Source organism: Sinimarinibacterium flocculans, assembly GCF_003201205.1.
GTDB classification, from domain to species: domain Bacteria; phylum Pseudomonadota; class Gammaproteobacteria; order Nevskiales; family Nevskiaceae; genus Solimonas; species Solimonas flocculans.
Genome location: NZ_QICN01000002.1, coordinates 169,451 through 594,828 on the forward strand (window position 1 = coordinate 169,451; position 425,378 = coordinate 594,828).

At 68.1% G+C, this 425,378-nt stretch carries 400 protein-coding genes, 2 tRNA genes, 3 rRNA genes, 2 pseudogenes and 1 riboswitch (1 of these 408 cut by a window edge); of the genes and pseudogenes, 180 read left to right on the forward strand and 227 right to left on the reverse strand.

All coding sequences use genetic code 11. From position 1 onward, the window contains the following. From C8D93_RS04490 to rluD, 7 genes are all read right to left on the reverse strand, one after another. A protein-coding gene (locus C8D93_RS04490; RefSeq protein ID WP_110263974.1) for a TolC family outer membrane protein crosses the window boundary here: on the reverse strand, nt 1-26 show its start. 1,381 nt of this gene lie to the left of the window's left edge; the window shows 26 of its 1,407 coding nt (coding positions 1-26); the start codon lies at nt 24-26; its stop codon lies beyond the left edge, outside the window. A gap of 121 nt (nt 27-147) precedes the next feature. Continuing rightward, nucleotides 148-2,721 (reverse strand): efflux RND transporter permease subunit, encoded by a 2,574-nt coding sequence (locus C8D93_RS04495; protein WP_110263975.1) that lies wholly within the window; start codon nt 2,719-2,721, stop codon nt 148-150. 40 nt (nt 2,722-2,761) lie between these two features. Next, nucleotides 2,762-3,742, reverse strand: a complete 981-nt coding sequence (locus tag C8D93_RS04500) for a WD40/YVTN/BNR-like repeat-containing protein (protein ID WP_170123899.1) — start codon at nt 3,740-3,742, stop codon at nt 2,762-2,764. A 104-nt stretch (nt 3,743-3,846) separates the two neighbouring features. After that, complete coding sequence (locus tag C8D93_RS04505; RefSeq protein ID WP_110263977.1) at nt 3,847-5,214, reverse strand: DUF1329 domain-containing protein; 1,368 nt, start codon at nt 5,212-5,214, stop codon at nt 3,847-3,849. A gap of 13 nt (nt 5,215-5,227) precedes the next feature. Further along, nucleotides 5,228-7,573 (reverse strand): DUF1302 domain-containing protein, encoded by a 2,346-nt coding sequence (locus C8D93_RS04510; RefSeq protein WP_110263978.1) that lies wholly within the window; start codon nt 7,571-7,573, stop codon nt 5,228-5,230. A 225-nt stretch (nt 7,574-7,798) separates the two neighbouring features. Next, nucleotides 7,799-8,530, reverse strand: coding sequence for a peptidoglycan editing factor PgeF (gene pgeF, locus C8D93_RS04515; RefSeq protein ID WP_110263979.1), 732 nt, complete (start codon nt 8,528-8,530; stop codon nt 7,799-7,801). A gap of 3 nt (nt 8,531-8,533) precedes the next feature. Then, nucleotides 8,534-9,520 carry a 23S rRNA pseudouridine(1911/1915/1917) synthase RluD gene (gene rluD, locus C8D93_RS04520; protein WP_110263980.1) on the reverse strand — a complete coding sequence of 329 codons (987 nt, stop codon included), beginning with the start codon at nt 9,518-9,520 and terminating at the stop codon, nt 8,534-8,536. A gap of 54 nt (nt 9,521-9,574) precedes the next feature. On the opposite strand from rluD, the gene C8D93_RS04525 reads away from it, so the two are divergent. Continuing rightward, a complete protein-coding gene (locus C8D93_RS04525; protein ID WP_170123900.1) occupies nt 9,575-10,426 on the forward strand; it encodes an outer membrane protein assembly factor BamD in 852 nt (283 codons plus the stop codon). A 130-nt stretch (nt 10,427-10,556) separates the two neighbouring features. Here C8D93_RS04525 and C8D93_RS04530 read toward each other — a convergent pair whose 3' ends face one another. The 3 genes from C8D93_RS04530 to sucC are packed head-to-tail and all read right to left on the reverse strand — an operon-like array spanning nt 10,557 to nt 14,312. After that, complete coding sequence (locus C8D93_RS04530) at nt 10,557-12,182, reverse strand: NAD+ synthase (protein WP_110263982.1); 1,626 nt, start codon at nt 12,180-12,182, stop codon at nt 10,557-10,559. Nucleotides 12,183-12,228: 46 nt separating this feature from the next. Further along, nucleotides 12,229-13,101: a succinate--CoA ligase subunit alpha gene (gene sucD, locus C8D93_RS04535; RefSeq protein ID WP_110263983.1), complete on the reverse strand. Its 873-nt coding sequence runs from the start codon at nt 13,099-13,101 to the stop codon at nt 12,229-12,231. A gap of 47 nt (nt 13,102-13,148) precedes the next feature. Continuing rightward, nucleotides 13,149-14,312, reverse strand: a complete 1,164-nt coding sequence (gene sucC, locus C8D93_RS04540) for an ADP-forming succinate--CoA ligase subunit beta (protein WP_110263984.1) — start codon at nt 14,310-14,312, stop codon at nt 13,149-13,151. A 141-nt stretch (nt 14,313-14,453) separates the two neighbouring features. Here sucC and C8D93_RS04545 point away from each other — a divergent pair, with 141 nt between their 5' ends. From C8D93_RS04545 to C8D93_RS04595, 11 genes are all read left to right on the forward strand, one after another. Beyond that, entirely contained in the window at nt 14,454-14,651 is a 198-nt protein-coding gene (locus C8D93_RS04545) for a PP0621 family protein (RefSeq protein WP_211307203.1), read from the forward strand. A 31-nt stretch (nt 14,652-14,682) separates the two neighbouring features. Then, nucleotides 14,683-16,323: a sensor histidine kinase gene (locus C8D93_RS04550; RefSeq protein ID WP_110263985.1), complete on the forward strand. Its 1,641-nt coding sequence runs from the start codon at nt 14,683-14,685 to the stop codon at nt 16,321-16,323. A 19-nt stretch (nt 16,324-16,342) separates the two neighbouring features. Next, nucleotides 16,343-17,668 carry a sigma-54-dependent transcriptional regulator gene (locus C8D93_RS04555; protein WP_245903813.1) on the forward strand — a complete coding sequence of 442 codons (1,326 nt, stop codon included), beginning with the start codon at nt 16,343-16,345 and terminating at the stop codon, nt 17,666-17,668. A gap of 234 nt (nt 17,669-17,902) precedes the next feature. Then, entirely contained in the window at nt 17,903-18,424 is a 522-nt protein-coding gene (locus tag C8D93_RS04560) for a GAF domain-containing protein (RefSeq protein WP_110263987.1), read from the forward strand. Then, nucleotides 18,424-19,293 (forward strand): sensor histidine kinase, encoded by an 870-nt coding sequence (locus C8D93_RS04565; RefSeq protein WP_245903814.1) that lies wholly within the window; start codon nt 18,424-18,426, stop codon nt 19,291-19,293. Before C8D93_RS04560 ends, C8D93_RS04565 begins: the two co-directional genes overlap by 1 nt. Before the next feature lie 18 nt (nt 19,294-19,311). Next, on the forward strand, nt 19,312-19,956 hold the full coding sequence (locus C8D93_RS04570) for a response regulator (RefSeq protein WP_110263988.1): 645 nt from the start codon (nt 19,312-19,314) through the stop codon (nt 19,954-19,956). Between the two features lie 261 nt (nt 19,957-20,217). After that, a complete protein-coding gene (petA, locus tag C8D93_RS04575; RefSeq protein WP_110263989.1) occupies nt 20,218-20,814 on the forward strand; it encodes a ubiquinol-cytochrome c reductase iron-sulfur subunit in 597 nt (198 codons plus the stop codon). After that, nucleotides 20,814-22,064 (forward strand): cytochrome b, encoded by a 1,251-nt coding sequence (locus C8D93_RS04580; RefSeq protein WP_110263990.1) that lies wholly within the window; start codon nt 20,814-20,816, stop codon nt 22,062-22,064. The genes petA and C8D93_RS04580 overlap by 1 nt, the downstream gene beginning before the upstream one ends. Next, nucleotides 22,051-22,815, forward strand: coding sequence for a cytochrome c1 (locus tag C8D93_RS04585; RefSeq protein ID WP_211307204.1), 765 nt, complete (start codon nt 22,051-22,053; stop codon nt 22,813-22,815). Before C8D93_RS04580 ends, C8D93_RS04585 begins: the two co-directional genes overlap by 14 nt. Nucleotides 22,816-22,889: 74 nt before the next feature. After that, on the forward strand, nt 22,890-23,525 hold the full coding sequence (locus tag C8D93_RS04590; RefSeq protein WP_110263991.1) for a glutathione S-transferase N-terminal domain-containing protein: 636 nt from the start codon (nt 22,890-22,892) through the stop codon (nt 23,523-23,525). Nucleotides 23,526-23,545: 20 nt separating this feature from the next. Then, entirely contained in the window at nt 23,546-23,953 is a 408-nt protein-coding gene (locus C8D93_RS04595; RefSeq protein ID WP_110263992.1) for a ClpXP protease specificity-enhancing factor, read from the forward strand. A gap of 36 nt (nt 23,954-23,989) precedes the next feature. Here the strand turns inward: C8D93_RS04595 and C8D93_RS04600 are convergent, their stop codons facing one another. From C8D93_RS04600 to C8D93_RS04610, 3 genes are all read right to left on the reverse strand, one after another. Next, nucleotides 23,990-24,580 carry a phosphoheptose isomerase gene (locus C8D93_RS04600; protein WP_110263993.1) on the reverse strand — a complete coding sequence of 197 codons (591 nt, stop codon included), beginning with the start codon at nt 24,578-24,580 and terminating at the stop codon, nt 23,990-23,992. 73 nt (nt 24,581-24,653) lie between these two features. Then, nucleotides 24,654-24,995, reverse strand: a complete 342-nt coding sequence (locus C8D93_RS04605) for a YraN family protein (protein ID WP_110263994.1) — start codon at nt 24,993-24,995, stop codon at nt 24,654-24,656. A gap of 6 nt (nt 24,996-25,001) precedes the next feature. Then, a complete protein-coding gene (locus C8D93_RS04610) occupies nt 25,002-26,141 on the reverse strand; it encodes a penicillin-binding protein activator (RefSeq protein WP_170123901.1) in 1,140 nt (379 codons plus the stop codon). 156 nt (nt 26,142-26,297) lie between these two features. Between C8D93_RS04610 and rsmI the strand changes: the two genes are divergently transcribed. Beyond that, complete coding sequence (gene rsmI, locus C8D93_RS04615; RefSeq protein ID WP_245903815.1) at nt 26,298-27,164, forward strand: 16S rRNA (cytidine(1402)-2'-O)-methyltransferase; 867 nt, start codon at nt 26,298-26,300, stop codon at nt 27,162-27,164. Then, entirely contained in the window at nt 27,161-28,951 is a 1,791-nt protein-coding gene (locus C8D93_RS04620; RefSeq protein ID WP_211307205.1) for a DUF885 domain-containing protein, read from the forward strand. The genes rsmI and C8D93_RS04620 overlap by 4 nt, the downstream gene beginning before the upstream one ends. Here the strand turns inward: C8D93_RS04620 and C8D93_RS20605 are convergent. Continuing rightward, on the reverse strand, nt 28,943-29,530 hold the full coding sequence (locus C8D93_RS20605; RefSeq protein ID WP_170123902.1) for a GDYXXLXY domain-containing protein: 588 nt from the start codon (nt 29,528-29,530) through the stop codon (nt 28,943-28,945). The genes C8D93_RS04620 and C8D93_RS20605 overlap by 9 nt on opposite strands. Further along, complete coding sequence (locus tag C8D93_RS04630) at nt 29,527-30,792, reverse strand: DUF2157 domain-containing protein (RefSeq protein ID WP_170123903.1); 1,266 nt, start codon at nt 30,790-30,792, stop codon at nt 29,527-29,529. The genes C8D93_RS20605 and C8D93_RS04630 overlap by 4 nt, the downstream gene beginning before the upstream one ends. 79 nt (nt 30,793-30,871) lie before the next feature. On the opposite strand from C8D93_RS04630, the gene C8D93_RS04635 reads away from it, so the two are divergent. Continuing rightward, the gene (locus tag C8D93_RS04635) at nt 30,872-32,761 is read left to right on the forward strand and encodes an MFS transporter (RefSeq protein WP_110263998.1); all 1,890 of its coding nucleotides are present in this window, start codon (nt 30,872-30,874) and stop codon (nt 32,759-32,761) included. A 15-nt stretch (nt 32,762-32,776) separates the two neighbouring features. On the opposite strand, the gene C8D93_RS04640 is transcribed toward C8D93_RS04635, so the two are convergent. The 10 genes from C8D93_RS04640 to gatC all read right to left on the reverse strand — a co-directional run bounded on the left by C8D93_RS04640 (nt 32,777) and on the right by gatC (nt 41,520). Further along, the gene (locus tag C8D93_RS04640) at nt 32,777-33,082 is read right to left on the reverse strand and encodes a hypothetical protein (protein WP_146216507.1); all 306 of its coding nucleotides are present in this window, start codon (nt 33,080-33,082) and stop codon (nt 32,777-32,779) included. Between the two features lie 149 nt (nt 33,083-33,231). Next, nucleotides 33,232-33,702, reverse strand: a complete 471-nt coding sequence (gene rlmH, locus C8D93_RS04645; RefSeq protein ID WP_110264000.1) for a 23S rRNA (pseudouridine(1915)-N(3))-methyltransferase RlmH — start codon at nt 33,700-33,702, stop codon at nt 33,232-33,234. Nucleotides 33,703-33,721: 19 nt separating this feature from the next. Continuing rightward, nucleotides 33,722-34,276, reverse strand: a complete 555-nt coding sequence (gene rsfS, locus C8D93_RS21335) for a ribosome silencing factor (RefSeq protein ID WP_211307206.1) — start codon at nt 34,274-34,276, stop codon at nt 33,722-33,724. After that, nucleotides 34,260-34,925, reverse strand: a complete 666-nt coding sequence (gene nadD, locus C8D93_RS04655; protein ID WP_110264001.1) for a nicotinate-nucleotide adenylyltransferase — start codon at nt 34,923-34,925, stop codon at nt 34,260-34,262. The genes rsfS and nadD overlap by 17 nt, the downstream gene beginning before the upstream one ends. Before the next feature lie 107 nt (nt 34,926-35,032). Further along, entirely contained in the window at nt 35,033-36,331 is a 1,299-nt protein-coding gene (locus C8D93_RS04660; protein ID WP_110264002.1) for a glutamate-5-semialdehyde dehydrogenase, read from the reverse strand. Continuing rightward, nucleotides 36,328-37,347 carry a DNA polymerase III subunit delta gene (holA, locus tag C8D93_RS04665; protein ID WP_110264003.1) on the reverse strand — a complete coding sequence of 340 codons (1,020 nt, stop codon included), beginning with the start codon at nt 37,345-37,347 and terminating at the stop codon, nt 36,328-36,330. The genes C8D93_RS04660 and holA overlap by 4 nt, the downstream gene beginning before the upstream one ends. 55 nt (nt 37,348-37,402) lie before the next feature. Continuing rightward, nucleotides 37,403-38,269 carry an Hsp33 family molecular chaperone HslO gene (gene hslO, locus C8D93_RS04670; RefSeq protein WP_110264004.1) on the reverse strand — a complete coding sequence of 289 codons (867 nt, stop codon included), beginning with the start codon at nt 38,267-38,269 and terminating at the stop codon, nt 37,403-37,405. Nucleotides 38,270-38,300: 31 nt separating this feature from the next. After that, a complete protein-coding gene (gene gatB, locus C8D93_RS04675; RefSeq protein WP_110264005.1) occupies nt 38,301-39,773 on the reverse strand; it encodes an Asp-tRNA(Asn)/Glu-tRNA(Gln) amidotransferase subunit GatB in 1,473 nt (490 codons plus the stop codon). Next, nucleotides 39,773-41,230, reverse strand: coding sequence for an Asp-tRNA(Asn)/Glu-tRNA(Gln) amidotransferase subunit GatA (gene gatA, locus C8D93_RS04680; protein ID WP_110264006.1), 1,458 nt, complete (start codon nt 41,228-41,230; stop codon nt 39,773-39,775). The genes gatB and gatA overlap by 1 nt, the downstream gene beginning before the upstream one ends. 2 nt (nt 41,231-41,232) lie before the next feature. Next, complete coding sequence (gatC, locus tag C8D93_RS04685; RefSeq protein ID WP_110264007.1) at nt 41,233-41,520, reverse strand: Asp-tRNA(Asn)/Glu-tRNA(Gln) amidotransferase subunit GatC; 288 nt, start codon at nt 41,518-41,520, stop codon at nt 41,233-41,235. 251 nt (nt 41,521-41,771) lie between these two features. On the opposite strand from gatC, the gene C8D93_RS04690 reads away from it, so the two are divergent. From C8D93_RS04690 to C8D93_RS04770, 17 genes are all read left to right on the forward strand, one after another. Then, complete coding sequence (locus C8D93_RS04690; protein ID WP_110264008.1) at nt 41,772-42,809, forward strand: rod shape-determining protein; 1,038 nt, start codon at nt 41,772-41,774, stop codon at nt 42,807-42,809. Between the two features lie 102 nt (nt 42,810-42,911). Then, nucleotides 42,912-43,817 carry a rod shape-determining protein MreC gene (mreC, locus tag C8D93_RS04695; protein WP_170123904.1) on the forward strand — a complete coding sequence of 302 codons (906 nt, stop codon included), beginning with the start codon at nt 42,912-42,914 and terminating at the stop codon, nt 43,815-43,817. Next, on the forward strand, nt 43,814-44,299 hold the full coding sequence (gene mreD / locus C8D93_RS04700) for a rod shape-determining protein MreD (protein ID WP_110264010.1): 486 nt from the start codon (nt 43,814-43,816) through the stop codon (nt 44,297-44,299). The genes mreC and mreD overlap by 4 nt, the downstream gene beginning before the upstream one ends. A gap of 22 nt (nt 44,300-44,321) precedes the next feature. Continuing rightward, nucleotides 44,322-46,268, forward strand: coding sequence for a penicillin-binding protein 2 (gene mrdA / locus C8D93_RS04705; protein WP_110264011.1), 1,947 nt, complete (start codon nt 44,322-44,324; stop codon nt 46,266-46,268). 8 nt (nt 46,269-46,276) lie between these two features. Further along, entirely contained in the window at nt 46,277-47,401 is a 1,125-nt protein-coding gene (gene rodA / locus C8D93_RS04710; RefSeq protein WP_110264012.1) for a rod shape-determining protein RodA, read from the forward strand. Next, on the forward strand, nt 47,398-48,408 hold the full coding sequence (locus tag C8D93_RS04715; protein WP_110264013.1) for a lytic murein transglycosylase: 1,011 nt from the start codon (nt 47,398-47,400) through the stop codon (nt 48,406-48,408). The genes rodA and C8D93_RS04715 overlap by 4 nt, the downstream gene beginning before the upstream one ends. Further along, nucleotides 48,408-49,229, forward strand: a complete 822-nt coding sequence (locus C8D93_RS04720; RefSeq protein ID WP_170123905.1) for a septal ring lytic transglycosylase RlpA family protein — start codon at nt 48,408-48,410, stop codon at nt 49,227-49,229. The genes C8D93_RS04715 and C8D93_RS04720 overlap by 1 nt, the downstream gene beginning before the upstream one ends. A 60-nt stretch (nt 49,230-49,289) precedes the next feature. Then, entirely contained in the window at nt 49,290-50,426 is a 1,137-nt protein-coding gene (locus tag C8D93_RS04725; protein ID WP_110264014.1) for a D-alanyl-D-alanine carboxypeptidase family protein, read from the forward strand. A 10-nt stretch (nt 50,427-50,436) separates the two neighbouring features. After that, nucleotides 50,437-51,126 (forward strand): lipoyl(octanoyl) transferase LipB, encoded by a 690-nt coding sequence (lipB, locus tag C8D93_RS04730; RefSeq protein WP_110264015.1) that lies wholly within the window; start codon nt 50,437-50,439, stop codon nt 51,124-51,126. Nucleotides 51,127-51,183: 57 nt separating this feature from the next. Beyond that, nucleotides 51,184-52,005 (forward strand): ABC transporter ATP-binding protein, encoded by an 822-nt coding sequence (locus tag C8D93_RS04735; RefSeq protein WP_110264016.1) that lies wholly within the window; start codon nt 51,184-51,186, stop codon nt 52,003-52,005. Further along, the gene (gene mlaE, locus C8D93_RS04740) at nt 52,002-52,769 is read left to right on the forward strand and encodes a lipid asymmetry maintenance ABC transporter permease subunit MlaE (RefSeq protein WP_110264017.1); all 768 of its coding nucleotides are present in this window, start codon (nt 52,002-52,004) and stop codon (nt 52,767-52,769) included. The genes C8D93_RS04735 and mlaE overlap by 4 nt, the downstream gene beginning before the upstream one ends. Before the next feature lie 30 nt (nt 52,770-52,799). Beyond that, nucleotides 52,800-53,330: an outer membrane lipid asymmetry maintenance protein MlaD gene (gene mlaD, locus C8D93_RS04745; protein WP_110264018.1), complete on the forward strand. Its 531-nt coding sequence runs from the start codon at nt 52,800-52,802 to the stop codon at nt 53,328-53,330. Further along, on the forward strand, nt 53,327-53,959 hold the full coding sequence (locus tag C8D93_RS04750; RefSeq protein WP_170123906.1) for an MlaC/ttg2D family ABC transporter substrate-binding protein: 633 nt from the start codon (nt 53,327-53,329) through the stop codon (nt 53,957-53,959). Before mlaD ends, C8D93_RS04750 begins: the two co-directional genes overlap by 4 nt. Continuing rightward, complete coding sequence (locus C8D93_RS04755) at nt 53,956-54,216, forward strand: STAS domain-containing protein (RefSeq protein WP_211307207.1); 261 nt, start codon at nt 53,956-53,958, stop codon at nt 54,214-54,216. Before C8D93_RS04750 ends, C8D93_RS04755 begins: the two co-directional genes overlap by 4 nt. A 43-nt stretch (nt 54,217-54,259) precedes the next feature. Beyond that, the gene (locus tag C8D93_RS04760; protein ID WP_110264020.1) at nt 54,260-54,994 is read left to right on the forward strand and encodes an MlaA family lipoprotein; all 735 of its coding nucleotides are present in this window, start codon (nt 54,260-54,262) and stop codon (nt 54,992-54,994) included. A 77-nt stretch (nt 54,995-55,071) separates the two neighbouring features. Then, entirely contained in the window at nt 55,072-56,592 is a 1,521-nt protein-coding gene (locus C8D93_RS04765; protein WP_110264021.1) for a ShlB/FhaC/HecB family protein, read from the forward strand. Nucleotides 56,593-56,743: 151 nt separating this feature from the next. After that, nucleotides 56,744-58,492: a tetratricopeptide repeat-containing protein gene (locus tag C8D93_RS04770; protein ID WP_146216508.1), complete on the forward strand. Its 1,749-nt coding sequence runs from the start codon at nt 56,744-56,746 to the stop codon at nt 58,490-58,492. Here C8D93_RS04770 and C8D93_RS20610 read toward each other — a convergent pair. Then, the gene (locus tag C8D93_RS20610) at nt 58,458-59,111 is read right to left on the reverse strand and encodes a helix-turn-helix domain-containing protein (protein ID WP_170123907.1); all 654 of its coding nucleotides are present in this window, start codon (nt 59,109-59,111) and stop codon (nt 58,458-58,460) included. The two genes, C8D93_RS04770 and C8D93_RS20610, sit on opposite strands and share 35 nt — an antisense overlap. A 189-nt stretch (nt 59,112-59,300) precedes the next feature. On the opposite strand from C8D93_RS20610, the gene C8D93_RS20615 reads away from it, so the two are divergent. After that, the gene (locus C8D93_RS20615; protein WP_170123908.1) at nt 59,301-59,663 is read left to right on the forward strand and encodes a hypothetical protein; all 363 of its coding nucleotides are present in this window, start codon (nt 59,301-59,303) and stop codon (nt 59,661-59,663) included. 62 nt (nt 59,664-59,725) lie between these two features. Next, nucleotides 59,726-62,770: a toll/interleukin-1 receptor and WD40 repeat domain-containing protein gene (locus tag C8D93_RS04780; RefSeq protein ID WP_110264024.1), complete on the forward strand. Its 3,045-nt coding sequence runs from the start codon at nt 59,726-59,728 to the stop codon at nt 62,768-62,770. Between the two features lie 231 nt (nt 62,771-63,001). On the opposite strand, the gene C8D93_RS04785 is transcribed toward C8D93_RS04780, so the two are convergent. From C8D93_RS04785 to C8D93_RS04800, 4 genes are all read right to left on the reverse strand, one after another. After that, nucleotides 63,002-63,550: a hypothetical protein gene (locus tag C8D93_RS04785; protein ID WP_146216509.1), complete on the reverse strand. Its 549-nt coding sequence runs from the start codon at nt 63,548-63,550 to the stop codon at nt 63,002-63,004. Between the two features lie 164 nt (nt 63,551-63,714). Further along, on the reverse strand, nt 63,715-67,554 hold the full coding sequence (gene purL, locus C8D93_RS04790; RefSeq protein ID WP_110264026.1) for a phosphoribosylformylglycinamidine synthase: 3,840 nt from the start codon (nt 67,552-67,554) through the stop codon (nt 63,715-63,717). A gap of 108 nt (nt 67,555-67,662) precedes the next feature. Further along, nucleotides 67,663-68,424: an MBL fold metallo-hydrolase gene (locus tag C8D93_RS04795; RefSeq protein WP_110264027.1), complete on the reverse strand. Its 762-nt coding sequence runs from the start codon at nt 68,422-68,424 to the stop codon at nt 67,663-67,665. Beyond that, nucleotides 68,424-68,765, reverse strand: coding sequence for a DUF1820 family protein (locus C8D93_RS04800; protein ID WP_110264028.1), 342 nt, complete (start codon nt 68,763-68,765; stop codon nt 68,424-68,426). Before C8D93_RS04800 ends, C8D93_RS04795 begins: the two co-directional genes overlap by 1 nt. A 201-nt stretch (nt 68,766-68,966) precedes the next feature. On the opposite strand from C8D93_RS04800, the gene C8D93_RS04805 reads away from it, so the two are divergent. The 6 genes and pseudogenes from C8D93_RS04805 to C8D93_RS04830 all read left to right on the forward strand — a co-directional run bounded on the left by C8D93_RS04805 (nt 68,967) and on the right by C8D93_RS04830 (nt 79,106). Further along, on the forward strand, nt 68,967-71,507 hold the full coding sequence (locus tag C8D93_RS04805; RefSeq protein ID WP_245903817.1) for a DUF1302 domain-containing protein: 2,541 nt from the start codon (nt 68,967-68,969) through the stop codon (nt 71,505-71,507). 228 nt (nt 71,508-71,735) lie between these two features. Continuing rightward, a complete protein-coding gene (locus C8D93_RS04810; RefSeq protein WP_170123909.1) occupies nt 71,736-72,791 on the forward strand; it encodes an OmpA family protein in 1,056 nt (351 codons plus the stop codon). Nucleotides 72,792-72,803: 12 nt separating this feature from the next. Next, a complete protein-coding gene (locus C8D93_RS04815; RefSeq protein ID WP_110264031.1) occupies nt 72,804-73,634 on the forward strand; it encodes a hypothetical protein in 831 nt (276 codons plus the stop codon). Between the two features lie 386 nt (nt 73,635-74,020). Further along, nucleotides 74,021-78,061, forward strand: a complete 4,041-nt coding sequence (locus C8D93_RS04820; protein WP_110264032.1) for a M36 family metallopeptidase — start codon at nt 74,021-74,023, stop codon at nt 78,059-78,061. Between the two features lie 213 nt (nt 78,062-78,274). Then, nucleotides 78,275-78,645, forward strand: a pseudogene (locus C8D93_RS21075) (hydantoinase B/oxoprolinase family protein); the annotation flags it as partial. Nucleotides 78,646-78,647: 2 nt separating this feature from the next. After that, on the forward strand, nt 78,648-79,106 hold the full coding sequence (locus C8D93_RS04830; protein ID WP_110264033.1) for a flavodoxin family protein: 459 nt from the start codon (nt 78,648-78,650) through the stop codon (nt 79,104-79,106). Here C8D93_RS04830 and C8D93_RS04835 read toward each other — a convergent pair. Next, nucleotides 79,015-80,484, reverse strand: coding sequence for a WS/DGAT domain-containing protein (locus C8D93_RS04835; protein ID WP_170123910.1), 1,470 nt, complete (start codon nt 80,482-80,484; stop codon nt 79,015-79,017). The genes C8D93_RS04830 and C8D93_RS04835 overlap by 92 nt on opposite strands. Before the next feature lie 184 nt (nt 80,485-80,668). Then, nucleotides 80,669-81,217 (reverse strand): hypothetical protein, encoded by a 549-nt coding sequence (locus tag C8D93_RS04840; protein WP_146216511.1) that lies wholly within the window; start codon nt 81,215-81,217, stop codon nt 80,669-80,671. 141 nt (nt 81,218-81,358) lie between these two features. On the opposite strand from C8D93_RS04840, the gene C8D93_RS04845 reads away from it, so the two are divergent. Both C8D93_RS04845 and C8D93_RS04850 read left to right on the forward strand, forming a co-directional pair. Next, nucleotides 81,359-81,841, forward strand: coding sequence for an SET domain-containing protein (locus C8D93_RS04845; protein ID WP_110264036.1), 483 nt, complete (start codon nt 81,359-81,361; stop codon nt 81,839-81,841). Nucleotides 81,842-81,933: 92 nt separating this feature from the next. Next, nucleotides 81,934-83,766, forward strand: coding sequence for a GNAT family N-acetyltransferase (locus C8D93_RS04850; RefSeq protein WP_110264037.1), 1,833 nt, complete (start codon nt 81,934-81,936; stop codon nt 83,764-83,766). Nucleotides 83,767-83,926: 160 nt separating this feature from the next. On the opposite strand, the gene C8D93_RS04855 is transcribed toward C8D93_RS04850, so the two are convergent. The 3 genes from C8D93_RS04855 to C8D93_RS04865 all read right to left on the reverse strand — a co-directional run bounded on the left by C8D93_RS04855 (nt 83,927) and on the right by C8D93_RS04865 (nt 86,790). Further along, complete coding sequence (locus C8D93_RS04855) at nt 83,927-84,442, reverse strand: OmpA family protein (protein ID WP_110264038.1); 516 nt, start codon at nt 84,440-84,442, stop codon at nt 83,927-83,929. A gap of 162 nt (nt 84,443-84,604) precedes the next feature. Next, nucleotides 84,605-85,312 carry a response regulator gene (locus tag C8D93_RS04860; RefSeq protein ID WP_110264039.1) on the reverse strand — a complete coding sequence of 236 codons (708 nt, stop codon included), beginning with the start codon at nt 85,310-85,312 and terminating at the stop codon, nt 84,605-84,607. Then, nucleotides 85,309-86,790 (reverse strand): ATP-binding protein, encoded by a 1,482-nt coding sequence (locus C8D93_RS04865; RefSeq protein ID WP_110264040.1) that lies wholly within the window; start codon nt 86,788-86,790, stop codon nt 85,309-85,311. The genes C8D93_RS04860 and C8D93_RS04865 overlap by 4 nt, the downstream gene beginning before the upstream one ends. A 154-nt stretch (nt 86,791-86,944) precedes the next feature. Between C8D93_RS04865 and C8D93_RS04870 the strand changes: the two genes are divergently transcribed. Beyond that, complete coding sequence (locus C8D93_RS04870; RefSeq protein WP_110264041.1) at nt 86,945-87,373, forward strand: hypothetical protein; 429 nt, start codon at nt 86,945-86,947, stop codon at nt 87,371-87,373. A gap of 157 nt (nt 87,374-87,530) precedes the next feature. Here C8D93_RS04870 and C8D93_RS04875 read toward each other — a convergent pair whose 3' ends face one another. Then, a complete protein-coding gene (locus C8D93_RS04875) occupies nt 87,531-87,743 on the reverse strand; it encodes a cold-shock protein (RefSeq protein WP_110264042.1) in 213 nt (70 codons plus the stop codon). Nucleotides 87,744-88,063: 320 nt separating this feature from the next. On the opposite strand from C8D93_RS04875, the gene C8D93_RS04880 reads away from it, so the two are divergent. Then, nucleotides 88,064-88,960: a recombination-associated protein RdgC gene (locus C8D93_RS04880; protein ID WP_110264043.1), complete on the forward strand. Its 897-nt coding sequence runs from the start codon at nt 88,064-88,066 to the stop codon at nt 88,958-88,960. A 268-nt stretch (nt 88,961-89,228) separates the two neighbouring features. Here the strand turns inward: C8D93_RS04880 and C8D93_RS04885 are convergent, their stop codons facing one another. From C8D93_RS04885 to C8D93_RS21085, 4 genes and pseudogenes are all read right to left on the reverse strand, one after another. Beyond that, nucleotides 89,229-90,485 (reverse strand): Ig-like domain-containing protein, encoded by a 1,257-nt coding sequence (locus tag C8D93_RS04885; protein WP_110264044.1) that lies wholly within the window; start codon nt 90,483-90,485, stop codon nt 89,229-89,231. Beyond that, the gene (locus tag C8D93_RS04890) at nt 90,482-91,702 is read right to left on the reverse strand and encodes an NHL repeat-containing protein (RefSeq protein WP_110264045.1); all 1,221 of its coding nucleotides are present in this window, start codon (nt 91,700-91,702) and stop codon (nt 90,482-90,484) included. The genes C8D93_RS04885 and C8D93_RS04890 overlap by 4 nt, the downstream gene beginning before the upstream one ends. 67 nt (nt 91,703-91,769) lie before the next feature. After that, nucleotides 91,770-93,086: an ATP-binding protein gene (locus C8D93_RS21080; RefSeq protein ID WP_110264046.1), complete on the reverse strand. Its 1,317-nt coding sequence runs from the start codon at nt 93,084-93,086 to the stop codon at nt 91,770-91,772. A gap of 73 nt (nt 93,087-93,159) precedes the next feature. Continuing rightward, nucleotides 93,160-93,876, reverse strand: a pseudogene (locus C8D93_RS21085) (response regulator); the annotation flags it as partial. Between the two features lie 33 nt (nt 93,877-93,909). On the opposite strand from C8D93_RS21085, the gene C8D93_RS04905 reads away from it, so the two are divergent. From C8D93_RS04905 to C8D93_RS04930, 6 genes are all read left to right on the forward strand, one after another. Continuing rightward, nucleotides 93,910-94,779: a DUF4382 domain-containing protein gene (locus C8D93_RS04905; RefSeq protein WP_170123912.1), complete on the forward strand. Its 870-nt coding sequence runs from the start codon at nt 93,910-93,912 to the stop codon at nt 94,777-94,779. A 106-nt stretch (nt 94,780-94,885) separates the two neighbouring features. After that, the gene (locus C8D93_RS04910) at nt 94,886-96,142 is read left to right on the forward strand and encodes an acyl-CoA dehydrogenase family protein (protein ID WP_110264354.1); all 1,257 of its coding nucleotides are present in this window, start codon (nt 94,886-94,888) and stop codon (nt 96,140-96,142) included. Next, nucleotides 96,139-96,966, forward strand: a complete 828-nt coding sequence (locus C8D93_RS04915) for an SDR family oxidoreductase (RefSeq protein WP_110264048.1) — start codon at nt 96,139-96,141, stop codon at nt 96,964-96,966. The genes C8D93_RS04910 and C8D93_RS04915 overlap by 4 nt, the downstream gene beginning before the upstream one ends. Beyond that, the gene (locus tag C8D93_RS04920) at nt 96,963-97,856 is read left to right on the forward strand and encodes an alpha/beta fold hydrolase (RefSeq protein WP_211307208.1); all 894 of its coding nucleotides are present in this window, start codon (nt 96,963-96,965) and stop codon (nt 97,854-97,856) included. The genes C8D93_RS04915 and C8D93_RS04920 overlap by 4 nt, the downstream gene beginning before the upstream one ends. An 8-nt stretch (nt 97,857-97,864) precedes the next feature. Continuing rightward, nucleotides 97,865-98,557, forward strand: coding sequence for a histidine phosphatase family protein (locus tag C8D93_RS04925; RefSeq protein WP_110264049.1), 693 nt, complete (start codon nt 97,865-97,867; stop codon nt 98,555-98,557). A gap of 18 nt (nt 98,558-98,575) precedes the next feature. Next, a complete protein-coding gene (locus C8D93_RS04930; protein WP_110264050.1) occupies nt 98,576-99,322 on the forward strand; it encodes an SDR family oxidoreductase in 747 nt (248 codons plus the stop codon). A 5-nt stretch (nt 99,323-99,327) separates the two neighbouring features. Here the strand turns inward: C8D93_RS04930 and C8D93_RS04935 are convergent, their stop codons facing one another. Next, nucleotides 99,328-100,269 carry a pseudouridine synthase gene (locus tag C8D93_RS04935; protein ID WP_245903819.1) on the reverse strand — a complete coding sequence of 314 codons (942 nt, stop codon included), beginning with the start codon at nt 100,267-100,269 and terminating at the stop codon, nt 99,328-99,330. Between the two features lie 323 nt (nt 100,270-100,592). Between C8D93_RS04935 and C8D93_RS04940 the strand changes: the two genes are divergently transcribed. The 5 genes from C8D93_RS04940 (at nt 100,593) to C8D93_RS04960 (ending at nt 103,871) form a co-directional block, all read left to right on the forward strand. Further along, complete coding sequence (locus C8D93_RS04940) at nt 100,593-101,423, forward strand: SDR family NAD(P)-dependent oxidoreductase (RefSeq protein ID WP_110264051.1); 831 nt, start codon at nt 100,593-100,595, stop codon at nt 101,421-101,423. Next, on the forward strand, nt 101,420-102,058 hold the full coding sequence (locus C8D93_RS04945) for a LysE family translocator (RefSeq protein ID WP_211307209.1): 639 nt from the start codon (nt 101,420-101,422) through the stop codon (nt 102,056-102,058). Before C8D93_RS04940 ends, C8D93_RS04945 begins: the two co-directional genes overlap by 4 nt. A 22-nt stretch (nt 102,059-102,080) precedes the next feature. Next, nucleotides 102,081-102,461 (forward strand): VOC family protein, encoded by a 381-nt coding sequence (locus tag C8D93_RS04950; protein ID WP_110264053.1) that lies wholly within the window; start codon nt 102,081-102,083, stop codon nt 102,459-102,461. Nucleotides 102,462-102,468: 7 nt separating this feature from the next. Then, a complete protein-coding gene (locus tag C8D93_RS04955; protein ID WP_110264054.1) occupies nt 102,469-102,978 on the forward strand; it encodes a DNA-deoxyinosine glycosylase in 510 nt (169 codons plus the stop codon). Nucleotides 102,979-103,136: 158 nt separating this feature from the next. Continuing rightward, nucleotides 103,137-103,871 carry a DUF2884 family protein gene (locus C8D93_RS04960; protein ID WP_110264055.1) on the forward strand — a complete coding sequence of 245 codons (735 nt, stop codon included), beginning with the start codon at nt 103,137-103,139 and terminating at the stop codon, nt 103,869-103,871. A gap of 11 nt (nt 103,872-103,882) precedes the next feature. Here C8D93_RS04960 and C8D93_RS04965 read toward each other — a convergent pair whose 3' ends face one another. Continuing rightward, a complete protein-coding gene (locus C8D93_RS04965; protein WP_110264056.1) occupies nt 103,883-105,301 on the reverse strand; it encodes an alkaline phosphatase PhoX in 1,419 nt (472 codons plus the stop codon). A 138-nt stretch (nt 105,302-105,439) separates the two neighbouring features. Between C8D93_RS04965 and gloA the strand changes: the two genes are divergently transcribed. Further along, entirely contained in the window at nt 105,440-105,826 is a 387-nt protein-coding gene (gene gloA / locus C8D93_RS04970; protein WP_110264057.1) for a lactoylglutathione lyase, read from the forward strand. Between the two features lie 35 nt (nt 105,827-105,861). Further along, nucleotides 105,862-106,608 carry a sterol desaturase family protein gene (locus C8D93_RS04975; RefSeq protein ID WP_110264058.1) on the forward strand — a complete coding sequence of 249 codons (747 nt, stop codon included), beginning with the start codon at nt 105,862-105,864 and terminating at the stop codon, nt 106,606-106,608. Nucleotides 106,609-106,623: 15 nt separating this feature from the next. Here the strand turns inward: C8D93_RS04975 and C8D93_RS04980 are convergent, their stop codons facing one another. The 11 genes from C8D93_RS04980 to C8D93_RS05030 form a co-directional block, all read right to left on the reverse strand. Continuing rightward, nucleotides 106,624-107,406 carry a hypothetical protein gene (locus C8D93_RS04980; protein WP_110264059.1) on the reverse strand — a complete coding sequence of 261 codons (783 nt, stop codon included), beginning with the start codon at nt 107,404-107,406 and terminating at the stop codon, nt 106,624-106,626. Between the two features lie 138 nt (nt 107,407-107,544). Next, the gene (ureG, locus tag C8D93_RS04985) at nt 107,545-108,189 is read right to left on the reverse strand and encodes an urease accessory protein UreG (RefSeq protein ID WP_110264060.1); all 645 of its coding nucleotides are present in this window, start codon (nt 108,187-108,189) and stop codon (nt 107,545-107,547) included. A gap of 3 nt (nt 108,190-108,192) precedes the next feature. After that, entirely contained in the window at nt 108,193-108,867 is a 675-nt protein-coding gene (locus C8D93_RS04990; RefSeq protein ID WP_366515922.1) for an urease accessory protein UreF, read from the reverse strand. Continuing rightward, complete coding sequence (gene ureE / locus C8D93_RS04995) at nt 108,864-109,415, reverse strand: urease accessory protein UreE (RefSeq protein WP_110264062.1); 552 nt, start codon at nt 109,413-109,415, stop codon at nt 108,864-108,866. Before ureE ends, C8D93_RS04990 begins: the two co-directional genes overlap by 4 nt. A gap of 7 nt (nt 109,416-109,422) precedes the next feature. Continuing rightward, nucleotides 109,423-111,129, reverse strand: coding sequence for an urease subunit alpha (gene ureC, locus C8D93_RS05000; protein ID WP_110264063.1), 1,707 nt, complete (start codon nt 111,127-111,129; stop codon nt 109,423-109,425). A gap of 3 nt (nt 111,130-111,132) precedes the next feature. Beyond that, on the reverse strand, nt 111,133-111,444 hold the full coding sequence (locus tag C8D93_RS21090) for an urease subunit beta (RefSeq protein WP_110264064.1): 312 nt from the start codon (nt 111,442-111,444) through the stop codon (nt 111,133-111,135). An 11-nt stretch (nt 111,445-111,455) separates the two neighbouring features. Then, complete coding sequence (locus C8D93_RS05010; protein ID WP_110264065.1) at nt 111,456-111,758, reverse strand: urease subunit gamma; 303 nt, start codon at nt 111,756-111,758, stop codon at nt 111,456-111,458. Next, nucleotides 111,758-112,642, reverse strand: coding sequence for an urease accessory protein UreD (locus C8D93_RS05015; RefSeq protein WP_211307210.1), 885 nt, complete (start codon nt 112,640-112,642; stop codon nt 111,758-111,760). Before C8D93_RS05015 ends, C8D93_RS05010 begins: the two co-directional genes overlap by 1 nt. After that, the gene (locus tag C8D93_RS05020; protein WP_110264066.1) at nt 112,618-112,806 is read right to left on the reverse strand and encodes a hypothetical protein; all 189 of its coding nucleotides are present in this window, start codon (nt 112,804-112,806) and stop codon (nt 112,618-112,620) included. Before C8D93_RS05020 ends, C8D93_RS05015 begins: the two co-directional genes overlap by 25 nt. Before the next feature lie 13 nt (nt 112,807-112,819). Next, nucleotides 112,820-113,731, reverse strand: a complete 912-nt coding sequence (locus C8D93_RS05025) for a response regulator transcription factor (protein ID WP_110264067.1) — start codon at nt 113,729-113,731, stop codon at nt 112,820-112,822. Further along, entirely contained in the window at nt 113,724-117,170 is a 3,447-nt protein-coding gene (locus C8D93_RS05030; RefSeq protein ID WP_110264068.1) for a hybrid sensor histidine kinase/response regulator, read from the reverse strand. The genes C8D93_RS05025 and C8D93_RS05030 overlap by 8 nt, the downstream gene beginning before the upstream one ends. Before the next feature lie 265 nt (nt 117,171-117,435). Between C8D93_RS05030 and urtA the strand changes: the two genes are divergently transcribed. The 10 genes from urtA to C8D93_RS05080 all read left to right on the forward strand — a co-directional run bounded on the left by urtA (nt 117,436) and on the right by C8D93_RS05080 (nt 127,877). After that, the gene (gene urtA, locus C8D93_RS05035; RefSeq protein ID WP_110264069.1) at nt 117,436-118,728 is read left to right on the forward strand and encodes an urea ABC transporter substrate-binding protein; all 1,293 of its coding nucleotides are present in this window, start codon (nt 117,436-117,438) and stop codon (nt 118,726-118,728) included. A 104-nt stretch (nt 118,729-118,832) separates the two neighbouring features. Further along, on the forward strand, nt 118,833-120,482 hold the full coding sequence (gene urtB / locus C8D93_RS05040; RefSeq protein ID WP_245903820.1) for an urea ABC transporter permease subunit UrtB: 1,650 nt from the start codon (nt 118,833-118,835) through the stop codon (nt 120,480-120,482). Beyond that, nucleotides 120,482-121,576, forward strand: coding sequence for an urea ABC transporter permease subunit UrtC (urtC, locus tag C8D93_RS05045; protein ID WP_110264070.1), 1,095 nt, complete (start codon nt 120,482-120,484; stop codon nt 121,574-121,576). The genes urtB and urtC overlap by 1 nt, the downstream gene beginning before the upstream one ends. Next, nucleotides 121,573-122,406 (forward strand): urea ABC transporter ATP-binding protein UrtD, encoded by an 834-nt coding sequence (gene urtD, locus C8D93_RS05050; protein WP_110264071.1) that lies wholly within the window; start codon nt 121,573-121,575, stop codon nt 122,404-122,406. The genes urtC and urtD overlap by 4 nt, the downstream gene beginning before the upstream one ends. A gap of 16 nt (nt 122,407-122,422) precedes the next feature. Continuing rightward, complete coding sequence (gene urtE / locus C8D93_RS05055) at nt 122,423-123,115, forward strand: urea ABC transporter ATP-binding subunit UrtE (RefSeq protein ID WP_110264072.1); 693 nt, start codon at nt 122,423-122,425, stop codon at nt 123,113-123,115. Between the two features lie 126 nt (nt 123,116-123,241). Further along, nucleotides 123,242-124,198, forward strand: coding sequence for an outer membrane beta-barrel protein (locus C8D93_RS05060; protein ID WP_110264073.1), 957 nt, complete (start codon nt 123,242-123,244; stop codon nt 124,196-124,198). A gap of 307 nt (nt 124,199-124,505) precedes the next feature. Further along, complete coding sequence (gene ilvB, locus C8D93_RS05065; RefSeq protein ID WP_110264074.1) at nt 124,506-126,161, forward strand: biosynthetic-type acetolactate synthase large subunit; 1,656 nt, start codon at nt 124,506-124,508, stop codon at nt 126,159-126,161. 44 nt (nt 126,162-126,205) lie between these two features. Then, on the forward strand, nt 126,206-127,273 hold the full coding sequence (locus C8D93_RS05070) for an aminotransferase class IV (protein ID WP_110264075.1): 1,068 nt from the start codon (nt 126,206-126,208) through the stop codon (nt 127,271-127,273). Between the two features lie 4 nt (nt 127,274-127,277). Next, entirely contained in the window at nt 127,278-127,673 is a 396-nt protein-coding gene (locus C8D93_RS05075) for a tRNA-binding protein (RefSeq protein ID WP_110264076.1), read from the forward strand. Between the two features lie 15 nt (nt 127,674-127,688). Further along, nucleotides 127,689-127,877, forward strand: coding sequence for a hypothetical protein (locus C8D93_RS05080; protein ID WP_110264077.1), 189 nt, complete (start codon nt 127,689-127,691; stop codon nt 127,875-127,877). Here C8D93_RS05080 and C8D93_RS05085 read toward each other — a convergent pair. Next, entirely contained in the window at nt 127,874-130,750 is a 2,877-nt protein-coding gene (locus C8D93_RS05085; protein WP_146216514.1) for a bifunctional diguanylate cyclase/phosphodiesterase, read from the reverse strand. The genes C8D93_RS05080 and C8D93_RS05085 overlap by 4 nt on opposite strands. 119 nt (nt 130,751-130,869) lie before the next feature. After that, entirely contained in the window at nt 130,870-131,862 is a 993-nt protein-coding gene (locus tag C8D93_RS05090; RefSeq protein ID WP_110264079.1) for a hydrolase, read from the reverse strand. Nucleotides 131,863-131,891: 29 nt separating this feature from the next. Between C8D93_RS05090 and C8D93_RS05095 the strand changes: the two genes are divergently transcribed. Both C8D93_RS05095 and C8D93_RS05100 read left to right on the forward strand, forming a co-directional pair. Further along, entirely contained in the window at nt 131,892-132,518 is a 627-nt protein-coding gene (locus C8D93_RS05095) for a glutathione peroxidase (RefSeq protein WP_245903821.1), read from the forward strand. Nucleotides 132,519-132,594: 76 nt separating this feature from the next. Beyond that, nucleotides 132,595-133,839 carry a GGDEF domain-containing protein gene (locus C8D93_RS05100; RefSeq protein ID WP_110264080.1) on the forward strand — a complete coding sequence of 415 codons (1,245 nt, stop codon included), beginning with the start codon at nt 132,595-132,597 and terminating at the stop codon, nt 133,837-133,839. Nucleotides 133,840-133,864: 25 nt separating this feature from the next. Here C8D93_RS05100 and dusB read toward each other — a convergent pair whose 3' ends face one another. The 3 genes from dusB to C8D93_RS05115 form a co-directional block, all read right to left on the reverse strand. Next, on the reverse strand, nt 133,865-134,845 hold the full coding sequence (dusB, locus tag C8D93_RS05105; protein ID WP_110264081.1) for a tRNA dihydrouridine synthase DusB: 981 nt from the start codon (nt 134,843-134,845) through the stop codon (nt 133,865-133,867). Nucleotides 134,846-135,043: 198 nt separating this feature from the next. Then, nucleotides 135,044-135,985: an MBL fold metallo-hydrolase gene (locus C8D93_RS05110; RefSeq protein WP_110264082.1), complete on the reverse strand. Its 942-nt coding sequence runs from the start codon at nt 135,983-135,985 to the stop codon at nt 135,044-135,046. 10 nt (nt 135,986-135,995) lie between these two features. After that, nucleotides 135,996-137,792, reverse strand: coding sequence for an acyl-CoA dehydrogenase (locus C8D93_RS05115; protein WP_110264083.1), 1,797 nt, complete (start codon nt 137,790-137,792; stop codon nt 135,996-135,998). A gap of 97 nt (nt 137,793-137,889) precedes the next feature. Here C8D93_RS05115 and C8D93_RS05120 point away from each other — a divergent pair, with 97 nt between their 5' ends. Then, entirely contained in the window at nt 137,890-138,600 is a 711-nt protein-coding gene (locus C8D93_RS05120; RefSeq protein ID WP_110264084.1) for an alpha/beta hydrolase family protein, read from the forward strand. Nucleotides 138,601-138,650: 50 nt separating this feature from the next. Here the strand turns inward: C8D93_RS05120 and rpoZ (C8D93_RS05125) are convergent, their stop codons facing one another. The 4 genes from rpoZ (C8D93_RS05125) to C8D93_RS05140 all read right to left on the reverse strand — a co-directional run bounded on the left by rpoZ (C8D93_RS05125) (nt 138,651) and on the right by C8D93_RS05140 (nt 140,970). Beyond that, entirely contained in the window at nt 138,651-138,914 is a 264-nt protein-coding gene (gene rpoZ, locus C8D93_RS05125; protein ID WP_110264085.1) for a DNA-directed RNA polymerase subunit omega, read from the reverse strand. Nucleotides 138,915-138,980: 66 nt separating this feature from the next. Then, a complete protein-coding gene (gene gmk, locus C8D93_RS05130) occupies nt 138,981-139,628 on the reverse strand; it encodes a guanylate kinase (protein WP_110264086.1) in 648 nt (215 codons plus the stop codon). Between the two features lie 4 nt (nt 139,629-139,632). Then, nucleotides 139,633-140,499, reverse strand: a complete 867-nt coding sequence (locus C8D93_RS05135; protein WP_110264087.1) for a YicC/YloC family endoribonuclease — start codon at nt 140,497-140,499, stop codon at nt 139,633-139,635. Between the two features lie 225 nt (nt 140,500-140,724). Continuing rightward, nucleotides 140,725-140,970 (reverse strand): hypothetical protein, encoded by a 246-nt coding sequence (locus tag C8D93_RS05140; RefSeq protein WP_211307211.1) that lies wholly within the window; start codon nt 140,968-140,970, stop codon nt 140,725-140,727. A gap of 156 nt (nt 140,971-141,126) precedes the next feature. Between C8D93_RS05140 and C8D93_RS05145 the strand changes: the two genes are divergently transcribed. Continuing rightward, a complete protein-coding gene (locus C8D93_RS05145; RefSeq protein WP_110264088.1) occupies nt 141,127-141,918 on the forward strand; it encodes a glutaminyl-peptide cyclotransferase in 792 nt (263 codons plus the stop codon). 120 nt (nt 141,919-142,038) lie between these two features. Beyond that, entirely contained in the window at nt 142,039-143,247 is a 1,209-nt protein-coding gene (locus C8D93_RS05150; protein WP_110264089.1) for an acyl-CoA dehydrogenase family protein, read from the forward strand. Between the two features lie 15 nt (nt 143,248-143,262). On the opposite strand, the gene C8D93_RS05155 is transcribed toward C8D93_RS05150, so the two are convergent. The 7 genes from C8D93_RS05155 to tyrS all read right to left on the reverse strand — a co-directional run bounded on the left by C8D93_RS05155 (nt 143,263) and on the right by tyrS (nt 151,019). Beyond that, on the reverse strand, nt 143,263-144,117 hold the full coding sequence (locus tag C8D93_RS05155) for a DUF4382 domain-containing protein (RefSeq protein ID WP_110264090.1): 855 nt from the start codon (nt 144,115-144,117) through the stop codon (nt 143,263-143,265). A 201-nt stretch (nt 144,118-144,318) separates the two neighbouring features. Then, nucleotides 144,319-144,433, reverse strand: a 5S ribosomal RNA gene (gene rrf, locus C8D93_RS05160). A gap of 110 nt (nt 144,434-144,543) precedes the next feature. After that, nucleotides 144,544-147,398: ribosomal RNA gene (locus C8D93_RS05165) — 23S ribosomal RNA — on the reverse strand. A 216-nt stretch (nt 147,399-147,614) separates the two neighbouring features. After that, nucleotides 147,615-147,690, reverse strand: a tRNA-Ala gene (locus C8D93_RS05170). Nucleotides 147,691-147,723: 33 nt separating this feature from the next. Then, nucleotides 147,724-147,800 (reverse strand) — tRNA-Ile (locus C8D93_RS05175). A 101-nt stretch (nt 147,801-147,901) separates the two neighbouring features. After that, nucleotides 147,902-149,431 (reverse strand): 16S ribosomal RNA (locus C8D93_RS05180). The 16S, 23S and 5S rRNA genes sit together here with 2 tRNA genes alongside, the layout of an rRNA operon. Nucleotides 149,432-149,810: 379 nt before the next feature. After that, the gene (tyrS, locus tag C8D93_RS05185; protein ID WP_110264360.1) at nt 149,811-151,019 is read right to left on the reverse strand and encodes a tyrosine--tRNA ligase; all 1,209 of its coding nucleotides are present in this window, start codon (nt 151,017-151,019) and stop codon (nt 149,811-149,813) included. A 324-nt stretch (nt 151,020-151,343) separates the two neighbouring features. On the opposite strand from tyrS, the gene C8D93_RS05190 reads away from it, so the two are divergent. Both C8D93_RS05190 and C8D93_RS05195 read left to right on the forward strand, forming a co-directional pair. After that, the gene (locus C8D93_RS05190) at nt 151,344-152,609 is read left to right on the forward strand and encodes an OapA family protein (protein WP_245903822.1); all 1,266 of its coding nucleotides are present in this window, start codon (nt 151,344-151,346) and stop codon (nt 152,607-152,609) included. 9 nt (nt 152,610-152,618) lie between these two features. Beyond that, nucleotides 152,619-153,719, forward strand: a complete 1,101-nt coding sequence (locus C8D93_RS05195; protein ID WP_110264092.1) for an anhydro-N-acetylmuramic acid kinase — start codon at nt 152,619-152,621, stop codon at nt 153,717-153,719. A gap of 13 nt (nt 153,720-153,732) precedes the next feature. Here C8D93_RS05195 and erpA read toward each other — a convergent pair whose 3' ends face one another. The 4 genes from erpA to argC are packed head-to-tail and all read right to left on the reverse strand — an operon-like array spanning nt 153,733 to nt 156,392. Continuing rightward, nucleotides 153,733-154,065 carry an iron-sulfur cluster insertion protein ErpA gene (erpA, locus tag C8D93_RS05200; protein ID WP_110264093.1) on the reverse strand — a complete coding sequence of 111 codons (333 nt, stop codon included), beginning with the start codon at nt 154,063-154,065 and terminating at the stop codon, nt 153,733-153,735. A gap of 21 nt (nt 154,066-154,086) precedes the next feature. Then, nucleotides 154,087-154,590 (reverse strand): bactofilin family protein, encoded by a 504-nt coding sequence (locus C8D93_RS05205; protein WP_110264094.1) that lies wholly within the window; start codon nt 154,588-154,590, stop codon nt 154,087-154,089. A 2-nt stretch (nt 154,591-154,592) separates the two neighbouring features. Continuing rightward, on the reverse strand, nt 154,593-155,348 hold the full coding sequence (locus C8D93_RS05210) for a DUF6776 family protein (RefSeq protein ID WP_110264095.1): 756 nt from the start codon (nt 155,346-155,348) through the stop codon (nt 154,593-154,595). Between the two features lie 12 nt (nt 155,349-155,360). After that, nucleotides 155,361-156,392 (reverse strand): N-acetyl-gamma-glutamyl-phosphate reductase, encoded by a 1,032-nt coding sequence (argC, locus tag C8D93_RS05215; protein WP_110264096.1) that lies wholly within the window; start codon nt 156,390-156,392, stop codon nt 155,361-155,363. A 106-nt stretch (nt 156,393-156,498) separates the two neighbouring features. Here argC and hemJ point away from each other — a divergent pair, with 106 nt between their 5' ends. Continuing rightward, on the forward strand, nt 156,499-156,915 hold the full coding sequence (gene hemJ, locus C8D93_RS05220) for a protoporphyrinogen oxidase HemJ (RefSeq protein WP_110264097.1): 417 nt from the start codon (nt 156,499-156,501) through the stop codon (nt 156,913-156,915). 105 nt (nt 156,916-157,020) lie between these two features. Here hemJ and bfr read toward each other — a convergent pair whose 3' ends face one another. The 3 genes from bfr to C8D93_RS05235 form a co-directional block, all read right to left on the reverse strand. Then, the gene (gene bfr / locus C8D93_RS05225) at nt 157,021-157,503 is read right to left on the reverse strand and encodes a bacterioferritin (protein WP_110264098.1); all 483 of its coding nucleotides are present in this window, start codon (nt 157,501-157,503) and stop codon (nt 157,021-157,023) included. A gap of 114 nt (nt 157,504-157,617) precedes the next feature. Next, on the reverse strand, nt 157,618-157,848 hold the full coding sequence (locus C8D93_RS05230; protein ID WP_110264099.1) for a (2Fe-2S)-binding protein: 231 nt from the start codon (nt 157,846-157,848) through the stop codon (nt 157,618-157,620). Nucleotides 157,849-157,920: 72 nt separating this feature from the next. After that, complete coding sequence (locus tag C8D93_RS05235; RefSeq protein WP_110264100.1) at nt 157,921-158,433, reverse strand: RNA pyrophosphohydrolase; 513 nt, start codon at nt 158,431-158,433, stop codon at nt 157,921-157,923. A gap of 125 nt (nt 158,434-158,558) precedes the next feature. Here C8D93_RS05235 and C8D93_RS05240 point away from each other — a divergent pair, with 125 nt between their 5' ends. Then, on the forward strand, nt 158,559-159,212 hold the full coding sequence (locus C8D93_RS05240) for a histidinol-phosphatase (protein ID WP_110264361.1): 654 nt from the start codon (nt 158,559-158,561) through the stop codon (nt 159,210-159,212). Here the strand turns inward: C8D93_RS05240 and C8D93_RS05245 are convergent. Then, nucleotides 159,199-160,005, reverse strand: a complete 807-nt coding sequence (locus C8D93_RS05245; protein WP_110264101.1) for an inositol monophosphatase family protein — start codon at nt 160,003-160,005, stop codon at nt 159,199-159,201. The genes C8D93_RS05240 and C8D93_RS05245 overlap by 14 nt on opposite strands. 43 nt (nt 160,006-160,048) lie before the next feature. Further along, nucleotides 160,049-160,240, forward strand: a riboswitch (cobalamin riboswitch). Between the two features lie 75 nt (nt 160,241-160,315). Between C8D93_RS05245 and C8D93_RS05250 the strand changes: the two genes are divergently transcribed. The 3 genes from C8D93_RS05250 (at nt 160,316) to C8D93_RS05260 (ending at nt 163,982) form a co-directional block, all read left to right on the forward strand. Further along, the gene (locus tag C8D93_RS05250) at nt 160,316-162,211 is read left to right on the forward strand and encodes a TonB-dependent receptor plug domain-containing protein (RefSeq protein ID WP_170123913.1); all 1,896 of its coding nucleotides are present in this window, start codon (nt 160,316-160,318) and stop codon (nt 162,209-162,211) included. Then, complete coding sequence (locus C8D93_RS05255) at nt 162,208-163,356, forward strand: NHL repeat-containing protein (protein WP_146216515.1); 1,149 nt, start codon at nt 162,208-162,210, stop codon at nt 163,354-163,356. The genes C8D93_RS05250 and C8D93_RS05255 overlap by 4 nt, the downstream gene beginning before the upstream one ends. A gap of 80 nt (nt 163,357-163,436) precedes the next feature. After that, nucleotides 163,437-163,982 carry a cob(I)yrinic acid a,c-diamide adenosyltransferase gene (locus C8D93_RS05260; RefSeq protein WP_110264104.1) on the forward strand — a complete coding sequence of 182 codons (546 nt, stop codon included), beginning with the start codon at nt 163,437-163,439 and terminating at the stop codon, nt 163,980-163,982. On the opposite strand, the gene C8D93_RS05265 is transcribed toward C8D93_RS05260, so the two are convergent. From C8D93_RS05265 to ampD, 3 genes are all read right to left on the reverse strand, one after another. Beyond that, a complete protein-coding gene (locus C8D93_RS05265; protein WP_110264105.1) occupies nt 163,957-164,823 on the reverse strand; it encodes a helical backbone metal receptor in 867 nt (288 codons plus the stop codon). The two genes, C8D93_RS05260 and C8D93_RS05265, sit on opposite strands and share 26 nt — an antisense overlap. Next, on the reverse strand, nt 164,823-165,692 hold the full coding sequence (gene ampE / locus C8D93_RS05270; RefSeq protein WP_110264106.1) for a regulatory signaling modulator protein AmpE: 870 nt from the start codon (nt 165,690-165,692) through the stop codon (nt 164,823-164,825). Before ampE ends, C8D93_RS05265 begins: the two co-directional genes overlap by 1 nt. An 89-nt stretch (nt 165,693-165,781) precedes the next feature. Beyond that, nucleotides 165,782-166,363 (reverse strand): 1,6-anhydro-N-acetylmuramyl-L-alanine amidase AmpD, encoded by a 582-nt coding sequence (gene ampD, locus C8D93_RS05275; RefSeq protein ID WP_110264107.1) that lies wholly within the window; start codon nt 166,361-166,363, stop codon nt 165,782-165,784. Nucleotides 166,364-166,401: 38 nt separating this feature from the next. On the opposite strand from ampD, the gene C8D93_RS05280 reads away from it, so the two are divergent. Continuing rightward, entirely contained in the window at nt 166,402-169,158 is a 2,757-nt protein-coding gene (locus C8D93_RS05280; protein ID WP_110264108.1) for a M16 family metallopeptidase, read from the forward strand. Nucleotides 169,159-169,178: 20 nt separating this feature from the next. Here C8D93_RS05280 and C8D93_RS05285 read toward each other — a convergent pair whose 3' ends face one another. Next, nucleotides 169,179-169,469, reverse strand: a complete 291-nt coding sequence (locus tag C8D93_RS05285; protein WP_110264109.1) for a hypothetical protein — start codon at nt 169,467-169,469, stop codon at nt 169,179-169,181. Between the two features lie 113 nt (nt 169,470-169,582). Between C8D93_RS05285 and C8D93_RS05290 the strand changes: the two genes are divergently transcribed. Together C8D93_RS05290 and trmL are read left to right on the forward strand one after the other, a co-directional pair. Further along, nucleotides 169,583-169,891, forward strand: coding sequence for a putative signal transducing protein (locus C8D93_RS05290; protein WP_110264110.1), 309 nt, complete (start codon nt 169,583-169,585; stop codon nt 169,889-169,891). Continuing rightward, nucleotides 169,888-170,355 (forward strand): tRNA (uridine(34)/cytosine(34)/5-carboxymethylaminomethyluridine(34)-2'-O)-methyltransferase TrmL, encoded by a 468-nt coding sequence (gene trmL, locus C8D93_RS05295; RefSeq protein ID WP_110264111.1) that lies wholly within the window; start codon nt 169,888-169,890, stop codon nt 170,353-170,355. The genes C8D93_RS05290 and trmL overlap by 4 nt, the downstream gene beginning before the upstream one ends. An 84-nt stretch (nt 170,356-170,439) precedes the next feature. Here trmL and C8D93_RS05300 read toward each other — a convergent pair whose 3' ends face one another. Genes C8D93_RS05300 through C8D93_RS05315 form a run of 4 tightly spaced genes read right to left on the reverse strand, consistent with a single transcriptional unit; the run spans nt 170,440 to nt 172,723 of the window. Further along, a complete protein-coding gene (locus C8D93_RS05300; RefSeq protein WP_110264112.1) occupies nt 170,440-171,444 on the reverse strand; it encodes an NAD(P)H-dependent glycerol-3-phosphate dehydrogenase in 1,005 nt (334 codons plus the stop codon). 53 nt (nt 171,445-171,497) lie between these two features. Next, entirely contained in the window at nt 171,498-172,022 is a 525-nt protein-coding gene (gene secB, locus C8D93_RS05305; protein WP_110264113.1) for a protein-export chaperone SecB, read from the reverse strand. A 10-nt stretch (nt 172,023-172,032) separates the two neighbouring features. Continuing rightward, entirely contained in the window at nt 172,033-172,287 is a 255-nt protein-coding gene (gene grxC / locus C8D93_RS05310; protein ID WP_110264114.1) for a glutaredoxin 3, read from the reverse strand. A gap of 10 nt (nt 172,288-172,297) precedes the next feature. Then, a complete protein-coding gene (locus C8D93_RS05315; protein WP_110264115.1) occupies nt 172,298-172,723 on the reverse strand; it encodes a rhodanese-like domain-containing protein in 426 nt (141 codons plus the stop codon). Nucleotides 172,724-172,802: 79 nt separating this feature from the next. On the opposite strand from C8D93_RS05315, the gene C8D93_RS05320 reads away from it, so the two are divergent. The 3 genes from C8D93_RS05320 to C8D93_RS05330 all read left to right on the forward strand — a co-directional run bounded on the left by C8D93_RS05320 (nt 172,803) and on the right by C8D93_RS05330 (nt 176,265). Then, entirely contained in the window at nt 172,803-173,954 is a 1,152-nt protein-coding gene (locus C8D93_RS05320) for a murein hydrolase activator EnvC family protein (RefSeq protein ID WP_110264116.1), read from the forward strand. Nucleotides 173,955-174,074: 120 nt separating this feature from the next. Then, nucleotides 174,075-175,415 (forward strand): carboxyl-terminal processing protease CtpA, encoded by a 1,341-nt coding sequence (locus C8D93_RS05325; protein WP_110264117.1) that lies wholly within the window; start codon nt 174,075-174,077, stop codon nt 175,413-175,415. A 16-nt stretch (nt 175,416-175,431) separates the two neighbouring features. Next, nucleotides 175,432-176,265 carry a divergent polysaccharide deacetylase family protein gene (locus tag C8D93_RS05330; RefSeq protein WP_110264118.1) on the forward strand — a complete coding sequence of 278 codons (834 nt, stop codon included), beginning with the start codon at nt 175,432-175,434 and terminating at the stop codon, nt 176,263-176,265. On the opposite strand, the gene ubiB is transcribed toward C8D93_RS05330, so the two are convergent. From ubiB to dapF, 9 genes are all read right to left on the reverse strand, one after another. Beyond that, entirely contained in the window at nt 176,243-177,856 is a 1,614-nt protein-coding gene (ubiB, locus tag C8D93_RS05335) for a ubiquinone biosynthesis regulatory protein kinase UbiB (protein ID WP_110264119.1), read from the reverse strand. The genes C8D93_RS05330 and ubiB overlap by 23 nt on opposite strands. Next, the gene (locus C8D93_RS05340) at nt 177,853-178,476 is read right to left on the reverse strand and encodes a ubiquinone biosynthesis accessory factor UbiJ (protein WP_146216516.1); all 624 of its coding nucleotides are present in this window, start codon (nt 178,474-178,476) and stop codon (nt 177,853-177,855) included. The genes ubiB and C8D93_RS05340 overlap by 4 nt, the downstream gene beginning before the upstream one ends. Before the next feature lie 10 nt (nt 178,477-178,486). Further along, a complete protein-coding gene (gene ubiE / locus C8D93_RS05345; protein WP_110264121.1) occupies nt 178,487-179,245 on the reverse strand; it encodes a bifunctional demethylmenaquinone methyltransferase/2-methoxy-6-polyprenyl-1,4-benzoquinol methylase UbiE in 759 nt (252 codons plus the stop codon). Nucleotides 179,246-179,315: 70 nt separating this feature from the next. Beyond that, on the reverse strand, nt 179,316-179,723 hold the full coding sequence (locus tag C8D93_RS05350) for a gamma-butyrobetaine hydroxylase family protein (RefSeq protein WP_110264122.1): 408 nt from the start codon (nt 179,721-179,723) through the stop codon (nt 179,316-179,318). Between the two features lie 11 nt (nt 179,724-179,734). After that, nucleotides 179,735-181,090 carry an ATP-dependent protease ATPase subunit HslU gene (hslU, locus tag C8D93_RS05355; RefSeq protein ID WP_110264123.1) on the reverse strand — a complete coding sequence of 452 codons (1,356 nt, stop codon included), beginning with the start codon at nt 181,088-181,090 and terminating at the stop codon, nt 179,735-179,737. Beyond that, nucleotides 181,090-181,632 (reverse strand): ATP-dependent protease subunit HslV, encoded by a 543-nt coding sequence (gene hslV, locus C8D93_RS05360; RefSeq protein ID WP_110264124.1) that lies wholly within the window; start codon nt 181,630-181,632, stop codon nt 181,090-181,092. The genes hslU and hslV overlap by 1 nt, the downstream gene beginning before the upstream one ends. 72 nt (nt 181,633-181,704) lie before the next feature. Continuing rightward, nucleotides 181,705-182,646 carry a tyrosine recombinase XerC gene (locus tag C8D93_RS05365; RefSeq protein WP_110264125.1) on the reverse strand — a complete coding sequence of 314 codons (942 nt, stop codon included), beginning with the start codon at nt 182,644-182,646 and terminating at the stop codon, nt 181,705-181,707. Next, nucleotides 182,633-183,337: a DUF484 family protein gene (locus C8D93_RS05370; RefSeq protein WP_110264126.1), complete on the reverse strand. Its 705-nt coding sequence runs from the start codon at nt 183,335-183,337 to the stop codon at nt 182,633-182,635. Before C8D93_RS05370 ends, C8D93_RS05365 begins: the two co-directional genes overlap by 14 nt. Then, nucleotides 183,325-184,164 (reverse strand): diaminopimelate epimerase, encoded by an 840-nt coding sequence (dapF, locus tag C8D93_RS05375; protein WP_110264127.1) that lies wholly within the window; start codon nt 184,162-184,164, stop codon nt 183,325-183,327. The genes C8D93_RS05370 and dapF overlap by 13 nt, the downstream gene beginning before the upstream one ends. Before the next feature lie 112 nt (nt 184,165-184,276). Here dapF and C8D93_RS05380 point away from each other — a divergent pair, with 112 nt between their 5' ends. The 3 genes from C8D93_RS05380 to C8D93_RS05390 all read left to right on the forward strand — a co-directional run bounded on the left by C8D93_RS05380 (nt 184,277) and on the right by C8D93_RS05390 (nt 186,153). After that, entirely contained in the window at nt 184,277-184,669 is a 393-nt protein-coding gene (locus C8D93_RS05380) for a GFA family protein (protein WP_211307212.1), read from the forward strand. 6 nt (nt 184,670-184,675) lie between these two features. Further along, nucleotides 184,676-185,068 carry a VOC family protein gene (locus C8D93_RS05385; RefSeq protein WP_110264129.1) on the forward strand — a complete coding sequence of 131 codons (393 nt, stop codon included), beginning with the start codon at nt 184,676-184,678 and terminating at the stop codon, nt 185,066-185,068. A 71-nt stretch (nt 185,069-185,139) separates the two neighbouring features. After that, complete coding sequence (locus tag C8D93_RS05390) at nt 185,140-186,153, forward strand: ParM/StbA family protein (protein WP_110264130.1); 1,014 nt, start codon at nt 185,140-185,142, stop codon at nt 186,151-186,153. A 483-nt stretch (nt 186,154-186,636) separates the two neighbouring features. On the opposite strand, the gene C8D93_RS05395 is transcribed toward C8D93_RS05390, so the two are convergent. Then, a complete protein-coding gene (locus C8D93_RS05395; RefSeq protein ID WP_110264131.1) occupies nt 186,637-188,082 on the reverse strand; it encodes a WS/DGAT/MGAT family O-acyltransferase in 1,446 nt (481 codons plus the stop codon). Between the two features lie 202 nt (nt 188,083-188,284). Between C8D93_RS05395 and C8D93_RS05400 the strand changes: the two genes are divergently transcribed. Continuing rightward, nucleotides 188,285-189,739, forward strand: a complete 1,455-nt coding sequence (locus C8D93_RS05400; protein ID WP_110264132.1) for an aldehyde dehydrogenase family protein — start codon at nt 188,285-188,287, stop codon at nt 189,737-189,739. Between the two features lie 61 nt (nt 189,740-189,800). On the opposite strand, the gene C8D93_RS05405 is transcribed toward C8D93_RS05400, so the two are convergent. The 10 genes from C8D93_RS05405 to C8D93_RS05450 all read right to left on the reverse strand — a co-directional run bounded on the left by C8D93_RS05405 (nt 189,801) and on the right by C8D93_RS05450 (nt 199,396). Continuing rightward, nucleotides 189,801-190,448, reverse strand: a complete 648-nt coding sequence (locus C8D93_RS05405) for an outer membrane beta-barrel protein (protein WP_110264133.1) — start codon at nt 190,446-190,448, stop codon at nt 189,801-189,803. Nucleotides 190,449-190,588: 140 nt separating this feature from the next. After that, the gene (locus tag C8D93_RS05410; RefSeq protein ID WP_110264134.1) at nt 190,589-192,088 is read right to left on the reverse strand and encodes an aldehyde dehydrogenase family protein; all 1,500 of its coding nucleotides are present in this window, start codon (nt 192,086-192,088) and stop codon (nt 190,589-190,591) included. Between the two features lie 39 nt (nt 192,089-192,127). Next, nucleotides 192,128-192,994 (reverse strand): SDR family NAD(P)-dependent oxidoreductase, encoded by an 867-nt coding sequence (locus C8D93_RS05415; protein ID WP_110264135.1) that lies wholly within the window; start codon nt 192,992-192,994, stop codon nt 192,128-192,130. A 63-nt stretch (nt 192,995-193,057) separates the two neighbouring features. Further along, a complete protein-coding gene (locus C8D93_RS05420; RefSeq protein WP_170123914.1) occupies nt 193,058-194,428 on the reverse strand; it encodes a DUF1329 domain-containing protein in 1,371 nt (456 codons plus the stop codon). Between the two features lie 186 nt (nt 194,429-194,614). After that, nucleotides 194,615-194,938: a 2Fe-2S iron-sulfur cluster-binding protein gene (locus C8D93_RS05425; RefSeq protein ID WP_110264363.1), complete on the reverse strand. Its 324-nt coding sequence runs from the start codon at nt 194,936-194,938 to the stop codon at nt 194,615-194,617. Nucleotides 194,939-195,008: 70 nt separating this feature from the next. After that, entirely contained in the window at nt 195,009-196,019 is a 1,011-nt protein-coding gene (locus tag C8D93_RS05430) for an aromatic ring-hydroxylating oxygenase subunit alpha (RefSeq protein ID WP_110264136.1), read from the reverse strand. Between the two features lie 145 nt (nt 196,020-196,164). Next, complete coding sequence (rd, locus tag C8D93_RS05435) at nt 196,165-196,329, reverse strand: rubredoxin (RefSeq protein WP_110264137.1); 165 nt, start codon at nt 196,327-196,329, stop codon at nt 196,165-196,167. A 104-nt stretch (nt 196,330-196,433) separates the two neighbouring features. Beyond that, the gene (locus tag C8D93_RS05440; protein ID WP_110264138.1) at nt 196,434-197,729 is read right to left on the reverse strand and encodes a cytochrome P450; all 1,296 of its coding nucleotides are present in this window, start codon (nt 197,727-197,729) and stop codon (nt 196,434-196,436) included. A gap of 36 nt (nt 197,730-197,765) precedes the next feature. After that, the gene (locus tag C8D93_RS05445; RefSeq protein WP_110264139.1) at nt 197,766-198,479 is read right to left on the reverse strand and encodes a TetR/AcrR family transcriptional regulator; all 714 of its coding nucleotides are present in this window, start codon (nt 198,477-198,479) and stop codon (nt 197,766-197,768) included. A gap of 155 nt (nt 198,480-198,634) precedes the next feature. After that, nucleotides 198,635-199,396 (reverse strand): glycosyltransferase family 2 protein, encoded by a 762-nt coding sequence (locus C8D93_RS05450; RefSeq protein ID WP_110264140.1) that lies wholly within the window; start codon nt 199,394-199,396, stop codon nt 198,635-198,637. A gap of 146 nt (nt 199,397-199,542) precedes the next feature. Here C8D93_RS05450 and C8D93_RS05455 point away from each other — a divergent pair, with 146 nt between their 5' ends. Then, a complete protein-coding gene (locus tag C8D93_RS05455; protein WP_110264141.1) occupies nt 199,543-200,226 on the forward strand; it encodes a serine/threonine-protein kinase in 684 nt (227 codons plus the stop codon). 99 nt (nt 200,227-200,325) lie between these two features. Continuing rightward, nucleotides 200,326-201,252, forward strand: a complete 927-nt coding sequence (locus C8D93_RS05460; RefSeq protein ID WP_110264142.1) for a glycosyltransferase family protein — start codon at nt 200,326-200,328, stop codon at nt 201,250-201,252. An 11-nt stretch (nt 201,253-201,263) separates the two neighbouring features. Here the strand turns inward: C8D93_RS05460 and C8D93_RS05465 are convergent, their stop codons facing one another. Both C8D93_RS05465 and C8D93_RS05470 read right to left on the reverse strand, forming a co-directional pair. Beyond that, on the reverse strand, nt 201,264-202,529 hold the full coding sequence (locus C8D93_RS05465; RefSeq protein ID WP_110264143.1) for a 3-deoxy-D-manno-octulosonic acid transferase: 1,266 nt from the start codon (nt 202,527-202,529) through the stop codon (nt 201,264-201,266). A gap of 17 nt (nt 202,530-202,546) precedes the next feature. Beyond that, the gene (locus tag C8D93_RS05470) at nt 202,547-203,257 is read right to left on the reverse strand and encodes a 3-deoxy-D-manno-octulosonic acid kinase (protein WP_110264144.1); all 711 of its coding nucleotides are present in this window, start codon (nt 203,255-203,257) and stop codon (nt 202,547-202,549) included. Between the two features lie 3 nt (nt 203,258-203,260). Between C8D93_RS05470 and C8D93_RS05475 the strand changes: the two genes are divergently transcribed. Both C8D93_RS05475 and C8D93_RS05480 read left to right on the forward strand, forming a co-directional pair. Beyond that, complete coding sequence (locus C8D93_RS05475; protein ID WP_366515920.1) at nt 203,261-204,340, forward strand: glycosyltransferase family 9 protein; 1,080 nt, start codon at nt 203,261-203,263, stop codon at nt 204,338-204,340. Between the two features lie 11 nt (nt 204,341-204,351). Continuing rightward, on the forward strand, nt 204,352-205,392 hold the full coding sequence (locus C8D93_RS05480; RefSeq protein ID WP_170123915.1) for a glycosyltransferase: 1,041 nt from the start codon (nt 204,352-204,354) through the stop codon (nt 205,390-205,392). Here the strand turns inward: C8D93_RS05480 and C8D93_RS05485 are convergent. After that, nucleotides 205,379-206,128: a glycosyltransferase family 25 protein gene (locus tag C8D93_RS05485; protein WP_170123916.1), complete on the reverse strand. Its 750-nt coding sequence runs from the start codon at nt 206,126-206,128 to the stop codon at nt 205,379-205,381. The two genes, C8D93_RS05480 and C8D93_RS05485, sit on opposite strands and share 14 nt — an antisense overlap. A gap of 137 nt (nt 206,129-206,265) precedes the next feature. On the opposite strand from C8D93_RS05485, the gene C8D93_RS05490 reads away from it, so the two are divergent. After that, nucleotides 206,266-206,835 (forward strand): NnrU family protein, encoded by a 570-nt coding sequence (locus C8D93_RS05490; protein WP_110264148.1) that lies wholly within the window; start codon nt 206,266-206,268, stop codon nt 206,833-206,835. 215 nt (nt 206,836-207,050) lie between these two features. Further along, nucleotides 207,051-210,359 carry a M36 family metallopeptidase gene (locus C8D93_RS05495; protein ID WP_110264149.1) on the forward strand — a complete coding sequence of 1,103 codons (3,309 nt, stop codon included), beginning with the start codon at nt 207,051-207,053 and terminating at the stop codon, nt 210,357-210,359. Between the two features lie 21 nt (nt 210,360-210,380). Here the strand turns inward: C8D93_RS05495 and C8D93_RS05500 are convergent, their stop codons facing one another. The 11 genes from C8D93_RS05500 to C8D93_RS05550 form a co-directional block, all read right to left on the reverse strand. After that, nucleotides 210,381-210,608: a hypothetical protein gene (locus tag C8D93_RS05500; RefSeq protein ID WP_110264150.1), complete on the reverse strand. Its 228-nt coding sequence runs from the start codon at nt 210,606-210,608 to the stop codon at nt 210,381-210,383. Beyond that, nucleotides 210,608-212,005, reverse strand: a complete 1,398-nt coding sequence (locus tag C8D93_RS05505) for an amidohydrolase family protein (RefSeq protein WP_110264151.1) — start codon at nt 212,003-212,005, stop codon at nt 210,608-210,610. The genes C8D93_RS05500 and C8D93_RS05505 overlap by 1 nt, the downstream gene beginning before the upstream one ends. Then, on the reverse strand, nt 211,999-213,354 hold the full coding sequence (locus tag C8D93_RS05510) for a CoA transferase (protein ID WP_110264152.1): 1,356 nt from the start codon (nt 213,352-213,354) through the stop codon (nt 211,999-212,001). Before C8D93_RS05510 ends, C8D93_RS05505 begins: the two co-directional genes overlap by 7 nt. Nucleotides 213,355-213,387: 33 nt before the next feature. Further along, on the reverse strand, nt 213,388-213,840 hold the full coding sequence (locus C8D93_RS05515) for an SRPBCC domain-containing protein (protein WP_110264153.1): 453 nt from the start codon (nt 213,838-213,840) through the stop codon (nt 213,388-213,390). A gap of 71 nt (nt 213,841-213,911) precedes the next feature. Then, the gene (locus tag C8D93_RS05520; RefSeq protein ID WP_110264154.1) at nt 213,912-215,402 is read right to left on the reverse strand and encodes a class I adenylate-forming enzyme family protein; all 1,491 of its coding nucleotides are present in this window, start codon (nt 215,400-215,402) and stop codon (nt 213,912-213,914) included. A gap of 49 nt (nt 215,403-215,451) precedes the next feature. Beyond that, the gene (locus C8D93_RS05525; protein ID WP_110264155.1) at nt 215,452-215,763 is read right to left on the reverse strand and encodes a hypothetical protein; all 312 of its coding nucleotides are present in this window, start codon (nt 215,761-215,763) and stop codon (nt 215,452-215,454) included. Between the two features lie 137 nt (nt 215,764-215,900). After that, nucleotides 215,901-216,839 (reverse strand): DUF3592 domain-containing protein, encoded by a 939-nt coding sequence (locus tag C8D93_RS05530; RefSeq protein WP_110264156.1) that lies wholly within the window; start codon nt 216,837-216,839, stop codon nt 215,901-215,903. Between the two features lie 90 nt (nt 216,840-216,929). Beyond that, entirely contained in the window at nt 216,930-217,913 is a 984-nt protein-coding gene (locus tag C8D93_RS05535) for an alpha/beta hydrolase (protein ID WP_110264157.1), read from the reverse strand. Between the two features lie 7 nt (nt 217,914-217,920). After that, entirely contained in the window at nt 217,921-219,090 is a 1,170-nt protein-coding gene (locus C8D93_RS05540) for a thiolase C-terminal domain-containing protein (RefSeq protein ID WP_110264158.1), read from the reverse strand. Nucleotides 219,091-219,100: 10 nt separating this feature from the next. Next, nucleotides 219,101-219,535, reverse strand: coding sequence for a Zn-ribbon domain-containing OB-fold protein (locus C8D93_RS05545; protein ID WP_110264159.1), 435 nt, complete (start codon nt 219,533-219,535; stop codon nt 219,101-219,103). Between the two features lie 99 nt (nt 219,536-219,634). Then, nucleotides 219,635-220,987 (reverse strand): DUF1329 domain-containing protein, encoded by a 1,353-nt coding sequence (locus C8D93_RS05550; protein WP_110264160.1) that lies wholly within the window; start codon nt 220,985-220,987, stop codon nt 219,635-219,637. Nucleotides 220,988-221,150: 163 nt separating this feature from the next. On the opposite strand from C8D93_RS05550, the gene C8D93_RS05555 reads away from it, so the two are divergent. The 7 genes from C8D93_RS05555 to C8D93_RS05585 all read left to right on the forward strand — a co-directional run bounded on the left by C8D93_RS05555 (nt 221,151) and on the right by C8D93_RS05585 (nt 226,548). Next, complete coding sequence (locus tag C8D93_RS05555; protein ID WP_110264161.1) at nt 221,151-221,312, forward strand: rubredoxin; 162 nt, start codon at nt 221,151-221,153, stop codon at nt 221,310-221,312. 116 nt (nt 221,313-221,428) lie between these two features. Continuing rightward, nucleotides 221,429-222,949, forward strand: coding sequence for an FAD-dependent oxidoreductase (locus tag C8D93_RS05560; RefSeq protein ID WP_146216517.1), 1,521 nt, complete (start codon nt 221,429-221,431; stop codon nt 222,947-222,949). Nucleotides 222,950-222,960: 11 nt separating this feature from the next. After that, nucleotides 222,961-223,338, forward strand: coding sequence for a c-type cytochrome (locus C8D93_RS05565; RefSeq protein WP_110264163.1), 378 nt, complete (start codon nt 222,961-222,963; stop codon nt 223,336-223,338). A gap of 5 nt (nt 223,339-223,343) precedes the next feature. Beyond that, nucleotides 223,344-223,739, forward strand: coding sequence for an SRPBCC family protein (locus tag C8D93_RS05570; protein WP_110264164.1), 396 nt, complete (start codon nt 223,344-223,346; stop codon nt 223,737-223,739). Between the two features lie 269 nt (nt 223,740-224,008). Beyond that, a complete protein-coding gene (locus C8D93_RS05575; protein ID WP_211307214.1) occupies nt 224,009-225,529 on the forward strand; it encodes a SulP family inorganic anion transporter in 1,521 nt (506 codons plus the stop codon). Nucleotides 225,530-225,602: 73 nt separating this feature from the next. Next, nucleotides 225,603-225,866, forward strand: coding sequence for a DNA-directed RNA polymerase subunit omega (rpoZ, locus tag C8D93_RS05580; protein ID WP_110264165.1), 264 nt, complete (start codon nt 225,603-225,605; stop codon nt 225,864-225,866). Continuing rightward, nucleotides 225,853-226,548, forward strand: coding sequence for a lysophospholipid acyltransferase family protein (locus C8D93_RS05585; RefSeq protein ID WP_146216518.1), 696 nt, complete (start codon nt 225,853-225,855; stop codon nt 226,546-226,548). Before rpoZ (C8D93_RS05580) ends, C8D93_RS05585 begins: the two co-directional genes overlap by 14 nt. A 14-nt stretch (nt 226,549-226,562) precedes the next feature. Here C8D93_RS05585 and C8D93_RS05590 read toward each other — a convergent pair whose 3' ends face one another. Next, on the reverse strand, nt 226,563-227,453 hold the full coding sequence (locus C8D93_RS05590) for a transglutaminase family protein (RefSeq protein ID WP_211307215.1): 891 nt from the start codon (nt 227,451-227,453) through the stop codon (nt 226,563-226,565). Nucleotides 227,454-227,744: 291 nt separating this feature from the next. Between C8D93_RS05590 and C8D93_RS05595 the strand changes: the two genes are divergently transcribed. Both C8D93_RS05595 and C8D93_RS05600 read left to right on the forward strand, forming a co-directional pair. Further along, nucleotides 227,745-228,473 (forward strand): hypothetical protein, encoded by a 729-nt coding sequence (locus C8D93_RS05595; RefSeq protein WP_110264167.1) that lies wholly within the window; start codon nt 227,745-227,747, stop codon nt 228,471-228,473. Between the two features lie 41 nt (nt 228,474-228,514). Further along, nucleotides 228,515-229,054 (forward strand): YaeQ family protein, encoded by a 540-nt coding sequence (locus C8D93_RS05600; RefSeq protein WP_110264168.1) that lies wholly within the window; start codon nt 228,515-228,517, stop codon nt 229,052-229,054. Between the two features lie 17 nt (nt 229,055-229,071). Here the strand turns inward: C8D93_RS05600 and C8D93_RS05605 are convergent, their stop codons facing one another. Then, nucleotides 229,072-229,296: a hypothetical protein gene (locus tag C8D93_RS05605; RefSeq protein WP_110264169.1), complete on the reverse strand. Its 225-nt coding sequence runs from the start codon at nt 229,294-229,296 to the stop codon at nt 229,072-229,074. A 66-nt stretch (nt 229,297-229,362) separates the two neighbouring features. On the opposite strand from C8D93_RS05605, the gene truD reads away from it, so the two are divergent. After that, nucleotides 229,363-230,391, forward strand: coding sequence for a tRNA pseudouridine(13) synthase TruD (gene truD, locus C8D93_RS05610; RefSeq protein WP_110264170.1), 1,029 nt, complete (start codon nt 229,363-229,365; stop codon nt 230,389-230,391). On the opposite strand, the gene C8D93_RS05615 is transcribed toward truD, so the two are convergent. Next, nucleotides 230,331-231,308: an oxidoreductase gene (locus tag C8D93_RS05615; RefSeq protein ID WP_110264171.1), complete on the reverse strand. Its 978-nt coding sequence runs from the start codon at nt 231,306-231,308 to the stop codon at nt 230,331-230,333. The two genes, truD and C8D93_RS05615, sit on opposite strands and share 61 nt — an antisense overlap. Before the next feature lie 158 nt (nt 231,309-231,466). Beyond that, nucleotides 231,467-231,910 (reverse strand): helix-turn-helix domain-containing protein, encoded by a 444-nt coding sequence (locus C8D93_RS05620; protein ID WP_110264172.1) that lies wholly within the window; start codon nt 231,908-231,910, stop codon nt 231,467-231,469. Between the two features lie 74 nt (nt 231,911-231,984). On the opposite strand from C8D93_RS05620, the gene C8D93_RS05625 reads away from it, so the two are divergent. The 4 genes from C8D93_RS05625 to C8D93_RS05640 all read left to right on the forward strand — a co-directional run bounded on the left by C8D93_RS05625 (nt 231,985) and on the right by C8D93_RS05640 (nt 234,294). Next, nucleotides 231,985-232,836, forward strand: coding sequence for a class I SAM-dependent methyltransferase (locus C8D93_RS05625; RefSeq protein WP_110264173.1), 852 nt, complete (start codon nt 231,985-231,987; stop codon nt 232,834-232,836). A gap of 88 nt (nt 232,837-232,924) precedes the next feature. After that, entirely contained in the window at nt 232,925-233,341 is a 417-nt protein-coding gene (locus C8D93_RS05630; protein ID WP_110264174.1) for a nuclear transport factor 2 family protein, read from the forward strand. Next, nucleotides 233,338-233,760, forward strand: coding sequence for a MerR family transcriptional regulator (locus C8D93_RS05635; protein ID WP_110264175.1), 423 nt, complete (start codon nt 233,338-233,340; stop codon nt 233,758-233,760). Before C8D93_RS05630 ends, C8D93_RS05635 begins: the two co-directional genes overlap by 4 nt. A gap of 90 nt (nt 233,761-233,850) precedes the next feature. Beyond that, complete coding sequence (locus tag C8D93_RS05640; protein WP_110264176.1) at nt 233,851-234,294, forward strand: SRPBCC family protein; 444 nt, start codon at nt 233,851-233,853, stop codon at nt 234,292-234,294. A gap of 51 nt (nt 234,295-234,345) precedes the next feature. On the opposite strand, the gene C8D93_RS05645 is transcribed toward C8D93_RS05640, so the two are convergent. Next, a complete protein-coding gene (locus tag C8D93_RS05645; RefSeq protein ID WP_110264177.1) occupies nt 234,346-234,891 on the reverse strand; it encodes a carboxymuconolactone decarboxylase family protein in 546 nt (181 codons plus the stop codon). 102 nt (nt 234,892-234,993) lie between these two features. Between C8D93_RS05645 and C8D93_RS05650 the strand changes: the two genes are divergently transcribed. Further along, nucleotides 234,994-235,893, forward strand: a complete 900-nt coding sequence (locus C8D93_RS05650) for an AraC family transcriptional regulator (RefSeq protein WP_110264178.1) — start codon at nt 234,994-234,996, stop codon at nt 235,891-235,893. Here the strand turns inward: C8D93_RS05650 and C8D93_RS05655 are convergent. From C8D93_RS05655 to C8D93_RS05680, 6 genes are all read right to left on the reverse strand, one after another. Then, a complete protein-coding gene (locus C8D93_RS05655) occupies nt 235,880-236,656 on the reverse strand; it encodes a crotonase/enoyl-CoA hydratase family protein (protein WP_110264366.1) in 777 nt (258 codons plus the stop codon). The genes C8D93_RS05650 and C8D93_RS05655 overlap by 14 nt on opposite strands. A 76-nt stretch (nt 236,657-236,732) precedes the next feature. Continuing rightward, nucleotides 236,733-237,125 carry a DUF2938 family protein gene (locus C8D93_RS05660; RefSeq protein ID WP_339374055.1) on the reverse strand — a complete coding sequence of 131 codons (393 nt, stop codon included), beginning with the start codon at nt 237,123-237,125 and terminating at the stop codon, nt 236,733-236,735. Nucleotides 237,126-237,173: 48 nt separating this feature from the next. Beyond that, on the reverse strand, nt 237,174-237,488 hold the full coding sequence (locus C8D93_RS05665) for a hypothetical protein (protein ID WP_110264180.1): 315 nt from the start codon (nt 237,486-237,488) through the stop codon (nt 237,174-237,176). 27 nt (nt 237,489-237,515) lie between these two features. Continuing rightward, on the reverse strand, nt 237,516-238,193 hold the full coding sequence (locus C8D93_RS20360; protein ID WP_146216519.1) for a hypothetical protein: 678 nt from the start codon (nt 238,191-238,193) through the stop codon (nt 237,516-237,518). Between the two features lie 255 nt (nt 238,194-238,448). Further along, nucleotides 238,449-239,636, reverse strand: a complete 1,188-nt coding sequence (locus C8D93_RS05675; protein WP_110264182.1) for a CehA/McbA family metallohydrolase — start codon at nt 239,634-239,636, stop codon at nt 238,449-238,451. Between the two features lie 76 nt (nt 239,637-239,712). Beyond that, nucleotides 239,713-240,075, reverse strand: a complete 363-nt coding sequence (locus C8D93_RS05680; protein ID WP_110264183.1) for a DUF1905 domain-containing protein — start codon at nt 240,073-240,075, stop codon at nt 239,713-239,715. A gap of 175 nt (nt 240,076-240,250) precedes the next feature. On the opposite strand from C8D93_RS05680, the gene C8D93_RS05685 reads away from it, so the two are divergent. After that, a complete protein-coding gene (locus C8D93_RS05685) occupies nt 240,251-241,744 on the forward strand; it encodes a GGDEF domain-containing protein (RefSeq protein ID WP_170123917.1) in 1,494 nt (497 codons plus the stop codon). A gap of 98 nt (nt 241,745-241,842) precedes the next feature. Here C8D93_RS05685 and C8D93_RS05690 read toward each other — a convergent pair whose 3' ends face one another. Then, nucleotides 241,843-244,161, reverse strand: a complete 2,319-nt coding sequence (locus C8D93_RS05690) for a DUF6351 family protein (protein WP_146216520.1) — start codon at nt 244,159-244,161, stop codon at nt 241,843-241,845. A 343-nt stretch (nt 244,162-244,504) separates the two neighbouring features. Here C8D93_RS05690 and C8D93_RS05695 point away from each other — a divergent pair, with 343 nt between their 5' ends. Next, nucleotides 244,505-245,908: an ATP-binding protein gene (locus C8D93_RS05695; RefSeq protein WP_110264186.1), complete on the forward strand. Its 1,404-nt coding sequence runs from the start codon at nt 244,505-244,507 to the stop codon at nt 245,906-245,908. Then, nucleotides 245,905-246,819, forward strand: a complete 915-nt coding sequence (locus C8D93_RS05700; RefSeq protein ID WP_110264187.1) for a DUF4435 domain-containing protein — start codon at nt 245,905-245,907, stop codon at nt 246,817-246,819. The genes C8D93_RS05695 and C8D93_RS05700 overlap by 4 nt, the downstream gene beginning before the upstream one ends. 312 nt (nt 246,820-247,131) lie before the next feature. Here the strand turns inward: C8D93_RS05700 and C8D93_RS05705 are convergent, their stop codons facing one another. The 8 genes from C8D93_RS05705 to C8D93_RS05740 form a co-directional block, all read right to left on the reverse strand. Continuing rightward, nucleotides 247,132-249,642 (reverse strand): CaiB/BaiF CoA transferase family protein, encoded by a 2,511-nt coding sequence (locus C8D93_RS05705; RefSeq protein ID WP_110264188.1) that lies wholly within the window; start codon nt 249,640-249,642, stop codon nt 247,132-247,134. Nucleotides 249,643-249,758: 116 nt separating this feature from the next. Then, nucleotides 249,759-250,859, reverse strand: a complete 1,101-nt coding sequence (locus tag C8D93_RS05710; RefSeq protein WP_245903825.1) for an amidohydrolase family protein — start codon at nt 250,857-250,859, stop codon at nt 249,759-249,761. A 170-nt stretch (nt 250,860-251,029) separates the two neighbouring features. Next, nucleotides 251,030-251,560 carry a hypothetical protein gene (locus C8D93_RS05715; protein WP_146216521.1) on the reverse strand — a complete coding sequence of 177 codons (531 nt, stop codon included), beginning with the start codon at nt 251,558-251,560 and terminating at the stop codon, nt 251,030-251,032. A 19-nt stretch (nt 251,561-251,579) separates the two neighbouring features. Next, nucleotides 251,580-254,036, reverse strand: coding sequence for a TonB-dependent receptor (locus C8D93_RS05720; RefSeq protein WP_110264191.1), 2,457 nt, complete (start codon nt 254,034-254,036; stop codon nt 251,580-251,582). Then, complete coding sequence (locus tag C8D93_RS05725) at nt 254,033-255,571, reverse strand: flavin-containing monooxygenase (protein ID WP_110264192.1); 1,539 nt, start codon at nt 255,569-255,571, stop codon at nt 254,033-254,035. The genes C8D93_RS05720 and C8D93_RS05725 overlap by 4 nt, the downstream gene beginning before the upstream one ends. A 2-nt stretch (nt 255,572-255,573) precedes the next feature. Next, nucleotides 255,574-257,136: a long-chain-fatty-acid--CoA ligase gene (locus C8D93_RS05730; protein WP_110264193.1), complete on the reverse strand. Its 1,563-nt coding sequence runs from the start codon at nt 257,134-257,136 to the stop codon at nt 255,574-255,576. 36 nt (nt 257,137-257,172) lie between these two features. Beyond that, on the reverse strand, nt 257,173-257,973 hold the full coding sequence (locus C8D93_RS05735; protein WP_110264194.1) for an SDR family NAD(P)-dependent oxidoreductase: 801 nt from the start codon (nt 257,971-257,973) through the stop codon (nt 257,173-257,175). Next, nucleotides 257,970-259,901 (reverse strand): linalool dehydratase/isomerase domain-containing protein, encoded by a 1,932-nt coding sequence (locus tag C8D93_RS05740; protein ID WP_146216522.1) that lies wholly within the window; start codon nt 259,899-259,901, stop codon nt 257,970-257,972. The genes C8D93_RS05735 and C8D93_RS05740 overlap by 4 nt, the downstream gene beginning before the upstream one ends. Nucleotides 259,902-259,972: 71 nt before the next feature. Between C8D93_RS05740 and C8D93_RS05745 the strand changes: the two genes are divergently transcribed. Both C8D93_RS05745 and C8D93_RS05750 read left to right on the forward strand, forming a co-directional pair. Further along, nucleotides 259,973-260,599 (forward strand): TetR/AcrR family transcriptional regulator, encoded by a 627-nt coding sequence (locus C8D93_RS05745; protein ID WP_110264196.1) that lies wholly within the window; start codon nt 259,973-259,975, stop codon nt 260,597-260,599. A 251-nt stretch (nt 260,600-260,850) separates the two neighbouring features. After that, entirely contained in the window at nt 260,851-261,225 is a 375-nt protein-coding gene (locus tag C8D93_RS05750; protein WP_110264197.1) for a PaaI family thioesterase, read from the forward strand. Nucleotides 261,226-261,227: 2 nt separating this feature from the next. Here C8D93_RS05750 and C8D93_RS05755 read toward each other — a convergent pair whose 3' ends face one another. Then, on the reverse strand, nt 261,228-261,896 hold the full coding sequence (locus C8D93_RS05755; RefSeq protein ID WP_110264198.1) for a hypothetical protein: 669 nt from the start codon (nt 261,894-261,896) through the stop codon (nt 261,228-261,230). A 129-nt stretch (nt 261,897-262,025) separates the two neighbouring features. Here C8D93_RS05755 and C8D93_RS05760 point away from each other — a divergent pair, with 129 nt between their 5' ends. After that, nucleotides 262,026-263,171, forward strand: a complete 1,146-nt coding sequence (locus tag C8D93_RS05760; RefSeq protein ID WP_110264199.1) for a sensor histidine kinase — start codon at nt 262,026-262,028, stop codon at nt 263,169-263,171. Further along, nucleotides 263,168-263,797 carry a response regulator transcription factor gene (locus C8D93_RS05765; RefSeq protein ID WP_110264200.1) on the forward strand — a complete coding sequence of 210 codons (630 nt, stop codon included), beginning with the start codon at nt 263,168-263,170 and terminating at the stop codon, nt 263,795-263,797. The genes C8D93_RS05760 and C8D93_RS05765 overlap by 4 nt, the downstream gene beginning before the upstream one ends. A gap of 12 nt (nt 263,798-263,809) precedes the next feature. Here C8D93_RS05765 and C8D93_RS05770 read toward each other — a convergent pair whose 3' ends face one another. The 13 genes from C8D93_RS05770 to C8D93_RS21340 form a co-directional block, all read right to left on the reverse strand. Beyond that, the gene (locus C8D93_RS05770; protein ID WP_110264201.1) at nt 263,810-264,181 is read right to left on the reverse strand and encodes an ArsR/SmtB family transcription factor; all 372 of its coding nucleotides are present in this window, start codon (nt 264,179-264,181) and stop codon (nt 263,810-263,812) included. Further along, nucleotides 264,174-264,668 (reverse strand): SRPBCC family protein, encoded by a 495-nt coding sequence (locus C8D93_RS05775; RefSeq protein WP_110264202.1) that lies wholly within the window; start codon nt 264,666-264,668, stop codon nt 264,174-264,176. The genes C8D93_RS05770 and C8D93_RS05775 overlap by 8 nt, the downstream gene beginning before the upstream one ends. Nucleotides 264,669-264,769: 101 nt before the next feature. Next, nucleotides 264,770-265,984: a hypothetical protein gene (locus C8D93_RS05780; protein ID WP_146216523.1), complete on the reverse strand. Its 1,215-nt coding sequence runs from the start codon at nt 265,982-265,984 to the stop codon at nt 264,770-264,772. A gap of 111 nt (nt 265,985-266,095) precedes the next feature. Beyond that, a complete protein-coding gene (locus tag C8D93_RS05785) occupies nt 266,096-268,672 on the reverse strand; it encodes an efflux RND transporter permease subunit (RefSeq protein ID WP_245903826.1) in 2,577 nt (858 codons plus the stop codon). Beyond that, on the reverse strand, nt 268,669-269,790 hold the full coding sequence (locus C8D93_RS05790) for a WD40/YVTN/BNR-like repeat-containing protein (protein WP_110264204.1): 1,122 nt from the start codon (nt 269,788-269,790) through the stop codon (nt 268,669-268,671). Before C8D93_RS05790 ends, C8D93_RS05785 begins: the two co-directional genes overlap by 4 nt. 135 nt (nt 269,791-269,925) lie before the next feature. Continuing rightward, nucleotides 269,926-271,128 carry an acetyl-CoA C-acyltransferase gene (locus tag C8D93_RS05795; protein WP_110264205.1) on the reverse strand — a complete coding sequence of 401 codons (1,203 nt, stop codon included), beginning with the start codon at nt 271,126-271,128 and terminating at the stop codon, nt 269,926-269,928. Nucleotides 271,129-271,230: 102 nt separating this feature from the next. Beyond that, the gene (locus C8D93_RS05800; RefSeq protein WP_110264206.1) at nt 271,231-271,689 is read right to left on the reverse strand and encodes a MaoC family dehydratase; all 459 of its coding nucleotides are present in this window, start codon (nt 271,687-271,689) and stop codon (nt 271,231-271,233) included. A gap of 1 nt (nt 271,690) precedes the next feature. Next, a complete protein-coding gene (locus C8D93_RS05805) occupies nt 271,691-272,488 on the reverse strand; it encodes an SDR family oxidoreductase (protein ID WP_110264207.1) in 798 nt (265 codons plus the stop codon). Between the two features lie 109 nt (nt 272,489-272,597). Next, nucleotides 272,598-273,602: a WD40/YVTN/BNR-like repeat-containing protein gene (locus C8D93_RS05810; RefSeq protein WP_110264208.1), complete on the reverse strand. Its 1,005-nt coding sequence runs from the start codon at nt 273,600-273,602 to the stop codon at nt 272,598-272,600. A gap of 13 nt (nt 273,603-273,615) precedes the next feature. Next, nucleotides 273,616-276,114 (reverse strand): DUF1302 family protein, encoded by a 2,499-nt coding sequence (locus C8D93_RS05815; RefSeq protein WP_110264209.1) that lies wholly within the window; start codon nt 276,112-276,114, stop codon nt 273,616-273,618. Between the two features lie 91 nt (nt 276,115-276,205). After that, nucleotides 276,206-277,576, reverse strand: a complete 1,371-nt coding sequence (locus C8D93_RS05820; protein ID WP_110264210.1) for a DUF1329 domain-containing protein — start codon at nt 277,574-277,576, stop codon at nt 276,206-276,208. A gap of 72 nt (nt 277,577-277,648) precedes the next feature. Next, nucleotides 277,649-280,264, reverse strand: a complete 2,616-nt coding sequence (locus C8D93_RS05825; protein ID WP_110264211.1) for an efflux RND transporter permease subunit — start codon at nt 280,262-280,264, stop codon at nt 277,649-277,651. Between the two features lie 44 nt (nt 280,265-280,308). Further along, nucleotides 280,309-281,718, reverse strand: a complete 1,410-nt coding sequence (locus tag C8D93_RS21340) for a fatty acid desaturase (RefSeq protein WP_110264212.1) — start codon at nt 281,716-281,718, stop codon at nt 280,309-280,311. Between the two features lie 86 nt (nt 281,719-281,804). Here C8D93_RS21340 and C8D93_RS05835 point away from each other — a divergent pair, with 86 nt between their 5' ends. Further along, nucleotides 281,805-282,860 carry an AraC family transcriptional regulator gene (locus tag C8D93_RS05835; protein WP_110264213.1) on the forward strand — a complete coding sequence of 352 codons (1,056 nt, stop codon included), beginning with the start codon at nt 281,805-281,807 and terminating at the stop codon, nt 282,858-282,860. Here the strand turns inward: C8D93_RS05835 and C8D93_RS05840 are convergent, their stop codons facing one another. The 15 genes from C8D93_RS05840 to C8D93_RS05910 all read right to left on the reverse strand — a co-directional run bounded on the left by C8D93_RS05840 (nt 282,861) and on the right by C8D93_RS05910 (nt 297,289). Next, nucleotides 282,861-284,045, reverse strand: a complete 1,185-nt coding sequence (locus C8D93_RS05840; RefSeq protein WP_110264214.1) for an acyl-CoA dehydrogenase family protein — start codon at nt 284,043-284,045, stop codon at nt 282,861-282,863. Continuing rightward, nucleotides 284,042-285,172: an acyl-CoA dehydrogenase family protein gene (locus tag C8D93_RS05845; RefSeq protein ID WP_110264215.1), complete on the reverse strand. Its 1,131-nt coding sequence runs from the start codon at nt 285,170-285,172 to the stop codon at nt 284,042-284,044. Before C8D93_RS05845 ends, C8D93_RS05840 begins: the two co-directional genes overlap by 4 nt. A gap of 48 nt (nt 285,173-285,220) precedes the next feature. Further along, nucleotides 285,221-285,670 carry an acyl-CoA thioesterase gene (locus C8D93_RS05850; protein WP_170123918.1) on the reverse strand — a complete coding sequence of 150 codons (450 nt, stop codon included), beginning with the start codon at nt 285,668-285,670 and terminating at the stop codon, nt 285,221-285,223. Then, nucleotides 285,667-286,545 carry an SDR family oxidoreductase gene (locus tag C8D93_RS05855; RefSeq protein ID WP_110264217.1) on the reverse strand — a complete coding sequence of 293 codons (879 nt, stop codon included), beginning with the start codon at nt 286,543-286,545 and terminating at the stop codon, nt 285,667-285,669. The genes C8D93_RS05850 and C8D93_RS05855 overlap by 4 nt, the downstream gene beginning before the upstream one ends. 156 nt (nt 286,546-286,701) lie before the next feature. Beyond that, nucleotides 286,702-287,850, reverse strand: a complete 1,149-nt coding sequence (locus C8D93_RS05860; protein ID WP_110264218.1) for an acetyl-CoA C-acetyltransferase — start codon at nt 287,848-287,850, stop codon at nt 286,702-286,704. Between the two features lie 101 nt (nt 287,851-287,951). Beyond that, the gene (locus tag C8D93_RS05865; protein ID WP_110264219.1) at nt 287,952-289,010 is read right to left on the reverse strand and encodes an acyl-CoA dehydrogenase family protein; all 1,059 of its coding nucleotides are present in this window, start codon (nt 289,008-289,010) and stop codon (nt 287,952-287,954) included. An 11-nt stretch (nt 289,011-289,021) separates the two neighbouring features. Beyond that, a complete protein-coding gene (locus C8D93_RS05870) occupies nt 289,022-290,188 on the reverse strand; it encodes an acyl-CoA dehydrogenase family protein (RefSeq protein ID WP_110264220.1) in 1,167 nt (388 codons plus the stop codon). A gap of 77 nt (nt 290,189-290,265) precedes the next feature. Further along, complete coding sequence (locus tag C8D93_RS05875) at nt 290,266-291,030, reverse strand: enoyl-CoA hydratase family protein (RefSeq protein ID WP_110264221.1); 765 nt, start codon at nt 291,028-291,030, stop codon at nt 290,266-290,268. Beyond that, nucleotides 291,027-292,184 carry an NAD(P)H-dependent flavin oxidoreductase gene (locus C8D93_RS05880; RefSeq protein ID WP_110264222.1) on the reverse strand — a complete coding sequence of 386 codons (1,158 nt, stop codon included), beginning with the start codon at nt 292,182-292,184 and terminating at the stop codon, nt 291,027-291,029. Before C8D93_RS05880 ends, C8D93_RS05875 begins: the two co-directional genes overlap by 4 nt. Further along, complete coding sequence (locus C8D93_RS05885; RefSeq protein WP_245903827.1) at nt 292,181-293,038, reverse strand: enoyl-CoA hydratase; 858 nt, start codon at nt 293,036-293,038, stop codon at nt 292,181-292,183. The genes C8D93_RS05880 and C8D93_RS05885 overlap by 4 nt, the downstream gene beginning before the upstream one ends. 11 nt (nt 293,039-293,049) lie before the next feature. After that, entirely contained in the window at nt 293,050-294,237 is a 1,188-nt protein-coding gene (locus C8D93_RS05890; RefSeq protein WP_245903828.1) for a lipid-transfer protein, read from the reverse strand. A gap of 43 nt (nt 294,238-294,280) precedes the next feature. Continuing rightward, entirely contained in the window at nt 294,281-294,694 is a 414-nt protein-coding gene (locus C8D93_RS05895) for a Zn-ribbon domain-containing OB-fold protein (protein ID WP_211307216.1), read from the reverse strand. Then, on the reverse strand, nt 294,691-295,494 hold the full coding sequence (locus C8D93_RS05900) for a CoA-transferase subunit beta (protein WP_110264225.1): 804 nt from the start codon (nt 295,492-295,494) through the stop codon (nt 294,691-294,693). The genes C8D93_RS05895 and C8D93_RS05900 overlap by 4 nt, the downstream gene beginning before the upstream one ends. Next, a complete protein-coding gene (locus C8D93_RS05905; protein WP_110264368.1) occupies nt 295,494-296,384 on the reverse strand; it encodes a CoA transferase subunit A in 891 nt (296 codons plus the stop codon). Before C8D93_RS05905 ends, C8D93_RS05900 begins: the two co-directional genes overlap by 1 nt. A 14-nt stretch (nt 296,385-296,398) precedes the next feature. Continuing rightward, on the reverse strand, nt 296,399-297,289 hold the full coding sequence (locus tag C8D93_RS05910) for a VOC family protein (RefSeq protein WP_110264226.1): 891 nt from the start codon (nt 297,287-297,289) through the stop codon (nt 296,399-296,401). A gap of 219 nt (nt 297,290-297,508) precedes the next feature. Here C8D93_RS05910 and C8D93_RS05915 point away from each other — a divergent pair, with 219 nt between their 5' ends. The 4 genes from C8D93_RS05915 to C8D93_RS05930 all read left to right on the forward strand — a co-directional run bounded on the left by C8D93_RS05915 (nt 297,509) and on the right by C8D93_RS05930 (nt 302,591). Next, nucleotides 297,509-299,182: an FAD-binding protein gene (locus C8D93_RS05915; RefSeq protein ID WP_110264227.1), complete on the forward strand. Its 1,674-nt coding sequence runs from the start codon at nt 297,509-297,511 to the stop codon at nt 299,180-299,182. 32 nt (nt 299,183-299,214) lie between these two features. Then, the gene (locus tag C8D93_RS05920) at nt 299,215-299,991 is read left to right on the forward strand and encodes an SDR family oxidoreductase (RefSeq protein ID WP_110264228.1); all 777 of its coding nucleotides are present in this window, start codon (nt 299,215-299,217) and stop codon (nt 299,989-299,991) included. 66 nt (nt 299,992-300,057) lie between these two features. Continuing rightward, the gene (locus C8D93_RS05925; protein WP_110264229.1) at nt 300,058-301,608 is read left to right on the forward strand and encodes a FadD3 family acyl-CoA ligase; all 1,551 of its coding nucleotides are present in this window, start codon (nt 300,058-300,060) and stop codon (nt 301,606-301,608) included. A 119-nt stretch (nt 301,609-301,727) separates the two neighbouring features. Further along, nucleotides 301,728-302,591 carry an SDR family NAD(P)-dependent oxidoreductase gene (locus tag C8D93_RS05930; RefSeq protein ID WP_110264230.1) on the forward strand — a complete coding sequence of 288 codons (864 nt, stop codon included), beginning with the start codon at nt 301,728-301,730 and terminating at the stop codon, nt 302,589-302,591. An 8-nt stretch (nt 302,592-302,599) separates the two neighbouring features. On the opposite strand, the gene C8D93_RS05935 is transcribed toward C8D93_RS05930, so the two are convergent. Beyond that, nucleotides 302,600-306,739 (reverse strand): PAS domain S-box protein, encoded by a 4,140-nt coding sequence (locus C8D93_RS05935; protein ID WP_146216524.1) that lies wholly within the window; start codon nt 306,737-306,739, stop codon nt 302,600-302,602. A gap of 122 nt (nt 306,740-306,861) precedes the next feature. On the opposite strand from C8D93_RS05935, the gene C8D93_RS05940 reads away from it, so the two are divergent. Then, nucleotides 306,862-308,151 (forward strand): DNA recombination protein RmuC, encoded by a 1,290-nt coding sequence (locus C8D93_RS05940; protein ID WP_110264232.1) that lies wholly within the window; start codon nt 306,862-306,864, stop codon nt 308,149-308,151. Nucleotides 308,152-308,181: 30 nt separating this feature from the next. On the opposite strand, the gene C8D93_RS05945 is transcribed toward C8D93_RS05940, so the two are convergent. Both C8D93_RS05945 and C8D93_RS05950 read right to left on the reverse strand, forming a co-directional pair. Continuing rightward, nucleotides 308,182-308,805 (reverse strand): hypothetical protein, encoded by a 624-nt coding sequence (locus tag C8D93_RS05945; protein ID WP_110264233.1) that lies wholly within the window; start codon nt 308,803-308,805, stop codon nt 308,182-308,184. Between the two features lie 167 nt (nt 308,806-308,972). Next, complete coding sequence (locus C8D93_RS05950; protein WP_245903829.1) at nt 308,973-311,264, reverse strand: TonB-dependent receptor; 2,292 nt, start codon at nt 311,262-311,264, stop codon at nt 308,973-308,975. A 189-nt stretch (nt 311,265-311,453) separates the two neighbouring features. Here C8D93_RS05950 and C8D93_RS05955 point away from each other — a divergent pair, with 189 nt between their 5' ends. Both C8D93_RS05955 and C8D93_RS05960 read left to right on the forward strand, forming a co-directional pair. Further along, the gene (locus tag C8D93_RS05955) at nt 311,454-312,233 is read left to right on the forward strand and encodes a glucose 1-dehydrogenase (protein ID WP_110264235.1); all 780 of its coding nucleotides are present in this window, start codon (nt 311,454-311,456) and stop codon (nt 312,231-312,233) included. Beyond that, nucleotides 312,230-313,075 carry a class I SAM-dependent methyltransferase gene (locus C8D93_RS05960; RefSeq protein WP_110264236.1) on the forward strand — a complete coding sequence of 282 codons (846 nt, stop codon included), beginning with the start codon at nt 312,230-312,232 and terminating at the stop codon, nt 313,073-313,075. Before C8D93_RS05955 ends, C8D93_RS05960 begins: the two co-directional genes overlap by 4 nt. Before the next feature lie 34 nt (nt 313,076-313,109). On the opposite strand, the gene C8D93_RS05965 is transcribed toward C8D93_RS05960, so the two are convergent. After that, nucleotides 313,110-314,072 carry a GGDEF domain-containing protein gene (locus C8D93_RS05965; protein WP_170123919.1) on the reverse strand — a complete coding sequence of 321 codons (963 nt, stop codon included), beginning with the start codon at nt 314,070-314,072 and terminating at the stop codon, nt 313,110-313,112. A 164-nt stretch (nt 314,073-314,236) separates the two neighbouring features. Next, a complete protein-coding gene (locus C8D93_RS05970) occupies nt 314,237-315,991 on the reverse strand; it encodes a hypothetical protein (protein WP_110264238.1) in 1,755 nt (584 codons plus the stop codon). A gap of 516 nt (nt 315,992-316,507) precedes the next feature. Between C8D93_RS05970 and C8D93_RS05975 the strand changes: the two genes are divergently transcribed. After that, entirely contained in the window at nt 316,508-316,858 is a 351-nt protein-coding gene (locus tag C8D93_RS05975; RefSeq protein ID WP_110264239.1) for a VanZ family protein, read from the forward strand. Between the two features lie 3 nt (nt 316,859-316,861). Here the strand turns inward: C8D93_RS05975 and C8D93_RS05980 are convergent, their stop codons facing one another. The 3 genes from C8D93_RS05980 to C8D93_RS05990 form a co-directional block, all read right to left on the reverse strand. Further along, entirely contained in the window at nt 316,862-317,383 is a 522-nt protein-coding gene (locus tag C8D93_RS05980) for a hypothetical protein (RefSeq protein WP_110264240.1), read from the reverse strand. A gap of 10 nt (nt 317,384-317,393) precedes the next feature. Continuing rightward, a complete protein-coding gene (locus C8D93_RS05985) occupies nt 317,394-318,626 on the reverse strand; it encodes an NADH:flavin oxidoreductase (RefSeq protein ID WP_110264241.1) in 1,233 nt (410 codons plus the stop codon). A gap of 84 nt (nt 318,627-318,710) precedes the next feature. Further along, nucleotides 318,711-320,915 (reverse strand): winged helix-turn-helix domain-containing protein, encoded by a 2,205-nt coding sequence (locus tag C8D93_RS05990; protein ID WP_110264242.1) that lies wholly within the window; start codon nt 320,913-320,915, stop codon nt 318,711-318,713. 257 nt (nt 320,916-321,172) lie between these two features. Here C8D93_RS05990 and C8D93_RS05995 point away from each other — a divergent pair, with 257 nt between their 5' ends. After that, on the forward strand, nt 321,173-321,454 hold the full coding sequence (locus tag C8D93_RS05995; protein WP_110264243.1) for a hypothetical protein: 282 nt from the start codon (nt 321,173-321,175) through the stop codon (nt 321,452-321,454). 77 nt (nt 321,455-321,531) lie between these two features. Next, nucleotides 321,532-322,836: a YncE family protein gene (locus tag C8D93_RS06000; RefSeq protein WP_110264244.1), complete on the forward strand. Its 1,305-nt coding sequence runs from the start codon at nt 321,532-321,534 to the stop codon at nt 322,834-322,836. Here C8D93_RS06000 and C8D93_RS06005 read toward each other — a convergent pair. Continuing rightward, nucleotides 322,833-323,837, reverse strand: a complete 1,005-nt coding sequence (locus C8D93_RS06005) for a helix-turn-helix transcriptional regulator (protein WP_110264245.1) — start codon at nt 323,835-323,837, stop codon at nt 322,833-322,835. The two genes, C8D93_RS06000 and C8D93_RS06005, sit on opposite strands and share 4 nt — an antisense overlap. A 265-nt stretch (nt 323,838-324,102) precedes the next feature. On the opposite strand from C8D93_RS06005, the gene C8D93_RS06010 reads away from it, so the two are divergent. After that, nucleotides 324,103-324,546 carry a hypothetical protein gene (locus tag C8D93_RS06010; RefSeq protein WP_110264246.1) on the forward strand — a complete coding sequence of 148 codons (444 nt, stop codon included), beginning with the start codon at nt 324,103-324,105 and terminating at the stop codon, nt 324,544-324,546. A 76-nt stretch (nt 324,547-324,622) separates the two neighbouring features. Here C8D93_RS06010 and C8D93_RS06015 read toward each other — a convergent pair whose 3' ends face one another. Together C8D93_RS06015 and C8D93_RS06020 are read right to left on the reverse strand one after the other, a co-directional pair. Then, nucleotides 324,623-325,378 carry an SDR family NAD(P)-dependent oxidoreductase gene (locus tag C8D93_RS06015; RefSeq protein ID WP_110264247.1) on the reverse strand — a complete coding sequence of 252 codons (756 nt, stop codon included), beginning with the start codon at nt 325,376-325,378 and terminating at the stop codon, nt 324,623-324,625. 76 nt (nt 325,379-325,454) lie between these two features. Continuing rightward, nucleotides 325,455-326,429: a quinone oxidoreductase family protein gene (locus tag C8D93_RS06020; RefSeq protein ID WP_110264248.1), complete on the reverse strand. Its 975-nt coding sequence runs from the start codon at nt 326,427-326,429 to the stop codon at nt 325,455-325,457. 62 nt (nt 326,430-326,491) lie between these two features. Here C8D93_RS06020 and C8D93_RS06025 point away from each other — a divergent pair, with 62 nt between their 5' ends. Next, nucleotides 326,492-327,346, forward strand: a complete 855-nt coding sequence (locus C8D93_RS06025; RefSeq protein ID WP_110264249.1) for an NAD-dependent protein deacetylase — start codon at nt 326,492-326,494, stop codon at nt 327,344-327,346. On the opposite strand, the gene C8D93_RS06030 is transcribed toward C8D93_RS06025, so the two are convergent. Continuing rightward, nucleotides 327,319-328,233: a crotonase/enoyl-CoA hydratase family protein gene (locus tag C8D93_RS06030; RefSeq protein WP_110264250.1), complete on the reverse strand. Its 915-nt coding sequence runs from the start codon at nt 328,231-328,233 to the stop codon at nt 327,319-327,321. The genes C8D93_RS06025 and C8D93_RS06030 overlap by 28 nt on opposite strands. 164 nt (nt 328,234-328,397) lie before the next feature. Further along, complete coding sequence (locus C8D93_RS06035; RefSeq protein WP_110264251.1) at nt 328,398-329,174, reverse strand: crotonase/enoyl-CoA hydratase family protein; 777 nt, start codon at nt 329,172-329,174, stop codon at nt 328,398-328,400. A gap of 91 nt (nt 329,175-329,265) precedes the next feature. Between C8D93_RS06035 and C8D93_RS06040 the strand changes: the two genes are divergently transcribed. Beyond that, complete coding sequence (locus C8D93_RS06040) at nt 329,266-330,090, forward strand: PaaX family transcriptional regulator C-terminal domain-containing protein (RefSeq protein ID WP_380732145.1); 825 nt, start codon at nt 329,266-329,268, stop codon at nt 330,088-330,090. Nucleotides 330,091-330,106: 16 nt separating this feature from the next. Further along, nucleotides 330,107-331,081 carry a fatty acid desaturase family protein gene (locus C8D93_RS06045; protein ID WP_110264369.1) on the forward strand — a complete coding sequence of 325 codons (975 nt, stop codon included), beginning with the start codon at nt 330,107-330,109 and terminating at the stop codon, nt 331,079-331,081. A gap of 16 nt (nt 331,082-331,097) precedes the next feature. Here C8D93_RS06045 and C8D93_RS06050 read toward each other — a convergent pair whose 3' ends face one another. Then, nucleotides 331,098-331,310: a hypothetical protein gene (locus C8D93_RS06050; protein WP_146216525.1), complete on the reverse strand. Its 213-nt coding sequence runs from the start codon at nt 331,308-331,310 to the stop codon at nt 331,098-331,100. 157 nt (nt 331,311-331,467) lie between these two features. On the opposite strand from C8D93_RS06050, the gene C8D93_RS06055 reads away from it, so the two are divergent. Both C8D93_RS06055 and C8D93_RS06060 read left to right on the forward strand, forming a co-directional pair. Continuing rightward, on the forward strand, nt 331,468-333,129 hold the full coding sequence (locus tag C8D93_RS06055) for a phosphate ABC transporter substrate-binding/OmpA family protein (RefSeq protein WP_110264254.1): 1,662 nt from the start codon (nt 331,468-331,470) through the stop codon (nt 333,127-333,129). Nucleotides 333,130-333,222: 93 nt separating this feature from the next. Continuing rightward, a complete protein-coding gene (locus C8D93_RS06060) occupies nt 333,223-334,587 on the forward strand; it encodes a serine hydrolase domain-containing protein (RefSeq protein ID WP_110264255.1) in 1,365 nt (454 codons plus the stop codon). Here C8D93_RS06060 and C8D93_RS06065 read toward each other — a convergent pair. The 3 genes from C8D93_RS06065 to C8D93_RS06075 all read right to left on the reverse strand — a co-directional run bounded on the left by C8D93_RS06065 (nt 334,562) and on the right by C8D93_RS06075 (nt 337,417). Beyond that, a complete protein-coding gene (locus C8D93_RS06065; protein WP_110264256.1) occupies nt 334,562-335,710 on the reverse strand; it encodes an adenylate/guanylate cyclase domain-containing protein in 1,149 nt (382 codons plus the stop codon). The two genes, C8D93_RS06060 and C8D93_RS06065, sit on opposite strands and share 26 nt — an antisense overlap. A 116-nt stretch (nt 335,711-335,826) precedes the next feature. Beyond that, complete coding sequence (locus C8D93_RS06070) at nt 335,827-336,867, reverse strand: YaaC family protein (RefSeq protein ID WP_110264257.1); 1,041 nt, start codon at nt 336,865-336,867, stop codon at nt 335,827-335,829. A gap of 106 nt (nt 336,868-336,973) precedes the next feature. After that, the gene (locus C8D93_RS06075; protein WP_110264258.1) at nt 336,974-337,417 is read right to left on the reverse strand and encodes a hypothetical protein; all 444 of its coding nucleotides are present in this window, start codon (nt 337,415-337,417) and stop codon (nt 336,974-336,976) included. Between the two features lie 301 nt (nt 337,418-337,718). On the opposite strand from C8D93_RS06075, the gene C8D93_RS06080 reads away from it, so the two are divergent. The 5 genes from C8D93_RS06080 to ppk2 all read left to right on the forward strand — a co-directional run bounded on the left by C8D93_RS06080 (nt 337,719) and on the right by ppk2 (nt 342,015). After that, nucleotides 337,719-338,564 (forward strand): helix-turn-helix transcriptional regulator, encoded by an 846-nt coding sequence (locus C8D93_RS06080; RefSeq protein WP_110264370.1) that lies wholly within the window; start codon nt 337,719-337,721, stop codon nt 338,562-338,564. Nucleotides 338,565-338,592: 28 nt separating this feature from the next. Then, nucleotides 338,593-338,961 (forward strand): VOC family protein, encoded by a 369-nt coding sequence (locus C8D93_RS06085; RefSeq protein ID WP_110264259.1) that lies wholly within the window; start codon nt 338,593-338,595, stop codon nt 338,959-338,961. Further along, the gene (locus tag C8D93_RS06090) at nt 338,961-339,371 is read left to right on the forward strand and encodes an SRPBCC family protein (protein ID WP_110264260.1); all 411 of its coding nucleotides are present in this window, start codon (nt 338,961-338,963) and stop codon (nt 339,369-339,371) included. Before C8D93_RS06085 ends, C8D93_RS06090 begins: the two co-directional genes overlap by 1 nt. Nucleotides 339,372-339,485: 114 nt before the next feature. Continuing rightward, nucleotides 339,486-341,090, forward strand: a complete 1,605-nt coding sequence (locus tag C8D93_RS06095; protein ID WP_110264261.1) for an inorganic phosphate transporter — start codon at nt 339,486-339,488, stop codon at nt 341,088-341,090. A 13-nt stretch (nt 341,091-341,103) separates the two neighbouring features. Beyond that, a complete protein-coding gene (gene ppk2, locus C8D93_RS06100) occupies nt 341,104-342,015 on the forward strand; it encodes a polyphosphate kinase 2 (protein WP_110264262.1) in 912 nt (303 codons plus the stop codon). 15 nt (nt 342,016-342,030) lie between these two features. On the opposite strand, the gene C8D93_RS06105 is transcribed toward ppk2, so the two are convergent. Next, a complete protein-coding gene (locus C8D93_RS06105) occupies nt 342,031-342,303 on the reverse strand; it encodes a DUF2277 domain-containing protein (protein WP_110264263.1) in 273 nt (90 codons plus the stop codon). 185 nt (nt 342,304-342,488) lie between these two features. Here C8D93_RS06105 and C8D93_RS06110 point away from each other — a divergent pair, with 185 nt between their 5' ends. Genes C8D93_RS06110 through C8D93_RS06125 form a run of 4 tightly spaced genes read left to right on the forward strand, consistent with a single transcriptional unit; the run spans nt 342,489 to nt 344,933 of the window. Then, on the forward strand, nt 342,489-343,163 hold the full coding sequence (locus C8D93_RS06110; RefSeq protein ID WP_170123920.1) for a TetR/AcrR family transcriptional regulator: 675 nt from the start codon (nt 342,489-342,491) through the stop codon (nt 343,161-343,163). Between the two features lie 38 nt (nt 343,164-343,201). Then, nucleotides 343,202-344,092 (forward strand): metal-dependent hydrolase, encoded by an 891-nt coding sequence (locus tag C8D93_RS06115; RefSeq protein WP_170123921.1) that lies wholly within the window; start codon nt 343,202-343,204, stop codon nt 344,090-344,092. 8 nt (nt 344,093-344,100) lie between these two features. Continuing rightward, nucleotides 344,101-344,601, forward strand: coding sequence for a styrene oxide isomerase (locus C8D93_RS06120; RefSeq protein WP_146216526.1), 501 nt, complete (start codon nt 344,101-344,103; stop codon nt 344,599-344,601). Then, nucleotides 344,598-344,933 (forward strand): hypothetical protein, encoded by a 336-nt coding sequence (locus C8D93_RS06125; protein WP_110264267.1) that lies wholly within the window; start codon nt 344,598-344,600, stop codon nt 344,931-344,933. The genes C8D93_RS06120 and C8D93_RS06125 overlap by 4 nt, the downstream gene beginning before the upstream one ends. 14 nt (nt 344,934-344,947) lie before the next feature. Here C8D93_RS06125 and C8D93_RS06130 read toward each other — a convergent pair whose 3' ends face one another. Both C8D93_RS06130 and rssA read right to left on the reverse strand, forming a co-directional pair. Beyond that, complete coding sequence (locus C8D93_RS06130; RefSeq protein ID WP_110264268.1) at nt 344,948-345,748, reverse strand: zinc ribbon domain-containing protein; 801 nt, start codon at nt 345,746-345,748, stop codon at nt 344,948-344,950. Beyond that, nucleotides 345,745-346,728 carry a patatin-like phospholipase RssA gene (rssA, locus tag C8D93_RS06135; RefSeq protein ID WP_110264269.1) on the reverse strand — a complete coding sequence of 328 codons (984 nt, stop codon included), beginning with the start codon at nt 346,726-346,728 and terminating at the stop codon, nt 345,745-345,747. The genes C8D93_RS06130 and rssA overlap by 4 nt, the downstream gene beginning before the upstream one ends. A gap of 140 nt (nt 346,729-346,868) precedes the next feature. On the opposite strand from rssA, the gene C8D93_RS06140 reads away from it, so the two are divergent. Genes C8D93_RS06140 through C8D93_RS06155 form a run of 4 tightly spaced genes read left to right on the forward strand, consistent with a single transcriptional unit; the run spans nt 346,869 to nt 350,287 of the window. After that, the gene (locus C8D93_RS06140; protein WP_110264270.1) at nt 346,869-347,459 is read left to right on the forward strand and encodes a TetR/AcrR family transcriptional regulator; all 591 of its coding nucleotides are present in this window, start codon (nt 346,869-346,871) and stop codon (nt 347,457-347,459) included. Further along, nucleotides 347,456-347,905 carry a PaaI family thioesterase gene (locus tag C8D93_RS06145; RefSeq protein WP_110264271.1) on the forward strand — a complete coding sequence of 150 codons (450 nt, stop codon included), beginning with the start codon at nt 347,456-347,458 and terminating at the stop codon, nt 347,903-347,905. The genes C8D93_RS06140 and C8D93_RS06145 overlap by 4 nt, the downstream gene beginning before the upstream one ends. 6 nt (nt 347,906-347,911) lie before the next feature. Next, nucleotides 347,912-349,216, forward strand: a complete 1,305-nt coding sequence (locus C8D93_RS06150) for an MFS transporter (protein WP_110264272.1) — start codon at nt 347,912-347,914, stop codon at nt 349,214-349,216. 51 nt (nt 349,217-349,267) lie between these two features. Continuing rightward, complete coding sequence (locus C8D93_RS06155; RefSeq protein ID WP_110264273.1) at nt 349,268-350,287, forward strand: synaptic vesicle VAT-1 family membrane protein; 1,020 nt, start codon at nt 349,268-349,270, stop codon at nt 350,285-350,287. 25 nt (nt 350,288-350,312) lie between these two features. Here the strand turns inward: C8D93_RS06155 and C8D93_RS06160 are convergent, their stop codons facing one another. From C8D93_RS06160 to C8D93_RS06170, 3 genes are read right to left on the reverse strand one after another with little or no spacing between them, the layout of a single operon-like run. Next, entirely contained in the window at nt 350,313-351,569 is a 1,257-nt protein-coding gene (locus C8D93_RS06160; RefSeq protein WP_110264274.1) for a POTRA domain-containing protein, read from the reverse strand. Beyond that, nucleotides 351,566-353,236, reverse strand: a complete 1,671-nt coding sequence (locus C8D93_RS06165; RefSeq protein ID WP_170123922.1) for a phosphoethanolamine transferase — start codon at nt 353,234-353,236, stop codon at nt 351,566-351,568. Before C8D93_RS06165 ends, C8D93_RS06160 begins: the two co-directional genes overlap by 4 nt. A gap of 35 nt (nt 353,237-353,271) precedes the next feature. After that, nucleotides 353,272-355,245, reverse strand: coding sequence for an LTA synthase family protein (locus tag C8D93_RS06170; RefSeq protein ID WP_110264276.1), 1,974 nt, complete (start codon nt 355,243-355,245; stop codon nt 353,272-353,274). Between the two features lie 157 nt (nt 355,246-355,402). Here C8D93_RS06170 and C8D93_RS06175 point away from each other — a divergent pair, with 157 nt between their 5' ends. From C8D93_RS06175 to C8D93_RS06200, 6 genes are read left to right on the forward strand one after another with little or no spacing between them, the layout of a single operon-like run. Further along, the gene (locus C8D93_RS06175) at nt 355,403-355,861 is read left to right on the forward strand and encodes a TlpA family protein disulfide reductase (protein ID WP_146216527.1); all 459 of its coding nucleotides are present in this window, start codon (nt 355,403-355,405) and stop codon (nt 355,859-355,861) included. Continuing rightward, nucleotides 355,858-356,082 carry a DUF4266 domain-containing protein gene (locus tag C8D93_RS06180; protein WP_110264278.1) on the forward strand — a complete coding sequence of 75 codons (225 nt, stop codon included), beginning with the start codon at nt 355,858-355,860 and terminating at the stop codon, nt 356,080-356,082. The genes C8D93_RS06175 and C8D93_RS06180 overlap by 4 nt, the downstream gene beginning before the upstream one ends. Beyond that, a complete protein-coding gene (locus C8D93_RS06185) occupies nt 356,073-357,338 on the forward strand; it encodes a DUF3570 domain-containing protein (protein WP_110264279.1) in 1,266 nt (421 codons plus the stop codon). The genes C8D93_RS06180 and C8D93_RS06185 overlap by 10 nt, the downstream gene beginning before the upstream one ends. A gap of 1 nt (nt 357,339) precedes the next feature. Further along, nucleotides 357,340-358,200: an FAD:protein FMN transferase gene (locus C8D93_RS06190; RefSeq protein ID WP_110264280.1), complete on the forward strand. Its 861-nt coding sequence runs from the start codon at nt 357,340-357,342 to the stop codon at nt 358,198-358,200. 37 nt (nt 358,201-358,237) lie between these two features. Then, complete coding sequence (locus tag C8D93_RS06195) at nt 358,238-358,915, forward strand: response regulator transcription factor (protein WP_110264281.1); 678 nt, start codon at nt 358,238-358,240, stop codon at nt 358,913-358,915. Beyond that, nucleotides 358,912-360,276 (forward strand): sensor histidine kinase, encoded by a 1,365-nt coding sequence (locus C8D93_RS06200; RefSeq protein WP_110264282.1) that lies wholly within the window; start codon nt 358,912-358,914, stop codon nt 360,274-360,276. Before C8D93_RS06195 ends, C8D93_RS06200 begins: the two co-directional genes overlap by 4 nt. A gap of 28 nt (nt 360,277-360,304) precedes the next feature. On the opposite strand, the gene C8D93_RS06205 is transcribed toward C8D93_RS06200, so the two are convergent. Beyond that, nucleotides 360,305-363,049 carry an adenylate/guanylate cyclase domain-containing protein gene (locus C8D93_RS06205; RefSeq protein ID WP_146216528.1) on the reverse strand — a complete coding sequence of 915 codons (2,745 nt, stop codon included), beginning with the start codon at nt 363,047-363,049 and terminating at the stop codon, nt 360,305-360,307. Nucleotides 363,050-363,224: 175 nt separating this feature from the next. Here C8D93_RS06205 and C8D93_RS06210 point away from each other — a divergent pair, with 175 nt between their 5' ends. Next, a complete protein-coding gene (locus C8D93_RS06210; RefSeq protein ID WP_146216529.1) occupies nt 363,225-364,904 on the forward strand; it encodes a hypothetical protein in 1,680 nt (559 codons plus the stop codon). Nucleotides 364,905-364,916: 12 nt separating this feature from the next. Here C8D93_RS06210 and C8D93_RS06215 read toward each other — a convergent pair whose 3' ends face one another. Next, nucleotides 364,917-367,793 (reverse strand): TonB-dependent receptor plug domain-containing protein, encoded by a 2,877-nt coding sequence (locus C8D93_RS06215; protein WP_170123923.1) that lies wholly within the window; start codon nt 367,791-367,793, stop codon nt 364,917-364,919. 332 nt (nt 367,794-368,125) lie between these two features. On the opposite strand from C8D93_RS06215, the gene C8D93_RS06220 reads away from it, so the two are divergent. From C8D93_RS06220 to C8D93_RS06230, 3 genes are all read left to right on the forward strand, one after another. Continuing rightward, nucleotides 368,126-369,769, forward strand: a complete 1,644-nt coding sequence (locus C8D93_RS06220; protein ID WP_110264286.1) for an acetolactate synthase large subunit — start codon at nt 368,126-368,128, stop codon at nt 369,767-369,769. 96 nt (nt 369,770-369,865) lie between these two features. Then, nucleotides 369,866-371,296, forward strand: coding sequence for an aldehyde dehydrogenase family protein (locus C8D93_RS06225; protein ID WP_110264371.1), 1,431 nt, complete (start codon nt 369,866-369,868; stop codon nt 371,294-371,296). Between the two features lie 223 nt (nt 371,297-371,519). Then, nucleotides 371,520-372,083: an NAD/FAD-utilizing enzyme gene (locus C8D93_RS06230; protein WP_110264287.1), complete on the forward strand. Its 564-nt coding sequence runs from the start codon at nt 371,520-371,522 to the stop codon at nt 372,081-372,083. Nucleotides 372,084-372,135: 52 nt separating this feature from the next. Here the strand turns inward: C8D93_RS06230 and C8D93_RS06235 are convergent, their stop codons facing one another. Genes C8D93_RS06235 through C8D93_RS06255 form a run of 5 tightly spaced genes read right to left on the reverse strand, consistent with a single transcriptional unit; the run spans nt 372,136 to nt 377,093 of the window. Then, on the reverse strand, nt 372,136-372,456 hold the full coding sequence (locus C8D93_RS06235) for a cytochrome C oxidase subunit IV family protein (RefSeq protein WP_110264288.1): 321 nt from the start codon (nt 372,454-372,456) through the stop codon (nt 372,136-372,138). A gap of 9 nt (nt 372,457-372,465) precedes the next feature. Next, on the reverse strand, nt 372,466-373,173 hold the full coding sequence (locus tag C8D93_RS06240) for a heme-copper oxidase subunit III family protein (RefSeq protein ID WP_110264289.1): 708 nt from the start codon (nt 373,171-373,173) through the stop codon (nt 372,466-372,468). 25 nt (nt 373,174-373,198) lie between these two features. Next, on the reverse strand, nt 373,199-373,894 hold the full coding sequence (locus tag C8D93_RS06245; protein WP_110264290.1) for a cytochrome c oxidase subunit 3: 696 nt from the start codon (nt 373,892-373,894) through the stop codon (nt 373,199-373,201). Beyond that, nucleotides 373,891-375,684, reverse strand: coding sequence for a cytochrome c oxidase subunit I (locus C8D93_RS06250; protein WP_110264291.1), 1,794 nt, complete (start codon nt 375,682-375,684; stop codon nt 373,891-373,893). Before C8D93_RS06250 ends, C8D93_RS06245 begins: the two co-directional genes overlap by 4 nt. Then, the gene (locus tag C8D93_RS06255) at nt 375,684-377,093 is read right to left on the reverse strand and encodes a c-type cytochrome (protein ID WP_110264292.1); all 1,410 of its coding nucleotides are present in this window, start codon (nt 377,091-377,093) and stop codon (nt 375,684-375,686) included. The genes C8D93_RS06250 and C8D93_RS06255 overlap by 1 nt, the downstream gene beginning before the upstream one ends. A 536-nt stretch (nt 377,094-377,629) precedes the next feature. Between C8D93_RS06255 and C8D93_RS06260 the strand changes: the two genes are divergently transcribed. After that, the gene (locus C8D93_RS06260) at nt 377,630-378,643 is read left to right on the forward strand and encodes a glycosyltransferase family 2 protein (RefSeq protein WP_110264293.1); all 1,014 of its coding nucleotides are present in this window, start codon (nt 377,630-377,632) and stop codon (nt 378,641-378,643) included. Here C8D93_RS06260 and C8D93_RS06265 read toward each other — a convergent pair. Beyond that, a complete protein-coding gene (locus C8D93_RS06265) occupies nt 378,577-379,824 on the reverse strand; it encodes an MBL fold metallo-hydrolase (protein WP_245903830.1) in 1,248 nt (415 codons plus the stop codon). The genes C8D93_RS06260 and C8D93_RS06265 overlap by 67 nt on opposite strands. A 51-nt stretch (nt 379,825-379,875) precedes the next feature. On the opposite strand from C8D93_RS06265, the gene C8D93_RS06270 reads away from it, so the two are divergent. Then, nucleotides 379,876-380,427: an NADPH-dependent FMN reductase gene (locus C8D93_RS06270; RefSeq protein ID WP_110264294.1), complete on the forward strand. Its 552-nt coding sequence runs from the start codon at nt 379,876-379,878 to the stop codon at nt 380,425-380,427. Here the strand turns inward: C8D93_RS06270 and C8D93_RS06275 are convergent, their stop codons facing one another. Both C8D93_RS06275 and C8D93_RS06280 read right to left on the reverse strand, forming a co-directional pair. Continuing rightward, nucleotides 380,428-382,158, reverse strand: coding sequence for an FAD-dependent oxidoreductase (locus tag C8D93_RS06275; RefSeq protein WP_110264295.1), 1,731 nt, complete (start codon nt 382,156-382,158; stop codon nt 380,428-380,430). A gap of 64 nt (nt 382,159-382,222) precedes the next feature. Then, entirely contained in the window at nt 382,223-383,419 is a 1,197-nt protein-coding gene (locus tag C8D93_RS06280) for a flavin-dependent monooxygenase (protein WP_110264296.1), read from the reverse strand. Nucleotides 383,420-383,720: 301 nt separating this feature from the next. Here C8D93_RS06280 and C8D93_RS06285 point away from each other — a divergent pair, with 301 nt between their 5' ends. Then, nucleotides 383,721-384,803: a 3-ketosteroid-9-alpha-monooxygenase, oxygenase component gene (locus C8D93_RS06285; RefSeq protein WP_110264297.1), complete on the forward strand. Its 1,083-nt coding sequence runs from the start codon at nt 383,721-383,723 to the stop codon at nt 384,801-384,803. 51 nt (nt 384,804-384,854) lie between these two features. On the opposite strand, the gene C8D93_RS06290 is transcribed toward C8D93_RS06285, so the two are convergent. Beyond that, nucleotides 384,855-385,706 carry an SDR family NAD(P)-dependent oxidoreductase gene (locus C8D93_RS06290; protein ID WP_110264298.1) on the reverse strand — a complete coding sequence of 284 codons (852 nt, stop codon included), beginning with the start codon at nt 385,704-385,706 and terminating at the stop codon, nt 384,855-384,857. Between the two features lie 104 nt (nt 385,707-385,810). On the opposite strand from C8D93_RS06290, the gene C8D93_RS06295 reads away from it, so the two are divergent. Then, nucleotides 385,811-388,342 carry a TonB-dependent receptor gene (locus C8D93_RS06295; protein WP_110264299.1) on the forward strand — a complete coding sequence of 844 codons (2,532 nt, stop codon included), beginning with the start codon at nt 385,811-385,813 and terminating at the stop codon, nt 388,340-388,342. Between the two features lie 520 nt (nt 388,343-388,862). On the opposite strand, the gene C8D93_RS06300 is transcribed toward C8D93_RS06295, so the two are convergent. The 4 genes from C8D93_RS06300 to C8D93_RS06315 form a co-directional block, all read right to left on the reverse strand. Continuing rightward, nucleotides 388,863-389,828, reverse strand: coding sequence for a hypothetical protein (locus C8D93_RS06300; RefSeq protein WP_110264300.1), 966 nt, complete (start codon nt 389,826-389,828; stop codon nt 388,863-388,865). 127 nt (nt 389,829-389,955) lie between these two features. Continuing rightward, nucleotides 389,956-391,308: an MFS transporter gene (locus tag C8D93_RS06305; protein ID WP_170123924.1), complete on the reverse strand. Its 1,353-nt coding sequence runs from the start codon at nt 391,306-391,308 to the stop codon at nt 389,956-389,958. Continuing rightward, entirely contained in the window at nt 391,305-391,769 is a 465-nt protein-coding gene (locus C8D93_RS06310; protein WP_110264302.1) for a nuclear transport factor 2 family protein, read from the reverse strand. The genes C8D93_RS06305 and C8D93_RS06310 overlap by 4 nt, the downstream gene beginning before the upstream one ends. Next, nucleotides 391,766-392,146 (reverse strand): nuclear transport factor 2 family protein, encoded by a 381-nt coding sequence (locus C8D93_RS06315; RefSeq protein WP_110264303.1) that lies wholly within the window; start codon nt 392,144-392,146, stop codon nt 391,766-391,768. Before C8D93_RS06315 ends, C8D93_RS06310 begins: the two co-directional genes overlap by 4 nt. Before the next feature lie 335 nt (nt 392,147-392,481). Between C8D93_RS06315 and C8D93_RS06320 the strand changes: the two genes are divergently transcribed. Beyond that, nucleotides 392,482-393,660, forward strand: coding sequence for a helix-turn-helix transcriptional regulator (locus tag C8D93_RS06320; RefSeq protein ID WP_110264304.1), 1,179 nt, complete (start codon nt 392,482-392,484; stop codon nt 393,658-393,660). 64 nt (nt 393,661-393,724) lie between these two features. On the opposite strand, the gene rho is transcribed toward C8D93_RS06320, so the two are convergent. Both rho and trxA read right to left on the reverse strand, forming a co-directional pair. Further along, nucleotides 393,725-394,936: a transcription termination factor Rho gene (gene rho, locus C8D93_RS06325; RefSeq protein WP_245903836.1), complete on the reverse strand. Its 1,212-nt coding sequence runs from the start codon at nt 394,934-394,936 to the stop codon at nt 393,725-393,727. Nucleotides 394,937-395,249: 313 nt separating this feature from the next. Continuing rightward, on the reverse strand, nt 395,250-395,591 hold the full coding sequence (gene trxA, locus C8D93_RS06330) for a thioredoxin (protein ID WP_110264305.1): 342 nt from the start codon (nt 395,589-395,591) through the stop codon (nt 395,250-395,252). Nucleotides 395,592-395,847: 256 nt separating this feature from the next. Between trxA and C8D93_RS06335 the strand changes: the two genes are divergently transcribed. After that, entirely contained in the window at nt 395,848-397,137 is a 1,290-nt protein-coding gene (locus tag C8D93_RS06335) for a DEAD/DEAH box helicase (protein ID WP_110264306.1), read from the forward strand. 11 nt (nt 397,138-397,148) lie between these two features. Here C8D93_RS06335 and yrfG read toward each other — a convergent pair whose 3' ends face one another. After that, entirely contained in the window at nt 397,149-397,826 is a 678-nt protein-coding gene (yrfG, locus tag C8D93_RS06340) for a GMP/IMP nucleotidase (protein ID WP_110264307.1), read from the reverse strand. A 43-nt stretch (nt 397,827-397,869) separates the two neighbouring features. On the opposite strand from yrfG, the gene cysQ reads away from it, so the two are divergent. Together cysQ and C8D93_RS06350 are read left to right on the forward strand one after the other, a co-directional pair. Next, entirely contained in the window at nt 397,870-398,679 is an 810-nt protein-coding gene (cysQ, locus tag C8D93_RS06345; RefSeq protein WP_110264308.1) for a 3'(2'),5'-bisphosphate nucleotidase CysQ, read from the forward strand. Beyond that, a complete protein-coding gene (locus C8D93_RS06350) occupies nt 398,676-399,200 on the forward strand; it encodes a M15 family metallopeptidase (RefSeq protein ID WP_245903831.1) in 525 nt (174 codons plus the stop codon). Before cysQ ends, C8D93_RS06350 begins: the two co-directional genes overlap by 4 nt. On the opposite strand, the gene mtnC is transcribed toward C8D93_RS06350, so the two are convergent. The 6 genes from mtnC to rpmB all read right to left on the reverse strand — a co-directional run bounded on the left by mtnC (nt 399,190) and on the right by rpmB (nt 403,218). Continuing rightward, entirely contained in the window at nt 399,190-399,864 is a 675-nt protein-coding gene (mtnC, locus tag C8D93_RS06355; protein ID WP_110264309.1) for an acireductone synthase, read from the reverse strand. The genes C8D93_RS06350 and mtnC overlap by 11 nt on opposite strands. A 129-nt stretch (nt 399,865-399,993) precedes the next feature. Beyond that, nucleotides 399,994-400,545 (reverse strand): 1,2-dihydroxy-3-keto-5-methylthiopentene dioxygenase, encoded by a 552-nt coding sequence (locus tag C8D93_RS06360; protein WP_110264310.1) that lies wholly within the window; start codon nt 400,543-400,545, stop codon nt 399,994-399,996. Between the two features lie 4 nt (nt 400,546-400,549). After that, nucleotides 400,550-401,161: a methylthioribulose 1-phosphate dehydratase gene (locus tag C8D93_RS06365; RefSeq protein ID WP_110264375.1), complete on the reverse strand. Its 612-nt coding sequence runs from the start codon at nt 401,159-401,161 to the stop codon at nt 400,550-400,552. A gap of 50 nt (nt 401,162-401,211) precedes the next feature. After that, nucleotides 401,212-402,660 carry a magnesium transporter gene (mgtE, locus tag C8D93_RS06370; RefSeq protein ID WP_110264311.1) on the reverse strand — a complete coding sequence of 483 codons (1,449 nt, stop codon included), beginning with the start codon at nt 402,658-402,660 and terminating at the stop codon, nt 401,212-401,214. 127 nt (nt 402,661-402,787) lie between these two features. Beyond that, complete coding sequence (gene rpmG / locus C8D93_RS06375) at nt 402,788-402,961, reverse strand: 50S ribosomal protein L33 (protein ID WP_110264312.1); 174 nt, start codon at nt 402,959-402,961, stop codon at nt 402,788-402,790. 20 nt (nt 402,962-402,981) lie between these two features. Beyond that, a complete protein-coding gene (rpmB, locus tag C8D93_RS06380) occupies nt 402,982-403,218 on the reverse strand; it encodes a 50S ribosomal protein L28 (RefSeq protein WP_110264313.1) in 237 nt (78 codons plus the stop codon). Between the two features lie 227 nt (nt 403,219-403,445). On the opposite strand from rpmB, the gene C8D93_RS06385 reads away from it, so the two are divergent. Both C8D93_RS06385 and C8D93_RS06390 read left to right on the forward strand, forming a co-directional pair. Then, nucleotides 403,446-404,000, forward strand: a complete 555-nt coding sequence (locus C8D93_RS06385) for a TetR/AcrR family transcriptional regulator (protein ID WP_110264314.1) — start codon at nt 403,446-403,448, stop codon at nt 403,998-404,000. Beyond that, nucleotides 403,997-404,536 carry a TetR/AcrR family transcriptional regulator gene (locus C8D93_RS06390; protein WP_146216530.1) on the forward strand — a complete coding sequence of 180 codons (540 nt, stop codon included), beginning with the start codon at nt 403,997-403,999 and terminating at the stop codon, nt 404,534-404,536. The genes C8D93_RS06385 and C8D93_RS06390 overlap by 4 nt, the downstream gene beginning before the upstream one ends. Before the next feature lie 7 nt (nt 404,537-404,543). On the opposite strand, the gene radC is transcribed toward C8D93_RS06390, so the two are convergent. Next, the gene (gene radC, locus C8D93_RS06395; RefSeq protein WP_110264316.1) at nt 404,544-405,218 is read right to left on the reverse strand and encodes a RadC family protein; all 675 of its coding nucleotides are present in this window, start codon (nt 405,216-405,218) and stop codon (nt 404,544-404,546) included. Between the two features lie 73 nt (nt 405,219-405,291). Between radC and coaBC the strand changes: the two genes are divergently transcribed. From coaBC to argB, 3 genes are read left to right on the forward strand one after another with little or no spacing between them, the layout of a single operon-like run. After that, on the forward strand, nt 405,292-406,518 hold the full coding sequence (coaBC, locus tag C8D93_RS06400; RefSeq protein WP_110264317.1) for a bifunctional phosphopantothenoylcysteine decarboxylase/phosphopantothenate--cysteine ligase CoaBC: 1,227 nt from the start codon (nt 405,292-405,294) through the stop codon (nt 406,516-406,518). Continuing rightward, nucleotides 406,515-406,973: a dUTP diphosphatase gene (gene dut, locus C8D93_RS06405; protein ID WP_110264318.1), complete on the forward strand. Its 459-nt coding sequence runs from the start codon at nt 406,515-406,517 to the stop codon at nt 406,971-406,973. The genes coaBC and dut overlap by 4 nt, the downstream gene beginning before the upstream one ends. Nucleotides 406,974-406,975: 2 nt before the next feature. Next, nucleotides 406,976-407,839 (forward strand): acetylglutamate kinase, encoded by an 864-nt coding sequence (gene argB, locus C8D93_RS06410; protein ID WP_110264319.1) that lies wholly within the window; start codon nt 406,976-406,978, stop codon nt 407,837-407,839. Nucleotides 407,840-408,026: 187 nt separating this feature from the next. Here argB and C8D93_RS06415 read toward each other — a convergent pair whose 3' ends face one another. Then, nucleotides 408,027-408,680: a hypothetical protein gene (locus tag C8D93_RS06415; protein WP_110264320.1), complete on the reverse strand. Its 654-nt coding sequence runs from the start codon at nt 408,678-408,680 to the stop codon at nt 408,027-408,029. Between the two features lie 59 nt (nt 408,681-408,739). Beyond that, nucleotides 408,740-409,393, reverse strand: coding sequence for an orotate phosphoribosyltransferase (gene pyrE, locus C8D93_RS06420; RefSeq protein ID WP_110264321.1), 654 nt, complete (start codon nt 409,391-409,393; stop codon nt 408,740-408,742). A 74-nt stretch (nt 409,394-409,467) separates the two neighbouring features. Between pyrE and C8D93_RS06425 the strand changes: the two genes are divergently transcribed. Further along, nucleotides 409,468-410,247: an exodeoxyribonuclease III gene (locus tag C8D93_RS06425; RefSeq protein ID WP_110264322.1), complete on the forward strand. Its 780-nt coding sequence runs from the start codon at nt 409,468-409,470 to the stop codon at nt 410,245-410,247. Continuing rightward, on the forward strand, nt 410,237-411,601 hold the full coding sequence (locus C8D93_RS06430) for an AmpG family muropeptide MFS transporter (RefSeq protein ID WP_110264323.1): 1,365 nt from the start codon (nt 410,237-410,239) through the stop codon (nt 411,599-411,601). Before C8D93_RS06425 ends, C8D93_RS06430 begins: the two co-directional genes overlap by 11 nt. Here C8D93_RS06430 and C8D93_RS06435 read toward each other — a convergent pair. From C8D93_RS06435 to C8D93_RS06475, 9 genes are all read right to left on the reverse strand, one after another. Continuing rightward, a complete protein-coding gene (locus tag C8D93_RS06435; RefSeq protein WP_245903832.1) occupies nt 411,564-412,208 on the reverse strand; it encodes a GNAT family N-acetyltransferase in 645 nt (214 codons plus the stop codon). The genes C8D93_RS06430 and C8D93_RS06435 overlap by 38 nt on opposite strands. A gap of 11 nt (nt 412,209-412,219) precedes the next feature. Continuing rightward, on the reverse strand, nt 412,220-412,525 hold the full coding sequence (locus C8D93_RS06440; RefSeq protein ID WP_110264377.1) for a DUF6763 family protein: 306 nt from the start codon (nt 412,523-412,525) through the stop codon (nt 412,220-412,222). Between the two features lie 173 nt (nt 412,526-412,698). Further along, nucleotides 412,699-413,730 carry an NADP(H)-dependent aldo-keto reductase gene (locus C8D93_RS06445; protein WP_110264324.1) on the reverse strand — a complete coding sequence of 344 codons (1,032 nt, stop codon included), beginning with the start codon at nt 413,728-413,730 and terminating at the stop codon, nt 412,699-412,701. Between the two features lie 10 nt (nt 413,731-413,740). Then, nucleotides 413,741-414,628 carry a phosphoribulokinase gene (locus tag C8D93_RS06450; RefSeq protein ID WP_110264325.1) on the reverse strand — a complete coding sequence of 296 codons (888 nt, stop codon included), beginning with the start codon at nt 414,626-414,628 and terminating at the stop codon, nt 413,741-413,743. A 99-nt stretch (nt 414,629-414,727) separates the two neighbouring features. Then, nucleotides 414,728-415,429, reverse strand: coding sequence for a tRNA (guanosine(46)-N7)-methyltransferase TrmB (gene trmB, locus C8D93_RS06455; RefSeq protein ID WP_110264326.1), 702 nt, complete (start codon nt 415,427-415,429; stop codon nt 414,728-414,730). After that, nucleotides 415,422-416,042, reverse strand: coding sequence for an FMN-binding negative transcriptional regulator (locus tag C8D93_RS06460; RefSeq protein ID WP_110264327.1), 621 nt, complete (start codon nt 416,040-416,042; stop codon nt 415,422-415,424). The genes trmB and C8D93_RS06460 overlap by 8 nt, the downstream gene beginning before the upstream one ends. 9 nt (nt 416,043-416,051) lie before the next feature. After that, nucleotides 416,052-416,831, reverse strand: a complete 780-nt coding sequence (locus tag C8D93_RS06465) for a thiazole synthase (protein ID WP_110264328.1) — start codon at nt 416,829-416,831, stop codon at nt 416,052-416,054. 307 nt (nt 416,832-417,138) lie between these two features. Next, on the reverse strand, nt 417,139-418,047 hold the full coding sequence (locus tag C8D93_RS06470; protein WP_164926441.1) for a LysR family transcriptional regulator: 909 nt from the start codon (nt 418,045-418,047) through the stop codon (nt 417,139-417,141). 66 nt (nt 418,048-418,113) lie between these two features. Next, nucleotides 418,114-418,608: an ExbD/TolR family protein gene (locus tag C8D93_RS06475; RefSeq protein ID WP_110264329.1), complete on the reverse strand. Its 495-nt coding sequence runs from the start codon at nt 418,606-418,608 to the stop codon at nt 418,114-418,116. Nucleotides 418,609-418,834: 226 nt separating this feature from the next. Here C8D93_RS06475 and C8D93_RS06480 point away from each other — a divergent pair, with 226 nt between their 5' ends. The 8 genes from C8D93_RS06480 to C8D93_RS06520 all read left to right on the forward strand — a co-directional run. Continuing rightward, entirely contained in the window at nt 418,835-419,746 is a 912-nt protein-coding gene (locus C8D93_RS06480) for a LysR family transcriptional regulator (protein ID WP_170123926.1), read from the forward strand. 530 nt (nt 419,747-420,276) lie between these two features. Further along, nucleotides 420,277-421,038 (forward strand): ATP-binding protein, encoded by a 762-nt coding sequence (locus tag C8D93_RS06490; protein WP_170123930.1) that lies wholly within the window; start codon nt 420,277-420,279, stop codon nt 421,036-421,038. Nucleotides 421,039-421,156: 118 nt separating this feature from the next. Continuing rightward, nucleotides 421,157-421,375, forward strand: coding sequence for an AlpA family transcriptional regulator (locus C8D93_RS06495; RefSeq protein ID WP_016446183.1), 219 nt, complete (start codon nt 421,157-421,159; stop codon nt 421,373-421,375). 40 nt (nt 421,376-421,415) lie between these two features. Further along, complete coding sequence (locus C8D93_RS06500; RefSeq protein WP_110264332.1) at nt 421,416-422,282, forward strand: ParA family protein; 867 nt, start codon at nt 421,416-421,418, stop codon at nt 422,280-422,282. Next, a complete protein-coding gene (locus tag C8D93_RS06505) occupies nt 422,266-422,502 on the forward strand; it encodes a hypothetical protein (protein WP_016852007.1) in 237 nt (78 codons plus the stop codon). Before C8D93_RS06500 ends, C8D93_RS06505 begins: the two co-directional genes overlap by 17 nt. Next, entirely contained in the window at nt 422,495-424,153 is a 1,659-nt protein-coding gene (locus C8D93_RS06510; protein ID WP_110264333.1) for a ParB family protein, read from the forward strand. The genes C8D93_RS06505 and C8D93_RS06510 overlap by 8 nt, the downstream gene beginning before the upstream one ends. A gap of 16 nt (nt 424,154-424,169) precedes the next feature. Next, complete coding sequence (locus tag C8D93_RS06515; protein ID WP_004255086.1) at nt 424,170-424,730, forward strand: DUF2857 domain-containing protein; 561 nt, start codon at nt 424,170-424,172, stop codon at nt 424,728-424,730. Nucleotides 424,731-424,732: 2 nt separating this feature from the next. Next, on the forward strand, nt 424,733-425,378 hold a 646-nt coding region (locus C8D93_RS06520), incomplete at its 3' end, for an STY4528 family pathogenicity island replication protein (RefSeq protein WP_245903833.1).

Below are 425,378 nucleotides of genomic sequence, written 5' to 3' on the forward strand. Positions count from 1 at the left end.
CGCTGCGCGTTCGGTTCGACTCTCATGCGAATGCGATTATGGGGAATGTGTGCCGGGCTGTCGCGTCGGAAACCGCCGTGCCAGTGGCCCGACACCAGAGAGAAGAACCCCGCACCACCCGGGGTGCCGAACCCCACGCCGCAGCTCTCAGTTATTGGGCAGCTTCATCAGGAAGCGGCAGATCGCCGGGCAGACAAAGATCGCGCCGATCATGTTGGCGAAGAAGGCGAAGGTCAGCAGCAGGCCCATGTCGGCCTGGAACTGCAGGCCGGAGAACAGCCAGGTCGCGACCGATCCCGACAGCACCAGACCGGTGAAGATCACCGGCTTGCCGGTCATGCGCAGCGTCTCGTAGTAGGCGTCGGCGAGGCTCTTGCCCTTCTTCACGAACTCTTCGATCGTCGAGTAGATGTAGATGCCGTAGTCGACGCCGATGCCCACCGCCAGCGCGGCGACCGGCAAGGTCGCCACCTTCATGCCGATGCCCTTGATCGCCATCAGCGCGAGGATCAGGTTCGACACCACGTACAGCGGCACCAGGATCGAGAACACGCCGGCGGCGCTGCGGAAGCTCAGCCACAGAAAGACGATGATCACGGCGTAAACGTAGTAGACGATCGGCTTGTCCTTCTCCTTGACGACTTCGTTCGACGCCGCCATCACGCCGCCCTGGGCGCTGGCGAGGGCGAAGTTCACGGGGCACGGCTTGTCGAAGCTCTCGAGCTTGGCCTCCGCCGCTTCGACCTTCGCACGCAGATCGATGATCGAGGCGTCCCCGTCGACCTGGGTGTCGGTGAAGTCCCGCGCCTTGAGCGAGGTGATCTGGTTCTTCAGCGCAACCTCGTCGGCGCCGAGCGCGCGACGTGCGGCGTTCTTGTCGGCGCAGTAGGCGGCATCGACGCCGCTGTTGAGTTCGAACCACTGCTCGGCGTTGTGCTCGTTGAAGGCCTTGACCTTGTCGGTGAGCCGGTCGAGGGTCGTCGCCTTGTGGTCCTTGGTGAACAGGAACACCGCCATCGCCGAGCAGTCCGGGTTGAGCAGGCCGGACGAGGTCGGGATCGGCGTGATCGCCTGCACCATGACGTACTGGTTGCGCGGCAGCACCCGGAACTTGGGCGCGCCCTCGGAGAACGCCGAGTTCACCTGGCGCGCGGCCCACGGCAGCGACAGGATCGACGCGACGCCCGGGTCGTTCTCCATGTGCCAACCGAAGCGGTCGATCTGCTCCATCACGTTGTACTTGATGCACGATTCCGGATCGGTCTCGGCGATGACCTTGAGGATGTCGGTACCGATCGTGAAGTTGGCGGTGATCGCGTCGGAGTCCTTGTTGTAGCGCGAATCCGGGCGCAGCTCGGGCACGCCGGACTGCGCGTCGCCGTAGATCATGCCCTCGCTCTTCCACAGCGCCCAGCCGTAGGCACCGGCGAGCGCGATGATGACCAGCGCCGCGGGCACCGGCTTGGTGACCACCGTCATCGCGCGGAACACCGGATTGAAGATCGCCTCGCGCGCATCCTGCTTCTTGACGAAGGACTCGACGTCCTTGACGTTCATGTACGTCAGCCAGATCGGCATCAGGATCTTGTTGGTGACGATGATCGCGACCATGCCGTAGGAGGCGTTGATCGCCATCTCGCGGATGATGTCGATCGGGATCAGCAGGATCGTCAGGAAGCCGGCGAGATCGGTGATCAGCGCCGTGGTGCCCGGAATCGCCAGACGGCGGAAGGTCTCGAGAGACGCCTCGTAGCCGTTCTTGCCGGTCGCCAGCTCGGACACCCATGAACTGGTGTACTGGACGCCGTGCGACACCGAGACCGACAGGATCAGGAACGGCACCAGGATGGCGAACGGATCGAGGCCGAATCCGCTGGCCGTGAGCAGGCCGAACTCCCAGATCACCGCAATGAACGAACACACCAGCGGCAGCACCGACAGCTTGAAGCTGCCGAGGTAGAGGATCAGCAGCACGAAGGTCATGCCGAGCGCGACGAAGAAGTACATGATCACTTCGTTCGCGGCATCGGTGACGTCGCCGATGACCTTGGCGAAGCCGATGATGTGGATGTCGACCTGGTCGTCCTGGTAGGCGCCGCGGATCTTGTCCTCGAGCTGCCGGGCCACTTCGCGATAGTCGAGCTTCTTGCCCGAGACCGGGTCGATCTCGAGCAGCTCGGCGAAGACCATCGCACCGGTCTGGTCCTTCGATACGTAGCGGCCGACGTGACCGCCCTTGCCGACGTTGGCACGCACCAGCGTGAACATTTCCTCGGTCGGCTGGTACTCGGCCGGGATCACGTTGCCGCCGGCGAACCCGCCTTCGACCACCTCGACGTAGCGCACATCCGGCGTGAACAGCGAGGACACGCGTGAACGATCAACGCCGGGCAGGAAGAACACCTCGTCGGTGACCTGCTTGAGCTTGCTCAGGAAGTGCTCGTTGTAGATGTCGTGGCTCTTGTCCTTCTGGATCAGCGAGACAAGGATGGTGTTGGCACCACCGAAGTCATCCTCGTACTGCTTGAGCACCTTCATGTACGGATGCTCGAGCGGGATCGACTTGTCGAAGCCGGCATCCACGTGCGTGCCGGCGGCGAACCACGCGAACACCGCGGTGAGAACGCCGAGCAGCGCGAGCATGAGCATGCGCTTGCCGTAGACGATCGGTTCGACGACCGCAAGGATCTTTTCCTGCGAGAAGAGCGATGTGCCAGCCATGAGCCGAGCCCCCGTTGTTCGTGGCTATGTATACGCGTGGTTACTGCAGCGCGATGCGCTGGACGCCCGACTCGCCGACGGCGAGCAGCACGTCGCCGAGCGGAATCACCGACGACAGCGGCGTGCCGGCCGCGGACTTGAGCACCGTGATCTCGTCGATGCCGTTGGCCGACAGCATGACGTTGCCGTTGACGCCGACCATGGCCTTGCGTCCGTCGTCGAGCAGGGTGCCGCCGAACATCGACGCGACCGACCCGGTCGTGACCTCGCGCCACTCGCCCGAGCCCGCGTCCTCGCTGACGAAAACGTTGCCGCGCAGGCCGAAGATCACGACGCCCTTGTCGGCATACGGCAGTGCGCCGAAGAGCGAACTCTCGTACGGCGATTCCACCGCCGACCAAGTCTGTCCTTCGTCGGTCGAGATCGCCAGCGTGCCCGACTCGCCGGCGATGAACAGCGCGCCGTCGGCGAGCTGCGTCATCGAGTTGAAGTGCCACTCGTCCTCGCGGATCGGGCTGTCGACCTCCTCCCACGAAGCGCCGCCGTCGGTGGTCGCGTAGAACAGCCCGTAGGCACCGATCGCGAAGCCGCGCTCCTGGTCGAGGAACAGCACGTCGAGCAGCGGCATCTCCAGCTCCGGCTCGAAGTTCTGGATCTCCCAGCTGCGCCCGCCGTCGGCGGTATGCAGGATCACCGCATCGTGGCCGACCGCCCAGCCGTGATCGGCGTCGACGAAATCGACCGCCGTCAGCGGCGCACGGGTCGGTGTCTGCACCTGCGCCCACTTAACGCCGTCGTTGGAGACGACGACCGCCCCGCGATCGCCGACGGCGATCAGGTGTTCGCCGGTGTTGACGATGTCGAGCAGCAGGCTGCCGGGCGTCAGCGGCATGATTTCCGACGGCAGCGGCTTGACCGTCGTCTCCACGCCGTCGTCGGCCTCGTCCTGGGCCACCGCGGGGCCAGCCGCCAGCCACAGGGCCAGCAGCAGGGTCGCATTGCGGGTTGCGCGCTTGTTCATGGTCATCCCCTCATCGGTGACGGCGCCTTCGGCCGCATCCGTGACTGATCGATTGTTGCCAGTGCCCCACGCCACCGGCCGCGAACCCGGCATCGACGGAGCGTTCATTTCTTCGCCAGCCGCGACACCTTGCGCGGCTCGAAGTGATCCTCGTCGAACACCCAGGTCGCGGTCTCCGGATCCTCGTTATTCAGCGCCTGGGCCAGATAGCGATTGCCCGGAAGATCGTACACCGTTTCGCACACCGGAAGCTCGTAGGGCTTGTCGTAGGCGATCACGGTGTGCGCTTCCTGGAGCTGCCAGAGCGCGCCGCGTGCGTCATATACGTCGACGATGCGAATCTGCCAGCCGTCCTCGTCGACGAAGAAGCGCCGGCGCTTGTAGCGATGCCCGCTGCCCAGCCGCAGCGTCGCCTCGACCTCCCAGACCCGGCGCCGCTCGTAGCGGGTGTGCTCCTGCGCCAGGTGATGCTTGCCGACGATCTGGCTGTACTCGAGCGCGTCGCTGTGCAGGCGATAGCTGTTCGCCGGCACGAACATCTCGCGCTTGCCGATCAGTTTCCACTCGTAGCGCTCGGTCGGCCCGTTGAACATGTCGGCCTGGTCGTGGGTGCGCAGGCCGTCGGCGCCCAGCGCCGGCGTGTCGTGGCCGGCGTTGGGCACGCGGCGCAGGCGCTGCTGCCCGGGACTGTGCTGCCAGATGCGTCGCGCTTCGGCGATCTGGTCGCGCGTCTCGTGCAGCAGCAGGATCGAGCCCTCGAGCCGGGGCGGTGCGGTCACCAGTTCCAACGCGTGGTACAGGACCTCGCCAAGCGCCTCGGGCGCGAGCCCCGGACGCGAGTACATGAAGCGCAGGTCCTCGCGGATCGTCGTCTGGTTGTAGTCGCCGGACGCCGCCACCGCGAACTGGTTGTTCCAGCGTCGCACCGAGACGTCGCGGTAGCGCACCTTGTGGTTCCAGATGACCTCGAAGGCGTTGCCGGGGATCGGGAACGGCACGCCGGTGACGGCGCCGCTGAGCACCTCGCCGTTGCCCTGCAGTTCCGCGCGCAGGGCATTGGCGCGGCTGGCCTCGTAGACGAACACGGGGTTCGCGAAGCTGCGCCGCGTCGCATAGACAGGCATGCGATAGCTGTCCGGATACCGCCGCAGCAGGGCCGCCTGTGCCTCGCTCAGGTACTCCTCGTACCGGGACAGGTTCTCCGCCGAGATCGTGAACAGCGGCGCATCGTCGGGGAATGGATCGCAATAGCGGCTGCCCGCGCCGGCGAAGCATTCCGGCGCGGCGACCAGGCCGCCGTCCCATGCGGGGATGCTGCCGTCGGCGTTCGCCGCGGCCTCGGCGCCGACCGGCGTCAGCGAGGTGCCGAGCTGGGCAAGCTGCTCCTCGGCGACGCGCGCGTGCGCACCGGCAACCACCAGCAACAACAAGGCCGGCAGCGCCGAACGGTGGCCCTGCCGGCCGATACGCATTCCCGGCATTCGATCAGAACTGATAACCGACCCAGAGCAGGAGGTTGTCGCGATCGTGCGCCGAATCGCGCGAGTGCGCACCGGTGAACCAGGTGTAGCGGATCTCGCCGGTGTACCGGGACAGGTAGTCCCAGCGCACGCCGGCCAGGATCTGCTTGCGACCCTCGACGAAGTTCTGTCCGAGGCCGGGAGCCACACCCTCGACGTCGTGGAACAGTGCGCCGAGCAGCTCGAGGTTGATGCCGGCGAACGCGCTGTCGTAGCGCGTCAGCGTCACCAGGCGGTAGCCGTACGAGATGTCGGTGCCGAAGCCGGCCAGATCGGGATGCGCGGTCGGGTTCTGACGCAGGTTCGGGTCGGTGCCGTTGGTGGTCGGATCGTTCGGATCGGTGCGCACGTCGATCGGGTTGATGCCCGTGCTGCCGTCGGCACCGCCCGACACGTGCGTGTTGACACCGGCGCCCTGGAACTGCAGCTCGTCGATGTCCGGCATGTCGAACACCTGGGTCATGCCCATTTCGAGCAGGAAGATGATCTGGCTCGCGCCGATCGGGTTGTCGCCACCGAAGGTCTTGAGGAAGGTCGTGCCGAGCTGCCCGACCTTGAAGCGCTCGAAGCCCTGGATGTAATCACCGGGGCCGTACTCGACGCCGCGATAGACCGAGGTGAAGTCCGGCACCGCGGTGCGGCGACCCGGCAGCGTCGCGATCGGCGCAAGACTGAAGTCACTGGCCGGGAACGCCGGCTGCAGACCGGCGAACACCAGATCGGTGGTGTGGATCTGGATCGGCAGGTTCTCGCGGAACGCATACTCGCCCGACCAGGCCCAGTCGCCGAGCGTCGTGTTGAACGAGATCCCGTAGAGGCGGATGTCTTCCGGATACTCGGTGAAGTAGCGGATCGAACCGACCGGCAGCGGGTCGCGATAGCCAGGCTGGTCGTTGCCGGCGATCGGGCTCAGCGCCAAACCGGGCACGCCCGCCGCCGCGAGCAGGTTGCCGGCCGGAATGCCGCAACCGCCAGCCGCCTGCGGCGCCAGCAGGGTGACGATGTTCAGCGCCGTATCCAGCGGCAGCGCCCCAAGCAGGCCATCGAGCGGGGCGCCGAGGACAGGCAGTTGACTGACAATCGAACCATCCGGGATGCAAGTGGCATCCGCGGCAATGACCGAAACCGCCGGCACCCGCGAGTGGTAGTTCGCGAAGTACAGGCCGATCTCGGTGCCGTTGTTCAGGCCTTCGAAATAGCCCTTCAGCGAGAAGCCGTACTGACCGCCGTCGTCCGGTGCGCGCCGACGCTCTTCGTCGAAGTCGCGGCGCATCGTGCGATCCGACACCGAGCCGAGCAGCGAGACCGGATCGTCCGGATTGCGCCACGGCTCGTACAGCTCGAACGGGTCCTCCGGCGCCTTGCCGAAGGAGAGCATCGCGTAGGTGGCGCCGGCACCGACGATGTCGGCGGTCGAGAAATAGCTGCCGACGGGGTCGACGACGTACGGCTCCCACTCGTACTGATAGAACATCTCGAGGTTGAAGCCGTCGGCGATGTCGATGTTGAGCGAGGCCATGCCCACCGGCAGGAACAGCTCCTTGATGTCGAAGCCGGGCAGGCGCAGCAGCGCCTGGTTCAGCGGGTTGATCGTGTTGAGGCTATTGAGCGCCAGGAAGCCGCTTTCGCCCCAGTTCAGCACGTGGTTGCCGAGGCGGAAGCTCACCAGTCGGTCGCCCACCTCGAAGGTGCGGCTGACGAAGTAGTCGAGCATCCGGAAATCGTTGCCGTTCTCGTCGACCGCCGCGTCGGGATAGTCGGTCCGGGACGGCTGCAGCGTGGTATCCGGATGGCGTTCCTCGAAGTCGCTGTAGCGCTCGTCGAAGAAGTAGATGCCGCGGGCGAAGACGTTGAAGCCGAACAGTTCGACGTTCAGGTCGCTGGTGATCTTCGCCGTGGCGTGCACCACGTCGTACTTGTCGAAATTGAGATTGCCGCTGTCGCCGTTGGGCTGGTAGCCGCCGGGCTGGGCCACGAAGAAGTTGTTGCGGTTGCCGAACTGCGGGTCCTCGACGGTGCCGGAGCAGGTGTCGCCGGAAAAGGTGTTGTTGCCGGACGGATCGGGGCCGTCGCCGGCCGGGCTGGTGCGACTCACGCACAGTCCCGGATTGAGGTTGGACTTGCCGACCAGGCTGTTGTCGCGATCCTGCATGCGCACCAGACCGCCGATGGTGATCAGGTTGTCCAGGCGCACGTTGGTGTCGCCGATGTCGAAATCCAGGGCGTGTCCGGCGCTGCCCCAGAACATCGCCGCAACGGCGCTGGCGATCGCGAGCCGCGGGTAGGCGGCGTTACGACTATTGATGCTCATCCCCTGCTCCCAGTGTTCTGCCTCGAACGATTGCGTTGCGGTGTGCGGGGAAGCGGAGACGGGCCACGGCTCCGTGGCACTGCGGCATGACAGCCTCTCCTCCACGCGCACCGGAAACCGGCATGCGGTTTCTTCGCTGATTTTTGGTGCACTCCCCACGGAGCGCACTTCTTCGAAGAGTTTTAGCAGACGCCTATCGAGGGCGCAAGAAAACCCCGGTATGCCTCAGTCGCCGTCGATCCAGATCAGGCTGGCCATGCGTCCGCAGCGGCCATCGCGACGGAACGAGAACCACTGCGCCGGGTCGGAAAACGTGCAGTGCCCGCCACCGAAGACGGCGCGCACACCGGCCGCCAGCAGGCGCCGGCGCGCCAGCGCGAACAGGTCCGCGAGCCAGCGGTCGCCGGCACCGGAGTGGAAGCACGACGCGGCATCCGGATCGGCGTCGACGAATGCGGCGCGCACTTCCGGCCCGACCTCGAAGGCCGCCGGACCGATCGCCGGGCCGAGCCAGGCCATCAGCCGGCGCGGCGGCGCCGGCATCGCATCCACCGTCGCCTCCAGTACCCCGGCGGCAAGCCCGCGCCAGCCCGCATGCGCGGCAGCGACCGCGTCACCGTCGTCGCTGCACAGCAGCACCGGCAGGCAGTCCGCCGTCATCACGGCGCAGACGGTTCCGGTGCGGTCGGTCCATGCCGCATCGGCGGGCACGGGCGCGCCGTCGCCCGGCAGGCGCACGACCGTGCGGCCATGCACCTGTTGCAGCCACTGCGGCGAGGCCGGCAGCGCCTCGCGCAGGCGTGCGCGGTTGCACGCGACGTTGTCCGGACAATCGCCGACGTGCGTGCCGAGATTGAACGTCGCGAAAGGCCCGGCGCTGACCCCGCCGCCGCGCCGCGTCTGCAGCGCACGCACGCGCACCGGCGCCGGCCACTCGGGCACCAGGGCGTCGATCATCCGTCAGGCGCCGTGCGGCGCGAACCGGCGCAGCAGCGCGTAGAGCATCTGCATGTCTTCCGGCGCCGGCCGCTCCCAGCTCGCCTCGGCGCCGCTGCGCGGATGTACCAGCGCCAGCGCGCGCGCATGCAGGGCCTGACGTCTCATCGCCCGGAGCGCCTCGCGCAGCTCGGGCTCCAGGCCACTGCCGCGCAGCGGCCCGCCGTAGAGCGGGTCGCCAACGATCGGGTGGCGCAACTGCGCGAGATGCACGCGGATCTGGTGCGTGCGCCCGGTTTCCAGTCGCACGTCCAGACGCGTGAACTGGGCAAAGCGCTCGCCAATGCGGTAGTGCGTCACCGCATCGCGCCCGCCATGCTCGACGACGGCCATGCGCAGGCGGTCGCGCGGATGGCGGCCGATCGGCAGATCGATGGTCGCGCCGCTGATCAGCTCGCCCTGCACGAGCGCCTCGTATTCGCGGCGGATCTCCCGCGCCTGCAGGTCGGCGACGAGGCGGGCATGTGCCTTCAGGTTGAGGGCCACCACCATCAGACCCGACGTGTCCTTGTCCAGGCGATGGACGATGCCGGCGCGCGGCACCGCAGCGGTCTGCGGAAAATGGTGCAGCAGGGCGTTCTGCAGCGTGCCGTCGCGCTGGCCCGCACCGGGATGCACGGTCAGGCCGGCGGGCTTGTCGATGACGGCGAGATCGCGGTCGGCATGCACCACGTCGATCGGCAGGTCCTGCGGTTCGAGGGTGAATGCCTCCTCGATCTCCTCGGCCAGCAACCGCAGCCGCGCGCCGACCGTTACCGGATGACGGCAGCGGGTGACGACCTCGCCGTCCACCTGCAGCCGCCCGGCCTCGATCCAGGCCTGCAGGCGCGAGCGGGAGTAGTCGGCGAACAGCTGCGCGCAGACCGCGTCCAGGCGCTTGCCGTCGCCGCTCTCGGGAACCTCGGCATGCAGAACGAGGTCGGCATCATCGTCCGGAGTCGCCGCGGTCATCGGCTATACTCCCCGGCTACTCCGGAAGTCGCTTCCACAAGCCCTCTCGATCAGATGAGATTCCGCATTCCCGTCGTCCTGGCGCTCGCCGGCGTCGTCTGCGCCTGCAGCTCCGACCCCAACCGACTGCCGCCGGAGAACCCGTTCCGTCCGGAACAGACCTCGATCCGCGAACAGCGTCTGCAGGCCGGCGAATTGTACCGGCTTGCGCGCGCGGCCCTCGATTCCAGCGACTTTGCCGGCGCCCTGCAGCGCTACAGCCAGCTCACGCTGCGCTTTCCGTTCACGGACTACGCCGTGCAGGCGCAGGTCGAGCGCATCTACGCGCTGTACCGCAACTACCAGCCGGAAGAGGCGCTGGCTGCGGCAGACCGCTTCCTGCGCGACTACCCGCGACACGAACACGCGGCCTACGTGCACTACCTCAAGGGCCTGGTCAACTTCGAGCGCGATCGCGGCATCGCCGACAGCCTCGGCTTCGACACGACGCGCCGTGATACCAGCAGCCTGCGGCGGTCGTTCGACGACTTCGGCGTGCTGATCCAGCGCTATCCGCAGAGCCCGTACGTGGCCGATGCGCGCGCACGCATGATCTACCTGCGCAACCGCATCGCCGAGCACGAGCTCACCGTGGTGCAGTACTACATGCGTCGCGGCGCCTTCGTCGCCGCCGCCAAGCGCGCCGAGCAGATCGTCAGCCAGTACCCCGGCGCACCGGCGACCCTCGATGCGCTGAGCCTGCTCGAGAAGAGCTACGCCGCGCTCGACCTCGACACCCAGGCCGCGGACGCGCAGCGGCTGCGCAAGGCCTACCTGCGCAATGCGCCGGCGCCCGCGCCGGAAGCCTCGGCGACGATGGAGTCGACGGACACGGCCGCCGCGCCGCCGGATCAGATGTCGCCGTAAACGGCGGTGAGCGGGTGAGCCGATGCGCTTTGGCGATGCCTTGAATGGCATCGCCTGCATCGGCGAACGCCCGGCCAGGGATGGCCGGGCCGGGCGTTCCCAAGAGCGCGCAGCCCCGCCAAGGATGGCGTCAAATATCCCCGTAAACCGCAGTGAGGGGGTAACGCCGCTCGCGCCCGAATGCGCATTCGGTGATCTTCGGCCCGGGCGGCGCCTGGCGACGCTTGTACTCGGAACGCCGGACCAGCGCGGCGATACGCTTGACCACCGCCTCGTCGAAGCCGCGCTCGACGATTTCCGGAATCGACAGCTGCCGCTCGACGTAGAGCTGCAGGAGCGGATCGAGCACCTCGTACGGCGGCAGCGAGTCGGAATCCTTCTGGTCCGGGCGCAGCTCGGCACTGGGCGGCCGCGTCAGCACGCGTTCCGGAATCACCGCACCGAGCGTGTTGCGGTAGCGGCACAGCTCGTAGACCAGGGTCTTGTAGACATCCTTGATCGGGGCGAATCCGCCGCACATGTCGCCGTAGAGCGTGGCGTACCCGACTGCCATCTCGCTCTTGTTGCCGGTGGTCAGCACCACGTGACCGAACTTGTTCGACAGGGCCATCAGCATCACGCCGCGGCAGCGTGACTGCAGGTTCTCCTCGGTCAGGTCGACGGCGCGCCCGGAGAAGCTGTCGGCCAGCGCACCGGAAAACGCCTCGAACGCCGGCTCGATCGGCAGCACCGAGTAGCGGATGCCCAGCGCCTCGGCCTCGAGGCGCGCATCGTCGTTCGACATCTGCGCGGTGTAGCGCGACGGCAGCGACACGCCCCAGACCCGCTCCGCCCCGAGTGCATCCGCCGCGATCGCCGCGACCAGGGCCGAATCGATACCGCCGGACATGCCCACCAGCGCGCCGGGAAAGCCGTTGCGATCCACGTAGTCGCGCACGGCCTGCACCAGGCCGCTGTAGACCACCGCTTCCCGCGACTGCGCTTCGCGCTCACGGCCGCTCCAGCGACGGCCGTCGAAGTCCAGCGCGAACACGCCCTCCTCGAACAGCGGCGCCGAGAACGCAACGCGTCCGTCATGGTCGATCGCGGTCGAATCGCCGTCGAACAGCACGTCGTCCTGGCCGCCGACGCAGTTGACGTAGACCAGCGGCAGGCCCGTCTCCGCGACCCGCGAGTCGAACACGCGGCGGCGTTCGCGGCTCTTGCTCAGATCGAAGGGCGAGGCGTTGATGTTGAGCAGCAGCTGCGCGCCCGCCGCCTTCGCCGCCGCCGCCGGATTGGGACCCCAGATGTCCTCGCAGATGCACAGCCCCAGGCGCGTGCCTTCGTGATCGAATACCAGGGTGCGGCCGCCCGGCTGGAAATGTCGGCGCTCGTCGAAGACCCCGTAGTTCGGCAGGCGCTGCTTGCGCGCGCGCGCCAGGACCACACCGTCGCGGATCACGTAGGCGGCGTTGTAGATGACACGTTCGGCGGCCTCGTTGACGTACTCGGGCAGCCCGACGACGAGGGTGATGTCGCGCACCTCGCGCAGCAGTCGTTCGACGCCCTGCTCGATCTGCGCCGGCATGCCCGAGCGCAGCAGCAGGTCGTCCGGGGGGTAGCCGATGAGCGACAGCTCCGGACACACGACGAGACTGGCGCCGAGCGTGTCGCGCGCACGCGTCGCCGCGTCGATGATCTTGCCGACGTTGCCCTCGACGTCGCCCACCCAGAGGTTGAGCTGGGCAAGCGCGAGTTTCAGCGAAGCGGACATCAGCGCAATGCCCCGCGCCCTGGCGGCGCGGGGTCGGTCGTCCGGATCAGAGCAGCGACTTCATCGCCGCACCAAGATCGGCCGGCGAACGCACCGTCTTGACGCCGGCCGCTTCGAGCGCCGCGAACTTCTCGTCGGCCGTGCCCTTGCCGCCGGAGATGATCGCGCCGGCGTGGCCCATGCGCTTGCCCGGCGGCGCGGTGACGCCGGCGATGTAGGCGACGACCGGCTTCTTGACCTTGGCCTTGATGTACTCGGCGGCCTCTTCCTCGGACGAACCGCCGATCTCGCCGACCATGATGATGCCTTCGGTCGCCTTGTCCTTCTCGAACAGCTCGATGACCTCGATGAAGCCGAGGCCGCGCACCGGATCGCCGCCGATGCCGACGCAGGTCGACTGGCCGAGACCGTTCTGCGTGGTCTGGTAGACGGTTTCGTAGGTCAGCGTGCCCGAGCGCGAGACGATGCCGATCTTGCCCGGCTTGTGGATGTGCCCGGGCATGATGCCGATCTTGCACTCGCCCGGCGTGATCACGCCCGGGCAGTTCGGGCCAATGAGCACCGAATCCGGGTACTGGTGCCGCAGCGTCGCCTTGACCTTGATCATGTCGTTCACCGGGATGCCCTCGGTGATGCAGACGATGACGCGGATGCCGGCGTCGGCCGCTTCGAGGATCGCGTCGGCGGCGAACGGCGCCGGCACGTAGATCATCGTCGCGTCGGCGCCGGTCTGGGCCACGGCGTCGTGGCAGGTGTTGAACACCGGCAGGTTCAGATGCTGGCTGCCGCCGCGGCCCGGGGTGACGCCGCCGACCAGCTTGGTGCCGTAGGCGATGCCCTGCTCGGAGTGGAAGGTGCCCTGCTTGCCGGTGAAGCCCTGGCAGATGACCTTGGTGTTCTTGTCGATGAGGATGCTCATGCTGGAAATCTCGTGAGGCGTGAGGGGAGGCGTGAGGCGAGAACGCCCTAGGCCTTCGCGAGGGAGACGACCGTCTTGGCCGCTTCGGTGAGATCGTCCACCGGCGTGATCTTCAGGCCGGAGGCGTTGAGCATCTCGCGTCCCTTCTCCATGTTGGTGCCCTGCAGTCGGGCGACCACCGGAATCGTCAGGCCGACCTGCTTGCAGGCCTGGATGATGCCTTCGGCAATCAGGTCGCAGCGCACGATGCCGCCGAAGATGTTGATGAAGATCGCCTTGACGTCCGGGCTCTTGGTGATGAGCTTGAACGCCTCGGTGACCTTCTCGGCAGTGGTGCCGCCGCCGACGTCGAGGAAGTTCGCCGGCTGGCCGCCGTGCAGCTTGACGATGTCCATCGTCGCCATTGCCAGTCCGGCGCCGTTGACCATGCAGCCGATGTTGCCTTCGAGCGTCACGTAGTTGAGGTCGTACTTCGACGCTTCGCGCTCGCGCTCGTCCTCCTGCGAGAAGTCGCGCATCTCGGCGATCGCCTTCTGCCGGTACAGCGCGTTGCTGTCGAAGTTGAGCTTGGCGTCGAGCGCCATGACGTCACCGTCGGCGGTGACGATCAGCGGGTTGATCTCGACCAGCGCGGCGTCGAGCTCGGTGAAGATGCGGTACAGGCCCATCATGATCTTCGTGAACTGATCGACCTGCGCCTTGTTGAGGTCCATGAAGAACCCGAGCTGGCGCGCCTGATACGGCTGCAGCCCCGCGGACGGGTGCACGTACACGTGCATGATCTTCTCGGGCGTGGTCGCGGCCACTTCCTCGATGTCCATGCCGCCGGCGGCCGAGGCCATGAAGACGATGCGCTCGTGCGAGCGATCGACCAGCGCGGACACGTAGAGCTCGCGGGCGATCGCCGAGGGCTTTTCGACCCAGACGCTGTTGACCGGCAGGCCTTCGGCGCCGGTCTGCTTGGTGACGAGGTGGATGCCGAGCATCTTCTTGGCGGCTTCCTCGACGGCCTCGAAGCCCTCGACCAGCTTGACGCCGCCGGCCTTGCCGCGACCCCCGGCATGGACCTGGGCCTTGACGACGAACTTGTCGCCGCCGAGCTGCTTGGCCGCGGCCCGCGCAGCCTCCGGACTCTCGGCGAGCTGCCCCTGCGGGACAGTGATGCCGAAGCGCGTGAAAATCTCCTTGGCCTGGTATTCGTGCAGATTCATGCGGGGGTGTCCTGTCGTCGTGAGCCTCGAAATCGCGCGGCATTCTCGCTTACCGTCCCGGCGGACGCAAAAGCCGCATCCGGACGATGCGCGCCCGCGGTATCGATAGAATGGTCCGGACTCCCGCCATTCCCGGTCAACATGAACATTCTGCGTCTGCTGCTGCTGGTCGCCGCCGCCTGGCTGATCTGGCGCATCGTGCGCCAGGTGCGCGGCCAGCTCGAGCAGCGCCGGAAGCCGGCCGACGAGTTCGAGCCGATGGCGCGCTGCGCCCAGTGCGGCACCTTCCTGCCGGCACGTTCGCTCGACGCTGCCGGCAAGTGCGGTCGTTGCGGCTGAGCCGCCGCGTGGCGGTGCCGCGGAAAATCCGATGAAGGCCGCGGACACGACGCCGGTGTCCGAGCATGCGCGTGCCGAGGACTGGCGCGTACTCACGGTCCTCGGCCCGTACCGCCTGCTGCTCGTCGCGATCCTGCTGACGCTGTTCCGCAGCGGCTACGGCCCCGATTTTCTGCTGCTGCTGCAGCCGCTCACCTTCTTCTACGGCTGCCTGGCCTACGCGATTTCCGCGCTCGTGCTGCTGCTGTTGGGCGTCTACCGCGCGCCGGGCCTGCGTGCGCAGGCGCACCTGCACCTGCTCGTGGATTCCGCCGCGATCGGCCTGCTGGTCTATGGCGCCGGCGGTGTTGCCAGCGGACTCGGCATCCTGCTGCTGCCGCCGGTGGTGGGCGGCAGTCTGGTGATCCGCCCGCGCCTTGCCGCCGTGCATGCGGCCGCCGCCACGCTGACGATGTTCGCCGCCGAGTTCGGCTACCAGCTGCAGGCACGCACCTGGGACGCAAGCGAGTACTCGCAGGCCGGCCTGCTCGGCCTGATGTTCTTCGTCTCCGGACTGGTCGCCAACCTCGTCGCCCAGCGCGCACGGCGTTCCGAGGCGATGGCGGCGCGCGTCGGCAGCGAGTACCTGAACCTGTCGCGACTGTCGGAGAACATCATCGAGTCGATGCACACCGGCGTGTGCGTGGTCGACGGCGACGACCGCGTCCGCGTCGTCAACGCCGCGGCGCGGCGGCTGATCGGCGATGCGCTGCAACCCTCGCGGCCGATCGCCGAAGCCGCGCCCGCACTGGCGGGTGCGCTGCAGGCCTGGCGCAGTGGCCACAGCGCCGCGGAACCGTTGCATGCCGAAGCCACCGGCCGCGAGGTGACCAGTCGTTTCACCCGCCTCGGCTGGGGAGGCACGGCGCCGACGCTGGTGATGCTCGACGACGCCGCGCAACTGCGCGAGCAGGCGCAGCAGATCAAGTTTGCCGCGCTCGGGCGGCTGTCCGCCGGCATCGCCCACGAGATCCGCAACCCGTTGTCGGCCATCACCCAGGCCGGCCAGCTGCTCGCCGAAGCACCGGAGATCCAGGGCGAGAACCAGCGGCTGCTGGCGATGATCCAGCGTCATGCCGGGCGCATCGACCGCATCGTGCGCGACGTGCTCGACCTGTCGCGCCGCGATCGCGGCAGCCGGCGATCGATCCGGCTGCGCGACTGGCTGCTGCGTACTGCGGCGCTGTACCACGAGAGCCACCCGCATCAGCCACGCCCCGTCGAGATGGGGGACGTCGGAGCGCATCTGCACGTCCACTTCGACCCCGAACACCTGCGGCAGATCCTGTTCAATCTCTGGGACAACAGCTTCGAGCACGGCGCCGCCGGCGGGCGCAGCGTCACCGTCCTGATGCAGGCCGGGATCGATGGCGCCGACGGCGCCGTCGAACTCGACATCATCGACGATGGCGCGGGCATCGATGCGGCGCAGCACGACCGCATCTTCGAACCCTTCTTCACGACCCATGCCGGCGGCACCGGCCTGGGCCTTTTCCTCTGCCGGGAGCTGTGCGAATACAATCAGGCCCGTCTGAGCCATGTGCCCGGCGCAGCCGGCGCGACGTTCCGCATCCGCTTCGGCGCGCCCGCCGACCGTCGCGGAGCGGCCCGGCACGCGGAGGAACCGGCATGAACCATCGAGCGGATCCGACTTGATCCCACCCAGCGTCCTGATCGTCGACGACGAACCCGACATCCGCGAACTCGTGGAGATCACGCTGTCGCGCATGGGGCTGCGCACCAACGCGGCGGCGACGCTGGCAGAGGCGCGCGAACACCTGTCGCGGCAGTCGTTCGACGTCTGCATCACCGACATGCGACTGCCCGACGGCAGCGGCATCGGCCTCGTCGCCGAGATCCAGCAGCGGGCGCCGCAGACGCCGGTCGCGGTGATCACCGCCTACGGCAACGCCGAGGCCGCGGTGGAAAGCCTCAAGGCCGGCGCCTTCGACTTCGTCTCCAAACCGGTCGACGTGGCCGCGCTGCGCAAGCTCGTCGACGCCGCGCTACGCCTGCGCGGTCCGCGCCCGCCGGCCCGTGAATCCGGCGGAGAGCTGCTCGGCGAGCACGAGAGCATCCGCCAGCTGCGCGAGCTGGTCGAGCGGCTGGCCCGCAGTCAGGCACCGGTGCACATCACCGGCGAGTCCGGCACCGGCAAGGAACTCGTGGCCCGCCTGATCCACGACCGCGGGCCGCGGGCCGGCTGCCCGTTCGTCGCCGTGAACTGCGGCGCGATCCCGAACGAACTGATGGAGAGCGAGTTCTTCGGCCACCTCAAGGGCAGCTTCACCGGCGCACACCGCGACAAGGCCGGCCTGTTCCAGGCGGCCGAGGGCGGCACCCTGTTCCTCGACGAGGTGGCTGAACTGCCGATGCACATGCAGGTGAAGCTGCTGCGCGCGCTGCAGGAGCGGCGCGTGCGCGCCGTCGGCGCCGAGGCCGAGGTGCCGGTGAACGTGCGTGTGATCTCGGCCACGCACCGCGACCTCGCCGAACTGGTGCAGGCCGGCAACTTCCGCCAGGACCTGTTCTACCGCCTGGACGTGATTGCCGTGCGCACGCCGCCGCTGCGCGAACGCGCCGGCGACATCCCCCTGCTCGCCCAGCGCATCCTGGCGCGCATCGCCGGCGACGCCGGCCACGCGGTTGCGCCGGCGCTCGAACCCGAGGCCCTCGACGAGCTGCGTCGCTACCCGTTCCCGGGCAACGTCCGCGAGCTGGAGAACATTCTCGAACGCGCACTGACGCTGTGTGACGGAACGTGCATCCGCGCGGCCGATCTGCAACTGCGCCCGGCGACCAGCGTTGCAGACTCCGCCAGCGGCCTGGAACAGCAGAAGGAAGACCTCGAGCGCCAGGCGATCCGCGAGGCGCTGCAGAAGACGCGCTACAACAAGACCCGCGCGGCGGAACTGCTCGGCATGTCGTTCCGTTCGCTGCGCTATCGCATCAAGAAGCTGGGCCTGGACCGCGAATGAGGCCACGCCGGACCCTGCTCGCCCGCGCCGGAACCGGCGGCAGGCACTGCCGGAACCGTCTGTTACACTCGGACTCACAAGCACCGCCGACGCAGTGGTGCAGGGCCATGGCATGAAGCTTGCCTCTGGCAGAGACCCGATCTGGAGGACTTGACGTTGCTGACCCACCGTCCGCCTGCAGCGCCGCGTGGCGCTGTGTCCTTTCCGCAAAGAACCCGACACCGACGCCGCCAGATGCTGCGCGGCCTGCAATCCGCCATCGCCTGGACCAGCAGTGCCAGCGAGCCGGCGCAGCAGGTGCTGCGCAATACCCTGCGCTCGGCGTGTGACGTGATCGGTGCCGATGCCGGCTTCACCCTGCAGACCCGCGAGGACGCGGTGTTCGAAGTGGCCTGCGCGAATCGCCTGGGGCCTACGCAGTTGCTCGACGCCGTGCTCGGCCGTGCGGCCAGCGCCCTGCACCGCGCCCTGGTCTTCGGCGAGCTCGGCCTGGCCGATCCTGCCGGCAGCGCCCTGACACCCGACGCCGAGGCTGCCCCTGCCGTCGTGGCGTTGCCGCTGGACCTCGGCCAGCGCGAGCGCGGCGTGCTGTGCCTGCTGCGCGACGACGGCCCGCGCGGCCTCTCCGAACTCGATCTCGAGATTCTCGGCGCCCTGGCCGACCAGGCCGCGCTCGCATTGCGCGCCTCGAACCAGGAGTGCGCCCTGTCCAAGCTCGCCGCGAGCCTCAACGCGATCGGCCCGCAGCCGGCTTGATGCCGGAACCCGTCGAAGCCGCCATGGATGCGCAGCGTCAGGTGCCGGACGAGGACCGGCCCGCCGGAACCGGGACACGGCGCAGCGAGGATCGCGAAGCAGAAGTCTTCCGCCAGGCCGTCCTGCGTCAGGTCGAGGCGCTCACTGCCGACAACCAGCGTCTGCTGCAATCCGTGGTCCGCAGCGAGCGACGCTTCCGCACCCTGGCCAAGTCGGTCTGGCACGTGCAGGAAGAAGAACGCCGCCGTCTGGCGCGCGAGCTGCACGACGGCATCGGCCAGACCCTGACCGCCCTCGCCAACCAGCTCCAGCGTATCCTCGACGACGCCCGCGGAGCGGGCAATCTCGGCCTTGAGCACCGCCTCGCCGACGCCCTCGATCTGACCCGCGGCTCGCTGCACGACACGCGCGAGCTGTCGCGTCTGCTGCGCCCGACCCTGCTCGACGACCTCGGCCTCGACGCCGCGCTGAACTGGCTCGCGCGCACGCTCACCGAACGCACCGGCCTGCAGATCGAGCTGCGCTCCGGGCTCGACGAGCAGCGCCTGCACCCCGACGTCGAGACCCTGGTGTTCCGCATCACCCAGGAAGCACTGACCAACGTCATCCGCCACGCCCAGGCACGCAGCGCACAGATCGTGCTCGAACGCCGCGGCGATACGCTGATCCTGCGCGTCGAGGACGACGGCTGCGGCTGCGACGTGCAGCTGCTGGCCGACGCCGAACGCGCAGGCGCCAGCGGCGGCCTGCGCGGCATGCGCGATCGCGCCGAACTGTTCGGCGGCCGCGTCGAACTCAAGTCCGTGCCGGGCGACGGCACGGTCGTGCAACTGACGCTCGCCCTGGACCCGCCGGACCGAACCGGCTGAACGACCATTTCCACGCTCATGAATCCGATCCGTCTGCTGGTCGCCGACGACCACACCATCGTCCGCGAGGGCCTGGTCTCGATGCTCGAGGAGACCGGCGAATGCCAGGTCGTCGCCCAGGCCGCCGACGGCTTCGCGGCGATGGAGCTCGCGCTCAAGACCCAGCCCGACGTCGTCGTCACCGACATCTCGATGCCGCGCATGTCGGGCCTTGAGGTCGTCAAGCGCGTGCGCGCCGAACTGCCCAATTCGCGCACGCTGGTACTCACGGTGCACGAGGAGGACGAATACATCCTGCCGATCCTGCGCGCCGGCGCGAACGGCTTCCTCAACAAGGACACCTCGGTCGCCGAACTGATGATGGCGATCAAGTCCATCCATGGCGGCCACTCGTACTTCGGCCCCCGTGCGGCCAAGGCGCTGGCCGACCGCCAGAGCCGCGGCCGCAGCATCAGCACCGATCCCTACGACAGCCTGACCGCCCGCGAGCGCGAGACCTTCCACCTCGTCATCCAGGGCAAGACCACCAAGGAGATCGCGCAGATTCTCGACATCGGCGTGAAGACCGCCGAGAACCATCGCGCACGCATGATGGAGAAACTCGGCCTGCGCAACACCGCGGAGGTGGTGCGCTTCGCCGCGCTGCGCGGCCTGCTGTCGTAGCCGGCACAGACGGCCCGGGACGCGCAGACCGCCCCCGCGCAGCCGCCCGTCCATCCGCCTGACCAGCCCGTCCCACCACGGCCGGGCGCGCACCGACACCGGCGCCGGCATGCCCGGCACCTTCGAATCGTGTTTGCTTACCCGTTATACTTCACGGGTTAGGCCGAGCGCAGCGCAGCCAGGCTCCCCGGAGCGCATGAAGCGCGCGTTCGCGCCTCGCCAGACATTTTCATCATCATCTCCTGCGAGGGGCTTGTTTCCATGAGCAATCAAGGCGTGGATCCGGGCCGTCGGCGCTTCCTCACCGTGACGACATCGGTCGTTGGCGGTGCGGGTGCGGCTGCGGCGGTCTGGCCATTTCTGGCGTCGCTGAAGCCCAGCGAACGCGCCAAGGCGCTGGGGGCGCCGGTCACGGTGGACATCGGCAAGGTCGAGCCGGGACAGCGCATCACGGTGGCCTGGCGCGGCAAGCCGGTCTGGATCGTCCGCCGCACGCCGGACATGCTCGAGTCACTGCCGAAGGTCTCCGACGATCTGCGCGATCCGCAGTCGGAAGAGGAGCAGCAGCCGCAGTACGCACAGAACGAGACCCGCTCGATCAAGCCGGAAGTCCTGGTGATGGTCGGCTCGTGCACCCATCTCGGCTGCTCGCCGACGTTCCGCCCGGATCACCCGGCACCGGAAATCCACAGCAACTGGCAGGGCGGCTTCTTCTGCCCCTGCCACGGATCGATGTTCGACCTCGCCGGCCGCGTCTACAAGGGCGTTCCGGCTCCGCTCAACCTCGCGGTCCCGCCGCACCGCTACGAAGGCGACAGCACCATCGTCGTCGGCGAAGATCCCGCAGGAGTCGCGTGATGGCGATCGTTCCCAACCCGCACAAGACCACCGGCGTTCTCGGCTGGATCGATGACCGCTTCCCGCTGACCAAGCTGTGGAAGGATCACCTGACTGAGTATTACGCGCCGAAGAACTTCAACTTCTGGTACTACTTCGGCTCGCTGGCGCTGCTGGTGCTGGTCAACCAGCTGCTGACCGGCATCTTCCTGACGATGCATTACAAGCCGGACGCCGCGCAGGCCTGGCACAGCGTCGAGTACATCATGCGCGACGTGCCCTGGGGCAACGTCATCCGCTACCTGCATTCGACGGGCGCCTCGGCGTTCTTCATCGTCGTGTACCTGCACATGTACCGCGGCCTGATGTACGGCTCGTACCGCAAACCGCGCGAGCTGATCTGGGTTTTCGGCTGCCTGATCTTCCTGTGCCTGATGGCCGAGGCGTTCGCGGGCTACGTGCTGCCGTGGGGCCAGATGAGCTACTGGGGCGCGCAGGTGATCATCTCGCTGTTCGGCGCGATCCCGGTGATCGGCCCCGATCTGGTCATCTGGATCCAGGGCGACTACATCCCGTCCGACGCGACGCTCAACCGCCTGTTCTCGCTGCACGTCATCGCGATTCCGTTCGTGCTCGTCGGCCTGGTCGTTGCGCACCTGATCGCGCTGCACGAGGTCGGCTCGAACAATCCGGACGGCGTCGAGATCAAGAAGCACAAGGATCCGGCGACCGGCATTCCGCTGGACGGCATCGGCTTCCACCCGTACTACACGGTCAAGGACCTGGTCGGCGTCGGCGTGTTCCTGATGATCTTCCTCGGCGTCGTGTTCTTCGCCCCGGATGGCGGCGGCTATTTCCTGGAGCGGCCCAACTTCCAGGAAGCCAACCCGCTGGTCACGCCGGAGCACATCACGCCGGCGTGGTACTTCGGCGCGTTCTACGCGATCCTGCGTGCGATCCCCGACAAGCTGATGGGCGTGATCGGCATGGGCGCGGCCGTCGTGATCTTCTTCGCGCTGCCGTGGCTCGACCGCTCCAAGGTCAAGTCGATCCGCTACAAGGGCTGGATGTTCAAGACGGCGCTGGCGCTGTTCACGATCGCCTTCGTGCTGCTGTCGTACTTCGGCATGCAGCCGCCCAGCGAGATCGGCACGCTGATCTCGCGCATCGGCACGTTCGTGTACTTCGCGTTCTTCCTGCTGATGCCCATCTACTCCAAGCTCGACAAGACCAAGCCGGAACCGGAGCGCGTGACCTATGAAGCGCATTAATCGTTACCTGCGTCCGGCGCTGCTCGCCACCGCAGCGCTCGGTGCGCTGCCGGCCCACGCCGCCGGCGGCCACGGGCCGATGCCGTACAGCTTCGAGCCCGATACCGGCAACCTGGCGTCGGTGCAGCGCGGCGCGCGCAACTTCATGAACTACTGCTCCGGCTGCCACTCGATGGCGCACCTGCGCTATTCGCGACTGGGCGCGGACCTGGGCATTCCCGAGGACATGCTGGCGAAGAACCTGATGTTCACCAGCGACAAGCCGGGCGACCACATCATGTCGGCCATGCCGGCCGAAGCGTCCGCGGGCTGGTTCGGCGCGACCCCGCCGGACCTGACGGTGACCACCCGCATGCGCCAGCCGCAGTGGGTGTACAACTACCTGATGACGTTCTACCTCGACGACAATCGTCCGCTCGGCACCAACAACCTGATCCTGCCCGGCGCCTCGATGCCCAACGTGCTCGGCTCGCTGCAGGGCTGGCAGGTAATGGAAGAGGCGCATGGTGAACAGGACGAGGGTGGACACGGCGCGCATGCCGGCCCGAGCTTCAAGCGGGTCAGCGAAGGCTCGCTCAGCGACAAGGAGTTCGAGAAGTTCGTCGCCGACACCGTGAACTTCATGGTCTATGCCGCCGAGCCGGGCCGCGCCGATCGCGTGTCGATGGGCATGAAGGTGATCTTGTTCCTGCTGCTGTTCACCGGTCTCGCGTGGCTGCTCAAGCGCGAGTTCTGGAAAGACGTCCACTAGACCCGGGACGATGACCACGGCGCCGTTCATGCTCGGAGTGATTGCGTGAACGGCGCCGTGTGCTTTTGAGCGGCATGGCGATCCCGGCGAAAAGCAAGTACGTCATCGATGCCAAGCCGGCGGCGCGCGCAGGCCTGACGCTGTTCTGCGCAGACGCCGACTTCGCCAGCCTGTGGGCGCGGATCGTGCTCAACGAAAAGGACGTCGATCACGCGCGCATCGAGCGCGTGGTACGCGACAGGCCCCACCAGGACCTGCTGGTCATCAATCCCTCGCTGTCGCTGCCGACGCTGGCCGACCGCGACGCGGTGCTCTACCCGGCCGGCATCATCGCCGAGTACCTCGACGAACGTTATCCGCATCCGCGCCTGCTGCCGCCCGACCCTGCCGCGCGTGCGCTGCTGCGGATGCTGATGGCACGGCTCGAACGCGAACTGCTGCCGCTGGCGCAGTCGATCGTCGACGCGCCGCGCGCGGCTGAGGCCAAGACCGCGCGCAAGCAGCTTGCCGAACACATCATCGCCAGTTGCCGGCTGTTCCCGCAGCGGGGCTGGTGCCTGGGGCTGGACTTCAGCCTGGTGGATTGCGCCTGGGCGGCGCTGCTCTCGCAGCTCGGTGCGCTGCAGCTCAAGCTCCCGGCCGATCCGGCGCTGCTGCGCTACGCGCAGCGTGTGCTCGCGCGGCCGAGCGTACAATCGGCGCTACGCTGAGCAAGGCCCGCCAGAGCGCCATGACCAAGTCCCGACGCCCCTATCTGATTCGCGCCATCTACGACTGGTGCTGCGACAACGGCCACACGCCGCACATGCTCGTGGCTGCCGACTACCCCGGTGTGGTGGTCCCGCGCGAGTACGTGCAGGAAGGCCGGATCACGCTGAACGTCAGTCCGGTGGCGATCCAGAACCTCAACCTGCTCGACGAGCCGATCTGGTTCTCCGCGCGCTTCGGCGGACGCCCGTTCGACGTGCAGTTCCCGTCCGGTGCGGTGCTGGCGATTTTCGCGCGCGAGAACGGCGAAGGCATGCTGTTCGGCGAGGTCGAGCCGCCGGGCGCCGCGGCGCAGCCCCCCGCCAGCGGGGAACCGGAGCCACCGAAGCCGCCACGGCCCGGACGCCCGACGCTGCGCGTCGTCAAGTAATCGCCGTGGGCGGACAGGCGCTTTGCGCGCGACCTGTCAGTTTCGCGGATACAGCTGTTCGTCGATCGCGTCGCACAGGCAGTGCAGGAACAGGATGTGCACTTCCTGGATACGCGCCGTGACGTCCGATGCCGAGCGCAACTCCACGTCTCCCTCGCGCAGCATTCCCGCGATGCGGCCGCCGTCGCGGCCGGTGAGCGCGACCACCGCCATCTGCCGGCCGTGGGCCGCCTCGATCGCCCGCGTCACGTTGGGCGAATTGCCGGAGGTGGAGATCGCCAGCAGCACGTCGCCGGCGCGGCCGAGCGCCTCGACCTGCTTGGCGAACACCTGATCGAAGCTGTAGTCGTTGGCGATCGCCGTCAGCGCCGAAGTGTCGACGGTGAGCGCGATGCCCGGCAGCCCGGGCCGTTCGCGCTCGTAGCGTCCGGTGAGTTCCGCGGCAAAGTGCTGGGCATCGCCGGCCGACCCGCCGTTGCCGCAGGCGAGCACCTTGTGCCCGGCGCGCAGTGCCGCCGCCATCAGGCGCGCGGCCTGCGCGAGCGCCGGCAGCGACTGCTGCAGCGTTTTCTGCTTGGCGGCGATGCTGGCTTCGAAATGCGACTGCAGGCGGGCTTCGAGGGTCATGTGAAGGACAGGATCAGGAAACCGGGGCATTGTGAACCCGCCACGCCCCTGCGCCAATGGCGCGGAGGCCGGCTCAGCCCGCGTCGAAGGCTGCGCGAATCCAGTCCGCCTGCCCGGCACCGTCGAAGGCGACGACGTCGAAGCGCAGCGGACGTTCCGCCTCGCGCGGATGGGCCGCGAGGAACAGTTGCGCCGCGTGAACCAGGCGCGCCTGCTTGCGCCGGTCGACCGACTCCGCGGCGCTGCCGTAGCCGGCATGGCGGCGGGCACGCACCTCGACGACGACCAGCGTGTCGCCGTCGAGCATCACCAGGTCCAGTTCGCCGCCGCGGCAGCGGAAGTTGCGGCTGACGAGTCGCAGCCCCCGGCGGCGCAGCAGCTGCAGCGCCGCGTCTTCAGCCTCGGCGCCGCGCACCCGTGCTCACAGCCCGAGTCCGGCGTCGATGCCGTCCGCGCGCAACGCCGCGCAGCGCAGGCGCCGCTGGATCGTGCTGCTGTCGCCCCATTCGAGCATGCCGGTGGCGCCATCGAGACTGTCGCCGACGCGCAAACCGCCCCGCTGCAGCGCGGCGGCCACGGCGTAGGCGTCGCGGCCGAGCGCGTAGAGCCGCGGATAGGCGCCGACGTTCGAGAGCGACGAGGCCTGCTGCCGCTCCTGCGCCAACTCGCCGGTGGTATCGAGCATGAACGGCATGTCGCAGAACCGCAGGCCGGCGAGTTCCGCATCGCCGCGGCCGTCGTAGACCATCGATGTCGCGTAGTGCGGCAGCCCCGTGGCACGATGGAAGCGGAACTGCGGCAGCAGCACACGTGCCTCGGTCGCGCGTGCGCCGACAAAGACGAAATCGATGTCGGCGCGACGGCGGGCGTCGAACTCGGTGCGTACGCCCAGGGCATTGGTCAGCTCGCGGTGACGCTCGCGACTCGCCGCCACGCCCATCAGCTGCGCAATGACGTCCGACTGGTCGCTGACCCCCTGCCGGTAGCGTGCCGATGCGACGATGCGTCCGCCCCACTGCGCCATGCGGCCTTCCAGGGCGGCGAGCACGCGATCACCCCAGTCGCCCTCCGGCACCAGCGCCACGGCATTGCGCAGATTGCCTGCCGCCGCATCATCGGCCGCGGCGCGCGCCTCGTCCTCGGGCGCGAGGCCGATCTGGAAGAAGTCCTGCGGCACGAAGCCGCCGGCGTCCAGGTGATTGAGGCTCAGCACCGGCACCGGCGGGTTCATCGTCGCCAGTCGCGCAGCCGATTCCTTCATCAGCGGTCCGACTATAAACGCGGCTCCCTCGTCCAGTGCGCGCTGATACGCGGACAGCAGCCGCTCGGGGGTGGTGCCGACGTCGTAGATCCGCAGTTCGCGGGCATCGCCCGCGTCGAAATGCGCGGCCAGAAAACCCTCGCGCACGGCGGCCGCCGGCGCGGCATAGGCACCCGACAGCGGCAGCAGCAGGGCAACCGGGCCGTCGGCCGCGAAGCGCGGCAGCGGCAACGTCTCCGGCGCCCGGGAAACCACCGGCGGCGTCGGCTCGGCCGGCGGCGGGGTACGGACGATCGGCACGTTGAGCACCGGCTGCGGGGCCGAGCAGGCAGCAGCGGCGAGGGCGACGGCCGCGAGAACAGCGGCCAGTCCCGCGCGACGCGCGGAATGGGGGCGATCCGGATTCACGAGCATAATGACGAGTATGACACGCCTGTTTTACGCGCCGACAGCATCGTGAGCGAGTCTTCCCCCGCGGTCCGGCCCGGCCATCTCTACATCGTCGCGACACCGATCGGTCATCTCGGCGACCTGTCGCCGCGCGCACAGGCGGTGCTCGGCGCGGTCGACCGCATCCTCGCCGAGGACACGCGCAATTCCCGCGCGCTGCTCGCACACTTCGGTATCGCGACCAGGCTCGGCGCGCTGCACGAGCACAACGAGTCCACGGCGAGTACGCCGCTCGTACAGGAGCTCGTCGCCGGCGCCAGTCTCGCCCTGATCTCCGATGCGGGGACGCCGCTGGTTTCCGACCCCGGTTTCGTGCTCGTGCGCGAAGCCCGCGCCGCCGGCGTGCCGGTGATCGCGGTTCCCGGCCCCTGCGCGGCCATCGCCGCACTGTCGGTGAGCGGCCTGCCCAGCGACCGCTTCGTCTTCGAAGGTTTCCTGCCGGCAAAGGCGGCGGCGCGCCGTGCACGCCTCCAGGCACTCGCCGGCGAGGCACGCACCCTGGTCCTCTACGAATCCAGCCATCGCATCGTCGAGGCGGCAGCGGACATCGGTGCCGTCTTCGGCGAGCGCAGCGTCTGCCTCGCACGCGAGCTGACCAAGCTCTACGAGCAGAGCGTCGTGCTCGCTGCACACACCCTGCCCGCCTGGCTCGCCGAGGACGCCCATCGCACGCGCGGCGAGTTCGTGCTGCTGATCGCCGGCACGCCCGACGACGACCGGACGGAGCACGACGGCGAGCGCGTCCTGCGCCTGCTGCTGCGCGAACTGCCTCCCTCGTCGGCGGCGCGGCTGGCCGCCGACATCAGCGGCGCACGCCGCAAGGACCTCTACGCGCTGGCCCTGAAGATCACGAACGAGTCCCCGCAAACATGATCATGACGACCGAGTCGAAGATCCGCGCTGCCCTTGCGGCGCTGACGCTCACTGTCCTGTCCCTGGCGCAGCCCCTGCACGCCGGCGACGACGCCGTCGCCGAACTGCACGCACTGTTCGACGAGGAATGGGAGCGGACCTTGCGCGAGAGCCCGGAGACGGCGACCTACCTCGGCGACGGGCGCTACAACGATCGCTGGGACGACATCTCGCCGGACGCGATCGAGCGGCGACACGCAAGCGACCGCGCGGTGCTCGCGCGCCTGCTGCGTATCGACCGCAAGGCGCTGCCGCCCGCGGAGCAGCTCAATCACGACCTGTTCCGTCGGCAGTACGAACGGCGCATCGAGGGGCACGCGCACGCGCAATTCCTGATTCCCCTGAACCAGCGCGGCGGTGTGCAGACCGCCGACGAGATTCTCGAGGTCCTGCGCTTCGACAACGCCGAGGCCTACGAGCACTGGCTCGCGCGCCTGCGCGCGTTGCCGAAGCTGATCGACCAGAACATCACCCTGATGCGCATGGGCATCGAGGAACAGCGGCTGCACCCGAAGGTGGTCATGCAGCGCATTCCGGCGCAGATCGAGAAGCAGATCGTCGACGACCCGCAGCAGAGCCCCTTCTACGCGCCGTTCGCCGGTTTCCCCGACGGCGTGCCGGAAGCCGAACGACGCCGCTATGCCAAGCAGGCGCGGCGCGTGATCGAGCGCGAGATCGTGCCGGCCTACCGCAGGCTGCTGGCCTTCTTCGTCGACGACTACCTGCCGGCCTGCCCCGAGGACGTCGGTGCCTGGAAGCAGCCCAACGGCGCCGCGTTCTACGACTGGGCGGTTCGGCGCTATACCACCACCTCGCTCACCGCCGAGCAGATTCACGAGATCGGCCTCGCCGAGGTGCAGCGTATCCGCGCCGGGATGGAGGCAATCCGCGAGCAGGTCGGGTTCGACGGCGATCTCAAGGCCTTCTTCGAACATCTGCGCAGCGATCCGCAGTTCTACTACGCCAGCGGCGACGAGCTGCTGACGGCGTATCGCGCGCTGTCGAAACGCGTGGACCCGGAACTGCCGAGGCTGTTCGGCCGCATCCCGCGCCTGCCGTACGGCGTGCGGCCGATTCCGGACAACATCGCGCCGGACACGACCACGGCCTACTACCTGCCCGGCGCGGCCGACGGCACGCGCGCCGGCTGGTACTACGTGAACCTGTACAAGCCCGAGACGCGACCGAAGTACGAGATGGAGGCGCTGACGCTGCACGAGTCGGTGCCCGGACATCACTTCCAGATCGCGCTGGCGCAGGAACTCGGCGAGCTGCCGCAGTTCCGCAAGAACGGCTGGGGCATGACCGCCTTCGTCGAAGGCTGGGGGCTGTACGCCGAGTCGCTCGGCGAGGAACTGGGCCTGTACCAGGACCCGTACTCGAAGTTCGGTGCGCTCACCTACGAGATGTGGCGCGCGGTCCGTCTGGTCGTGGACACCGGCATGCATCACAAGCGCTGGACGCGCCAGCAGGCGATCGACTTCTTCATGGCCAATGCCGCGAAGTCGGAACTCGATATCGTCAACGAGATCGACCGCTACATCGCCTGGCCCGGCCAGGCGCTGGCGTACAAGATCGGCCAGCTCAAGATCCGCGAGCTGCGCACCCGCGCGCAAACCGGACTCGGCGAACGGTTCGACCTGCGCGCGTTCCACGATCGCGTGCTCGGCAACGGTGCCATACCGCTCGACGTGCTCGAACAGGACATCGACGCGTGGATCGCCGCAGTGCAGGCGCCGTCAGAGTGAGGCGGCCGGCTCGCGCATCAGTTCGCTGACCGGCCGCCCGTCGATGTACAGCATCTCGATCAGCGCATAGCCGTTGCGCACCCGCACCTGTGCCCATGCCGGACGGCGCGGGTCCTCCCCGTCCGCCGGCATGCGGTTGGTGTCGCGGTAGCGGCGCTCGACCTCGGGCGCGTGGTGCTCGTCGAGGTAGTAGCGGTCGAACGGCAGCCGCAGGCGCAGCTCGTCGGCATTGACCCAGAGCACGGTCGCTTCGAGCCAGTCGCCGCTCTCCGGCGGCTGTCGTAGCGGCGCGCCGAGCACCGCGTCGCCGTCGTCGTCGACGCGGATCGGCGCGTAAACCCGCTGGCCGCGGCGATAGCCGCCCTGCCCTCGCGGCAGCGGGACGCGTGCCGCCTCGAAATCGAGCGCGACGTAGCGGCCACGAAAGGGATCGACGGGGTCGACCGGCGCGGTGCGGAAGCGGTACGCGGTGCCCTGCTCGAGCGTCTGCTGTCCGCGCCGGATCAGATGACCGGGCACGGCCCACTGCAGGGCCACGGCGAGCGCCAGCAGCGCGGCGGCGGCGCGGATGCCGATCATGCGTGCACCTGCCGACGCAGCCACAGATGGGTGGCGACGAAGACGACGCCGGTCAGCACGAAGGCGATCCCGCGCAGCGTGAACGACCACTCGTTGTCGACGAAGCGCAGCATGACCAGCAGCGCGACCATCGCCAGCCCGCGGCTCGCACGCCCGGCATCGTGATCGCGCAGCCCGCTGCGGATCAGCGCGATGCCGGTCAGCAGGACCCAGGCACTGAGCAGCAGCGCGAGCGCCACCGCAAACGGCCGGCTGTCGGTGGCGGCCACCAGTGCCATCAGCAGCGCGGGCAGCGCCCAGAGCGGTGCCGTCGATGCACCGCTGCGCCATGTCCGCCACGCCAGTACCGCGAGCAGCGCCAGACCGAGCACGAGCAAGCCCCAGCCCAGCGGCAACTGGTCCGGACGCAGATACCAGGACCATCCGCGCCAGATGTCGGGAAAGCTGCCGATGAGGGCCGCGACGACCACGGCCCCACCGCCCCAGGACCGCAGCGGGTCGCGCCAAGGCGCCGCTGCGGCCGGTGCCGGCAGCAGTAGCAGGATCGCGCCGAACTCGGCGAGCCACCACAGGCCCAGGCGCGGCACGTTCGGCAACGACCCCAGGATCGCGAAGAAGAACGCCGGCGCCAGCAGGCCGAGCAAGGCCACCGTCGACAGCGACGACGGCGCACGGCGTTGCCGGTGCCAGGCCAGCGCCAGCAGGGGAACGAACAGCCCCGCAACGACAAAGCCGCTCGGCCCGGTGTCCGGCGCCGCCCAGCTCCATCCGGCCAGCGCCGCGGCGCACAGCGCGGCTGCGAGCACCGCGTCGAGGGCGCAGGCCAGCGGCAATGCCACCAGTGCGCAGGTCAGCAGGTAGCGGTCGAGATCGCCCGGGAAATGGTAGATCTGGCCGACGAGGGCCAGCGCCGCGGCAAAGGCCAGGACCGTGAAGGCGGCGGACGCCTCGCGCCACAATGCCGATGTGCGCGCCCGCCACAACGTCCACGCACAGGCCAGCTGTCCGGCAAGCAGCGGTGTGAACGCCAGCGTCAACCGCAGCGTCCGGTCGAAGCGGTCCCAGTTGTGCGCCACCAGCAGCACGATCCCCAACGCGATCAGCACGGTGCCCAGCAGCGGGAACAGCAGGCGCCCGGCACCGGCGGCCTGCAGCAGCGGTCGATAGCGCTCGCGCAGACGTTGCGCCGCGTCCGCGTCGAGCACACCGTCGCGCTGCAGCTCCGGCAACTCCTCCAGCAGCCAGCGGACATGGACCTTCATGCCGTCGAGCTTAGCAGCCGCCGGCCGAGCCGCTATGCTGGCCGCGCCATTCATCTTTCGTGCGGGGCGGGGAGTCGGCATGAGCGACAGGGAGCAGGGACAGTTCGGGCTGTTGCGCGCGCGTCGCTTCGCGCCGTTCTTCGTCACCCAGACGCTCGGGGCCTTCAACGACAACGTGTTCAAGAATGCGCTGGTCATCCTGGTGACCTTCGGCATCGCGGGACTGTCGCCGGATGACGTGAACCTCTACGTCAACCTCGCCGCCGGGCTGTTCATCCTGCCCTTCTTCCTGTTCTCGGCCACCGCGGGACAGATCGCCGAGAAGTACGAGAAGTCGCGGCTGATCCGCGCCATCAAGCTGTTCGAGATCGTCATCATGCTGCTGGCCGTGGGCGGACTCGTGCTCGGCAGCATGGCGTTTCTCATGGGTGTGCTGTTCCTGATGGGAACGCAATCCGCGCTGTTCGGCCCCGTCAAATACTCGATCCTGCCGCAGCATCTGCGCGAGGAGGAGCTGGTTGGCGGCAATGCCCTGGTCGAGGCCGCGACCTTCCTGGCCATCCTGCTCGGCACCATGCTCGGCGGCTGGCTGATGGCGCAGCACGCCGGGGCTCAATGGATATCGGCAACCGTCGTCGTCGTCGCCGTGCTCGGCTATCTCGCGTCGCGCGGCATTCCGGGCGCGCCGCCCACCGCGCCCGACCTGCGCATCAACTGGAATCCGCTGACCGAGACCTGGCGCAACTTCCGCTTCATGCAGACCAATCGCACGGTGCTGCTCGCGGTCCTCGGCATTTCCTGGTTCTGGTTCTACGGTGCGCTGTTCCTGTCGCAGCTGCCCAACTACACCAAGCTCAATCTCGGCGGGGACGAGACTGTCGTGACCCTGCTGCTGACGGTGTTCTCGCTGGGCATCGGCATCGGCTCACTGCTGTGCGAGCGACTGTCCGGTCACAAGGTCGAGATCGGCCTGGTGCCGCTGGGCTCCATCGGCCTGACGCTGTTCGGGGTGGAGCTGTATTTCGCCCAGCCCGAGGCGGCCGCCGTCACCGGCGTGGGCGCCGGCGAGTTCCTGCGCAGCGCGTCCAATCACCGCGTGCTCTGGGACCTGCTGCTGACGGGCATCTTCGGCGGACTGTACATCGTGCCGCTGTATGCGCTGATCCAGACGCGCTCCGAGGCAAGCCACCGCTCGCGCATCATCGCCGGCAACAACATTCTCAACGCGCTGTTCATGGTGGCCGCGGCGCTGGTCGCGATCGTCCTGCTCGATGCCGGGCTGACGATCCCGCAGCTGCTGCTGGTGGCCGCGCTGATGAACGCCGCGGTCGCCGTGTTCATCTACTCGCTGGTGCCCGAGTTCCTGATGCGCTTCCTGGTGTGGGCGCTGATCAACACGCTCTATCGCATCCGCAAGACCGGACTCGAACACATCCCGGATACCGGGCCGGCCGTGATCGTCTGCAACCATGTCAGCTTCGTCGATGCCCTGATTCTCGGCGGCAACATCCGCCGGCCGGTGCGCTTCGTCATGTACTACAAGATCTTCCGCATCCCGGTGCTGAACTTCATCTTCCGCACCGCCAAGGCGATCCCGATCGCCGGCGCCAAGGAAGATCCGGCGCTGATGGAAAAGGCCTTCGCCGATGTCGAGGCAGCCCTCAAGGCCGGCGACGTCGTCGGCATCTTCCCGGAAGGAGCGCTCACCGGCGATGGCGAGATCCAAACCTTCCGCCCGGGCATCGAGCGCATCATCCGGGCAACCCCGGTGCCGGTCGTGCCGATGGCGTTGCGTGGGCTGTGGGGCAGCTTCTTCTCGAGGCGCGACAATTTCCTCAGGCGAGCGCGGCTGCCCCGGCGTTTCTGGTCGCGGATCGAACTGGTCGCCGACACCCCGGTGCCGCCGGACCGGGTCAGCGCCGCGGACCTCGAGGCGCGGGTGCGCGCGCTGCGTGGCGACCTCGCCTGAGGACCCGCCCGACGCTCAGACTTCGCGCCGCGATGCGCAGTGCGGGGCCTGGATCGCGTCGGCCGGGCGCGCCACCTCGATGCGACCGACGACGGAAGCGGCGGCCGTGCGCGTCGCCGGCTCCACCGCGAGATGACACAGATCGACTTGGTCGCGCAGTTGCCGGCTGAGCGTGTCCGCCATGTCGGAACGGATCGACTGCAGCGCCGCATTGCCCTGCTCGGCAATCATCGGACCGGCATCGGCGGCGCCGATGGCATGGGCGGGGTTGCAGAACAGCCCCGCGAGGATGAAGGCGGCAACACTGGTGCAGAGGTTCACGGCGGACTCCGGCGAAACGTGTTCCCGGTAACGCGAAGCGCGTGCCAACAACGGCACCGTTGCAATCATTTGATTTGTAAAGATTTTACTGAGCGGACACGACCGGGCGGCCTTGTCCGGACAGGCCGCCGGACAGTCGGCGGACAGCTTCAGGCGCGGTGGTAGGGGTGATTCGCGAGCTGGCTCCAGGCGCGGAACAGTTGCTCGGCAACCAGCACACGCACCAGCGGGTGCGGCAGCGTCAGCCTCGACAGGCTCCAGCGCTGTTCGGCCCGGGCCAGCACCTCCGGCGAATGTCCGTCCGGCCCGCCGACCAGCAGACAGGTATCGCGACCCGACTGCATCCAGCCGGCGAGCGATTGCGCCCAGGCTGCACTGTCGGCCTCGCGGCCGCGCTCGTCGAGGGCGATGACCAGGCTGTCGCGCGGCACCGCCTTGAGCAGGCGCTCGCCTTCCTGCTGCTTGATGCGCGCCAGATCCGCGTTCTTGCCGCGCGGCAGCGCGGCGATCTCGACCAGTTCGAGCCGGCACTCGTGCGGCAGGCGCACCGAGTAGTCGGCATAGGCGGTTTCCACCCACCCGGGCATGCGCGTACCGACGGCGAGCAGCAGGATGCGCATGGCGCGAGCCTGCGCCCGCTCAGCCGCGTCGGGCCGCCGTCTTCTTTCCGGCGCTCGCCTTCTTCGCGGCCTTCGGTTTCGCGGAGGGTCTGGGCGCCGCCTTCTTTGCTGCCTTCTTCGTGGCCTTCTTTGCCGTCTTCTTCACGGCCTTGCCCGCAGCGGTCTTCTTCGTCGCCTTGGCCTTGGTTGTCTTGCTCTTGGCCGGCTTGCTCTTGATCGTCGTGACGGCGACCGGTTCTTCGTCGACGGCCCACAGCTTCTCGAGCTGGTAGTGCGCCCGCGCCTGCGACTGCATGACGTGGACGACGACGTCGCCGAGATCCACCAGCACCCATTCGCCGGTGTCCTTGCCTTCGACGCCCATCGGCCGGAAGCCGGCTTTCTTCGAGACTTCCGCCACGTTCTGTGCCAGCGAGGAAACATGGCGATTCGACGTGCCGGTGCAGATCACCATCGTGTCGGTGACCGTGGTCAGCTTGCGTACGTCGAGCAGCTTGATGTCCTGGCCCTTGAGATCTTCGAGCGCGCCGATGGCGAGCTTCGTCAGGGGGCTGAGGCTAGTGGGTCGTGGCATCGTCATCCTGTGTCAGTGCCGAACGGTCGGCGGGGGTCATGGCATTGAGTATCGCATCGGGAACCAGCCCGCGCACCGAGCGCCCCTGGCGCAGCAACCGGCGGATACGCGTCGACGAGATGTCGAGCATCGGCGGCTCGAAGGCGAGCCAGCGCCCGGCGGTCGAGGCCAGCAGCGCCTCGATGTCGGGCGCGCGTCGCCGTGACAGGACGCTGCGGGTTTCGACAGACGCCTCCGGCGCGGCGCCCGGCCGTGAAAACACGGCAATGTGCCCGTATTCGAGGAGTTCCTCCCAACGCCGCCAGGTGTGGAGGTGACGGAAGGCGTCGGCACCCATCAGCAGCACCAGTGCAGCCTGCGGAAACTGTTCACGCAGCTCGATCAGCGTCTCGATCGTGAAGGACGGGCCGTCGCGCAGCAGCTCGCGGTCGTCCGGAACGAGGCCGCGTTCGCGGCGCACGGCAAGGCGCAGCCATTCCAGTCGCCGCGCTGCCGAGACCCGGGAGTCGGGCCGGTGCGGCGGGTGTGCCGTCGGAATCAGGCGGACCTGTTGCAGGCCCAGCGCATCGCGCGCCTCGATTGCGAGGCGCAGGTGGCCGTTGTGGAAAGGGGCGAAGGCACCGCCGAAGACGCCAATGGCCCTGGGCATTGGCTAGGGCCGCTGACGAGTTTCCAGTTTCCGGTTTCCGGTTTCCGGAACGGCACACATCATCTTCTGTTCGACTGGAAACAGGAAACTGTCGACTGGAACCTGCTTCACCGCACGTGTCCGTCGCCCAGCACGATCCACTTGAGCGTGGTCAGGCCTTCGAGTCCCACCGGGCCACGCGCATGGAACTTGTCGGTGCTGATGCCGATCTCGGCGCCTAGGCCGTATTCGTATCCGTCGGCGAAGCGCGTCGACGCGTTGACCATCACCGAACTCGAGTCGACCTCGCGCAGGAAGCGACGGATGCGGCTGTAGTTCTCGCTGACGATGGCGTCGGTATGCTGCGAACCGTAGGTAGCGATGTGCTCGATGGCCGCATCGAGCCCGTCGAGCACGCGGATGGCGAGGATCGGGGCCAGATACTCGGCACGCCAGTCTTCGTCCGTGGCCGGCACCGCTTCGCCGATCAGCTTGCGCGTCGCCGCGCAGCCGCGGATCTCGACACCGGCTTCGAGGTAGATGCGGCCCAGCTCCGGCAGCACCCGTTCGGCGATCGCCTGATCGACGAGCAGGGTTTCCATCGTGTTGCAGGTGCCGTAGCGCTGGGTCTTGGCGTTGACGGCGATCGCCATGGCCTTGTCGACATCGGCTTCGCCGTCGATGTAGACGTGGCAGACGCCGTCGAGATGCTTGATCACCGGCACGCGCGCCGCTTCCGACACCGCGGCGACGAGTCCCTTGCCGCCGCGCGGGATGACCACGTCGACGTACTGCGGCATCGACACCAGCTCGGTGACCGTGCGCCGGTCGGTGATGTCGAGCACCTGCACGCCGTCGCGCGGCAGGCCGGCGTCGGTCAGGGCCCGTTCGATGCAGCGTGCGATCGCCAGGTTCGAGCGCAGTGCCTCGGAGCCTCCGCGCAGGATTGCGGCATTGCCGGACTTCAGGCACAGCGCCGCAGCGTCGGCGGTCACGTTCGGCCGAGATTCGTAGATGATGCCGACGACGCCCAGCGGCACGCGCATGCGGCCGACCTGGATTCCCGACGGGCGCTGCTTGAGATCGCCGAGTTCGCCGATCGGGTCCGGCAGGTTCGCGATCTGGCGCACGCCTTCGGCCATCGCGCGGATGCGGTCCGCGTTGAGTTCGAGGCGATCGAGCATCGCCTCGTCGAGCTTCGCCGAGCGGCCGTCGCGCAGGTCGGCGGCATTGGCCGCCTGGATCTCGGACGCCTCGTCGATCAGGATCTGCGACAGCGCGAACAGCGCCGCGTTCTTGGTGCCGGTTTCGGCACGCGCCATGACGCGCGCCGCGGCACGCGCCTTCTCGCCGCGCTCGTGCATGTAGGCGGCAACGCCGTCGTTTCTGGACTTGGCTGCCTTCTGTGCGGAAGGGGGGGGACTCATCGAATGGTCTGGGGCGCCGCCCCGCTGGCGGCAAGAATCAATGTTAGCAATTCTTCCCAGGCGGCAGATTCCTGGCCGGTCTTGACCAGCCGGTCGATGCGCGCGGCGCGGCGCAGCCAGCCCATGGTCTCGCCCGGACGCATGCGCGTCAGCGCACGCGCGTAACGCGCCTGCTGGAAGCGGCGGATGCCGGCGCTGTCGCAGGCTGCCGCGGCATCGCGCGTGCGCGCATAGACCAGCGTCGCCCGGATCAGCTGGCGCAGGCTCCACATCAGCGCGCCCAGGATCTCCAGCGGCGCCGCACCTTCCTCGCGCAGGCGCGCGAGACTGCGCACGGCACCGGCCGCGTCGCCGTCGAGCACCCGGTCGTTGAGGTCGAAGGCCTCGAAGCGGGAGCTGTCGGCCACTGCCTGCGCCAGTTCGTCGACGCCGACGTGACGATTCGGGTATAGCAGCGCCAGCTTGGCCACGTCCTGCGCGGCCGCGAGCAGGTTGCCCTCGGTCCGCTCGGCGAGCAGGCGCACCGCCTCGGCGTCGACGCGTACGCCGGCGTCGCGCAAGCGCGTCTCGAGCCAGCCGCTGAACTCGCGTCCCTTGACCGCCCAGACGTAGAGGCTCACGCCCACCGCATCGAGCGCCTTGAACCAGGCCGCGTCGCGCGCACGCGCATCGAGCGCGCCGCAGACGACCAGCAGCAGCACGTCGGGCGGCAACGCCCTGGCGAGCTGCTGCAGCATCTTGCGACCGGCATCGTCCGGTCCGGCCGCCATCCGCACTTCGACGATGCGGCGACTGGCGAACAGCGACAGGCTGGCGCAGGTGTCGGCCAGCCGCTGCCAGTCGAAGCCGCGCTCGACGTCGAGCACCTCGCGCTCGCTGTAACCCTCGGCGCGGGCCTTGGCGCGGATCGCGTCCAGCGCCTCCTGGATCAGCAGCGGTTCGTCGCCGGCCACCAGATAGACCGGCGCCAGCTTCGACGCCAGATGCGACGACAATTGTGGAGGCTTGAGCTGCACGGAACGAACCGGGTCGGAATCGACCGGGCCATTCTAGGCCGGCCGGATGCGGACTTCAGTGCCGCGTCGCGTTCGACGGCTGGGTCCGCGCCTGCATCATCAGGGCACGCACGTCGTCGCCGGTGAACGGATAGTCGCGCCCGCAGAACTCGCAGGTCACGTCGACGCGACCGTGCTCCTGCAGATGCTCCTCGAGTTCGTCCTCGCCCAGCGACAGCAGCATCGCGCTGATGCTGTCGCGGTTGCAGCGGCAGCTCAGCGTGACCGCCTGCGGCTCGAACAGGCGCAGGGTCTCGGCATGAAACAGCCGCCGCAAGACCGTGGCGGCATCGGTGCGCGCCAGTTCGGCCTCGCCGAGCGTGGCGAACAGGGCGCACAGATGCTCCCAGTTCCGTTCGCTGCTGTGCTTCTCGCCGAGCGGCAGGCGCTGCAGCACGATGCCGCGGATGCGTCCGTCCGCAGCCGCCAGGCGCATGCACGACGGGATCTGCTCGGAGCTGGCGTAGTAGTGCTCCAGTGCCGCCGCCAGACTGCCGCCCTGGATCGCGACCATCGCCTGGTAGTTCTGGTCGCCGCGCTCGGGCTCGAGCAGCAGTCCGAGCAGGCCGTCACCCATCAGCGCCGCAAAGTCGCCTGCCGCCTGCTCCGCGCACTTGGCCATGCCCCGCACCTGCAGGTCGGCCTCGATCTGCGCCACCAGCATCTTCAGGTCACCCTTGCCCTGGAACTGCAGGCTCATGCGACCGCGGAACTTGGTGTTCGCGGCGAGCAGGGGCATCGCCGCCACGGTTTGGCCGACCAGCCGGCGCACATCGGGCGGATAGGGCCGCGAACCGAGCATCGCGTCGATGCCCTCGTCGAACTCGACGATTGCGCCGCGCGCCCCCAGGTCAGGGAACAGGAATTCCGTCAGCTGATTCATCGTGGAGAGTGGCGCACGGACCGGGGCCCGCCTACGGCGCGAGCTTGTCCTTCAGCAGCTTGTTGACCAGATCGGGATTCGCCTTGCCCTGCGTGGCGCGCATGACCTGACCGACGAAGAAGCCGAACAGCTTGTCCTTGCCACCGCGGTAGTCGGCGAGCTGCTGCGGATTCTTCGCCATGACCTCGTCGATCGCGGCGAGCACGGGGCCCTCGTCGGTGATCTGGACCAGTCCCTTGGCCTTGATGATCGCATCGGCGGCATCGTCCCCCTGCGCCTCGCCGCCCAGCATCGCCTCGAACACGTCCTTGGCGATCTTGCCGGAGATGGTCTTGTCGGCGATGCGCGCGACCATGCCGGCGAGCATCGGTGCCGTCACCGGCGAGTCGCCGATGTCGCGGCCGAGCTTGTTCAGCGCGCCGAGCAGATCGCCGCTGACCCAGTTCGCACAGAGCTTGGCGTCGGCACCGGAAAGCTTCACGACCGATTCGTAGTAGTCCGCCAGCGCCGCCTCGCCGGTGAGCACGGTGGCGTCGTACTTCGACAGGCCGTACTGCGTCGTGAAGCGCTGCTTCTTGGCTTCGGGCAACTCGGGCATCGTCGCGCGGATGCGCTCGCGGTCATCCGTCGTGACCACGACCGGCAGCAGGTCGGGGTCCGGGAAGTAGCGGTAGTCGTTCGCGTCTTCCTTGGTGCGCATCGCGCGCGTCTCGCCGGTGTCCGGATTGAACAGCCGCGTTTCCTGGACGATGCGGCCACCCGACTCGATGACGTCGATCTGGCGCTCGATCTCGTACTCGATCGCCTTCTCGACGAAGCGGAAGGAGTTGACGTTCTTGGTCTCGGTGCGCGTGCCGAACTTCGTCTCGCCCTTGCGGCGCACCGAAACGTTGGCGTCGCAGCGGAACGAGCCCTCCTGCATGTTGCCGTCGCAGATGCCCAGATAGACGACCAGCTGATGCAGCTTCTTGAGATACGCCACCGCCTCGGCGGCGGAACGGATGTCCGGCTCGGAGACGATCTCGATCAGCGGTGTGCCCGCACGGTTCAGGTCGATGCCGGTGATGCCGACGAAGCCTTCGTGCAACGACTTGCCGGCATCCTCCTCCATGTGCGCCCGGGTGATGCCGATGCGCTTGACCGTCGGCTCCGCGTCCTTGCCATTCGACAGCTCGATGTCGAGGTGGCCTTGGTAGACGATCGGCAGCTCGTACTGCGAGATCTGGTAGCCCTTCGGCAGATCCGGATAGAAGTAGTGCTTGCGCGCGAAGACGCAGCGCTCGGCGATCTGCGCATCCACGGCCAGACCGAACTTCACCGCCATCTCCAGGGCCGTGCCGTTGAGCACCGGCAGCACGCCGGGCAGGCCCAGCGTGACCGCATCGGCCTGGGTGTTCGGGGCGGCGCCGTAGGCGGTCGCCGCGCCGGAGAAGATCTTCGACTTCGTCAGCAGCTGGCAGTGCACCTCCAGTCCGATGACGGCTTCCCACTCCTGACGATCCATCACTCGAACCCCTTCGGCGCCTGCATGTGCCAGTCCGTCGCCTGCTGATACTGGTGCGCCGCATTGAGCAGGCGCGCCTCGTCGAAGTAGTTGCCCATCAGTTGCAGCCCCACCGGCAGCCCGTCGACGAAGCCGCAGGACAGCGACAGCGCCGGGATGCCGGCGAGGTTGGCGGCGATGGTGTAGATGTCGTTGAGATACATCGACACCGGATCGTCGGTCTTCGCGCCGAGCGCGAATGCGACATCGGTGGTCGTCGGCCCCAGCACCAGGTCCACCGATTCGAAAGCGCGGCGGAAGTCGTCGTAGATCAGCTTGCGGACCTTCTGCGCCTTCAGATAGTAGGCATCGTAGTAACCGTGGCTGAGCACGTAGGTGCCGACCATGATGCGACGCTGCACCTCCGGCCCGAAGCCCTCGGCGCGCGAGCGCTTGTACAGGTCCTCGAGGTTCTTCGCGTCGGCCGCGCGGTGGCCGTAGCGCACGCCGTCGTAGCGCGCGAGATTCGAACTCGCCTCGGCCGGGGCGACGACGTAGTAGGTCGGCACCGACAGCGGCGAGTTGGGCAGGGAGATCTCGGAAATCACCGCGCCCTGCGCCTCGAGGACCTTGACCGCATCCATGACGCGGCTGCGCACCGCATCCGCCAGCCCTTCGGCGAAGTACTCCCTGGGCAGGCCGATGCGCAGGCCCTTGATCGACTGGCCGAGGCCCGTGACCAGGTCACCGACCGGGCGGTCGATGCTGGTGGAATCGAGCGGATCGAAGCCGGACATCGCCTGCAGCACATAGGCGGCATCCTCGGCCGAGCGGGCCACGACGCCGGCCTGGTCGAGGCTCGACGCGAACGCGATCATCCCGTAGCGCGAGACGCGACCGTAAGTCGGCTTGATGCCGGTGAGATTGGTCAGGGCCGCCGGCTGGCGGATCGAGCCGCCGGTGTCGGTGGCGGTCGCCGCAGGCGCCAGTCCGGCCGCCACCGCTGCGACCGAACCGCCCGACGAGCCGCCGGGCACCCGCGTGGTGTCCCAGGGATTCTTCACCGGGCCGTACCACGAGGTCTCGTTCGACGAGCCCATGGCGAACTCGTCCATGTTGCACTTGCCGAGCATGACCATGCCGGCATCGGCATGCAGCTTGCCGACGATCGTCGCGTCGTACGGCGCGACGAAGTTGTCGAGCATCTTCGAGCCGCAACTGGTCTTGACCCCCTGCGTGCAGAAGATGTCCTTCTGGGCCAGCGGGATGCCGGTCAGCGGGCCGCCCTCGCCGCGGGCCAGCCGCGTGTCGGCCGCGTCGGCCTGCGCGAGCGCCTGTTCGGCCGTCACGCTGATGTAGCTGTTGAGCTGCGGATCGAGCGCCTCGATGCGCTGCAGGTACTGCTGCGTCAGCTCGCGGGAGGAGAACTTCTTCGCGCGCAGTCCTTCGCCCAGCGCCTTGATCGACTGCCTGTGCATGCTCACTCGATCACCTTAGGAACGAGGTAGAGGCCGTTCTCGACGGCCGGAGCGATCGCCTGGAAAGCCTCGCGACGGTCGGTTTCGGCGACCGCGTCCGGGCGCAGGCGCTGGTGCATGTCCAGCGGATGGGCCATCGGCGCGACATCATCGGTCTGCGCCTGCGAGAGCTGGTCGACCATGTCGAGAATGGCGGACAGCTGGCCGGCGTAACGCTCGGCCTGTTCGGGTTGCAGGGCCAGCCGCGCGAGCTGCGCGACCTGCCGGACTTGTTCGATGGAAAGACTCATTGTCGGCGTTCTGCGTGAAGTCGTAGGGGTACGGCCCGTTCGGCAGCGACCCCTGGCCGCTGACGGCGCCCGCCATCCGGTGAGCCGGACCGCCCCGATTCGGGGCTGTTCAGGCCGGAAAATCGTTTAAGATGTGCGGATGCACAATTCTAGCAGGCCGCTGGAAGCGTGCTGCCCGCTGGACCCGGCGGGCAATTATTTTATGGGTCCACGATTCCCACTATTACTGACTTCCCATCAGGCCAGAAGCGATGTTCGACGCCGTCCGCCGTCTGTTTGTCAACGACCTGTCCATCGATCTGGGCACCGCGAACACCCTCGTCTACGTCCGCGATGAAGGGATCGTCCTGAACGAACCCTCGGTGGTCGCGATCCGCATGGACTCGCGCGGCGCGAAGAAGGTCGAGGCGGTCGGCATCGAGGCCAAGCAGATGCTCGGCCGCACGCCGACGAACATCACGACGGTGCGCCCGCTGCGCGACGGCGTCATCGCCGACTACACCGTCACCGAGAAGATGCTGCAGCACTTCATCCGCAAGGTGCAGAAGGGGCGGATGATGCGGCCGATGACCCGCGTGGTCGTCTGCGTGCCCTACGGCTCCACCCAGGTGGAACGCCGCGCGATCCGCGAGTCGGTGGAAAACGCCGGCGCACGCAAGGTCTGGGTCATCGAGGAGCCGATCGCCGCCGCGCTGGGCGCCGGCATCCCGATCGGCGAGGCCCGCGGCTCGATGGTCGTCGACATCGGCGGCGGCACCTCGGAAGTCGCGGTGATCTCGCTCAACGGCATCGTCTATGCCGAGTCGGTGCGCATCGGCGGCGACAAGTTCGACGAGTCCATCGTTTCGTACGTGCGCCGCCAGTACAACATGCTGATCGGCGAGGCCACCGCCGAGCGCATCAAGATCCAGATCGGCACCGCCTTCCCCGGCCACGAGGTGCAGGAGATCGACGTCGTCGGCCGCCACCTGGCCGCCGGCGTGCCGCGCAACTTCACGATGAACTCCAACGAGATCCTCGACGCGCTGCAGGAACCGCTGTCGGGCATCGTCAAGGCAGTCAAGCAGGCGCTGGAGCGCACGCCGCCGGAACTCGGCTCGGACGTGGCCGAGCGCGGCATCGTGCTGACCGGCGGCGGCGCGCTGCTGCGCGACCTAGACAAGCTGATCTCCGAGGAGACCGGCCTGCCGGTGATCATCGCCGACGACCCGCTGACCTGCGTCGCCCGCGGCGGCGGCATGGTGCTCGACATGCTCGACCGCCAGTCGGACTTCTACAGCCTCGACTGATGTGGCCCTGACGGCCGGCTGCCCCTTGCAGCCGGCGTTGGAACCCGTACCCTAGCGGACAACCGATGTCCGCCGCCCGCAGCCTGCGAAGCGCTTGACCACTTGAACACGCTGCCCGAGTCCTACCGCCGCCCCCTGTTCCCGCGCGGGCCGGGCCTTGGACTCCGCACCGCGCTGCTGGCGTTGATCTCGCTGGCGCTGATCTTCAACGACACGCGCGGCGATTCCCTGCGCAACGTACGCAGCACCCTGTCGTTCATGCTCACGCCGCTGGTCTGGATGGCGTCGCTGCCCGGCCACGTCCTGTCGGCCGCGGAGAATCTCGACACCCGCGAAACGCTGGAGCGCGAGAACCGCGAGCTGCGCCAGAAGCAGCTGCTGCTCGAAACGCGGCTGCAGAAGATGAACGCGCTGGAGGCCGAGAACCGCCGCATCCGCGAGCTGCTGGCCTCGGCTGAGCGCATCGAGGACGAGGTCCTGATCGCCGAGATCGTGGCCATCAGCCAGGACCCGTATCGCAGCCAGATCACCCTCAACAAGGGCACGCGCGACGCGGTCTATCGCGGCCAGGCCGTGGTCGACGCCTCCGGCGTCCTCGGCCAGATCGTCGATACCGGGCATCAGCGCTCGCGGGCACTGCTGATCACCGACCCGAACCATGGCATCCCGGTCGAGGTGAACCGCACCGGCATGCAGACCATCGCCATCGGCGCCGGCGAGCTCGGCCTGCGCCTGCCGTTCCTGCCCAGCAATGCTGACATCCAGGTCGGCGACCTGCTGGTCTCGTCGGCACTGGGCGGGCGCTTCCCCGCCGGCTATCCGGTGGGCACCGTCTACGAACTCAAGCACTTGGCCGGCGAGCACTTCATGGAGGCCTACGCCTCGCCCGCGGCGCGTCTCAACCAGGGCCGCCAGGCACTGCTGGTGTGGAGCGAAAGCTACCTGGTCGGCGGCGACGTCGACGGCGCCGCGGACGACGAGGCGGCGACTCCGCCGTCGGCACCATGACCAGCACCCGCAACCTGCTGCTCGGTTTCACCGCGAGCCTGCTGCTGGCCATCGTGTTCCAGCTCGTGCGCCTGCCGGACATCCTCGCCGCGGCGCGACCGCTGTGGGTGCCGCTGGTGCTGGCGTACTGGGCGCTGCGCGAGTCGCGCATCTCGACCCTGCTGCCGGCTTTCGTCGCCGGCATCGCGCTCGACGTGCTGTTCGGCAGCCCCCTGGGCCAGCACGCCCTCGGCCTCGTGATCGTGGTCTACATCGTCGAACGCCTGCGCGGCATCTTCATCCTGTTTCCGCTGTGGCAGGCCACCTTCGCATTGATTCCGGCGTGGGCGCTGTACAGCTTCCTGATGTTCTGGGTCGACGGCGCCACCCGGCACCAGGCCGATGCCTGGCTGCGCTGGCTGCCGGTGCTGTCGACCACCCTGTTCTGGCCGCTGCTGTTCAGCGTGATGGAAGCCCTGCGCCAGCCGCCGGAGGACGAATGAGCGGCGTCCGGAGCGCGGGCCGATGATTCTCGGTCCTCCACGCCGGCGCGACGCGCTGAAGAACGTCCACGACGAACGCAATGCGTTCTTCAGCCGCAGCCTGTTCGCGGTGCTGCTGCTGGTGGCCGGCGTCGGCCTGCTGGTCGCGCGCCTCGTCGACCTGCAGCTTCGACAGCACGGCTACTTCTCGACGCGGGCCGACGAGAACCGCATGCGCGTGGTGCCGGTCGCGCCGGTACGCGGACTGATCTACGACCGCAACGGCGTCGTGCTGGCGCAGAACCAGCCGGCGTTCGTGCTGGAGATCACCCCCGAGCAGGTCGCGGACATGCCGCAGACGCTGCAACGTCTCGCGGCGATCATCGACATCGGCGAGACCGACCTCGAACGCTTCCACGACCGCGTCGGCAAGACGCCGCGCTACCGCGGCGTGCCGCTGCGCTCGAACCTGTCGATGGAAGAGGTGGCGCGCTATGAGATCCGCCGGCACGAGTTTCCGGGCGTCGAGGTCACCGCCGGCCTGTCGCGCAACTATCCGCTGGCGGCGAGCGGTGCGCACATCGTCGGCTACGTCGGCGGCATCACCGAACAGGAGCTGCAGCAGGTCGACGAGGCGGCCTATCGCGGCATCAACCAGATCGGCAAGGTCGGCGTCGAGAAGAGTCGCGAGGACCTGCTGCGCGGCGAGCCGGGCGCCAAGATCATCGAGGCCAATGCCTTCGGACGGCCGCTGCGCGAACTCGACTACCGACGCGGCTATCCGGGGCGCAACCTGATCCTGTCGCTGGACGCCCGCGTGCAACTGGTCGCGGAGCGTGCGCTGGGCCCGCTCACGGGCGCAATCGTCGCGATCGACCCCGCCAGCGGCGAGGTCATCGCCCTGGTCAGCAAGCCCGGCTACGACCCGCACTACTTCATCGAAGGCATCAGCAGTGCGGACTACAAGACGCTGCTCGACAACCCCCAGCGCCCGCTCTACAACCGCGCCCTGCAGGGCACCTATCCGCCCGGTTCGACGGTCAAGCCGGCGATGGCCCTCGCCGGCCTCGAGTACGGTGCCGCCGAACCGGCGCACCGCGAGTTCTGCGGCGGCCAGATGTCCTTGCCGGGCTCCACGCGCAAGTACCGCTGCTGGAAGCGCAGCGGTCACGGCTGGGTCGACATGGCAATGGGCGTGATGCGCTCCTGCGACATCTACTTCTACCAGCTTGCCCTGAACCTGGGGATCGATCGCATCCATGCGGCGATGACCGGTTTCGGCCTGGGGGCGCCCACCGGGCTCGACGTGCCGCTGGAGAAAGGCGGCCTGTTCCCGTCGCGCGAATGGAAGCAGGTGGCGCGCCGCGAAAGCTGGTATCCGGGCGAAACCCTGAACGTCGGCATCGGCCAGGGTTTCACGCTGACCACGCCGGTGCAGCTCGCGCAGATGACGGCGCGCATCGCCATGCGCGGCGGCGGCTACCGGCCGCACGTGCTGCGCAGCTACGAGGACCCGATCACCCGCGAGCGCGTGGCGATTGAACCAGAACCGCTGCAGCGTATCGAACTGAAGGACAACCGCCACTGGGCCACGGTGATCTCCGCGATGGAGGAAGTCACGCATTCGCCTTCGGGAACGGCCTACCGCATCGGTCAGGGCGCGCCGTACCGCATCGCGTCGAAGACCGGCACGGCGCAGGTCGCCTCGCTGCGCCAGGACGAGCTGCGCGCGCCGACGCTCGCGGAAACGCCCGTGCATCTGCGCGACCACGCCCTGTTCATCGCCTTCGCCCCGGTGGAGGAGCCGCGCATCGCCATCGCGGTGATCGCCGAGCATGCCGGCGGCGGCAGTGCCGTGGCCGCGCCGATCGCACGCATGGTCATGGACCAGTACCTGCTCGGCGAAGTGCAGTTCACCGGCGCCCCGGCCATCGTGCCCCCGCCCCCCGAACGCCCCGCGCCGCGGGCCACACCGAGACCGACGCCGTGATCACGCAGATGCTGCACGGCTCGCGCCCGCGCAAGCCCGAACCCGGCCTCGGCGACTGGCTGGAGACCTGGCACGTCGACCTGCCGCTGCTGCTGCTGCTGCTGTGCGTGGCGACGATCGGGCTGTTCGTGCAGTACTCGGCGTCCGGGCATTCGGTGCCGGCGGTGTGGAGCCAGGTCCAGCGCCTGATTCTCGGCCTGATCGCGATGGTCGCCGTGGCACAGGCGCCACCGGACCTCTACCGCAGCTTCGCGCCGTGGGCCTACCTGGTGACGCTGGTGCTGCTGGTGCTCGTGCTGCTGCTCGGCGATCACGCCAAGGGGGCGCAGCGCTGGCTCGACCTCGGCGTGATCCGCTTCCAGCCGTCCGAGATCATGAAGCTGGCGATGCCGATGACGGTCGCGGCATTTCTTCATCACCGACGCCTGCCGCCGAGCCTGCTGACGATCGGCTTCACGCTGCTGCTGATCGGCCTGCCGGCCGGCCTGATCATGATCCAGCCCGATCTCGGCACCTCCCTGCTGATCATCGCCGCCGGCGGCTTCGCGCTGTTCTTCGCCGGCCTGCAATGGCGCTGGATCCTCACCGCACTGGCCGCCATCGGCGCCGCCGCGCCGATCCTGTGGGAGCGCCTGCACGACTACCAGCGCCAGCGCATCCTGACGCTGCTCAACCCGGAGAGCGATCCGCTCGGCGCGGGCTATCACATCACCCAGTCGAAGATCGCGATCGGCTCCGGCGGCCTGTTCGGCAAGGGCTGGCTCAACGGCACCCAGGCCAAGCTCGACTTCCTGCCGGAGTCGCACACCGACTTCATCTTCGCGGTCTACGCCGAGGAGCTCGGCCTGCTCGGCGTGCTGCTGCTGCTGGCGCTGTATCTGGCCATCGTCGGCCGCAGCCTGTGGATCGCGCTGCGCGCCCAGGACACCTTCCAGCGCCTGCTCGGCGGCGCCTTCGCGATGACCTTCTTCATCTACATCTTCATCAACGTCGGCATGGTCATCGGCCTGTTGCCGGTGGTGGGCGTGCCGCTGCCACTGCTCAGCTACGGCGGCACCTCGGCGGTGTCGCTGCTGGCCTGCTTCGGTATTCTCATGTCGATCCAGACTCACCGGAAACTGCTCGCCAAATGATGCCGCGCCTCGCCCCCCTGCTGCTGCTCACCTGCGCCCTTCCTGCCGCTGCGGACTACGGTGGCCACGCACGTGCGCCGGAACTGCTGAAGCGGCTCGAAACCGAGTTCTCGTTCAGCCCGCAGGAACTCGACTGGGTGAAGACGTCGCTGGCGGCGGCCGAACGCCTGCCGCAGCTGGTCGAGCGCGAACAGAAGGCACCCGAGAAGACCGAGACCTGGACCCAGTACGCCCGCCGGATCGACGAAGGCCGCGTCACGAACGGCGCGGAACTGCTGCGCACCCACCGCGACTGGTTCGCGCGGGCCGAGGCGGAGTACGGCGTTCCGCCAGCGGTGATCGCCGGCATCCTCGGCATCGAGACGCGCTACGGCCGCATCACCGGCTCGGTGCGCGTGCTCGACGCCCTGTCGACGCAGGGGTTCGATCACCCGACGCGGCATGCCTTCTTCCTCTCCGAGCTGGCCGAGTTCTTCGCGTTCTGTCGCGACTTCGGCTACGCGCCGACGGTGCCGCAGGGATCGTATGCGGGAGCGATGGGAGCCGCGCAGTTCATGCCGAGCAACTACCGCAGGCTGGCCGTCGATTTCGACGGCGACGGCCGCCGCGACCTGTGGTCCATGCCCGACGCGATCGGCTCCATCGGCCGCTATCTCACCCGCTACGACCGCGCACGCGCCTGGCAGCGCGGCGAGCCGCTGGTGGTGCAGGCGCGGGTGACCGGGCCGCTGCCCGCGAACCTCGCGGTCAACGCCCGCAACGTGACCCACACCGTCGCGGCACTGCGCAAGCTCGGGGTCGAGGCGAAGACCGAACTGCCGCCGCAGACGCGGGTTGGGCTGGTGGAGCTGACGCTGGACGGCGACGGTCGCGAATACTGGCTGGCCCTGCCGAACTTCTATTCGGTGATGTCGTACAACCCCCGTGTGTTCTACGGCATGGCCGTGACCCAGCTGGCGCAGCGTATCGAACAGGCGCACGCCGCCAGCCTGGAGCCCTCCAACTGATGCGCCTGCCGGCGCGGGCCATCGCCCTGCTGCTGATGCTGGGACTGGCCGGCTGCGGCGCACCGGCCCCCAAGTCACGCCCCGCCGCACGCAGCGACAACCCCAATGCCGGTCGCTACGCGCTCGAGCATGACGTCGCACCGCACCCCGACGAGGTTCCCGACGACATCGCCAGCATCCCGGACGCGGTGCCGCGTGCCGAACCGCGCTCGCGCGGCGGCAACTCGCCGGTCTACAGCGTCTTCGGCAAGACCTATCGTGTCCTCAGCGATGCGCGCGGTTTTCGCGAGCGCGGGATCGCCTCGTGGTACGGGAAGAAGTTTCACGGCAACCGCACCGCCAACGGCGAAACCTACGACATGTTCCGCATGACGGCCGCGCACAAGACGTTGCCGCTGCCGAGCTACGTGCGCGTGACCCGGCTCGACAACGGCCGCAGCGTCGTCGTGCGCATCAACGATCGCGGTCCGTTCCACAAGGGCCGCGTGATCGACCTGTCGTACGCCGCCGCGGCGAAATTGGACATGCTCGGCCACGGCAGCACCGAAGTCGAGGTCGTGGCGATCGACCCGCTCGAACCGGCGAGCCCAGCCGAGAGCTGGCTGCAGATCGCCGCCTACAGCGATCCGATCAACGCCGTGGTGATGCGCGAGGAACTGGCCCGCCACGGCCACCGCGATGCGCAGATCCTCATCGACGACGGCGAGGACCAGCCCGTGCACCGGGTGGTGCTCGGCCCCTTCGTCGACACCCGCAGTGCCGAAACCGCGCGCCTGCGCCTGCAGGCTGCCGGCTTTGCCGCAACGTGGATGCGCCAGTAGCGCATCGGTAGACTGGCGCCCGCCCACCACCCTCACCCGCCGCACCGAAGACTCTCAGCCATGAAGGGACTCATCCGACTGCTCCTCCTGCTCGGCCTGTCCGCGAGCGCGCACGCGCAGCTGCCGACGCCGCCGCAGATCGAGGCGAGCAGCTACGTGCTCTACGACTTCGCCAGCCAGCAGGTTCTTGCCGACTTCAACTCGATGCAGCGCGTCGAGCCGGCGAGCATCACCAAGATCATGACCGCCTATGTCGCCTTCGACGAGCTGGCGCGCGGCCACGTGACGCTCGACGACCAGGTGCTGATCAGCGAGAAGGCCTGGCGTACCGAGGGCTCGCGCACCTTCGTCGAAGTGGGCAAGCACGTGCGCTTCGAGGACCTGCTGATGGGCAGCATCGTGCAATCGGGCAACGACGCCACCGTCGCCATCGCCGAGCACATCGCCGGCGACGAGGCCGTGTTCGCACAGCTGATGAACAAGCATGCCGCGCGCCTCGGCATGAAGGGCACGCACTACGAGAACGCCACCGGGCTGCCGGCGGCGGAGCACTACACGACGGCCTATGACGTCGCCCTGCTCTCGCACGCGCTGATCCGCGACTTTCCCGAGGACTACCGCCGTTTCTCCGAACGCGAATTCAGCTTCGGACACCGCGGAGTCATCCGTCAGCAGAACCGCAACCTGCTGCTGGAAATGGACCCGGGCACCGACGGCATCAAGACCGGGCATACCGAAGCCGCCGGCTTCTGCCTCGCCGCCTCGTCGGTGCGCGAGGGCCGGCGACTGATCTCCGTGGTCATGGGCACCGACGGTCCGCGCAGCCGCGCGCGGGCGTCCAAGGCGCTGCTCGACTACGGCTTCCGCTTCTACGAGAACGTCGCCCTGTTCGGTGCCGACAAGCCGGTGCTGCGCCTGCGCGCATGGAAGGGCGACGCCACCGAACTGCCGGTCGGCGTGGCCCAGACGGTGACCCTGTCGCTGCCGCGGGGCACCGCGGACCGCCTCGATGTCCAGCCGACGGTCGTCGGGCCGGTGATCGCGCCGATCGCGGCCGGCCAGACGCTGGGCTCGGTCACCTTGAGCGTGGACGGCAAGACCCTGCGCACGGTTCCGCTGACGGCCTTGCAACCGCTGGCCAAGGGCAGCCTGTTCACGCAGCTCGTGGACACGATCCGGCTGTGGCTCGACATCTGAGGCAGGCCGTATGAGCGCAGAGCCGGTCGTGCGCCGACTCGGCCTGCGCGACTACGCCGAGACGTTCGCGGCGATGCGCGCCTTCACCGACGCGCGCGACGAGCGCACCGCGGACGAAATCTGGCTGCTGGAGCACCGGCCCGTGTTCACACAGGGCCAGGCCGGCAAGGCCGAGCACCTGCTGGCGCCCGGCTCGATCCCGGTGGTGCAGTCGGACCGCGGCGGCCAGATTACCTATCACGGTCCCGGTCAGCTCGTCGTCTATTTTCTCGTCGACCTGCACCGCCGCGGCTACGGCATCCGCAGCCTGGTCACGCACATCGAGCAATCGATGGTGGACGTGCTGGCCGGCTACGGTATTGCCGCCGCGGCGGACCCGGCCGCACCGGGGGTCTACGTCGATGACGCCGGCGGCTTGCCCGGCCGCGCGAAGATCGGTTCGCTGGGGCTGCGCGTGCGGCGCGGCCGCACCTACCACGGCCTGTCGCTCAACGTGGCGATGGACCTCGAGCCGTTCTCGCGCATCAACCCCTGCGGCTACCAGGGCCAGCGCATGACCCAGGTCCGCGATCTCGGCGGCCCGGACAGCGTCGCCACCGTCGGCAACGATCTGCTCGCCCCCCTGATCCACCGGCTCGGCTACGGTGCAGTGACGTCCGACACGGACGAAGCGCGGGCCTCGGCTACAATCGGGCGCTGATCCGTCCCTCCCGACCCTTACGGCCGCCCGTCGGCAGCCGCGCAGACAGCCCCCGCGATGAGCAGCCCCGACCCGACTGACGATGTTCTGGTGCGCGTGCGCGACCTGCGCTTCGGCTACGAGACGCGGCCGATCTACGATGGCGTCGACATCGACATCCGCCGCGGCCGCGTCACCGCGATCATGGGCCCGTCCGGCACCGGCAAGACGACCTTGCTGCGCATCATCGGCGGCCAATGGCGGCCGAAATCCGGCAGCGTGCTGTTCGACGGGCGGGACGTGCACAAGCAGTCGCGCAAGCAGCTCTACGACATGCGCAAGCGCATGGGCATGCTGTTCCAGCATGGCGCGCTGCTGACCGACCTGACGGTGTTCGACAACGTCGCCTTTCCGCTGCGCGAGCACTCCAGGCTGCCGGAACCGCTGATCCGCGACATCGTGCTGATGAAGCTCGAGGCCGTCGGCCTGCGCGGCGCGGCGCAGCTCTACCCCGAGCAACTGTCCGGTGGCATGGCGCGCCGCGTCGCGCTGGCGCGTGCGATCGCCTTCGACCCCGACATGGTGATGTACGACGAGCCCTTCACCGGCCAGGACCCGATCAGCATGGGCGTGCTGATGCGCCTGATCCGCTCGCTCAACCAGTCTCTCGGCATCACCAGCGTCGTCGTCTCGCACGATGTCGAGGAAGTGCTGTCGATCTCCGACTACGCCTACATCGTACACGGCGGCAAGGTGCTGGACCACGGCACGCCGGACGCGATCCGCGCCTCCGAATCGCCGCTGGTGCGCCAGTTCCTCGAAGGCCGCCATGACGGCCCGATCGCATTCCACTACAAGGGGCCGACGCTGCAGCAGGACCTTCTCGGAGGCACGCCATGAACGGCATCTGGCAGGTGCTGTCCGCGTTTCTCGCCGGCCTCGGCCGCGCGCAGTTTTTCCTGCTCTCGATGCTCGCCGCCGTGCCGGCCGCCTTGCTGCGTCCGCGCCTGCTGGTCCAGCAGATCTACAGCGTCGGCGTGCTGTCGCTGATCATCATCGTGCTGTCCGGCAGCTTCGTCGGCATGGTGCTGGCGCTGCAGGGCTTCCGCACGCTGATCCGCTTCGGCGCCGAGGAATCGCTGGGCGTGTTCGTGGCGCTGGTGATCGTGCGAGAGCTGGGCCCGGTGGTCACCGCGCTGCTGTTCGCCGGCCGCGCCGGTTCGGCGCTCGCTGCCGAGATCGGCCTGATGCGTGCCACCGACCAGCTCTCGGCGATGGAGATGATGGCCGTCGATCCGATGCGTCACGTGATCGCACCGCGTTTCGTCGCCGGCCTGATCGCGATGCCGCTGCTGTCGGGCATCTTCTGCGTGATGGCGATCGGCGTTGCCGGCGGTCATGCGATCGGCGTCGAGTTGCTGGGCGTCGATTCCGGCAGCTACTGGTCGCAGATCCGCAGCAGCGTCGAAGTGACGGACATCGTCCAGAGCTTCTTCAAGGCGCTGGTGTTCGGCGCCGCCATCAGCTGGATCGCGGTGTACCAGGGCTATCACGCAGCACCCACGTCAGAAGGTGTGTCGCGCGCCACCACCTCGACCGTCGTCGTCTCGTCGCTGTCGATCCTGGCGCTGGATTTCATCCTCACCGCGTTCATGTTCGGTTAACGGCTTCTTATCGACCCTAGGACCTCGCCCATGCAATCCAAAGCGCTGGAGATTCTGGTCGGACTGTTCGTCTGCCTCGGCGTCGCCGCCATCTTCGTCCTGACGTTCCGTGTCGCCAGCCTCGACAGTGTCGGTAACGGCGACACCTACGCGGTCACTGCGAGCTTCGGCAACATCGGCGGCCTCAAGGCGGGTTCGGCGGTGACGATGGCGGGCGTCAAGATCGGCCGCGTGCGGTCGATCGAGATCGACCCCGATACCTTCGAAGCCCGCGTCACGCTCGACATCTCCGAGCGCTTCAACCGCATTCCGGAGGACTCGAGCGCCAAGATCCTGACCGCCGGCCTGCTCGGCGAGCAGTACATCGGGCTGGAGCCCGGCGGCATGGACGAGCACCTGAGCGACGGCAGCGAACTGATGCTGACGCAGGGCGCGCTGGTACTGGAGAACCTGATCGGCCAGTTTTTGGCCGGGCAGGGTGAGGGCGAGGACGACAAGCTCGCCGATGCGATCGGCAAGCTGGCCGACTCGCTGGCAGCATCCAAAGGAGACAAGCCGTGACGCGAACGCTGACCCGACTGACCGCCGCCCTCGCCGGCCTGCTGCTGGCCGCGACCGCGCAGGCGACGGCACCCGACGCGATCATCCGTGACGCCACCGACGCGGTGCGCGCGGACATCGCCGAGAACTTCTCGACCTACCAGCAGGACAAGGCCGCGTTCTACGCGATGGTCGAGGAAAAGATCGTCCCGCACTTCGACACCACGTACATCGCCAAGGTCATCCTCGGCAGCCATCTGAAGGCAGCGTCGCCGGAGCAGATCGGCGAGTTCGAAACGGCATTCAAGGACATGCTGATCCGCACCTACGCGGACAAGCTGCTGGAGTACTACGACAGCATCGAGATCGAGGTGAAGCCGGCGCGCCTGAGCGGCAAGCGCGGCACGGTCGCGACCACGATCATCCGCAAGGAACCGGGCAAGCCGCCGATCCCGATCGAGTTCTCGGTGCGTCAGGCCAAGGACAGCGACGAGTGGAAGATCTGGGACATCAAGGCCGAGAACATCTCGCTGGTGCTCAACTTCCGCACGCAGCTCGATTCCGAGATCAAGCGCAACGGCATCCCGCAGGTGATCGAGCGCATCAAGGCCGGCCAGCTGGTCGTCGGCGACGAGGACAACGCGGAGTGAAGCTCGATGCCGACGCGCTGAGCTTCGAGCGTGCGGCGCAGGGCTATGCGCGCGCCGACGAGTTGATCGCGGACGGCCGCGTCGACCTGAGCGAGGTGCGCCAGTTCGACAGCGCCGGCATCGCGCTGCTGCTGGAAATGAAACGCCGCGCACAGCGCACGGGGCGATCGCTCGAGTTCGTCGGCGCACCGTCGCAGCTGCGCGGCCTGCTCGGCTTTTTCGGCGTCGACACGCTGCTCGGCGTCGACGCCTCCTGACGCACGCGGCCGGCGGCGCAGGGGATCGGGGGGACAGGAGACGATGAAAGGATTCGCCGCGGGAAGTCTGCGTGTGTCGTTCGCCGGGCTGGTGCTGGCGCTGTCGGCCTGCGCCCACAATTCACCCTACGAGCCACAGGACCCGTTCGAGCGGATCAACCGCCCGATCTACGCGTTCAACATGACGGCGGACCGCTACGTCCTGAGGCCGGTGGCCAAGGGCTATGTCGCCGTCGTCCCGTCGCCGGTGCGAACCGGCATCGCCAACTTCTTCGACAACCTGTTCTACCCCACGGTCATCGTCAACGACCTTCTGCAGGGCAAGTTCCTGCAGGCCACGCGCGACACCGGGCGCTTCGTGCTCAACAGCACCTATGGCCTGGCCGGCTTCCTCGACCCGGCGACGCTGGTCGGGCTCGAGAAGAACGACGAGGATCTGGGGCAGACACTGGGCCGCTGGGGCGTCGGCGACGGCTGGTACCTGATGCTGCCCTTCCTCGGCCCGACGACCAACCGCGATCTGGTCGGCCGCATCGGCGACAACTGGACCGACCCGCTGCAGTACGCCGACGGCATCTCCGACGAAGAGCGGATCGCCCTGATGGGCGTGAACATCATCGACGGCCGCTCGCGCCTGCTCGACTTCGACGATGTGCTCGCGCAGCAGTTCGATCCCTACGTGTTCGTCCGCACCGCCTACCTGCAGCGGCGACTCAATCAGGTCTACGACGGCAACCCGCCGCCGGAACTGCTGGAACCGGAACTACCCGAAGACTGACCGCGACTTGGCAGCCGGAGGCACGGCAGGCATCCTGACTCCGCGCGTGCGGACGGGAACCGCACAGGGGGAGCCGCGTGGGCATCGATCTGCCGCCGCCAGTCGCGCCGTTGCCGTTTGCCGAGCTGCAGATTCGCGCGTACGGCGAGGCCGAAGACGTCCGCGCCTACGACTTCGCAGGCAGTCGCATCCATATCGCCGACGGTCCGCCGATCGCAGAGGCCCTTGTCGACGCGGCGCTGGCATCCGCCCTTACGCCCTCCGATGCGGTGCGCGCCGTTGCCATGGCGTACTACCGTGCCGGGTATCCCGCGGCACAGGTGTTCTACACACGCCTCGGGCGCGACCTGCACCTGCTGGTGGTGCCGGGTCGCGTCGAGTCGGTCGCAGGCCCTGCGGGCCTGCATCGGTACTTCGGGAACCTGACCGGCCAGGACGTGCTGCGCGCGGCAGATCTCGAACCGGCGCGGGCGCTCGCAAGCGTCCATGCCGAACGCAGCGGACGGCATCTCCGGCTGCGACTCGATCCCGGCAGCGGCCCCGGGCTGTTCCGTCTCGGGATGGAGGACGCGACGACGGCGGATTCGCCTTCTCGCCCGCGCCTGCACCTGCGGGCGGGCAACCCCGGCAACCGTTTCGTCGGCCGCGATTTCATCGATGCCGAAATCACACTGGGCGGGGGCGGCGCAGAGCTGCGTGTGCAACGGCGCCAGAGTCTCGACGGCGAACGGATCTACCGCGAGCACGCGGGCAGTGTCGGGCTGGTCTCGACGTACGGCATGTTCGCCGTCGAGGGCCGTCGTGCCGACTACACGCAGTCGTCGGCAGGCTCGTCACCCGAAGGTCGCGTGTCCAGCGTGACCGTGGGCTGGTCCGGACTCCCCTACGCCGATTTCGAGACGCGCTGGGTCGCCGGCGTCCGCGCGACCGCGTCGCGCGATGTCGTCGCCACGGCATTGTCGACGCCACTGCTCGAACAGTCATACATCGCCGCGCAGATCAGCCTCGCCCGCGCCACGTGCATCGACGCGGAGCGCTGGCCGCTGGAGTGGCAGCTCGCCGCCATGGCGGACATCGGGCTCGACGGGCGATTTGCCGACGCCGCCAGCGGCCCGCTGCCAAGGGCGAACTTTCTCAGCCTGCGCCCTTCGCTGAGCCTGGCGCTCAGACCGGCATCGCTCGCGCAGTGGACGCTGGGCGCGGACCTGCAGGCTCAGTTCGCGCGGCAGACGCTGCCCCGGCAGCAGCAGTGGGTGCTTGGTGGCGACCAGACGCTGGCCGCATGGTTGCCCGGCGTGATCGTCGCCGATCGCGGCTATCTGCTGCGTCTGCATGCAGGTCGCCCGTACAGCGTATCCGGCTGGACCTTGCGACCGCGGTGGTTCGCGGAGGCCGGCGGCGGCCATCTCGATCACGGCGACGCCGGAACCTCGAACGCCGACGTGCTCGTGGATACCGGGATGGAACTCGGCATCGAGCGCGAACACCTCACCGCCCGCCTGGTGGCCGCGACTCCCCTGCAGGAACCCGACGACAGAAAGCCGGAGCGCGACGCCCTGCGCGCCGACCTGTTCTTCCAGGTCTCGCTGGCGTTCTGAGCGACCGCCCACAGTCCTGTCCTACACGCGAGCGGCCGCCGGGCTGACACGCTGTTACAGTAGCCCGACGCAGCACCCAAGGGGGCGACGTGAACGTCGACGTGTGCAGCAAGGCCCGAGACCGGCTCGTACCGGCGCGAGCCAAGGTTCGATGAACCCGGCAAGAGACGGCGTGGCCGCCGTCGTCGCCGATGCCGACGCTGCGCTGCGCGCCGGCAATGCCCTGCAGTGCTTCGAACTCGTCGAGCGCGCCATCGCGCGCGGCATCCGCGACCCCGATCTCGACTACCGCGCCGTGCTCGCGCTGGCGCACTGCGGCAATGCGCAGCAGGCCCTCGATCGCTACCACCGCACGGCGCATCCGCAGCCGGACCAGGACTGGCTGGCGCTGGAAGGCCGGTTGTTCAAGGATCTCGCGCAACAGGACAGCGCCGCCGCCGGATTCATGTACGCCCGCGCGGCCCAGGCGTACTGGCAGGCGTTCCAGAAGACCGGTGGCTACTTCAGTGCCGTCAACGCCGCCACCACCTTTCTGCTCGCCGGCGATACGAGCCGCGCCGAAGCGATTGCCCGTGACGTGCTGGCGATGACGCAGAGCGCCGACAGCCGCGATCCGCTCGAGCAGTACAACGTGCTCGTCACGCACGCCGAGGCGGCACTGCTGCTCGGCGAGCACGAACGCTGCCGCGAGTCCCTGCATCGTGCCGACACCCTGGTTCCGGACCATCGCAGCGCCCGCGCACGAACGGTCCATCAGCTGCGCCTGATCGGCCGTCAGCGACGCTGCCCCAAGGACATCGTCGGCCTGCTGCGCGTGCCGCCGCAGGCCTGGGTGCTGGCCGACGCGCTTGCCACGCCCGATCCGGAGAGGCTGCTCGAACAGCACCTGCGCCAGCTCGCGCCGCCGCCGCTGAGACTCGATGGCGCCATGGTTCATCTCGCCGTACTTGCGCCGTCCGACCTCTGGGTCGCGGTCTACCTGCAGCTGCACGGCGCCCACGTGCATGCGGCGCTGCCGGGCAACCGCGAGACGGCGATGACACGCTGGCAGGAACGGCACGGCGCCGCATGGACCATGCGTCTCGCGCAGACGCTGGCCAACACGAACGAGACCAGCTTCGTCACGGGCTATCTCGACCGCGAGCCGCAGTGGGAGCGCAGAGGCCTGCTGGCCCGGTCCCTGGGACTGTCGCGGCTGATGCCGACGCCGCTGCGGTCCGACTGGCTTGCACTGCAGGCCCGTCCGGCGGCAGACGGTTTTGCCATCGACGCACCGGACGCCGGCCGACTGCGCGAAGAGGAGCGCTCCCTGCTCGACCCTCAGGTGCCGCTGTCGGAGGAGCCTCGCATGCCGGGCGTGCGAGAACGCCGGCTGGTCGCGGTGCTCGAGGCACGGCTCAACGGCATCGACACGCTTGCGGACGCCGATCACCCGCGTTGCTGGACGCGTGTGGTCGGCGGCTTCGCCGAAGCGTTCGATCCCGCCGACACCCGTCTGATCGAGCGACGGCGCCTGGGCAATTCGCTGCGCTTCATCGGCATGGACGCGCGCGCTCTGATGCAGCTGGCTCACCGGCTGCATGCCATCCTCGTCGACGTGCAGGGCGAGCAGTCATCGTTCGCCGGGCTCGGCTTGCAGACCCTGCTGCACTTCGGGCCGGTCTACGTCGGCGACGATCCGGTCGAGAGCCGTCCGGCCGCCTTCGGCTCCGAACTCCTGCGTGCCGGGCAACTGGCAACGCAGGTGCCCGCCGGTCTCGTGCTGGCCACCGAGGCCTTCGCTGCGCGGCTGGTGCAGGAGTCGGCCGACGAAGCGCCCACCTACGCCGGCGACGTGCCGCTGGACAACGCGCGCGTGCGACTCTTCAGCCTGGCGCCGAGCCGCCGGCCGGCTCGCTGACGTCCGGTAGGCGGACGAGGACCTCGTGTCCTTCGGTCCGGATCACCTGCTCCGCCTCCAGGGTGCGTAGCGCCCGCGCGACCATCTCGCGCGAGCATCCGACCATCGCGGCGAGTTCGAGCCGGTTGATGTGGAGCAGCACCCCGTCGGCAACCGTCTGCGCCTGCGAGTCCGAGCACAGCTCGCACAAGGTCCGCCGCACGCGCTCCGTCGCGTCGAGAAAGAACAGGTCTGCTATCTGCCGATGACGGCGATGCAGGCGCCGTGTGAGCTGATCGATCAGGGCGAGTGCGAATGCCGGGTCGCCGCTCACCATGCGCCGGAACCCCTCGGCATCGACCGACGCAACCGCCGCCAAGCCGCGGGCCCGTACCGCCAGGCCCTCGCCCACCCGCGGCTCGCACAGCGCGCCTTCGCCGAAGAAATCGCCCGGCGACAGATAGCCGAGAACGGCGTGCTGACCGCCATCGTGCTCCAGGATCAGGCTCGCCGAACCTTCGAGCATCAAGTGAACCTGCGACGCGTCCGGCCCCCGCAGGATCAACTGACGCGGACGGAACGTCCGCTTGCCGGCCTGTGCGACGAGCCGCTGAACTGCCGGCTGATCGAAGATGCTCATCGTCGTTCGCCCCCCGGGAACTGTGAGCTGATTCACATCCGCATGACCGAAGCCCCGGCGGATGACCTGGGCACAGTTTCGCCAGACAAGCATAGGCCAGAAATGCCAAACGGTTGGCAGAACGTCTGCGCCGACGCCCGGGTAGCGTGGAGATACCGCAGCAGCGCGGCGAACCAGGGAGGGATGATCATGAACACCCAAGGACTCGAACACGGAAGATGGGCGTGGGCCTTCGCCCTGCTGGCCGGCGTACCCGGATGGGCCAGCGCCTATGCGGTGCCACCGACGATGACACCGGAGCACGGCGGCGCAGGAGCGATACCGGCGGAGATGGCCGCGCTGCTGTGGCTGCCGCTGCTGGTGCTGACGATCGCGCTGGCCCTCGGCCTGGTCTGGGCGCTTCGACGCCGCCCGTCGCGAAGGAGCACGCCATCGCGGCGCATCACCGTGCCGGAGACGCGCCCCGCGCCGCCGATGCCGGCGACGGCGGCCACACCTCATCCGCGTCGCAGTGGGCGACGCTGGCGCAGCATCGCGAGCGTCGCCCACTGACCCGGCTCCCGCGGCGGCGCGCTGGGCTAAGCTAGTCCGGCGCGCACCCGTCGGGGGGACCGGTGACCGAGGATTACAAGTACTGGGCGTTCATCAGCTACAGCCACCAGGATCGCGCCTGGGGCGACTGGCTCCACAAGACGCTCGAGACCTATCGCGTTCCGCGCCGGTTGGTCGGTCGTGCCTCGCGCGACGGCCAGGTGCCGGAGCGCTTGTACCCGGTCTTCCGCGACCGCGACGAGCTGCCCAGCTCGGCCAACCTCGGCGATGTCCTCAACGAGTCGCTGAGACAGTCGCGCTACCAGATCGTCATCTGCTCGCCGCGCTCCGCGGCCTCGCGCTGGGTCAACGAAGAGATCAAGTACTTCAAGTCGCTGGGCCGCGAGGACCGCGTGCTGTGCCTGATCGTGGACGGCGAGCCCAATGTCTTCGACATACCGGGCCGCGACATCGAGGAATGTTTCGCTCCGGCCTTGCGCTACCGCGTCGATGCGCACGGGCATATCACCGACGCCCCCGCAGAACCGATCGCCGCCGACGCGCGCGAACACGCCGACGGCAAGCGCGGCGCCAAGCTCAAGCTACTCTCCGGCCTGCTCGGCGTCGGCCTGGACGAGATCGTCCAGCGCGAGCGCCAACGCGAGTTCTGGAAGCGCGTGCAGGTCGGCGCGGCCGCCATGGCCTTCGCCGGTTTGTGCGTCGGCGCCTGGCAGTGGTACCAGAACGAACGCGCCGCACGCGAACGCGAGATCAGCATCGAGAAGCTGGTCGAGAGCGGACGGCAGGAACTGCTGGCCGGCCAGCATGCGCGCGCCGCCGTCTACCTCAACAAGGCCTACAAGATGGGCCACGACACCGTGCCGCTGCGCTTCATGCTCGCGCAGGCAATGAAGCCCGTGGAGGCGTTGACGGATGTGCGGGTGGAGCATGGCGGCCGGGCCGTTTACGCCTCGACCTTCAGTCCGGACGGCACCCGCTTCGCTTTGCACGTTCTGTTGGAAGTAGCCGGCCAGCAGCGCGCTGTCATCAGAATCTACAACGCCGCTGATGGCGCATTGCTTCGTGAGCTGCCCGAGGCGCCGGTACTCCCGCTCGACATGGAGTTTCTTAGCGGCGGACAGCGCTTGTTGGTGACCGGGTTCCCCGACGACATTCGTAGCGGTCCGCCCCTCACCCGAATCTGGGCACTCGCCGAGGATGCGACTGGGCTAAAGCTTGAGGGCATCAACGGGTATGCCGGCCGGGCTGCGCACCCTGAGGGATCGCGTGTACTCGTCGCCAACGAACGCGGTCTGCACGTTCACGACACACAAACAGGAGAAAGACTTGCTCACTGGCTGCCCGGGGAGTCCCTGCGCGCCGCTTCCTACAGCCCGGATGGCAACAGCATCGCCGCAGCGACTGCCGACGGCAGCGTAGTGACGCTCGATGGAGTAGCTGGTCGCGTCCTGCAGCGCTATGCAGGGACTAACGGGCAGCCACTAACGGCAGTGCTTTTCTCGCCAACGGGCAAGGATCTGATCGCTCTCCCTGAGCGCAGCGGCCTACCACAGCTAAGCGGCGATATCCGCATCTGGAATGTTGCTGACGGAGCACTGCGACTGTCGTTCGCCGCCGATGCAGGACTCTTGTACGTGCTGCAGTTCAGTCGTGACGGCCGTCGTTTCGCTACCGTCGGCAGCGAGGGCTACAAGGTCTGGTCAACTGCGCGCGGCGTTCTGCTGTTCTCGGTGCCCCGAGCGCTAACCGAGTTCGCACGAGCGGCATTGAGCCCCGATGGGGACACGCTGGTCACCGCCGACTTTCAGAACCGTATCGCGGAAGTATGGGATGTACGCTCCAAACGCATGGTGCATACGCTGGACCTCCACACGGATGGCGTATCAAATGCGGCTTTCAACCCGAGTGGATCGCGCCTGCTGCTCGCCAGCCGCGACGGCAGCGCCGACCTTTGGAACATGCCCATAGACAGGGCGTGGCGCTACGAGTCCTTTGAGACTCTTCCGTATGTCACACGCTTCGACGCTGACGGCCGTCACCTGCTTGTCGGCGGTGGACGAGCAGACGATGGTCGGATCATGGTCCTCGACGGGCAGGACGGCTCAATCAAGCAGAGGATGGACGGTCACGAGGACGTCGTTGTCGATCTTGACCTGAGTGAGGACGGTCGCCGCTTGGTAAGCGCGAGCCTCGACGGCACTGCAGCGTTGTGGGACTACGTCCGCGGCACCCGTATCGCAACGCTTTCACACAGCCCCGAGGGCACCTACACGGCGCGCTTCAACCGGAGCGGCGACCGTATTCTGACCACGACCTCGCCCGATGGCTCGCTTCCCGATGATGACGCCACATGGTTGTGGAATGGACTTGATGGTGAGCCGATCGCACGCCTGTCTCACACCAAGTTTGTGTATGCAGCGGACTTCGATCACAGCGGCGAACGAGTCGCGACGGGCTCGTTTGACGGCACCTTGAACTTGTGGCGGGCAGCGGACGGCAAGCTGCTGAGATCGTGGCCTGCTAGCGGAGGGCCCATTCACGGACTCGCCTTCTCGCCGCACGATAGGCAACTCGCCAAGACCACGCCCGGCAGCATCCAACTGTTCGATCCTGATGCGGGGACTCAGACTGGCGCGCTACGTGACGCTAGCCTTGGAATTCCGGAGGTTTTAGCCTACTCGCCAGACGGAAAGATGCTTGCCATCGGCACGCAGTCAGGAAGCATCTGGCTGTGGCAACTCGAAGACGATGTGATACGTACACTCAAAGGCCATCAGCAGCTTGTGGATGCACTTGCCTTCAGCGCTGATGGCGCTTTACTTGTCAGCGGCGGCCTCGACGGTGAAGTGCGCGCCTGGGACGCTCACAAGGGCGTAGCACTAGGAGTACTGCTGTCTTTCGCTCGCAAAGCAGGCTTCGAGCTCTTTGCGCCTGGCGACCGATTGGCGGCAACCGCGTGGAGCCAGATCGCCGTCGTTGACGTAAGCGCCCGAAGCCGGCGCGCGGAAGATGTCGGCCGAGTGCTGACCTGCAAAGCGCCATGGATCGTCGGCGTCGATTTCAAGCTCATCAGCGAGAAGCGTGAAAACGCGCCCTGCGGTCGCTGAGTCGCTTCAGTCAACAAAAGACGTGATTATTAACGAACCTCAGCCAACGTTAGCGCTGGCGCGGGATTGACGCGAATCTCAGACGCCAGTGGAGCGTGGTCAACGTAGCCTTACAGAACAATGCCTTATGTCCTCCCGGCTATCACTCAGCTGAGGTTCGTTAGTAGTCAGGACAAAAGAAAGAGGCGCACCCGTTCGAGGAGTGCGCCTCCCTAGCGACTTCATAGCCACCTAGGGCGCGTACGGCTCACCGAACACGGCCCCGATGGTTGCGTTCCAAGTATTGTTGTAGGCGGCTCCCAGTCCGAGTTCCGCAGGAATCACTGGTTGAGGCGGCGCGGGAATCTTCTTCACGTAGCCGGCCATGCGATTACCTGCACCACCGATGTCCCCCGCCCCCGCCATGCCGAGCACGATATCCAGTTCGTCCCATGCCGCGTTGGGAGCCCAGCGCGTCGCCCAACGGATAGCGAGGGGGGTGTACCAGTTCACGGTGTCGTCGAGCCAGTACCCGACCCAATAGAGCTGATCGGACGGGATTCCGGGGATGGGGATGTAGGGCAGTTCCGGCACGTTCAGCTGCGGCAGCGCCGGCAGACCGAAACGCGGTTCTCCCTCCTTCGGCTGCACCTGCCCCGGCAGACCCGCCAGCGTCGGCGCTGCTGCCAGCCCCGTGACCTTCGCGACCGTCGGCTGCAGCCGCGGCAGCAGGCCTTGGGCCTGTACCGATGTCGCGCAGGCCATCAAGCCAGCTGCGATTGCCAATACCGTCTTGTTCATCACACCCCCCTCGGGTTCGTTGGTTGCGCCGCAACGCGCGACGTACTGTTGACGTTCAACAAGGGCGTGCAACGGGCTTTGCCAACTAGTTTGCAGAAGTAGGGGGAGCGAGCTTTTTTGAGTGCGACAAAGCTCACGTTGGCGGGGTTTTCCGTCTGCGCGGCTCAGCCCGCCCAGCGACGCGCGTTCTCGAACATGCGCAACCACGGCGTCGTCGCGTGCTCACGCGCCGGCCACCACGAGCCGGTGACGCCGTGCACGGTGCGTTCCGGGTGCGGCATCAGGATGGTGACGCGGCCGTCGGTGTTGCAGATCGCGGTGACGCCTTCCGGTGAGCCGTTGGGGTTGGCGGGATAGCGGGTCGCGATGCCGCCGCGGGTATCGACGTAACGCATCGCAACCTGCCCGCCAGTCTGCAGCGAAGCAAGATCGTCAGGCTGTTCGAATACCGCACGACCCTCGCCGTGGGCGACGGCGATCGGCAGCGTCGAGCCGGCCATGCCGGCGAAGAACAGCGATTTTGACTCCAGGATCTCGACCTGCGACCAGCGGGCCTCGAACTGCTCGCTGCGGTTGCGGCGGAAGGCCGGCCAGTGTTCGGCGCCCGGAACGATGGACTTGAGCGCCGCGAACATCTGGCAGCCGTTGCAGACACCGAGGGCGAAACGGTCCTTGCGGGCCAGAAAGTCCGCAAAGCCCGCGCGGGCGCGCTCGTTGAACAGGATGGTCTTGGCCCAGCCCTGGCCGGCGCCGAGCACGTCGCCGTAGGAGAAGCCGCCACAGGCGACGAGCCCCGCAAAGTCGGCAAGCTGCACGCGACCATCGAGTACGTCGGTCATATGCACGTCGACCGACTCGAAGCCGGCGCGATCGAAAGCCCAGGCCATTTCCGCGTGGCTGTTGACGCCCTGCTCGCGCAGGATGGCGACCTTGGGGCGCCGCGTAACCTGCGGGGCGGGCCGCGGGTCGTCGAAGCTCAGCCGGACACCCAGCCCCGGATCGTCCTTGGCGCCGACCGATTCGTACTCCTCGCACGCGCAATCCGGGTCGTCACGCAGCGCGGCCATGCGATAGCTGAGTTCTGACCAGGCCTTGTGCAGGCTTTCGCGCGACGCCTCGTAGACGCCGCCGATACCGATCGTGTCGCTCGCATTCGGCGCGCCGATGTCGTGCGCGACCAGCCCGGCGTCACGGAATGCGCCGAGCACGGTGTCAGCCTCCGCAGCGCGGACTTGCACGACGAAGCCGAGTTCCTCGCTGAACAGCACGGCCGCCGGATCGGTGCCGACCGCTGAGACGTCTACGCTCAGGCCGCAATGGCCGGCGAAGGCCATTTCGGCCAGCGTGACGAACAGGCCGCCGTCGCTGCGATCGTGATACGCCAGCAGCCGGTCCTCGGCATTGAAGCGCTGCACGAGGGCGAAAGCTGCCTTGAGCTGCTGCGGATCGTCGAGATCGGGCGGGACGTCGCCGACCTGCGCATGGACCTGGGCCAACGCAGAGCCGCCAAGCCGGTTGCGGCCGTTGCCGAGGTCGACCAGCAGCAGGCGTGTGTCGAGATCGGCGACGAGCTGCGGCGTGAGCACGCGGCGCACATCGGTCACCGGCGCGAACGCGGACACGATCAGCGACAGCGGAGCCGTCTGCGCGTGCGTGGCGCCGTCATGCGACCACACGCTCTTCATCGACAGCGAGTCCTTGCCGACCGGAATGGCGATGCCGAGCTGCGGACACAGCTCGGCGCCGACCGCCTTCACCGTGTCGAACAGGCGTGCGTCCTCGTCGAACTGACCGCAGGCCGCCATCCAGTTGGCCGAAAGACGGATGTCTTCGATCTTCGCGATCGGTGCGGCGGCGATGTTGAGTACCGCCTCGGCCACCGCCATGCGTCCGGAGGACGGACCGTCGAGCAGGGCGAGCGGCGTGCGCTCGCCCATCGCCATCGCCTCGCCGGTCGTCGACTCGAAGCCGGTCGCCGTCACCGCACAGTCGGCAACCGGGACCTGCCAGGGTCCGACCATCTGGTCGCGCACGGTGAGGCCGCCGACGCTGCGATCGCCGATGGTGATCAGGAAGTTCTTCGAGGCGATTGCCGGCAGTGCGAGCAGGCGCTTCACCGCATCCGCGACGTCGATCGCTTGCGTATCGAGCGCCGCGAAGCGCGACGGCGCGCGCGCCGAGCGGCGCTGCATGCGCGGCGGTTTGCCGAGCAGCACCGGCATCGGCATGTCGACCGCGGGCTCGCCAAGCTCGCGATCCTCGACCAGCAGCCGCTGTTCCGCCGTGGCGATGCCGACGACGGCGTAGGGACAGCGCTCACGCGCGCACAGCGCGGCAAAACGCTCGACGTCCTGCGGCGCGATCGCGAGCACGTAGCGCTCCTGCGACTCGTTGCACCAGATCTCCATCGGCGACAGGGCCGGATCGGCGCACAGCACCTCGCGCAGCTGGAAGCGGCCGCCGCGGTCGTCGGCGTCCACCAGTTCGGGCAGCGCGTTGGAGATGCCGCCGGCGCCGACGTCGTGGATCGACAGGATCGGGTTGTCGTCGCCGAGCGCCCAGCAGACGTCGACCACCTGCTGACAGCGACGTTCCAGTTCCGGATTGGCACGCTGCACGGACGCGAAGTCGAGTGCGGCACTGCTGCTGCCGGTGGCCATCGAGCTGGCGGCGCCGCCGCCCAGGCCGATCAGCATCGCCGGACCGCCGAGCACGACCAGCTTGGCGTTGTCGACCACCGGGCGCTTCTCGACGTGCTGCGCACGGATGTTGCCGTAGCCACCGGCGATCATGATCGGCTTGTGGTAGCCGCGGTTGCGCGCATCGGGCGTGATCTGCTCGAAGCTGCGGAAGTAGCCGGCGAGGTTCGGGCGGCCGAACTCGTTGTTGTACGCCGCCGCGCCAATCGGGCCTTCGAGCATGATGTCGAGGCTGCTGGCCATGCGCTCCGGCGTGCCCTGCGCCAGCAGCTCCGGCTGCTGCTCCCAGGGCTGCTCGAAGCCGGGCACGCGCAGGTTGGACACCGAGAAGCCGCAGAGGCCGGCCTTGGGCTTGCCGCCGCGGCCGGTCGCGGCCTCGTCGCGGATCTCGCCACCGGCGCCCGTACCGGCGCCCGGATGCGGCGAGATGCCGGTCGGGTGGTTATGCGTCTCCACCTTCATCAGGATGTGCACCGGCTCGTCGTGCCGGCGCCAGACCTGATCGGCATCGGGGAACCAGCGCATGCCGCCATGCCCCTCGATCACCGCGGCGTTGTCCTTGTACGCCGACAGCACGCCCTCCGGGGCCGCCGCATGCGTCATGCGGATCATGCCGAACAGCGAGTGCGGCTGGGTTTCGCCGTCCACCGTGAACTCGGCATTGAAGATCTTGTGCCGGCAATGCTCGCTGTTGACCTGCGCGAACATCATCAGCTCGGCGTCGGTCGGGTTGCGGCCGGCGGAGCCGTAGTGCTGCGCCAGATACGCGATCTCGTCGTCCGACAACGCCAGGCCCCAGTCGCGGTTCGCCGCAGCCAGGGCATCGGCACCGCCGGCGAGCACGTCCACCGTCCGCAGCCCGCGGCGCGGCTGGCCGTCGAAGACATGTTGCAACTGATCGGGCGCCGTCAGCACCGACTCCATCATCGGATCGTGCAGCAGGGCGGCGGCCGCCTCCGGCAACGCGTCGATGCCGTGCAGACGATAGACGCGCCCCAGCTCGATGCGGCGGACACCGGTCAGGCCGCAGACGCGGGCGATGTCGGTGGCCTTGCTCGACCATGGCGAGGTCGTGCCCAGGCGCGGCACGACGTAGACCTGCGCGTCGGCCGCGTCGATCGCGTCCGGACCGGGGCCGAGCAGTCGGCGAAGGGCGTCCGTCCCGACACCATCGGCATCGATCAGGAAGAGGTCCCGCGCATCCAGTCCGGTAAGCCCCGGGGCATGCAACCGCAGCGCGGCCAGCAGACGGGCGATACGGAAGGCCGAGAGCGATTCGGCGCCGGGCAGGACGATGACGGACATGGAAATTCTGGGCTCGAGGTCGCCGGCGGCGGACCGCCGGGGTGCGCGGGGCGCCATTTTCGCATGTTGTGCCCGCGCCGGCCGCAGATCACCTGCCGACGCAGCCGCTCAGACCACCTCGCGCCAGTCCAGCCCTGCGTCCTGCCTGGCGCAAACGATCCACTCGTCGTCGGCGTCGATGGCCTCCACGACGATCCGCCGGGCCAGTTCCGGACAGTTGTTGGTCTCGGACAGGTGGGTCAGCACCAAGTGCTGAAGGCGCGAAACCGCGTAGCCATGAAGCAGGCCGGCTGCCTGCGCGTTCGACAGATGTCCGCGACTGCCACCAACCCGGCGCTTGAGCGCTTCCGGATACGGCCCGTCGCTCAGCATCTGCGGATCGTGGTTGCACTCCAGCATCAGGGCGTCGCAGTCCGCCAGCACGCTGCGCATGTGCGGCGTCACGTGCCCGGCGTCCGAGAGCACCCCCAGCCGCAGGTTCTCGTGGGCGATCACGTACTGGCAGGGCTCGCGCGCGTCGTGCGGCACCGGGTACGGCTGGATTCCCAGCGCGCCGATCGTGAAGTGCTGGTGCGGCGAGAAGCGCAGCGCATGCGGCACGGCGCGATCCTTCCAGGCCGCATAGGAACCATGCGTCATCCACACCGGAATCCGGTACCGGCGCGCGAGCCGGGCGACGCCGCCCAGATGATCGCCATGCTCGTGGGTCACCAGGATCGCATCGAGCGCCTGCGGCTCGACACCGAGCCGCTGCAGGCGCTGCTCGGTGTCGCCGAGATTGAAACCGCAATCGATCAGGATGCGCGTACCGCCGGCCTCGACCAGGGTGGCATTACCCTTGGAGCCGGAGCCCAGCATGGCGAAGCGCATCACTTCTTCGCGTCGCCGCCGAAGTTGTAGACCGGGAACGGCGTGACCTTGGACCCGCCGTCGACGCCGCCGACGATACGCGCCGGACCGCGCTTGCTGACCTCATCGATGCGCACGACCGCATGCACGGGGACGTAGAAGCGCTCGACGTCGGCAAACTCGTTCTTGAGTTTCTCTTCGCTGGTATCGACGACGACCGTCGTCTTTTCACCGAACACGAGCTTGCCGATCTCGACGAATCCGAGCATGCCGCCGCCGTGGGTGACTTCGCGGGCGTAGATCTCGTAGACCTGCCCCTGGTTCATGAAGGTGACGCGATAAAGACGATGCTTGGCGGACATGGGCTCGGCTGGTGTTCGACTGCGGCGATTCTACCTGCGCCCGTTGCGATGATCGCAGGCTCGCCGTACAGCAACACGCGCAAATCTCCTACATCGCACGCGTCGTGATGCCGCCGAAGGCGTGCTAAGGTGCCGCGCCCGCGGCGCCCCGGCGGCTTCCGACCGGACGCATCGCGCCCCCCGAAATCGCCCAAAAACACCATGCAACGAGCAACTTCGATGCTGTGCCGGCTGCTGGCCGCCGGTGCGCTGGCCTGTACTTCGAGTGTCTTTGCCCTGAGCTTCGAGCTCGACGATGGCGGCGAGTGGCAAGGTGTGCTCAACACCACGATCACCCTCGGCGCCGGCTGGCGCATGCAGGACCGCGCCGCAGACCTCGTCGGCAAGTCCAACCTCGACCCCGAGGTCTGCACGCGCCAGTTCCAGTCCTGCCAGGGCCTGTTCCGCGAGCAAAGCTATCCGGCGGCGCATCTGGCCGCTGCTCCGGGCCAGCTGACGATGCGTGCCGACGACGGCAACCTCAACTACGACAAGCACGATGTGTTCTCGGGCGTGGTCAAGGCCACCCAGGACCTCACGCTGACCTGGCGTGACTTCGGCTTCTTTGCGCGCTGGCTGTACTTCTACGACTTCGTCAACAACGAGTTCACCGAGTATCGTCCCAACACGGTCACGCCCGGCAACGCCGGCGACGTCGGCTACAGCGACGATCCGATCGCGAACTACTACTGGCGCAACGGGCTGCGTACCTACGGTCCCGGCGGCGTCGTGCGCTCCGAGCGCGCCGACGGCGAGACGCTGCGCCAGGTCGGCACCGACCTGCAGCTGCTGGACTTCAATTTCTACGGCGTGCTGCCCTTCGTCGGCGAGCGCGAGCTGCGCTTCAAGCTCGGGCGGCAGCTCGTCAACTGGGGCGAGTCGACGCTGCTGGCGATCAACAGCGTCAACCAGGCCAACCCGGTCAACGCCAACAACCTGTACCGCATCGGCACCCAGGTGGAGGAGGTGTTCACGCCGGTCGGCATGGTGTTCCTGAGCACCGAGCCGTTCTACAACGCGACGGTCGAGTTCTACTACCAGTACGAATGGGCGCCTGTGGAAGCGCCGACGCCCGGCAGCTACTTCGGCTTCGTCGATCTGGGCACGAACAACGTCAACAACTCGGTGAACCTGAGCTTCGGCAGTTCGCCCGACGATCCGGATCGCGCCTTCGTCGGCGACACGCCGGCCGAGCAGAGCGGCTACCTCGACAACCCGCTGACGCTGATCACGCCGACCTCGGGCACCGTGCGCCGTCTTGAGGACTGGGAACCGGACGATCAGGGACAATTCGGCGCCGCGTTCAAGTACTACGCCGAGAATCTCAACAACGGCACCGAGTTCGGCGTCTACTTCATGAACTACCACTCGAAGCTGCCGTACGTCAGCTTCTTTTCGGCGCCGGCGTCATGCGCGCGCCGCGAGGGCAACAGTCTGGGCATCGACGCGCGCAACACCACGGAGTTCCTGCGCGCGTGCCCGAACCTGCCGGTCGCCGCCAATGGGGCGGCACGCAACCAGCTGACCCTCGACGCGCTGCAGCTCGGCCTCAATCGCCCGGGCATCCTGCTCGACCTCGGCCTCAACCTGCCGGGTCTTCTGAACCTGTTGACCGGCAACGCCAACCAGCCGTATTCGAACGCGGTAGCCCTCGACGGCCCGCAGATCGTGTTCGAGTATCCCGAAGACCTCCAGATGTACGGCTTCAGCTTCAACACCACGCTCGGCGACTACTCGATCCAGGGTGAAATCGCCTACCGGCCGAAGCTGCCAATGCAGGTGTCGATCGCCGACCTGTCATTCGCCGCGCTGGGCACGACGCTGACCCGCTGCCATGACCCTGCGCTCGGCTGCTTCGGCACCACCGCAGGCTCGGGCTTCGACGAAAACGGCAATCGGGTGTTCTACGGCAGCAGCGACTTCGTCCCGGCCGCCGGCCAGGTCGGCTTCAATGACACCCTCAATCTGCTGGTCGGTCACGTGCCCGGCTCGGCGCGCTCGTTCCCGAACTTCATCATCCCCTACCGCGGCGGCACCGTCGGCGAAAACGCGCCGACCGACTTCGACGCCGCGCTCGACCGCAGTAATCCTGGCTACCTCCGCGGCTACGAGGAATTCGAGACCTACCAGTTCAACTTCGGCTTCACCCGCGTCTACGGCAATACCGAGAACCCGTTTGGCGCCGACCAGGTCCAGTTCGTCGGCGAGTTCGGCGCCACCTGGATTCCGGGGCTGCCGGCCATCGACGAGCTGCAGATCGACGCCCCCGGCGTCTACACCCACGCCAGCGCCGGCGCCGACGGCACTGGCGCCGACGGCTCGCGGCTGGCGTGCTCGACCGTGGTCGCCTGCTCGATCGGACCGGACGGCCTGCGCTTCAATCCGACCCAGGCTGATACCGACGCCTTCGTCGACGATTTTTCCTGGGGTTATCGGCTGATTGCCATCATCAAGTACGAAGGTGTCTACGGCCCGTTCTCGGTGCAGCCGTTCATCGTCTGGAGCCATGACGTCGGCGGCACCGCACCGGGCCCGGCCGAGAACTTCGTCGAGGGCCGCAAGCAAGCTCTGGTCAACATCGAAACCCGTTACCGCAGCGCCCTGTCCCTGACCCTCGGCTATGGCTGGTATTTCGGCGGGGGCGCTTACAACCTCTACCGGGACCGCGACTACGCGCAGGCCTTCGTCAAATATCAGTTCTGATTCGACGACGTAGGGCATTCCCCTACATTTGCAGGAATAGGACTGCAGGCCTGCAAAGGCTTGGAGCCGAATTAACCTTTCGTTCACCTCGTGTCGGAAGCAGCTGACACAAAAGGGCAATCATCGCTAGGATAATGCCCCCAGAATGTACACGGGATGCGGCAGTGTCACGGGTGCGCCGCCGTCTCACCCCCCCCTAATAAACATCCGACGCAGTTGGGAGAGTTCATGAAGCTCGCACGTCTTTGCATCGTGGGCGCGGCTGCCGCGTTCACCTCCGCTCCGGCCATGGCCGAAACCGCACGCCTTGTCTCGCCGAGCTACCTCGCGATCTTGGGCGGCTACACCTTCGCCGACGACGAGCGCGGTGGCGAGGATCTGGAATACGCCACCGGCGTCCAGCTGCTCTACGGCAGCCTGTTCGACGATAGCCAGTGGGGCTTCGAGGTCGGCGTCATTCTCGATAACTTCGAAACCGACAAGACCGGCTCGGTCGACTTCTACCGCAGCAGTGTCGGCCTCGACCTGACCTACAGCTTCGGTGACCGCAAGTCGTTCACGCCGTTCTTCATCGCCGGCATCGGCGGCGGCTACAACGACACCCTGCCGGACACCGAGGACGACTGGTCGCTGCTGGCCAACGCCGGCTTCGGCTTCGTCTCCGGCCCGGTGACCGAGCGCGGCCAGATCCGTATCCGCGGCGAAGCCCGCTACGTCTACGACGACTTCGAGGACGGTTTCGGCGAGCCGCGGATCAATCTCGGCATCGAGATCCCGCTGTTCGAAGAGCGTGAAGTCGAAATGCCGGCTGAAGCCGCGCCGCAGGTGGTCGAAGTGCCCACCGGCCTGATGGACTCCGACGGCGACGGCGTCGTCGACGAGAAGGATCAGTGCCCGGATACACCGGCCGGCGATCGCGTTGACGGCAACGGCTGCACCCTCGACAGCGTCATCGAGCTCAAGGGCGTGACCTTCGAGTTCAACAAGACGCGCCTGCGTCCGGACGCCGAGACGATCCTGGCCTGGGCTGTGGACATCCTCAAGAAGTACCCGGACATGCAGGTCGAGATTGCCGGCCACACCGACAGCATCGGCAGCGACGAGTACAACCAGAAGCTGTCAGAGGGTCGCGCTCAGGCGGTCAAGGACTTCTTCGTCGCGCAGGGCATCCCGGAAAGCCAGATGACCGTCCAGGGCTATGGCGAATCCGAGCCGCGTGACACCAACGACACCGAAGAAGGCCGCGAGCGCAACCGCCGCGTCGAACTGCGCGTGCTGAACTAAGGAACGACACACATGAAAACCAGCATGAAATACCAGAGCGCCCTGCTCGCTGTGCTGCTCGCGGCGGGTCTGGCCGGCTGCCAAGCCGACAGCGACATCGCCGGCCTTGGCGGCGATGTGGTCGAGGACTGCGGTGCCGACGGCGAGTGCGGCACCGATGATGACAATGGGGCTTTTGGTCCAAACGACGGCAGCGTGGAATCGCCCATATTCGTCGACAGCGACGGAGATGGCATTGCGGAGACGCCCGTGGCTGAAGGCCTCGGTTTTGTCTGCGAAGCGCGGGCGCCCTCGGGCTCGTCGACCATCGTTGGTTCAGGCGGCCTCGTCGGTGGCCCTCTGACCGACCTGCTCAATCTGCTCGGTGGCGACTCGCTGACCAGTTTGCTGAACAGCGTGACCTCTCCAGACAACGTCATTGACGGTCAACTGAGCACTTTCGCGACCTTCACAACAACGCTTGGCGGGCTCGGCTTGCTGAATTCGGTGGACTTGAATGTATTGTTTCCGGGAAGCATGAATTTGGTTGGGAGTTACGCCGTCTTCGGCATTTCTTTTCCCGGTGGCACGGTCGATCTATCGCTTGCAGACCAAGTCACGGTCTCCACTTTCCTTGGCAGTGACGAGCAGGAGCAAGTGGTACTGACTCGCGTCATCCTGGACCTGCTCGGCCAGAATCTTCTCGGCGGCGAGCCGGTGTGGTTTGGCCTGCAGGCGACCAAGAACTACGATCGCGTAGCCATCAGCGTCACTTCCGCACTTCTATCGGTCAACGTTGGAGAGCAACTGCACGTGCACGAACTGTGCCCAGGTGGCAGGTTCGTCACACCGCCGACCGGCTGACGTCGAAGGCCAGATGGAAGCTGATAACGGGCCACCTTCTGGTGGCCCGTTTTTCGTGGCGGGTTGCAGATCGATGCGCGCCGATCGGTCACGCCCTGCCTCTGCAGATTCCGACTCGATGCCTGCTGTCGCGCCGCCCCCGGCCCGTCGCCCCTGGTCGCCATGGGTCAATCGTGGCGATCAGCGCGCTGCGCGAACGCTGCGGCGAGCCACCACATGTAAGCACAGGACTACAACCATGAGGGTTTAACTTAGTGTTTTTTTCTCCTGATCCTCTAGGGGTTATCACCCTTGTCCGACCTCCCGCATCGCGCGATAAATAGCGCCGATAGGGGATTCAAAGGGCACCGCTGCGGTTCCGCACGGGCAATCCAACGGGGTACGGGATGAGAACACGAGCCAGCACCGCGCTGCTGTCGGCCGGGTTGACAGCGGCCGCGGCATTTTCCGCACAGGGGCAGACCGCCGCGGTGCGCCCCAACTACGACGCGTACTACGCGCAGGCACACGCACAGACCGCCGGCAAGCGCGCAGACCTCCCCAAAGCGCGCTCCGCGCAGCTCCAGCAACACCGCTCGGCGCAAGGCTACGCCTCCACTTACGACCACCTGCTCGGCAGCCCGACGTTCCTGTGGGCCCATGATGCCCAGGCGGCAGCCGTGGGCCCGGTCATCGCCAAGGCCCTGCCGGAAGCACTGGGGCGCGCATATCTGAGCCAGAAAGCCGCGGTCCTCGGACTGGACCGCCAGATGATCACCGACGCCAAGCTGATCGATACCCAGCTCACGCGACAGGGCGGCACCGTCTCGCGCTATCGGCAGCGTGTTGGCGACATCGAAGTCTTCAACCGCAGCCTCAACGTCCTTACCGACGGCGCCAACCGCCTGGTCGCCATCTCCGGCAGCTTCCAGCGCGACGCCACGCTCGCAAAAGCCAGCGGCTTCAGCCTCGACGCCGGCAACGCCATTCGCACGGCCGTGGCCGACCTCGGTGGCAGCCTCAGCCCCAAGCTGCTGAGCAGCGAAAAGAAAGCCGGCGGCTATCTTTTGTACGGCGTGCTCGACAGCGCGCCCAACTACCTGCTGGAGCGCCCGGTCCGCCTCAAGCAGGTGTATTTCCCGCTCCCCGATCGTCTGGAACCAGCGTATTACCTGGAAGTGGTCGGACGGCCTGCCAGCCTGCAGCGACAGGACGGCTACGGCTACGTGATCTCGGCCAGCTCCGGCGAGATCCTGTTCCGCAACAGCCTGATCGCCTATGAGGGAGGGAACACCGCGTACACCTACCGCGTCTTCGCCGACGACGACGGCATTCATCAGCCCTATGACTCCCCGCTCGGCAACGCCGACGTGCCGTTTGCCGGCGCAGGACCGAACGACGTGCCGGCGCGTACCAGCGGCACCGCCAATCTCGTCACGCTGGTGAGCGGCCCGATCAGCACGGGTGATGCCTGGCTGCCGGATGGCGCCACCACCACGACCGGCAACCACGCGGATGCCTATCTGGACTCCGGCCTGCAACTCGATCCGGGCATCTACTTGAACAACCAGCCGTTCAACTGGCCCGGTGACGGCTACGTGCCGTTCACCGGCGACCTGCGCAGCGCGACCACCGGCGACACCACCTTCGATTACCCGATTCAGGCCGACGACGATCCATCCACGGCCGACGCCAAGCAGGCTGCCATCGTCAACCTGTTCTATATGCACAACTGGTTGCATGACTGGTGGTACGACCACGGGTTCAACGAAATCGCCGGCAATGCGCAGACCGACAACTACGGCCGCGGCGGCATCGACGGCGATCCGATTCAGGCCCAGGGCCAGGACGGTGGCGGGCGCAACAACGCCAACATGCTGACCCCTGGCGACGGCAGCTCGCCACGCATGCAGATGTATCTTTTCGACGGCTCGATCTCAGGCGAGGTCTGCCAGCAGTCGCCGAACGACAACTGCCCGTCCACGGCGGCGGGCGACGGCTACCGCTTTTCCGGCGCCAGCTTCGGCCCGTCAGAGTTCGACGTCATCGGCGAGCTGGTGCTGATCGACGACGGCTCCGACCCGGTCACCAACGGCTGCAACGACGACCTGTTGATCCAGGACCCGATCGGGCTGGGCCTGGTTCCCGACGTACCGCTGCCGGATCCGACGCTGGCGGGCCGCATCGTGCTGATCGACCGCGGAAGCTGCGCGTTCACCACCAAGGAACAGTACGCCATGCTGTCCGGGGCGGCGGCGATGATCGTCGTCAACAACGGCGAGGGCGAGCCGTTAGCAATGGGCAACGCCGACATCCCGATCGACATCGGCTTCACCACCGACGGCCTTTACACGACACCGGCAGTGATGATCAGCAAGGCCAACGGCGACGCCCTCAAGGCGCAGCTCGCAGCCGGCGACAGCATCACCATGCACGTGCGCCGCGAGCCGTCGATTGACTACGACGGCACCCTCGACAATCTCGTGATCGCGCACGAGTACTTCCACTACGTCAGCAACCGCCTGGTCTCGGACGGTAACGGCCTGAGCAACAATCAGGGCCGCAGCCTCGGCGAAGGCTGGGGCGACATCTCTTCGTGGATGCTCTCTGTGCGCGAAGACGACGTCAATGTGCCCGGCAACCAGTCCTGGCAGGGCGCCTACCCGTCGGGCTACTACGTGCTCGACAGCTTCTACTACGGCATCCGCCGGATGCCGTACTCGGCGGACTTCAGCAAAAACCTGCTGACCTTCAAGCACATCGAGAACGGCGTGGCGCTGGAAGGTGACGCACCGGTCGGCTTCGGCACCGATGGCGCGACCAATTCCGCAGTGCACAACGCGGGTGAAGTGTGGGCAAACACGATGCTTCACGCGTACACGATGCTGCTGAACCGGCCGGAACTGTCGTTCTCCGAGGCACAGTCGCGGATGAAGGACTACATCATCTGCGGCATGAAGATGACACCCGCCTCGCCCACCTTCACCGAAGCACGCGATGGCGTGCTGGCCTGTGCCAAAGCGGCCGACCTCAACGACTTCGGGGTCATGGCCAAGGCCTTCGCACTGCGCGGCATGGGCATCGATGCCGTGTCGCCGGCACGCAACAGCACCGACCACGCCAACGTCGTCGAAAGCTACATCGCATTGGCCGCCGAACCGCCGACGCTGGAATTGGTGCTCGCCGCCAGCGGCGACGATGCCTGTGACCATGACGGCATTCTTGATGCCGGCGAAACTGGCGTACTGACCTTCTCGCTGCGGAACAACGGGGCCTACACTTCGGGCGAAATGCTCACCGCCAGACTGAGCGCCAGCCCGAACAGCCTGACGCTGGTCAGCGGCGACAGCCTCAGCTTCACCGCGGGAGACGTCGGCGAAACCACCCTGGCCTTCGTCGACGTAGCGCTGTCGGACGATGCCCCGTCACCGCTCGAACTGACGCTGACGCTGGACATCGACAAGCCGGCGGATCCCGACGAGACCGTCGCCTACCCGCAGACCACGAACTACTCCCTGCTGGTCAACTACGACGGCGCGCCCGCGGAATCGGACGATCTGGAGTCGCCGGAACTGGCTGCCATCGGCTGGAGTGCCACCTCCTCCGGCACCACCACGGTGTGGACGCTGACCGACGAGAACGCGATCACCGGCAGCGGGATTGGCTGGTTCGCACCGAACCTGGATACGGCCGCCGAGATGCGGTTGGTGACGCCTTCCTTCGTGGTACCGGCAGGGGCCGAGTTCACGTTCAGCTTCGACCACTACTACTCGTTCGAAGCCCTGTTTCCGCTGCTGGGCATCGGCTATGACGGCGGCGTGATCGACGTCAGCGTCGATGGCGGTGACTGGGTCGACGCCGAAGCGTTCGGGGCCAGCTTCAGCGGCGGCTACACCGGCACCCTGCTGGTCAACAGCCGCAGCGGCTACGTCGGCAGCAACGACGCCGTGGAAACCGAAACGCTCGACTTTAGGGATCTCGTGGCGGGCCACAGTGTCCGATTGCGCTTCACCGTGGCGTCCGATTCGCTCGTCGGCGACGAAGGCTGGGTGATCGACAACGTCAGGACCACCGGCGCCGAACCCGCGTTCATCACCGTCAGCGCCGAGGACGGCGACTGCGCGGTCGAACCCATCCCCTTGCCCACGCCGACGCCCACGCCGACACCCACGCCGACGCCCACGCCGACGCCCACGCCGACGAGCACGCCGACGAGCACGCCCACGCCAACCGTCACGCCCACCCCCTCGGTCACGCCGACGCCGACGACATCACCGACACCAACCCCCACGCCGACCGGACAGGTGACGCCGACGCCGTCCGCGACACCAACAACGCCCCCCGCCAGCGGCGGCAACTCCGGCGGCGGCGGGTCCATGGGCTTTGGCCTGCTCGGCCTGTTCGCGCTGGCCGTGAGCATGCGCCGTCGGCGCACGCTCATCGCCTGACGTGATTATCTCCGAACCTCAGCCAGGCTCGTGTGCTGAGCCTGCTGGTGGCGAAGATCGCGACAGGGCTCAGATGGAGAACATCCCCGTCGATCAATCGGGTGCAGTTTCAGAAGCGGCTGTCGCTTTCGATCTGTCCGCCATGCTGCCCGCCTGCTGCGAGCTTCCGCCGTCACCGCGCCAGGGCCAGAGCATCGACTGAAGCTGGCTGAGGTTTGGGGAGAATCACGAGGCACGATTGACAACTTCACTTTCGGCGACGGCGTGCATCAGTACGACGGCGTGCATCAGTACTATGAGACAATCTGCGGCGGCGCCGGACCGGGCTTTGACGGCGCCAGGGCCGTGCACACGTACATGACCAACAACCGGCTGACCGATCCGGAAGTGCTGGAAACCGGCTTTCCGGTGCGCGTCGAACAGTTCGCGATCCGCAGCGCTCCGGCGGGCGCGGACGTCACCGTGGCGGCGATGGCGTCATCCGTCGCATCCGCTTTCTTGCGCCGATGACTGCAGCGATGCTGTCGAACCACCGCAGCACGACAGCGCCGGGGCTGGATGGCGGCGGTTACGGCGAGGCCGGGCCATGAAACATCTGCTGCTCGTCTGGCACAGCCAGTCCGGCCACACCCGGCAGCTCGCCGACGCTGCCGCCAGCGGTGCACGCGAATTTGCCGATGAGGTTGAGCTGCGGATGCGCAATGCCTTCGACGCGACGCTCGACGATCTGCTTTGGGCACACGGCCTGCTGCTCGGCACGCCGGAAAACTTCGGCTATATGTCGGGCGGCATGAAGGACTTCATGGACCGCACCTACTACCCGGCCGAGGGCAAGACCATCGGTCTGCCCTACGCCGTGTTCATCAGCTGCGACAACGACGGCAGCGGCACGGTGCGTGCGATCGAGCGCATCGCCACCGGCTACGGCTGGAAGGCCGTCGCCGAGCCGCTGATCAGCCGTGGTGGACTTGCGCCGGGTGCGCTGGATCAGGCGTGCGAACTCGGTCAGATGATGGCGGCGGGTCTGTCACTGAGCTTGTTCTGACCAGCGTCGGCCGCGCGGGCTGCCGCAGCTCACGGACCGCGGCGTGCTTGCGCGGCTGCAGGATCAGGCGCAGCTCGTCCTCGAACAAGGCAACGATGCGCGCCGGATCCTCGATCAGCGCGAGATCCGCGGAGATGCCGACGGTGACGCGGCCGTTGTAGCTGAACAAGCTGATGCCGACACCGATGCCGGCGGTCTGCGGCGGCCAGAACACCAGGTTGCCGAGTCGCGCGCCGGCAATCGTCAGCGCCTGCTGCGGTCCGGGCAGGTTCGAGACCACTGCGGCCGACTTGCCGGCGAGGTAGTTGACCAGCGATTTCTCCCAGGCGATCGGCAGGCGTCCGGCGGCGGCCAGACCGAGCAGCGTCGCACGGGCTTCCGGCGAGCGCTTCAGGCTCTGCATGCGCTGCGCGACCAGGCGCAGCCGCGTCTGCCAGTCGAGGGGCTCCATCGGCAGGTCGAGCAGCACCAGTCCGAAGCAGTTGCCGAGCTCGCCATCCACTGGCTTGCGCAGGTTCACCGGAATCGAGATCCGCAGATTTCGTGCATCCGCGCCGTCGGACTGCGCGTCCTTCAGATAGCGGCTGATGGCGCCGGCCAGCGCCGCGAGGAACAGGTCATTGACCTTGACCCCGAGTTTGCGCGCCCGTGCCTTGACCGGCGCCAGACGCAGCGCACCCGACCACGCCACCCGACGCTCGCCGCTGAGCGGCTGACGCAGGCACGACGGGTTGTCCTGCGGCAGGCGCAGCACGCGACGAAACGCCAAGGCAGTGTCACGTCCGTGGCGCAGCGGCACCGCCAGGTGCTCGCCCCAGCGTGCACGATCGCGGGCGATGCGGACCAGGTCCTGTATCGTACCGGCGGCCCGGTCGATGCGGGCAAACAGTCGACGCACCGCCAGCCGCGCCTCGGTCGCCGCATCCCGCGGCGGCTGCGCCGGCTCATCGGTACAGCGCATCAGCACGCCGATCAGGGCCATGCCGTCGGCAATCGCATGATGAGCACGGAACAGGACCGTCACCCGGCCCTCGTCGCGCATGAACACGATCAGCTGCCAGAGCGGATGACGCTGATCGAGGGCGCCGGCAACCTCGCGCGCGACTGCCGCGGTGATGCAGTGCTCGGGGCCGTCTTCGGTGAGATGGAAGATGCGCACGTGATACGCCAGCGACAGATCGGCGACATTGCACCAGACCGGCGGCTCGACGCTGCGGTCGACGCACTGGCGGAAGCGCGGATAGCCGACCAGGCGCTCGACCACGTGCTGCACCAGGCGCCGCACGTCGTCGACCCGGTCGAGTTCGAGCACCGCACTGACCACCATCGGATTGTTCGGCTCATCCATCTCGAGCCAGGCGCGGTCCACCGCGCTCATGCGTTCACCTCGCCCCGCTGCCGTCCTAGGCATTGTCTCCTCCACACCGTCTGGGCTGTCGTCGTCCTCATCACCGTACATCCGCACGATGACGGAACCTCGTTGCTGTCACGCCGGCGCCACCATCGGCACCAATGAATGCGGCGGCCAATGGCCGCCGCGGTTTTGCCACCGTGCTTCTGCGCTAGCGCACCGACCCCGGCGCAAAGCTGTAGCGGATACCGGCCTCGAAACGGTCATCATCGCCGCCCTGCAGGGCGGCCTGGATCGCCAGATTCGGATCGAGGCTGTAAAGACCGGCGACGCGCAGCGAGGTGAAGCCCTCGTCGAAGGCGTCGAAGTGCACGATCTCCGGGTTCAGCTCGAAGGCACGTGCGAAGCGCCAGCGCAGGCCGCCGCGCAGGCCGTAGCCGGTGTCGTCGTCACGCCCGGCATCGACGAACTCGATCGTCGCCGCGGCGGTCCAGTCGAGGTCGCGCTGCAGCGGCCCGAACACGCGGGCGCCAAGACTGGTCTGTTCGAGATCACCGGTGTCGACGTACTCGCCGATCAGCGCGAGCTGGCGATGCACCTGGCCGGAGCCGGCGATGCGAAAGCCGGAATCGTCGCTGCCTTTGATGTCGCGATCGACGAAACCGCCTTCGATGTAGTTGTAGCTGTGCGCCAGCGCGCCACCGGGCAATGCCAGCAAGGCAAACGCCGCGACCAGAGTCTTGCGGGTGCTAACCATCATGGAGTTCTTCGAGTTGTCGCACGACGCTGTGCAGGCCCCCATCATCCGCGCGGCGCCTGACTCGACTCTGAACATCGGCTGACAACGGCACAGAACGTGCTCGGCTTGGGCATAATTCCGGCCCGTTCAGAGCAGCCCGACATGACCCGCAACATCATCACCCGTCGATCGCCGATCCACGGCAACGGCGTTTTCGCCGCACGCGACCTGCCCAAGGGCCTGCGCGTCATCCAGTACCGCGGCACGCTGCGGCCGCATCACGAGATCGACCAGTGCTACGGGGGCGATACCGACAGCGGGCATACGTTCCTGTTCACGCTCAACGACGACTGGGTCATCGACGCCAACGTCGGCGGCAACAATGCACGCTGGATCAATCACAGCTGCGCACCGAACTGCGAGGCGGTGCTGCACGAGGACGACAACGGCGATCGCCGCAAGGATCGGGTCTTCATCGAGACCGCGCGCGCGATCCGCGCCGGCGAGGAGCTGACCTACGACTACGGCATCACCCTCGATGAAGCGCACACGCCCAGGCTCAAGAAGATCTGGGCCTGCCGCTGCGGCGCCCCGACCTGTACCGGGACGATGCTCAAGCCCAAGAGACGCCGCGCCGCCGCCTGAGCGCGGCGGGCCGGCGGCGCAGCCGCCGGAACGCTTGGCGGGAATCCCTCCCGCAGGGATATGCTGGCTGCCCCACGGCCCGGTGGTCGTTCATGTTCCGCATCCGCAAGATTCATGACGCCGTCTCGCCCGCGAACCGGGACGCCCTCGAACAGGTGCGGGCGATCATCCGCGCGCAGTTCCCGCGCGCCCGTGACGAGGATCTCGACAAGGTCGAGCAGCAACTGCGCGATCCGCTGCACTTCCGCTACCGGTCCATCCTGTTCGTCGTCGAGAACGCCCGCGGACTCGTCCGCGGCTTCGCGATGCTGCTGCATCTGACCGACCTCAACGTCGCGTTCCTCGAGCTGATCAGCGCCGCGCCGGAAACCACCGGCGGCGGCATCGGCGGCGTGCTCTACGAGGCCGTGCGCGAGGAGGTGGAAGCGCTCGGGCTGCACGCCCTGTTCTTCGAGTGCAGCGTCGACGATCCGAACGTGATCGTCGACCAGGTGCTGCTGCGACAGAACCAGAGCCGCCTGCGCTTCTACGAGCGCTACGACGCGCGCCCGATCCTGAACAACGCCTACGACAGTCCGGTATTTCCGGGCGACACCGACCTGTATTACCTGATGGTCGACCGCCTCGGCCGGCCGCAGCCGCTGCGGCGCGTGCTGCTGCGCAAGGTCGTATCGGCGATTCTCGAGCGCAAGTACGGCAAGCTGATCGCCGAGGCGGAGATCGCGCGCATCGCCCAGTCCTTTGCCGACGATCCGGCGCAGTTGCGCGCGCCGCAGTACGCGCGCCGCGCGACCGAACCGGTGCCGGTGCGCCGCACCGACGCCGACAAGGGCATCGCGCTGCTGGTCAACAGCGGCCACGACATCCACCACGTGCGCGACCGCGGTTACGTCGAGGTCCCGGTACGGATCCCGGCGATCCTCGACGAGTTGCAGAAGACACGGCTGTTCAGCCGCATCGAGCCGCGGCACACGCCGGACAGTCTGCTCAAGCGTGTGCACGCGCCGGACTACGTCGACTACCTGCGCGAAGCCTGCGAAAGTCTGGCGCCGAAGAAGTCGATCTATCCGATCATCTTTCCGGTGCGCAACCAGACGCGACCGCCACGCGATCTCGAGCTGCGTCTGGGCTACTACTGCACCGACACCTTCACGCCGCTGCACCGCAACGTCTGGCCGGCCGCGCGCGGCGCGGTGGACTGCGCGGTGACCGGTGCGCGCGTGCTCTTCGAGGGTTTCCACCTGGCGTATGCGCTGGTGCGCCCGCCCGGGCATCACGCCGAGCGCCGCGTGTTCGGCGGCTTCTGCTACCTGAACTCGGCCGCGGTCGCCGCCGCATACCTCAGCGGCTTCGGCCGGGTGGCGATCCTCGATCTGGATTTCCACCATGGCAACGGCACGCAGGACATCTTCTACGAGCGCGCCGACGTGCTGACCGTGTCCATTCACGGCGCACCGCCGGCCGCGTATCCGCACTTCGCCGGGTTCGCCGACGAGACCGGCGCCGGGGCCGGCGTCGGCGCCAACCTCAATCTGCCGCTGCCGGAACGGATCACCGCCGAGACCTACCGGCAGGCCTTGTCCCAGGCCCTGCGCCGCATCGGCGAGTTCGGCGCGAACTACCTGGTCATCGCGCTCGGCCTGGACACGGCCAAGGCCGACCCCACCGGCAGCTGGCCGCTGGCCGCAGCCGATTTCCGCAGCAACGGTCACCGCGTCGGCGCGCTGTCGCTGCCGACGCTGGTCGTGCAGGAAGGGGGCTACCGCACGCGCACACTGGGCATCAATGCGCGCGCCTTCTTCGAGGGTCTGTGGCAGGGCCATCATGCCCGCCTCTCGCACCCCGCACCGGAACAACCGGTGGCACCGTCCAGAACGAAAGAGCCCCGCCAGGGCGGGGCTCCGAAGACGACCGGCGTGTCCTAGGAACCTGGGCGGCAGAAACGCGCGCGGCTGCGGCTTCGCCATTTCGGCCATCTTCCGCGCGGCCTCTCGGCCAGTAGTCCCTGCTATTGGCCTCGAATCAACGCGAAACCTGCCTCGAAATGGCTTTGCCTCGCCTGCGCGGTTCCTACCGCCCAGGCTCCTAACGGACGACTTCGACGCGCCGGTTCTGCGCGAAGGCCCGCTCGTCGAGGCCCTGCACCGCCGGACGGCTCTCGCCGTAGCTCAGCGTCGACATCTGCATCTCGGCAACGCCGGCGGCAGCCAGCGCGTCGCGGACCGCCAGCGCGCGCCGTTCGCCGAGCGCCTGGTTGTACTCGCTGGTGCCGCGCTCGTCGGCGTGGCCTTCGAGGCGCACGGTCGCCGAGGGGTTGGCCGTCAGATAGCGCGCCCAGGCGGCGATCTTGTTGCGGCCACCGGCATCGATCATGTCGCTGTCGTAGGCGAAGTAGATGGTCGCGTCGTGGACACCGGCCGGCAGGCCGACGGCGGAGTTGCCCGCGCTCAGCGACACGCCGCCGTCGACCGGGGCGGGAGCGTAGGCGTTGCCGCCGCCGTAGGTCGCCTCCGCGGCGTCCTGACGATCACGGGTGCTGGCGCAGCCGCTCAGCGCGGCGCCGATGAGAAGTACGGAAAGAACGAGGCCTTTGTTAGCCATGAAACACTGCCTTTGCGAAGAGAGTTGGGGAGGGGGCCCGGAGGGCCGCGCATTAGATCACGCAGCCATGCCCGCGCCGCGCATCGGCACCACCGATATTTTTCGATTTATGCAGCACCGATCCATGCAGCCGTTCGATAGAACGGCGCGACGGCAGGAAACTCAATCCCCGCCCAGGACCGCAGCGTCGAGCCCGTAGCCGACGCCGTAGACGCTGCGCAGCGGATCGCGGTCGCCCAGCGCCTCACGCAGCTTGCGCCGCAGGTTCTTCACATGGCTGTCGATGTTGCGCTCGTAGCCGGCGAAGTCGGTCCCGCGTGCACGTTCGAGCAGCTGCGCGCGTGACCACACCCGCTGCGGTTGCTCGAGCATCGCACTGAGGATGCGGAACTCGATCGGCGTGAGGGCGACGTCCGTGCCGGCGACACGCAGGCTGTGCGCATCGCGGTCCAGTTCCAGCGGACCGAGCGCGATGCGACGACCGCCGGGCCCGGCCTGTGGCGCCAGGCGCCGGAGGATCGCCCGCGCCCGGGCGACCACCTCGCGCGGACTGAACGGCTTGCAGACGTAGTCGTCGGCGCCGAGTTCGAGCCCGAGCAGGCGGTCGATCTCGTCCACGCGCGCCGTGACCATCATGATCGCCGGCCCGCCGCCACCGGCGCGCAGCTCGCGGCACAGCGCCAGCCCGTCCTTGCCGGGCAACTGCAGGTCGAGCAGCAGCAGATCCACCGGCCGGCGCCGCAGTGCGGACAGCACCTCGTCGCCCCGGTGGAGCACCTCCACATCGAACCCCGCGTGCACGAAGTAATCGCGCAGCAAGGCGGCGAGCTTGGTTTCGTCCTCGACAACCAGGACACGTGGCGCGCTCATGTGCCCGCTCCTGCCGCCGGCAGTTCGACCCCGATGCACAGGCCGCCCCCGGCACTGGCGCGCGCCTCGATGCGCCCGCCGTGCGCCTCGACGATCGAGCGGCAGATCGCCAGCCCGAGGCCGGTACCTCCGCCGTCACGCGAGCGCGCCGACTCGACCCGGTACAGACGGTCGAACAGCCGCGGCAGCGCATCCGCAGGCACCCCCGGACCACCGTCGCAGACGCGAACCTCGACCCTGCCATCGGCCGCCGCGGTACTGATGCGGACCGGGGCGGACGGCTGCGCATGACGCAACACGTTGCCGAGCAGGTTGGCGAGCACCTGCTCGATGCGCTGAGCGTCCACGGAGGCCATCAACTCGCCCTCGGCGAGCTGGGCCTCCAAGGCAAAGCCGGCCTGCCGCAGCGGCGCGTCGAAACGGGCCACCGCCCCCAGTACCAGGGCATTGATGTCGCAGCGCTCGCGGGCGAGCGGCAGCCCGCCGGATTCGGCCAGCGACAGCAGGTGCAGGTCGTCGATCAGGCCGCCGAGACGCTGCACCTCCTGCTGCATCGACTGCAGCTGCGCCGGACCGGCCGGACGCACTCCGTCGAGCACGGCTTCGAGTTCGCCGCGCAGCACCGCCAGCGGCGTGCGCAGTTCGTGAGCGACGTCGGCCAGCCACTGACGCTGGTTGCGGTCGTAGCGTTCCAGCGCCGCCGCCAGCGCATTGAAGTCCGCCGCCAAGCGGTCGAACTCGTCGCCACGGTCCGCGTCCAGGCGCAGGCTGAACTCGCGCCGCGCCAGCGCCGCGGTGCCGACGGACAGCCGCCGCAGCGGCCGCAGCACCATCGCCGCGATCAGCGCCGCGAACAATGCTGCCAGCGGCAGGCCGATGGCGGCGGCACGCATCAGTGCCTCGGTCTGCCGCCTCCAGAACCCGACCTCGTCGGGCGCGATCCATTCCGGCAGCGGCGGGCGCGCGACGTAGCCGAGCGTGACGCCGTCGTCGACGATCGGCACCCGCAGGGCCTCGCCCGGCGGCAAGGGGACGCCGGCCACGGGGCGCAGATCGGCATCGAGCACCGTGAGCGGTGCGCGCAGCCGGCGTCGTCGACGCTCGGCGTCGGCCGGCGGTGGCGGCAGCAGGGCGCGCCGCCGCAACTCGCGCACCGACAGCGCGGCGAGCGCCAGGTCGCCGGTCTGCGCATGCTGGTCGGCGATCCGCTCGGCAACGTCCTCGAGCCGCTGACGTTCGTGCGCCTCGACATAGGCGGCGAAGCTCGTCGCCGTCTGCTGGCGCATCAGCAGCAGCACGCCGGACAGCAGCGCCGCGGCCGCCAGCAGTTGCACGGCAAACAGCTTCCAGAACAGCGGCAAGCCGCGTCGCGGCTTGCCGCCCTCACCCACCGTCGGCTCCGCCGCCGGTCCCCCCTCTCCCGCCACGCGGGCGAGGGTTGGGCGGTCGGCTTGCAGCCGCTTCGGGTTCTGGCGCATGGCCTCATCTTAGAGGGCGCTCGCTGCCACGGCAGCGACCTGCAGATTGTCCGCAGGCTTTCTCCACGGTTTCCCCACAATCGCCGCCTAGTCTGGACAGCGTGGCGGAAGCGCATGCGCGCTACCGCAACGTCCACCCGAAAAGGAGCCCCCCATGAAACCGATCAAACTCGTCGTCGCCGCGGTGCTGACCAGCGTCGCACTCGGCGCCACCGCGGTTCACGCCGCCGACACAGAGGGCCGCGACGGCCGGCGCATGCAGCGCATGCACGGTCCTTCCCTCGAACGCATGGTCTTCGGCAACGCGCTGGCCGCCGAGCTGGCGAAGCAGACCGGCCGTACCGCGGACGAAGTCCGCGAACTGTTCGCCGACGGCGGTCCGCGCGAAGCCGCCGAAACCCTGGGCCTGGATCGCGACGCGATGAAGGCCGCGATGGAGCAGGCACGCCAGGCCGTCATCGCGCAGGCCCTGGCGGCGCAGATGATCACGGCCGAGCAGGCCCAGACTCTCGCCGAGGCGAAGCCGCGTCATCTCGGAAAGAAGGGCCCGCGTCCCGACGCCGACACGGGTGAAGACGGCTGAATGCCTTCATCCGTCAGGCAACGAAAGCCCCGGCCGCAAGGCCGGCCCGCCGTTCAGGCAACAAAAAACCCCGGCTGCGAGGCCGGCCCGCCGTTCAAACAACAAAAAACCCCGGCCGCAAGGCCGGGGTTTCGGAATCCGAAATCTTGAGTGCGGCTTAGAGCGCGCGGATCTGCGCCGCCTGCAGGCCCTTGGGGCCACGGCGAACTTCGAACTGGACCTTCTGCCCTTCCTTCAGCGTCTTGAAGCCCGTCCCCTGGATCTCGCGGAAGTGCGCGAACAGGTCTTCACCGCCGCCTTCCGGCGTGATGAAGCCAAAGCCCTTCGCTTCGTTGAACCACTTCACCGTGCCCGTTGCAACATTCGACATACGACATTCCTTTAAAGCAGATTGAAATCGGGCAACCCCCGCCCGGTGGGTGCAAGCGAACAAGAAGCGGTCGGGGCCTCGCGCGACACCGCCCGCGGGCGGATCGATCTCACCCGCAATGAACGCTGCCTGAAACGGATGCGCGCATGACTCTACACCCTCCCAAGAGGGCTGTCGAATGTGCATTGCAGCGTAATTTTTCCTGCCTTTCCGGGGGGTTCCGGCGCATCTGCCGGTGCTGAGCCGGACCGCCGCGGAGCCCGGCGATTCGCTTGTTATCATCGCCGCCCCTCGCCGCCTGCCCGATTGCCGCTGCCATCATGTGGTTCCGAAACCTGACGATCTACCGCCTGCCTCCGGGCTGGTCCCGCACGCCCGGTGAACTCGAGGCGACGCTGACCGAATTTCCGCTGCAACCGTGCGCCGGCCTGACGCTGCAGACGCGCGGCTGGGTCCCGGTCAACGACGCCGGCCAGTTCGCCTACGGCCAGGAACAGCAGGTCCTGATCGCGATGGGCGCCGACGAGAAGCTGCTGCCGGCTTCGGTCGTCAACCAGGTCGCCGGCGAGCGCATCGCCCGGCTGGAGAGCGACAAGGGTTTCAAGCTGGGCCGCAAGGCCAAGCGCGAGATTCGCGAACAGATCGCCGTGGAACTGACGCCGCGGGCGTTCTCCCGCCGCACCGAGCTGCGCGGCTGGTTCGATTTCGCCGGCGGCTGGCTGGTGGTCGACACCGCGTCGGCCAACCGAGCCGACGAGTTCACGCAGACCCTGCGCGACGCCCTGGGCGAACTGCCGGTGACGCCCCTGCAGTCCGAGCCGTCGATGGACGCGCTGATGACCGGCTGGCTCGCGGCCCGGCAGGCGCCGGGGCCGTTCGAGCTCGACGACGAGGCCGAACTGACGACCGCCGACGAGAACAAGGCGACGGTGCGCTATCTGCGTCACGCCCTCGACGGCAAGGACATCGCCGGCCACCTGTCCAACGGCAAGATCGTCAAACGCCTCGCGCTAACCTGGAAGGACCGCATCAGCTTCGTCGTCGACGACAAGCTCCAGGTCCGCCGCTTCAAGGCACTGGATACCGAGCGCGTCCGCGAGGAGTCGGACGGCCTGCCGCCGGAGCAGCAGTTCGAGATCGACTTCGCGCTGTTCAGCGGTGAACTCGGCGCCCTGCTGAAAGACCTGGCGGCGGCGGTGAACGCCGCGCGCGACTAGGGCCTGTTAGCACTACAGCGGTCGCTGCGACGGAGGTCGTTTTGGCGCAGGGCAAGGCGCCAGACGCGACGCTTGGTCATTCCAAGCAAGCGGCTGGCAACGCCGCACTGCGCCAAAACGGCCCCGTCCCGAAGGGTTGCGCCCAAAATCGCGCTGGCCTGCGTTGCGCACCTTGGGCTTGGAACCACCAAGCACTGCGGCGCGCGCCTTGCCCAGCACGATTTTGGGCAGCAACGCAGCGATCGCCGTAGCGTTAACAGGCCCTAGCTCACTCCCTCAGGATATCGATGTCCGCCTCGGCTTCGACCGGCCCTTCCGAATTGGCGGTTGCGGCCTCGATCGTCGCCCGGCCCTCGGCACCGGCGACTGCGCTGACCTCGCCGGCATCGACGCCTTCGATGACGACCGTCGCAAGGTCCCGGTTGAGGCTGGTCCAGACAACTTCGCGCCGGACCGGACGTTCGAAGCCGTCGTCGAACAGGCCGTAGGCCTGCAGGGCCAGCGTGTCGGGGTAGCGCAGGCTGCTGCGCGCGGGATCGACGCGCAACGACAGGATCTCGCTGTCGATGAAACGATACACCCGGGTCAGCGCCTCCAGATCGAGCGGCTTGTAGCGCAGGCGGTATTGCACGTCGCGGTCGGCGCGCGCGCTGCCGACGACCAGATACTCGTCGACGGCGACGCTCGCATCGTCGTCGTCGCCCAGCACCTGGTCGATCTCGACCTGCGCCGATACGTTCTGCGGCGGCGCCCCGGCATCGGCAAAGACGGTCTCGACGCGGATCTCGTCGGTGTAGCCCAGCGGCACGGCCAGCGACTGCGGTTGCTCGTAGCTCAGGCGCAGGCCGGTGACGGCGCCGAGCTGCAGCTCGCGCACGGCGCTGCGGGCGCAGGTGAACAGGCGCGCCTCGAGCAGGAAGGGGCGGTCGAGCGGGTCGCCGGCGACGCTGACGGTCGACGTGTCGATCAGCGCGGTCGGCGCGCCGGCGGTCGGCAGGCTCCAGACGGCGGAAGCGCTCAGATCCTGGGCCGGCTCGTCGTCCTCGAAGGTCACCTCGAGCGCGAAGGCCTGCGTCGAATCCGGCGCCATTCGCGTCAGCGCCGGCGTGATCGTCAGATCGCCGATGGGGTCGGCCGTCACGCTGAACTCGTCGTACAGGCCGATGTAGTCGGCGCGGATGACGGCCGTGCCGACGCTGCGGGCGATCACCGTGCCGGCCGGAAAGACGCTGCCGGGTTCGGCGCGGATGTCGCCGTTGCTGACGTCGATCACGCCCGGGTTGCTCGACCGCCAGACGACACGTCCGGTGACGTCGCCCTCGTTGGCGTTCTCGCCATCGAACTGCGCGGTCGCGTACAGCTGGAATGCCGCGCATTCGTAGGTGCGATAGAACTCGTCGTCGCCGACCAGGCTGATCTTCACGCCGGTGGGCGCGGTCCCGCCGCCGACGTCGAAGTTGAAATCGCAGGCGCCGACCAGCGCCGCCGCCACGAGGGCGGCGGCTCGCGGGCAGGAGTCCCTCATTGCGGGAACAGCAGTACGCGGTTGTTGTTGCGGTCAGACACGTAGAGCACGCCGTTGTAGATGAACGCGCCGCTGGCACCACTGACCGTCCCCGCGCTGGGCGTATCGTCGACCACGCCGTCCTGGTCCTCGTCATTGGCGGTTGCCGCCGAGAACGAGTCCTGGTTCTGGCCGAACACCCGGCTGGCCTGCACGCCGTTGGCGATCGGGAACGAGTCGAACTGCAACACGCGGTTGTTGCCCGAGTCGGCGACGTAGATGCGCGTGCCATCGGCACTGATGCCGAACGGCGTGCGCAGCGTCGATGCCGAGGTGCCGGGGCTGGAGCGGCTGAAATCGCTCTGGCCGATGACGTAGTCCGCCTCGGCGCCGATCTCCTGCGGGAACAGCGACCACGCGAGGATGCGGTGGTTGCCGGAATCCGCGACCAGCAGACGGAACCCGTCGCTCCACACCGATGCCGGGCGGTTCATCTCCTCGGCCTCGTCGTCGGCGACGCGCGTGACGAAATCCGGCTGCCCGAGCACGATGTCCGCGGCAGCGCCGTTGGTCGTCGGCAGCGAGTTCCAGACCAGCACACGGTTGTTGTTCTGGTCGGCGACCAGCAGCCGGCCGTTGGCGATCACCGCCGAGGTCGGGAACGCCAGACGCGTCTGCGAGGTGCCGGAGCCGCTGCCGTCGAAGGCGCTCTGACCGACGACGATGTCCGGTACGGCCCCCGTCTGCGTGGGCACGCTGTTCCAGATCAGCACGCGGTTGTTGCCGGAGTCGGCGACCACCAGGCGGCCTTCGCCGATGAACACGGAGGCCGGCAGGGCCATGCGGCTGCGACCGGTGGCACCGACGTTGCTGGTGAAGTCCGCCTGCCCGAGCACGATGTCGGCGGCCACGCCGTCGGTGGACGGAATCGCGCTGTAGCCCAGCACGCGGTTGTTGGCCGTGTCGGCGACAAACAGCCGCGTGCCGTCGGTGGCGACGTTGCCGAGCGGCTGCGCCAGCGTGCCCGCACCGGCGCCACCGCCGCGATTGGGGCTGGCGCCGAGAAAGTCGGACTGGCCGACGACGGCGAAGGCTTCGATCAGGTCGAGATCGTCGTCGCCATCGTTGTCGCTGCTGCAGGCGGCCAGCATCGACGCAGCGATCATGGCGGCGGCCACGGCGGCGCGCTGCAGGCGGCGTGTGGTTTCCGGGTACGCGGGCGCGGCCGGTACGGGCATGCGGGTTCTCCGTTCGGGTGATCGCTGGCAATTGCCAGCGCGAAGAAGCTTGGCGCAGACCCGCCCTTCAATCTGAATCGATGTGTAACCGTTCGTAACCGTTGTCGCGATCGGCGTGCAGCGGCAGGCGCAGTTCGATCGCGAATGCCTGCCCGTCTTCGCGTGGGCACAGGCGCAGATCACCGCCGTGCAGGTCCGCGACCCGCTGCACGATCGCCAGCCCCAGACCGCAACCTCCGGGGCTGCGCGCCTCGCTGCCGCGCGCGAACGGCCGCAGCAGGCGCGGCCACTGCGCCGCCTCGATGCCCTCGCCGCTGTCGGCCACGGACAGCACGGCATGCGCGTCATCGACCCGCGTGCTCACCACGACCGGTGCCGCGCCATGCACACGCGCGTTGTCGACCAGATTGCGCAGCGCGCGACGCAGCGCGCCCACGCGCAGCGGCAGCGCCTGCGGCGCGTCGAGCACCAACCGCGTCTGCGCGTCGCCGCGACCGAGCAGGGCGTGCACGACGGCATCGAGGCTCGCGTCCTGCAGCGGCTCGTCCTGACCGTCGCGCGCGAAATCGATGCACTGGCCGACGATGTGGTCGATCTCGCGGATGTCGCGCAGGGTGTCGTCCCAGCGACCGCCCTCCGCGTTGCGCAGCTCTATCGCCGCCTGGATGCGCGCGAGCGGCGAACGCAGGTCATGCGACAGGCCGGCCAGCATCAGCTCGCGTTCCTGCAGGTTGCTGCGCAACTGGCGGCCGAGCCGGTGCAGCGACTGCCCGATGGTCTTGAGTTCGCTGGGCCCCGAGAACGCCCAGACCGGCGGCGTGGCCCCGCGCTCGATGTCGCCGATCGCGGCCAGCAGGGCACGCAGCGGCCGGCGCAGCGCGACCGACGCCAGCAATACCGCGCAGCCGACCACCAGGCACAGGCTCACCAGGTTGATCCACATGAAGTGCCGGCGCACCGCCTGGACGTTTTCGCGATGCGCCTGGCCGAAGGGTCCGCCGAGCACAGGGCGGTCGACCTGCAGGCCGAACAGGCCGGCCCCGGGCCGCCGCCGCACGTCCATCCCCGGCGCGCGCCCGGCGGTGTCCGCCGGTTCCGGTTCCGCTTCCGGCCCCGCCGCCGCACCTCCGGTGCCGAACGCGGCCGGTACGGGCGGCGGCGGCAGCGCTCCCGTCGGCGCCTGCACGCGGGTGCCGGGCGGCCCCGGGACCACCGGCTCGACGCAGGGCTTGTCGCGGCTCGGCCGCTCGCCGGGTTCGCACAGCCGCAGGTTGAACAGCACCACGTCCGGCGGCGGGAAGAAGCGCAGCAGCAGCAGGCTGAACGACGGCGTCAGCAGGATCGCTGCGGCGACCAGCAAGCCTGCCAGCAAGCGCAGACTCACGAGCCCGCTCTCCGTGACGAAGGCGCGAGATCAGGATGTCGATGCTGCGCGAGAACACGTCGCCGCGCCGGCCGGAGGTCAGGCTCATCAGCTCGTCGCGGCTGAGCACGCGGCGCGCATGCGTCACCAGCACTTCCAGCAGCTGGTACTCGCCGGTCGTGATCCGCACCGGCTCACCGTCGCGGCTGAGCGTGCGGCTCCACAGATCGAGTTCGAACGTGCCGATGCCCACACGCCGACGCGACGCCGGCCCCGCATCCTGCGGGGCGCGCCCGACACGGCGCAGCACCGAGAAGATGCGTGCGACCAGTTCGCGCAGGTTGCAGGGCTTGGCGACGTAGTCGTCGGCGCCGACCTCGAGCCCGACGATGCGGTCCACGTCGTCGCCCTTGGCGGAGAGCATGATCACCGGCACGCCGCTGCGCAGCTCGCGCAGGCCGCGGCACAGGCTGATGCCGTCCTCGTCCGGCAGCATCAGATCGAGCACGATCAGGTCGTAGCGGCTGCGCTGCAGGCAGCGGCGCGCAGCCGCGGCCGTGCCGGCACCATCGCTGTCGATCCCGTGACGTCCCAGAAACTCGCCGACCATCTGTCGCAGGCGCAAATCGTCGTCGACCAGCAGAACCTTGGCTTTCATCGTGTATGGCTTCGTATCGGCATGCCCCGGATCGCCGGGGCTGCGATCCACAGGCGCTCGGACCACACGGTTTGCGTCTCGTTCCCGATCGAAACAATTGGATACACCTCGGCACGCTCCGGAGAGGACTTGCGCCGGGTTGCGCCGCAGCATCGCCGGACTTTTTTTCACTACCCGGGTCTCACGATGCGCCGTCCATTGCCGCCTGCCCTGCTCACCTGCCTGCCCCTGCTGGGCGCCTGCGAGGGACACCTGACGCTTGATCTCGCCGCCTCGCCCGCCGACGACATCGCCCGCGTGGAGATCGCCCTGTCGACCATCGAGCTGCTCGGCAGCGACGGCGGGACGACGCGGATCGACCCGGTCGACGAGGCGGCCTTCAACCTGCTCGCCTACACCGGCGACGACACCCGGCGCATCGCCGATGCCGACGGCGACGTCTCCGGCCGCTTCGTCGGCCTGCGCCTACGTTTCGACGACGAGGATGCTTACGTACGGACCGCGAGCGGCGCAAGTGTGCCGCTCGAACTGCTCTCGGCCGGCGAGTACGCCGATCTCGAACTCGACCTCGACGACACCGACTCCGTTGCCCTCGTGGCCGCCGTCGACCTGCGTTTCTCGCTGATCGACCGCGTGGCGGATCTCGGCGTCTGGCAGCTGGTGCCGGTCACGCGCGTGGTCAAGGCCGACGGCTGGGGCACCATCGCCGGCACCGTCGACGCCGATGCCCTCGGCGACGGCGACTGCCGGGACGGTCGCAGCGTCGGCCGCGGTGTTGCGGTCTACGTCTATCCGGGTCTCGACGTCGTTCCCACCGACTACCACGACAGCGGCAGCGTGGTGAACCTCGACCAGCCGGTGGCATCGGCGCCGGTGGCGCAGGACAGCAGCGGCCTGTGGCGTTACACCATCAACTACCTGGCGCCCGGCTACTACACCGTCGCCTGGACCTGCGAGGGCGATGCCGAGCACCCGCGCGAGGACGACGACCTCGTGTTCCAGGCCCGCGCCAATGCGCTGGTCGCCGCAGCGGCCACGACACCGGTGGACTTCTGACGCCGGATCATGCACTGCATGAATGCAGAACCATGCAGAACTATGAATGGAATGATGGCATCGGCGCGCGTAGGGTGTGCGCACCCGATCGTCGCGGATGCCCGTCATGGATTTTTCGCCCAGCCCCCGCTGCCAGGAGTATCTGAAGCGCGTGCGCGCCTTCGTGCGCGAGCGCATCGAACCCGTCGAAACCGCACTGCTGGCACAGCGACACGCCCAATCGCGCAACCCGGACTGGACGCAGTGGCGCTGCGCACCCGAGGTCGAGGCCCTCAAGGCACAGGCACGCGCCGAGGGACTCTGGAACCTGTTCCTGCCGGACGCCGGGCTCGGGGCCGGACTGTCGAACGTCGACTACGCGCCGCTGGCCGAGGAGATGGGGCGCAGCTTCATCGCCGCCGAGGTGTTCAACTGCAACGCCCCGGACACCGGCAACATGGAGGTGTTGTGGAAGTACGGTAGCGAGGAACAGAAAGCGCGCTGGCTCACGCCGCTGCTCGCCGGCGAGATCCGCTCCGCCTTCTGCATGACCGAGCCCGATGTCGCCTCCAGCGACGCGACCAACATGCAGGCGACGGCCATCGCCGACGGCGACGACATCATCGTCAACGGCCGCAAGTGGTGGTCGACCGGCATCGGCCACCCGAACTGCCGCTTCGCCATCTTCATGGGCCTGTCGGATCCGCAGGCACACCGGCATCAGCAGCACAGCATGGTCATCGTGCCGCTCGACACGCCGGGCGTGAGCATCCGCCGCATGCTGCCGGTGATGGGCGAGTACGACGCGCCCTACGGCCACGGCGAAGTCTGGTTCGACGATGTCCGCGTCCCGCGAAGCAACCTGATCAAGGGCATCGGCAAGGGCTTCGAGATCGCCCAGGGACGTCTGGGTCCCGGGCGCATCCACCACTGCATGCGCAGCATCGGCGCCGCCGAACGCACACTGGAACTGCTGATCACCCGCGGCGCGAGCCGCGTGGCCTTCGGCAAGCCGCTGATCAACCTCGGCGGCAACCGCGAGCGCATCGCCGAGCTGCGCATCGCCATCGACCAGGCGCGGCTGCTGACGCTGTACGCGGCGTGGAAGATCGACAAGGCCGGCGCGCTCGCGTCGATGACCGAAATCTCCGCCATCAAGGTCGTCGCACCGAACGTGCTCGAACAGGTCGTCAGCGAGGCGATCCAGATCCACGGCGCCGCCGGGCTCTCGGACGACGTGCCGCTGGTCGCGATCCTCGGCGGCGCGCGCGCACTGCGCCTCGCCGACGGGCCGGATGCGGTGCATCGCGGCGTGATCGCGCGCATGGAACTGGGCAAGTACGCCAAGCTCATGGCGCAGCACAGGAACGGGCGCGGCGAATGAGCGCGCAACGCATCTTCATCACCGGCGGCGCCTCCGGTCTCGGCCGCGCGCTCGCCGAGTGCTACGCACGGGCCGGCTGGCGCGTGTGCGTCGGCGACATCGACGATGCCGCCGGAAGCGAGACCGCAGGCGCGCTCGCGCAGCTTGGCGGCGATGCGCACTACCTGCATTGCGACGTCACACGGGACGCCGATTTCGAGGCTGCCGCCGCGTGGCTGCGCGAGCACTGGGGCGGCGTCGACGTCGTCGTCAACAATGCCGGCGTCGCCGCGGCCGGCGGCATCGCCGAGATGCCCATGCAGGACTGGTTGTGGAGCGTGGACATCAACCTGCTCGGCGTCGTGCGCGGCTGTCGCACCTTCACGCCGCTGCTGCGCGCCCAGGGCGGCGGACACCTGGTCAACATCGCGTCGATGGCCGGGCTGATCCACGCGCCCATGATGGCCGCGTACAACGCGACCAAGGCGGGCGTCGTCGCCCTGTCGGAAACGCTGAAGATCGAGCTCGCGCCCGACCGCATCGACGTGTCGGTCGTATGCCCCGGCTTCTTCCGCACCGGCATCGCGCGGAACATGCGGGCCACCGGAGCCGACGTGAAGCACATCACCCACAAGCTGGTCGACCGCGCGAAGACCGGCGCCGACGAGACCGCCCGGCAGATCTTCGACGGCGTGGCCCGCGGCGACTTCCACATCCTGACGCATGCGGACGGCCGCATGGCCTGGCGCATCAAGCGTCACGCGCCGTACCGCTGGTACGCAGCGCTGATGGCGCGTCAGACCCGCGGCATGATGCGGCCGCGCGGCGCGGGAACCGGCGCGTGATCGGGGCACGGCTCGATCACTGGCTCTACCGCGGTGGCGCCGCGAGCCGCACCGGCGGTGCCGGCGATGCGATGCGAATCCTGCCGACGCCGCAGGGGCCGGTGCGCGCACTCGACTCCGGCGGCCATGGTCCGGTGCTGCTGTTCGCCCCGGACGGCCCCTGCGTGATCGAGCACTACGCGGCGCTGGTCGCGGCGTTGCGCACGGATTTCCGCGTCGTCGTCTTCGACCTGCCGGGCTTCGGCATGAGTGCCCCGACGGCGGGCTACGCGCACCGGCTCGAACAGGGCGCCGCCGTGATCCTCGGCGTGCTCGACGCGCTCAGCATTGCGCGGGCCACGCTGTGCTTCTCCTGCGTCAACGGCTTCTATGCGATGGCCGCGGCGGCGAAGGCCCCGGCGCGCGTCGAGCGCCTGATCCTGGCGCAGACCCCCGGCGTCGCCGCGATGCAGGCCTGGACGGCGCGCATGATTCCGCGCCCGCTGCGCGTGCCGGGGCTCGGCCAGGCGATCAACTTCTTCAGCCGGCGCAAGCTCGCGCGCATCTGGTATCGCACGGCCCTGCCGAAGGGTGCCGACACCGGGCTGTTCGACGCCCCGGCCCAGGCGACCCTCGACCACGGCGGCTGCTTCTGCCTCGCCGGCGTCGTCCAGGGCATGGCGCCGACGCCGGTGGACCATCCGCTGCTGCAGCCACGCGACGTGCCGGTCACGCTGCTCTGGGGCGGCGCCGATTTTTCGCACAAGTACACCGACCCGGACTCGCTGCTCCCGCACCTGCCGCAGGCGCGCATCCTGCGCTTCGATGCGATCGGTCATTTCCCGGACCTCGAGCAGCCGGACACCTACGCCGCCGTCGTGCGCGAGGCGCTGCACGGCACCACATCCTGACGACATCCATGGGCGCCATCCTCCTGATCCGTCACGGCCAGGCCTCGTTCGGGGCCGGCGACTACGACCAGCTTTCGGACACCGGTTTCTCGCAGTCGCGTCTGCTCGGCAACAGCCTGAAGGCGCGCGCACCGAAGATCGACCTGGTGCTCGGCGGCGGCATGCGCCGGCATCGCCAGACCGCCGAGACCGCGCTCGCCGCCATGGGCGTGGACATCGCCGTGGAGGATGATCCGGGCTGGGCCGAGTACGACCATGTCGCCGTCATCGCGGCGCACCGCCCAGAATGGGCCGACCAGACGCGGATGAAGATGGAGCTGGCGCGGCTGCCGAATCCGCGCCGGGCGTTCCAGCAGGAGTTCGAACAGGCGACCGCGCGATGGATCGGCGGCCTGCACAACGACGACTATCCGGAAAGCTGGGCCGGCTTCTGCGCGCGTGTGCAACAGGCGCTGCAGCGGCTGCATGCGCGACTCGGCAAGTCGCAGACCGCACTGGTGTTCACCTCGGGCGGGCCGATCAGCGCGGTGGCACAGCGTCTGCTGCACCTGCCGGAAGCGAACACGCTGCGCGTCAACTGGACGCTCGCCAATGCCGCGATCACCAAGCTGATCTATTCCGAGCGCGCGCTGTACCTGTCCACGCTCAACGACCATGCGCACTTCGAAGGTCTGCGCGCCGATCTCATCACCTACCGATAAACCCACCCATTATCCGACATGCGCAAGAACATCCTGATCACCGGCGCCAGCTCCGGCCTTGGCCGCGGCATGGCACGCGAGTTCGCAAGGCTCGGCTGCAACCTCGCGCTGTGCGCACGCCGCACCGAGCGCCTCGATGAACTCAAGGCCGAGCTCACCGCCGCACATCCCGGCATCCACGTCGCGCTGCGCGCACTCGATGTCGACGACTACGACGCCGTGTTCCGCACCTTCCGCGAATTCCGCGACGAGCTCGGCACGCTGGACCGCGTGATCGTCAACGCCGGCATGGGCAAGGGTCAGCCCATCGGCACCGGCTACTTCTACGCCAACCGGCAGACCGCGCAAACCAATTTCGTGTCGGCGCTGGCGCAGTGCGAGGCCGCCGTGGAGATCTTCCGCGAGCAGAATGCCGGCCACCTGGTCACGATCTCGTCGATCAGCGCGATGCGCGGCATGCCACGCAACCTGACCACCTATGCCGCCACCAAGGCCGGCCTGGCCGCGCTGACCGAGGGCATCCGCGCCGACCTCATGCGCACGCCGATCAAGGTGACGACGATCTTCCCCGGCTACATCCGTTCCGAGATCAACGAGAAGGTGAAGAAGACACCGTTCATGATCGACACCGAAACCGGTTGCCGGGCCCTCGCGCGCGCCATCGAACGCGAGCCGGCGACGGCTTGCGTGCCGGGCTGGCCGTGGACGCCGCTCGCCTTCCTGATGCGGCACCTGCCGCTGAGCGTCGTATCGAAGATGGCGTAGCGCGCCTACAACGGCTCGGCGAGCCGCAGCCGGCTCTCGAACACCCGCGGCTCGCCGCTCAAGGGATCGTCGAAGGCCAGCGACTTCGCCAGCAGCTGCAGCGGCTGCGAGAAGTCGTCCTCGGCGACGACGCGCAGCTCCGGATAGATCGGATCGTTGACGATGGGTGCGCCGAGCGCCGCCATGTGCACGCGCAGCTGATGCTTGCGGCCGGTGACCGGCGTCAGCCGGTAGCGGGCCCTGCCGCCGCGCGTTTCCAGCCGTTCGATGCGCGTCTCGCTGTTCGGCTCGCCCTGCGTCTCGCGCATGCGGAAGAACGGCTCGCCGCGCCCGATCCGGCTGCGGCGCACCAGCGGCGCCGACAGCTCCGGCAGCGCCGGCGCGATCGCCTCGTAGGTCTTGAGCACGGCGCGCCGCGGGAACAGCTGCTGGTAGGCCGCGCGCGTCGACGGCTGCAGCGAGAACAGCACCAGGCCGGCGGTGTCGCGATCGATCCGGTGCAGCGGGACCAAGTCGTCGATACCCAGCTCGCGCTTGAGGCGCACCAGCAGGCTCTGCTGCACGAAGCGCCCGGCCGGCACCACCGGCAGGAAGTGCGGCTTGTCGACCACGAGCAGGTGCGCGTCGCGATGCACGACGCGGGCATCGAAGGGCACCGGCGTCTCCTGCGCCAGTTCGCGGTAGTAACGCAGGCGCAGGCCACGGCGGTACGGCGTACCGGGGCCGATCGGCACGCCGTCGTCGTCGCACACCAGCCCGCGGGTCATGCGCCGGTGCCAGACCCCGGGTCCGACGGCGGGAAAGCGCTCGCAGAGGAAGGCGAACACCGTCTCCCAGCGCCCCTCGGGCAGGCGCACATGACTGGCCCCGACGCCGTCGCGCACAGCCGGGGCGGCGGGCGCCTCCGGCGTACGGGCAGTGTGGATTTCGGGTCGGAACTCGGGCACGACCGCGCCATACTACGCAGCCTCGGGCGGCGCCGCCGCCGGCCAGGGCCTGTTAACGCTATGGACATCGCTGTGATGCCACCAGATTTGCGGCCAGGCAAGGCGCGACGAGGGAATTTGGTGGTTCCAAATGACTGAGGAGCAACGCCGCATGGCCGCAAATCCGGTGGCACCCCGAAGGGGCGGGATGGTTTTGGCGCATCGCGACGTCAGTCGTCGCTTGCGTACGTCGAGTACGCCACGCTCCTCCTTTCTTGCGCTACGCCAAAACCCTCTCCGTCACAGCGACGGCCATAGCGTTAACAGGCCCTAGGGGATCGATCATGTCGGCAGCGATACGGGGCCGCACCATTGTCATCACCGGCGCCTCGGGCGGCATCGGCGAGGCCGCCGCGCTGCGCCTGGCGCGTGCGGGCGCGCGGCTGTGCCTGGTCGCGCGGCGCGCCGACGAGCTGACGCGCGTCCAGAACCTCGTGCGCGCGCTCGGCGGCGAGGCCTGGATCTATCCGACCGACCTCAGCCAGCCCGCCGAGGTCGAGGCCTGCGCCGACGCCCTGCTCGCCGAGCACGCGCGCATCGACGTGCTGGTCAACAACGCCGGCCGGTCGATCCGCCGCCGGGTCACCGACTCCTTCGAGCGCATGCACGACTACGAGCGCACGATGGCGCTGAACTACTTCGCCGCCGTGCGCCTGACGCTGCGCCTGCTGCCGGGCATGGTCGAACGCGACGACGGTCATGTCGTCAACGTCTCCAGCCTGTCGGCACTGATGCCGACGCCGCGCTTTTCCGCCTACGTCGCCAGCAAGTGCGCGCTCGAGGGTTTCTCGCGCACGCTGGCCGCCGAGATGTCCGGCCGCAACGTCGCCGTCAGCGTCATCAACTTCCCGCTGGTGAAGACCGCGATGAGCGCGCCGACGGCGGTCTACCGCTACCTGCCGCAGATGAGCACCGACAAGGCTGCCGGCTGGATCGTCAGGGCGATCGAGACGCGGCGCTACCGCATCGTCAACCGCTTCGGCGAAGCCTGGAACGCGGCGACGGCACTGGCGCCGGACCCGACCGTGAAATGGACCGGCCACCTGTTCCGCGTCGTCGGCGCGCGGCTGCAGCGGCGCGCCGACCGCGACGCCGCACCGGAGCACGAGGCGTGAGCCTCGACGGCCTGCCGTCTGGACCGATGCTGCTGGCGTTTCTGGCCGCCAGTGTCGCGCTCGCGGTCACGCCGGGGCCCGGCGTGCTGTACGTCGTCACGCGCACGATCACGCAGGGTCGCCGCAGCGGAATGGCCTCGGTGGCCGGCGTCGCGCTCGGCAACCTCGGCAACGCCGTTGCCGCGGCCGCCGGGCTGGCCGCCCTGTTCGCCGCGTCGGCCAGCGCATTTTCCGTCGTCAAGCTCGCGGGCGCCGCGTATCTGCTCTGGCTCGGCCTGCGCACGCTGCGGGGATCGCCCGCGGCGACGACGATGCCGCCCCCGGCGCTGCGCGGCGTATTCCGCGACGGCGCCCTGGTGGCGCTGCTCAACCCGAAGACGACGCTGTTCTTCGCCGCCTTCCTGCCGCAGTTCATGCACGGCAGCGCGGCACCGGCACAGGCCCTGCTGCTGGCGGCGATCTTCGTCGCGACCGCCGTCGTCACCGATACGCTGTACGTGCTCGGCGCCGGCCGCATCACCCCGCTGCTGCGCCAGCGTGCTTCGCGCAGTGCCGGCCGCTGGCTCGGCGGCGTGACTTATCTCGGGCTCGGCGCGTGGACGGCGCTCGCCGATCTGCCGGCGCGACGCCCCTGACCGATCCGTCCGGAGATTCCCCATGCACAAGAGCAAGCTCGCCGGTTTCATCATCGATTGCCGCACCGATGACCTGCACGGCGCCTCGGCGTTCTGGAGCGGCGCGCTGGGCATGGAACGGCGCGGCCTCGACGGCAGCGAGGGCGAGAACTACGTGCGCCTGCTCGACGCGCAGCACGGCCTGCACGTGGAGGTGCAGAAGGTCGGCCACGACAGCCGCCTGCACCTGGACATCGAGACCGACGACGTCGAGGCCGAGGTGCGACGCCTCGAGGGACTCGGCGCCCGACGGGTCCAACAGATCCGCAGCTGGTGGGTCATGGAAGCGCCGACCGGACAGCGCTTCTGCGTCGTGCGCGCGCAGTCGCCGGACTTCGAGCGCCTGGCGACGCGCTGGGACTGAGGCCCACGTGGCCGAGGTCCGCAGTTTCGCGCCGGTGGCGGCGCCCGATGCGCGCGTGCTGATCCTCGGCAGCATGCCCGGCGTGGCCTCGCTCGCGGCGCAGCGCTACTACGCGCATCCGCGCAACGCCTTCTGGCCGATCATGTCGGTGCTGCTCGACCTCGCTCCCGACACGCCCTATGCCGGGCGGCTCGCCGCGCTGCGGCGCGCGCGCATCGCACTGTGGGACGTGCTCGCCGCCTGCGTACGGCCCGGCAGCCTCGATTCGGCCATCGACGAGACCAGCATCGTGCCGAACGACTTCGCCGGTTTCTTCCGGCGGCATCGCCACGTGCGGGAGCTGTACTTCAACGGCGGCAAGGCGGCGCAGAGCTTCCGCCGTCACGTGCTGCCGCAACTGCCGGACGCGGCGGCGCTGCGGCTGACGCCGCTGCCGTCGACCAGTCCGGCCAATGCCTCGTACAGCTTCGCGCGCAAGCTCGAACACTGGCGTGTCGTCACCGCGACGACCGACTGAGTCCCCGCGAGAACCCACCGATCTCCGGCGAGCGTCGCCAAGGCGTGGCGAATTCCCTCATCGGGCGCGCGAAGCGCCTTGCAAGCCATTGATTCACAAAGGGCTCGCTCTGGCCTGCCGCTTGCGTTCTCCCCGGCAGACTGTCAGGGAGAGTCCCCATGCTGCGACCGATGCTCATCAGCCTCGCCATCCTGCTGACCGCGACCGCGGCGACCGCCAGGGATCCATCGTCGCAGCTGTGCGACATGCGCTTGCTCGCCGAGGTGACGCTGTCCGGCGACGAGGTGATCGTCGATGACGGCGATCGCCGTCATGTGCTCGATGCCGATCGGGTGCTGCGCGACGGTCGCAGGCTGCGGCTCGAAGACGACCGGCGCCGGCTCGCGCGCGACTATGCGGACGGCATGCGGGAGCTCGTCCCGGCCGTGTCCGAGATCGCGCTGCGCGGCGCCCTGCTCGGGCTCGAAAGCCTCGCCCTGGTCTCGGCCGGCCTGTCCGGCGACGAGGCGACGACGGTGCGGGCCGCCGAGCGCATCGAGACGCTGGCGACGGAACTGCACCTGCGCTTCGACGGCCGGCGGCTGCCGGTCGGTCCGCTGCCGCTCGATCCCGCGTTCGAACGGGAGATCGGCGCGCTGGCGGCCGATGCCGCGGGCCAGTTCGCCGGCAGCGTGATCGCCTTCATCGGTACCGCCCTGTTCGACCCCGACGCCGCCGGCGCGCGCGGCGAGTACCTCGAACGCCTGGTCGAGCGCCGCATCGAACCGCGCGCCGCCCGGATCGAGGCGCAGGCCGACCAGCTCTGCGGCACGCTGCGACGGCTCGATGCGATCGAGGCCGAGCTGGGGCTGTTCGACGTGATCGTCGATGCCCGCAACGACCGCGCGATCTGAGGCGCGTCGCCTCAGGCGCGCTGGCGGAAGGCGTCCGGAATCGTCAGCTCGTAGGTGACGCCGCTGCCGGTGTTGCCGATGCCCAGGTTCGGCCCGCGCTGCGAGCTGAAGTACAGGCGGCTGCCGTCCGCCGTGAATGCCGGCCCGGTCAGTTCCGACCCGCCGAGCGTGACCTGCAGCAGCGTCTTCGCCGGCGCGTTCGGCACGACGACGACCAGGCGCATGGCGTCGCCGTCCTCGGCGACGATGACGTCGCCCGCCGGGCTGACGACGAGGTTGTCGACGTCGTCCATCGGCAGTTCCAGCGAACCGTTGTCGAACACGGTTTCGATCAGGTCGTTGTCGATATCGTAGGCCAGCACGCGGTTGTCGCCCTTGCAGGCGAAGAACACCAGCGCCCGCGTCGGCCGGCTGCCGCCGGGCGGCACGCTGCGCAGCGCCTCCGGCACGTCGTAGATCCAGATGCCTTCGCCGCCGCGGAACACGGTGCCCGGCACCGGCTGGCCGGAGGCGGCCAGGGCCTCGCGCACCTCGGCCTGCACCGCCTCGGGCTGCATCACGTCGACCCAGCTCGCACGGTGCAGCACGCGCCACGCGGCATCGTCCTCCGCGTAGCCGCCGTTCTCGTAGCCTTCCATGTTCAGCGCCTGCAAGCGGCCGCTGGTCATGCGCAGCCGCGGCTGCGCGCCGGAGCGGTCGACGTCGCTGTCGTCGGCGACGAAGCGGTAGAAGCGCCCGCTGCCCGAGTCCTCGGTGAGAAACACGGTGCGCGTGGCGAGATCGACCGCCGCCGCCTCGTGGTTGAACAGCCCCAGCGCCGGCAGCGCGCGGGCCGTGTCCGGCGTGCCGAAGGGATCGCATTCGAAGACGACGCCGTCGCCCTGCTCCTCGCAGGACAGCCAGGTGTTCCACGGCGTCGTGCCGCCGGCGCAGTTGCGGCGCGTGTCGTCGAGGATGCGGTAGGCGTCGACCACCGCGCCCTGCGCATCGAAGCGCAGCGCGCCGACGCCGCCACTCGGGCTGGTCTCGCTGTTCGAGACATAGACCCAGCCGCCGTCCGCGGCCGGGAACACGGCGCCACCGTCGGGGGCCATATGCCAGTGGTAGCCGGTCAGTCCGAGCGGATCGAACAGGCCGCTGACCGGATTGCTCAGATAGCGCGCGACCACGCGCACCTGGAACCCGGGCGGCGCGAGGATGCCGTCGACGCCGGTCTCCACCAGTTCGCCGATGTCGGCGAGCGGGCCGGGCGCGATCGTGAATTCCTTGCCGTCCGGCGGATTGCCGCCACCATTGCCGGGACTCGCCGGACCGTCGCTGCCATCGCCACAGGCGGTCACCCAGGCCGGCAGGCCGACGGCGCCCGCGGACAGGAAGATGCCGCGAAGGAAGGCGCGGCGGCTTTGCGGGCTGAGGCTTGAACGGATCATCGGTGCGGTCTGGCGGCAGGCGGTAAGCCGGCGAGCCTAAGGCGCGCAGATCACGAAACGATGACGGAGAACCACCCTTGTGAGCCGCCGGCGATGGCGGCACAGTGGAGCCCCTTTTCCAAGCCCGCATCCCTGACCATGCGCATCCTGCACACCATGATCCGCGTCGGCGACCTCGAGCGGTCGATCGCGTTCTACACCGAGGTGCTCGGCATGAAGCTGCTGAGCCGCAAGGACTATCCGGACGGCCAGTTCACGCTGGCCTTCGTCGGCTACGGCGACGGCGATGCCGAGATCGAGCTGACCTACAACTACGGCGTCGACCGCTACGAGCTGGGCAACGCCTTCGGCCACATCGCGCTCGAAGTCGACGACGCCTACGCGACCTGCGAAGAGGTCAAGCGCCGCGGTGGCCGCGTCACCCGCGAGGCCGGACCGATGAAGCACGGCACCACGGTCATCGCCTTCGTCGAGGATCCGGACGGGTATAAGATCGAGTTCATCCAGAAGAAGGCCACCGCATAAGTTCCCGCAGGCGGCCTCGTGCGACCCGAGGAGCGATGGAAGACCGCCTGCAGCAGTTCCGCGCCGCGTATCAGGCAAAGATCTCGCCGCTGTACAACGGCTGGCTGCACGGTACCTGGATCTTCGGCTTCGGCGCCGTCTTCATCGCCTGGTGCGCAAGCCGTGCCGAGAACGGCGGCTGGGCCTGGCTCAGCGTGATCCCGGCCCTGCTCGTCGCCAATCTCGGCGAGTGGTGGTTGCACAAGAACGCCCTGCACCGGCGCATCGATGCGCTCAGGGCGCTGTGGCACCGGCACACCGTCGAGCACCACAACTACTTCACCGAGGCGCGCATGACCGTGGACTCGCAGCGCGAGTACCGGATCATCCTGTTCCCGCCGTACGCCGTGCTCGGTATCGCACTGATCCACGCACTGTTCGGCGGGCTGTGGGCGCTGGTCTTCGGCGCCGACGCCGGCTGGACCTGGATGGTCGGCGGCATGGCGCACTACCTGCTCTACGAGGTTCTGCACACCGCGGCCCACCTGCCGGAGCACCCGCTGCTCGCGCGGCTCCCGCTGGTAAACACCCTGCGACGCAATCACTGGGTCCATCACCATCAGGCGCTGATGGCCGACGTGAATCTCAACCTGACGCCGCCGTTCGCCGACTGGCTGATGGGTACCAGCGATCTCGACCGCAGCCTCCCCGGCGTGCTGTTCAACGGCTATCGCATGGACCGGCTCAAGCCGGCGGTGGCGTGCCGACTGGGTGAAGCGAGGTTTCCGCCGCCGGCGAGCTAGTGTACCGGCGCCGCCTCAGGCGACGTCGCGGTGACGCGAAAGCAGCTCCACGCGACGGGACGCCTCCGGCACCCCTACCGGCGCCTCGACCGGGACTTCCGGCTCGTCGTCTTCCGCGTCGCGCGCCTGCAGGCCGCGGTACGGCTTGACGTCGAGCACCGCGTAGACACCGTCACCGAGACGGTAGCTGGCAAACAGCTCGATCACGGCCGCGGCGCGGCCGGCGATCTGGGCCAGCGCGCCTTCGGCGTCGCCGCCCCGGCCGGCATGAACCCCCTCGAACTCGAGCAGCGTGCGCGGCGCGCTGACGCCGAGCACATAGGCCAGCGCACGCACGGCCGAACGCGAATAGTGTCCCGAGCGGATGCCATTGAGCAGTTCGCCGCCATCCGCCGGCAGCCGGATGCGATCGGGATGCGGGCCGACGCGCAGCCAGACGCGGCGCGGCAGGTGCTCGCCCTGCGAGGCCGAGACGAACCAGCGCGCGGGGAAGCTCAGCATCAGGGCGAGGCGCGCCGTGATCAGCGCGTTGACGAGGGCGTCGGACGAACGTCGCGCCAGCGCCACCGGATCGGCGATCGGGCCGTCGAACACCTTGAGCGCCGTCGCCAGCTCGTCCACCTGGGCACCGGCCAGCACCGCGGAATCGGTGGCGATGCGCTGCAGCAGCAGCGCCAGCCGGCCGGCGCTGGGCGGCGCCTTCTTGCGCTCCTGCGCAGCCCGGATCACCTTCGTGGCATCCGGCATCCGCAGCTCGCGCTCGTCCTCGGAAACGGTCGTCTCCGAGGCGGCAAGCAAACGCCTGAACAGCTTGTAAAGATCCGCGACCCGAACGACACTCCCCCGGACTGCCCTGCCCGAAAACTAGCAGCGCCGCCGACGGGATGCGAGGGGGAGAATCACATCAATCGAATCGCGCCACCGGCTGGCGTGAATTCACATTGACGCCGCGCCGGCAGCCCCGGTAGCGAGCATGCCGCGGTCGACGATGAAGGCGATGATGTCGTCGACCCCCTGCCCGGTCTTGAGGTTGGTCATGACGAAGGGCAGCGCACCGCGCATGCGTGCGGCGTCGTGCGCCATGACCTCCAGGTTGGCGCCGACGTGGGGGGCAAGATCCGTCTTGTTGATGACCAGCAAATCCGCCTTGGTGATGCCCGGCCCGCCCTTGCGCGGAATCTTCTCGCCGCCGGCGACGTCGATCACGTAGATCGTCAGGTCGGACAGCTCGGGACTGAAGGTCGCCGCGAGATTGTCGCCGCCGGATTCGATGAAGATCAGTTCTAGGTCGGGAAAGCGCGCCGACATGCGCGCCACGGCTTCGAGGTTGATCGACGCGTCCTCGCGGATCGCCGTGTGCGGGCAGCCGCCGGTCTCGACACCCATGATGCGGTCGGGTGCGAGCGCGCCGGCCGCCACGAGCAGGCGCTCGTCCTCGCGGGTGTAGATGTCGTTGGTCACGACCGCGAGCCGATGCTGCTCGCGCATGCGCTTGCACAGGACCTCGACCAGCGTGGTCTTGCCGGAACCGACAGGACCGCCGACGCCAACTCGCAATGGGTTCGAAGCTTGGGCGCTCACGATTCAACTCCTGAACAGTCGGGAATACTGGGTTTCATGACGGCTGCCGAGAATGCCGAGCATCGGCGCCTGCGTGGACAGTTCGTCGTCGCTGCGGTGCATCGCCGCCTGCACGACCTCGCCGACGACCGGCCGCAGCGCGATCAGCAGTTTCTGGCCGGCGACCTGGCCGAGCGGTACCGCCTTGAGCGCCGCCATCACCTGGTTCTCGGCCCAGCCGTAGAGATAGCCGTACAGCGCTGCCGTCGGGGCGATGCGCCAGAGCGCGCTGGCGCGCGCGTGCGCGGCCGGATACGACAGCTCCGGCATTTCGGCTGCGCCTTCGTCATCGAGCGACTTCAGCAGCTGCTGCAGCGAGTAGCCCATCTGCAGCGTCTCGGCACGCGACTCGCGGGTCTCGCGCGTCGCGAGGAAGGCTTCGTTCCACCGGGCAAAGCGCGCGGGGTCGTTCGCGTCCCAGGCACTGCGCAGCCGCCACCAGACCGGCGCCTCGTAACGGCCGAGCACCAGGCGCAGCGCGTCACCGATCCAGACCTGCGCCGTCGCGGCATCGCGGACCAGTCCATGCTCGATCGCGGCTTCGAGCCCCTGCGAATAGCTGTAGGCGCCGACGGGCAGCGCCGGACTCGACAGCTGCAGCAGCGCGCCCAGATCGCCGGTCACACTCGCGCTCATCAGCGATGGAACTGCAAGGTCGACAGATCGACCGCGCGCCGCGCGTGCGCCTCGCGCGAGAGCTGCTCGCCGAGCGAGCCGCCCTGCGCATCGTGGTCATGACGATGGCCGCCGCCGTAGGCGCCGGATTCGGGCTCGAACGGCGCCACGCATTCGGCGACGATCAGGCCGAGCCGCTGCAGCATCTCGCGCAGCACCGGGTCCTGCTCCAGATGCAGCGCCTGCGGCGCCAGCATCAGCGGCACGTGCCGGTTGCCGAGGTGATAGGCAGCGCGCAGCAGGGAGAACCGCGGATCGGCGTCGTCCTCGCGCGCGGTCACGCGGTACAGCGGCTCGATCGCCGCGCGTACGCGCACGACCTCGCCGGTCTCGGCGCGCAGCAGGTCACCGCCGCGCAGCACCGTGCCGCGCGGCAGCAGCACCCCCACGTCCGTGCCGTCGTCGAGCACGCTGCGCAACCGGCTGCGCGACCGTTCGGCGAAGCTCAGCACCAGTTCGCGCGGCGCGCAGCGCACGTCGCGCGCATCGGCCACGGTCGTCAGTCGGAGCATCGGCGCGTCAGAACAGGAAGTAGCGCTGCGCCATCGGCAGCTCGCTCGCCGGTTCGCAGTACAGCGAGCGGCCGTCGGCAATGACCTCGTAGGTCTCGGGATCGACGCTGATCTGCGGGCGGTAGTCGTTGTGGATCATCGACGCCTTGCTCACCGTGCGGCAGCCGCGCACCGCCGCCAGCGGCTTGGCGATGCCGTAGCGCTCGCCGATGCCGGCATCGAGCGCCGCCTGCGAGACGAAGCTCAGCGAGGTCCTGGCCAGCGCACCGCCATGCGCGCCGAACATCGGGCGGAAGTGCACCGGCTGCGGCGTCGGGATCGAGGCGTTGGGATCGCCCATCGCCGCGGTGACGATCATGCCGCCCTTGAGCACGAGGAAAGGCTTCACGCCGAAGAAGGCCGGCTTCCACAACACCAGATCCGCCCACTTGCCGACCTCCACCGAACCGACCTCGTGGGCGATGCCGTGCGTGAGCGCCGGGTTGATCGTGTACTTGGCGATGTAGCGCTTGATGCGGGCGTTGTCGTGACGCGACGGATCGCTGGCCAGCGCGCCGAACTGCTGCTTCATCTTGTGCGCGGTCTGCCAGGTGCGCAGCACGACCTCGCCGACGCGCCCCATGGCCTGCGAGTCCGAGGAGATCATCGAGAATGCGCCGAGGTCGTGCAGGATATCCTCGGCGGCGATCGTCTCCTTGCGGATGCGCGACTCGGCGAAGGCCACGTCCTCGGCGATCGAGGCATCGAGGTGATGGCAAACCATGAGCATGTCCAGATGCTCGTCGAGCGTGTTCACCGTGTACGGGCGCGTCGGATTGGTCGACGACGGCAGCACGTTGGACTCGCCGCAGACCTTGATGATGTCCGGCGCATGCCCGCCGCCGGCACCCTCGGTGTGATAGGTGTGGATGGTGCGACCCTTGAACGCCGCGACCGTCGCCTCGACGAAGCCGGATTCGTTGAGCGTGTCGGTGTGGATCGCGACCTGGGTGTCGGTCTCGTCGGCCACACCCAGGCAGCAGTCGATCGCCGCCGGCGTCGTGCCCCAGTCCTCGTGCAGCTTCAGGCCGATGGCGCCCGCGGCGATCTGCTCGCGCAGCGGATCGGGCCGGCTGGCGTTGCCCTTGCCGAGGAAGCCGAGGTTCATCGGGTAGGCATCCGCGGCCTGCAGCATGCGCTCCATGTGCCACGGACCCGGCGTCACCGTGGTCGCGAAGGTGCCGGTGGCTGGGCCGGTGCCGCCGCCGAGCATGGTCGTAATGCCGGAGTTGAGCGCCTCGTCGATCTGCTGCGGGCAGATGAAGTGGATGTGGCTGTCGATGCCGCCGGCGGTGACGATCATGCCCTCGCCGGCGATGATCTCGGTTGCCGGGCCGATGACGATGGTCACGCCCGGCTGGATGTCCGGATTGCCGGCCTTGCCGATCGCCGCGATGCGGGCGTTCTTCAGCCCGATGTCGGCCTTGACGATGCCCCAGTGATCGATGATCAGCGCATTGGTGATCACCGTGTCCATGCAGTCGGCGCTCATGCGCTGCGACTGCCCCATGCCGTCGCGGATCACCTTGCCGCCGCCGAACTTCACCTCCTCGCCGTAGATCGTGAAGTCCTTCTCGACCTGCGCGACGAGATCGGTGTCGGCGAGGCGGATGCGATCGCCGACGGTCGGGCCGAACATCTCGGCATAGGCCTGGCGCGAAATCTTCAGTGACATGGCTCAGCTCCCCAGCGGTCCGGACACTTTCGCGTTGAAGCCGTAGACGATGCGGTCGCCGGCGAGCGCGACCAGCTCGACCGTGCGCTCCTGCCCCGGCTCGAAGCGCACCGCGGTGCCGGCGGCAATGTTGAGCCGGAAGCCGCGCGCGGACGCGCGATCGAAGTCCAGCGCCTCGTTGGTCTCGAAGAAGTGATAGTGCGAGCCGACCTGCACCGGCCGGTCGCCGGTGTTGGTCACGGTCAGCGTCAACGTGTCACGTCCGACGTTGAGTTCCAGCTCGCCGGGCTCGGGCAGCAGTTCACCGGGAATCATCGCGGCGCTCCTCATGCAATCGGATCGTGGACGGTCACCAGCTTGGTGCCGTCGGGAAACGTGGCCTCGACCTGGATATCCGGAATCATCTCCGGCACACCATCCATGACCTCGTCGCGGCTCAGCAGCGTGCGGCCGTGGCTCATCAGCTCGGCGACGCTGCGCCCGTCGCGCGCGCCTTCGAGGATGCCGGCCGTAATCAGCGCGACGGCTTCCGGGTGATTGAGCTTGAGGCCGCGCGCCTTGCGCCGCTCGGCCAGCAGCGCGGCAGTGAAGATCAGCAGCTTGTCCTTCTCTCGGGGCGTGAGTTCCATCAGGTGCTCCAGATGCGCGGCGGCAAGGCCGCGTGGCCGAACAATGGAGATCGCAGCAACAGCCAGACGGCGGTGAACAGCGCGCGCAGCCGCTCGGCCGAGGCGCCGAGTGCGCGCAGCAGCAGCAGCCCGGGTTGCGGGGAGGTGACGCCGTAGTGGAGGCCCGCCGCCGGCAGCGTGCGCACCGCATCGAGCAGCGCTTCGTCGATCGAATCGCCGACCCACCACATCAGGCCGCTGACGTGCAGCCCGTTCCAGCCAACCACTGAGTCGAGCAGGGCGTCGCCGCCGTAGACGCGCGCCTGTTCGGACCAGAGCAGACGCTGTTCGCGAAACAGTTCGATGCGCTGCGACCAGCGTCCGCGCGAGAAGCGCTCGCCGCGGGCGCGGCGACCGAGCACGGCAATGTCCCAGCCGCAGCAGCGCGCACCCGGCGCGCAGTCGACGCGCACCTGCTGTTCCACGAGGGCGCCGTCGAAGACGATGCTTTCCTGCGGCAGCCAGTCGAGCGTGGCGCCATCGCTGACATGCAGATGCACGGACTGGCGCGCAACGCGGCCGATCGACCGGTACCACTTGCCCGCACCGGGCGTGGTCAGCAGCGCGTGTGCATCCGCGCCGATCCCGGCCTCGATCTGCAGCTCGTCGCCGCCGGCGATGCCGCCGGGCGGATGCAGCAGGATCAGTTGCGCGAGTGCCGGCCCGTCCGGATACAGCACCTTCTGCACGCGCAGCGGGCCGTCGTGCCGGCACGCACGCAGCACGCTTCGCCCACGCGACTCGGCTACCGCGAGATCGAGGCGCGCGCGCCACGGCGGCCGCATGGCCAGTGGCAGTGCCGCCTGCGGCAAGGCCTGCATCAGCGGCGCCGGAACCAGCGCCACGCCAGCACGACGGCGACCAGCAGCGCCAGCGCCGGTTCCCAGCCGAGCCAGGCATGCAGGAAGCCGCCATGCAGGCCGGCTTCGCCATGCCCGGGATGTGCCAGCGCGCTGCCCGCAGCGGCCATGCCAAGCAGACCTGCAGCCACGTTCTCCACACACTTCATCGGGGTCACTCCTTCATGGGTTCGCGACGCGAACGGCGCGCGCCGTCGCCGCCGCACGGTTCTCGACACCGAGCTTCTCGAACACCTGCTCCAGATGCTTGTTCACGGTGCGGTGGCTGATGCCAAGGATCTCGCTGATCTCGCGGTTGGATTTGCCGCGGCTGATCCACACCAGCACATCGGCCTCGCGCCCGGTCAGCGAGAACGCGTCCTGCAGCACGCGCTCCTCGCGCCCCGGACTGACATCCGCAAGCCGGTACAGGAACTCCGCCGGCCCGGTGGAGCCGACGAAGGACAATTCGAGGCGCCGGGCGCCGATCTCGACGAAACTCGCCGACGGCGCATCGGCGCCGCCTTCGCGCAGGCGTGCGAGGCGCGTGGTCACATCGGCCGGCAAGGCCTGTGCACCGGTACCCCCGAACAGCTCGGTCAGCAGCGTCGCTGCGCGCGGCGTGCACCACTGCAGGCGACCTTCGCGATCAGTCGACAGCAGGTAGCGCCCGGTCGCATCGAGTGCCGCACGGGAACCCTGGGCGATGCGCGCATTCGCCAGGTGCACGCGGATGCGCGCCAGCAGCTCGTCGACGACGATGGGCTTGGTCACGTAGTCGACGCCGCCGGCTTCGAGTCCCTTGACCACGTGCCAGCTCTCGGACAGGCCGGTCATGAAGATCACCGGCACGTGCGTGAGCTGCTTGTCCTGCTTGAGCCGGCGACAGGTCTCGAAGCCGTCGAGCCCCGGCATCACCGCGTCCATCAGGATCAGGTCCGGCGTGATCTGGTCGACCAGCGACAGCGCGCTGGTGCCATCGGTCGCGACCAGCACGGTGACGCCCGCGTGATCGAGCGTATCGGTCAGGAAGCTCAGGTTGCCCGGCGTGTCGTCGACGACGAGCACGATGTCGCGACGCGCCGCCTCAGCCATCGCTGCGCTCCACCGGCTGCGGGTCGCCCTGCAGGCCGTCGAGCAGTCCGACATAGCCCTTGAGGTCGAAGCCGGCGACGAGCTGCTGTAGCCGCGCGGCGAAGGCGCGGCTCTCGGGGATGGCCGCTTCCATCTCGCGCAGCTTGGCCTCGATGCCGCGCACGTGGCCGATGCGCCCGAGCTGCAGCAGCTCGTCGACATAGGGCTGGGCATCTGCCGGCGGCCGTTCGTCGCCGGACAAGGCTTCCGGCGCCGCGGCCGGCAGCGATTCGCCTTCGTAGACCCAGCGCAGCTTCAGCAGCCGCCCGATGCATTCGAGCATGCCGTCGATGTCGATCGGCTTGACCAGGAAGGCGTCGTGCGGCGCATTGCGCTCGCCGCCGCGGCTGTAGTCGTGGGCGTTGGCGGAGACCATCATGATCTTCGGCTGCGGCGGTTCGAGCGCGCGCAGCGCCGCCGCAACCTCCCAGCCGCTCATGCCGGGCATCGCGATGTCGAGCATCACCAGCTGCGGCCGGCATTCGCCGGCGAGATCGAGACAGCCGAGGCCGTCGGCGGCGGCGTACAGATTGAAGCCGAGCGGCCGCAGGATGCTCTCGACCAGGCCACGGTGGGCGGCGTCGTCGTCCGCCATCAGCACGGTCACGCGTGGGCCGAGATAGCCGATGATGCGCCGCTGTGCATCCTCGGCCGTCCCGGCTCCGGTGGCCCGCGACAGATACAGGCGCAGGCTGAAGGTGCTGCCCTGGCCCGGCGTGCTGCGCACGGCGATCTCGCCGCCCATGATCTGCACCAGAACCTTGGTGATCGTCAGGCCCAGGCCGACGCCGGGCACCGCCTGCACGCCGGGCATGCCGCCGCGCTCGAAGGGCTTGAAGATCGCCTCGAGATCGTCCTGGCGGATGCCGATGCCGGAGTCGCTGATCTCGATCTCCGCGACCTGGCTGCTCGGGTAGCGCACCGTGAAGCAGACGTGCCCCTGCTGCGTGTACTTCACCGCGTTCGACAGCAGGTTGATCAGGATCTGGCGCAGGCGCTTCTGGTCGGCGTGCACGCAGGCCGGCAACTGCGCGGGCCGCTCGTAGCGGAACTCGATGGACTTGGCCGCCGCCTGCACGCGGAACATGTCGGCGATCTGGTCGAGGAATTCCGGCAGCGCGACCTTGTCGCGCGACAGGCGCAGCAGGCCGCTCTCGATCTTGGAGATGTCGAGCAGGCCGTCGACGAGATTCGACAGGTGCGAGGCGCTGCGGCGGATCACCTGGATCGCCTTCTCCGGACGCGCGGTGCCGCGTTCGAGCAACTGCGCATAGCCGAGGATCGCGTTCAGCGGCGAGCGGATCTCGTGGCTGATACCGACCAGATAACGGCTCTTCGCCTCGTTGGCGCCCTCCGCGAGCTCCTTGGCCTTCTGCAGCTCGGCATCGGTGCGTTCGTGCGCCTCGATCTCCTGCATCAGCATCGCCGTCTGCCGCTGCGTTTCCTGCTCGGCGGCGTGGCGGCTGTGCTGCGCCAGCACGAGCAGCCAGGCCGAAACGCCAGAGACGATCAGCAGCGCGAAGAACACCACGGTCAGCACATTGCGCACGGCCTCCGCATGCGCCGGCGCCGCACCGACGTACTGCAGGTAGATCACCGTCAGCAGAAAGCCGATCACCAGGTTCAGCAGCACGAAGATGCCGACGAAGTGGCCGGTGCTCGGATGCACGGCGTCGGCGACGCGTTGCGGCAGCAGGCGCCGCAGCATCGCGCCGAGCTGCTGGCCGAAACGGCTGTCCTGCTTGCAGATGTCGTGGCAGCGCGCCTCGAGCGTGCAGCACAGCGAGCAGATCGGTCCGGCGTAGGCCGGGCACAGGGCCATGTCGCTGCGTTCGAAGACGTTCTCGCAGATCACGCAGCGGATCTCCGGCGCCTGGTCGAGGTCTCCGGAGCGGCGCGCGATGTACCAGCGCCCCTGCGTCTGCCAGGCGATCAGCGGCGCGAGCGCAAAGGCCACGCCGAAGCCGAGGAACGGCGACAGCGCCTGCGCCATCGTCCCCAGCGCGCCGACGAAGGCCGCGGTGGACACGATCACCGAACCGAGCATCGCGCCGACGCCGACCGGATTGATGTCGTACAGGTGCGCGCGCTTGAACTCGATGGCCGGCGGCGACCAGCCGACGCGCTTGTTGATGACCAGGTCCGCGGTCAGCGCGCCGATCCAGGCGACGGCGAAGTTCGCGTAGAGCATCAGCACGCCTTCGATCACGCGCAGGATGCCGACCTCCATCAGCAGCAGTGCCAGCAGCACGTTGAACACCAGCCAGACCACGCGGCCCGGATGCGCATGCGTGAGCCGCGAGAAGAAGTTCGACCAGGCGATCGAGCCGGCGTAGGCGTTGGTGACGTTGATCTTGAGCTGGCAGACGATGACGAACACCGCGGTCAGGGCAAGCGCCACCGTCGGTGAACCGAAGGTCTCGCCGAAGGCGACGAAGAACATCTGCGAGGGATCGGCGGCGCGCGCTTCCGGCACGCCGACGCTGAGCGCGAAGTACGCGAGGAAGGAGCCGGCGAGCAGCTTGAGGCCGCCCATGAACACCCAGCCCGGCCCGCTGGTGATCATGGCCGTCCACCAGCGCACGCGACCGATGCGCTCGCGGTCCGGAAGGAAGCGCAGGTAATCGGCCTGCTCGCCGATCTGCGGCAGCAGCGACAGCAGCGTCGAGGCGCAGATCGCGAACAGCACCGGGTCGAGTCCGCCGCCGGCGTCGCCGCTGCGGCCGGCAAAGCTCGTCCAGCCCTTGATGGTCTCGCCGTCGGCGGTCAGCAGGAAGCCCAGCGCCACGACCTGCAGCAGCAGCCACACCGGCTGCGTCGCCAGTTGCACGCGGCTGATCATGCGGATGCCGTAGATCGCGACCGGAATCACGATCAGCGAGCTGAGGATGTGCCCGGCCCACAGCGGGATGCCGAAGACCAGTTCGAGCACGCCGGACATGATGCTGGCCTCGATCGCCAGCAGCAGGAAGGTGAACGAGGCGTAGATCAGCGAGGTGATCGTCGACCCCATGTAGCCGAAGCCTGCGCCACGCGTGAGCAGGTCCACGTCGAGCCCGTAGCGGGCGGCGTAGCGCGCGATCGGCATGCCGATCAGGAACATCAGCGCGCAGACGACGACGATCGCCGTCGCCGCGTTGGCGAAGCCGTAGGCGAGGGTCAGCGCCCCGCCGATCGCCTCGCAGGCGAGAAACGAGATCGCGCCGTAGGCGGTGTGCGCGACCCGCGCGGCCGAATACTTGCGCGCGCGCTCCGCGGTGTAGCGCAGCGCGTAGTCCTCCAGCGTCTGGCTGGCGACCCATTTGTTGTACTGGCGGCGCTCGCGCAGGATGCGCTGCCGCGGCGGCGCGCCCGCGCGCAGCACCGCCGCCTCGCTGCGTTCGGTGTGCACGCCGCGCATCTTGCGCGCCGTCGCCGGCTTTGCACCTACGTCAAACACCCCACCCCCTTACGCCAATCACCCCATGGGCGCAGCCCCTCCGCGTCCCTAGCCTGATTCGGGAGTCGGGGGCGTCAGCGGGTTCGGGGACGGTGGCCATGTGCACCACTTTGAAGCACGGACCGTGCCGAAGGCCGCAAGCCTGCGCGTCCGAGCGGCTTTCTGCCGGCAGGGAATTCCGTGCCGGTCCACGGGTGAGCAGCACCGAGAACTACGGAGAGTGTGAATGGCAATCGTGAAACTCAGACCGCATCTGGCGGGGCTACTGACGGGGGTCGCGCTCGGCGCCGCCAGCTTCGCGGTACAGGCCGCCGACACCATCAAGGTCGGCGTACTGCACTCGCTGTCCGGCACGATGGCGATCTCGGAGACCACGCTGAAGGACACCGTCCTGATGATGGTCGACGAGCAGAACAAGAAGGGCGGCCTGCTCGGCAAGAAGCTCGAGGCCGTCGTCGTCGACCCGGCATCGAACTGGCCGCTGTTCGCCGAGAAGGCGCGCGAGCTGCTCGCCAAGGACAAGGTCGACGTCGTCTTCGGCTGCTGGACCTCGGTGTCGCGCAAGAGCGTGCTGCCGGTGTTCGAGGAGCTCAACGGCCTGCTGTTCTACCCGGTGCAGTACGAGGGCGAGGAATCGTCCAAGAACGTGTTCTACACCGGCGCCGCACCGAACCAGCAGGCGATCCCGGCCGTCGACTACCTGATGAACGATCTGGAAGTCGAGCGCTGGGTGCTCGCCGGCACCGACTACGTCTACCCGCGCACGACCAACAAGATCCTCGAGGCCTACCTCAAGGCCAAGGGCGTGGCCGCGGACGACATCATGATCAACTACACGCCGTTCGGACATTCCGACTGGCAGTCGATCGTCTCCGACATCAAGAAGTTCGGCAGCGCCGGCAAGAAGACCGCGGTGGTCTCGACGATCAACGGCGACGCCAACGTGCCGTTCTACAAGGAACTCGCCAACCAGCAGATCTCCGCCGAGGACATCCCGGTGGTCGCGTTCTCGGTCGGTGAGGAAGAGCTGGCCGGTCTCGACACCGGCCCGCTGGTCGGCCACCTCGCCGCGTGGAACTACTTCATGTCCATCGACACGCCGGCCAACGAGGCGGCGATCGCGAACTGGCACGCGTTCATCAAGAACGACGAGCGCACCTTCAACGATCCGATGGAAGCGACGGTGATCGGCTTCAACCTCTGGGCCAAGGCGGTCGAGAAGGCCAAGACCACCGAGGTCGACAAGGTCAGCGACGCCATCATCGGCCTCGAAGTGCCGAACCTCACCGGCGGCACCGCGAAGATGCTGGCCAACCACCACCTGACCAAGCCGGTGTTCATCGGCGAGATCCGCGACGACGGTCAGCTCGACGTGGTCTGGCAGACGGAAGGCGAAGTGCCGGGAGACGCCTGGTCGGATTTCCTCGACGGTTCCAAGGACATCGAGGCCGACTGGGTCACGCTCAAGTGCGGCAACTACAACACCAAGACCAAGAAGTGCTCGGGTCAGAACTACTGATCCCGGCCGTCAAAGACGGGACCTCTGAGAAGTAGGGAACTCGGCCGGCGTTGCGACACGCTCTTCGCGGCGCCGGCCCCTTTTCTCCAGCCCCAACCCACACCATGACCGCTCGCCTCCATCGCCCGCCCGGCCGCACCGTCGCGCACCTGATGCTCTGGTGCTGGGCGCTGCTGCTCGCTTCCGGTCTGCAGGTCGCCGCCGCGCAGGCGCCGGGCGACACGCACCATGCGGAGCAGGTGGCGCAACTCGCCACGGCAGGCTTCGGCGAGAAGGAGCGCATCGTCGATGCGCTGCTCGAAGCGCGTCATCCGCAGACGCGTATGCTGCTCGCCGCCTTCCTCGACGGCCGTCTGGCGTCGCGCAAGTCCGACGGCAAGGTCTTCATCACCGAGGACGCCGACGACGGCGTCGCACTCGTCGATCCGGTCGACGCCAGTGCCGCCGGTACGGCGAAGTCATCGGCGCTGCGCAAGATCGGCACCAACAACCGCCTGCGCAAGAAACTCAAGGGCGCCATCGCCCTCTTCGACCTCGACGACGCCGATGCCGGCGTGCGCCTCGCTGCCGTCGACGAGATGCTGCGCGAACTCGACGCCACCACGGTGAGCGCACTGCGCACGCGGCTCGGGGTCGAGGACAGCGCGCGCGTGCGCCGCGCCCTCGAAGTCGGCCTCGCGCTCGCCGACCTGTCCTCGCCCGATGCCGAGGTGCGGCTGGCGGCCGTCGGCACGCTTGAGGGCGAACTCGGCACCGCGGTCTACAACCGCCTCAAGACGCTCGAACGTGATGAGCCGGACGCGCGGGTGCGGGACGCCGCCTTGTCGGGCCTGCGTCATATCGACCAGTGGCGCCGCTTCTACGGCGGTGTCGAGACCCTGTTCTTCGGCCTGTCGCTGGGCTCCGTGCTCGTGCTCGCCGCGATCGGCCTCGCCATCACCTTCGGCGTCATGGGCGTAATCAACATGGCGCACGGCGAGCTGATGATGATCGGCGCCTACACCGCCTACGTCATGCAGTTGCTGCTGCCGCAGCACACGACGCTGGCCGTGCTGCTGGCAGTGCCGGCGGCCTTTCTCGTCTCGGGCCTGGTCGGCGTCGGCATCGAACGCGGCATCGTGCGCTTTCTCTACGGCCGCCCACTGGAGACCCTGCTCGCGACCTTCGGCCTGTCGCTGATCCTGCAGCAGGCGGTGCGCTCGATCTTCTCGCCGCTAAACCGCTCGGTGGCCACGCCGGAATTCATGAGCGGCTCGTGGCAGATCAACGAAGTCTTCTCGCTGACCTGGAACCGCCTGTACATCGTCATCTTCGCACTGCTCGTGTTCGCGCTGCTGCAGCTCGTGCTCAACAAGACCTCGCTGGGCCTGAAGGTGCGCGCGGTCTCGCAGAACCGCGAGATGGCGCGGGCGCTGGGCGTGCGCAGCGCCCGCGTCGACGCGATGACGTTCGGCCTCGGCGCCGGCGTCGCCGGTGTGGCCGGCGTTGCGCTGTCGCAGCTCACCAACGTCGGGCCGAACCTGGGGCAGAGCTACATCGTCGACTCGTTCATGGTCGTGGTCTTCGGCGGCGTCGGCAATCTCTGGGGCACGCTGATCGGCGGCATGTCGCTGGGTGTCGTCAACAAGCTGCTCGAACCCTGGTCGGGCGCGGTGATGGCGAAGATCCTCGTGCTGGTCTTCCTGATCCTGTTCATCCAGCGGCGTCCGCGCGGGCTGTTCCCGCACAAGGGCCGCGCGGCGGAGGGCCACTGATGCACACGCCGCTGCTGAAGACCCTGCTCACCGAACGCGGCAGCCAGGTGTTTCTGGGCGTGCTGATCGTCACGGCGATTCTCGTCCCCCTCCTGAACCTCGCGGTCCCGGCCGACTCGGCGCTGCACGTGTCGACCTACACCGTCACGCTGCTCGGCAAGTACCTGTGCTACGCGCTGCTGGCGATCGCGGTCGATCTGGTCTGGGGCTACTGCGGGATTCTCAGCCTGGGCCACACCGCGTTCTTCGCGCTCGGCGGCTACGCGATGGGCATGTACCTGATGCGACAGATCGGGACGCGCGGCGTCTACGGCGATCCGGTGCTGCCGGACTTCATGGTGTTCCTGAACTGGTCCGAGCTGCCGTGGTACTGGCACGGCTTCGACATGTTCTGGTTCGCGATGCTGATGGTGGTGCTCGCGCCCGGTGCGCTCGCCTACGTCTTCGGCTGGTTCGCGTTCCGCTCGCGCGTGACCGGGGTGTACCTGTCGATCATCACCCAGGCACTGACTTTCGCGCTGCTGCTCGCCTTCTTCCGTAACGAGATGGGCTTCGGCGGCAACAACGGCCTGACCGATTTCAAGGACCTGCTCGGCTTCGACCTGCAGGCGGACGCGACACGCATCGGCCTGTTCCTCGCCACGGCGTTCGCGCTCGGCGGCGGCTACGTCGCCTGCCGCGCCATCGCCGCCTCGCGCGCCGGCCGCGTCATCCGCGCGATCCGCGATGCCGAGGGCCGCGCGCGCTTCATCGGCTACCGCGTCGAGTCGTACAAGCTGTGGCTGTGGACCTTCTCGGCGGTACTCGCCGGCATCGCCGGCGCGCTGTACGTGCCACAGGTCGGCATCATCAATCCCGGCGAGTTCGCGCCGATCAACGCGATCGAGATCGTCATCTGGGTCGCGGTCGGCGGCCGCGGCACGCTGTACGGCGCGGTGCTCGGTGCATTGGTCGTCAACTACGCCAAGACCTGGTTCACCGGCGCCTTCCCGGAAGTCTGGCTGTACGCGCTGGGCGCACTGTTCGTGCTGGTCACGCTGTTCCTGCCGCAGGGCATCGTCGGCCTGCTGGCGCGTGCGAGGAAGACCGCATGAAGCTGCCGGCCGCCCTCGAGACCTTTGCCGACCGCGAGCACGTCTTCGAGTTCATGGCGCGCGGCTCGCGCGTGCCACGCCTCGACGTCTCGCACAACGTGATCCTCTACCTAGAGGACATCACCGTCGCCTTCGACGGATTCCGCGCGCTGAACGATCTCACCCTGTACGTCGACGCCGGCGAGCTGCGTTGCATCATCGGCCCGAACGGCGCCGGCAAGACGACGATGATGGACGTGATTACCGGCAAGACGCGCCCGGATTCCGGTTCCGCGTGGTTCGGCCAGACCATCGACCTGCTGCAGCTCGACGAACCCGAGATCGCCGCCGCCGGCATCGGCCGCAAGTTCCAGAAGCCGACCGTGTTCACCGAGCACTCGGTGTTCGAGAACCTGGAACTGGCGATGGCCGGCGACAAGCGCGTCTGGCGCATCCTCTTCGCAAAGCTGACGCCGGCGCAGATCGAGCGCATCGAGTCGGTGCTCGAAACCATCGGCCTCAAGGATCAGCGCGATGCGCGCGCCGGCAGCCTGTCGCACGGCCAGAAGCAGTGGCTGGAGATCGGCATGCTGCTGATGCAGGACCCGCAGCTATTGCTCGTCGACGAACCGGTGGCAGGCATGACGCCGCAGGAGACCGAGCGCACCGCCGAGCTGCTGCTCGGCCTCGCCGGCAAGCACTCGGTGGTCGTCGTCGAGCACGACATGGCGTTCGTGCGTTCGATCGCGCGCAAGGTGACGGTGCTGCACGAAGGCTCGGTCCTCGCCGAGGGCTCGCTCGACGAGGTGCAGAACAACGCCAAGGTCGTCGAGGTGTATCTCGGTGAGTGACCAAGGCGAGTCGCACATGCTGAGCATCCGTGGCCTCAACCAGTTCTACGGCGGCTCCCACATTCTCTGGGACATCGACCTCGACATCCCCCGGGGCTCGGTCACCTGCCTGATGGGCCGCAACGGCATGGGCAAGACCACGCTGCTCAAGTGCGTGATGGGCCTGCTGCCGGCGGCGACCGGCGAGATCCGGCTCGGCGAGGACGACCTGCGCAAGCGCCCCGCCGAGGCGCGCGCGACGCTGGGCGTCGGCTACGTGCCGCAGGGCCGCGAGATTTTTCCGCGACTCACGGTCGAGGAGAACCTGAAACTTTCATTGCTCGCCGGTCGCGCGAAGCCCGGCGCGCTCGACCGCATCTACGAGACCTTTCCGGTGCTCCGGCAGATGACGAAGCGCCGTGGCGGCGATCTGTCCGGCGGACAGCAGCAGCAGCTCGCGATCGGTCGCGCACTGCTGCTCGACCCGCAGCTGCTGATTCTCGACGAGCCCTGCGAAGGCATCCAGCCGAACATCGTCCACGACATCGGCGAGCTGATCCTGCGCCTGAACCGCGAACAGGGCCTCACCGTGCTGCTCGTCGAGCAGAAGCTGCCGTTCGCACGGCGCGTCGCCAGCGAGTTCCGGATTCTCGACAAGGGGCGCCTGGTCGCCAGCAGCGCGATCGCCGGACTGACCGACGACATCGTGCGCAAGCACCTCACGGTGTGACCGGACGCTGGCCATGAAGGACCAGCCCGGCCGGACAAGCGCTGTTGCTGCACTGGGGCCGTCCCTTCCCGGGGCGGATGTGAGCTGTCAATCGGCTGTCGTTTCATTCATCAGGAGAGAGTTCAAGTGAAGAAGATCATCACTGGCGTGGTCGCCGCTGCCGCGGCAGGTGCGATTCCGGTCGCGCACGCCGAGATCGAGCTGGGGGCGGGCATCAGCATCACAGGGTTTCTCGACATGTCGTATGTGTCGAGCAGCCCCGACGGCGGAGAGAGCACGGACAGCGCAGGGATCGACCAGTTCGAGACCAGCTTCATGTTCGCGGGCTCGAACGGCATTTCCGCCCAGGTCGACATCGAGTACGGCGAAGGCTTCGACGGCAGCGACGACGAGACCTTCGTCGAACAGGCCTTCGTCGCCAAGGCCTTCACCGAGCAGTTCAGCGTCAAGGCCGGCCGCTTCCTCAGCTACAGCGGCTGGGAGACCGAGGAACCCACGGGCCTGTTCCAGTACAGCGGCACCGGCTATGCCCCGTTCTTCTACGGGTACTACCAGAACGGCGTATCGGCCTACTACGCCGGCGGCGCCGTCGACGTGATGGCCTCTGTGGTCACCAGCGCCTTCAATCCGCTGGACCGCAACGACACGCCGGAGACCGAGGATTTCGCCTACGAACTCGGCCTGGCCGTGTATCCGGTGGAAGGGCTGACCGCGAAGGTGTTCTTCATCTCGGACGAGGACTCCGATACGGACGTGATCAACGCATGGGCGTCCTACTCGGCAGCCGGCTTCACGTTCGCGGGCGAGTACAACGTGGCCGACTATGGCGACGCGGGTGAAGCGGATGGCTTTCTGGTGATGGGCAACTACGCCACCGGGCCGTTCGGTTTCACCGTCCGCTATCACGACTTCACGGTCGAGGACGACGCCGGCGTCACTACCTTCGAGAACTCCGCGATCACGCTGTCGCCCAGCTACAAGGCCGGCGACAACCTGCTGTTCGTCGCCGAGTACCGGGTGGACGATTTCGGTCCCGCCGGCGATGTCGACACGATCGCACTGGAAGCCCTGTTCACGTTCTGATCGCGAGCGGGCGACACGCTGCGCCGGCCGGTCAGGGCCGGCACGGCGGCTTTCACGCGCGGCGGCGATGACCGATTGACAGGTTCATCGCCGCCCCGCTAGTCTCCGCGCAATTTTTGCGAATTCACGCAATGAACCAGCTCAAGCACAGCGTCCTCGTAGCCATTTGGGTCGTCGCCGTCAGCGACGCGCCTTAGGGGACGCTGTACGAACACCAACCCCCGCCGGCGCAAGGACCGGCGGGGGTTTTTTCGTTGCGAACACCTCCGGTCTCCACCCAGCGGGCTTTTCACGATGGAAAGCCGCCATGGACCTCAACGGTGCTGAACTGATCACCCGCCACCTCGAAGCCGAGGGGCTGACGCATGTCGTCGGCATCCCCGGCGGTGCGCTGCTGCCGCTGTATCGTGCGCTCGCGGACTCGCGCCTGGTCCACGTCCTGGCGCGGCACGAGCAGGGTGCGGGTTTCATCGCCCAGGGTAGCGCCCGCGCCAGCGGTCGCGCCGGTGTGTGTCTCGCGACGTCCGGCCCCGGCGTCACCAACCTGCTGACCGCGGTCGCCGATGCCAAGGCCGACTCGGTGCCGCTGGTCGCGATCTGCGGCCAGGTGCCGCGTCCGCTGATCGGCACCGACGCCTTCCAGGAGATCCGCACCGGCCATCTCGTGGACTCGATCACCAAGACCCACTTCGAGATCCGCGATGTTTCGGATCTGGTCGACGTGCTCCCGGAAGCCTTCCGCATCGCCGAGAGCGGGCGCCCGGGGCCGGTGGTGATCGACGTGCCGAAGGACGTGCAGACCGAGCGCATCAAGCTCGACCGCCTGCCCGAGGTGGCTCCACGCGAAGGCGCGCCTGCGCCGGATGCGCAGGCCATCGCCGAAGCCGCAGCGATGATCGATGCCGCCCGGCGGCCCGTGCTCTACCTCGGTGGTGGCGTCACCCAGGCGCGCGCACAGGCGGCGGCGGTCGCGCTGGCCGAGCGCGCCGACATCCCGGCAACGACGACGCTGATGGCGCTGGGCACGCTGCCGCACGGTCATCCGCTGGCGCTCGGCATGCTCGGCCAGCACGGCGCCCGCGCGACCAACCAGGCCATCGACGAATGCGATCTGCTGATCGCGATCGGCAGTCGCTTCGACGATCGCGTCACCGGCCGCGCCGACCGCTTCGCACCGCGGGCGCGCGTGATCCACATCGACATCGATGCACGCGAACTCGGCAAGCTGCGGCGCCCCGATCTCGGCATCGAGGCCGATGCCGGCGCCGCACTGCGCGCGCTCGCCGACGCGGTGCGCCGCCAGACACGGCCGCAGTGGCGCACGCGCATCGCCACGCTGCAGCGCGAGTTTGCCGACACCGCGCCGGTCGACGATCCGCGGCAGCCACCGGCGCTGATCCGCGCGACGGCCGCGGCAGTCGGTCCCGACGCCTACGTCACGACGGACGTCGGCCAGCACCAGATGTGGGCCGCGCAGCACTACCCGTTCACGCGCCCCGAACGCTGGCTGACCTCCGGCGGCCTCGGCACGATGGGCTTCGGCCTGCCGGCGGCGATCGGCGCGGCACTGGCGTCGCCGCAAGCGCCGGTCGTGGCCTTCTGCGGCGACGGCAGCATCCTGATGAACCTGCAGGAGCTGGCCACCCTGGCCGACCTGCAGCTCGACGTGAAGCTGGTCGTGCTCGACAACGCCGCGCTGGGCCTCGTGCGCCAGCAGCAGAACCTGTTCTACCAGCGCCGCTTCATCGGCTCCCTGTATCAGCGGCCACCGGCGCTGTGCGCGGTCGCCGAGGCCTTCGGCATACCGGCCGTCGATCTGGGCCTGACCCGCGATCCGCTGCCGCGGCTGCGCGAGGCCCTGCGTCAGCCGGGCCCGGTGCTGATCCGCGCGCCGGTCGACACGGCCGAGCAGGTGTTGCCGATGGTGCCGGCCGGCGCCGCCAACACCGAAGCGATCTGCTGACACCTTCCCTTTCCAGAATTCCGCGAACCCCGAGACACCCCGACATGCAACTCCCTCCCGAAGTGCCGCTGCTCGCGCAGCTTCCCCCGGACTGGCCGGCGCCCGAAGCGCTCGGCTTCGGCCAGTACCTCGGCCCGTATCTCGTCGAGTGCCAGCACCGCGCCGAAGGCGGCTGGGGCGCGCCGTGCCTGACGCCGCGCGCCGCATCGCCCCTGCCGGTGGCCAGTGGCGCCACGCAGTACGGCCTGTCGGTATTCGAAGGCCTGAAGGCCTACCGGGACGCCAGCGACGGCATCCACCTGTTCCGCGCGCCCGAGCACGCGCAGCGCCTGCAGCGCAGCGCCGAACGCCTGCACCTGCCGGTTCCGCCACAGGCCCTGATCCTGCAGCTGTGCCGGCTCGCCGTGCAGGTGCATGCCGACTACGTGCCGCCGCACGGCCGCGGTTCGCTCTACCTGCGACCGACGTTGTTCGCCGAGGAGGAATGCCTGGGACTGCGACCGGCGATGCGTCACCGGCTGAGCATCGTCGTGACGCCGTGCGGCGATCCGCTGCCCAAATCCGTGCGCCTGTGGGCCGAGCCCGAGCTGATCCGCGCCGCGCCCGGCGGACTCGGCGCGGCCAAGACTGGCGCGAACTACGCGGCCGGCATCGGCGGCCTGCTGCGCGCGAAGGAGCGCGGCTACGACGACGTCGCCTGGCTCGATGCGGCGACGCACACCCAGCTCGGCGAGGCCGGCACGATGAACCTGTTCGTGCAGATCGGCGACGAGGTGTTCACGCCGCCGCTGGACGGGACGATCCTCGCCGGCATCACGCGTGACTGCGTGATGACGCTGCTCGCCGAGCGCGGCATCGCCTGCCACGAGCGCGTACTGACGCTGGCCGCGCTGACGCAGGCCGGGACGGAGGGCACGCTCGGCAGCGCGTTCGGCACGGGAACCGCCGCGCGTATCGCGCGCATCACCGCCATCGGCGACGGACAGCGCGAGATCCGCTTCCGCGAGACCGGCCTGATCGAGTCGGTGCATGCCGCGCTCAAGCGGGCGCAGGAGACCCCGGGCGACGGCGGCCGCGCCTGGTGCGACACCGTCGAGCCAATGGGAGCCTGAAGCCATGGGTCAACATCAGATCGACAGCCAGAACCTGCCGTACGCGCCGGACAAGCTGCCGCGCAAAGCGGTCTGCGGTGCCGACGGTTTCTTCGCCGTGGACCTGCGCGTCGGCACGGTCATCGCCGCCGAACCCTTTGCCAAGGCACGCAAGCCGGCATACCGGCTCAAGGTCGACTTCGGCCCGGTCGTGGGGGTGCTGCAGACCAGCGCGCAGGTCACGAACTACGCCATCGATGCCCTGATCGGCCGCCGCGTCGTCGGTGCGCTGAATCTCGGCGAGAAGAACATCGCCGGCTTCACCAGCCAGTTCCTGATCCTCGGCGCGCTGCAGCCGGACGGCACCGTGCAACTGCTCGCGCCAGACGGCGCGCCGCCGGATGGCGCACCGGTGGCCTGAGCGTAGACTGGCGGCATGCTCGAATCCGAGGCCATGCGCCTGGCCGCCGAACGCAGCTGCGAGATGCGCTGGGACGACGACCAGCGCTGCTGGGTGATTCTCGCCGTGTCCTACGATGCGGACATGGTCTGCCTGCCGGCCGCGACCCTCGCGCGGCTCGATGCGGACGAGTTCCTTCGCGAGTGGATTCCGGAGCGCCCCTAGGCGGGCACCAGCAGATCCTCCACCGGCTGCGGACGGTGAAAGAAGAAGCCCTGGCCCAGGCGGATGCCGCGTGCGTGCAGCTGTCTGGCGGTGGACGCGTCCTCGATGCCCTCGGCAATCGCCTGGATGCCCAGCTTGCGCGTGAGCTGCGCCACCATCGAGACCACGGGCTCGTTGATCGGGTCGCCGCTCACCGACGACGTGAAGTCCTGCGCGATCTTGATGCCGTCCACCTGCAGATGACGCAGGTAGTTGAACGACGTGAAGCCGGACCCGAAGTCGTCGAGCAGCACCCGTGACCCGTGGGACCTGAGGAGCTCGATCCCCTTGAGTGTCACGTGCCAGTTCGACGGCGCCGCCGACTCGGTGATCTCGAAGCAGATCCGGTCGCGCAACTCGGCGCTCGAGGACAGCACCTCGCTGATCACGCCGTGGAAGCGCAGATCCGACAGCGACAGCCCGGAGACATTGACGGTGACGTACCAGTCCCGCGGCAGACCGCCGCCATTCTGCCCGATCAAGCGCGCGGCGCTGCGCAGCATCCAGCTGTCCAGCCGGGTGATCAGGTCGTTGCGTTCCGCCACGGGCAGGAAGCGGTCCGGAGGGATCACGCTGCCGTCGTCACCGACCAGCCGCGTCAGCAGTTCCATGCCGACGGCGTTGCCGCTCTCCAGATCCACGATCTTCTGGGCGTAGACCCGCAGACGCTGCTCGTCGAACGCGCTCTGCAGGGCGTTGACCGCGTTGAACTCGACCGCCGGCGTGACGCCGTCGATGCCGTTATCGCGATAGACGCAGGCGCGATTGCGTCCGGTCCGCTTGGCCACGTAGCAGGCCGCATCCGCCATGCGTAGCAGATCGGCAACGGTGTAGACCTCGGTCGGCGGCGCGGCGATGCCGATCGACAGACCGAGCTGGAACTGCTGCTTGTCGCGCCGGAAACGGAACCGGTCCACCGCATCGATCAGCTTCGCCGCGATCTGCTCGGCCTCGCGCTCGTTGCACTCGTCGAGAATGACGCCGAACTCGTCGCCGCCGAGGCGGGCGAAGGTATCGGTGCTGCGCAGCATTGCGCGCAGGCGCACGGCCAGGGCACGGAGCAACTCGTCACCGGCGTCGTGTCCGATGGTGTCGTTGACGATCTTGAAGCGGTCGAGATCCAGGTACAGCAGGCACCAGGGCCGCGGCTGGCGTACGCTCGACAGCCGCTGGCGCTCGAGCGTCTGCTCGAAGCCGGAGCGGTTCATCAACCCGGTCAACGCGTCGTGCGTCGCCTGATGCTCCAGCGCGCGCGTGAGGGCCCGCGCCTGCGTGACGTCGTGCAGCATGAAGACGAAGCCGATGGGCTCACCCTGGGCATCCTTGAGCGGCGCAAGCGCGTACTCCAGCGTCAGCAACGGCAGCGATCCGCGCCGCAGCTGCGCCACGCCCTGGGTGTGCGATGCGTGACGGTCCGGCAGCGCCTGCAGGAGCTCGAGCGGGTCCCCCACGTCATCGCGCAGATCGACCGCATCCGCGAGCGCGGTCCCGATCAGATCGGCCGGCGGCAGACCCAAGAGGCGTTCGGCAATGGGGTTGGCGAAATCCACCGTCCCGGCCGTGTCGGTGATCAGCACGGCATCGGTGATCGACGCCAGGGCTACCTTGAAGCGTTCCTTCTCCCATTGCAGCAGGGTCTCGAAGCGACGTCGCTCGGAGATGTCCTGGATGTGCGACACGAAGTGCAGCGGCTTGCCGCAGGTATCCCGCACCAGCGTGACGTCGAGCTGGATCGGTACGAAGCTGCCGTCCTTGTGGACGTAACGCTTGAACAATCGGTATCCGGGAATCTCGCCGGCGAGCGTCCGCTGCACCAGATCCAGATCCGGGCCGAGATCGTCCGGGTGCGTGATGTCCTGGAAGGTCATCCGCATCAGCTCGTCGTTGGCGTAGCCGACGATCTCGCAGACGGCGTCGTTGACGGTGAGCCAGCTGCCATCGAGCCCGACCAGCGCCAGTCCGATCGGCGATGCGGCGATCGTCAGCCGCAGGTGCTGCTCGCGTTCGCGCACCTCCTGCTCGATGTGCTTGCGCTCGGAGACATCGCGCCCCTCGGCAATCAGCGACATGATCCGGCCCAGCGCGTCGCGGACCGGCTTGAGCGAGAAGTCCACGGTCATGCGGGCATCGCCCGCGCCCAGGACCTCGATCTCCGCACGCACCAGCTCGCCCGCGGCCGCGCGGTGCACGGCGTCCTGCACCAGTGCCGAGGTTTCCGGTGACGTCTGGAAATACGGCAGCTCCCACAACAACCGGCCGGCGATGTCCCGCGGCTGCAGCCCGGCGAAGTTCAGGGCCGTCTCGTTGCCTTCGATGACACGACCGTCGGGCTCGACGACGCCCATGAGCTGGAACGTCGAGTTGAACACCGCCGAGAAGCGTGCCTCGCGCTCGTGCAGGCGCGACAGCGTCCGCTTGCGCTCGGTGATGTCGGTATGGGTACCGACGACGCGCAGCGGCTCGCCCCGCGCGTCGCGGTCGATCACGCGACCGCGCGCGAGAATCCACTTGTACGCGCCGTCGCGGCACAGCAGCCGGTGCTCGCTGACGTACATCGGCGTGTGACCGAGAAGGTGCGCATCAATCTGCGCTCGCGCATCGGCCAGATCTTCCGGATGCACGCGCCGCTCCCACTCCTCGAAGCCATCGCCGATATCGGCCTCGCGGTAGCCGAGCATCGCCTTCCACTCCGGCGAGTAGTAGACCGCGCCGGACTGCGCATTCCAGTCCCAGACACCGAGCCCGGAGGCCTCGACCGCGAACCGCCAGCGGTCCGCGCTCTCGTCGGAGCCCGGATCGGTCGGCGCTGGAAAGGTCGAAGGCAGCGGAATCACGTGAGAAACCCCGGTAGCGGGCACACGCCCGCGGCTGACTGCACCATGAGGCTCGCATGGCGCGGGACGCGGGTCGGGGAAGCCCGGACAGGCGGTCGGCAGCGCGCGCCGAGCGCGCTTCAGCCCGCGACGCTTCCGTCGAGGTAGGCAGCCAGACGGCGTTCGAGCCAGAAGAACGGTAGCCCGCGACGCCCTGGCGCGATGAAGCCGACGTGCCCGCCGCGACGCGAAACTTCGAGCGTGACGGAGGGCGACAGTGACTCGGCCGCGGGCAGCACGTCCGGCGTCATGAACGGATCGTCGCGGGCGTTGACGATCAGCGTGGGCCGGCGGATCGCGCCGACGAAACCGGCGCTCTCGCAGCGGGCGTAGTAGTCACGCGCATCGCGAAATCCGTTGAGCGGCGCTGTGTAGCGATCGTCGAACTCGAAGAAGTCGCGCGCGCCCTGCACCGCGGCCATGTCGACCGGCGCCGGTACCGCGGCGTGCTTGCGCGCGACGATGGCCTTCAGGTCGCGCAGCAGCCGCGCCTGGTAGAGGCGCGCGCTGCCGCTGCGCAGTTTCTCGGCGCAGATCTCCAGACGAAACGGCGCGCAGCCGGCGGCGGCGGCCTCGACCGGCGCCGCATCGCCCTCCTCGCCGAGCGCCTTGAGTAACACGTTGGCGCCGAGCGACCAGCCGGCGGCGGCCAGCCGCACACCCGGCTCGCGCTGCCTCAGCAGTCGCCAGAGGTACCGCAGGTCGGCGGTGTCGCCATGGTGGTAGCAGCGCGGGTGCCGGTTGGGCTCGTCGCCGCCGCCGCGCAACTGCAGGATCACCACCCGCCAGTCGCGGGCGATCAGTTCGCGGGCAGTGCCGCGCAGGTACTTGGACTGAAACCCGCCGGTGAGTCCGTGAACCAGCACCGCCAGACGCGGGCCGCGTTCAGGGCCGGCCCAAGCCAGATCGACGAAGTCGCCATCGGGCAGTTCGAGCCGTTCGCGACGCAGCGCCAGGTCCGGTGGCGGCCGCAACAGCGTCGGGACGATGGTCTGCGCGTGCGCGCCGCGCAACAGCGGATGCGGCTCGAAGTCGCTGTCGATGACACGCCCGTGTGAGCCCCGCTCGTACATGGTCGTCGCGCCGTGCAGGATGGCAAGGCATGATACCCGCACACCTCGCCACGCCGATGCAGCGTACCATCGACCTCCCGGACCTGGAGCACCGTCCCGTGATGCGACCCTCCATCGCCCTGATGGCCGTTCTGCTCGCCGCAGCGCTGACGGCGCCGTACGGCGCTGCCGCCGCCTGCGGCAGCCCGCTGCTCGACACGTCGGCCAAGCGGCTCGTCGGTCCGGAGGAATCCTTGTGTGAGCATGCCGGCAAGGCCGTGCTCATCGTCAACACGGCGAGCCGGTGCGGCTACACGCCCCAGTACGAGGGCCTCGAGGCCCTGTGGCAGCGATACCGCGACCAGGGGCTGGTCGTGCTCGGCTTTCCGTCCGACCAGTTCGGCGGCCAGGAGCCCGGCGACGACGCCGAGATCGCGAAGTTCTGCAAGGTGAACTACGGCGTGAGCTTTCCGATGTTCACGAAGTCGAACGTCAGCGGCCGCGACGCGATCCCGCTCTACAAGGAACTGATCGAGATCACCGGCGAATCGCCGAAATGGAACTTCCACAAGTACCTGATCGCGAGGGACGGACGCAGCGTGCAGGCCTTCGGCAGCGACGTGAAGCCGGACGGCGCGACGCTGCGTGCGGCGATCGAGGCCGCGCTCGCGCGCTGATCCGCGCGATGGCTTTCCTCTCCGCCGCTGTGCGCGCCATGACAGGTCGAACGGTCCCGAATCCCTGCCCGGTCCGGTGCTGAAACGGATCGGCGCACTGCTGGCGCGGCTGCGGCTGCGGGAATCGGAGGCGGCGGAGCTCATCTCCGCGCAGCAGGTAACGGAGTTCCGGCTGGTTCTGGCGCGCGTCTCGCGCGGCGAGCTGGGCCTGATGCGATTCCCGGAACCGCTCGAAGGCGCGTTCAAGGCGTATTCCCGCGAGCAGGCGGCCGCATCCCGCATCACCACCAGCCTGGTGACGGCACTGCTGTTCGTCTCGGCGCCGGCATGGAGCTGGGCGATGCTCGGGGTCCCCGAGGACACGCGCATGCTCACGCTCTACCTCAGCGTGCTGGTCCTGTCGCCGGTGTTCGCGGGCGTGACCGCCCTGCTGTTCCTGTGGCCGCGCAGCGTGATGGTCGAGAACGCCTTCATCGCCGCGTTCCTGCTGGAGGCCGCAGCCATCGAGGTGTTGCGCTACCACGCCGATCTGGCGGGTTACCGGGTGACGCCGGTGATCTCGGTGGCGGTTCCCGTGGCCGCGCTGGCGCTCGCGCGCCTGCCGGCGTTGCGCAGTCTGGTGTTCAACCTGCTTTACGCCCTGATCCTGGTCGGCTCCGACCTGCTGGCCAGCAGCGCCAGCGGACCCCGCTCGCCGACCGAGACCCTGACGATTGCCGTGCTGCTCACCCTGGCGCTCGTCTCCAGCGTCTTCTCGCAGCGCACCCGCCGGCAGAACTGGGCCCTGCTGCAGTTGATGCGCGTCGGCGCGCAGATCGACTTTCTCACCGGACTGGCCAACCGCAGCGCCTACGAAAGCCACGTCGAACGCTGGACACGCGCCGGCCGCCGCGACCGGAAGGGCTACGCGGTCGCCGTCATCGATCTCGACTACTTCAAGCGCATCAACGACCGCTACGGACACCAGCACGGCGACGGCGTGCTGCGGGAGGCGGCACTGACGATCGAGCCGTTTGCCCGACGCCCCGGTGACATTGCCGCGCGCATCGGCGGCGAGGAGTTCGTGCTGTTCCTTTACGACTGCGGTCCCGAGGGCGCGGTCGAGCGCCTCGAACGTCTGCGGGCGGCGATCGAAAGCCTAGGCCTGGAGAACGAGGACAGTCCCCACGGCGTCGTCACCGCGAGCATCGGTGCGGTCTGCGTCACCGAGCTGGAGCCGGTCTCGGCGACCTACGAGAAAGCCGATCAGGCGCTGTACCAGGCCAAGCGCGCCGGCCGCAACCGGCTGGAGATGTTCGCCGCGTCGCCGGCGAGCGGCTGACCGCGGATGCCGCTGCGCGGCGCGATCAGGCGACGCGCAGGTCGCTGGGCATGTCGAGGAAGGCGGCCACTGCCGCGCGCTGCGCATCGGCGTCGGTCAGCCCGTTGACCGCCCCCCAGAAGGCCTCGCTCCCCGCATGATCCTGGCAGTACCAGCGAATGTGCTTGCGCGCGACGCGCACGCCGCGTGCCTCGCCGTAGAACCCGTAGAGCGCATCGAGGTGTTCGAGCAGCCAGCGGCGGATCTCGAACCGCGTGGGCGGCGGCAACACGGTGCCCGTCTGCAGATAGTGCGCCAGCTCGCGGAACAGCCACGGCCGCCCCTGCGCGGCGCGGCCGATCATCACCGCATCGGCGCCGGTGACTCGCAGCGTCTCGAGCGCCGACTGCGGCGAGTCCACGTCGCCGTTGACCATGACCGGGATACGCACGGCCTGCTTGATGAGCGCACAGGTCGCATGCTCGGCGGCGCCGGTGTAGTGCTGGTCGCGCGTGCGCCCATGGACGGCCAGGGCCTGGATGCCGCAATCCTCGGCGATCCGGGCAATGCGCAGACCGTTGCGCAGCGCCGCCGAATAACCGGTACGGATCTTCAGGGTCACCGGAACCTCGACCGCGGCGACCACCGCCGTGCAGATGCGCGCGACCAGGGTCTCGTCGCGAAGCAGGGCCGAGCCTGCGTCGACCCGGCAGACCTTCTTGGCCGGACAGCCCATGTTGATGTCGATGATCTGCGCACCGTGATCGACGTTGAAGCGCGCGGCATCGGCCATCTGCTGCGGGTCGTATCCGGCGATCTGAACGGAGATCGGTCCGGGCTCGCCGGCGTGATCGCGCCGCAGCCGCGACTTGTCCGTATGCCAGAGGCTTGCGTCAGACGTCGTCATCTCCGACACCGCGAGTCCGGCGCCGAGGCGCCGGCACAGCTGGCGGAACGGACGGTCGGTGACACCGGCCATGGGGGCCAGCACCAGCGGCGGGTCGATCAGATGGGGGCCGATACGCATCGGTGCATTGTCGCCCAGGAGCCAGGGCGGCAGGAACCGCGCAGGCGAGGCAAAGCCATTTCGGGACAGGTCTCGCGTTGATTCGAGGCCAATGGCAGGGACTATTGGCCGAGCGGCCGCGCGGAAGATGGCCGCAATGGTGAATCGCAGCCGCGCGCGTTTCGGCTGCCCAGGCTCCTAGGACGGATGACCGCGGCGCTAGGCGTCGTCACGCCGCGCTGGCGGCAGGCGCTCCATGACGCGGCGGTCGTGGGCCGGCACGACGAGGAGCTGCGGCACCGCACGCTGCAGCAGGTGCACGCGCACCAGCACCTCGCGCACGCCCGCCTCGTCGCCGTCGACGAGGCGTCGCGCCAGCCATGGCCGTTCCGCCGGGATGTCGACGCCCTCGCGCTGCCAGGCGAGATCGCCGATCAGCGCATAGCTGCGTCCGTCCGGTGCATGGATGAATGCGATCACCGAACCCGGCGTGTGGCCGCCCGCCGGTACCAGCACGACGGAGCCGTCGCCGAATACGTCGTGGCTGGCGGCAAAGCCCCAGTACGGCGGGCCGTCGAAGGCGTAGAGGTGGTAGTCGAGGTCGCCGAGTTCGCGTGCGAGCCGCGCCGCGGGATCCGTGCCGCGGATGAAGTCGAGTTCGGCCCGGTTGATCCACACCGGCACCCCGCGCAGATCGTCGAGCCCGGACACGTGGTCCCAATGCGCATGGGTGAGCACGACGCCCTTGATCGACTCGATGGCGATGCTCGCACCCGCAAGCTGGTCGACGACCGGCGTCTCTGCCTCGATGCGCGACAGCCGGCGCATCAGCCAGGGAAGGGTGTGCGCGTGCTCGTGGACGCGGCGCCCGAAGCCGGCGTCGAACAGCAGGGTTCCGCGCGGATGCTCGACGATGACGGCGTCCATGCCGAACACGCGCTCGCCGGCATCGCCACCGCGATAGGCGAACAGGCCGCGAGACAGCATGCGGCCGGCATGCAGAACCCCCACCCGCATCGCGGGCGGTGGCTGCGGCGCCGTGATCGGGAACGTCAGCGGCGCTTCGATCGACACCGGCAGGGCGCTCGGCGCAAAGCTCCAGAGCAGTGCTCCGCCTCCGAGCCCCGCAACGACGACCAGCGCCCACACCGATCCGCGCATCGACACGTCCTCAGAACGCGGAGACCGGCATGGTCATGCAGGTGTCGTCCAGGCGCCGCAACAGATCGGCGTGCCGCGCCGCCTGCGGCAGCTCGTAACGGAAGAAGTAGCGCGCCGCGCGCAGCTTGCCTTCGTAGAACGAGGCATCCTCGCCTTGCGCGGTCGCGAGCGCCGACTGCGCGCAGCGCGCCTGCTGCAACCACAGCCAGGCGACGACGACGTGGCCGAGCATTTCCAGATACGCGGTGGCATTGGCCAGAAAAAGCTCGACCTTGCCGGAGGCGGCGGTCGACGCGAGTTGCATCGTGACCTGTACGACGGTCTCCAGCGCGTTGCGCAGATCGGAGGCGAACTCCCCGAGTTCGGGAGCGTCCGCCGCCGCGATGTCCCGCTGGATGCGGGCCACGAGCAGGCGAAAGGCGGCGCCGTTGCGCATCGTCACCTTGCGCCCGAGCAGGTCGAGCGCCTGGATGCCGTTGGTCCCCTCGTGGATCGGGTTGAGGCGGTTGTCGCGGTACAGGCGCTCCACCGGGTAGTCGCGCGTGTAGCCGTATCCGCCGAGCACCTGGATCGCGAGCTTGTTGGCTTCGAGGCAGAACTCGCTGGGCCAGGCCTTCGCGATCGGCGTGAGGATGTCGAGCAGCAGGCCGATGTCGTCACGCGCCGCCGGATCGGTGGTCACGGCCTGTTCGTCGACCAGCCGGGCACAGTAGAGGCACAGTGCGAGTCCTCCTTCCACGTAAGCCTTCTGTCGCAGCAGCAGGCGCTTGACGTCCGTGTGCTCGACGATCATCACCGGCGGTGCGGCTGGATCCTTGGCCGACAGCGGCCGTCCCTGCGGCCGGCTCTTCGCGTAGTCCAGCGAGAACCGGTAGCCGGCCTGTCCCAGCATCGCCGCCGCGAGGCCGACGCCGATGCGCGCTTCGTTCATCATGTGGAACATGCACGCCAGCCCCTGGTTCGGCGCACCGACGAGTTCGCCGGTGCAGGCCTCGTGTTCACCGAAGCTCAGCACCGTGTTGACCGTGCCGCGGTAGCCCATCTTGTGATTGAGGCCGGCCAGCCGCACGCCGTTGCGGCGCGCCGGTGCGTCGTCGGCGCCGAGTTCGAACTTCGGCACGATGAACAGGGAGATGCCCTTGACGCCGGCCGGTGCGCCGTCGATGCGTGCGAGCACCAGATGCACGATGTTCTCCGAGAGCTCGTGCTCTCCGCCCGAGATCCACATCTTGCTGCCCACCAGGTGGTAGCGGCCGTCGGCCTGCGGGATTGCGCGCGTGCGGATGTCGCCGAGCGACGACCCGGCCTGCGGCTCCGACAGGCACATCGTCCCGAAGTAGCGGCCGGCGAGCATCGGCTGCATGTAGCGTCGCCGCTGCGCGTCCGTCCCGTGTGCGCGCAGCAGGTTGGCCGCCGCGGCCGTGAGGAACGGATAGCCGGCGGTTCCGGCATTGGCGGCCGTGAAGATGCCCAAGGCGGCCGACGAGACCGTGTAGGGCAACTGCAGGCCGCCGTACTCGGTATCGAACGACGCGGACAGAAAGCCGGCGTCGATGTAGGCGTCGAGCGCCGCCTTCACCTCGTCGATGATGTGCACGCGTTCGCCATCGAAGTGCGGCTCTTGCGCATCGAGCTTCGCCGCATGCGGCAGGAACTTGTCGAGAGCCAGACGCTGGGCAGCGTCGATCACGCCGTCGAAGGTCGCGCGGTCGTGCTGCGCATACCGCGGTTGCGCGCACAGGGATTCGACGTCGAGCAGCTCGTAGAGCAGGAACGCCAGGTCGCGGCGGTCGATCAGGATGGTCATGCGAATCCTCGTATGTGGGCGGCGGCCACGCTAGCCCCGCGTCTGTGCGCGCGCAAGCACGGCGGCATAATGCGCGCGTCCATCACGCCCCGCCGCCATGACGCCGACCGACGCCGATACCGTGCGCGCCCCATCCCCCCGACTGCTGCTGCTCGAGGCGCGCGCGGCGCAGGAGCTCGCACTCTCGCCATTGAGGCTGCGCGGGCTGCACCGCGACCTTCCGCGCGGCGACGGTCACGCCGTGCTCGTCGTTCCCGGCTTCGGCGCCGGCGATGCGGCCACGCGACCGCTGCGACGGGCGCTTCGTGCCCTCGGTTATCGCGCGGTCGGCTGGCAGCAGGGCGTGAACCTCGGCATGCGGCCGGCCGTCAAGGAAGCGCTCAACGCGCAGTTGTCCGTGCTGCACGAACGCCACGGTCCCGTCAGTCTGATCGGCTGGAGCCTCGGCGGCGTGTTCGTGCGCGAACTCGCCCGCCATCGGCCGCAGCAGGTGCGTCGCGTCTTCACGCTGGGCAGCCCGATCAACCTGCGGCCCGACGCCAACAACATGATGGCGCTGTTCCGTCTGATGAACGCCGGCCGGCCGGTGAACCTGGATCTCGACGGCTTTCGCCGGCGCATCCCGTCGCCGCCGGTGCCGTGCACGGCGATCTACACGCGCACCGATGGCATCGTGGCGTGGCCGTGCTGCCTCGAGCCGGAATCGGACCACGCCGAGAACGTCGAGGTCCGCGGCAGTCATCTCGGCATGCCGTTCAATCCCGAAGTCCTGCGGGCCATCGCCGAGCGGCTGGCGCGGCGCCCCTAACGAAGAAGCCCGCCGTGCGGCGGGCTTCGACTCCGTACCTCGGACGCCGGTCAGGCGTCGAACGAGGGATCCAGCGCTTCGAGTTCCATCTTCGGCTGCTGGATCGCCGGCAGGTCGACCTCGTCGAGCACGCCGCGGTCGATGTGTCCCTCGGCGATCTCGCGCAGCGACAGGACGGTCGACTTGTGATTGCCCCAGGGCAGGTGGGCGTCGGCGCCGCGTGCGAGCTGGCGCGCGCGCTTGGCGGCAACGAGGGTCAGGTCGAACTGGTTGGGGATCTTGTCGAGACAGTCTTCTACAGTGACACGGGCCATGGTTTCACCTGATTGAAGCGGGGCGGCGCCCGGCAAAAAAGGGGGCGAATTGTAGCGGACCGGCGATTAATTCGCCAGCAGCTCGGCGATCAGCGCCGCGTGGCGCCTTTCCTGGGCCGGCCGGGACAGGCGCGGCGCCAGGAACACCGCGACCAGCGCCTCGAGTGCGGCGTCGAAGTCGTCGTTGACGACCAGATAGTCGTACTCGTCGTAGTGGGACATCTCGCGGCGCGCATCGCCCATGCGACGCGCGATGACCTCGTCGTCGTCCTGGCTGCGCGCACGCAGGCGCCGCTCCAGCTCGGCGAGCGACGGCGGCAGGATGAAGACCGACTGGGCGTCTGGCAGCAGCGCACGCACCTGGCGCGCCCCCTGCCAGTCGATGTCCAGAATCACGTCGCAACCCTGGTCGAGCAGCGCCTGCGTGCGTGCGCGGCCGGTGCCGTAGCGACGGCCGAAGACCTCGGCGTGCTCGAGAAACTCGCCGCGCGCGATCATCTCGACGAAGCGCGCATCCTCGACGAAATGATAGTGCTCGCCCTCGAGCTCCCCGCTGCGCGGTGCGCGCGTGGTGTACGACACGGAAATCCGTGCCAGCAGTCCGTGCGCCGCGAGACGTGGCAACAGCGCGCGCGTCAGGCTGGTCTTTCCACCGCCGCTCGGCGCGGAGACGATCGTCAGCCGGCCCGGTACCGCTTGCTGCTCGCTGGTCATGCCGTCACTCGATGTTCTGGACCTGTTCGCGCATCTGCTCGATGACGACCTTCATGTCCACCGCCCAGCGCGTCATCTCCGCGTCCTGCGACTTGGATGCCGTCGTGTTCGCCTCGCGGTTGAGTTCCTGCATCAGGAAGTCCAGTCGGCGACCGACGGCCTCGTCGCGCCCCAGAACCTGCCGCACTTCCACCAGATGACTGGCGAGCCGCGACATCTCTTCCTCGACATCGAGGCGCTGCGACGCGAGGATGAGTTCCTGCGCCAGGCGCTGCGGCTCGACGTCGACGCCCAGTTCGCGACAGCGCTGCTGCAGGCGTTCGAGCCACTGATCGCGGATCAGCGGATGCCGTTGACGGATCTGTTCGACCAGCACGGCAAGCGCATCGCAGCGTTCGAGCATGAACTGCGCGAGTCGCGCACCCTCGCCTTCTCTCGCCGACGAGAACTGATCGACGGCTTCGTCGAACAGCTCCCGCGCGGCGACGAGCATCGGCGCGTAGTCCGCCTGCGTCTCGCGGATCACGCCGGGGAATCCGAGCAACCGCATCGGCTCCGGGGCCGTCGTTGCCCCGAAGGCGAGGTTCACTTCGTCGAGCGCCTGCCGCAGCTGCTGCAGGCGACGTTCGTCGATGTCGATGCGCTCCTCGGCCGCGACCTCGCGCTGGTAGCGCAGCGCGCACTCGACCTTGCCGCGGGACAGCCGCCCGCCGGCGGCCATGCGCAGGTCCGCCTCCAGCGCGCGGAACTCCTCGGGCATGCGGAACTGCACGTCGAGGTAGCGGTGGTTGACGGACCGCAACTCCCAGCTGATTCGCCCCCAGCCATGCGCACGCTCGACGCGTGCGTAGCCGGTCATGCTCTTGATCATCGAACGCCCTCCATAGGCGCCGCATTGTAGCGGCTGGGGCGATGGCGGCAGGCCTGCTGCCGCGTGCGAACGCGCTGCGGAAAAAAGCGCGGCTACTCGATGGACTCGGGTAGCCGCGGCGGAGGGTTCAAGCGTTTGCTGTCATCTCGGTGAAGAGTCGGGCGGCAAGCGGTCTGCGCGTTGCGCGCGGATCGTCGCGGGCCGCCCGTGCGGATCGCAGCCCGCTTACTTCTTCGCCGCGGCCTTGGCCTTCTTCACGACCTTCTTGGCGGCCTTCTTGGCCTTCTTGACGGCCTTCTTCACGGCATTCTTCGCTGCCACCTTCTTGGCGGCGACCTTCTTCGTGGCCTTCTTGGCCGTCTTCTTCACGACCTTCTTCGGCGCCTTCTTCGCGACCTTCTTCGGTGCCTTCTTCGCAGCCTTCTTCGCCGGTTTCTTCGCGGCGGACTTCTTCGCCTTCTTCATCGCCATCGCACATCCTCCGTACTTCGGTTGTCGCGGAACACTCCGCGCGGTTTTGGAAACGCACAATGCATTTCCACGGTGTGAATTTTTACCGAATAAAAAAAATTAAAGCAATGCCTTTGTATTCACGCACAATGCGGCCGGTCGTCCTCTGGAGTTGCCATGACTCGCACTTCGTTCGCCATCGCACTCGTCGTCAACCTGTTCTTCGTCTCGTCTTGCGTAGCGCACGACGACGTTCGCACGCTCGACTGGCGCATCGTCGCGACGCTGCCGCATGACACGCGACACTTCACGCAAGGCCTCGTGTTGCGCGACGACTGGCTGGTCGAAACATCGGGTCACTACGGCCGATCTGCGCTGATCATCAAGTCGCGTGCGACCGGCGAGACCGTGCGCGCACGCGCACTTCCCCAGCGATGGTTCGCCGAAGGCGCGACCGTCTGGAACGACCGGATCGTCATGCTCACCTGGCGCGAGCAGATCGCTCAGTGGTTCGACTGGACGCTGCAGCCCGCCGAACAGATGCGGTTCGATGGCGAAGGCTGGGGCATCACCCACGACGGGCGATCGCTCATCACCAGCAATGGCAGTGCGTCATTGCAGTTTCGTCGTCCGGAGGACTTCTCGATCGTGCGCGAAGTCGACGTCACCGATCGCGGTATGCCGGTCACGCGTCTCAACGAGCTCGAGTTCGCACGCGGCCTGGTGTTCGCCAACGTCTGGCTGACGGATCGCATCGCCGTGATCGATCCGGCGAGCGGACAGGTGCGGGCATGGCTGGATCTCGCGGCCTTGAAGCAGGCGTTCGAGTTGCCGGCGAACTGGAGCCCGACCGAGCATGTGCTCAATGGCATCGCCCATGACGCACGAAGCGACCGCTTCTATGTGACGGGAAAATCCTGGCCGGCGCTGTTCGAGATCGAAGTCGAGCCGGTGGGCGCGTCGAGGTGACAAGTCGGCAGTTCCGGTAACGAGCAGTTCCGAAGACATGCGAAGGCTGCAGCCCATCCATTGCAAGCGCGCACACCGCTCCATATAGAATGAGCCAGCCGTGTACCGAGGAGAGTGGAAATGCTGGTTACTCACGAACACCTGGAGCTGTATCGCACGACGAAGAAGTTCGTCGAGGACGAACTCAATCCGCACGTCGACGAGTGGGAAGCCGCAGGCATCTGGCCCGCACGGGAGGTGCTCAAGAAGATGGGCGACCTCGGACTGCTCGGCGTCACCAAGCCGGTCGAGTTCGGCGGCATGGGACTCGACTACAGCTATGAGGTGATGTTCGCGCAGGCCCTCGGCAACTGCACATGCGGTGGCATTCCCATGGGCATCGGCGTGCAGACCGACATGGCAACGCCTGCTCTGGCGCGTTTCGGCTCGGCCGAGCTCAAGCGCGAGTATCTGGCACCGGCGATCGCGGGCGATGTGTGCGTGTCGATCGCGGTGTCGGAGGCTGGCGCCGGCTCCGACGTCGCCGGCGTGAAGACCTTCGCGCGCAAGGAAGGCGGCGACTACGTCATCGACGGATCGAAGATGTGGATCACCAACGGCACGCAGTCGGACTGGGCGTGCATGCTGGTCAACACATCAGAAGGCAAGCCGCATCTGAACAAGAGTCTGATCATCGTGCCGATGGATGCCAAGGGCATCGATCGTCGCACCAAGCTCGACAAGCTCGGCATGCGTTCGTCGGACACGGCAATGATCTTCCTGGATGGCGTGCGCGTTCCGCAACGCAACCTCGTCGGGCAGGAGGGCATGGGCTTCATGTACCAGATGATGCAGTTCCAGGAGGAGCGCCTGTTCGGTGCTGCAACCGGGATCGACGGGCTGTTCAACCTGATCCAGCAGACCATCGACTACACCGGACAGCGCCAGGCCTTCGGACAGTCGATCCTGGACAACCAGTACGTCCACTTCCGGCTCGCCGAACTGCGTACCGAAGTGGAAGCGGTCAAGGCGCTGGTCTACCAGACCACGCAGGAGTACATCAGCGGCAAGCACACGCCGGAGCACATCGCGATGCTGGCCTCGATGTGCAAGCTGAAGATCGGGCGAGTGTCTCGCGAGGTGACGGACGCACTGATGCAGTTCTGGGGAGGACAGGGCTACATGTGGGAGAACCCCGTCGCACGCGCCTACCGTGACACGCGCCTCGTGTCGATCGGTGGCGGCGCAGACGAAATCATGCTCGGCATCATCTGCAAGGCCATGGGCATCCTGCCCAGCAAGAAGAAGTTCGAGGCGCGTCGCGCGGCGGAGTCGAAGGCCGCCGCCTGAAGCCTCGTCCGGCAGCTACTGGATGTTCGCGGTCTCACGCCGGCCGGCGCGAAGCTCGATGTCGCGCGTGCGCACGAAGTCGATGTCGTCGTTGCCGTCCGGCTCGTCCAGGTCGGCCTCGCAGGTCAGCGCGAGTGTGTAGTCCCCCGGCTCGAGAAAACCGATCGTGTAGCGGCGCGTACCGCTGCCCGCTTCGGTGGTGACGATCGCGGAACTGACGGGTTCTTCGCCGGCCCCGCCTACGTCGTCCGGCTGGACGTCACTTCCTTCGTAGAGATAGATCGCAGGAACGCACGGCGAGCGCAGCAGCGACTCCGAGACCGTACCGGTCACGCTGCTCGCGTCGTCATCGAGAATGAAGCGCAGGCTGGGGCGCAACTCGGCACGGACGTCGTCGACGATCACGATCGATCTGCGCAGGTCGAAGTCGACCGTGGCCGATACGGTCTCTTCCTCTTCGATGATGAAGTCCGCGACGACGCGCAGATCGTCTTCGAAGGCATCGGGCACGTACAGCGGCAGGCGCCGGCCATCGGACAGCAGCACGTAGGACGTGTCCGTGGTCTGGCTGTTGCCGTCGACCGAGAACTCGATGGCGCGGTAGCCGGCCGCCGGCAGCGGCTGACTGTCGACAAGGACGCGACTGACTTCGCCCGTCAGCCTGGACAGGTCGATCCGCAAGGGCGAGTCGAACTCGATAACGTCGCGCGAGCCGTCGTCCCGCTCGAACGCAACGCCGGCGAACTGCACCACCACCTCGTCGGCAAAGTCGATCGGGGCATCCGTGACGGAAAGCGTGATACGGCCATCATCGCAGGCCGACAGGCACGCGGCCCCGGCGCAGAAGAGCAGCGGGTGAAGCAGCTTCATGGGAGTCGACACTCGGCTCGAGCAAACACCGGCTGAAGTACGCGGCCGGCCAAACGCGTTGCGCGCCGGCGGCAGGCGCCAGCTCGCTGCTGCGCATTATGCCGCTTGCCGTTGCACCGGCCATCGCGCCGCGTCCGCCGACCCCTTCGCCGGAAAACGAAAAACCCCGGAGCTTTACGCTCCGGGGTCCTGCGTTTAAAACCCTGGCAGTGTCCTACTTTCACATGGCAGCTGCCACACTATCATCGGCGCTGAGTCGTTTCACTTCCGTGTTCGGGATGGGAACGGGTGGTTCCAACTCGCTATGGCCGCCAGGGAGACTGGCTGGCAGTTCGCGCAAGCGCGTCCTGCCGAATTCGGTTTGTAGTTTGAACACTGAAGCACTCAATGCCTCAGTACTTAACGTCAAAAATGCTTGAGCGTTATATGGTCAAGCCGCACGAGCAATTAGTACGCGTTAGCTACATGCATTACTGCACTTCCACACCGCGCCTATCAACCTTGTCGTCTACAAGGGCTCTTCAGGAGGCTTAAGCCTCGCGAGATCTCATCTTGAGGTGGGCTTCCCGCTTAGATGCTTTCAGCGGTTATCCCGTCCGTACATAGCTACCCAGCGATGCCACTGGCGTGACAACTGGAACACCAGAGGTACGTTCCACCCGGTCCTCTCGTACTAAGGTGAACTCCCCTCAAATCTCGAACGCCCACGGCAGATAGGGACCGAACTGTCTCACGACGTTCTGAACCCAGCTCGCGTACCTCTTTAACCGGCGAACAGCCGGACCCTTGGGACCGACTACAGCCCCAGGATGAGATGAGCCGACATCGAGGTGCCAAACACTGCCGTCGATATGGACTCTTGGGCAGTATCAGCCTGTTATCCCCGGAGTACCTTTTATCCGTTGAGCGATGGCCCTTCCATACAGAACCACCGGATCACTTAGACCTACTTTCGTACCTGCTCGACTTGTTTGTCTCGCAGTCAAGCTAGCTTATGCCTATGCACTCAAGAGCGCGATTTCCGACCGCGCTGAGCTAACCTTCGCACTCCTCCGTTACTCTTTGGGAGGAGACCGCCCCAGTCAAACTACCCGCCACACATTGTCCCTGTCCCGGATAACGGGACGAGGTTAGAACTTCGAGTTTATCAGGGTGGTATTTCAAGGTTGCCTCCATGCCAGCTAGCGCCGGCACTTCAAAGGCTCCCACCTATCCTACACAAACAAACTCAAAATCCAATGTGAAGTTGTAGTAAAGGTTCACGGGGTCTTTCCGTCTTGCCGCGGGAACACTGCATCGTCACAGCGATTTCAATTTCACTGAGCCTCGGATGGAGACAGTGGAGCCATCGTTACACCATTCGTGCAGGTCGGAACTTACCCGACAAGGAATTTCGCTACCTTAGGACCGTTATAGTTACGGCCGCCGTTTACCGGGGCTTCGATCAAGAGCTTCGCTTTCGCTGACCCCATCAATTAACCTTCCGGCACCGGGCAGGTGTCAGACCCTATACGTCCACTTTCGTGTTTGCAGAGTCCTGTGTTTTTGATAAACAGTCTCAGCTCCCTCTTCACTGCGGCCTGCTTGCGCAGGCGTGCCTTCTCCCGAAGTTACGGCACTATTTTGCCGAGTTCCTTCATCCGAGTTGTCTCAAACGCCTGAGGATACTCTCCTCGCCCACCTGTGTCGGTTTCGGGTACGGATCACTTATGCCTGAAGCTTAGAGGTTTTTCTTGGAAGCGGGGTATCAGGTACTTCGTCGCCGAAGCGACTCGTCATCACCTTTCAGAATTGACCCCCCGGATTTGCCTAAGGGACCTTCCTACGGGCTTAAACCACCATCCAACAGATGGCCACCCTAACCTTCTCCGTCACCCCATCGCAGCATAAGCAAGTGCAGGAATATTAGCCTGCTTTCCATCGACTACGCCTCTCGGCCTCGCCTTAGGATCCGACTCACCCAGCGCCGATTACCGTTGCGCTGGAACCCTTGGGCTTACGGCGAACGGGTTTTTCACCCGTATTATCGTTACTCATGTCAGCATTCGCACTTCCGATACCTCCAGCAGACCTTACGATCCACCTTCGCAGGCTTACGGAACGCTCCTCTACCGCGCACACAAAGTGTGCACCCACAGCTTCGGTACATTGCTTGAGCCCCGTTACATCTTCCGCGCGGGCCGACTCGACCAGTGAGCTATTACGCTTTCTTTAAATGGTGGCTGCTTCTAAGCCAACATCCTGGCTGTCTTAGCCTTCCCACATCGTTCACCACTTAGCAATGATTTGGGGACCTTAGCTGGTGGTCAGGGCTGTTTCCCTTTTCACGACGAAATTTAGCTCCCGCCGTGTGTCTCCCGTGATTGCACTTGTAGGTATTCGGAGTTTGCAACAGTTGGGTAGGAACTTGTGCTCCCCCCAGACCGTAACAGTGCTCTACCCCCTACAGTGATACACGAGGCGCTACCTAAATAGCTTTCGAGGAGAACCAGCTATCACCCGCCTTGATTAGCCTTTCACTCCTATCCACAGCTCATCACCGTCTTTTTCAACAGACGTGTGTTCGGACCTCCATTGTGTGTTACCACAACTTCATCCTGGCCATGGATAGATCGACGGGTTTCGGGTCTACAGCCTGCAACTAATCGCCCTATTCAGACTCGGTTTCCCTACGCCTCCCCTATACGGTTAGGCTTGCTACAGACTAGTAAGTCGCTGACCCATTATACAAAAGGTACGCCATCACCCCGAAGGGCTCTGACTGCTTGTACGCATCCGGTTTCAGGTTCTATTTCACTCCCCTCGCCGGGGTTCTTTTCGCCTTTCCCTCACGGTACTGGTTCACTATCGGTCGGCAACGAGTATTTAGCCTTGGAGGATGGTCCCCCCATGTTCAGACAAGGTTTCACGTGCCTCGCCTTACTCGATTTCACTTCTTGCGTTCTTTCGCATACGGGGCTATCACCCACTATGGCGAAACTTTCCAGAATCTTCTGCTAGAACGTAAAAAGCTTAAGGGCTACTCCGCGTTCGCTCGCCACTACTTGCGGAATCTCGGTTGATTTCTTTTCCTCCGGGTACTTAGATGTTTCAGTTCCCCGGGTTCGCCTCCACAGCCTATGGATTCAGCTGCAGATAACCCTTGCGGGCTGGGTTGCCCCATTCGGAAATCCTCGGATCAAAGCTTGTTTGCCAGCTCCCCGAGGCTTATCGCAGGCTACTACGTCCTTCATCGCCTGTTGCCGCCAAGGCATCCACCAGATGCGCTTGGTCACTTGACCATATAACCTCAAGCATTCTTGCGAATGACCGAAGGTCATACAGCATGCAACCTCAATAACATTTACGCCGTCAAGCACCTTAGGCATTGAGTCTGATTGACTTGCATCAATCAGCAATGTCTTACAGTGTTCAACTACAAACCTTATTGTTAAAGAACTGATCCACGGACTGTGGACTCAAGGAAACCCGCATCAGCGGCCTTCCTTGAATCAACTTGGTGGAGCCAGTCGGGATCGAACCGACGACCCCCTGCTTGCAAAGCAGGTGCTCTCCCAGCTGAGCTATGGCCCCGGAACCTGGCCCGATCGAAGCCTGCGACTTTGATGGTGGGTCTGGCTGGATTTGAACCAGCGACCCCACGCTTATCAAGCGTGTGCTCTAACCAGCTGAGCTACAGACCCCCAGGCATGACCTGTTACGGGCGAATCGCCTGCTGGCGACTCCGACTGTTCAGGCAAGTGACTTGTGTTGGATGCTCCCAGAGCGCTTTGAAGCGTTCTGTAAAGGAGGTGATCCAGCCGCAGGTTCCCCTACGGCTACCTTGTTACGACTTCACCCCAGTCATCGGCCACACCGTGGTAGGCGCCCTCCTTGCGGTTAGACTACCCACTTCTGGTGCAACAGACTTCCATGGTGTGACGGGCGGTGTGTACAAGGCCCGGGAACGTATTCACCGCCGCAAATGCTGATCGGCGATTACTAGCGATTCCGACTTCACGGAGTCGAGTTGCAGACTCCGATCCGGACTACGAACAGCTTTCTGGGATTAGCTCCCCCTCGCGGGTTGGCGACCCTCTGTACTGCCCATTGTAGTACGTGTGTAGCCCTGGCCATAAGGGCCATGATGACTTGACGTCATCCCCACCTTCCTCCGGTTTGTCACCGGCGGTCCCCTTAGAGTGCTCAACTGAATGGGGGCAACTAAGGGCAAGGGTTGCGCTCGTTGCGGGACTTAACCCAACATCTCACGACACGAGCTGACGACAGCCATGCAGCACCTGTGTCTCGGTTCCCTTGCGGGCACACCCGCATCTCTGCAGGCTTCCGAGCATGTCAAGGCCAGGTAAGGTTCTTCGCGTTGCATCGAATTAAACCACATACTCCACCGCTTGTGCGGGCCCCCGTCAATTCCTTTGAGTTTCAACCTTGCGGCCGTACTCCCCAGGCGGAGAACTTATCGCGTTAGCTACGACACCGACACGCAGAGCATGCCGACGTCAAGTTCTCATCGTTTACGGCGTGGACTACCAGGGTATCTAATCCTGTTTGATCCCCACGCTTTCGTGTCTCAGTGTCAGTACAGGCCCAGGCGGCTGCCTTCGCCATTGGTGTTCCTTCCGATATCTACGCATTTCACCGCTACACCGGAAATTCCACCGCCCTCTACCGTACTCTAGCCGCTCAGTCTCGGAAGCAATTCCCAGGTTGAGCCCGGGGATTTCACAACCGACTTGAACAGCCACCTACACACGCTTTACGCCCAGTAAATCCGATTAACGCTCGCACCCTCTGTATTACCGCGGCTGCTGGCACAGAGTTAGCCGGTGCTTATTCTTCAGGTACCGTCAACACTCAAGATATTAGCTTGAGCTTTTTCTTCCCTGACTAAAGTGCTTTACAACCCGAAGGCCTTCTTCACACACGCGGCATTGCTGGATCAGGCTTTCGCCCATTGTCCAATATTCCCCACTGCTGCCTCCCGTAGGAGTCCGGACCGTGTCTCAGTTCCGGTGTGACTGATCGTCCTCTCAGACCAGTTACTGATCGTCGCCTTGGTGGGCCATTACCCCGCCAACTAGCTAATCAGACGTAGGCTCCTCTCAGAGCACAAGGCCTTGCGGTCCCCTGCTTTGCTCTTGCGAGATCATGCGGTATTAATCCGAGTTTCCCCGGGCTATCCCCCACTCTGAGGCAGATTCCTACGTATTACTCACCCGTCCGCCACTAGGTGTATTGCTACACCTCGTTCGACTTGCATGTGTTAGGCATGCCGCCAGCGTTCAATCTGAGCCAGGATCAAACTCTCCACTTTAAGGTGTAAAGCTTGAATCCAATGTGCTTTCGGCGTGGCTAAACGCCTACGGCACTGAAGAGATATCTTCGAAGCTCAATCGACTTGGCTTACGTTGATACTCTCGATGTTGCGTGGCTTCGCCACGCTCTCGGGAGCACCCACACAAATCACTTGCTTTTCTTATTAAGGAGCTGGCTGTTCGGGCGTCGCGTTTTGCGTCGTCGCCGTCAGCGGGGAGGCGAATAATAGGGGTTTTTCGAGGTGCGTCAACGAGAAGATGCCGGCAATTGGTTAACTGGCTGTTTGCATGATGTTTTTTGTTTGTTCCTGCCTGTTGCACCACCCCGGGACGCGCATGTTCTGGACATTTTATGCCCAGATTTCGGTCATTTTGCGCTCAACCGGCGATCAGGGTGACTCGCGCATAGCGACGTGAGCCGACCTGCAGCAGGTGCGTGGCACCGGCCTTCAACGCCAAGGCACGGTCTGCGACGCGCTCATGGTCGAGCCGGACGGCACGCTGATCGATCATGCGCCCGCCTTCGGCGTTGCTGCCCACGAGACCCGCCTCGCGCAACAGTCGCGCCACCGCAATGCCCTCCGCCGGCACGGCGATGCGCAGCTCTGGAATGTCATCCGGCAGCGCCCCCCTGGAGAACTGCGCAATGAACGCGCTGCGCGCGGCCTCGGCACTGGCCGCCCCGTGGAAGCGGGCGACGATCTCGACGCCAAGCCGCATCTTGATGTCGCGCGGGTTGGCGCCGCCATCGACGCTGTCACGCAGACCCTTGACCACCGACAACGGCTCGAACGACAGCAGATCGTAGTAGCGCCACATCAGCGTGTCGGAGATCGACATGAGCTTGCCGAACATCTCGGAGGGCGCATCGTTGACACCGATGTAGTTGCCCAGCGACTTGGACATCTTCTGGACGCCATCGAGTCCTTCGAGGATCGGCACGGTCATGATGCATTGCGGCTTCTGGCCGAACGCCTGCTGCAGGTGCCGCCCCACCAGCAGGTTGAACTTCTGGTCGGTTCCCCCGAGTTCGACATCGGCCTTGAGGGCTACCGAGTCGTAGCCCTGCAGCAGCGGGTAGAGAAACTCGTGGATCGCGATCGGCTGTCCGCCGGCATAGCGCTTGGCGAAATCGTCACGCTCGAGCATGCGTGCGACCGTATGCTGCGCGGCGATGCGGATGATGCCTTCTGTGCCCAGCGAGTCGAGCCAGCGGCTGTTGAACTCGATGGTCGTGCGCTCCGGATCGAGGATCTTGAACACCTGCTCGGTGTAGGTCCGCGCGTTTTCGCCGACCTGCTCCCGCGTGAGCGGCTTGCGCGTCTCGTTCTTGCCGGTCGGATCACCGATCATGCCGGTGAAATCTCCGATCAGGAACACCGCCTCGTGCCCGGCCTCCTGGAAGGCCCGCAGCCGGTTGAGCAGCAGCGTGTGCCCGAGATGCAGGTCCTTGGCAGTGGGATCGAAGCCGGCCTTGATGCGCAGCCGGCGCCCCTGCTCCCGGGCCGATCGCAACCGCGTTCTGAATTCCTCGGGGGGGATGATCTCGTCGGTACCACGCTCGAGTTCGGCGAATTCGGAGTTCATGTTCGTAAGGCTCTCACCGACGGCGCGCACCGGGTATTCCACCAGTCACTCACAGGCTGCCGCCGCGGTTGCAGGGAAATGCTTGCCAACGGATAGGAACTGTGTTTCCTTACGCATCAACAAGCGGGACAAAACCATAACGACGACAGGACGCCCAGGGTGCGGGCCGCGCGACAAGTCGCGGCGATCGTTCGTTTTTTTGGGTCAGAGATGAGAATTGATTATAGCCCAGCCGAGCTGGCACCCCGCCGCTCGGTCAAGCGGTCCGTATTGATCGCTTCGCTATGTGCGGTTCTGCTGGCCGCCGTCGCCTCCAGGGAAGGTGTGGCCAAGCGTCAGAGTGTCTCCGCGGACCCCGCGCTGCCGGCGGACATCGCGTCCGCACTCGAAGTGCAGAACGATGCCGCGTTCACCGAAGCTGTCCAGGCCGCCCTGGCCGACCCGTTGCCGGCCCCGGAGCCGAGCGACTGGGTCACCGTGGAGGTGCAACGGGGACAGACCCTCTCGCAGATCTTCGAGACGCAGGGACTCGGGTTCTCGGAGTCGATCGCCGTCACCAAGCTCAGCCGCGATGCGGCGCGCCTGAAGAACCTGCGCGCCGGTGACAAGCTCCAGTTGCGCAAGTCGCCCGAGAGCCGCCTGGCCGAACTGCGCTTCGAGTTCGACGGCTCGAATACCCTGCACGTGCGCCGCGATGCCGACGACCGGCTCGAGGCAGTCACCACCGCGATCGAGTTCGAGCATCGCCAGGCCAAGGCGGTCGGCGTGATCGAGAACTCGCTGTTCCTCGACGGTCAGCGCGCAGGCCTGTCGAACCGTCTTCTGATGCAGATGGCCGAGATGTTCGGGTACGACATCGACTTCGCGCTCGACCTGCGCATCGGCGATCGCTTCGGCGTGATCTACGAAGAGCTGTATCGCGACGGCGAGAAACTGCGCGACGGCGACATCGTCGCCGCGGAGTTCGTCAACCGGGGGCGCAGCTTCCGCGCCCTGCGCTTCATCGACGGCGACGGCAACGCCGCCTACTACACGCCAGAAGGCGAATCGATCCGCAAGGCCTTCCTGCGCACGCCCGTCGACTTCGCCCGCATCAGCTCGCGGTTCAACCCGAACCGGCGTCATCCCATCCTCAACACCATCCGTGCGCACAAGGGTGTCGACTACGCGGCCGGCGCCGGCACGCCGATCCGGGCCACCGCGGACGGCAAGGTGGAGTTCATCGGCGTCAAGGGTGGCTACGGTCGCGTGGTGATCCTCAAGCACGGCTCGCAGTACACGACCCTGTACGCACACATGTCGCGCTACCGCAGCGGGCTGCGCAACGGCTCGCCGGTGCGCCAGGGCCAAGTCATCGGCTACGTCGGCGCCTCAGGCTTGGCAACCGCTCCCCACCTGCACTACGAGTTCCGCGTCAACGGCGTGCACAAGGATCCGGTGACCGTACCGCTGCCGCGCGCGAACCCGCTGCCGCGCTCGGCGCTCGCCCAGTGGAAGGCCGAATCGGCCACCGTGCTCGCACAGCTCGATGCGATGGCCGAGCAGCAGCTCGCACGTTCGCAGGCAGACCTGGCGCAGCAGGAACCCTGAGCCTCACCGATGCCGCTGTGCATCGGACTGATGTCGGGCACCAGCATGGACGGCGTGGACGCTGTCCTGTGCGAGGTCGATACCACGCGGACCCAGGTCCGGCTCAGCGCGCGGTCCACCTACACCAACGACCTGAGAAGCCGCCTGCTGGCGCTGCAGACCGACCCGGATCAACCCGTGAGTCTGCGCGAGCTGGCCGCGCTTGATCGCGCCGTCGCGGAAGCTTTCGCCGCCGCCGCGGGGGACCTGATGCGCAGCGCAGGTGACCTCGCCCGCGAGGTCCGCGTCATCGGCGCCCACGGTCAGACCGTGTTCCACGACCCGCTCGGCGCTCGCAACAGCCTCCAGCTGGGAGACCCGGCGATGATCGCCGTGCGCTGCGGCGTGCCGGTGGCTGCGGACTTTCGTCGCGCCGACATGGCGCTCGGCGGCCAGGGCGCTCCGCTGGTGCCGGCGTTCCATCGGGCGCGCTTCGGTTCGCACGCGCCCTGCGCCATCCTGAACCTCGGCGGCATTGCGAATCTGACGCTGATCGCCGGCGACGGTCACACGCACGGCTTCGACACCGGGCCGGGCAACGGCCTGATGGACGCATGGATCGAGCGGCATCTGGACCGGCCCTTCGACCGCGACGGAGCGTGGGCACGCACCGGCCGCGTGAACGAGACACTGTTGGAGGCCTGTCTGACCGACCCGTACTTTGCCGCCCCGCCACCGAAGAGCACCGGGCGCGACTACTTCGGTCTCCCATGGCTGGTGACGCGTCATCCGCGCGTGGACGAACTCGAGCCTGCGGACGTGCAACGGACGCTGTGCGAACTGACGGTCCTGTCGGTCGCGTCCTCGCTGCAGCGTCAGGCGCCGCAGACCGAACGGCTGTTCGCCTGCGGCGGCGGGCGCCACAACCGCCTGCTGATGGAGCGCCTGCAGCAGGTCATGCCGTCGGCCCATGTGGACACCACGGATGCCCTCGGACTCGATGGCGATCTCGTCGAAGCCGCGGCCTTCGCCTGGCTGGGATGGCGCCGCATCGAGGCTTTGCCGGGGAACCTGCCCGCCGTGACAGGGGCGACGCGCGAAACGGTGCTCGGCGGACTGTATCTGCCCTGAGCCGCCGCCGGGGTCAGACGGTGAAGGAGTTTCCGCAGCCGCAGGTCGTGCTGGCGTTGGGGTTGCGGATCACGAACTGCGCCCCTTCCACGCTTTCCTTGTAGTCGATCTCGGCGCCCTGCAGGTACTGCAGGCTCATCGGGTCGACCAGCAGCGTCACCCCGCTGCGCTTGACCCGCGTGTCGTCGTCCTCGGCCTGCTTCTCGAAACGAAAGCCGTACTGGAACCCCGAGCAGCCGCCGCCACTGACGAAAACGCGCAGCATCTGCTGCGGATCGTCCTCCTCCTGCAGGAGGGCGAAAACCTTCTGCGCCGCCGCTTCGGTGAAAATGACCGACTCTTCCATTTCTTCCGTCCTGCGAACCACTCAGCCGTTGACGATGCCTTTGACCCGGCGCGCCTCGCTGAGTTCGTCGGACTGGGGGTCGCTTCCACCCTCGGCTTTCGCGGCGGTGCCGCCGCTGAAGTTCTCGGACGCCCCCGTACCGTCGTCGTGGACCAGCTGCCCGTTGACCTTGGAGCCGCTTTCCATCTCGATGATCCGGTAGAAGACGTTGCCCGTGATCCGTGCCTTCGCGGACAGCGCGATCTTCTGCGAGGCGTGCACGTCGCCGGTGACCGTACCGTTGAGCACGACGTTCGGCACCCGCACGTCACCTTCGATCGACCCATGTTCGCTCACCGACAGTGCGGCGGCCTTGTCGGCCGAGGCAATCACCTTGCCCTTGATCTTGCCGTCGACATGCAGCCCCCCGGTGAAGCGCACGTCACCGAGAATCTCGGTCTGCCGGCCGATCAGCGTATCGACGCCGACGCTCGTGCTGGTGCTGCTCTTGCTGCTGCTGTTGTTGCCGCTGTTGCCACCGAACATTGCTAGGGACCTCCATGGCCGACCAGTCGCTCCCAGTCGAAGGATTCGTCGACGCGCGGGGAGCCGTTGCCCTCGGGCACGAGCGTCACCGTCACGCGAACAGGCTCGAAATTCCGGGGAACGGCGATCTCGCCGGCGAATTCCTCGAAATACTTCAAGGAAAATACCAGATTCGGCACCGTATCACCGACTGAAACGTCCGCCCAGGGCAGCCGGACTTCCGCATTGCCCCGCTCGCCCACGAGCTCCAGGTCGATGCGACCGGCCACGCGCTTGTCGTGCCGCACCGACTGGATCAGCACGAGTTCGTAGGCGTACCGGTCCGGGGTCGCCGCCGGCTGCATCTTGAACTCATAGACCCGCACGCCGGCACGCGACTGCTCCGGCGCGACGATCCCGCGGTAGAAGGCGAGCTGCTCGCGCAGGTCCGAGGCCTCGGCCTGCAGGTCGCCCAGCGACGCACGCACCTCGTTGCAGGCCTCCGTGTCGATCTGCTGGGAGCGCTCGACATAGGCGACCTGTTCCTCCAGCTCGCGAATCTGTTCGCGCGCCATGCGCAGGTCGCGCGTCAGCCCGCGGCGTTCCTCGCGCAGTTGCTCGACTTCCAGCCGCGCGTGCTCGAAATCCGACACCGTGGATGCGCGCGTGTACAGGTAGAGCCCCCATGCGCCGAGCGCCAGCAGGAACCCGCCGCCGCCGATCAGCGCCGGCTTCAGCCACCACGGGCGCTGGCGCGCGACGACGATACGCGGCTGCATGCGGGTTCCGGCTCAGGGCGCCAGCGGCGGCGCGAGCAGGCCGCTGCGTTCGTCGAGACCGAACATCAGGTTCATGTTCTGAACGGCCTGGCCGGACGCCCCCTTCACCAGATTGTCGATCACGCTCAGCACGATCGCATGGGCGCCGTCCGCCGAACGATGCACGGCGATGCGGCACAGGTTGCTCGCGCGCACGCTGCGCGTCTCGGGATGCGCGCCGGCCGGCATGACGTCGACGAAGGGCTCGTCGGCATAGCGCCGCTCGAAGGTGGCCTGCAACTCGTCGAGCGGCTGCGCGAGCGGCACGTACAGCGTGGCGTGGATGCCGCGGATCATGGGCACCAGATGCGGAACGAAGCTCACGGCGACCGGGCCGCCGGCGATGCGCCCGAGCCCCTGCGCGATCTCCGGCCAGTGCCGATGCCCGGACACGCCGTAGGCCTTGAAGGAGTCACCCGCCTCGCAATACAGCGAGCCGAGCTTGGCCTCGCGGCCGGCGCCGCTGACGCCGGACTTGCAGTCGGCCACGAGCCCCTGCCGCGGCGCGAGCCCCGCTTCGAGCAGCGGCAGGAAGCCGAGCTGCACGGCTGTCGGATAGCAACCCGGATTGGCGACCAGGCGCGCCTCGCGGATGCGCTCGCGATCGACTTCCGGCAAGCCGTAGACCGCCCGCTCGAGCCACTGGGGACTCGCGTGTTCAAGCCCGTACCACTGCTTGAACACGGCGGGATCGGAGAGACGGAAATCGGCCGACAGGTCGATGACGCGCACGCCGGCGTCGAGCAGATCGGGCGCCAGCGTCATCGCCGTGCCATGCGGCGTGGCGAAGAAAACCGCGTCGCAGCCCTTCAAGCGCTCCGCATCGGGCGCTTCGAACACCGACTCGCAATGCCCGCGCAGATGCGGGTACAAGGCATCGGCGCGCAGGCCGGCTTCCTTGCGCGAAGTCAGCACCGTGACCCGCGCATCGGGGTGCTGCGCCAGCAGGCGCAGGAGTTCGGCGCCGGTGTACCCGGTGCCGCCGACGATTCCGACCTTGATCATTCGCGCTTCACATCCGGCAAGGAGGTGCAGGGCGCACCTGCGAAGCCGCGCATTGTACCGTCAGCGGCCTGGCATACACTGCCGTCCCCGACACCGATTCCTCGTCATGCTCTGGGTCAAGGCCATCCACGTCTTCTTTGTCGTCGCCTGGTTCGCCGGGCTGTTCTATCTGCCACGCCTGTTCGTCTATCACGCCGACACCGCCGACGATTCCGGCCACGAGCGCTTCTGCGTGATGGAGCGTCGGCTCTATGCCATCACGACGCTGGGCATGGTCGGTACCTGGGTGTTCGGCCTGTGGCTGCTGTGGCTGGTGCCCGGCTATCTGCAGATGGGCTGGCTGCACGCCAAGCTGGCGCTGGTCCTCGGCCTTTCCGCGTACCACGGCTGGCTGAAGACACGCGTGCGTGCCTTTGCGGCCCGACGCAATACGCGGAGCGCGCGCTTCTACCGGATTGCCAACGAGGTGCCTGCCGTCGCGCTGCTGGCGGTCGTCATCCTGGTCATCGTCAAGCCGTTCTGAAGGCAGAAGGGCGAAAAGCTCGCGCGCTGTTCACCTGAGTCGTGACCGTCCGTGGCTCGGCGCTCGATGCGAAGCGAGCGCCAGTGGCGCCCGCTCACGTGTCTCTCACCCTTCGCTCATCTCCCCGCAGGCGAACTGCACGAAGTTCTGCAGGCCCATGCGCTCGATCAGGCCAAGCTGCTCCTCGATCCAGTCGATGTGCTCTTCCTCGCTCTCCTGGATCTCCACCAGCAACTCGCGCGTCACGTAGTCACGCACGCTCTCGCAGTAGGCGATGGCCTCCTGGTACATCGGATGCGCTTCCTTCTCCCGCTTGAGGTCGCATTCGAGGATCTCCTTGACGTCCTCGCCGATGTAGAGCTTGCCCAGATCCTGCAGGTTGGGCAGCCCCTCGAGGAACAGGATGCGCGCGATGAGCTTGTCCGCGTGCTTCATCTCGTCGATGGATTCCTCGTACTCGTGCTTGCCGAGCCGCTTCATGCCCCAGTTGTTGAGCATGCGGGCGTGCAGGAAGTACTGGTTGATCGAGGTCAGCTCGTTCTTCAGCGCCTGGTTGAGAAACTCGATGACTTTCGCGTCACCACGCATCGTTCCGCTCCTTGGTCAATGTCGGAGCGAGTATAGGCAGCGTGAAAAACCCGTGACGAAATCTCGACGGGAGAAGAAGCGCTTAGGATTCTCAATTGCGCCCCGGGACGAGGCTCAGGCGACCGCCGCGACTCCGCCCGCGAGCGTCAGCGTCGCCGGAGACAGCGCGCTCGTGCAGCTCGACAGCTCCTGCTCCAGCAGCTCCCGTGCGGCAGGCACGCACTTGCCGCAGCAGGTGCCGACGCCGTGGCTGCGGGACAGCTCGCGCAGGCTGACCACACCCTGCTCGCGGATGGCGCGGCGGGCGGTGCGCTCGGAGACGGCTTTGCAGACGCAGAGATACATGGCGTCGCAATCGTAAAATCGAATGAGAACGATTGTCAACGCGAATCAGCCTGACGGCCGATGTCCGACGGCTCAGGCGGCGATCGCGCTGCGCCGCACCGGTTCGCGCGGTTCGATCCCCATCAAGGGCGCCAGTTCGTTGAGGGCGCGACGGTATACGTCCCGCTTGAACTCGACCACTTCCTCGATCGGATGCCAGTAGTCGACCCAGCGCCAGCCGTCGAATTCCGGCTTGCCCGTGGCGTCGAAGCGCACGGCGGCCTCGGCGCCGATGAGCCTCAGGGCGAACCACTTCTGCTTCTGGCCAATGCAGGTGCGGCCGCGCGAACGCCGCAGATAGCGGTTGGGCAGACGGTAGCGCAGCCAGCCCGTGGTCATCCCGAGGATCCGCACATGCTCGGGCAGCAGGCCCAGTTCCTCGTGCAGCTCACGGAAGAGCGCCTCGCGCGGCGACTCGCCGCGCTGGATGCCGCCCTGGGGGAACTGCCAGGCCTCTTGGTTGACCCGCTTGGCCCACAGCAAACGCCCGTCCGTGCCGCTGAGCACGATCCCGACGTTCGGCCGAAAGCCATCCGAATCAATCACTTGGTTGAACCAACCTGTGCATGTCTGGTCAATTTTTCCACAGCGCGGCGAGTACCGGCAATGCTGCTATGCTCGCGCGCCGTGCTGCCGCTGCATGCGCAGGCCGCGCCCATGCCTCCGCCGCCATGAATCTCGCCGTCTTCGATCTCGACAACACGCTGCTCGCCGGAGACAGCGATTACCTGTGGGGCGTCTTCCTGGTCGAGAACGGCGTCGTCGATTCCGCCCACTACGCGCGCAGCAACGAGCGCTTCTACCGCGAGTATCAGGCCGGGACCCTGGATATCCACGCCTACGGCGCCTTCGTGCTGCAACCGCTGGTCGAGCGCGACACCAGCTTCATGAAGGAGCTGCGGCAGCGCTTCATCGACGAGCGGGTCGCGCCGATGGTGGCTCCGGGCGCGGCCGCGCTGCTCGACCGGCACCGCCGCGATGGCGACACGCTGCTGATCACCACGGCAACCAACCGCTTCGTCGTCGAGCCGATCGCCGAGATGCTCGGTGTACCGAACCTGCTGGCCACCGACCCGGAAATCGTCGACGGCCGTTATACCGGCCGGCTGCAGGGAACGCCGAACTTCCAGGCGGGCAAGGTCACGCGGCTGCGCGCATGGATGGCCTCACAAGGCCAGCGCTTCGACGGCATCTGCGCGTACAGCGACTCGCACAACGACCTGCCGCTGTTGCAGATGGCCGATCGCGCGGTCGCGGTAGACCCCGACCCCACCCTGCGGGCCGCCGCGCTCGAGCGCGGCTGGGACGTGATCAGCCTGCGCTGAGCCTCAGGCTGCCGAACGCCGGGTGCAGGCGGCCATTGGTGGCCAGCACCGTACGCGTGTCCAGGCCCAGATCGCGCCCGTCCAGGTCGGTGAAGGTCCCGCCGGCCTCGCGCACGATCACCGCCAGCGCGGCGATGTCGAGGATGTTGACGTCCGACTCGACGACCGCGTCGAGCTTGCCGGCCGCCAGCCAGTGGTAGTGCAGAAAATCGCCGTAGCCGCGGATACGGTGCAGCTGCGGGATCAGCTGGCCGAGCGCCGCCCACTGCGGCGCACGCGCCAACGTCGCGAGATTGCCGGTCGAGAGCGTCGCCTTGTCCAGGCTGCCGATCTGCGACACCTGCAGGCGCTCGAACTGCGCGGCGGGCGTATCCAGCAGGCCGCGCCACGCGCCTTGCCCTGATTCGGCCCAGAGCAGTTCGCCCAGCCCCTCGTTCCAGCACGGGGCGCAGGACACGCCGAGCTTCAGTTCGCCGCGATGCATCAGCGCGATCTGGACGGAAAACACGGGATACCCGCGGACGAAGGCCTTGGTGCCGTCGATCGGATCGACCAGCCACAGGTATTCCGCGTCGGCGTGGTCCTTGCCGGTCTCCTCGCCGAAGAACCCGTAGCCCGGGAACCGTGCCTGCAGCACCGCCTTGATCGCCTTCTCCGCGGCGACGTCGACCTCGGTCACCGGACTAGCGTCGGCCTTGTATTGCACGTCGAAGTTGCCGCGGAACGCCTTGCGGATGATGTCGCTGGCGGCATGTGCGGCGTCCAGGGCGGCGGCAAGCGGGGCGGAACTCATGGCGATACGGCAAACGGATGAACGGGCGCGGCATCTTACCGGGTACACTGTCGGCCGCGCAGGTGCCGCGGCTCGAAGGCCGCGGTGAAACGGGAAGTCCGTGAAATCCGGACGCTGCCCCCGCAACGGTAACTGGCAACACACGCGGCGAACGCCACTGGCCCCACAGGGCCGGGAAGGCCAAGCCTCACGACGAGCCAGGAGCCCGGAGACCGGCCTGCGCATCAGGTAGCCGTGGTCGCGGTGGGCGACTGTGCGGTTGGCGAAGCCATACCGGCCACGGACGTTTTCTGCTCGCGCGGAGTCTGGCTTGCCGGTCATCGATCGCCCGTCCTCCATCGGTTCGTGCTGCGCCGCGGTACTGGCGCTGCTGGCGTCTGCGCCCGGCTGCGCGGCCGGAACCGAGCTGTCGCCGGTGATCGTCGACGGCGAGCGCGCATCGCTGGACGGCAGCGGCGCGACGATCCGGGTCGACGTCGATCCGCTGTCGGCCATCGATCTGGCGGAACTGCTGGCGGGACTGCCCGGCGTCCAGGTGCGCAGCGCCGGCGGCCTGGGCAGCTACAGCGAAGCCGGACTGCGCGGCAGCAACGGGCGGCAGGTACGGGTGCTGCTCGACGGGCTGCCGCTGGACACCGGCGGCGGCGAAGCCAGCTCGCTGTCCCTGGTCAGTCCCTTGCTGCTCTCGTCCGTCGAGGTGCACAAGGGCAGGGTCCCGGTCGGCATCGGCAGTGGCTTGGCCGGCACCATCAATCTGCGCAGCCGGACCACATTGCCGGCGCCACTGGCGGCGCAGGCCCGCCTCGGCAGCTTCGGCGAACGTCAGGTCCACGCGGCGGCTCAACTGGCCGATCCGGTCCAGTTCGCCGCCGGCACGCGCGAAGCGGACAACGACTTCACCTACCGCAACACCTTCGGCGCCTTCGACCCGGCCGACCCGGAGCGCAACCGGCACGAGCACCGTCGCAACGCCGGCACCCGGCAGCACTACGCCTGGCTGCGTTACGCGGGCCCGATGCAGCTCACGGCCCATGCGGTCGACGACACACAGGAGCTGCCCACCCGGCTCAACGCGGAAGGCACTGCCGCGCGACTGCAGACACAGTCGCTCGCGCTGGCGCTGTCCAGCCCGCCGGGCGCCGACTGGCGCACAAGCCTGTCGCACCGGCACACCCGCGAACGCTTTCGCGACCCGGTCAGCGAACTGGGGCTGCAGGCGCAGGACACGCGCGACGACACACGCCGCAGCGCGCTGAGCGTGAACGGCACCGTCGGGCGCCTCGACGCCGCCGCGCGCATCGAGCACGAGGACTATCGCTCGCGGGATGCACTCGACGGCGGCGCCGCGATCGACGCGGAGCGCCTGGCTGCGGAAACCGGGCTGCAGTGGCAAAGCGCCACGCCGTGGCAACTGGACGCCAGTCTGCAGCTCGGCTGGTCGCGCGACCGCCACGACGGCGACCGCCCGGCGCACTGGCGCATCGAACCGGCGGTCGGGCTGAGCCGCCGCTTCGATGCCTGCCGCATCGCGGCCAATCTCGGCCACCGCGAGCGGCTACCGACGTTCTTCGAACGCTACGGCGATCGCGGCCTGTTCAAGGGCAACCCCGAGCTCTCGCCGGAGCGCGCCGCCTACGCCGACCTCGGGACGCGATGTCTGCTCGCGAACGTCGACATGGAGCTCACCGCCTTCGGACAGGACCTGCACGACGCCATCAGCCCGACCTACAACGGCCAGGGGATCGGCCGCTCGGTGAACACCGAGCGCGCGCTGATCTACGGCATCGAGTTCGGCGCGGGCCGCAGCTGGAACGGCTGGGACTGGCATCTGGGCGGCACCTGGCAGCAGACCGAAGACCGCAGCGCCGTACGCGCCAGTCGCGGCAAACAGCTTCCGGGGCGTTACGAGCAGCAGCTCGATACGCGCCTGTCGTACGGCTGGCCGACGCTGCGCCTGCAGTACGCCTTCCGCTACGAGGCCGGCCAGTACTACGACAGCGCCAACCTGCTCGAAGCCGAGCCCCTGCGACGCCACGATCTCGCCGCGTTCGGCAGCGTCGGCGCGCTCGGCTGGACGCTGCAGTGGCTCAACCTGCGCGACGACAACGCCGAGCAGTTCAACGGATTCCCGACACCCGGCCGCCGATGGCTGCTGTCGCTGACCTGGCCGGCGACGGCCGTTTCTTCACCTCGGAGTTCACCATGACGCTACGCAAGACGCTCTGGCTGCTGCCGCTCGCAGTCGCCGCCTGCTCGGACAACGACAACGCCGCTCCGCCGCCGTTCAAGGACCTGGCCGTCGTCGCCGCGCGGGCACCGGACTACAGCAGCGGCGCCGTCTCGCTGATCGACCAGCAGCCCCCGTATGCAGCGACCAACAACCTCGCGCCGACCACGTCCGACATCGTCGTGCGCAGCGGCGGCGACCACTACTTCCTGATCGAGCGTTTCGGCTCCGACCGCATCAAGCGCTTCGACCCGGAAAACCCGCAGACTCCGGCCTACACCTACTCCACGCAGGACGCCGGCGACACCCAGAGCAGCAACCCCTATGACCTGATCTCCGCAGCCGCGGACAAGGCCTACCTGCTGCGCTACGGATCGGGCAGCCTTTGGATCGTCGATCCATCGGCCACGGACGAAGCCTCGTTCAAGATCGGCGAGATCGACCTGTCGGCGCTCGACGACGACGGCATCCCCGAGATGAGCGCCGCGATCCTTCGCGGCAGTCGCCTCTACGTGGCATTGCAGCGCCTCGAGAACTTTGCCGCCACCCGGTCCGGGCAACTCGCCGTCATCGACGTGGCGACGGACACACTGGTCGACACCATCGACCTGCCCGTGCGCAGCCCTTCGCGCCTGCTCGCCGATCCGGAAGGCGAGCGCCTGTTCGTCGTTGCCGACGGCGGTTTCGACGGCAGCTTCGCACCGCTCTACGAAGGCGGCATCGCCGTCGTGGACACGGCCGAGAGCGAGGCCACGCTGCTGATCGACGACGGTACGCCCGAGGATGCGCCCTATGGCCAGATCGCCGACGCGGTCGTCGTCGACGCACAGCGTGGCTATTTCATCGGCAGCGCCGGCTTCGGCGACGACCAGACGCTGTATCGCTTCGATCCGGACGCGCCGGCGACGCCGGTCGTGGTCGCGGGGCTCGCCGGCGTCGGCCTGAGCAGCCTCGCCGTCGATGTCCAAGGCCAGGTCTGGGTCGGCCGCAGCGAAAGCGCCGCCCCCGGTGTCACGGTGCTCGGCTTCGCCGCCGGCGCCGAGACAGTGCTAGCGCCACTCGTCGACACGGTTCTCACGCCGATCAACATCGACTTCGTCACCGTCGCCGAAGTCGCCCGCTGAGCGATGCGGGCGGGCGCCGGCCACGGCGCCCGCCCGCTGCTGCCGTTACGCTTGCACACCTGCACCTGCCGGAACACTTCATGGGACACCGACTCAGCAAGATCGCGACACGCACCGGCGACTCCGGCACCTCGGGCCTGGCCACCGGCGAGCGCCTGCCGAAGACCGATTCGCGCTTCGCCGCGATGGGCGATCTCGACGAACTCAACAGCACCATCGGCGTGCTGCTGGCGCTGTCGCCGCCGGCGCGCTTCGCCGAGCCCCTGCGCGAGATCCAGCATCGCCTGTTCGATATCGGCGGCGAGATCGCGATGCCCGGCTATCCCGTCATCGGCGACGAGCAGGCCGCCGCACTCGACGCCTGGCTCGAGGCGTTCAACGCCGACCTGCCGCCGCTCAAGGAGTTCGTGCTGCCCGGCGGCGGGCCCCTGGGCGCGCAGGCGCATCTGGCCCGTGCCGTCGCGCGCCGCGCCGAGCGTGCGCTATGGCGCACCCACGAAACGTCGCCGGTGAACGCCGCATCGCTGCGCTACCTCAACCGCCTGTCGGACCTGCTGTTCGTCATCGCGCGACACCTGGCCCGTGCCCACGGCGGCGAGGTCACCTGGGCGAGGGTGTCGGCCTAGGCGCGTCCGCGGCAGCGTCCTTCGCAGCCGCGAGCGCACGCACGCGGTCCAGTCCTTCACACAGCTCCGCGATGCCGTCGAGCATGCGTGGCGACTGCCGCGTCAGCGTGTTGCCGTCGACGACGACGCGTCGACGGGGATCGGACGGCGGCAGTCGCGGCAGCCGTGCCCAGTAGTCGGCAATGGCGGCAGGGTCCTCCTGCTGCGAGTGCACGACGACATCGGGTCGGGCCGCGATCACCGCCTCACGGCCGACGGCCGCAGCCAGCGCCGGCAAGTCGGCGAAAACGTTCCTGGCGCCGCACAGCTCGAGCGCTTCGTGAATCGGGCTGCGACGGTTCACGCTGAACGCCGGCGCCGTCTCGGTCTGGTAGAAGGCGCGCAGCGGCGCGCGGTCACGGTAGCGCTCGCGCAGGGCCTGGAGCCGCGCGCGAAAATCATCGACGGCCTGCGCGGTACCCGGTGCGCCGATGTGCACACCGACCCGTTCGAGCGCGACGCCAATGCCATCCAGATCGCGGATCGCAACCGTCTCGACCGCGAGACCGAGACCACGCAAACGCTCGACGGTCGCAGCCGGCGTACCGCCGTCCCAGGCCAGCACCAGGTCGGGCTGCAAGCGCAGCAGGGCTTCGAGGTTGACGCTGAACGCGTCGCCGACGCGCGGCAGCGCCGCAGCCTGTTCGGGGGCGTCGGTGTAGGCAACCACGCCGACGAGCCGTGGACAGGCACCGACGGCGCAGGCCAGTTCCGCGAGGTGCGGTGCCAGCGCCACGACACGCTCGGCAGCGGCCGTGGCACCGGCGTACAGCGCCAGCATCAAGGCGAAGACACGGCGCATCAGAGCAGCTGTCCGGTCGTCGTCAGTGCGAATCCGGCCAGCATGATCAGCAGCGCCCGCCACTGCATGCGCAGCACCTCGGTCAGCAGGGCTTCGAGGCTCGCCGGCACGACCGCGCCGCCCTGCTCCTCCGCACCGAGCGAAGCCGACGGCACTTCGGCGAGCACCGCCCAGGTCTGTGTCCGCCAACCGTGTTCGGGTTCGGGCTCGCGCCAGAGCTGACGCCAGGCCGCCAGGGCATCGTCGAGACTGCCGGCGAGGCCGTAGACCAGCGCCGTCACCCGCGCAGGCAGCCAGGCCAGCACCGCATGCAGCCAGTCTGCTGCGCGCAACGCCGGCGAATCGGGCGCAGTCTCGTCGAGCAGGCGCGGCAGGCGGCTGACCAGACGATAGAGCACGGCGCCCGCCGGCCCGAGCGCGAAGAACCACAGCAGCACGCCGAACAGCTTCTCGTGCGACTGCACGAACAGCGCGCCGACCAGCGAGCGATGGGTCTCGCCCGGTTGCGCCCCCCGCTGCAGGGCACGCGCGAGCTGCGCCGCCCGCTCGGCATCGCCCTCGGCCCGGGCCTGCAGCAGGTCGTGCACGTCCTCGGCGAGATCGCGCGGCCCCAGGCACAGCAGCAACACGGCCGCAGACAGCAGCAGCCGCACGATCGGACCTTCGATGAGCCCGAAGCCCCACCACACCAAGACCGCCGGCGGCACGACGATGAGCACCGGCAACGCCAGCGAGCGCCACAGACGCTGCGGCGCGAGCGCATGCAGCCCGCGCATCACCGCGAGAAACAGGACCGGCCGCCCCCAGCCGGGCAGATGCCCGAGCAGGCGTTCGAGCAACAGGGCCAGCAGTATGCCGATCAGCGTCATCGTCGCCCCCGGCGGACGCAATCCGCTCTGCCGGCACTCGCCGGAATCTGTCGGGCCGATCTGTGGCGCGTTCGGAACATGGCGATACTCTAGGCGATCAGGGCCCGCAGCCGCTGCCAGTCGAAAGACGGGCCGGGGTCCGTCTTGCGGCCCGGCGCAATGTCGCTGTGTCCGACGATGCGCTGCGGGACAATCGCGGGATACCGCTGCCGGATCGCGGCGATCACCCGCGCCAGCCGTCGGTACTGTCGTTGCGTGTACGCCCGCGTGTCGGTGCCTTCGAGCTCGATGCCGATCGAAAAATCGTTGCAGCGCTCGCGCCCGTCGAAGCGCGAAACCCCGGCATGCCAGGCGCGGCGTTCGAACGGAACGTACTGCGTGACGCGGCCGTCGCGGCGGATCAGCAGATGCGCGGACACGCGCAGCGCCGCCACCTCGGCAAAGGCGGGATGCTCGTCCGGGTCGAGCGTGTTGCAGAACAGGGCGTCGATGCCCGGGCCGCCGAAGGTGCCCGGCGGCATCGAGATGCCGTGAATGACGAGCAGGCTGACGGACTCGCCCGGCGGGCGGTCGTCGCAGTTCGGCGAGGGCAGGCGGCGCGCACCGGCAAGCCAGCCGTCGGCGCTCACCCGCGGGGAACCTTTGCCGGCTGCGCGCGTCTGTGCACTCATGGGCGTATAAAAGCGCAGATACCTAGAAAGTGGGGCTCATGATGAAGCACTGGATGGCGGCCGTCATCGCGACGGCAGCGGGAGTCTTGTCCGTTCCCGCAGCATGGTCGGCCGATGACGCGTTTCCCGAGGTCCGCATCGACTACGAGCGGCACGTCCTGCCCAACGGCCTGACCCTGCTCGTGCACGAGGACCGCAAGGCACCGGTCGTTGCCGTCAACATCTGGTATCACGTCGGCAGCAAGGACGAGCGCCCGGGACGCACCGGCTTCGCCCATCTGTTCGAGCACCTGATGTTCAACGGTTCGGAGAACTTCAACGACGAGTTCTTCCGCCCGCTCGAAGCCGCCGGCGCCACCAAGCTCAACGGCACCACATGGTACGACCGCACCAACTACTTCCAGAACGTGCCGGTCAATGCGCTCGACCTGACGCTGTGGCTCGAGTCCGACCGCATGGGACACCTGCTGGGCGCCATCGACCAGGCACGCCTCGACGAGCAGCGCGAGGTCGTGCTCAACGAGAAGCGCCAGGGCGAGAACCGTCCCTACGGCAAGGTGTGGGAGGCGATTGCGCAGGCGACCTATCCCGCCGGGCACCCGTATTCATGGACCACCATCGGCTCGTACGAGGACGTGAAGGCGGCAACGCTCGACGACGTCAAGGACTGGTTCCGCGAGCACTACGGCGCCGCGAACGCAGTGCTGGTCATTGCCGGGGACGTCGATGCCGAAGACGTCCGCCACAAGGTCGAGCACTACTTCGGCGACATCGCGGCGGGGCCGGTGCGCCGGCGCCACGAGGCCTGGGCCGCCCCGATGGAAGGCGAAAAGCGCATGGTGCTGCAGGATCGCGTCCCGCAGACGCGGATCTTCAAGGTCTGGAACGTCCCCGGGTTCTGCGATTCGCAGGCGAACATCCTCGGCATCGCCGCCGGCGTGCTCGGTGACGGCAAGAACAGCCGCCTCTACGAGCGCCTCGTCTACCGCGACCAGATCGCCACCGGCGTCAGCGTCGGTCTCGGCCCGTTCGAGATCGCTTCGCAGTTCATGATCGACGTCACCGTCAAGCCCGGTGGCGATGCTGCCGCGGTCGAGCGCGCGATCGACGAGGAACTCGAGCGCTTCCTGCGCGATGGCCCGACCGCCGAAGAGCTGGCACGCGTGCGCACGAAGACCTTCGCGCAGGCACTGCGCGGACTCGAGCGGGTCGACGGTTTCGGCGGCAAGTCGGCGACGCTCGCGCAGTACGAGGTCTACTGCGGCACACCCGAGCGCTACACCGAAGAGCTGGACGAGATCCGCGACGCGACGCCCCTGGCCGTGCGCGACATGGCGCGGCACTGGCTCGCCGATGGCGTGTTCGTGCTCACCGTCGAACCCTTCCCCGAACACCAGGTGGCCGACAGCGGCGCCGACCGATCGAAGCTGCCGGAACTCGGCACGCCGCCGGATCTGGAACTGCCGCCGCTGCGCCGCGCGAAACTGTCCAACGGCCTCGAGGTCGTGCTGGCCGAACGCCACGAAGCGCCGCTGGTGCAGTTGTCGCTGATCGCGGATGCCGGCTTCGCCGCCGACGCCGGCATCAAGGCCGGCACGGCGCGGCTGACGCTGGACATGCTCGACGAGGGCGCTGGCGACGACGACGCCCTGGCCCTCGCGGCGCGCGCCGAGCGCCTCGGCGCGCAGCTCGCCGCGGGTTCGTCGCTGGACACCTCCTTCGTCAACCTGAACGCGCTCAAGGCGCGACTGGAGCCCAGCCTCGACCTGTTCGCCGACGTGCTGCTGCGTCCGCGCTTCCCCGCCGACGAACTCGAGCGCCTGCGGCAACTGCTGCTGGCGACGATCCAGCAGGAGAAAGCCGAGCCCTACGGCATTGCCTCGCGCCTGTATCCGGCGCTGATCTACGGCGAAGGTCATGCCTACGCCAACCCGCGCAGCGGCGCCGGCACCGAGGACAGCGTGCGCGCCATCACGCTGGATGATCTCAAGGCGTTCTACACCCGCTGGATACGCCCCGACACGTCGACGCTGCTGATCGTCGGCGACACCACGCTCGAAGAGATCGTGCCGCTGCTCGAGGCGCGACTGGGCGCCTGGGCGGCTCCGGCGCAGGCCGCCCCGGTCAAGCAGCTCGATGCCGTCGCCCTGCCCGACAAGCCGCGCATCTTCCTGGTCAATCGCACGGGCGCCGAGCAGTCCCTGATTCTCGGCGCGCATCTGGCGCCCCCGCGCTCGGACCCGGACGATCTGGCGATGCAACTCGCCAACACCGTGCTCGGCGGCAACTTCGTGTCACGGCTGAACATGAACCTGCGCGAGGACAAGCGCTGGAGCTACGGTGCCTTCACGTCGATCTCCAACGCAAAGGCGCAGCGTCCGTTCATCGCCTACGCGCCGGTGCAATCCGACCGCACGCTGGATGCGCTGCGGGAGATGCGACGCGAGCTGGAGGATGCGCGTAGCCGTCAGCCGCTCAAGCCCGCCGAGGTCGATTTCGCGCGCGACAGCCTTGTCCGCTCACTGCCCGGCGAGAACGAAACCGTCGGCGACATCACCGGCTCGTACACGACGATCCTCGTGCACGGCCTCGCGGACGACTACTGGAACGACTACGTCGGCCGTATCGCCGAACTGTCCGCAAAGGACGCCAATGCGGCCGCGCGCCGCCTGCTGCAGCCGCAGTCGCTGACCTGGGTGATCGTCGGCGATCTGTCACGCATCGAGGCCCCGGTGCGCGAACTCGGCTGGGGCGAGGTGACGGTACTGGATACCGACGGCAAGCGCCTGCGATAGGCGCTTGCCGCGGGGCGCGGCTACTCGAGTTCGCCGAGCGGCCGCGTGAAGGTGTAGGCCGCCGGCTCGACGACGAAGCGTTGTGCCGGCTCGCTCGGGGGCTCGCCCTGGATCAGCGCGAACGGCAGTTGCGCGATGAACAAGGCAATGCCGCCGACGGTCGCCACCAGTCCGAGCGGGCGCACGACGACGAAGTCGAAGGCCATCGCCGCTGCGGACGGCGACTCGTCGACGCTGTCCATCTGGGCATGGCCGACGGACGCTGCCAGCGCCAGCACGGCGGCGGCTGCGAAATGTTTCAAGGAATTCATCGTAAGTCCCTCTTCTGGCCACGCTTTTTACTGCGACTCGCGGAGCTTAGGTAGGGGCCGGCGCAGTGTCAAACACGCTGCGGCCCTGCGGCCGGCGCGGCCTACAATGGCGCATGATTCCGGTCTACAGCGCCGCCGACCCGGTGGAAGTCGAAATCCTGCGCAGCTATCTGGCGTCGCACGGCATCGACGCGGTCGTGCTCGGCTCGCAGCTCTGGGGCGCGCGCGGCGAACTGCAGGCCGACGCCTACCCGCGACTGGTCCTGCGAGACGCCGCCGACGAACCGCGGGCGCGGGCGCTGCTGCGCGAGTACGAGCGCCGTCGTCACGCCCACGCCGCCTGGCACTGCGTCTGCGGCGAACAGTCGCCGGTGACCTTCGAGATCTGCTGGGCCTGCGGCGCGGAGCGACCGTCGCCGTGATCCGCGTCGTGCTGTATCAGCCGGAGATTCCACCCAACACCGGCAACGTGATGCGTCTGTGCGCGAACACCGGCGCGGAACTGCATCTGATCGAACCGCTGGGCTTCGCTTTCGAGGACCGTCACCTGCGCCGGGCGGGGCTCGACTACCGCGACCTCGCCGTCGTGCATCGTCACCCGTCGCTCGACGCCCTGCTCACGTCGTTTCCCACCGCCCGCCTGCTCGCCTTCTCGACTCGGGGCCGCGTACGCTTCGATACCGTGCGTTACGAGGACGGCGACCTGTTGCTGTTCGGCCCGGAGACACGCGGCCTGCCGCAGGAACTGCTCGACAGCGTTCCGGAAGACCGGCGCCTGTGTCTGCCGATGCGGCCAGGCAACCGCAGCCTCAACCTGTCCAACAGCGTGGCCGTCGCGGTGTTCGAGGCCTGGCGGCAACGGGGCTTCGCTGGCGCACAGGAATAGGGCCCGCAATCACGCTCGACGAAACCGTTCCTGCCCAGGGGAAATCCGGCCACCGACCGCCGGGTGATCGAAAGAGCGCGCCCCTCAGCCCGCTTCGGGCTTCGCCGGGCGGGTGGCCAGTGCGCGGACTGCCTCCACCGGATTCGTGCGCCCATCGAGCACGGCGCCGACGGCCTCGGTGATCGGCATCTCGACACCGTGCTGCTTCGCCAGTCGCAGCACCTCGGGCGCGGCCTTGATGCCCTCGACGACCTGGCGGATCTCGCGCGTGGCGTCGTCCACCGACTTGCCCTGGGCTAGCAGCAGTCCCATGCGGCGGTTGCGCGACTGGTTGTCGGTGCAGGTCAGCACGAGATCGCCCATGCCGGCGAGTCCCATCAGCGTCTCGGGACGGGCGCCGAGCGCCTCCGCCAGCCGCATGATCTCGGCCATGCCGCGGGTGATCAGTGCCGCGCGGGTGTTGGCGCCGAGTTGCAGGCCGTCTGCGATACCGACGCCGATGGCCATCACGTTCTTGGCCGCTCCGCCCAGCTCGACGCCGGGCAGGTCGTCGGTCCAGTAGGCACGAAAGCCGCCGCCGTGCAGACGTATCGCGATCTTCTCTGCAAACGCCTCGTCGCGCGCGGCGATCGTCACCGCGGTCGGCAGACCGATGCCCAGTTCCTTGGCGAAGGTCGGCCCGGACAGCACGGCGACCGGTCGATCCCCGCCGAGCGCCGAATCGAAGACCTCGTGCACCAGCCGGCCGGAGCCGGGCTCCAGGCCCTTGCACGCGGCGACCAGGCCCTGGCCGTCCCGCAGCAGCGGTCCGAGCGCGTCGAGGGTTTCGCGCAGGGCATGCGAGGGGGTGGCGATCAGCAGGTCCTCGCACGAGCGCACGAGCGCGGCGAGGTCGGCCGTCGCGGTCAGCATCACCGGGAAGCTGCAGTCCGGCAGATACTGGGCGTTCTCGCGCGCCTCCTGCATCGCGGCAACGCGTGCCGCGTCGCGCCCCCACAGCAGGGTCGGCGCACCGCGACGCGCGACATGGATCGCCAGCGCGGTGCCGAACGAACCCGCGCCTATCACCCCGATCGCACAGTCGGCCATGTCTCTCTCCTCATGTGCGGCGCGGCCGCGCCGGGACGGTCGAGGGCCGACGCTCAGTGCGTCGGCGTCGCCGCGGGCTGCGCCGGCGCCCCGCCCTTCTGCTGTGCGCGGGCACGGTTCAGGTGCTCCAGGTAGAGCGCCTCGAAGTTGATCGGCTGCAGCAGCAGCTGAGGAAAGCCACCCCGCTGCACCATCTCGGCGATGGTCTCGCGCGCGAACGGGAAGATCAGCCCGGGGCAATAGCCGCCGAGAATCGCCTGGCGCTCCTCGTTGGTGGCAAAGCCGCGCACGACGAAGATGCCCGCCTGGTGCGCCTCGGCGAGGAAGGCGACGTCCTCGCCCAGCTTGGCCGTCACCGTCACCGCGAGCACGACGTGGAAGTTGTCGCCATCCAGCGGCTTGATGTCGGTGTTGACCTGCACGTCGACCTGCGGCTGCCACTGCCGCGTGAAGACCTGCGGTGCCAGCGGCACTTCCAGCGACGCGTCCTTGCAGTAGATTTTCTGCAGCAGGACCTGGCGCTGCGGCGCGGCGCCTGCGGCACCGTCGGTCGGGGTCGGATTGGGGTTGTCGCTCATCTTCGGAAAGCTAGTCCTTGAGAAGGGGATCGAGGCGCCCGCAGCGGTCGAGCGCGTACAAGTCTTCGCAACCGCCGACGTGCACCTCGCCGACGAAAATCTGCGGCACGGTGTAGCGGCCGGTCACGCGCGTCATTTCCTCGCGCCGCTCAGGGCGATCGTCGACGGCGATCTCGTCGACCTGCGCGCCCTTGGACGACAGCAGGCGCCTGGCCATCACGCAGAACGGACAGCTCCGCGTGCTGTACATGCGCACCGCTTTCATCGCGCCGGGCTCACTTGGTGGTCACCGGGAGGTTGGCGCCCAGCCAGGCATTGAGCCCGCCGCGTAGCGGATAGACCTCGGCGAACCCCTGCTTGCGCAAGCGCTCGGCCGCAGTGACCGCATTGGACCCGAGCGCGCAGTACACCAGCACCGGCTTGCTCTTGTCCTTCGCGAACGGGCCGAGATGCTCGTCGAGCTTGGTCACCGGCGCATTGCGCGCGCGCAACAGGTGCCCCTTGCGGAAGTCGGCCGGCGTGCGCACATCGAGGATGATCGGATCGCGATCATTGATCAGGCGAACCGCTTCGGGCACCGACAGGCGCTTTCCGCCGGTCAGGTGACCGTGAACCTCGTTGGCGACCAGCAGCAGCGCGACCACGCCCAGCGCCGCGAAAAGGCCGGGATGATTGCCGAAGAAATCCAGAAACTGCTCCATGTGCGGACGCTGCACCTGTGCCGGGAAGGGGATGGGTTGCGGCCGCCGGACCGGTCCGGCGGACTGCTAGCATTATCGCATGTTCCGCCCCGCCGCCCTGCTGCTGACACTGGCCTGCCTGTGGCCCGCTGCCGACGCAGCGGACGCCGGCCAGCGCCAAGCCGAACTGGAGAAGCTGCGCAGCCGCATCGGCGAAGTCTCGCAGTCGATCGAGAAGGACCAGAGCAAGCGCGACGCACTGGCGCGCGACCTGCAGGCCACCGAGCGGCGCATCGCGGCGGCCGAAAAGGAACTGGCGTCGCTGCAACAGCAGACCGAAGCGCAGCGTGCGCGCATCCACGACACCGAGAAGCAGATCGTCGCCGCCCGGTCGACGCTCGAGCAGCGCAACGTCTCGCTGCGACGGCAGTTGCGGGCCGCCTACGTCATCGGCCGCCAGGGACAGACGCAGCTGCTGCTCAACCAGAACGACGTCCACAAGGTAGGCCGGGTGCTCGTGTACTACGAGTACCTGCAGCGTGCCCAGGCCGGCGCCATCGAGACCATCCGCAGCCGCGTCGGGGAGCTCGAAGCGGTGTCGGAGCGCCTGCAGGGCGAGATCGCCCGCCTGAGCGACCTCAAGGCCCGTCAGGAAAGCACCCTGGCGGAACTCAAGGATTCGCGCAGCGCGCGCTCGCGGGCGCTGGCGAAGCTGCGCGAGCGCATCGCCGACGAACGCTCGGAACTCAAGCGGCTGCAGGCCGACGAGCGTTCGATCAGCGAGCTGATCGAACGCGTCGAGAAGTCGCTGGCCGACCTGCCGCCGCCGGCGACCACCGACCGCTACTCCGACAAGCCGCTGCCGGCGCTGCGCGGCAAGCTGCCGTGGCCGGCGCGCGGCAAGCTGATCGCGCGCTACGGACAGGCCAAGGCCGGCGGCAAGCTGAACTGGAAGGGACACTGGATCGGCACCGCCGAAGGCGCACCGGTCAAGGTGGTCGCGCGAGGGCGCGTGGTCTACGTCGGCTGGCTGCATCGTTACGGACTGATCGTGCTGGTCGAGCACGACGGCGGCTACTACAGCCTCTACGGACACGCGCAGACGGCCACGGTCAAGGTCGGCGACATGCTTCGCGCCGGACAGGTGCTCGCGCGCGCCGGCGATACCGGCGGCCACGAGCAGCCGGGCGTCTACTTCGAGCTGCGTAAGGGCACCCAGGCGATCGATCCACGCCAGTGGCTGGCCCGATGAGCCGAATGCTGCCGCCCGTCCCCGCCGATACCACCTTCGCTCGCGGCGGAACCCCGACGCTTTCCGATCAGTCCTACAGTTGTTATCGTGCCCACCCGGTTTAAGTTTCACAGCCTCCTCATGCCCCTGACTCAACGCGTGCCGCTGGCTCTCGCCGCCGGTGTCCTCATCGGCGCCTCGGTGAGCCTCACGTCCGGCGTGCTCGCCGACAAGGCCAAATCGGCCGACACCGTCCCGGTGAAGGATCTGCAGACCTTCGTCGAGATCCTCAACCGCGTGAAGACCGACTACGTCGAGGACGTCGAAGACAAGGCGCTGCTCGAGAACGCGGTGCGCGGCATGCTGTCGGGGCTCGACCCGCATTCGGCGTACCTGGACCGCGACGAGTTCAAGGAAATGAACATCGCCACGTCCGGCAAGTTCGGCGGGCTCGGGATCGAGGTGCAGATGCAGGACGGCTTCGTGCGCGTGGTCGCGCCGATCGACGACACGCCTGCCGCCCGCGCCGGGGTCCAGCCCGGCGACCTGATCGTGAAGATCGACGATACGCCGGTCAAGGGCCTGACCCTGAGCGACGCCGTCGACCGCATGCGCGGCGACCCGGGCACCAAGATCAGCCTGACGCTGGTCCGCGAGGGCGAAGCGGGACCCAAGGTCCTCGACCTCGAGCGCGCCGTGATCAAAGTCGCCAGCGTGCGTGGCCGCCTGCTGGAGCCGAGTGTCGGCTACCTGCGCATCTCCAGCTTCACCACCGATACCGCGCCGAACCTGGAAAAGGAGCTGGCCAAGCTTGAGAAGGAATCGGGCGGGCCGCTCGGCGGCCTGATCCTCGATCTGCGCAACAACCCGGGCGGCGTGCTCGACGCCGCGGTCAAGGTCAGCGACGCGTTTCTCGACAAGGGGGCGATCGTCAGCATCCGCGGCCGCAATGGCGACGGCGGGCGCGAGTTCGACGCCAGCGGCGGCGACGTGCTCGACGGCAAGCCGATGGTCGTCATGATCAATGCCGGTTCGGCCTCGGCGTCGGAAATCGTCGCCGGCGCCATCCAGGACCAGCGCCGCGGCATCGTCGTCGGCAGCCGCAGCTTCGGCAAGGGCTCGGTCCAGACCATCCTGCCGCTGTCGAACCAGGGCGCGATCAAGATCACCACGGCGCGCTACTACACGCCGTCCGGCCGCTCGATCCAGGCCGAGGGCATCGAACCCGACATCGTCATCCGGCCGCTGCGCATCGCGCGCAACGAGGACGGCGATCCCGAACCGTTCACGCCGATCTCCGAGGCCGACCTCGCCAAGAGCCTGACCAACGAGAACGACGATCCGGCGCACAAGGAAGAGATCGAGAAGAAGCGCGCCCAGGCCGCCAAGCAGGAGAAGGCCGCCCGCGAGCTCGCCGAAAGCGATTACGCACTGTACGAGGCCCTGAATCTGCTCAAGGGTCTGGTGATCGCGTCGCGCTAGCGCCCCGGAACGAACGATGCGCCGGCAGCTTCGGGGGATGCTGCTGGCGGCGCTGATCGGCCTGCCGGCCGGCACCGCCGCCGCCACGCCGATGATCAGCGTCGTCATCGACGATCTCGGCGACCAGTGGGACAGCGGCCGCCGCGTCGTCGACCTGCCGGGCGCCATCGCCTGTGCCTTCCTCCCGGAGTCTCCGCACACGCGCACGCTGGCGGAACGCGCGCACATGGCCGGCAAGGAGATCCTGGTCCACCTGCCGCTCGAACCCGAGGCCGGGCGCGGTCACCCGCTCGCGCTGCGCGTCGGCCAGCCGCCGGCCGACCGCAGCCGGCAGCTCGCGCGTCTGCTCGAGGCCGTGCCCTACGCCACCGGTGTCAACAATCACCAGGGCAGCCGCGCCACGGCAAGCCGCGGCATCATGCACGCCGTGATGCGCGAACTGTCGCTACGCGGCACCCGCTTCTTCGTCGACAGCATGACCAGCCGCCACAGCATCGCGTACCCGCTAGCGCGCGCCTACGGCATTCCGGCCACGCGCCGGCATGTCTTTCTCGACCACGAGCGCGGGATCGAGAACGTCCGCGAGCAGTTCAGCCGGCTGGTCGCGCTGGCACACCGCAGCGGCGGCGCGCTGGCGATCGGGCACCCCTACCCGGAAACCGTTGCGGTGCTCGAAGAAGTCCTGACGCAACTCGACACCCTCGGCGTCGAGCTGGTGACACCGTCCGAGCTGATCCGCCGCCTGGAACGCGAACCGCCGGTGCTGCCGCTGCGCCTGCGGATGTCGCAGTCGCTCAGCGTCCCGGTGGCGGCTGCCGGCGGCGACTTCAGCGGCGGCGCAGCGCACTGACGGCGAGCGCGAGCGCCGCAGCGGCGAGCCCCCACGCCAGCGCGGGCGCGCCCGCGATCTTCCACCCTGCACCTGCCACGTAGACCCCGGTCGCGCACAGACCCAGCGCGCCGCCCGCGATCATCCGCAGCTGTCGCCGCGAGGCCGCGCGCAGCTCCTCGCGCAGCACGGCCAGCTCCCGTCGCGTTGCCGCCCCGGATGCCGGTGCCGCGAGCTGCCGGACGATCTGCGGCAGCGCATCCGCGAGGTGCGGCAACTGTTCGCGCAGGCGCTCGAGCGTCGCTGCGGGACCGATGCGCCTGCGCATCCAGTCCTCCATGATCGGCTTGGCGGTCTTCCACAGATCCAGGTCCGGGTTGAGCTGACGCCCCAGCCCCTCGATCTGCAGCAGGGTCTTCTGCAGCAGCACGAGCTGCGGCTGCACCTGATAGTCGAAACGGCGGGCGATCTGGAACAGGCGCAGCAGGAAGAAGCCGAAGGAGATTTCCCTCAGCGGACGTTGGAAGATCGGCTCGCAGACGGTCCGGATCGCCGCCTCGAACTCCTCGACGCGCGTTGCAGCCGGAATCCACTCGCTCTCGACATGCAACTCGGCGACGCGCCGGTAGTCGCGGTTGAAGAACGCGTAGAAGTTCTCCGCCAGATAGCGCTGGTCGCTCGGCGTGAGCTGCCCGACGATGCCGAAGTCCACGGCCAGGTAGCGCGGTCGTTTCGGATCGCTCGCATCCACGAAGATGTTGCCCGGATGCATGTCCGCGTGGAAGAAATTGTCGCGGAAGGTCTGCTTGAAGAAGATCTCGACGCCGCGCTCGGACAAGGCCTCGAAATCCACGCCGAGTGCGCGCAAGCGGTCCAGTTCGCGGATCGAGATGCCGTGGATGCGCTCCAGCACCAGCACGCGGGTACGCGTGTAGTCCCAGAAGACCAGCGGGTGATAGATCAGGTCGGAGCCGAGCCAGTTGCGTCGCAACAGGGCTGCGCTGGCGCCCTCGCGCATCAGGTCGAGTTCGTCGAGGATGACCTTTTCGTACTCCGCAACGACCTCCCGCGGCCTCAGGCGACGCGCCGTCGACGAGAACCGCTCGGCGAGCGCGGCCAGCGTGTGCAGCAACTCGACGTCGGCCGCGATCACGCGCTCCACGTCCGGCCGCAGCACCTTGACGACGACCTCCATTCCCTCGCTGCCGTCCGCACCGGGATGCAGGCGCGCCGCATGCACCTGCGCGACCGAGGCCGATGCCAGCGGCGTATCGTCGAAGCTCGCGAACAGTTGCTCGACCGGACGCCCGAGCTCCGCCTCGATCACGCGGCGCGCCTCGGCAGCCGGGAACGGCGGCACGCGATCCTGCAGCAGCGCGAGCTGTCCGGCGATGTCCGGAGGCACCAGGTCCGGCCGGGTCGACAGGGCCTGACCGAACTTCACGAAGACCGGACCGAGCTCCTGCAGCGCGAGGCGCAGGCGTTCGCCGCGCGGCCGCGGATCGCGGGAGGTGCGGCCGGGCTTGAGGAACTCGCGCAGCCCGTAGCGCGCGACGACGCGCCGGATCTGCCAGATACGCCGCCAGCGCGACACGCCGAGGGGCCGGCTCATGCGGCGCGGGCCCGTGCTTCGAAGCGTCGCAGCCGCGCCTCGAAGCGGGCGACGTCGTCACGCAGCGTCTCCACGCCGGCGGCCCAGTCGGCGACGTCCGCTGCACGGGCCAGGTCGCCGGTCTCCTCGCGCAGATACTCGGCAGTGTCGAGCGCCAGCGTCGATGCGCTGCGCTGTCCCCAGGCGAACAGCCGGCGCAGCCCGGCGACGCCGCGGTGCGCGGCGGCATCACCGACGAAACGCGCCGCGAACTCCTCGGCGTCGAAGCCGACCTCGGCCAGCAGACGAGTGAAGCGCTGCAGGGGTTCGACATCGCCCTCGACACGAAGTCCGGACGGAATGCCGACGTCGCCGCCTTCGCGTGCGGCTTTCAGGGCGAGCTGGAACAGGGTCTGCAGCCGGCCGCGTACGCGCACGTCCGGCTCGCGCGGCGCCTGCGGCGCAACACGGACACCGCCGCCGTGGAACTCCAGGCAGAACGCCCAGTCGGGGGTTTCCGTGCGCAATTCGATGATGCGTCCGGACAGCTTCGCGCATTGCGCGAGCACCGCCGGTTCGAGCGCGAGATGACGGTTCAGGGCGATCTCCATCCCCGCGCACAGCCATGCCGGGGCGCTCACGGGGCGCCCCTCATTGCAGGCGGAAGCCGCGGTGCACGGCGACGATGCCGCCGGTGAGGTTGTACACCTGCACGCGCTCGAGCCCGGCGCCCTCCATCATGTCCTTGAGCGTGGCCTGATCGGGATGCATGCGGATCGATTCGGCAAGGTAGCGGTACGAGGCCTCGTCCTGCGCCACGTAGCGCCCGAGCAGGGGCAGCACCTTGAACGAATACTGGTCGTAAGCCCGAGACAGCGGCTCGATCACCGGCTTGGAGAACTCGAGCACCAGCAGGCGGCCGCCGGGCTTCAGGCAGCGCCGCATCGAGCGCAGGGCCGCATCCTTGTCGGTGACGTTGCGCAAGCCGAAACCGATCGTGATGCAGTCGAAGCTGGCATCGGCGAAAGGCAGGCACTCCGCGTTGGCCTGGACCAGCGGCACGCCGCTGACGCCGGCATCGATCAGCCGGCGCCGGCCTTCACCGAGCATCGCGGCATTGATGTCCGAAAGAATCACTTGCCCCTGCGGACCGGCTGCACGCCGGAACGCCTTGGTCAGGTCGCCGGTGCCACCCGCAACGTCGAGCACCGTCTCGCCGGGACGCACACCGGCCAGATCGACCGCGAAGCGCTTCCACAGGCGATGGATGCCCATGGACATCAGGTCGTTCATCAGGTCGTAGCGCCGGGCGACCGAGCTGAACACGCCGGCGACGCGCGACTGCTTCTCGCCGGCCGGCACCTGCTCATAGCCGAAGTGGGTGTAGCCCGGCTTGTTCTCTGAAGACATGCGGCGGCATTCGCGGGACGAAGAGCGGCATTGTAGCGGCCCGCCGCGGGCCGCCGTCAGCCGGCCGGCCCTAGGCCGGCGGCGTCCAGGTCTTGACGAGGGCCGAGAGCTTGACGACCTCGCTGTCGCGCGACATCCGGTGCGCGTCCAGCCGCTGCAGGTACCGCGTCCAGTTGGCGGTCTGCGTCTCGCCGAGTTCGCGCAGGATGTCCCAGGAATAGATACCGCTGTCGTGGCCGTCATCGAACACCAGTCGCACGGCATAACGCCCGACCGGCTCCACGCGGGCGATGTTCACCTCGCGCTTGCCGCCGACCAGCATCGGCTCCGGCAGGCCGTGGCCGCGCAGTTCGGCGCTGGGCGAGAACACGCGCAGGTACTCGCACGGCAGCTCGAAGCGCGTGCCGTCGGCCCAGGCCACTTCGAGCACGCGCGCCTTGCGGTGCAGGCGGATCAGGTTCGGCGCGGACGTGCCCACGACTGCCGGTCTCAGAGGATGTAGCGCGACAGGTCGTCGTCGCCGGCGAGCTTGCCGAGCCGCTGGTCGACATAGGCGGCATCGATCACGATCTCGCTGCCGGCCTTGTCCGGCGCCTCGAAGGCAATCTCGTCCATCAGCCGTTCCATGACCGTATGCAGGCGACGTGCGCCGATGTTCTCGGTGCGCTCGTTGACCTGCCACGCGATCTCCGCGAGGCGCCGCAGTCCGTCGTCGCCGAAGCGCACGTCGACGTTCTCCGTCTTCATCAGGGCGCGGTACTGCTCCGTCAGCGCGTAGTTCGGCTCGGTGAGGATGCGCAGGAAATCCTCGGCCTTGAGCGGATCGAGTTCGACGCGGATCGGCAGGCGTCCCTGCAGCTCGGGGATCAGGTCCGAGGGCTTGGCCAGGTGAAACGCGCCGGAGGCGATGAACAGCACGTGATCGGTCTTCACCGAGCCGTACTTCGTGCTCACGGTGCTGCCTTCGATCAGGGGCAGCAGGTCGCGCTGCACACCCTCGCGCGAAACATCGGCACCGGCGTACTCGCCGCGCTTGCAGACCTTGTCGAGCTCGTCGATGAAGACGATGCCGTTCTCCTCGGCGTTGCGCAGGGCCTCGGCTTTGATCGCCTCCTCGTCGACGAGCTTGCCGGCTTCTTCCTCGACCAGCTCGCGCAGTGCCTCGGCGATCTTCATCTTGCGGGTCTTGGCGCGGTTCTGGCCCATGTTGGCGAACATGGACTGCAGCTGCTGGGTCATCTCCTCCATGCCCGGAGGCCCCATCAGTTCGACGCGCGGCGTCGCCTGGTTGAGCTTGATCTCGATTTCCTTGTCGTCGAGCTTGCCTTCGCGCAGCTGCTTGCGGAACACCTGGCGCGCCGCGCCGCTCTCCTGCTGGCGCTGCGGACTGGCCTCGCCGAAATCCTTGGGCGGCGGCAGCAGCACGTCGAGGATGCGCTCCTCGGCCGCGAGCTCCGCGCGGTCGCGCACGCGCCGCGTCGCCTGCTCGCGGGTCATCTTGACGGAGACGTCGACCAGATCGCGCACGATGGTGTCGACGTCCTTGCCGACGTAACCGACCTCCGTGAACTTGGTCGCTTCCACCTTGACGAACGGCGCGTTCGCGAGCTTGGCGAGGCGCCGCGCGATCTCGGTCTTGCCGACACCGGTCGGGCCGATCATCAGGATGTTCTTCGGATGGATCTCGGCGCGCATCTGGCCGTCGATCTGCGCACGGCGCCAGCGGTTGCGCAGCGCGATCGCGACCGCGCGCTTGGCCGACTGCTGGCCGACGATGTGGCGGTCGAGTTCGGCGACGATCTCGCGCGGCGTCATCGTCGAGGCGGGGTTCTGGGCTTCGCTCATCAGGACTCGATCGTCTCGATCGTCAGCTGGTGGTTGGTGTAGATGCAGATGTCGGCGGCGATGTGCAGTGCCTTCTCGGTGATCGCCCGCGCATCCAGTTCGCTGTTCTGGACCAGTGCCAGCGCCGCCGCCTGCGCGTAGGCGCCACCCGATCCAATGGCGAGCACGCCGCTCTCTTCGGGCTCCATCACGTCGCCATTACCGGTGATCATCAGCGAAGTGTCGGCATCGGCGACGATCAGCAGCGCCTCGAGCCGGCGCAGATAGCGATCGGTGCGCCAGTCCTTGGCCATTTCCACGGCAGCGCGCACGAGCTGGCCACCATGCTTCTCGAGCTTGCCTTCGAAGCGCTCGAACAAGGTGAACGCGTCGGCGGTGCCCCCGGCGAAGCCGGCGATGACCTTGTCGTTGTACAGGCGCCTGACCTTGCGCGCGTTGTTCTTGATGCGCGTCTTGTCGAGCGAAACCTGACCGTCGCCGCCGAGCGCGACGGCCTTGCCGCGGCGGACGCAGAGAATGGTGGTGCCGTCGAATTGCTTCATGGGGGAACCGGTCACGGATGAAACCGCATCGTGGGGACGCCGGACCGCGGTTTCAAGCCGCGATGTGCGCCCTCAGCGGCCGCGCCGGCGCGCGCGCGGGTGGGCGTCGTCGTAGACCGCGCTCAGGCGCTTCCAGTCGAGGTGCGTGTAGATCTGCGTGGTCGACAGGTGGGCATGGCCGAGCATCTCCTGCACCGCACGCAGGTCGCCGCTGGACTCCAGCAGATGCGTCGCGAACGAATGCCGCAGGCGGTGCGGATGCAGCCGCACGCCGAGCTCGGCCTGCTGCGCCCAGGCCCTGACGCGCACGCCGATCGCCGCGCGCGAGAGCCGCTGGCCGCGGGTCGAGACGAACAGGGCCGGCTCGCCTTGCGCGGCGTACTGCGGCCGCAGGCGCAGCCACGCCGCCACTGCCGCGCGTGCCGGCGCGCCGATCATGACGATGCGTTGGCGCCGCCCCTTGCCGGTGATCGTGGTCTCGCTGCGTCCGTTCTCGACGTCGGCGACGTCGAGACCATGCAACTCCGCCAGACGCAGGCCACAGGAGTAGAACAGCTCGATGATGGCGCGGTCGCGCACACCAAGCTCGTCGGTGGGTTCACGGTCGAGCGCCGCGTTGAGCGCATCCGCGGCGACGACGCCCGGCAGGCGTCGCCTGGCCCGCGGCGCGCGCACCGTCTGCGCCGGGTTCGCCGCGATGCGCTGTTCGCGCACCTGGTGACGGAAGAAGCCGCGCAACGTCGAGAGGTGCCGTTGCAGGCTCGCAGGCTGCAGCCCGTCGCGGTGACGCGCCGCGATGTAGGCACGCACGAAGTGCTGGTCGATCTGCGCCAGCGCGCTCACGCCGCCCCGTGTGCAGTACGCGGCAAACGCCGCGAGGTCGCGGCGTGCGGCAGCACAGGTGTTGTCGGAATAGCGCCGCTGATGCTGGAGGTGACCGACGAACGCGTCGATCAGCGGTCCCAGGAAACCCGGCGCCGTGACTGACGGGGAAGCCTGCTCAGAGGCGCGCACGGATCGCGGCGGCGACCAGATCGGCCGTCAGTTCCAGGAACAGCTTGCCCTGCCGCGGCTGGAAGCGCTGCGGGTCGGCGCTGCCGAGCGCCAGCATGCCCAGGCTCTTCTCCTTCTCGAGCGGCACGATCGCGGCGGACTGCACCGGCGATGCGGCTTTCGGGAACAGCAGACGCGCGCGATCCTCGGGCAGCGGCCCGCACTCGATCAGGCGGGTGCGGAAGAAATTCTCGAACGTGCGCACCAGCCTGCCGTCCGGGTCGAGCGGGTGGATGCCCTCGATGTCGTGCCGCTTGAACTGCCCGGCCATGACCCCGACGAACACCTCCTCGATGCCGAAGTCCTCGCGCAGGCACTTCGCCAGCCCGGCCGCCACCGCCGCCAGCGACGGTGCGCGGATCAGGGTGCGCGCAAGACGCTGCACGCTCTGCGTGCGCCGCTCGTTGTCGCGCGCGGCCTCGACCAGGCGCTGCATGCGGTCCTCGAGCCGCTGGTTCTTCGCACGCAGCATGTCGACCTGCTTCTCGATCAGGGACACGGCGGAGCCCGCCTTGTGTCGCAGCTCGATCGTTTCCAGCAGGTCCGGGTGCCGGCTCAGGAAGTCGGCGTGCGCCTTGAGGTAGGCCACCACCTCGCGCTCGCTGAGCTTGGGTACCGGCGCGTCCTCGCGCGGCGCGGTCAGTTCGGCCATTCGATTTCCCCCGTGAATACCGTTTCGGCCGGACCGGTCATCAGCACCGGCCCGCCCTGCCCGTCCCATTCGATCGTCAGCACGCCGCCGGCCATCTGCATGTCCACGCGCGCATCGAGCAGCCCCCAGATGCGGCCGACGACCGCGGCGGCGCAGGCACCGCTGCCGCAGGCCAGCGTCTCGCCGACCCCGCGTTCGAACACCCGCAGCCGGGCCCGTCCGCGATCGACGATCTGCAGGAAGCCGGCGTTGACGCTCTGCGGGAACGAGGCATGCGCCTGCAACAGCCGGCCGACCTGCTCGACCGGCGCGGTGTCGACATCGCCGACGCGCATGACGGCGTGCGGATTGCCCATGTTCACGGCGCCGATCTCGACCACGGCGCCGCCGTCCAGCGTCAGCGCGTAGCGATCGGAGCGTTCGGCGGCATCGAACGGGATTGCGGCAGGATCGAACTGCGGCACGCCCATGTCGACCCGGTAGAGCCCATCGCCGGCCTGCTCGAGCATCATCGTCGCTGTGGCGGTGCGGACGCGGATCGCGCGCTTGTCGCTCAGTCCGGATTCGCGCACATAGCGGGCCAGCGCGCGCGCACCGTTGCCGCACTGGCCCGATTCCGAACCGTCGGCGTTGTAGATGCGGTAGTTGAAGTCCACGTCAGGAGATGCCGGTGGCTCGACGACCAGGATCTGATCGCAGCCGACACCGAAGCGCCGGTCGGCCAGACGCTGCAGCAGCGACGGCGTCGGCCGAAAGGGCGCAGCCGTGGCGTCGATCACGACGAAGTCGTTGCCGGCGCCGTGCATCTTGGTGAAGCGGACTTGCATGAGCGGATTCTACAGGCGCAGGCCATTTTCATGCGGCGCCGCCGGCTCGGCGCGGCGGCCCGCGGCAGGCTGCGGCTTGCAGGCGGGCAACCGCTGGCGGCACGATACGAGCGTGGGGGACATCACTCATTCGGGCGGCTGCCACTGCGGACGGGTGCGCTTCGAGGTGCGCGCGCCGGCACGCCTGCGTGTACAGCGTTGCAACTGCTCGATCTGCCGCATGACCGGCTTCGAGCACCTGATCGTGCCGTCCGCCCGCTTCACCCTGCTCGCCGGCGGCGATGCACTGCAGACCTATCGCTTCGGCACCGGCACCGCGCAGCACCATTTCTGCGGCGTCTGCGGCATCAAGTCGTTCTACGTGCCGCGCTCGAACCCGGACGGCTATTCGGTGAACCTGCGCTGCCTCGACCCGGCGACGATCGCGGCGGTCGACTACGAGGACTTCGACGGCCGCGACTGGGAGCGGCACGGGCACACGCTGGCGCACCTGTCGGCGAGCTGAGCGGCGATGCGCACCTGGTATCCGATCGTGACCACCGCCGCGCTGCGCGAGTGCGCCGATTTCTACCAGCGCGCCTTCGACGCGCGGGTGCTGTTCCGCAACGCCTGGTATCTCCACCTGAGCGTGTCCGGCTGGGAGATCGGCTTCCTGCGACCCAATCCGCCGACCCGCCTGCCGGTGTTCCAGCACACCACGCAGACGCGCGGCCTGTGCCTGGCGCTGGAAGTCCCGGACGTCACCGCGGTCTACGAGGACCTGCAGCGACGGCAGATTCCGCCGCTGGGCACACTGACCCGTTTCGGCGACGGCGAGCTGAGCTTCAGCATCGTCGACCCCGCCGGCACGGTGCTCAACGTCGTCGAGCGTCGCGGCGGACGGGTCGATCTGCCGTCGCCCTGAGCGCAGCCGCGCGCTTTGTGTTTTGACAGGGCGCGTGCTAGAAACCCGCGAAATTCCAAGAGGACATCACCGTGAAGGTGCTCGGGGCGGACATCGGGTTCGGCTACACCAAGGCTTCCGACGGCAAGCAGTTCCAGGTCTTCAAATCGGTCGTCGGCGAAGCCAACGAAGCACAGTTCAGTGAAACGCTGCTGCCGGGTGCGACGGTGTTTCCACGGCACATCCAGATCGGCAATCAGTCCTTCTTCATCGGCGAGCTCGCCGAACAGCAGTCTCGCGGGCGCGGCTTCACGCTCGACCAGAACCAGTTTCTCGGCCAGTACGCCCGCACCCTGGCGCTGGCGGCGATGGCGCCCTTCGTCGACAGCGGCGACCCGGTGCGCCTGGTCACCGGCCTGCCGATCAGCTTCTTCCGCAAGTACAAGGAACCGCTGACCAACCTGCTGCAGACGCGCCACACGATCCATGTGGTCAAGACCGGCACGCCCGAGCGCGAGGAGAAGATCATCAACATCGAGCGCGTGCGCGTGATTCCGCAGCCGTTCGGGTCGATGTTCAACCTGATGCTCAGCGACATCGGCAAGCCCGCCAGCCAGCGCTTCATCAGCGAGAAGATCGGCATCATCGACGTGGGCTTTCGCACCGCCGACTACACGATCAGCGAGAAGACCCGCTATTCCGAGCGTGGCAGCCAGTCCTCGGACTCCGGCATCGCCGTGGCCTACACCGCGATCGCCAACGCGCTGCAGGAGAAGAGCGGCGTCAACATCGAGCTCTACCGCCTCTACGACGGCGTCTCCAAGGGCACGATCAAGATCAAGGGCAAGCGCTACGACCTCTCGGGCATCGTCCAGCACGCCTTCCAGCAGCTTGCGACGCGCATCGCCCAGGAAGTCAATCGCCTCTGGGCCGACGATTGGGACATCGACGCGATCGTCCTCACCGGCGGCGGCGGCACCGCGCTCGCGCCCTTCCTCACGCCGCTGCTCGAAGGCGAAGTGCTGCCGATGCCGGCCGACCAGGACGCGCGCCTCAACAACGTCTTTGGCTACTGGAAATACGGCCAGCATCTTTGGGGGGCCTGAGGTTCTGTGATGCCAGTGGCATCACAGAACCTCAGGCCGGGTGGCCAAGGATGGCCACCCAGGGGGTTGCAAACATGCACGCCGTCTCGCCAAGGATGGCCTGAACGAGTCCTCAGAACAAGAACGGATGCCGGTGGCATCCGCTGCGCCTTCCGCCGGGCGGCCATGGATGGCCGCCCAGGGGATAGAAAATTGAGATGCCGCTGCGCCAGGGATGGCCTGACTAAAGATCCCAAAAACAGGTGCGATGGCTTCTTCTGCGTCTTACGCCGGGTGTCCAAGGAGCGCTTGGCCACAGGCGAGACGTGACTCAATGTCACGTCGAGTTAGCCAGACGCCACCCAGGGGTTCGTAGATAAGAACGCGGCCTCGCCATGGATGGCTTGAACGCAGGCGCGAACGAGCTGTTGCTATTGCCGGCTCCGCCGGCGCCCCTCACCCCAACCCTCTCCCCGCCTGCGGGGAGAGGGAACTATCCGTCCCTCACGCCGCCTTCTTCCCCCGCTTGCGCGCCGCCTTCTTCGCGACCGGCTGCCGTTGCGTGTGGCCCAGCCCGAGCACCCGTTCCAGCTCCTCGAGCGCCTCGCCCATGTAGACCGCAAGGCGCTGCATGCTGGGCAGCGCATCACGGCAGCCGGTGATGCCGATATTGAACTGCCCGGCGTAGCTGACCGAAGTGATGTTCAGCGCCTGGCCGTGCGACAGCAGCGAGACCGGGTAGATCTGCTCCATGCGGGCGCCGTTGAAGTACAGCGGCGTCTTCGGCCCCGGCACGTTGGAGATGGTGATGTTGAACATCGGCCGAACGCGTCCGCCGAGCCCGGCGAGCAGTTGCAGGATGAACGGCGCCATGAAGATCATCGTGTAGCTGTCGATCCCGGCCTTGGGCAGCGTCTGCAGCTGATCCTTGGCGACCTGCGTCGAGCGGCGGATCATCTGCAGCCGTTCGAGCGGGTCTTCGACGGTCGTATTCAGGTTGGCGATGATGAAGCTGATCGCGTTGCCGGCGTTCTCGTCGTCCGCCGGGCGCACCGAGACCGGCACCCCCGCCGTGAGCGGCTTGTCCGGCAGCGCGCCGATCTCCTCCAGGTAGCGCCGCAAGGCGGTGGCGCTGAGGCCGAGAAACACGTCGTTGAGTGTGACGTCCGCCGCCCGCGCCACTGCCCGCACGCGCTCGAGTTCGTAGTGCTGGGTGGCGAAACGCCGCTGTGCGGAGACCTTGGCGTTGACCACCGAGCGCGGCCCCGAGAACGGCAGGGCCTCCTGCGGATCGTGCGGCTGCACCGACTCGCGGACGATGCGCCCGAGCGCGCGCGCCACGGCCGGCGCGGTGCCGAGCTGGGCCCGCGCCGCATCGACGAGCTTGCGCAACTGCGCATCGAAGCTCTGCGGCTCGCGCTCGCTTCGGGCGCCGCATCCCACGGCCCACGGCGGCGGCTGGCTGCGCGCCTGCGGATCGGGCGTCAGCATCCGCTGCAGCATGCGCATGCCGCCGACGCCGTCCACCAGCGAGTGGTGCATCTTCATGTACAGGGCGAAGCGGCCGTGCTCCAGTCCTTCGATGACGTGCATCTCCCACAGCGGCCGGTTGAAGTCCATCGGGTGCGAGTGCAGGCGCGAGATCAGCACGCCCAGCTCTCTCTCGCCGCCCGGCTTGGGCAAGGCGGAATGCCGCAGGTGATAGTCGAGATCGATGTGTTCGGCCTCGACCCAGGCCGGCATCACGCCCTTGAGCTTGGGCGAGGCCAGCTTGAGATTGAACGGCCGGGCGAAGCTCGGCACGGCACGAAGATGCTCGAACAGCCCCTGGAGGAAATCGCCCGGGGCCTCCTCCGGCAGCGAGAAGATCGCCATGCAGGCCACCTGCATCGGCGTGTCGACGGTGTCGACGTACAGCCATGCGGCGTCCAGCGGCTTGAGCATGTTCATGTTTTTTGTCCTCCCCCACTTGTCACATCGAACCCCGACCGGGGACACGACCTTAGCGCAGTCCGCCGTCTGCGCGCGCGCAGACGGGCGAATCTGACGGGTGTGTCATCCATCGCGGAGCGGTCCTATACTCGACCGTCTGTTCAATTGGTGCGGCCCCCGGTCCGCCCGCCCGCAGACTTCGAGATCCCGGAGAGAGAACATGAGCTCGGTCGTTTCCTATCTGCCCGGCAGCGCAGCGGTACCGTCCGCCACCGCTGCGGAAATCCAGCGCGTCTTCGAGCGCCAGCGCGAGACGGCGATCCGCCTGCGCACGTCGACGGCCCAGGAACGCATCGCCAAGATCAGGCGCCTGTGCGATGCAATGATGACCTATCGTCAACAGATCCACGAGGCGGCGTACCTCGATTTCAAGAAGCCGCCGGCCGAGGTCGATCTCGCCGAGGTGCTGCCCGTCGTCAGCGAGGCCAAGCACGCGATGCGGGCCCTGAAGAAGTGGATGAAGCCCAAGGGCGTGTGGCCCACCAGCCTGACGATCGGCCTGAAGTCCTGGGTGCAGTACGAGCCCAAGGGACGGTGCCTGATCGTCTCGCCGTGGAACTACAACGTGAACCTGTGCTTCGGCCCGCTGGTGTCGTGCATCGCGGCCGGCAACACGGCGATCCTCAAGCCGTCCGAGATGACGCCGCACCTGTCGGCGCTGATGGCGAAGATGATCAAGGAGCTGTTCCCGGAGGACGAGGTGGCGCTGTTCGAAGGCGACGTCTCGGTCTCGACTGAGCTGCTCGCGCTGCCCTTCGACCACATCTTCTTCACCGGCTCGCCGGCCGTCGGCAAGGTGGTGATGGCGGCTGCCGCGAAACACCTGACCTCGGTGACGCTGGAGCTCGGCGGCAAGTCGCCGACGATCATCGACGAGACTGCGGACCTGGCACTGGCCGCGCGCACGCTGATGTGGGGCAAGTACACCAACAACGGCCAGACCTGCATCGCCCCGGACTACGTCTACGTGCACGCCTCGAAGAAGGACGCCTTCGCGCAGGAGTGCATCAAGGTCATCGAGGAGTGCTACGGCAAGAGCGCGAAGGAGCAGATGGCGTCGCCGTATCTCGCGCGCGTGGTCAACCAGCGGCACACCAAGCGCATCAACGCGCTGCTCACCGACGCGACCCAGCGCGGCGCCCGCGTGCTGTGCGGCGGCGAAGCCGTCGAGAACGAGTGCTTCATCCAGCCGACGCTGCTCGACGACATCCCGGCCGATGCCAAAATCCAGTCCGAGGAGATCTTCGGCCCGCTGCTGCCGATCATGCCGTACACCGATCTCGACGCCGTCATCGCCGCGATCAACGCCGAGCCCAAGCCGCTGGCGCTCTACATCTGGAGCCGGAACGAGGCCAACATCCAGAAGGCGCTCAAGAGCACCAGTGCCGGCGGCACCTGCATCAACCACTGCGTGGTGCAGTACGCCCACGGCAACCTGCCGTTCGGCGGCGTCAACAACTCCGGCATCGGCAATGCCCACGGTGAGTACGGCTTCCGGGCGTTCTCGCACGAGCGCGCCGTGGTGCGCACGCGGTTCATGATGGCGCGGACGCTGTTCCCGCCGTACACCAAGTTCAAGAGCAAGATGCTCGACATCATGATCAAGACGCAGTAGCCGCGGATGCAATGAAAAAGGCCACCGAGGTGGCCTTTTTCATGCCTGCGCGCCGCGATGCTCAGAACACGAAGCGCACCCCGGTGCGCACGTCCGTGAGCTTGAAGTCGCCGCCGCCGTCGTCGAGTTCGAGATCGGTATTGCGGTAGTCGGCGAAGACACCGATCAGCGGCGTGAGCTGGAAGCCGACGCCGACCAGGAACTCGATACCCGCGGTGCCGTCGAGGTCCACGTAGCCGATGCTGGCGGTGAGGTTCAGGGCATCGCCGACATGCCCCAGCGCGCCGATGTGCACGCCGTAGCCGTTGTAGTCCTCGTCGATCTCCTCGTCGCCGTCGTCGCTGTCACCGAGGTCGACACCGATGTACTCGCCCTTGACGAAGAAAGGCTGCGAATCGGAGAAGAAGAAGCCGCCGCCGATCCGGTAGGTGTTGAGATCGTCCTTGAGCACGCCGGTGTCGTCGTCCTCGCCGTAGTCGATCGCCTGGTATTCGCCGTGGATGAAGAAGACGGAGGAGACCTGGAACTGCGCCTTGATCCCGTATCCGTCGCCGTTCTCGTCGAAGTCGAACGGCAGCGCCGTCTCCGGCTCGAAACTGAATTCGCTCTGAGGAATGTAGTAGCCGTCCAGATTGGACTGGTGTCCCGCGAAGGCACTGCAGGGTGCAGCGAGCGCCAGCACGACGCCGAGGTTTGCCAGGGTGCGCATGAGTCCTCCGTTTCTGTGGGTGATCGCCACCGCCGGCCGACACCTGCCGCGGCGCGACTCCTGCACATTAGACGAGGATTGTTCCGCTCAGCAGGAACCCTGCGTGAACTCTTCGTGACAGCAATCCGCCTACGCGGCTGTCAGCGCTTGCTGAATACGGAGGTCAGCCGGATCATGCCGTTGATGGCGTTGATGGCCGCATCCGGCAGCTTGATCTCCTTGCCGAGCATCTGGCCGACCATCTTCTTGTACTTGTCCGAGTACGGCGGAAACATGATGTTCGGATCGCCTGCCGGGTAGCGGTCCTCGACGACCGCCCGCGGATTGGAGCATTCGAGGAAGGTGAAACGGCCGCCGAGGCGGCCCTGACCGCTGGCGTTGACGCCGCCGAACGGCAGGTGCGGGTTGGTCCCGGACTGGATCAGGTTGTGGTTGACCACGGTGCTGCCCGAGGTCGTGCGCGCCAGGAACCAGTCGATCGCCTCGCGATCCTTCGCGAAGATGTAGGAACCCAGCGGCTTGGGCCGACGCCGGACGGTCTCGATCGCATCCTCGCGGCGCGCATACGGGATCACGCAGATGATGGGACCGAAGATCTCGTCGCGCATGATGCGCATGTCCTCGGTCACGGCGGAGAGGATGGTCGGCGAGACATACAGATCGTCCGCATCGGTCTCGCCGCCGAACTCGAGCTTCGCACCCTTGGCCAGCGCGTCGTCGAGCAGCGCCTTGATGCGATCGAAGTGCTTGCGGTTGACGATGCGGGGCAGCTCCGGCGAGTGGCGGAAGCCCTTGCCGTCGGCGTTGTACATGGCCTGCATGGACTTGGCGAGCTCGCCGGTGAAGGCGCCGACGATCGACTCGTGCACCAGGGCATAGTCCGGCGCCAGGCAGACCTGCCCGGCATTGGCGACGCGGCCCCAGGCGATCTTGCGCCCGGCCTCGGCCGGATCGGCGCTGGCATCGACGATGACCGGATTCTTGCCGCCCATCTCCAGCGTGACCGTCGCGAAGTGCTCGGCCGCGGCGCGCAGCACGATGCGCCCCACGGCGTGACCGCCGATGTAGAAGATGTGGTTGAACGGCAAGGCCAGCAGCGCGCTCGCCGCCTCGGCGGCGCCCTGGATCACGGCGAACTCGTCGTCGCCGAAGACCTGTCCGACGATGTCCGCGAGCACCTGCGCCGAGTGCGGGGCCAGCTCGGACGGCTTGAGCGTGAACGTGCAGCCGGCGGCGATGGCGCCGAACGCCGGAATGAACGCCTCGGCGATCGGTGCGTTCCACGTCGAGACGTGCAGCACCGTGCCCTTGGGTTCGTGGCGCACGGTGCTGACCTTGCCCAGCGTCATCAGCGAACCCTGGACGCGCTGCGGCGCCATCCATTGCGCGAGGTTGCGGCAGATGAACTCGGCCTCGGTCTTGATCATCAGCAACTGCGCGTCGATGTCGGTCGGCGCCAGTCGCAGTTCCTTGAAGCCGGCCTCGAGGATGGCCGGTCGTGCATCCAGGATCGCCTTGAGCAGACGGCGGATCTTGTCGGCGCGCTGCGCCGCCGTGGTCAGCGAGAGTTCGCGGGACTTCGCGAGCTGGCGCTCGAACAGCTCCGCGTGGGGGTTTGCTTCCTTGAGTACCGCGTTCATCGGATCACCTCGGCACTGGCGGCCAGCGGGCGGCAGGGCCTACGCCCGATACGCCGGAATCTTGAAGGTCTTGCGCATCACGAACTCGAGCTGACGGTCGGACAGCAGCCGGCGCATCACGCCCATCGGTTTGACGTCCTTGCCGAGCAATTCCATCGGCGCCCAGCGGGACTTGTCGAGAATCTTCAGCGTGCCGGCCAGCGCCTGCTCCGGCGTGCTGCCGGTCTTCTCGAGCATGTCCGGCAGCACCTGCATCATCACGTGGCCCAGGTGCGGCTCGTAGACCCGGCGGATCGCCTCGGGCTGCTCGTGCCAGGTCTTCTTCGTGTTCGCATGCGAGTTGGCCGACATGCCGGTGAGTACCCCCCCGGGCACGATCGAGGTGACCTCGATCCCCAGCGGCGCCAGCTCGTGGCGCAGCGTCAGCGTCATGCCGTGGATCGCATGCTTGGTCATGTTGTAGGCGCCGGCACCGACCGGGTTGGCGATGATCGCGCCGGAGCTGTAGTTGGCGATGCGCGCGCCCGGCGCATTGCGGCGGATCAGCGGCAGGAACGCCTGGATCACGCGCAACTGGCCGAACAGGTTGATGTTGAACAGGCGCTGCACCGTCGCCATGTCCGCCCCTTCGAGCACGCCGGTGGCGATGTTGGCGACGCCGGCGACGTTCATCAGCAGATCCAGGCCCTTGCCGTCGAGCGCCGCATCGACGATCTCGGCGCTGCGCCTGACCGAAGTGTCGTCGGATACATCCTGATCGACGACGGTCAGCGTCCCGCCGGTCTGCAGATCGGTCGGCGCGCTCGGCAGCACGCCGGCGAACACGCGCCAGCCGCGCTGCACCAGTGCCTTCGCCAGCAGATTCGCCTGACCGACGTTGGCTCCCGTAATGAACGCAGCTTTCATCTTTCCGGTTTGAAGTACGGGGCGGCAACGCCGCCCCGCTGAGCAGTAATCCGAAGGATTCGACTAGTGGCCGCCGCGCGCCGCCGCCTGCGGGCTGAACTGCGCCGGCTGCAGCGGCTGGTTGATCCGCCACCAGTCGTCACCGCGCTCGTTGACCAGGTAGCCGGCCTCGTAGGCCTTCGCCGTCAGGTCGTGGTAGATCGACGCGCCGCGATGGAAGGTCGCCGACTCCTGCGAATAGAAGTAGTTGACGAAGGCGATGCGCCACAGCTGGCCGCGCGCGTCGTAGTTGTCGGCCCACAGCGCCATCCACGTGTCCTCGTCGGCATAGAGGCGGCGCTTGGAGTAGATGTGGCGCATGCCGTCCTTGAGATAGCCCTCGACCACCCACACCCGGTGCAGTTCGTAGCGCACGTAGTCCGGGTTGATGGTGTTCGGCTTGATCAGCTCGCTGTACTTGAGCGCCGGATCGTTGACCTTGAAGTTGTGATACGGCACGTACATCTCGGTCTTGCCGACCAGCTTCCAGGTGTAACGCTCGGGCGAGCCGTTGAACACGTAGTCGTCGTCCACGGTGCGCAGGCCCGCGGGCGGCACCGGGTAGTCGCAGCACACTTCCGGCGCCTGGCGCACGCGGCGCAGGCCCGGCTGGTACTGCCACGACTGGGTGGCATCGTTCGAGAAGTTGTTCGGCTGGTAACCCACGGCGACGAAGCCCTTGTCGCGCTCCGGCAGCAGGTAACCGGTGTAGAAGTAGGCGTTGATCTTCTCGGTGAACGAGCCGCGCTTGGTGGGGTTGTTGCCCGGGTTGAGCGTCATGAACTTGTTGCGACCCCAGGCGATGCTGCCGTTGGCGTAGACGTCGGCGATGTCGCAGACCGCCTTCTCGGTCCAGGCGCGATGCGGGTTGATGATGTTCCAGATGGCCTCGACGCCGCCGGACGGGAACGGGAACGGGATCGCGCCGCTGGTGCCGGTGATGCCCAGACCGTCGTCGACGACCTCGGCTTCGACGGCGTTCTTCTTGACCGTGTCGCAGACCCAATCCTGGAACCCGAAGTCGCGATGACTCGGGTAGACGTTCATCTTGTACGAGTCCGGATACAGCTTGAGCAGGGCCTTCTGGCCCTCGGTCAGCTTGTCCTCGTACTCCGTCATATTCTGCGCGGTGATCGTGAACAGCGGCTTCTCGTCCGCGTAGGGGCCGGGCTCGTAGCCGTACTCCTTGGTCATGCCCGGCCACTTGCCGACCCACTTGCCGGTGTACTCGGCGATGCCGGACGCGCTGCCCGCACGCTCGGCCCCCATGCAGGTGAGCTTGTCGCCGTCGAGCTCCGCGGCCTTCTCGGGCGAGACCTTCGCGATCGCGTGTTGCACGGGCATGCCGACTGCGCAGACCAAGGCAGCGCTTGCCACGACCAGATTGAGCTTCATGACCTCTCCTCGTAATGCCGCGGTTGTCGTGCGCATGGCGGCGCGCCGCGGCTTGCGCGCACACCGGTGCAGGAACGAGGCCGGTGGCGCCGATTGCGAACTGCGGATCATCCTAAGTGAGCCGCGCACCGCCGCCTCGTCCGAACCGAGTATCCGCGTTCGGTCTCGCGGGAGCCACTGCGGCGATCAGACCGGCGGGGCGATCTCCACGCACAGCCCTTCGATGTCGTCGTCGACGGCGATCTGGCACGACAGCCGCGACGTGGGCTTGAGTTCGACCAGTTCGCCGATGGCCTCGAGCATCGCCGACTCGTCCTCGCTTTTCGGCGGCAGACGATCCACCCAGGACGGGTCCACGTACACATGGCAGGTGCCGCAGGACATCATGCCGCCGCAGGTGCCCTGCACGCCGGTGCTGGCGTCGCGCAACGCGTCCATCAACTGACCGCCGTTGGCGACATCCAGGTCCTGCTTGCTGCCGTCGCGGCCGATGACGCGTACCACTGCCATGCTCTTGTTCTCCACGAAAAAGGCGGCTGCGCCGCAGCGCAGCCGCCGTGAATCCACGCGCCCGCGGCCGTCAGATCTTGGTCGAGTTCTCGTACCCGGGATAAAACTGCTTGAACCACTTGCGGAACTGCAGCACCGGACCGTCGCCGTCGCAGAGCAGCGGGTTCGGCCGGTACTTCTTGTTGTTCCAGACGATGAAGTCGACGCTCTCGAAGCCGGCGCTCTCCTCGCCCTCGGCGGCACCGATCATGTGATCGATGACCTTCTTCGACGCGGCCAGCTCCGGCGTGCCCTCGGCATAGTCCACATGCCGGAACGACATGTTCATCTGCGTCTTTTCCTTGCTGATCGGCACCGAGTACGAAATCATCGTCGCGGTGATGCCGTGCTGGTTGAAGCGCATGACATTCAGGCCCGGACCGTAGGACGTGCCCTGGATGTAGCCCTGGCCGATGTCGAGTTTCATGACCGGACCTTCGTAGGTGGTCTGTACCGGCGGAATGATCGGCGCGCCGTGCAGGAACTTCAGGTGCGCAACGTCGGGGCCGTTCTCGGCGATCTCCTGGATGCAGGTGTCGGCCGTCCACGAACCGCGCCGCGAGCCGGTATAGCCGGTGGCATCCTCGAGCTCCGGGATGTACGGCAGTTCGAAGCTCGGCGGCTCGCACTGCGGGTGATACCAGGCCCACATCATTCCGTACTTCTCGACCATCGGCAGTGCACGCAGGATCGCCTGCTTCTTGGCGATCGGCGGCATGAGCTTGGCGTAGGGGATGTTCTTGCACCAGCCTTCCGTGTCGTATTCCCAGTGGTGGAAGGGGCAGCGGATGTGTTCGCCGCAGACCTTGCCGCCGTGGCCCAGGTGCGCGCCCAGGTGCGGACAGTAGGGATCGGTCATGCCCGGCTTGCCGGACTCCGTGCGGAACAGCACCCATTCCTGGTCGAAGACGAAGACGTTGCGCATCTCGCCGGCCTTGAGCGTGTCCGCGTAGTCGATGAAATACCAGCCGACCGGGATCGGGAACGGGCAACGCTCCAGGGTCTGCGATTCGAGGAGCTGCTTGAGATCGATGGTACCCATACTGGCTAGCCCTCCTGAGGCTTGCTGAGGTGTTGCCGCACGAATGAAGGACCGGCCACGACCGGCTCGGAGACCGGGATACTGCCCCGGCGCCCTGCGGCCGTCTTAGTCCGTTCAGGTGAAACCGTGGTGAGGTCCGTGGGGCTCATGCTTCGTAGACCTCGAAGGCCGACTTGGGCGAGCCGCATTCCGGACAGATCCAGTCTTCCGGCAGGTCCTCGAAAGCCGTGCCCGCGGCGATGCCGGCGTCGGGGATGCCGACCGCCGGGTCGTAGATGTAGCCGCAGATCACGCAGATCCATTTGCTCAATGGCCCGCTCCTCGCCCGTTCGGCCCGAGCGCCGCGTTCGCGCAGTGGACGCGGTGTGTCGCGGGCCTGCTCGATGCGAAAAAAGGAGTCTGCATCCGCATGGATCAAGCCGCCTTGCGCGCCGGTGCGACATTCGTCTTCACCACCAGGCGGTTGATGCGCCGCGCATTGTGGTGGGTCCACTCGTAGTCGATGCGGCCGTCGCCGTCGGCGAGCGTCGCGTCCGGGAAGCGCTTCATGAACTCGGTCAGCATCAGGCTGCCCTGCACGCGCACCAGATAGGTGCCGATGCAGAAGTGGGCGCCGGCGCCGAAGACGATGTTGCCGTCGAGGCGGCGGGTGATGTCGAGCTTCGTCGGCTCCGGCCATTTCGCCGGGTCGTGCCACGCGGCCATGATGTTGACGCCGATGCCTTGGCCCTTGCGGATCTGCTGGCCGGCGAACTCGATGTCCTCGGTGGCGAAGCGGAAGAACGGCATCTTGCCGAACGAACCCCAGCGCAGGCATTCGATGATCGCGTTCTCCATCAGCTCCGGTTTCTGCCGCAGCAGCGCGAGCTGGTCGGGATGGCTCAGCAGCGCCTGCAGCAGGAAGGTGTGCAGGTCGGTGGCGGTGTCGGAGCCGGCGGTGATCAGCGCGAAGATCACCGACAGGATCTCGTAGTCGGTGAGCTGCGAGCCGTTGTCGCTGGCGCTGATCAGGCTGCCGAAGAAATCGTCGCCCGGCCCTTCCGGCCGTGCGCGTCGCTCGGCGATCATCTCGCGGAAGTGCGCGTACCCCGGCAGCGTCGCCTGCATCGCGGCCTCGCGCTCCTTGGGGCCCAGGTTGATGCGCGTGGCCTTGATGATGTTGACGGCGAAATCATGGAAGAAGTCCTCCATGTTCGTCGGCACACCGACCATGCGCGCGATCGCGCGCACCGGGATCTTGGCGGCGAGCGTCTCGTAGACGTCGAACTCCTCGGCATCGCCGATGCTGTCGAAACACTCGACGATGAGGTCGCGGATCTTGGCGTCGATCTTCGCCATCACCGGCTTGGAGAAGGCCGGCATCGTCAGCTTGCGCAGCCGCAGGTGATCCTTGGGCGGCACGGCGAAGAAGCCCACCTCGTAGGACTTGTCGAAATCGTTCTTCTGGTCCTCGGGCTTGGGCGGCGGCGCATGCTCCCAGTGCCCGAAGTACGGCGAGAAGCGGTTGTCCTTGAGCATGCGGTCCACCAGCTCGTGCGTGCTCACGATCCACATCTGCAGATCCTTGTGCCACGCGATCGGGTAGTCGCGGATCAGCGTCTGCCAGACCGGGTCCGGCTCGCGGATGTAGTCCTTCGAGTAGGGGTTGAAGATGCGGGCGTCGATCTCGATGCGGCCCGCGGGTGCAGCGGTGCTGGCAGTGTCGTTCATCTGGGCTCTCCTCGTGGTCGTCCGGGCGGCGCGGCCCTAGGCCGGGAAGTCCGGCGGCGGCTCGCCGCGCGACAGCGCGATGCCGCGCAGCAGATCGTGCAACGCGCGCAGCCACTGCGACGGATCGGTGTTGACGTAGACGTCGCGGGCGCTGCGCACGCGCGGCAGCTCGTGACGGCCGCGCTCGGCGAGTGCGCGACGCATCGCCGCGTCCTGCGGCAGACCGGCGTCGACCGCTGCCACGACCGAGGTCGCGCCCACGGCCGCCCCGATCGCGAGCATCGCCACTGCGTGGTGCAGCTGCACGCCCTGTGCAGGCGTGAAGCCGTGCGGTTCGAGCGCGGCGAGAAACTGCTCGAGAAAGTCGATCTCGACGTCCGGCCCCAGCCGCCCCTTCATCAACTCGTAGACGAGCTGCGGTTCGCGCGCGAAGGACTCGAACAGGGTCTCGGCGTAGCCGATCGCGACCGTGGTCCAGTGCCCCGCCGGCTCGGCGTCACGACGCGGCAGGCGGCTGGTCAGGGCGACGCGGAACGCGGCGAGCCGCACCAGCTCGTCGCGGTTGCGCACATGGCGGTAGAGCGTGGCGATGCCCACGCCCAGACGGTCGGCGACCTGCTTGAGCGTGACCTTGTCGAGGCCGATCTCGATCGCCGCAGCGATGATGTCGGGGGCCTGCACGCGCGGCGGCCGGCCGACGCGCGGCGACGCGGCACCTTCCGCCGGGATCCTGAGCGCTGAGGTCGGCATCGACACCTCCGCATGGGCCTGATGCCGAGTTTCGAGAATCGGTTCTCGAAATACCTCACCCGGTCAGACGAGACCGGCTCCGCGGCAGGACGGGCGCCGGTCCCGGCGGTCATGGCGCGGCGGCGTGCCCGCGGCGCACCCCGGGCCACGCGCCCTCACTCTTCGCGCATCGATCGCAAGGCCGCGTACTTGTGGAAGGCGTACTGGCCGAGCATCACCGCCATCAGAAAACCGCGCCAGCCATCGAGCAGGCCCAGGCGGAACACGTACTGCTGAAGAAAATCCGTGAAGAAACGGACGCTTGCGTAGGCAAGGCTGCCGCGCTCGCCCTGCGCGTGCTTGTGCCGCGCGAGCAGAACCGCGTACTGCAGGTGCTTTTCCTGGGCGTGGGCGTAGGAGCGCCAGCTGTAGTGGTCGAGCGGCGACTTGAGGTTGAGGACGCGGCGCTCCGGCAACAGCAGCTGCTCGTGCACCGGCCGCGTGCTGTAGCGCGCCCCTTCCCGCCGGAACAGCTTGCCCTGCGGCGAGGTATAGCGTCCGAAGCGCAACGGCCGGCCGCAGAAGTAGGTCCGCCAGGGCATCTTGATCAGGGTCGCGTCGAGCGCCGGATTCGACAGCGCGGCGTCGATCTCGTCGCGCAGCGCCGGGGTCAGGCGCTCGTCCGCGTCGATCGACAGCACCCATTCGCCGTCGACCAGGCCCAGGGCGCGGTTGCGCTGCGCGCTGAAGCCCGGCCAGTCGGTCTGGTGCACCGTGGCGCCGCGATGGCGGGCGATCTCGACCGTGCCGTCGGTGCTGCCCGAATCTAGCACGACGACCTGGTCGGCCCAGCCGCAGACCGAGGCGAGACAGTCGTCGATGCGGTCGGCCTCGTTCTTGACGATCAGGAAGACGGACAGTCGGCGGCGGGCGCTCATTGCGGGCGAAAGGCGGGGGAAGGCCCGCTATTGAAGCGGCAGCCGCGGCGCAGGGCAATGGCCGTAGCCGCCGCAGATGACCCGTTTGTCATCTTTTGTCCATCAATCCTTCATAATGCCGGCGCCCCGCCCGTGAGGATCGCGCCGTGGAGCCACAAGAAAAAACACTGCCGGACTGCGCGCGCGCCGCCTTGCGAGGCACGCCGCTGGAGCAGGTGCACGTCATCGCCCTGCTCGGCGAAGGCAAGCGCTCGCGCGCCTGGCGCGTCCGCTGGCAGGGGCGCGACAGTGTGCTCAAGCTGTATCGCCCGGACGCCAGCGACAAGCATCTGCGCCGCCACGGCACGACACTGGCGCGCTACGAGTACCGTCGCAATCTCACGCTCTACCGCGTTCCGGGGCTGGAGTCGCACATCGCGCGTCCGTTCGCCTTCTGGTCGGACGGTCCGGTCCAGGCGCTGGTGCAGGAATACGTCGACGGCGTGCTGTTCGAGGATTTCCGCAAGACCGCGCCGCCCCATGTGCTGCGCACCCTGGTCGCGTCGCTGTCGCGCATCGTGCGCCGGGCGCACGACGCCAGGGTCTTCGACCTCGACCTGCACCCCAACAACATCATGGTCACCGGCGGATCGGTCGGCGGCGAATGCGGCCGCCACACGCTGAAGCTGTACGACTTCAACAAGATTCCGTTCCACGAGTATTCGCCCAATCCGCTGGCGACGCTGCTGTTGCGCCTGCACCTGATCGGCCCGGAATCGCGCGACCTGCGCCGCCTGCATCTGTTCACCGATCCGCCCGGGCGCTCGCGGCTCGGTACGCGACGGCAGTAGGAATCCCCCCTCGCGTCAGCGGCGCGAGTGATGCACCATCGCAGGCCGCTCTCCGCACGCGACCGTCGGAGTCATTCATTCCGTCAGGCTTTTTTCCGCATGCTGATTTCCGGTCTGAGTCTCATCCGCAACGGTGTCGCGCTGGGCTACCCCTTCGTCGAGGCGATCCGTTCGGTCCTGCCGCTGGTCGACGAGATGGTCGTCGTCGTCGCGGAGTCGGAGGACGGTTCGCGCGAAGCGGTCGAGGCGATCGGCGACCCGAAGATCCGGATCATCGACTCGATCTGGCATCCGCGGATCACCCCCAAGGCAAGTGTGCTGGCGCAGCAGACGAATCTGGGGCTGCTCAGCTGTCGCGGCGACTGGATCGTCTACGTGCAGGGCAACGAGCTGTTCCATGAGCGCGACCTGCCGCAACTGCGCACGCTGATGACCGAGCACCTCGACAACCCCGAGGTCGAGGGCCTGCTGATCGAACGCCTCGTGTTCTACGGCGACTATCAGCACTTCATCCGCACCTACCCGGACCGCTTCAAGTACGTCGTGCGCGCCTTCAAGCCGTGGAACGGCGTCTACGCGATCACCAGCGCGATGACCTTCTCGGTCTTCGAGAGCTACGGCGAACGCGGCCGGGCGCTCAGGTGCGTCGACAGCGGCGTCGACATGTTCCGCTACGGCAAGCTGCTGACGCCCGAGGCGATGACCTGGAAGCTGCGCAATGCGCCGCACAAGCTCCGCGGCAGCGATGCGAGCTTCGAAGCGGGGGCGTACTACCGCTGGATCGGACGCGACTGCATCCGGCGCTATCGCGGCGATCATCCCGCGGTGATGCAGGAGCGCATCGCGAACCATCCGATCTCGCTCGACCTCGACGACCCGCGCTGGCGCACGCAGCTCACCGGCAAGGAGCGCCGCCGCCTGCTGGAGTCGGCGTTCTATCGGCGCTTCGGCCTGCCGCGCTGGCGCAAGGGACGCTACACCCTGGTCGGCGACTTCGTGCGCAAGGACCGCAGCGCCGAGGAGTGAGGCCGCGCCTTTTAGCGCGGCATCAACGTATCGAAGACCGCCAGCACGCGCTGCGTGGCCCCTGCGTGCGCCTGCAGGCAAGCCTGCGCAGACGCGCCGATGCGGCGCGCCTCGTCCGGATTCCCGAGCAGCCGGGCCACCGTCGCCGCCAGGTCCGCGGCATCGGCGACCTCGATGCCCCCTCCGGCCTCGAGCAGCAGCGCGCGCGCCGGCCGCTGGTTGTGCATCGCCGGGCCGAACAGCACCGGCCGTGCCAGCGCCGCGGGTTCGAGCACGTTGTGGCCGCCGACCGGCACCAGCGACCCGCCGACGAACGCCACGTCGGCCGCCGCGAGGTAGCAGAACATCTCGCCCATGCTGTCACCCAGCAGCACCGCCGGTGGGGGGCGGCCCGCGGCCGGCGACGCGTCGCTGCGGCGCGCGAACTCGAATCCGGCGTGGGCGATCTGGCGCGCCACCCCGTCGAAACGCTGCGGGTGGCGCGGCACCAGGATGAGGACGGCGTCGACGCCCGCGTCCAGCAGGGCCCGATGCGCCGCCAGCGCCGCCGACTCCTCGCCCTCGTGCGTGCTCGCCGCCACCCAGACCGGGCGCGAGACACCCAGCCAGCGGCGCAGTTGCTCGCCGGCCTGTTGCTGCGCGACCGGCACGGCGCAATCGAACTTCAGGTTGCCGGTCACCTCCACATGCCGCGCACCGAGCCCCCGGTAGGCAGCGGCATCGTCCGCGGACTGGGCCGCAATCGCGGTGATGCGCCCGACACTGCCGCGCACCAGCCCGCCGAGTCGCGCGTAGCGGCGCTGGGACCGCGGCGACATTCTCGCGTTGGCGATCAGCACCGGGATCGAGCGGCGGGCCAGCTCGCGGATCAGGACGGGCCACAGCTCGGACTCCAGGATCACCACGGCGCGCGGACGCCATACGGCGAGCCGCCGCCGCACCAGCGGGGGCAGATCGAAAGGCACGTAGGCATGGATCACGCGGGCACCCCAGCGCTGGCGCACGAGCGCCGAACCGGTTGCCGTCATCGTCGTGACGCCGACACGCCCTTCGCCGTAGCGACCGATCAGGGCGTCCACCAGCGGCGAGGCCGCCTGCACCTCACCGACCGAGGCGGCGTGAACCCAGACCTCCAGTCCGTCCGCAAGCTCCGGCGCATCGCCCAGGCGCTCGCGCCAGCGGCCGCCGTGCACGCTGCCCCGCGCACCGCCGCGCAGCAGCACCAGCAGGGCCAGCGGGATCGCGAGCGCGATCAGCACCTGGTAGAGGTGGTACATGGGCCGGAGTCCGGTCCTCAGCCGCCGTAGGCGAGCAGCAGCGCCTGCCAGCCGGTGGCGGCGGCCTCGCGCTGCGCATCGCTCACGGCGAACTTGCCGATCGACCGCTGCAGTCGCCGCAGCTCGCCGCGCAACTGCCAGGCGGGCGCCTCGAGGCGACCCTTGTCGAAGTCCAGGATGTGGATGCTACCGTCGCCGGCGCGCAGGATGTTGCGCAGGTTCAAATCCGGATGATGCACGGCGGCGTCATGGAAGCGCCGCAGCGTGCGCCCGGCCGCCTGCCAGTCTGCGGGCTCCAGCGCTCCGGACTGCAGCAGCTCGGCGAAGGGAACGGCATCCGGAATCAGCTCCGACAGCAGATGACCGCTGTAGCGCCAGCCGACCCGCCGCACGTGCGCGGCCACCGGACGCGGCACCGGCAGACCGCGCTCGCGCAGGGCGGCGAGCAGATGCCATTCGCGCCAAGGACGCGTCGCGCGCAGTCCGCCCCAGACATAGGTGTGATCGGAGAGCCGGGCGATCAGCCCCCCGCGCAGGTAGCGGCGCAGTACCCAGCGCGCATCGCCATGGCGCACCACATGCACCTTGGCGCGTCCGTCGAAGCTGCCTTGCGTCAATCCGCGGGCCTGCCACCACGGCAGGTCGAACAGCTCCGGCGACGGCGAAGCGATGAGCGTTTCGTCGTATACGATAAAATCGTTGGCGTGCCGCCAGGATCTGACCTGCATGCTGTGTTGCGTTCCCCGCCCGCGTCGATCTGCGTGCTGCGGCTGTCTGCGATAGGCGACGTCTGCAACTCGGTCCCCCTGCTGCGCAATCTCCAGAAAGCCTGGCCGCGCACCGCCATCACCTGGCTGATCGGCACGACCGAGGCCAGTTTAGTGGGAGACATCGGGGGAATCGAGTTCCTGCGCTACGACAAGAAGACCGGCTTGCTGGAAGGCCGGCCGGCGCGCGAAGTGCTCGCCGGCCGTCGCTTCGACGTGCTGATCCACATGCAGGCCTCGTGGCGTGCGAACGCACTCGCCTGGCGCGTGCGGGCGCCGCTCAAGCTCGGCTTCGACCGTCGGCGCGCACGGGACGGACAGTGGCTGTTTACCAATCACCGCATCGCGCCCGCCACGCAGCCCCATGTGGCCGAGGGCTTCCTGTCCTTCGGCGACGCGCTGGGTGTGCCCCGCGGCCCCCGGCGCTGGGACATCCCCCTGAGCGATGCGGATCGCGAGTTCGCCCGGACGCACATCGCCGACGGCACACCCACCCTGGTGCTGAGCCCCTGCAGCAGCCAGCGTGCACGCAATTTTCGCAACTGGCCCGCGGAGCGCTATGCCGAGGTGGTCCGGAACGCGCATGCGCTCGGCATCCGGACGGTCCTGACCGGCGGGCGCAGCGCGCTCGAACTGGACTACGGCGAGCGCATCTGCAGCCAGGCGGGTGTCGCTGTCGACAACCTGATCGGCCGGACCACGCTCAAGCAGCTGCTCGCCTTGATCGAGCGCGCGCTGTGCGTGCTCGCGCCTGACTCGGGCCCGGTGCACATGGCCAGCGCCGTCGGCACGCCGGCGATCGGCCTGTACGCAACCTCGAACCCGCGCCGCACCGGCCCCGTCGATCCGCGCTGGTGCGTCGACGTCTACGAGCAGGCCCTGCAACGGCACCTGGGGACGACCGTCGGCCGCGTCCGCTGGGGGCGCCGCGTGCGCGATCCGGCGGCGATGGAGCTGATCCCTGTCGATGCCGTCCTGGACCGCCTCCGGGCGGTCGCCGATGCAAGCCCGGCGCAGCGCCGCCCGCCGTGGTTCAGCACCTGAATTCAATGCCCATGCACATCGTCCACTACTGTCCGACCGCCTACCCCATCCCGCCCGTCGGCTACGGCGGCACCGAGCGCGTCGTCTACTGGCTGATCCGGGCGCAGATCGCCCAGGGCCTGCGTGTGAGCCTGATCGCGAACGCGGCAAGCGGGATCGAGCAGGCCGTGCCCGGCGCGCGGCTGATTCCCTGCGACCGCGATACGCCGATCGCGAGCGTCGTCCCGCGCGACTGCGACGTGGCGCACCTGCACCGCATGCCGCCCGACCCGGAGGCGATTCCCGTCCCCCACCTGATCACGGAACATGGCAACCGTGGCCCGGACGCGCGCCTGCTGGCCAACACGGTGTTCGTCAGCGAATCGCATGCAAAGATCCATGGGCGACGCTGCTTCGTGCGCAACGGTGTTCCGGTCGACGACTACCGTTACTCGGAGGAGAAGGATCGCTTCCTGCTGTTCCTGGCGCGCATGGAGTGGCCGCACAAGAACGCGCGGACCGCGATGGACCTGGCGATCGACCTCGACCTGCCGCTGAAGATGAGCGGCAAATATCCGCCGTGGGTGCGGCCGAAACTCTGGGGCGACTGGTGCCGCCACCCGCTCGCCGTGCGACGGCTCGTGCAGCGGCTGGGATACGTCGACGGCGATCTGAAACTCGAACTGCTGGCGCGTGCCCCCGTCATGTTCCACGCCGTCAACTGGCATGAGCCCGGCTCCATCGTCGTGCTCGAATCCCTCGCCAGCGGCACACCGGTGCTCGGCACGCCCAACGGCAGCCTGCCGGAATTCATCGAGCACAACCGGACGGGCTGGATCGTCGAAGACTATGCGCAGGCACGCGAGGCCGTCCGAGAGGCGCTGTCGTTCAGTGTCGAGCAGCGGCGTCGCTGGGCGCAGCGCTGCAGAGAACGCGTCTCGCGCGTCGAAGACACCGCGCGCGGGTACCGGCTGCTCTACGAAAAGGTGATCGCCGGCGAGCGCCTGTCGACCGCAGACGAAACACGCCCGTCCGTCGCCCGGCCGGTGGTCAGCGTCCTCAAGGGCCGCTGAACTGCGGTGCGCGGTAGCGCAGGTTGAACCAGTAGCGTTTCAGGCTCCACAGCATGTGCGTCAGCTCGCGGCGAAGCTTCTCCACGCCGGAGCGTCGCCTGCCCCAGCGTCCTGCGCCGATCAGGGAGGCCGCCTCGGCCTCGGGAAGATGCCGCACTGGATGCGGCAGCACGGCGTAGCTGGGCACGCCATGCAGCCAGAAGGCGTCGAGATAAAGGTCGACGGCGTCGATCCAGGTGTCCGCGCGGCGCAGCAGCGCATGCGCCGCCTTCGGATGCAGGGCATAGCACTGGGTTCCGCGCGGCCCCTTGCGATATCGCGCGAGCTTGCGGCCGCCGCCCAGGTCGGCGATCTCGTCGGCATACCGGTCCGCAAGGCCTGCCAGACGGATCAGTCCACAGGCCTCGAGCCGCCTGGCGACCAGCAGAAGCACCGACGCCAGATCCGCATCGAGCAGGACGTCGTCCTCCATCACGACCAGGGGCTCGCCGAGTTCCGCGCAGCGCTGCCACAGCAGGTAATGACTCGCGAAACAGCCGACCTCCGCCGGGGTCAGCGCGTGCCCGAGAACCCTCAAGGCGCGGGCCTCGTCGTAGCGCGATACGCCTTCGAGTTGTCCTCTCGCGGCGTCGATCGCCGCGAAGAACTCGTGCGCCAGCCCCAGCGCCGTAAGCTGGGCGTGCATCTGCTGCCGCCGCTCCACGCTGCGCTCGAGATTGATGACCGAAATCCGCATCGTCGCCCTCCCTGACAACGCCATGCGAGCACGATTCGTGCCCGCCGATTATGGCGCGGGTCGGCGTCGCGGCGAAGGTCCCCGGACGGGTATGCTGCGCGCCATCCAGCCAGCCTTGACGCAAGCGGAGGTTCTCCATGCTGCTCCTGATTCTCGGTGTGCTGCTGTGGGCCGGGGCGCACCTGTTCATCGCCCTCGCCCCGGACGCGCGACGAGCCCTCATCGGCCGCCTCGGCGCGGGGCCGTACAAGGGGCTGTTCTCGCTGGTCCTGGTGGCCGCGCTGGTGCTGATCGTGTTCGGCTGGCGCTCGATCCCGCCGGCCTCGCTCTGGCTGCCTCCCCCGGGGATGCGCCACGCGACGATGCTGCTGGTGCCGATCGCCGTGATCCTGTTCATCAGCGCGCGCGCACCGACCGACATCAAGCGCCTGATCCGCCATCCGCAGCTCACCGGCGTCAAGCTGTGGGCGGTCGCGCACCTGCTGTCGAACGGCGAGACGCGCTCGATCGTCCTGTTCGGCGGCCTGCTGGCCTGGGCGGTGCTGGAAGTGATCTTCATCAACCGCCGCGACGGCGCCTGGGTCAAGCCGGCGCCGGTCGGCGCCGCCAAGACGCTGGTCAGCGCCGCGATCGGACTGGTCATCAGTGCGGTGCTCATGGCCGTCCATCCCTGGCTGGCGGGGCGCGCCGTGATCGGATTGGGATGAGGCAGGCGCCGGCACGTGGGGGTTCGCCCGACGGGGCTTCTGCCGCGTGCCTACGCGCCTGCTGAATGATTACCCCGTCGTGCGAAATGGCGTACAAGACGTAGGATAGGCGCGCCTGCGTCCACTCTCGGAAGGCGCCGGCATCGCCGCCGGCCGCTGCCGGCTCAAAGCTTTTCTCGGCACGGACGCCGCTTCGCCTTCGAGGTTTGTGCGCCATGAATCACTCGTTCGCCGTCCTCGCCGCGCTCGTCGCGGCGGGTTTCGTTTCCGGGGTTGCGCAGGCGGCCGATCCGGCCTCCCAGGATGTGGCCCTGCCGGTCACGCCGGGCCAGTCGGTCGTCGTCGAGTGGACCGGCACTGCGCTGCCCGGCGTCTCCGGCATCGGCACGACCGGCGGCATCGTCGACGCCCCGATTCCCTGTCTCGACGGGGGCATCGAGGACACGCACATCATCAACCTCACGGTGCCGGAAGGCGCGTACGCCGATCTGACCGTCACCGCGGAATTCCATATCGAGTGGGCCGAGGGCACGCCGGACCCGGTGGGCCTGTTCACTGACCCGGACCTGGTGCTGGCGGTCTACCGTGACGGCGAGATGGTCGGCTACAGCGACGGCGGCAGCCCCGAGGAGAACGTCGGCGTCAACAATCCCGAAGGCGGCAGCTACAGCATCGTCGCCTGCCCGTTCATCGCCTCGCAGCCGACGGCGTACAGCGGACGCCTGACGCTCACGGCACTGGCACCGGCGGACTGCGTGCCGGCACCGAGCAAGGCGCTGGCGCATTCCACGATCAGCTCTGGCTTCGGCGGCTTCAAGAACCCGGAGCGCCCGGGCCTCGCCAACTTCGACGTCTTCGGCCTCACGACGGCCGACGTCGTTCACCCGGTCGTCGACCTGTATGGCCGCCACCAGGCCGCGCAGTACGACCGCACCCAGGGCAAGCCGACGTTCCTGTGGGCGAAGACCGATGCGCCGGTCGCCGCCGTCGGCGCGCTTAGCGAGCGCGAGCTGCTGATCGCCCGCGCCCGCGAGCACCTGCGCAGCGAAGCCAAGTCCCTGCGCCTGACCGCCGCCATGATCGACGAGGCCCAGGTCAGCGACGCCCAGTTCAACGGCAACGGGCCGGCCGTCGTGCGCTTCCGCCAGCGCGTCGACGGCATCGAAGTGTTCTACCGTTCCCTCAACGTGCTGCTCGACCGCAGCTACAAGCCGGTGGCCGTGTCCGGCTACTTCGCGACCGGCTACGATCCGACGCTCACCTCGGCGCTGAGCTACGCGCATTCCGCGCCGCAGGCCATCGCCGCCGCGTGGAGCAGCCTCGGCGGCGCGCTCAGCGCGGCGCTGCTGCAGCAGACGGACGTCCGCGGCGACTGGAGCCTGTTCTCGATGCCGGTGCTGACGGGCAGCCACGCCTTCGAGCGTGCACCGCGCGTCAAGCGCGTGTGGTATCCCCGCAGCGGTGCGCTGGAGCCCGCGTACTACGTGGAGCTGTTCGCCCGGGCCAAGGTCAACCATGACCTCGTCGCCTACGCCGTGATCGTCTCGGCGAACGACCTGCGCGTGCTGCACCGCAAGAACCTCGTCGCCGACGCTGCCTTCAGCTATCGGGTGTTCGCCGACGCCACGCCGCCGTACCAGCCGTACGACGCGCCGCTGGGCAACGCCTACTCGCCGTTCCCGGGCAGTGCGCCAGACGCCCCGATCACCCGCATCGGCGTCGACACCAACCTGGTGACGCTCGAGCACGCCGGCATCGTCACGGGCGACCCGTGGCTGGCCGACGACGCGACGACCACCACCGGCAACAACGTCGACGCCTGTCTCGACAACATCGACCTGCCGTCCGTGGGCCTGGCGGTGCCGCCGCCGGTGAACTCCTGCGTGCCGGAACTCGAACTGCGCGCCACCACCACCGGCGATCGCAGCTTCGACTATCCGCTGACCGCGGACGAGGATCCCGCGAGCGCGACTGCCCAGTCGGCCGCCGTCGTCAACCTGTTCTTCATCAACAACTGGCTGCACGACTGGTGGTACAACCACGGCTTCGACGAGGCCGCGGGCAACGCGCAGTCCGACAACTACGGTCGCGGCGGCCTCGACGGCGATCCGCTGCTCGCCCAGGGCCAGGACGGCTCGGGCCGCAACAACGCCAACATGGCGACCCCGTCCGACGGCAGCTCGCCGGTCATGCAGCAGTACCTGTTCGACGGCATCACCGTCGGCGAGGTGCGGCAGACCGGACCGGCCGCCGGCGAGCCGCTGAAGTTCGCTGCGGCCGCGTTCGGCCCGACCACCTACAGCATCGACGGCACGCTGGTGCTGGCCGCCGAAGCCGAAGGCGTGGCGGCCAACGACGGTTGCGGCGAGGCCATTCCCGACCCCGGTCTGCCGCTGCCGCCGCCGGCGGTACCGGCGCTTCCGGACCCCGCGCTCGCCGGCAACATCGCGCTGATCGACCGCGGGAACTGCAACTTCACGACCAAGGCACAGCACGCGCTGCTGTCCGGCGCGGCCGCGCTGATCGTCGTCAACAACGCCGACGGCGATCCGATCTCGATGGGCAACGGCGACATCCCGATCAATGCCGGCGCCAGCCCGACCGATCCGATCTACCAGATTGCCTCGGTGATGATCCGCAAGGCCGACGGCGAGGCGCTCAAGGCGCAGCTCGCCGCCGGCGCGACGGTGACGATGCACCTGGAACGCGAACCGTCGATGGACATCGACGGCACGCTGGACAACCAGATCATCGCGCACGAGTTCTTCCACTACGTGCACCACCGCCTGACCGACTCCAGCAGCCAGCAGACCGGCGGCATGAGCGAGGGCTGGGGCGACATCAACGGCTTCATGCTGTCGGTGCGCGCCGACGACAGCATGGTCCCCGGCAACGACGCCTACCAGGGCGCCTACAGCCTGGCCTGGTATGTCAGCAACAACTTCTTCAGCGGCATCCGCCGTGCACCGTACTCGACGGATTTCGCGAAGAACGCGTTCACGTTCAAGCACATCTCGGACGGCGAGCCGACCCCCGACGGCGGCCCCGGCACCAGCAACTCGGAGGTGCACAACGCCGGCGAGATCTGGGCCAACGCCGTGTGGGAGTGCTACGCCGGCCTGATCGCCCGCCATCCGTTCGACGAGGCGCAGAGCCGCATGAAGGACTACATCATCGGCGGCCTGAAGATGACGCCGGCCGACGCCACCTACACCGAGGCGCGTGACGCCGTGCTGTCGGTCGCGCTGGCCGCGGACTACGACGACTACGCGGCCTGCTCGCGGGGCTTCGCCAAGCGCGGCATGGGCCTCAACGCGATCTCGCCGTCGCGCTCGAGCACCGACCTGGTCGGCGTCATCGAGGACTACACCGAATTCGCCTGCAAGACCACGGGCGGTGGCGGTGGTGGCGGTGGCGGTGGCGGCAGCGATGGCAACAATGACCGCTTCGGCGGCGCCCTCGGCCTCGGCGGACTGCTGGCGCTACTCGGCCTGGTCGCGCTGCGTCGGCGCGCGGCGCGCTGACGCAGTGAGCGGCTGCGCGACTCAGGCGGGCGGCGGGCGCAGCGCCCGCCCGAGACGCGCGACGAGCCAGCCGACGAGCAGGGCACCAGCGGTCAAGCCGAGCATGACCAGAAGCTCGGCCCCGGCCTCGTTGCCGCGGGTACCGATGAAGCCCTTCAGGTAGATGGCCGAGAAGCTCAGGCCGACGACCGCGCTCCACGCGAAGAACGACCATCCGGCGATCTGCAGCAGCAAGCCCAGTGTGCGCATCAGCAATCTCCGGTCAGAGCATGGTGCTCGAACACCACCCCGCCCGCGACGAGGGTCAGGCGCACGCGCACCTCACCCGGTCGCGTCAGCGCCTGCGCGAGTCCGCGATCGAGCAGACACAGATCGGCGCAAGCCCCCGGCACGACGCCACGCGCGCCTGCGCCGGGCCGCGCGGCAGTCGTCAGGAAACCCGCGAGCGCCTGCGCCGGTGACAGCGCCTCCTCGGCTCCAAGCACTGCGCCTGCGGCCGTGCGGCGCGTGACCGCCGCCGCGATCGCCGTCCACGGATTGGGATCGGTGAACGGCGCATCGGTCGACAGGGCCAGTCCGACGCCGGCATCAACGAAGCCGCGCAGACGATACAGCCACGGCTGCTCGCCGGCCTCGACGTCGCGCAGATAGTCGTCGCCGCGCTCGGCAACGAGGCCGGGCTGGGTGACGACGGTCAGGCCCAGTTCGGCGATATCGGCAACCAGCTCGGGGGGCGAGACCGCGGCATGCTCGATGCGATCGCCCGCACGCACGCCGGCGACGCGCAGTGCCGCGAGCGCGAACACCAGCTCGGTGCGCGTCACGCAATGGAACGCGCAGCCGCGGCCGTGATCGTGGCTGCGGCGGATCGCGTCGATCAGCGCATCGAGCGCCGGTAGCGCGTGCTCGTGCAGATGGAACTTGTGCTCGCCGCATTGCACGCCGACGCGACCGGTTTCGCCATCCAGCCGCGCATCGCCCATCACGCGCACACGCTGCAGCAACTCGCCGCGCGCCTGCGCCGTGGCGAAGGCATCGAGCGCCTCGGGGCCGTTGTGATGGGTGGTGTCGGTGACGCCGGTGACGCCGTAGGCGGCCAGCTCGCGGCTTATCGCGTGCAGCGACGGCGGCTGCGTGCGCAGCCGCGCGCGCAGCCAGTCGTCGGCATCGAGCAGATGACCGCGGCGCAGGTCCAGCGGCGCCGCGGCATCCGGTTCCAGTCGCGAGATCGCCGCGCTGTTGAACACCCACAGCCGGCCGCTGCGGTGCTGGATGCGCAGCGGCCGCTGCGGCAGCAGCGCGTCGAGCACGTCGCGGTCGAGTTCACCGGCGACGCTCTCGTGATAAGCGGTGCCGCGCAGCCAGGCGTCGGCCTCGAGGCGCGCGTCGGCGGCGCGCAGCGCCTGCGCGAGCGCGGCCCGATCGCGCACCTGTGGCGGACCGCAGCGCACCGAGGCGCGCGCCGCGGCGAGCGCGCGCAGGTGGATGTGGTGATCGTGCAGGCCCGGCAGCAGCGCCGCACCATCGGCATCGATGACCTGCTCATCGGCGCGGACGGCCAGCGCCTCGCCGATCTCTTCGATGCGCGCATCGAAGAGGCGCACATCGAGCCGACGGCCACCGATTTCGGCATCGTGGATCAGCATGCGAGCCCCCAGTCTGCGAACACGTGGGCATTGTCGTCGCCGGGCGCAGCGGCTCGCGCCGACGCGCTGCGCGCCTGCGGCGGGCGGACGTTGACGGACGTGAGCACGGCGGCCCAGTCGCGCGCACGTCGGTGCCAGCCGTCGGCATTCGTCGGAGCCTCGAAGCCGACGACATGGCGGATCACGTCGACCAGCGAGACCGACAGCAGGCCGCCGCCCCCCGCCCGCCAGCCAGCCCAGGCGGCCAGCGCCGCATGCAGTCCGGCGAGCGGATCGGCGATCGCGTCACCGACGAAGCAGGCGTGGCCGTGCACCTGACGCATCAGGTAGGCCAGACCGCCGGCGACGCCGGCGTCGTCGCCGTAGGCGACCCACTGTGCCGCCGGCGCTTCGCGGCCGTAGCCGGTGAGACTGATCCAGGTCAGGCCGGGACGTTCGCGCACCAGGGCTTCGGCATCGATCCCGAGCTGGCGCAGCGCGCGCGGGCGCGAGGCCTCGATGACGATATCGGCCCGCGCGATCAGCGCCGCGAGCTGCCGTCGACCCCCGGGGCTGCCGAAGTCGAGCGCCACACAGCGCTTGCCGGCGTTCATCAGGTCGAAGAAGGCGGCGGGCCCGCGACGCGCGCCGTCCGGGCGCTGCAGGCCCTCGAGCTTGACCACCTCGGCGCCGCAACGCTGCAGCAGATGACCGCACAGCGGCCCCGCCCACAGCGACGACAGGTCGAGAACGCGAGGACGCGGAGCCGGACGCGGGTCAGGCCGCGCGCTCGCCACCGTGCGCACCCACGGCGGCGGCTGCGACGGCGGCGGCACCACCGGCGCGACCGCCAGTCCGAGTTCGCGACCGCGTTCGACGACGTCGTGCATGCGCAGGCCGGACACCGCACGCGTCACCGCCGGCCAGTCCGCATCGAGGTCGCGTTCGAACAGGGCCGGCAGCAGCGACCAGTCGTCGTCGCGCGCCAGGTTCAGCGCAACGGCGCCGTCGCCCGTCGCCAACAGCCGGCAACTGCCACCGGGCGACACCGCACCGCGGCGCGCGTGTCCGAACACCGCGGCGCGTTCGGTCAGCAGGTCGCGACCGGCCAGTCCCTCGAATGCACCTTCCGGCGCCAGCGTGGCGAGCGCGGCCAGCGCCGCATCGGCGGCCGCTGCGAGCGGCGCCGGGCAGATCAGCGCCGGACCGTCGGACTCACCGGTCAGCGCCTGCAGTCCGCAGGCGGCGGCGGCGAGCGCAGGGTGCAGCGGCGCCAATGCTGGCGCCGGCACCGCAAGGTCGAGCGACTGCAACAGCGCGGCCGCATAACGGCTGGCGAGGCGATCGTCGTCGGTGGGGCGCGCGGACATGCGCGCAGTACAGCAGATTCCGCGCGCGGCGCGTCAGCGGCGCGCCTCGGCCTCGGCCTGGCGCTTGAGGCCCTGGGCCATGTCCTCGAAGCCCTTGCGCAGGCCGTCGCCGAGTACGGCCGTCACCAACGGGTGCAGCCAGCCGGCCAGTTCGAAATGCGAGGTGTAGCGGCAGCGCCCGGCATCCAGCGCCGCCACGGTCTGCACGCGCTCGCTGCGCAGCGCCCCGAGCGGCACCGGCTTCATGCTGTAGCTGAACGTCGTGCCCGGCGTCACGCTGTTGACCCACTCGCGCTGGAACTGGCGCTTGGCGCCAGGCTTGTCGCGCAGCCTTACCTGCATCTCGAGCGCGCCGCCGGGGCGCAGATCGCAGCGCGCCTCCGGCACGAAGGGATTCCATTCGCCGTAGCGCGCGAAGTCGGTGAGCACCTTCCAGACGACCTCGGGCGGAGCGTCGATCTCGAGCGTGCGGTCGATCGTGAACATGAAGCCTCCTCGTGTGTGATCCAGCCGCCCGGGCGTGCCGGTGTCGCGGGCTGCTGCAGCCGGACGCCGGTTTACGCGAACTCCTGCCGGATCACGCGGCGCAGCACCTTGCCGGTCTCGTTGTACGGCAGCGCATCCTTGAACACGATCTTCTGCGGCACGCGCGAGGAACGCAGGGCACCCTTGACCATGTCCTGCAGCTCCGACACGCCGGCCTGCGTGCCCGGCTTGAGCACGATCGCGGCGGCCACCGCCTCGCCCCACTGCTCGTCCGGCATCGCCACGCAGGCGCAGTCCGCGACCGCGGGGTGGCTCAGCAGCACGTCCTCGATCTCGCCCGGCGAGATGTTCTCGCCGCCGCGCACGATGACATCGTCGGCACGGCCGTCGAGATACAGGTAGCCGTCGGCATCGAGATAGCCGCGATCCTTGGTCGGGAACCAGCCGTCGGCATCGAGCTGGCTGCCCAGCGACTCGTACTCGCCGGACACCTGCGGTCCGCGGACGAAGACCAGGCCGGCTTCTTCGGCGCCGAGCACCCTGCCGTCCTCGTCGCGGATCTCGATCTCGACCGCGGCCGGCTTGCCGACCGAGCCGAGCCGGCGACGGATCATCGGATCGTCGCTGGCCGCCGCGAGACGGTGGTCCTCCGGCCCGAGCACCGCCACGGTGGAGCTGGTCTCGGTCAGGCCGTAGGCATTGGTGAAGTCGACGCCCGGAAACAGCGCCATCGCACGCGTGATCGTCGACAGCGGCATCTTGCCGCCGCCGTAGGCGAGCGCACGCAGGGCCGGCAGATCGGGCTGGGCGCCGGCCGCGTCGAGATGCTCGACGATCCGCTGCAGCATCGTCGGCACCAGAAACGCATTGCTGACGGACTCGCGGCGCATCGCGTCGAGCCAGGCGCGGGGCTCGAAGTTCTCCAGCTGCACGATGCGGCGACAGGCATAAGTGCTCGACAGCACCGCCGAGATACCGGCGATGTGATACGGCGGCACCGTCACCACGATCGCATCCGCCTCGTCCGCACTGGCGAACTCGACCGTGCCCATGATGTAGGACATCAGGTTCTCGTGGCGCAGGATCGCCGCCTTCGGCTTGCCGGTCGTGCCGCTGGTGAACAGCTGCACGGCGACCGCGCGCGGGTCTTCCTCCGGCTGCGGCGGCTCGTCGCCCGCCGGCGGCAGCGCGAGAAAGTCGGCGCGCGACACGAGCTGCAGATCGTCGCGCGGCTCCACCAGCGCCCGGTAGGCGTCGCCGACGATCACGTAGCCCGGTGTCACGCGCGCGAGCAGCTCGTTGATCTCGGGCTTGGTCAGGCGATAGTTGAGCGGCACGTAGGGCACGCCGGCATAGGCCGCGCCGAAGATCGCGACCGGCGCCGCGGGGCTGCTGACGTCGAGCATGACGACATACCGGGCGCCGCTGGCCTTGATCGCCGCCGCGGCCGCATGCGCACGGACACGCAGGCTGGCGTAGTCCATGCGCGTGCCGGCGTGGACCACACCGGTACGCTCGCCGAAGGCCTCGGCCGCCATGTCGAGGATGGTGGAGATGTTCATGTCGCTGATCCTGGCGCTTGCCCTCTCCGACTCGGAGAGGAGGAACGACCTAGTCGCTCGACGGCAGCTGCTTCGCCTGCTTGATCTCCAACGGCGTGCCGTTGAAAACCAGGGTGCCCTTGCCGCCCTTGGTGCACAGCAGTTCTAGCGACTCGTCGGCGTTCACGTAGCGCTTGCCGATCAGCACCTCGCCGGTGTCGTCGGCCGGCAGGCTGCCGCTGCCTTCCGCGTTGCCGGCGAGCATGTCGGTGCCGCCGCAGCCGAGTTCGTGTTCGCCGGCCGGTGCCTTGACGACCATGACCTGCGCGTCGCTGACCGCGCTCTTGAAACGGCCGCCGGGCTTGAGTGCCGTTTTCGCCATCGTGATGCCTCCAGAAGTGCAGTGAACCGGGAATGCGGAAGGATACGGCCTGCCGCAGACTGGCCCGCACTCTAAGCAAGCGCCGGGCAGCCTGCCCCGTCCACTTGCAGGATGTGCGCGCGGAGCGCTGTCGACGCTCAGGCCAGGAACCGCAGCCAGGCCCATCCGCCATGGCCGACCAGTGTCGCCAGCGGCAGCACCAGCCGCGCGGCCGCGGCGGCCGCCGAGGCGTGCAACTTGCCGTCGCGTCCGACGCGCGGCTTGCCGGCCATGCCGTCGAAGACCACGGCACGCCCGAGGTCGTGCGGATCGTAGAGCACCGCCTCCTGGGCCTCGTCCTCGAGCTCTTCCGGTTCGTGCGATCGGGCCTGTGCCTGTCCGGTCCGGCCGTCTCGGGTGCGGTACTCGAAGCGCAGGCGGTAGACGGTGCGGTCGTTGATGCGCGTGTTGGTCGGCGACTTCTCGATCAGCCGTCCGTGCGCCGGCAGACCATGGCGCAGCAGGTGCAGCTCGCGCAGCCGCCCGGGCACGGCCCCGAGGACGAACGCGAGGCCGATGGCCGGGAAGACCAGCACGATCAGGACCATCGGCCCGAACATCGTGCTGCGCATGCCGCGGATGCGCGACATCTGAGGCCGGGCCAGCGAATACTCGACCGTTGCCGTCTGGCCGGTACCGAGACGGCGCCCGGTCGCATACGACACCGCCTCGAAGTCGCGTCCGCCGACGCTGAAGCGATACCGCGTGCCGTACACCGGGGTGTCGTTGATCGACGCGCGCGTGTCGACGGTGCCCAGCACCCGTGCCTGCGTCTCGCCGAGCGCGCCGGCACGCAGCGACCAGGCGATTTCCGCCTGCGCGGCGAAGACCCAGACGAAGATCATGCCGAAGCCGAAGAACAGCCAGCCCATCTGCTGCAGGACGCCGCCGAACAGGGTCTGCAAGACCAGCGCGACCGCGAGCCGACGCGGCGGGCGTGCGAGGAACTGCATCGCGACGCGTCGCTGGTAGGCCGCTGCCGCGGCATCGGCGGCCGCGGTTCCGCCGCGGCGCCATGCATCGATGGGATTGCGCACCGCCCCGCTCCCTGATCCCCGGAAAGCGCCGATCTTACGCCGCGCGCGCGTCCCTGCCCGCGTGCGCCGAAGCGGCGCGTGCGCCGGTTCTCAGTCGAAGGACTGCAGCCAGCGCGAGAGCCGTTCGAACAGGCGCGCGCGCGCCGGAAACAGGAAATGGCTGTGCCCGGTTTCCGGCAGGATGCACAGGCTCACGTCATGGCTGCCGGAGAACGCGGCCGGCACCTGGTGCGTCGGCCCGACCATGTCGCGTTCGCCGATGCCGAGAAACACCGGCACGGCGAGCGCAGCGGCTTCCGGCGCGACGTTGCCCGGCACCATCGACATCGCCGCCGGAATCGGCAGCACGCAATCGGTCGCGGCCTTGAGTGCTGCCACGCCGCGCGGATCGGCCTTGCGGCTGCCGAACAGCTCCGCATTGTCGCCGCGCCCGGCGCCGTTTCGCTGGCCGTGGATGACCGGATACGGCTGCCCGAACATCTTGCGCGCGATCTCCGGCAGCAGCGGGCGCACCGCCGTCGGATCGGTCGCGTCCCTGACCGCAGGCGGCGCGTACTCCGGCAGGCCGCGCGTCGAAAAGCCGAGCAGCACGACACCGGCATGCTGCGCGGCCGCATGCTGCTGCAGGATGGTCAGCATCGCACCCATCGAGTGCCCGACGCCGACGCTGCGCAGCGCCGGGAGCGCCGGCAGGTCGGCAGACAGTCGCCCTTCACGCAGTCGTGCAAGCAGTTCCGCGGTGGCCGCGACGTTGGCCCGCACGAGGACCTCGGCGGTGAGCTGCCAGCCGTCCTGCGGCTTGCTGCTGTCGCCCAGGCCCAGATGATCGAGCGCCGCGACGACGAAGCCGCGCGCCGTCATCTGTGCGGCGAACGAGAAGCTGTCGTCACCGTCGTCGGGCGACGGCGGACGCAGATCGAAATAGCGGCGGTTCATGTTGCCGCCGGGCAGGCACAGCAGCAGTGTGTCCGCCTGCGCGGCCTGCTCCGGCCACCACACCGAGGCGCCGATCTGCAGCGGCGCTTCGCCGGGCAGTTCGACGCTGGTGTCGAGCTTCAGGTGCACGGCCGGCATGCGGCCTTCAGTCCTTGCTGAGAATCGCGCCCGCCATGCCGGACGAGATCAGCACGTTCTGCACGCGCTGCACCTGGTTGGGCGAGGTGCCGCGGATCTGGCGCACGCCCTCGGCCATGCTGTTCATGCCGTGGATGTAGGCCTCGCCGGTGAGACCGCCGTTGGTGTTGACCGGCAGCTCGCCGTCGATCGCCATGCCGCCGGCCTTGACCCACTCGGCCGCCTCGCCACGCTTGCAGAAACCGAAGGCTTCGAGCTGCAGCAGCACGTGCGGCGTGAACGCGTCGTAGATCATCGCCGCCTGCATGTCGGACGGACGCAGGCCGGTCTGCTTCCACAGGCGCTTGGCCACGCCCTGCGCCTCCGGCATCACGGTCAGGTCGTCGTGGTAGTAGTTCGAGATCACTTCCACGTTGTACGGGATCGACTGCGCGGCGCCGAGGATGCGCACCGGTTTCTGCTTGAGATCGCGCGCGCGCTCGAGGCTGGTGACGAGGATCGCAACGCCGCCGTCGGATTCCTGGCAGCAGTCGAGCATGCGCAGCCACGGCTCCTGGATCCACTTGGAATTCTGGTGATCCTCGAGCGTGATCGGCTTGCCGTAGAACCACGCCGCCGGATTGTTGGCCGCGTACTTGCGCTGCTGCACCGAGATGTAGCCGAGGTCGCGATTGGTGACGCCGTAGGTGTGCATGTAGCGCTGCGCCTGCAGCGCGCCCCAGCTCGCCGGCGTCATCGCGCCATAGGGCACGCACCACAGCAGCGAACCGGTGCCGTTGCCGGACTGGTAGCTCATCATCTGCTGGTTCGGGTTCTGCCCGAATCGGTACTGGCTGCGCTCGTTCATCGCGCGCCAGATCAGCACGTTGTTGCACAGGCCGGCGTTGACCATCGCCATGGCCTGGTAGATGGTCGCCGCGGCGGCGGCGCCGCCGCCGGGGATGCGCGTGGTGTACGCCAGATCCTTCACGCCCAGGCAGCGCGCGAGGTTGACCTCGTCGCTGTTGTCGATCGTGAAGGTGATCATGCCGTCGATGTCGTGCGGCGAGATGCCGGCGTCCTGGCAGGCGGCGAGCGAACACTCGGCGGCCAGCTGCAGCTCGCTGCGGCCGGAGGCCTTCGAGAACTCGGTCTGGCCGATGCCGGCGATTGCGGCTTCGGTGAAGGTGCGGGCCATGGTCGGTTCCTTACTTGCTGCGCGGCCGGAACACCGGCACCTTGTGGTTGTTCATCGTCGGCTCGAAGCAGACCTCCACCTCCATGTCCTGCCGGATCTCGTCGTAGCCGACGCCGACGACGTTGGACACGAAGCGGATGCCCTCGGCGAGCTGGATCACCGCGACGATGGGCGACTCCCTGAAGCCGAACGGATGCGGATGCCGCGGAATCGTCCACGCATGCACGGTGCCCTTACCGGACAGCTCGACGTCCTGGCGGTTGAGGCTGTGGCAATGCGGGCACATCGGCCGCGGCGGAAACGTGAACTTGCCGCAGTCACCGCACTTCTGGCCGATGAATTTCTCCTGGTCCGCCGCCTCCCAGAAGCTCTTGGCGTCGAGGGTGACGATGGGCGCGATGCGCGTCGGCTTGGGCGCTGCCGGTGGGTCGGTCGGTGCGGTCATGGCGTTGTTCTCTTGGTTCTTCCTCGGTCTGCTGTTGCAGTCCATGGCCGACGATAGCGGCGCGGTCTGCGGCGTTGCCTGATTCAAACGGATGATTCGTCAGCGCCCTGCCTGCGCCGCCGCCTGCGGAGAGAACTGCGCGGGCACCATCGGCCTGTTGAGTCGCCACCAGTCCGCGGCCGGCCGCTCGTTGACCAGGTTGATGGCCGCATAGGCCTTCGCCGTCAGGTCGTGGAAGACCTGCAGGCCGCGGTGATGCGATGCCGATTCCTGCGAATAGAAATACAGGATCATCGGCACGCGCCACAGCGCATCGTGGTTGTCGTAGTGATCGGCCGTGAGGATCTGCCAACTGTCCTCGTCGATGTAGATCGTGCGTCGCGAGTAGATGTGGCGCATGCCCGGCTTCAGCCGCGCCTCGACCACCCAGACGCGATGCAGTTCGTAGCGCACATGGTCCGGGTTCAGGGTGTGCGGCGTCAGCAGATCGTCGTAGCGCAGCGCCGGATCGTTGATGCCAAAGTTGTGATACGGCACATAGATCTCGCGCTTGCCGAGCAGCGTCCACTCGTAGCGGTCGGGCGCGCCGTTGAAGCCCGAGTCCTCGTCGGAGACATGCAGGCCGCCGGGCGGCACCGGGTAGTCGTAGCCGACTTCGGGCGCCTGGCGCACGCGCCGGGTGCCCGGCTGGTATTGCCAGGCCTGCGTCGAACCCTCGCCGTAGTGATTGAACTGGAAGCCCACCGAGGTCAGGCCGCGGTCGCGCTCGGGCAGTTTGTAGCTCGCAAAGAAGTAGGCCGCGATCTTCTCGGTCAGCGACGGCCGCGGGTCCGCGTCCGGCCGGTTCATCGCGCTCATCGAGCGCAGCTCATAGCGCCCCCAGGCAATCTTGTTGCCGGGATAGACATAGGCGATGTCGCCGACGACCTGCTCGGTCCAGGCGCGGTAGGTGGTCTTTGCCGACCAGATCGCCTCCAGCCCGTTGCGCGGCGCCGGAAACGCCGGCGCACCGCCGAGGCCGTCGACGCCCTGGCCGTCATCGATCAGTCGCGCATGCTGCGCGTTGTGATCCGCAACCGCGCAGGCCCATTCCGGAACGCCGAAGTCGCGGTGACCCGGATAGACCTTCATCCGGTAGGCATCGGGGTACTGTGCGAACAGGGCCTTCTGGCCCTCCGTCAACCGGTCCTCGTACTGCGCGAGGTTCTGCGCGGTGATCGTGAACAAGGATTGCTCGTCGGCGTAGGGGCCGGGCTCGTAGCCGTGCTTGTTCGTCATGCCCGGCCACGTACCGATCCACTGCCCGCCGTAGGCGGCGACGCCACCATCGCTGCCTGCGCGCTCCGCGCCCATGCAGGTCTTTCCGGTGTCTGCGGCGAACGCCGGCGTGCCGCAGGCGAGCAGCAGGGCGGCAAGGCCGATGGCTTGGCGCCGGCTGTGCACGAACCGCATGTCTGGCTCCCTGGTCGTTTCCCTCGATCGGTCCATGGTCGATGCCGGGCGCCGCACATGCCTCCCTCAAACCGATGAAGCGCGCGGCTCGTCTGAACGCAGCACGCCATGGGCGGAGGGTACGTCCATGCTTCGACCAGAGATTCGAAGAGGGAGCCCAGCCGTGGCCAGGTACGAGTGCGTGATCTGCGGACACATCTACGACGAGGACCTGGGCGACCCGGAGACCGGCATCGCACCGGGCACCCGGTGGGAGGACATTCCCGACGACTGGATGTGCCCGGACTGCGGCGCCGGCAAGGACAGCTACGAGAAGATCACGTAACGAACACACCTTCGTAGAAGCGCCTGCAGGCGCGGGCTTTCCCGGACGATGCAGATCGCGGTCGCGCCCGGGAGGCGCTCCTGCAACGACAGCAGGACGTGCGCGAGGAGAAGCGCGTGAACGATGAGCCGAACGGCCGCCGGCAGTTCCTGAAATCGCTGGGCCTTGCCGCTGCCGGCGCGGCGACGCTGAACGTCGATGCCGCCGCGCCGATGGGGCGTGGCGACGTCCGGCGCTGGGACCTCGAAACCGACCTGCTGATCGTCGGCTCCGGCGTCGCCGGTGTGTCGGCGGCCATCGAAGCGCGCCGCAGCGGCATCGCCGCGCTCATGCTCGAACGCCAGCACCTGCCCGGCGGTTCGTCCGGCATCTCCGGCGGTGTCTGCTACCTCGGCGGCGGCACGCCGCTGCAGAAGGCGCTGGGCTTCGATGACAGCGTCGAGGCGATGCTCGGTTACATGCTCGCGGCCAGCGGGCCCTACGCCTCGACCGACAAGATCCAGCTCTACTGCGAGCAGAGTCTCGAGCACTTCGACTGGCTCGTCGCCAACGGCGTGCGCTACGCCCAGAAGTATTCCGACGAGAAGGAAATCTCCATCCCCGACGGTTCGCTGTATCACTGCGGCAGTGAGCGCGCCTGGCCGTTCCGCGAACGGTTCAAGCCGGCGCCACGTGGCCACGTGCCGCCGTCGGAGCACCTGACCGGCGGGCGCGAACTGATGCGCGCGCTGCTGGCGGCGGCGGATGCGCTCGGTGCGCGGCTCATCGTCAATGCGGAGGCACAACGCCTGATCGTCGAGACCGACGGCCGTATCGCCGGTGCGCGCATCCATCTCGACGGCAAGGTCCGACACGTCCGCGCACGCCGCGGTGTGGTGCTCGCCGCCGGCGGCTTCATTCACGATGCCGAGATGGTGAAGACCTACGCGCCGGAACTCGCCGCCTGTTCGACGCCCTGGGGTCGCGCCGGCGATCTGGGTATCGGCATCCGCATGGGCATTGCCGCCGGTGGCGCGACGCTGCGCATGCATCATGGCTTCGTGATCACGCCGATGTATCCGCCTGAAACGATCCTGCGCGGCATTGCCGTCAACGCCGCGGGCCAGCGCTTCACGCCGGAGGACGGCTACTACGGCATGGTCGGGCACGACATCGCCTACCGCCAGAACGGCCGCGCGTGGATGATCGTCGACGCCGACAGCGCCTACGGCTGGAACGACTTCCGTCTGCCGGTCGCGGCCGAGGCCGCGGACATCGCCACGCTCGAGAAGACGCTGGCGTTGCCCGACGGCGCGCTGCTGCAGACCGTCGACTACTACAACCGCCACGCCGAACACGGGCGCGATCCGCTGTTCCACAAGGAAGCGAAGTTCATCGCGCCGCTGAAGACCGCGCCGTTCAAGGCCTACGATCTGAGCACGCAACACGCGTTCACGCCGGCGCACACCTTCGGCGGCCTGCACACCGACCTCGACGCCCGGGTGCTCGATGCCTGGAACGAGCCGATTCCCGGCCTCTACGCCGCCGGCCGCAGCTCCGCCGGCCTGCCGGTGGCGCCCTACATCGCCAGCGGCGTGTCGATCGGCGACGGCAGCTTCTTCGGCCGCCGCGCCGCGCGCCACGCGGCGCGCGCGTGAGGGATCGACCGATGCACTACCGTCTCGCCGTTGTCGCCCTGATACTTTGCACCGGCGCCACCGCACAGGAGCCCGTGCAGGGCGATGCCGGCCGTGGCCGCCTCGCGTTCGCGCCCTGCCGCACCTGCCACTACCCGGAACAGGGCTACGGCCACCACAACGGCCCGAGCCTGTGGGACCTGTTCGGCCGCCGCGCCGGCAGCGCCGAGGGTTACGCCCACTACTCGGACGCGCTGAAGGCCGCCGACTTCGCCTGGACCCCGGAACTGCTGGACTTCTGGCTCGCGAACCCGCGCCGCTTCCTGCCGGACAGCAGCATGGTCGTGTTCGAGACCACGCCGCAGCAGCGCGCGGACCTGATCGAGTATCTGAAGCAGTTCCGCGAGTAGCGCCAATGCCCACCGAAGTCCGTCACATCAGCATCTCGATCGATCGCGACTGGTGCGCGGTCTACGACTACGCCTGTCTGCCCGAACACTTTCCGGAGTGGGCGTCGGGTCTGGGCAGCGGGCTGCGTCGCGACGCGCAGGGATGGATCGTGGCCGCGCCCGAAGGCGAGGCACGCGTGCGCTTCACTCCCCGCAACGACCACGGCGTGCTCGACCACTGGGTCACGCTGCCGTCCGGCCAGACTGTCTACATCCCGCTGCGCGTGATCGCCAACGGCGACGGCGCCGAGGTGACGCTGAGCCTGATCCGCCAGCCGCAGATGTCGGCTGCCGACTTTGCGCGCGATGCCGAGTGGGTGCTGCGCGACCTGCGGCGGCTGAAGGCCTTGCTGGAGCGCTGACGCGAAGCGACGACGGTCGGCGCACGCGCCTCGCATCGTTGCCGCGGATCTGTTGTTCTCCTCGACAGACGCGGCGGCATCAAGGACAATGCCGCAATGCAGCATTTGATCTCTTCCGGGCATCGGTCACCGATGCCGCCGTAGCCGTTGCTGCGTCGCGGACCGTCCGCGTCCGCCCTCCGAGCCGCCTCGCGCGCTCATCCCGTCTGTCCCCTACGGCCGACCGCGCGAGCGGCGGCGTGCCCTGCCGTCCCTCTCGTGGAGCGCCCGTGTTCAAGCTGTCCTCGCCGGAACTCAAGACCAACCTGCTCAGCGGACTCACCGTGGCCCTGGCCATGGTGCCGGAGGCCATCGCCTTCGCCCTCGTCGCCCAGGTGTCGCCGCTCACCGGGCTCTATGCAGCCTTCATCGTCTCGCTGATCACCTCGGCCTTCGGCGGACGCCCCGGCATGATCTCCGGCGCCGCCGGCGCGCTGGCCGTGGTCATGGTGGCGCTGGTCGTGGAGCACGGCGCCGAGTACCTGTTCGCCGCCGTCGTGCTGATGGGCGTGCTGCAGCTGCTGTTCGCCGCGGCCAAGCTCGGCAAGTTCATCCGCATGGTGCCGCACCCGGTGATGCTCGGCTTCGTCAACGGCCTGGCGATCGTGATCTTCCTGGCCCAGTTCGGGCACTTCAAGGTCACCGCCGACGACGGCAGCACGCAGTGGCTGCAGGGCACGCCGCTGGCCGTGATGGTCGGCCTCACGGTGCTGACGATGCTCGTCATCTACCTGCTGCCGCGCCTGACCCGCGCGGTGCCGGCCACGCTCGTGGCCATCGTCGGCGTGAGCCTGCTGGTGATCGGCCTGGACATCGACACGCGCACCGTCGGCGATCTCGGCTCGATCAAGGGCGGACTGCCGGATTTCCACGTGCCGCAGGTGCCGCTGACGCTGGAAACGCTACAGATCGTCCTGCCCTACGCACTGGTTCTCGCGGCGATCGGCCTGATCGAGTCGCTGCTGACGCTCAACCTCATCGACGACATGACCGACACCCGCGGACGCCCCAACCGCGAGTGCGCCGCGCAGGGCGCCGCCAACGTCGTCACCGGCTTCTTCGGCGGCATGGGCGGCTGCGCGATGATCGGCCAGAGCATGATCAACGTGAACAACGGCGCGCTGCACCGGCTGTCCGGCATCGCCACGGCGCTGTTCCTGCTGTCGTTCATCCTGTTCGGCTCGGCCCTGATCGAGCGGATTCCGCTCGCGGCGCTGATCGGCGTGATGTTCGTCGTCTGCGAGAAGACCTTCGAGTGGGCCAGCTTCCGCCTGTTCGGCAAGGTGCCGCGCGCCGACATCTTCGTCGGCCTGCTGGTCGCGGCCGTCACCGTGGTGGCGGATCTCGCCGTCGCCGTGATCGTCGGCGTCATCGTCTCGGCGCTGGTCTTCGCCTGGGAACACGCCAAGCACGTGCGCGTGAGCGCCAGCGTGCGTGACGACGGCACCAAGGTCTACGAGGCACAGGGCACGCTGTTCTTCGCCTCCGTCGCCGAATTCCAGCAGCAGTTCGTGCCGCGCGACGATCCGGACGAAGTCGAGATCGATTTCCGCCTTGCCAAGCTGATGGACCACTCCGCGATCGAGGCCGTGAACACGCTCGCCGAGCGTTACCAGCGCGCGGGCAAGCGCCTGAAACTGCGTCATCTGAGCCGCGACTGTCTCGACCTGCTCGACCGCGCGCGCTCGATGATCGAGGTCAACTACCGCGAGGACCCGCAGTACCGCGTCGCCGACGACAAGCTCGCCTGAGTCACGGCGCACCCCGGACAAGTCTGTATAGTGGGTCGGACCGTGCTCTCGCGGCGATGCTGAGGATGCACCCATGGCACGTGTCACCGTCGAGGACTGCCTCGCGCACATCCCCAATCACTTCGACCTGTGTCTGGTCGCCGCCAAGCGTGCGCGCCAGCTCGCGCGCGGCGCCTCGTCGCAGCTCCCCTGGGGCGACCACAAGTCGACCGTGCTCACGCTCAAGGAAATCGGCGCCGGCCAGATCGGACGCGAAGTGCTGAACGAAAGCGACCTTCCGTTCGCCAGGGACAGCTCCGGCGACATGATCCTGCCGGACCCGAGTGGCGACATCTGAGGACCCGCAACGACTCACGCGTCGCCAGAGCCTGCGGCTCGTGCTGATGCATCGGCTGGCGATCGCTGCCGGCTATCGCATCGTGCGTGCGCTCGCGGGCACCTATCGCTATCGCTTCGAAACCGCCAGCCGCAGTCCTGCGGCACCCTGTTACATCCTCGCGATCTGGCATCGCAACCTGTTCGCGGGAATTCTCGCGCAGACCGGTCGCAGCCATGTCGTGATGGTGTCGCGATCCGGTGACGGCGATGCTGTCACGACGCTGTGCACACGCCTTGGGCACCACGTGGCCCGCGGCAGCTCGATGAACAACGGCGTCGACAAAGGAGGTCGCGCCGCGAAGGACGAGATGATCGACATGCTCCAGCAGGGCCTGCCCGGCGCCCTCACCGTCGACGGCCCCCGCGGACCGGCATGCGTCGTCAAGCCCGGCATCATCGAGATGGCACGCATCACCGGTTTGCCGATCGTGCCGTATGTACCCTTGGCCGCGCGCAACTGGCGTTTCCGCAGCTGGGACGGCTTTTGTCTGCCGAAGCCTTTCTCACGCATCGACATCCGCTACGGCGCGCAGATGCACGTGCCGCGCGACACACCCTTCGAGGCCTTTGCAGGCTACCAGCAGCGCATCGCCGACGAACTCGACGCGCTCGAACGCAGTCACGACGTCGCTGCAGGCTGACTGCGTCCCGCCGTTCACGCAACGACCGGCAGCTCCGTCACCCAGACGCCGACATCCATGGTCGTGCCCGCAGGCCCCGTGATGGAGCCGGCAACCGGCGGCACCGACTCGGGCAGGCGCGCCACCGACACCGGAAAGTGCTCCGGGCCGCTGGCACGGCCCAGCGTCGGATCGAAACCACACCAGCCGCAGCCGACGACATAGACCTCGGCCCATGCGTGGGTCGCACCGAAGTGATCCGGTGACGGCGCAGCGTGCAGATAGCCACTGACGAATCGCGCGGCGTAGCCCCAACTCCGCGCCGCCTCGATGAAAAGATGAGCGAAATCGCGACAGGACCCGCTACCCGACTGCAGCGTCTCGGCGACGCTCTGCACACCCGGCTCGTCGCGCACCCGGTAATGCAACACCTGCTGGACCCGTTGGCAGAGCGCCTCGAGCGCCGCGTGGGATTGCGCCGAGGTGGCGGGGCGCGGGGTTGCGGGCAGCCATCCGGTCAGTTGCGAATCAACGACCACGCGCAGATACGGCGACAGCACGGCCTCGTCCACGGCCGTGTCGGAAAAGGTCGCGCTGCAGGGATCGGTCGTTGGCGGGGGGAACTGCTGCACGATCAGCTCGCTGAGAATCGCCAGCTTCGCCGAGCGCCCCGAGAACCGTGCCGTGGCGACCGAATTGCTCTCGGCATCCCGGTGCCATTGCAGCGTGGCCGGGGGATCGAGCTCCAGCGTCGATGCCTCGATGCGCAGATCGTGACCCTCGCGCGGCCGCAGGCGCAGCGTGTGCGGCCCCAGCTCAACCGGCGCCGCGAAGTTGTAGTAAGTGTTGTGAACGATCCGGTAACGTCGCATCTGCATCTCCATGGCAGACAACCCGCGCAGCTCACTGCGCAGCAGCGGCGGCATGTTGGCCTCGGGAAAAGGGCGTAGGATGCAGAGATCGACGTCACGACTCTCGTCGACCCCACTGCCGCAACGCCGACACTCCTCGACCTCGTCGACATCCCGTGCCGGTTGCGCCACAACACCCTTCGCTGATCGACGCGCGTCGCCGCCCAGCGTCACTCACGGCACCGACCTTCCTGCATGGCTTTCACGCCCTGCGAAGCGCGGCGCCGCCTATCCCGGACGGACACCATGACCGCGACACACACCCACACTACGCCTTCTGCGCGACGGCTGCCGTGCGCAGCACTGATGCTGCTGGCACTTTGCACGACCCCGCTCGCTGCCCAGGAGCCGCGACAGGTGCCCGACAACGCCAGCGCCAAGCGCTATGGCGACGGCTGGACCTGCAACGAAGGCTATCGCCCGAGCGGTAGCGGCTGCGCAGAAATCGAGGTGCCCGCCAACGCCTACGCCACAGGCTCGTCCTACGGCTCCGGCTGGGCCTGCAGCTACGGATACACCGAGAGCAACGGACAGTGCGCCGAAGTGCTCGTACCGGCGAATGCACACCTGACCTCGACGTCCGGCGACCGCTGGGCCTGCGACGACGGCTATCGTGTGCAAGACGGCGGCTGCGTCGCGATCGTCGTCCCGGCCAACGCCTACGCGGTGAACTCGCGATCCGGCACAGGCTGGAAGTGCGAGCGTGGCTACCGGGAAACCCAGGGCCGCTGTGTCGCGATTCGCGTTCCCGAGCATGGCTATCTGTCCGACTCACCCTCCTCAGGAGGCTGGGCCTGCGAACGCGGCTATCGCGCCGAGCGCAATGACTGTGTCGCCATCAACGTGCCGGACAACGCCCGTCTCAACGGCTCTTCCTACGGCAGCGGCTGGGACTGCAAGCGCGGCTTTCGCGAAGTCGATGACGCCTGTGAACCGCTGCAACTGCCCGAGAATGCGCACATCGATTACTCGGGCAACGACTGGGACTGCAATCGTCCGAACCGGAGGCAGCAGGATCGCTGTGTCCCGCGCTGAACGCCGGCGCCCGTGCTTTCCGCAGCTACACACCGCACGCCATGGCATTGACCGCAACGCTGCGCCACTTCGCCGTACAGCTTGCCGACATGGATCGCGGCGTGTTCGCAGACTTCGAGCTGCGCGTTGCGCAGCAACCGTCCGAAACGATCGAGTTCATGCTCGTGCGCGTACTCGCCTACAGCCTGGAGTACACGGACGGCATCACGCTGACCGAAGGTGTGGCCGCCACCGACGAACCTGCGGTACTCGTCCGCGATCTCACCGGGCGGGTCACGGCCTGGATCGAAGTGGGCGCGCCGGACGCAGAGCGCGTGCATCGCGGCAGCAAGCTCGCCGGACGCGCAGCGATCTACACCCATCGCGATCCCCGGCAGCTGCTCACGCAGTACGCCGGCCGCAAGATCCATCGCAGCGAGGATGTCCCCGTCTACTCGTTCGATCGCGAAGTGCTCAGGCAGGCCGCCGCGCGCCTGCAGCGCCGGTCGAAGCTCGCGCTGTCCGTCACCGAGCGCCAGCTCTACCTGGACATCGACGGTCACAGCCTGCAGACGGCCATCGAGGAATGCCGCACCGGCTGACCCGCCTCTCGAAGCACTCAGGCATCGGTCGTAGCCCTCTGTTTGCCGGCCTCCGTGGCCTCCCAGGCGGCGACGCCGATCTTCCGCGCCAGTCCAAACTTCTCCAGGGAATCCATCGTTGCCACCGTGCATACGCGGTTGCCGTTGACCTCGACGCGCGATGTATCCACGGCGTAGGCCTTCCAGCCGCGGCTCAGCCAGTTCATTGCGACGACCTGCGACTTGCTCAGCTTCTTGCCCACCGGACACCCCCGGGTTGTCGGCAACCGCTCCGCGTGCATCAGAAAGTTGCCACACTATGAACCACCATGATCGCACTTCCCCACGCCCACGGCGGTCCGCCGCTGCGCGCGCGTATGCGCGTCGCGCCGGAGGACTTCGTCGTCGACGAGCTGCAGGACATCACGCCGGACGGTGAGGGCGAACATGCCTGGCTGGTGGTACGCAAGCGCGGGGCGAATACCGACTGGGTGGCGCGCGAGCTGGCGCGCTTTGCCGGCGTGGCGCCGATGGACGTCGGCTACGCCGGCCTGAAGGACCGGCATGCGGTGACGACGCAGGCGTTCTCGGTCTACCTGCCCGGACGCGCGTCACCGGACTGGCAGCAGCTCGGCCTCGAAGGCGTCGACGTCGTCGCGCACAGCCGGCACGGCCGCAAGCTCAAGCGCGGCGCCCTGCGCGGCAACCGTTTCCGCATCACGCTGCGCGACGCCGCCGGCGACCGCGCGAGCGCCGCGGATGTCCTCGCCTCCATCGTCGCGCGCGGCGTCCCCAACTATTTCGGCGAGCAGCGCTTCGGCCTTGGCGGTGCCAACGTCGAACGGGCCGAGCGCATGTTCGCCGGCCAGCGCGTGGACCGGAAGCTGCGCTCGCTGCTGCTGTCGGCGGCCCGCTCGCAACTGTTCAACGCCGTGCTCGCCGAGCGCGTGCGACGGGCGTGCTGGGATCGTGGACTGGCCGGCGAGGTGTGGTCGCTGGCGGGGTCGCGCTCGTGGTTCGGTCCCGAGCCGTCGTCCGCCGTTCTCGACGCACGCCTGGCATCCGCAGACATCCACCCCAGCGGCCCGCTGTGGGGGCGCGGCGCACTGCCCTGCGCCGACGAGGCACGCGACCTGGAGGAAGCGGTCTGCGCCGCCTACGAGACACTGCGCACGGGACTGGAGCGCGCCGGCCTGGAGCAGGAGCGGCGCGCGCTGCGCCTGATGCCGCAGGCCCTGCGCTGGGACTGGCTGGAGGAAGACGCGCTGCGGCTGGAGTTCGAGCTGCCGCCGGGGGCCTACGCCACCGTCGTGCTGCGCGAAGTCGCGGACTGGACCGAGGCGAACGCCGCCGCGTAGTCGCAGCCGGTCAGTCGCTCCGATACCTCCCACAAGCGTTTCGCGATCGCGGGATCGCGCGCCGCGGCGCTCGGTTGCACGCGTGTCGGCCGGCCACGGAACTGCATGAAGCCGTCCGGGCCGAAGAAGTCCGCACCGCGCACCTCGTCCGCGCTCGCGGCGTGAATGATCGGCAGCGCGCCCTGCGCCGGGGCCTGGCCGAAACCGCGCATCGCGATCTGGAAGGCGACGCCTTCGAGCCAGTCGGTGAGGCTGCTGCGTCGCTCGCTCCGGCGTCCGTCGCCGATACCGGTGCGCGAAATACCGGGATGCGCCGCCACGCTGATCAGCGGCGCGCTGGCGGCCTCGCTGCGGCGCTGCAATTCGAGCGCGAAGATCAGGCAGGCCAGCTTGGTCTGCGCGTACGAGCGCGAGGACAGATAGTCGCGCTCGGCCTGCAGATCGTCGAAATCGATGCGGCCGCTGGACTGCACGATGCTGGACACGCTGACCACGCGCGGCGCGGGTGAGCGGAGCAGGCGCGGCAGCAGGCCGGCCGTGAGGGCGAAGTGGCCCAGATGGCTCACGCCGAACTTCAGCTCGAAGCCATCCCGGGTCGTGGCCCGCCGCAACGGCGGCAGCAGGCCCGCGTTGTTGACGAGCACATCGAGCGGGCCGTCGAATCCGGCCGCGAACGTCCGGATCGCCGCGAGGTCGCCTAGATCGAGCGCGCAAAAGTCGACCTCGGCACCGGTCTCGGCGCGCAGGCGCTGCACGGCCGCCTTGCCTCCTTCGACATTGCGGTCGGCGATGACCACGGCGTAGCCGTTCTGCGCCAGTCCGCGCGCGGTCTCGAACCCCAGCCCGCCCGCACCGCCCGTGATCAGTGCGCGCCTGCGCGCGGCGCCCGCTGCCTGCGGTCCCGTCCACTCGGCCATCGTCGATCGCTCCCCCGCAAAACCCTCAGTGGCGGATTCGCTGCCGCAGGTCCGCGACCGCACACGAAACGGTCGGCCCGGGAATCCGCGCGATGGCGGCAGTGATCTCACAGCCGAGTGCCGGCGTCCTCGTCCGAGCGCAGTACGCGTCGCGAGGGTCATCGCGGCGGTACCTTCGACTTGCCTGCCTTGTAGGTGGCGCGCGCGGTGCCGCGCTGCTGCGCGGCGCGCAGGATGCGCCGGAACTTCGGGCACTCCAGGTGGCTGGGCGCCGGGCACACGGCCGCATGTCTTAGTCCCTTGCTCAAGGCACGCAGGCGAAGGATCGTCCGGTCGAGTGCGTCGGCCCGGGCGGCGAGCGCCTTGCGGTCGATGCGCATGCGGCCGTCGCTGCCGAACATCGCCGCGATCTCGTCCAGCGAAAACCCTGCCGTGCGTCCCACGGCAATCAGGGCCAGCCGTTCGAGCACGTCGGCGTGGTACTGCCGACGCAGGCCGCGCCGGCCGATGGACGCGACCAGCCCCTTGTCCTCGTAATAGCGCAGCGTCGACGGGCGCACGCCGGACTGGCGGGACACGGCACCGATATCGAGTTCGGTCATGGGCTTGACTTCAAGTTGGCTTGAAGTGGCAACTTGCCCGCCCGATCAAGCGAACGCAAGTACAGGAGACGACGATGACCCCCTCGCAGAACCCGGACAGCGAACAGGCCGCGCTGTGGAACGGCACGGCCGGGCAGGCCTGGGTGGACCTGCAGGCGCTCATGGATGGCGTGCTGGCACCGTTCGAGAAGCTGCTGGTCGACGCGGCCGCGCGGGCCGGTGCGACGCGGGTGCTCGACGTCGGCTGTGGCACCGGCGGCACGACGCTGGCAATCGCCGGCGCACTCGGCCCGCAAGCCCGCTGCACCGGCATCGATCTCTCGGCGCCGATGATCTCCGCCGCCCGCGACCGGGCGAGCGCCCATGCCGCCGCGGCGGACTTCATCTGCGCGGACGCACAGACGCATGCCTTCGTGCCGGCGTCCTTCGACCGGATCGTCTCGCGCTTCGGCGTGATGTTCTTCGACGACCCGACGGCGGCCTTCAACACCCTGCGCCGCGCAGCCAGGCCGGGCGCCGGCCTGCATGTCATCGCCTGGCGCGATGCCGCCGAGAACCCGTTCATGACCGCCGCGGAGCGCGCCGCGGCGCCACTGCTGCCGGCGATCCCACCGCGACAGCCGGACGCGCCCGGCCAGTTCGCCTTCGCCGACCGCCGCCGCGTGCATCGCCTGCTCGACACCACCGGCTGGCAGGCCATCGACATCCAGCCGGTCGACCTTGCCTGCACGCTGCCCACGCACGAACTCGAACGCTACTTCACGCGGCTGGGTCCGCTGGGTCGCGTCCTGCACGAGGCCGACCCCGCACTGCGCGTGCGCATCGTCGACGTCGTCCGCGCTGCGTTCCAGCCTTACGTCGACGGCGAGACGGTGCGCTTCACCGCCGCGTGCTGGTCCGTGGTCGCGCAGGCGCCGGCGATGTGAGGGCGTCACACCGCGCTTGACCTCGAGTGCGCTCCAGCACGTTCAATGCGGTCGCCGGCCCGAACGGCACGACAGCAGGAGCAGACAGATGGACAGCGAACACTACCGGGCGCAGTTCCGCGGCATCTTCGATGCGCTCGCCAACGGCGACAGCCGCCCCTTCGTCGCCGCGATGGCGGACGATTTCACCTGGACGATGCGTGCGGCGGACTCGCCCTGGGGGCGCAGCTGGCGCGGCAAGCGGGCGGTACGCGAGGAGTTGTTCGCGCCGCTGTTCGCGCAGTTCGCGACGCCGTACCGCAACCACGCGCATCGTATTCTGGTGGACGGCGATACCGTGGTCGTCCTGTGCCGGGGCGATGTCGTGACCCGCGCCGGCCGGCCGTACTGCAACGAGTACTGTTTCGTGATCCGCATGCGAGGCGCGCAGATGATCGAACTGGTGGAGTACCTCGATACGGCACTGGTCCACGCGGTGCTGGCACCGCCGGTTCTCGCCGCATGAGCGGCGCACGCCAGCCGTCGTTCCGCATCGGCGAGCTGTCGGCGCGCTGCGGGCGCAGCGTGCACGCGATCCGCTGGTACGAGGCGCAGGGCCTGATTCCCGGCGTGCTGCGCGACACCGGCGGACGGCGCGTCTACAACACCCGCCACGTGGGCTGGCTGACGCTGATGGAACGCCTGCGCATCACCGGCATGAGCGTGGCGCAGATGCGGCACTACACGCAGCTCGTCGTGCAGGGGCGTTCGACGCTGGCGGAACGCAGGCGCATGCTGGCGGAGCATCGCCGGGCAGTCGAGGCGCGCATTGCCGACTACCGGCGCGCGCTCGCGCTGATCGATCGCAAGATCGGCTTCTACGAGGAGTGGATCGACAGCGGCCAGCGTCCTGACGACCCGATCGCACCCGACAAACCGCACTGAGCACATTTTTGGGTGGCGATGTCGAAACGACACACCGGCGCACGACTACTGCATGCCCGGCTCACAAGAGCCCCCTGACCGGAGATTCCCATGCCCAACACGATTCGCCTGCACCGCGTCCTGCGCACCACACCCGAGAAAGCCTGGCGCGCCTTCGTCGAGCCCGATGCGCTGGTCAAGTGGATGGCGCCACACGGCTTCACCGCCAAGGTCCATGAGCTCGATGCCAGGGTGGGCGGCCGCTACCGGATGTCGTTCAGCAACTTCACCACCGGACAGTCGCATGCCTTCGGCGGCACCTACCAGGAACTCGCACCCGGCGAGCGCCTGCGCTACACCGACCGCTTCGACGATCCGAACCTGCCCGGCGAGATCCAGATGACGGTCACCTTCAGGAAGGTGCTCGTCGGCACCGAGATCGAGATCGTGCAGGAAGGCGTGCCCGACATGATTCCGGCGGAAGCCTGCTATCTCGGCTGGCAGGAGTCGCTGAGCCTGCTGGCGCAGCTCGTCGAGCCGGACATCCAGCAGTGAACGCCGGCCGGTGGTGGCAGGCGACGCACGCCACCACCGGCCGGCTTTGCGCTACGCCGCGAGCGCCACGTCCACGGCCGGGAAATCGTTGACCGTGTCGATGAGATTGTTGGCGTAGTTGGTCAGCGTCATCGCCGCGACGTTGGCGACGACTTCCAGCAGATCGCTGTCCGTCAGCCCGTCGGCGCGGCTGCGCTCGCGCGTGGCGGCATCGATATGGCCACGCGAATCCACCAGCGCCTTCGCCAGCGCGGCCAGCGCCGCTTCGCGCGGGGTGGCGCCGCTGCCGGCGCGGGCCGCCTGCGTCTGCTCCGGCGTCAGGCCGGCATGCTTGCCGAGCAGGGTGTGGGCGCTCAGGCAGTAGCCGCAGCCGTTGGCCTGGGACGTAGCGAGTGCAACGATCTCGCGCTCCTTGGCCGTGAGCCGGCCGCCGCCGACCGCCTCGTTGATCTGCAGCAGACCGTTGAGCGCGGCCGGCGCCCGGGCCAGCGTGGCGTAGAGGTTGGGGATCATGCCGATCTTGGCCTTGACCGCCTGCAGCGTGGCGGCGGTGGCGGGATCGGCGGCCTGGGGGTCGAGCGGGGTGATGTGGGGCATTGCAGTCTCCTGTTGGAGGTGTGGGTTGGCGAGCGCCATCGTAGGGACCAGCATCGGACGCCAGTTGACCGATCGTCTTCATTTGTTTGCGCATCGTCCGCCATGACTGCCGACCCCCTCTCCCCGCTGCTGAGTCGCTTCAGCGCCCGCGCGCAGGTCTTCTACACCGGCAACCTGTGCGGCCAGGCCACGTTCGACGCCGACCAGGATGTCGGCTTCCTGCATCTGCTCAGGGACGGCCGCCTGCGCGTGCGCGACGACCGCGGACGACTGACCACGCTGTCGCAACCGACACTGGTGTTCTACTCGCGCCCCCTGACCCACAGCTTCGAAACCGATCCCGACGCAGGCGCCGACGTCGCCTGCGCCTCGGTCGCCTTCGACCACCCGGCGTTCAATCCGGTGATGCAGGCGCTGCCGGCGTACTTCCAGTGCGCGCTCGACGAACTGGACGACGCACGCGCCCTGCTCGACCTGCTGTTCGCCGAGGCCTTCGCACAGCGTCCGGCCCGCGACGAGGTGCTGAACCGGCTGTTCGAGCTGGTGCTGATCCAGCTCCTGCGCACGACGATCGCCCGGCGCGGCAACGACGTCGGCCTGCTGCGTGCGCTGGCGCATCCGCAGCTCGGCAGGGCCCTGCACGCGATGCACGCCCACCCCGATCAGGACTGGTCGCTGGCGTCGCTGGCGCGGGAGGCGGCGATGTCGCGCAGCAGCTTTGCCGAAACCTTCCGGCGCGAGGTCGGGCAGGCCCCGGGCGAATACCTGGCGCGCTGGCGCATCACCACGGCCCAGGCGCTCCTGCGTCGCGGCACACCGCTCAAGTGGGTCGGCGAACGCGTGGGCTACGCCAGCCAGGCGGGTTTTCTGCGCGCGTTCCGGCAGTTCGTCGGCGCCTCACCGACGCAGTGGCTGCGCGCCGGGGACGACGCGCACCGGGCGCAGGACGGCACGGCGGCGCGTGCGGGTCAGCGCGCGCCAGCGGCCATCAGCGTCCCTTGAACACCGCGTCGCGACGTTCGAGGAAGGACTGCACGCCTTCATGCGCGTCCTCGCTGTGCATCACCGCGCCCATGTCCTCGAAGACGCGCGCCGCGGCGGCGTGCTCGCCTTCGTGCAGGGCGATGCGCGAAGACTTGAGAATCGCACGCACGCCCAGCGGCGCCGCGGCCGCGAGCCGCCGTGCCATCTCGCGCGCCGCGGCGAGCTGCTCGCCCGGCTTGACCACCTGCTGCACCAGCCCGGTCCGGTACGCTTCCTCGGCGCTCCAGGCATCGCCGGTCAGCAGATAGCGCTGTGCGTTCGACCAGCCCATCTGCTGCGGCAAGCGCAGCGTGGCGCCACCACAGGGATAGATGCCGCGCTTGACCTCAAGCATCGCGAAGCGGGTGTCCTCGGCCGCCACGCGCACATCCGTGGTCAGCATGAATTCCACGCCCCAGGTGTAGCAGTAGCCCTGCGCGGCCATGACCACCGGCTTGCTGCAGCGCGGCCCGCTCAGGGCGAACGGGTCGATGCCGCCCTCCGGCACCGGAAAGCTGCCTTTCGCGAACAGCGGCGCCCACTTGTCCAGCTCCACGCCCGCGCTGAAGTGCTTGCCCTCCGCGTACACCAGCCCGACGCGAAGCTCCGGATCGCGATCGAGCCGCCCGAGGGCCAGCGCCAGGTCGCCGTACATCTCGGGCGACAGCGCGTTGAGCTTCTCCGGCCGGTTGACGCGGATCTCCAGCACCTGGCCGGCCACGCTCGATTCGATGTAGGACATGACGCCTTCCATGGGGAACGGACCGCGAGTGTACGGTGCCGGCGGGCCTCCGGACCGGCTGCCTGAGACCGCTGCCTCAGCCACCGGTCACGCCGCTCAGCACCCGTCCTGCCGCATACAGGCCGACTGCGAAGGCGGTGTGGTTGATTAGGCTGCGGATGCGCGCACCACGCGGGGCCGGGAGGCGCCGCGCTGCGAGCGCTACGAGCGCTGCGAGCCCAGCGACCATCGCCGGCTGCATCGCCGACATCGGCACCGCTACTGAACCCAACCCCGCGATCAGTGTCGGTCCGATCGTCGGCTCCTGAAGCAACGTCATCCCCCCAGTCAGTAGCAGCAACGCCGCGAAGGCAATGCCGGTCAGGTAGTGCGTCACCCAGCCGATCGCCAGTTCGCTGGGCATCGGCGGCGTCGCGGCGATCGCCGCATGGCGAAAGCGTCTGTGCGGCATGTGTCCGATCCATACAATGGACCGCCAAGGGTTATTCGGCGCGCGGCCTCCAACGCCGTTGCACCATCACAAGCGCTCGTCGAAACTGACCCCGCAATGCGCGCAGAAGTTGATGCTCCGCTTGTTGCCCCGACCGGGCTCTCCGAACGCCAGCCCCATGCTGCCTTGCGCCAGCTTGAAGCCACAGCGAGGGCACTTGATAAAGAGCGTGGCGTACAGCACTGCCCCCATGAAGAGCGCGAACGTGCCGAACGCGAACACCGGATTGAGACCCTGACCGATGCCGACGACTCCGATGCCGGCAAACACCAGCCACGTCGCGAAGACCGCCGCCATGCTGCGCCGGACCTGTCGTCTGAGCTGTTCACGGATGGTGGTCATGTCGTGTTTGTGTCGATGGAGCATTCTTTAGAGCTCCATCACGCGTCCATGGTCTCTTGGGTCAATGAGTATCAAACGGTCCCAATCGTGCTCGATCCTGATCATCTTCCGGAACAACTGTTGATCAGATTCACCAAGACCGTAGCCAATAAGATCGACAAGCACCAACCACCATGTCGGGTAACGCGTCCGGACGCTCAGAATCTTTGCCGTCTTCTCAGCGACGCAGATTTCAATGTTCCTCTTCATCTCCGCGAGGACCCAGCCACCGGCATCGTGATCAACGTAGCCAGCGAAAAGGAAGCCCCCGGGGCATGTTTCCGGACCAGCACGTACCTCAAGCTTGAACGTTCCTAGGCTGAACGTTCGTGTTTCCTCTTTGTCACCGGGGCGAAGCGCCTCTAGCTGTGCGGTAACCCATGGCCTTATATCCTTCCATCTTGGGATAGGTCTGCGAAACGAGAACGACACCCAGAACGCTCGCTCCTTGTTGGCAAGAGAGATCTTCTCAAGTAGCGAGCGCATTCCCATATGGAGCGGAATGGATGACTCCTCAAGGCTGCGAAACTGACCGGTTGAGGCCTCGTTCTGGTTTAGGCGGCGTACCTCCACAGCTACTGCATCGTCGGCCAGAAAATCTGGAGGTACATTCCCATCAGGCTCGTGGACCACACGCGCGAACCGCTTTCTCAGGAAGGCCTCCACAAGTCGCTCTGCTCCATCCATGCCACGGATAGTACGGCAGCTAACCTAACTGTCGTATGTCTCGATCGCCGTCGTCCGGGAATCGGAACAGCTCGGACTCACCGACTCATGCCCGTGCATCCGGGACAAGGTTTCTCAGACGCCAACCGGCTACCCCGAGGCATGCCGAGTACCGAAGCTCCCGCCCCCACCCCTGTGCCGTCCGCCTCCCTGGAGCTCCTTGTCCAGGCGCGAACCCATCGATCGACATTCTCGTCAGCGTGAAGAACCGAAATTGAAGTAGATCGGGTTCGACAGCGCGACCATGTTGCCGCCGACGGCGATGGACAGCGGCACTTGCGGATAGAGCGTCGGCGGGCCGGTGACTTCGACGCGGTAGTACTTGCGCTGCCCGACCGGCGGGGTGTCGGTGAACTGCACGCCGGACTGGCCCGGGAATATCGTCAGCGACATCAGCTCGTAGCCGTCGGTGACGACGCGCACCGTGTACGGCAGCAGCGCCGGCGCACTGCCGACCAGCTTCACCTGAAAGGTCACCGGCTCGCCGCTGGCCACAGCGTTGTCGCCCATCATCAGGTCGGGCGCACCATCGGCATCGAGGTCGGCGTGGAACTCGACGCGCGGCGCGGCCGGATTGGCGCTGACCGACACCCGACCGTTGTCCAGCGCGTCGACGACGGCCTGCGCGCTACGGTCAGCCGCGAACACCCAGGTCGTGGGTGTGCCGACGTTGTTGGCCGGCGCCTGATACGAGTTGCTCGACGGCGTCTCGCCCGGCTGCGGATAACCATGATGCGAGTCGCTGCCGCCGCGGCCGGTGAGATCGCGGCCCGACTTGAGCATGTCGTCCCAGATGACCAGCGCGGCCTCGTTGGTGCCGTTGGGCCAGATCGCCGACTGCCACACCTCGATCGAGCGCACGATGTCGTAGCTGAAGCCGAAGTGGTCCGAGGTGGCCGGATGGTTCGCGGACAGGTGGATGCCTTCGCGGCGCACGTGCTCGCCGATGCGCGTGTCGGCCTCGTCGCGCAGGTCATACAGCGTCTGGTGATCGTAGGGCCGCGCCGAGAAGGTGTTGCCGTGACCGCGCTGCGTGGTCCACTCGGCACCGTAGAGCATGATCAGCGGGCTGTTCAGGAAGTCCGGATCGGTCCAGGTGTGATGGGCGACATCGCCGTCGACGTGGTTGTCGTGATCGGTGAGAGCCAGGTAATCCATGCCGGCGGACTGCGCCAGCGCGGTGATCCGGGCGACCGGATTGAGGCTGGAGTCGTCGCTGTGCTCGGAGTGCACATGCAGGTCGCCCGCGAGCCATTCGCCGTCGGTGAGGCCGGGCGCCGGCGCGCTGCCCGGCCCTGCCGGCGGTTCGGTGCCGTCGCCGCACGCGAGCAGGCACACCGCCGTACCGCAGACCACGACCATCCGTGAAATCGCACGCTTCATCAGTACATTCCGTATCGACCGAACCGGTGATTGTCGACGACCGCTGTTACGGCGATGCGATGGACGCCGCCCACGCCTACTCGATCTGCAATTCCGCGGTGATGGCATCGCCGTCCGACAGGTTCTCCGCCTTGCGCACCTCGGCCTTCACCGCGAACAGGTAGGTCCCGGATTTGCGATCGGGGAATAGCGACGTCCGCCACTGAGTCTGGCCGATGCGCACGCTGACGCGGATCGAACCCCAGCCGCGCGCCGTGCTGCCGAAGCGCGAGCGGATCTGTGCGGACAGTTCCGGCGGCAGGTTGGCGAAATGCCAGGCCGCCGTTCCCTTGTAGCGCCGCAGTGTCGTGTGCACCGTGTAGTCGCGATCGCCGGCAAGCTCGTCCGCCGGCAGCAGCGGCAGCCAGCGTGGATCGGGCGAGGTCGGTTTTCGCGTCATTCGAGCAGCCTATCGCCAAACCATGGAACCCGGCACTCGTGCGGCCGGGCGGCGGCATCGATCCGGCGCGCGTGCCGCGGCCGCGGGGGATCGCGCAGAATGCCGGCATGCAAGGGCTTCAGCTTCCAGCCGATCACGTGGTGTCGCTGCACTTCTGCGCGGGGCAGGAGCAGTCGTGAAGGCGCGGCTAGGAACGGGCGGCCCGACGGAGGTGGCGGCAGCGCGACACGACGAGCAGCTCAGGCAGTTGCGACGCGACCTGGTCGAGCAGCTCTGGACCGGCATGCGCCTGATCGCCCTGATCGGGGTGCCGGTATCACTGTCACGCTACTTCATCACCGGATGGACCTCGGTCTATTCGGTGCACGTGGGCGTGGGGCTCTTCACCCTGATCGTGGCCGCCTGCCGCAGATGGCTGCCCTTCGATGTGCTGGCCATCGCCTTCCTGTGCCTGTTGTGGACCGTCGGACTGCCCGGGGTGGTCGCGTTCGGGCTCTCGGCGTCCAGCATCTGGTGGCTCGTGCTCAGCAGCTTCGTCGCGAGCACGCTGTACTCGGTGCGCGTGGGAGTCTACCTGGCCCTCGCCACGGGGCTGGTCATGGGCATCGTCGGCCTGGGCTTCATCACCGGCAGCCTGACTCCGCCGATGGACGTGAGCCGCTACCACGCCGAACCCACGGCGTGGATGACGCTGCTGCTGGTGACGGGTGCGTTCGCGTTCCTGTTGCTCAAGACCCTGGGCAGCCACCAGCGCGCGGTCTACCAGTTGCTGGGGAGGGTCCGCGTGCAGCGCGACGAGGTTCGCGACCTCTACGACCATGCGCCGTGCGGCTACCAGTCACTCGACGCGCAGGGACGCATCGTCAAGGTGAACCTCACGGCGCTGCGATGGCTCGGCTACACCGAAAAAGAGCTGCTGGGGCGCGCCTTCGCCGATGTGCTGACGGCCGAAAGCCAACTGCTGTTCTCGCCGGCGTTCTCCGATTTCGTCATGGGCGGCGACACCCTGGACCTCGAACTCGACCTGCGGCGCAAGGACGGCAGCAGCATCCCGGTGCTGCTGAGCGCATCGGCCTTGCGCGACAGCGATGGCCGGTTCCGGATGAGCCGAGCCACGATGTTCGACATCAGCGATCGCCGCCAGCTGGAGAACGAACTGCGCCGGCTGGCCCGCACCGACGCGCTGACCGGCCTGTCCAACCGGCATCACTTCTATGCCGAGGCCACGCGCGAGATCGCACGCGCGAGACGCCGGACGCTGCCGCTGAGCGTGCTGCTGCTGGATGCGGATCACTTCAAGCGGATCAACGACCGCCACGGTCACGCCGCCGGAGACCAGGTCCTGCAGGCGTTGTCCGGGACACTGCGCGAGGTACTGCGCGAAGTCGACCTGCCGGCAAGGCTGGGGGGCGAGGAATTCGCCGTCCTGCTGCCAGAGGTCGACATCGAGGACGCACTGGCCGTCGGCGAGCGCCTGAGAGATGCCATCGAGCAACAGCAACTCGTGCTCGAATCGGGCGCAACCGTGCGCTTCACCGTCTCGGTCGGCGTCAGCAGCCTCGGCGCGGCAGACCCGCACATTGACGAGCTACTGCGTCGCGCCGATACCGCGCTGTACGAAGCCAAACGTCAGGGGCGCAATCGCGTCATCGCGGAACATCCGCCATGACCCGGACCACCTGCGCGCGGCGATAGGGACCGTGAGCCGCGTCGTCCCGGCCGCGCGCGGCGGCGTTTCCCGGACTGCATCACCTCGTCGAGCGGTCCTCAGCGATCCCGCACCGGATAGACGAAGGCCCCGGCCTGCGTACCGGTCGCGGACTGCGCCGGGGGCGGCGGCAGCGGGGCGCCGCCGACGATGACGCGGCCGTGGGCGTCGACGTAGCTCAGCCACGAGACGGTCCTCTGCTTGCCGCGACCGGGCGCGCGGTAGTCGCAGACGCCGTCGCCGAACACCGCTTCGAGCTGCGCCCATTGGTCGTCGGTGAACGGCACCAGTCCGTAGTCATCGCTGCGGTCGAGCGGCTTGAGCACGCAGTCGAAGTTGTCGGCGGTGTCGGTATCGCCGGCCACGGTGCGCGGCGTGCCGTAGGCGTACAGCGGCTGCAGCAGGTCGATGCATTCCTGGCCGAGCAGTCGCTGGCCGTCCGCCAGCGCGCAACTGTCCTGCACGTCGCCCGGACGGTTCACCGAGAGCTTGTCGGCGAGCGGCAGGTCCGAGCCATCGGCCTCGACCGCGGCGAGCCAGCGATCCATCGCGTCCAGGCCGTCGTAGACGTAGGTGAGATCGCCGAGCAGCGGCACCGGGCCAGCCCACATCACGTGGTTGCGCGCGCTGCCGTGCTCGCGCTCGATGCGCCAGCGCACCCACCACGCGTGGACCGAGTCGTGCGCGATGCCCGGGTCCGGGCCGACGAAGTTGATGATGGCCACGGTGTCGAGATTGTTGGCCATGTTGATCATGCCGCTGCGGTAGGCATTGTCCACGGCGGGATGATCGGCGCGGATGCGCTCGGCAACCGGCTGGATGTCCACGTCCAGCCCGCCGACCTTCACGTTCAGGTCCACGAACATCGCCGGCGTGATCAGGCCGGCGCGCAGCGCATTGAGGCCGTACTGCACGCCGGTGTTGCCGAGCGGAATGCCGGTGAACCCGTAGCCGACCTGCTGCTCCGTGGCCTGCCAGACATCGGGCGTGCGCTGGCCGAAGATGTGCGGCGACCACTCGATGATGCCGCAGCGCTGGCCGGTGGGATTGTCCTGCGGGTGATAGCTGTCGTCGCCCACGCAGGTGCCGGTGACGGCGGTGGCCGCCTTGAACAGGCCCTCGTCCGCCACCACGGCGTTGACGTGCGTGAGATGGCCCTCCACCGGCCCCCAGGTGGCCGGATTCCACACCACGCCGGGCGCCCAGCGGGACGGGTCCTCGAAGTACAGGCGCATCAGGTGCAGGTCGAGGAACTGCAGGCCGGCGGACAGCGAATCCGGGTAGGCGCACATCGTCAGCAGGCCCTGGTACAGCCCCGGGTAGGCATTGGCGATAGTGGCCTGCGCGATCGAGCCGCCCGAGCAGCCGGTGCCGATGGTGTAGCGCAGCGGGCCGTACTGCTCCACGAAGCGCTCCTTGGCCATCATGATCGACTCGGCATTGAGCGCCACATCGCAGTTGTGGCCGGTGTTGGCCAGCGCCGTGGATATCACCGCGTAGCCCTTGCCCAGCGCGTAGACGTAGCTCGGCTCGATCAGCGGCACATCGCCGAAGGTGCCGGAGTAATCGTCCAGCGGCGCGTTTCCGGGCGTGTAGCGCGCACCGCAGTTGCCGCCGTGCGTGACCAGCATCTTGCCGTTCCACTGCGGCTGCGGTGCCCACGGTTCCCAGGGCGCATTCGGATTGAACAGCGTCAGGATCTTGTACTGGTCGCGGTCCTGGTAGCCCAGCTCCTGGCGCACGATGAAGGGCACCGTCTCGCCGGTCTGCGTGGTGGTCATCGCCACGTCGTCGGGCGGATTGGCCGGGTCGTAGGGCTGCAGCTCCACGCCCAGTTGCACCACCGGCGTCTCGCCGCCGAGCGCATCGCCCACGCCGTCCTGCAGCGGCGCCGTCGGGCGGTACAGGAAGGTGTACACCGGCGGCTGGTTGCAGGCCATGTCCACCGCGCCGTCCTGGCAGCGGATGCGCTTGATCTCGGGCCGCGAGAAGATCGGGCCTTCGTTGGGATAGTTGCGGATCGTGTGGGACGACGCGGCGCCACCGAGCCGGGCGCTCAGCATGTTCTCGCCCACGCGCAGGCCTTCCACCCGGCCCAGCACGCGACCGTTCGCACGCCTGGCGAATGCGGCGCTGATGTCCGCGCCGTTCAGGCTCACGCGCAGGTCCTGCACCGCGGCGCCGTCCGGGAGCCGCAACTCCACCAGCGCATCGCCGCCGCTGATCAGGTCAGACCGGTTGGACAGCACCTCGATGACCGGCGCGCCCTGCGCATCACCCTCCACCGGAAGTCCGTCCACTTGCTGGCTGCTGCCGCACGCCACCACGAACAGACCCGTGCACGCCAGCGCAAACACGCCAGCCATCCGCTTTGACATCGGCATCTTTCCTCGCACCTCGAATGTTGACGATCGGGCACTCCGGCCCGTTGCCACCGGCAGCCCCGCTCCCGGGGTCTGGACGCGCGAGTCGTTTCACCGCAGATCGCGCAGACGCGACTTTACGGACAAGTGCGACGCCGTGTCATCCCGCAGGGCGACTGTTCATGGGTTCAGACGATGCTGACCCGCGCGGCGACAAGGACCGCCGCCATGGCCCGGCTGCTCTTTGCGAAGGCTCTCACGAGTGCCTGAGGCTGGTCGCACACGCCCCACTTCCCTTGACCCTCTCATCGCCACCCTTATGATCCTGTGATGATGACACCTTCTATACGAGGCCCTAATGGACGACTCTCCGATAGTCCGCCGATTCTCGATTCACGCTCTGCACGGATACAAGGATGTACAGATAGCCTTCGATAGCCGCAGCCGCATCATCATCGCTGAGAATGGCTCTGGAAAGACCACGATACTCGGTGCGCTAGCTAGCTTCCTGAAGGGCCACTTCTACGAGCTTCAGAAGCTGAGATTCGAGAGAATCGAATGCGAACTTAATGGGCAGCCAGAGCCGGTTGTCCTTCTCCATGATCATCTGATTCCTGCAGGTGGCCAGTCATTGGCGACGCTGCGCGAATGGTCTCGCATCTCCGGGCGAAGCTTGTCCGAACTACAAACTGCGCTCTTGGCAGACGCCGATACAACAACGCCGTTCGGCTCGGGCGTACTACACGAAGTCTATTCACGCAGCCCTCACGACCGCCAAACTTTTCAACAGCAAGTCAACGAGCTCCGTGGCTTAGTCCGTGAGCAAACTAGTGCCCCTGCGCTTAAGGCCATGGATGCTGTCCGGCGAGTAATGAGTAACTATCAAATCCTGTACCTCCCAACGTACAGGCGCGTTGAACTGCCAAAGGTGCGCGACAGAAGGGCTCAGGCGCTTGAGCTCGAACGAAGAAGGTATACGCGAGGTCTCTCCGAAGAACCCGGGAGAACTGCTGCCGACTCGATTCAGTTTGGACTAGCTGACGTTGAGGAACGATTGCAGGCGCTAATGGTGGAGATTCAGAGACAGTCCAACATTGGCTACAGAAAGATTACGGCGACAATCATTGATGATGCCTTGAGTGGAGGCCTGCGTGCGGAGTCACTCTTTCCGCAAGGCCTCCCTACTGTAGAAGATCTCGGGCTCTTCTTCTCGCGAGTCGAGGAGACCTTCTCTACGAAGAGGAGACTGGAGCAGTTAGAGGAGCTTTACGCAAACGGCAGCATCAATAGTACTGACAACGTACTTCTCCGCTATTTCCTCGGCAAGTTTGCTGAAGTGATGAGCAAAACTCGAGAGATGGAGTCCAGGGTAGAAGCGTTCGTGGAGAGAGCAAACACGTATCTCGCCCAATCCACTGACGAAAAGCAGCTTCAGTATTCCGCGAACACCATGAAAGTTGCGGTATTCGATAAGTGGACCAATTCGAACATCGACTTCGACAGCTTATCGTCGGGCGAAAAGCAAGTGCTTTCCCTAATGGCGCATATGTACCTTGGAACCCGCAAGAAGATCGTGCTTATCGATGAGCCAGAGCTCTCTCTATCTATAGAGTGGCAACGTCGAATCCTCCCTGATATCGCCGATGCTCCCACGTGCGCGCAGCTCCTAGCTATTACGCATTCTCCTTTCATTTTTGAGAATAAGCTAGATCCGTTCGCCGCACCATTGACGGTGAAGAAAACTCGCGGGGACTCCGCATGAGCGCCGAGCTCCTTGATTCCCTGAGGCACGGGAGGTCGAGCGGCTCAGTTCTAAAGATTAGGGTTAGTCAGGTTCGGTCGAAGCACCCGAGCCATCCAATTTTCGTTTTCGAAGGCGACGAGGATATCGGCCCCTATGAGGTATGGTTAAGAGGCTGCTTTGGAAGAGCCTACCAACCGGTTCCAGGCAAAGGCAAAGGCCAGCTACTGAGCTGCAGAGATAGTCTGCTATCGGATAAGACAGGCTCGTTTGAATGCGTCTATTTCTTCGTCGATAGGGACTTCGATGGTCTGCGGGAAAGACCTCCTGGTGATGATATCTACGTAACTGGGTGCTACTCTGTTGAGAATGAAATGCTCGTGCCCGAAGTTCTACATAGCCTGCTAGTCGACGAGTTCAAACTGTTTGTAGGCGGAGAGGAGATCGATCGCCTAGCGGCACATGCAGAGCGCGTTCTTGAGTCGATATGCGTCGCTCTGAAAGCAGCGAACAAGAGGATATTTGTTGCTCGCAGACTTGGGGTGCCGCTGCAAATCGACGACTCGGTCACAAAATACATCGCTCTTGATGCCAACGGCGCATCAGTTCGTCACACCGAAGAGCAGCTCGAACGGCTCGTAAAATATGAGCGCCCAGTACCCTCAGAACTGTGGGCCGCTATGGACGCTGCGTTTGAGAACCTTGAACCGAGAGTTGATTACCGCGGAAAGTTTCTGCTACGAGGACTAGCGAATTGGTTTCGGCTTCTAGCCGAACTTAGAGAAAGCGGAGCTAACAACTTCTTTTCAGATCCACTATCAATTCGATTTAGTCCTGAGCATCTTTCACTGCGCGCGCTTGCGTCTCGGCGCAAAGCTCCAGATTCGTTGGTTAGATTCGTTTCAAAGATTGGGCACCCAAGCGCGATTTGATGGCGGATTGTTCGGTCGAGAGGTCGGCGAAGTACCAAGCGGCGGCGCCCTGGTAGTGGCAAGCCCGGCTTTGGACGGTAGTCGTGGCCGGCTACCGGGTCGTCCGCCGGCAGCAGCGGGGACCAGCGGTCTTCGGGCGGCGTCGGCTTTCGTGGCATGGCGCGAAAGCGTATATGCGCGGCGTGGGGAGCGGACGGAGTTTGCGCTCGCCGACGTGCAGAAGCGGTCGCGCCTGAAGGCGCTCCTACAGGTGACACAAACCAAGAACCCCGCAGTTGTCTGCGGGGTTCGGCGGTACAGCGGCGCTTCGCCCTACTTCTTCGATTCCTGCTCCAGCATGCCGGCCATGCCCTGCTTGGGCGCGGCGGCCTGGGTGGCGGCCGGGCGCGGGGGCATGCGCGGCATGCCGGGGAAGCCGATGGCGAACTGTTCTTCCATGGTCTTCATGTCGTCCTCGCTGTAGCCCATGGACGCCATGATTTCCTTGGTGTGTTCGCCGACGAGCAGCGGGCGGCCCTGGATCACGCCCGGGGTATCGGACAGCGAGAACAGCAGGCCGATCTGGTCGAGCTTGCCGACGACCGGGTGCGGATAGGACACGACCCACTTGTTCTTCTGCGCCACCGGATCGTCGTGCAGCTTGCGCGAGAACTCGGCATCGACGATCTCCACGGGCACGCCGGCGCCGTCGAGCGTCTTGAACGCCTCGCTGGCGCTCATCGTCTTGAGCTTGGCGCCGATCTGGCCGGCGTCGGTGACGCCCAGTGCCGACAGCAGTTGGTCCTGCTCGGCCTTCGCGCGCGCGGCCACGCAGATCCAGGCGTCGCCGGTCTCGTAGAGGCGATGGAACGGTCCGTAGCCGAGCTGGTCGCCGCCGATGCGCGGACGCTCGAAGCCCTTGCCGTCCTTGGTCGCCACGGCGTAGCTGGTGTTGAGCAGCGCGGCGTTGATGATGGAGGTGTCGACGAACTGGCCTTCGCCGGTGCGGTCGCGGTGATAGATCGCCTGCACGATCGAGGTTGCGGACAAAAAGCCGTTGCCGGTGTCGCCGAAGCTGGTGAAGCTCCACAGCGGGCGGCCGACCTCGCCGTTGTCGCCGGTGCGGCCCATGCCGCCGTCCTCGAACTGGATGCCGGAGAGGCAGGCGCCGGTCTGGTCGTTGCCGGGCAGCGCCGCACGCGCGCCGCGCTCGAAGCCGCGCGAGTGCGCGTAGATCAGCTTCGGGTTGATCTTCTTGAGCGATTCGTAGTCGATCTTCAGTCGCTCGGCGGCGTCGTAGCGCATGTTGTGCTGGACGACATCGGCCTTGGCGACGAGATCGAGCAGGATTTTCTTGGCGCGTGGGTCTTTGAGGTTGAGGGTGATGCTCTTCTTGCCGCGGTTGGCCATGTAGGCGATGTGCACGCGGTGCCAGAACAGGTCGTACAGGCCGTTGATCTTGATGACCGTGGCGCCCAGGTCCGACAGCAGCTGCGTGCCGAAGGGTCCGGCGATGGCCAGGCCCAGGTCCAGCACCACGATGCCGTCGAGCGGCGCCTTGAGATCGCCCTTCTTCTGCGCGGCGGTGGCCGCCTTGGCTTCGGCGATGATCTTCGCCGCCTCGGCCTTGATCTCGTCGGTGTTGGCGCCGGGCTTCACCGGCGGTGCGCCGGGCGCACCCTGGGTCACGCTCATGTTGTAGGCGTTGCCGACGGTGCGGATCGTGCCCAGTTCCGGATGCGTGGTTTCGGTGACGCAGCCGTCCTCGAGGAAGGCCGGGTCGGCGAGCGAGTCCTCAATGCTGCGCACCGGCTGCATCGTCATCTCGGCGGTCGCGGCGGCCTCGATCCAGTCCTTGACCGGGAACTTGGCGACCGCCTCGGCCAGCAGCGGTTGGTAGTGCGACATCACCAGGATTTCTTCCGGGCCGGTGCCGAAGCGGTCCGGATCGTTCTGCACGGTGAGGTCGGGTGAGGCATTGAGCGTGTCGCCGGCCGCGGCCTGCAGGATGAAGCGCGGGTTGGGCACCCAGTTGTGCAGCCAGTGTCCGTCCTTGGCCTGGAAGTGACCCTTGGACGACTTGCTGTTGAGAATCCAGGTGTCGAAGCCCGGCGAGTCCGGCTTCTCCGCGCGCTGCCAGACGCCGGCGGCGCCGGCGAGCGCGCCCTGCAGCAGCGAGGTTTCCACCCACTGCCCCTTGCCGGTGATCTCGCGCGCGCGCAGCGCGGCGGCGATGCCCAGCGAGGCGTTGAAGAAGGCGCCCAGGCTCGGCCACTGCGAGGCGACGAACAGCGGGCCGGGACGCGGCGCGCCCTGCACCTGGTCCTGCGGAATCTCCAGGTCCGGATACGGGTCGGGCAGGCCGCTGATGTGGTTGAGCGCGCCCTCGGGCCAGCCGCGCTGCTCGAACATCAGGCCGGTGCGCGCCTGCACCAGCGCGTCAATGGCCGGCCGGTCGCTGTGCGGGTTGTCGCGGCCGTAGCCGGTGATCGAGCAGACGATCAGGCGCGGGTTGAGCTTCGACAGCGACGCGTAGTCGATGCCGAGCCGGGCCGCTTCGCCCGGCGCGTAGGACTCGACGAGGATGTCGGCCGTCTTCGCCAGCGCCAGCAGCACGTCCTTGTCCTCGGGCTGGGTCAGATCGAGAAACGCGCTGCGCTTGCCGCGCTGCCACACCGCGTAGCCGAGCTTATGCGGGCCGTCGAGCGTGCGGGCGGGGTCGCCGCCGGGCGGTTCGATCTTGATGACGTCGGCGCCGTTGTCGCCGAGCAACATCGCCGTCATCGGTCCGGCGATGCCGGACGTCAGGTCGAGCACTTTGAGGTTGTGGAGAACGCCTGCCATGTCACACCTTCGGGAACGAATTCAAATGGAGTACAACGCCCGAGTCTAAGCCCGGGACGACGATGCAGTGCCGTCCTTTCGGACGACACGGCATCCAAGCACCGAAGCGCCGCCGCTCAGCCCAGCCCGAAGGTCTTCAGCGCGTTGCCGGACGTGATCTTCACGCGATCGGCCTCGGGGATGCCGGCTTCCTTGAACTGGCTGACCACCTGCTTGCGCGAGTTCGGCCAGCAGGTCGCCGGATGCGGGAAGTCGGTCGACCAGTACAGGCAGTCGGGGCCGAAGTACTCGTAGCAGTCCTTGAGGCCGCGCGGCTCGTACATGAAGGTCGCGCCGCACTGCTGGCGGAAGGTCTCGCTCGGCGGGCGGTTCACGCCGGGGAAGGTGTAGTGCTGGTTCATGCGCGGATCGAGCAGCGCGTCGAAGAACCACGGCAGCCAACCCAGGCCCGGCTCGACGAAGAGCACGCGCATCTTCGGATACTTCTCCAGCGTGCCGGTGAGAATCCACATGCAGATGGTTTCGGCCAGCGGCGCCCACGGCAGTCCGGTGAAGATGCCCTTCTGCGGCGTCGGGTCGCGGCGAAAGACGTCCCACAGTTCCTTCTTCAGGTCCAGGTGGTTGAGGATCGTCAGGCCGGTTTCCTCGATGGTCTTCCACAGCGGCACGTAGCGCTCGTGGTAGAAGTCCGGCAGGCCCAGGTCCGACGGAAACGGCGTGAGCTGCACGCAACGCGCCTTGCGGTCGCGCGCCAGGCGCTCCACTTCCTTGACCGCGAAGTCGATGTCGTAGAGCGGCAACTGGTAGGCGCACATCAGGCGCACCGGATCGTGCGCGGCGAAGTCCGCCATGGCGTTGTTGTAGCCCTGGAAGACCTCCTTCCAGTCGTCGCCCATCAGTGCGGGGCTGACGATCTTGGCGCCGGCCAGCTCGGGAAAGATCACCTCGGCGTAGACGCCGTCGAGGTCCATGGCCTTGAGCTTGCCTTCCGGGTTGAAGTGCCCGGGGTCCTTGGACGCCTCCGGATCGACGAAGTCCTCCAGCTCCAGGTTCGGCTGGCCGCCGCGCAGCACCTCGGCCGCGTATTTCTCGGCCTTGCGGTTGGCGTCGTCCCAGACCGCATGCATCTCTTTGCGCAGGCGCTCCTTCACCCAGTCATCGGTGAAGTGCACGTGCGAATCCACCGACACCAGCTTTTCGGTCGCCAGTTCGCTCATCGTCATGTCCTCCGTTTGCTCGCAGAGCGCCCGCTGTTGCCGACCGCCACGGGGCGTCCCGGGCAGGCGGCATGGGCATCCTGACCGCACGTTAGCCAGCGCCCGTCACCCCCCGCATGCTGCAAACGGGGTAGTTTGCGAAAGGCTTTCCGGAATTTGCCCGGAATCCGCTAGGAACGGGCGCTCGCGACCGCCCGATCCGCCCTGAACCGCACGATCCATGGCAGCAAGCCCGCGGCATGCAGGGCGAGGTCCGCGGGCAGCCCGCCGGCCGTCAGTGCGTACAGGCCGAACACCTGGTGATCGAGCGCTGAAAGCAGCATCCAGGCCAGGGCAAAACCGGCTGCCACACGATGTCCGGACCGCTGCATCGGCTGCACCGGCTCGCGGCGCAGCAAAGCCAGGGCCGCTGCGGCTGCGAGCACCGCCGCTCCGGCGAGCAGCACCGTCCGCAAGGTCCAGCGCGCAGCGACCCATGTCACCGGCACCGCCACCACCCCGGCCGGCGACCCGCACCAGCCGGTCGCATCGACATGCACGGCCATGTCGCCGGCGAGCAGCAGCATCACCGCGGTGACATACGCGAGCCCGCCCAGGCCTGCGCCCCACAGTACCCACGCCGCCGTGTGCCAGCGGACGCTGGCAGGCGTCGCCGCGGCGCCCGAACGCAGTCCCAGCCAGGCGAGCAGCAGTACGGGCATGGTGCAGCAGAGCATCGGATCAGAACGCCCAGTTCAGCCGCAGGCCATAGGTTCGCGGCGGCGCCAGCGTACGGTTCACGCCCGTGTCGATCTGGAACACTCCGCCGGTGTAGAAGGTGTCGGCGAGGTTCTCGCCGAAGGCCATGACACGCAGCTGCCATGGATCGTAGTAGTAGCTGAGCCGCGCGCCGTAGATCTCGTAGCCTGCCTGGCGCGCCACCTCGCTGTTCTGGGCGGTGAAGAAGAACTCGTCGGAGTGGTAGACATCCCCGGAAAGCTCCAGCTCGCCGCGGCCGAGCAGCCACACCTTGGTCAGCGACGCCGATCCCGACCAGCGCGGTGCTCGCGGAATGCGATGCCCGGAAAAATCCTGCCCGGTGAGCAGCAGGCCGGTCACGTCGCTGTAGCCGGTACCGTTGCTGTACTCGGTGAACCGCGCGTCGAGGTAGGCCGCTCCCAGCGTCATCACCAGACCGTCGAACCACTGCGGGAACAGCACGACGGTGCTGTCGAAGTCGAAGCCGCGCACCTCCGACTCGTCGGCATTCTCGAAGTTGACACCGCCGCCGCCGAGCACGTTGGCGTACTGGATCTGGAAGTTTTCGAGCGTGTAGTGGAAGACGGCGGCGTCGAAGCTGACGAGCCCGTCGAGGAAGCGGGTCTTGACCCCCAGCTCGTAGGCGGTCAGGTCCTCCGGCTTCACGTAGTCCGGCCGGGCAAGGATCTTGATGGTGTTGTAGGTCGCGCTCTTCACTGCCTCCTGCCACGACAGGAACAGCAGCGTCTCCTCACCCAGCGAGAACTCGAGCCCGACCTTGGGGCTGAAGCTGTGCTGCGTGTCGGACAGCAGGTTGCTGTCCGGATCGGCAGGGAACAGGGCGGGCGCGTCGCGGTTGCGCGTGAGCGTCTGGTAGGACTCGATGATGAAGCGCTCCTCCGACTGGTAGCGCGCGCCCAGCGTCATCCGCAGCCGGTCCGTGAAGCTCACGGTCATCTGCCCGAAGTAGGCCAGCGACCGCGCGCCGAGTTGGCCGTACTGGTTGATGCCGGGCCCTTGCCCGTCGCCGAGAACCGGCAGGTCGAGCAGTCCGGTGATGGGGCCGAGCAGCGGATTGGCGAGATTGAGCTTGATGCTCAGACCTTCCTTGTAGCCCTGGTCCGCCCGGAAGTAGTACATGCCGGCGATCCAGTTCAGCCAGCCGGCGCCCCAGGTGCCGTCGTTGGACAGCAGCTGCAGCTCGGCCGTCTGCACGTCGCCGAACAGGTCGCCGTCCACCGACAGCAGCGGCGTCGGCGAACCGTCGAGATCGTAGAACGCCGTGTTCTCGATGGACTGATCGGAGGTCAGCACGCGGATGTCGAGCCACGGCAGCGTCCATTCGGCGCGCCCGTAGAAGACCGTGTTCTCGACACCGTTGTCGACCGGTGCGCTGAGCTCGCCGTCGTATCCGGTCTGCGGCTGGATGAGGGCGCCGAGGAGCGGGCTCGGTGCGTAGTTGAGCTGGAACAGCGAGCCCGCTCCGTCCTGCTCCGAGCGCAGGGCCGCAAGCTCGATCTCCAGCGTATCCGTCGGCCGTATCGCCATCTTCACGCGCGCGCCCTTCGCGACGACGGGTTCGAGCGGCTGCCCGGCCGCGACGCCGTCCATGTAGAAGTCCTCGCGGTTGTGGTAGGCGGAGACGCTCATCGCCATGGACTCGCCCAACGGCAGATTCAGGTAGCCGCGGTTCTTGATGCTGTTGAAGGCACCGACGCTGCTCTGCACCGAACCGGAGAACACCTCGAAATCCGGCGCCGGGGTGTGAATGCTGATGGCCCCGCCGACGGCGTTGCGGCCGAACAAGGTGCCCTGCGGCCCCTTGAGCACCTCGATGCGCTCGACGTTGCCGAAGTTCTGCGCAAGGCCCTGGCCGAACGGGAAGTAGATGTCGTCGATGTAGTAGGCGACGCTCGGGTCGCCGAGCAGGAACACGTCCGAGCCGAGGCCGCGCAGATAGACGATCGCGAAACCGATGCTGTTGGAGAAGTTCAGCGCCGGCACGATCAGCGACAGCTTGGTCGGATCGTCCACGCCCAGCGCATCCAGCTTGTCGCCGCTGAAGGCTTGGACGGAGATCGGCACGTCTCGCAGGTTTTCCTCGCGCTTCTGCGCGGTGACGACGATTTCCTCGACCAGGCGGTTCGTCGGCCGCTCGCGCACGACCGGGGGCGGTGGGTCCTCGGCCACGCGAATCACGTCCAGCTCGTCCGCCACCTCGACGTCCGCCGCCGGAGAATCCGGCGTGCCCAACGTGGTCTGCGGCGCGTCCGGTGCGTCACCTTTGCTGTCCCCGGCAGGCGCCTGCTGCGGCTCGCTGCCGAGCAGAAAGTCCAGATCATCCTGCGCCGACGCGGCGCCCGCGACGAGGATCAGTGCCAGAGAGACCAGCCCCGGCGAGAGGGCCCGTTCGTGACGCTTGCGCACACCCGCGTTCATTCCACCCGCTCCTGTGCCTGATCCCGGAAATGCGAGCGCTCGGTGCTGGCCTGCGCTGGCGTGAGTTCGTACTCGGCCAGGTCCGGCCGACGCATGTCGCGGTAGAAGCGCGCCGGTGGATGCGCGTAGAGATTCGGGTCGCCCGAGGCATCGATGTACCAGCTTCGACAGCCGCCCGTCGCCCAGATGGTCCGGCGGACGGCCTGCGCCAGATCGGCGTTGTAGCGCTCGAACGACAGGCGCCGCGGCGATACCGCTGCGAGGCCGCGCCTGCGCATCGCGTCGAGCACCTGCACGATGTAGCGGATCTGGATCTCGCTGACCGAGACCAGCGAAATGTTTCCGACCGGACCGCCGGGACCTTCGAGAAACCACAGGTTCGGAAAGCCGGGCACCGACATCGCCCGGTGCGCGCGCGGCGCCTCGCCCCAGACATCCGCCAGCCGCTGCCCTTCGCTGCCGATCACGTCCACCGGCAGGATGAAGCGGTTGCTGTGGAAGCCCGTGCACAGCACCAGGGTGTCGAGCGCGTGCAAACGTCGGTCGCGCGTGCGCACCCCCTCGGGTTCGAGGCGCTCGATGGCGTCTGTCACCAGCTCGACGTTGTCGCGGACGATGGCCTCGTAGAACGTCGAGCAGATCACCAGGCGCTTGCAACCCGCGCGGTAGTCCGGCGTGAGCTTGCGGCGGAGGTCCGGGTCCTTGACCGTGCGCTGCAGGTTCCAGCGGCAGGTCCATTCGAACAGCCGCTGCATCAGGGTGTTGCCCATCGTCGCCGGCCCCAGCGTGCGTTCCAGCGCGAGGCGATGCGCGTGGTACATCAGCCGCGGCAGGCCCGGCACTCGCGCCATCAGCCATTTCCACCAGCCGGAATACCGCTTCTGCAGCAGCGGAAACATCCACTGCGGCGTGCGCTGGAAGCACGACAGGCGGGCGCAGCGCGCGCCGAGCGCGCCGACGATCTGCGCCGCCGTGGACCCGGTGCCGATGACGCCGACACGCGCGCCATCGACCGGCGCATCGTCTTCCCAGCGCGATGAATGGAAGACCCGTCCACGGAAGTCCCGCAGGCCCGGAATCTCCGGCAGCTTCGGATGATGGAGGATGCCGGCCGCAGAGATGACGATGTCGTAGGTGTCCTCGCCATGCCGGGTCACCAGGCGCCAGCGCTGCCCGGTGCTGACGAGACGTTCCACCGGCGTTTCGAAGCGGATGCAGCGGCGGATGTCGAAGTCGTCCGTCACCTTCTCCAGATAGGCGCGGATTTCCTCGCCGAGCGGATAGCGGTGCGACCAGCGTGGATTCGGCGCGAAGGTGAACGAGTACCAGTACGACGCGATGTCGCAGGACAGACCCGGATACCGGTTGTCGCGCCAGGTGCCGCCGACGGCAGCGGCTTTCTCGTAGACCGTCACGTCGTCGTAGCCGGCCTTGCGCAGATGCACGACCGCAGCGAGGCCCGACAGGCCGCTGCCGATGATCGCGATCTTCGGCATGCGACCGGCGGCCGCCCAGGGCATGAGGGTGTCGTCCATGCTCAGTTCACCTGCCGGTCGCGGCCTTCCCAGTACGGCGCACGCAGCTCGCGTTTCAGGATCTTGCCGGCCCCGGAGAGCGGCAGCGCTTCGTTCCGGAACTCGACGCTGCGCGGACACTTGTAGCCGGCGATCCGCCCGCGGCAATGGGCGATCAGCGTCGCCTCGTCGACGGGCTGGCCCGGCCTGGCGACGACGATGGCGTGCACCATCTCGCCCCACTCCGGATCGGGTACTCCGATCACTGCCACCTGGCCGACCGCCGGATGGGTCGACAGCGCGCTTTCGACCTCGGTCGAATACACGTTCTCGCCGCCGCTGACGATCATGTCCTTCGCGCGATCGACCAGAAACAGGTAACCGTCCGCATCGAGATAGCCGACGTCGCCGGTGTGCACCCAGCCGTCGCGCAGCACCTCCGCCGTCTGCCGCGGCTTGTTCCAGTAGCCCAGCATCGCGTTCGGCCCGCTGGCGCAGACTTCGCCGATCTCGCCGGCAGCCAGCGTCGTGCCCTCCGGCCCGGCGATCCGGATGTGCACGCCGTAGGCGGCGCGGCCGGCGGAGCGCAGCAGGCGGCTGCGCTCGCCCTGCCCCACGTGATCGTCCGGCAGCAGCAGCGACACCACCGGCGCCATCTCGGTCTGTCCGTAGGCCTGCATCAGCCGTATGTGCGGCGTGGTCGCAAACACGCGGCGCAGCAGCCCCTCGGGCATCGGCGACGCGCCGTAGAGAATGCGCCGGAGTCCGGCGAGCTTTCCGGCGTCGAAGTCCGGATGGTCAAACAGCATCTGCATCATCGTCGGCACCAACAGGGCGTCGGTGAGCCGTGTGTCCGCGATGACCTGCTGCACGCGCTGCGGCTCGAAGGCCGGAACGATCACGTGGCGCGCGGCCAGCAGCGTGAACGTGTACAGCACGGCGAGATCGGCCAGATGGAACATCGGCGCCGCGTGCAGTACGGCGCTGTGCTCGTCGGCTTCGATCGCCGCGACGACGCTCAGTGCGCTGGACAGCAGCGCCGCATGCGTCAGCATCACGCCCTTGGGAAATCCGGTCGTGCCTCCGGTGTAGAAGATGCCGGCGATCTGCTGCTCGCCCTGTACCTGCTCGTGACATTCCGCGGCTTCGGCGATCAACCGCTCCAGCGGCAGCGCCCAGTGCGGACACTCATCGGCATCGCCGATGAACAGGCAGCCGCCCAGGTCGCTCCCCTGCGCCCGCAACGCGTCGACCGTCGGCAGGAACGTCCGGTCGAACAGCAGCCATCGCGATTGCGAGTCGCGCAGCGCATAGCTCAGTTCCATCACCGCCCAGCGGATGTTCAGCGGAACGATGCGCGCACCGATCTGCGGCACGGCGAACAGGGCATCGAAGTAGCGATCGCTGTTCAGTGCGAGGATCGCGACCTGCTCGTTGCACGAGACGCCCAGCGCGCGAAGCGCCGACGCCAGCCGGCGTACGTCGCGCGCGGTCTCGGCCCAGCTTCGATCCCGACCCATGAAGGTGGTGGCCATAGCGCGTGCGCGCTGCTGCTCGGCGCGCCAGATCATTTGACAGAGATGCATGTGGGTCTCCGGGGTTGAGTCGCCTTCGGAATTGCGTCAGGACCGCGTCGGCGCGGTTCTGCGATCCGGGCGCTCCAGCAGCCGTACCAGCGCCCACAGCAGGCCGGGGGACAGGCGACGGGCCCACACGCTGGCGCGCGTGTACCAGCCGGGGAACACCCAGAAGCGGCGCCGGCGCAGCGCGGCGTCGACGGCGTCGATGACCTGCGGCGCAGTGATCGGGGGCAGCAGATCGAGAAAGCGCGGCCAGCGCGTCGCCCTGCCCTGCGCCAGCAACGGCGTCTTCACGGCGGGGGGACAGACACAGACGACCTGCACGCCGCTGCCGCGGCATTCCTGATGCAGGACCTCGGTGTAGGTCACGGCGGCCGACTTGGTCGCGGCGTACGCCCCCATGAAGAAGATCGGCACGTGCCCGGACAGCGAAGCGAAGCTCACGAACTCCCCGCGGCGTCGGGCGATCAGCAGCGGCATCGTCGCCGCCGCGACGTTGACCAGCCCGCCGACATTGATGTCGAACAGTCGCCGCACGGTCGCAGCGTCCATGTCGACGAGTCGTCCCAGCGGCATGATCGCCGCCGCATTGACGACGCGACGCAGGGGCCCGAGACGGGCTTCGGCCTGCGTCACCGCGTCGCGCACCGCCCCGGCGTCACGCACGTCGCAGGTCAGCTTCAGCAGTTGCGGCGACGTGCCGAGCTGGTCGAGGCCCGCCGTATCGACGTCCACGGCTGCCACCGACCACCCCTGCTGCAGCAGGCGGCGTGCGCAGAGCTGTCCCATGCCGCTGCCGGCACCGGTGATGAAAGCCACGTCGCGATCGCCCGCCATCGTCATGGCGCCGGCGCGACCAGCAGACGCTGCGGTGCGGCCTCGATGCGAAGGTCGAAGCGGGCCCGGCCACCGGCATCCGCGACGCAGACCTGTGCATCGCCGATGCGATAGCGCTGACCCGGCCGCAGCTGATCCAGACCGAGCGTCGCTGTCCGGCCGACCGCGGCGCTGCAGCCCGGCGCGAGTTCCAGCGCCAGTGCCGAGCCGTCATTGCGCGCGTAGCAGACCAGCACATCCGGGTATGGGGCTTCGGCCAGAACCGGACCGGCGCGCTCGACGTCGGGAATGCCGTCGGCATGCATCGAGCGTCGCTGGTTCGGCCGGGCCGTCCAGTGATAGAGCGTCGTCGCATGGGCCTGCGTGGACACGCCATCGAGCGAGACGGCACCGTCGTTCTCCGGCCGCCAGTCGAATTCCTCGCGGACGCGCTCGCGCAGCAGCGCCGCCACCTCGAGATCGCCCATCTCGGCTGCGGCGGCGCCGATCTGCGTATAGGTTGTGATCATCGACGGCCGGTAACTGCCCGTATCGAGCCGGTCCCAGCCGCGCGCCTCGATCTCGATCCGCCCGTCGAGCACGCGGATGTAGTCCATGCGCGCGATCTCCCAGGAACGGCGCGCGATGTCCGGAAAGGTGCCGTGCTGGAAATGCGCGGTGACGCTGTCCGCCATCGCCGAGGTCAGCATCGGCAGTGTCAGGCCGGTGTGCGTCGAGCGGATCGCCAGCACCCGGCCGTCGAGCGTGCAGAACTCGTCGTCGAAGCGGCGCCTGTAGTCGGACTCGATCTCCGCGAACCAGCGCGTGCCGTACAGACGGTCGTGCACCTTCAGCGCGATCGCGCTGAAGTTGTTGCACATCGGGTAGATCCAGTTCGGTTCGCAGGGGAAGAGCGTGAAGGGGCTCTTGCGGTGGCTGCGATGGAGCACCTCGCAGATCTCGCTGAACCGGTAGCGCCACTCGCGGCCGGACGGATGCCGCAGGACCAGGGGCTCGTCCTGGTAGCGCGTGTCGCCGGTGTTGGAGATGTACTCGGCGAGCATCGCCATGTACCAGCCGTGATACATGACGTTGTCACGGTGGTGGATGGGATTCGGATCGAGCGCGAGGTTGCCCCAGGCGTTCTCCCAGACCCAGTACTTCCAGTTGCGGTGATCGAGCATCTTCAGATGCAGCCGGCGCTGGGCTTCACTCAGGTAGCCGGTGAAGGCCGGCGTCGCGCCGTAGTGCACGCCGGAGAGCGCATAGCCCATGCCGCAAAGCGCATAGCGCAGCGCCCCGAACTGGAACTGGTCGACCCAGTTGATGCCGTCGTAGCGATCGACCGGCTGCAGCGCACGATCGAGGACATGTCGCAGCAGTGGCAGCGCATCCCGGTTCAGCGGGGCGGGCTCGAACCGGCCGGCGGGGCGCAGCTGCAAGGCCCGTTCGCGCAACGCGACATTGCGGCGGGCACGATGCCGCAGCGCCTGCGCGGTCGTGCGCCGCGCGGTGCGCACGGCGAGCCCCCCGGCCAGGCCGAGTATCGCCATGACCAGCCACGGCGCTCCGGTCCAGGGCACATCCGGCACGGCGATGGCGGCCGCCAGCGCGGACAGCAGCCAGACGGCGACCGGAGCCACGACATTGCCGCTGCCGAACCATGCGAAGAAGCCAAGGCCGAAGAGCGCGATCGTCAACAGCCATGCGGCCACGCTGGCGGCGACGCCGGAAAGGCTCGTGAAGCCCGCCGCAAAACCTGCGCCGGGCATCAGCAGGCCGAGCCCGAAGGCACGCCACGCAGACGGCGCTGCCGTCCACAGCATCCAGCCCAGTACCGCCGCGCCGGCGTAGACAGCGGCCAGGCGCCGGTACCGCTGTCTCGTCAGCGGCCCGGCGGCGCGGTCCCGCAACGGGATCGTTGCGACCGTCACAACCGGCGATGCAGGGTCCACGGCGCTCTCCTCGCGATCTGATCGTTCTGCGCCGATAAACTATCGGCGGCTCCTGAACAGATCGACCGAGAATGTCCAAACGGCCGGCGGACGAAAAAACCCGCGCGCATGCTGGGGCGCGCCTGGACGTCGCGGCGCTGCTCACGGAAGCGATGGAGCGGCAGATCCGCAAGGGCGCGTCGTTCCAGGCGCTGACGGTCGACGGGCTCGCGCGCGAGGCGGGAGTGTCCCGGTCGAGCTTCTACCTGCGATTCAAGGACAAGAACGATCTGCTCGCCTATCTGCTGGAGCGCGTGGCCAGCGAGATCGGCGTCGCCGCGGGCGACTGGTTCGCGCATCCGGAAAGCACCGGCCCGGACCAGGTGATGACGGCGGTGGCCGGCATCGTCGACGTCTTCGAGCGTCACCGCGCGGTCATGCAGGCGGCGATCGAAACCTCGGGCCAGGATCCGAAGATCGATTCGCTGTATCGCCAGCTCCTGAGAAACCTGCTCCGCACCAATCGCCGCGTCGTTCAGCGCGCGGCGATGGCAGGACGGACGCGCCCTGACCTGAGCACCGACGTCGGCGATGCCCTGGTGTGGATGATCGAGCGCTGCAGCTATCAGCTCGCCAGCGCGGACGCCCGCGGGCGACAGCGCGCGATCGGGGCGTTGTCGCACATCGTCTGGCACAGCCTGTTCGAAGATGAACGCTAGTGCAGCGCTCTCAACGAAACGTTGGAAGATGGCCGAAGGACTTTCGTGCAGATCGAGGCGCGAATCGGAGGCGTAGCGGGCACTACGGCGACGATGAGCAACGAAGAGCTGCGCGAAAGGACTCGGCCAGGGCTAACGGTTTGTTGGGAACGCTGCACTCATCCGGTGGCGCGCTAGCGTCCCGCGTGCACGCCCGCGGTCCCACACCCCGCAGTGCCACACTACGCCCCTGCCCTTCGCCGGAGTTTTTCGTGGACGTCAGCGGTCGCATCGAATTTCGCATCACCGAGCAGGGGCCCGACCGCGTCGTCGGGACGATGCCGGTCCAGCCCGGCATCCTCAATCCCTTCGGCACCGCGCACGCCGGCGCCATTCTCTGGTTCGCCGACGTCTGCGCCACGGTGCTGGCTTTCGGCGGCACCGGCATGACCCCGGGTGGCAGCGGATTTCCGCTGGCCATCAACCTCAGCGCGGCACTCACCGGCAACCAGAAGGACGGCAGCTTCACCGCCACCTCGCAATACGTGCGCAAGGGGCGCAGCCTGAGCGTCGTGCGCACCACGGTCACCGGCGACGACGGCCGGCTGATCGCCGACGTCACGACCAGCCACGTGCCGGCGAAGTAGCGCTACGCGCCGAGCGCCGGCGGCCGCACGTACTTGCGGGTCAGGTGGACGCCGGCGACGAGGGCCACGCCCAGCGGCGCGAGCCAGCCGAAGGTCTGGACCGGCGCCGCCCAGGTCTCCGGCAACAGCCGCCCGAGTCCGATCAGCAGGAAGGCGATATGCGTCGCCACGCCGTTGCCGATCATCGCGCCCAGGTGCTCGGACAGCGACCAGCGTGGCGCCGGCGGACGGCGGCTCAGCGCGAGCATCGCGCCGCCGCGCCCCAGGCCGACGAAAGCGAAGCCGGCGAAGATCAGGTTACCGGCCGACAGGCCGTAGACCAGCATGCCGGCACCGGACGCAAGCAGTACGACCGCCGCCGCGCGATAGGGCGTTCCGAAGTAGCGCGCGGGATCGCGCTTGAGCTGCAGCGCACGCAGGCTGGTCCAGACGCTCTCGCTGACGATGACGACCAGGTAGGCGAAGAACAGGGCAAAGCCGAGGCGTTCGCGCATCAGCAGTGCGCCGACGATCGGCAGCGCGGTGAGCAGGATCAGCCGCATCGCCTGCAGGTAGATGCGTCCGGCGCGGCGGTGCAGCGGCGAGCCCTTGCGCGCCAGCCCCGCGGTCCAGAAGCTTGCCAGCGCCACCGTGCCCGCCAGGGCGTGCAGCATGACCACGGCTTCGTACATGTCGGTTCTCCGTCGATGAGCGCAGGCAGTCTGCGCGCCGCGCCGCGCCGCCGGCAGGTGACGAAACGCAGGGTTGGGGGGTGACAAAACGCACCTGCCCGCGCGCCGCGGCGCTCGGCATACTCGGCCATGGCCCGCGATTTCCGACATGACGACGACGGCCCGCTCGCGCCGCTGAACCTGGCCGGCTACCTCACCTGGCTGGCCGTCAGCTCCGGTCCGCTGCTGCGCCTGCCGTCGCTGACCCCGGACCTGCCGACGGCGGCCGGCCTCGTCGGCTCCCTGGGTTTTCTCGCGCTGTTCGTCTGGCGCTCGCTGCGGCGCGCGCCGGATTGGGCGCTCGACCGCTGGCTGGTGCTCGCACAGGTTCCGGCGACGCTGCTTGCCGTCGCCGGCTGGCGCGACGGCCTGCAGCCGGTGCTGATGATCATCGTCGCCGCACAGGCGGCGCTGCTGTTTGCCCCGCGCAGCCTGGTGCTGGTGCTGGCCACCGCCAACGCGATGCTGCTGGCGACGCTGCTGATGATGTGGCCGACGGGCGCGGCGCTGCGCAGCTTCGCGGCCTATCTCGGCTTCCAGGGCTTTGCCTGCCTGCTCGCGATCTACGCGCTGCGCGCCGAACGCGCTCGCGATCAGGCGCAGCATCTGGCCGCCGAACTGCTGGCGACACGGGCGCTGCTGGCCGAGGGCGCACGCGCCGGCGAGCGCCTGCACCTGTCGCGCGAACTGCACGACGTGGCCGGCCAGAAGCTGACGGCGCTGAAGATGCAGCTCGCCCTGCTCGAACGCCGCGCGCCGACGGAACTCGCCGCCGGCGTGAAGACACTGCGCGAACTCGCCGACGAGCTGCTGGTCGAGCTGCGTGCCGTAGTCGGCACCCTGCGCCGCAGCGACGGCGTCGATCTGCACGCAGCCTTGCAGGCGCTGGTCCGCGCCTTCCCGCAACCGCAGGTCGTGCTCGATCTGCCGGACGAGCTGCGGGCACCCGATCTCGCCCGCGCAGAAGCCCTGCTGCGTGCTGCGCAGGAGGCCCTGACCAACGCCGCCCGGCACAGTGGCGCAGGCCGCGTCACGCTGAGGCTCGCACCCGAAGCGGACCGGCTGGTCCTCGAAGTCCGCGACGACGGTCACGGGCTGCGCGGCGCGCCGCCCGGCTACGGCCTGACCGGCATGCGCGAGCGTCTCGAAGCCGTCGGCGGCACGCTGGCGCTCGACGAACCGGTCGACGGCGGACTGTGCCTGCGTGCCAGCGTGCCGGCGGGGGGCGCGACATGACGGCGCCGCTGTCGATTGCACTGGCCGACGACCAGGCGCTGATCCGCAGCGCGCTGGCGGCGCTGCTGCACGAGCTGGGCATCGACGTCGCCGTGCAGGCCGAGGACGGACACGCGCTGCTCGAGGCGCTGCACCGGCAGCGCGTGGATGTGGTCGTCAGCGACATCCGCATGCCGCGGCTGTCGGGCATCGACGCGGTGGCGCGTCTGCGCGAACGCGCCGACCCGACACCCGTGCTGTTGCTGACGACCTTCGACGATCCCGCGCTGATGGCTGCGGCACGTCGCGCCGGCGCGCAGGGCTTCCTGCTCAAGGATTCGGCGCCCCAGGCGCTCGCCGATGCGATCGCCCGCCTTGCCGCCGGCGGCACGCTGTTCGCCGCGATCTCGACGGACGCCGTACCGGCACCGCCCGCGCCGGACGGCGCGCAGTCCGCGCACCTGACCGAACGCGAGAAGGATGTGCTGCGCCTCGTGGCGGGCGGTTATTCGAACAAGGAGATCGGTCGCGCGCTGGCGATCAGTGACGGCACCGTGCGCAACCATCTCACCGAGATCCTGGCAAAGCTCGAAGCGCGCGACCGCACGCATGCGGTCATCAAGGCCTTGTCGGCACGCCTGCTCTGAGCCAGCGCGCGCCTACGCCGGGCCATCGTCCTCGACGAAAGCCTGCAGGCGCTGCAGCGCCTCGTCCCACTGCTGCGAAATCCGGTCGAGATAGCGCTGCGCGTCGCCGAGCCGCTCCGGACGCAGCGCCCAGATCTGCTCTCGGCCCGCGCGGCCGCCCTGCACGAGGCCGGCCTGTTCCAGGGCATGCAGATGCTTGGTGACGGCCTGCCGCGACACGCGGGCGCCCTCGGTGAGGCGTGCGATCGACAGCGGCCCGGCATCGCACAGGCGCGACACGATGCGCAGGCGCGCCGGCTCGCCGAGCGCCGCGAACACGCGCGCCGGGTCGCCCGCGGCCGCCGTGCGGCGGCGGCGCCGTCGCGGCAATGCCGGATCAGCCATCGGTTCCGAGCGACAGGTACTTGGCGACCAGGTCGAGCTGGTGCGTCCAGCCGCCGTCGTTGCCGGCGAATGCATCGGCCCGGCGCGCCAGCGGGATGCGCTCGAAGCCGGATTCGGTGATCGTCAGCAACACGCCATCGGGCCTCTGCTCGAGCTCGAACACCACCAGCGTCCGTTCCTCGTCCGGCAGCGGCACATCCGACTCGGGCACGCCCGGATGCCAGCGGAACGCGAAGCAGCGCATCGGCTCCACGCGCTCGATCCACAGGTCGAAGGCGACGCCGTCGTAGGGCTTCTGCATCTCCGCGACCGCGGCATCGACCTGCGTTGGCCTGATCTTCGCCCGTACCCGCGTGCCGGTCACGAAGCCGCCTTCCACTTCCATGCCGAACCACGCACCGAAACGCCGCGAATCGCTGATCGCGCGCCAGACGCGCTCCAGCGGGGCTTTCAGCAATACCTGCTTCTCGATCCGATCGTGTTCCATATGCAACCTCCTGGTTGCATATCTATACCAGACGGAACGATGGATACGCAACCATATGGTTGCATATTGTCGACGTGCGGACCGGTGTACGCGGGCCTGCGCTATGGGGCGGGATCGGCCTCGGGAACCCACGGGTGTCGCATGATGCGGTCGCGCAGCGCCGGCAGCGGGGCACGCCAGCCGCCGCCTCCGTAGAGCGCGAGCCACAGATGCTCCTGCGCATCGACGGTCAGGGCGTTGACCGATTCGTCCGCCAGCCCGCCGATGCCGGTACCGAGCCGATACCAGCGATCGTCGCGTCTGAGCAGCAGCCCCTGCTTCCAGGTGCCTATCCAGCTTTCGTCGGCGCGGTCGACGATGCCGGTGACCCAGACCCCCGGCAGCACGACCCGGATCTGGCGATCGTCGCCGACGCGGAACAGCCCGCGGGTCGACCCCACCCACCAGCCGCCTTCGCGCGCCGGCACCAGCGCCTCGACCCGGCCGGCGTCGTCCGGCCACTGCATCCAAGGTTCCGCGCGATCGCCGTCCCAGGCCAGGATGCGCCGGCCCGAGTCCGCGAGCAGCAGCTGGCTTTCGCCTGCCCCGACGGCATCGAGCCGGCTGGCGCCGGGCAGCGTGATCTCGCGCAGCTGCCCGCCCTCGTCGTCGAGTCGCCACAAACCGTCGCCGGCGACGAGTACATGCCCGTTCCACGCCAGCATCCGGACGATGCGCCCCTTCGGACGATCCTCGCGGGCCGACAGGCGATGCAGCGTTTCGTCGCGCCCCATCAGGACCTCGCCATGCCAGCCACCGAGAAGGTAGCGGCCGTCCGCCAGCAGCAGGGCCGAGGCCATGGCCTGCGAACGCCCGTCGGCGAACTGCTCACGGTAGCGCCGCGGGCTGTACAGCAGGCGCCGAAGGGGCGCGTCGCCGGCACCGAGTTCGAGCACGGCGTACTTGCCGGTCATCAGCACGTCGCCGGTCGGCGTCAGCGCCACCTGCATGGCTTCGCTGCTCATGCCCTCGATCTCGCGCAGCGGGCCGCCCGTCAGCATCGAGAGGATCGGCACGGCGCCGGGCGTCGCGTCGGGCGCCCGTGCGCCGGTGGCCGCGGCATCCGGCCCGGTGCCGGCTTCGCTGCGTGCGGTGGCGTCCGGTGCGGTGGGAATGGGTATCGAGCGGTCGGGCGATGGCTCGTGCAGTGCCTGCACGACTTCACCCGTGGCCTGCTTCACCTCGGGCCAGAACTCCACCAGCAGCCCGACCAGCGCGCCGAGAACCAGCAGCAAGACGATGCGGCGATTCTCGGAACGCGATTCGCCGGGCAGCACGGCCCGCGCCGGCGGCGGGCGGGATCGGCTGTCGGGTTCGGAGGGCGGGCGTTTCATCGCCGTGAGGATAGGGCAGCGACCGCGTCCGGTCGCCGCCCCATCAACCGGCGCTCAGCGCGCCGGGTTCGTGGCGACGAGGGTCGGCTGCCGCTCGCGGAAGAACCAGGCCCCCAGCGCGGGCAGCAGACAGACCGCGCCGAACATGTTCACCAGGAACATGAAGGACAGCATCACGCCCATATCGGCCTGGAACTTGAGCGCCGAGAAGATCCACGTGGCGACGCCGACGGACATCGTGATGGCGGTGAACACCGCGGCGCTGCCGCGCTCGACCATGGCCCGCTCGAAGCTTTCGCGGAAGCTCACGGTCGGGTCGGCCATGTGGTGCTGGATGCGCTCGAACAGGTACAGGCCGTAGTCGACGCCGACACCGACGCCGAGCGCGATCACCGGCAGCGTGGCCACCTTCAGGCCGATGCCGAGCGTCGCCATCAGCGCGTTGCAGAACACCGTGACCAGCAGCAGCGGCGTCATCACGCAGATCACGCCGATCCACGAGCGGAAGGTGAGATAGCAGAACAGGATCAGCGAACCGAAGATCGCCAGCAGCATCGTCACCTCGGCCGCGGCCACTGCCTCGTTGGTCGCCGCCATGACGCCGACGTTGCCGCTGGCCAGCCGCAGCGTCACGCCGTCGACCGGGTTGGCCTCGACGAAGCGCTTGATCTCGGCCACGGCGTGCTGGATCGTGTCGCCCTCGTGATCCTTCATGAAGATCATGACCTGGATCGCCTTGCAGCCCTCGTTGTTGAGGCCGAGGTTGGGATCGAAAGCCTTGGAGCCGGTGGACAGGCCGACCTGCGAACGCGGCAGCGCGCGCCAGCGCGGATTGCCCTCGTTGAACGCGGAGATCACCAGCTTGCCGATGCCGGCGACGCTGATCACCGACTGCACGCCCTCGACACCCTTCATGTACAGCTCGAAGCGGTCGATGAGCTCCACCACCGGGTAGTGCAGGCAGGAGTCGCCTTCGAAACCGGGCGCCTCCGCGATGACCGTGAGCACGTCGACGCCGATGTCGTAAGTGCCGGCGATGACCCGGTTGTCCTGGTTGTAGCGCGAGTCCTCGTGCAGTTCCGGCACGCCCTGTCCGGAGTCGCCGATCACCAGGTCGCGGGACTTCCAGGTCGCGCCCGCAAGCAGGACCAGCGCGGCGGCGAATACCACCACCGCGAAGCGCGGCTCGGCACAGTTGCCGATCATGCGCACCAGCGGCGAGCGCCGCTCGATGCCGCTGTCGCCGGCATGCGCCATCGCCGACTGCTCGAGCCGCAGGTGCGCCAGGATGATCGGCAGGATCATCTTGTTGGTGATGATCATCAGCAGCACGCCGACGCAGGCGGTGATGCCGAGTTCGTGCACGATCGGGATGTCGATCAGCATGATCACGCCGAAGCCGAGCGCCTCGGTCAGCAGGCCGGCGGCACCGGGAATGAACAGCTTGCAGAACGAGGCATGGGCCGCGGCGGCCGGCGTCGCGCCGTTGCCGACCTCCATGCGCCAGGCATTGGTCATCTGCACCGCGTGCGAGACGCCGATCGAGAAGATCAGGAACGGCACCAGGATCGACATCGGGTCGATGCCGTAGCCGAGCAGCGGCAGCACGCCGATCAGCCACAGCACCGGCAGCATCGCGACGAACAGCGCGACGACCGTCGTGCGCAGCGAACGCGTGTACCAGTACAGCAGCACCGCCGTGATCGCGAACGCGATCGCAAAGAACGCGAACACGCCGACCAGGCCCTTGATCACGTCGCCCAGCAGGCGCGCGAAGCCGATGATGTTGACCTCGATGTCCGGGTTGTACGCCGGGTTGTCGACAGTCTCGACCTCGACCTCGCCGCCCTCGACGATGAATTCCTGCTTGCCCTCGGCCCCGGGCACGTCGCGCAGCACGCGGAACTTCTGCATGCCGAGCATCGCGCCGTAGTCGACGTACCCCTCAGCAACGACTTCACCGGCCTCGAAGGGTTCGCGCGCACGCTTCATCCGGTAGACGTACTGGATCGGGCTCTCGTAACGCCCGCGAATCTCCTCGAGCTTGCCCTGCACCTCCCAGTAGTCGACCTTGACCCCGGCGTTCGGGTCGTACTCGTGCAGGTCGGCCTGCACCATCGCGCCCTTGAGGTCGACGGCGACGAGCTGTCCGATCTGGCCGGAGTGCTCGACGTTGTTGCGCACGCGATCGAGATCCTGCTCGGTGCCAGAGTAGCGCGCCGGCACCACCGGCTCGCCGCGGAAGCCGTCCTCGGTGATCTCGATGTAGTAGACGTTGGGCGTGAACAGCGACGAGACCTTGGTGCGGTTGATGCCCGGAATGAAGAACACCTCGTCGGTGGTCTCCTGCAGGGCCTTCATGAACGCCGGGTTGTAGATGTCGCCTTCGCCCTTCCACCGCAGATTCACGAGGATCTTGTTGGCGCCGGAGAAGTCGTCCATGTACTGCATCATCGTGCGCATGTACGGATGCTCGACCGGGATCAGCTTGAGGAAGCCCGGGTCGAGCTGGACCTTGGTGGCGCTGTAGCCGAAGGCGATCGTGATCAGCGCGAACAGCACGGCGAGCACCTTGCGGCTGCCGATCAGGAAGTCGGCCATGCGCGCGACCGCGCGTTCCGAACGGGTCATGACGCGTCTCCGGCCGCGGCCTGCGGCTGCTTGATGACGAGGCCGCCCTCGCCTCCCGTGAGCCAGCCGCCGGATGCCAGCGGCTCGATCGTGACGATGCCGCTGCGCGTGGGCGCCGCCACCTGCTGGAAGCTGCGCCCGTCGTCGCCGGAGCGCAGCAGCGTACCGGCGGCGCCGACCAGCAGCGCCCGCCCCTGGCCGTCGACGCTGCCGCCGAACAGCGACTCGCCGCCGGGCAGGCGGCTCTCGGTCCAGGTCTGGCCCAGATCGTCGCTGCGGTAGGCGTGCCCACGCATGCCGAAGACGATCAGCGTGCCCGACGGCAGCGACAGTGCCCCGAACAGCGAGCCGTCGTAGACCGACGGCAGCTCGGTCCAGCTCTGGCCGTCGTCGGTGGAGCGCAGCAGCAGGCCGCGTTCACCGACCAGGATCAGCGAGCCGTCTGCCGCCACGGTCATGCCGTTGATGTGCCGCTGGCCGCTGAACGCCTGCGCCTCGAAGGCGGCGAAGGGGTCGGCATAGGGGTCGAGCGCCTCTTCCGGCGCCGACGATTCGTCTTCCGTGGTTTCCGGCGTGACGATGTCCAGCTCGTACGGCTGCCAGCTCCGGCCCCGATCCTGCGAGACCCGCATGACGCCGAAGGCGCCGTAGGCGAACACCCGGTCGCCGACGAGGCCGGACACGCCCAGCAGCGGATCGCTGCCCTCGCTGTAGGCCACCTCCTGCCACGAATCGCCGCGATCCTCGCTGAGCAGGATCCAGCCGTCGTGGCCGACCGCGAGCACGCGCTGTTCGTCGATGAAGCGCACGCGCGTCAGCGTCGATCCGCGCTGCGGTGCCGGTGCTGCCGACCGCCATGGCCCCGCGGCGCCGTCGGCGACGAGGATCTGCCCCTGCTCGCCGACGGCGACGAAGCGCTCGCCGGCACGGTCTACGCCGTTGACCAGCAGCCGCTCCGGGTAGACCTGCGTGTCCGGGAACGCCGGTGGCTGTCTCGGCGAGAACGAGTACACCGCACCGCCGACGACGAGCGCGGCCACCAGCAGGGCCGGCCAGCCGGCTACGACACTCCCGGCCGCCTGGCGCTGGGCCACGGTCGCGGACGCCGAATCGTTCATGAGTCTCTCCTCTCTAGCGCTTGCCCCGGTCTATGGCCGGGCTCTGGCGGCGCGGCCTTGGTGCGCCCGCGCGCCAGCAGTCTGATCCGGGCCACCTGCCCCCGCAAGCGACCGACCCTCTCCCCCCCGCCCCGATTACGGCAACTCGAACAAGCCCGCCGCCCCCATGCCGCCGCCGATGCACATCGTCACGACGACGTGCCTGACGCCGCGGCGGCGCCCCTCGATCAGCGCATGCATGACCATGCGCGCCCCCGACATGCCGAACGGATGGCCGATCGCGATCGCGCCGCCATCCACATTGAGCCTGTCCTGCGGGATGCCGAGCGTGTCGCGGCAGTACAGCACCTGGCTCGCGAAGGCCTCGTTGAGTTCCCACAGACCGATGTCCGCCACCTTGAGTCCATGCTGCGCGAGCAGCTTCGGCACCGCGTAGACCGGCCCGATGCCCATCTCGTCCGGCTTGCAGCCGGCGACGGCGATGCCGCGATAGATGCCCAGCGGCCTCAGCCCGCGGTCCTGCGCCGTCTTGCCGCTCATCACCACCACGGCCGCCGCGCCATCCGACAGCTGCGAGGCGTTGCCGGCGGTGATGAACTGGCCTTCCTTGACGAAATGGCCGTTCTTCCACACCGGCTTGAGTGCATTCAGGCCTTCGAGCGTGGTCTCGGCGCGATTGCCCTCGTCCTTGCCCAGGGTCACCGACTGCTTGCCGGTCGGATGGCCTTCCTTGTCGTAGAGCTGCCTGTCGACGGTGATCGGCACGATCTCGTCGTCGTAGCGACCGGCGGCCTGCGCCGCGGCGGTGCGCTGCTGGCTGTGCAGGCTGTATTCGTCCTGCGCGGCACGCGAGATCTTGTAGCGCTCGGCGACGATCTCCGCCGTCTCGATCATCTGGATGTACGCCGTCGGCGCCGCCGCAAGCACCGCGTCGGAAACGAAGCGGTAGCTGTTCTTGTGCTTGTTCTGCACCAGCGAGATCGACTCCAGACCGCCGGCGACGACGATGTCCTGCTCGCCGGCGAGGATGTTCTTGGCGGCGAAGCCGATCGCCATCAGCCCCGAGCCGCACTGGCGGTCGAGGGTCATGCCCGGCACGGACTCCGGCAGGCCACCGGTATAGGCGCACAGCCGGCCGAGGTTGTAGGCCTGCGTGCCCTGCTGCGCGGCGCAGCCGAGGATGACGTCGTCGACCTCCTTCGGATCGATGCCGGCGCGCGCCACCGCGTGCCTGACCACATGGCCGCCGAGCACCGGCGCCTCGGTGTCGTTGAACGCGCCGCGATAGGCCTTGCCGATGCCGGTGCGGGCGACGGAAACGATGACAGCTTGATTCATGGCAGGTTCTGGCCGTGCGGGCTGGACGATGACCGCGTGCATCGCCCGAGGCGCGCACGACGGTCCGCCTAAGCTATGCGGGGCGGCCGCGCCCCGCTTCATTCAAAAGTAGTAGCGCGAAATCGTGTCGACGACGCAGGCCGGCTTGGCCTCGTTCTCGATCTCGACGGTCAGGCGCAAGGTCGACTGCAGGCCACCGTCCCTAGCGCGCTCCACCGCCACCAGTTCGCCACGACCGCGGATGCGCGCGCCAACGCGCACCGGCGCCGGAAAGCGCACCTTGTCGCAGCCGTAGTTCACGCCCATCTTCATGTTGCGCACCTCGATCAGCTGCGGCATGAAGCGCGCTGCCAGCGACAAGGTGAGATAACCGTGTGCGACGCAGGCGCCGAAGGGGCCGTCCTTGGCCTTGACCGGATCGACGTGGATCCATTGATGGTCGTCGGTCGCGTCGGCGAACAGGTTCACGCGCTCCTGCGTGACCGGCATCCACTCGGTGACGCCGAGGTCGCGGCCGACTGCGGCCAGCAGGGCATCTGCTGAATCGAAGACGATGGGCATGTCAGGCTCTCTGGCTGGAGGCGGAAATCACTTCGCCAACGAGGTAGGACGCATAGTCCGAAGCGAGGAACACCATCACGTTGGCGATCTCCCAGGCCTCGGCGCCGCGGCCGAAGGCTTCGCGGCTGGCCAGCTGCGTCAACAGCTCCTCGGGCGCGCTCTTGCGCAGATGGTCGTGGAACACGATCGACGGCGACACCGCGTTGATGCGCACGCCGAACTCGGCGGCTTCCAGCGCCGCGCAGCGCGTCAGCGCCATCACCCCGGCCTTGGCCGCGGCGTAGTGCGCCTGCTCGGTCTGCGCGCGCCAGCCGAGCACCGAGGCGTTGTTGACGATTGCGCCGCGCCCGCGCGGCTGCATCTTGCGCAGCATCGCGCGGGTCATGCGGAAGGTGCCGTTGAGGGTCACGTCGAGGACGCGCAGCCACTCTTCGTCGCTCATGTCGACGATGCGCTGGCTGCCGCCAAGGCCGGCGTTGTTGATCAGCACGTCGACGCCGCCGAGCCTGTCCTCGGCCATGTCGACCAGCGCCTGGACCTCGGCCTCCTGCGTGACGTTGCAGACCTGGCCGTGGATCACGGCCTGCGGAAACTCCTTCGCCAGCGCCTGCGCGGCCTCCGCGGTGCGGCGCGGATGCATGTCCGACAGCACCAGGCCGCGCGCACCTTCCTCGAGGCAGCGCTTCGCCGTCGAGAAACCGATGCCGGCGCCGGCCGCCGCGGTGATCAGCACGGACCTGCCGGCCAGCAGGCCATGCGGCGGCACATAGGACGGCGGCGGAACGACGATTCGACTCATGCGGGCTCCTTGGCAGGCCCGCAGTGTGCGCACCCGGGCCGGGCCCGGCTTCGCCCGGAAGGACGAGGCCGCCGCCGCTCGTCCGCGGCCGCGCGGTCGCGGGTACCTGCTACGGCTTCACCGCCCAGCGGCGGACGCCGGCGTCGCCGACGGTGATCAGCTCGCCGTTGCCGAGCACGAGCAGGTCGGCGAAGGCCGTCGCCTCGATCGACATCGCCGCGGCGCCGGCCGGCGCCTCACCGTTTTCCAGCGCCTGCAGTTGCAGCTCGCGGGCGGTGCCGTCCGCCGCGACGCCGATCACCGATGCGTTGAAACCGGCGAGCGCGTACCCGTCGCCGCGCTCGGCGATGCCGAACACGGACTGCTCGGAGCCGGTTTCGATGCGTTCCCACGCGCCGGCAGCGACATCCGCGCAGCGGAAACTGTTGCCGCGCAGGCCACCGACGATGGCGCCGTGCTCACCGTAAGGACGCACGGCGAACAGAGAACCCTCGTACGGAAACTCGCCGCGTTCCCAGGTCTGGCCCTCGTCCTGGGATGTCGCGATCAGGCCGGCCTCGCCGACGATGAGCAGCCGGCCATCATTCAGGCGCGCGATCGCGTTGAGGTGCATGCCTTCCTCGGTCAGCACGTTCTCGGCGGCCGCCCAGGTCTCGCCGCCGTCGGCACTGGTCAGCAGCGTGCCGTAGGCGCCCAGCGCGAGGCCGCGCCGGCTGTCGAGGAACATCACGGCGAGCAAGGCCTCACCGGCCGCATCGAAGTGGCGGATGGCCCAGGTCTCGCCGCCATCCGTGGTCTTGAGCACGGTCGCATCGTGGCCCACGGCCCAGCCGGTCTGCGCATCGAGGAACGCGACCTGGGTCAGCAGGCTGCTGACCGGCGACGCAACCTGCCGCCAGCGCGCGCCGTCGTCGTCGGACAGCAGGATGTGTCCGCGCGCACCGACCGCGACCAGCCGCTGCGCGCCGGCACGGGTGATCGCGGTGAGCAGGCTCTGCTCGGCGCGTGGCGCGATCTCGGCCGGCATCGGCGTGGCCTCGGCCGCTGTCGCGGCAGGGCCGCCGACGCTGCAGGCCAGCAGCAACGCGTGCGCGAACAGGTGGGGGACTCTCATCGGCGGGGCCTTCTTAGAACTGCAGCTTGAGGAAGAAACCGAGATTGTCCCGGTCGCGATACACGTTGTTGCTGCCGGCGCCGAAGAAGCTGTTGTACGCGATGGTGAACGCGAACGCCTTCTCGTAGCGCGTCTCGAGCAGGAAGTTCAGCGACTTGCGTCCTTCGACGAAATTGCCCGCCGGCCCCGGCGCATTGCCCTGCAGATCGTGCTGCCAGATGAACAGCGGCTGCACACTGATGCCCGGCAGCACCGACTCGTAGCTGATGCGTCCGACGATGCGGTAGCCCCAAGAGAATTCGTCGGCAAAGGCGTCGCGTCGCGCCTGGAACGGATTGAAGCGCAGGCCGTCCGGGCCGACCGAGCAGCTTGGATTGGTCGAGCAGGCAAGCCGTGAACCGTCGGCGCCGCTGCCGTCGGCGCCGGCGCTGGCGTGGGTCGTGGTGTAGGCGGGGCCTTCAATCTGCAGCTCGTCGAAGTCCGGCATGTTGAGCACGTGCGTGGCGGCGACCTCGTAGATCAGGATCACCTGGTCGGCGCCGATCCAGTTCTCGGAGGTGCCGAGCACGCGCGTCGCGCCGAGGTTGTACTGCGCGACCTTGCCCGGAATCCAGCCCTGGATATAGCTGTTCGGCGGCGTCTCGCCGACCGCGACGCCGCGGTACGGCATGATGAAGTTCGGGAATGAACGCGCCGAACCGGGTGCTGCGCCGACGGCGAGATTGATGGTGTCGGGATACGGATTGACGTAGTCGTCATCCGTACCGACGTTGAAGTCATTGTTCTCGTAGACCACATAGTTGCCGTTTTCGTCGAAACCGAGGCCTGCGCGCGCACCGGCGCAGCCGAGCGATGCGTCGTGGCAGCGCGTCAACGTCGGACCGAAGGCGGCGAAGGCCAGATCGATGACCGCCACCTGCAAGGGTACGTTGGGACGGTACGAAATCTCGCCCTGGAACGAGTACTCGCCAAAGGTCGTCGTGAAGTCCACACCGAACATGCGCAGGTCTTCCGGATACTCGATCTGGATGCGCGCCGAGTCGAACGGCACCGCGCTGGACTGCGGCTGACCTGGACGCGGCAGCAGCAAACTGCCGAGTCCACGCAATACGGTCGGCAGATCGAGACTGACGCCCAGATCGCCGAGCACGGCCGGCCGCTGCAACAGCAGCGACGTGAAGTCGGTGAGGAAGGCGGCGTTGCCAGCGACCGGCAGGTTGGGGCAGGCCTCGAGGAACTCCAGAGAGTTGGTTGCGTCGATCTGCCGTGTGTTGCCTTCGCGGCGCGCACAGCTCGCATCGGTGGAGTAGAAACTCACGTATGGCAGCTTCGAGTGGTAGTTCATCGCATAGAAGCCGAACTCGGTGCCGTTATTGATCTCGTCCGAGTAGAACTTCAGCGAGATGCCGTACTGGCCCGAGTCGCTGGCCTCATTGTCCGGCAGACGCGGAATCGTCAGCGACGTCGGCGTGATCAGCGTCAGCGGATTGTCGAGCGGGTTGCCGACCATGTCCGGATCGTCGGCCGAACCACCGAAGGCCGCGTTGACGCTGCCGCGCAGATTGTCGGTGCCCAAATCGGCGAAGGACATGAAGCTGCCCGGCGTCGGAATCTCGATCGGCGCCCACTCGAACTGGTAATAGGCCTCCAGCGTCAGGCCCTGCGCGACCTCGGTGCTGGCGCGCACCATGCCGACCGGCACGAACAGCTCCTCGAGCAGGCCGAAGCCGAGGCGGTACAGCGAGTTCGCGTTGACCGGCTGTGCCTGGTTGACGCTGTTGACGACGGCCACCGTGCTCTGACCCCAGTTCACGGTCTGGCGGCCGATGCGGAAGGTCACGTCGCGCGTGCCATCAGCGTAGGGAATGCTGCCGAAGAAGTTGACGTCGAGCAGGTCGTAGCGCAGGCCGATCTCGCGCGCCTCCGCCTCGTCGCGATCGGCGCGTACCACACCGCCGGTGCCGTAGACGCGCGGGAAGTAGCGGTTGGCCGCGGCATCGTCGGTGATGCCGACCTGGCCGGCATTCTCGGCCGTGATCTTGTTCGGGCTGAAGGTCTCGAAGTCGTGGTAGTTCACCGGGTCGTAGATGCCGATGCCACGCAGGAAGATGCCGTAGTTGCCGAACAGGAAACGGAAGTCCTGGCTGATCTTCAGCGGTGCCTGGGTGATGTCGCCGCGCGCATAGTTCAGGTTGCCGTCGTCGAAGTTGATCGACGCCATGCCTGGCGCCATCACCAGCCGCTCTGCCGGATGGGTCTGCGTGCGATGCAGGCCCTGGCAGGACTGGAACGCGCCGGCACAGACATCGGGGTCGAGATTCGACTTGCCGATGAGGTCCGCCGCCGGATCCTGCAGGCGCCACGACGCGCCGAAGGTGACGGTGTTGTTGAGCACCGCATCGATCCGCTCACCGAACAGATCGAAGCTGTACTCCAGGGCCGAGGCCGGCCCGCTCACGCCCAGGGCCAGTGCGCATGCCGCGCAGCCAGCCAGCGTCTTGATGCTGCTCATGTGTCGTGTTCTCCCGGAACTGCGCTTCGCACCGGAACCGGCGTGCGGTCGGATGCCCGCACGCCGGTCCCCTTCTTGGATCGCGGATGGCTTACTTCGACGCGCGGTTCTGCACGGTATTGGCTTCGAAGTAGTTGGCCGGATAGGTCGCCGTGCCGTCGTACGGCTGGTCTTCGTTGTTCATCGCGGTGACGAAGTAGCGACCCGAATTGAAGTGATAGATCACTTCCGGCTGCGTCGTGTGCACGAGCAGGTTGTAGTAGCTGACCAGGTGGCCTTCCTGGAACTGCATCAGCTGGCCCTGCTGGTCGTAGTTGTCAATCGCGACCACGGTCCAGGTGTCCTCGTCGATGTAGAAGCGGCGGCTCTTGAAGGTGTGCCGCATGTCCGGCTTGTTCTCGGCCTCGACCACCCAGACGCGGTGCAGCTCGTAGCGCGGCAGATCGGCGTTCAGGTGGTTCGGCTGCGCCATGTCGGCGTACTTCACCGCCGGACCGGCGAGCTTGTTGGCGTTGTACGGCACGTACATCTCGCGCTTGCCGACCAGCTTCCACGAGAAGCGCTCGAGCACGCCGTTGTACATGTCGACCTGGTCGTAGAACTGGTGACCGTCGGTGCCCTCGTAGGGGTTGTCGCAGCACACCGCCGGGGCACGGCGGATGCGCTTGAGCGCCGGTGCGTACAGCCACGCCGAACGGCCCTCGGTGCCGAAGCCGGCCTTCTCGTGCACGAGGATGTAGGTGCCGGCGATACGCGGCGGCGACAGCGTTTCCGACAGGTAACGCAGGAAGTCGGTGCCCGGCTTGAGTTCGTCCGGCGGGTTCTTCTCGATGTTCGCGTAGTTGAAGGTCACGTCCTCGACGATGCGCGTCACCGAGAACTTGCCGTCCTGCTGGACGATCATCTGGTTGTTGAAGCGGCGGACGTCGGAGCCGCGGAACTTCACGCGATGATTCCAGATCGGCTCGGCGCCGCTCTTCGGGATCGGGAACGGGAAGCCGACATAGGCGCCGCTGGGGTTGTCGACGCCCTCGAGCTTGGCGCGCGTGGCGTTCTTGACGGTCTCGTCGAGCACCTTCTGCGGGTAGGTGGCGAGACGGTGCGACGGATAGACGTTGAGCTTGTAGGTCTGCGGATAACGCCGCAGCAGTTCCTTGTGGCCCTCGGTCAGCTTGCTCTCGTACTGCGCCATGTTCTGCGCGTTGATCGTGAACAGCGGCTTGTCGCCGTCGATCGCGGGGTTGTTCGGGAACACGCCCTTGCGCGCCTCGCCGGTGCGCTGCGCCGCCGGCTTCCACTCGGGGATGGTGCCGTCGGCATTGCCGGCGCGCTCGGCGCCGACCGGGGTCAGATCCTTGCCGAGCCTGGCGGCCTCTTCGGCGGAGACGCCGGCGGCCGCGAGGCCGGGCGCCATGACCAGCGCCAGGGTCAGCGCCGTTCGCGTGAATGTCGTCTTGTCCATGATGTGCTCACTCCAGGGGTTGCAGTGCCGACAGCGCGCCGGCGGTTTCGTGAAGAACGCTCGCGCGTCGTGTCAGCTGAAGACCTCGCGCTGCGAGGGCGGCAGGCGCGCGTCGTCGCGCACCGGCGCGCCCGGCGGCACCTTGAGCAGGAACGCCGCGAACGCCGGCAGCAGCACCGCCGCGGCAATCGCGTTGGCGAAGAACATCAGCGTCAGCAGGATGCCCATGTCGACCTGGAACTGAAGGTCGGAGAACATCCAGGTGCATACCGTCGCGCCCAGTGTCAGCGCCGTGAAGATCACCGCCTTGCCGGTCTGGTGCAGGGTGTTGCGATAGGCCTCGCGCAGCTGCATGCGCTTCTGCAGCACGTTCTCCTCGAGCACGCTGTAGATGTAGATGCCGTAGTCGACGCCGATGCCGGCGGCGAAGGCGGCGACGGCGATGTTGGAGAACTTGACGCCGATCTCCAGCCACACCATCACCGCGTACGACACGATGTGCACCAGCGCCAGCGGCACCAGCACGCAGATCAGGCCGGCGATGCTGCGGAACGACAGCGCGACGCAGACACCGATGCCGAGGAACAGCCACAGCAGCACCGTGTATTCGGTCTGCTTGATGACGTCGTTGACCGCGGCCATGACGCCGACGTTGCCGGTCGCGAGCTTGAACTGCACCGGCGCATCGGCCGGCTGCTCGTCGATGAAGCGGTTGATCGACGCGATGATGTGGTCGATGGTCTCGGCCTTGTGGTCCTGCGTGAAGATCAGCACCGGCATCGCGCTGCAGTCTTCGTTGAGCAGGCCGGTCGAGCTCGGGAACGGCTGCACCGTGACGACGAGCACGCCGCTGTCGCGCGGCAGCGTGTTGAACTTCGGATTGGCTTCGTTGTAGCTGTTGTAGACGCGTTGCTGCAGCTTGGGCAGCGACAGCGTCGACTGCACGCCGGCGGTGTTCTCCATGCGCCACGCGAAGCGGTCCATCTGCGAAACGATGCCGTGGTCGATGCAGCCGTCGGCCTTGCCCTCGGCGACCACCTTGAGCACGTCGACACCGATCGAGAAGTCCTGGACGATGCGCGAGGAATCGAGGTTGTAGCGTGCGTCCGGACGCAGCTCCGGCACGCCGTCGTGCAGCTCGCCGATCTTCAGGTCCTGCGCGATCCACTGGCCCGTCGCCCACAGCGCCACGCCGCCCATCAGCACCACGGCCGCGACCGGCTTGAGGGTGATCGCCGACAGCAGGTTCCACACCGGCTTGAGGTGCTGGTCGCGGCGATGCTGGTAGTCGCGGAAGCGCTGCGGGTTCTTCAGCGTCGCGAAGGTCAGCAGGCACGGCAGCAGCACCTTCTTGCACAGCACGATCGCGATCAGGCCGAACATCGCGTTGGCCGCCATCTCGCGGATGATGTCGATCGGGATCAGGAACAGCGTGCCGAAGCCGACGAAGTTGGTCGCCAGCGCCGAGATGCCGGGAATCACCAGCCGGCGGTAGGTGGCGACCGCGGCGTCGAAGGCGCCGAGCCCGTTGTCGGCCGACTCGTTGAGCCAGAAGTTGGTGATCTGGATGCCGTGCGAGGTACTGATCGCGAGCACGATGAACGGCATCAGCACGGCGAACGGATCGAGACCGAAGCCGAACAGGTGCAGCAGCCCAAGCTCCCAGACCACCGCGAGCAGGCCGCACAAGGTCGGCAGCGTCGCGACGAGGAACGAACCGCAGTACCAGGCCAGCAGCAGCCAGACCAGGAACACGGTCAGCCCGAAGAAGCTGAACACTTCCACCGTGCTGTCGGCGATGTCGCCGACCGCCTTGGTGAAGCCGATGATGTGGATGTCGACGCCCGGGTTGTAATCCGGGTTGTCGAGCTCGACGACCTCGACCTGCGCACCGCGCAGCGTGGTGGTGGGACTCGACGCGTCGGTCGGATCGAGCGGCACCTCCAGCGCCTTGAAGCGGAACAGCGGCCCGCGCTCGTCGCTGTAGACGGTGCGCACCACCGCACCGGCTTCGAACGGCGCGCTGGCCTCGCGCAGGCGGTACTCGAACAGCCGCGGGCTGGTGAAGCGCTGGCGGATGTCCTCGAGGCGATGCGCGGTCTTGATGTAGTCGAGCTTCTCGCCGGTGACCGGGTGCCGCTCGAGCAGTTCGGCAAACACCATCGCGCCGGTCTGGTCGTTGGCGATCAGGCGGCCGATGATGCCGGCCTTCTCGATATTGGAGCGCACCCGCGCGATCATCTCCGGCGTCGGCGTGAAATCGGCCGGCACCACGTTGCCGCCCTGGAAGCCGCCTTCGACGACCTCGAGGTAGCGCACGTCGGGCGTGAAGATCGAGCTGACGCGCGAGCGGTCCATGCCCGGCGTGAAGAACACCGCCTGCGTCAGTTGGCGCAGCGTGGCCATGAACGCCGGGTCGTAGATGTCGCCCTGCTTCTGCGTCAGCGCGACCAGCGTGGTGTTGGCGCCACCGAACTCGCGCTCGTACTGCTTGTAGATCTGGATGTACGGATGCTGCAGCGGAATCTGCTTCTCGAAGCCGGCGTCGATGCGCAGATGCGTCGCCTGCCAGCCGAGCACCGCCGTGATCAGCGCGAGCACCCACAGGGTGACCCAGCGGCGGCTGAAAATCAGCGGTTCGGTCAGGCGTACGAAGGCCTGCGCGAACGCGCTACGTGAATCGTGCATGCGGTGTCCTCTTGATCCTGCGCGGGTCGTTGCAGATCGGTGGTTCAGGCGCGACGGATCGCGATGAAGTCCGGCTTGTCGCGCACCGCGCAATGCGGGCACGACCAGTCATCCGGCAGGCTCGCCCAGGGCGTGCCGGGCGGGTAGCCCTCCTGCGGGCAACCTGCAGCGGCGTCGTAGACGTAACTGCAGTTCGGACACTGGTGCGGCGCGTCGGCCGTGCGCGGCGTCGCCGCGCCGCTGGCCGCTTCGGCGGTGGCCGTGGCGGTCGGTCGCGCGGCGGCGGTGCTGCCCATCCAGCGCCGCAGCAGCTGCTCGCGGCGCGGCGGATGCAGGTTGGCGCGGGTCAGGTCGCCGCCGTGGTGGCGCACCACGAGCGGGTCCATCAGCCGGAACCACAGCGGCGGCAGATAGGCGATCAGCAGCATCGACGCATAGCCGGACGGCAGCTGCGGGCTGTCGTCGAAGCTGCGCAGGCTCTGGTAGCGGCGCGTCGGGTTGGCGTGGTGGTCGGAGTGGCGTTGCAGCTGGTACAGCAACAGGTTGGTCACGACATGGTTGCTGTTCCACGAGTGGCGCGGCTGGCAGCGCTCGTACCGACCGTTGGCATCCTTGAGGCGCAACAGGCCGTAATGCTCCAGGTAGTTCACGACCTCCAGCAGCGAAGCACCGTAGGCGGCCTGCGCGACGAGGAACAGCAGCGCCCACGGGCCGAGCCACAGGCTCACCGCGCCGAACAGCACCAGCGTCATCGCCCAGGCCTGCAGGATCTCGTTGTGCTGCGAGAACACCGGCTTGCGGTCGCGCTGCAGGCGCGTGCGCTCGATGTGCCAAGCCGAGCGCACGCTGCCGATCACCGTGCGCGGCAGGAAGGCCCAGAAGGTCTCGCCCATGCGCGAGCTGGCCGGGTCTTCCGGCGTCGCGACGTGCTTGTGGTGGCCCTTGTTGTGCTCGATGAAGAAATGACCATAGGCCACCGGTGCCAGCGTGATCTTGGCGAGCCAGCGTTCGAGCGGGTTGGTCTTGTGGCCGAGTTCGTGCGCGGTGTTGATGCCCACGCCATTGATCACGCCGACCGCGATGACCAGGCCGATCAGCTCCCACCACGCGTAGCCGCCGCTGACCGCGAGCCAGGCGCCGAACAAGGTCACGGCGTACTGGGTCGGGATATAGGCGATCACGATGCGGCGGTAATAGCGGTCCGCTTCGAGGGCGGGCACGGCGCGCTCGGGGGCATTGACCGGATCGGTGCCGATCAGCCGGTCGAGCAGCGGCACGATGCCGTAGAACACGAACGGCACGGCCCAGAACCACAGCCCTGTACCGCTCAGGTACGCGAGCAGCAGCGCCACCAGCGACATCGCCGGCAGGGCGGGACTCAGCAGCCACCAATATCGCTTGCCATCCGTCCACGCCGTGCCGTCCGGCAGCGTGGCGGTGATCACATTGTTCATGTTTGCTCCTCGAACGCGCCACCATGCTGCGCGGCGACGCCGTGTCGAGCCTGTCATAATCGGACATTAAACTGTCATAATGCGACATGCAGCGAACTTCCGGCAGCCCCAACAAGCAGCTCCTGGTGCCCGCGCGCTACTACGTGCGGCTGGCGGAAATCCTGCCGCGCCAGGGCATCGACCTGCGTGCCGTCCTGCAGACGCTGGGGCTGCCGGAGGCCGACCTGCAACAGCCCGACGCGCGCATCGCCTTCGCCGACGTCGACCGGCTGGTCACGCACATCGTCAAGGCCGGCGCGCATTCGGAGACCGGCTTCGAGCTCGGCAAGCTGCTGTCGGTCAGCACGCACAGCGTCGTCGGCTTCGGCATGCTCAGCAGCGCAACCCTGGAGGGTTCGCTGCGCTTCGTCGCGCGCTACTTCCGCCTGGTGATGCCGAGCTTTCGCATGCGCTACAGCAGCGGCAGCGACCGCAGCGAACTGCTGTTCACGCCGGTGGTCGCGATGAGCCGCGCCTGCCTGAACTTCCATCTCGAAGCGATCGCGATCGCCGCGCTGCGCGATGCCGAGGACCTGGTCAGCGGCCGTCGCCCGCCGTGCCGGTTGACCTTGTCGATTCCCGAACCCGCACACGTGCGCCGCTACCGCGCCCTGCGCGATGTCGAATGCCGCTTCGGCGCCGAGTCCGGCCCGTTCGTGAAACTGGAGTTCTTCGGCAACCTGCGCGCGATTCCGTTGCTGCTGTCCGATCCGAATGCGCTGCAGGTCGCGGAGGAGCGCTGTCGCGCGCTGGTGCACCAGGTCACCGGCGTGCGCCGCTTCTCCGAGTGGGTGACGATGACGATCCGCGAGATGGGCGACGGCGTGCCGACGCTGCAGGAGCTGTCGAAGATGCTCAACCTGACGACGCGCACGCTCAACCGCTATCTGGAACGCGAAGGCACCTGCTACCGCGATCTCGCCGGCAGCGTCCGCTTCGAGCTCGCCTGCGAGCGCCTCGCCGCCGGCAACATGAGCGTCACCGAGATCGCCTACTCGCTCGGCTTCCACGACTCCGCCAACTTCGCCCGCGCGTTCCGCGCGAAGGCAGGCTGCACGCCGAGCGAGTACCGACGCCGCTTCGGCGCCGCCGAGAGCCGCTGATCAGCCGGCCGGCCGCGGCTCGCGCGGCATGCCCAGGCCGCGCTCGGCAATCAGGTTGAGCTGGATCTCGTTGGTGCCGGCATAGATGGTGTCGGCACGCGAGAAGAAGAACATCTGCTGCAACGGGCGCACGTCCGGATCGTCCGACATCACGCTGCCCTCGGCACCGAGCACGTCCATCGCCAGTTCGCCAAGGTCGCGGTGCCAGTTCGACCAGTAATACTTGTAGATCAGCGCCTCGCGGCGCAGGCCGATTTGCCCACCGGACAACATGCGCAGCGCGTTGTAGCGCATCACGCGCAACCCGCACCAGGCCTGCGCGATGCGCGCGCGGATCGCCGCGTCGTTCGCCCGGCCGTTGCGCTTCGCCGCCTTGATGATCAGCTCCAGCTCGTGCGCGAAGTGCATCTGCTGGCCCAGCGTCGATACGCCGCGCTCGACCTCGAGCAGGCCCATCGCCACCTTCCAGCCCTCGCCCGGCTGGCCGACGAGGTGATCGGCCTGCGCGACGGCACCGTCGAAGTAGACCTCGTTGAACTCGGCGCCACCGCTGATCTGGCGGATCGGCCGGATCTCGATGCCCGGCTGATCCAGCGGCATCAGCAGGAAGGCGAGGCCCTTGTTGCCCTTGCTGCCGGGCTCGCAGCGCGCGATCACGAAGATCCAGTCGGACTCGTGCGCGAGCGAGGTCCAGATCTTCTGGCCCTGCACCCGCCAGGAGCCGTCGGCTTCCTGCCAGCAACGCGTCTGCACGTTGGCCAGATCGGAACCGGCGCCCGGCTCCGAATAGCCCTGCGCCCAGTATTCGCGACCGGCGACGATCTCCGGCAGGAAGCGCTGCTGCTGCGCCGGCGTGCCGAACTGGATCAGTGCCGGACCGATCAGTCCCTCGCCGATATGACCCATGCGCCCCGGCCCCCCGGCACGGGCGTATTCCTCATGGAAGATCACCTGCTGCTCGATCGACAGGCCACGCCCGCCGTGCTCGCGCGGCCAGCCGACACAGGTCCAGCCGCCCGAGGCCAGCTCGCGTTCCCAGCGCTTGCGCAGCGCCGGCTCATGCTCCTCGTCGCCGGGACCGCCGCGGAACTTCAGCGCGGCGAAGTCTCCGCTCAGGTGCTCGCGCATCCACTGCGCCACCTCGACGCGGAACGCTTCGTCGGCTGCGGTCGGCTCGAGATTCATGCCGCGTCGTCCAGCAGGGCGTCGGCGAGCTCGGCGCGCAGGCGCTCGGCATTGCCGAACCAGTTCGCCGCCGCCTGTGCACGCTTGAAGTAGAGCTGCGGGTCGTACTCCCAGGTGAAGCCGACACCGCCGTGCAACTGGATCGCCTCCTGCGCACAGTAGAACGCGGCATCTACCGCGAGCAGGCGCGCCATGATGCATTCCATCGCCAGTTGCCGCGTTTCGACGCGACCCGCGGCGCAGGCTGCGGCCCCATGGACCGCCGACCGCAGCGCTTCGATCTTCACCATCATCTGCGCGCAGCGGTGCTTGACCGCCTGGAAGCCGCCGACGACGCGCCCGAACTGCTTGCGGGTGGCGGTGTAGTCGACGGTAAGGTCCAGGCACTGCTGCGCGCAGCCGAGCTGCTCGGCCGCCAGGTACAGACGCAGCAGCGAGGCCGCTCGCGACAGTCCGTCGTCGATGCGCGCGGCACTGTCGAGCCGCTGTGCCCCGGCTGCCGCGAACCGCACGGCGGCAAAGCGCCGCGTCCGGTCCCAGGTTGGCAGGGGGTTCAATTCGACGCCCGTCGCCGCGCGCTCCACCGCGAACAGGCCGAGCCCGCTGTCGGTCTCGGCAAACACCAGCAGCACATCGGCGGTGGCGCCATCGGCGACCTGCGCCGCGACGCCATCGAGCCGCCAGCGATCGCCGTCGGCCCGCGCCTGGATCGCCTGCGCATGCGTGGCCCAGTCGCCGACATCGCCGTACAGCGGCATGCCCATCGCGATCTCACCGGCGGCGATGCGCGGCAGCCACTGCGCGCAGGCCGGCTCGCTGCCGATCTCGGCAATCACCGTGGCCGCGGCACACACCGTCGCAAAGAACGGCGAGCACAGCAGTCGACGGCCGGCCTGTTCCTGGATCAGCGCCAGCTCGACCGGCCCCAGCCCGAGCCCGCCGTGGGCTTCCGCAATCGCGACCCCGCACCATCCGAGCTCGCTGCCGATGCGTTGCCAGACCTCGCGGTCGAAGCCGTTTTCCGAATCCATGGCCCGACGCACGGCCGCCGAATCGCTGACGTCGCCGAGAAAGCTCTCGGCGGCATCGCGGATCATGGTCTGGTCGTCGGTGAGCGCGAAGTCCATGCGGGGATTATCCGCGGCCCGGACCGGCGCCCTCATCATCCGATGGCATTAGGGCGCGACGAGGTGCTCGGCCAGCACAGCCCGCTCCGCGTCATCGAGTTCGACGGCGCGGCGGCTATGGCCATCGATGCGGGCGAACACCGTCACCACCGTGGCTGCGCAGGTCTCGCCGTGGAAGATGCCGAGGCCGAGCGTGAACGAGCGTCGCCCGATGTGTAGCGTGCGCACGCCGATGCGCAGCTCCGCCGGATAGTGCAGCTCGCGGCGGTAGTCGATCTCCAGGCGAACGATCACGCTGTGCCGGTCGGCGTCCATCCGCCACAGGCCGGTATGCCGCAAGAACGCCGCGCGACCGCTCTCGGCGTACGTGGCGTAGGCCTTGTTGTTGACGTGACCGATCAGGTCGAGATCGGCGAAACGCACGATCTCCGGCACCCAGTAGCGGTAGGCCGCGGGGTCGGTTGCATCCGCGACCGGCGCCGACGCGCCTTCGCTCACGTACCGTAGACCTTCTGCGGCGCGGGGGTCTCGCCGATCAGGGCGTCGACGACGTCGGTGAGTTCCGCCGGATTCCAGCGTGCGCCCTTGTCGCGGACCTGTCCGGTCCGCCAGCCGTCGGCAACCGAGAGCTTGCCGCCCTCGACCTCGAACACGCGGCCGGTGACGTGCACCGACAGCGGGCTGCACAGCCACACCACGAGCGGTGCCACGTTCTCCGGCGCGTAGTGGTCGAAGCCGCCGTCCTCCGGCTTCTTCATCATGGCGCCGAAGACCGGTTCGGTCATGCCGGTGCGCGCAGCCGGCGCCAGGGCATTCACGGTGACGCCGTAGCGGCGCAGCTCCGCCGCCTGCACCAGCGTCAGCGTGGCGATGCCGCCCTTGGCCGCCGCGTAGTTGCTCTGGCCGACCGAGCCCTGCAGGCCGGCACCGGAGCTGGTGTTGATGATGCGCGCGTCGACCTTCTGTCCCGCCTTGGACTGGTCGCGCCAGCGGTGCACCAGATGGCTGGCGATGCAGAAGTGGCCTTTCAGATGCACCTTGATGACCAGGTCCCAGTCTTCTTCGCTCAGCGACGCGAACATGCGGTCACGGACGATGCCGGCGTTGTTGACGACGCCGTGCACGTCGCCGAAGGCGCTGACGCCGGCCTGCACGATGCGCGCCGCGCCGTCCATCGAAGTGATGTCGTCGCTGCTCGCAACGGCCTGGCCGCCGGCCTTGCGGATCTCGTCGACGACCGCGGCGGCGGCATCGGCCTTGATGTCGTTGACGACGACGCCGGCGCCCTCGGCGGCGAGCGCCATTGCGTAGGCACGCCCGAGACCGGCGCCCGCACCGGTGACGATGATGCTGCGGTTGTTGCAGATGCTCATGGACCAAACCCTCGAAACGCTCCTGACTTCCCTCTCCCGCAGGCGGGAGAAGGACCGAGGGAGAGGGCGGTCGGCGAACCGCGACGCGCTGCGCGCGCCCTCTCCCGCCCCGTTCGGGGCACCCTCTCCCGCAAGCGGGAGAGGGGACTAAAAAACTTACAGCCGCTCGATGATCGTGACGTTGGCGACGCCGCCGCCTTCGCACATCGTCTGCAGGCCGTAGCGGCCGTTCGAGCGTTCCAGCTCGTGCAGCAAGGTCGTCATCAGCTTGACGCCGGTGGCGCCGAGCGGATGCGACAGCGCGATCGCGCCGCCGTTGACGTTGGTCTTCGCGTGCGGATAGCCGGTTTCCTTGAGCCAGGACAGCGGCACCGGCGCGAAGGCCTCGTTGATCTCGACGAGGTCGATGTCGTCGAGCGACATGCCGGCCTTCTTCATCGCGACGCGCGTCGCCGGAATCGGCGCGCTGAGCATCATGATCGGATCGTCGCTGTAGACGCTCATGTGGTGGATGCGCGCACGCGGGGTCAGACCGTACTGCTTGAGCGCCTTCTCGGAGACGATCAGCATCGCCGACGCGCCGTCGCCGGTCTGGCTCGACACCGCCGCGGTGATCGTGCCGCCCGGCGCGAGCGGTTCGAGCGTAGCCATCTGCTCGAGCGAGGTATCGCGCACGGTCTCGTCCATCTTCAGGCCCGCGGTCTCGACCAGCTCGCGGTCGAAACGTCCTTCCTTCTGCGCCTGCCGGGCACGACGATGCGATTCGAGTGCGAAACGCTCCATGTCCTCGCGCGAGATTTCCCACTTCTTGGCCATCATCTGCGCGCCGTGGAACTGCGAGACCGGCTCGTCGCCGAAGCGCTCGACCCAGCCCTTGGAGCCGGAGAACGGATCGGCGAAGCCCAGCGGCTTCGCGGCGATCATCGCCGAGCCGATCGGGATCTGCGTCATCGTCTGCACGCCGCCGGCGACGACGACATCCTGCGTGCCCGACATCACTGCCTGGGCAGCGAAGTGCACCGCCTGCTGCGACGAGCCGCACTGGCGGTCAATGGTGACGCCCGGCACGTGCAGCGGCAGGCCCGCGGCCAGCCAGCTGCTGCGTGCGATGTTGCCGGCCAGCGGACCGATGGCATCGAGACAGCCGAAGATCACGTCGTCGTAGGCCTCTGCGGGGACGGCGTTGCGCGCGACCAGGGTCTTGAGCACGTGGGCACCCAGATCGGCGCCGTGCATGTGCGCCAGGCTGCCCTTGCGCTTGCCGGTGGGGGTTCGCAGGGCATCGACGATATAGGCTTCGGCCATGTCAGTTCTCGGGGGTTGCGGTTGAGGGTCTGTATTGTAGGAGCGCCTTCAGGCGCGACGCTGAGCCGGTCGCGCCTGAAGGCGCTCCTACAGGAGGAGCATCACGCGAAGGTCGCGCCGGGGCCGACGCGTGCATCGTCGGCGAGCACCGCCGCTGCCAAGCGCGCCTTGTGGAACTTGCTGTCGCCCCAGGTCGCGTTCAGCGCCCAGGCGCGTTTCATGAACATCTGCAAGTCGGCCTCCCAGGTATATCCCATCGCGCCGTGCACCTGGATGCTCTTGCGTGCCGCCAGCAGGGCCGCCTCGCCGGCCGCGAGCCGCGCCTGCGAGACGTAGACCGGCGCGCGCGGATCGTCCTGCGCGAGTGCATAGGCCGCACGATGCACGACGGGCTCGGCAAACTCGACCTTCACGGCAACATCGGCCATGTGGTGCTTGACCGCCTGGAAACTGCCGATGGGCTTGCCGAACTGCTTGCGCTGGGCGGCGTGGTCGACGCCGAGGTCGAGCATGCGCTGCGCCAGGCCGATGAGCTGGGCACTGATCGCCAGCCCCGCACGATCGATCGTGCCGGCCCACAGCTTCTGGCCGATCGTCGCCTTGCACACGCGCGTCGCCTCCGACGGCGTCCACTCGATCTTGTACAGCCGACGCGACAGGTCGATGCTCGGGTTCATCCGCAGCGTGGCCTGCGCGGGCGAAAGCGCATGCACCTCGCCCTCGTGCCAGAGCAGCAACAGGTCGGCGTTCTTCGCGTCGGCCACCATCGGGTTGATCGGATGGCCGACGGCCACGCGTGCCTGCCCGGCCGCGATGCGCGGCAGCCACTCGCGCTTGAGCGCGACGTCGGCCGGCAGGTGGTTGAGCAGGTAGACACCGAGATACGCCGTCGCCGTCAGGGAGTCGGGGATTGCGAAGTAGCCGAGCTCCTGCTGGACCAGGGTCCAGTCGAGGTCGCCGACGTTGATGCCGCCGAACTCCTCGGGCACCGACAGCGCGGTCAGCCCCTGGTCGGCAAGCTTGGCGCGCAGCTCAGCCGAGCGCCCGGTCTCCGTCGTCTCCCAGATCTCGCGCAGCCATTCCGGCGCCGCCTCGACCATCAGGAACTTGCGGATCGCATCCCGGAACGCGAGCTGTTGTTCGTCGAATGTGAAATCCATGCTCTTCGTCCTCAGGCGCGCGGCAGGCCGAGCATCCGTTCGGCAATGATGTTGCGCTGGATCTCGTTGGTGCCGGCGTAGATCGGCCCCGCCAGCGAGAACAGGAAGCCGTCCAGCCAGGCGCCGATGTCGCCGCCGTCGGCGGCGTCGGGCATCAGCTCGCCGCGCGCGCCGAGAATGCGCATCGCCGTCTCGTGCATCAGCAGATCGAGCTCAGACCAGAAGATCTTGTTGGTGCTGGCCTCGGCGCCGATATGCCCGCCCTTGGCCAGCCGGCACGCGGTCCGGTAGGTCGCCAGCGCATAGGCCTCGGCATCCATCCAGCTCTTGATCACCGCATCGCGGATACCCGGGTCGGCGTCTGCCTCTTCGCGATGACGACGGTACAGCTCGACGAGCTGCCGCGCGGTCTGCTGGAAGCGCGCCGGCGAGCGCAGCATCAGGCCGCGCTCGAAGCCCGCGGTGGCCATCGCGATGCTCCAGCCCTGCCCTTCCTCGCCGATGCGGTTCTCCACCGGGACCTTGACGTCGTCGAAGAAGATCTCGGCGAAGCCCGGCAGGCCGTTGAGCTGCTTGATCGGCCGGATGGTGATGCCCGGCGTCTTCAGCGGCATCAGCAGGAAGGTCAACCCGTGATGACGCTGCGAGTTCGGATCGGTGCGGAACAGGCCGAAGATCCAGTCGGCCCAGACCGCGCGCGTCGACCAGACCTTCTGGCCATTGACCACGTAGTGGCCGTTGTCGCGCTGCGCGCGGCTGCGGATCGCCGCCATGTCCGAACCAGCGCCGGGTTCGCTCCAGCCCTGCGCCCAGATGTCCTCGGCGGTGGCCATGCGCGGCAGGAAGCGCGCCTTCTGCTCGGGCGTGCCGTACTCCATCAGCGTGGGCGCCAGCAGGAACACGCCGTTCTGGTTGACGCGCAGCGGGCTGCCGGCGGCCCAGTACTCCTCCTCGAAGATCAGCCACTCGATCAGGTCGCAGCCGCGACCGCCGAGATCCTTCGGCCAGGTGACGGCGGAAAACCCCTTCTCCGAGAGCTTGCGCTCCCAGGCACGATGCTGTTCGAAGCCCTCCGGCGTGTCGAAGCTCGCGAGCGGCTGCCCGGGCAGATTCGCTGCCAGCCACTCGCGCACTTCGGCGCGGAACTGGTTCTGTTTTTCGGTGTAGAGCAGTCTCATATGTACGTCCTATACAAGACCGCGCCATTCCCGGCGCGGTCCTTCGAAACGAGCACCGGCGCGCGTCGGATTCATCATCACGCCTTCCCTTCGAACTGTGCTTCGCGCTTCTCGACAAAGGCGCGGCGCGTCTCGGCGGAGTCCTTCTCGGAATAGGCCTGCAGCGTGAAGCCCTGCTCCCAGCGGTACTTGTCCTCGAGGTTGCCGTCCTCGATGCCGTTGAGCGATTCCTTGGCCAGCCGGATCATCGCCGTGCTCTTGGCGGCGATCTTGCGCGCGATCGTCAGCGCGGTTTCGCGCAGTTGCGCACGCGGCACGACCTGTTCGATCGCGCCCAGGCGATACCCCTCGGCGGCCGTGATCGGCTCGCCGGTGAAGTACATCATGCGCACCTTCTGCACCGGGAACAGGCGCTGCAGATGCGCGCCGCCCCCCATCGCGCCGCGATCGACCTCCGGCACGCCGAAGGTCGCGTCCTCGCTGGCGACGACGATGTCCGCTGCGCCGGCGATGCCGATGCCGCCGCCGAGCACGAAGCCGTGCACGGCGACGATGACCGGCAGCGGGCTGCGGTGCACGGCCTTGAACGTGCGGTAGTTGCCGGCGTTGACGGAGACGATCTTCTCCGGGTGTTTGTCCAGCTCCTTGATGTCGACGCCGGCGCAGAAGCCGCGCCCCTCGGCGCGGATCACGATCACGCGCACGGCGGGATCGTGGCCCAAAGCCTCGATCGTGTCGGCCAGCCCATGCCAGCCGGCATCGTTGAGCGCATTGACCGGCGGCTGGTCGATGACCAGTTCGGCGATGCCGTCGGTGATCGTGGTGGTGAACGGAGCGCTCATATCGATTTCCTGGTATCTGCGGGCGCTTCGGCGCTGCGCGCCGCCCTCTCCCCTTCCCCTCTCCCGCTTGCGGGAGAGGGGTGCCCGACTGGTGGGGAGAGGGCGCCGAGCGCAGCGAGGCGTGCTTCCGCTTCGCGCACGATGGCGTCGATCACTTCCGCCACCGGCGGCAGCGCGTCGATGACGGCGGCGACCTGCCCCGAGGGCAGCACGCCTTCGTCCGGATGGCCCTCGACCATCGCGCGCTGGATCAGCACCGGCGCATTGGCAGCCATCATGGTCTGGATCGCGCCGTCGCCCTCGCGCATCGCCGCGAAGAAGGTCTTGATCATGTGTGCAAGCGACATGCCGGTATGCGCGCGCCAGTGCCAGGCGCTCGCCAGCGCGACGAACAGGCGGCGCAGCAGCCCGCCGCTTTCGAGCTTGAGCAGGAACGGGTTGTCGATCATCCGCTGCGGCAGGCCGTCGACCGCGGTCGATGCGCGGATGCGCGCCGGGTCGTTGACCTCGATGTACTTCTGCAGCGTGCTGCGCGGTACCGGCGATTCCTCGGTCATGAGAAAGCGCGTGCCCATCGCGATGCCGGCGGCGCCGAAGGCCAGCGCCGCCGCGAGCCCGCGACCGCTGTGGAAACCCCCGGCCGCAACGACCGGCACGTTCACCGCATCGAGCACCTGCGGCAGCAGCAGCGTCGTCGGCACCGATCCGGTATGCCCGCCGCCCTCGGCGCCCTGCACCGTGATGATGTCGGCGCCCAGCTCCACCGCCTTGACCGCGTGCTTGAGCGCGCCGACCGTGGGCATGCACAGCACGCCGGCGTCCTTGAAGCGCCTGATCGTCGCCGCGCTCGGGCCGCGCCCGTAGCTGACGGCGCGCACGCGGTCGGCGTTCTCGAGAATCAGCTCGATCACCTCGTTCGCGTTGGGCTGGAACATGTGGAAGTTCACGCCGAAGTCGCGATCCGTCGCCGCGCGCACGGCCGCGATCTCGCGGCGCAGCGTCTCGGTGGACATCGTCGCCGCGGCGAGAAAACCGAAGCCGCCGGCGTTGCTGGTGGCGGCCACCAGTTTCGCGTCGGCAATCCAGCCCATCGCGGTCTGCACGACCGGCACCCGGCAGCCGAGCTTCGCGGTCAGCGTGGTGGACAGGCTCATGCGTCACCGTCCCGCTTGTTCGCGGCCGCCATCGCCCGGGCATCGACCCCGCCAAGGTTGTTGCCGGAGACGAGCTGGTTGTGTGCGTGCGCGTAGTGGTGCCACGCGAACGCGGCGTCCATCGCCGTGCGCTTGCCCTGCAGGTCCTCGACGTGGTTGATCGCCTGCTTGGCCAGCGTCAGTCCCAGGCGCGGCTGCTGCACCAGCCGGCGGGCGATCGCCATGGTCTCGTCGCGCAGGCGCGCACGCGGCACGACGCGGTTGACCATGCCCATCTGGTGCGCACGTTCGGCGCCCATCTTCTCGCCCAGGAACAGGAACTCCTTGGCGATGCGCGGATGCAGCTCGTAGGCGTGCGCAAAGTACTCGACGCCGGGGATGCCCATCGTCATCACCGGGTCGCTGAACCAGGCATCGTCGCTGGAGACGATCAGGTCGCAGACCCAGGCCAGCATCAGGCCACCGGCGATGCACGCGCCCTGCACGCTCGCGATCGTCGGCTTGGGGATCTCGCGCCAGCGCCGGCACATGCCCAGGTAGACCTCCTGCTCGCGCACGTACTGGAACTCCGCGCCGGGCTTGCCGACGTGGTCCGGCCACAGGTGGACGCGCTCGAAGCTCTCGTGGGCGTCGCGCTCGGGTGTGCCGATGTCATGCCCGGCCGAGAAATGCGTGCCGCTGCCGGCGAGCACGATCACGCGCACCGCATCGTCGTCCACGGCGCGCCGGAACGCGGCATCCAGCGCATACGTCATCTTCGAGTTCTGCGCGTTGTGATAGCGCGGCCGGTTCATCGTCACCGTGGCGACGCCGTCCTCGACGGCGTACAGGACGATGTCGTCGGCCGCGGGCATGGACGCTCCGCTCAGCATGTGACGATCACCGACGAGCCGTGGCCGAACAGGCCCTGGTTAGCGGTGATGCCGACCTTGGCATTCGCGACCTGGCGCGCGCCGGCCTGCCCGCGCAACTGCCAGGTCAGCTCGCAGACCTGCGCGATCGCCTGCGCCGGCACGGCCTCGCCGAAGCACGCCAGACCGCCGGAGGGATTCACCGGGATGCGGCCGCCGACGCGCGTCGCGCCCTCGCGCACCAGGCGCGCCGCTTCGCCGCGCCGGCACAGCTGCAGGTCCTCGATCCAGTCCAGTTCCAGCGCCGTGGACAGGTCGTAGACCTCGGCCAGCGACACGTCCTCGGGCCCGATGCCGGCCTCCTCGTAGGCCTTCTTCGGCAGCGCGGCACGGAACGACTGCGGCGCACAGGCCACGGCCGAGTCGGTGGCGATGTCCGGCATCTCGACCAGCTCGGACGCGAAGCTCGGCGTGACCGTGGAGATCGCCGCGACGCGCGGTGCGCCGGCCTTGCCGATGCGACGCGCGTAGTCGAGGCTGGACACGACCAGGGCCGCGCCGCCGTCGGACACCGCGCAGACGTCCATCAGCCGCAGCGGATCGGCGAGCATCGCCGACGCCGCCACGTCCTCGGCCGAGAAGCGCTTGCGGTAACGCGCGTTCGGGTTCTCCAGGCCGTGCTCGGAATTCTTGACCTTCACCAGGGCGAAGTCGGCCGGCGTGTCACCGTACAGCTCGATGCGCCGGCGCGCATACAGCGCGAAGTAGGTCGGATTGGTGATGCCGAGGCGGAAGCGCACCCAGTCCGGATCGTCGGGGCGATCGCCCGGCGCCGGCTTGAGAAAACCCTTGGGCGTGGTGTCCGCGCCGACGACGAGCGCGACCTCGCACTCGCCGGACAGGATCTTCGAGCGCGCCGCGGCCAGCGCCTGCGAACCCGAGGCGCAGGCGGCATAGGACGTGTTGACCTGCGCACCCTGCCAGCCCAGCGCCTGCGCGAAGGTCGCGCCGGCCACCTGGCCGGGATAGCCGTTGCGGATCGTCGCCGCGCCGGAGACGAAGCGGATGTCACGCCAGTTCACGCTGGCGTCGGCGATCGCGTCTCGTGCGGCCTTGACGCCGTATTCGACGAAGTTGCGCCCCCACTTGCCCCAGGGATGCATGCCCACGCCGAGGATTGCGATGTCGCGGTTCGTGCTCACAGGAGCACCCCGTGCGCTGCGCGCAAGACACCGTGCCGCGCACTCATCGCACCACCTTCCACTTCCACGTCAGCTTGCCGTCGTCGAGCGGTTCCAGCACCAGCTCCATCGGCGTGCCGGCCTTGAGCGACGACAGCTCGGTGCCGGTCGCCAGCTGGCCGAGTACGATCATCTTCTCCTTCTCCAGCTCCACCGCGCCGATGCCGAACGGCTGAAACGGCTCGCTGGCGACATACGGCGCCGGCGGCTGGTAGACGGCGTTGGTGAACGACCACAACGTGCCGGTGCGCGACAGCGGCGTGTCCTCGAAGGCTTCGCCGTCGCAGTCCGGATTGCGGCAGAACCCGGTGCTCAGTTTCGGAAAGTAGTAGGTGCCGCAGGCGCGGCAGCGGTTGCCGAGCAGGTGCGGCCGCTCGTCGAGCGTGAACCAGCCGTCGAGGACGGGTGCGCTCATCATCGGCGCCCCGGCGGGTTGTCCTTGATCTGCTTGCTGCGCATGTCCTTCGGATCGAGCCGGCGGATAATCGCGAGCTGTTCTTCGGTCGGATGGGCGGTCTCGCCGAGGTTATCGGCCTGGAGCAGGGGGAAGCCGGTCGCGGCCTGCACCTGCTCGAAGGTGATGCCGGGGTGCAGGCTGATCACGCGGATCGCATGCCCCCCTTCATCGTTGCGCCCGCCGAAGTCCATCACGCACAGGTCGGTGACGATGCGGTGGATGCGCATGTAGTCCTGCTTGACGCCTGCCGGCCAGCGCTCGGGCTTGTAGCCCACCGAGCAGACGACATCGACCTCCTTGTCGACGAACACGCGCGGACCGTGGTTCGGCACGAAGAAGGAGTTGACGTGGTTGATGCTGTTGCCGGGAAAGCCGCGCAGGCCGAGCAGCTGGCGCTTGGGCCTGGCGAACTCGCCGATGCAGGAGATGTTGGCCTGTCCCCAGCGGTCGACCTGCACCGGGCCGACGAGCGCGTGACGCCGGCCACCCCAGACGTTGTCGAAGACGCGCGCGTACGGCATCCAGCCGCCGTAGCGGCGACCGTCGTGGTTCTTCGCGCCGAGGACCACCGGCTCTTCGGTGAGATAGGCCTCGCCGTCCGTGATCATCAGCTCGGGGCTGTGCGTGAGCTTGGCCAGGCCCTGCGCGAGCCGCGGGATGATGCCGATGCCGGTCGCGAGCACTTCGCCGTCGTCGCGCCAGACCTCGGCGCAGGCGCAGATCAGCAGTTCGGCCAGCGTGAAATCAGTCGTTGCCATGATCAGAACACCTGCCGCGGCAGCCTGAGAATCGCGTCGGCACCGCCGACGGCCTGCTGGTACGCCGCTTCGTCGCCGCGCAGGAATTCCTCCGCGTACTTCTGCCAGCCGCCGTCTTCCTCGGCCGCCGCGCAGTAGCGCTTGAGATGCGCAACATCCCAGCCGTAGCCGCCGCCGTGAATGCTGACGTTGGAGGTCGGATGCGCGCCGCCGGGCGTCAGCGCGACGCCGTTGACGAGGTTGCGCTCGACCAGGTTGAAGCGTGCGTCGATCTCGTCGCCGTCGATGCGATCGACCAGTTCTTCGCAGCTCACGTAGCTGCGATCCGCCGCGCGCGCGAACAGTTCGTCGAAGAACGGGTCCGGCGCGTACAGGCGCACGTTGCCGAGACGGTCAGCCTTGTGCACGTGCAGCAGCGCGACATCGAGCTTGATCGCCGGAATCGCGAGCAGCACTTCGCCGTCGTCGTACGGCGAGGTGACCGTGCGCAGATCGGGATAGACCTTGGTGAGCTGATCGGTGCCCAGACCGACGCGCGTCGGCAGGAACGGAATGCGCATCGCCGCGGCACGCAGGCCCCAGTGCAACTGGCCTTCGTCCAGCTCGACGCCCTGGATGCTGCCGGCCTCGCGCGCCTTGCGGAAGAACGGCTCCAGCGGGATGAAGTCGAGCGAGACGAAGGCGTAGATCAGCTTCTTCACCTTGCCCGCCGCAGCGAGCATGCCCATGTCGGTGCCGCCGTAGCCGACGAGGGTCAGATCCTTGAGATCCGAGCGCAGGATCTCGCGCACGATCGCCATCGGCTTGCGGCGCGGGCCCCAGCCGCCGATGCCGATGGTCATGCCGTCGCGCAGCTCGGCGACGATGTCCTTGACGGACAGCTCCTTGTTCAGTGCCATGTCCGGTCTTACTGGAAGCCGACGGAGAAATCGTGGCCCCAGATCGAGACGCGCTGCGTCTCGGTGGTCTGCCAGCTCTGCGGATCGACGGTGATGCCGCCCCAGCCGTACTCGAGGGCGAAGTTGCCCGGCGTGAGCATGTAGAACGAGGTCATGCGGTCGTTCTCGTGCTCGCCCAGCGTCGCCATCAGCTTGACGCCGTGCTGGACGCGACGGTCGTGGGCGAGCCCGACGTCGGTCATCGACTCGACCTCGACCATGATGTGTACGCAGCCGGTGGGCGCCGGCATCTCGGCGAGCGCGAGGCTGTGATGGCGGCCACTGGCGGCGTGCATGAAGTGGATGCGGATGTTCGGCGCATCCGGCCCCGGCTTGAAGTTGAAGCGGTCGGACATGCCGAAGCCGAACACTTCGCGGAAGAGTTTCTCGGTGGCGTCGAAGTTCTGCGCCGCCGGCAGCACGGTATGGCCCATGCCCTGGGCGCCGGTCTTGAAGCCGGCAACGCCGATGGGCGACACGAACGGGGTGCTGCTGCCGGTGTACCCCTGGACCAGCTCGTGTGCGTTGCCCGACGGGTCGGTGAACTTGACCATGCGCGCAACCTGACGCAGCGCGCGCTCGGCCTCGCTGCTGTCGCCGACCTCGACGCCGGCGGCCTTCAACGCGGCGACCGTCCCGTCGAAATCGACGCCCGGCGCCAGTTCCCAGCCCGACGCAAGGTAGCGGTCGGCGCCGCCCGGAATCGCGGCGATGCGGAACGCGCGCTCGTCCATCTTCAGATACAGGGCGCCGCCGGCCGCCTCGGCCGTGGACATGCCCAGCACCTGTTCGGCGTAGTGCCGCCACTTGCCGATATCCGTCGTCTCGGCGAGCACGTAGGCCAGCGCCTGGATTTTCATGGACTTCCCTGTTGGATGCGGGTAAGACGGGCATTATCCGAATCCGGGACCGCCGGCAGCTTCACCCGTTTTGATGAGCGCCCGGGACAAGGCTCCGGCAAACCCTCGTCCGCATGAGGGATGCCCGCGGAGCGACAGTGCAGCCCTAGTCAGGACGGATGAAGCCGCACCGGCGCAGATCGAAATAATGCCGGAGCCATTCCTGAGGACCTTTCCCGCATGTCTGCAGCCGCCATTCCGATGACGTCCGCCGAGCCCGGCGTGCTCGCCGTCGAACCGCCGCTGGACGGCAGCGCGCTTGCCGACAGCGACTGGGACCGGCAGTGCGACGTGCTCGTCGTCGGCCTCGGTGCCGCCGGCGGCGCGGCAGCGATCGCGGCGAAGGAGGCCGGCGCCGAAGCGCTGGTCGCCGAGCGCTTCGACGGCGGCGGCGCCACGATCAAGAGCGGCGGCATCGTCTATCTGGGCGGCGGCACGCACATCCAGAAGCAGGCCGGCGTCGACGATACGCCGCAGGCGATGTTCGACTACCTGCGCCAGGAGAGCGGCGACGTGGTGAGCGAATCCACGCTGCGTGCCTTCTGCGACGACAGCCTCGGCCTTCTAGAGTGGCTGGAGTCGATCGGCGTGCAGTTCCGGTCCAACCCGAACCCGCCGAAAACCTCGTATCCGCGCAACGGCACCTACTACTACTACTCCGGCAACGAGGCGGTGCCGGCCTACGCCGCGCACGCCAAGCCGGCGGCCCGCGGCCATCGCGTGATGGCGCCGGGCATCGATTCCGGCCGCGAGCTGTATCGCGCACTCGAACGCCGGGTGGATGCCCTCGGCATTCCGGTGCTGCGGCAGGCGGCGGTGCGGCGACTGATCGTCGACGCGCAGGGTGCGGTGATCGGCGCCGAAGTCCATCAGCTCGCGGACGGCAGCGCGGCACAGCGCCAGCATCGCAAGCTGATGCGCAAGGCCGAGAAGGTGCACGACTTTGCCGGCGGCTGGGCCGACCGGCTGCGGGCGAAGGCGGCGCAGATCGAACAGAAGCATGCGAAGCGCCTGCGCATCCGCGTCCGGCGCGGTGTCGTGCTGGGTGCCGGCGGCTTCATCTTCAACCGCACGCTGCTGCGCGAGGTCGCGCCGCAGTACCTGCCGGCGATGCGTCTGGGCGCAACCGGCTGCGACGGCAGCGGCATCCGGCTGGGCAACTCCGTGGGCGGCGAACCGTCGCGCATGCACAAGGTCTCGGCCTGGCGCTTCATCAATCCGCCGACGGCATGGCCGAAGGGCATCGTCGTCGGCCCTGACGGCCGGCGTTTTTGCAACGAGCAGGTCTACGGGGCCCGCCTGGGCGTCGACATGGTCGAGAAGGCCGGCGGCCGAGCCTGGCTGATCCTCGATCGCCGGCTGCGCAAGACCGCGATGCGCGAGGCCCTCTCCGGCAAGCTGTGGTTCTTCCAGAGCGTGCCCGCCTTCTTCCTCATGCTGTTCGCGCCGCGCGCGCGCTCGGCCGAAGCGCTTGCCGCGAAACTCGGCATGCCCGCCGACGCCTTGCGCCGCACGCTCGACGACTACAACGCCAGCGCCGACGGCAGCCGCGACGACGCGCTCGGCAAGAGCGCGGACATGCGTGCGCGTCTCGACGAGCCGCCGTACTACGCGCTCGACATCGGCGCCGGCAAGAAATCGTTCCCGTGCCCGACGATCACACTCGGCGGACTGGCGGTCGACGACAACGGCCGCGTGCGCCGGGCCGACGGCAACGTGGTCGGCGGCCTGTACGCCGCAGGCCGCAGCGCCGTCGGCATCGCCTCCAACGGCTACGTCAGCGGCCTGTCGCTCGCCGACTGCCTGTGGTCGGGGCGGCGCGCCGGGCGCCATGCGGCGCAGCGGTCCAACTGATTCATCACATCACGAACGACGGGGACGAACCCATGGGACGAGTGAACGGCAAGGTCGCGATCATCACCGGTGCGGCCAGCGGTGTCGGCAAGGAAGATGCGATCCTGCTGGCGCGCGAGGGCGCCAAGGTAGTGCTGACCGACGTCAACGAGGAGGCCGGCCGCGAAGTGGCCAGGTCCATCGGTGACGCGGCGCTGTTCGTGAAGCACGACATCGCCTCGGAAGACGACTGGCGCAAGGTCATCGCGGTGACCCAGGAAGCCTTCGGCGGTGTCGACGTGCTCGTCAACAATGCCGCGATCCTCGCGCAGGCGACCATCGAGGACACCTCGCTGGAGCTGTGGCAGAAGATCCAGAAGATCAATTCCGACGGCTACTTCCTCGGCTGCAAGTACGGCCTCGAGGCGATGAAGCAGCGACCGAGCGGGTCCATCGTCAACATGTCGTCGATGGCCGGCATCGGCGGCGTGTCGAGCTTCTGCGCCTACAGCGCGTCCAAGGCCGCGGTGGCCGGCCTGACCCGCAGCGTCGCGGCACACTGCCGCGCCAAGCTCTACAAGGTGCGCTGCAACTCGATCCACCCGGACGGCATCGCCACGCCTATGGTCTTCAACCTGCACAAAAGCCAGACCGGCGCACCGACCTCCCAGGCCCACGTCCGCGAGAAGGACCCCAAGCAGTTGCAGGCGCGCTTCTGCCAGCCGCAGGACATCGCCAACCTGGTGCTGTTCCTGGCGTCCGACGAGTCGCGCTTCATCAACGGCGCGGAGATGCGGATCGACAACGGTTACCTGATGTGGGCGGATTGATCGCGAAGACATGTACGTCCTGTACAAGACGGCGCCATCCATGGCGCCGGGATTCAGAACAAGCACATGAGTGCCACAGTTCCTGCCGCCTTCGCTGAATCCGTCGCGCGCCACGCGGCGCGTACTGCCGTCGTCGGCGAGGACGGCGTATCGCTGAGCTATGCGGAACTGGATGCGCGGCGTATCGAAGCCGCGCGCGCCCTGCTGGCGCTCGGCGTGCAGCACGGCGATCGCATCGCGATCTGGGCGCCAAACGGCGTCGAGTGGATCGTCGCCGGACTGGCGATCCACACGCTGGGCGCGGTGCTGGTGCCGGTCAACACGCGGATGAAGGGGCAGGAGGCCGCCTACATCCTCGAGCGCAGCGGCGCGCGCGTGCTGTTCTGCGCCGGCCGCTTTCTCAACCAGCACTTTCCATCGGTGCTCGGCGCACATCGCCCGGCGATTCTGGAACACATCGTCGTCATCGGCGAGGCACAGGCGGATGACTTCACGTGGCCGGCCTTCGTCGCGCGCGCCAGCGCTTGCGGCGTCGACGCGGTCACGGAAGCGAGCACGCGTGTCCGGCCCGACGATCGCATGGACATCCTGTTCACCTCGGGCACGACCGGCCACCCGAAGGGCGTGGTCACGAACCACACGCAGAACCTGCGCGTGATTGCAGCGTGGTCGGCGGCCGTCGGCCTGAATCCGGACGACCGCTATCTCGTCGTCAATCCGTTCTTCCATTCGTTCGGCTACAAGGTCGGCTGGCTCGCGGGTCTGCTTGCCGGGCTCACCGTGTTGCCGCACGCGGTGTTCGACGCCGCCGCGATTCTCCAGCGCATCCAGCGCGACCGCATCTCGGTGCTGCCGGGACCGCCGACTCTACTGATCTCGCTGCTCAACGATCCGGCGCGTGCGCATACCGATCTTTCGAGCCTGCGAGCCACCATCACCGGCGCCGCGGCAATCGCGCCGAGCCTGATCGAACGCACGCGCGCCGAACTCGGCTTCAAAGTCGTACTGACCGGCTACGGGCTCACGGAGACCTGCGGCGTGGTCTCGCTGTGCGATGCAAACGACGATGCCGAAACCATTGCCTTGACCTCGGGCAAGGCGATCCCCGGCATCGAACTGCGCAGTGTCGATGGCGACAACCGCCCGCTCGGCCCGGGCGAGTCCGGCGAGATCGTCGTGCGCGGCTACAACGTCATGCAGGGCTACCTCGACGACGAAGCCGCCACGTTTGATGCGATCGACGCCGATGGCTGGCTGCACACCGGCGACGTCGGCCATCTCGACGAGCGCGGCTACGTGCGCATCACCGACCGGCTCAAGGACCTCTACATCAGCGGCGGCTTCAACTGCTATCCCGCCGAGATCGAACGCATCATGGCGGCCCATCCGGCGATCGCGCAGGTGGCCGTGGTCGGCATACCCGACGAGCGCATGGGCGAAGTCGGCAAGGCGTATGTGCTGCTGCGGCCGGGCCAGTCGCTCGACGAGAAGACGCTGATCGCGTGGTGCCGCGAACAGATGGCGAACTATAAGGTGCCGCGCCAGATCGCCTTCGTCGATGCGCTGCCGACGAATCCATCGGGCAAGGTGATGAAGTATCAACTACGCAAACCGTAGGGCGGGTTAGCGGCAAGGCCGCGTAACCCGCCGGCTGGGCGATCATGGTGGGTTACGCGCCTGCGGCGCTAACCCACCCTACTGGCCACGGGACGCAACGGACACAGGAGACTGGGGGAATGAATACAGATCTGAAAGGCAAGGTCGCCGTGGTCACCGGCGCGTCGCGCGGCGCCGGCAAGGGCATCGCGGTCGCACTCGGTGCACACGGCGCGACGGTCTACGTCACCGGACGTTCGCTCAAGGAGGGCGACGCCGCACTGCCCGGCACCATCGCCGGCACCGCGGACGCGGTCACGAAGGCCGGCGGCACCGGCATCGCGGTCGCGGTCGACCATGCGAAGGACGCGGACGTCCAGGCGCTGTTCGAGCGCGTGAAAACCGAACAGGGCCGGCTCGACATCCTCGTCAACAACGCCACCTTCCTGCACGACAGGCTGATCGACAAGGGCGGCTTCTGGACCAAGCCGCTGGAGCTGGTCGACATCCTCGACGTCGGCCTGCGCTCGGCCTACGTCGCCAGCTGGTACGCGGCGCCGCTGATGGTCGAGCAGAAGAACGGCCTGATCGCCTTCACCTCGAGTTTCGGTGCGAGCTGCTACATGCACGGTCCGGCCTACGGCGCGCAGAAGACCGGCGTCGACAAGTTCGCCAAGGACATGGGCGTGGACTTCAAGCCGCACAACGTCGCCGCCGTGTCGATCTGGATGGGCATGCTGCGTACCGACCGCACCAAGCGCGTCATGGACAGCGAGCCGGACAAGTACGCGGGGTTCTGGGAGATCGCCGAGACGCCGGAGTTCACCGGTCACCTGCTCGCCGCGCTGTACAACGATCCGGCGCGCGCCGAGAAGTCCGGCCAGGTGCACATCGGCGCCGAGCTCGCCGAGACCTATGGCCTCAGCGACGAGGGTCGCCAGCCGCCGTCGCACCGACCGATGCTCGGCGCACCGACACCGCCGCATCCCGCGATCGTCGAGTAGCCGAGAGCTTACGCGTCGGCCGGCAGCTTCTGCTCGCGCAACTGCGCGGCGAAGGTTTCTGCCGGCACGGCGCGACCGAACAGGAAGCCCTGGCATTCGTCGCAGCCCGCGTTGCGCAGGAAGGCGAGCTGATCGGCCCGCTCCACACCTTCGGCCAGCACCTTGAGGCCGAGCGTGCGGGCGATCGCGACGATGGTGTGCACGATGGCCGCGTCGCTGGTGTCCTGCGGCAGGTCGCGCACGAAGCTGCGGTCGATCTTGAGCTTGTCCACCGGCATGCGCTTGAGGTAGGTCAGCGACGAGTAGCCGGTACCGAAATCGTCGATCGCGACCCGCACGCCCAGGGACTTGAGCGTGTCGAGCTTGCGCAGCGTCCTGGGCCCGAGGTCCATCAGCCCGCGCTCGGTGATCTCCAGCTCCAGCACCGAAGCCGGCACGCCCGCCGCGCGGATGTCGGCGGCGAGTTGCTGCTCGAACCGCGGCGCCCGGAACTGCTGCATGGACAGGTTGATCGCCAGCAGCTCGATGTCCAGCCCGTCGTCCAGCCAGTGGCGCAGGTCGGCGCAGGCGGTCTGCAGCACGTGCTGCCCGATCTCGACGATCAGCCCGCTGTCCTCGGCCACCGGAATGAAGACGTCGGGCGAGATGAACCGCTCGCCGTCGGGCCAGCGCAGCAGCGCCTCGGCCCCGACCAGGCGGCGGTCGGCGAAGTGGTAGATCGGCTGGTACCAGACCTCGAACACACCGTCACGCACGGCCTGGCGGATGCGCGTCTCCAGTGCCAGCCGCTCGCTCGCGGCCTGGGTCTGCGCCTCGGTGTAGAACTGGTAGGTATTGCGCCCGCTCTCCTTGGCCCGGAACATCGCCGTGTCGGCGTTGCGGATCAGCAACTCCACGCGATCGCCGTCGGCCGGGAACATGCAGATGCCGACGCTGGCCTGCACGTAGAGTTCGTGCCCGCTCTTCAGCGAGAACGGCTGCCCCAGTGCGGCGAGCACCTGCTCGGCGCGCTTGGCGGCGGCCACCGAGCTGTCAACCTGGTCGAGCAGCATGAGGAACTCGTCGCCCCCCAGGCGGCCCAGCGTGTCCTCTTCGCGCAGCAGCCCGCGCAGGCGCTCGGCCACGGCCAGCAGGAGCTGGTCGCCGACCTCGTGCCCCAGCGAGTCGTTGACGTTCTTGAAGCGGTCCAGGTCGAGGAACAGCACCGCCAGCTTGCTGTCGTGACGGCGGGCACGCTCGATCGCGTGTTCCAGCCGCAGCCCGAGCAGCAGGCGATTGGGCAGGCCAGTCAGGGCATCGTGATGCGCCAGATGCAACAGGCGCTCCTCGCTGCGCTTGATCTGGCTGATGTCGGTGGCCACGCCGACGTAGTGCGTGCGGCGTCCGTCCGGGTCGCGAACGACGCTGATGTTCAGCAACTCGGGATAGATCTCGCCGGACTTGCGGCGGTTCCAGACCTGCCCCTGCCAGTGGCCGACCTCGTCGAGCGCGCGGTACATGCCCTGATAGAACGCCTCGTCGTGCCGGCCTGACTTGAGTACGCTGGGCGTGCGCCCGATGACCTCGTCGGGCGGATAGCCGGTGATCTCTGCGAACGCCGGGTTCACGGAGATGATCGTGCCGTCGAGTTCGGTGACCATGATCGACTCGAAGGTGCTGGCGATCACCGCGGAATCCAGCCGCAACCGTTCGAGCAACTGCTGGCGCACCGTCACGTCGCTGACGATGCCGTGCCAGATGCGGTCGCCGTCATCGTCGACGCTCGATCCGGCCTCCACCTGCAGCCACCGGTCGGACGGCGTCCCCGTCAGCCGGCCCTCCCAGGCGAAGGCAGTCTGCGCCTCGTCGTCACCCGCCGGCCTGTCGAAGTGGGCTCCGGGTGCGATGCCGAGGCGCCCGAACACGGCAGCCGGATCGCGCAGGGCATCGGCCAGGTCCACGTCGAGCAACTCGGCACAGGCCGGGCTGAGGTACTCGAAGTGCCCGCCGCCGGCGCGGGCCCGATAGCGGAAGACGCCGGCCGGAATGCGGTTGACCAGTTCCTTGTAGTGCGCCTCCGCGCGACGCTCGAGGGTGACGTCGCGAAAGAAGGCGTAGAGCTGCGGCGGATGCGCATCCGGCAGGGCCACCGCACTGGCCTCGATGTCGATGTATTGCCCGCCCTTGTGCCGGTGCCGCGTGGAGAACCGCGCCTGGCCTGCAGCGAGGATCTGGCCGATCCGCGCCGGGACTTCGTCGATCCGGCCCGGCGCCTTGAAGTCGGAGACCTTGCGTCCGACGATCTCGTCGCGGCCATAGCCGAGCATGCGGCAGTACGCCGGATTGGTGTCGAGAATGCGGCCGTCCACATCGGTGCGGATGTAGCCGTCGGTCATCGTCTCCAGCATCATCCGCGTGTTCGCCAGCTCGCGTGCCAGATCGGCCTGGGCCGCGATGCGCTCGCTGACGTCCTGCACGGTGCCGATGGTGCGCAGGGGGTGCCCGCCGGGCGCGTAGGTGGTTTCGCCGTGCGTCTCGATGTGACGGATGCGGCCGTCCGCAAACGCCAGGCGGTACTGCTCCACGAACGGCTCGCGCCGGACCAGTGCAGCGGCGAAGCTGCAGTCGACACGCTCCTGGTCGTCCGGGTGCAGGGACGCCAGGAAACTGCGGTAGTTGGCCTGCCATTGCGAGCGGTCGCGCTCCCAGAGCAGGTAGGTCTGCTCCGACAGGGTCAGGGTGCCGCTGGCGTGGTCCATCTCCCAGTGGCCGAGCCGTGCCACCCGCTGCGCCTGTCGGTGCAGGGCCTCGCTGCGCTCCAGCGCCTGCTCGGCGAACTTGCGGTCGGTGATGTCGCGCATGACGCCGACCACGCGCAGCGGACGCCCCTCGGCATCGCGTTCGACCTCGCCGGAGGCGCTGACCCACCGCTTGCGTCCATCCTTCGGCCGGACGATCTGGTACTCGTGGCTGAAATGACTTTCCTCGCGCAGGATGCGCTGCCCCTCGGCCATCATCTTCGTGCGATGTTCGGGGGCGATCATCGCGAACCACTGGTCCAGCGTGTCCGGCATCTCCTCGGTGACGCCGAGGATGGTGTTGAGCACTTCGGAGGTGGTCCAGCGGCCGCGAACCACGTCGAGCACGTAGCTGCCGATGCGGCCGGCCTGCTGGGCCTGGCGCAACAGGCGTTCGCTGCGTGCGAGCCGGCGTGCGTCGCGTTCGCGCTCGGTGACGTCCATGAGCATGCCGACGATGGCCATGCGCCCCTCGCGCCGGGTCCGGCTGCCGAACATCTCGGCGCGGAACTGCGACCCGTCGGCGCGCAGGGCCTGGAACTGCAGTCCGGCGAACTGCCCCACGCCGGTCAGCGCGGCACGCACCTGCACGCGCACGCGCAGCCGCTCCTCGGGAACGACGATGTCCTCCACGGAGACACCGGCCAACTGCCCGTCGACGCGACCGAACATGCGTGCCATCTCCGCGTTGGCGTAGGTGATGCGGCCGTTCTGCACGACGTAGACACCCATCGGCGAACCTTCGACCAGGCTGCGGAATCGGCCCTCGGCCTCCTCCGCCTCGCGCAGGGCATCGAGCCGGCTGACGTTGACCTGGAACGCGTGCCCGAAGACCCAGGTCGACAAGGTCAGCACGACGAGGTAGGCGGCCGCGACCTCGGCCAGCATCTGCGCACGCAGACCGGCGGGCAGCAGCAGCATCCACAGCAGCGCCGCGAGGTGGACGCAGAAACCCAGCGTGAGAAAGCTGCCGGAGCGCGGCCGCTGGTCCTGGCGCCGCAGCAGCACGCGGCCGGCGAGTCCGAACGCCGCCGCCGTGGCAATGGTCCCCAGCCCCACCCACATGCCGGTGCCGCCGAGCCAGACGCGGTAGGCCCCTGCACACAACGCGGCGATCGCGGCGACCAGTGGCCCGCCGAAGAAGGCCCCCAGCGCGAGCACGACGGTGCGCCCGTCGAAGATCGTCCCGGAATGCAGCTCGAACGGAAAGGTCATGCCGAGAACGGCGACCGCGCCGAACAGCGCGCCGAACAAGGCCTCCACGACGCGCTCGCGCCGCTGCAACCGCGACAGCAGGACGCTGTGCAGGATGACCAGCCCCAGCAGCGGAGCCACGTTGTTGGTCAGTTCGCGGAGCAGATCTCCCGTCACTGCCGTCTTCCGGTCTCGTTTCGTGAACAGCCTACGCCTGCATCCCGCCGACGCATAGCACGGCCCGAACAGCGGGGCGATCGGGGCGGCGGGCGGTCCCGGCACGCGACGTACAATGCGTCATGGATCTCGACCTGATGTGGATGGCTGCGGCGGCGGCGCTGGGCGCCGTGGTCGGTGCGCTGTTGCTGCGGCTGCTGCCGTCGCGCGAGCGTGGCGAGGCCTTGCGTCAGGCCCTGCAGAACGATCTCGAGCGCCTGGAGCGTGTCGTCCGCGAAGATGCGGCGCAACAACGCCGCGATCATGCCGACGCGGCGGCGCGGCAGCGCCAGGAGCTGGGCGAACGCCTGCAACTGTTTCTCGAAGAAGCGCGTGCCGGACGTCGCGAGCAGTCGGAGACACTGGCGAAATTCGGCGAGCAGCAGGCGCAACAGGGACTGGCGTTGCGCACCGGCGTCGAGGAAAGCCTGAAGACGCTGCGCCAGGAGAATGCCGAGAAGCTCGAGCAGATGCGCCGCACCGTCGACGAGAAACTGCACGAAACGCTCGAACGGCGTCTCGGCGAGTCGTTCAAGCTGGTCAGCGAGCGGCTCGAGCAGGTGCACAAGGGACTGGGCGAGATGCAGACGCTGGCCTCCGGCGTCGGCGACCTCAAGCGCGTGCTCACCAACGTCAAGTCGCGCGGCATCTTCGGCGAGGTGCAGCTCGCGGCGCTGCTCGAACAGGTGCTCACGGTCGAGCAGTACGCGGCGAACATCGCCACCAAGCCCGGCAGCGGCGAGCGCGTCGAGTATGCGATCCGGCTGCCCGGCCGCAGCGACGAGGGCACGCCGGTGTGGCTGCCGGTGGATGCCAAGTTCCCGCGCGAGGACTACGAGCGGCTGGTCGATGCGCAGGAGCGGGCCGACCCCGAGGCCGCCGCGGCGGCGGCGCTGGCGCTCGAACGCCGCATCCGCGCCGAAGCCCAGACCATCGCCGAGAAGTATCTGTCGCCGCCGCACACCACCGACTTCGCGATCCTGTTCGTGCCGGTCGAGGGTCTCTACGCCGAGATTCTGCGCCGGCCCGGGCTGTTCGAGGACATCCAGCGCAAGCATCGCGTGACCGTCGCCGGCCCGACCAACCTGCTGGCCTTCCTCAACAGCCTGCAGATGGGCTTTCGCACGCTGGCGCTGGAGAAGCGTTCCAGCGAGGTCTGGCAGGTACTCGGCGCAGTCAAGACCGAGTTCGACAAGTTCGGCGACGTGCTCGACAAGGTGCGCAAGAAGCTCGACGAGGCCTCGAACCAGCTCGACAACACCGGCGTGCGCACACGCGCGATCACGCGCAGGCTCAAGACCGTCCAGGCCCTGCCGGAATCAGACAGCGAGCGCCTGCTGGGCAGCGCGGCGGACACCGCGGACGACGAGTAGCGGTGGCGCCAGGGGGCGCCCGACGCGCGCTCAGAACGGGACGCGAAACCCCGCGCGAACCGTCTGGATCTCGAGCTCGCCGCCGCCGTCGACGTTCAGATCGTCCCAGCGCAGCTGGGCGAAGAAGCCGAACACGTCCGGCACCCAGTGGAAGCCGATCACGTACTCGGTGCCGTCGGCATCGTCAACGTCAAGGTAGCCGAGCGAGGCGTGGACGCCGAAGTCGTAGGCGAGGTCCTGTTCGAACTGCAGGTGCACGCCGTAGCCGTTCTCCTTGACCTCGACCCCGCCGCTCTCGAGCTTGGTGCGCAGCGACACGTACTCGGCCTTGACCTGGAAGAAGCCGACCGGGCCCGCCGGAAAGCCCCAGCCCGCACCGGCACGATAGTTCTCGAAATCGAGATCGGCGCCGCCGCCGTCGATCTCGGTGGGCACGTACTCGCCCTGGAAGTCACCGAAGAATCCGACGCGCTGTCCTCCCACCACCCGCAGGCCGCCACCGATTCCATCGAAGTCCTCGGCGATGCCGTCGGATTCGAGCTGGGCATAGGAGCCGAAGAACTCGATGCGCTGGAACTTGTCGTTCGCCACGGCGGCGGGCGACAACACACCGGCCGCGAGTGCGACGGCGGCGAGGCGAAAGGCGTGCGGCATGACGGACTCCCCCAGTCGATGATGGACGGCGGCATTGTGCATGAACTCGGCCGTGGATGGTCGGGTGCCTGCGCGGGCATCGCCCCGCCGCCGACGGTCTGCAGAAAAAGCGTGCCCGGCCGCCCCCCGACGACCGGGCACCGCTCCCCTGCTGCCCCCGGATGACGCTACCAGCGCACCACGCCGCTGATGCCGACGGTGCGCGGCTCCTCGAAGTTGGCGATCGTCAGGCTGCCGAAGCCCGGGCCGAAGTCGATGAAGTTGGTCGCGGTGTCGTCGTCGAGCGCGTTGCGCATCCACAGCGCGATCTCGCCGCTGCCGCGCGCGCCGAGCGGCACGTCGGTGACGGCCAGGCGCAGGTTGAGCACGCCGTGCGCGTCGACCTGCGAGTCGCGCGCAAGCTGCAGGCCGGGATTGGTGACCTCGAGCTGATACGGATAGGTGTAGAAGTCGTCGGTCCACGCATAGTCGACCACGGCGCGCACCGCGCCCCAATCGCGACGGAGCAGCTCGCTGTCGAGCGCGAGGTTGAAGCTGTGCTCGGGCGCATGCACGAAGGCGCGGTTGTCGGCGACATTGACCCCGCCATCGATGAACTCGTCGTACTCCGGATCGAGCCACGCATAGTTCGCCATCAGCATCGTGCTGCCGAGCCGCAGCGCCGCTTCGAGCTCGATGCCCTGGATCGTCGCCTCGCCGGCATTGCGCACCACGGTGGCGGCGGCGCCGCTGCCGAGGAAGATCGATGCCTGGAAATCGTCGAGCGAGTTGTGGAACGCCGCGGCATTGAGCATCAGGCGTCCATCGGCGAGGCTCGACTTCAGGCCGATCTCGAACGACTGCTGCTTCTCCGGCTTGAACGGCGTCTGCGTCTCGGCGATGTTGAGTGCGATCAGCTCGCTGATGTCCTCGTTGGGGTCGCCGCTCGGCGGCTGGCTGAATTCGCCGTTGAAGCCACCGCTCTTGAAGCCCTCGGCGTACCGGGCATAGACGTTGAGCTGCGAACTGAAACGCCACGCGGCCGAGAACGTCGGCGTTGTCGCGTCGAAGGTCTCGGACGCCTCGGTGCCCTCGGGAATCAGGTAGAAAAACGGGTCGGCCGGGTCCGCACGCAGACCGAAGGCACGCTCGATCTCCTTCTTCTCACGCGTGTAGCGCACGCCGGCGGTCAGCGTCAGCCGCTCGACCGGCCGGAAGTCCACCTGGCCGTAGGCCGCCCAGGCCCCGGTCTTGGTGCCGTAGCGCGAATCGAAATACGCGTCGCTGCTGGGATCGAGGACAAAGAAGCTCTGCGGGTTGTTGGTCTGGCCGTCGTCGCCGAAGTAGTAGAGACCGGCGACGTAGTTCCCGCGATCGAAGCCGCCCAGCAGCTGCAGGTCCTGGGAGATCTGCTCGTAGTCCGTAAATCGCTGGGTCCAGACCACGGGCAGCGGCGAGCCGTCGAGATCGAGCGAGTCGTTCCAGTCGAGCCGGCGGTAGCCGGAAATCGATTTGATCTCGAGTCCGTTGCCGACATTCCAGCTCAGGGTGAACGAGTGACCCTGCACCTGCGAACGCTCGAAGGACGGTGCGTCCACGTTAGCGCTCTCGAGGCGCTCGCGCGAAGCGAACGGCTGCAGGAACGGAATCTCGATGCGGTAGAGCTGCGTGAAGTTGTTGGTCTGGTCGACGCGCGACTGGTCGAAGCGGTACTCGCCGAGCAGGCTGGGACTGAAATCGAAGTCCGCGGCGATGCGCAGGCCACGGTTGCTGCGGTCGTTGAGCTGCGGCACCGAGGCCGACGAAGGGGTGTCGATCCAGCCGTCGCGCTGCTCGCTGCGCGCGCCGATGGAGATGCTGGCGATGCCCATTCTCGGCAGGTCCACGGACGCACGCTGCACGAAGGCGTTGTAGTTGCCGATCTCCAGACTGGCCTCGCCGCCGAACTCGCCGCTGGGCGAGCGCGTGACCAGGTTGATCGCGCCGGCCAGCGTGTTGCGCCCGTACAGGGTGCCCTGCGGGCCGCGCAGCACTTCGATGCGCGACAGGTCGACGAGGTTGAAGATGCTGCCCTGGGCCTTGCCGATGTAGACGCCGTCGACATAGATGCCGACGGCGGGGTCCCAGTAGATCGCCGGATTGATCTGGCTGATGCCGCGGATCGTCACCTGCGAGATTGTCGTGTTCGACGGCGTCCGGCTGATCTGCAGGCCCGGCGCCAGCGCATTGAGATCGCCGACGTCGTCGATGCCGCGCGCCTCGATCTGGTCCTCCGGAAATGCCGTCACGGCCAGCGGCACGTCCTGCAGCCGTTCTTCGCGGCGCTGCGCGGTGACGACGATCTCCTCGATCTGTGTCGGGGCACGCCGCGCTTCCGCCGGGTCCGCCGATTCGGCGGGCTGGGCCGCGACGCCGCTTCCATACGCGCAAAGGGCCGCGAGGGCCAGCGGCCGCAGCCGCATCGGGTTCTCCTGTCGCACCTGGCTTGCTCCTGGTGTCGTTATCGGGTGGGCCCGGCCGCACCGGGCTGCCGTATCGTGGCAACCCGGACGGGGGCACAGCCTCACCCGGAAGGACGAGCCTGTCGCGGAACCGTCGTTCGTTCGGACGAAGCCTCGCAGGCCGGCGGCTGCGCATGATCGCGCGGACCCGACCAGCGAGGAGACGACATGGGCCGGCTGCAGAACAAGGTCACGATCGTGACCGGCGGCGCACGCGGCATGGGCGCGGCAACGGCGCGGCTGTTCGCCGCTGAAGGCGCGAAGGTGGTCATCGCCGATCTGCTCGACGCCGACGGCGCCGCGCTCGCCGCCGAGATCGGCGACTCGGCGCGCTTCGTGCGCCATGACGTGACCGACGAGACGAGCTGGCAGCAGCTCATCGGGACCGCGGAGTCCTCGTTCGGCGCGATCGACGTGCTGGTCAACAACGCCGGCATCCTGATGTTCAAGACCATCGCCGAGACCGCACGGGCCGAGTTCCAGCGCGTGCTCGACGTCAATCTCGTCGGCTGCTTCCTCGGCACCAAGCTGGTCGGCGCGCGCATGACCGAACGCGGCCGCGGCTCGATCGTCAACATTTCCTCGGTCGACGGCATGAAGGCCGCGAACGGCCTGTCCGCGTACAACGCAAGCAAGTGGGCGGTGCGCGGCTTCACCAAGGCCGCAGCCATGGAGTTCGGCCACAAGGGCGTTCGCGTGAACTCGGTGCATCCCGGCGGCATCGATACCGCCATGGGCAACCCCTATGCGGAAGCCAAGGCCGAGGTCAACAAGCGCTACGGCATGGTGCCGATGCAGCGCGTCGGCGAGCCGGTGGAAGTCGCGTACACCAGCCTGTTCCTGGCCAGCGACGAGTCCTCCTACCTGTGCGGCGCGGAAATCGCCGTCGACGGCGGCATGCTCTGCGGCCAGTACTACGTGGGCTTTCCCGGCGCCCCCGGCGTATGACGACCGGCGGCAGGACCGCGCGCGTCAGCCCCACCGCGCACGCGACCGGCTATCTCTGGTACCGGCTCGGCCTGTCCGACGTGGCGCTGGTCACGCCGCAGGGTCGGCGGCTGGACCGCGGGTTCCGCATGCTCACCGGCATGGCCCGGACGCTCAGCGGCATCTCGCTGGAGGCGCTGATGCTCGCCCGCCACGTCGGGATCGATGCGGTGCTGTCGCGGGCGATCGAGGAGGGGCGCATCACCCAGGTCATCGAGATTGCCGCCGGCCTGTCGGCGCGCGGCTGGCGTCTGCGCCAGCGCTTCGGCGATCGCCTTGGCTACGTCGAAACCGACCTGCCGGCGATGGCCGCCGAGAAGCGCCGCCTGCTGGGCGCGGCAGGACTGCTGGGTGAGCGTCATCGCGTCATGGAACTCGACGCCCTGGTCGAGGACGGACCTCAGTCGCTGGCGGCGGTCGCGGCCACCCTCGATCCGGCACAGGGCACGGCGATCATCACCGAAGGCCTGATGAACTATCTGTCGCCCCGCGACGCCGATGCCGTCTGGCATCGCATCGCCGAAGTGCTCGCGGGTTTCCCGGCGGGCCTGTACCTCTCGGACCTGTATCTCATGCAGGAGAACCGCAACGCGGCGATGGCCGCTTTCGGCGGCATCCTGCAGGTGTTCGTGCGCGGCCGCATGCACGTTCACTTCCGCTCGGCCGACGAGGCCGGTCAGCGGCTGCGCGGCCACGGCTTCGCGCACGTGACCCTGCACCGGACCCGCGATCTGCCGGAAACGCGCGAGATCGCCAAGACCCGCGGCGGTGATCGCGTGCGCATTCTCGAAGCCCGGCGCTGAACGCGCGGGCACGCCGCTCGAGAACAGTTCCACCTCAGAACAGTTCCACCTCGCCGAAGCTGCGCGCCATCGCCGGTGCATCGCCGTCACCCGCGTCGCCCGCGAACACGCAACGGTTGCGCCCGCCGTGCTTGGCCTCGTACAGGGCGCGGTCGGCCAGATCGATCACGTCGGTCGGCCCCAGCCCCGGGCGCAGGCGCGCGACGCCCAGGCTGATCGTCACCTGCCCCACACGCGCGAACGACTGGCTCTCGACGTCGCGACGCAGACGCTCGGCCGCCGCCCGCGCGCCGGCCTCCTCGGTCGGCGCCAGCAGCACCGCGAACTCCTCTCCGCCATAGCGGAAACAGCGGTCGTCGCCGCGAAAACGACGTCGCAGCAGTTGCGCGAGCAGCAACAGCACCTCGTCGCCGTAGAGGTGACCGAAGCGGTCGTTGATACGCTTGAAGTGATCGACGTCGAACAGCACCAGCCAGCGTCCGGCAGTCTCGCCGTCGCCGCGGCGCTCGCGCAGCGCCGCCGGCAGACAGGCCTCGGCGGCGCGTGCGAGCTGGGCATCGAAGCTGCGGCGGTTGAACAGCCCGGTCAGACGGTCCTGCTCCGACGCGGCGATCAGATCGGCGAAGTTGGCGTACAGCCGCAGCATGGCCTGCGCGACGCGCGCGTCGTCCGGCCGCGTCGCATCGCCGCAGGTGCGGATGGCCAGCACCTCGCCACGCGCCAGCGGAAACAGGCTCACGCAGGCGCCATCGGCATCGTGCAGGTCCACCGCCGAACCGGCGCGCAGCTGCTCAAGCGTCGGCGCCGTCACGGCCACGCCGAACGGTGGCAGCGCAGGTGCAGCGCCCTCGCCCGGCAGTTCCCAGAACGCCGCGCCGTCGCAGTCGAGCACCTCGGCGGTCGTCTGCAGCAGGCTGCCGCGCAAGGCGTCGAGGTCGCGCTCGGCCGAAACCTCGGCGACGGCTTCGAGCACCGTTCTCACGCTGTGTGCCGCCATGAATCCACCGGAGGGCAAGTGTCGGTTCTGCAGCGGCCCCGACGGGCCGAACTTGATGCCGTTGAGCCGGCCCAGGCCTCCGTCGGTCGCGACCGGCCGTTCCACGATCGCGCAACAAAAACGCCCCGCACCGCGAAATGCGGTGCGGGGCGCGGTCAGCCGCCTCAGTGCAGGTGCTGCAGCGCCCCGGGCGCTGGCGTACGCAAGGCCGGCGCCGGCAGGACGAAGCCGTTCTTGGCCGCCAGCGGCACGCGGTCGTAGAAGCGGGCGACCGTCGTGGCGGGGCCATTGACGACACCGCCCGCGTAGCGCTGACGGAACTCCAGCAGGTAGAAGCGCTCGCCATCTTCGTTGACCGCCACCAGTCTGCGCTCGTCCACGAGCTGACAGCCGGTTGCCGGCGGGTCGCACGGCGCGCCGGAGTCGCCGTCCTGATACCGGGTGATCAGCAGTTCGCCACCCTCGGCCACCCAGCGCAGCGGCAGTGCGGCGTCGACGACTTCGCCGTTCTCGTCGACGAAATCGGTTGCCTGCGAGCCGCTGCCGTCCGCCTGGAGCACGAAGCGGAACCCCTTGAGCCGCGGGTCGCCGCCGTTCTCCTCGCCGACGCCGAACTGGAAGTACTGCCCGGCGACGTCCAGCGGATCGATGCTTGCAGCGGGATCGGCCTCGAAACCGAAGTCGATCTCGGCAAGCCGGTCGATACCGGCGCCGGAATCGACGAGCACACCGGCCGCCACGGCGTCGATGGAGGCGACCGTCCGGTAGCGCACGTTGACACCGTCGGCATAGGTCAGCGTCAGCGTGCCGTCCTCGATCGTCCAGTCGAAGGCATCGATCAGGTAGGTACCGGAGCCGGTTCCGTTGGCCGAGAAGTTCAGAAGCTCTGCCTGGAACAGCGATGCCCCGCTGTCGGTCTCGCCGTTGGGAATCCGCACCGGCGCGACGAAGCTCGCGCCGGCGATGTCCGCCTCGACAAAGCCGCCGGTGTTGCTCTGGTTCAGGACCGTCAGGGCACCCGTCGAGGTCACGGTCTCCTCGGGCACGGCCGGGCACTCCGGGAACGCCAGCGTGCCGGTGATGCTCAGACTGATCGCCGTCGGCGACAGGATGACCAGTTCGAAGCCGTCATCCGTGACCACGCCCTGCTCGCGCGTCGGGGTTCCGTCACCGTCGCAGTCGACCAGCTCGTCCCCGAACGTCAGCTGCGGTTCGTCGTAGGTCACCCGGACCCGGTTGTCGGCGAACGTCCAGCTGATGCCACGGTTCGTGCGCGAACTGAAGAAACGGCCCCGACCTTCCTCGTCGAACTCGATGCCGGTGACCAGATCGAAGAAGTTGAACGGGAACTCGCCACCGACCTGCAGCACTGCGGACAGCAGGACGTTCGGCACATCGGAGGCCGTGATCGCGCCGACCACGTCGGGATTGACGATCAGCGCCCGCCGCGCATTCTCAAGCGACTTGGGATCGGTCTCCTCCACGGCAGCGGCGAACGACGCGCGACCATCGCGCGACCGGGCCAGTGCCAGCGTCGTGTCCGTTCCCTGCGGCAGCGCGAAGGCATCGGGGTCGGTGGCTGCCAGTTCGAGGATGGCGGCCAACTCCAGTGCTTCGGCCGCATCGATACCGTTGCCGATCGCACCCTTGCCGCCGCCGCCCGCTGCCTCGTCGAGCAGCACCGCCTCGGCCGTACTCAGGCTGCTGATGTTCGTGCGGATGTTCTCGTCGGGCGAGAGGCTGTCGTCCTCGCCGGCCTGCGCCTGAAGGTCGGACACGCTGCCGAGCTGACTGAGCATTTCGACGAAGGACTGATCGCCGGTGAACTTGCCGGCGAGCGTGACGAGCGCACTGCTCAGCGCCTCGTCGACCGCAAGTTCAAGGGAGTAGGCGCCATCCTCCGCCGCCTCCGTCGTCACCTCGACATCGCCGATCCGCGCCGTGACTTCCGCGCCGGACGGCGCGGGACCGACGATCTTTCCGGAAATCGTCAGCAGGATTTCCTGAGGTATGGGCTCTTCTGTCGTCCCCCCTCCACCACCCCCGCCACACGCTGCGGCCAATACCACGGCTGCGCCCAACAGCGGCGCTGTTCGCTTCTGATTTGGACTCATCACACCCTCTTCTTTTTCTACTTCTTCGAATGACGGCCACCCGCGACGGCTGGCCACGAGCCCGGCGTGATACGTCTCTTAGCTGCGCCCCCCTTGGGCTCGAAGCCCGCCTTGGCGCCCCCTCGTAACGTGCGACGTCCGGCAAGGCCGAGAATAGCGGACGAGGCGCCTGCGACAACCCTGAAATGGGATTGCGGTCACACTTGCACGACCGCAGCGAAGGCGAACCGGCATCGGCTGACATCGGCCGGATCAGGATCACGCCTTTTTGCTTCGGCGCGGGCATTGCCCGTTCCTCAACACCGACCGTCCGGGTTTCCCATGTCCCTGATCAAAGCCCTGTGGGTCATCGCTGTCGCCGCCGTCGGCGCGAGTGCGCTGGTGCCGGTACCGCAGACGCCCGAGCTGCCGGGCTATACCGACAAGCTGGTCCACCTGGGCTGCTATCTCGTGCTCGGCCTGCTGGCGGTGCTCGGACAGCGGCACACGCGCGGCCGCCTGGCGGCGTCGCTGGCGATGATCGCTTTCGGCGTGGTCATCGAGCTGGTCCAGGACCGGCTGCCCTGGCGCAGCTTCGAGTGGGCCGACATTGTTGCGAACACCATCGGCGTTGTCGTCGGCGGATCACTTGCAGTGATCGGCACCCGGCTGCGCGCGCCGCCCGCCGGCTGACGCTCAGCCCGGATCTGCGCGCGAGTCCACGAAGGCAGGGCCGCTGCGCGGCAGCGCGTCGCCGCGGAGCACCCGCCAGGCCGGCGGCAGTTCGAGCACGGCCGTTGCCAGCACACCGAGCACGGTCAGTGCGAGTGCGATCGCGTCCGCGGGGCGCCCGAAGGACAGCAGGCCAAAGTACAGGGCGACGATCAGCGCGCTGGCGACGAAGCCGCCGGCCGACATCCACAGGAACTGGCGCCGGTCGTTGGCGCCGATGTCGAACTTGAACAGGAACACGGTCGCGAGACCGGCCGGCAGTTCGACACGGCTGCGACTGGCGAGCGCTCCGAGCAGGTGCCCCCACTCGTGCGCGAGGTAGCCGGCCAGTGCGAGCAGCACGCCGGCCAGCGCCGCGAGCGGCCAGCGGGCCGCGAAGTCGCCGCCATCGAGCGCGTGGCTCGCCTGCAGGACCGCCACCGCCAGCGCACCGATGGCGAGGTCGCGGATCAACAGGCGCAGCGGCAATCGTTCCAACAGGCTCATCGGCCGGTCATCAAGGTACCGCCGGCTCGCGATTGAGCGCGACGTCCGGCGGCGGCCGCAGCACACAGTGCGTGCCCGCTTCGGTGTACATCATCGCGACGCATTCGTTGCAGGCGGTGCAGCCGGAGACGGTGGCGCGACCGTCGCGGAACTTGTTGACCAGTTCCGGATCGTGGATCAGGGCGCGACCCATGACCGCGCAGTCGAAGCCCTCGGCGAGCACCGACTCGATGCCCGCCAGCGACTTGGCGCCGCCCAGGTAGGCCAGCGGCAAGGTCACCGCAGCACGCACGCGGCGCGAGTGTTCGAGGAAATACAGCTCACGGAAGGCGACCTTGGGCTCCCATATCCGCATCATCCGCGTGGCGAGCTTGACGACCGGATTCTGGATCGTCTCGACCGCGGCAGCCGGCATGTTGCTGCCGAAGATCGCCCACGGCGCCTCGACGTTCATGCCGCCGGACAGCACCAGCAGATGGGCGCCCTCGCGCTCCAGCATGCGCGCGACCTCGACGGCGTCATCGGCGGTAGCGCCCCCCTTGAAGCCCTCGGTCACGCAGATCTTGCAGGTGACGGCGAGGCGGTCGCCGACGGCGTCGAGCACACGTCGCAGCACTTCGGCCGGAAAGCGCGCGCGCTGCGCCGCCGCCCCGCCCCATTCGTCACGGCGGCGGTTGTACTTCGGCGAGATGAACTGGCTGAGCAGATAGCCATGGCCCATGTGGATCTCGACGGCATCGAAGCCCGCCTGCTGCGCCCGGCGCGCCGCGGCGACGAACTCGTCGGCGATGCGCAGCATGTCGGCGCGCGTCATCGCGGTCTTGAACAGCCGCCCGCTGATCACGCCGGCCGCGTTGAAGCCGCCGGAGGCGGAGAGCGGATACTTCGTCGTCAGTTCGGGCACGAAAGTGAAGGCCCCGCCGTGCGTGATCTGCGCGCAGGCCGCAGCGCCTTCGACGTGCACGGCGTCGGTGAGCGCGCGCAGATGCGGGATGCTGGCATCGTCCAGCGTGACCTGCTCCTCGAAGGTGCGACCGTCGGCGCTGATCGCGCAATAGGCCACGGTGGTCATCGCCGCACCGCCGGCGGCGATCGCGCGGTGATGCTCGATCAGCAGGCGCGACGGCTTGCCGGTCTTGGCCATGCCCTCGTTGGTCGCGGACTTGATGAAGCGGTTGCGCAGCCGCAGCGGGCCGATCTGGACGGGCGTGAAGGCGCGAAGCGGTGGCGGCGCGTGCGACATGCGGCTTCCTGGGCGGGTGGCCGTCGCACTCTCGCGCCCGTGACGCGGGCTGTCCTCGTCCGAACTGGGCAGGTACCGGCGCGCTCAGGCGCCGTGCTGCACCATCAGGGCCTCGAAGCGCGGATCGCTGCGCAGCGGATCGTAGACCGGGTTGAGCCGGGCGGCGTGGGCGTGCTCGCCGGCAGGCATCTCCAGCGAACGGCGCAACAGGCCGAGGGCACGTTCGGTCTCGCCGGCCACGGAGTAGAAGCCGATCGCCATCTTCATCACGAAGGCGCCACTGACGGCGTCCAGCGACAGCGGCAGCTCGTCGAGTGCGCGCTGCGCCTGTGCCATGGCGTCCTCGCGCTCGCCGACGACGAGCAGCACGTGGGCCAGGCTGAGGCGCGCCGCAGGCTCGTCGGCGCGATCGCGCAGGCGGGCTTCGAGCGTGGCACCGGCCTGTTCGAACAAGGTCCGGGCGGCGGCTTCGTCGCCGGCCCAGAAGCGGGCGACTGCGGCGAAGAAGGTGTTGGGGATGCCGCCGGCGTCACTGGCCAGTGCGGCACTGTCGTCGCAGGACATCGCCGCCTGCGCCGCGGCGTCGAACTGGCGGCGCACCACGTACAGCTCCCAGTGTGCCATTGCCAGATCGCAGTCGGTCATCGCCGCATCGCCGAAGGCGTCGAGGGCGCGCTCCAGGGGCCCGAGGTCGCCGCTGGCGATCCACTGCAGCGTGCCGCGCTTGAGGCGGATGTGTTCCGGCCGCGAGGCGAACGCCTCGAGCCGGGCGTAGACGAGGTCGGCCTCGTCGTAGCGGCGCAGCGCGGTGAGCGTGAACGCATACTCCATCAGCACCTGCTCGTTGCGCGGGTCGAGCTCGGCGGCGCGGGCGAAGCTCGCCACCGCTTCCTGCCACCGCCCCTGGCGCCGATGGATCGCGCCGAGCCAGAACGGGACCTCGGCGCCGCCCGGCGCCAGCTCGCGTGCGTGTTCGAGCACCTTGATCGCCGCGCCGTAGTCGCGCTCGCCGTGGTACAGGTAGCGTCCCATCGCCACATGCGCCTCCGGCAGGCCGGGATCGATCCGCAGCGCCGCTTCGGCACTCTCGCGGGCCTGGCGACGCCGCTCGTCGCTGGCGTCCTTGCCGGCCCAGTAGAGCGAGTCGTGCAGGCCGGACATCAGCGCGTGCGCGAGCGCGAACGACGGATCGCGCGCGACCGCCTGCTCGAGCTGCCCGATCGCGGCCTCGACCTCGGCGCGCGTCGACGAGCTGCGGCGCTCCACCTCCAGAGCCCTCAGGTAGGCCTCGTACGCGGCGGTGTCCGTCGTTGGAACGCGCTCGATGCGGCGCTGCTCCTCCGGCGTGAGCTGGGCGTGCACCGCGCCGGCGATCTGCTTGGCGATGCCCGCCTGGACGGTGAAGACGTCGCTGAGGCTGCGGTCGAACTGACCGGCCCACAGATGACTGTCGGTGCGCGTGTCGATCAGCTGCGCGGTGACCAGCAGACGGTTGCCGGCGCGCTGCACGCTGCCCTCGACGATGTGCGCGACATCCAGCGCCCGCGCGATCTGCCGCAGGTTGCGGTCGCCGTTGCGGTACTGCATCACCGAGGTCCGCGAGATCACGCTCAGATCCTGGATCAGCGCCAGGTGCGTGAGGATGGAATCGTGCAGCCCCTCGGTGAAATAGGCGCTGTCGGCCTCGTCGCTGAGGTTGGCAAACGGCAGCACGGCGACCGATTTCTCCGCCGGTGGCGGCGCTGCGCGGTCGCGCAGCGCGAAGGCCAGCCCGACCGCCAGCACGCCGGCAACCACCAGCGCGCCGAGCAGGTACGGCCGTCGCGCGGCCTGCGCCGCCTTCGGCGCCGCGACTGCATCCACCGGCTCGACAGCGGGCGCAGATGGCACGACGGCAAACGTCGACTCCGGCGCCGACAGATGCTCCACCGCATGGGCGCGCGAGTCCTCGACCCGAACCGGCACGGTCAGGCGGTAGCCGACCCGGTGCTGGGTGCGGATCAGCGTCTGTCGCTCGTCCTTGAGGGCGTCGCGCAGCTTGGCGATGCACTTGGTCAGCACCGACTCGGTGACGATGCGGCCGGGCCACACCGTCTCCAGGATCGTTTCCTTGCTGACGATCTCGTTGCCGTGTCGCAGCAGGCACAGCAGCACCTCCAGCGGCTTGCGCTCGACGTCGAGCACGCGGCCATCGACGCGCAGCTCGAACGTGCCCTCGTCAAACTCGGCTCGGCCGAAGTGCCAGAGCGCGGCCGCCCCGGCACCTTCGCTGTCCTGTGAGGTGTTCACCGCTTTTCCGCCCCCGTCCGCGCAGATCCGGACGCACAGCCTACGCCGGGACGACGACGGCTGCCTGTCGGCCCCGTTCCCGGCGTCGGAACTTCGTCGGAACTCGCCATATTTCCCAGACCCGTCAGTGGCTTGTGAAATTCACGCATTCTCCGCGACTTCTCCTCGCCAGCGCCATGAAAGTCGCCTCCCCGACGCCTAACTTGGACCCCGTTCCGGCGCCGATGCCGGCCCCGCAGGCCCCAAGGAGATGTGCCATGTTCACGCAGACCCGCACGACCGCGATTCGTTTCATCCTCGCCGGCGCCGTTCTCGCCGCCGGCCTCACCGGCCCGGCCTTCGCCGGCGATGCCGTCCGCGCCGCTACCGGCGAACCGGTCGGCCGCGCCATCGCCGAGCAGGGCAACGAGGCGCTGCGCCAGATCCGCGACGAGATGCGGCAGTCGCTCGACGAGACCCTGCGCCCGCAGCCGATGCTGCTGCCGCAGCAGCGGGCACAGCCGCAGCCGATGCACACGCGTCACCAGGCCGCTGCCTGAGCCGCGCCCGGTGCCGGCATTTGCATGCCCGCCCCCCGCTTCGGCAAGCTGCATGGCAGCGCGAACGGGGAGCGAGGATGGGACCGACACCGAATTCGATCGGCCTGCGGCTGGCCGCGGCGATCTGCTGCACCCTGCTGTGGGCCGGCGCCGCGACGGCGCAGGACGGAACGACACACGGTGGGGCAGCGGTGGACGACGGCGCCTTGCGCGACGTGGTCGTCGTCGGCAACAACTGGGACGGCACCGCCGACATCTTCGACCCGGACAGCTTCGAGGTCCTCAAGCGCGTCAACATCGTCCCCGACCGGGCCGAGCGCATCGACGAGATCGAGGCGAGCGTGCTGCGCTCCCTGTACTTCCAGCTCATCCGCAAATTCATCGGCGAGGGTCACGACCAGTTCGTCGATGACCTGTTCACGTCCAGCGACGGTCGCCGCCTGTTCGTCTCGCGGCCCAGCTTCGCCGACGTGATCGCCATCGACGTCGCCAGCGGCGACATCGTCTGGCGCACCCCGGTCGAGGGGTATCGCGCCGACCATGCGGCAATCTCCCCCGACGGCCGCATCTTCCTGGTCTCGGCATCCACGGCGCGCAAGGTCCACGCGATCGACACCGAGACGGGGCGCATCGTCGGCGGCTTCGACAGCGGCGACCAGCCGCACGAAAGCAACTACTCGCAGGACGGCGAACGCATCTACCACGCCAGCATCGGCAAGGTCTTCGTACCGACCACCTCGAAGTGGCTGGACTGGATCAAGGGCGACCGCTGGGTACAGATCGTCGATGCCCGGACCTACGAGGTGCTGGAACGCTTCGACATCGGCGAGAAGCTCGAAGCCTTCGGCATGCCGTGGATCGACAGCGCGGTGCGGCCGATGGCCGTCACGCCGGACGAAAGCCACCTCTACCTGCAGGTCTCGTTCTTCCACGGCCTGTTCGAGTACGACCTCGCCGAGCAGAAGATCACCCGCGCGCTGCAACTGCCGGTGCCGGACGAGATCGAGGCGCTGCCGTACCACAAGTACCAGCTCAACTCTGCCCATCACGGCCTGGCGATCAACGCGCAGGGCACCAAGCTCTGCGTGGCCGGCACGATGTCGGGCTATGCCGCCATCGTCGACCGCGCGAGCTTCGACTTCGACATCGTCACGCTCTCGGAAGACCCGCTCGGCGCCAAGCCGTACTGGTCCACCGAAAGTCATGACGGCCGGCATTGCTATGTCTCGGTCAGCGAGCAGGACCGCGTGGCCGTGATCGACTTCGACACTGCCCGGGAGATCGCCAGCGTGCCGGTCGGCGACCATCCGCAGCGCGTGCGCACCGGACGGCTGCACCGCGACGCGCTGGCCGACGGTGCAGAGGGGCGCGCGCAGCCCTAGTCGCGCTCCAGCACCCGGGCGCGCAGCTGCGACGGCGTTTCCCCGTAGCGCTGGCGGAAGCGGCGGTTGAAGTACGACAGGTCGCCGAAGCCGGCATCGAGGGCCACGCGCGTGATGTCGGCGGCCGGCGACGGCCGGCTGAGCAGGCGGTGGGCGTAGCGCAGGCGCTGCTCCAGCACGTGGCGCGAATAGCTGGTGCCGCTGCGCTCGAACAGCAGCTGCACGTAGCGCGTGGTCACGCCCAGGTGGGCCGCCACCTCCGCCACCGGCACGCGTGCGCGCGGCAGCTGCGCATCGACATAGGCCTTGGCCTGCGCCAGCCGCACCTCGCCCGCCGTGCGTCGCAACGCCTCGTGGCGTGCCTCGCGACTGGCGCCGACCGCCAGTGCGATCAGGTCGTGCACATGCCGCGCCGCCGCCTGGGCCAGGGCCGGCGATGACAGCGCCGCCGGCTCGCTGACCAGCCACGCCAGGTAGCGCCGCAGCACGTGCAGGGAAGCGCGGTCGCGTAGCGGCTGCAGGCGCACATCGCCGGGCGACGCCAGCAGGGGCTCGAGCGTGACGCGCGGCACCGCCACGCAGAAGTAGGGCGACGACGGCACCGTGAAGCGATGCGGCCGCCAGCCGGGAAACAGCAGGCCGTCGCCGCCGGACACCGCAAACGCCTCGCGCCCGCTCTCGACCTGCAGCGTGCCGGAGGCGTAGCAGATCAGCGTGGCCAGTTCCGGATCGTCCGACGCCGGGCGCACGAGCTGCGCGGCACTCATCTCGCCATGCTGCAGATGCGAGCCGGGCAGGCCCAGCAGCACCACCTCCGAACGCAGCGGCTCGCCGGGACGCGGGGCGAAGTCGATGCGGTGCCAGCTGCGCCACAGCGTCTCGCTGACCGTCTCGAGCCGCTGCGCCGCCGGCACGCCGCGCAACGACTGCCGGAATTCCGTGACACCCGGCGGGGACTGACCGTCCCTGCCGGTCACCGCGCCTTGCCGTTCCTGCTGCACCGATCCGCCTCCCTGCCGCAGCGATGGCCGTCGCCGGCCACTGGTCCTGTTCGCATGAGTCCGCACGCGAGTTCGCGTGCGTCCGTGCGCCGCACCGCCCCCGGCCGGAAGCTGCGCATCGCCACTTTCAACACAGGAGATGCACGCGATGACTTCCGTTTGCCCACGGCCGCTGCGACGGCTGGCCCCGATAGTTCTCACATTCTGCGGGGGGCTCGCAAGCGCGGGCCTGGCCGGGTGCAGCGACAGCCGCGCCGCGGACGCGGTGACCGACAGCGCCGTGCAGGCGCAGGTCGAGCGGCTGCGGCAGGCGGCCGCGCCGTTCTTCAGCTTCGATGTCGCGCAGGCGGCGGGCTGGAATGTCGCGCTCAGCGAGTGCGTGGAAGTGCCCGAGCTCGGCGGCATGGGCATCCACTACGGCAATCCGACGCAGCTCGACAACGACGGCCGCCTGACGCTGCTGCGGCCCGAGGTGCTGCTGTACGTGCCGGACGCCGACGGCTCGATGGCGCTGGTCGCCGTGGAGTACATCATCGGCGAGGACGACTGGCCCTATGCCGAGCCGCCGGAGTTCCTCGGCCAGGCGCTGCACTTCAACGAGCAGCAGCGCATCTGGGCGCTGCACGTCTGGATCGGCCGCGCGAATCCCGCGGGCCTGTTCGCCGACTTCAATCCTGACGTCAGCTGCGAGAACGCCGCGGACCGCTGAGCCCTGCGGGCACGGCGCCGCCCCTGCCGGCACGCGCGACGGCACCGCCTGCCGCGCGCGCCGGCGGCGGGCGGGTTCAGCCGAGAAAGGCCTGCCCGCCGTCGACGCCGATCGACTGGCCGTTGATGTAGCGGCAGTCGTCCGAGCACAGCGTCGCGACGAAGCGGCCGACGTCCTGCTCGCAGGAGCCGACGTAGCCCTGCGGCACAGTGGCGATGAACGCGGCGGATTCCTCGGGGCGCTCGCGCATCCACCACGCCATCGCCGGCGAGTCGCCCAGCGGCAGGATCGCGTTGGTGCGGATGCCGTCGCGCGCCCACTCGCAGGCGGCGGCGCGCGTGAGCTGGCGCGTGGCTTCCTTGATCGCCGCGTAGGCGCCGTAGCCGGACACGTCCCAGCGCTTGGCCGCGGAGGTGCCGAAGTTGACGATCACGCCGTCGCCCTTGAGGTGCGGATAGCACAGCTTCATCAGGCGGAAGGTCGCCAGCGGGCCGGACTCCCAGCCGGCGATCAGCGCGGCGTCGCTGACGTCGTTGAGCGCGCCCAGCGCCACTTCCTGCGCGTTGTTGACGAGGATGTTGAGCTTGCCGAAGTGCGCGACGACGGCTTCGACGCAGGCGGCTGCCGAATCCGCGTCCTTGACGTCGCATTCGACGGCAAGCGCCTTGCCGCCGCGATCGCTGATCTGACCGATGGTGGTGTCGACTTTCGACTTCGTGCGCCCGGCCACCGCGACCGCCGCGCCCTCCGCGGCAAGCGCAAACGCGATGCCCTGCCCCACCCCCTGCCCCGCACCGGTCACCAGCGCGACCTTGCCTGCCAGCCTCGTCATGCCACTCTCCTCGCGTTCGTTGAGGAGGGCAGTGTCGTCGCGCGCCGGCCCGCCGGCCTGATCCGCGTGGCGTAGGTCAGACGTCGAGCACGATGGACCCGGTGGTTCTGCGCGCCTGCAGATCGGCGTGCGCGATCGCGGCGTCGGCCAGCGGATAGCGCTGGGCGATCTCGATACGCACCGCACCGCTCGCAACCGCATCGAACAGTTCCGCGGCCGCCGCTTCGAGTGCGTCGCGCGTCGCGGTGTAATGCACCAGTGTCGGCCGCGTCACATAGAGCGATCCGCGGTTGCTCAGTTCCAGCAGTGCGAACGGCGGCACCGCGCCCGAGGCATTGCCGTACGACACCAGCAGTCCGCGCGGGGCCAGACAGTCGAGCGAAGCGAAGAACGTGTCCTTGCCGACGCCGTCGTAGACCACCGGCACGCCGCGCCCGCCGGTGATCTCGCGCACGTGCTCGACGACGTTCTCGCGCCGGTAGTTGATGACGTGCGCGCAGCCGTGTGCGCGCGCCAGTTCGGCCTTGTCGTCGCTGCCCACGGTACCGATGACGGTCGCACCCAGTGCGCGCGCCCACTGCGCGGCAATCAGGCCGACGCCGCCGGCCGCCGCGTGCAGCAGGATCGTCTGCCCCGGCTGCACGACGAAGGTCTGGCGCAGCAGGTATTGCGCGGTCAGGCCCTTGAGCATCATTGCCGCGGCGGTGTCGAAGCCGATGCCGTCCGGCAGTTTGAGCAGCGGCGCGGCGGGCATCACCCGCGACTCGGCGTAGGCGCCGAGCGGCCCGCCGGCATAGGCGACGCGATCGCCCGCGCGCAGCTGCGTGACCCCTTCGCCCACGGTCTCGACCACGCCCGCCGCCTCCGAGCCGAGGCCGCTGGGCAGCGGCACCGGATACAGCCCGCCGCGGTGATAGGTGTCGATGAAGTTCACGCCAACCGCGTGGTGGCGCACGCGCACCTCGCCGGGGCCCGGCGCACCCGGCGCGTGCGCGACCCATTCCATCACCTCGGGTCCACCGGTCCGCTCGAAACGAATCGCCCTGTTCACGCCGCTCTCCCGTGTCTTCCGCCACCTGCCTCGCGCCCGGCACGCCCCGGTATGCTGACGCGATGGATGATGCCGCCGCCCTGCACCGCTTCGTCGAGGACCACCGGCGCCTGTTCGTGCTCACTGGCGCCGGCTGCAGCACCGCGTCGGGCATCCCGGATTATCGCGACGCCGACGGCGCCTGGAAACGCACGCCGCCCGTCACCTGGCAGGCCTTCATGCGTGACCCCGCCACGCGGCGACGCTACTGGGCGCGCAGCCTGCTCGGCTGGCCGATGCTGGCGCAGGCGCACCCCAATGCCGCGCACTCGGCGCTGGCGGCCCTCGAACACGCCGGCCGCGTCCACTGCCTGCTGACGCAGAACGTCGACCGCCTGCACCAGCGCGCGGGCAGCACGCGCGTGATCGACCTGCACGGCCGCATCGACCGCCTGCGCTGCACCGGCTGCCGCACCGAGTCGTCGCGCGCCGACTTCCAGCAGCGGCTGCGTCAGCGCAATCCGCGCTGGTCCCGGCGCGAGGCCGCGATGGCACCGGACGGCGATGCCGACCTCGACGGCGCCGACTTCACCGATTTCGACGTGCCCGACTGTCCGCATTGCGGCGGACTGCTCAAACCCGATGTCGTGTTCTTCGGCGAGAACGTGCCGCAGCAGCGTGTCGACGCGGCGATGCAGGCGCTGGCCGAATCCGACGCCCTGCTCGTCGTCGGCTCCTCGCTGATGGTCTGGTCCGGCTATCGCTTCGCCCGCGCGGCGGCGGACGCCGGCCTGCCCATCGCCGCGATCAACCTCGGCCGCACCCGCGCCGATCCGCTGCTGCGCCTGAAGGTCGAACGGGCCTGCGACGTGGCGCTGACCGCGCTGACCGCGCGCCTCGACGCGGCCGATCAGCCCTTGAAGGTCGACAGCCCGTAGTCGCCGAAGGGCTCGTCGCGCTCGCGCACCGCCTGCTTGAAGCCGGCCTCGGCGGCGCGTTGCTGGAAGGCATGGCCCTCCTTGGTGTGCCGGGTGATGCCGTCGAACACCGTGCCGAGGATCTGCGTGGTGTGCAGGCCCTGCTGCATCACGCTCTGGTTGAGCAGCAGCTTCATCATCACCAGCTGGTTGACCGGCATGCGCGCGATGCGTTCGAGCAGCGCCTCGAAGCGCGCGTCGAGCTGGTCCGGCGGCGCCGACTCGATCGCCAGCCCCCACGCCTGCGCTTCCTTGCCGGACAGGCAGTCGCCGGTGAACAGCAGGCGCTTGGATTTCTCCAGGCCGATGCGATGGAACCAGATCGAGGTCGTCGGCGAACCCCAGACGCGCGCCGGCGGGTAGCCGATCTTGGCATCGTCGGCGATCACCAGCAGGTCCGAGCACAGCGCCATGTCGGTGCCGCCGGCCACGCAGAAGCCGTGCACCTTGCACACCACCGGCTTGTCGCTGTGGAACAGGCTCATGAAGCCCTTCACGTTGCGCGACATCATCGCGTAGTCGATCACCGGGTCCCAGGTCTCGCCGGGCGCGTGGTTGCGCATCTGCACGCGCGGGTCCAGCGGCGAACCCGGCGGCCGCGCGGCATCGTCCTCGCCGATCTGCAGCTTCTCGGCACTGTCCACCAGGTCGTAGCCGCCGCAGAAACCGCTGCCGTTGCCGGCCAGCGCGATGACGTGCACCGCGGGATCGAGGTTCGCGCGCTCGACGCAGGCGGCGAGTTCGCGCGGCAGGTCCAGGGTGATGCCGTTGCCGCGCGCCGGGCGGTTGAGCGTGATGCGCGCGATGCGGCCGGTGACGGCGTAGGTCATGGTGTTCAGTGTGTCCATCGGTGCGCTCCTCCAGCGACGTCGTCAACCTCAATCCGTTCGGGTCGAGTAGCGTCCGCAGGACGCGTATCGAGACCGGCACTTGCCGAACCGGCATCCCCGGCCTCGATACACCGCAGGCGGCGCCTGCGGCGCTCGGCCCGAACGGGCGATCTCAGGACCGTTCAGAACTTCCCGTGCCGGCCGTCGCCGCCGGCGAAGCGCGTAGCGCCGCTGAGCGACTCGCCCGACTTCAGCGTCGCCAGGCCACGCTCGAACTCATTGGCGATCGCCGCATCCTGGGTCATGCCCCACTGCTCGTAGGCGCTCGCACGGTCGTTGCGCATGCACTGCTGCGGGAAGGCCGCGATCTGCAGCGCGAGCTTCTCGGCCTCGGCCAGCGCCTGCCCGGCGGGGACCACGCGGTTGGCCAGGCCCATCGCATAGGCCTCCTGCGCGTCGACCGCGCGACCGGTCAGGATCAGGTCGAGCGCGCGGCTCATGCCGATCAGCCGCGGCAGCCGCACGGTGCCGCCATCGATCAAGGGCACGCCGAAGCGCCGGCAGAACACGCCGAACACCGCGCTGACATCGGCCACGCGCAGGTCGCACCAGCACGCCAGCTCGATGCCGCCGGCCACCGCGTAGCCGGACACCGCCGCGATCACCGGCTTGGACAGGTGCAGGCGCGACGGCCCCATCGGCCCGTCGCCGGCGGCGTCGATGCGGTTCGCGCGTGCCGGCGCCGTGCCCAGCGCCTTCAGATCGGCACCGGCGCAGAAGTGACCGCCGGCGCCGGTAAGGATCGCCACGCGCAGCGCGTCGTCGGCGTCGAAGGCGCGGAACGCCTCGGCGAGCTGCTGCGCCGTCGGCCCGTCGACGGCGTTGCGCGCCTGCGGGCGATTGATCGTCACCACCACGAGCGGCTCCCGCCGCTCGACGAGGACGCTGGCTTCGGACATGGGGCACTCTCCATTACATGATTTTGTGGCAAGTATCGTCTTGTGTAATATTTCTGTCCATGCCGTCAGCTCGCATATTTCTGTAATGACTTTGCACCCACCCAAACCGCGATCGCTGATCCTCAACCTCCTGCTGGCCGCAGACGACGCGACGCTCGGCGCGCGCGAGGCCATCGGCGCCTGCGCGCTGTTCGGCATTCGCGAAAACAGCGTGCGCGTGGCCCTGGCGCGGCTGTCGGCCGCCGGGCTGGTCGAGGCCGCAGAGCGCGGCCGCTATCGCCTGGGTCCGGCCGCCGCCGGGCTGGCCGGCGAAGTCGCGAGCTGGCGCGACGCCGAGCAGCGCACGCACGACTGGCACGGCGAGTGGATCGCCGTGCATGCGCCGCCGCGACTGCGCGGTGCACGCAGGACACCGCACGAACACGAACGGGCGCTGGCGATGCTGGGTTTGCGCGAGCTCGATCCCGGCCTGCACCTGCGGCCCGACAATCTCGCCGGCGGCGTCGACGGCGTGCGCAAGCGCCTGCATGCGCTCGGACTGGACGAGGGCACCGCGGTCTTCGTCGTCCGTGACCTCGACGCAGCGGGCGAGGCGCGCGCCCGCGCCCTGTGGGACGGCAAGCGGCTCAACCGGCTGTATCGCGAACGACGCACCGCGCTGGAACGCTGGATGGCGCGGGCACCGGGCTTCGATCTCGACGTCGCCGCGCGCGAGGCCTATCTGCACGGCAACGAGGCGATCCGCCAGCTCGTCTTCGATCCGTGGCTGCCGGCGCCGCTCGTCGACATCGCCGCACGCCGCGCCTTCGTCGACGCCGTGCAGCGTTTCGACGATTTCGGCCACCGTATCTGGCGGCAACTGCACCAGCTGCCGCTGCCCACCGGCGCCGCCCATGGCGCCCGGGCCCTGCATTGATCTGCGGACCACCCTCATGAACGACGCCAACCCGACCACCCGCCTGCGCCCGCGCGACCTGTTCACGCCCGAGCAGATCGCCCACCTCACCGCGCGCTCCGACCTGCGCGGCGCGTGGATGGTGCTGTCCACCTGGGCGACGATCGCCGCCTGCTTTGCCGTGCTGGCGATCTGGCCGTCGGTGTGGACCTTTCTCGCCGCCGTGTTCGTACTCGGCGGTCGTCAGCTCGCGCTGGCGATCCTCGCGCACGAGGCCGCGCATCGTCTGCTGTTCCGGACGCCGCAGCTCAACGAATGGATCGGCGACTGGCTGTGCGCACGCCCGATCTGGAACGACGTGCCGCGCTACCGCCAGCACCATCTGCGGCATCACACGCAGACCGGCACCGAGGCCGATCCGGACCTGAGCCTGGTCGCGCCGTTCCCGACCACGCGCCGTTCGCTGGTCAAGAAGGCCCTGCGCGATCTGAGCGGCCAGACCGCCGTGCGCCGCATCGGCGCGCAGGTGCTGATGGATATCGGCGTGTTCGACTACACCGTTGCCGCCACCGTCACGCGTCGCCCGCGCGGCGAGCGGCGCTGGACCGACTACGCCCTTGAAGGGCTGCGCAACATGACGCCGATGCTGGCGGTCAACGCGGCGCTGTTCGGCGTGCTGCATGCCTTGGGGATCGGCTGGACCTTCTGGGCCTGGGTCGCGGCCTACATGACCACGTTCAGCCTGTTCATCCGCATCCGCTCGATCGCCGAGCACGCGTGCATGGAACGCAGCGCCGACATGCTGCGTAACACGCGCACCACGCGCGCCGGCTGGCTCGCGCGCCTCACCGTCGCACCGATGAACGTGAACTACCACCAGGAACATCACCTGATGGCCTCGGTGCCGTGCTATCGCCTGCCGCAGATGCACCGGCTGCTGCGCGCCAACGGGGTCGTCGACGCGCCGGGAAGTTATCTGGATGTGATGCGCGCGGCCGGCGCGCGCGGCTGACGGAGTCGCGGACGACTCAGCGCGTTCCGGACGCGCGCTCGGACAGCACGCGCTCGCCTCGTTGCGTCAGCACGAGGTGCCCCTGCGCATCGAAGTGCACGCAGTCGTGACGCGCCAGCGCGATCACGTCGTCCATCAGCAGCAACAGGTTCTCGGCGTCGTCGCCGCGGCGATGGATTCTGCGCATCAGGCCGACCTGCATGTCGGTCAGGCTGTGTGAAGGAATCATGTCCGTGCCCCCAAGTCCCGGGGCCGCCCGCTCACGGGTTCGTCCCCTGCCACCGCCGGCATCCACTGCCCGCTTCATCAAGAAGTCACAGCCCGGCTTTCATACTTCATGGTTGAACGCTTGACAAGTTTTTCATGACAGCCGTCGGGGGGCCGACATGGCAGAAAATGCCGCTGCCGCAAGCCACGAAAAGCAGCTCTACAACCTGATCTGGCAGCTCAAGCTGCAGGCGGAACGCTCGCTCACGCTGCGGGTCGGCACATTGCGCCAGCTGCTTGCCGATCCGGACAAGCTGGCCGAACTGATGAGCCTGTCGGAAGCCAGTGGCGATCCGGCGCTGGTGCGGCTGGTCCAGGACATCCGCAAGGCCCAGCAGGCCCCGGCCGCCGGAGCGCCGTCCCGCTCCGGCAGCCGCGGCGCGTTGTGGGGTTTCGTGGCCGCTGCCCTTGGCGTCGTGCTGATGCTGGTGTGGTGGATCGGTCGCGGCGACGGGACGCCGGCCCCGCAGGCCGTTGCCACCGTGGCGTCGACCGCCGCGAAACCCGCCGTGGAATTGCCGGAACGTCGCGTATTCCGCCTGCACGGATCGAACACCGTCGGCGAAAAGCTGGCGCCGGCGCTGATCGAAAGCTGGATGAAGGCCAGCGGCGCGGCCGCGGTCGAGGTCGTCGACGGCGCGAAGGCCGTCGAGCGCACCGTCGTCGGCCGCTTCCCGCAGAAAGGCGAGCGCTGGACCGTCGAACTGCACGCGCACGGATCGAGCACCGCATTCAAGGACCTGGGCAGCGGCACGACCGACATCGGCATGTCCTCGCGACGGATCAAGGACACGGAGGTCGCGTCGCTGAAGCGCCGCTACGGCGATCTCTCGGCGGCCGGTGCGGAGCACGTCGTCGGCCTCGACGGGCTCGCCGTGATCGTGCACCGCTCGAACCCGCTGGCCGCACTGACCAGCGCCGACGTGGCGCGCATCTTCGCCGGCGAGATCCGCGACTGGGGCGAGGTCGGTGGCACCGCCGGGCCGATCGAGCTGCACGCGCGCGATGACGTTTCCGGCACCTACGACACCTTCAAGAGCCTCGTGCTCGAGGCGCACGGCAAGTCCCTGTCGGGTACCGCGCATCGCTACGAGTCGTCCACCGAGCTGTCGGACCGCGTCGCCGCCGCACCGGCGGCCATCGGCTTCATCGGCCTGCCCTACGTGCGCAACGCCAAGGCGCTCGGCATCGCCGAAGAGGCCGGCACGCTGCCGATCGTCCCGACCTCGTTCACCGTCGGCACCGAGGACTACCCGCTGTCGCGGCGCCTCTACCTCTATGCGCCAGCCCAGCCGGCGACCCCCGAGGCCGCGAGCTTCATCGCGCACGCGCTGTCGACCACCGGCCAGGACGTGGTCCGGGACGTGGGCCTGATCTCGCAGAACATCTATGCGCAGAACGTGGCGCCCGACCCGACGCTGCCCCGGGACTACGTCGCGCTCACCGACGGCGCCGAACGCCTGTCGCTGAACTTCCGCTTCCGCCCGGCCAGCTACCAGCTCGACAACAAGGGCCAGCGCGATCTCGACCGCATGGTCGAGTTCCTGTCCCGGCAGCCGACGCGCACGCCGATGCTGCTGGGCTTCACCGACAACTACGGCGAAGTCGGCGCGAACGTTGCACTGTCGCTGGAACGCGCCCGCGCCGTCGAACGCGAACTGCAGGCCCGCGGGCTCTATCCGCGCATCGTGCGCGGCTTCGGTCCGGCGATCGCCGTGGCCTCCAATCGCACCGAGTCCGGGCGCGAGAAGAACCGTCGCGTCGAGGTCTGGCTGCGCTAGCCCTGCGCCGCCAGTGGCGGCCGTGTGTGGCGACCGCGCGCCTGCCGGTGTACCGTCGCGCGCACAACAGACCGTGCTGGACGGAGAGCGCACATGCGAAACACCACCCGGACGATGGCGCTGGGCGCCGCACTGCTGCTGGCGGCCTGCGGCGGCGATTCCGACTCACGCGGTGGCAGCGACGTCGCGTACAAGTGCGCGTTGCCGCAGGCCGGCGAAGACTTCGCGACTGCCGACGGCGCGACGCTGAATCTCGACGAGACCGCGGTTGCCGACGCACTGCAGTACGCCAACCAGACCAACGCGCTGTCCATCCGTGTCTATCGTCACGGCTGCCTTGCCGGCGAAGGCCTGCTCGATCCGCTGACCGGCGAAGTGCCGAACAACGTCTGGAGCACGACGAAGGGCGTCGTCTCCATGCTCACCGGCCGCGCCTTGCAGCTCGGCCTGCTCGACCTGGATGACCCCATCGGCAAGTACATTGCCGAGGCCGACGCCGAACACGGCGCGGTGACGATCCGGCAGATGCTCACGCAGAGTTCTGGCCTGCGCTTCGTCTGGACCGGCGATCTGAATCCCGCCAATCCCGACGAGGTGCAGTACACCCTCGCGCTGCCGTTCGACTTCGAGCCCGGCACCGAATTTACCTACGGACAGACCACGGTCTCCCTGCTCGCGCATGCGGTGGAACGCGCCGTCGGCGAGGACCTGCAGGCGTTCGCGCAGCGCGAACTGTTCGACAAGGTCGGCATCGTCCGCGACGACTGGTTCTGGCTGCGCGACCGCGCCGGCAACACCCACGGATATGCCTACCTCTTCATGGCGCCGAAGGACCTCGCGCGCCTCGGTCACGTGATGCTCGACGGCGGTCGCTGGAGCGGCGAACGCCTGCTGCCGGCCGGCTACGTTGCCGAGGCCGGCGCACCCTCGCCGACCAACGGCTTCTACGGCTACCTGCTGTGGACCAATGCCGGCGACAGCGGCTACACCGTCGAGATTCCCGACAGTCGCCCGCTGCAACGGCCGCTGATCGCCTCGGCCCCGCGCGACCTCTACGCCTTCGTCGGCTTTCTCGACCAGATCATCTTCGTCATCCCCAGCCTCGACATGGTCGTCGTGCGCACCGGTCTGCCCGGCAACTACGAGCTGGACCCGCAGGAGATGATCACCGCCCACGCCGGCCGCTGGATGCACGAATTCTTCCGGCTGCTGATGCGCGGCGTGCAGGACCAGGCGATTCCCGACCCGGGCCCGTACACCGGCAACGGCCCCGTCGCGCTCGATCTGCAGTACTTCGTCGACCCGAACACCATCCTCGGCAGCCTCGCCCTGGGCCCGCAGGCTCCCGAGGGCTGCAACGTGCTCGGCTGCGACGGCGGCATCAGCTACGAAGGGCTGCTGCAGAGCTTCCAGGATGCGCTGACCACGCTGCTCAATCCCTTGCTGCCGGACGGCTGAGGCCGCCGGCATCCGCAAGGCCGCGCACGTTGAAGACCGGCACCGGCTCGCCGAGGCCGCGAATCGATTGCTCTCCACGATCTTCGGCATCCGCGTCGCCGACTGTCGCCAGCACCTCGCCCGAAGCCAGCACCTCGCCGTCCGCGGCCATGGCGCACAGGCGTGCGGACAGATTCGTCACCGTGCCGATCGCCGCGTACTGCCACTGATCGCCGAAGCCGATCGTGCCGACCGTCGCCTCGCCGCTGGCGACACCGATTCCCAAGCCGAGATCGTGTCCGCGACCGAGCCAGGTCTGCCGCAGCGAGCGAAAGCCCGACTGCACGCGCAACGCGGCGCGCAGCGCCCGCGTCTCGGCATCCGGCACCGCCTCCGGCGCGTTGAAGAACGCCACCATGCCGTCCCCCGCAAACCGTTCGACCGTTCCGCCACAGTCCTCCACCGCCGTGCCGACCATCGCGTAGTAATCGCGCAGTAGCGCGATGACCTGCTCTGGGTCGGCCGCATCGGAGAAGGCGGTGAAGCCACGCAGATCGAACGCGCAAACCGTCACACGGGCGCGACGCGGCTGCAACAACTCCTCGCTGCCACTGTTGAGGACCATCTTCGCCACACGATCCGGCAGGTAGTTGCGCAGGCGGATCAGCTGCCGGTTGCCGCGGTAGAACCACGTGATCCCCACGATCACGTACAACACCATGCACAGCATGCACACCCATGCTGCGAATGGCCCGACATCCGCAACGAACGACGCACCCAGCACCAGCACACCCAGCACGGTGCCAAGGACGAAAGCCACGAATCCACGCAATGCGGACGCCGCGCCGCCGACCGCAGCCGAGTTGAACAACTGGAAGAACAGCAGGCTCGTCGCCGGAATCAGGCTGCCCGAAACGACAACGGCGAAGACGCCGAAACCCGCGCTGTCCACGAGAATGTTGCGATAGCCCGCCCGGCGCGGATCGTCCGCCCACCGCGTATGCAGGATCGCAAGCACCGGCCAGCACAGCGACCAGCCGACAACCCAGAGCCAGACCAGCGGCGACGGATCACGCGGATACAGACACGCGACCATCATCAGGCAGACCAGCGCCCATCCGAAAACGCGCAAGGGGTTCGTCATGCGGACGAACCACGGCAGGCGTGCGCGGTCTACTTCAGCGCCCAACGCCGGCGTTAAGGCGCAAACTCGCCGGAAGCGCCATGCCGGCCGGAACCTGCTGCTATGCGCGCCATCGCTTACTCCGACGCTGTCGATGGCGTATCGAGCTTGTCATGAATGAACTCGATGACCAATTCCGGAAAGCTCTGATAGACATATCTTTGGGTTGCATGGATCGCTGGCCACACCTCATCCCCCTTCTCGCCGCTGAGCAACGCAATCCAATGAGTCGGAAAGTACCTGCTGAGCATGCCGAGAATGTAAGAAAGCATGTAGGTGATAGCCATCTGTGAATAGCGCGATTCCGACGAAAGAGGTTTGACAAGGTGAAGTGAAGGGATTGATCCGAACATCTTGTGAACGTAGGTATGCATGTACTGCGGCGGATGACTCTTGAATGTTCCGGAGTCGCATTTCAAGTCGAACCAGTCGCCGCTCCTCGTTAGCGAGAATCCAAGATCAGCGTAGCTGTCTTTGAATGAATCTAGGTACTTTGCGGAAACCTTGGCATGGAAGCCGCCGCTTTCCGAGTAGGTCATCTCGTTGATCGACGCGTAATGGGACTCATGGGATGCGCGATGGTGCTGCGCTTGAAGATCTGGGACCCGAGACATCAGCTCGCCGAGCGAAAACTCATCCCCGGTGGGCGGGATTTTGTACGACAACCCCCAATCGACAGCTCCAGACTGCACATGCATGCAAATGTGATTGCTGGTTCCATACAAGAAGTCTGTGAACAAGCCAGAGCACGTCTTAATCTTTAGGTGTCCCAATGCAGATAACCCCGCGGTCAGGTCCACACCGAGAACGGTACGCCATCCGAGTGTTTCGATCCCATGTCCCGCGACCAACGATTCCTCTCCTTGAGTTCGTTTCAGAAGAAGAACAACTGCTCGGCTAAGGCTTGCTACTCCATAGAATGTCAGTAGCGGCTTTACTGAGTCATTTGAATGCTCCGCGTTCCTGAAGAACTCGCGGGCTTGTTTCGCGGAGGAATTGATCTCCTTTGCTCGACGTGCGCTCAGTTTGCGACCCGTGATCTGCTGATGCCACTTGGCCGCCACATCGCGGCTTTCCAGTGAGAATAGAAGCTGCCAACAGTCATCTCTCTGAGTCATCGCAGAGCCGTGATTCGCTCAAGCGCATAACGCCCGGGCTCACGCGCGGACTCGCCGGAGCGCAGTGGAGGCGAGGCCGTCGCGTGGAGCACCTGGTTGGACGCCACTACGCGCCCGCCTCTGTGCTTTTTGCCAACGCAAGCTCATATGCAAGTTTGCGAGCTATGGACGAAGTCCCGGAAAGGTGCGGGAGATAGTAGGTCCCTTTTGTCACTCTGTACTCCAGTCTCTTGTCTGCGTAATCGAATGACAGGAGGTCGACTACCCCAGCTTCCATTGCTTCTATTTCGATGATTTTCTCCAAGCCATTATCTCTGGCGCACTGCAGTAGCGCCTTGAGGTTATGGCCATACTCTCTCAGCCTCAGCATCTCGATTGACATGCCCTTGTGAAGCAAAAAGGCCTTGAGTGATAGCTCGATCGAGCGGCCTAGCAGAAAGAAGGCCGGCAGCGACACTCCTTGAGCTTTACTCAGCACAAGATCGGCCGCGGCCCAAAACTCCTGGGCGTGCTTGATGAAGCCCTCCGGGGTTTCGCCTGTAGCTGTCATGGCGTCCAACGCCAACTAGCCTTGATGTATAACTCGCCAGCCCTGACGCACAACTCCAGAAGAAGTCGGGAAAGCCATTGATTGCACAAGCTCGGCTAATGCCGATTGCGCTAACGCGAGTGCTAAGTGCTTCATCCGCAACGCCTCCCTTGTCGCCGCGCGGAGCGTGGTCCGCGAATGCTGGTCGTCGTCAGATCGCCGCCGGGGCGGGCCGGTGTGCTGATTTAAGACCTGTCCGGCGCTTCGGGCAAGCGGAAGGCAAGACTTGTCGCGCATCAAGGCGCGGGACTACGCTGCCGACATGCCGGCACACACCCTCCTCCAGACCCGCACGCTCTCGGTGATCGACTACCGCTGTACGGCGGGGCCGGGGGACCGGCCGTTCACGGAAGTGTTTCCGCGGCATTCGGTGTCGTTCGTGCGCGCCGGCAGTTTTGGTTGCCGGGCGCGCAACCGCAGCTATGAGCTGGTGACGGGCGCGCTGCTGGTGGGGCGTACCGGCGACGAGTATCTGTGCACGCACGACCACCATCACGGCGGCGACGAGTGCCTGTCGTTCCAGTTCGAGCCTTCCGCGCTCGATGCGCTGTGCGGCGACGCCAAGGCGTGGCGCGCCGGGTGGATGCCGCCGCTGCCGCAACTGATGGTGCTCGGCGAACTGGCGCAGGCGGCAGTGGACGGCCGCAGCGACATCGGTGCGGACGAGGTCGGCATGGCGCTGGCGTCGCGCTTTCTCTCGCTGCAGTCCGGCCGGCCTGCGAAGGCAGTCGATCCGCGTGCGGCCGACCGCCGGCGTGCGGTGGAGACAGCGCTGTGGATCGACGCACATGCGCACGAGCCGCTGGACCTCGATGCCGCGGCGCGCGTGGCTGGCTTGAGCCCGTTTCACTTTCTGCGGGTGTTCTCGCGCGTACTCGGCGTCACGCCGCACCAGTATCTGGTGCGCGCAAGGTTGCGCCGTGCGGCGGCACTGCTGGCCGACCCGGCACGCGCGGTGACGGACATCGCCTACGACGTCGGCTTCAACGATGTCTCCAACTTCGTGCGCAGTTTCCATCGTGCGGCGGGCGTCTCGCCCGGCCGCTTCCGTCGCGCCGCGCGGGGCGGCCGCAAGATTTTCCAAGATCGGCTCGCCGCGTCTGCCTAGCATCGTCTCCGTTCACCCGGAGACGCATATGTACGATCACATCGGTTTGCACGTGAAGGACCTCGCGGCGAGCAGCCGCTTCTACGGCGCCGTGCTCGCGCCGCTCGGCCTGGTGGCCGACGCCTCGGGCAGCGGTTTCGGCCCCGCGGGTGCACCGGCGCTGTGGCTTTACGAGGGCTCGAAGGGGGGCGGAAAGAACGAGGCGGGCACGCATGTGGCTTTTCGCGCGGCCACGCGCGTTGCGGTCGACCGTTTCCACGCGGAAGGACTCAGGGCCGGCGGGCGCGACAACGGCGCGCCGGGGCTGCGCATCGATTACAGCCCGACCTACTACGCCGCGTTTCTGATCGATCCCGACGGCAACAACGTCGAGGCCGTGTGCATGGAGCCGCGCTGATGGCCAGCGTCCGCCGCGAGGTGTTGCTCGACGCGCCGGCCGATGCGGTCTGGGATGCGGCGCGCGACGTCGGTGCGCTGCATACGCGGCTCGTACCCGGCTTCGTCACCGACACGCGCGTCGAAGACGGTGCCCGCATCGTGACCTTCGCCAACGGCATGGTGGCGCGCGAGCTGATCGTCGATGTCGACGACGCTGCCCGGCGCATCGCCTGGGCCGCAGTCGATACGCCGATGACGCACTACAACGCCTCGTTCCAGGTGCATGCGCACGGCGATGGCGCACACGGCATCTGGATTGCCGACCTGCTGCCGGACGAGCACGCCGACATGGTCGCCGGCATGATGGAACAGGGGTTGGAGGCCATGCGGCGAGCATTCGCCGGAGAAGGCGGACGAGTGTCTGCATAGCGCCACATTCCTGACATCGGCGCCGGCCTAGGATGCACGGCCGGGCGGTGCTGCCGAGGTGAAGCTGCCAAGGGTTGCGGCCGTGCGGTCACGATTCCTCCCGGGAGCCAACGGATGTCAGACCTTGCCGCCGCACCGTCGGCGCCCGCCTCCGGCACGGGTGCCCTGTTCACGCTCAATCGCTTCTTCGCGGCGCTGCTGCTCGCCGCGACCGGGTACTTCGTCGTCTGGGGGCTGGGCTACACCAACCACAACCACGTCACGCTGTTCGTGCTGGCGACGCTGTTCGGCGTGTTCATGGCGTTCAACATCGGCGGCAACGATGTGGCGAACTCCTTCGGCACCAGCGTCGGAGCCGGCACGCTGACGATCAAGCAGGCGCTGATCGTGGCTGCCGTGTTCGAGGTCAGCGGTGCGGTAATTGCCGGCGGCGAGGTGACCAAGACGATCCGCGGCGGCATCGTCGATCTGTCGAAGATGGCCATCGCACCGATGGACTTCGTCTACATCATGATGTCCGCGCTGATCGCGGCGGCGCTGTGGCTGCTGTTCGCGACGAAGAAGGGTTATCCGGTCTCGACGACGCATTCGATCATCGGCGCCATCGTCGGCAGCTCGATCGCGCTGGGCGTGATCGTCAGCGGCGCCGACAGTGCGCTGGCGCTGGTGCAGTGGGACAAGATCGGCCAGATCGCGGTGTCGTGGGTGCTGTCGCCGGTGCTCGGCGGGCTGGTGTCGTACGTGCTGTTCTTCCAGATCAGGAAGCACATCCTCAACTACAACGACGAGGCGGAGCAGCAGATTCTCCGCATCCGCGAGGAGAAGCGCGCGCACAAGCGGCACCACAAGGAGGCCTTCGAGCGCCTGGACGAGCTGCAGCGGATTTCCTACACGCACGCCATGGCGCGCGACGTGCAGGTGATGAACGACGACGACTTCGAGGCCGACGAGCTGGAGTCCGACTACTACCGCGAGCTGCACCGCATCGAACGCAAGCGCGAGGAGATCCACGCGCATCGCGCACTCGAGAACTGGGTGCCGCTGATCGCCGCGCTGGGCGCGATGATCATCAGCTCGATGCTGCTGTTCAAGGGCCTGAAGAACATCGACCTGGGACTGACGACGCTGCACAACTACCTGATCATGGGCATGCTCGGAGCCGCGGTGTGGATGGCGGTGTTCATCTTTGCCAAGACGCTCAAGGGCTCGTCGCTGAGCCGATCGACCTTCCTGCTGTTCAGCTGGATGCAGGTGTTCACCGCTGCCGGCTTTGCCTTCAGCCATGGCTCCAACGACATCGCGAACGCGATCGGTCCCTTCGCCGCAATTCTCGACGTGTTGCGTACCGGCGAGATCGGCGCGCAGGCGGCGGTGCCGACGGCCGCGATGATCACCTTCGGCATCGCGCTGGTGGTGGGCCTGTGGTTCATCGGCAAGGAAGTCATCGCCACCGTCGGTCACAACCTGACGAAGATGCACCCGGCGTCCGGTTTCTCCGCCGAACTCGCCGCCGCGGCCGTGGTGATGCTCGCGTCGCTGCTCGGCCTGCCGGTGTCGAGCACGCACATCCTGATCGGCGCGGTGCTGGGCATCGGCCTCGTCAACCGCCAGACCAACTGGGAGCTGATGAAGCCGATCGCGCTGGCCTGGGTCATCACCCTGCCGGCGGCGGCCATCCTCAGCGCCGTGGCCTTCGTCACGCTGCGCAGTATCTTCTAGCCCGGGAGCGACCATGAGCGAACGCAGCCCGCCGCCGTCCGCCTACGAGAACCTGCTGCGCGACGAGTTCCTCGACAACCTCGACGAGGAACTGGAGATGGAGCTGGACGACGCGCGCCTCGATGCGCTCGCCGCCGAGCCGGCGTCCGGCGATACCGACCGGCGCAGCTACTTCCGTGAGCTGCTGCGCCTGCAGAGCGAGCTGGTGAAACTGCAGGACTGGGTGGTCGAGCACAAGCTCAAGGTCGTCGTGTTGTTCGAGGGGCGCGACGCCGCCGGCAAGGGCGGTGCGATCAAGCGCATCACCCAGCGCCTGAACCCGCGCGTCTGCCGGGTCGCGGCGCTGCCGGCACCGAGCGACCGCGAGCGCACGCAGTGGTACTTCCAGCGCTACATCGCACATCTGCCGGCCGGCGGCGAGATCGTGCTGTTCGACCGCAGCTGGTACAACCGCGCCGGCGTCGAGCGCGTGATGGGCTTCTGCAACGACGACGAGTACGAAGAGTTCTTCCGCAGCGTGCCGGAGTTCGAGCGCATGCTGATCCGCTCCGGCATCGTGCTGATCAAGTACTGGTTCTCGATCACCGACGACGAGCAGAACCGCCGCTTTCTCGCGCGCATCCACGACCCGCTCAAGCAGTGGAAGCTCAGCCCGATGGACCTGGAATCGCGCCGGCGCTGGGAGGCCTACACCAAGGCCAAGGAGCTGATGCTCGAACGCACGCACATCGCCGAGGCGCCGTGGTGGATCGTCGAGGCCGTGGACAAGAAGCGCGCACGCCTCAACTGCATCCATCACCTGCTCGCACAAATTCCGTACCGCGACATCGAGCGCGAGCCGGTGCATCTGCCGGAGCGCGTCCATCACGCGGACTACCTGCGCAATCCGGTGCCGCCGGAGATGTTCGTGCCCGCGGTCTACTGAGCCCGGTTCCCGCCGTCAGCCGCCGCCGAAACGCCTGAGCGACTGGGCGACGGCCTTGGCGCGCTCCACCTCGCGATTGCGCGGCGGCGCCAGCGTGACCAGCGAAGACATCAGCGTCCGCGCCACGTCGGTCACCTGCTCGACGGCAAGATCGAACGCCGCTTCGTTGATCTTCGACGGCCGGTTGAAGCCGCTGAGCTTGCGCACGAACTGCAGCGCCGCGGCCTGAATCTCCTCGTCCGTCGCCGGCGGGTCGAAGTTGAACAGCGTCTTGATGTTCCGGCACATGGAGACCTCTCCGGTCGTCAGGGCGATTCGGCTTCCAGCTCGACCCGAGTCTTGGCCGCGTAGCACCGTCTGGCAAGCCGAGCGGCGCGAACTGCTCCCCCGCAAAAGGGGCCTCGAAGCGAGTGTCATGGGAGCTTCTGCCAAGTTGTTTTGACAGTATTAAGTTAATGGCGTTAAATCGACTCATGGCCCGTCCACCCCTGACCGATGCGGAGCGCGACCAGCGCCGCGACGCGATCCTCGCGGCGGCCATGGCCGTGTTCGAGGGCGACGCCTCGACGGGCTGCGCCGGCGGGCTGGGGGCGGTGAGCTTCCGCAGGATCGCCACGGTTGCCGGCTGCAGCTACGCCACGCCGTACAGCTACTTCGCCAACAAGGCGGCACTGATCGACGCCTTGCGCGCGCGGGCGTTCGTGTGGATGGAGCGGATCATGCGCGATGCGATCGCACCCTTCGATTCGGCCGACGACCGACTCGATGCGCTCGCCACCGCCTACGTCCAGGCGGCGCTCGAACGGCCGAACCGCTACGCGCTGATGTTCTTCGCGCTGGAGGACGCCGAGGCGTCGACGCCGTCGCTGGAACTCAAGCGGGCCAAGCGCGACGCGCTGGACGTCTGCACGCAGGTGATCGCGGCGGGCCAGGCCTCCGGCGACTTCCCCGCAACCGTCGACCCGCTGACAGCCGCACACGTGTTCTGGTCTGCCGCGCACGGCGTCGTGTCGCTGCAGGTCGCCGGCCAGTTCGTGATGGGACGTGATGTTCAGACGCTGATTCCGACGCTGATCCGTGTGCTGCGCAGCGGACTGGAGCACATGCAGCCATTGGAGAAGGGCGGCGAGTTCAGGAAGACCGCCTGAAGGAGATCCTCATGAGACCGTCAGACCAACCGAGCAGGATGCCGCTTCCCCGCGCCGTGCCTTTCGAGTTCCCGGACGACATCGATCCGGCATGGATTCCCGGCCAGCCGGAACTCAGCGCGATGTTCAATGGCGCATCGCTGACGATGCCCTACCTCGAACCCTTCCTGATCCGCACGATGCGCGAGGCGATCCAGCGCCTGGACGATCCGGCGATTCTCGAGGAAGGCCGCGCCTTCAATACGCAGGAGCAGTTCCACTACCAGGCGCATCGCCGCTTCAACGAGATCATCAAGGCGAAGGGCTATCCCGAGCTGGCGGAGGTGGAGGACGCGATGAAGGCCTCGTACCAGCGGCTGTCCCGGCGCAGCCTGCAGGTGCGCATGGCGTACACCGCAGGGTTCGAGTCGATGACGCTGGGCGTGACCAAGTGGCTGATCGGTCACCGTGTGGCGCTCTTCGCGGGCGCCGATGCGCGTGTGGTGTCGTTCGTGCTGTGGCACATGGTCGAGGAGACCGAACACAAGTGCGTGGCCTACGACGTGTATCAGGCCCTGTTCGGCAGCAGCCCGCGCGCCTGGTGGTATCGGATGATCGGCGTCGCACACGGCTCGATCGACGTGATCCGCTGGTCGATGCGCGGCTACAAGGTCATCCTGCGCAAGAACGGCCTGTGGGGGAAGCTGCGCTCGCGGCTGAGGCTGGCGCGCGAGCTGGCGCGCGCGTCGGTCCACATCATTCCGTTCCTGCTGCACGCCATGTTGCCGGGGCACAGCCCGCGGCGGGAGCACGATCCGCAGTGGGTGCTGGACTGGATGTCGGCCTACGCCGAGGCGCCGGAGGGCTTCGTGCCGCTGGTCGACACCCGCGATCCTTCGATGCCGGTGCCGTTCGCGGCGACCGCGATCCGCGCGGGTGTCCCGGCATGAGCGGCCTCGTGCCGCGAACCCGTCGCCAGCTCGTCGGCCACGGTGCGCTGCTGATCTTCGCCGGCGGCGTGATCGGTTTCGGGTTCCTGTTCTTCCTGATCGGTCGCATCGAGCTGTGGCCCATTCCGGGCAGCATCGACTACCAGCTGCCCGGCACCTACGACGCCTGGCGCATGGCGCACATGGAAGCGATCGTCAACGGCGCGCTGCTGTGGATCACCGCCGCCGCGCTGCCGCTGCTGCCCTTCTCGGCCATCGGCCAGCGACGGACCGGACTGTGCATGATCGTGGTCGCATGGACGATCGTCGTCGCCTCGATGCTCGACCCGCTGTTCGCCGACAGCCGAGGCCTCGCCGCGGGCGGGCCCGTCACCAACAATCTCGCCTTCGGGCTGTTCTACGTGGGCGTTGGTCTGGTGATGATCGTGACGGCCGTGGTGGCCTGGAAATCGCTGTTCGGCCGCGATGCCGACGGCGATTGTTCGGCCGCGAATCGGGAATCCGCATGAACGCCGTCCGCGGCTTTCTGGTCCTGGCGACGATCGCGATCTACGCGATGACGGTCACCGTCGTCATCGGTCACGGCGTGAACTGGCCCGCCGTGGCCGTCGGCGATCTGCTCGACCTCAACTGGAGAAGCCAGTTCGACCTGGACTTCATCCTCTACCTTCTGCTGGTGTCCACCTGGATCGTGTGGCGCGAGGGCGCCACCGCACGCGCCTACGTCTTCGGTGTGCTGAACTTCATGATGGGCGGCATGTTCGCGTTTCCGTACCTGCTGCATGCCAGCGTCGCCGCTCGTGGCCGGGTCCGGACCGTGCTGCTCGGCGTGCACGACTGACGCGAAGCAGGACCTCAGCGCTCGACGAACACGTCCCCGGACAACTGCCGGTATTGCATCCGCAGCAGCAGCGCGCCCCACACCCAGGACGTCAGCATCAGCAACGCGCCGGTCATCTGCGCGAGACCGGCCAGGCTGCGGTCGAGGTGCAGCGCACCGACCGCGGCAAGGAGGTTGTGCCAGTCGTGGCGCAAGGCGCGGGCCTGCGCCATCTCTTCCGACCACTCGCCGACCAGCGGCAGTGCCAGCGCACGGGCATCCGCGATGTAGGGCGCGACGTCGATGACGTTCTGGCCGCACCACCACAGGCACACCGCGGCGGAGAACGGCTGGTGCTGCCGGAAGACGAAGTACGCCGCGAGCATCAGCGGCAGCAGGCACTGGAACAGGCTGCCGCCGAGAAACATCATCCACTCGCCGAACGGCATGAACAGCAGGTGCCCGAACTCGTGGAAAGCGAGATCGACGTTGTGCAGGAACGAGTACATGACCCGGCCCTCGGCAACCGGCTGGGCAATGAACCACACGCCCCAGACGACGATCGCCGCGAGCACCAGACAGCGGCCGACGAAGGCGGTCTGGTCGACACGCTCGGGCGTATACCACAGCGCACCCCACAGCCGCGCCCGCCACGGCGGCTGCGCGAACTGCGCGCGCTCGGCGGCGTGTTCCGCAGCCATCGCGGCCCGCGCGCGACGTTGCAGGAACTTCTCGTAGTAGACGCCGCACCTGGGACACTCTCCGGGCGCGGACGCGTCCTCCGGGCGCCGCAGGTAGGCGCACTTCGGACAGGGATCGTTCCAGACGCCGCTCACCCGGCGGACGCCCAGGCGCGCAGCTCGGCCTCGTGCCGGCGGACCAGGTCGCGCCCCTCCTCGATCGCCTCGTCGGCGCGGTGGAAATCCATCAGGGCGTAGTCCTCCAGCAGCGGGATCAGCGTGATCTCCGGCGGATCGCCGGCCATGCGGCTGCGGGTGATGCGGTCCTGCATGATGTTGATGCTGGACGCGACGACGTCGAACAGCCCCGGGTGCTCGGGGTCGCTGCTCTCGAAGTAGCCGATCACGCGCTGCCAGAAACCGCGGCTGTGCCGCCCGCGTCCCTTTGCGTCCTCCGGGCCTGTCGCGACGCTGAGCGCCTGCTCGGTGCTGGCGGCGGCTTCCTCGGCGGCGCTCTCGGCATCGACCTCCCGTTCGACAAGCTGCCGGCTGGCACGCGACAGATGCGCGCCGACGAGCTGCGCGTTGAGGTTCACCGCGATGACGACGTCGGCACCGAGCGCGCGGGCGGCCGAGACCGGCACGGGATTGACCAGCCCGCCGTCGAGCATCCAGCGATCGCCATGCTTGACCGGCGAGAACACGCCAGGCAGCGCGCAGGACGCACGCGCAGCGGTCAGCACCGGCCCCTGCGTGATCCAGATTTCGCGGCCGGTCGCCATGTCCGTGCAGACGCTGGCATAGCGCTGCTCCAGCGCCTCGATGTTCGGATTGGCGTGCCGCTCGTTGAACGAGCCGAACAGCTTCTCGCCGCGCACCACGCCGCCGGAGAAGGTGAAGTCCATCAGGCCGACGACATCGCGCACGGTGAGCTTGCGCACCCAGTCGGCGAGATCGTCCAGCTGCCCGGCGACGTAGACCGCACCGACGAGTGCGCCGATCGAGGTGCCGGCGACCACCTGCGGCCGGATGCCCATGGCCTCCAGCTCCTGGATCACGCCGATGTGCGACCAGCCGCGCGCCGAACCGCTGCCGAGGGCGAGGCCGACGGCCGGCCCCTGGATCTGATGCTTCATGCCTGACGAGCTTCCTGCGTTGCCGGCAACTATCGTAGCGCCACCCTCGCCGGCCGCCGAGCCGGAAGATCCCGGCGCGAGGGGTCGATCCGGTGTGTCGAGATTTATTGTATGATGAACGTCATTTCATAGGCTCCGGCATGCGCTACGACGCAGAACACAAGTTGCGGACCCGCGAGCGCATCCTGCGCGAGGCGGCCAAGGCCATCCGCGCCGAGGGACCGCACCGCGTCGGCGTGGCTGCGGTGATGCGCCAGGCGGACATGACGCACGGCGGCTTCTACGCGCACTTCGACTCCAAGGAAGCGCTGATCGCCGCGGCGATCGAGCGCATGTTCGAGGACTCGCACCGGCAGTGGTTGCGCAGCACCGAGGGCCGCGAACCCGCCGAAGGCCTGCGCGCCTTCATTGATTACTACCTGTCGCCGCAGCACCGCGACGCCCGGCGGCTCGGCTGTCCTATTCCGGCGCTCGCGGCCGACCTGCCGCGACTGCGGCCGCGTTGCACACAGGCCTATGCCGCCGGCGCGCGCCGGCTCATCGACGCGATGGCCGGACATCTGCACGCGCTCGGTCACGACGATGCCGGCACGCTCGCGGGTTCGGTGATGTCGGAACTGGTCGGCGCGCTGTCGCTGGCGCGCGGCGAGCCGGACCGCGGGCGTTCCGACGCGCTGCTCGACGCCTCGCGACATCACATCTTCCAACGTCTGAAACTGGAGCATTCATGAGTCTGGTCAACGAAGTGGCCGTCGGCGCCGACGGCCTGGCGCAGATGCGCGCATTGATCGCCTCCGGCCGCAAGCCGGGCATCGCGCAGTCGCTGCACTTCGATCTCGTCGAGGTCGAGTCCGGACGCGCGGTGTTCGCCGGCACCCCGGGCGAGCACGCCTACAACCCGATCGGCAGCGTGCACGGCGGCTATGCGGCGACGCTGCTCGATTCCGCCTGCGGCTGTGCCGTCCACACGCGCCTGGACGAGCAGCAGGCCTACACGACGCTGGAGCTGAAAGTCGCATACCACAAGGCGATCACGCGCGACACCGGCCTGCTGCGCGCCGAGGGCCGCGTCGTCACCATGGGGCGACGGGCCGCCTTCGCCGAAGCCACGCTCAAGGACGCCGCCGGCAAGCTGTACGCCTCGGCGACGTCGACGCTGCTCGTGTTTGCGCGCTGAGCCGCGATGCTCTCCGGGCCCGTCCATGCCGCACTGTCGCGGCGCGGCATCCACTACGGCTGGATCGTCGCCGCGACGACATTCCTGACGATGCTGATCATGGCCGGCGCCGTCGGCGCGCCGGGCGTGTTCATCGTGCCGCTGCAGCGCGAGTTCGGCTGGGACGCCGCCGAGGTGTCGACCGCGCTCGCCGTGCGCTTTGCCCTGTTCGGCCTGATGGGGCCGTTCGCGGCCGCGTTCATGAACCGCTACGGACTGCGCCGCGTGATGCTGGTCGCGCTGGTCATCGTCGGCTGCGGCCTGCTGCTGTCGCTGCGCATGTCGCGGCTGTGGGAGCTGGTCCTGCTGTGGGGCATCGTCGTCGGCTTCGGCACCGGCCTGACGGCCGTGGTGCTCGGGGCCACGGTGGCGACGCGCTGGTTCGGCGCACGCCGCGGCCTGGTCGTCGGCCTGCTCGCCGCGAGTTCGGCCACCGGCCAGCTCGTGTTCCTGCCGCTGCTCGCCGGCGTCACCGAGGCGCTCGGCTGGCGCGCCGCGCTCGGCATCGTCTGCGCAGCGCTGCTGCTCGCGGCCGTCGTCGTCAGCCTGCTGATGCGCGACCGCCCGGCCGACCTCGGCCTGCCGCCCTACGGCGAGCGCGCGCTGCAGCCGGCGCCGGAAGCGGCGGCATCGCTCGGCGCGCTGCTGCTCTCGCCGCTGCGCGTGTTGCGTGACGCCGCCGGCAACCGCGCGTTCTGGGTGCTGTTCGGCACCTTCTTCATCTGCGGCGCCAGTACCAACGGCCTGATCCAGACGCATTTCATCGCGATGTGCGGCGACTACGGCGTGCTCACCGTCAGCGCCGCCGGCGTGCTCGCGCTGATGGGCGTGTTCGACTTCGTCGGCACGGTCGGTTCCGGCTGGCTGTCGGACCGCTACGACAACCGCTGGCTGCTGTTCTGGTACTACGGCCTGCGCGGCCTGTCGCTGGCCCTGCTGCCGCTGACCGACTTCTCGATCTACGGCCTGACGATCTTCGCCGTGTTCTACGGCCTGGACTGGATCGCCACCGTACCGCCGACGGTGAAGCTCGCGGTGACGCACTTCGGCGCGGCGCAGGCGAACATCGTGTTCGGCTGGGTGTTCGCCGGTCACCAGCTCGGCGCCGCGGCAGCCGCCTATGGCGCCGGCCTGAGCCGCGTGCAGTTCGCCAGCTACCTGCCGGCCTTCGTGATCGCCGGCCTGCTGTGCCTGCTCGCGGCGCTGCTGATCCTGACGCTCGCTGCGCCGGGCAGCCGGTCCGCGCCGGTGCCGGAGCCCTCCGCCGCCTGACCCGGCCGCGCCTGCGTGGCATGCTGCCCGCCGGACACCGGAGACTCACGCATGCGCCAGATCGTCATCACCGCCGCCGGCGGTCCCGACAAGCTCGTCGTCCGCGACGCCGCGGACCCCGAGGTCACGGCCGGCTCGCTGCGCATCCGCGTACGCGCCAGCGGCATCAACTTCGCCGACATTCTCGCGCGCAAGGGGCTCTACCCGGACGCGCCGAAGATTCCCTGCGTGGTCGGCTACGAGGTGGCCGGAACGGTCGACGCGGTCGGCGACGGCGTCGAGGCCGGCTGGGTCGGCAAGGACGTGCTGGCGATGACCCGTTTCGGCGGGTATGCCGACACCGTCGTCGTGCCGCTGGATCAGGTCTTCGAGAGGCCGGCGTCGCTGAGCTTCGAACAGGCCGCGGCGATTCCCGTGAACTACCTCACCGCGTGGCAGCTGCTGGTGACCATGGGCGCGCTGAGCGCCGACGAGACCGTGCTGATCCACAACGCCGGCGGCGGCGTCGGCCTCGCCGCGATCGACGTCGCGCGTCACATCGGGGCGCGCATCATCGGCACTGCCAGCGCCGGCAAGCATGCGTTCCTCAGGGAGCGTGGCCTGCACGAGGCGATCGACTACCGCACGCAGGACTGGACGCCCGAGGTCGCGCGTCTGACCGGCGACCGCGGCGTGGAGCTGATCACCGACCCGCTCGGCGGCAAGCACTGGAAGAAGAGCTACGCGGCACTGCGCAGCACCGGCCGGCTCGGCATGTTCGGCATCTCGGTGGCCACCGAATCGAAGCTGTTCGGACCGCTGCGCTTGCTGCCGGTCGCGCTGGGCATGCCGTTCTTCCATCCGATCGCGCTGATGAACAGCAACCGCTCGGCGTTCGGCGTGAACCTGGGGCACATGTGGCACGAGACGGCGAAGCTGCGGCCGTGGATGCAGGCGATCCTGCAGGGCGTCGCCGACGGCTGGGTGCGACCGCACGTCGACAGCGTCTACCCGTTCTCCGAGGCCGGCAAGGCCCAGCAGCACATGGAGCAGCGCCGCAACATCGGCAAGGTGGTGCTCGTGCCGGACTGAGCGGCACGCGCCCGTCGATGCGCGCTCAGTGGCGGTCCACCTTGCCGCCGTAGAAGCGCGGATCGTCGCCGCTGAGCGGGATCGCGAAACCCAGTTCGAGTTCGAAGTTGACGAGCCGACGCGGCCGGAAGCGCAGACCGAGGTTGAGGCTGAGATTGGGCGAATCGAACAGGTCGCGGGTATCCCAGCCGGCATTGCCGAGTTCGAGGCCGACGGTCCAGCGCAGGCTGTCCCAGATCATCGGCCGCATGAAGTCGACGTGCGCCAGGTAGTAGCTGTTGCCTTCGAACGCGCGCCGCTCGTAGCCCTTCAAGCCCTCCGAACCGCCGAGCGAGAACAGGGCGCGCCGATCCACCGCGTTGTTGGCCAGCCCCAGGGAGGCGCCGAAGGAGAGCTGCTGGTGGGCACGCACACCGACCAGCACGCCCTCTTCCCAGCCGGCGCGCAGGATCGTGTAGCTGTAGTCCGAGAGCAGGTCGTCCTTGGCGACTTCGAGACGGGAACTGAACACGCGGCCCTCGTTGCTGAAGATCCAGTCGTGCTCGTTGCGATAGCCCAGCTCGGCGACGAGCGCCTGGGTGACGCCGAAGCTGTCGGCAACACTCTCATCCGAGACGCTGTGGTCGCGGAAGACCGTGCCCAGGCCGACGCTCCAGCCCTGGCTGGGACGGTCGGGCAGGCCGAAGATTCGTGTGGCGACGGCCTCGACCTCGTCGATGGTCTCGTCGTAGAGCGCCGCTCCTTCGAACGGAATCACGTTGTGCGCCACGCCGACGCTCAGGCTGTCGCGCTCGCCCAGCAGGAACGGGGCGACGTAGCTCGCGCGCACGCTGACATCGCGGCCGCGATCGTCCTCGCGCGTATCGCGGCTGCGGCCGATCAGGCGCAGGCTGTGGTTGAGCCCCCACAGATTGCTCAGGCGCGTCTCCAGCCCGATGCTGTTCTGTCCGTCGGAGTTGGCCGATAGGCGCGGATAGACCTGCCAGTACCATTTCTCGCGCACGCGGAAGATCAGGCGCACGCCCTCCCCGTCGGGTTCGACGACGGCCTCCACCGAGCGGAACAGGCCGAGACTCTGGATCTCCAGCCGGCTGCGCTCGACCGCCTGCGCATCGTAGGCCTCGCCGACCTGGACGCCGACTTCACGCGCCAGCACCTCGTCGCGCGTGACGTCATTGCCCTCGAAGACGATGGCGGTGATGCGTCGCCCGCCGTCGCCGTGCGCGGGCATGCACAGGCACAGGCTCAACGCGGCGCCGCACAGTGTCGACCATCGGTTCATGTGTCGCTCCGGCAGGCACCGAGCACATCGCCCGCCGCGCGGTAGGCGTCGGTGCCGACGTCGAACAGGCCGAGCACGATGTCGAACAGGTTGTCGTGGCTCAGCGGCCGCGCCGCCTGCCGCGCAGCGCAGTCCCGGTCGATCCGCAGCGCGTCGGTGAAGGATGCGCCGAACCAGGCCAGCATCGGCACGTGCTTCTGCGCCTCCGGGGCGAGCGCGTAGGGGAAGCCGTGCAGGTACAGGCCGCTTTCGCCCAGGCTTTCGCCGTGATCGGAGACGTAGAGCATCGCCACGTCTGCGATGCCGGTCAGCGACTGTAGCGTGCGGATAACGTCGGCGAGCACGTGATCGGTGTAGCGGATGGTGTTGTCGTAGCCGTTGACCAGCGCTTCGCGTTCGCAGCGATAGGCTTCGTCGAGCGTGCAGACGGGTCCGAAGGCGGCGAACGCGTTCGGGTAGCGCCGGTAATACGACGGGCCGTGACTGCCTAGCTGGTGCAGGACCACGAGCTGATCCCCCGTCTGGCTCAGCAGTCGCTCGCGCAACCCGGCCAGCAGGATCTCGTCGTGGCATTCGCCGCCGTCGCAAAGCCGCGGATCGGCTGCCTTCGAGAGCTGTTCGCTGGGCACGCGCGCACACACGCCCTGGCACCCGGTGTTGTTGTCCCGCCACGACACGGCGACGCCGCCACGTGCGAGCACATCGAGCAGGTTCTCCTGCCGCCGGGCGTCCTGCCGATCGAAGGCCTCGCGATCCAGCCGCGAGAACATGCACGGCACCGAGACCGCGGTCGAGGTGCCGCAGGACTGCACGTCGTCGAAACGCAGCAGGTCGGCAACGTTCTCCAGCTCGGGAGTGGTCTGCCGGTCGTAGCCGTAGAGCGAGAAGTGGTCGGCCCGCGCGGTCTCGCCGACGACCAGCACGACGATGCGGCGCCGCCCCGCCACCGGCCGCGGGTCGACGCGCGTCGCGACCTGCGCCAGCTCGGCAGCTTCCGCGACACCGGACACGCTCTGCAGCGCGACCTCGAAGGCAGAAACGACCGGCAGCACGGGGTTCGGATACTTGCGAACCGCCGAATGCTCGCGCGCCCACAGCGAGGCGTCCTTGTAGTCGAGTGCGAGGACCGACGACGCGGCCGCCCACAATGCAACAGCGATTCCGAGACGGCGCAAAAGGCCTGAGACCCAGCGGTCGCCGCGCAGCGGAATCCACCACAGCAACAGGATCGGCAGGCCCGCGAACACCAGCAGGCGAACGAGCAGGTCCGCCGTCAACAGTTCACCCGCCTCGCCCGCATCGGTCCGGGTGACATTGACGATCATCTGCGTATCGACGACCACGCCGTAGCGGCTCATGAAATGGTTGGCCGCCACGGCGACGACGATCAGCAGGGCCACGTTGACGCGGTACAGGGGCCCGACGCAGACCAGCGCCGCCAGCGTGAACGTGCCCGCGACGAGAATCAGGAACAGCGTCAGCAGGATCAGTAGTTCGGACCAGCCGAGCGCCCGTGCATCGACGAGACCGGTCATCGCCCACAGCGCGGTGTTTTGCGTGCAGGCCAGGTAGATGCTGACGATCAACAGCAGCGTCGCGCCGGTGGGTCGCGGCAGCGCGCGCCGGAACCTCGCGGCACGGGCCGCGCCCGGAGAACGGACGGCCACACCGTCTGCTGGAGCGGTTGTAAGCATGGGCGCTCCTAGCGCCCTGCGGCGACGCGTGTCGGACCGGCGTGGTCCGGAGCCGCGGCATAGGCCCTGTTGCGATACAGCCAGTCGCCGAGCACGGCCTGCACATGGAGATGCTCGCGTTCATCGGGACTCAGGGGCGAGCCCGGCAGCAGGCCGGAAAGAGTCACGCGCCAGCGTTCGGCGCGGCCTTGCGGGAGCAGCACGCGCAACTCGTCGGCCGTCAGCCAGGCAAAGCGATCGTCGAACTGCATCAGCGCGCGCGGCTCCGGACCATGGGCAGCGCCGAACTCGGGCAGCGCCGCCAGCAGGTCGCGCCCCGGAAACGGCAGGCCGGCATCGACACCGGCCAGCGACAGCAGGGTCGGTGCCAGATCGATCTGCGACGCCAGACTGCGCACGACCAGCGGCGCGACATCCGCACCGACGATCAGGCCGGGAATCTGGAAGCGCCGCAGCGGCACGACGGCGTCGCCGTAGACGCGCACGTCGTGATCCGCGACCACCAGCACCAGCGTGTCTTCGAACCAGGAACGCGTCGCCGCGTCGTCGAGAAAGCCGCCGAGTGCGAAGTCCGCGTAGCGGACTGCCCCGTCGGCCGTACCCGGCGCGCCGGCATCCGCCGGCAGAACGCCGGCCGGAAAGTCGAAGGGCTCGTGGTGCGAGGAGCTGAAGACCAGGTGAAAGAAGCTCTCGCCGCGCGCCGCGGCCGCGTCGGTCTCGGCCAGCGCGCGCGTGAACAGATCTTCGTCGGAGACGCCCCAGCTTCCGGTGTGCCGCGGGTCGACGAAGTCGCGGCGTTCGATCACCGCATCGAAGCCGTTGCCGAGGAAGAAGCCGCGCATGTTGTCGAAGTGCGCGCCGCCACCGTAGATGAAGCGGCTGCGATAGCCGGCCTCGCCCAGCACGCTGGCCAGCGTGGCGAAACCTTCCTGCGCCTTCTCGCGCTTGAGCACGGCAGGTGCCGGCGAAGGCGGAAACCCGGCGACGATGGCCTCGAGTCCGCGCGCCGAGCGCGTGCCGGTGGCATAGAGCTGATCGAACCAGATGCCGCGCGACGACCAGCGGTCGAGTTCCGGGGTCAGGCCGCGTCCGCCGAGCCGCGCCGAGAAGTCCGCACCGAGGCTCTCCTCGACGACGACGATCAGGTTCAGCGGCTGCGTCCGCCGTCGCTGCGCAATCTGCCGGTGCCAGGTCGGCTGCGCTTCCGAACCCGCGGCGAAACGGGCGTCCTCCCGCAACCACTCGTGCAGCTCGGCATCGTCGAGCCCGCCGTAGACGTCCTCGGCCGAGCGTTCGTGCCGCTGCGCGTACACCGCATAACCGAAGCCATAGGCGCTGTTGAGCGCGAGCTGGTTGAGCATCTGGTCCGGCCAGCGCGCGAACATCGCCGGATTGGCGGGGCGGTGATCGAGCGTGCCGCGGATCATCAGCACGTCCGCGACGAGCAGCAGCGGCCACAGCATCAGGCTCCACGCCGGCAACCGCAGGCCGGACGGCGGACCGGACAGCCAGCGCGGCAGCACGACGAGCGCCGCGAGCAGCGCGATACCGCCGGCGAGCAGCGGCGCGCGAAAGCCCGCCCACAGCATCGGCAGGATGCTGTCCCACTCGCGCAGATACTCCACGGCAAGGTGATTCGGGCGCGCCTCGTACTGCAGCAGGAAACTCGGCGTGCTCAGCTCCAGCAGCAGTAGCACGAGAACCAGCACGCCGATCCATGCGCGGCTCAGCATCCACCAGGCAGCAGCGGTGCGCGCCCCGGCGAGCAGCGGCCACAGCAGCACCGGCACGCTGAGCAGGATGCCGACGACGATCAGGTCGACGCGCAGCCCCAGCACCAGCAGCGTGCCGAGCTGGTCGGAAGCCCAGCGGTCGGCAAACCAGGCGAGCAACAGCAGGCGCGATGCCGTCAGGGCGATCAGGGTGGAAGCTGCCGTGATCGTCAGCAGCCGCGAGGCGGGAGAACGCAGGAAGGGAATCATGCGCAGCAGACTGCGCCAGCCGAGCTTGCCGGCCGGCTTGCGGCGTCATGACAGGAAATTCATCCGGTCGCGAACATGAACTTCCGTTCATGCTGTCGCCATCGGCCTGCGTGGCGGCATCCCGCATGCTCTGGTCTCGACCCGTCCGGAGATTCGCGTGAAAGCGTGGCTGTTGCTCGCATCCGCCCTGTTCACGACAACGACAGCGACGGCGGCGATGGCCGCCGACCGCCCCCCGGCAGCGCTGCAACCCGTCCTGCAGGCCGCAGAAGGGCGACCGGTCTACGTTGACTTCTGGGCCAGCTGGTGCGTGCCCTGCGCCCTGAGCTTTCCGTGGTTGAACTCGGTGCTGCACCGCTATGGCGGCGAGCTGGTCGTCGTCGGCGTGAACGTCGACGAGAAGCGCAGCGACGCCGACCGCTTCCTGATGCGCCATCCGGCCGAGTTCGAACTGATGTTCGATCCGGCCGGCGAGATCGCCGCACACTACCGGCTGCAAGGCATGCCGAGCGCCTTGCTGCTGAGCGCGAACGGCGAGGTCCTGTGGCAGCACAGCGGCTTTCGCAAGGACGAGATCCCCGACTACGAAGCCGCGATCCTGAGCGCCGTGCAATGACGACCGGAACGATTTTGCGCGCGCTCGCTGCGGCGCTCGCACTGTTGACGCTGTCCGCCTGCGTGACCGTGCAGCCGTGGCAACGCGGCACGCTTGCCCGCGATGACATGCGGCCCGGCGGCGAGCCCGCGCTGGCCGCCTTCGACGATCACACCTACTTCAGCAAGGAGGCCTCCAGCGGCGGCCGCAGCTTCGGTGGCGGAGGCTGCGGATGCAACTGAACTCTCCCCTCAATGCCGCCGCGCTCGCCCTGCTCGGCCTGAGCCAGGCGTCGGCCGCCGCCGACGCCGCCCCGGGCTGGTCCTTCGACACCTCGACGCTGGTCTACAGCGAGGCCGACGGCCGTGTGCAGGCCGCGGAACCGCGAGTCCGCGCGACACGCACCTGGGACAGCGGTCGCAGCGCGTCGCTCGGGCTGACGCTGGACACGCTGACCGGCGCGTCGCCGAACGGGGCGACGCCCAGTTCCGCGCCGCAGACCTTCACGACACCGTCGGGCAACGGCTCCTACACCATTGCCGCCGGCGAGACGCCGCTCGACGACACGTTCCGGGATACGCGCATCGCGCTCGATGCGAGCTTCAGCACGCCGCTGGGCACGCGCAACACGCTGACGACGACGCTGTTCGCATCCACCGAGTACGACTACCTGTCGATCGGCGCCGGCGCCACGATCGCGCGCGACTTCAACCTGCGCAACACGACCGTGAGTCTCGGCGTGAACGTGTCGCAGGACTCGATCGACCCGGTCGGCGGCGTGCCGCAAGCGCTGTCGCGGATGCCCGACGAGAACGAGCCGATCGGGCGCACGGAAGGCACGGAGTCGAAGCAGGTCTTCGACGTCCTGGCGAGCGTCACGCAACTGCTGTCGCCGGCCAGCCTGGTCACGCTGACCGCCTCGCTGAGCCTGTCCGACGGTTATCTCACCGATCCGTACAAGATCCTCTCGGTCGTCGGCACCGACGGCGAACCACTGCGCTATGTGTACGAGGGCCGTCCGGACTCGCGCTTCAAGCAGGCCGTCTACGGCGAGTACAAGCGCTTCGTTGCCGACCGCGACGCGTGGACGATCTCGCTGAGGCTGATGAGCGACGACTGGGGCGTGTTCTCGCAGACCGTCGACAGCACCTATCGCTGGAACTTCGGCGCGCGCGACTATCTCGAGCCGCATCTGCGCTACTACCGCCAGAGCGAGGCCGACTTCTACCGTGCGGCACTGTTCGACGGTGAGGAGAACGGGCTCGTCGAAGCCAGCGCCGACCCCCGGCTCGCCGCCTTCGACGCGATCACCATCGGGCTCAAGTACGGACACACCACCCGCGGCGGTCTGCCGTGGTGGGTCCGCCTGGAGGGCTACACCCAGCTCGGGCGTACCGCGGGCGTTCCCGCCGCTGCCGCCGACGGACTGTCGAAATTCGACCTCGAGCCCGAGTTGAACGCCGTGATGTTCACGGCGGGCTTCCGCTTCGACCGGTAACATGCTCGCGCACCTCGACGACGGCAGCCACGCCTGGCGCTTTCGCGCGATGGCCTCGCCCTGCGAGATCCTGCTCGACACCGGGGACGCCGCCCTCGCCGCACGCCTCGGCGCCCTGGCGCAGGCGGAGGCGCAGCGCATCGAGGCGAAGTGGAGCCGCTACCGGCCCGACAACCTCATGCACGCGATCAACACCGCCGGCGGCGCCGCGGTGGAGGTCGACGAAGAGACGGCGCGGCTGATCGACTACGGCGAGCACCTGCACCGGTTCAGCGAAGGCCGTTTCGACCTCACCTCCGGCGTGCTACGCCGGCTGTGGCGCTTCGACGGCAGCGAGTGCTGGGCGGACGCGGGCGACGTGGCGGCCGTGCTCGCGCGCGTCGGCTGGTCGCGCGTCGAATGGAACGGCCGCGCGATCCGCCTGCAGCCGGACATGGAGATCGACTTCGGCGGCATCGGCAAGGAGTACGCGGTCGACCGCTCGCTCACGCTGCTGCGCGACGCGACCGATGCGCCGCTGCTGGTCAACTACGGCGGCGACCTGGCGGCGAGCGGCCCGCGGCGCGATGGCACGCAATGGCAGGTGGGCATTCTCGACAGCACGGCCCGCATCCACCTGCGCAGCGGTGCGGTGGCCACCAGCGGATCGGCCTACCGTCATCTGTGGCATGCCGGGCGCCGCTACGGGCATCTGCTCGACGCACGCAGCGGTTACCCGGTCGCCGATGCGCCGCAGGCGGTGACCGTAGCCGCCCCGACGTGTTCCGCGGCCGGAGCGCTCAGCTCGCTGGCCCTGCTGCACGGCGTGGGGGCGCGCGGATTTCTCGAATTGCAGGGAGCCGACTACCATGTCCTCGACTGAAGGTGTCGCGGGCCCGCGCGACGCTGCGGACCGACGGATGCGCCTGCTGCTGATCGAGGACGATGCCGAACAGGCGCGCTTTGCGCTCAAGGCGCTGCGCGAGGCCGGGCACGTGGTCGACCATGCCGCCGACGGGCGCGAAGGGCTGTACCTGGCGCTGTCGGAAGGCTACGACCTGTGCGTGGTCGACCGCATGCTGCCCGGCATGGACGGCCTGGCGATCGTCGCCGCGATGCGTGCCGCGGAAAAGCGCACCCCGGTGATCATCCTGTCGGCGCTCGGGCAGGTGGACGACCGCGTCCGCGGCCTCAAGGCAGGCGGCGACGACTATCTGGTCAAGCCCTACGCGCTGGCCGAGCTGCTCGCGCGCATCGAGGCGCTGCTGCGTCGCGTACGCGACGACGGCCAGACCGACACCCGCCTGCAGGTCGGCGACCTGGAGATGGACCGCCTCGCCCGCACCGTGCGCCGCGGCAACCGCACGGTGGACCTCAAGCCGCTCGAGTACCGCCTGCTCGAATACCTGATGCAGCACGCCGGGCAGGTGGTGACGCGCACCATGCTGCTCGAAGGGGTCTGGGACTATCACTTCGACCCGCAGACCAACGTCATCGACGTGCACATCTCGCGCCTGCGCGCCAAGCTCGAACTGAGCGGCGAGATGCCCTTGATCCACACCGTCCGCGGCGCCGGCTACCGCATCTCCGCCGCGTGAGGACCTGGCCGCGCATCGGTCTGGCGATCCGCCTGACGCTGCTCAATGCAGGCATCGTCAGCCTGGCGATGCTGGCCGTCGTCGCGGTGATGGTGCTGACCTCGGAGCGTGCGATGCGCGAGCACCTGCGCGAAAGCGTGCTCGCCGAACTCGACGTGCTGGTCGCCGACTACGCCATCGACGGCTTCGAGGGAGTGATCGGCTTCATCGAGCAGCGCGAACATTTCCGCTCCGACCATCACGGGCGCAGCTATCGGCTGGAAGACGCGCAGGGTCGCTATCTCGCCGGCAGCTGGCCGCTGTGGCCCGGGGCCTTGCGGACCGACGGCAATATCCTGCGCGTACCCAACGACGCCCGCGACCCGCCGACGGAATGGTGGATCGCCGCCGCGAGCCTGCCGGGCGGCGGCCGCGTGCTGGTCGGTTTCGACAGCATCGAACTCAACGCCGTGATGCGCACCATCCATGGCGCCGCGGCGATGGTGCTGCTGATCACGCTCGGCCTGTCGCTGGCGCTGGGCGCGCTCATCCATCGCGCGGCGCTGGCGCCGATCGCGACCATCCGCCGCAGCGCCGAACAGATCATCGACGGCGACCTCAAGCACCGGATTCCGCTGGAGGGCAGCGGCGACGAGTTCGACGCCCTGGCCGCGACGCTGAACCGCATGCTCGACCGCATCAGCCGCCTGTTCGACGGCCTGCGCAGCAGCACCGAGGCCATCGCCCACGACCTGCGGTCGCCGCTGGCGCGCCACCGCTCACGCCTCGAACAGGCGCTGATCGAAGCCCCGCCCGACGATCCGCAGGCGGACTGGCTGCAATCGGCGGTGGACGAAGTCGACGAGGTGCTCGGCACCTTCCAGTCGCTGTTGCAGCTGTCCACGGTCGAGGCCGGGGCCGCGCGCGACGGATTCGACACCGTGTGCCTCGCCCGCATCGTCGCGGACGCGGCCTCGCTCTACGAGGCGCAGGCCGCGGCGCGCGGCATGACGCTGGCCTGCAGGAGTACGGACACGTGCACGATCCGCGGCGACCGGCATCTGCTGTTCCAGTCGGTGGTCAACCTGCTCGATAACGCGCTGAAGTACGGCGACGAAGGGCAGACCGTCGACCTGGACCTGCGCTGCGCCGACGGCTTCGCCACGATCACGGTCCGCAACCGGGGCAGCGGCTTTGCCGAACCCGAGCGGGCCTTCGACCGACTCTATCGCGGCGACCATGCGCGATCGGCACCGGGGCACGGCATGGGACTGACGCTGGTCCGTGCCATCGCGCGGCTGCACGGCGGCGATGCCGTGGCGCGCAACGTTGCGCACGGCGCCGAGGTGACGATCCGCCTGCCTGCAGCGCAAGCCGACTGACCCGCGAATCCGCTGCCTCGGAAAAGGCCTATCGCGCCGTCCGGGTGTGCGCCTCGATCATCTCCCGGATCATCGGATGATCGCGGAGCCCTTCCGTCCAGGGCTCGTGGAGCCAGAAGTACAGGTATGCCGGGCCTGGAGGATGGGTCAGGCGCGCCATCAGCTCCAGCGCTTCCTGGGAACGTCCCCCCATCGCGAGCACGCGCGCGCGTCCGATCAGGACCTGAAGCCGCTCCCAGCCGTCCTCGCGGGCGACCAGTTCGAGCGCGCGGTCGATGTCGGCGAGCGCCTCGTCGCTGCGTCCCAGACCGGCCAATGCCCAGGATCTGAACTGATAGTTGCGCGCGTGCGCAGGCACCCGGGCGATCTCCTCGTCCATCCACGACAGCGCCCGGCGATACGCCTCCTGCGCTTCCGCCGCGCGCCGCCCGGCGGCAAGGGCATCGCCAAGCAGCAGATCCTTGGGGTAGCGGCTGGCACGGTACTGCGCGATCCACGGACAGTCGCAGCGTTCGATCACGGCCTGCGCCTCGGCCGGACGCCCCAGCGCGTAAGCGAGGCGCAACCGCGAATCGAAGACCACGGGATTGCTGTCCAGCCCCTCCGGCACGGCGGCCAGCGTGGTCCGCAGTGACTCGATGTCGCCGGTCCACGCCTGGCGGAGGAAGGGCCGGAGCAGCAGCACGGTGGGATCGTCGGGCAACATGCGCTCCAGGATCTCGACCTGTGTCAGCGCATCGCTGAACCGGCGCTCGAACATGTACGCGTTGGCCAGGGCACCGCGGATCCAGCGCTGATTCGGGTCGAACTCCACCGCCTTTTCGAGCAGCTGTACCGCATCGGACCAGCGCGCCTGGTCCATGCGCATGTAGGCGAACAGTTCATAGGCATGCGCCGCACTGGGCATCAGTTCGAGCGTCCGCTTCAATGCCCGCTCGGCGCTGGCGTAGTCGCGCAGGCCCTCGTAGTAGTAGGCGCCCAGCTGCATATGGGTTTCCGGGAGGTCCGGCTGCAGGGCGAGCGCTGCGTCGAGGGCGCGACGCATCTGTGCCAGCCGCTGGGGGCTCGGATCGACGCCATCGCGATACCAGCTCATGTAGGTCCGCGCCAACGCGGCGTGGGCAAGCGCGAAGCCGGGGTCCAGCTCGATCGCCTGGGTCAGCAGCGTCTCCATGCCCTCGAGCACATCGGCGGTGTTGTACTGACTCTCGAGCGCCAGCATCTGCACATAGAGGTCGTAGGCCTGTGCATTGCGCGTCGGCGCAGCCGCCAGCTGCGCCATGTCCTTGGGGCTCAGCGCAATGTTCACGGCCGCAGCGACGCGCTGTGCGATGTCGCCCTGGATCGAGAAGATGTCGGCACCGCCGCGCTCGAAGGTCTCGGCCCAGATCTGGCTGGCGTCGCGCGCATCCACGAGTTGCGCGGTGATGCGCACGCGCCCGGCGTGACGCTGCACGGTGCCCTCGAGCGCATGCGTGACCCTGAGCTCGGCTGCGATCTCGTTGATCGGCTTGTCGGTCTCGCGGTACTGCATCACCGAGGTCCGGGAAATCACCTTCAGCTGATCGACCGTTGCCAGCCGGGTCAGGACGCTGTCGTGGATTCCGTCGGCGAAGTAGCGGTCGTGCTCCGCGGGGCTCAGATCGACGAACGGCAGCACGGCGATTGCGGTCGGGCCAGCGACCGCGGGCGCCGGGGTCCGGTCGCGCTCCCCCCACAGCACCAGCGTCGCCACCGCGGCGAGCAGCGCCGCGGCCACTCCCCACAGCAGGCTCGCGCGCGGACGCCGCCAGCTGCCGGGCAGCGGTGCCGGCGCGGTGGTGGCCAGGACGGCCTGCGCCGGTGCGCAGTAGACCCGCAACGGTCTTTCGACGCCCTTGAGCTGCATCTCGCCGCGATCCTCGATCTCGAGTTCGAGCTTGTTGTAGATCTGGTCGAAGACCATCCCCGACATCGCGATGCCGCCCTCCGGCGCCACCGCCTGCAGGCGGGATGCGAGGTTGACGCTGTCGCCGAAGAGCCCCTTGCCGGGCCTGACGATGTCGCCCACGTGGATGCCGATGCGCAGGGTGATTTGCTCTTCGGGGCTGCCGCCCGGCGACGAGCGGGCCAGTTGCTGCTGCAGCGCAATGGCGCACTCCACCGCACGCAGGCCGCTCGAGAATTCGATCAGGAATGCATCGCCGATGACTTCGACTTCCCTGCCGCCGTAACCGGACAGGCAGGCGCGCACGATCCGGCGCTGCCGCTGCAGCAGCTTGAGCCCGAGTGCTTCGTTGCGTTGCACCAGGGCGGTGTAACCGACCATGTCGGTGAACATGATGGCGGCCAGCCGCCGCGACCGCTGGTGGGTCTGCGGCGGCGGTGGCGCCGCCACCGTGGTCGGTTCGGTCTGCAACGGCACGCCGGGCGCAGGTGTGGAGTCGCGCACCACCGGCACCCCGAGCCGATAGCCGTAGCCGTGAACGGTGCGGATGATGGTCTGGCCCTGGTCCCCGAAGGCTTCACGCAGCTTGGCGACGCAGCTGGTGAATGCCGAATCGCTGAGGATCCGTCCGGGCCAGATCGCCGCGATCAACTCGTCCTTGCGCACCAGACGCTCGGGGTTGCGCAGCAGGTGCAGCAACAGTTCGAGGGGTTTGCGCTCGAGCTTCACCGGCTGTCCGTCGACCTCCAGCGCCAGTGCGGCTTCGTCGAGCCGTGCGTTCGCAAACCGCCATACCCCCGGCGACGGTGGCCGCTGCTTCAGGCTTCCATCATCCCCCTCGCTCACGACGACTGATCTCCACGGGCCTGCGCACGACAAAAAAGGTCGACAACTCACAGACTTACATCGGCGGCAAATTCTAGGCGTTTTTCAGGGGTTTTCGCGAAGCATCCGCAAACGCCGCCGCCCAAGGTGGGGCCCGAACCCGGCCGCAGCCGGCACCCAGGCGGAGCCCGACACCATGAACCCTTCGACGATGCCGTTGACGATTGATCCGACCGCACCCGCTTTCGCCTTGAGCGGGGCGCTTCCCGGCCTGGGGCACGGCGTGATGCTGGCCTCGGTCGCCTGTGCGATCGCCCTGTGCTGGTTCCTGTGGAGCCCCGGCACCCGCGCGAAACTGCCGCCGCGCCGCCCGTCGCGAGCCCTGCCCCTGCCGCCTGTGTCGGCCAGCCGTGGCAAGGCACTGCCGCCGCGGGCGATCCCGCAGCTGCTGGTCGTCGTGATCGTGCTTGCAGGAGCGGGCCTGAGCTGCGCCTGCGACGGTGTCGCGGTGTCGGTGCCTGCCGCGGAACACGCCAAGGCTCCCGGTCTGATCTGGACCCGCGTCGTCTCCGGCCCGTCCGCCTTGCCCGAGGCCTGTCGCCAGCAGCGCGCCGAGAGCTTTCCGCAGATCGTCCAGCATCCGCTGGAGCCGCAACGGCTGTCGGTCGTCTACTTCCAGGACGGCAACCTGTCCGCGGTCGGCGCCGCCTCGACCGATGGCGGCCACAGCTGGTGGCGGGCCCCCATCAGCGATGCCAGCGCCTGCGCCGGCGGCCCGGATCGCCGCGATCGCCTGTTCAATCCGCTGATTGCGGCATCCGCCGATGGCTGGGTCTATTTCGGCGCCTCGCACGGCCGGGTCAGCGCCCATGCCAGCGTCGACGCCGCCGGGGCCTGGAACCGCGGCGTGGAACCGGGGACGCTGCCGCCCGAGGATGCGGCCGAGAACCTCAACCTGCTCGCGGATCCGCAGCAGCCCGGTCGGGTACAGGCACTGTGGACGCAGTTCGACTACCCGGCGCCCGAGCCGTTTCCGCTGTTCACGTCCAGCGCGCTGCGCACCTCCGCCTCGTCCGATCACGGCCGGACCTTCGGCCCGGACCGCTTGGCCGCGCGCGCGCCGCTCGGCAGCCTGATCATCAACGGCCGGCTGGCACGCGCCAGCGACGGTGCGATGCTCGCCTGCTACGACAGCGTGCCGGCGCTGATGCTGATCAACTCGTTCACGCTGCGTCGCACCGCGTTCTCGGTCTTCTGCACACGCTCGAACGACGGCGAGCAGTGGACGGCACCGGTCCCGGCAGGGCCGTCGGTCTTCCTGCCGCTGCCGGATCCGGAGGGCGTCGAGACCGCCGGCGCCGAGTCCGGGGGCATCGCCTTCTCCGCGAAGTTCGATCTGGCCACGGGCCCCGAAGGGATGGCGGCGCTGGTGCACGCGGACCTGCAGGACGGCGTCGGCCAGCTCAAGCTGGCACTGTCGGGCGACGGCGGCCGGAGCTGGGGGCCGTCCGCTGTCGTCATCGAGCGCGACGCGCCGCTGTTCATGCCCGCCGTGGCGATCGATGCGCAAGGCGGCATCGGCCTGTTCTGGTACGACTGGACCCGCGACCGCGCTGGCGACGAGCCGCTGTCGACCGATGCCTGGTTTGCCTGGTCCGCCGACCTCGGTGCCAGCTGGACCGTGCGTCATCTGGCGGGCCCATTCGACCTGCGTGCGGCCTACGACGCCACACTGGGCTATGACGGCGGCGCGCTCGGCGCCTACCAGGACCTGGTCGCGATGAGCGAAGGCTTCGGCGCGGTGTTCACCGTGGGTCCGCCGCTGGCCACCGATGGCGGCACCGACGTGCTGTTTGCGCGACTGCAGGCCGAATGAAGTCCCGCGGCTTCAGAACACCTGGCGCACGCGGGCGTACCACTGCATGCCCGGGAGCTCGTAGGTCGACGCGTCGAAGGCGTTGTAGAAATTGGTATAGGACGCCGGCGGATCGCGGTCGAACAGATTGCGCACGCCCAGGGCCAGGCTGGTGCCGCTGCGTTCCAGCTCGTGGCCGATCTGGACGTCGTGGTAGACGACCGAAGGCAGGCGGTTGCGCGACGCCTGCGGATTCCCGGGCTGCCCCTGCGAGCACAGGCCGAGCGCGGTGTACGAAGGCTCCAGGCCATCGTCGCAGTCTTCGCTCATCGCGCCGATGTAGCGCGTTCCCCAGACGCCGGTCCACGCGGCCTGACGCCAGACCAGCTCGGCATTGACCCGCCAGCGCGGAAACGCCTGGGTCGCCGTGGCCGTGCCCTGCCGCTCGGTGCGGCGCAGGTCACCGTCTCCGGCAACGGTGATCTGTTGATCCCGCCAGAGATAGGACGCGCTGACGCGTGCGCTCAGATCGGCGGCAGGCCCCGCCCGGAAGCCGCCGTAGCGCCAGGCGAAGTCGAAGCCCTGGACACGTCGCGAGCCGATGTTGAGCGGCTGGAAGCGCAGTTCCGAGATCGCACCGCTTTCGGCGTCGCGCGAAACCAGCGTGCAGGTCCTGCTTGCGCTGCGCTCCAGATGGCAGGCGTCGAGGATCCGCTGCGGATCGAGCAAGGTGATCGCGTTCTCGATCTCGATCCGGTAGCCGTCGAGCTCGAACTCCATGGCCGGCCAGCGCGCCGGACTGAAGACCATGCCGGCCGACAGGCTGCGCGAGCGCTCCGGCTCCAGCTCCGGATTGCCGCCGTCGCGTACCGGCACCGTCGCACCCTGCTCATAGTTCGGCGGAACACCGGCAGCCCGGCAGCTGTCCTGCACCTCCGCGCTCTGCGGTTGCCCCCCTCGCAGACCGGCGTAGTCGGAACAAGGGTCGACGAGGTCGGAGCGATTGAACTGCGCCGACGACAGGAACAGATCGGAGATCGACGGCGCGCGAAACGCGGTCGAGTGCGAGATCCGCATCAGCACGTCGTCGACCGGCTGCCACCGCAGCCCGAGCCGGAAGGTCGTCGCCTCCAGTCCGCCGGCATAGCGCGAATGTCTCAGCGCCGCACCGAGGTCGAGACGGCTCATGAACCGGCGATCGAGCGCCAGCGGCGTCTCGGTCTCGACATAGGACTCGAAAGCCTCGACGCCCCCCGCGGTCGGCGCAAAGCAGCTCGCGCTCACACAGCGCACGATCAGCTCATCCGGCTGGTCGCGGTAGGACTCGCGGCGATACTCCAGCCCCGCAGCCAGCTTCACCGGGTATCGCAGCAGGCCCGGCAGTTCGCCGCTCACGCCGGCGTGCACCCCGGTCAGGTCCTGCCGCTTGCGATAGCTGCTCTGGTAGCTGACGTAGTCGAGCATCTGCGGGCTGATCGCGCCGGGCGCGCCGAGAATGTTGAGCGGGACGCAGCCCGGAGCCGCGTCGCAGCCGGCACGCGGCCCGAGCGCCAGCGCGAGATGCTCCAGGTTGAGCGCGCGCTGGGTCGGTGCGTTGCGGCTCTGCGCGTACAACGAATCGATCGACCACAGCAGGGCCGACGAGAACAGCGGCAGAACGCCATCGACGCCGATGACGGCACGGTAACTGTCATTGGTCGCGTCGACGATGTTGGGCATGGCCTCGGAAATCGCCTTGAGCACGATGCCGCTGCCGACGCCGCTGGCATCGCCGCGACCCAGGTCCTGTCCGAAGGGGTTGAAGGGCTGGTCGGCCGCCAGGAATATCCGGTCGAAGCGTTCGGGAGCAAAGTCGCCGAACTGGGTCAGCAGCAGTCCGTTCTGCTCGATGCGCCGGTGCGCGTACAGCAGCTCGGTACGCAGCCGGGTGTCGCCGAAACGCCGTGACAGCGCGCCGAAGACCGTCGCCTGTTCGTCCGGATAGCGCAGGTGCAGCAGCGGGTTCGGATCGTAGAGATCGTTGACCGCCGGATCGGCGGAGCGGTCGTCATACGGTTCGTAGCGGTCGGCGACGCTCGCAGTCGATTCTCCCGGCTCGCCGGTGATGGTCTGCCCGGGCCGCAGAATCATCTGGCAGAACGCCTGCCCCGAGGACTCGTCGACCGGACACAGCGCCGGCCCGAGCAGATTCGCATTCTCCTGCGTCGGCACGAACAGCAGGGTCCCTCGCGGCGTCTGCGGAAAGCCGCGGGTCTGCGCGGCTCCGAAACGGTAGAACTGCGTCAGTTCGCGTTCGCCGTTGGTAATGCCCCCCTGCCGGCGCAGGCCGATGTCGAGGAGCAGCGAGGTGACGCGGCCGACCTGGCCCCAGGTGAGCCCCAGGTCCTGCTGCGTTCCTCCGTCGGCATAGGCGCCGGTCTGCGCGCGCGCCTCCCAGCCGGCATGCGCCTGACGCAGGATGATATTCACGACCCCGGCAACCGCGTCCGAGCCATAGACGGCGGACGCTCCGTCCTTGAACACCTCGATGCGCTCGACCAGATGCAGCGGAATCGTGTTCAGGTCGACCGAGGACGTCGAGCGAAAGTACATGCCGCCGACCCAGCGGCGCCCGTTGACCAGGACCAGAACCCTCTGCGACCCGAGGTTGCGCAGATCGACCTCCGCTCCCGCAACCTCGCTGTTCGACACCGAGGCGTTCGCCGCCGACCCCGCGACGGTCAGGCGCTGCAGCAGGTCGGCCAGGGAGCTCGCGCCGGTGCGATCGATGCCGGCGCGATCCAGGACGAGCAGGGGCTGCGCCGTCTGCGTATCGATGCCGCGCAGGCGGGTCCCCGTCACTTCGATCGTGTCCAGTTCGGTCGGGGCCGCAACGCCGGCAACGGCCGCCTCGGCCGACAGGGGCTCCACCGGAATCACGTCATACCCGTGACCGTGCGGAGAAGCGACGCATAGCCCTGCGCCGATGGCCACGGCCAGCGCCGTCAACGCCCGGCGACGTTTGCGCTTCGATCCCCCGCTGCCCATTGCCTGCCCCTCCCACAGTGCTCATGCAGTATTGATGATCCGGTTTGCCGCAGTCGACTTCGCAGGCGGGGCGCGGAAGCCGCCCGCGTGAACCAGTCGACAGTGCCGACGTGGCTGTGCGACGACGCGCGCGTCCGTGCGCCCCTTGCTTGCGCCATCGGATCGACACGTCCATCCTGCGGCGGTTGCCTGACCGAGCCTCGCAGAGGATTCCGATGAAAGCATCCGACCTGTTCGTCCGCTGTCTCGAAGCCGAAGGCGTGAAGTTCATCTTCGGCATTCCCGGAGAAGAGAATCTCGACCTGCTGGAATCGCTGCGCGAATCGCAGATCCAGCTCATCCTTACGCGGCACGAGCAGGCCGCCGGCTTCATGGCGACCACCGTCGGCCGCCTCACGGGCAAGGCCGGCGTCTGCCTGGCGACGCTGGGTCCGGGTGCGACCAACTTCGTTACCGCCGCCGCCTATGCGCAGCTCGGCGCGATGCCGATGGTGATGATCACCGGGCAGAAGCCGATCCGCGTCAGCAAGCAGGCGCACTTCCAGATCGTCAACGTGGTCGCGATGATGCGGCCGCTGACCAAGGGCACCTGGCAGATCGTCTCGCCGGACAACATCCCGGCGCGCATCCGCGAATCCTTCCGGCGTGCCGAGGAGGAACGGCCGGGCGCGACGCACCTGGAGCTGCCGGAGGACATCGCCGCCGAGCTGACGGGCACGCGCCCGATCAAGGGCAGCTACGTGCGCCGACCGGTTGCCGAGGACAAGGCGATCGCCGCCGCTGCCGCCGCCATCGCCAAGGCGCGACGGCCGCTGCTGATGATCGGCGCCGCCGCCAACCGCAAGACGACGGCGAAGATGCTCTGCGAGTTCCTCACCGAGCACGGCATTCCGTTCTTCACGACGCAGATGGGCAAGGGCGTCGTCGACGAGGGCCACCCGCTGTACCTCGGCTGCGCGGCACTGTCCGACCACGATTTCCTGCACCGCGCGATCGACCACGCCGACCTGATCGTCAACATCGGCCACGACGTCGTCGAGAAGCCGCCCTTCTTCATGCGCAATGCGCAGAAGCAGGTCATCCACATCAACTTCAACACTGCCGAAGTCGATCCGGTCTACTTCCCGCAGACCGAGGTCATCGGCGACATCGCCAACAGCCTGTGGCGCCTGAAGTCCGCGATCCCGAAGGATCACAAGCCCTGGGACCTGGGCTTCTTCATGAACGTGAAGGAGCATCTCGACGCGCACATCCTGCAGGACGTGAACGACCCGCGCTGGCCGATCTATCCGCAGCGCATGGTCGGCGACGTGCGCAAGGCGATGCCGGACGACGGCGTCATCTGCCTGGACAACGGCGTCTACAAGATCTGGTTCGCCCGCAACTACCGCGCACGCAAGCCCAACACGGTGCTGCTCGACAATGCGCTGGCGACGATGGGCGCCGGCCTGCCGTCGGCCATCGCGGCCAAGCTGTGCTTCCCGCAGCGCAAGGTCATGGCCGTCTGCGGCGACGGCGGCTTCATGATGAACTCGCAGGAGCTGGAGACCGCGGTGCGTCTGAAGCTCGATCTGGTGGTGCTGATTCTCAACGACAACGCCTACGGCATGATCAAGTGGAAGCAGGCACACATGGGCTTCGACAACTTCGGACTCGATTACGGCAACCCGGATTTCGTCAAGTACGCCGAGTCGTACGGTGCGAAGGGTCACCGCCCGGAGAGCAGCGAGGCGTTCCTGCCGCTGCTGGAGCGTTGCCTCGACGAGCCCGGCGTGCACGTGATCGACCTGGCCATCGACTACAGCGACAACGACCGCGTGCTCAACCACGAGATCCGCGAGCAGAGCGCGCAGGTGTGAGCGCTGTGGATGTCGTTCGCGCCGAGTGCCGCGCGATGCGGGGCTACTCGACATGAACGGATCGTACGACGCACTGGATCGATGAAGGAGATTCCGATGCTACGCCCCCACTACCCCTTCTGGCTCGCCAACAAGGCCGAGCAGCCGAATACCGATCTGGTCGTGACCGACAAGTACAGCGGCCAGGAAGCGACACGGGTCGCGCTCGCCGTCGGCAGTGACATCGACCGCGCGATCGCCGCCGCGCATGCCGCGCTGCCGGCGATGGCGCGCTACCCGGCGCACAAGCGGCAATCCGTGTTGCGCCACTGCGCGGCGCGCTTCAGGGAGCGGCACGAGGAACTGTCGCAGGCGTTGTGCATCGAGGCGGGCAAGCCGATCAAGGATGCGCGCGGCGAAGTCACCCGCCTGGTCGACACCTTCAATCTCGCCGCCGACGAATGTTCGCGCGAGATCGGCAGCGTGCTGAGCATGGAGGTCACGGCACGCTCCGAGGGATACCGCGGGATGTACAAGCGCGTGCCCATCGGCGTGGTCTCGCTGATCTCGCCGTTCAACTTTCCGCTGAACCTTGCCGCGCACAAAGTCGCGCCGGCGATCGCCGCCGGCTGCCCGTTCGTGCTCAAGCCGGCCAGCCGCACGCCGATCGGTGCGCTGATCATCGGCGAGGTGCTGGCCGAGACCGATCTGCCCGAGGGCGCCTTCTCGATCCTGCCGTGCGCACGCGACGGTGCCGACCTGTTCACCACCGACGAGCGCTTCAAGCTGCTGTCGTTCACCGGCTCGCCCGGTGTCGGCTGGGACCTGAAGGCACGCGCCGGCAAGAAGAAGGTGGTCCTCGAACTCGGCGGCAATGCCGGCTGCATCGTCGCTGCCGACGCCGACCCGGAGAAAGTGATCCCGCGCATCGTGTTCGGCGCGTACTACCAGTCCGGCCAGAGCTGCATCTCGGTGCAGCGCATCCTCATTCACGAGTCGCGCTACGCCGAGTACCGCGACAAGCTCACCGCTGCGGTCAAGGCGCTCAGGCACGGCGACCCGCGCAAGGAAGACACCTTCATCGGACCGATGATCGCCGAGTCCGAAGCACGACGGCTCGAAGGCTGGATCACCGACGCCGTCGACAAGGGGGCGACGCTGCTGTGCGGTGGCACGCGCGAGGGCGCGATGCTGCAGGCGGCGCTGCTCGAGAACGTGCCCGGCGGCTGCGCCCTCAATGCGGAGGAGGCGTTCGGCCCGGTGGCCGTCATCGCACCGTACACCGATTTCGACGCCGCGCTGGAGACCATCAACGACAGCGCCTTCGGCCTGCAGGCCGGCGTGTTCACCAGCAATGTCCACGACGCGATGAAGGCCTGGGACCGTCTCGACGTCGGCGGCGTCGTGATCGGCGACGTGCCGTCGTGGCGCGTCGACCACATGCCCTACGGCGGCGTGAAGGATTCCGGCCTTGGCCGCGAGGGCGTGCGCTACGCCATCGAGGACATGACGGAACTGCGCCTGCTGGTCATCCGCGACCCGGCCTAGGGCGGCGGCACGGCGGCGGCGACGCCCTGCCGACCGCCTGTCGGCTCGCCAGGAACGGTGCATGGACGGCCGATCCGTCTGCGCTATGCTGTGGTCGTACGGTTAATTGCGGTTAAGCGAACAGTCCGGCGCTGCACGGTTGCAGGCCTGCGACGAGTAGCCCGCTCATCCAGGCCCCGGCCGCTGTGGCAGCACGGCGACCAGAGAGGAGACTGCGATGAAAATGACCCGTTACTTCTTCCTGAGCGACGATCTCGACGATCTCGAACACCTCGAGGAAGAGCTGGAAAGCGCCGGCGTCGTCACGCCGCAGATTCACCTGCTGACCAACGACGACCGCTCCGCGGACGAGCATCATCACCTGCACCAGGTGACATCCTTCATGAAGAAGGACGTGATCCATTCCGGCCTGATCGGCCTCGCGCTCGGGGCCTGCGCGGCGATCCTGGTGCTGGGCGTGGCGTGGAGCGCCGGCTGGACCGAGACCGCAGCCGGCTGGGTGCCGTTCATCTTCCTGGCGGTCGTCCTGCTCGGCTTCTGCACCTGGGAAGGCGGCTTCATCGGACTGCAGACGCCGAACGTGCATTTCAAGCACTTCAGCAAGGCGCTCGAGGAAGGCAAGCACGTGTTCTTCGTCGATCTCGAACCCGAGCAGGCGAAGATCCTCGAGAGCGTGGTCAGGAAGCACCCGCGCCTGGCGGCAGCCGGAACCGCAGCAGGAGCGCCGAGCTGGATCGTCTTCGGGCAGCACCGCCTCACCCGGTTCTTCACCCGGACATTCCCGTAGTCGCAGCCGGCGAACCCGCGCGTCCTTGCGGCGCGCGGGTTTTTCGTGCGCGTCAGTTCAGCAGGAAGCGCAGTCGCGCGATCAGGGTGTAGTTCGACTCGATCGCCATCAGGCCCATGAACACGATGAGCACGCCGGGCGGGATCAGGATCGCGCAGGCGATCGCCATGCGCTCCCACATCATGTGCATGAACACGGCGATGATCAGGCCGGCCTTGAGCAGCATGAACAGGCAGATCAGCGACCAGCGCAGCAGTCCTTCGAAGCCGACGTAGTCGACCATGTACGACAGCACGCTGAGGACGAACAGCAGGCCCCAGATCCACAGGTAGGTGCTCAGCGGATGCTGCTGCTGCGCTTGGTCGTGTGCCATGGCTGCCTCCTACCAGAGGTAAAAGAACGCGAAGATGAAGACCCACACCAGATCGACGAAGTGCCAGTACAGGCCCAGGGTCTCGACCATCTCGTAGCGGCCCTTGCGCCCGGTGAGAAATCCCGGTCGCTGATCGTCGAGCGCACCGCGGATGACCTTGGTCGCCATGACGATCAGGAAGATCACGCCGATGGTCACGTGGGTGCCGTGGAAGCCCGTGATCATGAAGAAGGCGGCGCCGAACTGCGGCGCGCCCCAGGGATTGCCCCAGGGCCGAACGCCCTCGCTGATCAGCTTGGTCCACTCGAAGGCCTGCATGCCGACGAAGGTGGCGCCGAGCAGTGCCGTCAGCACCAGCAGCGTCGCGGTCTTGCTCCGGTTCTTTTCGTAGCCGTACTTCACCGCCAGCGCCATCGTGCCGCTGGAACTGATCAGCACGAAGGTCATGATGGCGATCAGCAGCAGCGGCACGTTGGTCTCGCCGACGTGCAGGCCGAAGACGATGCTCGCGTTCGGCCAGTCCACCGTCGTCGAGGCCCGTGCCGTCATGTAGCTGATGAGGAAGCACGCGAACACGAAGGTGTCCGACAGCAGGAAGATCCACATCATCGCCTTGCCCCAGGGCACCTTCTTGAAGGCGCTCTGGTCGGACGCGAAGTCCGATGTCAGACCGCTGACGCCGGGCTGCAGTGCGGAAGTGGCCGGAACCTGGTTCATGGCATTTCTCCTCGGACGACCGTCCTCAGCTTCGGCACCAGGCGTAGAGCGGCTCGGCGCCGACGAACAGCACCGTGAACAGCACCGCCCAGACCAGCAGCAGGTAGTGCCAGTAGATCGCGCACAGGCCCACGGCCTCGCGCACCTGCGGCAGCGCCACGCCGCGCTGCAGGCGCAGCACGACGCGCAGCAGCGCGTAGAGCCCGCCGAGCATGTGCAGGGCGTGCAGGGCGCCCATCAGCACGAAGAAGGCGCTGCCGACATAACGCGCCATGCTGTAGCCGGCACCGGACAGCTCGCGCCACAGCAATACCTGCCCGGCGATGAAGGCCACCGTGCAGGCTGCGCCGAAGCCGAGCGACTGTGCGAAGCGCTGCGCGTTGGCCTGTCGCGCCGCAGACCATGCCGTCTGCAGCGCCAGACTCGCCAGCACCAGCAGCGCACCGTTGATCCACAGCAAGGGCGGCTGCGGCAGGAAGTCCCACTCCGGCGCCGCGGCCATGCGCATGACGTAGGCGCTGATGGTGAGACCGAAGACCGACGTGACCACGGCGAGGAACACCGCCAGCCCGACCGGCGATGCGGTCAACGACACCTGCTGCGGCGGCAAGGCCGCGGTCTGCGAGTCGGCGATCCAGGGCTGCACGCCGACCGACTGGCGCACGAGCCAGCCGGCGAACGCCGCCATCAGCAGCGCGAGAAAGGCGAGCGTGATCGTCATGACTTCGCCGCCGGTGCGTACCCCGGAAGCATCTCGACCTGCTCCGGCGGCACGTTCTGCGGGATGAAGTCGTCCTTCGCCCCCGGCACGCTGTAGTCGTAGGGCCAGCGATACACGACCGGCAGCTCGGGCCCGAAGTTGCCGTGCTGCGGCGGGTTGTGCGGCGTCTGCCACTCCAGCGTGGTCGCCTTCCACGGATTCGGATCGGCCTCGTCGCCGTAGAGCCAGCTCCAGACCAGATTGAAGATGAACAGGATCTGTGTCACCGCGACGACGATGGCGGCGATGGTGATGAAGGCATTGAGCGTCTGCACCGAATCGGAAATGAAGGCGGTTTCGCCGTAGGCGTAGTAGCGCCGCGGCACGCCCTCGAAGCCGATGTAGTGCATCGGGTAGTAGATCGCGTAGGTGCCGAGGAAGGTCATCCAGAAATGGATCTTGCCGGCGGTCTCGTTGAACATCCTGCCGGTGATCTTCGGGTACCAGTGATAGATCGCACCGAAGATCACCATGATCGGCGCCACGGCCATCACCATGTGGAAGTGGGCAACGACGAAGTAGGTGTCGGACAGCGGCACGTCGACGGTGACATTGCCGAGGAACAGGCCGGTGAGACCGCCGTTGACGAAGGTGAAGATGAAGCCGATCGCGAACAGCATCGGCACCGTGAGCCGGATGTTGCCGCGCCACAGCGTCAGCACCCAGTTGTAGACCTTGATCGCGGTGGGCACGGCGATGATCAGCGTCGTCGTCGCGAACAGGAAACCGAAGTACGGGTTCATGCCGCTGACGTACATGTGGTGCGCCCAGACGACGAAGCTCAGCGCGCCGATGGCGATGATCGCCCAGACCATCATGCGGTAGCCGAAGATGTTGCGGCGTGCGTGCGTGGCGATCAGGTCGGAGACGATGCCGAAGGCCGGCAGCGCGACGATGTAGACCTCCGGGTGGCCGAAGAACCAGAACAGGTGCTGGAACAGCAGCGGGCTGCCGCCCGAGTGTTCGGACTGCTCGCCGAGATTGAGCATCGACGGCAAAAAGAAGCTGGTGCCGATGGTGTGGTCGAGCAGCATCATCAGCGCCGCGACGAACAGCGCCGGGAACGCCAGCAGCGCCAGCACCGTCGCCATGAAGATGCCCCAGACCGTCAGCGGCATGCGCATCAGCGTCATGCCGCGCGTACGCGCCTGCAGCACGGTGACGACGTAGTTCAGGCCGCCCATCGTGAAGCCGATGATGAACAGGCCCAGCGAGACCAGCATCAGGATGATGCCGCCGCCGACCCCGGGGGTGCCGGGACTCACCACCTGCGGCGGATACAGCGTCCAGCCGCCGCCGGTCGGTCCGCCGGGCGCGAAGAAGCTGGCCACCAGCACCAGTACCGCCAGCAGGTAGATCCAGAAGCTCATCATGTTGAGCCACGGGAACACCATGTCGCGCGCGCCAACCATCAGCGGGATCAGGTAGTTGCCGAAGCCGCCGAGGAACAATGCCGTCAGCAGGTAGACCACCATGATCATCCCGTGCATCGACACCGCCTGCAGGTAGTTGCTCGGGTCGATCAGCGAGAAGCTGTCGGGAAAGCCGAGCTGCAGGCGCATGACGATCGACAGCGCCAGCGCGACGAGGCCGATCGCGGTGGCGGTGATCGCGTACTGGATCGCGATGACCTTGGCGTCCTGGCAGAAGACGTACTTGCCGATGAAGCTGTGCGCATGCGGCGGCAGCTCCATCTCCGGCCCTTCGGCGGGCGGCGCAGTCGAGACGGCGTCGTAGATGCTGTGGGCCATCAGTCGGTCCTCCGGGCAAGCGCGGTCGGGTCTGCAGGTGCCGGCGCGGCGGCGAGCGCGAGCGTGTTGATGTGCGCGATCAGATCGCGGGTCGCGTCGTCGTCGCGCAGCAGCTTCGCCATCTCGGCCATCTGCCAGCCGTAGGCATCGCCGGGGTGGCGGCCGCGGATGCCGCGGCGGAAGTTCTCGAGCTGGCGTTCCAGGTACCAGTCGTCCTGCCCTGCGAGCCGCGGGGCCTGCGTGGCCTGCAGGCCCTGGCCTTCGCTGCCGTGGCAGGCGCCGCAGTTGCGCCACACGCGTGCGCCACGCTGCGGATTGCCGTCGATGCTGATGACCGGCGGCGGCTCCGGGAAGGTCTCGACGTAGGCCGCCAGGTCGGCCATCGCCGCACGGTCGGCGAGCATGCCCGCGAAGGCCCGCATCTGCTGTCCGTGGGTGTCGTCCGGATGCGCGCCCCGCGCGCCGGCCTTGAAGTATTCGAGCTGCCGGATCAGGTACCAGGCGTCCTGCCCGGCCAGCCGCGGCGCATTCATCTGCACATTGCCCTGGCCCTCCGCGCCGTGGCACGCGGCACAGGGCGTGTACAACGCCTTGCCGGCCGCGGCATCCGGCGCGGCCCGCGCCAGCTCGCTGGCATAGGTCGGCTGCGCCGCCAGCCACTGCTCGAAGACCTCGGGCTCGACCACCTCGACCATGCCGCGCATCGCGAAGTGACCGATACCGCACAGCTCGGCGCAGAGGATCTCGAATTCGCCGGTGCGCGTGGGGGTCACCCACAGGTAGGACAGCTGGCCCGGCACCAGATCCATCTTGGCGCGGAACTGCGCGACCTGGAAGTTGTGCAGCACGTCGCGCGAACGCAGCAGCGCCTTGACCGGGCGATCCACCGGCAACCGTACGCGCGAGCCGTGCACGAGCACATCGTCGTGACCGGCCGGATCGCTCGCATCCATCCCGAACGGGTTGTCGCCGGTCACCAGGCGCGTATCGACGCGACCGAAGCTGCCGTCTTCGCCCGGAAAGCGGAAACCCCAGTGCCATTGCTGGCCGACGACCTCGACCTCGTGCGCATCGTCCGGCACCGTCACGTAGCTGGCCCAGACGAACAGTCCCGGCGCCAGCAGCGCGGCGATGCCGACGGTGGTCACGCCGATCAGCCACCACTCCAGCTTCTTGTTCTCGGGCTCGTATTCGGCTCGCCGGTCCGCGCGCCATCGATAGCGCACGATCGCCCAGGCCATGAACACGTTCACCGCGACGAAGACGAAGCCGGTGACCCAGAAGGTGATGCCGATGGTGTCGTCGATCGAGCCCCAGTTCGACGCCAGCGGCGTGAGCTGCCACGGACTGAGGAAGTGGAACAGGATCGAGCCGGCCAGCAGCAGGATCAAGGCGATGGCGATGGCCATTCAGCACCCTCCTTGCGCAGTCGCCGCGACGCGCATGCGACGACGCGCGCGCATGAACGCACGGCGCCGCTCGACGGGCGGCAGTTGCGGTGAGACGGGGAAAACGTCGGCACGAGGAGGGCCGGCATCCGCGGCCGATGCCGCGGGTGTGCGTGATGACGGGCCGGCGAAACCGGCCGGATGTGTCAACGCATTCATCGGTACCCCCGGCGCTGTTCCGTGGGCGTGCGTCGCGGCTCCTCAACCGCGCGCGGAACTAGTGTTGCCTCAAATCACCGACGGACACAAGCCCGGACGCCGCCCGACACGGCCGCAGCGGCCGACGATGCCGCGTCGGAAATCGGCGAACGCCCGCAATCGCAGACGGGCCGTGGCTTGGCGTGCCCGCAGGGTGCGCCACCCCGACGGACGACACGGCGACGTGCGAGGAAGCGCCGTCAACGGCGCGTCGATCGCGTACAGCGCGTGATGGCAATCGTCGGTGCGGGAATGCACGCCTTTTGCGCACGACTGCGCACATCCCAGCGGGAGCCCGCATGCACGCCGAGTCCGCGCACACCGCACCACCGCCGCTGTTCACCGTCCTGATCCCGACGTACAACCGGGCGCGCCTGCTGCTGCGCGCCCTCGACAGCGTCGCCGCCCAGGGCTGGCGAGATTTCGAGATCCTGCTGGTCGACGACGGCTCCACGGACGGCAGCCTCGCAGCGGCGCTGCGCTGGAGCCGGCGCCGCGATCAGCCGCTGCGATGGCTGCGTCAGGCACACGCCGGCGTGCACGCGGCCTACAACAGCGGCGTCGCCGCAGCGCTCGGCGAGCTAGTCGTCGTGCTCGGTTCGGACGACCTGCTGCTGCCGGACAGCCTGACGCGCCTAGCGCGGGCCTGGCACGCGATCCCGTCGTCGCGACGGGCGATGTACTGCGGCATCGCCGGGCACGGCGTGCACTGGCGCAGCGGCAGGCTCGTGGGCGACCGCTATCCGGCCGCGATCTGGGACGCCGACCATCTGGAACTCAAGCTCGGCCGGCGCATCGGCGGCGACAAGCCCGGCGCCTACCGACGCGACCTGCTGCTGCAGCATCCGTTTCCGGTGTTCGCCGGCGAACCGTTCATGCGCGAGTCCTTCGTGCTCAAGCGTCTCGCCCTGGACTACCGCACCCGCTATCTCGACGAGGTATTCCAGCTGTTCGACTACCAGCAGGACGGCCTGTCGGCCCGCGTCCGCGACCTGAGACGACGCTCGCCGCGCGGCCTGCGGCTCTATTTCCGCGAGGACGCCAATCGCTACACCGTCGCCTACGGCATGGCGGCGCGCTACGGCGCCCACGTGCGCTACGTCCGCCATGCGCTCGCGTCCGGCGCCGGCCTGCGTGCGCTGTGGCGCGAGATGCGGCACAAGGGCTGGCTGCTTGCCGGCCTCGTGCCTGGCACCCTCAAATGGCTGCGCGATTGCTGGGTGCTCGCCGCGCAGCGGCGCGCGGATCAGCGACCGCCCGCACAGCGCGAGCCGGCCGCTGGCGATTTCCAGCGCGGATCGTCGATGTCGTAGACCCGCGGCACCAGGTAGTCCTGCGGATCGCGCAGGTAATCGAGTTCCGGCGGATGGGGCAGCGTCGCGAGCGCGTTGCGCCACTGCGTCTCGTAGGCCGAGGCGCCGCCACCGACCACCGGCGCCCAGGCGTCGTGATGGCTGGGAATGCTGAGCTGCGGCCGCGCAGCATCGACATAGGCCAGTGAATCGCGCAGGCCGCTGGTGACCATGCCGAAACCGACGATCGCCCCGGCCTGCACGTCGACGCAGTCCGGCAACGCGGCCAGCGCCTCGCGCACCGTCTCGCCGACTTCGTCGTCGCCGATGGGGCCGGTCGAGTCGTGCCACAACAGGCTGAAGTCGCCGACGCGCAGCTGGTACATCCACGTACCGCCTTCGGGCTGGCCGACGAGGCCGTCGTCGAACAGCGAGTCGACGAAGCGCACGGTCTCCTGCGGGTCGGTGTTCAGGTTCTCGAGATACACGAGAATTTCCGGCACGAACACCAGCGGCAGACCGCCGGTCAGCAGATCGCTGGGGTCGGCCGCCGAATGCGGATGCTGGATCACGGTGACCGGCGGCAGGTCGCTCCAGATGCGGATCGAGCGCACGCTGCCGACCCCCGGCGTATCGCGATCGCCGAGCAGCAGGCACGGAAAATCCACCGACGCCGGCAGTTCGGCGGCCCGCGCGCGCGCCGTGGCGCAGACCGTCCCGCCGGCAACCAGGGCTGCGCCGCTGAGACCGGCGACATGACCGGCGTCCGCTGCGTGATCGAAGTGGCCGTGCCCGACGAGGATCGCCTCGGGCCGGATCGCCGCCAGTTCGTCGCGACCGATCGGCACGTAGTCGGCCTGCAGCCCGAGCGGCTCCCAGGCGTCGAACAGGAACAGGTGACCGCCCATGGAGGCGACGAAGCTCGATACGCCGACCCACCAGAGCTTGACCTTGGACGGATCGGTCGCATCCGGTCCGAGGAGGGCCTCGCGCGCCGCGAGCACCTCGGGCCCGAGGCGTGGTGCCGGCGGCAGCGGCTGCCACGCGTCCGCCGGCACGTCGCCGACGTTGCCGCCCGCCACCCCGCCGGCGGGATCGGAACCCGAGCAGGCCGCCAGCAGCAGTGCTGCGCAGATCCACGGCCATCGTCGATTCATCGTGCTCTCCTCGTCGTTCTCGTTGTCGTTCCCGCACGGCAGCATGCATGGCTCCGCCGACGGCGGCATCATGCCCGGACCGACACGGAGAGTCCCATGATCCAACTGCTCGGCATTTCCGGCAGCCTGCGCAAGGCCTCGCTGAACACCGCGCTGCTGCGCGCCGCCGCCGATCTGGTCGAGGATGCCCGCCTGGAGATCGCGACGCTGCACGGCATCCCGCTCTACGACGGCGACAGCGAGGCCGCCGACGGTCTGCCGCCGGCCGTGCAGGCCCTCCAGGCGAAGGTCCGCGACTGCGACGGCCTGATCCTCGCCACGCCCGAGTACAACAACGGCATCCCCGGCGTGTTCAAGAACGCCATCGACTGGCTGTCGCGACCGCCGGCGCAGACCAAGGTCGTGTTCGGCCATCGCCCGGTCGCGCTCATCGGCGCCTCGCCCGGCGGCTTCGGCACCGTACTGGCGCAATCCGCGTGGCTGCCCGTGCTCAAGGCCTTGGGCACGCGCCACTACAGCGGTGGCCGCCTGTTGCTCGCGCGCGCCGGCAAGGCGTTTGCCGAAGACGGCACGCTGGCCGACGCGGATGCGCGCGAACGGCTCGCGGAATTCCTGCGCGGCTACGTCGAGTTCGTGCGCAAGGGCTGATCAGGCCGCGGCGCGGCTTGCTGCCGGCTTCTCCTGCGCCTGTGCCATGTCGCGCGCGGCGACGTAGCCGAAGGTCATCGCCGGTCCCAGCGTCGAGCCGGCACCGGCATAGGTCGGCCCCATCACCGCGGCCGAGGTGTTGCCGATCGCGTACAGGCCTTCGATCGCGCTGCCGTCCTCGCGCAGTACGCGGGCGGTCTCGTCGACATCGAGTCCGCCCTTGGTGCCGATCTCGCCCGGCCACATCGGTACCGCATAGAACGGCGGCTTGACGATGGGTCCGAGGCAGGTGTTGGGCTTCACCGACGGATCGCTGTAGTAGGTGTCGATCGCGGTCTCGCCCTTGTGGAATTCGGTGTCGACGCCGGTGCGCGCGTACTCGTTCATCTTCGCCACCGTGCGCAGCAGGTTCTGCGTGTCGACGCCGATCTTCTGCGACAGCGTCTCCAGCGAGTCGGCACGGTAGTAGACCTTGTCGAGCCAGTCCTTCGGCAGCTTGCTGTCCGGCTCGATCTGCCCGGGCAGGAAAATGCCCATCGGATACTTGTAGCGGAAAGTCGCGTCGAAGATCAGCCAGGCCGGGATGCAGCCGTTGCCCTTGGCGTCGTCCTCGTACATCGCGTTGCGGAAGTCCGGATAGGCCGCAGCCTCGTTGACGAAGCGCAGGCCCTTCCGGTTGACCGCAACACAGCCCGGCATGCCGCGCTCGACGAACAGCGTGATCTGCTGCGCCGCGCCCGGCTTGCTGACCGTCGGCGAACCCCAGACCAGGTCCATGTGCCGCAGCCTGGCCCCCAGCGCGCTGCCGGCACGGATGCCGTCGCCGTGGTTGATCGGCGGGGCCGCGGTCCATTCGACCTTAGTCGGTTTGGCGAGATACTGCTCGCGCATCTGCGGGTTGGATTCGAAGCCGCCGCAGGCGAGCACGACGCCACGGCGCGCGCGATAGCGCAGCGTGCGACCGTTCTGGCTGACGACGACGCCGATGACGCGACCGTTCTCCTCCACCAGCGATTCGAGTCCCGTCTGCAACTGCAGCGGCACGTCGTTACGCATCATCGCGTAGCGCAGCGCCGACACCATGCCCTGGCCCAGCACCTGACGACGATCGCGATGCGTCTTCAGTCGCCAGCCGATGTCGAGCCAGTACTTGAAGACCATCTTCAGCGTCAGCCCGATCCAGCCGGGGCCGCGCGAGAACAGCGTGTGCGCCTCGATCTGGTCCATGGCGATGCGACCCATCAGCAGCGTGCCCTTGAACGACTCGCGCTGATTGTCGAACTCCTCGCCGAGCTGCTTGGCGTCGAACGCCGCCGGCTGCATCGAGCGCCAGCCTTCCTTGCCGCCCGGCGCCTTCGGGTAGTAGTCCGGGTACTTGGGCACGTTGGCGTACTTCACGTCGAACATGCGGGCGAGATAGCGCACCATCTCCGGCGCGTTCTGCAGATAGGCCTCGATGCGGGCCTGCGGCACCTCGCCACCGGTGACGTGCTTGAGATAGGTCAGCGCCTCCTCGTAGGAGTCGCTGCCGCCGGTACGGGCGATGTCGTCATTGCACGGAATCCAGATGCCGCCGCCGGACACCGCGCTGGTGCCGCCGTACTTGTCCGACTTCTCGACGACGACACTCTTGAGGCCGTGCCCGTGCGCCACCAGCGCCGCGGTCATGCCGCCGCCACCGGAGCCGACGACGACGACGTCGTATTCCTGATCCCAACTCGACTGACTCATGCGCAACCGTCCCCGCTTGTTTTGAAAGTCCCGGACATGGATGTCCGGGTCTTGGACAGGATGTCTAGATGAAGTAGTCCGTGTTGTCCTTGCCCAGCGTCACGCCGCCGTAGTTGCGGCCGAACTGCTCGGGGTTGTTCGCGTAGTGGCCGCGCGCCGCCATGATGTCGGTCATGTAGCGGTGCAACGGGAAGTCCAGGAAGATGCCGCGCCCGCCGCAGGCCGAGAACAGCTGGTAGGCATGCTTCGCGCAGCGTTCCACCACCTGCGAGGCCTGGAAGCGGAAGTGCAGGCGCTGGGCGATGTCGTCGAGCGGCTGGCCGGCGCGGATCTTGCCCATCAGCACATCGAAGTTGCGCCTGAGCACCAGCTTCATCTCGTCGACCGCCGCCGCAGTCTCGGCCACGGCGAGCTGCGCCGGGGCCTGCTCCGAGGTCTTGTTGCCCATGTCGCCGACGCGCACCTTGGCGAAGTCGACGAAGGTGTCGAGCGCGCCCTGCAAACCGCCGATCGCCGCCGACGACACCGCGCGCACGAAGATTTGCCCGAACGGCAGCTTGTACAGCTCGGCGGTGAAGGTCTCGCGCCCGGGGTTGGTGCCCATGAAGCCGTCGCTGGCCTTGTGCGTGCGGTACTCCGGCACGAACACGTCCTTGACGACGATGTCCTTGGAGCCGGTGCCCTTGAGGCCCATGACGTGCCAGGTGTCGACCACTTCGTAGTCGGACTTCGGCAGCAGGAAGGTGCGGTACTCCGGCGGCTGGCCTTCGGTGAAGATCAGGCCGCCGAGGAACACCCAGTCGCAGTGATCGATGCCGCTGGAGAATCCCCAGCGTCCGGAGAAACGGAAGCCGCCCTCGACCGGCGTGACCTGGCCCTTGGGCATGTAGGTCGAGGCGATACGCGTGTTCGTGTCCTTGCCGAACACGTCCTCGGCCGCCTGGGGATCGAACAGCGCGATCTGCCAGTTGTGCACGCCGATGACGCCGTAGATCCATGCCGTCGACATGCAGCCCTCGGCCAGCGTCATGCACACGTCGTAGAACACCTGCGGGTCCATCTCGTAGCCGCCGTACTTCTTCGGCTGCAGCACGCGGAAGAAGCCGGCCTCCTGCATCTCGGCGACGGTTTCGGCCGGCACCTTGCGATCGGCCTCGCACTGGGCGGCGCGCGCCTTGAGCTGCGGCACCATCTCGCGGGCGCGCTGGACGAGGATTTCCGGCGTCACCAGGTCGGCGGTTTTCTGGGCGGTCGCGGACATGCGGGTCTCCTTGGGGCGGCGTGTGATGCCGCACCGCCGCGATAGGCGAAAGTGGGCAGCTTCGAGTACGGCTTTTTCACAGAAACGGTTGCGTGCAGCATCGTCCGAAATGGGTAGCCGGGGCCGCGATCCGCAAGCTGTGGTGTGTCGCAGGACACCGCGCAGCGGCAGGTTCACTCAAACGGGTGATGTAGGCACGCCGGGCGCTTCCCACACTGCCGCCGACATCGTGGGCTTGGTCCCACCAGCGATATCAACGAAGGCCGGCGGCGCAGTCGCTGCACCGGCCGCGGAGTACGAGATGGCAACAACCCAGGAATACGGACTCGGCGAGTTCACCTTCCCGCGCGGATGGTTCATGGTCGCCGAGAGCGCCAAGGTCACCGACAAGCCGCAGGGCGTGAAATTCTTCGGCCAGGAATTCGCGCTCTACCGCGGCAAGCAGAGCGGCAAGGTGATCCTGCTCGACGCCTACTGCCCGCACATGGGCACGCACCTGGCGCGCAACTCGACCTCGTACGTGGCGATGGACGGTTCGGTCGAGGGCGACTCGATCCGCTGCCCCTACCATGCCTGGCGTTTCGGGCCGGATGGCAAGTGCAACCAGATTCCCTACTCGCCCGGACCGATTCCGCCGCAGGCGAAGGTGCGGTCGTGGAAGGTCGAGGAGCACATGGGCGCGGTCTTCGTCTGGCACGACCCGGAAGGCGGCGAACCCGACTACGACATTCCGGTGATTCCCGAGTGCAACGACCCGGCCTGGGTGCCGATCGCCTTCGACGACCTAGGTCTCGTCAACTGCCACACGCAGGAGATCGTCGACAACATCACCGACGTCGCCCACTTCGGTCCGATCCACGGTTCGCTGACCAAGTATTTCGAGAACGAGTTCAAGGGCCAGGTCGCGGTGCAGCGCATGGGCGGCGGCCACCGCACGCTGACGACCGACGACGGCCCGATGCTGGAAACCGTGGCCACGTACACCGGCCCGAGCATCCTGATCACGAAGATGGTCGGCACGCACGAGTCGTACATCTACATCGCCCACACGCCGGTCGACGACGGCAGCGCCTACGTCTGGCACGGTCTGATGGTGAAGTCGCCGAGCGGCGCCGCGCAGTACAACGAGCAGGACGTCGCGATCGCGCGGCAGTACCAGGAAATGGCGCTCGCCGCGTTCGCACAGGACTTCGAGGTGTGGAAGCACAAGCGCCCGAACATCAAGGGCCTGTACGTGCAGGGCGATGGGCCGTTCATCAAGCAGCGCGCCTGGTACAAGCAGTTCTACAACCCGCGCGCAATGCGCGAGGAACTGCTCAAGGGCGTCGAGGGCATCCACCATGCCCGCGGCATCGAGCCGGCGCCGGCGAGCAAGGCGGCCTGAGTCCGCTGGCCGCATCACACGCCGCGGCCGTACGGTCGCGGCGTTTTCGTTTCAGCGCGCCAGGTCGCGATCCAGCGTCAACGCGTCGCCGAGCACGCGGGCGCCGTCGAGGGCGCGCAACGGTTGCTGGAGCAGTTGCAACAGCGCGCGGCTGCTGCCGCACCAGCCGTTGAGCCCGGTGCCGATCAGCGCGTACGCCGCCTCGGCCATCATTTCCACCGGCTCGACCCAGTCCGGGTGGATGTCCTGCAACTGCCGCACGACGGCTTCTGCGCTCTCGCTGCGCGCGATCTTGTGCGGCGAGACCAGACTGGCGCAGACGCCGCTGCCGTGCAGCTCGGCCGCCAGCGCCTGCGTGTAGCGCTCCAGCGCCGCCTTGGCGCAGCCGTAGAGGGCCAGCGCATGGACCTGCTTCGCCGGCCCCGGGTAGGGGATCGGCGGCTGCCGCACGGTGTCGCTGCCGATGTTGACCACCCGCCCCCAAGCGCGCTCGCGCATCGCCGGCAACAGCGCCTGGGCGAGGTCGACCGGCGCGTGGAAATCGAGTTCGAACATCGCCCGCCGCGCCGCGGCGTCGATGCGGCTCGGCGGTGCGTAGGCGCTGATGCCGGCGGCATTGTTGACGAGGATGTCGATGTGCCCGAAGGCCGCAAGCGATTCCGCGGCCAGGCGGGCACGCGCGGCCGGATCGGCCAGGTCTGCGCTCACGAACGCCGCTCGTCCGCCTGCATCGGCGATGGCCGCGCACACCTGCTGCGCCTGTGCCACCGACCGCGGCGAGCTGGCGACGACGACCGCCGCGCCGTGCGCTGCGAGCCGTACGGCAATCGCACGGCCGATTCCGCGCGACGCGCCCGTCACCAGGGCGACACGGGAATGCAGCGTGGGCTCCGCCTTCGGCATGTCCGGAGCATCGCGCAGGCGGTGCGTCGTCCGGCTCGTCCATTTGCGCGAGGGCGCGCACCTCGGGGGCGGATAGCGTGCAGGCATTACTCGGGGGAGAAACCATGCACAGACTTGGGCCAAGTGCAGCGGTGCTGTGTGCGGCGGTCTGCGGCGGCGCGACCGCGCAGGATGGACTGGACGCACTGATCGAGGTGGAGCCGCTGCGCGAAGCGGCCGCCGAGCCGGTCGTGGCAGAGACCGCTCCGCCGCCACGCTCGGCGACGCTGGAGGAAATCGTCGTCACCGCCGAGCGGCGTGTCGCCAGCCTGCAGGACACGCCGATCTCGATCGAAGCCTTCAACACCGAGGCGATCGAACAGCGGGGTATCAAGGGCGTGCAGGATCTCGGCAGCCAGGTGCCCGGGCTGACGCTGGAACCGTTCCCGACGCACAACGCGACGCTGCGCCTGTTCATCCGCGGTGTCGGCATCAACGACGCACAGCTCACGCAGGACCCGGCGGTCGGCGTCTACGTCGACGGCGTCTACGTCGCCCGCTCGGTCGGGCTGGCACTGGACGTGGCCGACCTCGAACGCATCGAGGTGCTGCGCGGTCCGCAGGGCACGCTCTACGGGCGCAACACGACGGGCGGCGCGGTCAACCTGATCACGCGCAAGCCGCATTTCGACGGCTTTGCGATGTCGCATGCGCTGACCGGCGGCGACCGCAACCGGCTGTCGGCGCGCAGCAGTTTCAACCTGCCGGTCAGCGACACGCTGGCCTTCGGCATTGCCGTGCTCGGCAGCACCGGCGACGGCTTCATCGACAACGCCGGGCCTGGCGGTGACTTCGGCGATCGCGAGGAGTTCGCCGGACGCCTGAGCGCGCGCTGGACACCGACCTGGTGGCTCACCGCGGACTACGCCTACGACCACAGCGACATGCGCTACGTGAACGCGGCGTTCCAGCCGGTGCTGCTGCCCAATACCAACAAGGGTGCCGCCGAGCTGTTCAAGCCGTATGCGGTCTCGCAGAGCGTCTACTCGGAGCGCAGGCTCGATCAGCTTGCGACCGGCATGCCGATGGAAGAATCCGGCACCCGCATCAACGGCCACGCGCTGACGCTGACGGCACCGATCGGCGATCAGGAATTCAAGTACATCGGCGCCTACCGCGACCTGCGCGACCGGCAGTACGCCGATCTCGGCGGCGGCGCCGGCTCGATGAACTACCGTGTCGACACGCACGTCTACGACGGCCCGGCGGCGCTGACCGCCAACGGCGGGCCGACGCCGCTGGTGGTGCCGACGGTGACGCAGGAGCAGTGGTCGCACGAGATCCAGCTGTCCGGACGGCTGTTCGACGATTCGGTGCAGTACGTCGTCGGCGCCTATCACTTCACCGAGCAGGGGCGCGAGGATCGCAACCGCCTCAACCACAACTTCAGTTCGGTGATCCCGCTGGACCAGCTCGACGAGCTGTCGACCTCGCTTCCGGAACTCGATCCGCTGCTGGGCCTGCTCGGCGTCGACTTCAACCGGATCGAACTGGTCAAGATGGTCAACTTCGTCAATCTCGACTGGACCATCGACAACGAGGCCTTCGCCGCCTTCGGCCAGGCCACCTGGACGCCGCCGGTGCTGGAGGAACGCCTGCACCTGACCGCGGGCTACCGTCACTCCCGCGACGAACGCCGTGCGGAGAAGTTCCGCATCAGCGACACCTATCTCGAAGTGCAGAGCAACGGCGTCGGCGTCGGCGTGCCGCTGTCGTCGGCGGAGATGTTCGACCGCGTGCCGGCGTCGAGCGCGTTCGACGACGATGCGCTGTCCTTCGTGGTCGCCTACGACATCAACGACACGCTGAACGTCTATGCCAAATCGGTCGAGTCGTACAAGAGCGGCGGCTTCAACGTGCGCGACCCGAACGTCTCCGGCGCAACGGCGGACCCGGCCTACGGCGCCGGCTTCACCGACGGCTTCGCACCGGAGTTCGTGCACAGCCTCGAGGTCGGCATGAAGAGCGAGTGGCTGGACCGGCGCCTGCGCGTGAACGTCGCCGCCTTCCAGGCCGACTACGAGGACATGCAGATCAACTTCCTGATTCCCGGCACGATCTCCGACACCAAGACGATCAATGCCGGCGAGGCGCGCATGCGCGGCATCGAGCTGGATCTGACCGCGCTGGTCACGCCGGATCTGGTCCTGCTGGCCGACTATGCCTTCCTCGACGCCGAGGTCGAGGAGGTCATCGACCCGTCCGGCAACAACGTCGCCGACCTGTACCCGTTCACGTCGGCGCCGCGCCACAGCGGCGTGCTCGCTGCGGACTGGACGGCATGGCGGGACGACTGGGGCGAGCTGCGCGCCTTCGTCTCGTACAACTACACCGACGAGCGTCAGGGCCAGGTGATCACCGAGGATCGCCGCGGCCTGACCTCGATACCGGCCTACGGCCTGTGGAATGCGCGCATCACCGCCGCCGGCCTGCGTCTCGGCGAGAACGGCACGCTCGACATCGCCGTACAGGCGCGCAACATCGCCGACAAGGTCTATCCGCTGATGGCCATCGACAACACCCCGCACGCGGATCGCGCCGTGGTGTGGGGCGAACCGCGTTATGTCGGGCTCGAACTGGTCTACCGGTACCGCTAGCCCGCATTTCTCATGGGGGGATCGAGTGATGGCCGTCGGTCGAGGAGGCCAGTGGCGCCGAGCTGGAGCGAAAGCCATGGTTGTTCCATGGCTTGAGTGAAGCCCAAGGCGCGCGCGACACGGTGCCCGAGCGCAGCGAGGCGGGTGCGGGAGCGCGCGCCTGCGACGGCTCCCGCACCCGCTGCTGCGCAGACACCGTGTCGCCGTCGCATGGCCCCGCAGACAGGCCAGCGCCGATCAGCCTTCGATCCCTACGACAGTTCGTTTTGTGGACGCATCGTGAAGTCCTCAATGAACTCCGATACTGATGCGGGGACCGAAGGCGACCCTGTGAGAAATGCGGGCTAGGAGCCTGGGCGGTAGGAACCCCGCAGGCGAGGCAAGGCCATTTCGAGACAGGTTTCGCGTTGATTCGAGGCCAATGGCAGGGACTATTGGCCGAAAAGCAGCGCGGAAGATGGCCGAAATGGCGAAGCCGCAGCCGCGCGCGTTTCTGCCGCCAGGGGTCCCAGGCCGCGGGTTATCGCGGCCAGAGCCTGAACGCCGCGAACAGCAGCACGCCGGCCAGCGCCAGCAGCAGCGTGCCCGCGACGAGAGCGCCGGTGCTCGTGCCGGTGAGCAGCGAGAAGCGCCGCACGTCGTGCCGGTGCACGCGGCATTCGAGCGGCACGCCGGGCGGCAGCGCCGCCAGTGCAGCGATATCGCCGATGCCGAAACCGGTGAAGCCGTGCGACACGCGCTCGCCGTCGCGGGTGAAGTAGCGGACGGCCGCTACCGGCGCCATCCGGACGCTGCTGCGCTTGCCGACGGACCGGACCTGCTGCACGCGGCGGTCGAGAATCTCGCAGCGCGTCGGCTCGAAGGCGGTGCGGGCCTCCAGGTCGGTGCGGACCAGCCCGAACCCGATCAATCCCGCCAGCGCGGCGCCGGCGAGGCACACGGCGCCGAGCCCCCAGGAGGCACCGAACCCGAGGGCGAGCAGGCTGCCGAAGACGAGCACGCCGAGCGCGGCGAGGATCAGTCCGCCGGACGTCCGGCTGTCGTCGCGCTGGTTCTGGTCGGGATTGAGCGCCGTTCCCCGGATCTGGTCCCGGCCGAACGCCAGCCGCTGTGCCGGATCGCCCGCCTGCACGTCGAGCGTGAAGGGGCCGTCGCTCGCGATGTGCACCTGCAGCGACACCTGCTCGCGGGCACCCGCGGCCAGGCGCAGCGCGGGCCAGATCAGGCAGCGCGAGGTCTCGATGCGGTCTGGCTCGGCGATCCGGCCGCCGTGGCTGGCGCCGGCAAACAGCAGGGCTTCGGACAGCGTGGCTTCGAGCGCGAAGGCGTGCTCGCGATCCCAGCGGTTGTGCAGGTCGATCGTGACGGTCCGCGTCTCCCAGCGGGACACCGGATCCGCCAGCGCTCCGAGCGAGACGCCCCCCTCGCCGTCACCGGACTGGCCCGATGACAGGCCGGTGGCGAACAGGGCTGCGCATGCCGTCATTGTCGCGCCCCATGACCTCATGTCCCGAGCCTACACCCTGGCGTCGCGTCACGCCCGGTCAGCGAGACCATCCGCGGTGCGCAGGATCAGGCGACCTGCCCTGCGGACACCGGCACGAGCCCGCCGCTCACTCCTTCGACAGGCCGGGCACGGCTTCGGCGTGCAGCGCAGGTCCCTCGTCCCGATCGGGCGCCGCTCCCGATGCGTCGCGACCTCCGGGCTGACGGGACGAGCCGGCGCCCTGACGCGGCAGCCGCACCCTCCAGATCAGCGCCGTGGCGAGAAAAGCCGTGCCGATGAACACCTGGAATGCGAGGTCGTAGCGACCCGTGCGGTCGAAGACCTCGCCGATGAACCGGATCGACGCGATCGAGAACGGCATGACGACGAAGTTCATCGTCCCCATGACCGCGCCGAACGAGGTCGAGCCGAAGCAGTCGGCGGTCAGCGTCATCCACAGCGGATAGGTGCCGCCGATCGCCAGACCGATCACGCAGCAGGCCACCATCAGCGGCACGAAGCCCGGCGCACTGAGCAGCACGAGCAGGAATGCCAGGTTGCAGGCGGCCACGGCGGTGAACAGCCAGCGCTTGTCGATGCGATCAGCGAGCATGCCGATCGCCAGCTTGCCGAAGATCGCGGAGAACGTCAGGCAGGAGACCAGCAGGGCGGCGCGCTGCGCGCCGAATCCGGCATCGACTCCATAGGGAATCATCGACGCCAGCAGCGCCTGGTCGGCGGCGAGCAGGATGCCGGTGCCCCAGGCGATCAGCCAGAAGTTGGCGTTGCGCAGCAGCGCCCCGGTCGACCAGCTGCGCTCGGGAGGCGGCGCCTGCGCCGGCGATGCCGCGGCGGCGGCGCCATCGGGCTCGAGCCCCAGATCGGACGGCCGGTCGCGCACCAGCAGGCCGACACAGAGCGTGACGACGACGAGCACGATCAGACCGAGCGCGCCGAGCGCGCCGCGCCAGCCGAGCTGCGCCATCAGCAGCGCCGTCAGCGGCGGCACCACGAAACCGCCGGCCGAGGTCGCGATCGCCAGCACGCCCATCGCGCGACCACGGTGCGCACGGAACCAGCGCGCGGTGAGCGTGTTCGACGCCAGTGCGCCGCAGGCCACCGTGCCCAGCGACACCGGGCCGAGCACGGCCAGCCCCATGATCAGCGGCGACTGCGCCAATGCGATCAGGGTGAAGCCGATCGCGAACAGCACGGCGCCGCCGATCATCACGCTGCGCGCCGGCAGGCGATCCAGCAGCCGGCCGACGATCGGCGCCCAGACCGCGAAGCCGACCAGCAGGAAGATGAAACCGCCGTTGGCATCGGCCCGGGACAGGCCGAACTCCTCGGACAGCGGCGTGACGAACAGGCCGAAGGAGTAGGTCGTTCCGCCGATCGCCAGCAGCGTGCAGACGAAACCGGCGGCGACGATCCACCAGCCGCGATACAGACCCGGGCCGACGCGCGCGCCCGCGCTCACAGCTTGAGCGCCTGCTTCATCCAGTCCGGCATGTTGTGCAGATAGCACTTCTCTTCGCTGCGGCGCGCGATGCGCCAACCGTCCGCGGTGCGGCGATAGTCGTCGACGTACCAGAGACCGAGGAACATCGTCTCGGCATCGCCTCCCTGCGGATCGGGAACGACCATCGGATTGAAGCAGGCGATCCGCCCCGTTGCGGCATCACCGTCGATGCGGAAGTCGAAGTTGCCGACGAGGTGCATGTACGACGGAAACGATCCCAGGGCTTGCGGCAGCCAGGCCTTGACCGCCGGGTAGTCGCCCTCGATGCCGCCCATCGCGCGATAGTCGATGTGCGCATCGGGCAGGAACACCGCGTCGAGCGCATCGAAGTCGCGGCGGTCGATCGCATTGGCGTAGCGGATGACGAGATCCTCGAGCTCGATCCGGTCCGCGAGCCGCTGCAACGCGGCGGCGTTCATTTCTCCAGCACCATGTCCGACTTGCCCCAGTAGGCCTTCATCGAGGCGAACTTGCCGGCCTCGTTGAAGGTCATCACGTCGATCACCTGGATATGCGCCTTGCCTTCGGGCATGTTCAGACGCACGTTGAAGGCCATCGCTGCGGCATTGCCATGCGAAGCCCGGATCGGTGCCGCCAGTTCGAGGCGTGCGCCGGTCGCGACGGCCATCTTGTAGAAATCCGCGATCGCCGCCTTGCCGCTCTTCAGCGGACTGCCGACCGGGTCCTCCACCGTCGCGTCGTCGGCGAAGAGATCGGCGATGCCGGCGGCATCGCTGCGGTTGAAGGCGTCGACATAGGCCTGCATCGCGGCCTTCATGGTGGCTTCGTCGGTCATCGGCGGGCTCGGAGCTTCGTGGATGTGCCCGCATGATCACGGCCCGCCGCGCAGGCAGACTCCCCCATCCGGATGAGAGACCGGCGCGACGCTGTGTCCGGCGACCGGCGCGGACGACGCCGGGGCGAATTTCCCATCGCCGCTGGCTTGACGGCAGCAGCGTCCGCAGCATATTGATACGGATGCGGCGCGCGCATCCGGACACCCACGTCCGACACGAATCGCGCCGCCGCCGGCGAGGAGCCCGGCGCATGAGGAGAGTCCACATGGCCGCACGCGCCAGAGCGTCCACCGTTTCTTATCTGCAAGCCCGGCGTTCGGGCGGGAGCACCGCTATGAGCGCCGCCGAAGCCGAAGGCACTCCCCTGTTCGACCTGCAGCAGATCGACAGCCTGCTCGGCGCGATCTACGAAGGTCCCACCGAATCGCCGCCCTGGCAGTCCGCCATGCAACTGCTGCGCACGCAACTGCGTGCCGCGCACGTCACGCTGATGCTGCGTCCGCCGTCGCAGGACAGTGCCGGCGTCATGATCAACACCGGTCCGGTCACGGCGCAGGGCGTCGAGTCCTACGAGACGCACTTCTTCTCGCTGGACCCCTTCGTGCGGCTGCCGGAAGGCGAGGTCGTGACCGCGGAGGAGCTCATCGGCCGTCAATGGCTGCAGAGCGCGGTCTATCAGGAGTACCTGAAGCCGCTCGACATCCGCCACCTGCTCGGTGCCGACATCTACACCCGTGACGGCATCGAATGCCGGCTGCGCGTCACGCGCTCGCACAACGCCGGCCCGTTCTCGGACGAAGACAAGGCGCTGTGCCGCTTCCTGCTGCCCCATCTCAAGCGTTCGATCCAGCTGCACGCGCGCCTCGACTTCCTCGAATGCGAGCGCAGCCTGTTCGCCGGCACGGTCAACCGCATGCTGCTGGGCATGCTCAGCTTCGCCCAGGACGGCTCGCTGATCGAGACCAACCAGGAGGCGCGTCGCATCCTCGCGGAGAAGGACGGCATCTGGCTGACGGGCAGCACCCTGTGCGTGGACTCCAGCCAGGAGAGCCGCGAACTGCAGCGCATGATCCGCAGCGCGCTGGCAGACTCCGGCGCCCTGCCCGCCGAAGAAGGCACGGACAACGAAGGCGCCGGCGTCGTCGAGGCCATGTCGATCACGCGCCCGTCCGGTCGTGCCAAGCTCGGCGTGCTGGTCCGCGCCGTGCCGATGGGTCAGTGGTCCGAGAGCCGGCAACGTCCGGCCGTCGTCGTGTTCCTGCGCGACCCGGAATCCAACGCCGCGCAACCGTCGCAGGAACTCGTGCGCCGCCTGTTCGGGCTGACGCGCATGGAAGCACAGCTCGCGCTGCTGCTCGCCGAGGGCTTCACCCTCGACGAAGCCGCCGAGAAGATGAACGTGCGCCGCAACACCGCGCGCACGCACCTGCGCTCGATCTTCTGCAAGACCGGGGTCACGCGCCAGACGATGCTGGTGCGGCTGCTGCTGAACAGCGTGTTGACCCTGGGCTAGCTGTAGTACCGGCCAAACAAAAAGCCCGGCAATGGCAGCCGGGCTTTTTGTTGATGCTCTGGACTCAATTCCGCTTCATCGAATCGAAGAACGCGGAGTTGGTCTTGGTCTGCTTCATGCGGTCGATGAGCAGTTCGACGGCCGCGATCTCGTCCATGTCGTGCAGCAGCTTGCGCAGGATCCAGACCTTGTTGAGGTCACCCGGATCCATCATCAGCTCTTCCTTGCGCGTGCCCGAGCGGTTGATGTTGATCGCCGGGAACACGCGCTTCTCGGCGATGCGGCGCTCGAGGTGCAGCTCCATGTTGCCGGTGCCCTTGAACTCTTCGTAGATGACCTCGTCCATCTTCGAGCCGGTCTCGACCAGCGCGGTGGCGATGATCGTCAGCGAGCCGCCTTCCTCGATGTTGCGCGCCGCACCGAAGAAGCGCTTGGGCTTCTGCAGGGCGTTGGCGTCGACACCACCGGTCAGCACCTTGCCCGACGACGGCGCCACGGTGTTGTAGGCGCGCGCCAGACGCGTGATCGAATCGAGCATGATGACGACGTCGCGCTTGTGCTCGACCAGTCGCTTGGCCTTCTCGATCACCATCTCGGCGACCTGCACGTGGCGCGTCGCCGGCTCGTCGAAGGTCGAGGCCACGACCTCGCCGCGCACGGTGCGCTGCATGTCGGTGACTTCTTCCGGACGCTCGTCGATCAGCAGCACGATCAGGTAGACGTCGGGATAGTTGTTGGCGATCGACTGCGCGATGTTCTGCATCATGATCGTCTTGCCGGCCTTCGGCGGCGAGACGATCAGGCCGCGCTGGCCTTTGCCGAACGGCGCGACGAGGTCGATGATGCGCGCGGTGATGTCTTCGGTCGTGCCGTTGCCGCGCTCCATCTTGAGCTGCTCGTCGGCGAACAGCGGCGTCAGGTTCTCGAAGCTGACCTTGCGCTTGGAGACTTCCGGCGCCTCGTAGTTGATCGTGTCGACCTTGAGCAGCGCGAAGTAACGCTCATTGTCCTTCGGCGAGCGCACGCGGCCGGCCACCGTGTCGCCGGTGCGCAGCGCGAAGCGGCGGATCTGGCTCGGCGAGATGTAGACGTCGTCAGGGCCTGCAAGATACGAACTGTCGGGGCCACGGAGGAAGCCGTAGCCGTCGGACATGATCTCCAGCACGCCCTCGGTGTAGATGTGGTCGCCGCGCTTGGCGCTGGCGCGCAGCAGCGAGACGATCAGGTCGTGCTTCTTGGCGCGGGCGATGTTCTCCAGCCCCTGCTCCTCGGCCATGCGCAGCAGCTCGGCTGCCGTGCGGCGCTTGAGGTCGGGAACGCGGATGATCTTCGGCGGCTCGGCCGGGGCCTGCGGCCGGGTGATGACGACGGTTTCGCCGTTCTCGTTGACCACCGTTTCCTGGATGACGGCGGTGCCACCGAGCGCCTCGGCCTCGGCCATCTCCTCTTCGAGGGCCAGATCGTCCGGAAACCCGCCGGCCGGCATGGCGTTGCCGTTGTTGCCGCCGCCACCGCCGTTGCGGTTCTTCCCCGGATGAAAGCGCCGACGGTGTTTCATGGACTTGTTTCTCGGGGGCTGCTTTGGGGGCTCAGACGACATTGAGATGAGGCGTCACGAATGCAGCGAGTTGGGCCTTGGCGACCGCGCCAACCTGGGTGGCGGCCGGTGCGCCGTCCTTGAACAGAATCAGCGTCGGAATGCCGCGGATGCCGAGCGCTGCCGGCGTCTGCGGGTTCTCGTCGACGTTGAGCTTGACGATCTTGAGCTTGCCGGCCTGCTCGGCCGCGACCTGATCGAGGATCGGCGCGATCATGCGGCACGGCCCACACCACTCGGCCCAGAAATCCACCAGCACGGGCTGCGCATGGCTGGCTTGCTTGACGTCCTGCTCGAAGCTGGCGTCGGTGACGGCAGTAATGTGTTCGCTCATGGAAATACCTCGGAAAAAGACGGATGGGCAGCGGGAATCAAGCCGCCCGTCCACCATCGTGGCCGACGGATCGCGCCTCAAGCCGCGCAAAACAAACGTCAGAACGTTATGATTTTTCGGTCGGGGAGCTACAGCGGGGCCGAATCAGTAGCGATTCTGGGCGGCGGTGCTGGAAAGTCGCCGCGCAGCCGGTAGAGCCCCTATTTGAGCCGATCCGCCCGTTCCTTGCAAGAGTCCGCCCCGTCCCGTTCGTCAAATGCAACCTAGCCATCTGTCCGATACCCGTTTCGCCGACCTCGACCTGCACCCGACGCTGCTGGCCGGGCTCGACCGCCTCGGCTTCACGCACTGCACGCCGATCCAGGCGGCCGCGCTGCCGCGCGCCCTCGCCGGCCACGATCTGGCGGGCCAGGCACAGACCGGGACCGGCAAGTCGGCCGCGTTCCTGCTGGCCACGATGCAGCGCCTGCTCACGGTCCCCCGCAAGCCGGAGGACGATGCGAAACAGCCGCGGGCCTTCATGCTCGCGCCGACCCGCGAACTGGCGGTGCAGATCCACAAGGACGCGATGGCGATCGGCGCCGACACCGGCCTGCGCATGACCGTCTGCTACGGCGGCGCCGGCTACGAGACGCAGCGCGCCAGCATCGAGGCCGGCGTCGACATCCTGATCGGTACGCCCGGGCGGCTGATCGACTACTACAAGCAGCATACGTACACGCTCAAGCAGATCGAGGTGCTGGTGCTCGATGAGGCCGACCGCATGTTCGACCTCGGCTTCATCGCCGACATCCGTTACCTGATCCGCAAGATGCCGCCGCCGGCGCAGCGCAAGAACTACCTGTTCTCGGCGACGCTGTCGCACCGCGTGCTCGAACTCGCCTACGAGCACATGAACGATCCGCAGAAGATCGAGATCGAGCCCGAACAGGTGACTGCCGACCGCGTGCGCCAGGCGATGGTCCACGTCGCCAACGACGAGAAGATGCCGCTGCTCGTCGGGCTGCTGCGCCAGCACCAGTCCGAGCGCAGCCTGGTGTTCATCAACACCAAGCGCGAGGCCGAGGACGTCGAACGTGGCCTGCGCGCCAACGGCTTCGAGGCCAGCGTGCTGTCCGGCGACGTCTCGCAGGGCACGCGCCTGCGGCTGCTGGAGGACTTCAAGGCCGGCAAGCTGCCGGTGCTGGTCGCCACCGACGTGGCCGCCCGCGGCCTGCACATCCCGGGCGTGGACCTCGTGATCAACTACGACCTGCCGCAGGACCCTGAGGACTACGTGCATCGCATCGGCCGCACCGCCCGCGCCGGCGCCTCCGGCGATGCGATCTCGCTGTGCTGCGAAACCTGGGTCTACTCGCTGCCGGATATCGAGAAGTACATCGGCATGCGCATCCCGTCACTCGAGGGCGGGCACGATCTCATCGTCGAGGACTACATCGCCCCCCCGCGCGAACCGCGCCGGCACCGCGGTGGCGGACCGGGCGGACGTCGTGGCGGTGCGCGCCGCGGCGGTGGCGGCGGTGGCCGTCCCCGCGGCCGGCGCTAAGGCCCAGGCTCCTAGCCGGCTGCGCTCAGCGCGGGCGTCAGTTCCGCCAGCGTCCGCACCGATGTGAAGGCGTCGAGCGGCCGTTCCGGCAGCAGGCTGTCGGGCTGCCGGATGCCGACGACCTGACCGATCCCGAAGGCCTGCGCCGCCGACAGCACCGGCATGCTGTCGTCGACGAACAGCGTGCGCGCCGGATCGAAGGGATGCGCGGCCTGCGCCGCCGCCCAGAAGCGCAGGTCCTCTTTCGGATACCCGAAGTCGTGCGAGCAGATCACCTGCTCGAAGTAGCGGCCGAATCCGGTGTACTCGAGCTTCAGGCGCCAGCTGTCGGCGTGGGCGTTGGTCGCCAGCCACAGCCGGCGGCCGGACGCACGCACCGCCTTGAGAAAGTCCTCCGCACCGTCGATCGGGCCGATGCGCTCGCGCACCTCGCGCTTGAGACCGGCCATGTCCAGCCCCGTGAGCTCGCTCCAGTAGTCGGTGCAGTACCACGGCAGCGTGTGCTGCACCGCCTCGAACTTGGGCTGCAGCACCTCGCGCGCGTGCTTGAGCGTCAGGCCGTTCTTCTCGGCGTAGCGCTGCGGTACCAGTTCGCGCCAGAAGTAGTTGTCGAAGGACAGGTCGAGAATGGTGCCGTCCATGTCGAGCAGCACCCATTCCACCGCGTCCCAGTTCACGATGGTCTGCATGGCGCGCGTATCATAAGGGCTCTTCCGAATCCGACCCGATCCCGTGAGCCTTGCCATCTCGGCGTCGCTGCTCGACGCCATCATCCAGCTGTCCCGTGACGCGGGCGAACGCATCCTCGACATCTACGGCAGCGACATCGCCGTCACCCACAAGGACGACGACTCGCCGCTGACGCAGGCCGACCTCGCCTCGCACAAGACCATCGCTGCCGGTCTCGCAAAGCTCACGCCGGACGTTCCGATACTGTCCGAGGAGGGCGCCAGCACGCCGTATGCGACGCGCAGCGGCTGGTCGCAGTACTGGCTGGTCGATCCGCTCGACGGCACCAAGGAGTTCATCAAGCGCAACGGCGAGTTCACCGTGAACATCGCGCTGATCGAGAACCACGAGCCGGTGCTCGGCGTCGTCTGGGCGCCGGCCAAAGCGGTCGGCTACGCCGGCGCCCGCGGACTCGGGGCGCTGCGCATCGAAGGCGGGAACCGCGCACCGATGCAGGTGCGTGCCGCAGCCACGCCGCCGGTGTTCGTCGTCAGCCGCTCGCACAAGGACGCGGCGCTGGAAGCCCTGCTGGCGAAGCTGCCCGAGCACGATGCGGTGAGCACCGGCAGCTCGCTGAAATTCTGTCTCGTCGCGGACGGCAGCGCCGATCTGTATCCGCGCACCGGTCCGACCTCGGAATGGGACACCGCCGCGGGGCACTGCGTCGTCGAATGCGCCGGTGGCGAAGTGCTGCGCCTGCCCGACCTCATGCCGCTGCGCTACAACGAAAAGGATTCCCTGCTCAATCCGGGCTTCGTCGTGATCGGCGATCGCAAGGCCGGCTGGCGCGAGCGCCTGCTCGCAGCGGCGTGAGCGGCGAAGCGGCGCGGCTGCGCGCCGCTTTCGACATGCTTGGCATCGCGCCCAAGCAGATTCGCGCCCGCGGCCTGAAGCGCCATCGCGAGGCTCGGCGACTGGTTCCCGTCGGGCTCGGCACCGACGGTCGCGACAAGTTTCTGCTGAAGGATGCCGCGCAGGCCTGGCTGGCGATGCGCGAGGCGGCGCGCGAGGACGGCATCGAGCTGCTGCTGGTGTCGGCCTTTCGCAGCATCGAGTTCCAGACGGCCCTGATCCGCGCCAAGCTCGACCGCGGTCTGGCGCTCGACGAAGTGCTGCGGGTCAACGCCCCGCCCGGCTACAGCGAGCACCACAGCGGCCGCGCGCTCGATCTCGGTGTCGCCGGCCGTGCGGCGCTGGACGAAGCCTTCGAACACACTGCGGCGTTCGCCTGGCTGCGGGCGCACGCACACCGCTTCGGCTTCTCGCTGTCGTATCCGCGCGACAACGCCCAGGGCTATCTCCACGAGCCCTGGCACTGGTGCTTCAGGCGCTGACCTCGGCGAGGCTTTTGGCCTGCGGGTGTGCCGGGGCCGGCACGGTCTTGTCGTCGCGCACGAGCTGGCAGGTCTGCATGCCGGCGGCGCGCGCGGCGTCCAGTTCCTCGCCCACGTCCGACAGGAACAGCACCTGCGCACCGGGCAGCGCAATCTCGTCGAGGATGCGACGGTACGACGCCGCCTCGCGCTTGCCGCCGATGCGGGTATCGAAGTAGCCCGAGAACAGCGGCGTGAGATCGCCGTAGTCGGTATGGCCGAAGATCAGTTTCTGCGCCTCGACCGAGCCGGACGAATAGACGTACAAGGCCTTGCCGGCGGCATGCCAGCCCCGCAGCGCTTCCGGCGTGTCGGCGTAGACGTGGCCCTTGAGTTCGCCGGCCTCGTAGCCGGTCTTCCAGATCATGCCCTGCAGCGCCTTGAGCGGCGTGAGCTTGCGGTCTTCGGCGATCCAGCGTTCGAGCACGTCCGCGGCCTCGTCGAGCGACAGGTCGCCCTTTTCGACCTCCTCGACATCGGCGAGCAGCGCCTGCACCCGATCGTCGCCGGCGTTCTCGCGCAGGAAAGCGCGCATCCGTGTCCTGGCGAACGGAAACAGGGTCTGGTGGACGAAGTCGATCGAGGACGTGGTTCCCTCGATATCCGTGACGATGGCTTTGATCATTGGTTCTCCCGAGCCGTCCTTGGCGCAGCGCCCTGCCCGGCCGTCCCGGGCCGGGCGTTCGCCGGCCCGCGAGGCAGTGCCTCGCAAGCGCCCCGGCTCACCCCTAGATATCCGTGACGATGGCTTTGATCACGCTGCGGACTCGAACTTCGGAAACCGGTCCGCAATCTTGTCGCCGGTGAAGTTGCCGACCCAGCCGTCCTTGATGCGGAAGAAGCGGATCGCCTTGAAATCCGGCCTCGGACCCATGTCGAACCAGTGCGTGGTATTCGCGGGCAGGTTGATCAGATCGCCCTTCGTGCAGACGGTGAGAAACACCTTGCCGTTGCTGCGGATGTAGAACGCGCCCGAGCCGTCGACGAAGAAGCGCGTCTCGAAATCCGCATGCGTGTGCTCGGCGAGAAACTTGCCCCGCGCCGTGGCCGCATCGGGATGTGCCGGATGCATGGCGACGACGTCCACGGATTCGAAGCCGTACTTGCGGTTGAGCACGTCGATCGACTCGCGATACGCCGCCATCACCTCGTCCGGTGTCGCCGTCGGCGACAGCGGCTGGCTCGCTTCCCAGCGCTCGAACTCGACGCCGATGGTGGCCAGCTGATCGCGGATGTCCGCGAAGGCCGTATAGGTCGCCAGCGGAGTGCCGGCGTCCTGTTCCGAATACACGGTCAGGGTCGTCATGGTCCTACTCCTTCAGTTTTTGCGCCTGCAGTTCGCACTCGAACATGAACTCCAGCGCCTCGACGCGCCAGCGCGCCTGATCGACATCCGCACCCCAGGCATACAGACCGTGTCCGGCAATCAGGTAGGCCGGCGTCTGCGGCCGTTCGCGCAGGTGGGCGTCCACCGTCGCCGCCAGTCGCGCGATGTCCTGGTCGTTGGCGAACACCGGCACTTCGACCGCGGCCTCGTGCGTCGAGATCCCGGGCAGCAGCTTCAGCAGTTCGTAGCCGGCCAGGCGGATGCCCTCGTAGCGGCGCGACAGCACCGTGTTCGCGATCGAATGCGTGTGCAGCACGGCGCCGATCGCCGGATCGTAGCGGTAGAGCTGGCAGTGCAGAAGGGTCTCGTACGAGGCCCTGCGATCCGCCTGCAGCGGCCGGCCGTCGAGGTCGGCAACGAGAAAGTGCTCGTCCTCCAGCTCGCCCTTGTGGCAGCCCGAGGCGGTGATCAGCATCGTCGCGGCATCGCGGCGCGCCGAGAAATTGCCGCCGGTCGCCGGCACCCAGCCGCGCTGGTGGAACAGGCGGCCGGCCGCGATCAGGCGTTGCGCGCGCGCTGCATCGTCGCTGTTCATCGCTGCCTCCATGGGGCGCGCACTGTAGGTCAATCCTTCCCCCCGCTCAATCAGCTCAGGAACGCGGCCGCGAGACCCAGGAAGATCAGGAAGCCCATGCTGTCGGTGGTTGCCGTCAGCACGATGCTCGACCCCATCGCCGGGTCCCGCCCCAGCCGCTGCAGCAGCACCGGCGCGAGGACGCCGACCGTGGCCGCCAGCACCATGTTCAGCGTCAGTGCCGCCGCGATCACGGCCGCAAGCGTGACGCTGTCATACAGCAGCCATGTGACAACGCCCAGCACCAGCCCCCAGACCACCCCGTTCAGCAGGTTGATGCCGATTTCGCGCTGCAGGATCTTGCGCAGCTGCAACGGGCCGAGCTGGCCCAGCGCCAGGCCGCGGATCACCAGCGCCACCGCCTGGTTGCCGGTGTTGCCGCCGATGCTGGCGACGATCGGCATCAGCGCCGCCAGCGCCACCAGCGCGGCGATGACCTCCTCGAAGGCGCCGATCACCCGTGACGCGATGAACGCCGTGACGAGGTTCAGCACGAGCCAGGGCCAGCGCCGGCGCGCGCTGGCGGCCAGCGGGGCGAACAGATCCTCGTCCGCCTCGGACAGACCGACCTGGCGCAGCGACTCGGCCTGGGCGCGCTCCTTGATCTCGTCGACGACGACGTCGACCGTGAGCCGGCCCACGACCTGCCGGTGGAGGTTCACGACCGGGCACGAGATGAGGTCGTACTTCTCGAACGCCGTGATCGCGTCGCGCACGCCATCGTCGGTGTAGAAGTAGGTCGGCTGCGGGTTCATCACCTCGGCGACGCGGCGGTCGGGCTCGTCGAGCAGCAGGCGCTGCAGGTCGAGCACCCCGCGCAGCCCGTTGCTGCGGTCGACCACGATCAGCTCGTTGGTATGGACCGGCAGCGCCGTCTTGCGCCGCAGCAGTCGCTGGACCGCCTCGAGCGTGGTGTCCTCGCGTACGGCGATGAAGTCGAGATCCATGATCGCGCCGACGCTGCCGTCGGGAAACGACAGCACCGAGCGCACCTCCGCCTGGTCGGTGCGGTCGAGGCGCTCGACGACCGCATGCCGCAGCTCCTCCGGCAGACTGCTGACCAGGTCGGCGATGTCGTCCGAGTCCAGCGTATGGACGACCGCCGAGATGTCCTCGGGCGCCATGCCCAGCACCAGCGCCCGGCGCACGGTGTCCGACGCCTCGAGCAGCACCGCGCCCCGCTGGTCCGAGCGCACCAGCGCCCAGGCGGCCGCGCGCGGCTCCGGGGCGAGGCTTTCGAGCACGAAGGCGATGTCCGCCGGATGGAACTGCGCCAGCCGCTGCGACAGCGCCGCCTGGTGCTGGCGCTCGACGAGCTGCGCGACCACGTCATGCCGACGGTTCTCGCTGCGCGACACCAGCTCGCGTTCCAGCGCCTGGCGCGACAGCAGGTCGATCACCTGGGCGCGGGCCTGCTCGAGGTGACGGTGGTGCGCGCGAACGTCGGCATCCTGGCTCATGGGCGGCTATCGTACGCCGTCGCCCCGCGACAAACGGCGACGGGCCGGCAGGAGGACGCGACGGCAGCGCAAACGACAAAGGGCCGCTGTCGCGGCCCTTTGCTGGAGACGTCCCCGGAACCTCAGATCACTTGATCTTGGCTTCCTTGAAGGTGACGTGCTTGCGCGCCACCGGGTCGTACTTTTTCATCTCGAACTTGTCGGGCGTGTTCTTGCGGTTCTTCGTCGTGGTGTAGAAGTAACCCGTGTCGGCGGTCGACACCAGGCGGATCTTCTCGACGTCCTTCTTCTTGCCAGCCATTTATCTGCTCCTGCCCTGGTTCAGAGCTTCTCGCCGCGCGCGCGCAGCTCGGCGACGATAGTGTCGACGCCCTTCTTGTCGATGATGCGCATGCCGGCCGCCGAAACGCGCAGCGTCACGAAACGCTTTTCCGACTCCAGCCAGAACCGGTGCTTGTGCAGGTTCGGCTCGAACCGGCGGCGACGACGGTTGTTGGCGTGAGAGACCGTGTTGCCGGTGATCGGCCGCTTGCCGGTGACCTGACAGACTTTGGACATGACAGCAGTACCCGAATCAGTGAACCCGTGAGGGTAGCCCGCGAGGGCTTGTCGAATCGGCCTGGAGCACGCGTATTTCGCGGCCGGGCCGGCCAAAAGGGGCGCAATTGTGCCAGCGCACCCGTCCGCGGGCAAGCCCCGGTTCCGGCCTCCCCCCGAACCACGGGGAGGCGCGCCGCCTCAAGCTGGTGCATGCTGCGGAAAACCTGCGATCCGGGCCGCCGGCGATGTGCCCATCCTCCGAGAGAACCGATCCGCTGCGCCAGCGCCTGCTGTCGGCCGGACGCAGCCTGCTCGACGCCGAGGACGGCGGCAACTTCGATCCGGCCTCGGTCTGCGCGGCGGCCGGCGCTCCGCCGGAGTCGCTGCCCCGGCTCTTCGGCGACTGGGACGCCTACCGCTGCGCGCTGCTGGCGGCGATGATCGACGAGGTGCGTGAACGCGTCGCGCGCATCACCAGCAACATGCCCGCCGGCATCGAGCGCCTCAAGCTGGCGCTGGAGACCTATCTGGAAGCCAACGTCCAGCGCCCGCCGCTGCGCCGGCTCCTGTCCGACCTGCGCTTCACCCCGCAGGGCGCCGACCTGATCCGCGGCCGCGTCGCCGGCTTCGGCATCGTTCTGGGCGTGGAGCTGCGCACGCTCGGCCGCCCGCATCCGGAAGCCACGGCGCGACTGCTGACCGCGGCGGTGACCGAGATCGCGCAGGCAGAGCACGAGGCCGGCACCCGGGTGCCGGCACTGCGCAGGACGCTGCTGCGCTACCTGGACCGGTCGGCATGATGGCGCATATCGACCCGCGCACCGCCCTGATCGCCGCCGCCGCGCCGCTGGCACGCGAGCGTCGCCTCGCGACGCTGACCACGGACGAGATCTGCCAGCGCGCCGGCGTCGACGCCGGCGTATTCACCTCGATCTTCGGCGATCTGACCGGCTACCTGGTCGCGGTCCAGCAGGTGTTCATGGACCGCCTGCGGGATCGCATCGTCGCCGTCACCGCCGGCGTTCCGCCGGGCATGCGCCGCATCCAGCTCGCCACCGAGTCCTATCTGAGCGGCTGCCTGGACGAGCGACCGCTGCGCGGCTGGCTGCTCGAAGCCCGCATGCGTCCACCGGTGCTGACCGGCCTGCGCCGGCAGAACCGGACCTATTACATGATCCTGGGTGCGGAACTCGAGCGGCTGGGATGGCCCGACGGTGCAGCGGCCGCCCGCCTGTATCTGGCCATGATCAACGCCGCCAGCATCGTCGAACACCGTTCCGGCGTTCAGCCGGCCCTGCGGGCCGCCCTCTGGCACTTTCTCGAGCACGGCGCCTGAACGGACCTCAGATCCACCCCCGCTCGGCAAAGCTCACCGGTGCACCGTCGCCGACCACCAGATGGTCGAGCACGCGCACATCGATCGTGCCCAGCGCCTGACGCAGCCGTTCCGTCAGGGCGCGGTCCGCGGCGCTGGGCTCGGCGATGCCGCTGGGATGGTTGTGCGCGAGGATCACCGCCGCGGCATTGCGGCGCAGTGCCGCCTTGACCACTTCACGCGGATACACCGCCGCGCCGTCGACCGTACCGCGCGCCAGCTCCTCGTAGGCCAGCACGCGGTGCTGCGTGTCGAGGAAGACGACGCCGAACACCTCGTGTTCGCGATCGCGCAGTTGCGCGCGCAGGTAGTCCGCCGCCGCCTGCGGGCTCGACAGGGCGTCGCCGCGCACCAGAATCTCCGACAGCTGGCGCCGGGCCATCTCCATGACGGCCTGCAGCTGCACGTACTTGGCCTCGCCCAGGCCCTTGGTGATGCAGAATTCCTCGCGCGACGCCGTCAGCAACGCGCGCAGGCTGCCGAAGCGGCGCATCAGGTCGCGGGCGAGATCGACCGCCGTCATGCCGCGCACGCCGGTCCGCAGGAAGATCGCCAGCAGCTCGGCATCGCTGAGTCCGGACGCCCCCGCCGCCAGCAGCTTCTCGCGCGGCCGTTCGCTCTCCGGCCAGTCGGTGATCGCCATCCCGCCCCTTCCCTGTTCGTGTTTTTCTTGCTGCCGCTGCAGTGCAGTCGGCGCCCCGGGCTAGAATGATGCGATGCAAAACCCGCTCGCAACCCTCGACGGACGCCGGATTGTGCTCGGCATCACAGGGGGCATCGCGGCCTACAAGGCCGCCGACCTCGTGCGCCGGCTCAAGGAAGCCGGCGCAGACGTGCAGGTCGTGATGACGGCAGCGGCGCAGCGCTTCGTCGGCGCGCAGACCTTCCAGGCCCTCTCCGGGCGCCCGGTGCGCGACTCGCTGTGGGACGCCGCGGCCGAGGCGGCGATGGGGCACATCGAACTCGCGCGCTGGCCCGATCTGGTGCTGATCGCACCGGCCAGCGCCGATACGATCGCGCGGCTCGCCCAGGGCCGCGCAGACGATCTGCTGACAACCCTGTGCCTGGCGACGGACCGCCCGCTGGCGATCGCGCCGGCGATGAACCGGCTGATGTGGGCGCACCCCGCCACGCAGCAGAACCTGCAGGTGCTGCAGGCACGCGGCGTACAGGTTCTGGGCCCCGGCAGCGGCAGCCAGGCCTGCGGCGAGACCGGCGACGGCCGCATGTGGGAGCCGCTGCAGATCCGCGATGCGGTTGCGGCGCTGCTCGGCGCCGGCGGCGCGCTGTCCGGCATCAAGGCCGTCGTCACCGCCGGGCCGACGCGCGAACCGATCGACCCGGTGCGCTTCATCACCAACCGCTCGTCCGGAAAGATGGGCTACGCGCTCGCCGCAGCGCTGCGCGCGCGGGGCGCCGAGGTCGTGCTGATCAGCGGGCCGACCTCGCTGGCGACGCCCGCCGGCGTCGCGCGGGTCGACGTCGAGACCGCGGCGCAGATGCTCGACGCGACCCGCAGTGCGGCCGTCGATGCGCAGATGCTGGTGGGCACCGCCGCCGTCGCCGACTATCGCGTCGACGCGGTCGCCGAGCACAAGATCAAGAAGCGCGACGACGGCGCGCAACTGTCCCTGGTGAAGAATCCGGACATCCTTGCCGAGCTGCGGGCGGCGCAGCCGGACCTGTTCATCGTCGGCTTTGCCGCCGAAACCGAGAAACTCGCCGAACACGCGCGCGACAAGCTCGCACGCAAGAAGCTCGACCTGATTGCCGCCAACTGGGTCGGCGACGGCAAGGCCTTCGATCGCGACGACAATGCGCTGCAGGTGTTCTGGCCCGGCGGCGAGCGCGCGCTGGCGCAGGCTGCGAAGACCGATCTGGCGCGCGAACTCGCCGCACTGATCGCCGAGCGTTATCAAGCAAGAACCGCGAACGCACCGTGAAGAAGAACATCCAGCTCAAGATTCTCGACCCGCGCATCGGCCGCGACCTGCCGTTGCCGGCGTACGCCACCGACGGCGCCGCCGGCCTCGACCTGCGCGCCGTGCTCGATGCGCCGCTGACGCTCGAACCCGGCGCCAGCACGCTGATCAAGACCGGCCTGGCGATCCACATCGGCGATCCGAATCTCGCCGCCGTGATCCTTCCGCGCTCGGGTCTCGGCCACAAGCACGGCATCGTGCTCGGCAACCTCGTCGGCCTGATCGATTCCGACTACCAGGGCGAGCTGATGGTCTCGTGCTGGAACCGCGGCCAGAAGGCGTTCACGATCGAACCCGGCGAGCGCATTGCCCAGCTCGTGCTCGTGCCCGTCGTGCAGGCGGCGTTCGAGATCGTCGACAGCTTCGATGCCAGCGCCCGCGGCGCCGGCGGCTTCGGCAGCACCGGCAAGCACTGAACATGGCCCTCGATCTTTCGTCCGCGCAGACCATCGCCCGCGTCCTCACCGAGGCGCTGCCGTACATCCGCCGCTTCGCCGGCAAGACCATCGTCGTCAAGTACGGCGGCAACGCGATGCGGGACGACGACATGATCGCGTCGTTCGCGCGCGACATCGTGCTGATGAAGCTGGTCGGCATGAACCCGGTCGTCGTCCACGGCGGCGGCCCACAGATCGGCTCGCACCTCGAGCGGCTCGGCAAGAAGTCCGAGTTCATCGAAGGCATGCGCGTGACCGACGAGGAGACCATGGACGTCGTCGAGATGATGCTCGGCGGCCTGGTCAACAAGGCGGTCGTCAGCAGCCTCAACCAGCAGGGCGGTCGCGCCGTCGGCCTCACCGGCAAGGACGGCGGCCTGATTCGCGCGCGCAAGCTGCTGGTCGGCGGCAAGGACATCGGCCAGGTCGGCGAGATCGACGCGATCGATCCGCGCGTGATCAATCACCTCGAGGCCGGCGGCTTCATCCCGGTGATCGCGCCGGTCGGTGTCGGGGTGGACGGCGAGGCGTTCAACATCAACGCCGACATCGCCGCCGGCAAGCTCGCATCGGTGCTGCAGGCCGAGAAGCTGATGCTGCTGACCAACACGCAAGGCGTGCTCGACAAACAGGGCAAGGTGCTGACCGGCCTGTCGGTGCAGCAGGTGGAATCGCTGATCAACGACGGCACGATCCACGGCGGCATGCTGCCGAAGATCCGCTGTGCGCTCGACGCGGTGAACAGCGGCGTGAAGTCCGCGCACATCATCGACGGCCGCATCACCCACTCGGTGCTGCTCGAGCTGTTCACCGACGAAGGCATCGGCACCCTGATCAAGGGGTGAGCATTCAAAGCGATGCCTTGAATGGCATCGCTTTGAATGCGAACGCCCGGCCATGGAAGGCCGGGCCGGGGCTGGTCGCCGCGCGCACCGCCGCGCCATGGACGGCTTGTATGCCGTACCTGACGGCGCCCGCTTGATGCCGCTTTGCGCGAACGCTCGGCCAGGGAAGCACGCGCGCAATCGCCTTTTAGTCCTCGTCGTCCTCCCGAGAGGACGAAACCGACGATGACTCTGCTGGCGTCGCGCCCAGCCCCTTGAGCTCGCGGTAGCGGGCGATGTCGCGATCGAACTTGTCGCGGATCACGTCACGCTCCTCGCGCAGCTTGCCGACCGCCCGACGGTTGTCCTCGACGGCGGTCTCGAAGGTTTCGAGCTGGCGGGTCAGGCGGGACGGAACCTTGCGCCCAGCCTCCTCGACATCCGCGATCTGCCCCTTGAGCTGCTCGACGCCGCGACGGTTCTCGCGCAGCGTGTCGCGTGCCAGATTGAGCCGCCCATCCAGCGTCTGCAGGCGGTTGTCGCGGGTCTTCTCGAGTTCGCCGACGTCCGCGAAGGTGGTCAGCAGGAAGCGGTCGTAAGCCGCCTGCTCGGCCGCACGCCGCCGCCGTGCCTCGAGGTCCGCGGCGCGGCGGGCTTCGGCCTCGATCTCCTCCGGTGTCTTCTGTCGCGGCAGGGTCTGCACCACGCGACCGGCATCGTCGTACACCTTGCGTTCCTGCCGCGCGTACTGCGGCGGTACGCGATCGCCGCAGGCGCGACGACCGTTCTCGTCCGTCCAGCAGACGATGCTGCCCGCGGCCTCGGCCATGAGCATCGGCATCCCGCCGATCACGATTGCCATCCCTAGCTGTCGAAAAGACTTCCGGAACATTCCCGGCTCTCCGAAGCGTGGTGATCCCATTATGCCGAAACGCCGTGTCGCGACTGGTAGCTGCGGATCGCCTCGACGGTGGCTGCAGGGACGGCGCCGCCCGCGAGGTACTCGAGCAGCACGTCGACCGTGACCAGCGGAATCACGCGGATCCCGGTGTCGTGCTCCATCTCCTGCACGGCGGAGCGCCCGCTGGTGCCTTTTTCCTGCCGGTCCAGCGCGATGACCGCGGCGACCGGCTCGGCACCGGCCGCACGCAGCAATCCCACGGCCTCTCTCAGCGCAGTGCCGGCGGTCAGCACGTCGTCGACGATGACGACACGACCCCGCGGCGGCGCGCCGACCAGCGTGCCGCCTTCGCCGTGATCCTTGGCTTCCTTGCGGTTGTACGCGAACGGCACGTCGCGGCCGCCGGCGTCCGGGCCGGCGAGCGCGGTCGCGACCGCCGTCACCAGCGGAATCCCCTTGTAGGCCGGCCCGAAGAGCATGTCGTACTCCACACCTGCGGCGGCCAGCGCCTGCGCGTAGGCCTCGCCGAGCCGGCGCATGCCGGCGCCCCCGGCGATTCGCCCGAGGTTGAAGAAGTACGGGCTCACGCGGCCCGACTTGAGCGTGAACTCACCGAAGGTGAGCACCTGGTTGGCAAGTGCCAGCTCGATGAAGGCGGTCTGGTAGGACTTCATGCAGGGTGCGCCCGGAGGGATTCGGGCAGAATTGTCGCCGCAATCGCGTCCACTTGCCTGCCTGCCCCGCTGACATGCGCATCATCTCGCTCAACTGCAACGGCATCCGCTCGGCCGCACGCAAGGGCCTGTTCGACTGGCTGCCCCGGCAGAACGCCGACGTGCTGTGCCTGCAGGAGACCAAGGCGCAGCGCGCGGACCTGAACGACGACGCGCTGTTCTTCCCGGACGGCTGGCATGCGCAGATGCGCGATGCGCAGAAGAAAGGCTATGCCGGCGTGGCGATCTATGCGCGACACAAGCCGGACGCGGTGATCGACACGCTCGGCAATGACGAGTTCGACGGCGAGGGCCGGTATCTGGAGTACCGCTTCGGCAAGCTCTCGGTGATCTCGCTGTATCTGCCGTCCGGCTCCGCCGGGCCGGAGCGCCAGGCGAGCAAGGACCGCTTCCTCGCCTTCTTCCTGCCCAAGCTGCGCGAGTGGCGCGCCAGCGGGCGCGAGTACGTGATCTGCGGCGACTGGAACATCGCCCATCGCAACATCGACCTGAAGAACTGGCGCTCCAACCAGAAGAACTCCGGCTTCCTGCCGCACGAACGCGCCTGGCTCGACGTCGTGCTCGGCCCCGCGCCCGAGGGCGGCTGGATCGACGCCTATCGCAGCCTGCACCCCGATACCGAGGGCGAGGCCTACACCTGGTGGTCCAACCGCGGCCAGGCCTGGGCCAACAACGTCGGATGGCGCATCGACTATCACATGATCACGCCGGGCCTGAAGCCGAAAGCCGCCGCCGTGTACAAGGCCGAGCGCTTCTCCGATCACGCGCCGCTGACGATCGACTATGCCGACTGAGGCGCCGGCGGCGCGCAGCTGGCTCGACACGCTGCGGCTGTACGCGCAGCCCAAGCCGCTGGCGATGCTGTTCCTCGGCTTTTCCGCCGGCCTGCCGTTCCTGCTCGTGTTCAGCACGCTGTCGGCGTGGCTGCGCGAGGCCGACATCGACCGCACGACGATCGGCCTGCTGTCGTGGGTGGGACTCGCCTACTCGTTCAAGCTGCTGTGGGCGCCGATCGTCGACCGCGCGCCGATCCCGCTGCTGACGCGCTGGCTCGGCCGCCGCCGCAGCTGGATGCTCGCCGCCCAGCTCGCGCTGGTTGCCGGCCTGCTGGCGATGTCGCACGGCGACCCGTCGACGCGGCTCGCCGCACTGGCCGTCCTCGCCGTCTGCGTCGCCTTCGCCAGTGCGACGCAGGACATCGCCATCGACGCCTGGCGTATCGAGTCGGCACCGCTGTCGATGCAGGGCACGATGGCCGCGGCCTACCAGCTCGGCTACCGGCTGGCACTGATGGCGGCAACCGCCGGCGCCCTGTGGCTCGCCGGCGAGCACGGCTGGCGTGCGTCGTACACGGTGATGGCGGCGCTGGTCGGCATCGGCATCGTGACCACGCTGCTGGTGCCCGAGCCCAAGGTTGCGGTGAGCCGTGACACCGCGCTGCGCGAGCAGCGGGTGATCGACTTCCTCGAAGCCAAGGCGCACTGGCCGCGACCGCTGCGCCAGGCAGGCGGCTGGTTCGTCGGCGCGGTGGTGTGTCCGCTGGTGGACTTCTTCGCGCGCAACGGCGCGACGACGGCGCTGCTGATCCTGGCCTTTGTCGGCACCTTCCGCCTCACCGACTACACGATGGGGGTGATGGCCAATCCGTTCTACCTCGACGTCGGCTACACGCTGCAGCAGATCGCGATCGTGGCCAAGGGCTACGGCGTGATCGCGTCGATCATCGGCGTGATCGTCGGCGGGTTCGGCGTCGCCAGCCTGGGCGTCGTGCGTGCGCTCGTCGTCGGCGGGGTTCTGGTGATCCTGTCGAACCTGGCCTTCGCGACACTGGCCTTCACCGAGGATCCCGGACTGCTCGGACTGGGACTGGTCGTGAGTGCCGACAACTTCGCCTACAACTTCGCCGGCACCGCCTTCATCGCCTACCTGTCGGGGCTGACGAACACCGCCTACACGGCGACGCAGTACGCACTGTTCTCGTCGCTGTTCTCGCTGCCGGGCAAGCTGCTGATGGGCGCGTCGGGATGGGTCGTCGACAGCGCCGGCTACTTCGTGTTCTTTCTCTACACCTCGACGCTCGGCGTGCCGTCCCTGCTGCTGCTGATCTGGCTCACGCGGCGGCTGCCTCCACGCGCTGCAGACGCCTGAACACCTCGGCGAAGCGTCGCGCGATGTGGTTGCCGTCAGGCACGTCCCAGGCGCGGTGATAGACCGGCAGCCTGAGTCGATCGATGTTGTCGGCGCGACCGGCATGGCGCGCGCCGAGCAGCTTCAGGTGGCGGATGATGCGGTCGTTGTCGCTGGCGACGTCGTAGTAGAAGGTGCGGATGCCGTTGGCGTGGGCACACAGGTGCAGGCAGGCCTGCAGCACGAAGCCCGCGCCGCGACCCTGGTAGTCGTCGGCGATGACGATGGCGACATCGGCCGCATCGGGCTCGCCGTTGATGCGGATGTAGCGCGCAACACCGATGCCGGGTTCCTCCGGCTTTTCGAGGTTCATGGCCCCCCAGGCGACGTGGTTGACGCCGTCCGCGCCGAGCAGCCGCTGCAGCAGGTCGTCCGACAGCTCGGTGGCGTCGTCGTCGATGCCCGGCAGGCGCCGACGGCGCACGAGTTGCGTCATGCGGCGGAAGCCCTCGCGCAGGCGCGGCGCATCCTCTGCGCGGATCGGCCGCACGAAGATCGGCAGCCCGTCGTCGAGGGTGTACTTGAAGGCGGGCGGCAGGTGCGGCGTGCGGATGGCGCTGAACAGCATGCGAGGAATCCTCAGAGGCCGTTGATGTCGATCAGGTCCAGCGGATTGTCCCAACGGCCGGCATGCGGCGTGCCGTCATCGCGGTCGAGCCCGTAGTCTTCCGGCTCGATGTCGAGCGCCCCGGAATAGTCCTCGGGTGGCGCGCAGGACTGCGCGGCCAGTTCCATCCAGGTGTCGAAGTCGAATTCCTCGAGCGTGCCGTCGTAGTGCTGCACGAGCACGATCTCGGCCTTCGCGTCGACGCCGACGATTTCGAAGGGCTCGCCGTCGACCTTGAACCACTGCCCGACAGCCAGATCGCTGAGCCATTCCGCCATCTCATTGACCTCCCGCGCCATCCGTCGAGGGCCGGCCTTGCTTCGGCCGACGGGGGGTTTTCCTCGCAGGGCGCACCCCAAGTTCTACGCCCCTCGCGGCGCGGCTTCAAGCCACCGGCAGGCCGCTGGCCGGCAAGCCGCTGAAACGCGGGGGAATCGCCTGCTCCGGCCGCTCAGGGACAGGGGATGGTGTAGCGGGCGTGAATCTGCTCGATGCCGCGCAGCACATCGTCGGACAGCGTGAGCGTGGCGCTGGCGAGGTTGCTGCGCAGCTGCTCCGCGGTGGTCGCGCCGATGATGTTCGACACGACGAAGGGCCGGCTGCTGACGTAGGCCAGGGCCATCTGCGCCGGGTCGAGGCCGTGCTGCCGTGCCAGTGCGACATAGGCCGCCGTCGCCGCAACGCCCTGCTCGCCGTTGTAGCGGGAAAAGCGCGTGAACAGGGTCAGCCGGGCGTTCGGCGGTCGCACCCCGTCGAGGTACTTGCCGGACAGCATGCCGAACGCCAGCGGCGAGTAGGCCAGCAGACCGATCTGTTCGCGGTGCGCGAACTCGGCGAGGCCGACCTCGTAGCTGCGGTTGAGCAGGCTGTACGGATTCTGCACCGACTGGATCCGCGGCAGGTCCCGCTCGCGATGCAGCCGCAGGTACTCCGAGACGCCCCAGGGCGTCTCGTTGGAGACGCCGACATGGCGCACCTTGCCCTGGCGCACCAGCTCGCCGAGCGCGGCCAGCGTCTCCTCGATCGCCGGGCCGTCGGCGTCGCGAGGCTCGTAGCCCAGCTTGCCGAAGTAGTTGGTCGGCCGTTGCGGCCAGTGCACCTGATACAGGTCGATGACGTCGGTCTGCAGTCGCTGCAGGCTGGTCTCGCAGGCCGCGATCACCTGCGCGCGATCCAGTCGCGGACCGCCGCGCAGGTAGGGAAACATCCCCGGGCCGATGACCTTGCTCGCGAGCACGATGTCGCGGCGGCGGCGGGTCCTGCGCAGCCAGCTGCCGATGTACTGTTCGGTGCGCCCCTGGGTTTCGGCCCGCGGAGGCACCGGATACATCTCGGCGGTATCGATGAAGTTCACGCCCGCCTCGAGCGCCTGCTCGATCTGGGCGTGCGCGTCGGTCTCGCTGTTCTGCTCGCCCCAGGTCATCGTGCCCAGGCCGATCACGCTGAGCTTCAGGCCGCTGATCCCGAGCGCACGGTATTCCATGTGGGGCGGCTCAGGCCGCCGGTCGCGCGCTGTCGCGACGCGCGAGCAGGTCGACCACCATCGGCTTGACGATCAGCTCCAGCGCCCGCTCCTGCTGCAGGCCCGGCACGACGACGGTCTGCGCATGCGACTGGAATGCGCCGGGCAGCTCCGACAGCAGCAGGTCGAAATCCGCACGCACGCGCGAGTGTTCGTTGAAGTGGATCACCACCAGGCTCTCCTCCGGGCTCGGAATCTCGCGCACCTCCAAGGGATTGCTGGTATCGACCAGCGGCACGCGCTGGAAATTGACGTCGGTGCGCGAATACTGCGGCACGATGTGGTCGACGTAGTCCGGCATGCGTCGCAGGATCGTGCGGCGCACCTCCTCGGCCAGGTAACCGCGCTCGGCGGTATCGCGCCGAATCTTCTGGATCCATTCGAGGTTGATCACCGGCACCACGCCGACCAGCAGGTCCATGTGCCGCGCGATGTTGACGTCCTCGCCGACGTAACCGCCGTGCAGTCCCTCGTAGAACAGCAGGTGGGTGTCCTCCGGGAGCCGTTCCCACGGCGTGAACGTGCCGACCGGCTGTCCCAGGGCTTCTGCTTCGCTGTCGAGGTGCAGGTAGTGGCGCACCGTACCGGTGCCGCTGTCGCCGTACTCGCGCAGGAGCTGTTCGAGACGCTCGAGCAGGTTGCCGCTGGGTCCGAACAGCGAGAAGTTCTCGCCGCGGATGCGCGCGCGCTCCAGCGTGCGGCGCAGTTGCTCGCGATCGTAGGCATGGAAGGCGTCGCCTTCGACGAAGGCCGCCTTGACGTGCAACTGCTCGAAGATGCGCATGAACGCCTTCACCGCCGTGCTGGTGCCGGCGCCGCTCGACCCGGTGATCCCGACGATGGGGTGAAGGACGGACATGAACGATTCCTGCCTGTTGCGCACCGTCGTCAGCGCGCAGGGGGACGGTCGAGGGTACCGGACTCCGCGTTGCAGCGGAATGTCCGTCGTGACGGACGCTCAGAGGCGGCGATAGGCGAGGTCGAACACCGCGTGTCCCAGACGCTCGCCACGCTGCTCGAACTTGGTGCGCAGCCGCGTCGGCGGCCGGGCAACGAAGCCGCCGTCGGCCGCCTGATTGCGCAAGGCCGGCTCGGCGTTGAGCACGGTGCGCATGTGCTCGGCGTACTCGGCCCAGTCGGTCGCCAGGGACAGCAGCCCACCCGGCTTGAGACGCGATGCGGCGAGCGCCGCGAACGCCGGCTGGATCAGGCGGCGCTTGTGATGCCGCTTCTTGTGCCAGGGGTCCGGAAACTGGATGACGATCTCGTCGAGGCTCTCCGGTGCCAGCCAGTCGCGCAGCACCTCGACGGCATCGAAACAGGCGACGCGCAGATTGCGGCAGCCGGCCTCGTGCACGCGATGCAGCACCCGGCCGATGCCCGGCCGATGCACCTCGACGCCGAAGAAATCGTGCCCGGGCTCCGCCACGACCCGGCTGACCAAGTAGTCGCCCATGCCGAAGCCGATCTCGAACACCACCGGTGCGGCGCGGCCGAACAGCGCCTGCAGACCGAGGACACCACCGCCGGGCTCGACACCATAGGCGGGCCACAGCTGCTCCAGCGCGCGGCTCTGCCCGACCGTCAGGCGCCCTTCGCGGCGCACGAACGAGCGGATCTGCCGCCGGTTCGACGGTTGCGCGTCTGCGGCCTCACTCATGCGCGGCCATCCATCGTCCGACTTCGCGCTGCACCGTGTCGCCGGACGCCTCGAGCCGCGCGATCACGCCGGCGCGGTCGGCGGCGGTCTTGTTCTGGCTCATCTTGAACTTGGCGTCGAGGCGCGAGATCGGCATGCGGAAGGCCACGATGTTGCGCAGCAGCGCCTCCAGCCTTTCACCGTCGACGCCGCGGGTCCACGGACACGCGCTGCCCGCTTCGTAGACCGCGGCACTGCGGTCCACCAGATCGAGCTTGGCGTCGCGGTCGTCGATGACCTCGACGGTGCCGGTCGCGTGCACCGTCGCGTAGTTCCAGGTCGGTACCTGCAATTCCGGCTGGACGTACCACGACGGCGACACGTAGGCATGCGGACCATGGAAGATGGCCAGCGTGTGTCCGTCGGCGAAACGCTGCCAGTGCGGATTGGCGCGCGCCATGTGCCCTTCGAGCACGCCGTGATCGCCGCCGGCGGCCCACAGCAGCGGCAGGTGCGTGACCTGCGGCTCGCCGTGCCCGGCGGTCACCAGCGTCGCGAAGCCGTACGCCTGGATCAGCGCGATCGCTTCGCGCAGGTCGCTGCCGGCAAAGTGGCGGGGGGTGTACAGCGCCATCGTCGGCGTCTAGTAGGGCAGGCCTTCGACCGGCGAGGAGGCGCTGGCGAAACGGCGTCGCGGCATGCGACCGGCGCGGTAGGCGTCGCGGCCGGCCTCGATCGCCTTGCGCATCGCACCGGCCATCAGCACCGGGTCCTTCGCCTCGGCGATCGCCGTGTTCATCAACACGCCGTCGCAGCCCAGTTCCATCGCGATCGCCGCATCCGACGCGGTGCCGACACCGGCATCGACGAGGATCGGGACCTTCGCGTTCTCGACGATGGTCAGGATGTTGTACTTGTTCTGGATGCCCAGGCCCGAACCGATCGGCGCGGCCAAGGGCATCACCGCGACGCAGCCGAGGTCTTCGAGCCGCTTGCACAGGATCGGGTCGTCGCTGGTGTAGACCATGACCTTGAAGCCGTCGGCGACCAGCGTCTTCGCCGCCTCGAGCGTCGCAGGGACGTCCGGATACAGGGTCTTCGCGTCGCCGAGCACTTCGAGCTTGACCAGGTCGTGTCCGTCGAGCAGCTCGCGCGCCAGCCGGCAGGTGCGCACCGCGTCGTCCGCCGTATAGCAGCCGGCCGTGTTCGGCAGGATCGTGTAGGTCGACGGCGGAATCACGTCGAGCAGGTTCGGCTCGTTGGCGTTCTGGCCAATGTTCGTGCGACGCACGGCAACGGTGACGATCTCGGCGCCGCTGGACTCGATCGCGCGGCGCGTCTCGTCGAGATCCTTGTACTTGCCGGTGCCGACGAGCAGCCGCGACCGGTAGGCGCGGCCGGCGATCGTGAGGGTGTCGTTCACGGGTTCTCCGGGGGGCGCGGCAGGCGCTTCAGGGCGCGGCCTGCGCAGAAGAAATCTGGAGCGGGCGATGGGAACAGCACCCGGTCGCTAACTCGTTTATTACGAACGTTTTTTCCGATCCAAGCGTCACGGAATGGACTCGATTGTGGACTCAAGTCTTCGGCCTGGTCAACGCAGGCCGTTGCGGGTGATCCAAAGCGAGCCAAGCACATCCATCAACAGCCAGAGCATCGGATTTCATTCGGAAGTCTATCTGTCTACTGGCACACCACGCCACAGGTCGCAACGGACAGGCGAGCTGCCGTCCTCAAAGGACTGGCTCTTCATCGACCGGTGCGGCCTCGTCTTTCGCCCGCTCGATGAACCGCTTCATCGGCTCGGAGGGTTCGCCATGGCGGCGCAGCAGGTAGGTAGAGAGCATCGGTGGGGTGCCGGCCAGGGGACGAATGGAGATGTCCGGGCGCTGTAGCGTCTGCACCTGCGAGGCGATGGCGAAACCAATGCCGTAGCCGGCGCCGACCAGGGTCAGCATCACGCCCAGGCTGGTCACTTCATCGACCAGCTTGAGGGGCGTGCCTGCGTCCTGCAGCAGCGCTTGAATCTGATGGCGGCAGCCCGATCCCGATTCGGGATGGCACAGAACCAGCGGGAACTTCAAGGCTTCGGCCAGCGGCACCTGCACGTGTGCCAGCAAGGGATGGCGTGCGGGCACGATCACCGACAGCGGATCGGTCCACACCGGCTCGGCGACGAGACCATCATGCACCGCGTTTGACAACGCAAAGCCGATGTCCAGCAGATCGTTGTGCAGCATCTTGAGCTGCTGCGCGAACGGCAGCTCGAAGACGCGAATCTCCAGCTCGGGCTCATCCTCGCGGCTGCGTGCCAGCAAGGTGGCGATGCGGGGCTGCGCCAGGCTGTCGCAGATCGCGATGCGCAGATGGCCCTGGTAGCCCTGTGCCGCCGCCTTGGCGCTCTTGACTGCCTGCTCCACGGTGGCTAGCACGCGCCGGCATTCGCCGAGGAACACCTGGCCGGCCCAGGTCAGCCGCGTCAGGCGTGTGCTGCGGTCGAACAACTGCACGCCAAGCTGGCTTTCCAGGTCGCGCATCGCACGCGACACAGGCGATTGCTCGATGCCCAGACGCTCGGCTGCACGGGCCAGATGCAGTTCTTCCGCAACTGCGACGAAGTAACGCAGCAACCTGAAATCCAAGGCCACCTCCTGTTTGTCTTCTTCTGGTTCGGCCTATCCGGCGCCAGCACCTCCATCCGCATCCCGTCAGCACCTCCTTCGATGGCATCGCGTCGAAGCACTTATGCCTGTCGGGAACAGGCCCGTCGCCGGCATGCGCGGAGCAGGCCGGCGCACACAGCCCGGACATTCAATGCTGATGGCGCGCGCGCAGGCGTCAGGCGCGCACGCGTGACTGGTGTCCGCGATCAGTGCAACCGACGACGACACGCCGGCGTCAGGGCGGGCGTGCCGATGCAGTTTCATGGGGGTGTCTTTCGGCTCACCCCGGTCATGGCCTGGTCGGTCACGAAGCTCAGCTCCAACACCCCAGACTTCTGCGTAGCCGCCATCCCCTGGGCGACGCGCTGGTAGGCCCACCAGGCGGTCGCCGCGGATGAAGTCCTCGGGCTGCGGTTGACGCGGCGCGCAGGCCTGCAGCCGCTGCGCGAGCTGCTCGTCGCCCATGCGTTCGTCGTTCCAGAACACGCTGCCGTGGGTGGTGACGGACAGGTTCGCCACGTCGGGCTTGATCGGCTTCACTCCATTCAGACACAGATGCTAATGAGAATTATTATTGATTGTCCGTGGTTTTGTGTGATATGGCAACACCAATGGAATAACCCGGCTTTCAGACGCCGCCTCGTGCCGGCGACTGAAGGCCGGATGGCGGCAACTGGAAGCCTCTGTGACCGGCATCGCCACCGGGAAGCACTCATGCGGTTCCCTGCGGCCAGAGGAATGGACTCCACTTTCTGGGGGGAAGTACATGAACTTACGCCATCTTCGCTGTTTCATCGCCGTGGCCGAGGAGTTGCACTTTGGCCGGGCGGCGCGGCGGCTGCATGTGGAGCAGTCGCCCCTGTCGCGCACGATCCGCCAACTGGAGGCGGACCTGGGCGTGACGCTGCTGGAGCGCACGCCGCGCGGGGTGCGCCTGACCCCGGCCGGGCAGGTGTTCCTGGAGGAGGCCCGGCGCGTGCTGCTGACCCTTGAGCAAGCCCAGATCAAGGCGCGGGCGGTGGCGGCGGGACACCGGGGCACCCTGCGCATCGCCTTGGCCGGCGGCGTCGGCCGGACCCGGCTGTCGGCGCTTCTCGCGCTGTGCCGGGAGGAGGCGCCGGAAGTGGGCATCCGGCTGTTCGAGGCGCCGCTGTCACAGGTGGTGGGCGGGCTGGGCAACGACCTGTACGACGCGGCCTTTGCGATGGCCGGCGAGATGGAGGCCGGGGTGGTCGCCAGGCCGGTGTGGCAAGACCCGCTGGTGGTGGCCATACCCGCGCGGCACCCCTTGCTGGCGCACAAGCGGGTACCGCTGGACGAGGTGGTGGGCTACCCGCTGGTGCTGTGTCACCCGCAGGTTTGTCAGGAGTGCAGCCGGCAATGCGAGCGCCTGCTGCGCCTGGTGGAGACACCGCCGGTCGTGGCCGAGTACGTGACGACCCACTCGTTGATGTTGGCCCTGGTGGCGGCCGGCTATGGCGTGGGATTTTCCACTGCGGCGCACGCGGTGGCATGCCGGCAGGCGGACGTGATCGTCCGGCCGCTGGATGAAGACTCGGCGGCGTTGACGACCTACCTGCTACATCCCGAGGGCGCGATGTCGGAGCCGCTGCGCCACTTCATCGACCGTGCGCAGCGTGTCGGCCACATGCCGTTGCATGCGCAACGGCTCGCATGAGGCTGCCTCGGCGGGTTAACCGATTCCATTTTGGTCAAAGCGCCAGACCTGTTTTGTCATAGCGGGATTCCATTGCCGCGGTGCACGGGTGTGCTGCACTCAGGCTGCTCGCGCTTGCGGTTGGCATCCTGCGATGAAACTCGCATGCCCATCGCGTCGCGTCACAGCGAAGACGCGCGGCGCAACAGTGCTTGCCGTATGCGCATCGGCTCTGGCGTGTTGAGCTGATCGCGCTTTACTGGGCCTTTTCCCCTGCAAAGACTTTGGCCTGGTTATCCGGGTCAGGCATGGTGCCCGCGAATGACGCTGGTGACAGCATGTTTCGCGGCTTGCGAATTGTGAGGGATGGCGCCATGCGCAGCAAGGCGCACATCTCGCAATGAAACCGGCGGCATCTCCGATGCCACGGTCTTCACCGCTTCGCCACCTGTTCGTTTCGCCCGGAGATTCCTGGACAGCAACGCACGCCCCCCCTGTACGGCGGGTGCGCGTGCCTGGACTCGGTGCGATGACGAATGGAGGCGCGCGATATGCCGAAGTCGAGCAGCCTGGCCGATGGCGCCAAGACCTACTACCGCCCGATCGAGGCGGCAATCCGCTGGAGCGGATTGCTGCGCTTCGAGCGGCGCATCCTGGCGACCTTGGGACAGCGGCCTCTGCCGGAGGCAACGGAGTTTCCGCGCTGGCCGATGCTGCGGTTGAACGCCGAAAGAATCTTCGATGCGCTGGCTCACGGCGAGATGCCGTATGGCAAGGACGGCTTGGCGCGGGACACGCAGGGCTTGGCGATGGACGACCCGTCGCTGACCGTGCGGCACGTCGATCTGAAAGCCTGGATGGCGCACTACTACCCCGGCGAGAAACCGGCGTTTCTGTTCGATGAGATCGAGCGTGCGCTTCACCCGGCGATCAGCCTGAACACAGTGGGCGCATTGCTGGCCGAGCGGGAAGCGATTAAGGCGCGGCTGGCGGAACACTTGGGCGTGCACGAGACGCTGCGCGTCGAGCACGAGGCGCTGCTGAAGACGCACGCCGCCTACACGGCTGACGTGGAGCGAGCGAACACGCCGGGGCCGCGCAGCGAATCGACCTACCTGAACATCGTTGGCGGGTTACTGACGCTACTGCTGGGCAAGTCGCCCAGCGGCACGCCGTATTCCAGCTTCCTGACGCAGGAGGCCATCATCAGCGCGATGGTGGCGCACCACGGCAACGCGATGGGCATCACCGAACGCACCCTGCAGGCCAAGTTCGCACGGGCTCGGCGCAATTTGCAGAGCACAACTTCCTGAGCGATGCCAGACCGTATCTGCGGTCGCGGAAACCGCATTTGCGGTGTCTTTCTTCAACGCGGCGTTCTTAATTCGAGTCACGCCAATCAGCGCCACTGAGCGTTAAGGAGTGACCCTCATGTCTTCGCAGACCACCGCCACGGCGGCACCGACCGAGCACCGCATCCTGCGCCGCGCCGAGGTCGAAGCCAAGACCGGCTTCAAGCGCGCGCACATCTACAGTCTGATGAAGGAAGGCAAGTTCCCCAAGGCGCTGCGCCTGGGCGTGCGCGCGGTGGGCTGGGACTCGGTGGAGATCGAACAGTGGATCGCCGACCGCCTCAAAGAACGCGCCTGACGCTTCTTCTCGGTTCATGCCATTCGACGAGGAGAAGCCCATGCAGGTGGTGTCCATCATTTCGACCAAGGGCGGCGTGGGCAAGACCACGACGGCGGCCAACCTGGGCGGCTTCATCGCCGATGCCGGGCTACGCGTGCTGCTGCTGGACCTGGACGTGCAGCCCACGCTGTCGAGCTACTTCACGCTGGACGTGCGCGCGCCCGGCGGCATCTACGAGATGCTGGCCTTCAACGAGCGGCGCATCGAGCAACTGGTGTCGCGCACCGCGATCGCGGGCCTGGACCTGGTGCTCTCCAACGACGACCGCGGCGAACTGAACACGCTGCTGCTGCACGCTCCGGATGGGCGCCTGCGACTGCGCCATCTGCTTCCCGTCTTCCGCACGCACTATGACTTGCTGTTGATCGACACGCAGGGCGCGCGCAGCGTGCTGCTGGAGATGGCGGTGCTGGCGTCCGACCTGGCGCTGTCACCGGTGACGCCGGAGATTCTGGCCGCGCGCGAACTGCGCCGCGGCACACTGCAACTGATCGAGGACATCGCGCCGTATCGCCACCTGGGCATCGAGCCGCCGCCGCTGCGCCTGCTCATCAACCGTGTGCATCCGGTGTCGTCGAACGCGCGGCTGGTCCAGCAGGCGCTGCGACAGGTGTTCCAGGAACAGGCCGGCGTGCAGGTGCTGGACACCGACGTGCCGGCCATCGAAGCCTATCCGCGCGCTGCGACACGAGGATTGCCGGTGCATCGGGTGGAGTACCGGCGGCCGGCTGGGCGCACGGCGCCCGCGGCGCTGGACACCATGCGCACGCTGGCCGGCGAGCTGTTCCCCGCGTGGCGGGGGCGCTTCGCGCTGGTCACCGGCCGCGCCGATGCGGGAGGGGCCGGCCATGGCGAGCGCGCATGAACTGGCGCGCGGCCGTGAACGGCTGCGCGCGCTGATCGAGTTCGCGCTGGACGAAGGCTGGCGCGTGGTGCGCACGTCCGGCGGGCACCTGAAATTCACGAAACAAGGCTGCGCGTCGATCTACACCAGCTCGACTGCGAGCGACCACCGCGCCGACCGCAATGCCCGCGCGCAGCTTCGCCGCGCCGACCGGCAGGCGCAGGAGAACGGCCGTGGCTGAGCTGACGCCGCAGGACATGGCTGCCAAGCTACTGGCCACCGGCTTCGAGCGCAGTGGCCCTTCGGCCGCGACCTTGAGCGACCCCATCGCCGACACGCCGATGGTGGTGACGCTGGATCAGTTGCGGCCCTACGACCACGACCCGCGCGTGACGCGCAACCCGGCCTATGCGGAGATCAAGGCGTCCATCCGCGAACGCGGGCTGGACGCGCCCCCCGCGATCACGCGCAGGCCGGGCGAGGCGCACTACATCATTCGCAACGGCGGCAACACGCGGCTGGCGATCCTGCGCGAGCTGTGGAGCGAGACCAAGGAGGAACGCTTCTTCCGCATTGCGTGCCTGTTCCGCCCGTGGCCGGCGCGCGGCGAAATCGTGGCGCTGACCGGGCATCTGGCCGAGAACGAGCTGCGCGGCGGGCTGACCTTCATCGAGCGGGCCTTGGGCATCGAGAAGGCGCGCGAGTTCTACGAGCAGGAAAGCGGCCAGTCGCTGTCGCAGAGCGAACTCGCGCGGCGGCTGACTGCCGACGGCTATCCGGTGCCGCAGTCACACATCAGCCGCATGAACGATGCGCTGCGCTATCTGCTGCCGGCGATCCCGACGCTGCTGTACGGCGGGCTGGGCCGGCATCAGGTGGACCGGCTCGCAGTGCTGCGCAAGGCGTGCGAGCGCACCTGGGAGCGGCGTGCGCTGAGCCGCACCGTGGCCGTGGACTTCGCCACCTTGTTTCAGGACGTGCTGGCGCAGTTCGACACAAGGCCGGACGACTTCTCGCCGCAGCGGGTGCAGGACGAGCTGGTGGGCCAGATGGCCGAGCTGCTGGAGGCGGATTACGACACGCTGGCGCTGGAGATCGACGACAGCGAAAACCGCCAGCGTGCGCTGACCAGCGAACCGACGGCGCCGAAGCCACCGGCGGCGCCTGTCGTGCCTGCTGCTCCTTCCGCACCGGTCTCCGCGCCTCGGCAGCCACCCGTGTCGTCCGTACCGCGCGACACCACGCCAGTCTCGCCTGCGGCGCCAGCAGCGACACCGCCTGCATCGTCCGAAGCGCCGGAGAACCAGCACGGACCACGCGACGAGCGCCTGCAAGGGCACATCGTGACACCGGCGCCGACCACCGAGCGCCTGCAGTCCATCCAGCGGATGGTCGCGGACCAACTCGGCGACAAGCCGCCCGACTTCGAGACCGACGCGCTGCGTGCGATCCCCGTGCAGGCCGGAGGGCTCTATCCCATCTCGGACGTCTGGTACATCGAGCCGGGGCTGGACGCACCGGATCGCCTGCGCGTGCACATCGCGCAGTTCGCGCGCGAGATCGGCGAGGAAGCGGCGGTAGCCGACCACATCGAGGCCAGCGACGGCGGCATCGGCTTCGTCTGCGCGGCGCCGGCCGTCGGCCAGGCGAAGGAACTGCCGGCGTTCGCGCGGGCGGTGCTGACCCTGCTGGATGCGCTGAGTGCGGCGCCGCCCGCCGCGAACGGCTTGGACCGCGCGCGGCTGGCCGACGAGCTGGCGGCGCTGTTGCATGGCCACGGCGGCGCGGCCACACGCCTGAGCGATGCTGCGCTGGTGAAGCTGTTCCGTCTGCTGCGCCTGGCGCGTCGGCTGCTGGACCTGGAAGCCGGCGTAGCGGGCCAGGAATCCTGAGCGCAGGAGGCCCCGTATGTCGGCACCGCACCCGCTCAACCAGGCCGTGATCGCCCAGGCCCTGCATGACCTGCGCAACGGCCAGTTGCGCCGCTGCAAGGCCATGGGCTTCGGCGAGGAGGAGCTGGATGCGCTGAAACACCCCGAGCTCGTGAGCATGCTGGTGAATGCCACGGTGTCGTGGTGTTCGGTGTCGGTGAACCGGGAGGTGTTGAAGCGGCTGCTGAGCCAGGTGCACGACGTGGAGCGGGAGATCGCCACGGTGGACCGCATGCTGCGCCTGGGGGCGAGCACGGAGATGGTCAGCAAGTTCTACGGCCTCACGCATCAGGAAGTGGCGCTGCGCCGCGACATCCTCGGGCTGCCCAAGCGCAAGGGCCGGCATCCGGTGCTCGACGAGGCGCAGGACGTGGCCTTGTGGGAGCGCTGGAAGGCCGGCGTCGCCGAGCGCCATATCGCCCTGACCGACGACATGGCGATGCTGGCGCTGACCATGGACCTGGCCGAGGCCATGACCCTGCCCATGTCGGTGATCTGGTCGGCGATACGGAACTGGATCGACCAGGGGCTGGTGTAGCCATGACCACGGGCAGCGCACCACGGCGCGATGGCCCGATTGCGCTGTCGGCGTTGTTCGACGAGGCGCTGCGGCACCTTGAGCCGAAGGAACCGGCGCCGAGCACGGCGCCGAGCCAGGACGGCTTTCTCTACAGCGGCAACCGGCACGAGAGCGCGCCGCGCGCGCTGTTCCTCGACCGACGCCTGACGCCGCTGGAGCGCAACGCCTGGCAGGTGTTCCGCCTGCAGCTCAACGACGACGGCGTGACCGCTTTTCCCACCTACGACCAGCTCCGCCCCTATCTGGCGTCCATGCCCTGTGCGGCGCAAGCCTCGCACGAGACCGTGGCGCGCGCCTTGACCCTGCTGCGGCTGACGCGCTGGCTCAGCCTGGTGCGGCGTCGGCGCGATCCCAAGACCGGCCGTATCCAAGGCAACCTCTACGTGCTGCACGACGAACCGCTGTCACCCTTCGAGGCGATGCAGCTCGATGCCGACTACCTCGGCCTGGTCAGTCAGGCGCTGACCCATGCCGCCAAGGCGGTACAGATGGTGGGCATGAACACGCTCAAGGAGATTGCCGAAGACCCGCTGCTCAGCGGCCGCACGCTGCCGACCCGCTTGCAGGTGCTGGCGCAGCGCATGGAGCGGCATGGCTGGAAGACGC

What these genes read in the sequence shown, in the direction of transcription:
- C8D93_RS04495 (WP_110263975.1), bottom strand. Translation starts at nt 2,721, where the DNA reads ATGGCTGGCACATCGCTCTTCTCGCAGGAAAAGATCCTTGCGGTCGTC.
- C8D93_RS04500 (WP_170123899.1), bottom strand. Translation starts at nt 3,742, where the DNA reads ATGAACAAGCGCGCAACCCGCAATGCGACCCTGCTGCTGGCCCTGTGG.
- C8D93_RS04505 (WP_110263977.1), bottom strand. Translation starts at nt 5,214, where the DNA reads ATGCGTATCGGCCGGCAGGGCCACCGTTCGGCGCTGCCGGCCTTGTTG.
- C8D93_RS04510 (WP_110263978.1), bottom strand. Translation starts at nt 7,573, where the DNA reads ATGAGCATCAATAGTCGTAACGCCGCCTACCCGCGGCTCGCGATCGCC.
- pgeF (WP_110263979.1), bottom strand. Translation starts at nt 8,530, where the DNA reads ATGATCGACGCCCTGGTGCCCGAGTGGCCGGCGCCGGTGCGCGTGCGT.
- rluD (WP_110263980.1), bottom strand. Translation starts at nt 9,520, where the DNA reads ATGACCGCGGCGACTCCGGACGATGATGCCGACCTCGTTCTGCATGCC.
- C8D93_RS04525 (WP_170123900.1), top strand. Translation starts at nt 9,575, where the DNA reads ATGAGATTCCGCATTCCCGTCGTCCTGGCGCTCGCCGGCGTCGTCTGC.
- C8D93_RS04530 (WP_110263982.1), bottom strand. Translation starts at nt 12,182, where the DNA reads ATGTCCGCTTCGCTGAAACTCGCGCTTGCCCAGCTCAACCTCTGGGTG.
- sucD (WP_110263983.1), bottom strand. Translation starts at nt 13,101, where the DNA reads ATGAGCATCCTCATCGACAAGAACACCAAGGTCATCTGCCAGGGCTTC.
- sucC (WP_110263984.1), bottom strand. Translation starts at nt 14,312, where the DNA reads ATGAATCTGCACGAATACCAGGCCAAGGAGATTTTCACGCGCTTCGGC.
- C8D93_RS04545 (WP_211307203.1), top strand. Translation starts at nt 14,454, where the DNA reads ATGAACATTCTGCGTCTGCTGCTGCTGGTCGCCGCCGCCTGGCTGATC.
- C8D93_RS04550 (WP_110263985.1), top strand. Translation starts at nt 14,683, where the DNA reads ATGAAGGCCGCGGACACGACGCCGGTGTCCGAGCATGCGCGTGCCGAG.
- C8D93_RS04560 (WP_110263987.1), top strand. Translation starts at nt 17,903, where the DNA reads ATGCTGCGCGGCCTGCAATCCGCCATCGCCTGGACCAGCAGTGCCAGC.
- C8D93_RS04565 (WP_245903814.1), top strand. Translation starts at nt 18,424, where the DNA reads ATGCCGGAACCCGTCGAAGCCGCCATGGATGCGCAGCGTCAGGTGCCG.
- C8D93_RS04570 (WP_110263988.1), top strand. Translation starts at nt 19,312, where the DNA reads ATGAATCCGATCCGTCTGCTGGTCGCCGACGACCACACCATCGTCCGC.
- petA (WP_110263989.1), top strand. Translation starts at nt 20,218, where the DNA reads ATGAGCAATCAAGGCGTGGATCCGGGCCGTCGGCGCTTCCTCACCGTG.
- C8D93_RS04580 (WP_110263990.1), top strand. Translation starts at nt 20,814, where the DNA reads ATGGCGATCGTTCCCAACCCGCACAAGACCACCGGCGTTCTCGGCTGG.
- C8D93_RS04585 (WP_211307204.1), top strand. Translation starts at nt 22,051, where the DNA reads ATGAAGCGCATTAATCGTTACCTGCGTCCGGCGCTGCTCGCCACCGCA.
- C8D93_RS04590 (WP_110263991.1), top strand. Translation starts at nt 22,890, where the DNA reads ATGGCGATCCCGGCGAAAAGCAAGTACGTCATCGATGCCAAGCCGGCG.
- C8D93_RS04595 (WP_110263992.1), top strand. Translation starts at nt 23,546, where the DNA reads ATGACCAAGTCCCGACGCCCCTATCTGATTCGCGCCATCTACGACTGG.
- C8D93_RS04600 (WP_110263993.1), bottom strand. Translation starts at nt 24,580, where the DNA reads ATGACCCTCGAAGCCCGCCTGCAGTCGCATTTCGAAGCCAGCATCGCC.
- C8D93_RS04620 (WP_211307205.1), top strand. Translation starts at nt 27,161, where the DNA reads ATGATCATGACGACCGAGTCGAAGATCCGCGCTGCCCTTGCGGCGCTG.
- C8D93_RS20605 (WP_170123902.1), bottom strand. Translation starts at nt 29,530, where the DNA reads ATGATCGGCATCCGCGCCGCCGCCGCGCTGCTGGCGCTCGCCGTGGCC.
- C8D93_RS04630 (WP_170123903.1), bottom strand. Translation starts at nt 30,792, where the DNA reads ATGAAGGTCCATGTCCGCTGGCTGCTGGAGGAGTTGCCGGAGCTGCAG.
- C8D93_RS04635 (WP_110263998.1), top strand. Translation starts at nt 30,872, where the DNA reads ATGAGCGACAGGGAGCAGGGACAGTTCGGGCTGTTGCGCGCGCGTCGC.
- rlmH (WP_110264000.1), bottom strand. Translation starts at nt 33,702, where the DNA reads ATGCGCATCCTGCTGCTCGCCGTCGGTACGCGCATGCCCGGGTGGGTG.
- rsfS (WP_211307206.1), bottom strand. Translation starts at nt 34,276, where the DNA reads ATGCCACGACCCACTAGCCTCAGCCCCCTGACGAAGCTCGCCATCGGC.
- nadD (WP_110264001.1), bottom strand. Translation starts at nt 34,925, where the DNA reads ATGCCCAGGGCCATTGGCGTCTTCGGCGGTGCCTTCGCCCCTTTCCAC.
- C8D93_RS04660 (WP_110264002.1), bottom strand. Translation starts at nt 36,331, where the DNA reads ATGAGTCCCCCCCCTTCCGCACAGAAGGCAGCCAAGTCCAGAAACGAC.
- hslO (WP_110264004.1), bottom strand. Translation starts at nt 38,269, where the DNA reads ATGAATCAGCTGACGGAATTCCTGTTCCCTGACCTGGGGGCGCGCGGC.
- gatB (WP_110264005.1), bottom strand. Translation starts at nt 39,773, where the DNA reads ATGGATCGTCAGGAGTGGGAAGCCGTCATCGGACTGGAGGTGCACTGC.
- gatA (WP_110264006.1), bottom strand. Translation starts at nt 41,230, where the DNA reads ATGCACAGGCAGTCGATCAAGGCGCTGGGCGAAGGACTGCGCGCGAAG.
- gatC (WP_110264007.1), bottom strand. Translation starts at nt 41,520, where the DNA reads ATGAGTCTTTCCATCGAACAAGTCCGGCAGGTCGCGCAGCTCGCGCGG.
- C8D93_RS04690 (WP_110264008.1), top strand. Translation starts at nt 41,772, where the DNA reads ATGTTCGACGCCGTCCGCCGTCTGTTTGTCAACGACCTGTCCATCGAT.
- mreD (WP_110264010.1), top strand. Translation starts at nt 43,814, where the DNA reads ATGACCAGCACCCGCAACCTGCTGCTCGGTTTCACCGCGAGCCTGCTG.
- mrdA (WP_110264011.1), top strand. Translation starts at nt 44,322, where the DNA reads ATGATTCTCGGTCCTCCACGCCGGCGCGACGCGCTGAAGAACGTCCAC.
- rodA (WP_110264012.1), top strand. Translation starts at nt 46,277, where the DNA reads ATGCTGCACGGCTCGCGCCCGCGCAAGCCCGAACCCGGCCTCGGCGAC.
- C8D93_RS04715 (WP_110264013.1), top strand. Translation starts at nt 47,398, where the DNA reads ATGATGCCGCGCCTCGCCCCCCTGCTGCTGCTCACCTGCGCCCTTCCT.
- C8D93_RS04720 (WP_170123905.1), top strand. Translation starts at nt 48,408, where the DNA reads ATGCGCCTGCCGGCGCGGGCCATCGCCCTGCTGCTGATGCTGGGACTG.
- C8D93_RS04725 (WP_110264014.1), top strand. Translation starts at nt 49,290, where the DNA reads ATGAAGGGACTCATCCGACTGCTCCTCCTGCTCGGCCTGTCCGCGAGC.
- lipB (WP_110264015.1), top strand. Translation starts at nt 50,437, where the DNA reads ATGAGCGCAGAGCCGGTCGTGCGCCGACTCGGCCTGCGCGACTACGCC.
- C8D93_RS04735 (WP_110264016.1), top strand. Translation starts at nt 51,184, where the DNA reads ATGAGCAGCCCCGACCCGACTGACGATGTTCTGGTGCGCGTGCGCGAC.
- mlaE (WP_110264017.1), top strand. Translation starts at nt 52,002, where the DNA reads ATGAACGGCATCTGGCAGGTGCTGTCCGCGTTTCTCGCCGGCCTCGGC.
- mlaD (WP_110264018.1), top strand. Translation starts at nt 52,800, where the DNA reads ATGCAATCCAAAGCGCTGGAGATTCTGGTCGGACTGTTCGTCTGCCTC.
- C8D93_RS04760 (WP_110264020.1), top strand. Translation starts at nt 54,260, where the DNA reads ATGAAAGGATTCGCCGCGGGAAGTCTGCGTGTGTCGTTCGCCGGGCTG.
- C8D93_RS04770 (WP_146216508.1), top strand. Translation starts at nt 56,744, where the DNA reads ATGAACCCGGCAAGAGACGGCGTGGCCGCCGTCGTCGCCGATGCCGAC.
- C8D93_RS20610 (WP_170123907.1), bottom strand. Translation starts at nt 59,111, where the DNA reads ATGAGCATCTTCGATCAGCCGGCAGTTCAGCGGCTCGTCGCACAGGCC.
- C8D93_RS20615 (WP_170123908.1), top strand. Translation starts at nt 59,301, where the DNA reads ATGAACACCCAAGGACTCGAACACGGAAGATGGGCGTGGGCCTTCGCC.
- C8D93_RS04785 (WP_146216509.1), bottom strand. Translation starts at nt 63,550, where the DNA reads ATGAACAAGACGGTATTGGCAATCGCAGCTGGCTTGATGGCCTGCGCG.
- purL (WP_110264026.1), bottom strand. Translation starts at nt 67,554, where the DNA reads ATGTCCGTCATCGTCCTGCCCGGCGCCGAATCGCTCTCGGCCTTCCGT.
- C8D93_RS04795 (WP_110264027.1), bottom strand. Translation starts at nt 68,424, where the DNA reads ATGCGCTTCGCCATGCTGGGCTCCGGCTCCAAGGGTAATGCCACCCTG.
- C8D93_RS04800 (WP_110264028.1), bottom strand. Translation starts at nt 68,765, where the DNA reads ATGTCCGCCAAGCATCGTCTTTATCGCGTCACCTTCATGAACCAGGGG.
- C8D93_RS04805 (WP_245903817.1), top strand. Translation starts at nt 68,967, where the DNA reads ATGCAACGAGCAACTTCGATGCTGTGCCGGCTGCTGGCCGCCGGTGCG.
- C8D93_RS04810 (WP_170123909.1), top strand. Translation starts at nt 71,736, where the DNA reads ATGAAGCTCGCACGTCTTTGCATCGTGGGCGCGGCTGCCGCGTTCACC.
- C8D93_RS04815 (WP_110264031.1), top strand. Translation starts at nt 72,804, where the DNA reads ATGAAAACCAGCATGAAATACCAGAGCGCCCTGCTCGCTGTGCTGCTC.
- C8D93_RS04820 (WP_110264032.1), top strand. Translation starts at nt 74,021, where the DNA reads ATGAGAACACGAGCCAGCACCGCGCTGCTGTCGGCCGGGTTGACAGCG.
- C8D93_RS04830 (WP_110264033.1), top strand. Translation starts at nt 78,648, where the DNA reads ATGAAACATCTGCTGCTCGTCTGGCACAGCCAGTCCGGCCACACCCGG.
- C8D93_RS04835 (WP_170123910.1), bottom strand. Translation starts at nt 80,484, where the DNA reads ATGAGCGCGGTGGACCGCGCCTGGCTCGAGATGGATGAGCCGAACAAT.
- C8D93_RS04840 (WP_146216511.1), bottom strand. Translation starts at nt 81,217, where the DNA reads ATGATGGTTAGCACCCGCAAGACTCTGGTCGCGGCGTTTGCCTTGCTG.
- C8D93_RS04845 (WP_110264036.1), top strand. Translation starts at nt 81,359, where the DNA reads ATGACCCGCAACATCATCACCCGTCGATCGCCGATCCACGGCAACGGC.
- C8D93_RS04850 (WP_110264037.1), top strand. Translation starts at nt 81,934, where the DNA reads ATGTTCCGCATCCGCAAGATTCATGACGCCGTCTCGCCCGCGAACCGG.
- C8D93_RS04855 (WP_110264038.1), bottom strand. Translation starts at nt 84,442, where the DNA reads ATGGCTAACAAAGGCCTCGTTCTTTCCGTACTTCTCATCGGCGCCGCG.
- C8D93_RS04860 (WP_110264039.1), bottom strand. Translation starts at nt 85,312, where the DNA reads ATGAGCGCGCCACGTGTCCTGGTTGTCGAGGACGAAACCAAGCTCGCC.
- C8D93_RS04865 (WP_110264040.1), bottom strand. Translation starts at nt 86,790, where the DNA reads ATGCGCCAGAACCCGAAGCGGCTGCAAGCCGACCGCCCAACCCTCGCC.
- C8D93_RS04870 (WP_110264041.1), top strand. Translation starts at nt 86,945, where the DNA reads ATGAAACCGATCAAACTCGTCGTCGCCGCGGTGCTGACCAGCGTCGCA.
- C8D93_RS04875 (WP_110264042.1), bottom strand. Translation starts at nt 87,743, where the DNA reads ATGTCGAATGTTGCAACGGGCACGGTGAAGTGGTTCAACGAAGCGAAG.
- C8D93_RS04880 (WP_110264043.1), top strand. Translation starts at nt 88,064, where the DNA reads ATGTGGTTCCGAAACCTGACGATCTACCGCCTGCCTCCGGGCTGGTCC.
- C8D93_RS04885 (WP_110264044.1), bottom strand. Translation starts at nt 90,485, where the DNA reads ATGAGGGACTCCTGCCCGCGAGCCGCCGCCCTCGTGGCGGCGGCGCTG.
- C8D93_RS04890 (WP_110264045.1), bottom strand. Translation starts at nt 91,702, where the DNA reads ATGCCCGTACCGGCCGCGCCCGCGTACCCGGAAACCACACGCCGCCTG.
- C8D93_RS04905 (WP_170123912.1), top strand. Translation starts at nt 93,910, where the DNA reads ATGCGCCGTCCATTGCCGCCTGCCCTGCTCACCTGCCTGCCCCTGCTG.
- C8D93_RS04910 (WP_110264354.1), top strand. Translation starts at nt 94,886, where the DNA reads ATGGATTTTTCGCCCAGCCCCCGCTGCCAGGAGTATCTGAAGCGCGTG.
- C8D93_RS04915 (WP_110264048.1), top strand. Translation starts at nt 96,139, where the DNA reads ATGAGCGCGCAACGCATCTTCATCACCGGCGGCGCCTCCGGTCTCGGC.
- C8D93_RS04925 (WP_110264049.1), top strand. Translation starts at nt 97,865, where the DNA reads ATGGGCGCCATCCTCCTGATCCGTCACGGCCAGGCCTCGTTCGGGGCC.
- C8D93_RS04930 (WP_110264050.1), top strand. Translation starts at nt 98,576, where the DNA reads ATGCGCAAGAACATCCTGATCACCGGCGCCAGCTCCGGCCTTGGCCGC.
- C8D93_RS04940 (WP_110264051.1), top strand. Translation starts at nt 100,593, where the DNA reads ATGTCGGCAGCGATACGGGGCCGCACCATTGTCATCACCGGCGCCTCG.
- C8D93_RS04950 (WP_110264053.1), top strand. Translation starts at nt 102,081, where the DNA reads ATGCACAAGAGCAAGCTCGCCGGTTTCATCATCGATTGCCGCACCGAT.
- C8D93_RS04960 (WP_110264055.1), top strand. Translation starts at nt 103,137, where the DNA reads ATGCTGCGACCGATGCTCATCAGCCTCGCCATCCTGCTGACCGCGACC.
- C8D93_RS04965 (WP_110264056.1), bottom strand. Translation starts at nt 105,301, where the DNA reads ATGATCCGTTCAAGCCTCAGCCCGCAAAGCCGCCGCGCCTTCCTTCGC.
- gloA (WP_110264057.1), top strand. Translation starts at nt 105,440, where the DNA reads ATGCGCATCCTGCACACCATGATCCGCGTCGGCGACCTCGAGCGGTCG.
- C8D93_RS04975 (WP_110264058.1), top strand. Translation starts at nt 105,862, where the DNA reads ATGGAAGACCGCCTGCAGCAGTTCCGCGCCGCGTATCAGGCAAAGATC.
- ureE (WP_110264062.1), bottom strand. Translation starts at nt 109,415, where the DNA reads ATGCTCCGACTGACGACCGTGGCCGATGCGCGCGACGTGCGCTGCGCG.
- ureC (WP_110264063.1), bottom strand. Translation starts at nt 111,129, where the DNA reads ATGTCACTGAAGATTTCGCGCCAGGCCTATGCCGAGATGTTCGGCCCG.
- C8D93_RS21090 (WP_110264064.1), bottom strand. Translation starts at nt 111,444, where the DNA reads ATGATTCCCGGTGAACTGCTGCCCGAGCCCGGCGAGCTGGAACTCAAC.
- C8D93_RS05010 (WP_110264065.1), bottom strand. Translation starts at nt 111,758, where the DNA reads ATGGAACTCACGCCCCGAGAGAAGGACAAGCTGCTGATCTTCACTGCC.
- C8D93_RS05020 (WP_110264066.1), bottom strand. Translation starts at nt 112,806, where the DNA reads ATGAAGTGTGTGGAGAACGTGGCTGCAGGTCTGCTTGGCATGGCCGCT.
- C8D93_RS05025 (WP_110264067.1), bottom strand. Translation starts at nt 113,731, where the DNA reads ATGGCTGAGGCGGCGCGTCGCGACATCGTGCTCGTCGTCGACGACACG.
- C8D93_RS05030 (WP_110264068.1), bottom strand. Translation starts at nt 117,170, where the DNA reads ATGCGCGGCGTGCACACCGAACGCAGCGAGGCGGCGGTGCTGCGCGCG.
- urtA (WP_110264069.1), top strand. Translation starts at nt 117,436, where the DNA reads ATGGCAATCGTGAAACTCAGACCGCATCTGGCGGGGCTACTGACGGGG.
- urtB (WP_245903820.1), top strand. Translation starts at nt 118,833, where the DNA reads ATGACCGCTCGCCTCCATCGCCCGCCCGGCCGCACCGTCGCGCACCTG.
- urtC (WP_110264070.1), top strand. Translation starts at nt 120,482, where the DNA reads ATGCACACGCCGCTGCTGAAGACCCTGCTCACCGAACGCGGCAGCCAG.
- urtD (WP_110264071.1), top strand. Translation starts at nt 121,573, where the DNA reads ATGAAGCTGCCGGCCGCCCTCGAGACCTTTGCCGACCGCGAGCACGTC.
- urtE (WP_110264072.1), top strand. Translation starts at nt 122,423, where the DNA reads ATGCTGAGCATCCGTGGCCTCAACCAGTTCTACGGCGGCTCCCACATT.
- ilvB (WP_110264074.1), top strand. Translation starts at nt 124,506, where the DNA reads ATGGACCTCAACGGTGCTGAACTGATCACCCGCCACCTCGAAGCCGAG.
- C8D93_RS05070 (WP_110264075.1), top strand. Translation starts at nt 126,206, where the DNA reads ATGCAACTCCCTCCCGAAGTGCCGCTGCTCGCGCAGCTTCCCCCGGAC.
- C8D93_RS05075 (WP_110264076.1), top strand. Translation starts at nt 127,278, where the DNA reads ATGGGTCAACATCAGATCGACAGCCAGAACCTGCCGTACGCGCCGGAC.
- C8D93_RS05080 (WP_110264077.1), top strand. Translation starts at nt 127,689, where the DNA reads ATGCTCGAATCCGAGGCCATGCGCCTGGCCGCCGAACGCAGCTGCGAG.
- C8D93_RS05090 (WP_110264079.1), bottom strand. Translation starts at nt 131,862, where the DNA reads ATGTACGAGCGGGGCTCACACGGGCGTGTCATCGACAGCGACTTCGAG.
- C8D93_RS05095 (WP_245903821.1), top strand. Translation starts at nt 131,892, where the DNA reads ATGATACCCGCACACCTCGCCACGCCGATGCAGCGTACCATCGACCTC.
- dusB (WP_110264081.1), bottom strand. Translation starts at nt 134,845, where the DNA reads ATGCGTATCGGCCCCCATCTGATCGACCCGCCGCTGGTGCTGGCCCCC.
- C8D93_RS05110 (WP_110264082.1), bottom strand. Translation starts at nt 135,985, where the DNA reads ATGCGCGGATCGGTGTGGGCGCTGGTCGTCGTTGCGGGGCTCGGAGGC.
- C8D93_RS05115 (WP_110264083.1), bottom strand. Translation starts at nt 137,792, where the DNA reads ATGACCATCCTGATCGACCGCCGCGACCTGGCGTTCCTGCTCTACGAG.
- C8D93_RS05120 (WP_110264084.1), top strand. Translation starts at nt 137,890, where the DNA reads ATGACGCCGACCGACGCCGATACCGTGCGCGCCCCATCCCCCCGACTG.
- rpoZ (WP_110264085.1), bottom strand. Translation starts at nt 138,914, where the DNA reads ATGGCCCGTGTCACTGTAGAAGACTGTCTCGACAAGATCCCCAACCAG.
- gmk (WP_110264086.1), bottom strand. Translation starts at nt 139,628, where the DNA reads ATGACCAGCGAGCAGCAAGCGGTACCGGGCCGGCTGACGATCGTCTCC.
- C8D93_RS05135 (WP_110264087.1), bottom strand. Translation starts at nt 140,499, where the DNA reads ATGATCAAGAGCATGACCGGCTACGCACGCGTCGAGCGTGCGCATGGC.
- C8D93_RS05140 (WP_211307211.1), bottom strand. Translation starts at nt 140,970, where the DNA reads ATGGCGATGAAGAAGGCGAAGAAGTCCGCCGCGAAGAAACCGGCGAAG.
- C8D93_RS05145 (WP_110264088.1), top strand. Translation starts at nt 141,127, where the DNA reads ATGACTCGCACTTCGTTCGCCATCGCACTCGTCGTCAACCTGTTCTTC.
- C8D93_RS05150 (WP_110264089.1), top strand. Translation starts at nt 142,039, where the DNA reads ATGCTGGTTACTCACGAACACCTGGAGCTGTATCGCACGACGAAGAAG.
- C8D93_RS05155 (WP_110264090.1), bottom strand. Translation starts at nt 144,117, where the DNA reads ATGAAGCTGCTTCACCCGCTGCTCTTCTGCGCCGGGGCCGCGTGCCTG.
- tyrS (WP_110264360.1), bottom strand. Translation starts at nt 151,019, where the DNA reads ATGAACTCCGAATTCGCCGAACTCGAGCGTGGTACCGACGAGATCATC.
- C8D93_RS05195 (WP_110264092.1), top strand. Translation starts at nt 152,619, where the DNA reads ATGCCGCTGTGCATCGGACTGATGTCGGGCACCAGCATGGACGGCGTG.
- erpA (WP_110264093.1), bottom strand. Translation starts at nt 154,065, where the DNA reads ATGGAAGAGTCGGTCATTTTCACCGAAGCGGCGGCGCAGAAGGTTTTC.
- C8D93_RS05205 (WP_110264094.1), bottom strand. Translation starts at nt 154,590, where the DNA reads ATGTTCGGTGGCAACAGCGGCAACAACAGCAGCAGCAAGAGCAGCACC.
- C8D93_RS05210 (WP_110264095.1), bottom strand. Translation starts at nt 155,348, where the DNA reads ATGCAGCCGCGTATCGTCGTCGCGCGCCAGCGCCCGTGGTGGCTGAAG.
- argC (WP_110264096.1), bottom strand. Translation starts at nt 156,392, where the DNA reads ATGATCAAGGTCGGAATCGTCGGCGGCACCGGGTACACCGGCGCCGAA.
- hemJ (WP_110264097.1), top strand. Translation starts at nt 156,499, where the DNA reads ATGCTCTGGGTCAAGGCCATCCACGTCTTCTTTGTCGTCGCCTGGTTC.
- bfr (WP_110264098.1), bottom strand. Translation starts at nt 157,503, where the DNA reads ATGCGTGGTGACGCGAAAGTCATCGAGTTTCTCAACCAGGCGCTGAAG.
- C8D93_RS05230 (WP_110264099.1), bottom strand. Translation starts at nt 157,848, where the DNA reads ATGTATCTCTGCGTCTGCAAAGCCGTCTCCGAGCGCACCGCCCGCCGC.
- C8D93_RS05240 (WP_110264361.1), top strand. Translation starts at nt 158,559, where the DNA reads ATGAATCTCGCCGTCTTCGATCTCGACAACACGCTGCTCGCCGGAGAC.
- C8D93_RS05245 (WP_110264101.1), bottom strand. Translation starts at nt 160,005, where the DNA reads ATGAGTTCCGCCCCGCTTGCCGCCGCCCTGGACGCCGCACATGCCGCC.
- C8D93_RS05255 (WP_146216515.1), top strand. Translation starts at nt 162,208, where the DNA reads ATGACGCTACGCAAGACGCTCTGGCTGCTGCCGCTCGCAGTCGCCGCC.
- C8D93_RS05260 (WP_110264104.1), top strand. Translation starts at nt 163,437, where the DNA reads ATGGGACACCGACTCAGCAAGATCGCGACACGCACCGGCGACTCCGGC.
- C8D93_RS05265 (WP_110264105.1), bottom strand. Translation starts at nt 164,823, where the DNA reads ATGCGCCGTGTCTTCGCCTTGATGCTGGCGCTGTACGCCGGTGCCACG.
- ampE (WP_110264106.1), bottom strand. Translation starts at nt 165,692, where the DNA reads ATGACGCTGATCGGCATACTGCTGGCCCTGTTGCTCGAACGCCTGCTC.
- ampD (WP_110264107.1), bottom strand. Translation starts at nt 166,363, where the DNA reads ATGAGTGCACAGACGCGCGCAGCCGGCAAAGGTTCCCCGCGGGTGAGC.
- C8D93_RS05280 (WP_110264108.1), top strand. Translation starts at nt 166,402, where the DNA reads ATGATGAAGCACTGGATGGCGGCCGTCATCGCGACGGCAGCGGGAGTC.
- C8D93_RS05285 (WP_110264109.1), bottom strand. Translation starts at nt 169,469, where the DNA reads ATGAATTCCTTGAAACATTTCGCAGCCGCCGCCGTGCTGGCGCTGGCA.
- C8D93_RS05290 (WP_110264110.1), top strand. Translation starts at nt 169,583, where the DNA reads ATGATTCCGGTCTACAGCGCCGCCGACCCGGTGGAAGTCGAAATCCTG.
- C8D93_RS05300 (WP_110264112.1), bottom strand. Translation starts at nt 171,444, where the DNA reads ATGGCCGACTGTGCGATCGGGGTGATAGGCGCGGGTTCGTTCGGCACC.
- secB (WP_110264113.1), bottom strand. Translation starts at nt 172,022, where the DNA reads ATGAGCGACAACCCCAATCCGACCCCGACCGACGGTGCCGCAGGCGCC.
- grxC (WP_110264114.1), bottom strand. Translation starts at nt 172,287, where the DNA reads ATGAAAGCGGTGCGCATGTACAGCACGCGGAGCTGTCCGTTCTGCGTG.
- C8D93_RS05315 (WP_110264115.1), bottom strand. Translation starts at nt 172,723, where the DNA reads ATGGAGCAGTTTCTGGATTTCTTCGGCAATCATCCCGGCCTTTTCGCG.
- C8D93_RS05320 (WP_110264116.1), top strand. Translation starts at nt 172,803, where the DNA reads ATGTTCCGCCCCGCCGCCCTGCTGCTGACACTGGCCTGCCTGTGGCCC.
- C8D93_RS05325 (WP_110264117.1), top strand. Translation starts at nt 174,075, where the DNA reads ATGCCCCTGACTCAACGCGTGCCGCTGGCTCTCGCCGCCGGTGTCCTC.
- C8D93_RS05330 (WP_110264118.1), top strand. Translation starts at nt 175,432, where the DNA reads ATGCGCCGGCAGCTTCGGGGGATGCTGCTGGCGGCGCTGATCGGCCTG.
- ubiB (WP_110264119.1), bottom strand. Translation starts at nt 177,856, where the DNA reads ATGAGCCGGCCCCTCGGCGTGTCGCGCTGGCGGCGTATCTGGCAGATC.
- ubiE (WP_110264121.1), bottom strand. Translation starts at nt 179,245, where the DNA reads ATGTCTTCAGAGAACAAGCCGGGCTACACCCACTTCGGCTATGAGCAG.
- hslU (WP_110264123.1), bottom strand. Translation starts at nt 181,090, where the DNA reads ATGAGCGAAGCCCAGAACCCCGCCTCGACGATGACGCCGCGCGAGATC.
- hslV (WP_110264124.1), bottom strand. Translation starts at nt 181,632, where the DNA reads ATGAAGCAATTCGACGGCACCACCATTCTCTGCGTCCGCCGCGGCAAG.
- C8D93_RS05370 (WP_110264126.1), bottom strand. Translation starts at nt 183,337, where the DNA reads ATGGCCGAACTGACCGCGCCGCGCGAGGACGCGCCGGTACCCAAGCTC.
- dapF (WP_110264127.1), bottom strand. Translation starts at nt 184,164, where the DNA reads ATGCAAGTCCGCTTCACCAAGATGCACGGCGCCGGCAACGACTTCGTC.
- C8D93_RS05385 (WP_110264129.1), top strand. Translation starts at nt 184,676, where the DNA reads ATGCGCACCTGGTATCCGATCGTGACCACCGCCGCGCTGCGCGAGTGC.
- C8D93_RS05395 (WP_110264131.1), bottom strand. Translation starts at nt 188,082, where the DNA reads ATGAACATGCTCAAGCCGCTGGACGCCGCATGGCTGTACGTCGACACC.
- C8D93_RS05400 (WP_110264132.1), top strand. Translation starts at nt 188,285, where the DNA reads ATGAGCTCGGTCGTTTCCTATCTGCCCGGCAGCGCAGCGGTACCGTCC.
- C8D93_RS05405 (WP_110264133.1), bottom strand. Translation starts at nt 190,448, where the DNA reads ATGCGCACCCTGGCAAACCTCGGCGTCGTGCTGGCGCTCGCTGCACCC.
- C8D93_RS05410 (WP_110264134.1), bottom strand. Translation starts at nt 192,088, where the DNA reads ATGAACGCGGTACTCAAGGAAGCAAACCCCCACGCGGAGCTGTTCGAG.
- C8D93_RS05415 (WP_110264135.1), bottom strand. Translation starts at nt 192,994, where the DNA reads ATGAAAGCTGCGTTCATTACGGGAGCCAACGTCGGTCAGGCGAATCTG.
- C8D93_RS05420 (WP_170123914.1), bottom strand. Translation starts at nt 194,428, where the DNA reads ATGAAGCTCAATCTGGTCGTGGCAAGCGCTGCCTTGGTCTGCGCAGTC.
- C8D93_RS05425 (WP_110264363.1), bottom strand. Translation starts at nt 194,938, where the DNA reads ATGGCAGTGGTACGCGTCATCGGCCGCGACGGCAGCAAGCAGGACCTG.
- C8D93_RS05430 (WP_110264136.1), bottom strand. Translation starts at nt 196,019, where the DNA reads ATGGGTACCATCGATCTCAAGCAGCTCCTCGAATCGCAGACCCTGGAG.
- C8D93_RS05440 (WP_110264138.1), bottom strand. Translation starts at nt 197,729, where the DNA reads ATGAACGACACTGCCAGCACCGCTGCACCCGCGGGCCGCATCGAGATC.
- C8D93_RS05445 (WP_110264139.1), bottom strand. Translation starts at nt 198,479, where the DNA reads ATGCCGACCTCAGCGCTCAGGATCCCGGCGGAAGGTGCCGCGTCGCCG.
- C8D93_RS05450 (WP_110264140.1), bottom strand. Translation starts at nt 199,396, where the DNA reads ATGAGCGCCCGCCGCCGACTGTCCGTCTTCCTGATCGTCAAGAACGAG.
- C8D93_RS05460 (WP_110264142.1), top strand. Translation starts at nt 200,326, where the DNA reads ATGCTGATTTCCGGTCTGAGTCTCATCCGCAACGGTGTCGCGCTGGGC.
- C8D93_RS05465 (WP_110264143.1), bottom strand. Translation starts at nt 202,529, where the DNA reads ATGTACCACCTCTACCAGGTGCTGATCGCGCTCGCGATCCCGCTGGCC.
- C8D93_RS05470 (WP_110264144.1), bottom strand. Translation starts at nt 203,257, where the DNA reads ATGCAGGTCAGATCCTGGCGGCACGCCAACGATTTTATCGTATACGAC.
- C8D93_RS05480 (WP_170123915.1), top strand. Translation starts at nt 204,352, where the DNA reads ATGCACATCGTCCACTACTGTCCGACCGCCTACCCCATCCCGCCCGTC.
- C8D93_RS05485 (WP_170123916.1), bottom strand. Translation starts at nt 206,128, where the DNA reads ATGCGGATTTCGGTCATCAATCTCGAGCGCAGCGTGGAGCGGCGGCAG.
- C8D93_RS05490 (WP_110264148.1), top strand. Translation starts at nt 206,266, where the DNA reads ATGCTGCTCCTGATTCTCGGTGTGCTGCTGTGGGCCGGGGCGCACCTG.
- C8D93_RS05495 (WP_110264149.1), top strand. Translation starts at nt 207,051, where the DNA reads ATGAATCACTCGTTCGCCGTCCTCGCCGCGCTCGTCGCGGCGGGTTTC.
- C8D93_RS05500 (WP_110264150.1), bottom strand. Translation starts at nt 210,608, where the DNA reads ATGCGCACACTGGGCTTGCTGCTGCAGATCGCCGGATGGTCGTTCTTC.
- C8D93_RS05505 (WP_110264151.1), bottom strand. Translation starts at nt 212,005, where the DNA reads ATGCTGATCCACGATGCCGAAATCGGTGGCCGTCGGCTCGATGTGCGC.
- C8D93_RS05510 (WP_110264152.1), bottom strand. Translation starts at nt 213,354, where the DNA reads ATGTCCGCGCGCCCCACCGACGACGATCGCCTCGCCAGCCGTTATGCG.
- C8D93_RS05515 (WP_110264153.1), bottom strand. Translation starts at nt 213,840, where the DNA reads ATGTTCACGATCGACCGCACGCTCGAGATCGACGCTCCGCCCGAGGTC.
- C8D93_RS05520 (WP_110264154.1), bottom strand. Translation starts at nt 215,402, where the DNA reads ATGAACATCTCCACCATCCTCGACATGGCGGCCGAGGCCTTCGGCGAG.
- C8D93_RS05525 (WP_110264155.1), bottom strand. Translation starts at nt 215,763, where the DNA reads ATGGCGAAAACGGCACTCAAGCCCGGCGGCCGTTTCAAGAGCGCGGTC.
- C8D93_RS05535 (WP_110264157.1), bottom strand. Translation starts at nt 217,913, where the DNA reads ATGCCGGCCGTGCACCTGAAGCTCGACACCAGCGTCGAACTGCCCGGC.
- C8D93_RS05540 (WP_110264158.1), bottom strand. Translation starts at nt 219,090, where the DNA reads ATGGCCCGCACCTTCACCGAAGCCGCAATCGCCGGCATCGGCCAGACC.
- C8D93_RS05545 (WP_110264159.1), bottom strand. Translation starts at nt 219,535, where the DNA reads ATGACCGCACCGACCGACCCACCGGCAGCGCCCAAGCCGACGCGCATC.
- C8D93_RS05550 (WP_110264160.1), bottom strand. Translation starts at nt 220,987, where the DNA reads ATGCGGTTCGTGCACAGCCGGCGCCAAGCCATCGGCCTTGCCGCCCTG.
- C8D93_RS05565 (WP_110264163.1), top strand. Translation starts at nt 222,961, where the DNA reads ATGCACTACCGTCTCGCCGTTGTCGCCCTGATACTTTGCACCGGCGCC.
- C8D93_RS05570 (WP_110264164.1), top strand. Translation starts at nt 223,344, where the DNA reads ATGCCCACCGAAGTCCGTCACATCAGCATCTCGATCGATCGCGACTGG.
- rpoZ (WP_110264165.1), top strand. Translation starts at nt 225,603, where the DNA reads ATGGCACGTGTCACCGTCGAGGACTGCCTCGCGCACATCCCCAATCAC.
- C8D93_RS05590 (WP_211307215.1), bottom strand. Translation starts at nt 227,453, where the DNA reads ATGCCGCCGCTGCTGCGCAGTGAGCTGCGCGGGTTGTCTGCCATGGAG.
- C8D93_RS05595 (WP_110264167.1), top strand. Translation starts at nt 227,745, where the DNA reads ATGCTGCTGGCACTTTGCACGACCCCGCTCGCTGCCCAGGAGCCGCGA.
- C8D93_RS05600 (WP_110264168.1), top strand. Translation starts at nt 228,515, where the DNA reads ATGGCATTGACCGCAACGCTGCGCCACTTCGCCGTACAGCTTGCCGAC.
- truD (WP_110264170.1), top strand. Translation starts at nt 229,363, where the DNA reads ATGATCGCACTTCCCCACGCCCACGGCGGTCCGCCGCTGCGCGCGCGT.
- C8D93_RS05615 (WP_110264171.1), bottom strand. Translation starts at nt 231,308, where the DNA reads ATGGCCGAGTGGACGGGACCGCAGGCAGCGGGCGCCGCGCGCAGGCGC.
- C8D93_RS05620 (WP_110264172.1), bottom strand. Translation starts at nt 231,910, where the DNA reads ATGACCGAACTCGATATCGGTGCCGTGTCCCGCCAGTCCGGCGTGCGC.
- C8D93_RS05625 (WP_110264173.1), top strand. Translation starts at nt 231,985, where the DNA reads ATGACCCCCTCGCAGAACCCGGACAGCGAACAGGCCGCGCTGTGGAAC.
- C8D93_RS05630 (WP_110264174.1), top strand. Translation starts at nt 232,925, where the DNA reads ATGGACAGCGAACACTACCGGGCGCAGTTCCGCGGCATCTTCGATGCG.
- C8D93_RS05635 (WP_110264175.1), top strand. Translation starts at nt 233,338, where the DNA reads ATGAGCGGCGCACGCCAGCCGTCGTTCCGCATCGGCGAGCTGTCGGCG.
- C8D93_RS05640 (WP_110264176.1), top strand. Translation starts at nt 233,851, where the DNA reads ATGCCCAACACGATTCGCCTGCACCGCGTCCTGCGCACCACACCCGAG.
- C8D93_RS05645 (WP_110264177.1), bottom strand. Translation starts at nt 234,891, where the DNA reads ATGCCCCACATCACCCCGCTCGACCCCCAGGCCGCCGATCCCGCCACC.
- C8D93_RS05650 (WP_110264178.1), top strand. Translation starts at nt 234,994, where the DNA reads ATGACTGCCGACCCCCTCTCCCCGCTGCTGAGTCGCTTCAGCGCCCGC.
- C8D93_RS05655 (WP_110264366.1), bottom strand. Translation starts at nt 236,656, where the DNA reads ATGTCCTACATCGAATCGAGCGTGGCCGGCCAGGTGCTGGAGATCCGC.
- C8D93_RS05665 (WP_110264180.1), bottom strand. Translation starts at nt 237,488, where the DNA reads ATGACCACCATCCGTGAACAGCTCAGACGACAGGTCCGGCGCAGCATG.
- C8D93_RS05675 (WP_110264182.1), bottom strand. Translation starts at nt 239,636, where the DNA reads ATGAAGCGTGCGATTTCACGGATGGTCGTGGTCTGCGGTACGGCGGTG.
- C8D93_RS05680 (WP_110264183.1), bottom strand. Translation starts at nt 240,075, where the DNA reads ATGACGCGAAAACCGACCTCGCCCGATCCACGCTGGCTGCCGCTGCTG.
- C8D93_RS05690 (WP_146216520.1), bottom strand. Translation starts at nt 244,161, where the DNA reads ATGTCAAAGCGGATGGCTGGCGTGTTTGCGCTGGCGTGCACGGGTCTG.
- C8D93_RS05695 (WP_110264186.1), top strand. Translation starts at nt 244,505, where the DNA reads ATGGACGACTCTCCGATAGTCCGCCGATTCTCGATTCACGCTCTGCAC.
- C8D93_RS05700 (WP_110264187.1), top strand. Translation starts at nt 245,905, where the DNA reads ATGAGCGCCGAGCTCCTTGATTCCCTGAGGCACGGGAGGTCGAGCGGC.
- C8D93_RS05705 (WP_110264188.1), bottom strand. Translation starts at nt 249,642, where the DNA reads ATGGCAGGCGTTCTCCACAACCTCAAAGTGCTCGACCTGACGTCCGGC.
- C8D93_RS05710 (WP_245903825.1), bottom strand. Translation starts at nt 250,859, where the DNA reads ATGAGCGAACTGGCGACCGAAAAGCTGGTGTCGGTGGATTCGCACGTG.
- C8D93_RS05715 (WP_146216521.1), bottom strand. Translation starts at nt 251,560, where the DNA reads ATGCCCGTACTGCTGCTCGCCTGGCTGGGACTGCGTTCGGGCGCCGCG.
- C8D93_RS05720 (WP_110264191.1), bottom strand. Translation starts at nt 254,036, where the DNA reads ATGAACGCGGGTGTGCGCAAGCGTCACGAACGGGCCCTCTCGCCGGGG.
- C8D93_RS05725 (WP_110264192.1), bottom strand. Translation starts at nt 255,571, where the DNA reads ATGGACGACACCCTCATGCCCTGGGCGGCCGCCGGTCGCATGCCGAAG.
- C8D93_RS05730 (WP_110264193.1), bottom strand. Translation starts at nt 257,136, where the DNA reads ATGCATCTCTGTCAAATGATCTGGCGCGCCGAGCAGCAGCGCGCACGC.
- C8D93_RS05735 (WP_110264194.1), bottom strand. Translation starts at nt 257,973, where the DNA reads ATGACGATGGCGGGCGATCGCGACGTGGCTTTCATCACCGGTGCCGGC.
- C8D93_RS05745 (WP_110264196.1), top strand. Translation starts at nt 259,973, where the DNA reads ATGTCCAAACGGCCGGCGGACGAAAAAACCCGCGCGCATGCTGGGGCG.
- C8D93_RS05755 (WP_110264198.1), bottom strand. Translation starts at nt 261,896, where the DNA reads ATGTACGAAGCCGTGGTCATGCTGCACGCCCTGGCGGGCACGGTGGCG.
- C8D93_RS05760 (WP_110264199.1), top strand. Translation starts at nt 262,026, where the DNA reads ATGGCCCGCGATTTCCGACATGACGACGACGGCCCGCTCGCGCCGCTG.
- C8D93_RS05765 (WP_110264200.1), top strand. Translation starts at nt 263,168, where the DNA reads ATGACGGCGCCGCTGTCGATTGCACTGGCCGACGACCAGGCGCTGATC.
- C8D93_RS05770 (WP_110264201.1), bottom strand. Translation starts at nt 264,181, where the DNA reads ATGGCTGATCCGGCATTGCCGCGACGGCGCCGCCGCCGCACGGCGGCC.
- C8D93_RS05775 (WP_110264202.1), bottom strand. Translation starts at nt 264,668, where the DNA reads ATGGAACACGATCGGATCGAGAAGCAGGTATTGCTGAAAGCCCCGCTG.
- C8D93_RS05785 (WP_245903826.1), bottom strand. Translation starts at nt 268,672, where the DNA reads ATGACCCGTTCGGAACGCGCGGTCGCGCGCATGGCCGACTTCCTGATC.
- C8D93_RS05790 (WP_110264204.1), bottom strand. Translation starts at nt 269,790, where the DNA reads ATGAACGATTCGGCGTCCGCGACCGTGGCCCAGCGCCAGGCGGCCGGG.
- C8D93_RS05795 (WP_110264205.1), bottom strand. Translation starts at nt 271,128, where the DNA reads ATGAATCAAGCTGTCATCGTTTCCGTCGCCCGCACCGGCATCGGCAAG.
- C8D93_RS05800 (WP_110264206.1), bottom strand. Translation starts at nt 271,689, where the DNA reads ATGCCCATCGTCTTCGATTCAGCAGATGCCCTGCTGGCCGCAGTCGGC.
- C8D93_RS05805 (WP_110264207.1), bottom strand. Translation starts at nt 272,488, where the DNA reads ATGAGTCGAATCGTCGTTCCGCCGCCGTCCTATGTGCCGCCGCATGGC.
- C8D93_RS05810 (WP_110264208.1), bottom strand. Translation starts at nt 273,602, where the DNA reads ATGAGAGTCCCCCACCTGTTCGCGCACGCGTTGCTGCTGGCCTGCAGC.
- C8D93_RS05815 (WP_110264209.1), bottom strand. Translation starts at nt 276,114, where the DNA reads ATGAGCAGCATCAAGACGCTGGCTGGCTGCGCGGCATGCGCACTGGCC.
- C8D93_RS05820 (WP_110264210.1), bottom strand. Translation starts at nt 277,576, where the DNA reads ATGGACAAGACGACATTCACGCGAACGGCGCTGACCCTGGCGCTGGTC.
- C8D93_RS05825 (WP_110264211.1), bottom strand. Translation starts at nt 280,264, where the DNA reads ATGCACGATTCACGTAGCGCGTTCGCGCAGGCCTTCGTACGCCTGACC.
- C8D93_RS21340 (WP_110264212.1), bottom strand. Translation starts at nt 281,718, where the DNA reads ATGAACAATGTGATCACCGCCACGCTGCCGGACGGCACGGCGTGGACG.
- C8D93_RS05835 (WP_110264213.1), top strand. Translation starts at nt 281,805, where the DNA reads ATGCAGCGAACTTCCGGCAGCCCCAACAAGCAGCTCCTGGTGCCCGCG.
- C8D93_RS05840 (WP_110264214.1), bottom strand. Translation starts at nt 284,045, where the DNA reads ATGAATCTCGAGCCGACCGCAGCCGACGAAGCGTTCCGCGTCGAGGTG.
- C8D93_RS05845 (WP_110264215.1), bottom strand. Translation starts at nt 285,172, where the DNA reads ATGGACTTCGCGCTCACCGACGACCAGACCATGATCCGCGATGCCGCC.
- C8D93_RS05855 (WP_110264217.1), bottom strand. Translation starts at nt 286,545, where the DNA reads ATGAGCATCTGCAACAACCGCAGCATCATCGTCACCGGTGCGGGCGCC.
- C8D93_RS05860 (WP_110264218.1), bottom strand. Translation starts at nt 287,850, where the DNA reads ATGGCCGAAGCCTATATCGTCGATGCCCTGCGAACCCCCACCGGCAAG.
- C8D93_RS05865 (WP_110264219.1), bottom strand. Translation starts at nt 289,010, where the DNA reads ATGGATTTCACATTCGACGAACAACAGCTCGCGTTCCGGGATGCGATC.
- C8D93_RS05870 (WP_110264220.1), bottom strand. Translation starts at nt 290,188, where the DNA reads ATGAGACTGCTCTACACCGAAAAACAGAACCAGTTCCGCGCCGAAGTG.
- C8D93_RS05875 (WP_110264221.1), bottom strand. Translation starts at nt 291,030, where the DNA reads ATGAGCGCTCCGTTCACCACCACGATCACCGACGGCATCGCCGAACTG.
- C8D93_RS05880 (WP_110264222.1), bottom strand. Translation starts at nt 292,184, where the DNA reads ATGAGCCTGTCCACCACGCTGACCGCGAAGCTCGGCTGCCGGGTGCCG.
- C8D93_RS05885 (WP_245903827.1), bottom strand. Translation starts at nt 293,038, where the DNA reads ATGCCCGCGGCCGACGACATCGTCCTGTACGCCGTCGAGGACGGCGTC.
- C8D93_RS05895 (WP_211307216.1), bottom strand. Translation starts at nt 294,694, where the DNA reads ATGATGAGCGCACCCGTCCTCGACGGCTGGTTCACGCTCGACGAGCGG.
- C8D93_RS05910 (WP_110264226.1), bottom strand. Translation starts at nt 297,289, where the DNA reads ATGAAAATCCAGGCGCTGGCCTACGTGCTCGCCGAGACGACGGATATC.
- C8D93_RS05915 (WP_110264227.1), top strand. Translation starts at nt 297,509, where the DNA reads ATGTCTGCAGCCGCCATTCCGATGACGTCCGCCGAGCCCGGCGTGCTC.
- C8D93_RS05920 (WP_110264228.1), top strand. Translation starts at nt 299,215, where the DNA reads ATGGGACGAGTGAACGGCAAGGTCGCGATCATCACCGGTGCGGCCAGC.
- C8D93_RS05925 (WP_110264229.1), top strand. Translation starts at nt 300,058, where the DNA reads ATGAGTGCCACAGTTCCTGCCGCCTTCGCTGAATCCGTCGCGCGCCAC.
- C8D93_RS05930 (WP_110264230.1), top strand. Translation starts at nt 301,728, where the DNA reads ATGAATACAGATCTGAAAGGCAAGGTCGCCGTGGTCACCGGCGCGTCG.
- C8D93_RS05940 (WP_110264232.1), top strand. Translation starts at nt 306,862, where the DNA reads ATGGATCTCGACCTGATGTGGATGGCTGCGGCGGCGGCGCTGGGCGCC.
- C8D93_RS05945 (WP_110264233.1), bottom strand. Translation starts at nt 308,805, where the DNA reads ATGCCGCACGCCTTTCGCCTCGCCGCCGTCGCACTCGCGGCCGGTGTG.
- C8D93_RS05955 (WP_110264235.1), top strand. Translation starts at nt 311,454, where the DNA reads ATGGGCCGGCTGCAGAACAAGGTCACGATCGTGACCGGCGGCGCACGC.
- C8D93_RS05960 (WP_110264236.1), top strand. Translation starts at nt 312,230, where the DNA reads ATGACGACCGGCGGCAGGACCGCGCGCGTCAGCCCCACCGCGCACGCG.
- C8D93_RS05965 (WP_170123919.1), bottom strand. Translation starts at nt 314,072, where the DNA reads ATGGCGGCACACAGCGTGAGAACGGTGCTCGAAGCCGTCGCCGAGGTT.
- C8D93_RS05975 (WP_110264239.1), top strand. Translation starts at nt 316,508, where the DNA reads ATGTCCCTGATCAAAGCCCTGTGGGTCATCGCTGTCGCCGCCGTCGGC.
- C8D93_RS05980 (WP_110264240.1), bottom strand. Translation starts at nt 317,383, where the DNA reads ATGAGCCTGTTGGAACGATTGCCGCTGCGCCTGTTGATCCGCGACCTC.
- C8D93_RS05985 (WP_110264241.1), bottom strand. Translation starts at nt 318,626, where the DNA reads ATGTCGCACGCGCCGCCACCGCTTCGCGCCTTCACGCCCGTCCAGATC.
- C8D93_RS05995 (WP_110264243.1), top strand. Translation starts at nt 321,173, where the DNA reads ATGTTCACGCAGACCCGCACGACCGCGATTCGTTTCATCCTCGCCGGC.
- C8D93_RS06000 (WP_110264244.1), top strand. Translation starts at nt 321,532, where the DNA reads ATGGGACCGACACCGAATTCGATCGGCCTGCGGCTGGCCGCGGCGATC.
- C8D93_RS06015 (WP_110264247.1), bottom strand. Translation starts at nt 325,378, where the DNA reads ATGACGAGGCTGGCAGGCAAGGTCGCGCTGGTGACCGGTGCGGGGCAG.
- C8D93_RS06025 (WP_110264249.1), top strand. Translation starts at nt 326,492, where the DNA reads ATGGATGATGCCGCCGCCCTGCACCGCTTCGTCGAGGACCACCGGCGC.
- C8D93_RS06030 (WP_110264250.1), bottom strand. Translation starts at nt 328,233, where the DNA reads ATGGACACACTGAACACCATGACCTACGCCGTCACCGGCCGCATCGCG.
- C8D93_RS06035 (WP_110264251.1), bottom strand. Translation starts at nt 329,174, where the DNA reads ATGTCCGAAGCCAGCGTCCTCGTCGAGCGGCGGGAGCCGCTCGTGGTG.
- C8D93_RS06045 (WP_110264369.1), top strand. Translation starts at nt 330,107, where the DNA reads ATGAACGACGCCAACCCGACCACCCGCCTGCGCCCGCGCGACCTGTTC.
- C8D93_RS06050 (WP_146216525.1), bottom strand. Translation starts at nt 331,310, where the DNA reads ATGATTCCTTCACACAGCCTGACCGACATGCAGGTCGGCCTGATGCGC.
- C8D93_RS06055 (WP_110264254.1), top strand. Translation starts at nt 331,468, where the DNA reads ATGGCAGAAAATGCCGCTGCCGCAAGCCACGAAAAGCAGCTCTACAAC.
- C8D93_RS06060 (WP_110264255.1), top strand. Translation starts at nt 333,223, where the DNA reads ATGCGAAACACCACCCGGACGATGGCGCTGGGCGCCGCACTGCTGCTG.
- C8D93_RS06065 (WP_110264256.1), bottom strand. Translation starts at nt 335,710, where the DNA reads ATGACGAACCCCTTGCGCGTTTTCGGATGGGCGCTGGTCTGCCTGATG.
- C8D93_RS06070 (WP_110264257.1), bottom strand. Translation starts at nt 336,867, where the DNA reads ATGACTCAGAGAGATGACTGTTGGCAGCTTCTATTCTCACTGGAAAGC.
- C8D93_RS06075 (WP_110264258.1), bottom strand. Translation starts at nt 337,417, where the DNA reads ATGACAGCTACAGGCGAAACCCCGGAGGGCTTCATCAAGCACGCCCAG.
- C8D93_RS06080 (WP_110264370.1), top strand. Translation starts at nt 337,719, where the DNA reads ATGCCGGCACACACCCTCCTCCAGACCCGCACGCTCTCGGTGATCGAC.
- C8D93_RS06085 (WP_110264259.1), top strand. Translation starts at nt 338,593, where the DNA reads ATGTACGATCACATCGGTTTGCACGTGAAGGACCTCGCGGCGAGCAGC.
- C8D93_RS06090 (WP_110264260.1), top strand. Translation starts at nt 338,961, where the DNA reads ATGGCCAGCGTCCGCCGCGAGGTGTTGCTCGACGCGCCGGCCGATGCG.
- C8D93_RS06095 (WP_110264261.1), top strand. Translation starts at nt 339,486, where the DNA reads ATGTCAGACCTTGCCGCCGCACCGTCGGCGCCCGCCTCCGGCACGGGT.
- ppk2 (WP_110264262.1), top strand. Translation starts at nt 341,104, where the DNA reads ATGAGCGAACGCAGCCCGCCGCCGTCCGCCTACGAGAACCTGCTGCGC.
- C8D93_RS06105 (WP_110264263.1), bottom strand. Translation starts at nt 342,303, where the DNA reads ATGTGCCGGAACATCAAGACGCTGTTCAACTTCGACCCGCCGGCGACG.
- C8D93_RS06110 (WP_170123920.1), top strand. Translation starts at nt 342,489, where the DNA reads ATGGCCCGTCCACCCCTGACCGATGCGGAGCGCGACCAGCGCCGCGAC.
- C8D93_RS06115 (WP_170123921.1), top strand. Translation starts at nt 343,202, where the DNA reads ATGCCGCTTCCCCGCGCCGTGCCTTTCGAGTTCCCGGACGACATCGAT.
- C8D93_RS06125 (WP_110264267.1), top strand. Translation starts at nt 344,598, where the DNA reads ATGAACGCCGTCCGCGGCTTTCTGGTCCTGGCGACGATCGCGATCTAC.
- rssA (WP_110264269.1), bottom strand. Translation starts at nt 346,728, where the DNA reads ATGAAGCATCAGATCCAGGGGCCGGCCGTCGGCCTCGCCCTCGGCAGC.
- C8D93_RS06140 (WP_110264270.1), top strand. Translation starts at nt 346,869, where the DNA reads ATGCGCTACGACGCAGAACACAAGTTGCGGACCCGCGAGCGCATCCTG.
- C8D93_RS06145 (WP_110264271.1), top strand. Translation starts at nt 347,456, where the DNA reads ATGAGTCTGGTCAACGAAGTGGCCGTCGGCGCCGACGGCCTGGCGCAG.
- C8D93_RS06150 (WP_110264272.1), top strand. Translation starts at nt 347,912, where the DNA reads ATGCTCTCCGGGCCCGTCCATGCCGCACTGTCGCGGCGCGGCATCCAC.
- C8D93_RS06155 (WP_110264273.1), top strand. Translation starts at nt 349,268, where the DNA reads ATGCGCCAGATCGTCATCACCGCCGCCGGCGGTCCCGACAAGCTCGTC.
- C8D93_RS06160 (WP_110264274.1), bottom strand. Translation starts at nt 351,569, where the DNA reads ATGAACCGATGGTCGACACTGTGCGGCGCCGCGTTGAGCCTGTGCCTG.
- C8D93_RS06170 (WP_110264276.1), bottom strand. Translation starts at nt 355,245, where the DNA reads ATGATTCCCTTCCTGCGTTCTCCCGCCTCGCGGCTGCTGACGATCACG.
- C8D93_RS06180 (WP_110264278.1), top strand. Translation starts at nt 355,858, where the DNA reads ATGACGACCGGAACGATTTTGCGCGCGCTCGCTGCGGCGCTCGCACTG.
- C8D93_RS06185 (WP_110264279.1), top strand. Translation starts at nt 356,073, where the DNA reads ATGCAACTGAACTCTCCCCTCAATGCCGCCGCGCTCGCCCTGCTCGGC.
- C8D93_RS06190 (WP_110264280.1), top strand. Translation starts at nt 357,340, where the DNA reads ATGCTCGCGCACCTCGACGACGGCAGCCACGCCTGGCGCTTTCGCGCG.
- C8D93_RS06195 (WP_110264281.1), top strand. Translation starts at nt 358,238, where the DNA reads ATGCGCCTGCTGCTGATCGAGGACGATGCCGAACAGGCGCGCTTTGCG.
- C8D93_RS06210 (WP_146216529.1), top strand. Translation starts at nt 363,225, where the DNA reads ATGAACCCTTCGACGATGCCGTTGACGATTGATCCGACCGCACCCGCT.
- C8D93_RS06220 (WP_110264286.1), top strand. Translation starts at nt 368,126, where the DNA reads ATGAAAGCATCCGACCTGTTCGTCCGCTGTCTCGAAGCCGAAGGCGTG.
- C8D93_RS06225 (WP_110264371.1), top strand. Translation starts at nt 369,866, where the DNA reads ATGCTACGCCCCCACTACCCCTTCTGGCTCGCCAACAAGGCCGAGCAG.
- C8D93_RS06230 (WP_110264287.1), top strand. Translation starts at nt 371,520, where the DNA reads ATGACCCGTTACTTCTTCCTGAGCGACGATCTCGACGATCTCGAACAC.
- C8D93_RS06235 (WP_110264288.1), bottom strand. Translation starts at nt 372,456, where the DNA reads ATGGCACACGACCAAGCGCAGCAGCAGCATCCGCTGAGCACCTACCTG.
- C8D93_RS06240 (WP_110264289.1), bottom strand. Translation starts at nt 373,173, where the DNA reads ATGAACCAGGTTCCGGCCACTTCCGCACTGCAGCCCGGCGTCAGCGGT.
- C8D93_RS06245 (WP_110264290.1), bottom strand. Translation starts at nt 373,894, where the DNA reads ATGACGATCACGCTCGCCTTTCTCGCGCTGCTGATGGCGGCGTTCGCC.
- C8D93_RS06250 (WP_110264291.1), bottom strand. Translation starts at nt 375,684, where the DNA reads ATGGCCCACAGCATCTACGACGCCGTCTCGACTGCGCCGCCCGCCGAA.
- C8D93_RS06255 (WP_110264292.1), bottom strand. Translation starts at nt 377,093, where the DNA reads ATGGCCATCGCCATCGCCTTGATCCTGCTGCTGGCCGGCTCGATCCTG.
- C8D93_RS06260 (WP_110264293.1), top strand. Translation starts at nt 377,630, where the DNA reads ATGCACGCCGAGTCCGCGCACACCGCACCACCGCCGCTGTTCACCGTC.
- C8D93_RS06265 (WP_245903830.1), bottom strand. Translation starts at nt 379,824, where the DNA reads ATGCTGCCGTGCGGGAACGACAACGAGAACGACGAGGAGAGCACGATG.
- C8D93_RS06270 (WP_110264294.1), top strand. Translation starts at nt 379,876, where the DNA reads ATGATCCAACTGCTCGGCATTTCCGGCAGCCTGCGCAAGGCCTCGCTG.
- C8D93_RS06275 (WP_110264295.1), bottom strand. Translation starts at nt 382,158, where the DNA reads ATGAGTCAGTCGAGTTGGGATCAGGAATACGACGTCGTCGTCGTCGGC.
- C8D93_RS06280 (WP_110264296.1), bottom strand. Translation starts at nt 383,419, where the DNA reads ATGTCCGCGACCGCCCAGAAAACCGCCGACCTGGTGACGCCGGAAATC.
- C8D93_RS06285 (WP_110264297.1), top strand. Translation starts at nt 383,721, where the DNA reads ATGGCAACAACCCAGGAATACGGACTCGGCGAGTTCACCTTCCCGCGC.
- C8D93_RS06290 (WP_110264298.1), bottom strand. Translation starts at nt 385,706, where the DNA reads ATGCCGAAGGCGGAGCCCACGCTGCATTCCCGTGTCGCCCTGGTGACG.
- C8D93_RS06295 (WP_110264299.1), top strand. Translation starts at nt 385,811, where the DNA reads ATGCACAGACTTGGGCCAAGTGCAGCGGTGCTGTGTGCGGCGGTCTGC.
- C8D93_RS06300 (WP_110264300.1), bottom strand. Translation starts at nt 389,828, where the DNA reads ATGACGGCATGCGCAGCCCTGTTCGCCACCGGCCTGTCATCGGGCCAG.
- C8D93_RS06310 (WP_110264302.1), bottom strand. Translation starts at nt 391,769, where the DNA reads ATGAACGCCGCCGCGTTGCAGCGGCTCGCGGACCGGATCGAGCTCGAG.
- C8D93_RS06315 (WP_110264303.1), bottom strand. Translation starts at nt 392,146, where the DNA reads ATGACCGACGAAGCCACCATGAAGGCCGCGATGCAGGCCTATGTCGAC.
- C8D93_RS06320 (WP_110264304.1), top strand. Translation starts at nt 392,482, where the DNA reads ATGAGCGCCGCCGAAGCCGAAGGCACTCCCCTGTTCGACCTGCAGCAG.
- rho (WP_245903836.1), bottom strand. Translation starts at nt 394,936, where the DNA reads ATGGCCGAGGAGCAGGGGCTGGAGAACATCGCCCGCGCCAAGAAGCAC.
- trxA (WP_110264305.1), bottom strand. Translation starts at nt 395,591, where the DNA reads ATGAGCGAACACATTACTGCCGTCACCGACGCCAGCTTCGAGCAGGAC.
- C8D93_RS06335 (WP_110264306.1), top strand. Translation starts at nt 395,848, where the DNA reads ATGCAACCTAGCCATCTGTCCGATACCCGTTTCGCCGACCTCGACCTG.
- yrfG (WP_110264307.1), bottom strand. Translation starts at nt 397,826, where the DNA reads ATGCAGACCATCGTGAACTGGGACGCGGTGGAATGGGTGCTGCTCGAC.
- mtnC (WP_110264309.1), bottom strand. Translation starts at nt 399,864, where the DNA reads ATGATCAAAGCCATCGTCACGGATATCGAGGGAACCACGTCCTCGATC.
- C8D93_RS06360 (WP_110264310.1), bottom strand. Translation starts at nt 400,545, where the DNA reads ATGACGACCCTGACCGTGTATTCGGAACAGGACGCCGGCACTCCGCTG.
- C8D93_RS06365 (WP_110264375.1), bottom strand. Translation starts at nt 401,161, where the DNA reads ATGAACAGCGACGATGCAGCGCGCGCGCAACGCCTGATCGCGGCCGGC.
- mgtE (WP_110264311.1), bottom strand. Translation starts at nt 402,660, where the DNA reads ATGAGCCAGGATGCCGACGTTCGCGCGCACCACCGTCACCTCGAGCAG.
- rpmG (WP_110264312.1), bottom strand. Translation starts at nt 402,961, where the DNA reads ATGGCTGGCAAGAAGAAGGACGTCGAGAAGATCCGCCTGGTGTCGACC.
- rpmB (WP_110264313.1), bottom strand. Translation starts at nt 403,218, where the DNA reads ATGTCCAAAGTCTGTCAGGTCACCGGCAAGCGGCCGATCACCGGCAAC.
- C8D93_RS06385 (WP_110264314.1), top strand. Translation starts at nt 403,446, where the DNA reads ATGTGCCCATCCTCCGAGAGAACCGATCCGCTGCGCCAGCGCCTGCTG.
- C8D93_RS06390 (WP_146216530.1), top strand. Translation starts at nt 403,997, where the DNA reads ATGATGGCGCATATCGACCCGCGCACCGCCCTGATCGCCGCCGCCGCG.
- radC (WP_110264316.1), bottom strand. Translation starts at nt 405,218, where the DNA reads ATGGCGATCACCGACTGGCCGGAGAGCGAACGGCCGCGCGAGAAGCTG.
- coaBC (WP_110264317.1), top strand. Translation starts at nt 405,292, where the DNA reads ATGCAAAACCCGCTCGCAACCCTCGACGGACGCCGGATTGTGCTCGGC.
- argB (WP_110264319.1), top strand. Translation starts at nt 406,976, where the DNA reads ATGGCCCTCGATCTTTCGTCCGCGCAGACCATCGCCCGCGTCCTCACC.
- C8D93_RS06415 (WP_110264320.1), bottom strand. Translation starts at nt 408,680, where the DNA reads ATGGCAATCGTGATCGGCGGGATGCCGATGCTCATGGCCGAGGCCGCG.
- pyrE (WP_110264321.1), bottom strand. Translation starts at nt 409,393, where the DNA reads ATGAAGTCCTACCAGACCGCCTTCATCGAGCTGGCACTTGCCAACCAG.
- C8D93_RS06425 (WP_110264322.1), top strand. Translation starts at nt 409,468, where the DNA reads ATGCGCATCATCTCGCTCAACTGCAACGGCATCCGCTCGGCCGCACGC.
- C8D93_RS06430 (WP_110264323.1), top strand. Translation starts at nt 410,237, where the DNA reads ATGCCGACTGAGGCGCCGGCGGCGCGCAGCTGGCTCGACACGCTGCGG.
- C8D93_RS06435 (WP_245903832.1), bottom strand. Translation starts at nt 412,208, where the DNA reads ATGCTGTTCAGCGCCATCCGCACGCCGCACCTGCCGCCCGCCTTCAAG.
- C8D93_RS06440 (WP_110264377.1), bottom strand. Translation starts at nt 412,525, where the DNA reads ATGGCGGAATGGCTCAGCGATCTGGCTGTCGGGCAGTGGTTCAAGGTC.
- C8D93_RS06445 (WP_110264324.1), bottom strand. Translation starts at nt 413,730, where the DNA reads ATGGAATACCGTGCGCTCGGGATCAGCGGCCTGAAGCTCAGCGTGATC.
- C8D93_RS06450 (WP_110264325.1), bottom strand. Translation starts at nt 414,628, where the DNA reads ATGTCCGTCCTTCACCCCATCGTCGGGATCACCGGGTCGAGCGGCGCC.
- trmB (WP_110264326.1), bottom strand. Translation starts at nt 415,429, where the DNA reads ATGAGTGAGGCCGCAGACGCGCAACCGTCGAACCGGCGGCAGATCCGC.
- C8D93_RS06460 (WP_110264327.1), bottom strand. Translation starts at nt 416,042, where the DNA reads ATGGCGCTGTACACCCCCCGCCACTTTGCCGGCAGCGACCTGCGCGAA.
- C8D93_RS06480 (WP_170123926.1), top strand. Translation starts at nt 418,835, where the DNA reads ATGAACTTACGCCATCTTCGCTGTTTCATCGCCGTGGCCGAGGAGTTG.
- C8D93_RS06490 (WP_170123930.1), top strand. Translation starts at nt 420,277, where the DNA reads ATGCCGAAGTCGAGCAGCCTGGCCGATGGCGCCAAGACCTACTACCGC.
- C8D93_RS06495 (WP_016446183.1), top strand. Translation starts at nt 421,157, where the DNA reads ATGTCTTCGCAGACCACCGCCACGGCGGCACCGACCGAGCACCGCATC.
- C8D93_RS06500 (WP_110264332.1), top strand. Translation starts at nt 421,416, where the DNA reads ATGCAGGTGGTGTCCATCATTTCGACCAAGGGCGGCGTGGGCAAGACC.
- C8D93_RS06505 (WP_016852007.1), top strand. Translation starts at nt 422,266, where the DNA reads ATGGCGAGCGCGCATGAACTGGCGCGCGGCCGTGAACGGCTGCGCGCG.
- C8D93_RS06515 (WP_004255086.1), top strand. Translation starts at nt 424,170, where the DNA reads ATGTCGGCACCGCACCCGCTCAACCAGGCCGTGATCGCCCAGGCCCTG.